The organism is Streptomyces ficellus (assembly GCF_009739905.1).
GTDB classification, from domain to species: Bacteria; Actinomycetota; Actinomycetes; order Streptomycetales; family Streptomycetaceae; genus Streptomyces; species Streptomyces ficellus_A.
This window is the reverse complement of the sequence record NZ_CP034279.1, coordinates 1,712,337-2,173,709: the sequence shown is the minus strand read 5'-3', so window position 1 is coordinate 2,173,709 and position 461,373 is coordinate 1,712,337. Positions and strand designations below refer to the sequence as shown.

Below are 461,373 nucleotides of genomic sequence, written 5' to 3'. Positions count from 1 at the left end.
GCCCTTGTACGTGGTGCCGCAGATGGACTTGTCGCCCGGGACGTCCTCGGTGGTGATGGTGAACTCGTCCCCGCGGACCAGCTCGACCGGTCCCTCCGCGAACGTTTCCAGACGGATCTTCGGGCCCTGGAGGTCGGCGAGCACGCCCACGGCGCGGCCGGTGTCCTCGGCGGCCTGGCGGAGGCGGTGGTACCGCTCCTCGTGCTCAGCGTGGGATCCGTGGCTCATGTTGAAGCGGGCCACGTTCATACCGGCCTCGATGAGAGCTTTCAGCTGCTCGTACGAGTCGACGGCGGGGCCCAGTGTGCAGACGATTTTGGAACGGCGCATAAGGCGGATCCTATCGGTTTGTTTCACTGCGGAATATTCCGTCTGGTGGAATGTACAAATGGGCGGACCGGCGCTCAATCGTGGCGCGAACTCGGGCTCAATGGGCCGGCGAAGTGACCAGTGAGTAGGTCTGCTGCGCGATTTCCAGCTCCTCGTCCGTCGGCACCACGGCGACCGCCACCCGGGCGTACCCGGGCGAGATCAGCCGGGGCTCCGGCGAGCGCACCGCGTTCAGACCCGCGTCCACCGCCAGGCCCAGCTCCTCCAGGCCCGCGACGGCAGCTTCCCGCACCGGGGCCGCGTTCTCGCCCACACCCGCCGTGAACGCCACCGCGTCCACCCGGCCGAGCACCGCGTAATAGGCGCCGATGTACTTCTTCAGCCGGTGGATGTAAATGTCGAACGCGAGCCGCGCCCGCTCGTCGCCCTCGTCGATCCGCCGGCGGATCTCCCGCATGTCATTGTCGCCGCAAAGCCCCACCAATCCGCTCTTCTTGTTCAGCAGGACGTCGATCTCGTCGGACGACATTCCGGCCACCCGCTCCAGGTGGAAAACGACCGCGGGATCGACGTCGCCGGAGCGGGTACCCATCACGAGCCCCTCCAAGGGGGTCAGTCCCATCGAGGTGTCCACGCACCGGCCGCCCGCCACCGCCGACGCCGAGGCCCCGTTGCCCAGGTGCAGCACGATCACGTTCACCTCGGACGGGTCCTTGCCCAGCAGCCCCGCCACCCGGCGCGACACGTACGCGTGGGAGGTGCCGTGGAAGCCGTACCGGCGGATGCGGTGCGCGTCCGCGGTCTCGGTGTCGATCGCGTACCGCGCCGCGTACTCCGGCATCGTGGTGTGGAACGCGGTGTCGAACACCGCCACCTGCGGCAGGTCCGGGCGCAGCGCCCGCGCGGTGCGGATGCCGGTGATGTTCGCCGGGTTGTGCAGGGGCGCGACCGGGACCAGGCGCTCGACCTCGGCGAGGACGTCGTCGTCGATGACCGTCGGCGCCGAGAACCTCAGCCCGCCGTGCACCACCCGGTGCCCGATCGCGGCCAGCTCGGGCGAGTCCAGGCCGAGGCCGTCCGCCGCCAGTTCCTCGGCGACCGCCTTCAGGGCCGCCGCGTGGTCGGCGACCGGGGCGGTGCGCTCACGCTTCTCCCCACCGCCGTCCGTCAGCGGCGTGTGGACCAGGCGGGACGTTTCCTCGCCGATCCGCTCGACCAGCCCGACCGCGAGACGCGCACCGTCGCGCATGTCGAGGAGCTGGTACTTCACCGACGAGGAGCCGGAGTTCAGGACGAGGACACGGGTGGGGTCGGTCACGGGTGCGGTGCTTTCTGTCGTCATCTCAGGCGGTGGGCTGGGACTGGATCGCGGTGATCGCGACCGTGTTCACGATGTCGCTGACGAGGGCCCCGCGCGACAGGTCGTTGACCGGCTTGCGCAGGCCCTGGAGGACGGGGCCCACGGCCACCGCGCCCGCCGAACGCTGCACGGCCTTGTAGGTGTTGTTGCCGGTGTTGAGGTCCGGGAAGATCAGCACCGTGGCCTGGCCGGCCACCTCCGAGCCCGGCAGCTTCGTCGCCGCGACGGACGGCTCGACGGCCGCGTCGTACTGGATCGGGCCCTCGATCCGCAGCTCCGGGTGCGCCCCGCGCACCAGCTTCGTCGCCTCGCGCACCTTGTCCACGTCGGCGCCCGAGCCCGACGTGCCGGTCGAGTACGACAGCATCGCGATCCGCGGCTCCACGCCGAACCGGGCCGCCGTCGCCGCCGACTGCACGGCGATGTCGGCGAGCTGCTCGGCGTTCGGGTCCGGGTTGACCGCGCAGTCGCCGTACACCAGCACCTTGTCGGCCAGGCACATGAAGAAGACGGAGGAGACGATCGAGGCGTCCGGCTTGGTCTTGATGATCTCGAAGGCCGGCCGGATCGTCGCCGCCGTCGAGTGGACCGAGCCCGACACCATGCCGTCCGCCAGGCCCTCCTGGACCATCAGCGTGCCGAAGTAGTTGACGTCCGACACCACGTCGTACGCCAGCTCCACGCTGACGCCCTTGTGGGCGCGCAGCTCCGCGTACCGCTCCGCGAAGCGCTGGCGCAGCTCGCTGGTGGCCGGGTCGATCAGCTGCGTGTCCTTCAGGTCGACGCCCAGGTCGGCGGCCTTCTTGCGGATCACCTCGACGTCGCCCAGCAGCGTCAGGTCGCACACCGAGCGGCGTACGAGGACGTCGGCGGCGCGCAGGACGCGCTCCTCCGCGCCCTCCGGCAGCACCACCCGGCGCCGCTCCGCCCGCGCCTGCTCCAGCAGCGCGTGCTCGAACATCATCGGTGTGACCCGGCCGCTGCGCGCCAGCGAGATCCGCTTCAGCAGGTCCCCGGTGTCCACGTGCCGCTCGAACAGCCCCAGCGCGGTCTCGGCCTTGCGGGGCGTCGCCGCGTTCAGCTTGCCCTCCAGCGAGAACAGCTCGGCGGCCGTCGGGAAGCTGTTGCCGCTCACCGAGACCACCGGGGTGCCGGGGGCGAGCCGCCCGGCGAGGGTGAGGATCTCCCGGCTCGGCCGCTCGTTCAGCGTGAGCAGGACGCCCGCGATCGGCGGCGTCCCGGCCGAGTGCGCGGCCAGCGCCCCCACCACCAGGTCGGCACGGTCGCCGGGGGTGACCACCAGGCAGCCGGGGGTCAGGGCGTTGAGGAAGTTCGGCAGCATGGCGCCGCCGAAGACGAAGTCCAGGGCGTCGCGGGCGAGGCCTGAGTCGTCGCCGAGCACCACCTCGGCGCCCAGCGCCTGGGTGATCTGCGCGACCGTCGGCGCGGACAGCGCGGGCTCGTCGGGCAGGACGTAACAGGGCACGGGCAGCCGGGACGCGAGGCGTTCGGCGAGGGCGTCGCGGTCATCGGGCGCCACCCGGTTGGCGACCATGGCGAGGACGTCGCAGCCGAGGCTCTCGTACGCCCGGAAGGCGTTGCGGGTCTCGGCGCGCACCGAGTCGGCGTCCTGGCCCTTGCCGCCGACCACGGGTATCACGGGGGCGCCGAACTCGTTGGCGAGCCGGGCGTTCAGCGCCAGCTCCTCGGGCAGCTGCGTGGCGTGGAAGTCGGTGCCGAGCACCAGGACCACCTCGTAGTCCCGGGCCACCCGGTGGAAGCGGTCGACGAGCTGGGCGACGAGTTCGTCCGTGCCCTTCTCGGCCTGGAGGGCGGACGCCTCCTGGTAGTCCATGCCGTAGACGGTGGCCGGGTCCTGCGACAGCCGGTAGCGCGCCCGCAACAGGTCGAACAGCCGGTCGGGACCGTCGTGCACCAGCGGCCGGAACACCCCCACCCGGTCCACCTGGCGGGTCAGGAGCTCCATGACTCCCAGCTCCACGACCTGTCGGCCGTCCCCGCGGTCGATCCCGGTCACGTACACGCTGCGCGCCACGCAAGCTCTCCCGTCGAATACATGTGTGAACAAAAAACCCTATGAGGGTGGCGATACCCCCTTGACAATACCCCCGTCGCTGGGTAGAGCGCCCCCCGGGCGCCTGGCCTGCGGAGACGGGGGAACCCGGGCGCCACAAGCCCTCCGCGGGCCTCACGCGCAGGCGCCGTGAGCACGAGCCGGACGCCCGGCGTGGGACAATTCGGAAAGGCTCACCCGTACCACTACTGAGCAGGAGACACAGCGCGATGCGTATCGGAGTTCTCACCGCAGGCGGCGACTGCCCCGGCCTGAACGCCGTGATCCGGTCGGTCGTGCACCGCGCCATGACGGGCCACGGCGACGAGGTGATCGGCTTCGAGGACGGGTTCAAGGGCCTCCTCGACGGTCACTACCGGCCGCTCGACCTGAACGCGGTCAGCGGCATCCTGGCCCGTGGCGGCACCATCCTCGGCTCCGCCCGGCTGGAGCGCGCGCGGCTGCGGGAGGCGGCCGAGAACTGCGAGGAGATCCAGAAGCGATACGGCATCGACGTCCTCATCCCCATCGGCGGCGAGGGCACGCTGACCGCCGCGCGGATGCTGTCGGACGCCGGGATGCCAGTGGTCGGCGTGCCGAAGACCATCGACAACGACATCTCCTCCACCGACCGCACCTTCGGCTTCGACACGGCCGTGACGGTGGCGACGGAGGCCATAGACCGTCTGAAGACCACCGCCGAGTCCCACCAGCGGGTGATGGTCGTGGAGGTCATGGGCCGGCACGCCGGCTGGATCGCCCTGGAGTCCGGCATGGCGGGCGGCGCGCACGGCATCTGCCTGCCCGAGCGGCCCTTCGAGGTCGACGACCTGGTGAAGATGGTCGAGGAGCGGTTCTCGCGCGGCAAGAAGTTCGCGGTCGTCTGCGTCGCCGAGGGCGCCCACCCGGCCGAGGGCTCGATGGAGTACGAGAAGGGCGCCATCGACCAGTTCGGCCACGAGCGGTTCCAGGGCATCGGCAACCGGCTCGCCGCCGAGCTGGAGAAGCGGCTGGGCAAGGAGGCCCGGCCGGTCATCCTGGGCCACGTCCAGCGGGGCGGCGTGCCGACCGCGTACGACCGCGTCCTCGCGACCCGCTTCGGCTGGCACGCGGTGGAGGCCGCCCACCGCAAGGAGTTCGGCAACATGACGGCCCTGCGCGGCACGGACGTGGTGATGGTCCCGCTCGCCCACGCCGTGACGCGGCTGAAGACGGTGCCGGAGAACCGTATGTACGAGGCGGAATCGGTCTTCTGACCCGGCCTCCCCCGGTCCGCGCCGAGCGGCCCCGGTCACCACCCCCGTGGGTGATCGGGGCCGTTCGGCTTTTCCACTCTTGAGCCGGGCCGCGGATTCGACAAGGCTTGCGCTTGTCCGGGACATGTCCCAACTCCGTCCGGACGCCACTGCGGACAGCAGGGAGGACAGGCACATGGCCGACCGGGAACTCGCTCCCGACCCCGGGGAGGTGGGCGACGCCGCCGACTTCGTCGCACGGCTCCAGGCCCTCAAGGACCGGTCGGGGCTGACCTTCCGGGAGCTCTCGGCGGCGGCGGAGGCGGCCGGCGACGTCCTGCCCCGCTCCACCCTGGCGAACATGCTCGCCCGCACCACCGTGCCGCGCGAGGAACTCCTGCTCGCGTTCGTCCGCGCGTGCGGCGCCGGCCCCGCGGCCCAGGAGGCCTGGCTCGCCGCGCGGGACGAGCTGCTGAGACGCGGCGGCCCCGGTTACACGGACGACGGCCACGCGGGCACGGACGACGAGCACGCCGGTACGGACGGCGGGCGCGACGGAGACACCGGCGAGGACACCGACGACAGCCCCGTCCTCTCCTGGCCCGGCGACCTGTCCGCACCGGCCGCCGGGGAAGGGGCGGGCGGCGCGGGCTCCGGCGGCGCGCCCGACGGGCACCGGGCGCCGGGGTGGCGGCGGACGGCCGTGCCGGTGGTGGCCGTGGTCGCGCTGGTGACGGCCGCCTTCACGGTGGTGGCGTTCCTGCTCGGCGACGACCCCGGCCGCCACATGTCCGGTGGCCCGGTGACCGCGCCCGCGGCCGGGCCGGTGAACTTACGCGCCCTCCACTCGGGCCTGTGCCTGAACGAGCGGCCCGGGCAGGAGAGCGGCCAGGTCTACCAGGTGCCCTGCGAGGAGGCGGTGGTGCCGCGCTACTCGCTCGAACCCCTGGACGGCGGGCTGTGGCGGCTCCGCTCGGACCATCCGGACTACGGGCCCGGCTGCTCGGGCATCGCGCCGGAGGTCGCCGAGGAGGACGGGGCGCCGCTGGTGGACCAGGAGTGCGGCAGACGGGGAGCACGGGAGGCGTTCCGCGTCGAACCCTTCGAGGGCGACGGAGGCGCTGCGGGCCACCGGATCCGGCCGGCGCACTCGGAGCTGTGCCTGGAGGTGCGCGACGCCTCCGCCGAACCGTGGGCGGACGTCGTCCAGCGGGCGTGCGACGGCGACGGCGAGGGACAGCTCTTCAGCTTCGACCCGCGCCCCGGGGTGGGGGCGCTCGGCGCCCGGGCTACAGCCGGGCCAGCTCCCAGAAGTGGTCCACGATCCGCGCCAGGTACTGCCGGCCGGCCTCGCCCCCGCTGTCGCCGGTCACGTCGGAGCCCCAGCTGTTGGTCGCCACCATCCGCGCCTGGTAGTCGGCGTACAGCTGCTGGAGCACGGCCTCCAGGTGGTGGCGGTCCATCGGCAGCAGCTTCGCCGCCGGCTTGACGTACGCCTGCCAGCGGGTCGTCGCCGCGCTGCGCAGCATGTCCGCCAGCTCCTCGTCGCGCCCCGTCGCGGTGATCAGCTCGCGCGGGCCGAGGGACAGCGCGTCGGCGAGCGCGGCGGTCTGGCGTTCGTTGCCGCGCCAGCGGCCCGACTCCTCCATGCGCAGGTACGCCTTGGCGTCGAGGCCCACGCGGCGGGCGAGGTCTCCGGGGGCGATGGCCCGCGCCATCCGGTGCTCGCGCAGGGTCGTGGCCGCGGCGAGCAGTTCGCCGGGGGAACACCACAGGACGCCGGCGAGGGCGGTGAGTTCCGTGGCGTCGGGTGCGGCGACGCCGCGCTCCCAGGCGATGACCGTTTCGGGCGGTACGCCGAGGCCGTACTGGGCGCGCAGGCCGTAGGCGACGTGCGCGGGGGCCATACCCAGCGCCTCACGCAGTCGGCGCGCGGCGAGGGCGTTGAACGGTGGGGACGGGGGAGAGGGCTGCACGCCGCACACCGTAGAAGCAGAGGGTCACATATGGCTACGGTCGGTTCACCCAAGGCCAAAAATCGTAGGAACGTCCAGTTGCGCCCACTAGCGTCCTACCTGTCGGTAATTTACCCCGTCCCGGCCCCGGACGGCAGCCAGCGGTACTGGAGCTCCGGGCGCCCGACCTGGCCGTACTGCGGACTGCGCTCCGCCCGCCCCGAGGTGACCAGGTGCTCCAGGTAACGGCGGGCGGTGATCCGCGAGATGCCGACCGCGGCCCCCGCCTCCGCGGCGGTGAGGCCGGATTCCGACGCACGCAGGGTGCGGGTCACCACGGCCAGCGTCGGGGCGCTCAGGCCCTTGGGGAGGGCGGCCGGCTGCGGGGTGCGCAGCGCGGCGAGCGCCCGGTCCACCTCCTCCTGGCCGGACGCCTCACCGGCGGCCGCCCGGAACTCGGCGTACCGGGTGAGCCGGTCGCGCAGGGTCGCGAAGGTGAAGGGCTTCAGCACGTACTGGACGACGCCGAGCGAGACGCCCTCGCGGACGACCGCCAGGTCGCGGGCGGAGGTGACGGCGATGACGTCCGCGTGGTGGCCGGCGGCGCGCAGCGACCGCAGCAGGTGCAGGCCGTGGCCGTCGGGCAGGTACAGGTCGAGCAGGATCAGGTCGACGGCCGTGCGTTCCAGCAGCCTCACGGCGGCGGCCCGCGAGTGGGCCACTCCGACCACCGTGAAGCCCGCCACCCGTCCCGCGTACAGCGCGTGCGCGTCCGCCGCGACCGGGTCGTCCTCGACGACCAGCACCCGGATGCCCGCCCCGGGTCTCCCGGTCACGGCGCCTCCCCCTCGCCGCCGGCCGTCACGCCGGCCGTCGCTCCGGCCGGTCCCGCCGCCCGGTGACCGCCCAGCGGCAGGCGGACGGTGAACGCGGCGCCCCCGTCCGGGCCCCGGCCCAGCTCGATCGTGCCCCGGGCGCGCCGCGCGGCCTGGCGCACGAGGGCGAGCCCGAGCCCCCGGCCGGGACCGCGGGTGGACCAGCCGCGTTCGAAGACGGCGTCGTGGTCGTCCGGGCCGACGCCCGGGCCGGAGTCGGCGACCCGCAGCAGCAGCTCACCGCCGTCGCCGTCCGCCCGCGCGGTCACCGTGACACGGGCGGCGTGCGTCCCGCGGGCGGCCTCCAGGGCGTTGTCGATCAAGTTGCCCAGGATCGTCACCAGGTCGCGGGCCGGGAGCGCCGGCGGCAGGACGCCGTCGTCGATCCGGCTGTCGGGCGTCAGCACCAGCTCCACGCCCCGCTCGTTCGCCCGGGCCGCCTTGCCCAGCAGCAGCGCCGCCAGCACCGGCTCGCCGACCGCGTCGACCACCCGGTCGGTGAGCGCCTGCGCCAGCTCCAGCTCCGCCGTGGCGAAGTCGACCGCCTCGTCCACGCGCCCCAGCTCGATCAGCGACACCACCGTGTGCAGCCGGTTCGCCGCCTCGTGCGCCTGCGAGCGCAGCGCCTGGGTGAACCCGCGCTCCGAGTCCAGCTCGCCCGACAGCGCCTGCAACTCGGTGTGGTCCCGCAGGGTCACCACCGTTCCGCGCCGCTCACCGCCCACCACCGGCCGGGTCGACACCACCAGCACCCGGTCGGCCGTCAGGTGCAGCTCGTCCACGCGCGGCTCGGCGCCGAGCAGCGCGCCGGTCAGGGATGCGGGCAGGCCCAGCTCCGCCACCGGTGTGCCCACCACGTCGTCGCCGAGCCCCAGCAGCTCCCGCGCCCCGTCGTTGATCAGCGCGATCCGCCGCCGCCCGTCCAGCATCACCAGGCCCTCGCGCACCGCGTGCAGCGCGGCCTCGTGGTAGTCGTGCATCCGGCTCAGCTCCCCGGCGTTCATCCCGTGCGTGTGCCGCCGCAGCCGTGCGTTGATCACGTACGTACCGGCGCCGCCGAGCGCCAGTGCCGCGCCCGCCATCCCGAGCAGCGCGGTGACCTGCTTGCCCAGCTGCTCACTGATCCGGTCCACGGTGATGCCCGCGCTCACCAGGCCCACCACCCGGCCCCGGTCGAACACCGGCGCCACCGTCCGCACCGAGGGCCCGAGCGTCCCCCGGTAGGTCTCGGTGTACGTCTCACCCCGCTGGGCGGCGTCGATGTGCCCCAGATACGTCCGGCCGATCTCGTCCGGCTCCGGGTGCGTCCACCGGGTGCCGTCCGGCGCCATGATCGTCACGAAGGTGACGCCCGGGTCGCCGGTGAGGGAGGCCGCGTACGGCTGGAGCGCGGCCGTCGGGTCCTTGGAGCGGGCGGCGTCCACCACCGACGGGGAGCGGGCGACCGCCGTCGCGGTGGCCGTCGCCTGCCGGCGCGCGGTCTCCTCGGCCTGGTCGCGGTCGTCGGCGTACGCGAAGAGCGCGCACCCCGCGACGACGGCGGCCACCAGGACCACCTGCATCGCGAAGAGCTGGCCCGCGAGGCTGCGGGGGCGGGGTCGGGGGCGCGGGAGACGCATGGGCCAAGTCTGCCTGTCCGGAAACGTGTGAACGAAAGGTACGCAACGGTGACCGCCGTCACCAGGTGAGAGATGGTCTCCGGGATCCACAGGGACAGTGGAGCCACTCACCGAGGAGGACCCCGTGGCCGCACGACGGGACCGTACCCACTATCTGTATCTGGCCGTCATCGCGGCGGTCGTACTCGGCATCGCCGTGGGCTTCGCCGCCCCGGGCGTGGCCGTCGAGCTCAAGCCGCTGGGCACCGGCTTCGTGAACCTGATCAAGATGATGATCTCGCCGATCATCTTCTGCACGATCGTCCTGGGCGTCGGTTCGGTCCGCAAGGCCGCCAAGGTCGGCGCGGTCGGCGGGCTGGCGCTGGGCTACTTCATGGTCATGTCGACCGTCGCCCTCGCCATCGGCCTGCTCGTCGGCAACCTGCTGGAGCCGGGCGCGGGCCTGCGCCTGACGGACGAGGTCGCCGCCGCGGGCGAGAAGCAGGCGTCGGGGGCCAGTGAGAGCACCGTCGACTTCCTCCTCGGGATCATCCCCAAGACGCTGGTCTCCGCGTTCACCGCCGGCGAGGTCCTCCAGACGCTGCTGGTCGCCCTGCTCGCGGGCTTCGCGCTCCAGGCGATGGGCAGGTCCGGCGAACCGGTGCTGCGCGGCATCGGGCACATCCAGCGGCTGGTCTTCCGCATCCTCGCGATGATCATGTGGGCGGCCCCGGTGGGCGCGTTCGGCGCCATCGCCGCCGTGGTCGGCGAGACCGGCCTGGACGCGCTGAAGTCGCTCGCCGTCATCATGATCGGCTTCTACATCACCTGCGCCCTGTTCGTCTTCGTCGTCCTCGGCGCCCTGCTGCGGCTGGTCGCGGGGGTGAACATCCTGAGCCTGCTGAAGTACCTGGGCCGGGAGTTCCTGCTGATCCTGTCCACCTCCTCCTCCGAGTCCGCGCTGCCGCGCCTGATCGCGAAGATGGAGCACATGGGCGTGAGCAAGCCCGTCGTCGGCATCACCGTCCCGACCGGCTACTCCTTCAACCTGGACGGCACCGCGATCTACCTGACGATGGCCTCGCTGTTCGTCGCCGAGGCGATGGGCAACCCGCTGTCGCTCGCCGAGCAGATCTCGCTCCTCGTCTTCATGATCATCGCGTCGAAGGGGGCGGCGGGCGTCACCGGCGCCGGTCTGGCCACGCTCGCCGGCGGCCTCCAGTCGCACCGCCCCGAACTGGTCGACGGCGTCGGGCTGATCGTCGGCATCGACCGCTTCATGAGCGAGGCCCGCGCGCTCACCAACTTCGCGGGCAACGCGGTCGCCACCGTCCTGGTCGGCACCTGGACCAAGGAGATCGACAAGGCGCGGGTCGCCGAGGTCCTCGCCGGCCGCGTCCCGTTCGACGAGAAGACCCTCGTCGACGACCACGCCCCGGCGACGGGTGACGCGGACGACGCCGACGGCCTCCCCGACCAGCGCGAACCCGCCAAGGTCTGACGCCAGGACCGGGCGGGACCGGGCCCGGCCCGGGCACCGGACCGCGCGGCGGCGCACGCCCCGCGCGGTTCGGCGCTTCCGGACCGTACCGCCGGTAACGGGGGACGTGTCATCGTAGGGGCCAACCTGGCATGTGCATGAAGGGACCCTCCATGGCACGTCTTCCGGCACTGCTCGCCCTGACCCTCGCCCTCACCCTCGGCTCCGTGACCGCCTCCTCCGCCGCGCAGGGCGACGACCTGCGGGACGTGGTCGTCGTCGGCAACAGCGCGGACGGCACGGTGAGCTTCATCGACGCCCGTACTTACGAGAACCTCGGCTCCCTCGACGTCGTCCCCGACCTCGACGCGATCCTCGCCGGCATGGACCCGATACGCCGCGCCGCCTACGAGATCGTCAAGCAGCAGGCGGGCGGCGACAAGTTCGTCGACGACGCCCACCTCTCGCCCGACGGCCGCACCCTCTACGTCTCGCGCGGCAACCTCGGGGACGCCGCCGCCTACGACATCGCGTCCGGCCGCCAGCTCTGGCGCACGCACCTGGACGGCCTCAAGGCCGACCACGCCGCCCTCTCCCCGGACGGCCGCACCTTCGTCGTCTCCGCCATCACGGCCGCCAAGTCCCAGGCCCTGGACGCCGCGACGGGCCGCGTCACGGGAGAGTTCGCGACCGGCACGTACCCGCACGAGAACATGTACTCGGCGGACGGCAGCCGCATCTACAACATGTCCATCGGCATCACCTCCTTCCCCAAGGCGCTCAACTTCCTCAAGGGCGCCAAGCAGGTGACGGTCGCCGACGCCAGGACGTGGAAGGTGCTGCGCACGTACACCTTCGACAAGGGCGTCCGCCCGGCCGTGATCACCCCGGACGGCAGGACGATGTACGCCCAGCTCTCCTACCTCAACGGGTTCATCGAGTACGACCTGGACGCCGGACGCACCGTACGGACCGTCGAGATGCCGTTCAGCGCGGCGGGCGCGGCCCTGAAGCCCGACGACTACCCGCAGAACTCCGCCCACCACGGCATGGCCATGAACGGGGCGAACGACAAGCTCTGCGTGGCGGGCACCATCGACGACTACACGGCGGTCGTCTCCCGCCCCGGCCTGACCACCGACGGCTTCGTCCACTACGAGCCCGGCGCCCTGCCCTACTGGTCCCTCACCGCCCCCGGCGGCACGCACTGCTTCGTGACCCTCTCCAACCGCGACGAGGTGTCGGTCGTCGACTACCGCACGGCCGAGGAGGTCGCCCGGGTGAAGGTCGGCGACTACCCGCAGCGCGAGCGGGCCGGGAAGGTCGCGGCCGACGCGCTGCCCGGACTGGACCGCTGACCCCTCAGGCGTCCAGCGACTCCACCAGCTCCACCGCCCGCCCGGCCGGCATGCCCGCCGAGATCAGCATCGTCTGCGCGGCGGACCGGCCGGCCAGGTCCGCCGCGAGGGCGCCCGCGTTCACCGCCTCCATCAGCCCGAACAGCACCTGCTCGTGCACGTACGCGAGGGCGGTGGCGGACAGCGGGGAGGCGAACACGCCCTCGTCCAGGCCGCGTCGCAGCACCGCCGCGCACGCCTCGCGCACCGGGGTCAGCCGCTCGCGGATGACCTCCATGGTGACGCTCCGCTGGGCGAGGGCCACCAGCAGGCGGTAGCGGTCGGCGATCTCCCACACGGCGAGCGTGGCGCGGGCCACCGCCTCGGCCGGGTCGTCGACGCCCGCGCGGGCATCCGCGTGCGCCCGGGCCACCGACTCGATCGCGCTGTCGACCAGTGCGGCGATCAGCGCCTCACGGCTGGGGAAGTGCCCGTACACGGTTCTGCGCACCACGCCCGCCGCGCGCGCGATCTGGTCCATGGAGGCGTCCGGGTCCCGCAGCAGCTCGGTCAGGGCCACCTGCTCGATGCGGCGCCGGTTGGCATCGGCTCGTCCAGAAGTCACGCCCTCATTTTGCACATGGCTGTGCAGTCACGTAACTTGCACAGCAGTGTGTAATTGCACACGGCTGTGCAAAAAGTGTCGCTGGAAGGGTGGACCGAACCGTGCGTCTCGTCATGAACGAGCCGGTCGAAAGGATGGACCGGGCGTATCCGAAGCGCTGGTGGGCGCTGCTCGTGCTGTGTCTGAGCCTGCTGATCATCGTGATGGCGAACACCGCCCTCACCGTCGCCGCGCCCGACATGACCAAGGACCTCGGGCTGAGCAGCTCCGACCTCCAGTGGGTCATCGACGGCTACACCGTCCCCTACGCGGCGCTGATGCTGCTGCTCGGCGCGATCGGCGACAAGTACAGCCGGCGCGGCGCCCTCGTCCTCGGCCTCGTCGTCTTCGGCGCGGGCTCGGTCGCCGGCTCGCTCGTCGACTCCTCCACGGGCGTGATAGCCGCCCGGGCGGTGATGGGCGTCGGCGCGGCGATGATCATGCCCGCCACGCTGTCCCTGCTCGCCGCGACCTTCCCGCGCGCCGAGCGCGCCAAGGCGATCGTGCTGTGGACCGCCACCGCCGGTCTGGCCATCGCCGCCGGGCCGCTGGTCGCGGGCGCGCTGCTGGAGAACCACGGCTGGGCGTCCACGTTCCTGATCAACGTGCCGGTCGTCGTGCTCGCGATCGCCGGCGCCTTCGCCCTCGTACCGCCGTCGAAGGCCGCCCGGCACGGGCGCATCGACTACGTCGGCGGGCTGCTGTCCGTCGTCTGGACCGGCGCCCTCGTCTACACGATCATCCAGGGCCCGCACTTCGGCTGGGACGCCAAGGCCGTCACCGCCGCGGTCGTCGCGGGCGCCGGACTGGTCGCGTTCGTCGCCTGGGAACTGCGCCACCCGCGCCCCGTCCTGGACGTCCGCCGCTTCCTGAACCGCGGCTTCGCCGGCTCCAACCTGGCCGTCGCCCTGTTCTTCCTCGCCGTCTTCGGCGCCTTCTACTACCTCACCCAGCACCTCCAGTTCGTGCTCGGGTACGACCCGTTCGACACCGGTGTGCGGATGCTGCCGCTGGCCGGCGCGGTGTTCGCCGGCTCGGCCCTGACCGGCTACCTCACCCCGCGCCTGGGCATGAAGGTCACGGTCACCGCCGGCATGGCGCTCGGCACGCTGGCCCTCGCCCTGCTGACGCGGGTCGACGCGGCCTCGGCGTACGGGGACTTCGTCGCCCCGCTGGTCGTCCTGGGCCTCGCGATCGGCCTCGCGCTGTCCCCGTGCACCGACGCCATCATGGGCGCCTTCCCCGAGTCGGAGCTGGGCGTCGGCGGCGCGGTCAACGACACCTCGCTGGAGCTCGGCGGCTCGCTCGGCATCGCGCTGCTCGGCTCGGTGCTGGCCTCCTCGTACTCCTCGCACCTCGCCGACGCCACCGAGGGCAGCGGCCTGCCCGCCCAGGCCCTCGCCACCGCCCAGGACTCGGTCGGCGCCGGGTACGCCGTCGCCCACGGCATCGGCGAGAAGGCCGCCCACGCCGCCCCCGGGCAGGCCGCCCAGCTCGCCGAGGGCGCCCGCCGGATGACCGACGCGGTGGGCTCCGCCTTCGCGGACGCGGTCGCCCACACCAGCCTCGTCGGCGCGGCGATCCTCGCGGCCGGCACGGTCCTGGTGGCCGTCCTGCTGCCGGGCCGGAAGGCCCGCGCGGAGGCGGAGGCGAAGACCGAGGACCGCGAGCCCGAGCTCGTCTGACCCCGGCGCCGCCGGGCACCGACCGCTGGGTCCGTGACGTGCCGCCGGGGGGCCGCACGTCACGGACCGAGCAGCTCCAGCTCCCGCTCGTCCAGCACCAGGTCCACCGCCGCCGCCGAGTCGCGGACCGATTCCGGGCGGCTCGCCCCCGGGATGGGGACGACCACCGGCGAGCGGGCCAGCGCCCACGCGAGGGCCACCCGCTGCGGGCTGACCCCGCGCTCCCGCGCCACCCGGTGGAACGCGCCGAACCGGGGGTCCGCCTCCTGGGCGGACACGCCGTCCAGCGAACTGCGCGAGATCCCGCCGAGCGGGCTCCACGGCAGGAACGCCAGCCCCAGCTCGGCGCAGAGCCGCACCTCGGGCTCGCTGTCCCGCACGGCGGGGGACCAGCGGTTCTGCACGGCGACCAGCCGGTCGCCCAGGACCTCCCGGGCGAGACGGATCTGCGCCACGTCCACGTTCGAGACGCCCGCCGCCCGGACGGTGCCCGCGTCCAGCAGGTCCCGGAGCGCGCCCAGCGACTCGGCGTACGGCACGGCCGGGTCCGGCTTGTGCAGCTGGTACAGCCCGATCGCCTCCACCCCCAGCCGCCGCGCCGACGCCTGCGCGGCGCGCCGCAGGTGGTCCGGGTGGCCGTTGACGGTCCAGCCGCCGTCGGGGGTGCGGCCCCGGCCGCCCTTGGTGGCGACCAGCACCCGGTCGCGGTCGCCGCCGTACGCCGCGAGGGCGCGGGCGACGAGCAGTTCGCCGTCGCCGGGCGCGCCGTCGTCCGGGGCGTGGTACGAGTCGGCCGTGTCGATCAGCGTGACGCCCGCGTCGAGTGCGGCGTGCACCGTCGCCACCGCACGGGCCTCGTCGGGGTGGCCCTCGATGGACAGGGGCATCGCGCCCAGCCCGACGGCTCCCACCGCGACGTCCCCCACGTACCTCACGCCCGGCCCCCGAGGGTCTCGGCGACGGCCCGCTCCAGCCAGTCGGATGTGTGCAGGAAACGGTGCCCGAGCGCCGTGGCCCGCGCGTTGTCCATGGCGTAGGCACGGCGGAAGGAGAGCGGCGACACCTCGCCCGACTCCACCTCTTGGAACACCGCCCGGCGGCCGAGCCGCGCCTCGACGGCGGCGCAGACCTCCACGGTCGTCAGGGGGCCGTGGGACGCGGCGTTCACCGGCCCGGTGAAGTCCCGCTCCGCCGCCCACGCCAGGAACGCGGCGATCTCCTCCACGTACACGTACGTCGCGGGCCGGTTGACGGCGGGCACGGCGATGGGCCGCCCCGCCCGTATCCGGTCCGCGTAGTGCGCGAGCCGGCCGGTGAAGTCGTCGGCGCCGCCCAGCACATGGGCGACGCGCACGGCGGTGAACGCCAGGGCCGCGTCCCGCGCGAACACGGCCTCGGCCTGCCGCTTGCCCTCCCCGTAGGACAGCTCCGCGTCTAGGTCGACGGCGATCGTACGGGCGTCGAAGGCGTCCTCGCCGACGGGCCGTTCGGCATCCTCCTCCGCGTACACCTCGACCGTCGAGGTCATCAGATAGCGCCCGGTGCGCGGCCCGAGGACGCGCCGGGCGACGTCCGCCTGGCGCGGGGTGTAGCAGACCTGGTCGACGACCACGTCGAAGGTGCGCGCGCCGAGCGCGTCCGCGAGGGCCCGCTCGTCGTCGCGGTCGGCGATCAGGTGGCGGGCGCCGGCCGGCGGTGCGGACGACCCGCGGTTGACGACGGTGACGTGGTGACCCGCGTCCAACAGCCGTTGTACGAGACGCTTTCCGAAGTACCGGCTGCCGCCGATCACACAGGTTTCTGGCATGGGCACCAGTGTTACGGTGTCGGGCCGCGGCCTGAAGGGGGAACCATGGGAGATGCGGCCGTCGCACCCAAAGAACAACGGCATCCGCGACCCGTCGCCGACGGAACGACTGCGGTGGCCTTCGACGCCCTGGACCGGCAGATCCTGGAGCTCGTCCAGACCGACGGCCGCATCAAGCTCAGCGAGCTCGGCCGGCGGGTCCGGCTCAGCCCGGCGGCCGTCGCCGAACGGGTCCGCCGCCTGGAGGCGGGCGGCGCCATCACCGGGTACGGCGCGCACGTCTCGCCCGCCCGGCTCGGCTATGGCATCCAGGCGTTCATCCGGGTCAACCCGCACGGTGGCTACACCTTCAAGCACCCCAGGACCCTGGAACTGCTGGCCCGCCCCGAGATCCTGGAGGCCCACCACGTGGTGGGGGAGGACTGCTGGATCCTGAAGGTGGCGGTGACGGACACGGTGCACCTGGAGGACGTGCTGGAGCAGACGTCGGCCCTGGGCCGTACGACGACGTCGGTCGTGCTGTCGTCACCGGTGCCCCGCAAACCGCTCCTGCCCTGACGTGCGCCCGAACGCAGAACACCCCGGTCGATTGACGACCGGGGTGTTTCTTCGCGTATATTTGATTGTTCGTGTGCGGGCCGGAAATGCGTGCTCAGCAAAACGCACACGGAAGTTCAATAAACGCACGGTATCGCGTCAGGAGTTGGATTGTCAACCGAGGAATATCGGAAAGAGCAGCAATTCATCTACGAGCTCTACGCGCGACTCGACCACCTGAGGGGCCAGGCCGAGGCCGCCGTACGGTCCGCCCTCAAGGACATGGGGACCGGGTTCCAGGCGCGGCTGGAGCGGGATGTGCTGGTCGCCGAGCAGTCCGGGCTCCTGGCCGCGTTCGACGCGGGGGAGAACGGGCTGTGTTTCGGGCGGCTCGAATTCCGGGACGGCCGCGACCACCACATCGGCCGGATCGGCATCCGCGAGGACGACGAGGAGCGCACCCCGCTCGTCGTGGACTGGCGCGCCGACATCGCCCGGCCGTTCTACCTGGCCACCGGGTACGAACCGATGGGGCTGCGCCGCAGGCGCCACATCACCACCAAGGGGCGCGACGTCACCGCCCTGCACGACGAGATCCTCGACCTCACCGACACCACCCGTACCGGCCATGAGCACCGCGACGCCGACGAGGTGCTGCTCGCCGCGCTCGACGCCGCCCGCACCGGCCGCATGAGCGACATCGTCCAGACCATCCAGGCCGAGCAGGACCGCATCATCCGCGCCCCCCACCAGGGCGTCCTCGTCGTCGAGGGCGGGCCCGGCACCGGTAAGACCGCCGTCGCGCTGCACCGGGCCGCGTACCTGCTCTACGCCTACCGCGAGCAGCTCGCCCGCCGCGCCGTCCTCATCGTCGGACCCAACCCCGGCTTCCTCGGCTACATCGGCGAGGTGCTGCCCGCGCTCGGCGAGACCGGCGTGCTGCTGGCCACCATGGGCGAGCTGTTCCCCGGGGTGCGCGCCACCGGCACCGACAGCCCCGAGGCCGCCGAGATCAAGGGCCGCGCCGGCATGGCCGACGTCCTCGCCCGCGCCCTCAGGGACCGGCAGACCGTGCCGCCCACCGAGGCGCCCATCGAGATCGACCACGACGACTACGGCACCCTCCTGCTGGACCGGAACATGGCCGAGGACGCCCGCTGGGACGCCCGCGGCACCGGCCTGCCGCACAACCTCGCCCGGCCCCGCTTCGCCTTCCGGATCATCGACGCCCTCACCGACCAGCTCACCGAACGGCTCGGCGGCGACCCCTTCGGCGGCCCCAACCTCCTCGACCCGGCCGACATCACCCAGATGCGCAAGGAGATCGCCGCCAGCCCCCACGTCCACGCGGCCGTCGAGGAGTTGTGGCCCACCCTCACCCCGCAGGCGTTCCTCGCGGACTTCCTCGCCGAACCGGACGGCTATCTCGCCGACGGCGAGGCCGAGTTCGTACGGCGCGCCGGCGGCCCCTGGACCGAGGCCGACGTACCGCTCCTCGACGAGGCCGCCGAGCTGCTCGGCGAGGACGACACCGCCGCCCGCGCCGCCGCCGAACGCGAGCGCAGCGCCCGCATCGCCTACGCCCAGGGCGTCCTGGACGTCAGCTACGCCTCCCGGACCTACGAGTTCGAGGACGAGGAGTCGGAGGTGCTCGGCGCCCACGACATCATCGACGCCGAACGGTTCGCCGAGCGCCACGAGGAGGCGGACCACCGCAGCGCCGCCGAACGCGCGGCCGCCGACCGGACCTGGGCGTTCGGGCACGTGATCGTCGACGAGGCGCAGGAGCTCTCCGCGATGGCGTGGCGGCTGCTCATGCGGCGCGTCCCCACCCGCTCGATGACGCTCGTCGGAGACCCGGCCCAGACCGGTGACGCGGCCGGCTGCGGCTCGTGGCAGGACATCCTCGGCCCCTACGTCGGCGACCGCTTCGAGCACGTACGCCTCGGCGTCAACTACCGCACGCCCGCCGAGATCATGGAGGTCGCCGCGGCGGTGCGGCGCGCCGAGGACCCGGACTTCGTCCCGCCGCGCTCGGTGCGCGCCACGGGCGTGGCGCCCTGGGAGACGACCACCGACGACCTCGCGGCCGGGGTGGCCGCCGCCGTGCGCCGCGAGCAGCCCGCCGAGGGGCGGCTCGCCGTGATCGCCCCGGCCGGCCGGCTGGAGGAGATCGGGCGGGCACTCCCCGGGGCCGCGCACGGACCCGACCCCGACCTCACCCGTCCGGTCGTCCTGCTGGAGCCGCGGCAGGCGAAGGGCCTGGAGTTCGACACGGTGATCGTCGCCGATCCGGACGCCATCCGCTCCGGCGGCCCGCACGGCGTCAACGACCTGTACGTGGCCCTGACCCGCGCCACCCAGCGTCTCGGAGTCGTCCGCCCCGCCGGGTGAGCCCGGCGGGGCGGACGGCCCGCGGTCAGGCGGGCCTGAGCCACACGGTCGCCAGCGGCGGCAGCGTCAGGCGGACGTGCCCGTCCTCCGTCTTCACCGGGTCCGGGTTGCGCACCCCGCTGCCGCCGAACTCCGCCGCGTCGGTGTTGAGGACCTCCGCCCAGGCCGCGATCCGGTCCGGCACCCACAGCCGGTACTCCTCGCGCACCACCGGCGAGAAGTTGCTCACCGCGAGCAGCGGCGCGCCCTGCGCGTCGTACCGCAGGAAGGCGAAGACGTTGTCGTCGGCCGCGTCGCCGAGCGACCACTGGAAGCCCTCCGGGACGGTGTCCCGCTCCCACAGGGCGGGCGTCGCCGCGTACGCCGTGTTCAGGGCGCGCACCAGGTCCCGCACGCCCCGGTGGTCGCCCGCCGAGTGGTAGTCGTCCCCGGTCAGCCACCACTCCGGGCCGTGCGCCTCCGACCACTCGGCGCCCTGCGCGAACTCCTGCCCCATGAACAGCAGTTGCTTGCCCGGGTGGGCCCACATGAAGCCCAGGTAGGCCCGGTGGGTGGCGCGCCGCTGCCACCAGTCGCCGGGCATCTTGGTCACCAGCGCCTGCTTGCCGTGCACCACCTCGTCGTGCGAGATGGGCAGCACGTAGTTCTCGCTGTACGCGTACACCATCGAGAACGTCATCTCGTTGTGGTGGTACTTGCGGTGCACCGGCTCCTTGGAGACGTACACCAGCGAGTCGTGCATCCAGCCCATGTTCCACTTCAGCCCGAAGCCCAGGCCGCCGCTGTCGGTGGGCCGGGTGACGCCCTCCCAGGCCGTGGACTCCTCGGCGATCGTCACCACGCCCGGGCAGCGGCGGTAGACGGTGGCGTTCATCTCCTGGAGGAAGGCGACCGCGTCGAAGTTCTCCCGCCCGCCGTGCTCGTTGGGCACCCAGTCGTCGCCCTCGCGGGAGTAGTCCAGGTACAGCATCGAGGCGACGGCGTCCACCCGCAGGCCGTCGATGTGGAACTCCTCGCACCAGTACACGGCGTTGGCGACCAGGAAGTTGCGGACCTCGGTGCGGCCGTAGTCGAACTCCAGGGTGCCCCAGTCGGGGTGCTCGGCCCGCCGCGGGTCCGGGTGCTCGTACAGCGGGGTGCCGTCGAACCGGGCGAGCGCCCAGTCGTCCTTCGGGAAGTGCGCCGGCACCCAGTCGACCAGGACACCGATCCCGGCGCGGTGACAGGCGTCGACGAAGAACCGGAAGTCGTCGGGCGTGCCGAGGCGGGCCGTGGGCGCGTAGAAACCGGTGACCTGGTAGCCCCAGGACGGACTGTAGGGGTGCTCGGCGACCGGCATCAGCTCCACGTGCGTGAAGCCGAGGTCCTTGACGTACGCCGGCAGCTCCTCGGCCAGCTCACGGTACGTCAGCCCGGGGCGCCACGACGGCAGGTGCACCTCGTAGACGGAGAACGGGGCCTCGTGGACCGGCCGGTCGCCCCGGTGCGCCATCCAGTCACCGTCCCGCCACGTGTAGTGCGAGGCCGTGACGATCGACGCCGTCTCCGGCGGGCACTGGGTGCGGCGGGCCATCGGGTCGGCGCGCAGCGAGCAGTGGCCGTCGGGGCCCGTGACGGCGAACTTGTACAGCTCGCCCTCGCCCATGCCGGGCACGAACAGCTCCCACACCCCGCTGCGCCCCAGCGACCGCAGCGGCAGACCGGTGCCCGCGTCCCAGTAGTTGAACGCGCCGACCAGCCGCACCCCGCGCGCGTTCGGCGCCCACACCGTGAAACGGGTGCCGGTGACGCCCTGGTGGGTCATGGGCTGGGCGCCCAGCGCCTTCCACAGCTCCTCGTGCCGGCCCTCACCGATCAGGTGCAGGTCCAGCTCACCGAGCGCGGGCAGGAAGCGGTACGGGTCGTCCGCCTCGACGACACCGGACTCGTAGGCGACCCGCAGCGTGTAGTCGGGAACCTCGGACAGCGGCAGCACCACCGAGAACAGCCCGTCACCGTCGTCGTGCATCTCGGTGCGCACCCCGTCCACCAGCACGGCGACGCTCCGGGCACACGGGCGCAGCACCCGGATCGCGATGCCGCCGCCGACCGGGTGGGCGCCCAGCAGGGCGTGCGGGTCGTGGTGCTCGCCGGCGAGCAGCCGCCCCCGGTCGGCCGCGCCGAGCGGCGCGGCGGGGACGCCCTCCTCACCGGTGCGGGGGCGGGGCGTCGCGCCGGGCGGCGGCACCGGCAGGGCGGTGGCGTCCCCCACGGGGGTCGGCTTGACGGCCGGGGCCTGCTTCGCGGCCGGGGCGGCGGGGTTGCGGGTGGGACGACGGGGGGTCACGGGGGTGGGCCTCCTCAACGGGGTTCACTTCACGGAGTGGTGGTCTGGGCGGCCAGGCGGCGGATGGCCGCCATCGGGACGGGGAGCCAGTCGGGGCGGTGCCGGGCCTCGTACAGCACCTCGTACACGGCCTTGTCCGTCTCGTACGCGCGCAGCAGCGCGGGCTCGTCGCGCGGGTCGGTGCCCGAGCCCTCGGCGTACCCGGTGCAGTAGGCGTCCCGGCACCGCTCGGCCCAGTCCGGGTTCCCGGGGGGAAGGGAGCGGGCCGCGTAGTCGAAGGAGCGCAGCATGCCGGCCACGTCGCGCACCGGCGGCTGGGGGCGGCGGCGCTCGGCGAGCGGCTTCGCGGGCTCACCCTCGAAGTCGATCACCGACCAGTCGCCGTCCTGGGTGCGGAGGATCTGGCCCAGGTGCAGATCGCCGTGGACCCGCTGGGCCCGCCACAGCCCGCCGTCCCGCCCCGCCCCGCCGACCGCCTCGAAGGCGGCGCGCAGCCCGGGGACGAACGGCATCAGCGCGGGAACGGCCTGCGCGGCGGCGTCCAGCCGGCGGCTCATCCCGTGGACCAGGTTCTCGGTCTGCGGGCGGCCCAGCGCCACCGTCGGCAGGGCGTCCGCCAGTGCGGTGTGGACCTCCGCGGTGGCCCGGCCCAGCGCCCGCGCCTCGGCGGTGAAGGCACGCCCGGCGCCCAGCGCGTCCAGGGCCAGCTGCCAGCCGTCCTGGGACCCGCGCAGGTACGGCTGGAGCACGCCCAGGGTGCTGGCCTCGCCGCGGCCGTTCCCGGTCTCGTACCAGGCGACGGGAGCCGGCACCCGGGCGCAGCCCGCCCTGGCGAGCGCGAGCGGCAGCTCCAGGTCCGGGTTGGCGCCCGGGTAGACCCGGCGGAACACCTTCAGGATGTACGAATCCCCGTACACCAGCGAGGAGTTGGACTGCTCGGCGTCCAGCACGCGGGGCGTGAGGCCCTCCGGGATGGCGACGGTCCGGGAGAACCGCAGCGGGCCCAGCGGGCCGGGGGTGCGCAATCGTTCCAGCAGCAGCGCCGCGAGCCGCGGGTCGCTGAGGCCCTCGTAGACCGTGCGCCCGGCGAGCGGGCCGTCCTGGACGCGTCCGATCCGCGCGGACGCGAGCCGGTGCGGCAGGTCGTGCCGCACGCCCAGCAGCAACTGGTAGCAGTCGCCCTGGGCGGCGGTGTTCAGGCCGGGCTGCTGTACCCGTACGAGCAGGTGCAGCAACCCGGGCCCGGTGGTGTCGAGCGGGAGCAGTTCGGTCACCGAGACGAGGGCGAACCCGGTGACGGGGCGCCCCTTCCCGGCGAACCAGCGCTGGCGTGGCAGCCAGTCGTGCAGGAGGGGCACCAGCGACGGGAGCAGGGCGACCGGGGCCCGGGCGGTGGATGCGGTCTCCGACATGGCAGCGCGTCCTTTCCCCGGGCACTACGAAATGCACAGAACATGCAGAGTGTCCCGGAATGCGGCGAGTGCTGTCCGGCTGTGCGGGACGTGTCGGGCGGGGATGGTCGAGATAGACCCGAATCGACGTATGAGGGGGAGAGTGCCCAGGGCGGGGCGACGGAAACGCCCCGCCCCGATGTCTCACCCCATCCCGGCCGCCCGGCCCGGCGCGTCCGCTGACACCGCGTCGGCCGCGGTGGTGCGGGCGGAGGCGCCGGGCGTCCGGTCCGGTGCCGTGACCCCGGCGGCCGGCCGCGGGGCGTGCGCCCCGGGAACGGCGGCGCCGGGTGCCGCGGCGGTGACGCCCGCCTTCGCCGCCGGGTGCACCGCCCCGCCCGTCCCCGTGCCGACGGCCTGGTCCGCCGTCCGGGTGAGGGACGCCGGCACGGCTACGGCCGCCGCGCCGGGTGTGCCGGGCACGCCCGGGACCGTTCCGGACTTCGCGGGGGTCACCGGCGCGGTCGTGGCGAGGGTGGCCTCGGTGACCGTGGTGCCGGAGCCCTTGGCCCCGCCCGGCTTCGCCGTGTCCTTGCGCAGGCGGAACCAGTAGAAGCCGTGCCCCGCGAGGGTGAGCAGGTACGGCCATTCGCCGATCGCGGGGAAGCGCACCCCGCCGATCAGCTCCACCGGGTGCATCCCGTTGAACCGCCGCAGGTCCAGCTCGGTCGGCTGCGGGAAGCGCGAGAAGTTGTGCACGCACATCACCAGGTCGTCCCCGTACTCGCGCAGGAAGGCGAGGACCGCCGGGTTCGACGACGGCAGCTCGGTGTACGAGCCGAGGCCGAAGGCCGGGTTCTGCTTGCGGATCTCGATCATCCGCCGCGTCCAGTGCAGCAGCGACGACGGCGACGCCATCGACGCCTCGACGTTGGTGACCTGATAGCCGTAGACCGGGTCCATGATGGTCGGCAGGTACAGCCGGCCGGGGTCGCAGGAGGAGAAGCCCGCGTTGCGGTCGGGCGTCCACTGCATGGGCGTGCGCACACCGTCGCGGTCGCCGAGCCAGATGTTGTCGCCCATGCCGATCTCGTCGCCGTAGTAGAGGATCGGCGAGCCGGGCAGGGACAGCAGCAGCGCGGTGAACAGCTCGATCTGGTTGCGGTCGTTGTCGAGCAGCGGGGCCAGCCGCCGCCGGATGCCGATGTTGGCGCGCATCCGGGGGTCCTTGGCGTACTCCGCGTACATGTAGTCGCGCTCTTCGTCCGTGACCATCTCGAGCGTCAGCTCGTCGTGGTTGCGCAGGAAGATGCCCCACTGGCAGTTCGCCGGGATCGCCGGCGTCTTGGCCAGGACTTCGGAGACGGGGTAGCGCGACTCCCGGCGCACCGCCATGAAGATGCGCGGCATGACCGGGAAGTGGAACGCCATGTGGCACTCGTCGCCACCGGCCGCGTAGTCGCCGAAGTAGTCGACGACGTCCTCCGGCCACTGGTTGGCCTCGGCGAGGAGCACGGTGTCGGGGTAGCCGGCGTCGATCTCCTTGCGCACCCGCTTGAGGAAGTCGTGGGTGGCCGGGAGGTTCTCGCAGTTGGTGCCCTCCCGCTGGTACAGGTAGGGCACGGCGTCCAGGCGGAAGCCGTCGATGCCCAGGTCGAGCCAGAAGCGCAGCGCGGACATGATCTCCTGCTGCACGGCCGGGTTCTCGTAGTTCAGGTCGGGCTGGTGCGAGAAGAACCGGTGCCAGTAGTACTGCTTGCGGACCGGGTCGAACGTCCAGTTGGACGTCTCGGTGTCGACGAAGATGATCCGCGCGTCCTGGTACTGCTTGTCGTCGTCGGCCCAGACGTAGTAGTCGCCGTAGGGGCCGTCGGGGTCGCTGCGGGATTCCTGGAACCACGGGTGCTGGTCGCTGGTGTGGTTCATCACGAAGTCGATGATCACTCGCATGCCGCGCTGGTGGGCGGCATCGACGAACTCGACGAAGTCGGCGAGGTCGCCGAATTCGGGCAGTACGGAGGTGTAGTCCGACACGTCGTAACCGCCGTCCCGCAAAGGGGACTTGAAGAACGGCGGGAGCCAGAGGCAGTCGACCCCGAGCCACTGAAGATAGTCCAGCTTGGCGGTGATGCCCTTGAGGTCGCCGACGCCGTCGCCGTTGCTGTCCTGGAACGAACGCACCAGAACCTCGTAGAAGACGGCTCGTTTGAACCAGTCGGGATCACGGTCCTTGGCCGGGGTGTCCTCGAACGTGTCGGGGACGGGCTCGTTGACGATCATGATGTGGGTGACCCTCCGATCGGCGGGGACGGTCGCAGGACGAGGATGTGCGCGGGCGTGACGCCCGGCTCTAGGCGCACATAGTTGGCCCTGCCCCAGTGATAGGTCTCACCGGTGAGCTCATCGCGCACCGGCACGGTCTCGTGCCAGTCGAGGCCGAGTTCCGGCATGTCCAACGAGACCGTCGCCTCGTGGGTGTGGCGCGGGTCGAGGTTGACGACCGTCAGAACAATGTTCGAGCCCGCGCGCTTGCTGTACGCGAGGACGGCGTCGTTGTCGGCGTGGTGGAAGTGCACCGAGCGCAGCTGCCGCAGGGCGGCGTTGCGGCGCCTGATCCGGTTCAGTCTGGTGATCAGCGGGGCGATGGTACGGCCCTCGCGCTCGGCCGACTCCCAGTCGCGCGGGCGCAGTTGGTACTTCTCGGAGTCGAGGTACTCCTCGCTGCCCTCCCGCGCCGGGGTGTTCTCGCACAGCTCGTACCCGGCGTACACGCCCCAGGTCGGGGACATCGTGGCGGCGAGGACCGCCCGTGCCTCGAAGGCGGGGCGGCCGCCGCGCTGGAGGTAGGCGTGCAGGATGTCGGGGGTGTTCACGAAGAAGTTCGGCCGCATGTAGGCGGCCGCGTCCCCGGACAGCTCGGTGACGTACTCGGTCAGCTCCTGCTTGGTGTTGCGCCAGGTGAAGTACGTGTACGACTGCTGGAAGCCGATGGCGCCGAGGGTGTGCATCATCGCGGGCCGGGTGAAGGCCTCCGCCAGGAAGATCACGTCCGGGTCGGTCTTGTTGATCGTCCCGATGACCTTCTCCCAGAACACCACGGGCTTGGTGTGCGGGTTGTCGACGCGGAAGATCCGTACGCCGTGGGCCATCCAGTGCCGCAGCACACGCAGCGTCTCGCGGACGATGCCCCGCATGTCGCGGTCGAAGGCGATCGGATAGATGTCCTGGTACTTCTTGGGCGGGTTCTCCGCGTACGCGATGGTGCCGTCGGGGCGGTGGTGGAACCAGGCCGGGCGCTTGGTGACCCACGGGTGGTCGGGGGAGCACTGGAGCGCGAAGTCCAGGGCGACCTCCAGCCGCAGTTCGCGCGCCCGTTCGACGAAGGCGTCGAAGTCCTCGAGGGTGCCCAGGTCCGGGTGGACGGCGTCGTGGCCGCCCTCGTGGGAGCCGATCGCCCACGGCACACCGACGTCGCCGGGGCCGGCCGTCAGGGTGTTGTTGGGGCCTTTGCGGTGGGTGGTGCCGATGGGATGGATGGGCGGCAGATACACGACATCGAACCCCATCGCGGCGATGGCCGGAAGTCGCTCGGCGGCCGTGCGGAAGGTCCCCGAGACGAGTCGTCCCCCCTCGAACCGGGCCCCCTCCGAGCGCGGGAACATCTCGTACCACGAGCCGAACAGCGCCCGCTCCCGCTCCACGAGCAACGGCAACGGCCTTGAGGAGCTGACCAGTTCGCGCAGCGGGTGGGCGGCGAGCGCCTGGACGGCCTCCGTGCCGAGCGCGGCGGCGAGCCGGTCCGCGGGGGAGCGCCGTTCGTCGCGCAGGGCGTCCACCACGGCGAGCACGGCCTCGCGGCCCTCGCTCTTCGGTACGCCGTCGGCGGCCCGTTCGTGCAGGGCGGCGCCCTCGGCGAGGACGAGGTCGGTGTCGATGCCGGCCGGGACCTTGATGCCGGCGGTGTGGCGCCAGGTGGCGATCGGGTCGCTCCAGGCCTCGACGGTGTAACTCCACCGCCCTTCGGCCGTTGGGGTGACCTCGGCGCCCCAGCGGTCGGTGCCGGGGGCCAGTTCGCGCATCGGGGTGAACGGGCCGGGGTGCCCGGCCGGGTCCGTCAATACCACGTTGGCCGCCACGGCGTCATGGCCTTCGCGGAACACCGTGGCCGTAATCTGGAAGGTTTCGCCGACCACCGCCTTGGCGGGCCTTCTGCCGCAGTCGACGAGCGGGCGTACATCGAGAACGGGAATGCGACCAATCAGCGAGTTCACGGCATCACCTGAGGGTTGCGTACGGGGTATCGCTCTTTGTACTTGCTCGGTTGGCGAGTGGCGACGCGCAGGCGTCACCGCTCCTGTCCCGGTTCACTCGGGTGGGCGGGTACCGGAGGAGCCCTACCCACACCCTTCGGGTGGGCAATCCGGCGCGTTGTTAACTACTCAGGCGTAAGCGAACACGAAAGGAACCGGCCCCGTTCGGGTGGAAAACGGTGGCCGGTTCTCGCTCGGGTGTGTCCAGTGGCGTTCAGGTGAGCGTCTGGGCGTCCTGCTCCTCCGGGTCGTTCGCCCAGATCTGCCACGGCTGCCGCGACACCCACTCGTCGGCCGGGGTGGGCGTCACCGACAGCACCCGGGCCGACAGGCCGTCGTCACCCGCCATCAGCAACGGCTCGTGGCCCGCCGCCATGTAGTGGTAGATGCCCGCCACCCCGGCCGCCGCGACCGGGCCGACCGCCTGCGCGAGCCCCTGTTCGAAGATGTGCGGCGCCAGCGCGCGGTAGCGCACCGTGCGCCCCAGCCCCCGGCCGAACGCGTCCGCCAGCTCATCACCCGTCAGCGCCCGTACGCCGCCGATGTCGTACGTCCGCCCCTCCACGCCGTCCACCGTGAGCGCCGCGTACACCGCCCGCGCCAGGTCCCGGTGCGAGAGCCACGCCGCCGGCACGTCGGCCGGCAGCGGGTAGGCGAGGACGCCGTCGTTGACCAGCGCCGGGCCGTTCCACGGACTGAACAGGTTGTCCAGGTAGACCGGCGGGCGCAGCACCACCAGCGGCACCCCGCTCTCCCGCAGCACCTCCTCGGCGATCCGGCGCGTCTCGAACGCCGCCACGTCGGTGGCCGACCGCGGCACCCGGGTGTTGGCGTTGTAGACCAGCCGCCGCACCCCGGCCTCCACGGCCGCCTCCGCGACGTTCCGGGCGTACGCGCGCACCCGCTTCGCCTCGTACACCAGCGGCATCACCACCGCGGCGTGGGTGGCCCCGGTGAACAGCTGGCGCACCGCCTCGGCGTCGCCCAGGTCGCCCGTGGCGCACGAGACGCCGGGCAGCGGGGGCCGGTCGCCCTCGGGACGGCGGGAGAGCGTACGCACCCGGTGGTCACGCTCGGTCAGCAGACGGGCGACCGCGCCGCCCTGGAAGCCGGTCGCTCCCACCACCGCGACCCGCATCTGATTCTGCTCGGACATCTGCTCCGACATATGCCTGATTGGCCCTTCGATAGGGTGTGACTGCTGCCATGACGGCTCCTCTCAGGCTGGCGGCGGCGGCTTTGGCCGATCAATTAACAATTCGGGGCGGGGGTTGAAGGATCGTCCATGGACACCGTGCGCACCGAAACAGGGAACGACGACCGGCACGACGACGACCTCCTCAGTGAGCTGTTGCAACCGTTGCGCCTCACCGGCGTTTTCGACAGCCGGTGGCACGCCCGCGCCCCCTGGGCGATCGAGGGGGACGCCGAGCCGGGCTGCGCGATCCTCCACTACATCGTCCAGGGCACCTGCTGGATCACCGCCGAGGACCAGCCGCCGCACGAGCTGCACGCCGGTGACCTGGCCGTGTTCCCCACCGGGACCGCGCACCGGCTGTCCGACCGGCCCGACCGGCAGGGCGTACCGCTCAAGGCCGTCCTGCCCGAGCGGCAGCCCGGCACCTCCAGCGAGATCCGCATCGGCGGCACCGGCCCGGAGAGCCGGCTGCTGTGCGCCGGCCTGCACTACGACGCCAGCGCCGCCACCGGTCTGTACAAGGCGCTGCCCTGGGCGCTGGTCCTCGACGGCTCCCAGGTCCGTCGCGAACCGCTGCTGCGCGACACCCTGCGCCTGCTGGCCACCCCCGACCGGCCCCTCGGCCCCGGCGACCGGCTGATCACCCTGCGGGCCTTCGAGATGGCGCTGGTGCTCGCACTGCGCCCGCTGCTGCGGGAGTTCGCCGAGAACCCGGCCTCCCTGCCCGTGCTGCGCCACCCGGGGGTGAGCAGGGCCCTGGTGATGATCGCGACCCGGTACGCCGAGCCGTGGACCATCGAATCGCTGGCCCGGGAGGTCGGCATGTCCCGCTCCGCGTTCACGGCCGCGTTCCGCGCGCTGGTCGGCGAGGCGCCGGCGCGCCACCTGACCGGGCGGCGCATGCAGGAGGCCGCGCGGCTGCTCGGCGAGACGTCGCTGCCCCAGTCGGCGGTGCCCCAGCGGGTCGGCTACCAGAGCGCGGTGGGTTTCCACCTTGCGTTCCGCAAATGGTTCGGCGTCACTCCGGGTGAGTACCGGGCCGGGGCCGCGAGCGCCGCGTAATGGTTTCCGGCCGAGGACTGGCCGGTTCTTAAAGACCATTGGACGGACGTTCATTGCCGGAGGTGTGGACCAACGGACAAGCTCTGCTGCGGCAATGGCATCCGCAAGAGGAGAAAAGGTGACGAGGTCCGGGCACGACTATCTGGCGTCGCTGCGCGACGGCCGGGAGATATGGCTCGACGGGGAACGGGTCGGGGACGTCACCTCGCACCCGGCGTTCCGCAACACCGCCGCCTCGATCGCCCGGCTGTACGACCTGGCGCACGACTCCGCGCACACGCCCGTCCTCACCCAGGGCGGTGTCCACCGCGCCTACGCGATCCCGCGCTCCTACGAGGACCTCGTCGCCCGCCGCGAGGCGTACAAGGTGTGGGCCGAGGCGAGCTTCGGCTTCCTGGGCCGCACGCCCGACTACATGGCGGGCGGCGCGGCGGGCTTCGCGGCGCTGCCGGCCCTGTTCCGCACGGAGTCCTACGACGGCTCCGCCGCGGCCCTCGCCTACCACCGGCGGCTCGCCGAGGGCGACCTGTACCCGACGTTCACCCTCACCAACCCGCAGACCGACCGCACCAGGTCCGCCTCCGAGCAGGAGGAGGACGACCTGGTGGTGCGGGTGGTCGCCGAGAAGGACGGCGGGATCGTGGTGCGCGGCGCCAAGATGATCGGCACGGCCGCGGTCTTCGGCAACGAGGTGATCGTCGGCACCATCGAGCCGCTCGCCCCGCAGGACGTCGACCACGCGGTGTGCTTCTCCGTCCCGGTCGGCACGCCGGGCCTGAGGTTCCTCTCCCGGACGTCCTACGAGGCGCGGGCGCGCAGCGTCTTCGACAACCCGCTCTCCTCCCGCTTCGACGAGAACGACGCCCTGCTCGTGTGCGACGACGTGTTCGTGCCCTGGGAGCGGGTGCTGACCTACCGGAACGTCGACGTGTCGTTCCGGATGTGGTGGCAGACCCCCGCGTACCTGAACTTCGTGCACCAGGCCGCCACCCGGTTCTGGACGAAGCTGGAGTTCCTCACCGGCGTCGCCATCCTGATCACCAAGGCCAACAACACCTACGAACTGCCGCCCGTCACCCAGGCCATCGGCCGGCTCCTCGGCAAGGTCGCCCAGGCCAAGGCGTTCGTGCTGGCGGCGGAGGCGTCGTACGAGGAGGTCGACGGCGGGCGGGGCGGTGTCGCGCCCGGCAAGGACATCTCGTACGCCCAGCGCATCATGGCGGGCGAGCTGTACCCGCGGGCCGTGCAGGAGGTGAAGCTCCTCGCGGGCGGCGGCCTCATCCAGCTGCCCGCCTCCGGCGAGGACCTGCTCCACCCGGAGATAGGCCCCCTGGTGCGCAAGTACATCCGCTCGCCCGGCACCCCCGCCGAGGACCGCGTGAAGCTGCTCAAGCTGGCCTGGGACGCGCTCGGCTCGGAGTTCGCCGGCCGCCACGAACAGTACGAACGCTTCTACCACGGCGCCCCGCACGTCCACCTCATGCAGCAGGCGTGGGAGGGCGGCGCGCCCGCCTGCGAGGCGCTGGCCCGGACCTGCCTGGACGGCTACGGCCTGGAGCGCACCCGATGACCGCGCCCGCGCGGCTGCGCGCCGCCGATCCGGGGCAGTGCGCCCGAGGGGGCCGGGCGGTCCGCCCTCCCCGCGGTCCGCACCCGGCCGTCCCGCCCGTCGTCGTCCCGTCCGTCGTCACGTCCGCCGCCGACCCGGGCTGGACCCGCGCCGAGGGCGACCGATGAGCGGCCCCGGGGGACCACGGGGCACCCAGGGTGCGCTGGGCCTGCTGGCCGCCACCCAGCTCCTCATGATCATGGACACGGCGATCGTCAACGTCGCCCTGCCGTCCGTCGGCGACGACCTCGACGCCGGCTCCGCCGCCCTGTCGTGGGTGGCCAACGCCTACCTCATCACCTTCGGCGGGCTGCTCCTCCTCGGCGGCCGCGCCGCCGACCTCCTCGGCCACCGCCGGCTGTTCACCGCCGGGCTCGCGCTGCTGGCCGCCGCCTCCGCCGCGGGCGGCCTCGCCCCGTCCACCGGCGCCCTGATCGCCGCCCGCGCCGCCCAGGGCGCCGGTGCCGCACTCGCCGCGGCGGCCGCGTTCGCCCTGCTGCTCAACCACTTCCCGGACGGCCCCGCCCGGCACCGGGCGCTCGGCGCGTTCGCCGCCATGGGCGGCCTCGGCGGCGTCCTCGGCACCGTCCTCGGCGGTGTCCTCACCGACCTGCTCGGCTGGCGCTCCACCTTCTGGCTGAACGTGGCCGTCGCCGCGGTGCTCGGCCTGCTCGCCCTGCGCCTCCTGGACGGCGGCACCCGCGGCGCCGAGCCCGGCTTCGACCTGCTCGGCGCGCTCACCGCCACCGGCGGGCTCGGCCTCGTCGCCTACGCCCTCGTCGGCCGCAGCCTGCCCGCCGGTGCCGCGGGGCTCGCCCTGCTCGCCGCCTTCGCCGTCGTGGAGACCCGCGCCGCCCGGCCGCTCGTACCGCCCGCCGTGCTGAAACGGCCCGCGCTGCGCCTCGCCGGCGGCCTCGGCGCCCTCGCCCAGATGGCGCTGTTCCCCATGTTCTTCCTGGTCAGCCTCTACCTCCAGACCGTCCTGGAGCAGTCCCCGCTGGCCGGCGGCCTCGGCCTGCTCCCGCTGTCCCTGGTCGTCGTCGCCACCGCCCCGCTGACCGGCCGTCTCATCCGGCGCCTCGGCCTCGGCCGGACCATGACCGCCGGCTTCGCGCTGCTGTTCGCCGGCATGCTCTGGCTCGCCCTGTCCCTGAGCGCGCACGGCACCTTCGCCACCACCGTCCTCGCACCCAGCCTCGTGCTGGGAGCCGCCCTGCCGCTGGTCATGGTCACCACCAATGTGGCCGCCGCGGCAGAGGCCGCGTCAGAGGAGACCGGCCTGGCCTCCGGGCTGATCAACACCAGCCAGCAGTTCGGATCCGTCCTGGGCCTGGCCGTGCTCGTGGCCGTGGCCACCACCTGTACCGGCACGGCCACACCCCAGGCCGAAACCGCCGGCTTCCAGGCGGCGCTGCTCGTCGGCGCCGCCTTCGCCGCCGCGGCCGCACTGCTGTCCGTACGGCTGCGCCTGCCCGCGCCGGCACCGGCGACGCCACGCCAGGACCGGGTGGGCGACCCGCGGTGACCGCCTGACCAGCGGCCCGCGCCACTCCCTTATCCACACTGCCCGAGGGGGGCATCCCGTTGACCCTGTACGACCTCGTCGCGCCCGGTCCCGACACCTGTGCCGAACCGCGCTACCGCATCACCGAGATACGCGACGCCGACCCGCTCGGCGCCGACGCGCTGCTCGCCGCGCTCCCCGCGATGAACCGGGACGCCGACGTCCCCGCGCTGACCGTCGCCCTGCGCGCCCTCGTACCCGAACCCGACCGGGTCGCCGAGTGGTGCGTCATCGAGGCGCTCGCCGCGATGCGCGACCTCGGCATGCTGCTCGGCTCCCTCAAGCGGCACGGCGTCCAGCCGCTCGCCGTCGTCCCCGAGGTCCTCCCCGTACTGGAGGAGCTGGCCCGGCGCACCGACATGGTGCCCCGCGACACCGTGCACCACTACACCGCCTGGAACCCGCTCGGCCCGCGACAGCGGATGTACACCGGCCACGAGATGGAGGGCCACCTCCAGGAAGCCGTCCGGATGGTCTTCCCCAGCCTCGTCGCCGCGCTCGACACCTGCGGCCAGCTGGCCCGCCTCGAACCGTACGACCCCGGATTCGCCCTCGCCCTGGACCGCACCGCGGACCACGTCCAGGCGATGGTGGACTCCATCGACTTCACCGTCGCCAACGTGTCACCGGCCTACTTCGCCGGCACGCTGCGCCCCTACTTCGAGGAGATCGACGTCGCCGGCCGCGACTACCTCGGCCCGGCCGCCGCCCAGGTGCCGCTGTGGCTGGTCGACCTGACGGTCTGGCAGTGCGACCGCTCCCACCCCGCCTACGACGCCTTCCTCGCCGAATCGGTCGAGTACAGCCTGCCGTCCTGGCGGGCCTTCCACGCCACCCACCGGGGCGGCGTCTCCGCCGTCAGCAAGCTGTCCGCCGCCCTGAGCTGGGAGACCGTCCACCGGCTGCCGCTCCCGCTCGTCCAGTCCGCCCACTCCCTGGCGCGGGTGCTGCGCATCCTCAAGACGTTCCGCGCCCGCCACATCGGCATCGCCCGCAAGGCCTACAGCGACGAGCTGCGGATGTACGACCAGGGCAGCGGCGGCGCACCGGTCGCGCTGCTGCGCTCCGTGCTCGACCTGACCAGGGACAACGAGACGCTGGTGCGCCACGCCATGGAGCGCCCGCGCCCCACGGCCGCGTGAGGGGGACCGCCATGACCCCGCACGTCCTCATCGCCGGCGGCGGCATCGCCGGGCTCACCGCCGCCCTCGCCCTGCACGCCGCCGGGTTCCACCGCGTCACCGTCGCCGAGGCGGCGAGCGAGATCCGGCCGGTCGGCGCCGGGCTGAACATCATGCCCAACGCCGTGCGCGAACTCGACGCGCTGGGGCTCCTCGACACGCTGGAGGCCGACGCCGTACGCACCCGGGAACTGCGCTACTACCACCGCTCCGGCGCCCTGATCTCCCGCGAGCCGCGCGGACTGCGGGCCGGCTACCACTGGCCCCAGCTCTCCCTCCACCGCGGCCGGCTCCAGCAAGTCCTCGCCGACGCGGTACGCCACCGGCTCGGCCCGTCCGCCCTCGTCACCGGCGTCCGGGTGACCGGCCTGGAGCAGCTGCCCGACGGCCGCCCGCGGGTGCGCCTCGCCCACCGCGAGGGCACCAGGGGCGGGCGGGCCTCGCTGGAACCGGACGTCCTGATCGGCGCCGACGGGATCCGCTCGGCGGTCCGCGCCGCCCTCAACCCCCGCGAGGGCGAGCCGCCCTGGAACGGGCAGCTGGTGTGGCGCGGCGTCTCCTGGCTGGACACGCGCCGCGCCGGAACGTTCATGTTCGTCGCCGGGGACGACCGGCAGAAGGCCGTCGTCTACCCGATGGCCGAACGGCCCTCCGGGGAGGTCCTCGTCAACTGGGCGCTCGCGATGCCCGCCGACAGCATCGCGCCGACCGTCCGCCGGGGCGACTGGAACCGGGCCGTCCCCGTGACCGACGTCCTTCCCCACTACGAGGGCTGGGAGTTCGACGGGGTCAGCGTCCCCGGCGTCCTGTCCGCCGCCGAGGCCGCCTACGAGTACCCGATGGTCGACCGTGAGCCCCTGCGCCGCTGGAGCCACGGCCGCACCACCCTCATCGGTGACGCCGCCCACGCCATGTACCCCATCGGCTCCAACGGCGCCACCCAGTCGATCATCGACGCGCGGGCCCTCGCCCACGCCCTGCACCACCACCCCGACCCGGCGGTCGCCCTCGCCGCCTACGAGGCCGCGCGGCGCCCCGCCATGACGGAACTTCAACGCGCCAACCGGAGGCTCGGCCCCGAGATCGTCATCAATCTGGCCCACCAGCGCGCCCCCGGCGGCTTCACCCGCGTCGACGACGTGATCTCGCCGCGGGAACGGCGCGAAATCGCCGCCCGGTACGCCACGACCGGCGCGTTCGACCCGGAAACGGTCAACGCGGGCTCCCCGTACGAGGTGTCCGTGCGCACGCCCTGAACGCGCCCCCCTGAGTGCGCCGTGGTTACAGAGGGCGGGGTGCCGATAACGTCGGAGAGTGAAGGCGGACGCACAACGCCCGTGCGTTACGCCCCGATACGTACCTGCCCTGCGAAGGTGGAACACGTGAAGGCAATCCGTCGATTCACCGTGCGCCCCGTCCTCCCCGACCCGCTGCGGCCGCTCAGCGACCTCGCGCGCAACCTGCGCTGGTCCTGGCACGCCGAGACCCGTGAACTGTTCCAGGCCGTCGACCCCGAATGGTGGCGGGCGGCCGGCGGCGACCCGGTCCGGCTGCTGGGCTCCGTGTCCGCCGCCCGGCTCGCCGAGCTCGCCCGCGACCGGCGCTTCCTGCGCCGCCTGTCCGCCGCCGCCGACGACCTCGACGACTATCTGCGCGGCCGTCGCTGGTACCAGAACCACTCCCTCCCCGACGGCGACCTGCCCGCCGCCGTCGCCTACTTCTCACCCGAGTTCGGCGTCACCGCCGCCCTGCCCCAGTACTCCGGCGGACTCGGCATCCTCGCCGGCGACCACCTCAAGGCCGCCTCCGACCTGGGCGTACCGCTCATCGGGGTCGGCCTGCTCTACCGCCACGGCTACTTCCGCCAGTCGCTCTCCCGGGACGGCTGGCAACTGGAGCACTACCCGCTCCTGGACCCCAACGAGATGCCCGTCAGCCTGCTGCGGCGGACGGACGGCACACCCGTACGGGTCTCGCTCGCCCTGCCCGGCGGCCGCTGCCTGCACGCCCACATCTGGGTGGCCCAGGTCGGCCGCGTACCGCTGCTGATGCTCGACTCGGACGTCGAGGAGAACGGCCCCTCCGAGCGGGACGTCACCGACCGGCTGTACGGCGGCGGCAGCGAGCACCGGCTGCTCCAGGAGATGCTGCTGGGAATAGGAGGTGTCCGGGCGGTACGCGCGTACTGCGAGCTCACCGGCCATCCCGCGCCCGAGGTGTTCCACACCAACGAGGGGCACGCCGGTTTCCTCGGCCTGGAGCGCATCCGGGAACTGAGCGAGGAGGGCGTCGAGTTCGACGCCGCCCTGGAGGCCGTCCGGGCGGGCACGGTCTTCACCACCCACACCCCCGTCCCGGCCGGCATCGACCGGTTCGACCGGGACCTCGTCGCCCGCCACTTCGGCGACGGGGCGGAGCTGCCCGGCGTCGACGTCGAGCGCATCCTCCAGCTGGGCAGGGAGACCTACCCCGGCGGCGAGCCCAACCTCTTCAACATGGCCGTCATGGGCCTGCGCCTCGCCCAGCGCGCCAACGGCGTGTCCACCCTCCACGGCGCCGTCAGCCGCGAGATGTTCGCCGGCCTGTGGCCCGGCTTCGACCCCGACGAGGTGCCCATCACCTCCATCACCAACGGCGTCCACGCCCCCACCTGGGTGGCGCCCGAGGTGTTCCGGCTCGGCGCCCGCCGGATCGGCACCCAGCGGGCGGAGGACGCGCTGAGCGTCGGCGGCACCCAGCGGTGGGACGCCGTGGGCGAGATCGCCGACGCCGAGATCTGGGACCTGCGGCGCGAGCTGCGCGACCAGCTGGTGACGGAGGTGCGCACCCGGCTGCGCGCCTCCTGGCGGCAGCGCGGCGCCGGGTCGGCCGAGCTGGGCTGGATCGACTCGGTCCTCGACCCCGACGTCCTCACCATCGGGTTCGCCCGCCGGGTCCCCTCGTACAAGCGGCTGACGCTGATGCTGCGGGACCGCGACCGGCTGACGCAGATGCTGCTCCACCCGGAGCGGCCGGTGCAGATCGTCGTCGCGGGCAAGGCCCACCCGGCCGACGACGGCGGCAAGCGGCTGGTGCGGGAGCTGGTGCGGTTCGCCGACGACCCGCGCGTGCGCCACCGGATCGTGTTCCTGCCCGACTACGGGATGGGCATGGCGCAGAAGCTGTACCCGGGCTGCGACGTCTGGCTGAACAACCCGCTGCGCCCGCTGGAGGCCTGCGGCACGTCCGGGATGAAGGCGGCCCTCAACGGCTGCCTGAACCTGTCCGTCCTCGACGGCTGGTGGGACGAGTGGTACGAGCCGGACTTCGGCTGGGCCATCCCCACCGCCGACGGCCCGACCACGGACGAGGACCGGCGCGACGACCTGGAGGCCAACGCGCTCTACGAGCTGATCGAGAAGCGCGTCGCGCCCCGCTTCTACGACCGGGGCGCGAACGGGCTGCCCGAGCGGTGGATCGAGATGGTCCGCCGGACGCTCGCCAACCTGGGCCCCAAGGTGCTCGCGGGGCGCATGGTGCGGGAGTACGTGGAGCGGCTGTACGCCCCGGCGGCCCTCGCGCACCGGGCGCTGGACAGGGACGCCGCCGGTGAGCTGGCCGCGTGGAAGGCCCGGGTGCGGGCCGCGTGGCCGCGCGTGGCGGTCGACCACGTGGAGGTGGACGAGGCCAACGGCGTCGCCGAGCTGGGCTCCACCCTGGCCCTGCGCGTCCGGGTCGCCCTCGGGGACCTCCAGCCGGAGGACGTCGAGGTCCAGGCGGTCGCGGGCCGGGTCGACACCGACGACCGGCTCCGGGACGCCCAGACGGTGCCGCTGAAGCCGGCGGGCGGCCCCGACCAGCAGGGGCGCTGGGTGTACGAGGGCCCGCTCACCCTCGACCGGACCGGCCCCTTCGGGTACACCGTCCGGATACTGCCCACCCACCGCCTGCTCGCCGCGGGCGCCGACCTCGGGCTGGTCGCCATGCCGACGCAGGCCACCGGGGAGGGCGCGGGCGTCCTGATGCGGTAGCCGGAGCGGTCTTCCCGGCTCGTCGCCCCCTCCCCTCGTGGGGGGCGACGGGCCGCGCGCCGTACAGACTGCCGCCCGCGCCGGGCCGGGGACATCGGCCGGGGAACCGATCCCGCCTCGGCCGTTCGGCGGAGGCCGCGGGTGACACGACGAGCCGCCCGGGGGATGCCCCCGGGCGGCTCTGGTGTTCGTGTGCGCCGGCCTCTTACGGGAAGGTCAGCTTGAACCCGTTGATGTAGCCGGTGTCCTGCCGGGCCCGGTCCTGCACCCGCAGCTTCCAGCTGCCGTTGGCGACCTCGCTGGAGGCGTTGACCGTGTAGGTGGCCTTGACGTTGTCGGCCGAGTCGGAGGAGCTGAACGGCTTCAGGTTGTAGACGGAGCCGTCCGGCGCCACCAGGTCGACGACCAGGTCACCGCGCCAGGTGTGGACGATGTCGACGTCGACCTTCAGGGCGGAGGGGGCGTTGCCGGTGACGCCGGTGACGTTCACCGCGGAGGTGACGGCCGCGCCGTTGTCCGGGATGGCGACGTCCGCGGTGTTCTCGAAGACCTTGCCGGTGCCCGGGTCGCCGCCGCCGGGACGGGACCCGACGTTGATGCCCGCCCAGGCGTGCTCGACGGCCTTCACCTCGGGGCTGTTCGCGCCGTACAGCTCGGTGGCGACCGCGACGGTGCCGGTACGGGCGGCCGCGTAGTTGGTCGTCGAGGTGAACTTGGTGGTGAGCGCCTTGTACCAGATCAGCGCGGCCTTGTCCCGGCCGATACCGGTGACGGGCAGGCCGTCGGAGGTCGGCGAGTCGTAGCTGACGTCGTTGATGGTCTTGGCGCCGCTGCCCTCGGAGAGCAGGTAGAACCAGTGGTTCGCCGGGCCCGAGGAGTAGTGGACGTCGATGCCGCCGATGCCGGAGTACCAGGCGTCCTTCGACGAGCCGTCCTTGCTCGGCTTGTCCATGTAGCGCAGCGGCGTGCCGTTGCCCCGGATGTCGATCTTCTCGCCGACGAGGTAGTCGCCCTTGTCCTGGCCGTTGTTGGCGTGGAACTCGACCGCGGCGGCGAAGATGTCGGAGGTCGCCTCGTTGAGGCCGCCCGACTCGCCGCTGTAGACCAGCTTGGCGGTCGAGGAGGTGATGCCGTGGGTCATCTCGTGGGCGGCCACGTCGATGGACGTCAGCGGCTTGGCGTTGCCCGCGCCGTCGCCGTACGTCATGCAGAAGCAGCTGTCGGTCCAGAAGGCGTTGACGTAGTTGTTGCCGTAGTGGACGCGGGAGTACGCGCCGACGCCGTCGCCCTTGATGCCGGACCGGCCGTGCACGTTCTTGAAGTAGTCCCAGGTGACCCCGGCGCCGAAGTGGGCGTCCGCGCCGGCCGTCTCGGCGTTCTGCGGGGTGCCGTCGCCCCACGTGTCGTCGGGCCCGGAGAACAGCGTCCCGGTGCCGGAGGTGCCGCGGTTGAGGTTGTACGTCTTGTGGTTGCCGCGGCCTGTGTCGGTCAGGGTGTACGAGGGCGCGGTGCCCAGCGTGACCTGGCCGCTGTACTGGGTGTTGCCCGTGCCGGTGTGGACGGCCTGCCACTCGAAGAGCTTGGCGCCCGTGCCGGCGTCGGTGACGACGTGCAGCTCGTTGGGGGTGCCGTCGTGCTGGAGGCCGCCGACGACGGTCTCGTAGGCGAGGACCGGCTTGCCCTGGGCGAGCCAGACCACCTTGCGCGGGGCGCGCTCGGCGTCGGTGGCCTTCGAGCCCTCGGCGCGGGCGGCGCTCAGCGCCTGCTTCTCGGCCGCGGCGGGGGCGATGTCCGCGGTGGTGTCCACACCCTTGAGCTCGGCGCGGGTCGCCTTGCTGACCGACCGGGTCTTCCCGGCCTTCGTCTCGGACACGACGAGGTCGCCGCCGAGGACGGGGAGTCCGGCGTAGGTGCGCTCGTAGCGCGTGTGGGTGGTGCCGTCGCGGTCCTGGACGACGTCGCGGACGGCGAGCTTCTCCTGGGCGCCGAGGCCGAGTTCCCTGGCCGTCTGCGCCTTGCCGGCGTCGGCGGCGCGTATCAGCGCGGTGCGCTGCGCGGGGGAGAGGTCGGCGGGCAGGGCGCCGGGGTCGGCCTTGCCGGCCGTCTGCGCCTTCGGGGCGGTGGTGCCGGGGTCGGCGGCGGTGGCGGCACCGGTCTGCACGCCGACGGCGAGCATGGCGGCGGCGGCGATCAGGGCACCGGTCGCGGTGGCGCGACGGCTGGGCGTGGGTCTCACGCGGACTCCTTTTGCGAGGGGGGTACCGGACGGCTGGGTGGGGCCGACCGGGCGGAGCAGCCTGAACAAGCGCGGAACACGTGCTGATCGAACAAGGGAACACGCGTCGAACTCGTGGTGCGGAGAACGGGGTAAGAGTGGCGCCGGAGGCGGCTCCCTGTCAGGAGCGCGTCAACAGATTGGCCGGAAATCGTCCGTTGCCCGAAAAGTCATGTTCGTTAAGCGGACGTTTCACCCTGCGCCCCCCGGCCCCGTCCGCCACCCCGGCCCGCCCGGCAACGGCGGGACTTCCGGGGCCCCGAGCGCCGTTCCCCCGTGTGAACGGCGTGTGACGCGAGCACGGCACGCCCCTACCGCGGCCCGCCCCGGCCCGTGCGGGGATCCGGCCAGCCGCACACCGGTCCGCGCACGGCCGCCCCCCTCGGCGGCCGTACGCGGACCCGGCTAACCGCTACAGCGCCGCCGCCGCCTCGTACGGGAAGCGCGCGAGCGGTGCCTCACGGTCGAAGAAGGTCTTGGCGCGCAGCAGCGCCGCCTCGTCGCCCCGCACCTGACCGGGCCGCGAACCGTTGCCGAACAGCACGCCGCCGAAGCGCATCCCCATGTACGCCGCCGAGTTGTTGAGGGTCGTCAGCATGCCGTCGGCCACGACCTCCTCCTCGTGCGCCATCACCGTCACGCCCCACAGGGTGCGGCCCGCCATCCGCTCCTTGAAGTCCGAACCCGGCGCGGTCAGCCAGCCCGACCAGTAGTCCAGGTAGCGCTTGGTCTGCGCCGAGACCGTGTACCAGTACAGCGGCGAGACGAGGACGACGTCGGTGGCCGCCAGGGTCGCGCGCCGCAGGTCCTCCTCGGTCTCCCCGGCCGTCCAGGTGCCCGTGTCGTGCCGCCCGTCCTCGAAGTCGGGCAGCACCAGCCCCGACAGGTCCACCCAGCGCTGCGGTATGCCGGCCGGCAACTGCTCGGCGGCGGCCCGCGCCAGGATCTCGGAGTTGCCGTCGGCGCGGGAACTGCCGAGGACGAAGAGGAACGAGCGGTCGGTGCCGGGTGCTGCCGTCTCGGTGGTCATGTCTGCTCCGCTCTCGTGACGCCGCCGGCGCCGGTGATCAGGTCTCCCTCACGCCAACTCCATGCACGTGCACGGATATTCCGGGGAGTTCCCGGCGAGCTTCCGGGGAGCCGGTCACCCGGCCAGACTCTCCCGCCACGCCCGGTGCAGCCCCGCGAACCGGCCCTCGCCCCGGAGCAGCTCCGCCGGCGAACCGTCCTCCACGACACGGCCGCCCTCCATCACCAGCACCCGGTCCGCGATCTCCACCGTGGACAGCCGGTGGGCGATCACCACCGCCGTCCGGCCGTTCAGCACCGTGTCCATGGCCCGCTGCACCGCCCGCTCACCGGGCACGTCCAGGGAACTGGTCGCCTCGTCGAGGATCAGCACCGCCGGGTCGGCCAGCAGCGCCCGGGCGAACGCCACCAACTGGCGCTGACCGGCCGAGATCCGGCCACCCCGCTTCCGTACGTCGGTGTCGTAGCCGTCCGGGAGGCCCGCGATGAAGTCATGGGCGCCGATCGCCTTCGCGGCCCGCTCGATCTCCTCGCGCGTGGCGTCCGGCCGCCCGAGCGCGATGTTCTCCGCGACCGTCCCCGAGAACAGGAACGCCTCCTGCGTCACCATCACCACCCCGCGCCGCAGCTCCGGCACGGCCAGGTCCCGCAGGTCCACGCCGTCCAGCAGGACCCGCCCCCCGGTGGGGTCGTAGAACCGGGCCAGCAGCTTGGCGAGCGTCGACTTGCCCGCGCCCGTCGAACCGACCACCGCGACCGTCTGCCCCGCCGGGATGTCCAGCCCGAAGCGCGGCAGGACCTCGCCGCCCGTGCGGTACCCGAAGCGGACGTCCTCGAAGACGACCGCACGGCCCGGGACCCCCGGCCGGGACGGGGGCAGCGAGCGGGGCGAGGCGGGCTCCAGGACCGTGGGGGTCTGCGCCAGCAGCCCGGCGATCTTCTCCAGCGACGCCGCCGCCGACTGGTAGGAGTTGAGGAACATCGCGAGCCGGTCGATCGGGTCGTACAGCCGGCGCATGTACAGCACCGCCGCCGCCAGCACACCGAGCGCGAGCGTCCCCGTCGCGACCCGGTAGGCGCCCCACAGCACCATGCCGGCGACCGCCGTGTTCGCCACCAGCCGGGAACCCACGACATAGCGGGCCATCTCCAGTATCGCGTCGCCGTTGCGGCGCTCGTGGCGGTGGTTGAGCGCCTGGAACGCCGCGTCGTTCGCCCGCTCCCGCCGGAAGGCGCGCACCGGCCGGATGCCGTTCATCGTCTCCGCGAACTTCACGATGACGGCCGCGATGGCCGTCGACCGCGCGCTGAACGCGACCGCCGCGCGCCGCCGGTAGAGCCGGACGAGCAGGTACAGCGGGAGGAAGGAGGCCACCGCCACCGCGCCGATGCCCAGGTCCAGCCAGAGCAGGAGCACCGAGATGAAGGCGAACGACAGGAGGACCCCGATCAGCTCCTGGAGCCCCTCGCCGAGCAGCTCCCGCAGCGACTCGACGTCCGTGGTGGAGCGCGAGATCAGCCGGCCGGAGGTGTACCGCTCGTGGAAGTCGATGCTCAGCGCCTGCGCGTGCCGGAAGATCCGCCCGCGCAGGTCGAGCAGGACGTCCTGGTTGACGCGCGCGGAGGTGCGGATGAACGCGTACTGGAAGACCCCGGCGCCCACGGCGCACACCGCGTACCCGGCCGCCACCGCGACCAGCGGACCGTGGTCCCCCTGCCGCAGGGCCGGTACGGCACGGTCGATGGCGTACGCGACGAGCAGCGGACCGGCCTGCACGGCGGCCTGCTGGAGCAGCAGCAACAACGCGGCCAGCCCCACCCGCGCCCGCCGGGGCGCCAGCAGCGACCGCAACAGCCGCCCCGTGGCGCCCGCGTCGACGGGCAGGTCGTCCCGGTCGAACGCGTCCGCCCCGCCGCGGCGCACCTCGTCCGGGCCGGGCGTACCGCCCCCGGTGACGGGTGCGCCGCTCGTGCCGGGCGTGCCCCCGACGCCGGGCGTGTCGCTCGTGCCGGGTGTGCCCGGCGTGCCGATCGTGTCCGTCATTCCGCACCACCCGTCGTCCCGGCGCCCGACATCAGCCAGGCGTACTCCCGGCTGTCCCGCAGCAGTTCCTGGTGCGTGCCGACCGCCGTGACGCGGCCGCCCGAGAGGAGGGCGACGCGGTCGGCCAGCATGACCGTGGAGGGGCGGTGGGCGACGACCAGGGCGGTGGTGTCGCGCAGCACCTCCCGCAGCGCGGCCTCGACCAGCGCCTCCGTGTGGACGTCCAGCGCCGACAGCGGGTCGTCCAGCACCAGGAACCGCGGTCGGCCCACCACCGCCCGGGCCAGGGCCAGCCGCTGCCGCTGACCGCCCGACAGGCTCAGCCCCTGCTCGCCGACCTGCGTGCCGGTGCCGTGCGGCAGGTCCCGGACGAACCCGGCCTGGGCCACCTCCAGCGCCCGCCCCAGCTCGGGCCCGCCCGCGCCGCCGGGCCCGGCGCCCATCAGCACGTTCTCGCCGACGCTCGCCGAGAACAGGGTGGGCTCCTCGAACGCCACCGACACCAGCTCCCGCAGCCGCTCCCGGGGCATGGCCGCCACGTCGACCCCGTCCAGCAGGACGCGCCCGCCCGTCACCTCGTGCAGCCGTGGCACCAGGGCCGTCAGGGTCGTCTTGCCCGAACCGGTGGCACCGACCAGCGCCATGGTCTCGCCGGGCCGGACGACCAGGTCGACCCCGTCCAGGACCGGCGGCGCGCCCTCCGGCGCGTCCGGATAGCGGAACGAGACGTTCTCGAACCGCAGCCCGCCGGGCCCGGACGCGGGGACGGGCGGCACGGCACGGGAGCCCCCGTCGTCCTCCTCCGCCTCGTCCATCACCTCGAAGTACCGCTCCACCGACGTCGCCGCCTCCTGGCTCATCGCCAGCAGGAACCCGATCGACTCGACCGGCCAGCGCAGCGCCAGCGCCGTCGACAGGAACGCCACCAGCGTCCCGGCGGACAGCGCCCCGTCCGCCACCTGGACGGTGCCCAGCACCAGCGCGGCCCCGATGGCCAGTTCGGGCACGATCGTGATCACCGCCCAGATGCCCGCCAGCAGCCGCGCCTTGCCCAGCTCCGTGCCCCGCAGCCGCTCCGCCAGACCACCGAACGCCTCCGCCTGGCTCCGGTGCCGGCCGAACCCCTTGATGATCCGGATGCCGAGGACGCTCTCCTCGACGACCGTCGTCAGATCACCGACCTGGTCCTGGGCCCGCCGCGCCACCAGCGAGTACCGCGACTCGAACAGCGAGCACACCACGATCAGCGGCGCCACCGGCAGCAGCAGCACCAGGCCCAGCGTCCAGTCCTGCACCAGCAGGACCCCGCAGCCCACCACCACCGTCACCCCGTTGACGAACAGGAACGTCAGCGGGAACGCCAGGAACATGCGGATCAGCGACAGGTCCGTCGTCGCCCGCGACAGCAACTGGCCCGACGCCCACCGGTCGTGGAACGCCACCGGCAGCCGCTGGAGGTGCCGGTACAGGCCGGCGCGCATCGCGGCCTCGACCCCGGCCAGCGGCCGCGCCACCAGCCACCGCCGCAGGCCGAACAGCACCGCCTCCGCGACCCCGAGCGCCAGCACCACCAGCGCCCCGAACCACACCCCGCCCGGCTCCCGGCGGGCCACCGGGCCGTCGACGATCCACTTCAGCACGAGGGGGATGACCAGTCCCAGGCAGGACGCCACGACGGCGACCACCGCCGCCGTCCCGATCCGCGCCCGCACGGGGCGCACGTACGGCCACAGGCGCAGCAGCACGCGAACAGTCGAGCGGTCCTTGGTCGTTGCATCCGGTTTCGGCATCAGGAGCGAGACTACGGTTCGGCACTGACATCGCTCACGCGGTTTTCCCCCGGACCGGCGGACGGTCGTACCCGCGCATCAACCGATCGGCCGATGCCGGGTGGAGCGGGACGGCCGATGTGCCGGCCCCCGCCCCACCGGCACGCTCGTCCCATGACGAAGACCCCCATGATGGAAGTGACCGGGCTGCGCAAGGCCTACGGCGGCAGGACGGCCGTCGCGGACGTGTCCTTCACCGTCGCCGAGGGCGAGGTGTTCGGCATCCTCGGCCCCAACGGCGCGGGCAAGACCACGACCGTCGAGTGCGTCGAAGGGCTCAGGACGCCCGACGCCGGCACCGTACGCGTCGCGGGCCTGGACCCCGTCACCCACCACGACGAGGTCACCCGCGTCCTGGGCGCCCAGCTCCAGCAGAGCGAGCTCCAGCCGAAGATCACCGTCCGTGAGGCGCTGGAACTGTACGCCTCGTTCCACGAACGCCCCGCCGACTGGCGAGTTCTCGCCGAACGGCTGGGCCTCGCCGAAGGGCGCGTCCTCACCACCCGGTTCGCCAAGCTGTCCGGCGGCCAGAAACAGCGGCTGTCCATCGCCCTCGCGCTGATCGGCGACCCGCGCGCGGTCGTCCTCGACGAGCTGACCACCGGCCTGGACCCGCGCGCCCGCCGCGAGACGTGGGAGCTGATCGAGGACGTACGCGACAGCGGTGTCACGGTCCTGCTCGTCACCCACTTCATGGAGGAGGCCCAGCGGCTCTGCGACCGCGTCGCCGTCATCGACCAGGGGCGCGTCGCCGCGCTCGACACCCCCGCCGGGCTGATCCGCCGCGCCACCGTCTCCACCGTCATCTCCTTCACCCCCTCCGCCCCGCTCGACGACCGCGAACTGGCCGCCCTGCCCGGCGCCGTGTCCGTCCGCACCGCCGACGACGGCGGCATCGCCATCGAGGGCACCGACGAGACCGTCAACGCCGTCGTCTCGCTGCTCGCCCGCCACCGCATCACCGCCCGCCGGCTGCGCGTCACCGAAGCCACCCTGGACGACGCCTACCTGGCCCTCACCAACGGAGCCGACCGATGAGCCGACCGATGAGCCGAACGATGAGCCGACCGATGAGCCGACCGATGAACAGCACCGTCCTGAAGACCGAGGCGCGCCTCTTCGCCCGCGAACCCGGCTCCCTGTTCTGGGTGCTCGTCTCCCCGGCCCTCCTCCTGGTGATCCTCGGGCTCATCCCCTCCTTCCGGGAACCGTCCGACGACCTCGGCGGCCTCCGCGTCATCGACCTGTACGTACCGATCTCCGTGCTCTTCGCCCTGATCATGTCCGGACTCCAGGCCATGCCCCCGGTCCTCACCGGCTACCGCGAGCGCGGCATCCTGCGCCGCATGTCCACCACCCCCGTCCGGCCGTCCGCCCTCCTCACCGCCCAGCTGACCGTCCACGGCGCCGTGGCGCTGCTGTCCGCCGGCGCGGTGATCGCCGTCGGCCGGACCGCCTTCGGCGTACGCCTCCCGCAGCAGCCCGCCGGATACCTCGTGGCGCTGCTCCTCGCCGTGGCGGTCGCCCTCGCCCTCGGCGCCACCGTGTGTGCCGTCTCCCGCACCCAGAAGGTCGCCACGGCCGTCGGCTCGGCCGTGTTCTTCCCCACGATGTTCACCGCCGGCGTCTGGGTGCCCGTCCAGGTCATGCCGGACACCCTGCGGAGCATCGTCCACCTCACCCCGTTCGGCGCCGCGTCCGAGGCACTGGACAACGCGGCGGCGGGCGGCTGGCCCGGCTGGACCCACCTGGGCGTGCTGGCCCTGTGGACCGCGCTGCTGACCTGGGCGGCGGCCCGCTGGTTCCGCTGGGAGTGAGCCACCGCGAGAATGCCGCCATGACGACGACCGTCGAGGAACGATGGGACCAGTTCTTCCGCTGGGGCCCCTACGCGCTGCTGGCCCTCGCCACCGCCATCGGCGCGGCCACCGCCCACTTCTTCATGACGCGCACCGAGGTGTACGCGGCGGGCGGCCTCCTGGCCGCCACCGTCGCCCTCCAGCTGTGGCAGGGCGCGCCGGAGCCCGGCCACACCGCCCGCGGCCAGGTGTACTTCACCGCACGGACCGTGCTCGCCGCCGCCCTGACCTGGCTGAACCCGCTGTTCGCCATCTTCGCCGTCATCGGGTACTTCGACGCCGCCCGGCTGCTGCCCGCCCGGGTCACCCGCGCCGGGCTCCTGGCCACCGCCGTCACCATGGCCGGCTCCCAGTCCGGCGGGCTGCCGCCGGCCGGCCTCGTGCAGTGGCTGCTGTTCGCGGCCCTGCTGGTGCTCAACGTCTGCCTTGCCCTGCTCTTCGCCCACCTCGGCGACAAGGAGGCCGAGCGGACCGCCGAACGCTCCGCCACCATCACCGAGCTGGAACGCGCCAACACCCGCCTGGAACAGGCCCTCACCGAGAACGCGGGCCTCCACGCCCAGCTCCTCGTCCAGGCGAGGGAAGCCGGCGTCGCCGACGAGCGGCGCCGGCTGGCCGCCGAGATCCACGACACCATCGCCCAGGGCCTGACCGGCATCATCGCCCAGCTCCAGGCCGTCACCGCCACCCAGGACCCCGACGCCGCACGCCGGCACCTGGACCGCGCCACCGCGCTGGCCCGGCACAGCCTGGGCGAGGCCCGCCGCTCCGTGCACGACCTCGGCCCCGCCGCCCTGGAACACGGCAGCCTCCCCGACGCGCTGCACAAGACCGTCACCACCTGGTCCGAACGCACCGGCGTAGCCGCCCGGTTCACCGTCACCGGCACCGAGGAGGCCCTGCACGACGAGCTGGCCGCCGGCCTCCTGCGCATCGCCGAGGAGGCCCTCGCCAACACCGGCCGCCACGCCCACGCCTCCCGCGCCGGCGTCACCCTGTCCTACATGGGCGACGAGGTCACCCTCGACGTACGCGACGACGGACGCGGCTTCGACCCCGCCGCCCTGCCGCCCCGCTCCCGCACCGGCGGCTTCGGCCTCGACGGCATGCGCGCCCGGGCCGCCCGCCTCGCCGGCTCCGTCTCCGTCGAGTCCGAACCGGGCGCCGGTACGGCGGTGTCGGCTCGCGTACCGTTGGTGCCCCATGGCTGACCCGGCACGCACCATCACGCTCCTGATCGTCGACGACCACCCCGTCGTACGCGACGGCCTGCGCGGCATGTTCGCCACCGAACCCGGCTTCCAGGTCCTCGGCGAGGCCCCGGACGGAGTACGGGGCGTGGAGAGCGCGCTGCGCCTGGACCCCGACGTCGTCCTGATGGACCTGCGCATGCCCGGCGGCGGCGGCGTGGACGCCATCCGCGAACTGACCCGCCGCGGCGCCCGCGCCAAGGTCCTCGTCCTCACCACGTACGACACCGACTCCGACACCATCCCCGCGATCGAGGCGGGCGCCACCGGCTACCTCCTCAAGGACGCCCCGCGCGAGGACCTGTTCACCGCCGTACGGGCCGCCGCCGACGGCCGCACCGTGCTCTCGCCCGCCGTCGCGACCCGGCTCGTCGGCGCCGTCCGCTCCCCGGCCGCACCGGGAGGCCCCGGCGAGGCGCTCTCCGCCCGCGAACGCGAGGTCATCGCCCTCGTCGCCCGCGGCACGTCCAACCGCCGCATCGCGGCCGAGCTGTTCATCAGTGAGGCGACCGTCAAGACCCACCTCACCCACATCTACGCCAAACTGGACGTGGCCGACCGCGCCGCCGCCGTCGCCGTCGCCTACGAACGCGGCATCCTCGGCCGCGGCGACGGCTGACCCCGGCCCTAGGGCGTGTTTCGAAAGTCCCGTCTGGCCGGGAACGCCTGGCACGCACCCTCGCGGCGTTGTCGGCCGTCGGCGCAGCCCGCTGCGCTCTCCGACCTCCGCCTTGCGATCGCACGCACCAGACGCCCCCGGCCCCGCCCTCCGGGCGGACGACGCTACTTTCGAAACACGCCCTAGCCGCGCACCCTCAGCAGCAGCACCGACCTCGCCGGCACCTCCACCACCTCCCCGCCCGGGTGCACCGTGCCCGGCGCCTCCGCCTGGTCCTCCCGCGCCGTGTCCACCACCAGCTCGTACGCCTCCGCCCACGGCGCCCCCGGGAGGCGGAAGTCCACCGGCTCGGCGCCCGCGTGCAGGACCGCCAGGAAGCTGTCGTCCGTGACCGGCTCCCCGCGCGCGTCCCGCCCCGGGATGTCCCGCCCCGACAGGTACATCCCGATCGTCGCGGTACGCGCGTACCAGTCGCCCTCCGTCATCTCCGCGCCCGCCGCCGTGAACCACGCCAGGTCCCGCAGCCCGTCCGCGGCCTGCGGGCGGCCCGAGAAGAACGCGCGGCGCCGCAGCACCGGGTGGGCGTGCCGCAGCGCCAGCAGCCGGGACGTCAGGTCCAGCAGGCCGCGCGGCCCGGCCCGTTCCGGGAGGGACCAGTCGACCCAGCCCAGCTCGTTGTCCTGGCAGTACCCGTTGTTGTTGCCGCCCTGTGTGCGGCCCATCTCGTCGCCCGCCACCAGCATCGGCACGCCGGTCGACAGCAGCAGGGTGGTCAGCAGGTTCCGCACCTGCCGTCGCCGCAGCGCGTTGACCGCCGGGTCGTCGGTCTCGCCCTCGGCGCCGCAGTTCCAGGACCGGTTGTCGTTGGTGCCGTCCCGGTTGCCCTCCCCGTTGGCCTCGTTGTGCTTCGCCTCGTAACTGACCAGGTCGCGCAGCGTGAACCCGTCGTGGGCCGTGATGAAGTTGACCGACGCGTACGGCCGCCGCCCGCCCCACGCGTACAGGTCGCTCGATCCCGACAACCGGTAGCCCAGGTCCCGCACGTCGGGCAGGGCGCCCCGCCAGAAGTCGCGCACCGCGTCCCGGTAGCGGTCGTTCCACTCCGTCCACAGCGGCGGGAACGCCCCCACCTGGTAGCCGCCGTTGCCCACGTCCCACGGCTCGGCGATCAGCTTCACCCGCCGCAGCACCGGGTCCTGGGCGATCGTCGCCAGGAACGGCGAGAGCATGTCCACGTCGTGCATCGACCGCGCCAGCGCCGCCGCCAGGTCGAACCGGAACCCGTCGACGCCCATCTCCGTCACCCAGTAGCGCAGCGAGTCGGTGATCAGGCGCAGCACGTGCGGCTGGACGACGCTCAGGGTGTTGCCGCAGCCCGTGTAGTCGGCGTACCGGCGGGCGTCGGCGGCCAGCCGGTAGTAGCCGCGGTTATCGATCCCCCGCAGCGACAGCATCGGGCCCAGCTCGCTCGCCTCGGCCGTGTGGTTGTACACCACGTCGAGGACGACCTCGATGCCCGCCGCGTGCAGCGCCTTCACCATCCGCTTGAACTCGCCCACCTGCTGCCCCGCCGTGCCCGACGCGCTGTACGCGGCGTGCGGCGCGAAGTAGCCGATCGAGTTGTAACCCCAGTAGTTCCGCAGGCCCCGCCGCAGCAGGTGGTCCTCGTGCGCGAACTGGTGCACCGGCAGCAGCTCCACCGCCGTCACCCCCAGCGACACCAGATGCTCGATCGCCGCCGGGTGCGCGAGCCCCGCGTACGTGCCCCGCAGCTCCTCCGGGATGCCCGGATGCCGCATCGTGAAGCCCCGCACATGGACCTCGTAGATGACCGAGTCCGCCCACGGCGTCTTCGGCCGCCGGTCGTCGGACCAGTCGTCGTCGTCATGGACCACCACGCCCTTGGGGACGAACGGCGCCGAGTCCCGCGTGTCGCGCACGGTGTCCGCGACCTGCTGCTCCGGCCAGTCCCGCACGTGCCCGTACACCTCCGGCGGCAGCCGGAAATCACCGTCCACCGCCCGCGCGTACGGATCCAGCAGCAGCTTCGCCGCGTTCCAGCGGGCCCCCGTCCACGGGTCCCAGCGGCCGTGCACCCGGTAGCCGTACCGCTGCCCCGGTCGCACGCCCGGGACGAAGCCGTGCCAGATCTCGTGCGTCAGCTCGGACAGCGGGAGCCGGGTCTCGGTGCCGTCCTCGTCGAACAGGCACAGTTCCACCGCCTCAGCCCCGCCCGCCCAGAGCGCGAAGTTCGTCCCCGACGCCCCGCCCGGCCCGGCCCGGAAACGGGCCCCCAGCGGGGTGGGCGCGCCCGGCCACACGGGTGGGGCGGGCCTGCCGGAATCCCGGGGCGACCCGTGCGGCCCCGGTCGCCGTGCCCCCGCGGAGGCGGGCCTCCCGTCCAGCAGTGCGTCACCCACCGCACGCTGCACTGCCTGCTGCTCGGCTGCGCTCGACACCTGCCGGCCTCCCGCGGCTCCCACATCATGGCGGCTCACTCGCCGCGAGGCCGCGGCGTCCCTGCCGCGGCCCCGCGCTTGGTCCTGCACATGGTCCTGCACCTGTTCTGCCCGGATGGCCCGCATCCCAACATGACCCGCACTCACGTTTCCCCTGGAGGGTGGCACTCGTTGGTCGCATCGTGAGACACGTACTGAAGCGGGCAGGGCTCGGCATCGCCGCTGCCATGACATGTGCAGGGCTGATGGCGGGGCTGGCCGGGTGCACCAGTGACGGGGGTCTGGACATCGGCATCGGCGGCAAGGGGCGGTCGCCCGAGGACACCATCCGGGTGACGCCGGACGACGGGGCGAAGGGCGTCGCCCCCGACGGCAGGGTGGAGGTGCGCGTACCGAGCGGGCGGCTGGAACGGGTCAAGGTGGTGAAGGTCGAGGACTCCCAGCCGGTGGAGGTGCCCGGCGCGATCTCCGAGGACGGGCTGCGCTGGCGCCCGGCGGCCGGGGCGCGGCTCGCGCTGGCCGCCAAGTACAGCGTGGACGCCGTCGCGCTCGACGCGCACGGCAGGCGGTCCGCCCGGCACACCACGTTCACCACCGCCGTGCCCGAGCACCGGTTCATCGGCTACTTCAAGCCGGAGAACCGCTCGACCGTCGGCACCGGCATGATCGTCTCCTTCGGCTTCAACCGGCCGATCGAGAACCGCGCCGCCGTCGAACGCGCCATCCGGATCACCTCCCGCCCGGCGGTGGAGGTGTCCGGCCACTGGTTCGGCAAGGAACGCCTCGACTTCCGCCCCCGCGCCTACTGGCAGCCGGGCACCGAGGTCACCGTCGACCTGCGGCTGCGGGACGTCGAGGGGGCGCCCGGGGTGTACGGGATCCAGCACAAGACCATCGGGTTCACCGTCGGCCGCTCGCAGGTCTCCCGGGTGGACGCGGAGAAGCACACCATGGAGGTGCGGCGGGACGGCGAGCTGGTCAAGACGCTGCCGATCACGGCCGGGGCGCCGAAGACCACCACGTACAACGGGAAGATGGTGGTGACGGAGCTGTTCGACGTGACGCGGATGAACGGGGCCACCGTCGGCTTCAAGAAGAAGGACGGCAAGGGCGAGTACGACATCAAGGACGTACCGCACGCGATGCGGCTGACCGACTCGGGGACCTTCCTGCACGGCAACTACTGGGCGCCCCGGTCCACGTTCGGCACCGCCAACGTCAGTCACGGGTGCGTGGGGCTGCACGACGAGAAGGGCGGCAGCGAGGACTCCCCGGCGGGCTGGTTCTTCGAGCGGACGCTGATCGGGGACGTCGTGGAGGTGGTCAACTCGACCGACCGGAAGGTGTCTCCCGACAACGGCCTGGGCGGCTGGAACATGGACTGGGCCCACTGGAGGGCCGGGTCCGCCCTCCGCTGAGTCCGGCGGCCCTCCGCCACCCCCGCACGTTCCGGCACGGTCCGCCCCGGACCTGGACACGTTGGGACTGAATGGTGACATTCGCGGGCGCTCCGCAGCGCCCGCGGTGTGATTATCTATCGCGGTGCACGCGCGAGTCGCGGCGTGCGGGGGTGCGGGCCGTGGCGGGGCCAGGCCGTGCGAGGGGAGAACACCGAAGTGGACGTGCAGCCGATATCGGGGGCGTCGGCCGGGGCGGGCAGGAGCGGATCCGGGACGGGCAAGGGGCTGCTGGCCCTGCTGCTGGGGGCGTTGCTGCTGCTGGTGACGGCGTGCGGGGGCTCGGACTCCGCGAGCGGCGGCGAGGGCGGGGAGAAGCCCAAGGGCGGCGACGCGGTGAAGAACGCGGCCTCGCAGGCCGTCGTGACCGTCGCGCCCAAGGACGGTGCCGCGTCGGTCGCCACGAGCGGCGCCCTGAAGGTCACCGCCGAGAAGGGCAAGCTGACCACGGTCACGGTCGCCGACTCCAAGGGCAACCGGGTCGAGGGCAAGCTGGCGGGTGACGGCGCGAGCTGGGAGCCGGTACGGCACCTGGCGGGCGGCACCAAGTACAAGGTGCACGCGGTCGCCGAGGACGCCGAGGGGCGCGAGTCGGCCAAGGACACCACCTTCACGACCCTCGTACCGAAGAACACCTTCATCGGCCACTACACGCCGGAGGACGGTTCGACCGTCGGTGTCGGCATGCCGGTCTCGATCAACTTCACCCGTGGCATCACCGACCCGGGGGCCGTCGAGAAGGCCATCAAGGTCACCGCCGTGCCGTCCGTGCCGATCGAGGGCCACTGGTTCGGCAACGACCGCCTCGACTTCCGCCCCGAGAAGTACTGGGCCGCCGGCACCAAGGTGACCGTGCAGCTGAACCTGGACGGCGTGGAGGGCCGCCCGGGTGTGTACGGCAAGCAGCAGAAGACGGTGACGTTCACCGTCGGCCGCAGTCAGGTGTCCACCGTCGACGCGAGCGCCAAGACCATGAAGGTCGTCCGCGACGGCAAGCTGATCAAGACCATCCCGATCACCGCGGGCGCGCCGTCCACGACGACGTACAACGGCCAGATGGTCATCAGCGAGAAGTACAAGGTGACCCGGATGAACGGCGCCACCGTCGGCTTCGGCGGCGAGTACGACATCAAGGACGTCCCGCACGCGATGCGCCTGTCCACCTCCGGCACCTTCGTGCACGGCAACTACTGGGCCTCGCGCTCCACGTTCGGCTCCGCCAACGTCAGCCACGGCTGCGTCGGACTGCGGGACGTGCGCGGCGCCTACGACGGGAAGACCCCGGCCGCCTGGTTCTACAACCAGTCGATCATCGGTGACGTGGTGGTCGTGAAGAACTCCAAGGACAAGCAGATCCAGCCCGAGAACGGTCTCAACGGCTGGAACATGCCGTGGTCGGAGTGGATCAAGTAACACTCCCGGCGCGTGGGCCCGGTGCTGTGACGGACAGCACCGGGCCCCTTGTCGTTAACGGCGGCTAACCTGCCCGTATGACAGTCACTCTCGAAGTCTCCGAAGGCGTCGGCACCATCCGTCTGGACCGCCCGCCCATGAACGCGCTGGACGTCGCCACCCAGGACCGGCTGCGCGAGCTCGCCGAGGAGGCGGCCCGCCGCGACGACGTCCGTGCCGTGGTGCTGTACGGCGGCGAGAAGGTGTTCGCGGCCGGCGCGGACATCAAGGAGATGCAGGCGATGGACCACGCGGCCATGGTGCTGCGCTCCAAGGGCCTCCAGGACGCGTTCACCGCCGTCGCCCGCATTCCCAAGCCCGTCGTCGCCGCCGTCACCGGGTACGCGCTGGGCGGCGGCTGCGAGCTGGCGCTGTGCGCCGACTTCCGCATCGCCGGCGACAACGCCAAGCTCGGCCAGCCCGAGATCCTCCTCGGCCTCATCCCCGGCGCGGGCGGCACCCAGCGCCTCGCCCGCCTCGTCGGGCCCTCCAAGGCCAAGGACCTCATCTTCACCGGACGCCATGTGAAGGCCGACGAGGCCCTGACGATGGGGCTCGTCGACCGGGTCGTACCGGCGGCCGAGGTGTACGAGCAGGCGCACGCCTGGGCCGCGAAGCTGGCCCAGGGGCCGGCGCTGGCGCTGCGCGCGGCCAAGGAGTCCGTCGACACGGGCCTGGAGACGGACATCGACACCGGTCTGACCGTCGAACGCAACTGGTTCGCCGGGCTGTTCGCCACCGAGGACCGGGAGCGCGGAATGCGCAGCTTCGTGGAGGAGGGCCCGGGGAAGGCCAAGTTCCTGTAGCGGGGCGCGAGTTCAGCCCTGCGGGTGGTTTAGGGCAGCCTTAAAGGGGTCTTAAGGCTCTGGCGTCGTCCGCGCGGGCCACCCTTTCGGGCCAGTCGTATCACCGCAGGTCACACCCGCTTTTCGCACCGCCGTGTGCCGCTGTCATATGCCGGACGGCGCCCCGGGACGGGTACGCCCCGGGGCGCCGAATCCGCGGGAACGGCCACGCGGGCCCGGCCGGGCGGCCATCATGGTGGGCATGGCGGGGCTGGAAGGTGTGGAGCAACCGGGGCAGCGCGGCGGCGCTACCGCCGCGCGGTGGGTACCCGCCGCGGAGGACGAGCAGGCGCTCAAGGCGCTCGAACTGTTCGGCAACCCGACGGAGGACGAGGTGCGGCTGCCGTCGCGCCCCGAGTCCGCCGCGACCGCCCGCCGGCTGACGCAGTGCGTCGTGCTGCGCCAGTGGGGCCTGACCCCGCAGATCGCCGAGCACGCGGTGCTCCTGGTCTCCGAGCTCGTCGGCAACGCCGTGCGGCACACCGGGGCGCGGGTCTTCGGGCTCCGGATGCTGCGCCGTCGTGGATGGATCCGGATCGAGGTGCGCGACCCCTCCCGCGGGCTCCCCTGTCTGATGCCGGTGCACGAGCTGGACACCAGCGGCCGCGGGCTCTTCCTCGTCGACAAGCTCTCCGACCGCTGGGGCGTGGACCTGCTCCCGCGCGGCAAGACCACCTGGTTCGAGATGCGCGTCTCCGACCGCTGACGCACGAAAGCCCCCTCGCGCCGTGGGTGCGGCGCCTCGGGGGCTTCCCTGGTGGGCGGCGTGGGGGGTGTGTCCACGTCCGCCGGGACGACCTGGCCCGGGTCAATGGGGGTCGTGTTCTCCGACTATCGCAGACAGGGGGCCATGCCACCAAAAGAGCAAACCGTCCCAAAATCAGCAAATCGGGCCAGCTGGCGAATGAATCGCAGGTGAGATGGGCCACGGGCCTCGCAAACCATGAAGAAATATGGGATCCGGCGAGTGAATCAGTGACTGGTGCGGGAATTCCGCCCGGCCCGCCCTGTCGCCGGGGGAGCGGACCGCGCGGCCCGGCGCCCTAATGGGGCGCGTGACGACGCTGCACCTGACGAGACGATCGAAGACCCTCCTCGCGGCCGCCGCCCTGCTCGCCGCCGCCGCGGCGCTCCCCGGGTGCGGCACCGGCGGCGACCGGCCCGAGGCGCGCGGCAGCCAGGCCGCCGCCCCCCTCTCCGTACCGCGGAAGGCCGCCCCCGCGGGGCTGCCGGGCATGCCACCCGTCCTCGACCCGAAGGACCTCTACGCGGCCGACCGCCCCGGCCGGCTGTCCCCGGTGGTCAAGGGCTTCCCGTCCCGGGTGTACGTCCCCAACACGCTGTCCAACACCGTCTCGGTCATCGACCCCAAGACGTACAAGGTGATCGAGACCATCCCCGTCGGGGTCCAGCCGCAGCACGTCGTGCCGTCCTGGGACCTGAAGACGCTCTGGGTCAACAACAACCGGGGCCACACGCTCACCCCCATCGACCCCGCCACCGGCAAGCGGGGCAAGGACGTCGACGTCCACGACCCGTACAACCTCTACTTCACGCCCCACGGCAAGTACGCCGTCGTGATGGCCTCCCTCGACCGGGAACTCGTCTTCCGCGACCCGCACACCATGGAGCGGCGCCACACCGAACCGGTCTCCTGCTACGGCGTCAACCACGCCGACTTCTCCGCCGACGGCCGGTACTTCATCGTCAGCTGCGAGTTCTCCGGTGAGCTGCTCAAGGTCGACACCGAGCGGATGAAGGTCGTCGGCCAGCAGAAACTGCCCTTCCAGGGCGCCATGCCGCAGGACGTGAAGATCTCACCGGACGGCAAGACCTTCTACGTCGCCGACATGATGGCGCACGGCGTGTGGGTGCTCGACGGCGACTCCTTCGCCACCCCGCGGCTCCTGCCCACCGGCAAGGGCTGCCACGGCCTGTACGTCTCGCGCGACTCCAGGGAGATGTACATCCCCAACCGCGGCGAGGGCTCCGTCTCCGTCTTCGACTTCGCCAAGAACAGGCTGACCAAGAAGTGGTGGCTGCCGGACGGCGGTTCGCCGGACATGGGCGGCGTCTCCGCCGACGGCAAGGTGCTGTGGCTGTCCGGCCGCTACGACTCCGAGGTGTACGCCATCGACACCACCACCGGCAAGCAGCTCGCCCGCATCCCGGTCGGCGGCGGCCCGCACGGCCTGGCCGTCTACCCCCAGCCCGGCCGGTACTCCCTCGGCCACACCGGCGTCTTCCGCTGACACCCGGCGTCTTCCGCTGACACGCCGCCGATCGGGTGAAGATCCACAGCGGTGGGCCGCCCGGCCGACAGGGTGATCGCCGTGATCACACCTCGCCTGCGGCGCCGCGCCGCCCTGCTCGCCATGTCCGTCGCCGCCGTGCTCGTGCCCGCGGCCTCCACCGAGGCCACCCCGTCCACCGGGACCGCCTCCGCCGTCGCCACGGCCGCCCCCGCCGCCCCCGCCTCCGCCGTCCCCGCCTTCGCCGTCGCGGCGAAAGGCCCGGCGAGCTGCCCCGTCGTCGAGGACCGGCTGTACCCGGCGGCCGACCGCAGGGTCGACCCCGACCGGATCACCCCCGCCCCGTCCTGGCGGGCCAACTGCAAGCAGCTCTACCGTGCCGACAACCGCCCGCCCGCGGTGATCTTCGAGCAGGGCTTCCACCCGAAGGCGCCGCTCGACGGCCAGTACGACATCGAGAAGTACGTCCTGGTCAACCAGGACTCGCCCTACGTCTCGACCTCCTACGACCATGACCTCTACAAGAAGTGGAAGAGCGGCTTCAACTACTACGTGGACGCCCCGAAGGGCGTGGACGTCAACAAGACCATCGGTGACACGCACAAGTACGCCGATCAGGAAGAGGTCGCCTTCCCCGGCGGCATCGCCCGCAAGCACATCGTCGGCGCCTGCCCGGTCGACCTGGTGAAGAAGACCGAGATCATGACGGAGTGCGAGGACAACCCGCACTACGAGCCCTGGCGCCGCTGACCCCGCCGCCCTGCCCGTCCCCACCCCTGCCGATGAGCCACCACCCCTGCCGATAATCTGACCGGCGTCAGTTATGCACCAAGAAGGGGTGGACCAGTGGCGGACATCGAGGCGGCACGCAAGGCGTTCGAGCGGTACGACGTGAACGGGGACGGCCGCATCACGGCCGCCGAGTACAAGAGCGTCATGGCGCAGCTCGGCGACTTCAACGTCACGGAGACCGTCGCCCAGGCCGTGATCAACTCGCAGGACGGCAACGGCGACGGGCAGCTCACCTTCGACGAGTTCTGGGCGCACCTCAACAAGGCGTGACCGTAGACACCGAAGACGGCGCCGTCCGGCGATCCGGGCGGCGCCGCGCGCTGCTCGCAGCCGGCGGGGCCGTCGCCCTGGCGGTCGCCGTGTCCGGCGCGGGCGTCGCCGCGCGCGGCACGGGGGAGCTGCACATCCCCGCCGCCGGGGCGACGACCTGCCTGCGCGTCGCCGTGTTCGCCGCGCTCGCGGTGCACCTCGGCGAGCTGGCGGGCGTCCGGCTGGCCGGCCCGGGCGCCCTGCCGCGCGCCCTGTCGCTGTGGGCCGCCCTCGGCGGGGCCGCCGCGTCGGCCGGGCAGATCGCGCTGCTCGCCGACGTCAGCGGCCTGGATCTCACCGCCACCTACGGCACCCGGGACGGCGGGCTGCTGCTGGCCATGGCCAACGGCTTCGCCCTGGCGGCCGGGTGCGTCGCGCTGGGCCGCCCCGGCTGGGCGGCCGCCCCGCTGGCCCTGGTGGTCGGTGCGGAGGCGATGCGCGCCCACCCCGAGCCGTACACCCCTGAACTGGGCATCGCCCTCACGGTGGTCCACCTGACGGCCGCCTCCCTGTGGGCGGGCGGCCTGGCGTACGTGCTGCGGACGATGCGGCTGCGCCGGGGCGGCCGGGACGCGCTGGCCCGCTACGCCCGCCTCGCCGGCTGGCTGTACGTCGCGCTCGCCGTCACCGGCACCTGCTCCGCGCTGCGCCGCCTCCCCGCCGACGTGGTGGTCACGACGGCGTACGGGAGGCTGCTGCTGGCGAAGCTGGCCCTGGTCGCCGTGGCCAGCGCGCTGGCCGTCACCGCCCGCCGCAGGCTGCGCCGCGCCGGTGACGCCACGACCCCGGCCCGCGCCGAGCTGGCGGTGCTGGCCCTGGTCGTCGTGGTGTCGGCGCTGCTGACGGTGGTGCCCGACCCGCACTGGGTCAGCCTGCGCCTGGGTCTGCGCTAGGGCGTACTCCCTAGGCCCGGCGCCTCCGCCAGGCCCGGCGCCCCGGGGAAACGTTCCGGCGGGGAGCCGGGCGGCGGCGGGTCAGCACTCGATGATGTTCACCGCGAGACCGCCGCGCGCGGTCTCCTTGTACTTCACGCTCATGTCGGCGCCCGTCTCCTTCATGGTCTTGATGACCTTGTCGAGGGAGACCTTGTGGCTGCCGTCGCCGCGCATCGCCATGCGCGCCGCGGTGACCGCCTTGACCGCCGCCATGCCGTTTCGCTCGATGCACGGGATCTGCACCAGGCCGCCCACCGGGTCGCAGGTCAGGCCCAGGTTGTGCTCCATGCCGATCTCGGCGGCGTTCTCCACCTGCTCCGGGCTGCCGCCCAGCACCTCGGCGAGCGCGCCCGCCGCCATCGAGCACGCCGAGCCGACCTCGCCCTGGCAGCCGACCTCGGCGCCGGAGATGGAGGCGTTCTCCTTGAAGAGCATGCCGATCGCGCCCGCCGCGAGGAGGAAGCGGACCACGCCGTCCTCGTCGGCGCCCGGGACGAAGTTCATGTAGTAGTGCAGGACCGCCGGGATGATGCCGGCGGCGCCGTTCGTCGGGGCGGTGACCACCCGCCCGCCCGCGGCGTTCTCCTCGTTCACCGCCATCGCGTACAGCGTGATCCACTCCAGGGCGAGCGCCTGCGGGTCGCCCTCGGAGCGCAGCTTGCGGGCGGTGTTCGCGGCGCGGCGGCGGACCTTCAGGCCGCCGGGCAGGATGCCCTCGCGGGACATGCCGCGCGAGACGCAGGCCTGCATGACCCGCCAGATGTCGAGCAGACCCTCGCGGATCTCCTCCTCGGTGCGCCAGGCCTTCTCGTTCTCCAGCATCATCGCCGAGATCGACAGGCCGGTCTCCCCGGCGAGGCGCAGCAGCTCGTCACCGGTCCGGAACGGGTACTTCAGCACCGTGTCGTCGGGGACGATCGGGTTCTCGCCCTGCACGGCCGCCTCGTCCACCACGAAGCCGCCGCCGACCGAGTAGTACGTCTTCTCCAGCAGGACGGCGCCGTCGGCGTCGTACGCCCACAGGGTCATGCCGTTGGCGTGGTACGGCAGCGCCTTGCGGCGGTGCAGGACCAGGTCCTCGTCGAAGTCGAAGCCGATCTCGTGGGCGCCCAGCACGTTGAGGCGCTTGTCGGCCTTGATCCGCTCGACCCGCTCGTCGGCGGTCTCGACGTCGACCGTGCGGGGCGAGTCGCCCTCCAGGCCCAGCAGGACCGCCTTGGGGGTGCCGTGGCCGTGCCCGGTCGCGCCGAGCGAGCCGTACAGCTCCGCCCGGACGGAGGCGGTCGGGACCAGCAGGCCCTCGTTCTTCAGCCGGCGGGCGAACATCCGGGCGGCGCGCATGGGGCCCACCGTGTGGGAGCTGGACGGGCCGATGCCGATCGAGAACAGGTCGAAGACCGAGATGGCCACGGGGTACTCCTTGGTGGGAAGACGTCGCTGTCTGCCGGGGTGGTGCAGGGACAACGCGATGGGGCGTGGGGCGGGGGATGCGGCGGGTGGGGGGAGGCGGGGGCAAGGGACGGGGCACCGCACCCACTCTTCAGTGTGCGCGGTGCCCCGCAGTCCAGTCTGTTACGTACGTAACGTCTATGAATATTACAGACCGGGGTAAAGGGGGTGCTTCGCGGCGAGGGCGGAGACCCGGGCCTTCAGCGCGTCCGCGTCGTAGGACGGCTTCAGCGCCTCGGCGATGATGTCGGCGACCTCGGCGAAGTCCTCCGCCTGGAAACCGCGCGTGGCCAGGGCCGGGGTGCCGATCCGCAGACCCGAGGTGACCATCGGGGGCCGCGGGTCGTTCGGGACCGCGTTGCGGTTGACGGTGATGCCGACCTCGTGGAGCCGGTCCTCGGCCTGCTGGCCGTCCAGCTCGCTGTCGCGCAGGTCGACCAGGACCAGGTGCACGTCGGTGCCGCCGGTCAGGACCGAGACGCCGTGCTCGGTGACGTCCGGCTGGACCAGGCGCTCGGCCAGGGCGCGGGCGCCGTCCAGGGTGCGCTGCTGGCGCTCCTTGAACTCCTCGCTCGCCGCGACCTTGAACGAGACCGCCTTGGCCGCGATCACGTGCTCCAGCGGGCCGCCCTGCTGGCCGGGGAAGACCGCGGAGTTGATCTTCTTGGCGAGGTCGGCCGTGCACATGATCACGCCACCGCGCGGGCCGCCCAGCGTCTTGTGGGTCGTGGTGGTGACCACGTGGGCGTGCGGCACCGGGTTGGGGTGCAGACCGGCGGCGACCAGGCCCGCGAAGTGGGCCATGTCGACCATCAGGTACGCGCCGACCTCGTCCGCGATCCGGCGGAAGGCGGCGAAGTCCAGCCGGCGCGGGTAGGCGGACCAGCCGGCGACGATCAGCTTCGGCCTGGACTCCTTGGCGAGGCGCTCGACCTCGGCCATGTCGACCTGGCCCGTCGCGTCGTCGACGTGGTAGGCGACGACGTTGTAGAGCTTGCCGGAGAAGTTGATCTTCATGCCGTGGGTCAGGTGACCGCCGTGGGCCAGGTTCAGGCCCATGATCGTTTCGCCCGGCTTGAGCAGCGCGAACATCGCGGCGGCGTTGGCCTGGGCGCCCGAGTGCGGCTGGACGTTGGCGTGCTCGGCCCCGAAGAGCTCCTTGATGCGGTCGATGGCGATCTGCTCGACCACGTCGACGTGCTCGCAGCCGCCGTAGTAGCGGCGGCCGGGGTAGCCCTCGGCGTACTTGTTGGTCAGGACGGAGCCCTGCGCCTCCATGACCGCGACCGGGGCGAAGTTCTCCGAGGCGATCATCTCGAGGGTGGACTGCTGACGGTGGAGCTCGGCGTCGACGGCGGCGGCGACGTCCGGGTCCAGCTCGTGGAGAGGGGTGTTCAGAAGCGACATCGGAGAGGGTCCTTAGCTGCCGGAGAACGCGGTGTACTCGTCGGCGGAGAGCAGGTCCTTCGGCTCCTCCGCGACACGAACCTTGAAGAGCCAGCCGCCCTCGAACGGGGCGGTGTTCACCAGCGACGGGTCGTCGACGACGTCCTGGTTGGCCTCGACGACCTCGCCGGTCACCGGGGAGTACAGGTCGCTGACCGACTTGGTCGACTCCAGCTCACCACAGGTCTCACCCGCGGTCACCGTGTCACCGACCTCGGGGAGCTGCACGTACACGACGTCGCCGAGGGCGTTCGCCGCGTGCTCCGTGATGCCGACCGCCGACACGCCGTCCTCGGCGGCCGACAGCCACTCGTGCTCCTTGCTGTAGCGAAGCTGCTGGGGGTTGCTCATGACGCAAATTCTCCTGTACGCGGGGGAGTGCTGGTGCACGGGGTGGACGGGGTGGACGGACGGGTGGTGCGGGCGGTCACTTCTGGCGCTTGTAGAAGGGAAGCGCAACGACCTCGTACGGCTCATGAGTACCGCGGATGTCGACGCCGACCCCCTCGGTGCCCGGCGCGGCGTGCGCGGCGTCCACGTACGCCATGGCGATCGGCCGGCCCAGGGTCGGCGACGGGGCGCCCGAGGTGACCTCGCCGATCACCTTGCCGTCCGCGACCACGGACATCCCGGCGCGCGGCACCCGGCGGCCCTCGGCGATCAGGCCCACCAGCTTGCGCGGCGGGGCGATCTGCGCCCGCTCGGCGGCGGCCGTGAGGGCCTCCCGGCCGGTGAAGTCGCCCTCCTTCTCGAACTTGACCACCCGGCCCAGCCCCGCGTCGAACGGGGTCAGGGCCGTCGTCAGCTCGTGCCCGTACAGCGGCATGCCCGCCTCCAGGCGCAGCGTGTCGCGGCAGGACAGCCCGCACGGGATCAGGCCCACCGGGGCGCCCGCCTCCAGCAGCGCCCGCCACAGCTGCTCGGCGTGCCGCGGCTCCACGAACAGCTCGAAGCCGTCCTCGCCCGTGTAACCCGTACGGGCGATCAGCGCGGGGACGCCCGCGACCGTGCCGGGCAGACCGGCGTAGTACTTCAGCCCGTCCAGGTCGGCGTCGGTCAGCGACTTCAGGATGCCGGGCGACTCCGGGCCCTGGACGGCGAGCAGCGCGTACGCGTCGCGGTCGTCGCGCACGACGGTGTCGAAACCGCCGGCGCGGGCGGTGAGGGCGTCCAGCACGATCTGCGCGTTGGAGGCGTTGGCGACGACCATGTACTCGGTCTCGCCGAGCCGGTACACGATCAGGTCGTCGAGGATGCCGCCGTCCTCCTGGCAGATCATCGTGTAGCGGGCGCGGCCGACGCCGACGCTGCCGATGTTGCCGACGAGCGCGAAGTTCAGGAAGTCCGCTGCCTGCGGCCCTGTGACGGTGATCTCACCCATGTGGGAGAGGTCGAAGAGTCCGGCCTTCGTACGGACGGCGTTGTGCTCGTCGCGCTCGCTCCCGTACCGCAGCGGCATGTCCCAGCCCGCGAAGTCGGTCATGGTCGCGCCCAGCGCACGATGCACGGCATCGAGGGCGGTCAGGCGGGGGGCAGTGCTCATGGATGTGGCTCCCAGGTCCCAGGGCGGGCATGGCTCGAAGACGATCCTCCCCATCTGTCATCGGAACCTGAGAGGTTCACCGTGACCTCGGCGTACGCCGTACGCGCGGTCCTCGGCTTGCACCTTGGGTGGAGCCGCCGGGGCGGCCCGCTTTTCAGATCTGCCTCATCCACGCGGTACGGGGCCTGAGAGATTCAAGGGAGGAACTTGCTCCTTCGGCGCCCGGGCGGACCCGGAACTCTCCCGCGCGGATTCAAGCGGCCGGTATGCGGTTGTGGCGCACGAATGTGCGTCGGCGCGCACATCATTGCACGCGGTGTCCCCTCGGCAAATCGCTTGTGACTTATTACCCTTTCTTTACACTTCTTGGGCAAGGGTCGGGTCAACCGACCCAGGGATCCGGCAGGGGTTCTAGCAGGGGGAGTAGCGATGACGTTGCAGCACAGCGGGGCGTACGCGACCACCACGGGAGTGCCCGCACAGCCCGGTCTGCCCGCGCGCGGCCGGGCGGCCGCGACGCCCGCCCTGCCGGTCGTGCGCGACCTGCGGGACCGGGACGGGCGCTGCCCCCGGGCGCTGACCTTCGCGCCCGGCGACCTGGTGGTCGTCTCGGGCCTGCCCGGCAGCGGCAAGTCCACCCTGATCGCCCGGACGGCCCAGGGCCTCGGCATCGACTCGCAGGACGCCCGGGAGCGCTGGGAGCGCCGCGTGCCCGGCCTCCTGCCGTACGCGGTCTACCGCCCCCTCGTCCGGCTCGCCCACTACGGGGGCCTGTGGCGCACGCTGCGCTCCGGGCGGAGCGTCGTCGTCCACGACTGCGGCACCCAGGCCTGGGTGCGGCGCTGGCTCGCCCGGGAGGCCGCCCGGCGGGGCCGCGCCCTGCACCTGGTCCTGCTGGACGTCACCCCCGGCACCGCCCGGGAGGGCCAGCGCGAGCGGGGCCGCGGCGTGTCCGGGTACGCCTTCGGACGGCACCGCCGCGCGGTGGGGCGCCTGGTGCGGGACGCGCAGCGGGGCGTCGTGCCGCGCGGGTGCGCGTCAGCGGTCCTGCTGGACCGGCCCGCCGCGTCCGCGCTCACCCGGATCGCGTTCCCCTGATCCGCCGCCCCGCGGCCCCGCGTTAGGGTGCTGCGGGCAGCGACAGGCACACGCGGGGAAGGACCAGGAGCACCAGTGGACACTGCATGGCCGGGCAACGAGCTCGAAGAGGTGCTCGCCGCCTCGCTCGGCAACCCCGCGGCCGGCGGCCGCCTCGTCGAGGTCCTGGGCCGCAGCCACGTCTGGGTGCCCCTGCCGAACGGCGGCGCACCCGACAGCCGCGACCTGGACCTGCCCACCCTGGACCTCGACGGGCAGGTCTACGTGCCGGTCTTCAGCTCCGAGGCCCAGTTCGTCGCCTGCGCCGGCGCCCACATGCCCTACGCGGTCGCCCCGGCCGTCGAGTTCGCCCGCGGCCTGCCGCCCCAGGTCGGCATCGCCGTGAACCCCGGCGGCGCCGTCGGCGCCCCACTGCCCCCGCTCGTGGTCGCCGAGCTCTGCCGCGCCGGACGCACCCCGCTCGACGGCCCGGCCAGCGGCGGCCGGGTGCGGCTGTTCGAGCCGGACTGGCAGGAGGACCCGGTCGGCCTGCTGTCCGCCGCCTCCGCCGAGTTCGACGCCACCGGCACGGTGCTGACCGCGCGCCGCTGCCTCGCGAGCGTCGAGGGCGACAGCCCGTCCCTCTTCATCGGCGTGCAGCTCTCCTCCTGGGAGGGCGCCGAGCGCAACGTACCCATGGACGCCCTCGGCCGGGCGCTGGGGCGGGCCCAGGCGGCGGTGCCGTGGCCGGTCAACCTGGTGCTGCTCGACGTCGCACAGGACCCGGTGGCCGACTGGATGCTGGAGAAGGTGCGGCCCTTCTACCGGCGCGGGCACGCATAAGCTGGTCGGGTGGACGGAAGAGGGGCGGGACCCAGGGTGAGCGCGTCAGGCACCGCGGCGGCCGGAGCGGCGGCCGGACAGGTCGAGCACATGCTGAGCCAGGTGACGCCCGGGCGCCACGACACCTACGAGGCACTCCTGCACGCCCTCGCCGAGGGCCGGCTGTGGATGCTCCTCTGGCACGGCCGGGCCGGCTCGCCCGACGCCCAGTACGGCAACATGGAGGTCGACGGCCTCGGGTACGCCCCCTGCGTCACCTCCGCCCAGGAGCTCGCCGTCTCCGGCTGGAACCGCGCCCACGAGGTCGTCGCCGGCCGTGACATCGCCCGCGCCCTCTACCCCGACCACTGGGGCGTCTGGCTCAACCCGCACGCCCCGGGCGGCGGGGTCGGCATCCCGTGGCCCGACCTGCGCCGGATCGCCACCGGCCTCGACCGGATGCCCGCGGGCCCGCTGAAGCTGTCCGAACCGGGCATCCAGCTCCCGCAGTTCTACGCCCTGCTCACCCAGAACGCCCACCGCACGCCCGCCGTCCGCGCGCTGCGCCGCGCCTGGGTCCAGCCCGCCCTCGGCACCCCGTACCTCGCCATCGGGCTGGACCTGTACGACACCGGCCAGGGCTCCGTCGACGCGGTGCGCGCCATGATGCAGCAGTCCATCGCCGCCGTCCCCGACGGCCTGCCCGTCTCCACGGTCGCGATGTCCGACGAGCACGACCCGGTGGCCATGTGGCTCCGGGCGAACGCCCGCCCCTTCTACGACCGCGAGGCGCACCTCACCGCGCCCGTCGTGCCCGGTACGGGGTACGGCTACCCGCCCCGCGGCTGACCTCCCCGCCTGTCCGTTTTCGCCTGTCCGTTTCGCTTCCATAGCGGCCGAGTTGGTCCGCTGAGCCGCCCGTCGCGTCCGTATAGCGGAAGCACACGACCCGCATCACGGTTGCGCAAACATTCGTGATGGGGTCTGGCGGGTGATCGTGAACCCATTGAAGACTCCCCCCAACCAGGGGTGGTCGCACATGCGTGCAGCGCAATGTCACACATGCGTCCGGCGTATCCGCGTACTCCCCTGAACGGGCCGCGCCGCAGATCCGGGCGGTCCGTCGAGCACTGCCGGCGACCGTCGGCACGGGCGAGCACGAGGGACGATGACCGCACCCATTGAGACCACCGGATCACAGGCCGAGGCGGCGCCGGAGGCCGTACTGGCAGGCGTCAAGTCCAAGCAGATCGAGGGCCGTTCGCTCGGCCAGATCGCCTGGACCCGCTTCAAGCGGGACAAGCTGGCCGTGACCGGCGGAGTGATCGTCGTCCTGCTCATCCTGATCGCCCTGCTGTCCCGGCCGCTCCAGTCCCTGCTGGGCCTGGACCCGAACGCCTTCCAGCAGGACCTGGTCGATCCCAACACCTCGCTGCCCAAGGGCGGGTTCGGCGGGATGAGCCTGGACCACCCGCTGGGCGTGGACCCGAAGTTCGGGCGCGACATCCTCGCCCGGATCCTGGAGGGCTCCTGGGTCTCGCTGGTCGTGGCGTTCGGCGCGACGATCCTGTCCAACATCATCGGCGTGGTCCTCGGCCTGGTCGCCGGGTACTACGGCGGCCGGGTGGACACCGTCGTCAGCCGGCTGATGGACACCTTCCTGGCCTTCCCGCTGCTGCTGTTCGCCATCGCCATCTCGGCGACGCTCCAGGGCGGCGCCTTCGGCCTGGAGGGCCTGCCGCTGCACATCGGCGTGCTGATCTTCGTCATCGGGTTCTTCAACTGGCCCTACATGGCCCGTATCGTGCGCGGCCAGACCCTGGCCCTGCGCGAGCGCGAGTTCATCGACGCCTCGCGCGGGATGGGGGCGAAGGGCCCGTACATCCTCTTCCGCGAGCTGCTGCCGAACCTCGTGGGGCCGATCACCGTCTACGCGACACTGCTCATTCCGACCAACATCATCTTCGAGGCGTCGCTCAGCTTCCTCGGCGTCGGAATCCAGCCACCGCAGGCCTCGTGGGGCGGCATGCTGAGGGAGGCCGTCAACTTCTTCCAGGTCGACCCGCAGTTCATGCTCGTCCCCGGCCTCGCGATCTTCATCACCGTACTGGCCTTCAACCTGCTCGGTGATGGCCTCCGGGACGCTCTCGACCCGCGCAGCCGCTGACGCCTGCCACGTCTTCCGCGGCGGCCGCACCACCGGCCGGGACCGTACCGGCACGTTTTCCGAATACAAAGGGGAGTTCGACGAAAATGCGAAGGTCAGTAGTGGCCGCTCTCGCGGTCGTCAGCAGTGCCAGCCTGCTCGTCTCGGGCTGCAGCAAGGCGGACGACGGCACCTCGAGCGCCAAGGGCAACGCCAAGGCGAACGCGGCGACGACGGGTGTCGTCAACGTCTCGGACCAGAAGGGCGGCACGGTCACCTACGCGATGGCCGACGCCCCCGAGTCGTTCGACCCGGGCAACACGTACTACTCGTTCATCTACAACTTCAGCCGGCTGTACGCGCGTCCGCTGACGACCTTCAAGCCGGGCCCCGGCGAGAAGGGCAACGAGCTGGTCCCGGACCTCGCCGAGAGCGTGGGCGTGCCGAGCGACGGCGGCAAGACGTGGACGTACAAGATCCGCAAGGGCGTCAAGTACAGCGACGGCACCCCCGTGACGTCCAAGGACGTCAAGTACGCGGTCGAGCGGTCCAACTTCGCGCGTGACGTGCTGTCGAACGGCCCGAACTACTTCCAGCAGCTCCTCGACGACCCCGCCAAGTACAAGGGTCCGTACAAGGACAAGAGCGAGAAGGGCCTGGCGTCCATCCAGACGCCGGACGACCACACCATCGTCTTCAAGCTCAACAAGCCCTTCGCGGACTTCGACTACCTGGTCAGCGCCCCGCAGACCGCCCCGGTCCCGAGGGCCAAGGACAAGGGCACGGACTACACCAAGTCCGTCCTGTCGTCCGGCTCCTACAAGTTCGAGACGTACAAGGACGGCCAGCAGGTCGTCCTGGTCCGCAACGAGCACTGGGACGCCAAGACCGACCCGCTGCGCAAGCAGTACCCGGACAAGATCGTCCTGAACCTCAAGGTCAACCAGGCCACCATCGACAAGGACCTGATGTCCGGCGACCTGATCGCCGACCTCAAGGGCGGTGGCGTCGACGCCCAGACGCAGGCCCAGGTCATGGCCAAGGACGACCTGAAGGCCAACACGGACAACACCTACGGCGGCCGGCTCGTCTACACGGCCATCAACACCCAGGTGGCGCCGTTCAACAACGTCGAGTGCCGCAAGGCCGTCCAGTACGCCATCGACAAGGTGTCCGTGCAGACCGCGATGGGCGGTCCGATCCGCGGTGACATCGCCTCCACGGTGATGCCGAACGACCTCCCGGGCCACGAGAAGTTCGACCTGTACCCGACCGAGGGCAACAAGGGCGACGTCGCCAAGGCCAAACAGCACCTGAAGGCCTGCGGCAAGGAGAAGTTCTCCACCTTCATCTCCGCGCGCGCCGACCGCCAGCCCGAGATCGACGCCGCCACCGCGGTCATCGAGGCGCTGAAGAAGGTCGGCATCGACGCCAGGATCAAGCAGTACCCGTCGTCGAAGTACTTCTCCGACTACGCCGGTGTCCCGTCCTTCACCAAGAAGGAGAACATCGGTCTGATGATGATGCAGTGGGGTGCCGACTGGCCCACCGGCTACGGCTTCCTGCAGCAGGTCGTGCACGGGAAGGCCATCGGCCAGTCCGGCAACACCAACCTCTCCGAGCTGAACGACCCGGCGATCAACAAGCTGCTGGACGAGGCCATCGCCAACACCGACGAGGCCGCGCGCAACGCCGCCTACATCCAGGTCGACAAGAAGGTCATGGAGCAGGCGGCCATCGTCCCGCTGTCGTACTTCAAGGTCCTCAACTACCGCTCGCCGCACGGCACCAACATGGCCGCCTCCGCGGCCTGGAGCGGCCAGTACGACTACCTCAACATCGGCACCACGAAGAAGTAGCCCCGGAAGGCAGGTGAAGGCATTGGTGCCCGCGGGCCCCCGCATCCTCGGTGCGGCCCGCGGGCACCGGCGCCGGTCCCCGTGATCTCGTACCTCATCCGCCGACTGATCGCGGCAGTGATCCTGCTGCTGGTCGTCACGGCGGTCACCTTCGGCATCTTCTTCATCCTGCCGAAGCTGGCCGGCCAGACGGTCGATCAGCTGGCCCAGCAGTACATCGGCAAGAACCCCACGCCCGCGGACATCGCGGCGGTCAAGCGCAACCTCGGCCTCGACGAGCCGGTCTACGTCCAGTACTGGGACTTCGTCAGGGGGATCGTCACGGGCGCCACCTACGAGCGGGGCCCCACCACCGTCCAGTGCGACGCGCCCTGCTTCGGCTACTCCTTCAAGACCAACCTCGAGGTCTGGCCGCAGCTCGTCGACCGGCTCCCGGTCACCATCTCCCTCGCGGTCGGTGCCGCGGTGCTGTGGCTGGTCGCGGGCATCGTCGTCGGCGTCATCTCCGCCCTCAAGCCCGGCTCCTTCTTCGACCGGGCCGCCATGGGCGGCGCGCTGGCCGGCGTCTCGCTGCCGATCTTCTTCACCGCCCAGCTCTTCCTGCTGCTCTTCAGCTACGAGCTGGAGATCTTCGGCCGGACGTACGTCCCGTTCACCGAGAACCCCTCGCAGTGGGCCAACACCCTCTTCCTGCCGTGGTGTTCGCTCGCCCTGCTGTACGCGGCGATCTACGCCCGCCTCACCCGCTCCGGGATGCTCGAGGCGATGAACGAGGACTTCATCCGCACCGCCCGCGCCAAGGGCATGCGGGAGCGGCGGGTCGTCGCCAAGCACGGCCTGCGGGCCGCGCTCACCCCGATCGTCACCGTCTTCGGCATGGACATCGGCCTGCTGCTCGGCGGCGCCGTGATCACCGAGTCGGTGTACTCGCTGCACGGCATCGGGGAGTACGCGGTCAAGTCGATCACCGACAACGACCTGCCGCCGATCCTCGGCGTCACCCTGCTCGCGGCGTTCTTCGTCGTCTTCCTCAACCTCGTGGTTGACCTTCTGTACGCCGTCGTCGACCCGCGCGTGAGGGTGTCATGACCGAACTGTCCAAGACCGGCGCCGTGGTGGAGGACCGCCCCGGCACCACCGAGCCGCGCGCCTTCCTCGACGTACGCGACCTCAAGGTCCACTTCCCGACCGACGACGGCCTCGTGAAGTCCGTCGACGGGCTCTCCTTCCAGCTGGAGAAGGGCAAGACCCTCGGCGTCGTCGGCGAGTCCGGCTCCGGCAAGTCCGTCACCTCGCTCGCCATCATGGGCCTGCACCGGCTCGGCGCGCGCGGCAAGAACGTACGGATGAGCGGGGAGATCTGGCTCGACGGCAAGGAGCTGGTGAGCGCCGACCCGGACGAGGTGCGGCGGCTGCGGGGCCGCGAGATGGCGATGATCTTCCAGGACCCGCTGTCCGCGATGCACCCGTTCTACACGGTCGGCAACCAAATCGTGGAGGCGTACCGCATCCACAACAAGGTGTCGAAGAAGGTCGCCCGCACCCGGGCCATCGAGCTGCTCGACCGCGTCGGCATCCCCGAGCCGGGCAAGCGCGTCGACGCCTACCCGCACGAGTTCTCCGGCGGCATGCGCCAGCGCGCGATGATCGCCATGGCGCTGGTCAACAATCCCGAGCTGCTGATCGCCGACGAGCCGACGACCGCGCTGGACGTCACCGTCCAGGCGCAGATCCTCGACCTGATCCGCGACCTCCAGAAGGAGTTCGGCTCGGCGGTCGTGATCATCACCCACGACCTGGGCGTGGTGGCCGAGATCGCCGACGACATCCTGGTGATGTACGGCGGCCGGTGCGTGGAACGCGGTCCCGTCGACACGATCTTCTACGAGCCGCAGCACCCCTACACCTGGGGCCTGCTCGGATCGATGCCCCGGATCGACCGGGACCAGACCGACCGGCTCATCCCGGTCAAGGGCCAGCCGCCGTCCCTGATCAACGTGCCGGACGGCTGCGCCTTCAACCCGCGCTGCCCGTACGCGGACGTCCCCAAGGGCGGGATGACCCGCACCGAGCGCCCGGAACTGCGTGAAGTCGGCTCCGGCCACTTCTCCGCCTGCCACATGGGGCAGGAAGAGCGCACGCGGATCTGGACCGAAGAGATTGCGCCGAAGCTGTGACCAACGAACCGACGCCTCACCAGGCCGGCCCCCTGCTCAAGGTCGAGGGCCTGGTCAAACACTTCCCCATCAAGAAGGGCCTGCTCCAGCGGCAGGTCGGCGCCGTCAAGGCGGTCGACGGCATCGACTTCGAGGTCCGCCGCGGCGAGACCCTCGGCGTCGTCGGCGAGTCCGGCTGCGGCAAGTCGACGATGGGCCGGCTGATCACCCGGCTGCTGGAGCCCAGCGGCGGCAGGGTCGAGTTCGACGGCACCGACATCACGCACCTGAAGACCGGCGGGATGCGGCCGTTCCGGCGCGACATCCAGATGATCTTCCAGGACCCGTACGGCTCGCTGAACCCGCGCCACACCATCGGCTCCATCGTCTCGGCGCCGTTCCGGCTCCAGGGCGTCGAGCCGGAGGGCGGGGTCAAGAAGGAGGTCCAGGGCCTCCTGGAGCGGGTGGGCCTGAGCCCCGAGCACTACAACCGCTACCCGCACGAGTTCTCCGGCGGCCAGCGGCAGCGCATCGGCATCGCGCGCGCCCTCGCCCTGAAGCCGCGTCTCGTCGTCGCCGACGAGCCGGTCTCGGCGCTGGACGTGTCGATCCAGGCGCAGGTGGTCAACCTGCTGGACGACCTTCAGGACGAGCTGGGCCTCACATACGTGATCATCGCCCACGACCTGTCGGTCATCCGGCACGTCTCGGACCGGATCGCCGTGATGTACCTCGGCAAGATCGTGGAGCTGTCGGACCGCACGTCGCTGTACGAGGCGCCCATGCACCCGTACACCAAGGCCCTGATGTCGGCCGTGCCGGTGCCCGACCCGAGGCGTCGCGGGGCCAAGAGCGAGCGGATCCTGCTGAAGGGCGACGTGCCCTCGCCGATCGCCCCGCCCAGCGGCTGCCGGTTCCACACCCGCTGCTGGAAGGCGACGCAGGTCTGTACGGTCCAGGAGCCTCCGCTCCTGGAGCTGGCCCCCGGCCGGCGCGTCGCCTGCCACCACCCGGAGAACGCCCCGGACCAGGCCCCGGGCGACCCGGTGCTGGCCTCGGCGGGCGAGGCGATCGAGATCGTGTCCGCCACGAAGGCGCCCACGGAGGAGCCCGCGGAGACGACCACGGAAGAGCCTGCGGGGGCGCGCACCGAGGCGCCCACGGAGGCGCCTGCCCCGGTCATCCCGGCCCCCGCCAAGGAGCCGTCCCCGGACGACGAGGACCCGAAGAAGCTCTGACGGGCAGGGGGGTGGCTTGCAGGGGGTGGCCCGCAGGGGTCACCCCCACAGGGCCGGCCGCCGTGGGGCGCCGCCCCGGGGGCCGGGTCAGCGGGACGGTTCGCGCAGCACGCGCTCGCGGTCCGCGACGTACTGGTGCGGGGCGAACGCGGTCAGGGCGGCGACGATGGCGCGGCGGCGCTCGTCGTGGCGGGCGCGGCCGAGTCCGAGTCCCTCGTTGTGCAGGGTCACCAGCTGCGCGGACGTCGTGGGGCGGTGCGGCCGGACCTGGAGCCTGCCGTGGTGCAGGACCACGAAGCGGATACCGCCCCAGGGGAACAGCTCGCCGCTCCCGGTGGTGATGCCGTGCTCGTCGATCCGGAGCCGGCCCAGCCGCGCGTTCGCGGCGGCGCCGGCGAAGAGGGACACGGCCAGGGCGAGCGCGGCGCACGTCAGGAGCCACCCGGCCGACGCGTCGCCGGTCAGCAGGGCCCCGCACACGGTGACCAGGGCCGTGGGCACCAGCGCGGTCAGCAGGACCCGCCCCACGCGCGCCCCGCGCTCCGGTGCCAGCTCCAGTGCGTACCCCACGCCGTCCCCCTCGTCCGTCACAGCGCCCGCAGGTTAACAGCGGCGGTGCCCGGCCCCGGCGTGCGGGGGCGGCGGCCGCCGCGCGAGCCTGCACAATTGGGCGGTGCTCCAGGACTTCTTCACCCCCTCCGTGCAACACGCGCTCGACCTCGCGGGCATCTTCGTGTTCGCGATCTCCGGCGCCCTGCTCGCCGTGCGCAAGAACTTCGACGTGTTCGGCATCGCCGTCCTCGCCGAGGTCACCGCCCTGGGCGGAGGGCTGTTCCGGGACCTCGTGATCGGCGCGGTGCCGCCCGCCGCGTTCACCGACCTCGGGTACTTCCTCATGCCGCTGGTCGCCACGGTCCTCGTCTTCTTCCTGCACCCGGTGGTGGAGCGGACCCAGGCCGCCGTGAACGTCTTCGACGCCGCCGGGCTCGGCCTCTTCTGCGTCGCGGGGACGACCAAGGCGTACGAGTACGGGCTGGGGCTCACCTTCTCCGCCGTGCTCGGGCTCGCCACCGGCGTCGGCGGGGGCGTCCTGCGGGACGTCCTGGCCAACGAGGTGCCGTCGCTGCTGCGCTGGGACCGCGACCTGTACGCCGTGCCGGCCATCGTGGGAGCCACCATGGTCGCGCTGTGCATCAAGTTCGAGATGCTGAACCCCTTCACCAGCACGCTCGCTGCCGTGACCACCTTCGTCCTGCGGCTGCTGGCCATGCGCTTCCACTGGCGCGCCCCGCGCGCGTGGAACCGCCGCTCCATCGCGACCGAGGAGCAGCTCCCCGGGAAAGCTACCGCTTAGTAATTTCCTGTTGTACTGTGCCGCCATGGACAGCGAGTTCGACCGCGACACCGCGGTGACCCTCCGGGAGCCCGGCGTCTACGACGCGGAGCTCTCCGCCGGCTGGACGATCATCCAGGCCGTCAACGGCGGCTATCTGCTCGCCCTGCTCGGCCGTGCGCTCGGCGAGGCCCTGCCGCACCCCGACCCGTTCACCATCTCGGCGCACTACCTGACGCCGTCCGTGCCGGGCCCCGCCGTGATCCGGACCGAGACGGTCCGCGCCGGCCGCACGCTCTCCACCGGCCAGGCCTCGCTCTTCCAGTACGCGGAGGACGGCACCGAGGTCGAGCGCATCCGGGTCCTCGCCTCCTACGGCGACCTGGACGCCCTCCCCGACGACGTACGGACGACGGCCAAGCCGCCCGCCATCCCGCCCCGCGAGCACTGCCTCGGCCCCTCCGACGGCCCGGCGCCCATCCCCGGCTCGTCGGCCATCACCGAGCGGCTCGACATCAAGCTCGACCCCACCACCCTCGGCTGGGCCGTCGGCGCCCCGTCCGGCAAGGGCGAGATGCGCGGCTGGTTCGGCCTGGCCGACGGCCGCGAGCCCGACCCGCTGTCCCTCCTGCTCACCGTGGACGCCCTGCCCCCGACGTCCTTCGAGCTCGGCCTCACCGGCTGGACCCCGACCGTGGAGCTCACCACCCACATACGGTGCCGTCCCGCCCCCGGCCCGCTGCGGGTCTCCATCACCACCCGCAACCTCGCGGGCGGCTTCCTGGAGGAGGACGCCGAGGTCTGGGACAGCGCCGACCGGCTCGTCGCCCAGTCCCGCCAACTGGCGCGCGCCCCGCGGGGCTGAACTCCCGGGGCCCGCGGCCCCGAACGCCGAACGCCGAACGCCGAGCGCCGAGCGCCCCGGCGCCTTCCGTCCACCGGAGGCGCCGGGGCGCTTCGTCTCGCGCCGGCACCACCGCCGGCCGGACGGCGGGTCAGTCCAGCCAGTGGCGGCGGCCCAGGCCGACCAGCCGCAGCCGGCGACGGGCGGTGCGCGCCACCCCGTCCCACGCCGCCTCGGGCGTCGCCAGGAACGCCGAGGCGGTCATCACCATGTGGTCGACGTACAGCCCGGCGAGCATGAGCAGGTCGTCCCGCTCCCACCCCTCGCTCTCGGGGTGCCCGGCCAGCTCGTCGGCCACCTCCCGGGCGAACCGGTCGAGTTGGCCGCCGATCGCCTCGCGGACGGGCGCCACGCCGCCGTGCCGTTCCCGCGCGATGAACCGGACGTGTGCGGGGTACCCGCGTACGAGCCCGGCGATCAACTCGACGGTGGCGGCGATCCGTTCGTCGCCGTCACCCGTGGTCGCCAGGGTCGTGCGGATCGTTCCGTGCAGGCTGCCGAGGGCCTCGTCGACAAGGGCGACGCCGAGGTCCGCGGTGTCGCGGAAGTGCCGGTAGAAGGCCGCCGGCGCGACGCCGACCGCGCGGGTCACCTCGCGCAGGCCGAGGCTGCTCAGGCTCTGCTCCTCCAGCAGGCCGAGGGCGGCGTCCAGGAGCGCCTGACGGGTCTTCTCTTTCTGGGCCCGGCGGATCCCGGAGGTGTGACTCATGCCATTCAGTAAACAACCGTTCTCCGGACCGCTCCAGTCATGGGCGCCGCTAGACTGGGTAGTCAGTGAACAAGTGTTCATCCATGTTCGCCAACGTGTTCGTCGATCGGGAGGTCATCGAATGTTCTTCATCGTCGCCGCCCTGCTGATGCTGGGGGTCGTCCTCGGGACCGTGGCCCACGTGCCGGTCCCAGTCACGCTCGTCGCCGCGGGCGTCATCGGCACCTGGCTCCTGATCTTCGCCATCCGGGAACGACAGCACCGCTGAACCCCCGTGCACCGCTGAGACCGCCGAGGACCGCTGAGGAGGCCGTCATGGAACTGACCACGTCCACCCCGCGAACCCGCACCGCCGCCCGCACCCGCCCCCGGACCCGGGACCGGATGCGCGACGCCAACTCCATGGCCGTCGCCGCGTTCGTCCTCGGCCTGGTGGGCCTGCTGGTGATGAACATCCTGCTCGGGCCCATCGCCATCGGGCTCGCCGCCCTGGCCCTCAAGCGCGGCACCGTCCGGCGCGGCCGCGCCCTGCTCGGCCTCGGCCTCGGCGTCGCCGACCTGGTCGTCCTGGCCGCCCTGGTCACGGCGGACGGCACCGTGTCCTGGAGCATCGCCTGATGGGCCCCGCGGCGATACGGCCGGTACGGCGCTGAACCCCGGCCCCCGGGAGGCTCGTAGAATCGTCGCACCATGGCTTACCTCGACCACGCCGCGACCACTCCGATGCTGCCGGAGGCGATCGAGGCGATGACCGCCCAGCTCGCCGTCACGGGCAACGCGTCCTCGCTGCACGCCGCCGGCCGCCGGGCCCGCCGTACCGTCGAGGAGGCCCGCGAGGCCCTCGCCGAGGCACTCGGCGCACGCCCCAGCGAAGTCGTCCTGACCTCCGGCGGGACGGAGGCGGACAACCTCGCCGTCAAGGGCCTGTACTGGGCCCGCCGGGACGCAGACCCGCGCCGCGTCCGGGTCCTGGCCAGCCCCGTCGAGCACCACGCCGTCCTCGACGCCGTGCACTGGCTCGGCGAGCACGAGGGCGCCGCCGTCGAGTACCTGGCCGTCGACCGGCACGGACGCGTGCACCCCGAGGCGCTGCGCGAGGCGATCGAGCGCGACCCGTCGGACGTCGCCCTGGCCACCGTGATGTGGGCCAACAACGAGATCGGCACCCTCATGCCGGTCCGTGAACTGGCCGAGGTGGCGCAGGAGTTCGGCGTCCCCCTGCACTCCGACGCCGTCCAGGCCTTCGGGCAGGTCCCGGTCGGCTTCACCGGCTCGGGCCTCGCCGCGATGACGGTTTCCAGCCACAAGATCGGCGGCCCCTACGGCATCGGGGCGCTGCTCCTCGGCCGCGAGCACAGCCCCGTGCCGGTGCTGCACGGCGGCGGACAGGAGCGCCACGTCCGCTCCGGCACGCTCGACGTCCCGGCCGTCGCCGCCTTCGCCGTCGCCGGGCGGCTGGCCGCCGAGCGCCGCGAGGAGTACGCCCGCGACATCGGCGCCCTCCGCGACGAGCTGGTCGACGCCGTCCGCACGGCCGTCCCGGACGCCGTCCTCGGCGGCGACCCGGCGCCCGAGGGCCGCCTGCCCGCCAACGCCCACTTCACCTTCCCCGGCTGCGAGGGCGACTCGCTGCTGCTGCTCCTGGACGCCCAGGGCATCGAATGCTCCACCGGCTCGGCCTGCACGGCCGGCGTGGCCCAGCCCAGCCACGTCCTGCTGGCCACCGGCACGGACCCCGACCTGGCGCGCGGCACGCTGCGCTTCACGCTCGGCCACACCTCGACCCGCGCCGACGTCGAAGCGGTCGCCAAGGCCATCGGCCCTGCGGTCGAACGGGCCCGGACGGCGGGCCTCAGCTAGCGGACGTACGCGGGCCGCCGGCCGCGGCGTCCCGCACCAGCTTCATGTACCGGTCCCAGTCCCAGTGCGGCCCCGGGTCGGTGTGGTCCGTGCCCTCCACCTCCACATGGCCGATGATGTGCTCACGGTCCACCGGTATCCCGTACCGCGCGCATATCCCGGCCGTGAGCCGCGCGGACGACGCGTACATGGCGTCCGTGAAGTCCTGGGGCCGGTCCACGAACCCCTCGTGCTCGATGCCGACGCTCCGCTCGTTCATGCCCCGGTCGCCCGCGTGGAACGCCACGTCCAGCTCACGGATCATCTGCGCGACGTGCCCGTCCTTACGGACGACATAGTGCGTCGCCGCACCGTGGCCCGGGTCCTTGAAGACCTTCAGGGCCGTCGGATAGTCCCCCTGGACGACATGGATGACGACCCGGTCGATCGTGAAGTCGTCGGGGCGGTCGGCATACCGCCAGTTCGCCCGCGAAGCCGCCGTCCACTGCGCGCCCACGTGGTCCAGCTCACCCTCCACGCGGTCCTTCTCCACCCCCGGCACCCGGTACCAGGCGCGCCGCAGCTCGTCGCGCGCCAGCACCGCCCCGCCCACGACGGCCGCACCGCCACCGATCAGCACCGCACGGCGCCCGACCGGTTTCGTCCCCCGCCTCTTCTCACCCATGTGATCGTCAACGCATACGCACGCGAGCATGGTTCCCGGGGCCCGTACCCTGGTAGGGCTATGACTCAGACTCCCCAGCGCCCCCTCCGCGTGCTCGCCGCCATGTCCGGCGGCGTGGACTCCGCCGTCGCCGCCGCCCGCGCCGCCGAGGCGGGCCACGACGTCACCGGTGTGCACCTCGCCCTGTCCGCGAACCCCCAGTCCTTCCGCACCGGCGCCCGGGGCTGTTGCACCATCGAGGACTCGCGCGACGCCCGCCGCGCGGCCGACGTCATCGGCATCCCGTTCTACGTGTGGGACCTGGCGGAGCGGTTCCGGGAGGACGTCGTCGACGACTTCGTCGCCGAGTACGAGGCCGGGCGCACCCCCAACCCGTGCCTGCGCTGCAACGAGAAGATCAAGTTCGCGGCGCTGTTGGACAAGGCCCTCGCGCTGGGCTTCGACGCGGTGTGCACCGGCCACTACGCGACGGTCGTGACCCGCGAGGACGGCACCCGGGAGCTGCACCGCGCCTCCGACATGGCCAAGGACCAGTCGTACGTCCTCGGCGTCCTGGACGAGAAGCAGCTCGCGCACGCGATGTTCCCGCTGGGCGACACCCTCACCACCAAGGACGAGATCCGCGCGGAGGCCGAGCGGCGGGGTCTGGCCGTGGCGAAGAAGCCCGACAGCCACGACATCTGCTTCATCGCGGACGGTGACACCCAGGGCTTCCTCGCCTCCCGCCTGGGCCGGGCCGAGGGCGACATCGTCGACGAGTCCGGGGCCAAGGTCGGCACCCACGAGGGCGCGTACGGCTTCACCATCGGCCAGCGCAAGGGCCTGCGCATCGGCCACCCCGCCCCGGACGGCAAGCCCCGGTACGTGCTGGACATCTCGCCCGTGAACAACACCGTCACCGTCGGCCCCGCCGAGGCACTCGACGTCACCGCCCTCACCGCCATCAAGCCCCGCTGGTGCGGCACCGCCCCCTCCGGCCCCGGCGGCTACACGGCCCAGCTCCGCGCCCACGGCGACGAGACCCCGGTCACGGCCTCCCTGGAGGACGGCGAGCTGCACGTCACCTTCCAGGAGCCCGTCCGCGGGGTCGCCCCCGGCCAGGCGATCGTCCTCTACGACGGCACCCGGGTCGTCGGCTCGGCCACCATCGCCACGACCACCCGCCGGGCGACGGTCGGCGCCTGACCTCCGGTACGCGCTGGTCCGGTACGCGCGCGTCAACCCGTGTACCGCTCCGCGTCGCCCCCGCCAACCCCCGCCCCATCTGCGTAAACGCCACGATCCGTACGGAACGTGACTGTACGCGGGGCGGGGTGGCGTGCGGAGATGGCGTGCGTGACGTACGCGGAGAGCGGGGCACGGACCCCGGGCCCCGGAGCGGGCACCCTCACACACAGCGGCGGGCCGTGGACCAGTGCCTCCGGCACCGCCGCAGCCCTGCGCACCAGCACCGAGAGCAGCCGCCGCGCCCTGCGCCCCGCCCACGAGGGCACAGCGGCGGGCGGGACGGGCCTCACATCGGTGGCGGCGCTCAAGACCGTCCTGACCTCCTGGGAGGAACGCCTCGCCGCCGTACGGGACGAGTGCGACCACCTCACCGGCACCCTCGCCCGGGTCGCCAAGGAACTCGGCGAGACCGACACGGCGGTGGCCCACGCGCTGGGCGGCGTGCCCCGGCAGGGCGGCCGGCCCCAGTGACCGGAACCACGCTGACCTGGCAGGCCTTACGGGACCTGAAGCCCGGCGCGTTCGAGGTCGCGGGCGACACCTGGCACGCGGTGTCCGGCCGCTCCGGCGCCGACCGCGCCCGGGTCGACCGCCTGATGACCGCGAGCCTGCGCGAGACGCAGCGCGGCGAGTCGGCCGGGGCGGCCCTCGCCCGGCTCCAGCGGCTCAGCCGCAACTACCACTACCTGCACACCGAGTGCGGCCTGTTACGCACCGCCCTGAACGGCCTGGCCGCCGATCTCGCCGAACCGCAGCGGCAGTTGCGCCACGCGCTCGACGAAGCGGCCGAACTGCGGTTCACCATCCACGACGACGGCTCCGTCAGCTACCCGGCCGGCACCGCCGCCACACTGGTGGGCCGGCAGGACACCCCGGGCGGCCGGGCCCACGCCAGTGGCCGCCTCCCCCTGGACCCCGCCCCCGGCCTCGGCGCCCCGCCCCCGCCGGTCGCACCGCTCAACCCCAACGCCGAGAAGGCCCAGGCCATCGCGGACCGCATCGCCCGAGCCGTCCGGTCCGCCGCCGACATCGACCACCGGTACGCGCGGACCCTGCTCCGGCTCCAAGCCGCCAAGGGCCTCGACATCACCGCCGCGACCCTCGCGGACGTCGCCCGCGACACGGCCGGCGTCCGCGCGGCTGCGGGACGGCACCTCGGCGCCGCCATCCCCGCGGACGGCTCGCCGGCCGAGCTCAAGGCCTGGTGGGACGCCCTCCCCGAGGAGCAGCGCCGCGAGTACCTCGACATCGCCCCCGACCTCATCGGCAACCTCGACGGCATCCCCGCCACCGCCCGCGACGAGGCCAACCGCAGGCTCCTACCGCTGCTCATTGGCGAACTGGCGCAGCGGGACGACGACGGCTCCCGCACGAAACTGGAGGCGCTCCGGATGCTCCAGGACCGGCTCAGCCGGCCGAGCGACCCACCGATGTACCTCCTCGGCATCGGCGACGAGGGCAACGGCCGCGCGATCGTCTCCTACGGCAACCCCGACACCTCCCGCCACGTCTCCGCCTACGTACCGGGCCTGGGCACCAGGCTGAACGGCGAGTTCGTCGAGGACACCATGAAGCGCGCCGAGGACACGGCGATCGGCGCGCGTGACGTGGACCCTTCCAGCGCGTCCATCATCTGGCTCGGCTATGACGCGCCGCAGCTACTGGACGTCATGGCCGAAGGAGATGCTCAGCGGGGAGCCCCGGCCTACAACTCCTTCATGTCGGGACTGGACGCCACGAATGAGAACCGGGACCCACACCTCACGGCGATCGGCCACTCGTACGGTTCACTCACTGTGGGCAAGGCAGCGACGGCGTCGGGTGGCATCCCCGGGGTCGACGACATCATTTTGCTGGGAAGCCCGGGCGTAGGGACGCAGAGGGCGGAGGACCTCGGCGTCGGCAGGGAGCACGTGTTCGTCGGAGCGGCCGACAACGATCCGGTGACCCACCTGCCCTCGAAGGATGAGATCGCCCTCGGCGGGCCCGTCGGAGTGCTTGCTACCCGCGATCTTCTGGATGAGGGCAACGACGACGTCTACTTCGGCAAGGATCCCGCCAGCGAGGCGTTCGGCGCACAGCGCTTTCTGGTGGCCGACGGGCCGGGCATGATCCGAGACGGTGGGGGCTTCGACGCCCACTCCCAGTACTTCACACCCAAGAAGGACATGGCGTCTGCGGCGAACATCGCAGCCATCGTTGGAGGGCGCTCTCAGGACCTCATCAGGGAGGAGCACCGGTGATGCGCCTGACGCGGGCAATTCTGTCCGTCGCGATTGGGGTGCTGGTTGTCGGCTGCGAGGCCACGGAGGGAAGCGTGAAGGACGGAAGGCCAGCAGTCATGAACATGCAAGAAGCGGCGGATCGTGCCGATGACATGCTGGACGCGACGATTGCTGCAGTGGTACCGGAGCTTCACTGGGCGCACCACAACACCACGGCCGGCAGTTGTGACGTCTCTCGACGGAGGAAGATCATGACGGTCGTCTCAGCGGAGCGCCGAGGCAACTTGCTGGGTGTCGTCGAGCGCTACTGGACGAAGAGTGGCTTCGCCATCACGGCAGTACGCAAGAGCAAGGACCGGCCTGCCGTTTTCGCGGTGTCACGCGACGGCTTCGGCATCAGCCTGATCTTCGGTTACGCGGGGCAGGCCACCCTCGAAGTCGCCACCCCCTGCGTCCAAAAATCCACCGTCGCCCCGCCCAAGTCCCCGCCCAACGGCCCCGCGTACCCCCTCGGTCAGATCCCCACCCCCAACGTCCGCTCCGCCTTCTGGTCCGCCGAGGCGCCGCTTACTCGGCCGTGAAGAAGGCCGTCAGCGACGGGGCCAGGACTTGGGGGGTGACCGCGTGGGTCTGGCCCGTGAGGGTGCTGTGGCGGGCGTTCGGGAGGGCGTGGGCCACCGCGCGGGCGGTGTCGCGCAGCCACGCGGGGCTGGCGCCGCCGTCGATGACCAGGACGCGCGCGGTGACGGCGGCCAGGCGTGCGGCGGGCACCAGGCTGTCGCCGAGCACGGCGTGGTCGTACGGCAGGGTGTGCGCCAGCGCTTCGAGCGCCGGCCACTGGGGCGACGCGCGCAGGCCGGCGAGCTCCGCGGCGGGCGTGTCGGACAGGAAGAGCGCGAGCGCGTCACCGCGGCGCCCGTCCGCCAGGAGCCGTCCGAGCCGCTGGGCGCGCTCGGTGAAGCCGTCGCGGGCGGCCGGGTCGGTGTCGTACGGAGGTTCGTAGACCGACAGGCGGGTGATCGGCAGCCCGGCCGCCGCCGCCTCCAGGGCGAGCGCGCCGCCGGAGGACGTGCCGTGCACGGCCGCGCCGCCGCCCGCCGTGGCGATCACGGCCGCCAGGTCGTCGACCTCCCGCTCGACGGCGTGACGAACGGGCGGGCCCGCCCCGTCACCGCTGTCGCCACGGCCCCGCCGGTCGTAGGTGTACGTGGTGAAGTGCGGCGCCAGCAGCCCGGCGAGCGCCGCCTCGCTCGCGCGCGTGCCCAGCGCCCCGCTCACCAGGACCAGCGGCGGACCTTCACCGCGCCGCTCGTACGCGAGGAGGGTGCCGTCGCCCGATGTGACCGTTCCGCGGTTCTCCATGCAGGGGCAGACCGGTGCCGGCCGCGGAACTCATCGCTCGGCCTCAGACGACTTCCGCTTCGTAGAAGCAGAGGTGGTCCTCGATCTCGGCGACCTCCGGCTTGGGGTCGGGGTACGCCCAGACGGCGTCCTCCGCGCCGGGCAGCGACCAGTAGGACGCGGTGCCCTTGAACGGGCAGTAGGTGTGGGTGCCGGAGGGCGTCAGCAGCTCCGTACGGACGTCCTGAGCCGGCAGGTAGTAGCGCGGGGGACAGCCCGTCTCGCGCAGGACGAGCGGTCGCCGGCTCTCCGCGACCACGTGACCGTCGTGGACCACGCGTACGTGCTCGGTGCCCTGCTCGATGGTGATGCGGTGTCCAGTCGTCATGACCGTGCAACGGCCCGCCCCCGCCGCGCCATTCCCTAGGTCACTCCCTAGGGTGGCCGTATGAACATCTGCGTCTTCCTGTCGGCCGCCGATCTCGATGAGCGCTACACCGTCCCCGCCCGCCAGTTCGCCGAATTGCTCGGCAAAGGCGGGCACACCCTGGTGTGGGGCGGCAGCGACACCGGATTGATGAAGGTCGTGGCGGACGGCGTCCAGGAGGCGGGCGGGCGGCTCGTCGGCGTGTCGGTGGACTTCCTGGCCACCAAGGCGCGGGCGGGCGCCGACGAGATGGTCTTCGCCAAGGACCTGGCCGAGCGCAAGGCGCGCATGCTGGCCGTGTCGGACGCCGTGGTGATCATGGTCGGCGGCACCGGCACCCTCGACGAGGCCACCGAGATCCTGGAGCTGAAGAAGCACGGCAAGCACACCAAGCCCGTGGTCCTGCTCAACGCGGCGGGCTTCTACGACGGGCTCAAGGAGCAGTTCCGGCGGATGGAGGCGGAGGGGTTCCTGCCGCTGCCGCTGACCGACCTGGTGTTCTTCGCGGAGGACGGGGTCGCCGCGCTCGCGTACCTGGAGGAGAGCGCCGGGATCAGGTGACCGCCGTCCGGATGCGAGCATGGCCGTATGGCTACACACATGATCACCGGGGCGGGTTCCGGCATCGGCGCGGCCGTCGCCCGCCGCCTGCACGAACGCGGCGACGACCTCGTACTGCTGGCCCGTGACGCGGGGCGCGCCAAGGAACTGGCCGCGGCCCACCCGGGCGCCCGTACGCTCGTCGGCGACCTGGCCAACGCCGACCGGCTGTCCTGGGCCTTCTCCCACCAGACGCTGCCCGACCGGCTGGACTCGCTGCTGCACATCGCGGGCGTCGTCGACCTCGGCCGGGTCGGCGATCTCACCACCAAGGCCTGGCGGAGCCAGCTGGAGGTGAACCTCATCGCGCCGGCCGAGCTGACCCGGCTGCTCCTGCCGCAACTGCGGGTCTCCCAGGGTCACGTCGTGTTCGTCAACTCCGGCGCCGGGTTGAACGCCCACGCCGAGTGGTCCGCCTACGCCGCCTCCAAGCACGGCCTCAAGGCGCTGGCCGACTCGCTGCGCCAGGAGGAGCACGGTTCCGGCGTGCGCGTCACGTCCGTCTACCCGGGCCGTACGGCCAGCCCGATGCAGGCCAAGGTGCACCAGCAGGAGGGCAAGGAGTACGACGCCTCCCGCTGGATCGACCCCGAGTCGGTCGCCACCGCGATCCTGACCGCGATCGACCTGCCGCGCGACGCGGAGATCAACGACCTGAGCGTGCGGCCGGGGCGATGAGCGGGAACGACGACTTCAGCTGGGGCCCCGCGACCGGGGTCGGGTCCATGCCGGGCGGCGACGCGCGCGAGGCGGCCAGGACCGTGACGGGCACCTTCGAGGACTTCCCGCACCTGGCGGAGCTGCCCGCCCGCGGGCCGGGCGCCGACATGATCGGGCGGACCATCGGCCTGCTCGTCGAGATGTACGCGCACGTGGAGCCGAGCGGCTGGCGGGTCAGCGACCGGCCGGGCCGGGACACCCGGCGGGCCCGGTCCTGGATGGGCGAGGACCTCGACGCCCTGGAGGAGTTCACCCAGGGGTACGAGGGTGTCGTGAAGGTCCAGGCGGTGGGGCCGTGGACGCTGGCCGCCGCCCTGGAGCTGCGGGGCGGAGAGGCGGCCCTCGGCGACCCCGGCGCCTGCCGGGACCTGACGGCCTCGCTGGCGGAGGGGCTGCGCGGCCACCTCGCGGAGGTGCGGCGCAGGATCCCGGGCGCGCGGGTGGTGCTCCAGCTCGACGAGCCGTCCCTGACCGCCGTGCTGCGCGGGCAGGTGCGCACCGCGAGCGGCTACCGGACCCACCGTGCCGTGGACCGCCAGGTCGTGGAGAGCGCGCTGCGGGACGTGGTGGCGGTGAACGAGGGGCACGGGCCCGTGATCGTGCACTCGTGCGCTCCGGACGTGCCGTTCGCGCTGCTGCGGCGGGCGGGTGCCGCGGGCATCTCGTTCGATTTCGGGCTGCTCACCGAGCGTGACGAGGAGCAGATCGGCGAGGCGGTCGAGGGAGGCACGAGGCTGTTGGTGGGCGTCGTCGAGTCGACCGACGTCCCATTGTCAGACCCTGCCGGTAGCGTCATGGGTGTCAGGACGCTGTGGCGCAGGCTGGGGCTGTATCCGGGGACTCTCGCCGAGTCCGTGGTGGTCACCCCGTCGTGCGGGCTGGCGGGTGCCTCGCCCGCGTACGCCCGTGCCGCGCTCGCCCACTGCGTCACGGCGGCGAGATCGCTCGCGGACAACCCTGAGTGACGTCAGTGACGGAAGGAAAGACGGTGGCTGTCGAACAGCAGGATGTCGTGCCGGCGGAGGCACGGGACAAGCACGCGCAGCTGGCCGAGCAGGTCGAGGAGCACCGCTTCCGGTACTACGTGAAGGACCAGCCGGTCGTCAGCGACGCCGAGTTCGACAGGCTGCTGCGCTCGCTGGAGGCCCTGGAGGAGGAGTATCCGGAGCTCCGGACGCCCGACTCGCCGACCCAGAAGGTCGCCGGGGCGTACGCGACGGAGTTCACGGCCGTCCAGCACCGCGAGCGGATGCTGTCGCTGGACAACGCCTTCGACGACGAGGAGCTGGCCGGCTGGGCGGACCGGGTCGCCAAGGAGGTCGGCACCTCGGGGTACCACTTCCTGTGCGAGCTGAAGGTCGACGGCCTGGCGGTCAACCTGACGTATGAGAAGGGGCGTCTCACGCGCGCGGCGACGCGCGGCGACGGCCGCACCGGTGAGGACATCACGCCGAACATCCGCACGATCTCGGACATCCCCGAGCGGCTGAAGGGTGACCGCATCCCGGATCTCGTCGAGATCCGGGGTGAGGTCTTCTTCCCGATGGAGAAGTTCCAGGAGCTGAACGCCCGCCTGGTGGAGGCGGGGGACAAGCCCTTCGCCAACCCGCGCAACGCGGCGGCCGGTTCGCTGCGCCAGAAGGACCCGAAGGTGACCGCCACCCGGCCGCTGCACATGGTGGTGCACGGCATCGGCGCGCGCGACGGCCTGGAGATCGCCCGGCTGTCGGAGGCGTACGAGCTGCTGCGCGAGTGGGGCCTGCCGACGGCCCGGCACAACAAGGTGGTCACCGACATCGCGGGAGTCCGCGCCTTCATCGAGTACTTCGGTGAGAACCGGCACTCGGTGGAGCACGAGATCGACGGTGTGGTCGTCAAGCTGGACGAGATCCCGCTCCAGGGCCGGCTCGGCTCCACCTCGCGGGCGCCGCGCTGGGCGATCGCCTGGAAGTACGCGCCGGAGGAGGTCAACACCAAGCTGGTCAACATCCGCGTGGGAGTGGGCCGCACCGGCCGGGTCACGCCGTACGCGCAGGTGGAGCCGGTGACGGTGGCCGGCTCGGAGGTCGAGTTCGCCACCCTGCACAACCAGGACGTGGTGAAGGCCAAGGGCGTCCTCATCGGGGACACGGTGGTGCTGCGCAAGGCCGGTGACGTGATCCCGGAGATCCTGGGCCCGGTGGCGGACCTGCGGGACGGCACGGAGCGGGAGTTCGTGATGCCCTCCGAGTGCCCCGAGTGCGGGACGCCGCTGCGGCCGATGAAGGAGGGTGACGTCGACCTGCGCTGCCCGAACGGCCGTACGTGCCCCGCGCAGTTGCGTGAGCGGTTGTTCTACCTCGGTGGCCGCAAGTGCCTGGACATCGAGAACTTCGGGTACGTCGCGGCGGCGGCGCTGACCAAGCCGCTGGAGCCGTCCGAGCCGCCGCTGGTGGACGAGGGCGACCTGTTCGACCTGACCATCGAGCAGCTGCTGCCCATCAAGGCGTACGTCCTGGACCAGGACAGCGGCCTGCCCAAGCGGGACCCCAAGACGGGCGAGGAGAAGATCGTCACCGTCTTCGCCAACCAGCAGGGCGAGCCCCGGAAGAACGCGCTGGCGATGCTGGAGAACATCGCGGCGGCCAAGGAGCGGCCGCTGGCCCGGGTCATCACGGGGCTGTCGATCCGTCACGTCGGCCCGGTGGCGGCGGAGGCACTGGCGCGCGAGTTCCGCTCGATCGACCGGATCGAGGAGGCGAGCGAGGAGGAGCTGGCGGCCGTCGAAGGGGTCGGCCCGACGATCGCGGCCTCGCTCAAGCAGTGGTTCGAGGTGGACTGGCACCGCGAGATCCTCCGCAAGTGGCGTGCGGCGGGGGTGCGGATGGAGGAGGAGAGCTCCGGCAAGGACGAAGGGCCGCGCCCGCTGGAGGGGTTGACCGTCGTCGTGACCGGCACGCTGGAGAACCACACCAGGGATGGCGCAAAAGAGGCGCTCCAGAGCCGGGGAGCGAAAGTGACCGGTTCCGTTTCGAAGAAGACGTCCTTCGTGGTTGTTGGTGACAACCCTGGTTCCAAGTATGACAAGGCGATGCAGCTGAAGGTTCCGGTTCTCGACGAGGACGGCTTCCGTACGCTGCTCGACCAGGGGCCGGACGCGGCGCGTGAGGTGGCGGTTCCGGTCGAACAGTAGGCCGGTAAATGCCGTACGGGGCTCACCCGTTCGGCGCATACCAGATGGATAAGGGTGGCCGGGTCTCATTCGGGCAAGACCAGTAGAGCGCCGCCCGTTGAAGCCTTTCGCGGCCTACTGTTGAGACGGCGCGTGTCGTGCCCGGCCGGGGGTGGGATTCCGGCCGTGCCGGCACGACAACGGGCCATAGCGTGGCAACGGCACCGCCGGCTGTGAGAGGGACGGAATGAAACCGACCGAGAGTGCCGCCCCGGTCTCACGGCCGCGTGCGTACGCGGCCACGGGCATCGCCTCCATGCTCCCGAACGTCGTCGTGGCGGTCGCCGCCTTCGTCCTCACGGCCGGACTGTGGGGCGCCGCGCGCGGCGGGCACGCGCTCTTCCCCGGCTCCACGACCGGCTGGTCGCTCGCCGTGCTCACCGGCATCGTCGTCGGACACCTCGTCGCGCTCGGCCGCGACCGCTGGTGGGGCGGCACCGGCTCGGGCGCCGCGCTCACCCTGGCCGTACTGCTCCTGTACGGCTGGGTGCCGGCCGGACTGGTCAGCCTCGCCGTCGTCGTCCTCGTCGGGGTCGCCCGGCGCCACCGCTGGCGGCAGGGACTGCTGCACGGCGCCGCGGACGTCCTCGGCATAGGGGCGGCGGCCCTGGTCCTCGCCGCGTTCGGGGACGTGCCGACGGTCGAACGGCCGTGGCGGCCGCTCGAATGGGGCATCGAGGCGGTACCTGAAGTGGCGCTGGCCGCCGCCGCGTACCTGACGGTGACCCGGCTGCTGCTGTGGTACACGCTGGCCCCGCAGGCTGGGGGACTGCCCACGGCCGCCCGCACCGCGCTGCTGCGGCAGGGGCTCGTGGCGGTCGCCCTGCTCGGCATCGCGCCGCTGATCTGCGTCGTCGCGGTGGCCCTGCCGGTGATGCTGCCGCTGTTCGCCGTGCCGCTGATCGCCCTGGACTCCACCCTCTGGATCGCCCGCGCCCGGGCGGAGGAACAACTGCGCGACCCGCTGACCGGTCTGCCCAACCGGCAGTGGCTGCTGGAGCGGACCTGGTCGGCGCTGGAGGAGGCGGAGGGCGAAGGTCTCCGGGCCGCCCTGGTGCTGATCGACCTCGATCGCTTCCGGTCGGTCAACGACACACTCGGTCATCTGGCCGGTGACCGGCTGCTGCTGCAGATCGCCGACCGGCTGCGGCTGGCCCTGCCGCGCGACGCGGAGGCCGCACGGCTCGGCGGCGACGAGTTCGCCGTCCTGCTCCCGGTCGCCGACTCCACGACCAGCGCCCAGCGGGTGGCCCGGCAGCTCGTCGCCGAGCTGTCCTCGCCCCTCGACCTCGACGGACTCACCCTCGTCCTGGAGGCCAGCGCGGGCGTCGCCGTCTTCCCCGACCACGCGCTGGACGCGGAAGGCCTCCTCCAGCGGGCCGACGTCGCCATGTACCAGGCCAAGCGGGACCGCACCGGCGTCGAGGTCTACGAGTCCAAGCGCGACTCCAACACCCCCGACCGGCTCGGCCTCCTCGGCGACCTCCGGCGCGCCCTGGACGCCGGGGACGTCGAGCTGCACTACCAGCCGAAGGTCCGCTTCGACGGACACGTCGCCGGGCTGGAGGCGCTGGTGCGCTGGGTGCACCCGGAGCGGGGCAAGGTGCCGCCCGACGAGTTCATCGCCATCGCCGAGTCCTCAGGGCTGATGCCGCACCTCACGGAGTACGTCCTGGAGACGGCGCTCGGCCAGGTCGCCAAGTGGCGCGCCCAGGGCCTCTACGTCCCCGTCGCCGTGAACGTCTCACCGCGTGACGTCCACACCCCCGGCTTCGCCGGCGCGGTCGCCGCGCGGCTGGCCCGCCACGGGGTGCCGCCGGGCGCGCTCCAGCTGGAGATAACGGAGCACGTCCTGCTGGAGGACCCGCAGCGCGCCGCCGACACCCTGGCGGGGCTCACCGGCCACGGCGTGAAGATGTCCCTCGACGACTTCGGCACCGGGTACTCGTCGCTGGTCCACCTCCGCCGCCTCCCGGTGAGCGAGCTGAAGATCGACCGCTCGTTCGTGGCCCGGCTCGCGGTGGACAACGAGGACGCCGAGATCGTCCGCTGCACCGTCGACCTGGCCCACTCGCTGGGCCTCCTCGTCGTCGCCGAGGGCGTCGAGGACGACGAGACCTGGGAGCGCCTGCGGGACCTGGGCTGCGACGCGGTGCAGGGCTGGCTGGTCGCCGCCGCGATGCCGCCGGCGGAGACCACGGCGTGGCTCCGCGCCCGGGGCGAGGCCGGCTGGCACCGCCCGCCCCGTGAGCTGCCGCCCGCGCCGCAGGACGCGGACCAGGTGGTCCAGTAACCGCCCCACCACCCACGGTCCCGCAGTCGGCGACGTACCGGGGTGGGGCCGTGCAGGGTCGCCCCCGCAGGGGACCGGCGGCGTTGCCGGGGCTCCCTGCCTCGTAACCCGAGGCCGCCGGCCCCGAGGAGGCGAGCCCGGAGGGGCCACGCCCCCACCCACCGGGGGTCACCGCACCCAAGGCACCGCCCCGCGGCGAACCGGGAACGGGCACCGCTCCGGTCCCGTTGTGCCCACCCGTCCCGCCCTGCGGGACGATTGCCCACAACGGGCGGGGGCGGAGGCGGGAGGGGAGCCGCCCAGCGGGCGAGCCCACAACGGGGGGTGGGCGCCGTCCTGCGGGACGATCGCCCACAGCGGAGGGGCGGCCGTTTCACGGGCAGGGGGCGCGGCCCCATAGGATTGGGCCAAAACCATCACACTCACCCCTGAGGATCGCTGCATGCCTGGCATCACGCGCGAGGAGGTCGCCCACCTCGCCCGGCTGGCACGTCTTGAGCTGAAGGACGAAGAGCTCGACCACTTCGCCGGACAGCTCGACGACATCATCGGCGCGGTCGCCCGCGTCTCCGAGGTCGCCGACCAAGACGTACCCCCGACCTCCCACCCGCTGCCGCTGACGAACGTCATGCGCGCGGACGAGGTCCGTCCCTCGCTCACCCCCGAGCAGGCGCTCTCCGGCGCGCCCGCCCAGGAGCAGCAGCGTTTCAAGGTGCCGCAGATCCTGGGGGAGGACTGACCATGGCCGACATCATCAAGCTCACCGCCGCCGAGATCGCGGAGAAGATCGCGTCCGGCGAGCTCACCGCCGTCGAGGTCACCGAGGCCCACCTGGCCCGGATCGAGGCCGTCGACGAGAAGGTGCACGCGTTCCTGCACGTCGACCGCGAGGGCGCCCTCGCCCAGGCGCGTGCCGTGGACGAGAAGCGGGCCAGGGGCGAGAAGCTCGGCCCGCTCGCCGGCGTACCGCTGGCGCTCAAGGACATCTTCACCACGAAGGACATGCCGACCACGGTCGGTTCGAAGATCCTCGAGGGCTGGCTCCCGCCGTACGACGCGACCCTGACGACGAGGCTGAGGGCCGCCGACGTCGTGATCCTCGGCAAGACCAACATGGACGAGTTCGCCATGGGGTCGTCGACGGAGAACAGCGCGTACGGGCCGACCGGCAACCCGTGGGACCTGACCCGGATCCCCGGCGGTTCGGGCGGCGGTTCGAGCGCGGCGCTGGCGTCGTACGAGGCGCCGCTGGCGATCGGCACGGACACGGGCGGTTCCATCCGCCAGCCCGCGGCCGTCACCGGCACGGTCGGCGTCAAGCCGACGTACGGCGGGGTGTCCCGCTACGGCATGGTGGCGTTCTCCTCCAGCCTGGACCAGGGCGGGCCCTGTGCGCGTACGGTCCTGGACGCGGCGCTGCTGCACGAGGTCATCGCGGGCCACGACCCGCTCGACTCCACGTCGATCGACGCCCCGGTGCCGCCGGTGGTGGAGGCCGCGCGCAACGGCAGCGTGGCGGGCATGCGGGTCGGCGTCGTCAAGCAGTTCCGCGGCGAGGGCTACCAGGCCGGCGTCGTCCAGCGGTTCGACGAGTCGGTCGAGCTGCTGAAGGAGCTGGGTGCCGAGATCGTCGAGCTGGACTGCCCGTCCTTCGACCTGGCGCTGTCGGCGTACTACCTGATCGCCCCGTCGGAGTGCTCGTCGAACCTCGCGCGGTTCGACGGCCTGCGGTACGGCCTGCGGGTCGGCGACGACGGTTCGAAGGCCGCCGAGGACGTCACGGCGCTGACCCGTGAGGCCGGCTTCGGCGACGAGGTCAAGCGGCGCATCATGCTCGGTACGTACGCGCTCAGCTCCGGCTACTACGACGCGTACTACGGCTCGGCGCAGAAGGTCCGGACGCTGATCACGCGGGACTTCGAGAAGGCTTTCGAGCGGGTCGACGTGATCGTCTCGCCGACGACGCCGACCACCGCCTTCCCGATCGGCGAGCGTGCCGACGACCCGATGGCGATGTACCTCGCCGACCTGTGCACCATCCCGACCAACCTGGCCGGCAACGCCGCCATGTCGCTGCCCTGCGGCCTGGCGCCGGAGGACGACCTGCCGGTCGGTCTGCAGATCATCGCCCCCGCCATGAAGGACGACCGCCTCTACAAGGTCGGTGCGGCCGTCGAGGCCGCCTTCGTGGAGAAGTGGGGACACCCGCTGCTGGAGGAGGCTCCGTCGCTGTGAGCGCACTGACCAAGGCCAAGGGCTTCAAGAAGTCCCGGGCCGGAACGTATCTGTCCATCGGCACCACCGCCTTCGGCGCGCTCAGCGTGGTCAAGCAGGCCCGGAAGGCGCGTGGCGAGAGCGACACGCTGCTGCTGCTCGACGCCGTCGTGTCGGCCGCCGCGATCGCGACCGGCCTCGCCATCCTGGTGCGCGAGCTGAAGCGCATCGGTGACGACGACGTCCTGTTCGGCTGAGAGGGAAGTTCCATCGTGACCGTCATCACCGAGCTGGTGCCGTACGACGAGGCCCTCGCCGCCTATGACCCCGTCATGGGGCTCGAGGTGCACGTCGAACTCGGCACCAGGACCAAGATGTTCTGCGGCTGTTCCACCGAGCTGGGCGCCGAGCCCAACTCGCAGACCTGCCCGACCTGCCTCGGCATGCCGGGCTCGCTCCCCGTGGTCAACGCGGTCGGCGTCGAGTCCGCCATCAAGATCGGCCTCGCGCTGAACTGCGAGATCGCCGAGTGGTGCCGCTTCGCCCGGAAGAACTACTTCTATCCGGACATGCCGAAGAACTTCCAGACCTCGCAGTACGACGAGCCGATCGCCTTCAACGGCTATCTGGACGTCCAGCTGGAGGACGGCGAGGTCTTCCGCGTGCAGATCGAGCGCGCGCACATGGAGGAGGACACCGGCAAGTCGACGCACGTCGGCGGGGCGACCGGCCGTATCCACGGCGCCTCGCACTCGCTGCTGGACTACAACCGGGCCGGTATCCCGCTGATCGAGATCGTCACCAAGCCGATCGAGGGCGCCGGTGAGCGCGCGCCCGAGGTCGCCAAGGCGTACGTCGCCGAGCTGCGCGAGGTCATCAAGGCGCTGGGCGTCTCCGAGGCCCGTATGGAGATGGGCCAGATGCGCTGCGACGTGAACCTGTCGCTGCGTCCGCACGGCACCGAGAAGTTCGGTACGCGTTCGGAGACGAAGAACGTCAACTCGCTGCGGAGCGTGGAGCGTGCCGTGCGCTTCGAGATCAGCCGTCACGCGGGCGTGCTGAACGCGGGCGGCACGATCGTCCAGGAGACCCGTCACTTCCACGAGGAGGACGGCTCCACGACGTCCGGCCGGGTCAAGGAGGAGGCCGAGGACTACCGGTACTTCCCGGAGCCCGACCTGGTGCCCGTGGCCCCGTCCCGTGCGTGGGTGGAGGAGCTCCGTCAGGGGCTGCCCGAGCTGCCGCGCGTGCGCCGCAACCGGCTGCGCGAGGAGTGGGGCGTCTCCGAGCACGACATGCAGTCCATCCTCAACGCGGGCGCGGTCGACCTGATCGTGGCCACGACGGAGGCGGGCGCCCCGTCGGACCAGGCCCGCAAGTGGTGGATGGGCGAACTGGCCCGGAACGCCAACGAGTCGGGTACGTCCCTCGACGCGCTGCCCATCACCCCGGCGCAGGTGGCCCGGGTGGCGGAGCTGGTGGCGTCCGGCGACCTCAACGACAAGCTGGCCCGCCAGGTCATCGAGGGCGTCCTCGCGGGTGAGGGCGACCCGGACACGGTCGTCGAGAAGCGGGGCCTGAAGGTCGTCTCGGACGAGGGCGCGCTGGGTGCGGCCGTGGACGAGGCGATCGCCGCCAACGCCGCTGTCGCGGACAAGATCCGCGGCGGCAAGGTGGCCGCGGCCGGCGCCCTGGTCGGCGCGGTCATGAAGGCGACCCGTGGCCAGGCGGACGCGGCCCGCGTGCGCGAGCTGATCCTGGAGAAGCTCGGCGTCGAGGGCTGACGCCGGGCGCCCGAGTCGGCAGTGCTCGGCCCCCGCACCCGGTGGGTGCGGGGGCCGAGTCGTGGACCGGCGGTCCCCGCCACCGGGGGGAGGGGAGTGGCGGGGACCGGGTACCGTCCCGTGGGGGGAACTGCGGTGCTTCTGCCCCCGACTTCCGGGCTCATGCCCACCTGTCGTGGAGTTGCCAGACAGGCCCGCCCCTTACCGGGGCAAGGGGTGCGAAGGGGACGGGTCGCTTGGACTCTCCGTCACGACCCTTGGACATTCACCGCGCTGTCGTCGCCAGGTCTTTCCGCCGACATCCGCGCTCACTACCGTCCCGGCCGTACCACTCAATGGAACGCGGTCGGACCATTGAGCCGTCGACGGGAGGTCGAGCGTGTCACCGGACGATTCGCGGCAGAGGGACGCTTCGAGGCAGGGGCGCGTGTCGCCGCAGCGCGACGTGTCGCGCCGGAGTGTGCTGGCGCTGGGCGGAGGTGCCCTGGGCGCCGCAGCGGCGGGTTCCCTGCTGCCGCCCTCGCTCCGGGCCGCGATGGCCGCCGCTCCGCCCTCCGGCGGACTGCGGGCGGTCAGGCACGTGGTGGTCCTGATGCAGGAGAACCGTTCCTTCGACCACTACTTCGGCACCCTGCGTGGCGTCCGCGGCTTCGGTGACCGCAACGCCGTCGAACTGCCCTCCGGCAAGCCGGTGTTCGAACAGCCGGGCCCACTGGGCCGCACCGTGCTGCCCTTCCCCGTCCGGGACGCGGCCGTTTCGCAGGAGAAGGACCTCCAGTACATCGGCGACCTCGACCACTCCTGGGGCGGCGGCGCCAAGGCGTGGCGCGACGGGTGGATGGACGGCTGGGTCTCCGCCAAGACGGCCGCGACGATGGCGTACTACGACCGCCGTGACCTCCCGCTGCACTACGAGCTCGCCGACACCTTCACCATCTGCGACGCGTACCACTCCTCGATCCACACCTCCACCAGCCCCAACCGCAACCACCTGTGGAGCGGCTGGACGGGGTACGAGGCCGACGGCTCGCGCGCCGTCACCAACGCCGCGTACGCCGAGGACACCCACCCCGGCTACCCGTGGCCGACCTACGCCGAGCGCCTGGAGCAGGCGGGCCGGACGTGGAAGACGTACACGGAGTGGGAGAACTTCACCGACAACAACATCGAGTTCTTCACCACCTTCAAGGAGATCGCCCGCAAGGCGCTGGCCGGCACCGGCGGCCACACCTTCATGGAGTCCTTCTACGCGGCCGTGCGCGACACCGCGGACCCGGCGGAACGGGAGCGGCTGCTGACCGCCCTGGAGGACGGCGTCGCCACGCTGACCGCCCGGGAGCGGTCGCTGTTCGAGCGCGGGCTGCGCCGGGTCGAGACCGGCACCCTGGCCGACGCCTTCCGCGCCGACGTGGCGGCGGGCACCCTGCCCGAGGTCTCCTACCTGGTGCCCTCCGCGATCGACTCCGAGCACCCGGGATCGTCCTCCCCGATCGCCTCCGCCACCCTCGTCTACAAGGTGCTGGACGCCCTCGGCTCCCATCCGGACGTCTGGCGGCACACCGTCCTCCTGATCAACTACGACGAGAACGACGGCTTCTTCGACCACGTCCCGCCACCCGTGCCGCCCGCCGGTGACACCGACGAGCGGTGGAAGGGGCTGCCCACCGGGCTCGGCATCCGGGTGCCGCTGCTCGTCGTCTCGCCCTGGACGGTCGGCGGCCACGTCTGCTCCGAGGTCTTCGACCACACCTCGGTGATCCGCTTCCTGGAGGTCTGGACCGGAGTCCGGGAGCCCAACATCACGCCGTGGCGCCGCCGGGTCACCGGCGACCTGACGTCCGCGTTCGACTTCCGGCGCGGCCGCCCGCGACCGGAGGTGGAGCCGCCCGGTGCCGTTCCGCCGTTCACCGGCCGCTGGCGCCCGCGGCCGCCGGCCGAGCAGCGCATGCCCGTCCAGGAACCCGGCACCCGGCCCGCGCGGCCCCTGCCCTACCAGCCGGACGCGCACGCGCGCGTGGCCGGGGACGCCCTGGTGGTCACCCTCCGGAACACCGGACGGGCGAGCGCGCACTTCGCGCTGTATCCGTACGCCGGTGAGTTCCCCGTCCCGCAGCACCAGGACGTAAGGGGCACCGAGCAATGGAGGGTGCCCCTTACCCGCGCCGGACGCGACGACGGCGCGTACCGCTTCACGGTCACCGGCCCGAACGGCTTCCGCCGCGAGTTCGCCGGCCCGGCGGCGGGCGGTGCCGAGGTCACCTCGCGGATCGACGCGCAGGAGCGCGACCTGCACCTGACGCTCACCGCCACCGGTGACGCGCCGGTCACCTTCACCGTCCGCCCCCTCGGCTACGTCGACGAGGACGACCTGGCCGACTGGACCCGCCGGGTCATCGTCAGGGCGGGCCGCAGCCGTACCGTCGTGCACTCCGCCGCCGACGCGCACGGCTGGTACGACGTCGAGATCACCGGCCCGGACGGCTTCCGGCGGCGGCTGATGGGCCACATCGAGAACGGACGCCCCAGCGTCTCCGGCTGAGCCGCACCCGGGCACCGGGACGCCCGGCCTGTGAGTATCGCCACGAAAGGGACAAACGATCTCTTTAGGCTGCCAGAGTGGCGGTACGTAGGTCATGCGTTCTTTGCGGGCAGTTCCCGATAAAGAGCACGCACCACTCAGGGAGCACACCCGTTGGCAGCCATCGCCCGATGGTGCATCACGCACCGCCTCGCCGCCGTCCTGCTCTGGCTCCTCGCCCTGGTCGGTGTCGCGGCGGCCTCCGGGGTCGCCGGTTCCGCGTACTCCAACGACTACGACGTCCCCGGCACCGAGTCCGGCCGGGCCGCCGCGCTCCTCGAGAAGAACTTCCCGAGCCAGGGCGGCGACTCCGACACCATCGTCTGGCACACGACCCAGGGCAGCGTCCGCGCGGCCGCCGTCCAGGACCGGATGACGGACGTGCTCGACGAGGTCGCCGGGCTGCCCGGCGTCGCCTCCGTCACCGGCCCGTACGACCCCGGCACCGGCACCGGCACCGCCGCCGCGCCCGCCCAGAGCCCCGCCCAGGGCGCGGCCACCGGCGGCTCCGCCGCCCCGGCCGACGGCGCCGCACAAGGGCCCGAGGTCACCTCCGCACCCGGCAGGATCAGCGAGGACGGGCGTACCGCCTACGCCACCGTCTCCTTCGACCGGCACGCCGACGAGATCCCGCCCGCGCAGATCGAGGCCGTCGTCGACACCGTCCGCGCGGCGGCGGACGACCGCGTCCAGGTGGAGCTCGGCGGCAGTGCCGTCGGCGTCACCGAGGCCCCTTCCTCCCACACCGCCGAGATCGTCGGCGTGGCCGTCGCCGCCGTGGTCCTCTTCCTCGCCTTCGGCTCCCTCGCCGCGAGCCTGCTCCCCATCGCCACCGCCCTCGTGAGCGTCGGCACCGCCTACGCGGGCATCGGGCTGCTCGGTCACGTCATGACCGTCGCCGACTTCGCCCCCATGCTGGGCCTGCTCATCGGCCTCGGCGTCGGCATCGACTACGCGCTGTTCATCGTCACCCGCCACCGCAAGGGCCTCAAACGCGGCCTGCCGGTCGCCGAAGCCGCGCGGAACGCCGTCGCCACCACCGGCCGGGCCGTCGTCTTCGCCGGCGCCACGGTCTGCATCGCACTGCTGGGCATGCTGATACTGCGGCTCGGCTTCCTCAACGGCGTCGCCGTCGCGGCCTCCCTGACCGTCGTCCTCACGGTCGCCGCGTCCGTGACGCTGCTGCCCGCGCTGCTGTCGTTCATCGGCATGCGCGCGCTGTCCCGCCGCGAGCGCGCCCGGCTGATCGAGCACGGTCCGGAACCCGAGCTGCCGACCGGGTTCGCCGCCCGCTGGTCCGCGTTCGTCGAACGGCACCCCAAGCTGCTCGGCGCCGTCGCCGCCGTGGTCATGGTGGTCCTCGCCCTGCCCACGTTCGGCCTCCACCTCGGCACCTCCGACCAGGGCAACAACCCGGCCGGCTCCACCACGCGCCAGGCCTACGACCTGCTCGCCGACGGCTTCGGCCCCGGCGTCAACGGCCCCCTCACCCTGGTCGCCGAGCTCGACGGCGCCGACGACCGGCTCGCCCTCGCCGCGCTGCCCGGCACCCTGCGCGCCACCGACGGCGTCGAATCGGTCGGCCCGGTCACGTACAGCGGCGGCGGCGACACGGCGGTCCTCACCGTCGTACCGGAGTCGTCCCCGCAGTCCGAGCAGACCAGCGACCTCGTCGACCGGCTGCGCGCCGACGTCCTGCCGGCCGCGGCGGACGGCACCTCCCTCGACGTGTACGTCGGCGGCGTCACCGCCGGCTACGACGACTTCGCCCAGGTCATCGTCGGCAAGCTGCCGCTCTTCGTGGGCGTCGTCATCGCCCTGGGCTGCCTGCTGCTCCTGCTCGCCTTCCGCTCGATCGGCATCCCGCTGAAGGCCGCCCTGATGAACGTGGCCGCCGTGGCGTCGGCCTTCGGCGTGGTCGTCGCGATCTTCCAGTGGGGCATCGGTACCGAACTGCTGGGACTCGGCCGGGCGGGGCCCATCGAACCCTTCCTGCCGGTGATCATGGTGTCGGTGCTCTTCGGGCTGTCCATGGACTACCAGGTCTTCCTGGTCAGCCGGATGTACGAGGAGTGGCTGGAGACCGGGGACAACAGGCGGGCCGTCCGCGTGGGCCTCGCCGAGACGAGCCGGGTCATCAACTCCGCCGCCGTCATCATGATCGCCGTCTTCCTCGCGTTCGTCCTCTCCGGCGACCGGGTCATCGCGATGTTCGGCATCGGCCTCGCGGCGGCCGTGGCCCTGGACGCGTTCGTCCTCCGTACGCTCCTGGTCCCGGCCCTCATGCACATGCTCGGCGGCGCCAACTGGTGGCTGCCCGGCTGGCTCGACCGCCTCCTGCCCCGCATCAGCATCGAAAACCCCGAGTGCCGCGATCCCGATCATGCGAAGATCCCGTGGCAGCGCGCGAGCGACGACGGACAGCTCGTGCCGTGAGCCACGGAGGGCACGACGGTGTTCGCGATATCCCTGGGTGACGACGGAGCGGAACTGCGCCCGCTGGAGCCCTGGCGGGCCGAGGAGTACCTGGCCCACATGGACCGGGGCCGGGACTACATCGGCCGGTACGTCGCGCTCCCGACCGTGTGCACCGACCTCGTCTCGGCGCGGGCGTTCCTCCAGGCGTACGCCGACAAGGCCGCCGCCGACACCGGCCGCATCCTCGGCATCTGGCTGGACGGGACCCTCGTCGGCGGCGTCCTGCTGCGGGTCATGGACGTCGCCGCCGGCACCTGCGAGGCGGGCTGCTGGCTGGAGCCGTCGGCGGCCGGCCGGGGGCTGGTGACCCGCGCGGTCCGCGTCCTGATCGACTGGGCGCTGAACGAGCGCGGGCTGCACCGCGTCGAGTGGCAGGTCTCCTCGGCCAACACCGCGAGCATCAACGTCGCCAAGCGGCTCGGCATGACCAAGGAGGGGGTGCTCCGGGAGAGCTACCCCTACCGGGGCGTCCGGCACGACATGGAGGTCTGGTCCGTGCTCGCCCCGGAGTGGCGCGCGGCACAGCCGGACGCGCGTTAAGGGCCCTCTCAGAAACGGCACCTAGCGTGCCGCGCATGAACCCCACGACGACCAAGACCGACAAGGGCGCCGCCACCGGGGCCACCACCGGCGAGGAGACCACCGCGACCGCTCCCGGGACGGAGCCCGTGGCGGGGACGGCCGCCGACGCGCCGGAGCACCAGCCCGCGTACGACGACGAGCACGCGGCCGAGTTCGACCAGGAGCAGCGGGACGACGACGGCGAGCCGGACGACCGGGACGGGCCGGGGGCGCGGGCCGGGCTCCGGACGGGGCCCGGCACCGGCCTCGCCTCCGCCGCGGCGGCGGTCGTCGCCACGGCACTCGGCATCGCCTCGCTGACCGGCACCTGGCTGGGCCGCGTCGCCTCCGAGCGCGAGACGCTCATCGGGCAGATCACCACCTCGCAGACCGGCTCGCCCGCCCAGCAGATCTCCGAGATCTACGGCGACGCCTGGCACACCACCGCCCTCGTGAACGGCCTGTTCGCCCTCGTCGCGGTGATCACCGGCCTCGTCGTGCTCTCCCGCTCCCGGCGCCCCCTGTGGATCCGCGCGGTCGCCCTCGCCGGAGCGGTACTCGGAGGCCTGGGACTGCTGCTGTCCGCCGGCATGTACGCCGACCTCTTCCTGCTCCTGCCCTCGACCGGCTCCTAAGGCTGAGGACACTGCGAAGGTTCCTGAGGCGGGGGTTTCGCGACACGACTTAGGCGCGTTCACGGCCGGCTGAGTCCTCCGTGGGCGCGCCTAAGGACCCTCCCGCCGCGCGAATGCGGCAGTCTCCCGATGCGCCGCGACCCCCTGGGGCGCGAGAGTCGAGGCATCAGCGAAACGCCCCGACACACCAGGGAGAACCAGATGTTCACCTACGAGCTCCAGCAGGCCCTGCACGCCGACCTCGTTCGCGAGGCCGACACCCAGCGGCTGCTCAACCTCGCCCGCTCCGCCCGGAAGTCCCGCTTCGCCCTCGGCCGCCGGTCCGGCGCACACGCCCCCGAAGGGCGGGTGAACACCGAACACGACCGCTTCGTCACGGCCGCGTGAGCGACGGGGGGCGCGGGACATGGACGTCGTGCCGATAACCGGTGCCGCGCTGTCACACCCCTGTGCGATGCTCGGCACCGTGGAGAACAGGTCCGTCAGTCCGGTGTTCGTCGGCCGAGCCGGTGAAATGACCGCACTCACCGAAGCGCTCTCCCGCGCCACCGCGGGAGAGCCCCAGGCGTTGCTCGTCGGCGGCGAGGCGGGCGTCGGCAAGACGCGCCTGCTGGAGGAGTTCCTCGGCGAGGCGTGCTCCCAGGGCGCGGTCGTCGCCCTCGGCGGATGCGTGGAAATCGGCGCGGACGGCCTGCCGTTCGCACCGTTCTCCACCGCGCTGCGCGACCTGCGCCGCAAGCTCCCCGACGAACTGGCCGCCGCCGCCCGGGGCCAGGAGGGCGAACTGGCCCGGCTCCTGCCCGAACTGGGCGACGCGGCGGGGCCCGAGCCGTACAACGAGGACAGCACCGCCCGGCTCTTCGAGCTGACCGTCCGCCTCCTGGAGCGCGTCGCCGCCGACCGCACGGTGGTCCTCGCCCTGGAGGACCTGCACTGGGCCGACGCCTCCACCCGGCACCTGCTCGCCTACCTCTTCCGCACCCTGCACCGCGGCCGGCTCGTCGTCGTCGCCACCTACCGCGCCGACGACATCCACCGCCGCCACCCGCTGCGGCCGCTGCTCGCCGAGCTGGACCGGCTGCGGACCGTTCGCCGGATCGAACTGCCCCGGTTCACCCGCACGGAGGTCCACCGCCAGCTCACCGGCATCCTGGCCGCCGAGCCCGCCGCCGCCCTCGTCGACGACATCTTCCGCCGCTCCGACGGCAACGCCTTCTTCGTCGAGGAACTCGTCGTCTGCCAGGAGAGCGGCTGCGCGTCCGGCGGGCTCAGCGAGTCCCTCCGCGACCTGCTCCTCGTGCGCGTGGAGCGGCTCTCCGAGGACGCCCAGAAGGTCGCCAGGATCGTCGCCGAGGGCGGCTCCACCGTGGAGTACGGCCTGCTCGCCGCCGTCGCCCGGCTGCCCGAGGACGACCTCATCGAGGCGCTGCGCGCCGCCGTCAACGCCAACATCCTGCTCGCCGTGCCCGACGGCGAGGGCTACCGCTTCCGCCACTCCCTGGTGCGCGAGGCGGTCAGCGACGACCTGTTGCCCGGCGAGCGCTCCCGCCTCAACCGGCGGTTCGCCGAAGCCCTGGAGGCCGACCCCGGTCTCGTACGGGCCGACGAGCGCACCACCCGCCTCGCCAGCTACTGGTACCACGCGCACGACGCCGCCAAGGCGCTGCCCGTCGTCCTGAGCGCCGCCGTCGAGGCCCGCAAGCGCCACGCCCACGCCGAGCGGATGCGGCTGCTGGAGCGCGGCCTGGAGCTGTGGGACGACGTGCCCGAGGAGGTACGCGCCTCCCTGCGGCCCATCGACTACGCCGACGCCTACCCCGCGTGCGGCTGCCCCGAGACCACCCCGCTGCGCTACCTCGACCTGCTGGCCGAGGCGGCGGTCGCCGCGCGCCTGTGCGGCGAGCGCGAGCGGGCCCTGAAGATCGTCAAGCGTGCGCTGCGCCTCCTCGACGAGGACGCCGACCCGTCCGGCGGCGCCGGCGGCAAGGACCCGCAGCGGGCGGCCTGGTTCTGGACCGAGCGGTCCAAGCTCATGTCGAACCTCGGCCGCGGTGACGGCTGGGCCGAACTCGCCACCGCGCAGGACCTGGTGCGCGGTCTGCCGCCGTCCGCCGTGCACGCCAGGGTCCTCGCGGTCGCCGCCGGGTGGGGCATGCTCCACGCGCCCGGCCCCGAGAGCCTGGCCGCCGCCGAACGGGCCGTCGAGTACGCCCGCCTGGTCAAGGCCGAGGCGGTCGAGCTCAACGCCCGCCTCACCCTCGGCGGACTGATGGTCGACGCCGGTGACATCGAGGCCGGTCTGCGGGAGATGCACGCCGTCCTGGAGCTGGCCCGCGAGTCCTGCGTGCGCCACGAGGCGGGACGCGCCTACGTCAACATCCCCTCCTGCCTGGAGGCCGTCGGGCGGTCCCGGGAAGCGGTCCGGATCGCCGAGGAGGGCCTGCGGTACTCCCGCGAGTGCGGCCTGCGCGACAACGAGGGCTGGGTCCTGACCAACCTGGTCGAGTCGCGGATGTCACTGGGCCACTGGGACGAGGCGAGCGAGGGCGCGCACCGGCTCCACCGCATCGCCTACAGCACCAAGCCGCGCGGGGGCGCGCATCTGCGGCGCGCCCACCTCGCCTGGCTCCGCGGCGAACTGTCCACCGCCGCCGAGCACTTGGCGCAGGCCCGGGACGCCTACGGCAAGCACGACCCCATGGTGCAGTACCTGCTGCCGCTCGCCCAGGTCCAGCTCGGCCTCGCCGCCGGGCATGGCCGGCTCGCGGACGTGCGGACCGGGCTGGCCGACGCGGCACGGGACGGCTTCCCGGTCGGCAGCCAGCGGTACGCCTGGCCCCTGCTGCTCACGGCCGCCACGGCTGAGGCGGAGGCGCGCGGGCTGCCCAGCGCGGAGGAGGGGCGCGCCGAGGCGCTGGAGCTGATCCGCACGTACGCGAAGCGGCTCGCCACCCCGGTCCCGGTGTGGCAGGCGCACGCCCTGTTCGTCGGCGCCGAGCTGGCCCGCGCCGAGGGACGGGACGACCCCGACCGCTGGGCGGAGACCGTGGTGGCCCTCGGCCCGCTGGAGCGCCCCTACGAGCTGGCCCGCGCCCGGCACCGCTGGGCGGACGCGCTGCTCGCCCGGGGCGGCCACCGCGACCGGGCCGGTGAGCTGGTGCGCGAGGCGCACATGGTCGCCGTCCACCTGGGCGCCCGCCCGCTGCGGGAGGACCTGGAGCTGCTGGCCGCCCGCGCCCGCCTGTCCCTCCGGGCCCCGGTGGCCGCCGAACCGGAGCCGGACGACGAGGGCTTCGGCCTCACGCCCCGCGAGCAGGACGTGCTGCGGCTGGTCGCGGTGGGCCGCACCAACCGCCAGATAGCCGAGGAGCTGTTCATCTCCCCGAAGACGGCGAGCGTCCACGTCTCCAACATCCTCGGCAAGCTCGGCGTCGCGGGCCGCGGCGAGGCGGCCGCCCTCACCCACCGCCTCCGTCTCCTCCCCGAAGTCCCCGCCTGACGGTTCCGCCGGTTCCCGCACCGGGGCGGGCGCGGCGCCCGGTCAGGCGTCCGGGGCCGCCGTGCCGCCCCAGCCGTGTCGCGCCCGGGGCCGACGCGGCGGCCACCGCCCGCGCCCGCCTCCCCCCGTCAGGCCTCCGGAGCCGGCGTCCGGGGCGGGACGCGGACCGTGACCGTGCCGGAGGCGAGGTCTATGGGGCCGCGGGCGGGGTCGGTGTCGCCCAGGTCCTCACGGGTGAGCTCCAGCCGCCGGAGCTCGTCGTCGGTGTGCTTGCGGCCCGGGGCGAAGAGTTGTTCCAGCACGTTGAACACGGTTTGCCGCCTCTCACTTCACCTCCAGCCGGAGGATCTTGTCATCGCCCTTCTCCGGTGTGCCGCGGCCGTCCGTCTCGCTGGTCACGAGCCAGACCTGGTCCCCGCCGGCCGCGAGGACGGTGCGCAGCCGGCCGTACCGCTCCTCCAGGAACGGCTGGGGGTCGGCGGAAGGTTCCGCGCCGGACAGGGGGATGCGCCAGAGCCGCTCGCCCCGCAGGCCCGCCATCCACACCGAGCCCTCCGCGACGGCGATGCCGCTCGGGGAGGCGTCGGCGGTCTTCCACTGGGCGACCGGGTCGACGAATCCGGACTCGCTGCCCCTGCCCTCCACCTCGGGCCAGCCGTAGTTCTTGCCGGGCTGGATCAGGTTCAGCTCGTCCCAGGTGTTCTGCCCGAACTCGGCCGCCCACAGCCGCTTGTCCGCGTCCCAGGCCAGCCCCTGGACGTTACGGTGCCCGTACGAGTAGACGACCGAGTCGGCGGTGGGGTTGCCGTGCACCGGCTGGCCGTCCGGGGTCATCCGCAGGATCTTCCCGCCCAGCGAGTCCTTGTCCTGGGCCAGGCCGGTGTCGCCGGTCTCGCCCGTGCCCGCGTACAGCATCTTGTCGGGGCCGAAGGCGATCCGCCCGCCGTTGTGGATCGTGCCCTTGGGGATGCCCCGCAGCACGGTGTCGGGCGCACCCAGCTGCTGGCCGGCCGGCTTCTTCTCGTCGTACAGCATGCGGGCGATGCGGTTGTCCGACTCGGTGGTGAAGTACGCGTACACCTGGTGGTCCGAGGCGAAGTCCGGTGAGACCGCGAGACCCAGCAGGCCGCCCTCGCCCGCCGGCGCGACCCCGGGCACCGAGCCGATCACGGTCTTCGCGCCGCTCTCTCCGTCGACCCGGGTGATCGTGCCCTCGTCGCGCGAGGAGACCAGCAGGTCGCCGTCCGGGAGGGCGGCCAGGCCCCACGGCGACTTCAGGCCCTCGGTGAGAGTCGACACGACCTTCACCGAGCCCTTGGCGGGCGGCGCGGACGGCGTGGACGGGGAGGCGGCGGGGGAGGGCGGGGCGGCGGCGGAGGCGGGAGGCGAGCCGGCGCTGGCGCCGTCGACCGGCGGCGCCCCGCCCTCCGACGAGCACCCGGCCACCAGGAGCACCAGACCAGCGGCCAACACGGCCGTCACAGCAGGACGTTGCACAGTTCCGATCCCTTCAACGGCGGTGTGAGCCGCGTGTCCACCCTTGATACACCGCTCGGGGCGCGGAATCAGTCCCACGACCCCAGGGCCGGCGGCAGCGACGCGATCTCGGCCAGGTCCTCGGCCGTCAGCGACAGCCCGGCCGCCCCGGCGTTCTCCACGGCCCACCGCTCGTTCTTCGTGCCCGGCACCGGTACGACGTGCCGGCCCCGTCCCAGTACCCACGCCAGCGCGACCTGTGCGGGCGTGACGCCCGCCGCCTCGCCGCCGTGCCGCCGCGCGACCCGCCGCAGCCCCACCACGAGCGGCTGGTTCGCGGCCATCATCTCGGCCGTGAACCGGGGGTGCCGCGCCCGCAGGTCCTCCGGCTCGAAGCCGCCGCCCGGCGTCAGCGTCCCGGTCAGGAACCCGTTGCCCAGCGGCATCGCGGCCAGGAAGCCCACGCCCCGCGACTCGCACCAGGGCAGCAGCCGCCGCAGCGCCTCCGGCGACCACACCGACAGCTCGGCCTGCACCGCGCTCACCGGGAACACCTGCTGCACCCGCTCCAGCTGCCGAATCGTTCCCTCGTACAGGTCCGCGGCGGGTGTCCCCGGCGCGGCCCGGCGCGGGGAGCGCACCGCCATCGCGCACAGGCCCAGCGCCCGCACCTTGCCGGCCGTCACCAGGTCCGCCATCGCGCCCCAGGTCTCCTCGACCGGGACCTCCGGATCGGCACGGTGCAGCTGGTACAGGTCGATGACATCGGTCTGGAGCCGTCGCAGGGAGGCGTCGCACGCCCGCCGCACATACCCCGGCCGCCCGTTGGCCACGATGTGCTGGTCGCCGACGAGCAGCCCGCACTTCGTCGACACGAAGGCGTCCGCCCGCCGCTCCTTGAGCACCCGCCCCAGCAGCAGCTCGTTGGTGAACGGCCCGTACATGTCCGCCGTGTCCAGCAGCGTCACCCCGGCGTCGAGCGCGGCGTGCACGGTGCGCACGGAGCGGTCACCGCGCTGTCGCGAGGCGCTGTAGGCCCAGCTCATCGGCATGCAGCCGAGGCCGACCGCCCCCACTTCGAGCGCCGTCGCCCCGATCGTCCTGCGCTCCAACTCCCCGTACCCCTCCTCGTGCCGCTCCCCAAACTAACCTCCTGACCATGACTGCTGACGTGTGGCTCCCCATTCCGGCCGGCGAGATCGCCGGGCTCCCCGACCCGGCCGGCTCCAGCCTGACCTACCGCTTCTGGGACGGCGGCCCGGACTTCCCCGCGGACCCGGCCGACTGCGTCTTCTACGTCGTGCCCTACATGAAGGGCACGGAGATCGCGGTCCGCCCGATGGCCGCCATGACCTCCGTACGCGTCGTGCAGACCCTGTCGGCGGGGACGGACCACGTGACGCCCGGACTCGGCTCCCTGCCGCCCGGCGTGGCCCTGTGCAACGCGAAGGGCGTCCACGAGGCGAGCACCGCCGAGCTGACCCTCGCGCTGGTCCTCGCCTCGCTGCGTGGCATCCCCGGGTTCGTCCGTGGCCAGGACCGGGAGGAGTGGCGGGCCGGCTTCTACCCGGCGCTGGCCGACAAGTCGGTCCTGATCGTGGGGTACGGATCGATCGGCGCGGCCATCGAGGACCGGCTCGCGCCCTTCGAGTGCGCGCGGGTGGCGCGCGTCGCGCGCTCCGCACGTGCTACCGAGCGCGGTCTTGTGCAGGCGCTCACCGATCTGCCCGCACTCCTCCCGGAGGCGGACGTGGTCATCCTGTCCACGCCCCTCACGCCCGACACCCACCACCTGGTGGACGCCGCCTTCCTGGCCCGCATGAAGGACGGAGCGCTGCTGGTGAACGTCGCCCGGGGTCCCGTCGTCGACACCGGGGCGCTCCTCGCCGAGGTGGGAAGCGGGCGCATAACGGCCGCGCTCGACGTCACCGACCCCGAACCGCTGCCCCAGGGCCACCCGCTGTGGCACGCTCCCGGCGTGCTCATCAGCCCCCACGTGGGCGGCTCCACGTCCGCGTTCATGCCCCGCGCGAAGCGCCTCGTCGCCGGACAGGTCACCCGGTTCGCCGAGCGCGCGCCGTTGCTGAACACCGTCCTGACCACGGGCTGAACACGCTCCGGAGCCATATCGGCGCCGTGTGTGCGCATAACACTGATGATCGTCACGGAGCGTAGAGCACCCCTGTCCCTGAGTGACGATCCTGGTGTATCGTCCCGATCTGGGGGCCGCGTCGAGCACGAACCGGCGCAGGGGAGCAACGTGATTGCCGATCAGAATCCGAGGGGGGCGACGGGTGATGCACGGTCGATGGGCAAGCGAACCGACGCGACGGGGCAGCCGGCTGCGACCCCCGACGGCGTCCCGGCGGACGAAGCGGCAGCGGCCGGCGCCGCACATCCCGGCACCACTGGCACCGGCACCACTGGCACCGCCGCCACTGGCACCGGCGGCGCCCCCCGGACCCGCGGCGCCCGCGGCACCGGCCGCGCCCCGGCGGCCCCACCGCTCCGAGCCGCTCACGGAGGTGGCGTCATGAGCGCCCCGGGCGTGCTCGTCGAGCGGCCCGCCGTCACCAAGGGCACCCCCGGAGGCTCCGGCGGCGCGACCGCCGCCCGCGGCGGCCCGGACAACGGCTCGGCGGGGCTGAGGTGCCAGCTGCTCCTCGCCGTCCTGTGCGGCGGGTACGCCGCCGGGGCGGCCGTCGGCTGGGGCTCCGAGAAACTGGCCCTGATCATGGGCGACTTCGGCCTCAGCGCCGCCGCCCTGATCGCCTCCGTCTCCTGCTTCCTCTACGCACGTACGCGTGGCAGCCGGTTCCGGCCCGCCTGGCTGCTGTTCGCCTTCTCCTCCGCGATGGCGGCGGGCGGCAACGCCGTCTGGGGTTGGTACGAGGTCGTGCTCGGCAGGGACGTGCCGCAGCCGTCCGTCGCCGACGTGTTCTTCCTGCTCTTCGCACCACCCGCGATCGTCGGCCTGCTCGTCCTCGCCAAGCGGCCGGTCACCCGGGCCGGGTGGATCTGCCTCGCGCTGGACTCCTGGCTGATCGGCGGTTCGCTGCTCACCCTGTCCTGGAGCCTCGCCCTCGCGCACACCGCCCGGTTCGACGGCGAGAGCGTCGCCCGGGCCGCGCTGTCGCTGGCGTACCCGCTGCTGGACATCGTGCTGGTGAGCATGGTGCTCGCGCTGCACTTCCGGCGCTCCCACACCAACCGCTCCGCCGTCCACACGGCGATCGCCGCGCTCGCGCTGACCGTCCTGTGCGACGCGCTGTTCACCTCGCCCCTGCTGCGCGAGCACTACAGCTCCGGCCAGCTCCTCGACGCCGGCTGGTTCGCCGGCTCACTGCTGCTGGCCTACGCCCCCTGGGGCGCCCGCCGCGTCCCGGAGAGCCCCGCCCCGCCGCGCGGGCCCCGTCAGCCCAGCCGTCCCATCGCCGGGTCGCTGGCCGCCCTCACGCCCTACCTGGCGGCCGCGGTCTGCACGCTCGGCATCCTCTACAACGTCATCGAGGACCGCACGGTGGACCGCGTCGTCGTCTTCACCGGATGCACAGTCGTGCTCGCCCTGGTCGTACGTCAGGGGATCATGCTCCTCGACAACATCGCCCTCACGCACGAACTGGCCCAGAAGGAGAACCACTTCAGGTCCCTGGTGCAGGGCTCCAGCGACGTCATCATGATCGCCGCGCCGGACGGGGTGCTGCGCTACGTCAGCCCGGCGGCGTCCGGGGTGTACGGACGGGACGCGGACGAGCTCATCGGCTCCGAGCTGGCCTCCCTCATCCACCCCGAGGACCTCGGCGGCGTCGTCCACGAGGTGCGGCGGTTCCTCGCCACGCCGCCGTCCGAGGAGCCGACGACCCGCATCGAGTGCCGCTTCAGGTCCGGCACCGGCGACTGGCTCAACGTCGAGTCCACCGTCAACCGCCACCAGGGCGGCCTGATCTTCAACAGCCGGGACGTCACCGAACGGGTCCGCCTCCAGGCCCAGCTCCAGCACAACGCGGAACACGACCCGCTCACCGACCTCCCCAACCGCGCCCTGTTCACCCGGCGCGTCCGCCAGGCGCTCAGCGGGCGCCGCGCGGGCGACGCGGGCACGGCCGTGCTCTTCATCGACCTGGACGGCTTCAAGGGCGTCAACGACCGGCTCGGCCACCAGGCGGGCGACGAACTGCTCATCCAGGCCGCCCGCCGGCTCCAGGACTCCGTACGGGCCGGGGACACCGCCGCCCGGCTCGGCGGCGACGAGTTCGCCGCCCTGATCCTCGGCGACGGCAGCCGCGACCCGTCCGCCCGCGAACCGCAGGTCCAGGAGATCGCCGACCGGCTGCGGCTCACCCTCTCCCAGCCGTACCGGATCGAGGGCCAGGAGGTGCGGGTCGCCGCGTCCATCGGCGTGGCCTTCGCCGAGGCCGGCATCGGCGCCGGGGACCTCCTGCGCAACGCGGACCTCGCCATGTACCGCGCCAAGGCGGGCGGCAAGAACCGCGTCGAGCTGTACGCGCCCCAGATGCAGTCCGACGTCGTGCGCCGCACCGAACTGACCACCCGCGAGCGCACCACCGCCCAGGACGACGAGTTCGTCCTGCTGCACCAGCCCGTGGTGGACCTCGCCACCGGCCGGATCGCCGCCGTCGCCGCCCAGGCCCGCTGGCGCTCCGCCCAGGGCATCCTCTTCACCCCCGCCGAGTACCTCCGGGTCGCCGAGGACGCCGACCGCGGCGCCGAGGCGGGCGGCCGGCTCCTCGAAGAGGCCGTCGAACAGGCCGCCGAGCGCGCCGCACTCGGCCACCACGTGCCGGTCTCGGTGCGCTTCCCGGCCCGCAGGCTCGTCGACCGGTCCATGCCGCTCGGTACCGTCGAAGCGCTGCTGACCAAGTACGAGCTGCCCTCCGGTTCCCTGATCGTCGAGCTCTCGGAAAGTGACCCGCGCATCTCCTTCGACGAGCTGGAGCAGCGCCTGGCCGCTCTGCGCAGACTCGGCGTGCACATCGCGCTCGACGGATTCGGCAGCGGATACGCGGCGATCAACGCGCTCCGGCGGCTCCCGGTCGACATACTGAAACTGGACAGGGGGCTGGTCGAGGGCGTCGTCGAATCGGCCCGGCTCCACAAGATCACCAGCGGGCTGCTCCGCATCGCCCGCGACCTCGGCATGGAGTCCGTGGCCGACGGCGTCGACGTACCGGAGCAGGTCCTGGCGCTACGCGCGATGGGATGCACCCATGGGCAGGGCATGGCCTTCTCCGGCCCCCTGGACGAGTACCGGCTCCGCCGCGCCCTCGACCGGGACCACTTCCCGGTGCCCGGCCAAGCCGCCCTCCCGGCGTTCACCGCGAGCGTCCGCGCCAGGGCCCTGGGCGCCCTCCCCGGCGCCCTCCGCAGCGCCCTGCCGGGCATCCTCCCGAGCGGCGTCGCGAGCACCGCGTCCGGCGCCGCCCCGGCCGCCCCGCCCGACCCGCTCCCCGGCCCCCTCGCCGGCGGCGCCCCCGGTGACGGGCCGGGCGCCCTCCCGGGCGGGCTCTCCAGCACCGTGCCCAACGGCGTCCCGATCGCCCGCCCGAGCGCCCTTCCAGGGATGCGCGTGCCCCATCCGCTTCGCTCACATAATGAGACTCGCGTCCCACCCACTTGACACTGACGGTGCGCCGGAGGGAGGGTCAATGCCATGCGCACCCGAATTCTCGTACTTGGAAAGCGCGTCGGCTGAGCACGGCCCGATGACGGCCCTGCAGACCCACACCGGCGCGCTCCCCTCGCTTGCCTCACGGCACGAGGGGTTTTTTGTTGCACTGGCACCTGCCAAACCAGCTAAACCCTCGCGAAAACCCTCAGCTTCGAGAAGAGAATGCCGATGACCGAGCAGGCCACCGGGGCCCACCATCCGCAGCCGCGGGCCCGTACCGGCGGACAGCCCTCCGCCACCGTTGAGCACGTCACGGGTGCGCAGTCCCTCATCCGTTCTCTCGAGGAAGTGGGCGCCGAGACGGTCTTCGGCATCCCCGGCGGCGCCATCCTCCCCGCGTACGACCCGATGATGGACTCCACCCGGGTCCGTCACATCCTCGTCCGCCACGAGCAGGGCGCCGGCCACGCCGCGACCGGCTACGCCCAGGCGACCGGCAAGGTCGGCGTCTGCATGGCCACCTCCGGCCCCGGAGCCACCAACCTGGTCACCCCGATCGCCGACGCGCACATGGACTCCGTCCCGCTCGTCGCGATCACCGGCCAGGTCGCCTCCAAGGCGATCGGCACGGACGCCTTCCAGGAGGCGGACATCTGCGGCATCACCATGCCGATCACCAAGCACAACTTCCTGGTCACCAAGGCCGAGGACATCCCGAGGACGATCGCCGAGGCGTTCCACATCGCCTCCACCGGCCGCCCCGGCCCCGTCCTGGTCGACATCGCCAAGGACGCCCTCCAGGCGAAGACGACCTTCAGCTGGCCGCCGCAGCTCGACCTGCCCGGCTACCGCCCGGTGACCAAGCCGCACGCCAAGCAGATCCGCGAGGCCGCCAAGCTGATCACCCAGGCCAAGCGGCCCGTCCTGTACGTCGGCGGCGGCGTCCTGAAGGCCGGCGCCACCGCCGAGCTGAAGGTCCTCGCCGAGCTGACGCAGGCCCCGGTCACCACCACCCTGATGGCCCTGGGCGCCTTCCCGGACAGCCACCCGCTGCACGTCGGCATGCCCGGCATGCACGGCGCCGTCACCGCCGTCACCGCGCTCCAGAAGGCCGACCTGATCGTCGCCCTCGGCGCCCGCTTCGACGACCGCGTCACCGGCAAGCTGGACAGCTTCGCGCCCTTCGCCAAGATCGTCCACGCGGACATCGACCCGGCCGAGATCGGCAAGAACCGCGCCGCCGACGTCCCGATCGTCGGCGACGCCCGCGAGGTCATCGCCGACCTGGTCCAGGCCGTCCAGGCCGAGCACACCGAGGGCAACACCGGTGACTACAGCGCCTGGTGGAAGGACCTCAGCCGCTGGCGCGACACCTACCCCCTCGGCTACGACCAGCCCGAGGACGGCAGCCTGTCCCCGCAGCAGGTCATCCAGCGCGTCGGGCAGCTCGCCCCCGAGGGCACCATCTACGCGGCCGGCGTCGGCCAGCACCAGATGTGGGCCGCCCACTTCATCGACTACGAGCAGCCCGCCACCTGGCTGAACTCCGGCGGCGCCGGAACGATGGGGTACGCCGTCCCGGCCGCCATGGGCGCCAAGGCCGGCATGCCGGACCGCACGGTCTGGGCCATCGACGGCGACGGCTGCTTCCAGATGACCAACCAGGAACTGGTCACCTGCGCGCTGAACAACATCCCGATCAAGGTCGCGATCATCAACAACGGCGCCCTCGGGATGGTCCGCCAGTGGCAGACCCTCTTCTACAACCAGCGCTACTCCAACACCGTGCTGCACTCCGGCCCCGAGGCGGACGGCAAGCAGCCCAGCGCCGGCACCCGCGTCCCGGACTTCGTCAAGCTGTCCGAGGCCATGGGCTGCGTCGCCCTGCGCTGCGAGAGCCCCGACGACCTCGACAAGGTCATCGCCGAGGCCAACGCCATCAACGACCGCCCGGTCGTCGTCGACTTCATCGTCCACGAGGACGCCCAGGTCTGGCCCATGGTCGCCGCCGGCACCTCCAACGACGAGGTCATGGCCGCCCGCGGTGTCCGCCCCGACTTCGGCGACAACGAAGACGACTGAGAGAGAGCTGAGTCAAGAACATGTCCAAGCACACGCTCTCCGTCCTGGTGGAGAACACGCCCGGCATCCTCGCCCGGATCGCCGCCCTGTTCTCCCGCCGCGGCTTCAACATCGACTCGCTCGCCGTCGGTGTCACCGAGCACCCCGAGATCTCCCGCATCACCATCGTGGTCACGGTCGAGGACCTGCCGCTGGAGCAGGTGACCAAGCAGCTCAACAAGCTCGTCAACGTCCTGAAGATCGTCGAACTCGAGCCCAGCGCCGCGATCCAGCGCGAACTCGTCCTGGTGAAGGTCCGCGCCGACAACGAGACCCGCTCGCAGATCGTCGAGATCGTCCAGCTGTTCCGCGCCAAGACCGTGGACGTGTCGCCCGAGGCGGTCACGATCGAGGCCACCGGGTCGAGCGACAAGCTCGAAGCCATGCTGAAGATGCTGGAACAGTTCGGCATCAAGGAGCTCGTCCAGTCCGGCACGATCGCCATAGGGCGTGGCGCCCGGTCCATCACGGACCGCAGCCTGCGGGCCCTGGACCGTTCCGCGTAGCGAGACCCCTCACCTTCCCCATCGCTCCCCGCCGTACGGTGGGACGCAACATCAGCACACCAAGGAGAAACCCAGTGGCCGAGCTGTTCTACGACGACGACGCCGACCTGTCCATCATCCAGGGCCGCAAGGTCGCGGTGATCGGTTACGGCAGCCAGGGCCACGCCCACGCGCTGTCGCTCCGTGACTCGGGTGTCGACGTCCGTGTCGGTCTGCACGAGGGCTCCAAGTCCAAGGCGAAGGCCGAGGAGCAGGGCCTGCGCGTCGTCACGCCCGCCGAGGCCGCGGCCGAGGCCGACGTGATCATGGTCCTGATCCCGGACCCGATCCAGGCCCAGGTCTACGAGGAGTCCATCAAGGACAACCTGAAGGACGGCGACGCGCTGTTCTTCGCCCACGGCTTCAACGTCCGCTTCGGCTTCATCAAGCCGGCCGCGAACGTCGACGTCGCCCTCGTCGCCCCCAAGGGCCCGGGCCACCTGGTCCGCCGCCAGTACGAGGAGGGCCGCGGCGTCCCGGCGATCGCCGCCGTCGAGCAGGACGCCACGGGCAACGCGTTCCAGCTGGCGCTGTCGTACGCCAAGGCCATCGGCGGCACCCGCGCGGGCGTCATCAAGACGACCTTCACCGAGGAGACCGAGACCGACCTGTTCGGCGAGCAGGCCGTGCTGTGCGGCGGCACGTCCGCCCTGGTCAAGGCGGGCTTCGAGACCCTGGTCGAGGCCGGCTACCAGCCGGAGATCGCCTACTTCGAGTGCCTCCACGAGCTGAAGCTGATCGTCGACCTGATGTACGAGGGCGGCCTGGAGAAGATGCGCTGGTCGGTCTCCGAGACCGCCGAGTGGGGCGACTACGTCACCGGCCCGCGGATCATCACGGACGCCACCAAGGCCGAGATGAAGAAGGTCCTCGCCGAGATCCAGGACGGGACGTTCGCCAAGAACTGGATGGACGAGTACCACGGCGGCCTGAAGAAGTACGACGAGTACAAGACGCAGGACTCCGAGCACCTGCTGGAGACCACCGGCAAGGAGCTGCGCAAGCTCATGAGCTGGGTGGACAACGAGGAGGCGTAAGCCCCGCGCGGCGGGTCCGGACATCACGTCCGGGCCCGCCGGTCCGCATTGGACCGCGTGTCCAACCACGGACGGGTGATCCTTCCGCCATGGCGGAAAAGATGCCACCCACCGCCACTACACTTCACGACAACATACGCGTCAGGCCCACAGCGTCGTGCGTCTTCCACGCGGCAAGCCCCCTCCACCGCATGCGGCCGTCGGGACGGCCGTCCGCACTGGACTTGTGAGGACCCACGTGAGCTCGCATCTTCCCAAAAAGCCGGTCGTACTGATCGCCGAGGAGCTGTCGCCCGCCACGGTCGACGCCCTCGGACCCGACTTCGAGATCCGGCACTGCAACGGTGCCGACCGGGCCGAGCTGCTGCCCGCGATCGCGGACGTGGACGCCGTCCTGGTGCGCTCCGCCACCAAGGTCGACGCCGAGGCCATCGCCGCCGCCGGCCGCCTCAAGGTGGTCGCCCGCGCGGGCGTGGGCCTGGACAACGTCGACGTGTCCGCCGCCACCAAGGCCGGCGTGATGGTCGTCAACGCGCCGACGTCCAACATCGTCACCGCCGCCGAGCTGGCCTGCGGCCTGCTGGTCGCCACCGCGCGCAACATCCCGCAGGCCAACACCGCCCTGAAGAACGGCGAGTGGAAGCGCAGCAAGTACACGGGCGTCGAGCTCAGCGAGAAGACCCTGGGTGTCGTCGGCCTCGGCCGCATCGGCGTCCTGGTCGCCCAGCGCATGTCCGCCTTCGGCATGAAGATCGTCGCCTACGACCCCTACGTCCAGCCGGCGCGCGCCGCGCAGATGGGCGTCAAGCTGCTGACGCTGGACGAGCTGCTCGAGGTCTCCGACTTCATCACCGTCCACCTGCCGAAGACCCCCGAGACGCTCGGCCTGATCGGCGACGAGGCGCTGCACAAGGTCAAGCCGACCGTCCGCATCGTCAACGCCGCGCGCGGCGGGATCGTCGACGAGGCCGCGCTGTTCTCCGCCCTCAAGGAGGGCCGGGTCGCCGGCGCGGGCCTCGACGTGTACGCGAAGGAGCCCTGCACGGACTCCCCGCTGTTCGAGCTCGACCAGGTCGTCTGCACCCCGCACCTGGGCGCGTCCACGGACGAGGCGCAGGAGAAGGCCGGTGTCGCCGTCGCCCGTTCGGTGCGCCTCGCCCTCGCCGGCGAGCTGGTCCCCGACGCGGTCAACGTCCAGGGCGGCGTCATCGCCGAGGACGTCAAGCCGGGCCTGCCGCTCGCCGAGCGCCTCGGCCGGATCTTCACCGCGCTGGCGGGCGAGGTCGCGGTCCGGCTCGACGTCGAGGTGTACGGCGAGATCACCCAGCACGACGTCAAGGTGCTGGAGCTGTCCGCGCTGAAGGGCGTGTTCGAGGACGTCGTCGACGAGACGGTGAGCTACGTCAACGCGCCGCTGTTCGCGCAGGAGCGCGGTGTCGAGGTCCGGCTGACGACGTCGAGCGAGTCCCCGGACCACCGCAACGTGGTCACCGTCCGCGGCACGCTCTCGGGCGGCGAGGAGGTGTCGGTCTCCGGCACCCTGGCCGGTCCCAAGCACCTCCAGAAGATCGTCGCCGTCGGTGAGTACGACGTGGACCTGGCGCTCGCCGACCACATGGTCGTCCTGCGGTACGAGGACCGCCCGGGCGTCGTCGGCACCGTCGGCCGCATCCTGGGCGAGGCGGGCCTCAACATCGCGGGCATGCAGGTGGCCCGCGCGGTGGAGGGCGGCGAGGCGCTCGCCGTCCTCACCGTCGACGACACCCTCCCGCAGGCGGTGCTCACGGAGGTCGCCGAGGAGATCGGCGCCACGTCCGCCCGCCTGGTGAACCTCACCTGACGGTTCGTACGACCCTCCGGAACCGGCTCGGTGCCTCGGCGCACCGGGCCGGTTCCGTGCGTCACAGCCGAGCCGCCTTGAGGGCCATGTGGAGCAGGAGGCGGTCCTCGCCGTCGTCGAGGTCCAGCCCGGTGAGCTGCTCCACGCGGGAGAGGCGGTAGTAGAGCGTCTGGCGGTGGATGCCCAGGGCCGCCGCGGTGCGGCCCGCCTGGCCCGCGCTGTCGAGGAACACCTCGGCGGTGCGGGCCAGTTCCGTGTGGGCGGGGGACAGCAGGGTGCGGACCGCCGGGTCGTGCGGCGGGACCGCGGGGAGCGCCGTCAGCAGGCGGTACGGTCCGATCGACGCCCAGCGGGCCAGTGGCCCGAGCCGGGGCTGGGCCCCGGCCGCCCGGGCGGCGGACGTCGCCTCCCGCCACGCCGCGCCCAGGTCGCCGACGCCCCGCCGCGGATCGGCCACCCCGACGACGGGGCCCCCGCCGCGCACGGCCCACGCGGTCGTCGGCGTGGCGCCGGCCGGGGCGCCGCCCGCCGCGTCCCGGAGGCGGTCGGCCGCCGTGAGCGCCGGGGTCAGGGAGTCCGCCGAACGGAGCCGGATCAGGGCGGCGAGCCCGTACCCCCCGCCCTGCCCCTGCTCCGGTCCCGGCCACGGCACCGTGCACAGGGCCGCCGCGCCGGGGGCGGTGCGCGGGGACGGGGTGCCGGGGGCCGGCCAGGGGGCGACGCAGAGCAGGGCGTGCAGGCCGTCCGCGTCCCGGCCCAGTGCCGTGCGCAGGGCGGTGAGCGCCATGTCGTACTGCCAGCCCCGCTCGGCCGTCAGCACGGCCCGCAGCTCCCGCGACAGGTCGGCGTCCGCCCGCTCCTCGTCGGCCAGCAGGGCCCCGATCCGGGTCGCCACCTCCATGGCCGCCGCCAGCCGGCCGGGCGGGGGCCCCGGGTCGGCGTCCAGGAGCCACACGTACCCGAGGACGACGCCCCGGTGGCGTACCGGGAGGCAGATCCGGCCGCGGTGGACGCCCGCGTCCGGGGCGGCGGGGATGCGGACCGGGCCGGTCGCCCGGGTGATGCCGAAGCCCTCGAACCAGGACCGCACCGCGGGGGTGGACTTCCGGGTGAGGATCGAGCGCGTCCGGACGGGGTCCATGGCGGTGTCGTCGTCACTGTCGTGGGCGCCGAAGGCGATCAGCCCGAAGTCGCGGTTCTCCAGCGTCGCCGGGGCGCCCAGCAGCGCCGAGATCTCGTCCACCAGCTCTTGGTAATCGGCCTTCACCCGGACATTCTGCCACCGGTTCAGACATCTGTATGAGATGCGGGGCACGGATGCGTGACAGCTGTCGATGGCCCGGCATCCGAGCGATCCTTAGGTTTCACGGTGGTTCTCCGTGCCGTCGTGGAATGTTCCGCGGCAGCCCCCTTCCATCCGTGTTCCGTGGAGGTGCCCCGTGCTGGGTCCCGTGATCCTTGCCGCGTCGCGCAGTGACAAGATGCGCCGCTTCGTCTCTGCCGCCCCGGGCACCAAGCAGGTCGTCGGCCGCTTCATCGCCGGCGAGACCGTCGAGCAGGTCGTCCCGATCGTCCGGGAGACGACGGACAGGGGCCTGGAGGTCACCCTGGACGTGGTCGGCGAGGACATCACGACCCGCCAGCAGGCCTACGACGCCCGCGACGCCTACATGGAGCTCATCGAGCACCTGGAGGACCTCGGCCTGGGCGCCCGGGCCGAGATGTCGGTCAAGCTGTCGATGTTCGGCCAGGCGCTGGAGGGGGGCCACGAGCTGGCCCTCGCCAACGTCCGCCCGGTCGTCGAGGCGGCCGCCGCCATCGGCACCACGGTCACCCTGGACGCGGAGGACCACACCACCCTCGACTCGATGTTCGCCATCCACGAGGAGCTGCGGAAGGACTTCCCGCAGACCGGCTGCGTCATCCAGGCGTACCTCTTCCGCACCGAGGAGGACGCCCGTCGCCTCGCCGCGAACGGCAGCCGGGTGCGTATCGTGAAGGGGGCCTACAAGGAGCCCGCCTCCGTCGCGTACCAGGACAAGGCGGAGATCGACAAGGCGTACGTCCGGATCCTGCGGATCCTGATGGAGGGCGACGGCTACCCGATGATCGGGTCCCACGACCCGCGACTCATCGCCATCACCCAGGAGCTCGCCCGCCGCGCAGGGCGCAAACTGGACGAGTACGAGTTCCAGATGCTCTACGGGATCCGCAGCGACGAGCACGTGCGGCTCGCCGCCGAGGGCCACCGGATGCGCGTCTACACCGCGTACGGAACCGACTGGTACGGGTACTTCATGCGCCGCCTCGCGGAGAAGCCGGCCAACCTGCTGTTCTTCGTCCGCTCGATGATCACCAAGAACTGAAGGAGTTACGGAACTCATGGACGCTGTGACCCAGGTCCCCGCTCCGGTCAACGAGCCGGTTCACACCTACGCCCCCGGCTCGGCCGAGCGCACCCGCCTCGAGGCCAAGCTCAAGGAGCTGTCCGAGAACCCGATCGACCTCCCGATGACCATCGGCGGCGTCAAGCGGATGGGCGGCGGTGAGCGGGTGAACGTCGTGCAGCCGCACAACCACGCCAAGGTCCTCGGCACCTTCGCCGGCGCCACGCAGGCGGACGCCCAGGACGCCATCGACGCGGCCCTCGCCGCCGCCCCGGCGTGGCGCGCGATGTCCTTCGACGACCGCGCGGCGATCATCCTGCGCGCCGCCGAGCTGCTGGCCGGCCCGTGGCGCGAGACCATGGCCGCCTCGACGATGCTCGGCCAGTCGAAGACCGTCCAGCAGGCCGAGATCGACACCCCGTGCGAGCTCGTCGACTTCTGGCGCTTCAACGTCAAGTACGCCCGCGACCTGCTCGCCGAGCAGCCGCCGGCGAACTCCCCGGGCGTGTGGAACCGCCTCGACCACCGCCCGCTCGAGGGCTTCGTCTACGCGATCACGCCCTTCAACTTCACCGCCATCGCGGGCAACCTGCCCACCGCCCCCGCCCTCATGGGCAACGTGGTGGTCTGGAAGCCGTCCCCGACGCAGACCCACGCCGCCGTGCTGCTGATGGAGCTGCTGGAGGAGGCCGGCCTGCCCAAGGGCGTCATCAACCTGGTGACCGGCGACGGCATCGCCGTCTCCGAGGTGGCCCTGCACCACCCCGAGCTGGCCGGCATCCACTTCACCGGCTCGACCAAGACCTTCCAGCACCTGTGGAAGACGGTCGGCAACAACATCGAGAAGTACCGGGGCTACCCCCGCATCGTCGGCGAGACCGGCGGCAAGGACTTCGTCGTCGCCCACCCCAGCGCCGACCGCGCCATCCTGAAGACCGCGCTGACCCGCGGCTCCTTCGAGTTCCAGGGCCAGAAGTGCTCGGCGTCCTCGCGCGCGTACATCCCGGCCTCGATCTGGAACTCCGGCTTCAAGGAGGAGTTCGCGGCCGAGGTCGACGGCATCCGCATGGGTGACGTCACCGACCTGTCGAACTTCATCGGCGCCGTCATCGACGAGCGGTCCTTCGCCAAGAACAAGGCCGCCATCGACCGCGCCAAGGCCGACCCGTCCTGCACGATCGTCGCCGGCGGCACCTACGACGACTCGGTCGGCTACTTCGTCCGCCCGACGGTCATCGAGTGCACCGACCCGGACAACGAGGTCTTCACCACCGAGTACTTCGGGCCGATCCTCGCGATCCACGTCTACGAGGACGACCAGTACGACGCCATGCTGGAGCAGATGGAGTCGGTGTCGGCGTACGCGCTGACCGGTTCGGTCATCGCGGGTGACCGCGCCGCCGCCGCGCACACCATGGAGAAGCTGCGGTACGCCGCGGGCAACTTCTACATCAACGACAAGTCGACCGGCGCCGTCGTCGGCCAGCAGCCCTTCGGCGGCGGCCGCGCGTCCGGCACCAACGACAAGGCGGGCGCCCCGCAGAACCTGATGCGCTGGACGCTGACCCGCGCCATCAAGGAGACGCTGGTCCCGCCGACGGACTACACGTACCCGCACATGGGCTGAAGCCCCCGGCAGGGGTGACGTCCGTCCCCTTGAGCCCCGCCCCCGTCCCGGCCCCCACGCCGGACGGGGGCGGTTCTCGTGCGCGTACCGCACGAAGATCCGCCGCCCGGACCCGCCCCGGCCCCCTCTGGGGGGCCGTGCCAGGCGTTCACGGCCGGACGGGACTCCCGAGCCCTCGGCGCGGCCGTGAGCTGGCGTCAGTTTGCGGGGCCGCCGAGCGGTTATCCGCAGTGCATGGCTGACACGAACAAGACTTCGACGACCAAGACCGCCTCGCGGGCCGCCACCGCGACCAAGGACCGGGCGCAGGACGGCGCCAAGAACGCGCGGAGCACGGCGCAGGACGCCGCGAAGTCCGCGTCCGGGGCCGCGCGCAGCGGCAAGGAAACCCTCGCCGGGATCGGCGGGGCGACGACCGAGAAGGCGAAGTCCGCCGCCAGGACCGTCCAGTCGGCGGTCAGCACGGCGGCCGGGCAGACCGTCGGCAAGGCGGGCGTGGCCTGGACGCTGGTGAAGGCCCGAAAGGCCATCGCGGCCGGTGCGAGCGCCGGTGTGGTGACCGTGGTGGCGTCCTCGTACGCCCTCGGTCGCCGGGCCGGTCTGCGGCAGCGCGGCCCGCTGTCCCGGCTCACCGGCGGACGGCTCTGAGCGCGGGCGTCCGCGAGGGGCGTGACGGGGGCGCGGCGGTGGGACGCCGGCGATGGCCGGTTCACCACCCCGCGCCCCGTCGGCGCTGCCAGAGTGGCCCGTATGACGACCCGTATCACGGACTCCCCGCGTACCGCCCACACCTATGAGCTGGCCCCCGAGACCCTCGCCGGGATACGGGCGCTGCTCGACGCCGCCTTCGACGGTGACTTCTCCGACGAGGACTGGGACCACGGGCTCGGCGGCGTCCACGCCTACGTCGAGGACGAGCACGGGATCGCCGCCCACGGCAGCGTGATCATGCGCCGGGTGGCCCACGCGGGCCGCTCGTACCGGGTCGGGTACGTGGAGGCGGTCGCGGTACGCGCCGACCGGCGCCGGCAGGGGCTGGGCGGCCGCGTGATGGCGGCGCTGGAGGAGGTCGTCGACGGGGCGTACGCGTTCGGCGCGCTGTCGGCGTCCGACGAGGGCGCCGAGCTGTACCGGGCGCGCGGCTGGCACCTGTGGAACGGCCGTGTCGAGACCTGCGGCCCGGACGGGGTGCGGCACCTCCCGGACGAGGAGGACTCGACCTATCTGCGCCCGGCGGACGGCCGGCCGCTGCCGGTGGCGGCGGCGGGCGCGCTGCTCTTCGACTGGCGCGACGGCGACGTTCTGTGACCGGGGCTGGAGTCCCGGTCGAGTCTCCGTCTCAGATAGTAGGAAGTCCGAGTAATTGTGGAGACAGACGCTCCGGAACCGCTTAGCTTTGTAGGAGCCGAACGTCTCGCTCCATCGGGCGATTGGCGGAAGAGAGCGCCCGGCCCCCGGCAGGCAACCCCTGCGGCCGCGCTCCCCGCCCTTCCGGCGCCCTCGCATCCTCTGATCTCCAGGAGTGGATCGTCATGGCCGCTGAGACCGCCGTCCGCCGTGTCCGTCACACCGCCCCCCGCCCCTCCGAGGCGGAGCGCCGCAATGCCGCCGCCGCGCTCCAGCGGGCCCTCGACCGCCGGGACAACGGCGGCGACACGGGCCACTGAACCCGTCCGGCCCACCAGGACCCGACACCGGCTCGAGTCCACATAGTGGAAAGCTCATGTCAGGCAATGGGACGCGGAGTAGGGTGCGGACATGTCTCGCAGCATCAATCTCGCAGTGGTTCCCGGTGACGGCATCGGCCAGGAGGTCGTGGCCCAGGGCCTGAAGGTCCTTCGCTCCGTCCTCCCGCAGGATGTGAAGCTGGAGACCAAGGAGTACGACCTCGGTGCCCGGCGCTGGCACCGCACCGGGGAGACCCTCCCCGACGCGGAGCTGGAGGCCCTCAAGGCGCACGACGCCATCCTCCTCGGCGCGATCGGCGACCCGTCCGTCCCCTCCGGCGTCCTGGAGCGCGGGCTGCTCCTCAAGCTCCGCTTCGCCTTCGACCACTACGTCAACCTGCGCCCCTCCAAGCTCTTCCCGAGCACGGCCACCCCGCTGGCGGGCCGCCCCGACATCGACTTCGTCGTCGTGCGCGAGGGCACCGAAGGCCCGTACACCGGCAACGGCGGCTCCCTGCGCACCGGGACGCCCGCCGAGGTCGCCACCGAGGTCAGCGTCAACACGGCGTACGGCGTCGAGCGCGTGGTCCGGGACGCCTACGAGCGCGCCCAGGCCCGCCCGCGCAAGAAGCTGACGCTGGTCCACAAGAACAACGTGCTCGTCTACGCCGGCCACATGTGGAAGAAGATCTTCGACAAGGTCGGCCAGGAGTACCCCGAGGTCACCACCGACTACCTGCACGTCGACGCCGCGACGATCTTCTTCGTCACCCAGCCCGAGCGCTTCGACGTCATCGTCACCGACAACCTCTTCGGCGACATCCTGACCGACCTCGCCGCCGCCGTGACCGGCGGCATCGGCCTGGCCGCGTCCGGCAACATCAACCCGACGGGCGAGTTCCCGTCGATGTTCGAGCCCGTCCACGGCTCCGCGCCCGACATCGCGGGCCAGGGCAAGGCCGACCCCACCGCGACGATCCTGTCCGTCGCGCTGCTGCTGCGCCACCTCGGGTTCGAGACCGAGGCCGCCCGCATCGAGGAGACGGTCGCCGCCGACCTGGCGGAGCGGGACGGCGCCGCGCCGCGGACGACGGACGAGATCGGCGACGCGCTCGCGGTACGCGTAGCGAGCTGACCCGCCGACTGAGGAACACCACACAGCCGCCGGGTCGCACACGGACCCGGCGGCTTCTCCTGTGCGGCCCCGGGTGCCACCATCAACCCTGGACCGCACTCCAGCCGTTTCCTTGCACGGGCCGCGCGAGCGATAATCGAACGCGGGGCCGCGGCATGCGGTAAAGCTCGGACGTCCAAGCAGGTGCAGCGGCGTGAGCGCGGTCCGTCACACACAAACGGTGAAGGACACAGCACTCATGACGACGACGCCCACGATCGAGCTCAAGCCCTCCTCGAACCCGCTGTCCGACGCGGAGCGCGAGGCGATCCTGGCCAACCCCGGATTCGGCCGCCACTTCACCGACCACATGGTGACGATCAAGTGGACGGAAGGGCGCGGCTGGCACGACGCCCAGCTCACGCCGTACGCGCCGCTGTCGGTCGACCCGGCGAACATGACCCTGCACTACGCGCAGGAGATCTTCGAGGGGCTGAAGGCCTACCGCCGCCCCGACGGCTCCGTCTCCATGTTCCGGCCCGAGGCCAACGCCGAGCGGTTCCAGGCCTCGGCCCGGCGCCTGGCCATGCCGGAGCTGCCGGTCGAGACGTTCGTCGCCGCGTGCGACGCGCTGGTCCAGCAGGACCAGGCCTGGGTGCCGCCGCACGGCGGTGAGGAGTCGCTCTACCTGCGGCCGTTCATGATCGCCAACGAGGTCGGCCTGGGTGTCCGCCCGGCCAACGAGTACCTGTTCCTCGTGATCGCCTCACCCGCCGGCGCGTACTTCCCCGGCGGCGTGAAGCCCGTCTCGATCTGGCTGTCCCAGGACCGGGTCCGCGCCGTCCCCGGCGGCATCGGCTTCGCCAAGACCGGCGGCAACTACGCCGCGTCGCTGCTGGCACAGGCCGAGGCCGCCGCCAAGGGCTGCGACCAGGTGGCCTACCTCGACGCGGTCGAGCACAAGTGGGTCGAGGAACTCGGCGGCATGAACCTGTACTTCGTGTACGGGGGCCGGGACGGGAAGCCGACGAGGATCGTCACGCCCACCCTGACCGGCTCCCTGCTCGCCGGCATCACCCGTGACTCGCTGCTCCGGCTCGCCCGCGACCTCGGGTACGAGGCCGAGGAGGCCCGCGTCTCGATCGACCAGTGGAGGAGCGACACCGAGAACGGCACGCTCACCGAGGTCTTCGCCTGCGGCACGGCCGCCGTCATCACGCCGGTCGGCACGGTCAAGTCGGCCGGCGGCGAGTGGACCCAGTCGGGCGGCGAGCCCGGCGAGGTCACCCTGAAGCTCCGCGAGACGCTGCTGGCGATCCAGACCGGCGCCCAGGCCGACCCGCACGGCTGGACCCACCAGGTCGGCTGATTTCGCCGGGGCTTCCCGGTGTGCGTCGTACGGCAACGCCCGTGCCTCCCGCTCGACAGGCACGGGCGTTCCGCGTCGCCGCGCGTCAGGGCGCGGCGGTCTCGGGGGCGGGAGCCACGAGGGCGCCCGGGGCGGGAGCGGCGGCCCGGGCGCCGGCCGTCAGCGCGGCGTACACCGCGCCGCCGACCAGGCCGGACAGGACGAAGCTCAGGTCGACCCCGCCGGTCAGCGCCGGCAGAGGCCCCTCGTACAGCGGCGTGGAGACGCCCGCCAGGCCCACCGCCGCGCCGAGCGCCCAGGACGCCGTGGCGCGGGGGTGCCAGCCGGCGCGGAACCAGTAGATCCCGCCCTTCGCCCGGCGGTTGTAGACCTGGAGCGCCTCGGGGTCGTAGCGGCCGCCGCAGCGGACGTGGCCGATGAGCGTGATGACCGCCCAGGGCGTACCGATCGCGGTCAGCAGCAGCACGAACGACGTCATCGCCGCCTGCGCGTCCCACGCGAAGTGGCCCGCGAAGACGAACGCCGTGGCGACGGCCGCCACCACCAGGGTGGCCGTGGCGCGGGACGCCCGCGGCACGATGGCGTCGAGGTCGAGGCCCATCGAGTAGAGCATCAGGCCCGCGTTACCGACCGACCCGGCGCCGGCCGCGACCAGGAGCGGGAGCAGGTACCAGGGCGCCGCCGTGGCGACGAGCGGCCCCGCGTAGTCCAGCCCCGCCCGCGCGGCGAGCGCGGTGAACGTGCCGAACAGCTGGGGCAGCAGGAGGCCGAGGCACAGCCCCAGGCACGTGGCCCGCAGCACCCGGCGGGGGCTGTGCCGCTCGGGTGAGACGTACCGCGTGTAGTCGCCGAGCAGGGTGATGAAGGCGACCGGCCCGCTCAGGCCCGCCGCCACGGCGGACAGCAGCCAGGTCGGCCAGAAGGAGCCCAGCAGGTACGGGGTGTCCGCCACCGGCGCGGCGGTGAAGTCCCCGGCGTAGGCGAGGACGCCGAGCGCGAGGATCAGCGTCATGCCGACCGCCAGGTACCTGCTGATCCGCAGCAGCAGCCGGTAGCCGAACACGGCGGCGGCCACGGTGCAGCCGGCGAGCAGGACGTACACCAGGGTGTGCGCCGCCGGGCCGGTCGGGACGCCGAAGAGCCGGGCGAGGGTACCGAGCACGACGTCGCCGCCGATCCACAGGGTCAGCGCCGTGTAGCCCAGCGACAGCAGCAGTCCGACGACCGAGCCGACGAGCCTGCCGCGCACGCCGAAGAACGCGCCGCTGGACGTCGACAGGTTCGTCGCCGTGCGCAGCGAGACCAGGGCGAGCGGGGCGGTGAAGGCGACACCGACGACCGTGCCGGCCAGCACCGAGGTGACCGCCGGCCACAGGCCCAGCCCGAAGGACACCGGCAGCCACCCGAACACGATCACGCCGAGGCACAGGTTCGAGCCCAGCAGGATCGAGACCAGGTCCCGCGGCCCGCTGGTGCGTTCCGCCTCCGGGATGGTGTCGACTCCGCGCTGTTCAATCGGCATGGGCGTCTCCCCGCTCTGCTCGTCGACTTTAGAGTGACGCTCAATGTGACCCATGCTCGCCAGTCCCGTCAATGGTTCCATCGCTGGATTTCTATGGTTAGAGTGTTGCTCAAACAGGAGGTGTGGTGACGTGCGACTGACCCCCACGGAGCGCGACCGGCTGCTGATCTTCGGCGCCGCCGAACTCGCCCGGGCCCGCCGGGCCCGCGGTCTGCGGCTCAATGTCCCCGAGGCGACCGCCCTGATCGCGGACACCGTCTGCGAGGCGGCCCGCGACGGGCGGCGGCTCGCCGAGGCCATCGAGGCGGCCCGCTCGGTGCTCGGCCCCGACGACGTCCTGCCCGGCGTCGCCGACGTCGTGACCGAGGTCCACGTGGAGGCCGTCTTCGACGACGGCTCCCGGCTCGCCGTGGTCGCCGACCCCATCGGCGGGGGCGGCCAGGAGGGCGACGCGCCCGGCGCGCTGCTGCCCGGGCCGATGCACGCCGACCCCGAGCCCTCGCTGCGGCTGCGCGTCACCAACACCGCGAGCGTGCCGGTCTCCGTCACCTCGCACTACCACTTCTTCGAGGCCAACCCGCGGCTCGACTTCGACCGCGCCCTCGCCTACGGCATGCGGCTCGCCGTCCCCGCCGGGTCGTCCGTGCGCTTCGGGCCGGGCGAGAGCGAGGAGGTCGGGCTGCTGCCCATCGGCGGCGACCGGATCGCGATCGGCTTCGCCGGCCTGGTCGACGGACCGCTCGACGCGCCCGGCGCCCGCGAAGAGGCGCTGCGCCGCGCCGCCGCCTGCGGCTACCTCGGCGTACCGGACACGACCGACCAGGAGGTCCAGCGATGAGCCGCCCCGGAGGCCACCCCGCCGAAGCGCGCCGCCTCACCCCCCACGAGTACGCCGCCACCCACGGCCCCCGCGCCGGCGACCGCGTCCGCCTCGGCGACTCGGGCCTCACCGTCCGCGTCGAGTCCGACGCCCAGAAGCCCGGCGACGAGTTCCTCGCCGGCTTCGGCAAGACCGCCCGCGACGGACTGCACCTCAAGGCCGCCGCCGTCCGCGAGACCTGCGACGTCGTCATCAGCAACGTGCTGGTCATCGACGCCGTCCAGGGCGTCCGCAAGGTGTCCATCGGCATCCGCGAGGGCCGCATCCACGCGATCGGCCGGGCCGGCAACCCCGACACCCTCGACGGCGTCGACGTCGTCGTCGGCACCGGCACCTCCATCGTCTCCGGCGAAGGCCTCATCGCCACCGCCGGAGCCGTCGACACCCACGTCCACCTGCTGTCGCCGCGCATCATGGAGGCCTCGCTCGCCTCCGGCGTCACCACGATCATCGGCCAGGAGTTCGGCCCCGTCTGGGGCGTCGGCGTCAACTCGCCCTGGGCGCTGCGCCACGCCTTCAACGCCTTCGACGCCTGGCCCGTCAACATCGGCTTCCTCGGCCGCGGCTCCTCCTCCCACGACGCGCCCCTGGTGGAGGCGCTCGCCGAGGGCGGGGCGTCCGGCTTCAAGGTCCACGAGGACATGGGCGCCCACACCCGCGCCCTGGACACCGCGCTGCGGGTCGCCGAGGAGTACGACGTCCAGGTCGCCCTGCACAGCGACGGCCTCAACGAGTGCCTGTCCGTGGAGGACACCCTCAAGGTGCTGGAGGGGCGCACCATCCACGCCTTCCACATCGAGGGCTGCGGCGGCGGGCACGTCCCCAACGTCCTGAAGATGGCGGGCGTCCCCAACGTCATCGGCTCGTCCACCAACCCCACCCTCCCCTTCGGGCGGGACGCGGTCGCCGAGCACTACGGAATGATCGTCTCCGTACACGACCTGAAGACCGACCTGCCCGGCGACGCGGCCATGGCCCGCGACCGGATCAGGGCCGGGACGATGGGCGCGGAGGACGTCCTGCACGACCTCGGCGCGATCGGGATCACGTCGTCGGACGCGCAGGGCATGGGCAGGGCCGGCGAGACCGTACGCCGGACCTTCGCCATGGCCGGGAAGATGAAGGCCGAGCTGGGCCCGCTGGAGGGCGACGGGGACGGCGACGACAACGCCCGCGTCCTGCGCTACATGGCCAAGCTCACCATCAACCCGGCGATCGCCCACGGCCTCGCGCACGAGGTCGGCTCGCTGGAGGTCGGCAAGCTCGCCGACGTCGTGCTGTGGCGGCCCGAGTACTTCGGCGCCAAACCGCAGCTCGTCCTCAAGTCGGGCTTCCCCGCGTACGGGGTCGTGGGCGACCCGAACGCCGCCACCGACACCTGCGAACCCCTGGTGCTCGGACCGCAGTTCGGCGCCTTCGGGGCCACCGCCGCCGACATCTCCGTGGCGTTCGTCTCCGGCGCGGCGGCCCAGGCCGGCAACGACCTGATGCCCACCCGCCGCCGCCGGGTCGCCGTACGCGGCACCCGCGGCATCGGCCCCGGGAACCTGCTCCTCAACTCCCGCATCGGCCAGGTCGGCGTCGACGGCCGCACCGGGCTCGTCACCCTCGACGGCGACCCGGTCCGCTCCGACCCCGCCGACTCCGTCTCCCTCAACCGCCTCTACTTCCTCTGAGGACCCACCCATGAGTACCTTCCGCATGCCCGCCGAGTGGGCCCCGCACGAGCGCACCTGGATGGCCTGGCCGGGACCCAACCCGACCTTCACCAACGACGAGGAGCTGCGCGAGGCCCGCGAGGCATGGGCCTCCGTCGCCCGCGCCGTACGCCGCTTCGAGCCGGTCACCGTGGTGCACGCCCCCGGCGACCAGGCGTCCGCCCGCGAGCTGCTCGGCCCGGACGTCGACCTGGTCGAGCGGGACCTGGACGACGCCTGGATGCGCGACATCGGCCCCACCTTCGTCACCGACGGCGAGCGCCTGGCCGCCGTCGACTGGGTGTTCAACGGCTGGGGCGCGGCGGACTGGGCGCGCTGGGAGCACGACGCGAAGATCGCCCGCCATGTCGCGGACGCCGTCGGCGTCCCCGTGCACACCTCGCCCCTCGTCAACGAGGGCGGCGCCATCCACGTCGACGGCGAGGGCACCGTCCTGCTCACCGACACCGTCCAGCTCGGCCCCGAGCGCAACCCCGAGTGGACCCGCGAGCAGGTCGAGGCGGAGATCCACGCCAAGCTCGGCACCACCAAGGCGATCTGGCTGCCGCGCGGCCTGACCGGCGACTACGGCATGTACGGCACCCGTGGCCACGTCGACATCGTCGCCGCCTTCGCCCGCCCCGGAGTCGTGGTCGCCCACACCCAGCCCGACCCGTCCCACCCCGACCACGAGCTGTGCAAGGCCAACGTGGACCTGCTGCGCAAGCAGACCGACGCCAAGGGCCGCCGCCTGGAGGTCGTCGAGGTCCCGGCCCCGACCGTCCTCCAGGAGGACGGCGAGTGGGTCGACTACTCCTACATCAACCACTACCTCTGCAACGGCGGTGTGGTGCTGTGCGCCTTCGACGACCCGCGCGACGAGATCGCCGCGGGCATCTTCCGCCGCCTCTTCCCGGACCGCACGGTCACACTCGTCGACGCGCGGACCATCTTCGCGGGCGGCGGCGGCATCCACTGCATCACCCAGCAGCAGCCCAGGGTCTGAAGCGGAATCGGACCGGGCACGGCGGATCAGGTACAACGTACGAGTGAACGAACCTGCCACGACACCGGCCGCCCGGCGGCGCAACACCGCGCCGCCCCGGGAGGAGGTCCTCGCCGCCGCCATGGCGACCATCGCCGAGCGCGGGCTCGACGGGCTCACCATGGCGGGCCTCGGCCGCGAGGTCGGCATGAGCAGCGGGCACCTGCTCTACTACTTCCGCACCAAGGACGAGCTGCTGCTCCAGACCCTGGAGTGGAGCGAGGGCCGCCTCGGCGCCGAACGCCGCGCGCTGCTCTCCCGCCCCGCCCCGGTGCGCGAGCGGCTCGGCGCGTACGTCGACCTGTACGTGCCCGACGGCCCGCGCGACCCGCACTGGACGCTCTGGCTGGAGGTCTGGAACCGCTCGCAGAACGCCGACGACGACGCCCGCGCCCGCCAGGCGGCCATCGAGGGCGCCTGGCACCGCGACCTGGTCGCCCTGCTCGCCGAGGGCGTCTCGCGCGGCGAGCTGCGCCCCATGGACCCCGACCGCGTCGCGGCCCGGCTGCGCGCCCTGCTGGACGGCTTCAGCGTCCACGTGGCGGTGGGCATACCGGGCACGGGCCGGGACGCGGTCCTCACCCACGTACGAGAGTTCATCGAGGACGGCCTCGTTCCCTGACGGCCGTCCGGCCCCGCCCGCCGGCGGGGCCGACCGCATCGTGAGACCCGGGTCCACCGGCCTTCACATCTGTGGCAGACTTCCGGACGTGCTTGCTACCACCATGATTATGGGCAGCAGCGCGCCGGTCCGCAGTGACCACTGAATCGCGGCAGAACCCCCGCGGCAGTGGACACCGTGTCTCAGACCCGCGCGCAGACCTCTCGCACCCGCGAGGGGTCTTTTCGTTTTCCGGCCCCACCACGGCCGGGAACGGCGGCGCGCGAGAATGGGGGCAGGTGGATCCAGGGAGCCCGGAGCCACATCCGACAGGAGCCAACACAGTCATGACCACGGAGACCGACAGTCTTCACAGCGCCGCCGGCGCCGCCGCCGTCGACGACAGTTTCCACGTCTTCGACACGACGCTGCGCGACGGCGCCCAGCGCGAGGGCATCAACCTCACCGTCGCCGACAAGCTCACCATCGCCCGGCACCTGGACGACTTCGGCGTGGGCTTCATCGAGGGCGGCTGGCCCGGGGCCAACCCCCGCGACACCGAGTTCTTCGCCCGCGCCCGGCAGGAGATCCGCTTCAAGCACGCCCAGCTCGTGGCGTTCGGCGCCACCCGCCGCGCCGGCGGCACCGCCGCCGAGGACCCCCAGGTCAAGGCGCTCCTGGACTCCGGCGCCCCCGTCATCACCCTGGTCGCCAAGTCGCACGACCGCCACGTGGAACTCGCGCTGCGCACCACGCTCGACGAGAACGTCGCCATGGTCCGCGACACCGTCACCCACCTGCGCGAGCAGGGCCGCCGCGTCTTCGTCGACTGCGAGCACTTCTTCGACGGCTACCGGGCCAACCCGGGGTACGCCAAGTCCGTCGTCCGCGCCGCCGCGGAGGCCGGTGCCGACGTCGTCATCCTGTGCGACACCAACGGCGGGATGCTCCCCGCCCAGATCCAGGCCGTCGTCTCCACCGTCCTCGCCGACACCGGCGCCCGCCTCGGCATCCACGCCCAGGACGACACCGGCTGCGCCGTCGCCAACACCCTCGCCGCCGTCGACGCGGGCGCCACGCACGTCCAGTGCACCGCCAACGGCTACGGCGAGCGCGTCGGCAACGCCAACCTCTTCCCGGTCGTCGCCGCCCTGGAACTCAAGTACGGCAAGCGGGTGCTCCCCGAGGGGGCGCTCAAGGAGATGACGCGCATCTCGCACGCCATCGCCGAGGTCGTCAACCTGACCCCCTCCACCCACCAGCCGTACGTCGGCGTCTCGGCCTTCGCCCACAAGGCGGGCCTGCACGCCTCCGCGATCAAGGTGGACCCCGACCTCTACCAGCACATCGACCCCGAGCGCGTCGGCAACACCATGCGGATGCTGGTCTCCGACATGGCGGGCCGCGCCTCCATCGAGCTCAAGGGCAAAGAGCTGGGCGTCGACCTCGGCGGAGACCGCGCCCTGGTCGCCCGCGTCGTCGAGCGCGTCAAGGAGCGGGAGCTCAAGGGCTACACGTACGAGGCCGCCGACGCCTCCTTCGAGCTGCTGCTGCGCGCCGAGGTCGAGGGCCGCGCCCGCCGCTACTTCCGCACCGAGTCGTGGCGCGCCATCGTCGAGGACCGCCCCGACGGCACCCACGCCAACGAGGCCACGGTGAAGCTGTGGGCCAAGGGCGAGCGGATCGTCGCCACCGCCGAGGGCAACGGCCCGGTCAACGCCCTGGACCTCGCCATGCGCGCCGGCCTGGAGCGGATCTACCCCCAGCTCGCCAAGCTGGAGCTGGTGGACTACAAGGTCCGCATCCTGGAGGGCAAGCACGGCACCCAGTCCACCACCCGGGTCCTGATCACCACGTCGGACGGCGAGGGCGAGTGGGCGACGGTCGGCGTGGGGGAGAACGTGATCGCCGCCTCCTGGCAGGCCCTGGAGGACGCGTACACCTACGGTCTGCTGCGGGCGGGCGTGAACCCGGCGGAATAATCCCTCCTACTCGGTTCTGGCTATATGTCCCCTTTACCCCCATTTGGGGTAGCGTCGGTGGTATGAGGACCAGGCCGTTCACTCTCCTGTCGGTCGTGGCGGGGCTGACGCTCCTGCTGCTCCTGGCCCTGGCTCCCGGCGCGGGCGCCAGGGACACGGGGCTCCAGGGTGCGGCCGAGGCTCTGAAGCAGGGCCCGGTGTACGTCCACCCCGACGCCGCCGATCAGCTGCCGAAGGCCGAGGCCGACGCCCTGGCGGACAAGATCCGGGACGCCGACAAACCGGTCTTCGTGGCGGTCCTGCCCGCCACCGCGGAGTTCCCGCAAGCGGGCCTCCTGCAGAACCTCCGCACCCAGACCGGCATCACCGGCCTGTACGGCGTACGCCTCGGCGACGCCTTCGCCGCCGGTGCGGACCGGGCCGTGATGACGAACCAGGCCGTCCAGAACGTCGTCCAGTCCGTCCGCCAGCCCGGCGTGGACGCCGGCACCGAGCTGAACAACTTCGTCGACCAGGCCCTCCCGCAGGCCCGCGGCGAGGCACCCGCCTCCTGGTCCGGCGTCCCCGGTGAGCGCGCCCCGGTCGCCGGACTGATCACCGTCGGCGCCCTCGCCGCCGCGGGCGGCGCCGCCGCCCTCACCGTCACCCGCCGCCGGCGGCTCGGCCGGCAGCGCCAGGAGCAGGAAGCCCTGGAGAAGCTGCGGGTCGTCGTCGACGAGGACATCACCGCGTACGGCGAGGAACTCGACCGGCTCGACTTCCACCCCGCCGAGAAGGGCGCCGACGACGCGATGCGCGCCGACTACGAGCGCGCCCTCGACTCGTACGACAAGGCCAAGTCCCTGATGGGCCAGGCCCGGCACCCCCATGACGTACGGGGCGTGACCGAGGCCATCGAGGACGGCCGGTACGCGCTGGCCGTCCTGACCGCCCGCCGCGAGGGCCGCCCGCTTCCCGAGCGGCGGGCACCCTGCTTCTTCGACCCGCGCCACGGCCCGGCCGACACCGAGGTGGAGTGGGCCCCGGCCGGCGGCGCGGCGCGCGAGGTGCCGGTCTGCGCGGCCGACGCCGCACGGCTCGCCGAGGGGCAGGACCCGATGACGCGCACGGTCGAGACCGAACACGGCCGCCGCCCCTACTGGGAGGCGGGACCGGCGTACGGGCCCTGGGCCGGCGGCTACTTCGGCGGCGGCCTGCTGCCCGGCCTGCTCATGGGCACCATGCTCGGCACGATGCTCTCCACCCCCGCGTACGCGGGGGAGTACGGCGGCGACGGGTACGAGGGCGGCGACTTCTCCGGCGGCGACTTCAACGGCTCGGACTTCGGCGGTGGCGACGGCGGCGGGTTCGGCGGCGGTGACTTCGGTGGCGGCGGCTTCGGCGGAGGCGACTTCGGCGGCGGCGGGTTCTGACGTGCCCGACGCCGACGACCCGAGGGACCAGCTCGCCGACGCCGTGGCGGGCTGGGCCGCCGCGATCGTGTCGAACGACGCCGAACGCATCGGCGCGTACATGGCCGACGACTGGGTCATCGTGTCGGACACGGGCGTCTCCACCCGTGACCACTTCCTCACCCTCGTCGCCTCCGGCGACCTCACCCACTCGGCGATGGAGCCGGTCGGTGAACCGCGCGTCCGCGTCCACGGCGACACCGCCCTGTTCACCGCCCGCGTCGTGAACACCGCCCACTACCGAGGCGAGCGGTTCGACGCCGACGAGTGGACCACCGACGTCTTCATGCGGCACGACGGCCGCTGGCGGTGCGTCCTCAGCCACATCACCTCGGCCGCACCCGACTGAGCGACTGAGCCGGCGTACCCCATAATCGCGGGATGCCCCCCAGCACCACCCCCGTAGACCTCACCGGCCGGGACCGGCTCCCGTCCCTCACCGGGCTGCGGTTCTGGGCGGCCCTGCTGGTCGTCCTCTACCACCTGTCCCGGCAGGCCGGGGAGATCCCCGGCGTCAGCGCACTGGCCTGGTACGGCCGCAGCGGGGTGACGTTCTTCTTCGTCCTGTCCGGCTTCGTCCTCGCCTGGACGTACGACGGCAGGCGCGTCCCCGTGACGGTGTTCCTCTGGCGCCGCTTCGCCCGCATCTGGCCCCTGCTCGCCGCCACCACCGCCCTGTCGGTGGCCGCCTGGCTCGCCCTCGGCAAGGCGGTCACGGCGAAGGCGGTCGCCGCGACCCTGCTCCTGGTCCACGCCTGGGTGCCGGACCCCGTCGTGCTGCGCGGCGGCAATCCGGCCGCCTGGTCCCTCAGCGACGAGGCGTTCTTCTACCTCATCTTCCCGCTCCTCATGGCGCTCCCCGCCGTCCGCTCGGTGCGCGGCAGGCGGTGGATCGCGGGCGTGTGCTGCGTGGCTGTGGTGGCGCTGTGGCTGTCGGGAGCCCTGCTCGACGACAGCGGCACGCGCGCGTGGGCGCTGGACTACCTGCCCCTGACCCGGGTGCTCCAGTTCCTCCTCGGCGTGGTGACCGGCCTGGCCGTGGCACGCGGATGGCGGCCCCCGCTCGGCCTGTGGCCCGCGATCGCCCTGGTGCTCGGCTGGCACCTGGCCCTCGTCCCCTGGTCGGCCGCCGTCCCCGACGCCCTCTGGTACAGCCCGTACACCGCCTCCCACCTGCTCGTCACGCCCCTGTTCGCCCTCCTGGTGGCCGCGGCCGCGCAGGCGGACCGCGACGGCCGGACGACCGGCCTCGGCGGTACGTGGACGGTACGGCTCGGACACTGGTCGTACGCCTGGTACCTGCTCCACGAGATCGTGATCCGCGTCCTCGCCGGCCGCGTCCACGGCACGCTCACGCTCTGGCTCCTGGTCCTCGCCACCAGCCTCGGCCTCTCGGCCGCCGCCTACCACTGGCTGGAGCACCCGCTGGAGCGGTGGCTGCGGGCGGTGGGCCCGCGCGCCGGTCAGGCACCGGCGTGGAGGTGGCCCGCCCAGAGCGACGGCGTGCCGGGGAAGTCGTCCCGCAGCGCGAGGACGGACGTGCGCAGCGCGGCGGCGGACCGGGCGCAGTCCAGCCCGCCCGGCCCCGACAACGCCCGGTAGAACCCGTCCGCGATCCGCCCCGACATCTCGTCGTCGGCCTCCCACAGGGTGCCCACCACGTGCCGGAACCCGGCCAGCTGGAACGCGCTCGTCAGATGGATGGCCTCGTCCAGCAGGTCGGCCGCGGCGGTGTACGTCGTCCGGCAGGCCGACAGGTACGCCAGCTCCGCCCCGTCGAGCGCCACCGCCGCGACCCCGGCGACCGTCAGCGGACGCGTCAGGTGGTCCCCGAGCAGCAGCCGGCCGAGCGACGGGTCGGCGGCATCGGTGACGGCATGACAGGCCAGGTGGACGAAGCGCGCCCCGGCGAGCGCGGCGAGGACCGCCGTCCGGGTCGTCGCCCCGGAGAGGATCACCGGATCGGGCAGCACCGCCGCGACCGCCGCCGCCTCCTCCGCGGCACCCGCCAGCGGCGGGGCGCCCGGCGTGTCGGGCATCGAGACGATCAGCGACCGTCCCGGCCCGCCGCCCGCCGCCCGGGGCCGCCGGGCGTGCCGCAGCGCGCGGATCGTCGGCGTGTACGAGGAGACGACCCGGTCCAGAACCGTACGGTCACCGCGCCCGGCGACGGACTCGGCGTGGTGGCCGGCCGCGTGCAGCGGCAGTGAGCCGAGCAGACCGCCGGGAGACCACCACACCCGGGGCGGATCACCGCCGTCGCCGGAGCCGGGGCCGATCCGCAGCGCCGTCAGGACCGGCTCGGCGGCCACGTCCCACAGCCACCCCAGGATGCCGCTCAGCGTCCGCTGCGCCTCCTTCTGCGTACGCCAGTCGCCGTCGGGGTCGCCGGCGACCGTGAGCGTACGGTGGAACAGGTCGGCCTGTGCGGCCAGTTCGGCGTACACCAGGCCGGGGAGCGGCAGGTGGCGCACGCCCCCGCCCGTGACCAGGAGGGCGTCGCACCGCGCCGGGTTGCAGGTGAACACCACCACCGGCCCCTCCTCGGCCGTGGCCAGGAGGCTCGCGGTGTCCGGCGGCCGGGCGAAGGAGTCGAAGCCCTCCAGGGCACGGATCTCGTCGATGGTGGCGGTGAGTTCGGCGGCCGCGCGGGGCCGGTCCGGAGCCCCGCTGCTCTTCCTGTCCTCACTCTCCTCGCCGCCCTCGCCGTCGAGGGTGTCGCGCAGGCGCACGAACCGGTCGGCGAGCACGGGGTGCCGCCGCCTCAGCTCGGAGATGTCCCCGCGGGTCTCCAGCCGTTGGCTGAGGAGGACGGCACGGCCCAGCTCCACGGACCGCAGCGCCCGCGGCCAGGCGTCCGGCAGGAGCGGCAGGTGCCGCAGGTCCGGGTGGCGCTGCTCACCCGCGTCGAGGGCCACGGCCGCGGTGAACGTGACCAGGTCGGACAGGTTCTTCACGGCGTGCTGCTGGTCGACGCGTGCGATGCGGCGCGGGGCGACGAGCGGGATGAGACCCACCGCGTACTCCAGCAGGTCGTGCGCCCACAGCACGTCCAGCGGAACGAGCGTCAGGCCCGCCGCCCAGGCCGAACGGACGCGCTGCGAGGGCGGCAGGCTCTCGCTCCGCGCCGCCGTGGTCAGGTCGTTGACCGCCTCGACCATGGTGAAGGGGATCACCGGGCGCCCGGTGAGCGTGCTGAACATCGTGTGCAGCTCATCGGGTTCGAGCGCGTCGGCCCGTTCCTTGCGGGCGATCCCCAGGTTGTGGTGGAACGCGCCCAGGGCCGCGTGGCCGGGCGGGGCGAGGTCGATCAGGCGCCGGCACAGGGCGACCAGCTCGTCCGCGTCGACCTGGCCCGGACGGCGATGCCGTTCCTCGATCAGCGCGGCGACCAGGGCGGACAGCGTGGGCAGCGCCCCCGGATCGTGTTCCCCGGCCGCGTCGGCGGCCCGCCGGGCGACCACCAGGGCCTCGTCCAGATCGTCCGGTCCGCCGCCGAGACGGTAGCGGCGCAGGAGGGCGCTGCTGAGTCCGGAGAGCACGATCGCCTCCTCCTCGTCGCAGTCCTCCGCCGCCCCGCGCAGCAGGGTGACGGCCTCGTCGAGCTCCGCCCGGTCACCGGTCCGCTCGGACCGCTGCGCGAGCGCGAACCCGAGGCCGTGCAGATCCCGGGACGTCAACGGCGCCCCGGAGGAGTGCAGGTGACGCAGTGTCCGTACGGCTTCGTCCAGGTCGTCGAGGCCACCGGTGCGCGCGCCCCGCTCCGCCAGGGCCGTGCCCAGGACGTACCGGGCGTTCACCGCGCCCGGGCCGTCGGGCGCGTCGTCCCCGACCGCCCGGACCGCCTCGCGCCCCAGGTCCACCGCCTCGTCCAGTACGGGAAGTTCGGCGGTGTGCTGGAACAGGGCGCCCAGCGACAGAACGAGCTGCACCAGCACCTCGGGCCGTCCGGCGTGGTCCTCCGGAACGGCCGCCAGCGCGGCGCGCCCCGCGGCCACCGACTCGTGCAGCGCGCCGAGCCCCTGACCGGCCCGGTACCGCGCGCGGTGCACCTGCGTGGCGAGGGCGCCGAACAGCAGCACGGCACCCGGGGACGGCGCCTCCCGGACGGCGGCCGACCGCAGCAGCTCCGCCGTCTCGGCCAGGTCCTCCGCGCGCCGGGTGAGCGTGTACCGCGACCACAGCGCCCGAGGCAGCGCCCTGGTGAGTACCGCGCGGAGGTGGGGCGGGGCCCGGTGGCCGTCCCGGTCGGCGAGCCCCTCGCGGATCACCGCCACGGCCCGCTCCACGTCACCCGCCGTCACCTTCCGGTCCACGCGCTCCAGGAGGGCGACACCCAGCTTGCGCAGGACCTCCCAGCGGAGGGACACGTCACCGGGCACGAGGGCCAGGGCCCGCTCGTTGGCGTCGACCACGGCGTCGAGGTCGCCCGGCCGGGCGTCGTGCTCGAAACGCAGCCAGTGCGCATGGCCCAGCCGCAGGAGGCAGTAGGCGCGTTGCGGGGCGCCATGGCTGTCCGGGAAAGCGGCCGCCAGCGCGGTCCACTGGCCGATCGACTCGTCCAGGTCCGCGACGTCCCCGCCCTCCCGGAACCGGTGCTCCAAGGACTCGGCGACCGCCTCGTGGCCGTACGCGCGCAGACCGGGGTGGTCGAGGACCGCGCGGCCCGCCGCCGCCAGCTCGTCCCAGCGGTGCTCGTCCCGGGCGCGCCCGACCCGCTCGGCCAGCAGGGACAGGAGCAGCCCCGCCATGGCCTCCCGGTGCTCGGGCGGCAGCGGGGCGTCCAGTGCGGCGCCGCACGCCTCGAACGCGGCCCGCAGGTCGCCGGCCGAGCCCGTGAGCCCGTGCCGGCGGGCCAGCGCGATGGCGAGGTTCGCCCGGGCCGCGTGCCCCGTCTCGTGGCCGGCCGGGGTGACGCGGACGGCTCGGCTCAGCAGCCCGATGCCCTGGAGCAGGGCGCCGGCGTCCCCGAGCGTGTTGTACCGCTCGTAGAGCACCGACCCCAGCCCGACGAGGTGCACCCCGTACCGGGCGTTCCCGGGGTCGGCGTGGTCCAGCAGGAACCAGCACCACCGGGCGAGCCCGGACAGGTTCCCGTCCACGTCGCCGCCCAGCGCGAGCACGTCGGCCACCTGGGACGCGACGTGCGTGGCGTACGAGTCGGCGATCTCCGTCCTGAGCCCCTCCGGCACCAGGTACAGCCGGTCCGGCAGGAACTGGGGCGCCAGCAGCCGTACCGCCTCGTCCAGGTCCTCCTGGGCGCCGTGCCGCAGGTGGCGCCACCAGTGGAGCCGGCCGAGGGCGACCGCCGCCTGCTCGTCGTCCGGGTCGGCGGCCACCAGCCGGGCGAGGCCGTCCATCAGTGCCGGATCCGGGTCGCCGGCCGGCACCGGGCCCCCGTCCGGCGGCAACTCCTGGAGCGCGCGCACCGCCCGCCTCAGCAACTCCGTGCGCACGTCCCGGTACAGCCGCCGTGAGTCGTCCACCGATGCCCCCAACAGCCGCCCCGCCACGCCCCGTTCATGCATGATGCCCTGGAAGGACCACGGCACGGGAGGAGTCGGGATGACGGGTGACGAGCCGACCGCACGGATCCGGCGCGGACTGGCGTACGTCTGCGAACGCCTGGACGCACTGCGGGAACACCTGACCGAGCTGGGTCGCGCGGACGAACTGGACCGGCTCACCCGGGCCGTCGTCGACGGAACCGAGGACCCCGCCGCGCTCCTCGAGACCGTCGACCGCATCGTCCGCGCGGACGGTGACCCCCGCGGCGCGTACGGCGCGCGGGCCCGCACGCTCCACGAACCGTGGCCCCTCGGCGTGGGAACCCCCGACGAGGCCGACGTCGCCTTCCTCTGCCCGCTGGACGCCTGCGCCCGGGTGGAGTGGGCGGAACGCACGATGACCGCCGCCCCGCGGTGCCGCATGAGCGGGGCCCAGCTGCGCTGGGTGAAGCGCTGACATGGGCGGCCTCCTCACCGAGCTGGGCAAACGCCTCGCCGAGCGGTGGATGACCCTCCTGGTGCTCCCCGGCGCCCTGTTCCTGGCCGCCGCGTTCGCCGCCCGGACCCTCGGCCACGCCCACGCCCTGGACGTCGGCCTGCTGGTCCGCGAGGCCCAGGCGTGGCGCCCGGCCCCGGGCGCCGGAGCCGGCACCCGCCTCGCGGTGCTCCTGCTGGTCGTGGCGCTGCTGGCGGGGGCCGTGGGCCTGGTCGCCCAGATGCTCGGCTCGCTGGTGGAACGGCTCTGGTACGCGGCCGACTGGGAGTCCTGGCCCCGCCCCGTGCGCGCCCTCGCCCGGTGGCGGGTCGCCCGCCGTCGCCGGCGCCGCGCCGACGCCGTGGCCGCGTACGAGGGCGAGCGCCGCCGCGCCGGTGAGCTGCTGGCCGCCGGGGCGCCCGGCAGCAGGGTCGACCTCCGGCCCGCCAGGCTCGCCGTCGCCCGGGTCTCCCCGGAGGAGCCGCACCGCCCCACCTGGTCCGGTGACCGGATGCACGCGGTCGCCCTCCGTCTGGACCGCGACCTCGACCTGGACCTCGCCACCGTCTGGCCCGCCCTCTGGCAACTGTTGCCGGACGCCCCGCGCCAGCAGCTCGAAACGGCGCGCGACGCGCTCGACCGGGCCACCACCCTGGCGGCCTGGGCGGTGCTGTACGCCGCGCTCGCCGTCTGGTGGTGGCCCGCCCTGCCCGTCGCCGCCGCCACCTACGTCACCGCCAGGCTCCGCATCCGCGGCGGCGCCGAGTCCTACGCGGCGCTCGTCGAGGCGACCGTCCACGTGTACGCCGCCGAGCTGGCCGAACGCCTCCACATCCCGGTGACCGGCCTCCTCGGCAGGCGCACCGGCTGGGAGATCACCTGCGTCCTCCAGGGCAACCGCCACCTCATCGACCTCACGGCACACCAGCCGCAGTGAGCCGGGCGCGCCCCTCAGCCCCCGCCCTCAGCCGTCGACGAAGGTGAGGCTGGTGGCGTCGTACCGCGTCCCCGCGACCCGCTCCGGCGGCGCGGCGGCCTCGATGGCCGCGAGGTCCTCGGCCGACAGCTCGACGTCCAGGGCCGCGAGGTTCTCCTCCAGGTACCGCTGCCGCCGCGTGCCGGGGATCGGCACGACGTCCCCGCCGCGGTGCTGCACCCAGGCCAGGGCGAGCTGCCCGGCGGTGACCCCCTTCGCCGACGCCAGCTCCTCCAGCCGGGCGACGATCGCCAGGTTCCGGTCGAGGTTGCCGTCGGCGAACCGCGGCTGGGTCCGCCGGATGTCGTTCGCGGCCAGCCCGTCGACCGAGCTGTACCGGCCGGTCAGGAAACCGCGCCCGAGCGGCGAGAAAGGCACCAGCCCGATGCCCAGCTCACGGCAGACCGGGGCGATCTCCGCCTCCAGGTCGCGGGTCCACAGCGACCACTCGCTCTGCAACGCCGCGATCGGGTGCACCGCGTGCGCCCGCCGGAGGGTCCCCGCGCCCGCCTCGGACAGCCCGAGGTGGCGCACCTTCCCGGCCGCCACCAGCTCGGCCATCGCGCCGACGGTCTCCTCGATCGGAACCTCCGGGTCGACCCGGTGCTGGTAGTACAGGTCGATGTGGTCCACCCCGAGCCGCCGCAGCGACGCGTCGCACGCCTCCCGGACGTACGCGGCGTCGCCCCGGATCACCGTGGGCTCGCCCAGCCGGTTGGCGAACCCGAACTTCGTGGCCAGCACCACCTCGTCACGGCGCCCCGCGATCGCCCGCCCGATCAGCTCCTCGTTGTGCCCGGCACCGTAGAAGTCGGCGGTGTCCAGCAGGGTCACCCCGAGATCGAGCGCCCGGTGGATCGTCGCGACCGACTGCGCCTCGTCCGCCTCGCCGTACGCGTGGCTCATCCCCATGCACCCCAACCCCTGCGCGGAAACCGCCAGTTCGCCGAGGTGCCGGGTGGGTACGCCGTTCATGCTGATGCCTCCTGGGCGTCGATGCCGTATGCCCAGGACGCTATTTGTTGGAGCGCGCTCCAAGTCAAGCGCATGGCCGCACGCGAAGGGGCCGGGCCGGCGCTTGCGCGCACCGACCCGGCCCCAAAGGCGGCTTGTCTCAGCGGCCGTCGGTGACGACCTGATTGGCCGGCAGCCAGTGCCCGGTCAGCTCGCCCGCCGAAATCCGGCACATGGCACGGCCGTTCACCACCGCACGGCGGTCGAACGAGAACGTCTGCGCCGCCTCCGCCTTCAGCGTCCGGGTCGTACCCGCCGCGTTGACCCCGAAGTCGTACGCGATGACCTCCCGGCCCGCCGGGATGGTCAGCGTCCGCGGCGCCCGGTAGGTGAACGGCTGGTGCTCACCGCGCAGGAAGACGTTCGGCCACGCCTCGCCGATCCACATGCCCTTGTAGGCCCCGGCGCTGATCCGGTACCAGATACCGGCGCCGTTGATGCGGCGCCGCTTGTCGACCGGGGCCTGGGTGGCCTTGGCGAAGGTGACCTTCTTCGTGCCGAGGATCTTGTCGAACCCGGTGCGGGCCTTCTCGTTCTCGTAGTACTCGCCGGTGTCTTCCTTGACGCCGCTCTTATTCGTCACGACCTTGGTGTCGACCCGGTAGAGCGTGTAGGTGCCCTTGCCGATGGCGATCACCGACCCCGGCTTGACCCCAGACGGCGGGACGTCGTCGATCAGCGTATCCATCTGGTGAGCGAACACGGAGCTGTTCGTCTGCCAGTGCATCTGCATCCACAGGGTGATGTGGTGGTGGTGGTACGTGGGCGCCGGGATGCGGTGCGTCTGGCAGTAGTACGAGAACTTCCGCTCGTTGCGCAGCAGCGGGAAGTAGCGCGCCATGGTGGTCGCCGACCCGTCGTACAGCTGCGCCGCCAACTCGTTGCCGGTCAGCTGGTAGTAGTCCCAGAGCCCGAACATGGCGAAGATCATGCCGTTGTACGTGTAGTCGCCGGTGCCCGGCGTCTTGAACGGGTACTCCTGGATCCACAGGTAGCCGGAGCGGTCCTTGTTCACGACCCAGGGATAGGCGTTGTCGGCCCGCAGCAGCGAGGCGAACGCGCCGTTGGCGGCCGTGGTGTAGAGGGTGCGCTCCTGCTCGGTGATGCCGTCCAGCATCGCGAGCTGGGCGAAGAGGCTGATCGCCTCGCCCTGCGCCATGCCCGAGTACCAGGGCGCCTTGTAGGCGACACCACTGTGCTCGGCGTGGGTGTAGTCCCACGGGTAGGGGAAGTACCAGGCGCCGCGCGTCTGGACCCGCTTGGTAATCAGACGGTTCGCCTGGTCCTTGGCCCGCTTGAGGAACAGCGCCTTGCGGGTCGGGTTCGTCTCGGTGCGGTAGCTGGCGATGCAGCCGAGACCGAACTGGATCTGCCCGACGGGGTGGTCGTAGCCCACCGGACCTGGCTTGGGGGGACTGGTGACCTTGGTGGGCTTCCAGTACATGTACACACCCTGGGTGTTCAGGTGGTACACCGACGACAGGGGAGGGGTCACGTTCTCCCAGGCCGTCGGCCGGTTGCGCCAGGGCCGCAGGCTCTCGGGGAGGTCCTTGACCATCGTGAAGCCGGCCCGCTTGAACTCGAACGGCAGGGTGGTCGGTATGTCCTTCTCGACCACCCGGGGGTCCGGCTTGCCGTCCGCGTACGGGATGCGGCGGGGCGTGCTCGGTACGGAGGCGTAACCGTCGTCGAGCGGGTCCGGCAGCGGGGGCAGGGGCATCTGGTACGCCCCGCCGGTGCCACCGGGCACGCTCAGCGCCAGCGACCGCGGCATGTTGCCGAACGGGTCGGGCGTCGGCTTGTCGAAGACGCCCGTCGCCACCGCGGTGAACGTCCCGCCACCGACGACCGCCGCACCGGCGGCGGTGCCGCCCGCCAAGCGTATGAACCGTCTACGGCCGACGGCGGCACGCCTCTTACCGGACATGACTGTGTACCCCCCAAGGGCAGTTCAATGGTGAATGTGGATCGTATGTGAAAAGTGAGAAGATCCCATAGTCGGATCCGTGTGATGCCGCCGACTGGCCAAATCCCGGCTTATAGCGGCGTGCTGGCGTCGGTGAGGTGTCGGAATTCCGCCGCTTGGGATCAGGCCCGGCCGGCACCCTGCCCATCGGCGGTGACGCTCGTGGCGGCGACCCAGTAGCCGGTCAGCGCTCCTGCGGTGATCCTGTACATCGGCCGTCCGTTGACAATCGACCGGCGGTCGCTGGGGGCGTTGGACGGGGTGGCGAAGGAAACCGTCTTGATGGACGCCGCGACCCCGTCCTCCGTGAACCGGTAGACCTCCACGGCCTCGTTCCCGCCGGGAAACGTGAGGGTGCGCTGCGGCCGGTACACCGTCGCCAGGTACTCACCCCGCAGGAATGAGGTGGGCCACACCTCACCGACCCACCACCCGGCATAGGCGCCCGCGCTGATCCGGTAGTAGATCCCGCGCCCCTGGATGCGGCGCCGCATGGAAGCCGGAGCCTGAGTGGCCCGGTCGAAGGTGACCTTCTTCACCTCCAGCTGGGCGTCCTCCTTCGCCTTGTCCCAGCCGCCGTCGGCCTTCGTGTCGAGCCGGTACAGGGTGTGGGTGCCCGCGGCGAACGCGACCGTCGACCCCTCGCGCAGGAAGGGGGAGGGGAAGTCGTCGGTGAGGACGTCGGTGTGGTGGGCGAAGTCCGGGCTGCCGGTCTGCCAGTGGAGCTGGCGGAAGAGGTTGATGTGGTGCTGGTGGTAGCTCGGCGTCGGTATCCGGTGGGTCTGGCAGTAGTAGGAGTGCCAGCGGACGTTGCGCAGCAGCGGGAAGTAGCGCGCGATGGTGGTCGCGGAGCCGTCGTACAGCTGCGCCGCCAGTTCGCTGCCGGTGGCGACGTAGTAGTCCCACAACCCGAACATGGCGAAGATCATGCCGTTGTACGTGAAGTCCCCCGTGCCGGGCTGCGCGCCCGGGTACTCCTGGATCCACAGGTACCCGGAGGAGTCCTTGTGCACGGACCACGGGTAGCCGTCGTCACCACGCAGCAGGGAGGCGAAGGCGGCGTCGGCCGCCTGGCGGTACAGGGTCCGCTCCTCCTCGGTGACGGCGTCGAGCTGGGAGAGCTGGACGAACAGGCTGATCGCCTCGCCCTGGGCCATGCCGGAGTACCAGGGTGCCTTGTAGGCGACGCCGCTGTGCTCGGCGTGCACCAGGTCGAACGGGTACGGGAAATACCACGCCCCACGGGCCTCGACCCGCCGGTCGATCAACCGCTTGGCCTGCGCCTTCGCCCGGGTGAGGAACAGCGCCCTGCGGGTGGCGTCGGTCTCGGTGCGGAAGCTGGTGATGCACCCGAGCGCGAACTGGATCTGCGTGACGGGCTGGTCGTAGCCGGGCTTGCCGAACCCGTCGCGTACCTGCACGACACCCTCGGCGTCGAGAAACTGCTTCTCGGTGTTCGGGGAGAGGTCCTCCCACCGCTTGGGCCGGTCCCGCCACGGCCGCATCGCCTCCGGCAGGTCCGTCACCACCCGGTACCCCGACTGGTTGAACGCGAACGGCAGGGTGGTGGGGACGTCCTCACCGCCAACCCGCCCCGAGGGCGCGCCCTGCGCGTACGGGATTCGGCGGCTCGGCCGCGAGATCCGCGCCCCGTCCATCTGGTCCGGCAACGGCGGCAGGGGAGCGTCCCCGTTCACCCTCCGCGGCACGCTCAGTGCCAGCGACCGGGGCATGCCCCGCAGCGGATCGGCCGCCGGAACGGGCGCGGCGACCGCGCTCGCGGCCCCGGCGAACGTCCCGCCGGCGGCGACGGCGACACCAGCTGCGGCGCCCTTCGCGGCCAGGCGTATGAGGCCACGGCGGTCGATGCCTGAGCGGGTTTCGGACATGGCAGTGCTTCCCCTCGGTTTTGTGTGGTGCGGTACGCGACGAGGCAGGGGTGCCCGCCCACGACGGACACCCCTGCCTCGGAATGGTCAGTTGTAGGAGCCGAACAGCTTGGTGTTGCTGAAGGACCAGGCGCCGGCGTTGGAGGTCCAGCCGGCCAGACCGCCGTTGAACATGGCGTCGGACCTGGCGGTCCAGGTGATCATCTGCACCTTGTCGTCCGCCCGGTGGTTCATGACGGCCAGGTCGTCCCGGCCGTCACCGTTGTAGTCACCGGTCACCATCTTCAGGCGCGACACGTCGTAGTTCTTGGCGCCGTCAAGGGTCACCTTGGCCGAGCCGAACTTGTTCTTCCCGTCCACCTTCTCGAACAGCATGGTCGAGGTGCGGTCGGCACCGTCGTCGTAGCTGTACCAGACCAGGACGTCGTCGTGGCCGTCACCGTCGAAGTCACCGGCCTGCGGAATGGCGTTGTCCCAAACCCAGTCCGTGCTCTCCCACCAGGGCAGGCTCGGGTCCGAGAAACCGCCGTTGGGCAGGGTGCCGAACACGTAGGTCTTCAGGCCCTGCGTGCCCTGCTTGTAGAACACGCTCAGCTCTTCGCGACCGTCGCCGTTGAAGTCACCGGTGACGAACTTGGTGCTGGACCTGGCCCACGAGTTGGCGGGCGCCTTCCACGACGCGAACGGCGTGTTGAAGGTGCCGCTCGGCTTGGACGTGAAGGTGAACAGCTTGGTCTCGCCGGTCGCCGCATTGGCCGACCACACCGCCATGTCGTCACGGCCGTCACCGTTGAAGTCGCCGGCCTGCGGCGTCATGTACGAGATGTGGAACTCGCCACCGGGCAGCGCCGCCCACGCCTGCACCGGGTCGGCGAACGTGCCGTCGGCCTGGCCGAGAGCAACGTACGCCGTGACGCTCGCGTTGCTGTTCCCGTGGAGAGTGGCCATGTCGGCCCGGCCGTCGCCGTTGAAGTCACCGGCGACGTTCTTCATCGCCGACTCGTTCCACTTGTCGGTCGATGACGTGTAGGACTTCACCGGAGCACCCAGCACACCGGCCTCGGTCGTACCCTCCTTCGGCTTCGCCAGGAACGTGTACATCGCATCCGACACCGCCGGCTTCGGGAACGCGTACCAGGCACCGACGTCGCTGCGCCCGTCCCCGTTGACGTCGTGCCGGACCACGGTGTTGCTGGACCACAGCGACTGCTGCTGGGCGTTGTACACGACCAGGTTGCCCCGGTCGGTCAGCACCAGCTTGCCCCCGGCCGCGGACGTCTTGGACTCCCACAGCGTGGCGGTGTCGGCGGCGTTGCGGACGACGAGGTTGCCGTCGGTGCCGAATCGGGCAGTCGCGCCCTCGTTGCCTGCGGTTTTCGTCGACCAGAGGACCCTTCCAGCCTTGGAGACGAAAGCCAAGTCACCGTTATCTTGCATGGTCACGCTGCCGGAAGCAGAGACGAGGCTGTCCCCCGGCCGTAGCTGCTGGCCCGGGTCCAAACGCGACCTGACCTTGATGCTGTCGACACGTGCGGCTAGCGCGTCCGTGCGTGTCTCCGTCTCGGTCTCGCCGAAACATCCACGCTGCCAAAAGCGGCTATTAATGCCCACTAGTTCCAGCTCGCCATCCCTTTGGCGCAGAACTGGTCCGCCAGCATCTCCCTTGCAGAGCGAGTCGGCGGCGGTCCTCCCGCTGACGGAGAGCGAGTCAGCCGCGAGAGAGTCCAGCTGGAAGCTCGCGGTGTGAAGGCGGTTCGGAACCCACTCGGTCTTGGTCCGACCGTAACCAGCTACTTGCAGCACCTCGCCAGCGGCCGGTGGTGTGGCGGCTATGGAAACGGGCGTGATGCCGGTGGTCGGAACGGCGAGGCGGGCCATGACGAGGTCACGCCCTTCCCTCGGCACAAGGTAGTCAACATGACTGACTTGACCGCCGGTACCCGAGAGGTCCGCGCGGCCAATGGTCGCGGTCGTAGCCAAAGCTGGCTTACCCGGCGCAAGCGTGGATCCCTCTGCCTCAAAGCAGCTGCTTGCAGTGAGCAGCCACTGGGAGGCAACCAGCACACCGGTGCATGCCCGTGTGTTGTCGCCTGTGCCAATCTCCAGCCTTGCCGTGAACGCGAGACCGTTGTCCGTGATAGCAGGCCCAGTAGCGGCCTGAGCTGAGGGGCCACAAAGGGCACCGGCTGTGATTGCGGTTACAAGTAGCCCCGATCTCCACTTTGGGCGGGGGCGTATCCCAGACACGTGTCTTTCCCTGTCCATTCTCTTTATGAATGCAGTGCTAACGTGGATCAACCGGTCACCCGGATCTCAACCAGAGTCGAGGGGGTTCCGCCCGGGATGCCCTCACCGACGCTCTTGAAGGCGTCCTTGGGCACGTTGACAGTTTGCGTTTCCCCTCCTGCGGTGAGGTCGGCGTCGATCGAGTGGGACGTGGTCTCCAAGCCCCATACCTCTGTCAACTCCATGGTGATGTAACCAGTGGTGGTGCTAGCCTGGAAGCAAATGTCCCCCGCTCGACTCCAGACCTTGATCTCGTTCGGAGAGGTGCCGCAATCAGCGAGGAGGACGCGGCCGTCACCACGCAGTAGTTTGATTCCCTTTTGCTTGAAAATGGTTTCTGCGCCAGGGTAGTTGTAGTCCTCTACTCCGGAGGGCGGATTGCCGTCGGCCGCGGCCAGTGCGGTAAGTCCGAAATCTCTCCCTTGGTCTTGAGAGTCTGCGAAGAACAGGAGCGCGGCTGCAGCGGTGACAGCTCCAAGTGCTCCGGTCAGCATGAGCTTTCGCGCGCGAACTATCACGCGGGGTTTCCTTTCGCGGAATTGGTCGACGTGCTGCCTGTCGGCCGGAAGGCCCTGGTCAAGGGGCAGGTGCAAGCTACCACTTCGCTGAACGGCCCTCGGGCCATTGACAGACGTGCAGCGTTCGGCCACTGGTAGGCGCCGACATGGGTTCGGTGGCCCCGAACGAGCGCGCCCCTGAGTGCTCAACGACAGGTGTAGACCTCGGACACACCTGGTCCATCTCGGGCGCACCGCCCTGAACATGGGATGATGTCGGCGGTGGCCGGCCCTGGAGAGTTCGTGCAATCGGTCGTCGACGGTGCGGACACTGTCGGACGCGTCGAGGACACCGGGGAGGGGCAGCGGGAGCGTTGGCGGTGGCTCCTGTCGTAGCAGTGCTGAGGTCACGGGTTCCGCCGCACGGTTTCGGTCGAATCCATTCAGCACGGGCGCTGCTGCGGACGGCGCAGCGATGCCCCCGGTGAGGCCGGTGACCTGGGTCCTAGGGCTGGCGAATGCGGTTCGACGAGAGGGAGTCCTCAGTCCTCGACGGCGGGGACCCGTTGATAGGGAGCCGGAGACGAGGTGGCCGAATGCAGCACCGATTGCTGGCGGTTCGCAAGGCCACCTGTAGATATGCTCGCTGCGCCGAAGGACGGCGGCCGACTGAAGGATGTCGGCGAGCGAGAAGAGTTCCCTTGATAACAAGTTTCTGGCCGAGAGGCATGGCGAGACGGGTCGCACTCGTAGTGCGCGCCCTGAGCCTGGGCCTGTTGCCTCTGGTGTTCCTGGCAAGCCTTCTCGGACCCACAGCAGCCGAGGCCGATGAAGCCCCGGGCAGCGTTGCCGCCAGCGCCGTCTCCCCCACTCACCGGGGCCTGGTCGTGGACTTGTGGAAGTCCGGAGGGCCTGGGGTCAAAGCTGCTGCCGAAGCAGCCCTGACGGGCACCGATCAGGATGTCATGCGCTTCCTAAGCGCGGTGGGCGAGGAGTCGCTTCAGGACAAAAGGGTGTCTGCGGCGCAGATCGCCAGTCTCGGTGGGACCGCCACCCTGAGAGCCGCCCGTGCGGCACTGGCGGGCACACCTGCGGACCTTCAAAAGTTTGTAAGCTCCGGCTGGCAGACACCCTTTCATGAGGATCAACGGGTTCGCGTAGCCCAGATCATCGCCACCGGCGGTCGCGGGGTGCAAATATCGGGCCGAGCCGCCCTGGATGGCACTTCCGAGGACGTCAGGCGGTTTCTGGAGGAAAGCCAGTACACACAGCGGGACCAGGATGAGCGGGTCCAATTGGCACAGGTTCTGAGCGTCGGTGGGCCCAACGTACGCCAGGCCGGGCGGATTGCCCTGAACGGGACTCCAGACGACATCCGGGAGTTCCTGGTAGTCGGCCAGTACGTCGCCCGGGCGCGCGACCAAGAGCACGCCACTGTTGCCCAACTTGCCGAACAGGCCCGCGAAGCCGGCCGCCAGGCCGCGAAGGAAACCTCAGCGGCCAAGGAGGCCTCCGCCCGTGCGGTCGCCGCTTCGCAGCTCGCCAAGGAAGCCGCCGCGAAGGCCGCCGCCGAAGCCCTGGCCGCGAAGGAAGATGCCTCTGACGCCGCAAGCGCGGCCGGACGCGCGGCCTCCGCCGCCGCGCAGGCCGCATCCGCCGCTCAGCAGGCGATCGACTCAGCCCGCGCGGCCAACAACTCGGCACGCATCGCAGCCAACGCCTCCGTCCAGGCAGCCTCCGCAGCCGCAGGGGCCGCCCAAGCCGCTTCTCGCGCCCGCAGCGCGGCTGCAGCTGCAGCCACCGACGCCACGAACGCGGCCGCTGCGCGCCAGGCCGCAGAAGGCGCGCGCACTGCGGCGAAGGGCGCCAGACTCGCCGCTGACGCCGCCGACCAGGCCACGATCGCTGCGACCGAGGCCGGCAACGCCGCAAAAGCTGCTGCCAGCGCCGGCCTGAACGTCAACGCAGCTGCCTCCGCCGCCCAGGACGCCAGTGGCGCCGCCAATATCAGCGGCGCCAAGGCCGCCGAAGCCAAGGCCGCTGCCGACGCAGCAAGGCGCCACGCCGCCGAGGCCACCCGCGCAGCCAATGCCGCGGAGGCTCTCGCACGAAAGTCCGCAGCCGCGGCAGCAGAGGCACGTGACTCGGCCAACTCAGCGGCCGGACACGCCGAGGCTGCCGCCAAGGCCGCGGACGAGGCAGCTGACCACGCTGGAGACGCCGCCGTCGCCGCAACGCAGTCCACGGCGCACGCCAACGCCGCACAAGTGGCTGCCAATGCCGCAAGCTCGGCCGTCGACAAGGCCAAGAATGTCTTCGCCCTAGCCCGCGAAGTTGAGGTCGAAGAGCTACGCGTCCGCACGAACGAGGGCATCGAGCACGCCAAGGACCTCAGAACTGAGGATCTCCAACTGCACACCGACCAGGACCGGGCGGTGCAGGAGACAAAGGACCGTCAGGCAGAGGCTCAGCGGCTAGCCACCGAGGCCGCCCAGCCCGACATCGACATCCCCACCGTGGTCGCGAAGGGCCGCAAGCTCGCCCTGCTCATTGCGAAAGGCGGTGAACCCTGGAGCCGAGCCGCCGCCGAAGCGGCCCTGGGCGGTGACGACACCGTCGTCATTGGGTACGTCCGCAACGGCTGGAAGAGCGCCCTCCAGCAGGACGAGCGCAACCGGCTGGAGTACCTCGTCGAGGAGAGCGCACTGTCCTCGGTGCGTACCGCCGCTTTGGAAGCCCTCAAGGGTGACGCCAACGCCGTGTCGGCGTTCCTGACCAGCGGCCAGTACCAGGCCGCGGCAGCGGAGCTGCGTGTCCACATCGCTCAGATCATCGCCACCGCGCAGTCCGGCGGTCAGCGCGAAGTCGAGGAGAAGGGCCGGGCCGCTCTGAACTCGGGTGACGTTGGTCGGTACCGCGAGTTCATCGCTACGGGTCAGTACACGGCTCGCCACAGGGACGAGGAGGTGATTGCCGCACAGCTGATTGAAAGCGGTGGCCCGGAAGTCAAGGCTGCGGCACGCATAGCCTTGAACGGCCCGGCCGGGCAGCTTCACAACTTCATCGAGGCGGGGCAATACAGAGCGAAGCGCAAGGATCTCCTCGCCGCCACGCATGCCCACCAGGTCCAACAGTTGATCTCTGAGGCGGCAGCCATCGCCGCCAAGGCACAGAGGGACGCCGCCGAGGCGCAGCGGGTAGCCGCGGTTGCCCGCAAGGCCGCCGCGGAAGCGGACGTGTACGCCAAACAGGCCACGGCTTCTGCCGCAGAGGCCGATCGCTACGCCGCGCAGGCCGACGAGTCCGCTAAGAACGCCGAAGCCTCCGCCGCGAACGCTGCCGAATCCGCCCGCAAGGCACGCAGCGCCGAAGCGTCCGCCCATCGGGCCGCAACGGACGCTGAGACCTCCGCGGCCGACGCGGTGATCTCGTCGCAGATGGCCTATGCATCCGCGTCCAGCGCCTGGCACGCCGCAGACCAAGCCCGCGCTTCCGCTGTCGCGGCCGGCAAGGATGCCGAGGCAGCGCTGAAAGCCGGTGTCGACGCCTTCGCCATCGCAGTCGCCAAGCTGAAGGAGGAGGAGGAAGCCCGCAAGAGTCGGCTGACTGATCCCGAACGCCAGGCGATGGAAAGGAAGCGCACCTGCGGAGTCCTCAATTGCGAAACGGGGCCCGACCCGATTTTCCACTGCGACAAGAGGCCTGTAGCCGACGGACTTTGCGCCTCATACCGCTGGGCCAAGGAAGGCAGCGATCTTTTCTGGCGGGTCACCAAGGACCTTTCCGGACTTTCTCAGCTGGAAGAGTGCATGTCGTTCCGCCCCGGAGAGTGGAACAAACTGTGGGACTGCGGCGACCTAATGAAGGACGTCACCGTCAACTCCAAGCTGCGCCTTCTCAAGGAGGCGTACGACTTGATCCGCGATGCTCAACGAGTGGGATGTACGAAGTGCTTCCCTGCCGGCACAAAGGTGCTCATGAGTGACGGAGCCACCCGGAACATTGAGGACGTCAGAGCAGGTGACACAGTCCTCGCTACCGAGCCGGTGACCGGGGCGACAGGCCCGCGCACAGTGGCCCGCCTCATCGTCACCGAGGACGACAAGTTGTTCAACGAGCTGATCCTCGCCACCTCGAAGGGGCCGGAGAAGCTTACGGCGACCCACGAACACCCCTTCTGGAGCCCATCGAAGCGCGCCTGGGTGCCTGCTGACGACCTCCTTCCCGGGATGACCCTGCTGAGCGCCGACAAGACCCCTGTCACCGTTCAGAGTAATCGTTCCTTCACGCGGCACGCGCGAACGTACAACCTCACCGTCACCGATTTGCACACCTACTATGTTCTGGCGGGTGATGCCCCGGTCCTCGTTCACAACGCCGATTGTGACGATCTTGGTGACGACTGGACTCCTCAGCCGGTAGACAAGATCGCGTACAGCAGCGGCTGCGAGAAGTGCGCCATCGATATCATCGGACGGTTGGGCGGAGGCCAGGTCTACCGAGCCAGAGGGCCGGGCGGCCTGGGTCTTTGGAAGTACCGAGACGTGCAGACCGGCTGGAGTCAGCACTACTTCGTGGTGCACAACGACCGAGCCTACGACGCGTGGACAGGACGGCACGGCGAGCCGTTCGACGAGTACATGGCTCAATGGGAGGATGCGAGTGAGACGGTGCAACTGACACGGGGCAGCCTATTCTGGGACCCGGACCTCAACGGGTATCGGTTCAGGGAGACAGGATGAGCGCTGGACTTCGCATGGACCTCATCTTGCGAAACGTGAAATTGAGGCCCGCGATGGCGGGCCTGGATGGTTCCTTCTCTCAGTACGTTGCCTTTCTCCAGGGGATGGACACAGGCTCGCGTCTCCACGGCCCCGGCCTCCTCGAGGAGTTCCCGGAGTGGCTGGCAGCCAGGACGGGGTATGGCGCCAACCTGCCCTGGTGGAGCTTGATCCTCATCGTCGTCTTTCCCGGCTGGGATGCGAGCCGACCAGCGGGGACCATGAGTGCGGCCGAGGAAGAGGCAGCCGTGGACGGCCTGTTCCAGCTGCTGGCCGAGTTCCTGGGCATAGGCCTGGAGAAACTGGAACAGTAGGAGTCACCGCTTCGTGACGGATCGCAAGACCCCACCGTTCTGCTGCGGTGGGGTCTTGCGCGTTCTACCGCGGATCAGTGCATAGACCGCAGTCTCAGTGTCATTGGTGCGGATACACCGTCTCGTTCACCGAGCAGAGATTTCGAGGAGTCGGGCACGGGCGAAGGCCTTAAGTGGCACGTGGTCCAGCTCCAGCCGACGACCTTGGTGGGAACCGGGTAGTGGCCACCCGGGACCCACCTCGGTTCGGCTTGGGGTGATGTGGCCCACTGGGTCTCCTCTTGACTGGAGGCATAGCGGCAGCCGCCCGCCCAGTCCGGAGTCCGCGCGTGAGCGGCGCGGCGACCTGTCTGGCGGATGGCGCCAACTGACAAGCTAGGTGCGGAGCCCTGGCGAGATCGTGTGGTGCGAGTTCGTACAGTGACGGTATGTCACGTACTTTCGAGGATCTTGTCGCCGAGGCGGACGCCGCCGACGTCTCCGGCTGGGACTTCTCCTGGCTGGACGGCCGGGCGACCGAGGAGCGCCCCTCGTGGGGGTACCAGCGGCTGATGGGCGAGCGGCTGGCCGGCGCGTCCGCCGGGCTGGACATCCAGACGGGCGGCGGCGAGGTCCTGGCGGGCGCGGCGGCGTACCCGCCCACCATGGTGGCCACCGAGTCCTGGCCGCCGAACGTCGCCAAGGCCACCGGCCTGCTCCACCCGCGCGGAGTGGTGGTGGTCGCGGACCCGGACGAGCCGCCGCTGCCGTTCGCGGACGGGGCGTTCGACCTGGTCACGAGCCGGCATCCGGCGACGGTGTGGTGGACGGAGATCGCCCGGGTGCTCCGGCCGGGCGGGACGTACTTCGCGCAGCACGTCGGGCCCGAGACGGTCTTCGAGCTGATCGAGTTCTTCCTCGGCCCCCTCTCCGGCGACCTGCGGCGCAAGCGGCACCCGGACGAGGAGACGGCCCAGGCGCGGGCGGCGGGGCTGGAGATCGCCGACGTGCGCATGGAGCGCCTGCGCATGGAGTTCTTCGACGTCGGCGCGGTCGTCTACTTCCTGCGGAAGGTGATCTGGACGGTGCCGGGCTTCACGGTGGCGGAGTACCGGCAACGACTGAGGGACCTGCACGGCCTCATCGAGGCCGAAGGTCCCTTTGTCGCTCACTCGTCCCGGACGCTCATCGAGGCCCGGAAGCCGGTCACCGCGCGTTCTTGATCGCGGAGATCTCGAACGTCAGCTTGATCTTGTCGCTGACCAGGACGCCACCGGTCTCCAGCGCGGCGTTCCAGGTCAGGCCCCACTCGGAGCGCAGCAGCTCGGCCTTGCCCTCGAAGCCGACGCGCTCGTTGCCGAAGGGGTCCTTGGCGGCGCCGTTGAACTCCAGGTCGATGGTGATCGGCTTGGTGACGTCCTTGATCGTGAGGTCGCCGGTGATGCGGTAGTCCGTGCCGCCCAGCGCCTCGGCGCTCGTGGAACGGAAGGTCATCAGCGGGAACTGCTCGGCGTCGAAGAAGTCGGCGCTGCGCAGGTGGCCGTCACGGTCGGCGCTGCCGGTGTCGATGGACGCGATCTTGACGTCGATGGAGGCGCTGGAGGCCGCCGGGTCGGTGCCGTCGAGGTTCAGGGTGCCCTCGTACTCGGCGAAGGCGCCCCGGACGTTGGTGACCATGGCGTGGCGGGCGGTGAAGCCGATGCCGCTGTGTGCCGGGTCGATGGTGTACGTCCCGGTCAGGGCGGCCAGGGCCGGGTCCACGGCGGTGTTGGTGGCGGCGGTCGCGGTGGCGGTGCGGCTGAAGATACCCATGGTGACGATTCTCCTTCGGTGGCGTTGTTTAAGCTTCAACGAAACCCACCGTAGACCTATTCCGTTCAACTTTCAACCACATCGCTCGCGGAAATCGTGCTGACACGTCCCGACCGGCCTGGCTAAGATCACCGCGATGAACACCTCCTCGTACGGAATGGGGGACTCGTTCGCGCAAGGTGAGTGCTGATGGCGCTCCACCCCGCGACCGGGATTCCGACCCGCCTCCTGATGTGGCAGCGCGTCCGCGAGTACGCCGTGCCACCGTCCATGATCGAGACCGCGACCGCCCGCAGGGCCGCCGGCGACTGGGCGGGCGCTGCCGCCGCCGCCCGCGTCGACATCGACCTCGATCTGCGCGCCGTGCGCCACCGCCACGGCACCGACCTGCTCACCCGCCTCCGCGCGGACCTGCGCCGCCTGGCGCCCGACCTGCTGCGCTGGCACATGCCCCGGACCGCCCCCGACGGGCGGCTCAGACCCGGCCTCACCGTCACCCTGGCCCGCTACGGCGCCGCCGACCTCGTCGTCCGCACGCCACCGGCCCGGGCCGACGCCGGACAGCGGATGTCCCTGGCCCTCTGGTCGGGGCCCGGCCGCCACACCCCCCACCCCCACCCGCACCCCGACCGCCGCTTCCGGCTCGACCTGCACCGGCACCTCTGGGACGCCACACGCAGCGGCGAGCTGGCACGCCACCACCACGACCACAACGGCCCGTGGGCCCACCGGGGTTGGGCCGCGGCGGCCGAAACGCTGCTGCGAACCGAAAGCCGCGGCGCCTTCACCGTACGGCTCGCTCCCCGCAGGGCCGGGGTGTACGAACTCGTCGCCCCCGACGACAGCCACGCACCCACCTACCGGCCGCTCGCCGAAAGGCCACCGCCCCACGAGGTCGCGGCGCTCCCGGTCCTCCCGGAGGCGGCGGCCCGCGTCCTGCCGGACCTGGAGCTGCTGCGGCACGGACTGCTCACGACCGACCGACTCCACCCGCTCGTCGCCACCGCACTGCCCGTGCGCCCGGAGGCGGTCATCGCACCCACCCTCCGCGACCCGCACCGGGTGGAGTGCCGCGGTGAGATCCACCGGATCGCACTTTGCGACGGCGTACTGACGGCGGTCGACCACGACCCCGCCCAACTCCGCCGCGAGGAACTGCTGGTGGCACTCGGAGGGCCGCCCCTGCCCTGCCTGCGGGCGATCGACGCGGTCCACCGCAACCCGGAGGCACTGCCCGCCGTCCGCGAGCGGCTCCGCCACGGCGACGTCACCGGGGCGCTGGCCGTCGTCGAGGGGCTGCTCGGCCCCCGTGCCGTACTGCGCGACGGCCCGCTCCGCGACGAGCTGGAGTCGGCCGCCGCCCGCCGCGTCGACCACGGGCTCTTCCGCTCCGGCCTGACCGACGACCACCCCGCCGCCACCGGCCACCGCCCACGGCTCGACCGCCGTACACCGCTCCCCATCCGTCGCAAGCGGACCAGCCGAACCCGACCCCGTACCGGCGCGACCTCCTGAGACCTCCGGTCCGCAGCCGCCGGACGGCCGGGGCGGGGCCGTGCAGGGTCGCCCCCGCAGGCGTCGGCGGCGTCGACACGGCTCCCTCACTCGTCACCCGAGGCCGCCGGCGCCGAGGAGGCGAGCCCGGAGGGGCCACGCCCCACCCCCACCGGGCTCCGCGCCACCTCAAGCCTCGCTCCCTTCTCACACACACCCAGGTGATCCCATGACGACCACGAACACGACCACCCAACTCGCCCTCGCAGGCGACCTCCTCACCCGCCTCCGCGAGACCACCACCGAGCCGCGCCCCGACGAGCAGCTCGAGGCGCTCACCCTCGCGGTCGCCGCAGACCTCCCCGTACTGCTCTGGGGCGAGCCGGGCATCGGCAAGACCGCCGCCCTGACCCAGCTCGCCACCTCCCTCGGGCTGCCGCTGACCACCGTGATCGCCAGCGTCCACGAGCCGTCCGACTTCTCCGGGCTCCCGATCGTGGGCGACGACCCGGCGGTGCAGGGCGTGCCGATGGCACCGCCGCAGTGGGCCGTCGACCTCGTACGGGCCGGAAAGGGCCTGCTCTTCCTGGACGAGCTGTCCACCGCCACCCCCGCCGTCCAGGCCGCGCTGCTGCGGGTCGTCCTGGAGCGGAAGGTGGGCGCGCTCCAACTGCCGCCGGGCGTACGGATCGTGGCCGCCGCGAATCCGCGCGCGTCGGCGGCGGACGGGTGGGAGCTGAGCCCGCCGCTGGCCAACCGGTTCGTGCACCTGTACTGGGTGCACGACCGGGACGTCGTCGTGCGCGGGCTGGGCGGCGTCTGGCCCCGGGCGGAGCTGCCCCGGCTGGCCCCGGACCGTCTGCCGGAAGCCGTGGCGTACGCCCGCCGCGCGGTGTGCGGCTTCCTGGAGGCCCGCCCGACACTGATCCACCGGCTGCCGAGCACCGAGACGCGGCGCGGCGGTGCCTGGCCGTCGCCCCGGAGCTGGGAGGCCGCCCTGACCCTGCTGGCCTTCGGTACGGCGGCCTCCGTCTCCCGGGACGTACTGGCGCTGCTCGTACGGGGCGCCGTGGGGGACGGGCCGGGGCTCGAACTCCTCGCCCACCTCGACCGGATGGAGCTGCCGGACCCGGAGGCGCTGCTCGCCGACCCGCCCTCCGCCGAGCTCCCGGAGCGGGGCGACCTGCGCCAGGCGGCCCTGGAGGCGGTGATCGCGGCGGTCGGCGCCCGGCCGGAGCGGGAGCGCTGGGAGGCCGGCTGGGCGGTCCTGGTACGGGCGCTGGAGACCGGCGCCCCCGACCTGCTGGTCGCCCCCGCCACGACGCTGGCCGCGCTGCGGCGCGACGACTGGGAGGTGCCGGCGGCCATGGACCGCCTGGCCGCCGTCGTCGGTCTCGCCCGCCGCGCCGACCGGTCGCTGGCCCGGGCCACGGCCGAGGGCACGCCCCGATGACGCCCCCGGCCCCGCGCCCCGGCCCGCCCCCGGCGAACCGCCCCGCACCGACCCCCGCACCACCCCCCGCACCCCGCCCCCTGCCGCGCCCCATGGCACCACCCTCACCACCCCACCCCGTCCGGGCCACCGTGCCGGGCCCGCCGGGCCAGCCGGGCCAGCCGGGTCGACCGGGGCTCACGGACCCGCCCGGTGGCCCGTCCGGCGGCCCGGCCGACACCCCCGTACTCCCCCTGGACCTGGAGAAGCTGATGGCCGCGCGGCTGCACGCGGCCAAGGCCCGCCCTTACCTCGCCGACGCGCTGTTCGCCCTGCACGTGGTGGAGGACCGGTCGGTGCCGACGATGGCGGTGGACGCGCACTGGCGCTGTTACGTGTCGCCCGCCTACGTGGCGCGCATGCCGGTGGAGGAGCTGGCGGGCGTCTGGGTGCACGAGGTGTCACACCTGCTGCGGGACCACCACGGCCGGGGCGAGCGGTACGCACGGGAGCACGAGGCGTACGGGCCGTTCGAGCGGCTGCGGCGGAACATCGCCGCAGACTTCGAGATCAACGACGACATCTACGGTGACGGCCTGCCCCGGCCGACCGGCGCCGTGCTGCCGTCGCTGTTGCGGCTGCCCACCGGGCTGCTGATGGAGGAGTACCTGCGTACGGCGTCGATGTCCGGGCTCTCCCCGGACCTGGCGTGGCTGGACTGCGGCGGTGGCGCGGACGGCCAGGGGCGGCCGTGGGAGCTGGGGGCCGACGGGGCGCGGGGGCTCACCCGGCAGCAGCGGGACGCGGTCCGCTTCCGGGTCGCGGAGGGGATCAGGGGCCGGCCGGGCGAGGCGCCGGAGGGGTGGCGCAGGTGGGCGGACGAGGCGTTCCACCCGCCGCAGCCGTGGCGGAGGTTGCTGGGCGCGGCGGTCCGCTCGGCGGCGGGCGCGCCGGGGGTGGGCGAGGACCACACGTACCGGCGCCCGTCCCGCCGCGCGGCCACGCTCCCCGGGGTGGTCCTGCCGAGCCTGCGCCGCAAACCGCCCCGGGTGTGCGTGGTGATCGACACCTCGGGGTCGGTGAGTGACGCCGAACTGGGCGGCGCGCTGCTGGAGGTGGCGGCGATCTCGCGAGCGGTGGGCGGGCGGCGCGATCTGGTGTCGGTGGTGTCGTGCGACGCGGCGGCCCGGGTGGCGGTCCCGCTGTGCCGTGCGGAGAGCATGGCGCTGATCGGGGGCGGGGGAACGGACCTGCGGTCCGGTTTCACCCGGGCGCTCCGCTCGCGCCCCCGCCCGGACGTGATCGTCGCGCTGACGGACGGGCAGACGCCGTGGCCCTCGGCGCAGCCGCCCTGCCGCACGGTCGTCGGGCTGTTCCCGCGCCCCGCCGGACCGGTCGACGAGGACGACCCGGACTACCGCCCGGAGGGCCCGCCGCCGTGGGCGCGGGTCGTCACGATCGGCTGAACGCCCCTGCGACGGTGTCCCGGTGTGTCGGGGCGGTAAAGATCCCTGCCTTCGTCGGTGGCCGTCCCGGCGCACACTTATGCTGCCGTGAGCACATCAAGATCACCTGCGAAAACCAACGGGGACATGAACAAGTACACAGTGATGGCCGCCGGTCTGGTCCTGTCGCTCGGGCTCGTCGCGGGCTGCGGCTCGTCCGACGGCGAGGAGCCCGCCGGCGCACCGAAGAACAACGGCTCGGCCGGTTCCGGAGGTGCGGCCGGTTCCGGCGGCGGCGCCGCGCCTCAGGGGCCGGCCTACGGCGGGCCCGCGGTGCCGGGCCTCGCCGCCAAGGCCGCGTGGAGTCTGGCCGGCGCCAACGCCAACGCCATCGACCTGGGCGACACGTTCCTCTTCGTCAAGGACGCCGAGGGCGCGTACGCCCTGGGTGAGAAGTACGGGACGGACGACCCGATCGACGGCTCGGTCGGCACCCTCCACTTCAGCAACGACCCCGAACCGGTCACCCTGGAGTTCCGGGACGTGAAGACGGGCGAGGTGCGCAAGACGCTCAAGGTGACGACCGACCGGGTGGCCGCCACCACGTGGCACGACGGGGTCCGCGCGGTGGCGGTGTTCGCCGGGGCGACCACGGAGTCCGACGGCCTGAGCGCGGAGAAGACCACCACCACGGTCACCGTCTACGGCAGCGACGGCACCGAGCTGGGCAAGGCGCAGCGCGAGGGCGACAAGTTCCACGTCGCCGAGGGCCACGTCATCGAGCAGGACGGCGACGAGAGCCTGAAGCTGACGCCCATCGACGGCGGAGCGGCCCGGAAGGTCACCTGCACCGGCCAGCTGGCGTCGTGCTCGTACGACCCGCGCAGCAACCAGATCGACGGCAGCCAGGCCCACGCCCCGCTGATCACCGGGAAGTACGCCTTCCACGTGGAGAACGCGTCCAACTACGAGAACAAGCCGGAGCAGCTCGTCATGACGGAGCTGGCCACCGGCAAGAAGGTGTGGAGCACCGCGGACGTCACCCCGCCGGCGGGCGTGGAGCTGACGGACGGCAAGCGGACCACGGGCAACCTCCGTGTCATGGAGGTCCGCGACGGCAAGATCCTCACCGCGTGGGGCGTCAGTGCCTTGTCGCCCGACACGTGGGTGACGGCGACGTACGACCTCGCGAGCGGCAAGCAGCTCGGCGGCTCCACGACGTACTCCTACGCCGACAGCCCGCACGACACCGTCGACATGGAGGGCCGTTCGGTGCTCTCCCCGGACCGCACCCTGGCCGCCGCGGAGACGAAGGACGGCACGGCCGTGTGGCAGCCCGCCGACGGCAAGGAGGTCTGGAAGCAGAAGGAGGAGGAGAACGCGATGCAGCCGCTGCGGTTCTCCCCGGGCGGGGTGCTGTACGGCGTCACGAAGGAGGACCAGTTCAGCGAGACGGTGTACCTCGCCGTCGACGGCAGGACGAAGAAGGTGCTCGCCAAGAGCCTGCCGGAGGAGTACGTCCCGCTGTTCTCGCGGTCTGGGTACGGCTACATGAGCACGGAGAAGGGCTTCTTCGTGTTCCCGCCCGCCGGCTGACCGGTACGGCCGGGCCCGCCGCCCCGGCCGGGGCGGCGGGCGACAGGGCCGGCCGCCGTCAGCCGGCCGTCACTGGACCGTCAGGGGGACGCCGGGCGCCAGTGCGGCGGCGATGTGCTCGGCGACCACTTCCGCCGTGTTGCCGTCGGGCGTCGTCGCGGTCTGCGTGGCGGTGACGGCGATGGCGAGCCGCTGGGACGGCAGGTACGCCTTGATCGCCGCGTAGCCGGAGAACGACGGGTTCTGGACCACCCAGCCGTTCACCACGAGGACCCCGAGCCCGAAGTGGTGGTCCTTGGTCTGCTTCAGACAGACGGTGGCCGGGCAGGTCTTCGTCGCGCGGCCGAGGCCGACCGTGCCCGGGTCGAGCAGGGTGCGGTAGGCGTGGCGCGACAGGAGTTCGCCGCTGCCGATGCCCTCGGCCGACCGCGCCAGGTCGCAGATGTGGCTGGTGATGACGGCGCCGGGCGCGGTGGTCCAGGAGGGGTTCCAGAAGGTGGACTCCTCGTACAGTCCGCGATCGGACGTGAAGGCGTGCAGGACCGGGCCCGGGATGTCGGGGGTGAAGCTGTTGCGGGTGTCGTGCAGCCCCAGCGGCCCGGTGACGCGTTGCCGCACCAGTTCGTCCACCCGGGTGCCGGTGATCTTCTCCAGCGCGGCGACGAGGAGGACGAAGTTGGCGTGCGAGTAGCTCCAGTTGGTGCCGGGCTTGTACCAGAGCGGGTGGCTGAGGGAGTAGCCGACCAGCTCCTTCGGTGTCCACTGGCGGAAGGGGTGCGCCTCCAGTACGGCCCCGAACTTCGGGTCGGTGACGTAGTCGTGCAGGCCGCTGGTGGCGCTGCCCAGCATCCGCAGGGTGATCTTGTCTGCGTGCGGCAGGCTCGGGAGCCAGCGGTCCACGGTGTCGTCGAGACCGACCCTGCCCTCCTCGACCAGTTGGAGGAGGACCGTGCCGAGGTAGGAGAACACCACCGAGCCGGCCCGGAAGTGCATGTCCGGCGTGGCCGGGACGTTCGTCATGGACTCGCCGAGCGCGTCGGTGACGATCTCGCGCCCGTCGTCGACGACCCGTACGTTCACGGCTTTGAGCCGGAGTTCGCCCTTGGCCTTGCGCACGATGTCCATGACCCGGGCGGCGTCGCCGCGGAGGGGGCCCTCGGTCCTCACGCACTCGGGGCCGCCGCGCCCGTCGGGCTTCGCGGCCGACGCGGGCGGGGCGGCCGTGGCCTGGAGCGCGGCGGCGAGGAGGGCGGCGGACAGGAGGGCACCGCAGGCGCGGACGGTGGTGCGCGTACGGGAGGAGGTGCGTGTCATGCCCGCACTATGGGGGGACGAATGTCGCGATGGCTGACAAAACGCCTGTACGCTCCGGCAACCCGCCCGTGTGGGGCAAGCTCTTCGCCCGGGGAGAACCTCGGCGCTCCCAGGCCCTCCCCGAGGCCCCCCGCGCCGCTACGACCCGACCGTCAGTGTGAAGCGGCGCGGGTTGCCGTCGTGGGCGGCGCCCGAGACGTCGGGCCGGCCGTCCGGGCGGACGTCGTCGTACGGGAAGGCGTACCCGATGGGGGTGTTGGCGTGCACCACGCGCGCGTAGTGGTTGGTGGACGGGTCGCGGTAGTAGTCCGAGGGGGCCGGGCCGTTCGGCTGGTCGGCGTGGGTGAGCAGCGTCGTCCGGTTGAAACCGGCGGCGAGCCGGGCGAGCAGCGCCTTGCGGTCGTCGGAGTCGCCGGGGTTGTTGGCGAAGGGCCCGTGGTTGCAGGTGAAGACGTCCTTCGAGGTGGGGCGGTTGAAGGTGTGTCCGCCGCTGAAGGTGAGCACGTCGCCGTTCACCCGGCCGGCCCGCACGCCGCGCCCGCCCTGAAGGTCGATGCGCAGGTCGGTGGTGCGGTATTTCTGCCAGACGCGGTCGATGTAGCCGGTGAAGGCGTCGCGGAACGGCATCTGGTCGGGGCGGTCGAAGTACGGCGCCATGAGGTTCTGCGGTGAGATGACCCGCAGGACCGAGCCGTTGCCGGACCGGACCACCAGCTTGTCCCAGGGCCGGCCGTCGCGCGACGCCTGGGCGGTGAGCCCGTCCGCGATCCGCTGGAGGGCGCCGGACGGCAGCGGGGCCACCGTGTGGGTGGCGTCGCCGGTGAGGGTGAGGCCGATGGGCAGGGCGGTCACCAGGTCGACGTAGCTGATGTTGGCGTACAGCTGCTGCGGGTTGAACGTGAACTCGGCGAACGACCAAACGCGGCCGTGGTTGGGGTCGGACGGGGTGGCGAAGGCCGGCTCGACGAGGGCGGGGCCGGGGTTGAGGAAGAAGTCGAGCCTGTTGTCGCGTACGAAGTAGACGCGGGCGCCGTACATCTGGGGGAGCGTCAGTACGACGGGGCCGGCACCCGCCGGGCGCAGCGGTATCGCGCAGTCGACGGGCAGTGGGGTCATCGGGGCGGCGGGGGACTCGGGGCGGTAGACGCCGCCGCCCGGGCGCAGCAGCACCCAGCGGCCGGTGCCCTGCTCGTGGCCGGTCACGTAGGCGCGGACGGTGCCGGGCAAGGACCGGTTCTCCAGGGCCAGTTCGCAGGTCGCGGGCGCGGCGGAGGCCGTGGCGCCGGCGCGCAGTCCGAGGGCGGTGGCCGCGGCGGCGGCGGCCGTGCCGGTGAGGAGGGCGCGGCGGGGGATGCGTGAGGACATGGGGGCACTCCCGGGGTGGGTGGGGGGTGGGTGCCGCTCACTCTGGCGCCGCTCACCATGGGCGTCAAGAGATGCGACTGAGAGCGCTCTCAGATTTCTTGTTCCTTCACAACTTGACGGCTCTTGACGCCAGTTGGACTAACGAAGGGCGTGGTTGGACTGGCGTCGCCGCGCCGGGTCCGTTCCGTTGACGGTGCTGTGAGGCGACCGCTACGCCAGTGGCCATGTCGCCACGATCCCGCTCGCGCCGCGCGGCGGCCGCCCTCGCCGCAGCCTCCTCCGCCGTGTTCGCCCTGGCGGTGCCGGCCACCGCCGATCCACCGCCCCCGGCCCCCGGCCAGGACCTGCTCATCGGCTCGCCGCAGCTGTCCGTCACCGTCGCCCGGGACTTCCCGCGGGTCGTCTCGTACACCGACCGCGCGAGCGGGGCGCGGCTCCTCGGCAGTACGAGTCCGGTCACCGCCGTCACGCTCAACGGCACGGCGTACCCGGTCCGGCTCACCGCCGGTCCCGTCGTCACCGCCACGAGCGCCCGCTACACGCTCGGCTTCCCCGGCCTGCCGGGTGTCACGATCGACGCGTCGCTCACCGTCTCCGGCCGGGCCACCACGTTCAGGGTGACGGGCGTCCGGGACACCGCCGGCTTCCGGGTCGGCACCATCGACGTACCCGGGCACGACCTGGTGTCGGTCGGCTCCACCGAGCCCGGCGCCGCCACCGCCTTCACCCGGCTGGACCCCGACTCGACGCGTACCGCCGACGTCTTCGGCACCGTGACACCGGACACGCCCACCGACCCGGCGGCGGTCGGGGCGAGCTACGCGATCGTCAACACCGCCGCCCTGGCCGCGGCCGTCGAGTCGAACTCCAGCTACGACACGCCGGCCGGGCCCACGAACGGCGACGACGCCCGCTTCTGGCACCAGGCCCGCAGGGCGGCGGACGGCAGCGTCCGCGTCGGCGTCCGGTCCGGGCAGTGGACCCACCGGGGCGCGGGCGCGCCCGCGCCGGAGCGGGGCGGCGACCTGCCGTGGGCCAAGGTCGTGGTCACCCCGGACGTCAACGGTGACCGGCGGGTCGACTGGCAGGACGGCGCGGTGGCCTTCCGGACGATCGGCGTCCGGGCGCCCGGCGGCGCGCGCACGCCGGACCGGGTCGTCACGCACATCCCGTTCAACTTCGCCAGCCAGGCCACCCACCCCTTCGCCCGCACACTCGACGACGTCAAGCGGATCTCCCTGTCCACCGACGGGCTCGGCCAGCTCGCGGTGCTGAAGGGCTACGGCTCCGAGGGCCACGACTCCGCCCACCCCGACTACGGCGGCAACTACAACAAGCGCGCCGGAGGCCTCGAAGACCTCAACCACCTCCTCCGCAACGGCAAGAAGTGGGGCGCCACCTTCGGGGTGCACGTCAACGCCACCGAGTCGTACCCGGAGGCGCGTGCCTTCAGCGAGACCCTCGTCGACAAGAACAAACCCGGCTGGAACTGGCTCAACCAGAGCTATTACATCGACCAGCGCCGGGACATCAACAGCGGGGACCTGCCCCGCCGTCTCCAGCGGCTGCGGAACGAGACCGACCCCAATCTCGGCTTCCTTTACATCGACGTCTATTACACGCACGGCTGGATCGCGGACAAGACCCTCCAGGCCGTGCGGGCGCAGGGCTGGAACGTCGCCACCGAGTGGTCCGACACGTTCGAGCGGGCGTCCCTGTGGTCGCACTGGGCCAACGACCTGGACTACGGCGGGGCGACGAACAAGGGCCTCAACTCGCGGATCATCCGGTTCATCCGCAACGGCGAGAAGGACGTCTGGAACGACGACCCGGTCCTCGGCCGGACCGCCCTGGAGGAGTTCGAGGGCTGGACCGGCGAGACCGACTACCCGGCCTTCCTCGCCAACGTCTGGCGGAACAACCTGCCCGCCAAGTACCTCCAGCGGCAGAAGATCATGCGCTGGAACGGGAACCACATCACCTTCACCGGCGGGGTGCGCGGCACCGTCGAGGACGGCAGGCGGACCTTCTACGACCACGGCCGCAAGGTCCTGGACGGGGACCGGTACCTGCTGCCCTGGGACGGCGGGAAGAAGCTGTACCACTACAACAGGGCCGGTGGGACGAGCACGTGGCGGGTGCCGCCGGGCACGTACACGGTCCACCGGCTGACGGACAACGGGCGGGTCGCCGCCGGGACCGTACGGGCCGGGAAGGACGGCCGGATCACGCTGACCGCCACCGCCGGCCAGGCCTACGTCCTGTACCCGCGCCGGGCGCCCGCGCAGCCACCCGTACGGTGGGGCGAGGGCACCCCGGTCGGTGACCCGGGCTTCAACGACGCGCGGCTCGGCGCCTGGACCACCACCGGGGCGGTCGCGCGCCACACCGACGAGCGGGGCCGCAACAGCGCGGCGCTCACCGGCCGGGGCCGCGCCGGGATCGCCCAGCGGATCACGGGGCTCACCGAGGGGAAGCGGTACAGCGCGTCCGCCTGGATCGAGGTCGAGCCGGGCGAGTCACGGCGTACGACCCTGACGGCCGGAGCCGCGTCCGTGACCGTCGAACGCTCCACGGTCCCGAACCGGATCGCGGCGTCCGACTGGCACGGCACCGCGATGCAGCGCGCCAAGGTCCACTTCACGGCGCCGGACAGCGGTACGGCGACCCTGTCGGTCACGGCGGAGGGCGGCAGCGGCGCCCGGGTGCGGGTGGACGACGTCCGGGTGGTGGAGAACGCGCCGGCCGTGCGGAAAGGAAGTCCGTACGAGGACTTCGAGGCCGTCGACCAGGGCTGGGGGCCGTTCCTGAAGGGCGACGCGGGCGGCACCAACGACCCGCGCACCCATGTGAGTCAGGTGCACGCCCCGTACACGCAGGCGGGCTGGAACGGCAAGCTCGTCGACGACGTCCTGGACGGCCGCGAGTCCCTGAAGTCCCACGACGAGAACGCGGGCCTCGTCTACCGCACGGCACCCTGGACGGTGCCGATGGAGGACGGGCACCGCTACCGGGTGGAGTACGACCACCAGTCGAGCCACGCGGGCGCGTACGAGTGGGTCACCGGGTACGACCGGCTCACCGAGGGGGCCGCCCGCCCGACCGAGACCCGCCGCACCCCGATCGGCGAGCAGCGGACCACCGGCCGCTTCGCCGAGACCGTGACGGCGGGCTGCGGCGACACCTGGACCGGGCTGCGCAAGCGCGAGGGCGCCCCGGACGGCGCCGACTTCGTCCTCGACCGGTTCACCGTCACCGACCTCGGCCCGGTCGCCGACTCCGAGCGCCCCGCGTGCGGCACGCTCGCCCTCGCGGCCGGCGCCGCCCTGGAGCCGGGGCGCGCGAACGAGGTCACGGCGACCTTCACCAACGACGAGACGACCGCCGTGAGCCCGTCCGTCACGCTCACCCTCCCGGAGGGCTGGACCGCCGAACCGGCCGGCCCGGTCACGCCCGGCGCGGTCCGCCCGGGCGGCCGAGGGACCGCGACCTGGCGGGTGACCCCGCCGTCGGACGCCCCGTACCGGACGTACCGGCTCGACGTGGCCGCCGCGTACACGGCCGGGGGCGCGGCGCGGACCGTCACCGCCACCGCCCCGGTGCGCACCCTGCCGCCCCCGCCGGTCACCGACGCCTGGGCGAGCGACCTGGACTGGGCGTCCGCCCGCAGCGGCTGGGGCCCGGTCGAGCGGGACCTGTCCAACGGCGGGACGGCGGCGGGCGACGGCACCCCGCTGCGGATCGGCGGGGTGGCGTACGCCAAGGGTCTCGGCACCCACGCCCCGGCGACCGTGCGCTACTACCTGGGCGGCCGGTGCACGGCGTTCACCGCCGAGGTCGGGGTGGACGACGCCCAGACAACGCGCGGGAGCGTGCGGTTCACGGTCACGGCGGACGGGACCGAGAGGGCCGCCTCCCCGGTCCTGCGGGCGAGCGACGCCGCCTGGTCCCTGAGCGCGGACGTCTCGGGCGCCGCGTACGTGGGCCTGGCCGTCGGTGACGGCGGCGACGGCAACGGCAACGACCACGCCGACTGGGGCAACGCCCGCTTCCACTGCGGATGACCACCAACGCACCGGGCCGGCCCGTGCCCACCGCCCACCCGCACACGGCCGACGAACCGGGGTGGGGCCGTGCAGGGTCGCCCCCGCAGGGGTTGGCGGCGCAGGCCGGGCTCCCTTGCCACGTACCCGGGGCCGCCGACCCCGAGGAGGCGAGCCCGGAGGGGCACCGCCCCCCCACCGGCGGGCGCCGTCACCCCACCGGCAACAGACACCGCCCGACACCGCAACCACCGCCCACACCACTGCCATGCTGCCGTTGACGCCACACCCCCCGGGAGGCTCTCCGTGCCACCGACACCACCCCACTGGTCCCGCCGCACCTTCCTCACCGCCACGGCCACCGCCGCCGCCGCAACATCAACCACAGCGATGGGACTCGCCGTGCCCGCCCAAGCCCACCCCCCGACCCACCCCCCAATCCACCCTCCAACCCAGACCCCCGCCGACGACTTCGAGACGCTGCGGCTGCGCTGGCTCGGCCTCCAGCTCGGCACCGGCTACGACCCGGCCGCCGAACCGTACGCCTCCCGCCTCGCCGAGACGGGGGACCTCGCCGCCCGGTACCGCGCCTCCATGGCACCCACCGCCACCTCGCTGTGGCCCGGGTACGCCTTCGACCCGCCCTCCGGGATCACCCAGAGCTACCACCGCCTGTGGACCATGACCCAGGCCTACGCTCAGCCGGGCACCGGTCACACCGGTGACCCGGGGCTCCTCCGCGACGTCCTCACCGGCCTCGACCATCTCTCCGCGCGCGTCTACAACCCCACCACCACCCGCTACGGCAACTGGTGGGAGTGGCAGATCGGCAGCCCCCGCCTCCTGATGGACATCGTCGCCGCCCTGTACGACGCCGCCGGCCCCGCCCGGGCCGAGGCGGCCTGCGCCGCCGTCGACCACTTCGTCCCCGACGCCATGCTGGGCGACTACAGCGGCACGTCCACCGGCGCCAACCGGGTGGACCTGTGCCGGTCGGTGGCCCTGCGCGGCGTCCTCGGCCGCAGCCCCGCGAAACTCGCGCTGGCCCGGGACGCGCTCTCCCCGGTCTTCCCCTACGTCACCAAGGGCGACGGGCTCTACGCCGACGGGTCGTTCGTCCAGCACACCTGGGTCCCCTACTCCGGTACGTACGGCCAGGTGATGCTCGACGGGCTGGGGCGGCTGTTCGCGCTGCTCGCCGACTCGCCGTGGGCCGTCACCGACCCCAACCGGCAGGTCGTCCTCGACAGTGTCGAACGGGCCTACGCGCCCCTCCTGTACAACGGCCTGATGATGGACGGCGTCAGCGGACGTGCCATCAGCCGGGGCATCCTGCGCAACGACCCGCGCGGCACCCTGCGCGGCGACCACTTCCACGGCCAGGGCATCATCGCGGCCATCGCCCTCCTCGCCGGCTGCGCCTCCGCGGCCGAGCGCGACCGGTGGCACGCGCGCGTGAAGGGCTGGATCGAACGGGAGACGGTCAGCCCCGTCCTGACCGCCCCCCAGTTCGGGGTAGCCGACCTCGCCCGGCTCCACGCCGTCGCCGCCTCACCCGTGCCCGCCGCGCCCGAACCGGTCGGCCACACCCTGTTCGCCGCCATGGACCGGGCCGTGCACCGCCGCCCGGGATGGGCGGCCGGCATCTCCATGGCGTCGGAGCGGATCGCGTACTACGAGTGCGGCAACGGCGAGAACCCGCGCGGCTGGCACACCGGCGCCGGAATGCTCTACTGGTGGGGCCCCGGCGCCGCCCCCGGATCCGCCCCCGCCCTCGGCGCCGACGCCCAGTACACCGACTGGTTCTGGCCCACCGTCGATTTTTACCGGCTGCCCGGTACGACGGTCTCCACCAAGCGGCTGCCCGACCGCGCGGGCGGCGAGTGGGGCGTACCGAAGCCGGCGGTCCAGTGGGTCGGCGGGGTCACGGACGGCGAGTTCGCCGCCGTCGGGCAGCACCTGAAGGGCCTCGGCTCCACCCTGGAGGCCCGCAAGTCCTGGTTCTGCGCCGCCGACACGATCATCTGTCTCGGTGCGGGGATCTCCTGCGCCGACGGCGTCCCCGTCGAGACGGTCGTCGACAACCGGAACCTGGGGGAGGCGGGCGACGCACGGTTCACCACCGGGCCCGGCTCGCGCTGGGCCCACCTGGAGGGGCACGGCGGCTGGGTCTTCCCCGGCGGGGCGGCGGGGCTCCGCACCCTGCGCGAGGACCGCACCGGGGCCTGGCGCGACATCAACACCACGTCCACCACCGAGCGCCGCACCCGCCGCTACCAGACCCTCTGGCTCGACCACGGCACCGATCCGGCGGACGCCTCGTACGCCTATCTCCTGATGCCGGGCGCGGCCCGCCGGACGGTGGCGGCACGCGCGTACGACCCGCACTGGCTGGAGGTCCTCGACAACACCGCCGCCGCCCAGGCCGTCACCGTCCCCTCGCTGGGCCTGACCGCCGCGAACCTCTGGCGGCCCGGTACGGTGGGGCCGCTGACCGCGAGCGCCCCGGCGAGCGTCCTCGTCCGCCGGCGCGGGCGCACCGTCACGGTCCGTGCGAGCGAGCCGCCCCGCACCGGACGCCCCCTGGAGATCACCTGGCACCACCGGGTGCGCCGTGTCGTGGCCCACGACCCCTCGGTCGAGGTCCTCGCGACGGGCCGCCTCCTGCGGCTGCGGATCGCTCCCGGGACGGCGGGCGCGGGCCACGGCTGCACGGTGATCACGTGACCCGGCCGCACGGGGCCACCTGCCCACCATCCGGCCCAGCCGCACGGTGACCATCTGAGCCTATTGTGGGATCTCCACAACCGCCGGGGGTCCCACGCTGGCACTAGGGCTGCACCGCGGCGCGGTTCTGTCCAGGGCTCACAGCAGATGGGTCGGGAGACTGTGCAGAGTCGACTGCGGATTTTCTTGGTCGACTTCGTAGGGTCGATGCATGACCGTTGTGGACGAAACCCAGGGCGAGCCGACCGATGCCCGTGGGCGTGTGGCCGAGCTGCACGCCCTGCGCGAGGAGGCCCTGCGCGGCCCGAGTGACCGGGCGACCGAGGCGCAGCACGCCAAGGGCAAGCTGACCGCCCGTGAGCGCATCGAGCTGCTGCTGGACCCGGGCTCGTTCCAGGAGGTCGAGCAGTTGCGCCGGCACCGGGCGACCGGCTTCGGCCTGGAGAACAAGCGGCCCTACACCGACGGTGTGATCACCGGTTGGGGCACGGTCGAGGGCCGGACGGTCTTCGTCTACGCGCACGACTTCCGGATCTTCGGCGGCGCGCTGGGCGAGGCCCACGCCACCAAGATCCACAAGATCATGGACATGGCCATCGCGGCCGGTGCGCCGCTGGTCTCCCTCAACGACGGCGCCGGCGCCCGTATCCAGGAGGGCGTCTCCGCTCTCGCCGGCTACGGCGGCATCTTCCAGCGCAACACCCGCGCATCGGGCGTCATCCCGCAGATCAGCGTGATGCTCGGCCCGTGCGCGGGCGGCGCGGCCTACAGCCCGGCCCTGACGGACTTCGTCTTCATGGTCCGCGACACCTCGCAGATGTTCATCACCGGCCCGGACGTCGTCAAGGCGGTCACCGGCGAGGAGATCACCCAGAACGGCCTCGGCGGCGCGGACGTGCACGCCGAGACGTCCGGCGTGGCGCACTTCGCGTACGACGACGAGGAGACCTGCATCGCGGAGGTCCGCTACCTCCTGTCGATGCTCCCCTCCAACAACCGCGAGAACCCGCCCGCGCACCCCAGCGACGACCCGGCCGACCGTCGCTCGGACGTCCTGCTGGACCTGGTCCCCGCGGACGGCAACCGCCCCTACGACATGGCCAAGGTCATCGAGGAGCTCGTCGACGACGGCGACTTCCTGGAGATCCACGAGCGCTGGGCCCGCAACATCATCTGCGCCCTGGCCCGCCTGGACGGTCAGGTCGTCGGCATCGTCGCCAACCAGCCGCAGTCGCTGGCGGGCGTCCTGGACATCGAGGCGAGCGAGAAGGCCGCCCGCTTCGTCCAGATGTGCGACGCGTTCAACATCCCGATCGTCACACTGCTGGACGTGCCGGGTTTCCTGCCGGGCGTCGACCAGGAGCACGGCGGGATCATCCGGCACGGCGCGAAGCTGCTGTACGCGTACTGCAACGCCACCGTGCCGCGCATCAGCCTCATCCTGCGCAAGGCGTACGGCGGTGCCTACATCGTCATGGACTCGCAGTCCATCGGCGCGGACCTCACCTACGCCTGGCCGACGAACGAGATCGCGGTGATGGGCGCCGAGGGCGCGGCCAACGTCATCTTCCGCCGCCAGATCGCCGACGCCGAGGACCCCGAGGCCATGCGCGCCCGCATGGTCAAGGAGTACAAGGCCGAGCTGATGCACCCGTACTACGCCGCGGAGCGCGGTCTGGTCGACGATGTCATCGACCCGTCCGAGACCCGTTCCGTGCTGATCGCCTCGCTGGCGATGCTCCGCACGAAGCACGCCGACCTGCCGTCCCGCAAGCACGGCAACCCGCCCCAGTAACAGGAGCCTCACGTGACCGACACCAACCTGCTCCGCGTGGAAAAGGGCAACGCCGACCCCGAGGAGCTCGCGGCCCTCACCGCGATCCTGCTCGCCCGCGCCTCCGCCGGCCCGGCGGCCGGCCCGGCCCGCCGCGTCCGCTCCACCGCCGGCTGGCGCCGCCTGGAGCGCCAGTCCGGCTTCCGCGCCCCGCATTCCTGGCAGGGCTGAGCCCACCGCGGCCCCCGCACCCCGAAGGGCCCCGTACCGCTTCCGGTACGGGGCCCTTCGCCGTACCGTCCCCGTCAGACGCGCAGAAGCCCGCACACCATCGGGTGTGCGGGCTTCTGCGTCGGCGGAACCTACCGCAGGCGGGCCATCAGCGCGTGCTCCACGAGCGTGATCAGCGCGCTCTTGGCGTCCGCGCGGTGGCGGGCGTCGGTGGTGATGATCGGGGTGTCGGGGCCGATCTGAAGGGCCTCGCGGACCTCGTCGGGCGTGTACGGCTGGTGGCCGTCGAAGCCGTTCAGCGCGATCACGAAGGGCAGGCCGCTGTTCTCGAAGTAGTCGACCGCCGGGAAGCAGTCGGCGAGACGGCGGGTGTCCACCAGCACGACGGCGCCGATCGCGCCGCGGACCAGGTCGTCCCACATGAACCAGAAGCGGTCCTGACCGGGCGTACCGAAGAGGTACAGGATCAGGTCCTGGTCCAGGGTGATACGGCCGAAGTCCATGGCGACCGTGGTGGTCGTCTTGTCGCCGGTGTGGGTCAGGTCGTCGATGCCCGCCGACGCAGACGTCATGACGGCCTCGGTACGCAGCGGGTTGATCTCCGAGACGGCGCCGACGAACGTGGTCTTGCCCACGCCGAATCCGCCCGCCACCACGATCTTCGCGCTGGTGGTTGAGCGGGCTGCACCGCCGCTAGAGCTTGCGAAGTCCACTGAGCACCCTTTCGAGCAGTGTCACGTCTGGCTGGCCGCCGGCGGACTCGTCGCCGCCGGGCTGGTGGATGGCGACAAGTCCGGCCTCCGCCAGGTCGGCGACGAGGATCCGGGCAACGCCGAGGGGGATGGAGAGGAGTGCCGAGATCTCGGCGACCGACTTGATCTCGAAGCACAGCCGGCAGATCCGCTGGTGCTCGGGCAACTGCCCTTGCAGCCGGGACGGATCGGCCGTGGTGGACACCAGCGCCTCGATGGCGAGCTGGTACCGGGGCCTCGTCCGGCCGCCGGTCATGGCGTACGGACGGACCAGCGGATTGTGGTTGCCCGACGTGGGCGCGGACTCCGGGCGCCGTCGCTGCTGCTGCACCGGCTGGGTGCGCGGCGCCTGCGGCTGGACGTAACCGGGGTTCGGCTGCGGCTGCTGGTACGGCTGCTGCGAGCCGCCCTGACCGCTCGGTGCCGAGGGGAAGTTGAAGCGGTTCTGGGCGTTCTCACCCTGCGACTGGTGCGCACCGTCGTATGGGTGGTGTCCGCCTGGGGGTGTTGCCACTTTTCCTCCTCGACTGCCGTTCACCGGTTCCATGTCCCTGTGGAGCCGCGCCACCGCACCCTATGGTGCGGTGGCGAGAAACGCACGGTCTGTTTGCTAGTTGAGAAGACTTCCCTGGAGCTCGGCGCGCAGGTCCGGGGTGAGGACACTGCCCGCCCGGTCCACCAGGAGGGCCATCTCGTAGCCGACCAGACCGATGTCGGCGTCCGGGTGGGCGAGGACGGCCAGCGAGGATCCGTCCGAGATCGACATGATGAAGAGGAAGCCGCGCTCCATCTCCACCACGGTCTGGTTGACCGCGCCGCCCTCGAAGATCCGCGACGCCCCCGCGGTCAGCGACGTCAGTCCCGACGCCACCGCCGCGAGCTGGTCGGCACGGTCACGGGGGAAACCCTCGGACATCGCCAGCAGGAGTCCGTCGGCGGAGACCACCACCGTGTGGGACACCCCGGGGGTGTTGTCCACGAAGTTGGTGATCAACCAGTTCAGATTCTGCGCCGCCTGGCTCATCGGGCTCACACTAACGCTCCTGGTTGTAGGTACTACCCGGGCCGAGGCCCGATCCGTTCGTGTCCGTTCCCGCGTTGCGTCCCTGCTGGACACCGCGCCGCAGGTTGCTCAACCTGCCACGCACGTCCTCAGGGGCGCGGGAGACCTGTGGGCCGCCCTGCGGGGTCTGCTCCGCCGTGCCCTCGACCAGGTTGGCCTTGGGAACGCGCCGCGGGAGCCCGGACGGAGTGACTCCGCCGGCCTTGGGCTCGCGGAGCTTCTCGGCCCGCTGCCAGCGCTCGTCGTTGGTCGAGCGCCAGCCCTCGGAACCGCTGTCCTCGCCCTTGCTCTGCGAGACCCGCTGGACCGGCTGCGTCCGCTCCGCCTGAGGAGCCTGCTGCTGCGGGGCCGGAGCCTGCTGCTGGCTGCCGCGGCGCGGCAGGCCTGCGTCGGTCAGCTCGTGACCGCTGCTCGCGGTGGGGCCCGAGGAGAAGCCTACGCGCTCGCGGCCGTTCGCGGGAGCGCCCTGGGCAGATTCCGATTCCGTCCCGTACCCGGAGTCGTAACCGCCCTCGTACGAGCCCTGCTCGGACCAGTCGCCCTGGTGGGACCGGTCGTCGAACTGGCTGTCGTACTGCGGCTGCTGGGTCTCCTGAGCCGGAAACGCGGATTCCGCATAGGACTGCTCGGGGTACTCGCCGGAGGCATAGTCACCCGCCGGGTACTCACCCGTCGCGTAGTCCGTCCCCGCGCCGTACTCCTGCTGCTGTTGCTGCTGCGGGTAGCCGTCGTAGCCGTCCTGCGCGTACGCGCCCTGCTGCTCGTACTGCTGCTGCTCGTAGCCGTACTGCTCCCGCTGGTGGTCCTGCTGCTCGTAGCCCGGCGCCTGCTGCTCGTACGCGGGGGCCTGCTGCTCCTCGGCCACCTCGTCGCGGAACAGGGCCCGCTCGCCCTCGCCGCCCTGGAGCTGCGCGCCCAGCGCCGCACGGCGCTCCTCGCGCAGCCGGGAGCGGCCCACCGGGTCCAGCGTGTTGCCCTCGCCCGGCGCCGGCTCGTACCGGGAGTCGTCGAAGCCGAGCTCCGCGGCCGTCCGCATCGGCGCCGCCTCGAACGCCTGCTGCTCCGGGATGATCTGCGAGACCGTGAAGTCGTCCTGCATGCCCGGCTCGCCACCACCACCGTGGGTGATCGCGTCCGGGAGCATGACCAGCGACGTCGTACCGGCCTGCTCGCCCGAGGGGCGCAGCTGGACGCGGATGCCGTGCCGGTCGGCCAGGCGGCCGACCACGAACAGGCCCATGCGCTGCGAGATCGCGGCGTCCACGGTCGGCGGGTTGGCCAGCTTGTGGTTGATGTCGGCGAAGTCCTCGGCGGTCAGGCCGATGCCCTTGTCGTGGATTTCGATCATCACGCGGCCGTCCGGGAGACGGGTCGCGGTGACGCGCACCTTGGTCTGCGGCGAGGAGAACGTGGTGGCGTTCTCCAGCAGCTCGGCCAGCAGGTGCACGAGGTCGGTCACGGCCTGGCCGTGGATCTCCGACTCGGGGACACCGGTGAGCTCGATGCGCTCGTACTGCTCCACCTCGGAGGAGGCGGCGCGCAGCACGTCCACCAGCGGCACCGGCTGGTTCCAGCGGCGGCCGGGCTCCTCGCCCGCGAGGATGAGGAGGTTCTCGCCGTTGCGGCGCATACGGGTGGCCAGGTGGTCCAGGCGGAAGAGGTTCTCCAGCTGGTCCGGGTCCGCCTCGTTGTTCTCCAGCTCGGTGATCAGGGTCAGCTGCCCCTCGATCAGCGACTGGTTGCGCTGCGACAGGTTGGTGAAGATCGCGTTGACGTTGCCCCGCAGCAGGGCCTGCTCGGCGGCGAGCCGGACGGCCTCGCGGTGCACCTGGTCGAACGCGCGGGCGACCTCGCCGATCTCGTCCTGGGAGTCGATCGGGATGGGCTGTACGCGGGTGTCGACGCGGCCCGGGTCGGTACGGGAGAGCTGGTCGACCAGCATCGGCAGGCGCTGCTCGGCGATGCCGAAGGCGGCGCTGCGCAGACGGCTCATCGAGGTGCTCATCTGCCGGGCCATCATCCCGGCCAGGATGAACGCGGCGAGCAGGGCGACGACGACGATGGCGCCGTTGATGATGGCGTCGGTCTTGGCGTCGCTGGAGATCTCGGCGGCCTCGGCGACCGCCTTGTCCACGAGCTCGCTGCTGACCTCGCCGTAGCCGTCGTACTTGGACGAGGAGGCCGGGAGCCAGGTGTCGACGGAGATGCCCTTGGCCTTGAGCTCCTTGAGCGCGTCCGGGTCCTCGGCGGTCCCGATCTCCCGCGCCATCGGCGTGAGGACGGAGCCCTTCTCCTTCGGCAGGGTGATGCCGGCGGCCTGGAGCCTCTTGTCGCCCTCGGCGGCACGGCGCTGCATGACCGCCGTCAGGTTGTCCAGGTCCTCCTGGCTACCGGCGGACAGGAACTCGCTGAGCGCGATCTGCTCGAGGTAGTTGTACGAGTTGAAGGCCTTGGACTGCTCGGCGAAGACCGCCTCGTCCTGGCTCGGCCGGACCAGCATGTGCGTGCCGATCGAGCGCTGGAGGGACTGGGCCGCCTGGGCGAGCTGAACGGCGTAGACCATGCGACCGTAGGAGGTGACGTTGCCGGTGCCGAGCCCGAGCTCGTTGGCGAACTCCATCAGGTAGTGCTGGACCTTGACGTACCCGTCCTGGGTGCCCAGCGGGTCCTGGGCCCTGGTGTAGGCATTGTCGCGGGTCTCCTCGATGCCCGGCTCCGCGGCCCGGAACAGCTGGAGCCGGCGCTCCAGGCCCTGGCCCTCGGGCAGGTCCGCCGCCGCCTCGTCGAACTTCTTCTTCGCGGCGTCGGTCGCGGCGTAGTGCTTGGTGACCTCGTCGGACTCCCGGTCGGCCTGGCTCTTCGCCTTGAGCAGCGGATCGGCGGTGAGGTCGCGCTCGTTGAGCAGCGCCTGGCCGTACTCCGAGGCGGCGCGCACGAGGAGCGCCGTCTTCTCGGCGTCCTGCGCCTCGCGCCAGGTGTCGATGGCCGTCTTCACCTGGAAGCCGCCCATGACGAGCCCGACGAGCACGGGTATGAGGAGGATGGCGTTCAGGCGGGTGGCCACGCGCCAGTTGCGCGGGGACAGCTTGCTGGAGCTGCCCGTACCGCCCTTGCCGCCGGAGGCGGATGGGGTTCCGGGCGTATCGGCAGGCGGCGCCACTGTGCGTGCGGGCGGGGTGAAGTTGCCCCGCGCCTGCTGCTCTGCGGCGCTTTTCGTGCTTCGCCTCACTCGACCAACAACCTCTCGGCGCCGGCACCTACGTCGTGCCGTTTTTTCTGTTTCAGGGCCGTACTACTCGGGAGTTCGTCGCATTGCAGCACGTAATGCGGCCGCGTTCCAAACCCCTCGACCGGATCGTTACCAGTGGTACAGACCTCAGATAAAACGGGCATAAAGAGCGAGCCCCGCCAAAAGGCGGGGCTCATGTGCGCACAGTGGCACCATACGGATGCGTCTCGTGTCCGACGCCCCGCAATTCTCTGTCGAAACGTTATGAACACCCAGGCCGACCGTGTCAAAAGACACACTCGGTCCCTGTTTGCTTCTACAACAACTGCCGTATGCCGACGACTACTTGAGCCGGGCCATCAGAGCGTGTTCCACCAGCGTGATCAGCGCGCTCTTGGCGTCCGCGCGGTGGCGGGCGTCGGTGGTGATGATCGGGGTGTCGGGGCCGATCTGAAGGGCCTCGCGGACCTCGTCCGGCGTGTACGGCTGGTGTCCCTCGAAACCGTTCAGCGCGATCACGAAAGGCAGACCGCTGTTCTCGAAGTAATCCACCGCCGGGAAGCAGTCGGCGAGCCTTCTCGTGTCGACGAGCACGACGGCGCCGATCGCGCCGCGGACCAGGTCGTCCCACATGAACCAGAAGCGGTCCTGACCGGGCGTACCGAACAGGTACAGGATCAGGTCCTGGTCCAGGGTGATACGGCCGAAGTCCATGGCGACCGTGGTGGTCTTCTTGTCACCGGTGTGCGTGAGGTCGTCGATGCCCGCGGAGGCGGACGTCATGACGGCCTCGGTGCGCAGCGGGTTGATCTCGGAGACGGCGCCGACGAACGTGGTCTTGCCCACGCCGAATCCGCCCGCCACCACGATCTTGGCGGAGGTGGTCGAGCGCCCGCTCCCCGAACCGCCGCTAGAGCTTGCGAAGTCCACTGAGAACCCTTTCGAGCAGCGTCACGTCCGGCGTTCCGCCGGCCTCTCCATTGCCCGGCTGGTGGATCGCCACCATGCCCGCCTCCGCCAGGTCGGCGACGAGGATCCGGGCGACGCCCAGCGGCATCGACAGGAGCGCCGACACCTCCGCCACCGACTTCACCTCACGGCACAGGTGGCAGATCCGCTGGTGCTCGGGAAGCAGGCTTCCCAGGTGGGCCGGGTCGGCCGTGGTGCTGACCAGCGCTTCTATGGCGAGCTGGTAGCGCGGCCGGGTCCGGCCGCCGGTCATGGCATAAGGCCGGACCAGCGGCTGGTCGCCTTCAACACCGTACCCGGCGTCCGTGGGGACGCCGTACGGATCGTGAGAGGCGGGGGGCGGGGTCATGAGGAATCCTCCAGTGACAGCAGGTGGTCTGCCTGTCGTCTGACTGGGCCGGTGGGGGGCCGGAGGGGGCGGCCGACGATGAACAAGACGTGAGGGGAGGTGCGAATGGGGCGTACCCGCCTCAGTGGAGCAAACTGCCCTGCAATTCCGCTCGCAGGTCCGGGGTGAGGACACTGCCCGCACGGTCGACGAGCAGTGCCATCTCGTACCCGACGAGGCCGATGTCCGCGTCCGGGTGCGCGAGTACGGCCAGGGAGGAACCGTCCGAGATGGACATCAGGAAGAGGAAGCCGCGCTCCATCTCCACCACGGTCTGGGCGACGGAGCCGCCCTCGAAGATCCGGGACGCCCCCGCGGTCAGCGAGGTGAGTCCGGACGCCACGGCCGCGAGCTGGTCGGCGCGGTCGCGGGGAAAGCCTTCGGACATCGCCAGCAGAAGCCCGTCGGCGGAAACCACCACCGTGTGCGACACCCCGGGGGTGTTGTCCACGAAGTTGGTGATCAGCCAATTCAGGTTCTGGGCCGCCTGGCTCATCGGTCTCAACTAACGCTCCTGCTGGTGAGTGGGGCCGGTGTGGAAACTGCCCGTGGTGGAGCTGCCTGCCTGACGCCCCTGCTGGATGCCGCGGCGGAGGTTGGTCAGGCGGCCGCGTACGTCATCAGGCGCACGCGAGACCTGCGGACCGGACTGGTGGGCCGACTCCTGCGCGGTTCCCGGTACCAGGTTGGCACGCGGGACCCGGCGGGGCAGGCCGGAGGTGGTGACGCCACCGGCGGCGGGCTTGCGGACCCGCTCGGCCTGGCGCACCAGCTCGTCGTTGGGGGAGGTGCGCCACGAACCGGTCGTGGCGGCCGGGTCGGTGCCCGTACCGGCGTTCGGGCCGGCGCCCTGCGCCTGGCCCTGCGCCTGACCCTGCCCCTGGCCGGTGCCCTGGCCGTCGCGGCGCGGAGGCAGCGACGGTGCGGGGCGCGACGGCGCGGGACGGGACGGCTGCGCGGGCTGCGGCGAGACGGCCGGGAGCGGCGCGGTCTGGTCGTGGGCCGGGTACGGGCCGGTGCCGCCCTGCTCGGGCCGGGGCTGCTGCTGGTGCGGCTGCTGCGGCTGCTGGGCCTGACCGTTCTGGTGGAACCAGTTGGTCTCCAGCGTGTCGTACAGCGGCGTACGGCCGTCCCCGGCGCCCGGCGCGGGAGGCAGTGCCTCGGGCTGCGGGCGGCCGGCGTTGTGGTCCGGGCGGGCGAACTGGGCCGTGGACGCGGGGTCCTGGTGGCCGAGGGGGTCCGCCGACGGGCGGGCGTACTGCCCGGTCGTCTCCGGTTCGTCGTGGCCGCGCGGCACGTCGGCGCCCCAGCTGGTGGTCTGGGGGCGCTGGGGGCGCTGCGGCTGGACGGGCTGCTGCGGCTGGGCCGGCGCCTGCTGACGCTGCGGGTCCTGCGGCTGCTGCCGCGGCGGCTGACCGGGCTGCTGCGGGCGCGGCCGGCGCTGCTGCGGGGCGCCCGGAAGCTCGGCGCGGGGACCGCCGGAGGGCGGCAACTGCTGCTGGCCGGGGCGGCCGTCGCGCTCGGCGGGGCCGCTCTGCCAGACGTCGGAGCGGGTCGGGATGCCGTTGTCACCCGTACCGCGGTCGCCACCGCCGAAGGCACCCGCGACACCGGCGCCCTGGCGCTGCGGGTCCTGCGGCTGCTGCGGCTGCTGGGGCCGGCCCGCCGGACCGCCCTGGCCCAGACCGCCCTGGCCGAGACCCTGACCCTGGCCGCCCTGGTTCTGGCCGTGACGGCCCGAACCACCCTGGGGCGCACCCGGCTGGCCGCCCTGCGGGCCGCCCTGCCGTGCGGGGGCGTTGTTCTGGCCGGGGAGCGCCGGGCGGGACCCGGAGCCGGCGCCGACCTGGCCACGGGCACCGCCGGCACCCGCGCCGGCGGCCAGGCCCTGGCGTCCCGCGGGAGCACCGCCGGGAGCGCCGGAGCCGCCGGGCAGGCCCGGGCGTCCGCCACCGGCCGCGCCGGGACCGCCGGTCAGCCGGCCGCCGGGGCCGGACGGACCCTGCGGCGCGGCGCCCTGGCCGCCCGGGCCGGGCTTGCCGGGAAGCTTCTTGCCGCCCTGGGCGACGTCCACCGGGAGCATGACCAGCGCGGTCGTGCCGCCCGAGTCGGAGGGACGCAGCTGGATGCGGATGCCGTGCCGCAGGGACAGGCGGCCGACCACGAACAGACCCATGCGCCGGGAGACCGACACGTCCACGGTGGGCGGCGACGCGAGCCGCTCGTTGATCGCGGCGAGGTCCTCGGGCGACAGACCGATACCGGTGTCGTGGATCTCGACGAGCACCCGCCCGTCGGGCAGCGCGTGACCGGTGACCCGGACCTTCGTCTGCGGCGAGGAGAACGACGTGGCGTTCTCCAGCAGCTCGGCGAGCAGGTGCACGAGGTCGTTGACGACGCGGCCCGCGACCTCGGTCGCCGGGACGGAGGCCAGCTCGATGCGCTCGTACTGCTCCACCTCGGAGGCGGCGGCACGGAGCACGTCGACGAGCGGGACGGGCCGGGTCCACCGGCGTCCCGGCTCCTCGCCCGCGAGGACGAGCAGGTTCTCACCGTTACGGCGCATACGCGTGGCGAGGTGGTCCAGCTTGAACAGCGAGGACAGCTGGTCCGGGTCGGCCTCGCGCGACTCCAGCTCGGAGATCAGCGACAGCTGGCGCTGGATGAGGCCCTGGGACCGGCGCGAGAGGTTGGTGAACATCGCGTTGACGTTGCCCCGGAGCAGGGCCTGCTCGGCGGCGAGGCGGACCGCCTCGCGGTGCACGTCGTCGAAGGCCGCGGCCACCTGGCCGATCTCGTCCCGGGAGTGCACACCCACCGACTCCACGGAGGTGTCCACGTCCTGCGGGTCGGCCTCGGACAGCTGCTTGACCAGCTCGGGCAGCCGCTCCTGGGCGACCTTGGTCGCCGTGTCCTGGAGCCGCCGCAGCGACCGGATCATGGAGCGGGCCACCACGAAGGCGCCGACCAGGGACACACCGAGGACGAGCAGGATCAGCGCACCGTTGATGATGGCGTCGCGCTGCTCCTCCTGGCGCAGTTCACGGGCGGTGCTGTCCATGTCGCCCAGCAGGGACGCCTCGATGGTGTCCATCACCTGCATCTTGGGCGCGGAGGCGTCGGTCCAGTCGAGGTGGTTGCGCGGTTCCTGCTGCTTCAGGCCCTCGTCGGTGCGGAGCACCGCGTCCGCGTAGGCGTCGGCCTGGGCGATGGAGGGGTTGTTCGGACCGAGGGGCGCCAGCAGCTCCGCCGGGTCGCCGCCGAGGGAGGCGTAGATCGCCTCGAACGAGGAGAGGGCCTGCTCCTCGTTCTCCCGGGCGGCCGCGCCGTACTCGCGGTCGTTCGGGTCCATCGTGCGGGTTTCCTTGTTGGTGGCCGGCAGGGCCGCCGCGATGACCGCGCGCTGGATGGAGGCGTACTCCTTGGCGGACGAGAACGCGGCCAGCGCGCGGGTCCGCTTGATCATCTCCGGGTTGCTGGTCGCCTGGGCCATGTCCTGGGACAGGCTCAGCAGCGAGTTGATCAGACGGTTGTAGCGCTCGACCGTCTGGAAGTCCTGGGAGTCGCCCTTGTAGGCGCCGTTGCGGATGCTGCCGAGCCGCACCACCTGGTTGGCGATCTGGCTGACGTTGTTGCGGATGCTCTGCAGGGCCTCGTCGCCCTGGGTGTCACCGATGTCGTTGGTGGCGTCGATGAAGGCGTCGCGTGCGCGGTCCGCCTCCTTCTGCTGCTCGGTGATCTTGATGTGGCTGGGGGGGATGCCATTGGACAGAGGACCGGCCGTCAGGTCGCGCTCCTCCTGGAGCGCCTGGGCGAGGTTGGTCGCCTCCTGGGTCAGCTTGGTCAGCAGCTGCATGTGATCCAGCTGCTCCATGTCGTTCATGGACTCGTTGATACGGATGCCGCCCAGGGTGGTCGCGGCGACCACGGGGAGGGCGAGCAGGGAGACCAGTCGCGTGCTGATGCGCCAGTTGCGCAGGGCTATTCGCGAACCGGCGTCGGTCGGGCCCTTCACGGTCGGCGTGGCCGCCGCCGCCTTCGCGCCCTTGGCGCCCCTGGCGCCCCTCATCGTCCTGGACTTCCCGGCCGGGGGCGTGGCGTCGCCGCCGCCCTGTCCGGCGCCCGGACGTCCCGAACGGTCGCCACTGTCACCGGCGGCTGCCGCCGGTCCCGGGTTCTGGGTGTGCTGGGTGGAGGAGCCGCGGTCGGTCCCGCCGCGCGGCTCCTGCTCCGCCGCAGCTTCCCCTCGGCCCTGGCGGGCCTGGGGAGACCCGTTGCCATCCCTCTTGAAACGTCCCTGCACTAGCGTCGCAACCTCTGGACCAGGCGTCCCGCCGCGCGAACGGACAGGACGGTGTCGGCGTCGTGGAGCGCGAGCGCGCCCCAGTGGTGGTCGTGAGTGACCGGCGCAGATCCCCCTTCCTCACCGCCGCTCGGCGCTGTGTTGCGCCCCAGCGCGCCGGTCTGGAATCCGCGGCGGTGCGTGGAATTCCAGCACAGTGCCGGATCTCCAACAAGGCCGACGGGTTGCCCCCCAGTCGGGGTGACGGGGCGTGAGTGGCGAGTCACCGGCCGTAGAAGCCGATCAGGGAGGAATCGGACGTTCGCAGACGAGTCGCTGGTGAGGTCGTCGGGGGTGGTGGGTGTCCCAGTCGCGATGATCAGCAGCGGAATGGCGCATTCAGGGCCGCAATGTCCGTTTGATCCACCCAGTTCGGCCGCCCGCTATGCCCGAATCGTCACCGTAGGCGTGAGCAAACTCACATATAGATCGTTGTCATCTACCATCAATCGCGGGGAATCCCATGTTTAGCCTGACGCTTTACACAGTGAAAGCTCTGTCAACCTAGGCGCCCCCGGCGGCGCCCGCACCACGAGGTCGTACACCACCGATGAAGACGACGATGACCATCCGCAGCATCGCCAACCCCCGCCGCACCACCCTGATGCACCTGGCCGACGCCGGCGAGCTGGACCAGGGCGTGCGGCTGGAGCACTCGGTGGACCTCCCCGCCAGCACCGCCAACCCCCGGCGCACGACCCTGATGGACGCCCCGGCGCCGGCCACCCGCTGACACGGCGGGCGGCGCGCCCCTCCCGCGTTAGCCTGGAGCGTCAGACTCCAGCCAGCGGAAGTTAGGGGCGCCGCATCCCGTGCGCATCGCCAGGTTCTCCATCGACGGCAACGTCGCCTTCGGCGCGGTCGAGGGCGACAGCGCCCCCGGCGAGAAGGACGGTCTCGTCCTCGACATCATCAAGGGTATTCCGTACGGCGACTTCGAACTCAGCGGCACCAAGGTCCCGCTGAGCAAGGTCAGGCTGCTGCCCCCCGTCCTGCCCAACAAGGTCGTGGCCATCGGCCGCAACTACGCGGAGCACGCCGCGGAGCTCGGCCACGACGTCCCGGACGTCCCCGTCGCCTTCTTCAAGCCCACCACCTCGGTGATCGGCCCGGGCGACGCGATCGAGTACCCCTCCTTCTCGAACGAGCTCCACCACGAGGCGGAGCTCGCCGTCGTGATCGGCCGCATGTGCCGCGAGGTCCCGCGCGAGCGCGTCAAGGACGTCGTTTTCGGCTACACCTGCGCCAACGACGTCACCGCGCGCGACGTCCAGCAGCGCGAGAAGCAGTGGGCCCGCGCCAAGGGCTTCGACACCGCCTGCCCGCTGGGCCCCTGGGTCGAGACCGACCTCGACCCCTCCGACGTCACCATCCAGTGCACCGTCAACGGGGAACAGCGCCAGCTGGGCCGCACGAGCGACATGGTCCGCTCCGTCGAGGACCTGGTCGTCCACATCACCGAGGCCATGACGCTGCTCCCGGGCGACGTCATCCTCACGGGCACCCCGGCCGGAGTCGGACCGCTCAACGTCGGCGACGAGGTCGCCGTCACCATCGAAGGCATCGGCACTCTCACCAACAAGGTGATCAAGCGTGGCTAACGCGATCCGCGTACGTTTCTGTCCCTCGCCGACCGGCAACCCCCACGTGGGCCTGGTCCGCACCGCCCTGTTCAACTGGGCCTTCGCCCGGCACAACCAGGGCACCATGGTCTTCCGCATCGAGGACACCGACGCGGCCCGCGACTCGGAGGAGTCCTACCAGCAGCTCCTCGACTCGCTGCGCTGGCTCGGCCTCGACTGGGACGAGGGCCCCGAGACCGGCGGCCCCCACGCCCCGTACCGCCAGTCGCAGCGCATGGACATCTACCGGGACGTCGCCGACAAGCTGCTCGCCGGCGGTTACGCGTACCGCTGCTACTGCACCGCCACCGAGCTCGACGAGCGCCGCGAGGCCGCCCGCGCCGCCGGCAAGCCGTCCGGCTACGACGGCACGTGCCGCGACCTCACCGACGAGCAGAAGGCGGCGTACGAGGCCGAGGGCCGGGACTCCATCGTCCGCTTCCGGATGCCCGACGAGCCGATCACCTTCACCGACCTCGTCCGGGGCGAGCTCACCTTCACCCCGGACAACGTCCCGGACTACGGCATCGTCCGCGCCAACGGCGCCCCGCTCTACACGCTCGTCAACCCCGTCGACGACGCGCTGATGGAGATCACCCACGTCCTGCGCGGCGAGGACCTGCTCTCCTCCACCCCGCGCCAGATCGCCCTCTACAAGGCGCTGATCGAGCTCGGCGTCGCCAAGGACATCCCGGCCTTCGGCCACCTGCCGTACGTCATGGGCGAGGGCAACAAGAAGCTCTCCAAGCGTGACCCGCAGGCCTCCCTGAACCTCTACCGGGAGCGCGGCTTCCTCCCCGAGGGCCTGCTCAACTACCTCTCCCTCCTCGGCTGGTCCTTCTCCGCCGACCAGGACGTGTTCACCGTCCCCGAGATGGTCGCCGCGTTCGACATCGCGGACGTCAACGCCAACCCGGCCCGCTTCGACCTCAAGAAGGCCGAGGCGATCAACGCCGACCACATCCGCATGCTGGACGTGAAGGCGTTCACCGCCGCCTGCGAGCCCTGGCTGCGCGCCCCGCACGCCCCCTGGGCGCCGGAGGACTTCGACCAGGCCGCCTGGGAGGCCATCGCCCCGCACGCCCAGACCCGCCTGACCGTCCTGTCCGACATCACGGCCAACGTCGACTTCCTGTTCCTCCAGGAGCCGGCCGAGGACGAGGCGTCCTGGCAGAAGGCCATGAAGGAGGGCTCCGACGCCCTGCTGCGCACGGCCCGCGCCAAGCTGGAGGACGCGGACTGGACCAGCCCCGAGTCGCTGAAGAACGCCGTCCTCGCCGCCGGCGAGGAGCACGGCCTCAAGCTCGGCAAGGCCCAGGCCCCCGTCCGCGTCGCCGTCACCGGCCGCACGGTCGGCCTGCCGCTCTTCGAGTCCCTGGAGATCCTCGGCAAGGACCGCACGCTCGCCCGCATCGACGCCGCGCTGGCCAAGCTCACCGCGTAAGCCGAGCCCGGAAGGGGGCGGCCACCGGATCTTCCGGTGGCCGCCCCCTCCGGCGTTCCCCGGTGGACGGCGCGGACAGCATCCCGGCGGTACCGTCGCCCCATGCCGATCCGCGCCGTCCTCTGGGACATCGACGACACGATCTTCGACTACGCGAGCGCCGACCGCGCCGGGATGCGGCGCCACCTGCGGGCCGAGGGGCTGGCCGACGGGTACGCGTCGGTCGACCACGCCCTCACGCGCTGGAAGGAGCTCACCACCCTCCACTGGCGGCGCTTCGAGGCCGGGGGCGTCGGCTTCGAGGAGCAGCGGCGGGACCGGGTGCGCGACTTCCTGGGGGCGGCCCTGACCGACACGGAGGCGGACGCCTGGTTCCAGCGGTACCTGCGGCACTACGAGGCCGCCTGGGAGCTGTTCCCCGACACCCTGCCCGCCCTGGAGCTGCTGGCCGCCGACTACCGGCACGCCGCCCTGTCGAACTCCTCCGTCCACAACCAGGAGCGCAAGCTGCGCGTGCTCGGTGTGCGGGACCGGTTCGAGGTGCTGCTCTGCGCCGCCGAGCTGGGCGTGGCCAAGCCCGACCCGGCGGCCTTCCACGCGGCCTGTGACGCCCTCCGGCTGCGCCCGGCGGACGTGGCGTACGTCGGTGACCACCCGGACATCGACGCCCGGGGCGCCGTCGAGGCGGGGCTCACCGGCATCTGGCTGGACCGGCGCGGGACGGGCGGGAGGCCCGAGCTGACGACGATCACGGGCCTCGACCAGCTCCCCGGCCTGCTGCGCGGCGATACCCGTTTTGGAGCCCCGGACTCCTTCGGGTAATGTTCTTCCTGCGCCGAGGGAAGCGAGCCGAAAGGCCGGGACCCGGAAGCGTAACCCGAACAAAATCCCCACCGGGGGTTGCGTTTTGGTGGCCTATGGTGTAATTGGCAGCACGACTGATTCTGGTTCAGTTAGTCTAGGTTCGAGTCCTGGTAGGCCAGCTCGCAGAGCTTATCTGCATCGCGGATGGCATCCGCAAAGCCCCCGTTGTGTAGCGGCCTAGCACGCCGCCCTCTCAAGGCGGTAGCGCCGGTTCGAATCCGGTCGGGGGTACAGATCCTTCCCGCGAGATCGTCTGGGTCGCACCCATGATCTCGATGCAGGATCGCTAGGGCCCCCGTTGTGTAGCGGCCTAGCACGCCGCCCTCTCAAGGCGGTAGCGCCGGTTCGAATCCGGTCGGGGGTACCAACTGGTCTAAACCACCAGTGGCCTATGGTGTAATTGGCAGCACGACTGATTCTGGTTCAGTTAGTCTAGGTTCGAGTCCTGGTAGGCCAGCGGATCTTCACTGATCTCGCCCCCGTTGTGTAGCGGCCTAGCACGCCGCCCTCTCAAGGCGGTAGCGCCGGTTCGAATCCGGTCGGGGGTACGCACAGAGGAAGCCCTCCCCAGCAGGGGAGGGCTTCTTCGCGTGTACGCCAGGGGAAGAGCGAGAAGGAACAACTCCGGCCCACCACTGCGGCGTTGAAGCGGTGGGCCGGGAGTCGGCAGCAGGTACGGAGGGTCAGCCGGAGCGGCGCAGCGCGTCCGACAGGCGGGCGGCGGCATCGATGACCGCCTGGGCGTGCATCCGGCCCGGGTGGCGGGTCAGGCGCTCGATCGGCCCCGACACCGACACGGCGGCCACCACGCGGTTCGAGGGGCCCCGCACGGGCGCCGAGACCGACGCCACGCCCGGCTCGCGCTCACCGATCGACTGGGCCCAGCCACGGCGCCGTACGCCCGACAGGGCCGTCGCCGTGAAGCGGGCGCCCTGGAGGCCCCGGTGCAGCCGCTCCGGCTCCTCCCAGGCCATCAGGATCTGGGCCGACGAGCCGGCCTTCATGGTGAGCGTGGAGCCGACCGGCACGGTGTCCCGCAGACCGGACAGCCGCTCCGCCGCGGCGACGCAGATGCGCATGTCGCCCTGGCGCCGGTAGAGCTGCGCGCTCTCCCCGGTCACGTCACGCAGATGTGTCAGTACCGGTCCCGCCGTGGCCAGCAGGCGGTCCTCACCGGCCGCGGCGGCGAGCTCCGCCAGCCGCGGGCCCAGGATGAACCGGCCCTGCATGTCCCTCGCCACCATCCGGTGGTGTTCCAGTGCCACGGCAAGGCGATGTGCCGTGGGTCGTGCGAGCCCTGTCGCCGCGACCAGCCCGGCGAGGGTGGCCGGACCGGACTCCAGGGCGCTCAATACCAGAGCTGCCTTGTCGAGAACGCCGACGCCGCTAGAGTTGTCCATGCAACGATACTCACGTCTCACTCTGTGAAACGCAAGTTCAATTTCTCCAGGAACTTGCCACCCTGTACGTACGGACCGACGACCACCGGGTCCGATGTCGACGTCCAGCACGTGAAACGTGGGATTACGGGCGTGGGCCCACAGATCTCTAGAGGAGCCGGCACACCACGTCGGCCGGAGGGAAAGCGATGGGTAGGACTCTCGCGGAGAAGGTCTGGGACGACCACGTCGTCCGGCGCGCCGAAGGCGAGCCCGACCTGCTCTTCATCGATCTGCACCTGCTGCACGAGGTGACCAGCCCCCAGGCCTTCGACGGCCTGCGCAAGAGCGGCCGCCAGGTGCGGCGGCTCGACCTCACCATCGCGACCGAGGACCACAACACCCCCACCCTCGACATCGACAAGCCCATCGCCGACCCGGTGTCCCGGGCGCAGCTGGAGACGCTGCGGAAGAACTGCGCCGAGTTCGGTGTCCGCCTGCACCCGCTGGGCGACGTCGAGCAGGGCGTCGTCCACGTCGTGGGACCGCAGCTGGGCCTGACCCAGCCGGGCACCACCGTGGTCTGCGGCGACTCGCACACCTCCACGCACGGCGCTTTCGGCGCGCTCGCCTTCGGCATCGGCACCTCCCAGGTCGAGCACGTCCTGGCCACCCAGACGCTGCCCATGGCCCGCCCCAGGACCATGGCCATCACCGTCGACGGCGAGCTGCCCGAGGACGTCACCGCCAAGGACCTCATCCTGGCGATCATCGCGAGGATCGGCACCGGCGGCGGCCAGGGATACGTCCTGGAGTACCGCGGCGCGGCCATCGAGAAACTGTCGATGGAAGCCCGCATGACCATCTGCAACATGTCGATCGAGGCCGGCGCCCGCGCGGGCATGATCGCCCCGGACGAGACCACCTTCGCCTACCTCAAGGGCCGCGACCACGCGCCCGAGGGCGAGGACTGGGACGCGGCCGTCGCGTACTGGAAGACCCTGCGGACCGACGACGACGCGGTCTTCGACGCCGAGGTCGTCATCAACGCCTCCGAGCTGGCCCCCTTCGTCACCTGGGGCACCAACCCCGGCCAGGGCGCACCGCTTTCCGCGTCCGTCCCCGACCCGGCTTCGTACGAAGACGCTTCGGAGCGCCTGGCCGCCGAAAACGCCCTGAAGTACATGGGGTTGACCGCCGGGCAGCCGCTGCGCGACATCAGGGTCGACACCGTCTTCGTAGGCTCCTGCACCAACGGGCGCATCGAGGACCTGCGCTCCGCCGCCGGCATCCTGGACGGCCGCAAAGTCGCCGACGGCGTACGGATGCTGGTCGTCCCCGGCTCGGTCCGGGTCGCCCTCCAGGCCGTCGAGGAGGGTTTGGACAAGGTCTTCAAGGAGGCCGGGGCCGAATGGCGGCACGCGGGCTGCTCGATGTGCCTGGGCATGAACCCCGACCAACTCGCGCCGGGCGAGCGTTCCGCGTCCACCTCGAACCGCAACTTCGAGGGCAGGCAGGGCAAGGGCGGCCGCACCCACCTGGTGTCGCCGCAGGTCGCCGCCGCCACCGCGGTGCTGGGCCACCTGGCCTCGCCCGCCGACCTGTCCGAAGCCCCCGCGACCGCCGGAGTCTGAGCAATCATGGAAGCTTTCACCACCCACACCGGCCGGGCCGTCCCGCTGCGCCGCAGCAACGTCGACACCGACCAGATCATCCCGGCGCACTGGCTGAAGAAGGTCACCCGCGACGGCTTCGAGGACGGGCTGTTCGAGGCCTGGCGCAAGGACCCCGAGTTCGTCCTCAATCGTCCCGAGCGGCAGGGCGCCACGGTCCTGGTCGCCGGCCCCGACTTCGGCACCGGCTCCTCGCGCGAGCACGCCGTCTGGGCGCTGCAGAACTACGGTTTCAAGGCCGTCATCTCCTCCCGCTTCGCCGACATCTTCCGTGGCAACTCGCTGAAGAACGGCCTGCTCACCGTCGTTCTCGACCAGGACGTCGTGGACGCCCTGTGGGCGCTGACCGAGGCGGACCCGCAGGCGGAGATCACGGTGGACCTCGAGGCGCGCGAGGTGCGCGCCGAGGGCATCACCGCCGCCTTCGAGCTCGACGAGAACGCCCGCTGGCGGCTGCTGAACGGCCTGGACGACATCAGCATCACGCTCCAGAGCGAGGCGGACATCGCCGCGTACGAGGCGAAGCGCCCGGCGTACAAGCCCCGCACCCTCCAGGTCTGACACCTGGCGGACCCTCCCCGTTCCACCCTCCGGTGCCCCCGGCCGATCCCCGGCCGGGGGCACCGTCGTGTGCGCCCGCCGTCCGGCCGCCGAGGGGTGCCCAACTCCGCCGCGCGAACCGTCGGGACGATGGCCGAAAGTGCCCTTGCCCGCCGTCCCGGGGGAGGCCCGAGGGGCCATCCGGCTGACATCCCCGACGCCTCTCCGCACCCCCTCCCGAGCCTCCCCGGACGGGCTCCGGATCGGCGCAACTGCCGTACATACAGGGGGAATTGCGGGGTAGGGGCCGGTCGGTGGGCGGAGGCGGCCGCCGGCCGTGAAACCCTGCTCCGGCAGGCCAGTTGCCCCCTACGGAGGCGACAACTCGCCCCAGATGGCACAATCGGTGCATGGAACGCGACAGCCAACTCGAGCTCTATCAGGCCGTCGCAGTCCGACTGAAAGAAGCGCACGCCCGAGTGCGCTCACTGCAAGTCCCGGAGGGCGTAAGGATGGCGCTGTCCCGGAAGCTGCTGGCCATCACGGCCGTGGCGAAGCACGATCTCGCACGCGCCGCAAGGCGGCTGGACCGGTTGATGAAGGACCTCGACGAGGGCCGATTCCCTGAAGGGGACTGACACTCGAACTCCGCGGCGGCCGACTTCGTTGCGGCACTAGGGTGATTAGCCCGTTTCGTGTTTGATTTGCGGTATATATCTGCCTAACGTGCGAAAAGCTTGAACACTTTCGTTCCGGCAATGTCTCCGAAGGGGAAGACGTGAACAAGGCGCAGCTCGTAGAAGCGATTGCCGACAAGATGGGCGGCCGCCAGCAGGCCGCCGATGCTGTCGACGCGGTACTCGACGCGATCGTCCGTGCCGTGGTCGGTGGTGACCGGGTCTCGGTCACCGGCTTCGGATCTTTCGAGAAGGTCGACCGTCCGGCCCGCTACGCCCGCAACCCGCAGACGGGTGAGCGGGTACGGGTCAAGAAGACCTCCGTTCCGCGCTTCCGTGCCGGTCAGGGCTTCAAGGACCTGGTCAGCGGCTCGAAGAAGCTCCCCAAGGGTGGAGAGGTCGCCGTCAAGAAGGCCCCCAAGGGCAGCCTTTCGGGCCCGCCGGCCACCATCGCCAAGGCCGCCGGCAAGAAGGCCGCCGCCAAGAAGACCACCGCCGCCGCGGCGAAGAAGGCCACGGCCAAGAAGGCCACCCCGGCGAAGAAGACCACGGCGGCCGCCAAGAAGACCACGGCGAAGAAGACCACCGCCACGGCCAAGAAGACCACCGCCAAGAAGGCCACCCCGGCCAAGAAGGCCACCACCACCGCCGCCAAGAAGACCACGGCGAAGAAGACCGCGCCGGCCAAGAAGACCACGGCCAAGAAGGCGCCCGCCAAGAAGACCACGGCGCGCAAGACCACCGCCAAGAAGACCGCCTCGCGCAGCAAGTAAGCGGCACGAGGCCCCAGGGCCACTCACGCGCCGGGCCGGGCTCCCCCGAGAGGGAGCCCGGCCCGCGGTGCGTCAGAACGTCTGCAGCGTCACCAGCGTGATCCGCAGGGCGTCGCCCCGCCCCTCCGTCTCGATGCGCACCCGCTGCCCCGGCCGCAGCAGCCGCAGCCCGCCCGCGTCGAACGCCTCGGCGGAGAAGTCCACCGGGGTGCCGTCGTCGAGCAGCACACTCCCGCTGCGGGATTCGGGGTCGTACGTGTACGCGGTCGCCTGCATGGACGGCAGCTTATCCGGCCGCCCCGTTCGCCGTACGGACGTCCGCCGCCCACCGCTCGGCCGTACGCGGACCCACCCCCAGCTCCAGCGCGGCCCGCAGATCGTCACCCGTGTCCACGTCCCGGCGCACGGAAGGCACGTCGGCCAGCCGGATTTCCACCGCCCCCGACAACAAATGCCGACGCCGGGACGCCCCGCCGAAAGCCGGACGCAATTCCGTTCCCGGACCGGCCGAGAGCAATGTCGTGCCGATATCGGCGGCGTCCGCGAGAAAAGCCCGCCGGAATTCCGACGCGACGGCCAGCACCCGCGTGAGTTCCGCCGGCCGCAGCGCCGGGAGATCCGCGTTCAGGGTCGCCACCGGTGCACCGGGGCGCCGCGCGCGTACCGCTTCCGCGCCGTGGGCCATCGCCGCGTTGAGACCGGCGCCCGGAACGTCCGGCACGATCCGCGCTCCGAGCGCTCCGAGCGTCAGCGCCGCCACCGGATCGTCCGTGACGACCGACACATCCCGCACCGCCGGGCAGGCCAGCGCCGCCGCCACCGTGTCCTGCGCGAACGCCAGCGCCAGCCGCGGACGCGCCAGGGCGCCGACGGCACCGGCGAGCCTGCTCTTGGCCCGGGCGAGCGGCTTCAGCGGGACCACCAGGGACCAGGAGCCGGTCGGGTCGGCGTTCGTGGCGGGCTCTCCTTCCGTGCGGCGGCCACGCTCCGGCGGCACGCCCCCGGTACGGCGGGCCGCGCCTGCCGGGCCCCATTGTGGCGCGGCACCGGCGTGACCCGGGGCCGCGGTGTCCGGGGCGGGGCGTACGGTGTTCTCGACAGACCAGGGGCCTGGGGCGACACTTGACCCCCGGCCGGCCAGTCCCAGAGGAAGGTGTCCGAGTGTCCCGCCGCAGAATCGGCTTCTGGTACCGCCTGGCGGCGGTCATCGCAAAACCACCGCTGGTGGTTCTGTTCAAGCGGGACTGGCGGGGAATGGAACACATTCCGGCCGACGGCGGATTCATCACCGCGGTCAACCACAACTCGTACCTCGACCCGCTGTCGTACGCGCACTACCAGTACAACACCGGACGGGTTCCGCGCTTCCTGGCGAAAGCCGCCCTGTTCAAGAGCTCGTTCGTCGGCATGATGCTGACCAACACCGGACAGATCCCCGTCTACCGGGAGACGACCAACGCGCTGGACGCCTTCCGCGCCGCCGTCGCCGCCATCGAGCGGGGCGAATGCGTCGCCTTCTACCCCGAGGGCACCCTCACCCGCGACCCCGACATGTGGCCCATGGCGGGCAAGACCGGCGCGGCCCGCGTCGCCCTGCTCACCAAGGCGCCCGTCATCCCGGTCGCCCAGTGGGGCGCCAACTTGGCGATGCCGCCGTACGCCAAGCAGGACAAGCTCCGCCTCTTCCCCCGCAAGACCCTCGTCGTGCAGGCCGGCCCGCCCGTCGACCTCAGCCGGTTCTACGACAGGGAACCCACGCCCGAGGTGCTGCGCGAGGCGACCGAGGCCATCATGGCCGCGATCACCTCCCTCCTGGAGGAGGTCAGGGGCGAGAAGGCCCCCGCCGCGCCGTACGACCACCGCAAGGCCCGCCTCGAACAGCGGCGCAGGGCCGCAGGGGAGGAAGCGAAGTGACACGCCCCGACACGGCAGCCCCGGCGGGCCGCCCCGTCAAGGCAGCCGTATTCGGCACCGGATCCTGGGGCACGGCCTTCGGCATGGTGCTCGCCGACGCGGGCTGCGAGGTGACCCTCTGGAGCCGCCGCCAGGAGCTCGCCGACGCCATCAACACCACCCGGGTCAATCCCGACTACTTCCCGGACACCCGGCTCCCCGAGTCCGTGCGCGCCACCACCGACCCGGCGGAAGCCGCGCACGACGCCGACTTCACCGTCCTCGCCATCCCCTCCCAGACCCTCCGCGGCAACCTCGCCGCATGGGCGCCCGAGCTCGCCCCGGGCACCGTCCTCGTCTCCCTGATGAAGGGCGTCGAACTGGGCACCGCCAAGCGGATGAGCGAGGTGATCCAGGAGGTCGCCGAGGTGCCCGGGGAGCGTGTCGCCGTGGTCACCGGGCCCAACCTCGCCAAGGAGATCGTCGCCCGCATGCCCGCCGCGGCCGTCGTCGCCTGCCGCGACGAGACCGTCGCCCGGCGCCTCCAGGCCGCCTGCCACACCCCGTACTTCCGCCCGTACACCAACACCGACGTCGTCGGCTGCGAACTGGGCGGCGCGGTGAAGAACGTCATCGGGCTGGCCGTCGGCATCGCGGACGGCATGGGCCTCGGCGACAACGCCAAGGGCTCCCTCATCACCCGCGGCCTGGCCGAAACCACCCGCCTCGGGCTGGCGATGGGCGCCGACCCGCTGACGTTCTCCGGCCTCGCCGGCCTCGGAGACCTGGTCGCCACCTGCTCCTCGCCGCTCTCCCGCAACCACACCTTCGGCACCAACCTCGGCAGGGGCATGACCCTCCAGGAGACGATCGCCGTCACCAGGCAGACCGCCGAAGGCGTCAAGTCCTGCGAGTCGGTGCTCGATCTGGCCCGCCGCCACGACGTCGACATGCCCATCACGGAGACCGTCGTCGGCATCGTCCACGAGGGCAAGCCGCCGATGGTGGCGCTCAAGGAGCTGATGTCACGCGCCGCCAAGCCCGAGCGGCGCTGACACCGAACAGACGACCGCTCGGTCGCTGACGCAACCGGAGGGAACAGGTACGCTCATCGCGATATGAGCAGCGAGAACCTCCCCACCAGCACAGGGCGCAAGCCGCGCGTGGCCGTCGTCTTCGGCGGCCGCAGCTCCGAGCACGCCATCTCCGTCGTCACGGCCGGTGCCGTCCTGCGCGCCATCGACCGGGACGCGTACGACGTGCTCCCCATCGGCATCACCACCGACGGCCGCTGGGCGCTGACCGCCGACGACCCGGAGCGGATGGCGATCGCCGACCGCACGCTGCCGACCGTCGCCGACCTGACCGAGTCCGACGAGGGCAGCGTCGTCCTGTCCGTCGACCCCGGCAGCCGTGAGGTCGTCTACAGCGAGCCCGGCGCCGTACCGAAGGTCCTGGGCGACGTCGACGTCGTCTTCCCGGTGCTGCACGGCCCCTACGGTGAGGACGGCACCCTCCAGGGCCTCCTGGAGCTCGCCGGAGTGCCCTACGTGGGCGCCGGAGTGCTCTCCTCCGCCGTCGGCCAGGACAAGGAGTACATGAAGCGCGTCTTCGTCTCCTTCGGGCTGCCCGTCGGACCCTACGAGGTCATCCGCCCCCGCGAGTGGGAGCAGGATCCCTCCGCCGCCCGCGAGAAGATCGTCGGCTTCGCCGCCGAGCACGGCTGGCCGCTGTTCGTGAAGCCCGCCCGCGGCGGCTCCTCGATGGGCATCACCAAGGTCGACGACCTCTCCGGACTGGAGGACGCGATCGAGGAGGCCCGGCGCCACGACCCCAAGGTCATCGTCGAGTCGCTGCTCACCGGCCGCGAGATCGAGTGCGGCGTACTGGAGTTCCCGGACGGCCCCAAGGCGTCCGTACCCGCCTGGATCCCGCCCGTCACCGACCACGACTTCTACGACTTCGAGGCCAAGTACATCGACTCCGCCTCCGGCGTCGTCCCCGCCCCGATCACCCCGGAGCAGACCGCCGAGGTGCAGCGGCTCGCCGTCGCCGCGTTCGAGGCGGCGTCCTGCGAGGGCCTGGTGCGCGCGGACTTCTTCCTCACCGACGAGGGCGAGTTCGTCATCAACGAGATCAACACGCTGCCGGGCTTCACCCCGATCTCCATGTACCCGCGCATGTGGCAGGAGAGCGGCGTCAGCTACCCGGCCCTCGTCGACCTGCTGATCCAGGCCGCCCTGCGCCGCCCGACCGGCCTGCGCTGACCCGCGCCGGGTCCGAGGGGGCAACGGGCCCGGCGGGGCTACAGGCTCGGGGGGACGGCCTTCTTCACGGCGGGCGCCAGGTCCGTCAGCGGGGAGGCGTCGTGCGCGAACCGCTCGTCCAGCGACACCTCCACGTACGCCTTGCGTGACGTGGAGGTGAAACGCGGGCCGTCGCCCTCCCGCGGCTCCGTCAGCCAGCCCACACCGTCCACCTCCGCGCCCAGCGCCTCCTCGTCGCTCATCGCGGGGGGCCGGGGCACGCCGCAGCGCAGTACGATCGCCCCGTCGCCCCACCCGGCGGTCAGATCGGAACCCGGCTCCGGATCGCTCCGGCCGAGTCCCGCGACGGTCTCCGGAAGCTCCTCGTGCAGTGCGCCGCACAGCGCGGCCTCTGCCGACGGCGGGCTGGGAACCGGGACGGACGCCGTCGCGTCCGTCGAGGAACAGCCCGCGGCCGCCAGCAGGACGGCGGCGGCCACGACGGGCAGGGCGGGCAGGCGGCGAAGCCGGTGCGAAGACGTCACCGGCTCAGGGTAGACGGGGGCTACAGGTGAACGACGGGGCAGGTCAGGGTCCGTGTGATCCCGTCCACTTGCTGGACCTTGGCGACCACCATGCGGCCCAGCTCGTCGACCGTGTCGGCCTGGGCGCGCACGATCACGTCGTACGGACCCGTGACGTCCTCGGCCTGGATCACCCCCGGGATCTTGGAGATGGTCTCGGCGACCGTCGACGCCTTGCCCACCTCGGTCTGAATAAGGATGTACGCCTGTACCACGGAACCTCCAGGGCGGCCACGAGGATCTTGTGGAGAAGAAAGGGACGCCACGGTACCGCGTCGCCGCGGGCAGCGGGGAGACCCGCGCGGCCGGTGGCGCGCGAGGCCGCCGCACGAAGCACCGAGTTGACGGTGTTGACGGTCTACTTGACGGTACCTACAGCAGTGACGGGTCGCGACCGCAACCGCACTGGGGCAGAAGGGGCACAGCGATGAAGGGCACTGTCGGCGAGTTGGGGGAGTTCGGGCTGATCAGGGAGCTCACTTCCCGGCTCACCTCCACCCCGGCGGTACGGATCGGGCCCGGCGACGACGCCGCGGTCGTGGCCGCACCCGACCGGCGCGTGGTCGCCAGCACGGACATCCTGCTCGAAGGACGGCACTTCCGCCGCGACTGGTCCACCGCCTACGACGTCGGCCGCAAGGCCGCCGCGCAGAACCTCGCGGACATCGCCGCCATGGGCGCCGTACCGACCGCGCTGCTGCTCGGCCTGGTCGTCCCCGCCGAACTCCCGGTCACCTGGCCCACCGAGCTGATGGACGGGCTGCGCGACGAGTGCCAGGTCGCCGGCGCCGCCGTCGTCGGCGGAGACGTCGTACGCGGCGACACCATCACCGTCTCCATCACCGCCCTCGGTGACCTCCGCAACCACGAACCGGTCACCCGGGGCGGGGCCCAGCCCGGCGACGTCGTCGCCTACACCGGCTGGCTCGGCTGGTCGGCCGCCGGATACGCCGTCCTCTCCCGCGGCTTCCGCTCGCCCCGCGCGTTCGTCGAGGCCCACCGCAGGCCCGAGCCGCCCTACCACGCGGGCCCCGCCGCCGCCGGACTCGGCGCCACCGCCATGTGCGACGTCAGCGACGGCCTCATCGCCGACCTCGGGCACATCGCCGAGGCCAGCAAGGTCCGCATCGACCTGCGTTCCGGCCTCATCGACATCCCCACCCAGATGAACGACATCGGCCAGGCCGTCGGCGTCGACCCCATGCAGTGGGTCCTCACCGGCGGCGAGGACCACGCGATCGTCGCCACCTTCCCGCCCGACGTGAAACTGCCCGCCCGCTGGAAGGTCATCGGCGAGGTCCTCAACCCCTCCGCCCTGCCCCAGGTGACCGTCGACGGCGCGCCCTGGCACTCCACGGGCGGCTGGGACCACTTCGGGGAGGGCGAGTGAGCCACCAGGCGCTGCCGGACGTCCTCCCGGAGGTTCTGCCGAACGTCCTGACCGTCGCCGGGTCCGACTCCGGCGGCGGCGCCGGCGTCCAGGCCGACCTGAAGACCATGCTCGCCCTCGGCGTGCACGGCATGAGCGTGATCACCGCCGTCACCGCGCAGAACTCGCTGGGCGTCCAGGGCGCCTGGGAACTGCCCGTCGAGGCGGTACGGGCCCAGTACCGCAGCGTCGTCGACGACATCGGCGTACAGGCCGTGAAGACCGGCATGCTGGCGTCGGCGGCGCTGGTGGAGACCGTCGCGGAGCTGCTCGCCGGGACGGACGCGCCCGTGGTCGTCGACCCCGTCGGGGTGTCCAAGCACGGCGACCCGCTGCTGGCCGCCTCCGCGCTCGACTCCGTACGCGAGCGGCTGCTGCCGGTCGCCACCGTGGCGACGCCCAACCTCGACGAGGTGGCCCAGCTCACCGGCGTGACCGTCGAGACCGAGGCGGACCTGCGCCGGGCCGCCGCCGCCGTCCTGGAGTACGGGCCGCGCTGGGCGCTCATCAAGGGCGGACACCTCGCCGGGGACGCGGTGGACCTCCTCACCGACGGCACCGAGGAGCACTGGCTGCGCGCCCCCCGGCACGACAACCGGCACACCCACGGGACGGGCTGCACGCTCGCCTCCGCGGTCGCGGCGGGCCTCGGCAAGGGCCTGACGGTGCCGGACGCGGTACGGCAGGCCAAGGAGTACGTCACGGGCGCGATCGCGGCCGGCTTCTCCCTGGGCGGCGGGATCGGCCCCGTGGACCACGGCTGGCGCCTCCGCTAGCGGACGGGGCGGACGGGGCAGGGCGGGGGGCGTGGCCCTCGCCCCGGCCCCGGGGCGAGTACGCGCGGGCACGCGCGGGTACGGCAAAAAGCCGGTCCACCGAGGTGGACCGGCTTATAAGGCAACCGCAGGGGCTGCGCTACGACGAACCTCGTCGGCGTTAGCGCGAGACCTTGCCGGCCTTGATGCACGAGGTGCAAGCGTTGAGGCGCTTCGGCGTCCCACCGACCACGGCACGAACGCGCTGGATGTTCGGGTTCCAGCGACGAGACGTACGGCGGTGCGAGAAGGAGATGTTGTTGCCGAAGCCCGGCCCCTTGCCGCAGACGTCGCAGTTGGCAGCCACGGGTCACTCCAAAGACTTCAGATGCATTTACAGTGAAATCCGGCGAGCCGGAATCAGATCTGGTGACTGAAGTGGCGTTGCCGGGGGAATGGCCCGACTCTCATCGGGCAACCGGAGCAGCATACAACGACTGCTCCCGTTCAACGAAACTACCACGGTTCGCCCGGCCCCCGCCCCGCCGCCGGACGCCGCCCGGGGTCTACGCTGCGGAGCAGTCAGCGCTGCTCAAGGAGGACACCAGGTGCCGCAGACCCTGCCGCAGGCGCTCGATTCCGCAGTGGTCCGCAGCTGGTGCACCCTCGCGCTGGAAGCGCTCGGCCGGGAGCGCGAGGAGATCGACGCGATCAACGTCTACCCGGTCGCGGACGGGGACACCGGCACCAACCTCTACCTGACCGTCGAGTCCGCCGCCCAGGCGGTCGAGGCCGTCTTCGCCGCCATCGAGACCCCCGAGTTCGCCGACACCGTCCGCGCCATGGCGCACGGCGCCCTGATCGGCGCCCGCGGCAACTCCGGCACCATCCTGTCCCAGCTCCTGCGCGGCATGAGCGAGGTCCTCGCCGAAGGACGTGACGGACACCACCTGGCCACGGCCCTGCGCAGGGCCTCCGGCTCCGCCCGGGAAGCGGTCGCGCACCCCGTCGAGGGCACGATCCTCAGCGTCGCGGCAGGAGCGGCGGGCGCGGCGGGCGACGCCTGCGCGGCGGGCGACGAGGACGTGGTCGCGGTCGCCCGGGCCGCGTACGCCGGGGCCCGGGCGGCCCTGGAGGCCACCCCGGCCCAGCTCGCCGTCCTGGAGCGGGCCGGCGTGGTCGACGCGGGCGGACGCGGGCTGGTCACCATGCTGGGCGCGCTGGTCGAGACGGTCACCGGGGAAGCGCCCGCCCGGGGCCCCCGCGCGCCCCGGGCGGCGGCACCCGTGCCCGAGCCCTGCGCGGACGCCGGGCCCGCCTACGAGGTCATCTACCTGCTGGAGGCCGACGACACGGCCGTGGCGCGGCTGCGCGACCGGCTCGACGCCCTCGGCGACTCCCTGGTCGTGGTCGGCGGCGACGGCCTGTGGAACGTCCACGTCCACGTCGACGACGCCGGAGCGGCGGTCGAGGCGGGCGTCGAGGCGGGGCGCCCGCACCGCATCCGGATCACCCACTTCGGTACGTCCGGTACGGGCGCGGCGCCCGAGGAACGCGCGGGGCGCGCCGTGGTGGCCGTCCTGCCCGGCGAGGGGCTCGCCCGCCTGTGCGCCGAGGCGGGTGCCACGACGGTGCTGGCCCGGCCCGGCGAGCCCCCGGCCAGCGGCGAACTCGTCGACGCCATCCGGCGGGCCCACGCGCGCGAGGTCGTCCTCCTGCCGAACGACGCCGCCCTGCGGCACACCGCGGCGGCCGCCGCCGAACAGGCGCGTGCGGAGGGCGTCCGGGTCGCCCTCGTCCCCACGCGCGCCGCCGTCCAGGGCATCGCCGCGCTCGCCGTCCACGAACCGGAACGGCGCTTCGACGAGGACGTCGTCGCCATGACCGCGGCCGCGGGCGCCACCCGCTACGGCGAACTGGCCGTCGCCGAGCACCAGTCGTTCACCTCGGCCGGCGTCTGCCAGGCGGGCGACGTGCTGGGCCTGATCGACGGGGACGTCGCCGTGATCGGTCAGGACGTGGCGACCATCGCCGAGACGGTGCTGGACCGCATGCTGTCGGCCGGCGGCGAACTGGTCACCCTCGTCGTCGCCGACGACGCTCCGGCGGAGTTGGCGGCGCACCTGGAGGCCCACGTCCGCGAAACCCACCTCGCCGTCGACACGGTCACCTACCCCGGCGGCCCCGGCGCCCCCCTCCTCCTCATCGGCGTCGAGTAACCCCCGCCTTGACCGGTCGCCCCGCGGGGCTCGCTCCTGACGCGTTGTGGCACCGCCCCACCCCGGTACGCCGCCGCCTGCGGACCGTTGTCGGTGCCGTGGTGTGCAATGGGAGACGTGTCAGCTCTCGACGAACCACTGAAGAAGCAGCTCGGCGCCGCCACCGCCAAGGTGATGGCCGAGCACCTCGACCTGCACACCGTCGGCGACCTGCTCCACCACTACCCCCGGCGGTACGCCGAGCGCGGCGAGCTCACCACCCTCGCCGACCTGCCGCTGGACGAGCACGTCACGGTCGTGGCCCGGGTCGCGGACGCCCGTGTGCTGACGTTCAACGGCGCCAAGGGGCGCGGCCAGCGGCTGGAGGTGACCATCACCGACGGCAGCGGGCGGCTGCAACTGGTCTTCTTCGGCAAGGGCGTCCACAAGCCGCACAAGGACCTCCTGCCCGGCACGCGCGCGATGTTCGCCGGCAAGGTGTCGGTGTTCAACCGCAAGACGCAGCTCGCCCACCCCGCGTACGAGCTGCTGCGGGGCGAGGACGGCGAGAGCGCCGTGGACAGCTGGGCCGGCGCCCTCATCCCGATCTATCCGGCGACCACCAAGCTGGAGTCCTGGAAGATCGCGAAGGCGGTCGACGCGGTGCTGCCCAGTGCCCAGGAGGCGCTCGACCCGCTGCCGCCGACGCTGCGCGACGGGCGCGGGCTCATCGGGCTGCCCGACGCGCTGCGCAAGGTCCACCGCCCGCGGACCAGGGCCGACGTCGCCGAGGCCCGGGACCGGCTGAAGTGGGACGAGGCGTTCGTCCTCCAGGTCGCGCTGGCCCGGCGGCGGTTCGACGACGCCCAACTGCCCGCGCAGGCGAGGAAACCGGTCCCGGGCGGACTGCTCGACGCGTTCGACGCGAAGCTGCCGTTCACCCTCACCGAGGGGCAGCGGAAGGTGTCGAAGGAGATCTTCGACGACCTGGCGACCGAGCACCCCATGCACCGGTTGCTCCAGGGCGAGGTGGGTTCGGGAAAGACCATGGTGGCGCTGCGGGCGATGCTCGCCGTGGTCGACGCCGGCGGCCAGGCGGCCATGCTGGCGCCCACCGAGGTCCTCGCCCAGCAGCACCACAGGTCCGTCACCGAGATGATGGGCGAGCTGGCCGAGGGCGGCATGCTGGGCGGTGCCGAGCGGGCCACCAAGGTCGTGCTCCTCACCGGCTCCATGGGCGCCGCGGCGCGGCGGCAGGCGCTGCTGGACCTGGTGACCGGCGAGGCGGGCATCGTCATCGGCACCCATGCGCTGATCGAGGACAAGGTGCAGTTCCACGACCTGGGGCTGGTCGTGGTGGACGAGCAGCACCGGTTCGGCGTGGAGCAGCGCGACGCCCTGCGCGGCAAGGGCAAGCAGCCCCCGCACCTGCTGGTCATGACCGCCACACCGATCCCGCGCACGGTCGCCATGACCGTCTTCGGCGACCTGGAGACGTCCGTACTGGACCAGCTGCCCGCCGGGCGCTCGCCGATCGCCAGTCATGTCGTGCCGGCCGCCGACAAGCCGCACTTCCTGGCCCGCGCCTGGGAGCGGGTCCGCGAGGAGGTGGAGAACGGCCACCAGGCGTACGTGGTGTGCCCCAGGATCGGTGACGAGGAGGACGAGAAGAAGAAGGCCAGGGACGAGACGGCGGACAAACGGCCCCCGCTGGCCGTGCTGGAGGTCGCCGACCAGCTCGCCAGGGGCCCGCTCGCCGGTCTGCGCGTCGAGGTGCTGCACGGCAGGATGGCGCCCGACGACAAGGACGCCGTCATGCGCCGCTTCGCCGCGGGCGAGGCCGACGTGCTGGTCGCCACGACCGTCATCGAGGTCGGCGTCAACGTCCCCAACGCCACCGCGATGGTGATCATGGACGCGGACCGGTTCGGGGTCTCCCAGCTGCACCAGCTGCGGGGCCGCGTCGGCCGCGGCTCCGCCCCGGGGCTCTGCCTGCTGGTCACCGAGATGCCGGAGGCGAGCCCCGCGCGCGGCCGGCTGTCCGCCGTCGCCGCCACCCTGGACGGCTTCGAGCTCTCCCGCGTCGACCTCGAACAGCGCCGGGAGGGAGACGTCCTCGGGCAGGCCCAGTCCGGTGTGCGCTCCAGCCTGCGCATGCTCGCCGTCATCGACGACGAGGAGATCATCGCGGCCGCCCGCGAGGAGGCCGTGGCGGTGGTCGCCGCCGACCCCGGCCTCGAACACCTCCCGGAGCTGCGCACCGCTCTGGACGCCCTCCTCGACCAGGAGCGGGAGCGGTATCTGGACAAGGGCTGAGCCCATATCGTGGACTCATCAGCACCGGAAGGACCACAGATGACCCGCGTGATCGCCGGCGCGGCTGGCGGACGCCGCCTGGCCGTGCCGCCGGGCAACGGCACCCGCCCCACCTCCGACCGGGCGCGTGAGGGGCTGTTCTCCACCTGGGAGGCGCTCCTCGGGACGCTCGACGGCATCCGCATCGCCGACCTGTACGCCGGGTCCGGCGCCGTCGGCCTGGAGGCCCTGTCGCGGGGCGCGGCCCACGCGCTGCTGGTCGAGGCCGACCAGCGGGCCGTCCGTACGGTCCGGGAGAACGTGCGGGTGATCGGCCTGCCCGGCGCCGAGGTCCGCGCCGGGAAGGCCGAACAGATCGTGACCGGGACGGCGCCGGCCGACCCGTACGACGTCGTCTTCCTCGACCCGCCGTACGCGGTCTCCGACGACGATCTTGGCGAGATCCTCCTCACACTCCGCACCAAACGCTGGCTCGCCGACGACGCGCTCGTCACCGTGGAGCGCAGCACCAGGGGCGGGGAATTCCGCTGGCCGGACGGTTTCGAACCACTGCGGGCCCGTCGCTACGGCGAGGGAACGTTTTGGTACGGTCGCGCCGCCTCTACGTGCGAAGACGCACGATGACCGGTTCGGAGAGCGAGGGACTTCAGTTGCGCCGCGCAGTCTGTCCGGGGTCGTTCGACCCCATCACCAACGGGCACCTCGACATCATCGCCCGCGCCTCCAAGCTGTACGACGTGGTCCACGTCGCGGTGATGATCAACCAGTCCAAGAAGGGACTGTTCACGGTCGAGGAGCGGATGGACCTCATCCGCCGGGTCACCGCCGAGTACGGCAACGTCACGGTGGAGTCCCACCACGGTCTGCTCGTCGACTTCTGCAAGGAGCGCGACATCCCCGCCATCGTCAAGGGGCTGCGCGCGGTCAGCGACTTCGACTACGAGCTGCAGATGGCCCAGATGAACAACGGGCTGTCGGGCGTGGAGACGCTCTTCGTGCCCACCAACCCGACCTACAGCTTCCTGTCCTCCTCGCTGGTCAAGGAGGTCGCCGCCTGGGGCGGTGACGTCTCCCACCTGCTCCCGCCGGTCGTCCACCAGGCCCTGGTCCAGCGCCTGGGCGAGAAGTGACGGACTGACTGCCCGTCACCCGGTGTCGGGGTGCCGCCGACTGGCCTTACAGTCGTCCCGTCCGTCTCCATCCCGGCTGTAGAGAGTGGCGAGCACACGGTGGACGTGCAGAAGAAGCTCGACGAGATCGTCGAGACGGTCGCGAGCGCCCGTTCCATGCCCATGTCGGCCTCCTGCGTGGTCAACCGCGCCGAGCTGCTCGCCATGCTCGACGAGCTGCGCCAGGCCCTGCCGGGCTCGCTGGCCCAGGCCCAGGAGCTGATCGGCGGCCGTGAGCAGCTGGTCGAGCAGGCCCGCCAGGAGGCCGAGCGGATCATCGAGGCCGCCCACGCCGAACGCGGCTCGCTGATCTCGGACACCCAGGTCGCGCGCCGGTCCCAGGAGGAGGCCGACCGCATCCTGGCCGACGCCCGCCGGGAGGCCGACGAGATCCGCGCCGAGGCCGACGACTACGTCGACTCCAAGCTCGCCAACTTCGAGGTCGTCCTCACCAAGACCATCGGCTCGGTCGACCGGGGCCGCGAGAAGCTCCTCGGCCGGGGCCCCGGCCTGGACGACCAGGGGTACGCGGACGAGGACGCCCCCGAGTACAGCGCCGACCCGCAGACCCTGGTCCGCCGCGCGGACGACTACGTCGACGCCAAGATCAGCGCCTTCGAGGCCGTACTGACCAAGACCCTGGAGGCGGTCGGCCGCGGCCGGCAGAAGCTGCACGGCCGGATCGCCACCGACGACCTCGGCGCCCACATGGCCGCCCAGGACGCGGCGGCCGGCGGCAGGCAGCACACCAGCGACGCCGACTACCTCGCGGGCCTCGCCGAGCTGGCCGACCCGGTGCCGCAGCCCGCGCAGGGCGTCCCGCCCGTCCAGCAGCCCGCCGCCGCCCACATCCCGGCCCAGCAGCCCGACCCGTACGCCTACCAGCAGCCCCACGACGCCTACGGCTACCCGCAGGACCCGTACGCCTACCAGGGCTACGACCAGGGCCAGGGTCATGGCCAGGGCTACGCGCAGCAGGGTTACGGGTACGAGCAGCAGCCCGCACAGCCGCAGCCCCAGTCGCAGCAGCAGGGCGGGGCGCTCGACGAGACCAGCTTCTTCGACACCAGCATGATCGACCTGGAGCAGCTGCGCCGCTACGAGCAGGGCCACGGCCAGGGGCAGGGGCACTGACCGGAGCGGATTGGGCTGTGAGCGAAGCGTCCAGTATCCTGGCTCTTCGGTCGCGAGTACGTCCGCGATCCAGCGTGCCCGCGTAGGCGTCACTGCGACGCCGGGCCGCCCCCCACACGATCCGAAAGCAGGAAGAGCCCTGAGTACGCGCCTCGACCACCGCAACCCCCTCGTGTTCGACACGCACGAGCTGGGTCGGCGTCCCGGTGCCCTCCAGCGGCTCTCCCGCAGCGTCGAGGCCCCCGCGGACCTCGGCATCGACGGAGTCATCGGCGTGCCCGAGGGCTCACCCGTCGAGCTGGACCTCCGCCTCGAGTCGGTCATGGAAGGGGTGCTCGTCACGGGCACCGCCCGTGCGTCGGCCGAGGGGGAGTGCGTAAGGTGTCTGGAGCCGCTGCGCCAGGAGGTTGCGGCGGACTTCCAGGAAATGTTCTCGTACCCCTCCGACAGCAGCGATGCCCGGGGCCACCGCAAGGAGGCCGCGGACGACGATGCCGAGGACGACGAGGACATGACCCCGCTCGAGGACGGCATGTTCGACCTCGAGCCCGTGCTGCGTGATGCGGTGGTGCTCGCACTGCCGATGCAGCCGGTGTGCCGGGAGGACTGCGCCGGGCTGTGCGCCGAATGCGGTGCCAGCCTGAACGACGACCCGGACCACCACCACGACGCCGTCGACATTCGTTGGGCGGCACTGCAGGGACTCGCCGATTCACTCGGGACCGGTGAGAAGGACAACATGGGCGGCGCCGAAGCGGGCGTCGACGAGAAGCAGGAGAAGTAGCCGTGGCTGTTCCGAAGCGGAAGATGTCGCGCAGCAACACGCGCCACCGCCGGTCGCAGTGGAAGGCTGCGGTCCCCACCCTGGTTTCGTGTGAGCGTTGCCAGGAGCCGAAGCAGCAGCACATCGCGTGCCCCGCTTGCGGCACGTACAACAAGCGCCAGGTCCTCTCGGTCTGAGCGGGCTGGTGAGAGGCACCGTGTCTAGCCACAAAATGGCGGATGACGCCAAGAAGCAGGCGGAAAACACGGCCTCGTCCCACACGCTTCTGGAAGGGCGGCTCGGGTATCACCTCGAGTCCGCCCTTCTGGTGCGTGCGCTGACCCACCGTTCGTACGCGTACGAGAACGGCGGTCTGCCCACCAACGAGCGGCTGGAGTTCCTCGGGGACTCCGTGCTCGGCCTGGTGGTCACGGACACGCTGTACCGCACCCACCCCGACCTGCCCGAAGGCCAGCTGGCCAAGCTGCGGGCCGCGGTGGTCAACTCTCGTGCGCTGGCGGAGGTCGGCCGCGGCCTCGACCTGGGCTCCTTCATCCGGCTCGGCCGTGGTGAAGAAGGCACCGGAGGCCGGGACAAGGCATCCATCCTCGCCGACACCCTGGAAGCGGTGATCGGCGCGGTCTACCTCGACCAGGGCCTCGAAGCGGCGTCCGAGCTGGTGCACCGGCTCTTCGACCCGCTGATCGAGAAGTCCTCGAACCTCGGCGCCGGCCTGGACTGGAAGACCAGCCTCCAGGAGCTGACCGCGGCCGAGGGCCTCGGCGTTCCGGAGTACCTGGTCACCGAGACCGGACCGGACCACGAGAAGACCTTCACTGCTGCTGCCCGCGTCGGTGGTGTCTCGTACGGCACCGGCACCGGCCGCAGCAAGAAGGAAGCGGAGCAGCAGGCGGCGGAGTCCGCCTGGCGGGCCATCCGGGCCGCCGCGGACGAGCGGGAGGCGGCGGCCAAGGCCGCGGCCGAATCCGCCGCGGACGCGGGCCGGGAGGCCGGCGACGGCTCCGAAGAGGCCGCCGACGCCTCTTCGGCCGCCGGAGCCCGGCAGACCACGGCCTGAGCCATTCGCTTCTGACCCCGCCGCACACCCAGTGCGGCGGGGCTTTCCCATGACCCCGCGCGCCCATGGCCCCCGCGCCATGTCCTGCGCACCCGCGAGCCCGTGAAGGAGCCCCGTGCCCGAGCTGCCCGAGGTCGAAGTCGTACGACGGGGCCTGGAGCGCTGGGTCAGCGGCCGGACCGTCTCCGACGTCCAGGTCCTGCACCCCCGCGCCGTCCGGCGGCACCTCGCGGGCGGCCCCGACTTCGCCGCCCGGCTGACGGGGCACCGCTTCGGCGTCGCGCGGCGGCGCGGCAAGTACCTGTGGCTGCCGCTGGAGGACACCGACGCGTCCGTGCTCGGGCACCTCGGCATGAGCGGGCAGCTCCTCGTACAGCCGGAGGCCGCGGCGGACGAGAAGCACCTGCGGATCCGCATCCGCTTCGACGACGGGCTCGGGACCGAGCTGCGCTTCGTCGACCAGCGCACCTTCGGCGGGCTCTCGCTGCACGAGAACACCCCCGACGGGCTTCCCCTGGCGATCGCGCACATCGCGCGCGACCCCCTGGACCCCGAGTTCGACGACACCGCCTTCCACACGGCGCTGCGCCTGCGCCGTACGACGGTCAAACGCGCCCTGCTCGACCAGTCGCTGATCAGCGGTGTGGGCAACATCTACGCGGACGAGGCGCTGTGGCGCGCCCGCCTCCACTACGACCGCCCCACTGCGAGCCTGACCCGGCCCCGCTCCGTCGAGCTCCTCGGACACGTCCGGGACGTGATGACGGCCGCGCTCGCGGTCGGCGGCACCAGCTTCGACAGCCTGTACGTCAACGTCAACGGCGAGTCGGGCTACTTCGACCGGTCCCTGGACGCGTACGGCCGCGAGGGCGAGCCCTGCCGACGCTGCGGCACCCCGATGCGCCGCCGCCCCTGGATGAACCGCTCTAGCTACTTCTGCCCCCGCTGCCAGCGCCCACCCCGCCTGACCCCGCCCCGCACGGCGTCCTAGGGCTCCGGCCGCGAGCCTTGGGGCGCCGGCGGCCCGCCGGAGGCAGGCTGGTTCGATCGCCGCATGAGCGACGCAGCGGGGCGCGGCTCTCGCTCTCTCAGCCACGGGCACGGCCGCGGCCGTCGCCTACCTGATCTTGCTCTCCACCCACCCGGACCTGCCGGTTCAGAAGTAGGCCGGGGAGCGGCGACGCGGTGTCAGAAGCCGAAGTTCTGCGTCCACCACGGGCCGCCCTCGGCGAAGTGGACGCCGACGCCGAGGCGGGTGTAGTCGCAGTTGAGGATGTTGGCGCGGTGGCCGTCGCTGTTCATCCAGGACTCCATCACGGCGGCCGCGTCCGCCTGGCCGCGGGCGATGTTCTCCGCCGCGAGGCCCTGCACGCCCGCCTTCGCCGCCCGGTCCCAGGGCGTCGCCCCGTCGGGGTCGGTGTGCGAGAAGAAGCCGCGCTCCGCCATGTCCCTGCTGTACGCGCCGGCCAGGGACGCGAGGCCGCGGGACGCCTGCACCGGGCTGCAGCCGACCTTGGCGCGCTCGGCGTTGACCAGGGTGAGGACCGCGGCCTCGGCGGCCGTCTCGCGGCTGTTGTCGGACGGGGCGGCGGGGGAGGAGGGGGCGACGGGGGCCTTGGGCGGCGCGGTGGTCCGCTCGGGGGTGGGCGTGGGCGTGGCCGTACGGCTGGGGGCCGCGCTCTTGGCGGCCGTCTTCTGGGGAGCCGGGGCGGCCGGCGCCTTCGTCTTCGGCGGCTGCGTCTTCTTCGGCGGCGCGGAGGAGGACGGGGCGGACGGCGTGGACGGCGACGGCGCGGGCGCCTTGGAAGGGGCGAGCGACCGCTCGGCGCTCCGGCTCGCCGGGGTCGAGGGGCGCTCGGGCGTGGTGCTGGCGCCGCCCTGGGCGTTCAGCTCGGGCAGGTCACCGGCGTGGACGCGCTCGGCGGAGCCGCTGTCGCCGACGGTGAAGGTGTCGCCACCGGGCAGCAGTCCGGAGGTCACGGCGACGGCACCCACCGCCATGGCGGCGGAGGCGCCGAGCAGCCCGGTGCGGACGGGTACGGTGACCCGCTTCTTCCGGTGGCGTCCCATGTGCTGTGCCTTCCTGCTTCGACGTCTGGTCATGTACGTCAAGGTCATTCGCCTCGCTCGTCCGAACGGGTGAGGCTCATGTCGACGGGACTGTACGCCATGACGCCTGGGGGAGAAGTGCTCCGAGTGCTTTTGGCCGGTTAGCGTGCAGCCATGAACGAAGACGCACGGCTCACCGCCTGGGTACGCGGCCGAGTACAGGGAGTGGGCTTCCGCTGGTTCACCAGGGCGAATGCTCTGGAGATCGGAAAGCTCACCGGCTTCGCCCTCAATTTGGAGGACGGCAGGGTGCAGGTCGTCGCCGAGGGCCCGAGTGAGAATTGCCACCGTTTGCTGGAGTGGCTTCGCTCCGGCGACACACCCGGCACGGTCGACGGAGTCACCGAGATCTGGGACGCCCCGCGCGGCGGCTATGACGGCTTCGCCATCCGCTGACGATGTTGGTCGTCGCATCGGCGCCGGTCAGGGCGCCGGGCCCGGCCGTCGCCGCCGCGGGCATGTGCGTACGGCAGAAATGACCTGGTGGTTGCCAAGAATCGCTTGCCGTGCCAGGCTGCGCGGGTAAGGATGATCCAAAGGGTCCTGGAGGATCGTCCGCACGCCCCTGGGCACCGCAGTGAGAGGCGCCGCCGCACCGGTTCGCGGCCGCGGCCCCCCGGTTGGCCCACGATGCCGGGCGTGATCGTGTTGACCGTCAAACTTTTTGGTGAGACTCTGGAAGCCCCGCGCACCTTAGCTGTTTGGCAGTGAGAACCGCAGCGGCACCAAGCACTGCCGGACACCGCGGGTGCGAATCCCTCACGACCCACACCGCTTCGGTCGGTCATTCAGTGTGGAGGACCAAAAGTCATGGCAAAGGCGCTTCTCGGTTATGTCGGCGGTTCCGACCCGCGACTTCTCGCCGAGATGCGACGGCTTCAGCAGCGCGTCCAGGACCTCGAGTCCGAGCTCGTTCGGATTCAGTCCGAGAACGACGCGCTGAACGCCGCCGCACACAGCGAGTCGCTGCTCGACGGCATCGACATCGACGTACCCAAGGCGGAGCCTGCGCTCACCTGATCCCAGCCCCCATCGGCACAGCCCGTCACCGGAACCTGTAGGTCACGGGCAGGGTGAGAAACACTCTCGCTGGATATGCAAGGGACGCTTCGGCGTCCCTTCTTTCTTTTCCCTTCCCCCGGCCGTCATCCCACGGCCACTGATCCTTGACCTCTGATCTGCCCTGCGCATTCATGGGTCAAACGGGAAGCGGCAGGTAGAGTCCTGGGGCGTGCACCTCAAGGCCCTGACCCTGCGTGGTTTCAAGTCGTTCGCCTCCGCCACCACCCTCCGGTTCGAACCGGGAATCACGTGCGTCGTGGGGCCCAACGGCTCGGGCAAGTCCAATGTGGTGGACGCGCTCTCCTGGGTCATGGGGGAACAGGGAGCCAAGTCGCTGCGCGGCGGGAAGATGGAGGACGTCATCTTCGCCGGGACGACCGGCCGGCCGCCGCTCGGCCGCGCCGAGGTCTCCCTCACGATCGACAACTCCGACGGCGCGCTGCCGATCGACTACGCCGAAGTCACCATTACGCGGATCATGTTCCGGGGCGGCAGCAGCGAATACCAGATCAACGGCGACACCTGCCGGCTGCTCGACATCCAGGACCTCCTCAGCGACTCCGGTATCGGCCGGGAAATGCACGTCATCGTCGGGCAGGGCCAGCTCGACTCCGTCCTGCACGCCGACCCGATGGGGCGCCGGGCGTTCATCGAGGAGGCCGCCGGCGTCCTCAAGCACCGCAAGCGCAAGGAGAAGGCGCTGCGGAAGCTGGACGCGATGCAGGCCAACCTCGCCCGTGTACAGGACCTCAACGACGAACTGCGCCGGCAGCTCAAGCCACTGGGCCGGCAGGCCGCCGTGGCGCGGCGGGCCGCCGTCATCCAGGCCGACCTGCGCGACGCCCGGCTCCGGCTGCTCGCCGACGACCTCGTACGCCTCCAGGAGGCGCTGAGGACGGAGATCGCCGACGAGGCCGCGCTGAAGGAGCGCAAGGAGCGGGCGGAGGCCGAGCTGAAGGCCGCCCTCACCCGGGAGGCCGGCCTGGAGGACGAGGTGCGGCGTCTCTCGCCCCGGCTCCAGCGGGCCCAGGCGACCTGGCACGAGCTGTCGCAGCTGGCCGAGCGGGTGCGCGGCACGGTCTCCCTGGCCGACGCGCGGGTGAAGAGCGCCACCGCACCACCGGTGGAGGAGCGGCGCGGACGCGACCCCGAGGACCTGGAACGGGAGGCCGCCCGCATCCGCGAGCAGGAGGCGGAGCTGGAGGCCGCGCTGGAGGCGGCCGAGCGGGCCCTGGAGGACACCGTCGCCCACCGCGCCGAGCTGGAGCGGCAACTGGCGGTGGAGGAGCGGCGCCTGAAGGACGTGGCACGGGCCATCGCCGACCGGCGCGAGGGGCTGGCCCGCCTCAGCGGGCAGGTCGCCGCCGCCCGCTCGCGCGCCGCCTCCGCCCAGGCCGAGATCGACCGGCTGGCCGCCGCCCGCGACGAGGCCCAGGAACGGTCGGTCGCCGCGCAGGAGGAGTACGAGGCGCTCCAGGCGGAGGTCGACGGGCTGGACGCCGGTGACGCCGAGCTCGCCGAGCGGCACGAGGCGGCCAAACGGGAGCTGGCCGGGGCGGAGGCCGCACTGAGCGCCGCGCGGGAGGCCGCCACCACGGCGGAACGCAGGCGGGCCGCCCTGGCCGCCCGGCACGAGGCGCTGGCGCTGGGCCTGCGCCGCAAGGACGGGACGGGCGCCCTGCTGGAGGCCGCCGCCCGCCTGGACGGCCTGCTGGGCCCGGCCGCCGAACTGCTCACCGTGACGCCCGGCTACGAGGTGCCGGTGGCCGCGGCCCTCGGAGCCGCCGCCGACGCGGTCGCCGTACGGGACCCGGCGACGGCGGCCGAGGCGATCCGGCACCTGCGCAAGCAGGACGCGGGCCGGGCGGCCCTGCTGCCGGCCGGCCTGCCGGGCGAGCCCGGGGACCAGCCCCGCGAGGCGGGCCGGACGTACGCCGCCGACCTGGTGCGGGGGCCGGAGGAGCTGATGCCGGCCGTGCGGCGCCTGCTGCGGGACGTCGTGGTCGTCGACGGCCTGGAGGACGCCGAGGACCTGGTGTACGCGCGCCCCGGGCTGGTCGCCGTCACCGCCGAGGGCGACGTCCTCGGGGCGCACTTCGCGCAGGGCGGGTCGGCCGGGGCGCCCAGCCTCCTGGAGGTGCAGGCCTCCGTCGACGAGGCCGCCGCGGAGCTGGCCGAGCTGGCCGTACGGTGCGAGGAGCTGGCCGCCGCCCAGGCCGAGGCCACCGGGCGGCGCCGGGACGCCGTCGCGCGCGTCGAGGAGCTGGCCGAGCGACGCAGGGTCGCCGACCGCGAGAAGTCGCAGGTCGCGCAGTCGCTGGGGCGGCTCGCCGGGCAGGCGCGCGGCGCCGCGGGTGAGGCCGAGCGGGCCGCCGCGGCGGCCGCCCGCGCCCAGGAGACCCTGGAGAGGGCCACCGGGGAGGCCGAGGAGCTGGCCGAGCGGCTGCTGGTCGCCGAGGAGTCGGGCCCCTTCGGAGACGGCGGGGACGAGGAGCCCGACACCTCGGTGCGCGACCGGCTCGCCGCGGACGGGGCGAACGCCCGCCAGACGGAGATGGAGGCCCGGCTCCAGGCGCGTACCCACGAGGAGCGGGTGAAGGGCCTGGCGGGCCGCGCCGACGGACTGGACCGGGCCGCCCGCGCCGAACGGGAGGCACGCGCGCGTGCCGAGCAGCGCCGCGCCCGGCTCCGGCACGAGGCGGAGGTCGCCGCGGCCGTCGCCTCCGGGGCCCGCCAGCTCCTCGCGCACGTCGAGGTGTCCCTGGTGCGGGCCGACCGCGAGCGGGCCGCCGCCGAGGAGGCCAGGGCGGCGCGCGAGCAGGACCTGGCGGCGGCCCGGGCCCGGGGACGGGACCTGAAGGGCGAGCTGGACAAGCTGACCGACTCGGTGCACCGCGGGGAGGTGCTGGGCGCCGAGAAGCGGTTGCGCATCGAGCAGCTGGAGACCAGGGCGCTGGAGGAACTGGGCGTCGAACCGGCGGCCCTGGTGGCCGAGTACGGGCCGGACCAGCCCGTTCCGCCGTCGCTGCCGGCCGAGGGGGAGGAGCTGCCCGAGGATCCGGAGCACCCGCGGAACCAGCCGAGACGTTTCGTCCGCGCCGAACAGGAGAAACGCCTGAAGTCGGCCGAACGGGCGTACCAGCAGCTCGGGAAGGTGAATCCGCTGGCGCTGGAGGAGTTCGCGGCGCTGGAGGAGCGCCACCAGTTCCTCTCGGAGCAGCTCGAAGACCTGAAGAAGACGCGGGCCGACCTCCTTCAGGTGGTGAAGGAGGTGGACGAACGCGTCGAGCAGGTCTTCACGGAGGCCTTCCGCGACACGGCGAGGGAGTTCGAGGGTGTGTTCTCGCGGCTCTTCCCGGGCGGCGAGGGGCGGCTCGTCCTGACCGACCCCGACAACATGCTCACCACGGGCGTGGACGTCGAGGCCCGCCCTCCGGGCAAGAAGGTCAAGCGGCTGTCGCTGCTGTCCGGTGGGGAGCGGTCGCTGACGGCCGTCGCCATGCTGGTGTCGATCTTCAAGGCGCGACCGAGCCCGTTCTACGTGATGGACGAGGTCGAGGCGGCGCTGGACGACACCAACCTCCAGCGGCTGATCCGGATCATGGAGGAGCTCCAGGAGAGCTCCCAGCTGATCGTGATCACCCACCAGAAGCGGACCATGGAGGTCGCGGACGCGCTCTACGGCGTGTCCATGCAGGGCGACGGGGTGTCGAAGGTCATCAGCCAGCGCCTGCGCTGAGCTGGGGTACGCCCGCAGCCGACTCCGGCTGGGCAGTGGTGACCAGCCCCTGACCAGTTGTTTCATTTACTGAACGCAAGCCCGACACGCCGTGCCGGAAGATTCGTGGTCCGAAGACTCTTGACTTCGAAACTTGAAGGCATAGTCTCTGCAACGTTGCTTTTACCTTCAAGTGGTGGGCGGCGTGAAGTTGTGCGCCACTTGAAGGGCTCGCCCCCCATGCCCGGCGACGGCGCCGGGTACCAGGAGTTCACGTGACCAGCACCGCGCAGCCGTCGCCGTCGGGGGCCCGAGAGGCCCATCCCGACCACCTCGGCCATGTCATCTTCATCACGGCCGCCGCCGCGATGGGCGGATTCCTCTTCGGCTACGACAGCTCCGTCATCAACGGCGCCGTCGAGGCCATCCGCCACCGGTACGAGATCGGCTCCGGCACCCTCGCCCAGGTCATCGCCATCGCCCTGATCGGCTGCGCCATCGGCGCAGCGACCGCCGGCCGGATCGCCGACCGCATCGGCCGTATCCGCTGCATGCAGATCGCCGCCGTCCTGTTCACCATCAGCGCCGTCGGTTCCGCCCTGCCGTTCGCCCTCTGGGACCTCGCCATGTGGCGCGTGGTCGGCGGCTTCGCCATCGGCATGGCCTCCGTGATCGGCCCCGCGTACATCGCCGAGGTCGCCCCCGCCGCCTACCGCGGCCGCCTCGGCTCCTTCCAGCAGGCCGCGATCGTCATCGGCATCGCCGTCTCCCAGCTCGTCAACTGGGCCATCCTCAACATGGCCGACGGCGACCAGCGCGGCGAGATCGCCGGCCTGGAGGCCTGGCAGTGGATGCTCGGCGTCATGGTGATCCCGGCCGTGCTGTACGGCCTGCTCTCCTTCGCGATCCCCGAGTCGCCCCGCTTCCTGATCTCCGTCGGCCGCAAGGACAAGGCCAAGGAGGTCCTCTCCGAGGTCGAGGGCAAGGGCGTCGACCTGGACGCGCGCGTCGCCGAGATCGAGAACGCCATGCGCCGCGAGCACAAGTCGACCTTCCGTGACCTGCTCGGCAGCCGCTTCGGCTTCCTGCCCATCGTCTGGGTCGGCATCGGACTGTCCGTCTTCCAGCAGCTCGTCGGCATCAACGTCGCGTTCTACTACTCCTCGACGCTGTGGCAGTCCGTGGGCATCGACCCGTCGAGCTCGTTCTTCTACTCGTTCACCACGTCGATCATCAACATCATCGGCACCGTGATCGCGATGGTCCTGGTGGACCGGGTCGGGCGCCGTCCGCTCGCCCTCGTCGGCTCCGCCGGTATGGCGATCGCCCTCGCGTTCGAGGCCTGGGCCTTCTCCGCCGACCTCGTCGACGGCAAGCTGCCCGAGGCGCAGGGCGTGGTGGCCCTGATCGCCGCCCACGTCTTCGTGCTCTTCTTCGCCCTCTCCTGGGGCGTGGTGGTCTGGGTCTTCCTCGGCGAGATGTTCCCCAACCGGATCCGCGCCGCCGCCCTCGGCGTCGCCGCCTCCGCGCAGTGGATCGCCAACTGGGCCATCACCGCGAGCTTCCCGTCCCTGGCGGACTGGAACCTCTCCGGCACCTACATCATCTACACGGTCTTCGCCGTGCTCTCCATCCCCTTCGTGCTCAAGTACGTGAAGGAGACCAAGGGCAAGGCGTTGGAGGAGATGGGCTAAACCCCGCTGCCCCTCTCCTCGATCACGGAACTGCCCCGGTTCAGGCCCCGACGGCCTTGAGCCGGGGCAGTACGTGTTCCCCCAACAGGTGCAGCGAGCGCCACCCCTCGTCCACCGGCATCCCCCCGCACAGCGGATGCAGCACGAGACTCCCGGCGCCCGGCGCCAGGCACTCCCCGGGCGTCACCACCCGGTACACCCCCTCCGCCCGCAGCTCCTCCACCGTCGCCGCGCGCGACCGCACCGCCGACGTCACGCCCGCCGACTGCCACGAGGCGTACGTCCGCGCCTCGTGCAGGAAGTGCTCCCCGTACAGCGCCCAGGTGCGGTCGGGGTCCTCCGACAGGTGCAGCAGCCGCGTCAAGGCGGCCGGCATCACGCAGAAACCCTCCGTCCCGTACGCGGCACGCCGCTCGTGGTAGTACGCCTCCAGCTCCGGCAGGTGCGCGCTCGGGAAGAACGGCAGCCCCAGCCGGGCCGCGCGCCGGGCGGCGGGCCGGGACGAACCGCCCACCAGCAGCGGCGGGTGCGGCCGGGTGTACGGGCGCGGGGTGACCCGTACCGTACGGCCCCGGTAGGGGAACTCCTCGCCCGTCCAGGCCCGCAGCACCGTCTCCAGCAGCAGGTCCTGGAGCTTCCCGCGCCGCCCCCAGTCCACGCCGTGCGCCGCGTACTCCTCCGGCCGGTAGCCGACGCCCGCGACCGTCACCAGCCGCCCCTGCGACAGCAGGTCCAGCACCGCGACGTCCTCCGCCAGCCGCAGCGGGTCGTGCAGCGGGCCGATCACCGCCGAGACCGTCACGGCGATCCGGCGGGTCGCGCCGAACACCGCCCCGGCGAAGACGAACGGGGACGGCAGCCAGTTGTTGGAGGCGCCGTGGTGCTCCTCCGTCTGCACCGTGTCGACGCCGATCCCGTCGGCGTACGCGGCCATCTCCAGCGCCGCGCGGTAGCGGCCCGCCAGGGCGTCGGGAGCCGCACCGGGGGCGACCAGGTTGAACCGGACCACTGTGTACACGACACGTCCCCCTCCGCCGGACGGAAGACCCGGCGAAGGGGGACGTTAGCTGACGATGCGTCAGATGCAAAGGGTGGCCGACGCGGCCTCGGGCTCGGGGTCGTCCGCCCTCGCCGGCCGGGCGGGGCGCGGCAGCACCGCGTACAGCACGGCCGCCACCACGATCGTCACCAGCCAGCCCAGACCGTTCGCACCGATCCACGAACCGGCCAGCGGCCCCGAGAACCAGTCCACCTTGGTGAACAGCAGCCCCACCACCAGCGCCACGCCCCACGCCACCATCGCCGGCCACGCGAAACCACCGCGGTACCAGTACGCACTCGTCCGCGAGGTGTCCATCAGCGCCTCGCCGTCGTACGACCGGCGGCGCAGCATGTCCACGCCGAAGACACCGATCCACGCGGAGAACGCCACCGCCAGCAGCGTCAGGAACGAGATGAACGACCCGATGAAGCTGGTCGCCACCACCATCAGCAGGAAGCCGAAGACCAGCGAGATCACCGCGTTCACGCTCACCGCCCAGGTGCGCGGCACGTTGATGCCCAGCGTCTGCGCGGTGAACCCGGCCGAGTACATCGACATCGAGTTGATCAGCAGCATGCCGATCAGCGCGATCACCAGGTACGGCACCGAGATCCACGCCGGCAGCAGCTCACCGATGAACGACACCGGATCCTGCGCGGACGCCAGGCTCGGCGTCGACACCGCCATCACCGCGCCCATCAGCACCATCGGCAGCACCACGATGCCCGCGCCCCCGACGGTCGACCCGACGACCGCCCTGGACGACGCCGTACGCGGCAGGTAGCGGGTGAAGTCCGGACCGGAGGGCACCCAGCTGATGCCGCCCGCCGCGATCGTGCCGATCCCCGCGACCATCATCGCCGTCGACCCGGCCGGCCGGGCGAACACGGCGCTCCAGTCGGTGTTGGCGACCAGATGGACCAGCACCAGGACCGAGAACGCGCCGAACAGGTAGGTGGACCACGTCGAGCACACCCGCAGCGCGTTGATCCCGAGCCCCGAGACCAGGAACGTCGCCGCGACGAACAGCAGCAGCGTCACGATGATCAGTGGGGTGCTGCTCTCGATCCCGAAGAGCAGATCGAGCACCGTGAGCACGGCGTACGCACCGGTCACCGCGTTGATCGTCTCCCAGCCCCACCGGGCCACCCAGATCAGCGTCCCCGGGAAGAGGTTGCCGCGCTGCCCGAACACCGCACGCGACAGCGCCATGCCGGGGGAGCCGCCGCGCTTGCCCGCGATCGAGATCACGCCCACGATCCCGTACGACAGGACCGGCGCGGCGATCGCGACCGTCAGCACCTGCCAGAAGTTCAGCCCGTTGGAGACGATCAGGCCGGCGCCCATGGTGAGCAGCAGCACACTGATGTTCGCCGCGACCCAGGTGGGGAAGAGCTCCCGGACGTGACCGGTGCGCTCGGCATCGGGGACGGGTTCGAGACCGCGGGTCTCTATGGCGCCTTCGGCGTCGGAGGCGTGGGGCATGGGTCAGCTCCGTGCGGGGAGGAGGGGGAACCCGACGATCGTACGTTCCTCCCCAAAGAGGTCCAAACAGGGGCCACGGGCCCCGGTGCACGCTCCGGGACCGCTCGTCGTGGCGGTCGTGGCCGATACTGGACGGGTTATGGAAATCGTCATCCTTGCTGTAGTCATCGCCCTGGTCGCGATCGGCGCGATCAGCGGACTCGTGGTCGGCAGCCGCAGAAAGAAGAAGCTGCCGCCGCCCGAGGCGCCGCCGGCCCCGCCGACCATCACCGCTCCGCCCGCCGAGCCGCACGTCGGCGAGGAGGCGGAGACACCGCGGGAAGAACCGCGCCGCACCATCGAGGAGGTCGGCCTCCCGACGGCCGAGGAGGCCCTGGAGGCCCCCGCCGCCGTCGAGGACCCGCTCGTCGCGGCCCCGCCCGCCCCCGAGATCGAGGTCCCGGAGCCGACCGCCGGCCGGCTCGTCCGGCTGCGCGCCCGGCTCGCCCGCTCGCAGAACAGCCTCGGCAAGGGACTGCTCACGCTGCTGTCGCGCGAGCACCTCGACGAGGACACCTGGGAGGAGATCGAGGACACGCTGCTGACCGCCGACGTCGGCGTCACCCCCACCCAGGAACTGGTCGAGCGCCTGCGCGAGCGGGTGAGGGTCCTCGGCACGCGTACGCCGCAGGAACTGCGCACCCTGCTGCGCGAGGAACTGCTCACCCTGGTCGGCACCGACCTGGACCGCACCGTCCACACCGAGAGCGACCTGGACACCCCGGGCATCGTGATGGTCGTCGGCGTCAACGGCACCGGCAAGACCACCACCACCGGCAAGCTGGCGCGCGTCCTGGTCGCCGACGGCAAGTCCGTCGTGCTCGGCGCCGCGGACACGTTCCGCGCCGCCGCCGCCGACCAGCTCCAGACCTGGGGCGAGCGGGTCGGCGCGCGCACCGTGCGCGGCCCCGAGGCGGGCGACCCGGCGTCGGTCGCCTACGACGCGGTGAAGGAAGGTATCGCCGAGGGCGCCGACGTGGTGCTCATCGACACGGCGGGCCGGCTGCACACCAAGACGGGCCTGATGGACGAGCTCGGCAAGGTCAAGCGCGTCGTCGAGAAGCACGGCCCGCTGGACGAGATCCTCCTCGTCCTGGACGCCACGACCGGCCAGAACGGACTCGTGCAGGCCCGCGTCTTCGCCGAGGTCGTCGACATCACCGGCATCGTGCTCACCAAGCTGGACGGCACCGCCAAGGGCGGCATCGTCGTCGCGGTCCAGCGGGAGCTGGGCGTCCCGGTGAAGCTGGTCGGACTCGGCGAGGGCCCGGACGACCTGGCCCCCTTCGAGCCGGAGGCGTTCGTCGACGCCCTGATCGGGGACTGACCCCCTGGGGACCCCACCACGACGAAGCCGCCGGGGCGGCACCTCACGAGAGGTGCCGCCCCGGCGGCGTTCGACAACCCGCGTCCCACGGGCCCGCTACATGCCCGACCGGTGGCAGATGTACGCCAGCGTGCCCAGCAGCAGCCTCGCCTGCGGCGGGGCGCCCGCGTCCAGGGTGGGCGGGCGCAGCCAGCGGCAGGGGCCCAGGCCCGCGTGGTCCGACGGAGGCGCCGTGATGTGGGCGCCCGCACCCGGACACCGCAGGTCCAGGTCCGCGTCGTCCCACCCCATCCGGTACAGCAGCCCCGGCAGCTCCGCCGCCGCCCCGGGCGCCACGAAGAACTGCGCCCGGCCCGTCGGCGTCACGCACACCGGGCCCAGCGGCAGGCCCATCCGCTCCAGCCGCACCAGCGCCCGGCGCCCCGCCCGCTCGGCGACCTCCAGCACGTCGAACGAGCGGCCCACGGGCAGCATCAGCGCCGCGCCCGGGAACTCCGACCACACCTCGGTGACCGTGTCGAGCGTCGAACCCGCCGGCACCTCGGGCGCGAAGCCGAGCGGATGCGCCCCCGGGGCCGGGCAGGACACGTCGCCGCAGGAGCAGCGGCCGGAGGCGGCCCGGGCGCCGGGGACCACGTCCCAGCCCCACAGGCCGGTGTACTCCGCCACCACGGTGCACTCCGTGGCGCGGGCGCCGCGCCGACGCGAGCCGGACAGGATGCGGGTGCCGCCGATCGTGAAGCCCATGTCCCCTCCAACGGTGGAACTCGCCGGTGGTTACGACCCGGAGTTCCCCCGTGACCCTGTGTCGCCGCCGCGCTCCCACGGGCGGCGCACGGTGGTGCACGAGGTGGTGCGGCCCGTGGCGCGCGCCTGCACATGCCACCGTCCGCCGACTCCCGATCGTCGTAGTGTCAAGTGAATCGCGCCTGGCGGCAGGGGAGTTCATTCGAAGGGGTGGCGAATGGTGGCGTTTATGGAAACGGCCTCGCCGGACGGGTGATCGTAGGATTACTTTCAGTGCACGAACCCCCGGGGTAGAGGCCTCGCCGATGGGTATGCCGCAGGCAAGCCGGTTTCCTGTTCGAAGGGTGCAACCTCCGGACGGGCAACCACCTTTGACGGCATGCTGATACGGGTTCGCGCAACGGTGATCAGCGGATGGGGGCGTTCCAGTGGGCGGCAGTGGCGCAGACGGTACGAATGCCGGGAAGCGCCCGAACGAGCAACTGAGCTCGTGGTTCGTGCGCAGCGGCTGGTCCAAGGGCGAGCTGGCGCGCCAAGTGAACCGCCGGGCGCGCCAGATGGGCGCACACCACATCAGCACCGACACCTCACGGGTACGGCGCTGGCTCGACGGCGAGCAGCCGCGCGAGCCCATCCCGCGCATCCTCTCCGAGCTGTTCTCCGAGCGCTTCGGCAGCGTCGTCGCCGTCGAGGACCTCGGCCTGCGCACCGCGCACCAGTCACCCTCGGTGTCCGGCGTCGACCTCCCCTGGGCGGGCCCCCAGACCGTCGAGCTGCTCAGCGACTTCTCCCGCAGCGACCTGATGCTCGCCCGGCGCGGCTTCCTCGGCACCTCGCTCGCCCTGGCCGCCGGCCCCGCCCTCATCGAGCCCATGCAGCGCTGGCTCGTCCCCACCCCGGCCGCCGAACCGGCCCGCGCCGAACCGGCCGCCCCGCGCCGCCCCACCCGGCTCTCCCGCGCGGAGCTGGACCTGCTGGAGTCCACCACCGTCATGTTCCGCCAGTGGGACGCCCAGTGCGGCGGCGGCCTGCGCCGCAAGGCGGTCGTCGGCCAGCTCCACGAGGTCACCGACCTGCTCGGCGAGCCACAGCCCGCCGCGACCGCGAAACGCCTGTTCAAATGCGCCGCCGAACTGGCCGAACTGGCCGGCTGGATGAGCTACGACGTGGGCCTCCAGCCCACCGCGCAGAAGTACTTCGTGCTCGCCCTGCACGCCGCCAAGGAGGCCGGCGACAAGCCGCTCGGCTCGTACATCCTCTCCTCCATGAGCCGCCAGATGATCCACCTCGGCCGCCCCGACGACGCGCTCGAACTGATCCACCTCGCCCAGTACGGAAGCCGCGACTGCGCGACCGCCCGGACCCAGGCCATGCTGTATGCGATGGAGGCCCGGGCGTACGCCAACATGGGCCAGCCCGGCAAGTGCAAGCGCGCCGTGCGCATGGCCGAGGACACCTTCGGCGACGTCGGCTTCGACGACGAGCCCGACCCCGACTGGATCAGCTTCTTCTCCGAGGCCGAACTCAACGGCGAGAACGCCCACTCCTACCGCGACCTCGCCTACGTGGCGGGCCGCAGCCCCACCTACGCCTCGCTCGCCGAACCGGTGATGCACCGGGCCGTGGACCTCTTCTCCCAGGACGAGGACCACCAGCGGTCGTACGCGCTGAACCTGGTCGGCATGGCCACCGTGCACCTCCTCAAGCGCGAGCCCGAGGAAGCCACCAGGCTGGCCGAGTCCGCCCTCGGCGTCGCCCGCCGCATCCGCTCCGAGCGGGTGAACACCCGGCTCCGCAAGACCGTCGACACCGCCGCCCGCGACTTCGGCGACGTACCCGAGGTGGTCCGGCTCACCGACGTCCTCACCGCCCAGCTGCCCGAGACCGCCGAAGCGGTCTGACCCGCCACGGCCCGGGCGCACACCCGGGCCCACCGGCCCGTTCCGGCCACGATCCCGGACCCGGCCGCACCACCAGACCCCGGCCGCGACCGTCACCCCGTACAGCCCGACTCGGCTCCCCCATTGCCAGGTCAACAGGGTGACAGTCGCGGCCGGTCCGTGACGTGCGGCGAGGGTACTCCCGTTACATGCGCGTGACCCAGCGGTTCATGGCGGCGTAACACACGGGCGCTCTTCGTCACTGCGGCGAAACATCGTGCGGCATCGACGGAAACCGCGCTGCGCGAATCTCTGGCTCACAACCGGCCACCCCTCAAAGCCGCGCAAGCCCGGCTCCGCCCCGCACAGGCCGTACCGACGACGAGGAGACGCCGATGCCCCCAGGCATCACGACCCTTGCCGCAGACGCACCCACGCTGTCTGCCGCCAACACCGGGTTCATGCTCATCTGTTCCGCCCTGGTGATGCTGATGACACCGGCCCTCGCCTTCTTCTACGGAGGCATGGTCCGCGTCAAGTCCACCCTCAACATGCTGATGATGAGCTTCATCAGCCTCGGGATCGTCACGATCCTGTGGGTGCTCTACGGCTTCAGCATCGCCTTCGGCACCGACTCCGGCTCCGTCGTCGGATGGTCGTCCGACTACGTCGGCCTCAGCGGCATCGGGCTCACCGAACTGTGGCCCGGCTACACCATCCCGGTGTACGTCTTCGCCGTCTTCCAGCTGATGTTCGCGATCATCACCCCCGCCCTGATCAGCGGCGCCCTCGCCGACCGCGTGAAGTTCACCGCCTGGGCGCTGTTCATCGCCCTGTGGGTCACCGTCGTCTACTTCCCCGTCGCCCACTGGGTCTGGGGCACCGGCGGCTGGCTCTTCGAGATGGGCGTCATCGACTTCGCCGGTGGCACCGCCGTCCACATCAACGCCGGCGCCGCCGCCCTCGGCGTCATCCTGGTCATCGGCAAGCGCGTCGGCTTCAAGAAGGACCCGATGCGCCCGCACAGCCTGCCGCTGGTCATGCTCGGCGCCGGACTGCTCTGGTTCGGCTGGTTCGGCTTCAACGCCGGCTCCTGGCTCGGCAACGACGACGGCGTCGGCGCCGTCATGTTCGTCAACACCCAGGTCGCCACCGCCGCCGCCATGCTCGCCTGGCTCGCATACGAGAAGATCCGCCACGGCGCCTTCACCACCCTCGGCGCCGCCTCCGGCGCGGTCGCCGGCCTCGTCGCGATCACCCCCGCCGGCGGCTCCTGCTCCCCGCTCGGCGCGATCGCCATCGGCGCCGTCGCGGGCCTGCTGTGCGCCATGGCCGTCGGCCTGAAGTACAAGTTCGGCTACGACGACTCCCTCGACGTCATCGGCGTCCACCTCGTCGGCGGAATCGCGGGCTCCCTGCTGGTCGGCCTCTTCGCCACCGGCGGCGTCCAGTCCGAGGCCAAGGGCCTCTTCTACGGGGGCGGCCTCGAACAGCTCGGCAAGCAGGCCACCGGCGTTTTCGCCGTCCTCGCCTACTCCCTCGTCGTCTCCGCGCTGCTCGCCTTCGCCATCGACAAGGTCATGGGCATGCGCGTCAGCGAGGACGATGAGGTCCGGGGCATCGACCAGGTCGAGCACGCCGAGACGGCGTACGACTTCAGCGGCGCCGGCGGCGGTGCCGGCTCGCGCAAGACCCTCACCGAGCCCCTGCCCGCAGCGCCGAACAAGAAGGTGGACGCATGAAGCTCATCACCGCGGTCGTCAAGCCGCACCGGCTCGACGAGATCAAGGAGGCCCTCCAGGCCTTCGGCATCCAGGGCCTGACCGTCACCGAGGCCAGCGGCTACGGACGCCAGCGCGGCCACACCGAGGTCTACCGCGGCGCCGAGTACACCGTCGACCTCGTCCCCAAGATCCGCATCGAGGTGCTGGTCGAGGACGAGGACGCCGAACAGCTCATCGAGGTGGTGGTGAAGGCCGCCCGCACCGGCAAGATCGGTGACGGAAAGGTGTGGAGCGTCCCCGTCGAGACGGCCGTACGCGTCCGCACCGGCGAACGCGGCCCCGACGCACTGTAGAGACGGCACGGCAAAGGAGCCCTTGGGTGACGAGCACCGATGTGACAGGCGAGAACTCGGGACCCAGCGGCTACGCGGCGGCCCGGCTGCGCCTCCTGACCGGAGAGGCGCCGCCCGGGCCGCCGCGCCGTACCGCCCTCGCCCGGCTCACCGACGACTGGCTGGCCGCCCTCCACACCGCCGCCGCCCCGCCCCGCGGCACCGCGCTCGTCGCCGTCGGCGGCTACGGACGCGGCGAACTCTCCCCCCGCAGCGACCTCGACGTGCTCCTCCTCCACGACGGCACCGCCGACCCCGCCACCGTCGCCGCCCTCGCCGACCGCGTCTGGTACCCCGTCTGGGACCTCGGCATCGCCCTCGACCACTCCGTCCGCACCCCCGCCGAAGCCCGCAAGACGGCCGCCGACGACCTCAAGGTCCAGCTCGGCCTCCTCGACGCCCGCCACATCGCCGGCGACGCCGGACTCGTCGCCGCCCTGCGCACCACCGTCCTCGCCGACTGGCGCAACCAGGCCCCCAGGCGCCTGCCCGAACTCGGCGAACTCTGCCGGGACCGCGCCGAACGCCAGGGCGAACTCCAGTACCTCCTCGAACCCGACCTCAAAGAAGCACGCGGCGGCCTGCGCGACGCCACCGCACTGCGCGCCGTCGCCGCCTCCTGGCTCGCCGACGCCCCGCGCGAAGGACTCGCCGAAGCACGCCGCACCCTCCTCGACACCCGCGACGCGCTCCACCTCGTCACCGGGCGGACCACCGACCGCCTCGCCCTCCAGGAACAGGACCAGGTCGCCGGTGAGCTGGGCGTCCTCGACGCCGACGCGCTGCTGCGCCAGGTCTACGAGGCCGCCCGCACCATCTCCTACGCCGGCGACGTCACCTGGCGCGAGGTCAACCGCGTCCTGCGCGCCCGCTCCGTACGCCCCCGGCTGCGCGCCATGCTCGCCGGAGGCAAGGCCCAGCCCCCGCGCACCCCGCTCGCCGAGGGCGTCGTCGAGATGGACGGCGAGGCCGTCCTCGCCCGCACCGCCCGCCCCGAACGCGACCCCGTCCTCCCGCTCCGCGCCGCCGCCGCGGCCGCCCAGAACGGCATCCCCCTCTCCCTGCACGCCGTACGCCGCCTCGCCGCCACCGGCCGGCCCCTGCCCGAGCCCTGGCCCGCCGACGCCCGCGAACAACTCGTCACCCTGCTCGGCGCCGGCGAGTCCACCGTGCCCGTCTGGGAGGCGCTGGAGGCCGAAGGGCTGATCACCCACCTCGTCCCCGACTGGGAACGCGTCCGCTGCCGCCCGCAGCGCAACCCCGTCCACACCTGGACCGTCGACCGCCACCTCGTCGAGACCGCCGTCCGCGCCTCCGCGCTCACCCGCCGCGTCGGCCGCCCCGACCTCCTGCTGGTCGCCGCGCTCCTCCACGACATCGGCAAGGGCTGGCCCGGCGACCACTCGGTGGCCGGCGAGACCATCGCCCGCGACGTCGCCGCCCGGATCGGCTTCGGCCCCGCCGACGCGGGCGTCCTCGCCACCCTCGTACGCCACCACCTCCTCCTCGTCGACACCGCCACCCGCCGCGACCTCGACGACCCGGCGACCGTCGAGTCCGTCGCCGCGGTCATCGGCTCGCCCTCGACCCTGGAGCTCCTGCACGCCCTCACCGAGGCCGACGCCCTGGCCACCGGGCCCGCCGCCTGGTCCTCCTGGCGCGCCTCGCTCGTCGCCGACCTCGTCAAACGCGTCGCGGGCGTCCTCGCGGGCGACGCCCCGCCCGCCGCCGAGCCCGTCGCGCCCACCGCCGAGGAGGAACGCCTCGCCGTCGAGGCCCTCCGCACCGGCGAACCCGTCCTGAGCCTCCGCGCCGAGCACCCCTTTGACCAGCCGGAACCGGAACCCGTCGGCGTCGAGCTCCTCATCGCCCTCCCCGACCGGCCGGGCGTCCTGCCCGCCGTCGCCGGGGTCCTCGCCCTGCACCGGCTCACCGTCCGCTCCGCCGACCTGCGCGCCGTCGACCCGCTCGAAGCCCCCGGGGCCGCCGCCGTCCTCGTACTGAACTGGCGCGTCGCCGCCGAGTACGGCTCCCTACCGCAGGCGGCCCGGCTCCGCGCCGACCTCCTCCGGACGCTCGACGGGTCCCTCGACATCCGCGCCCGGCTCGCCGAGCGGGAGGCCGCCTACCCCCGCCGCCGCGGCGGCACGGCGCCCCCGCCACGCGTCACGGTCGCCCCCGCCGGGTCCGCGCTCGCCACGGTCATCGAGGTCCGCGCCCAGGACGCACCCGGCCTCCTCCACCGCATCGGGCACGCCCTGGAGGGCGCCGGCGTCCGCGTCCGCAGCGCCCACGTCTCGACGCTCGGCGCGAACGCCGTGGACACCGTGTACGTCACCGGCGCCGACGGCTCCCCGCTCCCGGACGCGCGCGCGGTGGACGTCGCCCGGCAACTGGAACGCGCGCTGGCCTGAGGCGCCGCTTCCGGCAGGCGGGGGGACGCAGTTTCGGCGGGCGGATACCCTGGGGGGCGAGTGTCCGCCCGACCCCTACACCCGAGGATCCGCGACCGCCGTGTTCGATACCCTCTCCGACCGCCTTGCAGCGACTTTCAAGAACCTCCGAGGCAAGGGCCGCCTCAGCGAGGCGGACATCGACGCCACGGCACGTGAGATCCGAATCGCGCTGCTGGAGGCGGACGTCGCCCTGCCCGTCGTCCGGGCCTTCATCAAGCAGGTCAAGGAGCGGGCGCTCGGCGCCGAGGTCTCGCAGGCGCTGAACCCCGCCCAGCAGGTCATCAAGATCGTCAACGAGGAGCTCATCGGCATCCTCGGCGGCGAGACCCGCCGGCTCCGGTTCGCCAAGAACCCGCCGACCGTGATCATGCTGGCCGGTCTCCAGGGCGCCGGTAAGACCACCCTCGCCGGAAAGCTCGGCAAGTGGCTCCAGGGCCAGGGGCACGCCCCGCTCCTCGTCGCCTGTGACCTCCAGCGCCCCAACGCCGTCAACCAGCTCTCCGTCGTCGCCGAGCGCGCGGGCGTCGGCATCTACGCCCCCGAGCCGGGCAACGGCGTCGGCGACCCGGTCCAGGTCGCCAAGGACTCCGTCGAGTACGCCAGGACCAAGCAGTACGACGTGGTCATCGTCGACACCGCCGGCCGCCTCGGCATCGACCAGGAGCTGATGCGGCAGGCCGCGGACATCCGCGACGCCGTCAGCCCCGACGAGGTCCTCTTCGTCGTCGACGCCATGATCGGTCAGGACGCGGTCAACACCGCCGAGGCCTTCCGCGACGGCGTCGGCTTCGACGGCGTGGTGCTGTCCAAGCTCGACGGCGACGCCCGCGGTGGTGCCGCCCTGTCGATCGCGCACGTCACCGGCCGCCAGATCATGTTCGCCTCCAACGGCGAGAAGCTGGACGACTTCGACGCGTTCCACCCGGACCGCATGGCGTCCCGCATCCTCGGCATGGGCGACGTCCTCTCGCTGATCGAGAAGGCCGAGCAGACCTTCAGCCAGGAAGAGGCCGCCAAGATGGCCTCCAAGCTGGCGAGCAGCAAGGGCAAGGACTTCACGCTCGACGACTTCCTGGCCCAGATGGAGCAGGTCCGGAAGATGGGCTCCATCTCCAAGCTGCTCGGCATGCTCCCCGGCATGGCGCAGATGAAGGACCAGATCAACAACATCGACGAGCGGGACGTCGACCGCACCGCCGCGATCATCAAGTCCATGACGCCGGGTGAGCGCCAGGACCCGACGATCATCAACGGCTCCCGCCGGGCGCGCATCGCCCGCGGTTCCGGCGTCGACGTCAGCGCGGTCAAGTCCCTGGTCGAGCGGTTCTTCGACGCCCGGAAGATGATGTCGCGCATGGCCCAGGGCGGCGGGATGCCGGGCATGCCGGGCATCCCGGGCATGGGCGGCGGGCCCGGCCGGCAGAAGAAGCAGCAGAAGCAGGCCAAGGGCAAGCGCAAGAGCGGCAACCCGATGAAGCGGAAGGCCGAGGAGCAGGCCGCCGCGGCCCGCCGCGAACAGGCCCAGCAGGGCGGCGCGTTCGGCCTCCCGGCCGGCCAGCCGGGCCAGGACTTCGAGCTCCCGGACGAGTTCAAGAAGTTCATGGGCTGACCCCCGGGGCCCCCGCCCCGCACCCGGCGACGTACCGGGGTGGGGCCGTGCAGGGTCGCCCCCGCAGGGGTTGGCGGCGCAGGCGCGGCTCCTCTACTCGTAACCCAGGGCCGCCGACCCCGAGGAGGCGAGCCCGGAGGGGCCACGCCCCCACCCACCGGGGGTGGGACCAGGCACCCGCCCGCAGGCGAACCGGCACGAGGCACCGCCCCGCAGCGAACCGGGACCAGGCGCCGCCCCGGTCCCGTTGTGCCCACCCGTCCCGCCCCAGCGGGACGATTGCCCACAACGGGTGGGGGTGGGAGCCGTCCTGCGGGACGATTGCCCAAGACGAGACGCACCAGGCTCCGGGTGTGTCCGTAATGCCGGTTACGGTCACCTCTCGCATCATGGCACCGTGGCCAATTCCGTACCCCCGCGCGACCGCACCGATCAGCCCTGGCGTTCCGAGGGCGCGCCGCCGCCGTCCCCGCAGCGCAGGAAGACACCCGGCTGGGTCTGGCTGCTCCTCGCGGCGCTGGCCGTGTTCGGGCTCACCAACCTGGCCCTGTCCTACTTCGGCGACGGCGACGAGCGCTCCCTGTCGTACACCGAGTTCAGCAGGCAGGTCTCGGACGGGAACGTCGCCAAGATCTACTCCAAGGGCGACGCCATCGAGGGGGAGCTGAAGGACAAGCAGCGGTTCACCACCCAGCGGCCGGCGTTCGCCGACGACGACCTCTGGGCCCAGCTGACGAAGCAGAAGGTCACCGTGACGGCCGAGCCGGTCGTCGAGAGACCGAGCCTCCTCGCCAACCTGCTGTACTCGCTGGCGCCGATCCTGCTGCTCGTCGTGCTGTGGCTGGTGGTCGCCCGGCGGATGCGGGGCGCGGGACTGGGCGGCGCGGGCGGCATGCTCGGACGCAAGGCCCCGCCGAAGCCGGTCGAGCTGGAGGTGGGCGGGCGGACCACCTTCGCGGACGTCGCGGGCATCGACGAGGTGGCGGGCGAGCTCAACGACGTCGTCGACTTCCTGAAGAACCCGCAGGCCTACCGGAGGATGGGCGCCAAGATGCCGCGCGGCGTGCTGCTCTCCGGCCCGCCCGGCACGGGCAAGACGCTGCTGGCCCGGGCCGTGGCGGGCGAGGCGGGCGTCCCGTTCTTCTCCGCGTCCGCCTCCGAGTTCATCGAGATGATCGTGGGCGTCGGTGCCTCCCGCGTACGGGAGCTGTTCAACGAGGCCCGCAAGGTCGCCCCGGCGATCATCTTCATCGACGAGATCGACACCATCGGCCGTGCCAGGGGCGGCGGCGCGGCCATGGGCGGGCACGACGAGCGGGAACAGACGCTGAACCAGATCCTCACCGAAATGGACGGCTTCTCCGGTTCCGAGGGCGTCATCGTGATCGCGGCCACCAACCGCGCCGACGTCCTGGACCCCGCGCTCACCCGGCCCGGCCGCTTCGACCGCATCGTGCACGTCAGCCCGCCCGACCGGGACGGCCGGGAGGCCATCCTGCGGATCCACACCCGGGACATCCCGCTGGACGGCGAGGTCGACCTGGCGCACGTCGCCCGGACGACGCCGGGCATGACCGGTGCGGAGCTGGCGAACCTCGCCAACGAGGCCGCCCTCCTGGCGGTCAAGCGCCGCCAGCACACCGTGACCCGGTCGGACTTCTCCGACGCGCTGGAGAAGGTCCAGCTCGGCGCCGAGCGCGCCCTGGTCATGCCCCTGGAGGAGCGGCGCCGTACCGCGTACCACGAGAGCGGGCACGCGCTGCTCGGCATGCTCCAGCCGGGCGCCGACCCCGTCCGCAAGGTCACCATCGTCCCGCGCGGACGGGCCCTCGGGGTGACCCTGTCGACGCCGGACGCCGACAAGTACGCGTACACGGAGGACTATCTGCGCGGCAGGATCATCGGGGCGCTCGGTGGCATGGCGGCCGAGCACGTCGTGTTCGGTGTGATCACCACCGGCTCGGAGAGCGACCTGGAACAGGTCACCAACATCGCGCGGGGCATGGTGGGCCGCTGGGGCATGAGCGAGCGGGTCGGCCGGCTCAGCGCCATCCCCGGCGACGCCCAGCAGGCGTACGGCCTGTCTGCCGCGCCCGCGACCCTGGACGCGGTGGACAAGGAGATGCGCCACGTCGTCGACGAGTGCTACGAGAGCGCCTGCCGGCAGCTCCAGGAGCACCGCGCCAGGCTGGACGCCCTCGCGGCGGCGCTCCTGGAGAACGAGACCCTGGAGGAGGAGGCGGCCTACCGGGCCGCGGGCATCACCCGCCTGGGCAAGGAATGACGGCGGGCCCCGCTCCTTCGGGAGCGGGGCCCGGCCGGTGTCCAACGGGTCAGGGGATCCGGGCGACCAGGTAGCGGAACACGTTGGGCATCCACACCGTCCCGTCGGGGCGTACGTGCGGGTGGAGGGCCTCGGTGACCTCCTTCTCGACCGTCGCCTGGTCCGACGCGGCCACCGCCGGGTCGAACAGGCCGGTCGAGAACAGCCCGCGCACGGCGCTGTCCATGTCGGCGTACCCGAACGGGCACGCCACCCGTCCCGAGCCGTCCGGCCGCAGGCCCGCCCGCGCGGCGACCTCCTCCAGGTCGTCCCGGAGGGCCGGGCGCCAGGCCGCCCCCGTGCGCAGCCGCTCGGTCAGCCGGCCCGCCACCCGGAGCACCGCCGAGGTGGCGCACCGCTCCGGCGGACCCCAGCCCGCCAGCACCACCGCGCTGCCCCGCTCCGCCAGCCGGACGGCCTCCGCGAGCGCGGGGCCCAGCCCGTCGGAGTCACCCTCGGTGCATCCGATCGGCTGGAAGGCCGTGACGAGGTTGTACGCCGGACGAGTGGGGTCCGCCGCGTCGGCGGGCCCGCCGTACAGCAGCCGCGTTCCGCCGCAGCGGCTGGACTCCCGCCCGCTCGCGTCGGGGAGCAGCCGCTCCCGTGCCAGGTCCACGCGCGCGTGATCCGTGTCGATGCCCGTGACCTGCGCGCCGCGCGCGGCGGCCATCAGCAGGGCGAGGCCGGAGCCGCATCCGAGACCGAGCAGCCGCGTACCGGTACCGACCTCCAGATGCTCGTACACCGCTTCGTAGAGCGGGACCAGCATCCGTTCCTGGATCTCCGCCCAGTCGCGGGCACGGCCGGGCGCGTCCGAGGCCGGAGGCGCCGAGGCCGGGTGGGGGTGGTGCTGGACGAGCATAGGTGTCATCGAAAGCGCCCCAATCCGCCGAGAGGTCCATCTGTGCGTCTGTGCCCTGATTGACAGCCCCCGTGTACATGCGCTCGCACTCCCCGTAGCCAGGGAACTCCGCATCCGCCCCCAAGTCCAGGGGTCGGGGCGCAATGCTTGCGTGCCCCGGTCGTGCGCCCCCGAGTGCGGCACGAACCACCTCCATAGTGGGGGCGGTTCGTGATTCCCGCCATGCAAGTACCGCGGACCGGACCCCGCCGGCCGCTCTGGCCTGCGGGAAGAACCGGAGCCGCGGGACCGGCTCCGGGGCGGTGGCGCGGCCCCGTGACGGTCCGGGTACTGTCGGCTTCGGCAGCCTTGGGCGGGCGGCGCGCGAAACCCGTTACGCGCCGGGGCGTACGCGCCGCTACGTACCACCTTGTTGGGAGCTGCGCCGCTTCTCCGCAGATCAGCGCACTGGCCCTCGTCAGGACGCATCAACGGCAACTGACGGGTACGTGCAAATTATTTGGGATGCCCCGGAATGGAACCCGGGGGCACCTCGGCTCGTTGTCACGACGTGAGCACGACACCACCTGTTCTCGCCGCAGAGCTGGCACAGGCGTGGGCCGACATTCAGCGGCACCACCCCGAGCTGCCCGATCTCGCCGCGCCCGAATCCCTGATCGGAGAGTCGTCGTCCGCCTGTGGCGCCGAGCTCTCCTTCGAACGACTGCTCCACGAGGCAGTCCACGGCATCGCCGCCGCCCGAGGCGTCCGCGACACCTCCCGCGCCGGCCGCTACCACAACCGCAGATTCCTGGCGATCGCCGAGGAGATGGGCCTGGACCACTCCGAGGAGCCGCACCCCAGCAGCGGCTTCTCCCTGGTCACGCTCAGCCCCGAGGCCAAGCGCCGCTACCGCCCGACCATCGAGCGGCTCCAGCGGGCCCTCAAGGCGCACACCGTCGCCACGGCCTCGGACACCAAGCGCTCCTTCCGCGGACCGGCCGCCCGGCACGGCTCCTCCGGAGGTGGCGTCCGGGTCAAGGCCGTGTGCGACTGCGGCCGCAACGTACGCGTGGTGCCCTCGGTCCTCGCGCAGGCGCCCATCGTGTGCGGCGGCTGCGGGAAGCCCTTCCGCATCCCGGAAGCGGTGGGCGCGGCGAGCTGACCGCACGTGGTGTGGCACAATGGCTAGCTGTACTCGACAGTCGCACAGGACCCCTCTCTCCTCCGGCTGACGCGTCCATCGGGCACTCGAGTACCGCAACCCCACGCGGCATCCCGTTGTGCCCAACCACGTCAAGACCAGGAGACACCACACCAGTGGCAGTCAAGATCAAGCTGAAGCGTCTGGGCAAGATCCGTTCGCCTCACTACCGCATCGTCGTCGCCGACTCCCGTACCCGCCGTGACGGCCGGGCCATCGAGGAGATCGGCCTGTACCACCCGGTGCAGAACCCGTCGCGCATCGAGGTCGACTCGGAGCGTGCGCAGTACTGGCTGTCCGTCGGCGCCCAGCCGACCGAGCCGGTCCTCGCGATCCTGAAGCTCACCGGCGACTGGCAGAAGGTCAAGGGCCTGCCGGCCCCGGAGAAGCCGCTGCTGGCTCCGGCGACCAAGGAAGACAAGCGCGCCTCCTTCGACGCCTTCGCCAAGGCGCTCGAGGGCGACGACGCGAAGGGTGAGGCCATCACCCCGAAGGCGAAGAAGGCCGACAAGAAGGCGGACGAGGCCGAAGCCGCGTCCACCGAGTCGACCGAGGCCTGAGCATGCTCGAGGAGGCTCTCGAGCACCTCGTGAAGGGCATCGTCGACAACCCCGACGACGTGCAGGTCGCCTCGCGCAACCTGCGCCGCGGGCGCGTGCTGGAGGTCCGGGTCCACCCCGACGACCTCGGCAAGGTGATCGGCCGCAACGGCCGTACCGCCCGCGCCCTGCGTACCGTCGTGGGTGCCATCGGCGGCCGCGGTATCCGTGTCGACCTCGTCGACGTGGACCAGGTCCGCTGATCAAGTTGGCAGTTATTGCGTGAAAGCGCCGGCGCGGGCCGGGGAGGGCTTCGGGCCCGCCCCGGCCCGTCGTCGTTCCCCGTAAGTCGTCCTGTTAAGGAGAGGCAGTGCAGCTGGTAGTCGCACGGATCGGCCGCGCCCACGGCATCAAGGGCGAGGTCACCGTCGAGGTGCGTACGGACGAGCCCGAGCTGCGGCTCGCGCCCGGTGCCGTACTGGCCACGGACCCGGCCTCCACGGGACCGCTGACCATCGAGACCGGCCGGGTCCACAGCGGCCGGCTGCTGCTGCGCTTCGAGGGCGTCCGCGACCGCAACGCCGCCGAGGCGCTGCGCAACACCCTGCTCATCGCCGACGTGGACCCCGACGAGCTGCCCGAGGAACCCGACGAGTACTACGACCACCAGCTGATGGACCTGGACGTCGTCCTCGCCGACGGCACCGTCATCGGCCGGATCACCGAGATCTCCCACCTGCCCTCGCAGGACCTGTTCGTCGTGGAGCGGCCCGACGGCACCGAGGTCATGATCCCGTTCGTCGAGGAGATCGTCACGGAGATCGACCTCGGCGAGCAGAAGGCCGTCATCACCCCGCCTCCCGGCCTCATCGACGACCGCGCCGAGATCGCAGGGTCCCGTGAGGAGGACGGAGCCTGATGCGGCTCGACGTCGTCACGATCTTCCCCGAGTACCTGGAACCGCTGAACGTCTCCCTCGTCGGCAAGGCACGCGCGCGCGGCCGGCTCGACGTCCACGTGCACGACCTCCGGCAGTGGACCTACGACCGGCACAACACCGTCGACGACACCCCCTACGGCGGCGGCCCCGGCATGGTCATGAAGACCGAGCCCTGGGGCGACGCCCTGGACGACGTCCTGGCGTCCGGCTACGACGCCGGGGCGCACGGACCGGTGCTGGTCGTCCCCACCCCCAGCGGCCGCCCCTTCACCCAGCAACTCGCCGTCGAACTCTCCCGGCGCCCCTGGCTGATCTTCACCCCCGCCCGGTACGAAGGCATCGACCGCCGCGTCACCGACGAGTACGCCACCCGCATACCGGTGTACGAGGTGTCCATCGGCGACTACGTCCTCGCCGGCGGCGAAGCGGCCGTCCTGGTCGTCACCGAAGCCGTGGCACGCCTGCTGCCCGGCGTCCTCGGCAACGCCGAGTCCCACCGCGACGACTCCTTCGCCTCCGGCGCCATGGCCAACCTGCTCGAGGGCCCCGTCTACACCAAGCCGCCCGAGTGGCGGGGCCGCGGCATCCCCGACGTGCTGCTCAGCGGGCACCACGGCAAGATCGCCCGGTGGCGCAAGGACGAGGCGCTCCGGCGAACCGCGCGCAACCGGCCCGACCTCATCGAACGCTGCGAGGCGTCGGCGTTCGACAAGAAGGACCGCGAAACCCTCTCCCTGCTGGGCTGGGCCCCCGAACCCGGTGGCCGATTTTGGCGCAGGCCCCAGGACGTGGAAGAATAGGCCGCTGCTGTACGTCCGGCGTGCGCCCCTGCCACAGGGGGACACGACGCCCGTCCGACGCGATCAGCACCCCTTTTCTCATTTCGACATTCCGTTGATGACCTGTGGCATCAGCGAGGAAGCAGACACACATGGCTCACGTGCTCGACGCCGTCAACTCCGCCTCCCTGCGGACCGACGTCCCGGCGTTCCGTCCCGGTGACACCGTGAACGTCCACGTTCGCGTCATCGAGGGCAACCGCTCGCGTATCCAGCAGTTCAAGGGCGTCGTCATCCGCCGCCAGGGCGCCGGCGTCAGCGAGACGTTCACCGTCCGCAAGGTCTCCTTCTCCGTCGGCGTCGAGCGCACCTTCCCGGTGCACAGCCCGATCTTCGAGAAGATCGAGCTCGTGACCCGCGGTGACGTCCGTCGCGCCAAGCTCTACTACCTGCGTGAGCTGCGCGGCAAGGCCGCGAAGATCAAGGAGAAGCGCGACAACTGAGCCCCGGCTCACCCCGTCGCGCCTCGCTTCGGACGGAGCGTCACAGGAGAGCCGGATACCATTCGGCTCCGATGGACATCGAAGCACAGCACTCAGAGCGCGGCCGTTCCTCCGACCCGGAGGAGCGGTCGCGCTCCGTGCTTCTCCGGCGGCGGTTCTGGCTGGCCGGCTGCGCCGGCGCGGTCCTGCTGCTGCTGTTCAACCACTTCGTGATGCAGCCCTTCCAGATCCCCAGCAGGTCGATGGAGCCCACCCTCAAGACCGGGGACCGGGTGCTCGTCAACAAGGTGGCGTACCGTTTCGGTTCCGAGCCGGCCCGCGGCGACCTGGTCGTCTTCGACGGCACCGGGTCCTTCGTCCAGGAGGCCCCGGAGCGCGACCCGGTGGCCGGACTGCTGCACGGGGCGGCCGCGGCACTCGGCCTCGCCGAACCCGCCGACACCGACTTCGTCAAGCGCGTCGTGGGCGTGGGCGGCGACCGTGTGACGTGCTGCGACAAGGGGGGAAGGGTCGAGGTGAACGGCGTACCCGTGGACGAGCGCTACCTGTACCCGGGCGACGCGCCCTCACAGGTGCCCTTCGACATCGTGGTGCCCGAGGGCGCCCTGTGGGTCATGGGGGACCACCGCAGCCAGTCGCGCGACTCCCGCGACCACCTGGGCTCGCCGGGCGGCGGCATGGTCCCCGTGGACCACGTCATCGGCCGGGCCGACTGGATCGGCTGGCCGTTCGGGCGCTGGACGGAGCTGGAGCCGGCGGGTGCCCTGCGTGACGTACCGGAGGCGGGCGGGGCGGGCGGGGGCCATGGGTAACCGGGGCAGGCAGGGCAACCACCGGGCCGATACGCGGCTGCCCACCGGATCCCGGCCCACCGACGGCGGCCGGGCCCTGCCCGGACGCGCGGAGCGGCGGAAACTGGCCCGGAAGGTGCAGCGCCGGCGGCGGCGCTCGGCCGTCAAGGAGGTACCTCTCCTCATCACCGTGGCACTGCTCATCGCGCTGGTCCTGAAGACCTTCCTGGTGCAGGCCTTCGTGATCCCCTCCGGTTCCATGGAACAGACGATCCAGATCGACGACCGGGTGCTGGTGGACAAGCTCACCCCGTGGTTCGGCTCGAAGCCGGAGCGCGGGGACGTCGTCGTCTTCAAGGACCCGGGCGGCTGGCTGCGGGCGGAACAGACGCCCAAGAACGACGACCCGGTGATCGTGAAACAGGCCAAGCAGGCGCTGACGTTCATCGGCCTGCTGCCGTCCGAGGACGAACAGGACCTGATCAAACGGGTCGTCGCCGTCGGCGGCGACACCGTCAAGTGCTGCGACGCCAACAAGAAGGTCACCGTCAACGGCGTACCGCTCGACGAGCCGTACCTGAACCCGGGGGACGTCCCCTCCACCATTCCGTTCGAGGTGAAGGTGCCGGCCGGGCGGATCTTCGTCCTGGGCGACCACCGGTCCAATTCGGCCGACTCGCGGTTCCACCTGAACGAGGCGTTCCAGGGAACCGTCTCGGAGGAGGAGGTCGTCGGGCGGGCGGTCGTCATCGCCTGGCCCCTGGCCCACTGGAGCGAACTGGACGAGCCGGACACCTTCGCCTCCGTGCCGGACGCGCGGACGGGGACTGCGGCCGCGCGCGGCGCGTCGCATAGTGTGTCCTCTCGGAATGTGAACGGATTGTCCGGGCTCCCGACCCCTGCGGAACTCCCGCTCGTTATGGGAGTGGTGGGCCTGCCCCTGCTGTGGGGCCGGCGGTTGCACGGAGTGAGGAGTGGATGTGGGGGATTTGGCGGTCGGCGCACGATCCGGACACGACGAGCCCGAGGAGAGGCCCGACCGGTTCGGGAAGCCCTCCTCTTCCGGTCCCGCGGAAGAACCCCCGACCGGTCCGGATGAGGCCGCGGCCGACAGCACCGACGACGGCGGCCCCCGGCAGCCCGCGAAGCCGCGTTCCTTCTGGAAGGAACTGCCGCTGCTGATCGGTATCGCCCTGCTGCTGGCACTGCTGATCAAGACGTTCCTGGTGCAGGCGTTCTCGATCCCCTCGGACTCGATGATGAACACGCTCCAGCGGGGCGACCGGGTCCTGGTCGACAAGCTGACCCCGTGGTTCGGCTCCGAGCCGGAGCGCGGCGAGGTCGTCGTCTTCCACGACCCGGGCGGCTGGCTGGAGGGCGAGCCCACTCCCGACCCCAACGTGATGCAGAAGTTCCTGAGCTTCATCGGACTGATGCCGTCCGCGGAGGAGAAGGACCTCATCAAGCGGGTCATCGCGGTCGGCGGCGACACCGTCAGCTGCAAGAAGGGCGGCAAGGTCGTCGTCAACGGCAAGCCGCTGGACGAGACCTCGTACATCCATCCCGGCTCCACCCCCTGCGACGACGAGCCGTTCGGCCCGATCAAGGTGCCCGAGGGCCGTATCTGGGTGATGGGCGACAACCGCCAGAACTCCCTCGACTCCCGCTACCACCAGGAGCTGCCCGGCAGCGGCACGGTCGCCAACGACCAGGTCGTGGGGCGCGCGATCGTGGTGGCCTGGCCGGTCACCCGCTGGTCCACGCTTCCGGTGCCGGACACCTTCGACCAGCCGGGACTGAACGCGGCCGCGGCCTCCAAGGCGGTCGCCGAGATGGCCGGCCCGGGCGCGCTGGGCCTGGCCGCCGCGGTGCCGGTGGTCCTCTGGCGCCGCAAGCGGCGCGACGGCTGACGCGAGGGCTTGCGGGCCCGTTGCAGGAAGCGGGTCCCGCCCGGCTGCACCCACCGCACCCTGCTCCGAGTCGCGGGGCGCTCGCCCGAGGGCATACCGCCGGGTAGGGCCGCGCGGGTAGGGTGCCGTCCCAGATCGTCGATCTCCGAGGTGGGGAGCGCTGGGATGGGCACGAACGACACGACGGACGGCGGCCGCGGCCGCCTCGGCAGCGTGCTGTCGGGGCTGGCCGTGGCCGTCGGCTGTCTGCTCCTCCTCGGAGGCTTCGCCTGGGGAGCGCTCACCTACCAGCCCTACACCGTGCCGACCGATTCGATGTCGCCGACCGTCGAGGTCGGGGACCGGGTGCTGGCGCAGCGGATAGACGGGGCCGATGTCCGGCGCGGGGACGTCGTGGTCTTCCAGGACGCAGCCTGGGGCGATGTGCCGATGCTCAAGCGGGTCGTCGCCGTGGGCGGTGACAAGGTCGCCTGTTGCGATGCGGGAGGCCGGCTCACGATCAACGGCAAGCCCGTCGAAGAACCGTATCTCCGGTCCGGGGGCCCCGCTTCCACGGCGACCTTCTCCGTCGCGGTGCCCGAGGGACAGCTCTTCCTGCTCGGTGACGAGCGCATGGGTTCGCAGGACTCCCGCGTCCACCTCCAGGACCCCGGGCACGGCGCGGTGCCGCGCGGCGCGGTGAGCGCCCGGGTGGACGCCGTGGCGTGGCCGCGGACCGCGATGGTGGACCGGCCGCAGGCGTTCGCGCCCCTGCCCGGCGGTGTGTCGCGGCCCGGCCCGGTGAAGCTCGTGGTCGCGTCGGTGGTAGCCGGGTCGGTACTGATCCTGGGCGGCGCGGCGTACGGGCCGATCGCGCGGCGGCTGTCCGGGACGGGCCGGACGCGCACCGGGGCGGGTACGCATGGCTGAGGACGCCCCGCTGGAGGGTGACCGGCACCCGGCCGGGGACATGCCCCTGCGGCGGGTGGCCCGGGTCGTCCTGCTCGACCCGCAGGACCGCATCCTGCTGCTCCACGGCTACGAACCGGACGACCCGTCCGACACCTGGTGGTTCACCCCCGGCGGCGGCGTCGAGGGCGACGAGACCCGGGAGGAGGCCGCGCTGCGCGAGCTGGCCGAGGAGACCGGTCTCACGGACGTGGAGCTCGGCCCGGTGCTGTGGCAGCGGGTCTGCTCCTTTCCCTTCGCCGGGCGCCGCTGGCACCAGGACGAGTGGTACTACCTGGCCCGTACGACCCGGACGGAGGTGGCCCTCGGCGCGCTCACGGAGCTGGAGAGCCGCAGTGTCGCGGGGCTGAGGTGGTGGACCTCCGCCGAACTGTCGGCGACGCGTGAGACGGTGTACCCGACACGACTCGCCGAGCTGCTGCGCACGCTGCTCGACGAGGGACCCCCTGGCAGGCCGGTGGTCCTCGCCCCGGAAATCGTCTAGGGGCGCGGGAGACTGGCGCACAATGGGGGGACGCACGGCTGAAGGGGAACATGCCATGAGCGCCGAGGACCTCGAGAAGTACGAGACCGAGATGGAGCTGAAGCTCTACCGGGAGTACCGCGATGTCGTCGGTCTGTTCAAATACGTGATCGAGACCGAGCGTCGTTTCTACCTCACCAATGACTACGAGATGCAGGTGCACTCGGTGCAGGGCGAGGTGTTCTTCGAGGTGTCCATGGCGGACGCGTGGGTCTGGGACATGTACAGGCCGGCACGGTTCGTCAAGCAGGTGCGTGTCCTGACGTTCAAGGACGTGAACATCGAGGAGCTCAACAAGACCGACCTGGAGCTCCCCGGAAGCTGACCCCGAGGGCCGCCGACGGGGCCGGAAGCCGACTCCGGGCCGCCGACGGGGCTGACCCCGGGCCGGTCGCCGGTGGCTGTTCACCGGTGTGGGTGACGGAGTTATCCCCAACCGGCCGGTTGTCCACCAAGATCCACAAGCCCGGCGCCGACGCGTCACAGTCGGTGCCGGAGGTGGTGCCGAATGAACGCGACGGGGGCACTCGGGCGGTACGGCGAGGACCTGGCGGTCCGCCGGCTCGGTGAGGCGGGGATGGCGACGCTCGCCCGGAACTGGCGGTGCGGGCGGGCCGGGGAGATCGACATCGTCGCCCGTGACGGTGACACGGTGGTCATCTGCGAGGTCAAGACCCGCAGAGGGGGCGGATTCGAGCACCCCATGGCGGCGGTGACCCCCGCCAAGGCGGAACGGCTGCGGCGACTGGCCGCGTGCTGGCTCGAACGGCACGGCGGGCCGCCGCCGGGCGGACTGCGCATCGACCTGGTCGGGGTGGTGCTGCCCCGGCGCGGCGCGCCCGTCGTCGAGCACGTGCGAGGGGTGGCCTGATGGGGTTCGCACGGACGTGCTCGGTGGCCCTGGTCGGCGTCGAAGGAGTGGTCGTCGAGGTCCAGGCGGACCTCGAACCCGGCGTTCCGGCGTTCACCCTGGTCGGCCTCCCTGACAAGAGCCTCACGGAGAGCCGCGACCGGGTGCGGGCGGCGATCGTCAACTCGGACGCCGAGTGGCCGCAGAAGAAGCTCACGGTCGGACTCAGCCCGGCCTCCGTACCCAAGGGGGGTTCGGGATTCGACCTCGCCGTCGCAGCAGCGGTACTCGGCGCGGCGGAGCGCGTCGACCCCAGGACGATCGCCGACCTCGTCCTCATCGGTGAGCTGGGGCTCGACGGGAGGGTCCGGCCCGTGCGCGGGGTGCTGCCCGCGGTGCTCGCCGCCGCCGAGGCCGGCTACCAGCAGGTCGTCGTCCCGGAGCAGACGGCCGGAGAGGCCGCGCTGGTGCCGGGCGTCTCCGTCCTCGGCGTCCGGACCCTGCGGCAGCTGATCGCCGTCCTCGCGGACGAACCCGTGCCCGAGGAGGAACCGGACGAGGCCGGGCGGCCCGACGCGATACTGGCCGGGCTGTTCGTCCCCGGCGCCGGTGTCGGCACCGGGCTGAGCCCCGACCCGGCCGACGGGCCCGACCTCGCCGACGTCGCCGGGCAACGGCACGCGCGCCTCGCTCTGGAGGTCGCCGCCGCCGGCGGTCACCACCTGCTGCTGTCCGGCCCGCCCGGCGCCGGCAAGACGATGCTCGCCGAGCGACTGCCCGGCGTCCTGCCGCCTCTCACCCGCCAGGAAGCACTGGAGGTCACCGCGGTCCACTCGGTGGCGGGCCTCCTGCCACCGGGCGAGCCCCTCGTGCGCCGGCCGCCGTACTGCGCGCCGCACCACTCGGCGACCATGCAGTCCCTCGTCGGCGGCGGCAGCGGCCTGCCCCGGCCCGGAGCCGTCTCGCTGGCGCACCGCGGCGTGCTCTTCATGGACGAGGCGCCCGAGTTCTCCGGCAAAGCGCTGGACGCCCTGCGACAGCCCCTGGAGTCGGGACACGTCGTGGTGGCGCGCAGCGCCGGCGTCGTACGGCTGCCCGCCCGGTTCCTCATGGTGCTGGCCGCCAACCCCTGCCCGTGCGGGCGGCACACCCTGCACGGGTCGGGCTGCGAATGCCCCGCGTCGGTCATCCGCCGCTACCAGGCCCGGCTGTCGGGGCCGCTGCTCGACCGCGTCGACCTGCGCGTCGAGGTCGAACCGGTGACCCGCGCCGACCTGCTCGCCCAGGGCGGGCGCGGCGAATCCACCGAAGCGGTCGCCGCCCGCGCCCTGGAAGCCCGGGCACGTGCCGCCGCCCGCCTCGACGGCACGCCCTGGAACGTCAACTGCGAAGTGCCCGGCCACGAGCTCCGCACCCGCTGGCAGGTCGCCCCCGGCGCCCTCGCCACCGCCGAACGGGACATCGAACGGGGCCTGCTCACCGCGCGCGGCCTGGACCGGGTCCTGCGCGTCGCCTGGACCCTCGCCGACCTCGCCGGCCGCGCCCGCCCCGGCCCCGACGACGTCCAGCTGGCACTGGAGTTGCGCACCGGAATCGCCCGGGGCGTACCCCTGGCGGTCGGCCAGACGCGGTGACCCGGTCGACCCGGTCTGGTGCGCGCGGTCCGCCCGTCCGGTGCGGGGGCGGGGCGGCCGGGGGTGGGGGCCGGGTGGGGGTGTGTGGTGAGGGTGGCCCGGTGGGGTGGGACGGAACGGGTGGTAGTGGGGGAGTGGGATGAACCAGAGGGTGACCGAGGGAGAGCGACGGGCGCGGGCGGCGTTGACGCGGGTCGTCGAACCGGGTGATGAACACGGCGGACGGTGGCTGCGCGAGCTGGGAGCGGAGGAACTGTTACGGCGGCTGACCAGTGCGCGATACGAGGCCGATGCGCTCACCGGGGCGAGCGAGCGGCGGATCCACGGCTTCCGGCTGCGGGCGGCGCGGGCCGAGCCCGACCGGGACCTCGCGGCGGCCGAGGCGTGCGGCGCGCGGCTCGTCGTACCGGGCGACCCGGAGTGGCCCAGCCAGCTCGACGACCTCGGCGACGCCCGCCCCGTCGGCCTGTGGGTCCGCGGCCGGCCCGACCTCCGCCGCTGGGCGCTGCGCTCCGTCGCCGTCGTCGGGGCCCGGGCCTGCACGCCCTACGGGGCGCACATGGCGGCCACCCTGGCCTCCGGGCTCGCCGAGCGCGGCTGGGTCGTCGTCTCCGGCGCGGCCTTCGGCGTCGACGGCGCCGCCCACCGGGGCGCGCTGGCCGCCGCCGGGGCGACCGTCGCCGTGCTCGCCTGCGGGGTCGACGTCGCCTACCCGCGCGGCCACGCCGGGCTCATCGGGCGCATCGCCGAACAGGGCCTGCTCGTCGGCGAGTTGCCGCCGGGCGCCCACCCGACGCCGAGCCGGTTCATCCTCCGCAACCGGGTGATCGCCGCGCTCACACGGGGCACCGTCGTCGTCGAGGCCGAGTACCGCAGCGGCTCCCTGGTGACCGCCCGCGCCGCACAGCGACTCGGCCGGTTCACCATGGGCGTCCCCGGACCCGCCACCAGCGGGCTCTCGGCCGGGGTGCACGAGCTGCTGCGCGGCGAGGCCGAGCTCGTCACCGACGCGGCGGAGGTCGCCGAGCTGATCGGCGACATCGGTGACCTGGCCCCTCCCCGGCGCGGACCGGTCCTGCCCAGGGACCTCCTCGACCCGCTCAGCGCCCGGGTGCTCGAAGCCCTGCCCCCGAGGGGCCGGACCGCCGCCGGCACCGACATCGCGCGTGATGCCGGGACCACCGTCGACGAGGCGCTCGGCAGGCTGTACGAACTCCACTCCCTGGGGTTCGTCGAACGCCACGGCCAGGACTGGCAACTGACCGCCGAGGCCGCACGTCGCCCGAACGCCCGGCGAGGCGGTGCTTGACCCGCAGCATTCGGGTGACAGGGTGAAGCCGATGACCTTCGCAGCTCACTCGGCGCCGCCCGGGGGGCCGACGCCCGCGCAGTCGGCCTCACGGGCCCCATTCGAAGATGCGGCCGACGGCCCGCCCCCACGGAGTCACGATCCGGCGGCCTTCGCTCACTGCGACGCCGCAGTCACGCTACGCTCACCAGAATTAAGCCCCCCGCACCCTGGCCGTCCCGGCCCCCTCCCCCCGTCCCCCCTCGCACTCAGCAGAACGGCTCAAGGCGACGCATGCCCCAGCACACCTCCGGGTCCGACCGCGCAGCGGTGCCCCCCGCTGCCCGGGGCACCGTGCGCCCGCCCGCACCCTCGTCACTCGACGAGCTGTGGCGGTCGTACAAGGACACGGGCGACGAGCGGCTGCGGGAACAGCTGATCCTGCACTACTCGCCGCTGGTGAAGTACGTCGCGGGCCGGGTGAGCGTCGGCCTCCCCTCCAACGTCGAGCAGGCCGACTTTGTGTCGTCCGGGGTCTTCGGCCTCATCGACGCGATCGAGAAGTTCGACATCGAGCGGTCGATCAAGTTCGAGACGTACGCCATCACCCGGATCCGCGGCGCGATGATCGACGAACTCCGGGCCCTGGACTGGATCCCCCGCTCCGTACGGCAGAAGGCGCGGGCCGTGGAGCGCGCCTACGCCACCCTGGAGGCCCAGCTCCGGCGCACCCCCTCGGAGGGCGAGGTCGCGGCCGAAATGGGTATCGCGCTCGAAGAACTGCACGCGGTTTTCAGCCAGTTGTCCCTGGCGAACGTCGTCGCCCTGGAGGAGCTGCTGCACGTCGGCGGTGAGGGCGGCGACCGGCTCAGCCTCATGGACACCCTGGAGGACACCGCCGCGGACGACCCCGTCGAGGTGGCCGAGGACCGCGAGCTGCGGCGGATGCTCGCCCGGGCCATCAACACCCTGCCCGAGCGCGAGAAGACCGTGGTCACGCTGTACTACTACGAAGGCCTCACCCTGGCCGAGATCGGCAACGTCCTCGGCGTCACCGAGAGCCGCGTCAGCCAGATCCACACCAAATCGGTCCTCCAGCTGCGCGCGAAGCTGGCCGATGTAGGACGCTGACGTCGAACGGCCGGTCGTAGAGTGGAGCCGTGCCCAGGATTCGAGCGGCCTCCGTGGCCGAGCACCGGACCATGCAGCGCGGCGCCCTGCTGGACGCCGCGCGTTCCCTGCTGTCCGAAGGCGGTACGGAGGCGCTGACCTTCCCCGCCCTCGCCGAGCGCACCGGCCTCGCCCGGTCCTCCGTCTACGAGTACTTCCGCTCGCGCGCCGCCGTCGTCGAAGAGCTGTGCGCCGTCGACTTCCCCCTGTGGGCGGCGGAGGTCGAAGCGGCGATGCAGCGGGTGGACAGCCCGGAGGACAAGGTCGAGGCGTACGTGCGCGCCCAGCTGGACCTCGTCGGCGACCGGCGCCACCGGGCGGTCGTCGCCATCTCCGCGAGCGAACTCGACGACGGCGCCCGCGAGAAGATCCGCGCGGCGCACGGCGGACTCGTCGCGATGATCGTCGAGGCGCTGGCGGAGCTGGGACAGGAACAGCCGCGGCTCGCCGCGATGCTGCTCCAGGGCGTGGTCGACGCGGCGGTGCGCCGCATCGAGCTCGGCGCCGCGGAGGACCCGACGGCCATCGCCGAGACGGCCGTGTCGATGGTGCTGCGGGGCGTGCGGAGCGCGGGCGCGTAGCGCGGCGGGCGGTACGGTTCCCGGCCGCGGGGCGGTGCCTGTTCCCGGTTCGCTGCGGGGCGGTGTCTTGGGTGCGGTGACCCCCGGTGGGTGGGGGGCGTGGCCCCTCCGGGCTCGCCTCCTCGGGGCCGGCGGCCTCGGGTTACGGGATAGGGAGCCCCGGTAGCGCCGCCGGTCCCCTGCGGGGGCGACCCTGCACGGCCCCACCCCGGTCGTACGCCGGGTGCGGGACGGTGGGTGGCACGGCCCACCCCGGGCGCGTCGCCGATTGCGGGGTGGTGGGTGGTACGGGTACGCCCGGGGGTGTCGCCGGGTCAGGGGGGCGTGAGGGGGAGTAGGCGGGAGGGTGGGCGGGGGAGCAGGGTCAGGGGGTTGAGGTAGGTGTCGCCGCGGCGCAGGCCCCAGTGGAGGCAGACCGGGGCGCAGTGGGACGGGGGTCCCGAGACGACCGCCACGAGCTGGCCCGCCGTGACCTCGGTGCCCGGGCGGACCAGGGGGCGGACCGGCTCGTAGGTGGTGCGCAGGGGCGGGGTGCCGGTGGAGGGGTGCGTGATCGACAGGACGCCCCGGCCCGCCACCGGGCCCGCGAACGAGACCCGGCCGGCCGCCGCAGCGCGGACCTCCGTGCCCGGCGGGGCGGCGAGGTCGACACCGCGGTGGCCCGGCCCGTACGCCGAGGCGGGAGGCTCCCAGCCGCGTACGACAGCGGGGCGCGGCGGGCCGACCGGCCAGGTGGCGGTGAGGGCCGTGAGGACGGACAGGGCGAGGGCGAACGCGGTGGAGTACATGCGAGGACTGTGGCCCGGGCGTACGCCCCCGCGATGATCATGGGCGCGATCTGTGGACGACCGGCCGGTTGTGGACAGCGCCGTCACCCGGCGCTGCCGGGGTCCCGTACACTTCTTCTGGCGACCCGGGCCACCGGGTCGACTTCGCACGCCCCGCCATCACCCTCAAAAGTCGTGGCAGCGCTCTTCGGTCCATTCGTGGCACAGCGCGTCGGGGCGTCAGGACATAACCGAGAACCAAGGAGATACGGCCATGGCCGTCGTCACGATGCGGGAGCTGCTGGAGAGCGGCGTCCACTTCGGTCACCAGACCCGTCGCTGGAACCCGAAGATGAAGCGCTTCATCTTCACCGAGCGCAACGGCATCTACATCATCGACCTGCTCCAGTCGCTGTCGTACATCGACCGCGCCTACGAGTTCGTCAAGGAGACCGTCGCGCACGGCGGCTCCATCATGTTCGTCGGTACGAAGAAGCAGGCCCAGGAGGCCATCGCCGAGCAGGCGACGCGCGTCGGCATGCCGTACGTCAACCAGCGCTGGCTGGGTGGCATGCTCACCAACTTCTCCACCGTCTACAAGCGCCTTCAGCGTCTGAAGGAGCTCGAGGCGATTGACTTCGAGGACGTCGCCGCGTCCGGTCTCACCAAGAAGGAGCTTCTCGTGCTGTCGCGCGAGAAGGCCAAGCTGGAGAAGACCCTCGGTGGTATCCGCGAGATGCAGAAGGTGCCGAGCGCCGTCTGGATCGTCGACACCAAGAAGGAGCACATCGCCGTCGGTGAGGCGCGCAAGCTCCACATCCCGGTCGTCGCGATCCTCGACACCAACTGCGACCCCGACGAGGTCGACTACAAGATCCCGGGCAACGACGACGCGATCCGCTCCGTCACCCTGCTCACCCGCGTGATCGCCGACGCCGTCGCCGAGGGCCTCATCGCCCGTTCCGGCGCCGCGACCGGCGACCAGAAGCCGGGCGAGAAGGCCGCCGGCGAGCCGCTCGCCGAGTGGGAGCGCGACCTGCTCGAGGGTGGCGAGAAGAAGGCGGAGTCCGACGAGGCCGCCGAGAAGCCGGCCGAGACCCCGGCCGCCGAGGCCCCGGCTGCCGAGGCCGCCCCGGCCGAGGCTCCGGCCGCGGACGCCGAGCAGGCCTGACCCTTCAGGTTCGGATCGACGGCGGGGGTGCGCCTTGCCCCCGCCGTTCACCCGTAGATCTTCCAGACTTCGAGAGAGACTTACAGATCATGGCGAACTACACCGCCGCTGACGTCAAGAAGCTCCGCGAGCTCACCGGCGCCGGCATGATGGACTGCAAGAAGGCGCTCGACGAGGCCGACGGCAACGTCGACAAGGCCGTCGAGGCCCTGCGCATCAAGGGCCAGAAGGGCGTCGCCAAGCGCGAGGGCCGCTCCGCCGAGAACGGCGCCGTCGTCTCCGTGCTCTCCGACGACAACACCTCCGGTGTCCTCGTCGAGCTGAAGTGCGAGACGGACTTCGTCGCCAAGGGCGAGAAGTTCCAGAGCGTCGCCAAGGCCCTCGCCGAGCACGTCGCCAAGACGTCCCCCGCCGACATCGAGGCGCTGCTCGCGTCCGAGATCGAGGCCGGCAAGACCGTCCAGGCGTACGTCGACGAGGCCAACGCCAACCTCGGCGAGAAGATCGTCCTCGACCGGTTCGCGCAGTTCTCCGGCGGTTTCGTCGCGGCGTACATGCACCGCACCATGCCGGACCTGCCCCCGCAGATCGGTGTCCTCGTCGAGCTCGACAAGGAGAACGCCGAGGTCGCGAAGGGCATCGCCCAGCACATCGCCGCCTTCGCCCCGAAGTACCTCTCCAAGGACGACGTCCCGGCCGAGGTCGTCGAGGCCGAGCGCCGCGTCGCCGAGGAGACCACCCGCGCCGAGGGCAAGCCCGAGGCCGCGCTCCCGAAGATCGTCGAGGGTCGCCTCAACGGCTTCTTCAAGGACGCCACCCTCCTGGGTCAGCCGTACGCGCTCGACAACAAGAAGTCCGTCCAGAAGGTCCTGGACGAGGCCGGTGTCACCCTGAAGCGCTTCAGCCGCATCAAGGTCGGCATCTGAGCGGGTACGCGCTCGACACGGGATCCCGCTAGGGTTTTCCCAGTGGACGGTCGGTCGCGTCAGCGCCGGCGGCCACAGATCTGACGAGGAGGCCATTGCCGTAGGGACAACAGCACCCACCGGCAATGGCCTTCTTCGTATGTGCACGAGGAGATCTCCATGAACCAGGGCGCCGCACAGGGCGACGACAACACCGGTAAAAATGTCGCCGGTCGCTTCATGCTGAAGCTGTCCGGCGAGGCGTTCGCCGGCGGTGGGGGCCTCGGCGTCGATCCCGACGTCGTACACGCCATCGCGCGCGAGATCGCCGCGGTCGTCCGCGACGGCGCGCAGATCGCCGTCGTGATCGGCGGCGGCAACTTCTTCCGCGGCGCGGAGCTGCAGGTACGCGGCATGGACCGGGCCCGCTCCGACTACATGGGCATGCTCGGTACGGTCATGAACTGCCTCGCCCTCCAGGACTTCCTGGAGAAGGAGGGCATCGACTCCCGGGTCCAGACCGCCATCACCATGGGGCAGGTCGCCGAGCCGTACATCCCGCTGCGCGCGGTCCGCCACCTGGAGAAGGGCCGCGTCGTGATCTTCGGCGCGGGCATGGGCATGCCCTACTTCTCCACGGACACCACCGCCGCCCAGCGCGCCCTGGAGATCGACGCGGAAGCCCTCCTGATGGGCAAGAACGGGGTGGACGGGGTCTACGACTCCGACCCCAAGGCCAACCCGGACGCGGTGAAGTTCGACGCGCTGGAGTACGGCGAGGTGCTCTCCCGCGACCTCAGGGTCGCCGACGCCACCGCCATCACCCTCTGCCGCGACAACAACCTCCCGATCCTCGTCTTCGAGCTGCTCGCGGCGGGCAATATCGCCCGGGCCGTGAAGGGTGAGAAGATCGGCACTCTCGTGAGCGACCAGGGCACCAGGACCTGATCCCGGGTCCCCAGGGGTGCCCCGCGAGGGGATGGACAAAGCCCTGCCGGTCGGACACCGTGCAGGGGACACACGCGACGCAGGTTCCGCAGCCCTTTGTACGCCGGGCCTACTCATAGACACGCAGGAGCAAGTGGTGATCGAAGAGACCCTCCTCGAGGCAGAGGAGAAGATGGAGAAGGCCGTCCTGGTCGCCAAGGAGGACTTCGCCGCGATCCGTACCGGGCGTGCGCACCCGGCCATGTTCAACAAGATCGTGGCCGACTACTACGGTGCCACGACGCCGATCAACCAGCTGGCGTCGTTCTCCGTGCCGGAGCCCCGCATGGCCGTGGTGACCCCGTTCGACAAGAGCGCGCTGCGCAACATTGAGCAGGCCATCCGCGACTCCGACCTGGGCGTCAACCCGAGCAACGACGGCAACATCATCCGTGTGGTGTTCCCCGAGCTCACCGAGGAGCGGCGCCGCGAGTACATCAAGGTCGCCAAGGGCAAGGCCGAGGACTCGAAGATCTCCATCCGTTCGGTGCGCCGCAAGGCCAAGGACGCCCTTGACAAGCTGGTCAAGGACAAGGAGGCCGGCGAGGACGAGGTGCGCCGCGCGGAGAAGGAGCTCGACGACACCACCGCGAAGTACGTCACGCAGGTGGACGAGCTGCTCAAGCACAAGGAAGCCGAGCTGCTCGAGGTCTGATGAACGACTCTTCCTGGGGGGCCCCGCCGAGAGGCGGTCAATGGGGTCCGCCCGACCAGGGGCACCACCCGGGGTTCGCTCCGGCAGCCCCGGCGGGTCCCGCCTACGACGGGCATGAGGCGCAGCAGACTCGGCCCATGCCCATCGTGCCCGACGTTCCCGCCGGTGGCGACACCGGTGGAGGCCAGGACGACCGCGACCGGGGGACCGCTCCGCTGAGCGGTCCCCTGTTCCGTGACGAGCTGCCGCAGCGGCCGGACCAGCCGTGGCAGCCGCACGGACAGCCGCGGCAGGACCGGTCGCCGCAGCCGGAGAATCCGCAGGAGCCCATGCCCAGCCCGCAGTCGGGAGCGCCGCAGCCCACGGAGCTGCCCGGTCCGCCGAGGAAGCAGAAGAAGCGGGCCGGCCGGGACCTGCGGGCCGCCATAGGGGTCGGCGTGGGGCTCGGCGCCGTGATCGTCGCGTCGCTCTTCGTCGTCAAGGCCGTGTTCGTCGGTGTGATAGCGGTCGCCGTCGTGGTCGGGCTGTGGGAGCTGACGTCCCGCCTTCAGGAGCGCAAGTCGATCAGGGCTCCGCTCGTGCCGCTGGCCGTGGGCGGCGCGGCCATGGTCGTGGCCGGGTACGTGCGCGGGGCCGAGGGGGCCTGGGTCGCCATGGCGCTCACCGCGCTCGCGGTGCTCGTGTGGCGGATGACCGAGTCGCCCGAGGGTTACCTGAAGGACGTCACGGCCGGTGTCTTCGCCGCGTTCTACGTCCCGTTCCTCGCGACGTTCGTGGCGCTGATGCTCACCGCGGACGACGGTCCGTGGCGGGTGCTGACCTTCCTCGTCCTGACCGTGGTCAGCGACACCGGCGCGTACGCGGTCGGCTGGCGGTTCGGCAAGCACAAGCTGGCGCCGCGCATCAGCCCGGGCAAGACCCGCGAGGGGCTCCTGGGGGCGGTGGCGTTCGCCATGGCGGCGGGCGCGCTGTGCATGGAGTTCGCCATCGACGGCGGCACCTGGTGGCAGGGCCTGCTGCTGGGCCTCGCCGTCGCGGCCAGCGCCACGCTGGGCGACCTCGGCGAGTCCATGATCAAGCGGGACCTGGGGATCAAGGACATGGGCACCCTGCTGCCGGGGCACGGCGGCATCATGGACCGGCTGGACTCGCTGCTGCCGACCGCTCCGGTGGTGTGGCTGCTGTTCGTGATCTTCGTCGGAACAGGCTGAACCGCCGTCCGGTTACCCTGGAAGGGCTCGTCGCATCGAGGCGGCGGGCCCTTTCGGCCCTGCGGCACCGCGCGGGGATCATCCGGTGAGGTCTCCCGGCTCACGTACCGCGGCCTCGTCTTTACTGAGGAGTACCAGGTCATGCCACGCCCCGCACCGGGAGAGCTCACCTTCGTCGCCCCGCGCGGAGCGAAGAAGCCGCCGCGACACCTCGCCGATCTGACGCCCGCCGAGCGCAAGGAAGCCGTCGCCGCGATCGGTGAGAAGCCGTTCCGGGCCAAGCAGCTCTCCCAGCACTACTTCGCGCGGTACGCGCACGACCCGGCCGCCTGGACGGACATCCCCGCCGCGTCCCGCGAGAAGCTCGCCACGGAGCTGCTGCCCGACCTGATGTCGGTCGTACGGCACATCTCCTGCGACGACGACACCACCCGCAAGACCCTGTGGCGGCTGCACGACGGCACCCTCGTCGAGTCCGTCCTCATGCGGTACCCCGACCGCGTCACCATGTGCATCTCCTCGCAGGCCGGCTGCGGCATGAACTGCCCGTTCTGCGCCACCGGCCAGGCGGGTCTCGACCGGAACCTGTCGACCGCCGAGATCGTCCACCAGATCGTCGACGGCATGCGGGCGCTGCGGGACGGCGAGGTGCCGGGAGGACCCGCGCGGCTGTCCAACATCGTGTTCATGGGCATGGGCGAGCCGCTCGCCAACTACAAGCGCGTCGTCGGCGCCATCCGCCGCCTCACCGACCCCGAGCCGGACGGGCTCGGGCTGTCGCAGCGCGGCATCACCGTGTCCACCGTCGGTCTCGTCCCGGCGATGCTGCGCTTCGCCGACGAGGGCTTCAAGTGCCGCCTCGCCGTCTCGCTGCACGCCCCGGACGACGAGCTGCGCGACACCCTCGTCCCGGTCAACACGCGCTGGAAGGTCCGGGAGGTGCTGGACGCCGCCTGGGAGTACGCCGAGAAGTCGGGCCGCCGCATCTCCATCGAGTACGCCCTCATCCGCGACATCAACGACCAGGCCTGGCGCGGCGACCTCCTCGGCCGCCTCCTCAAGGGCAAGCGCGTCCACGTCAACCTGATCCCGCTCAACCCGACGCCCGGCTCCAAGTGGACCGCGTCCCGCCCCGAGGACGAAAAGGCGTTCGTCGAGGCGATCGCCGCCCACGGCGTACCCGTCACCGTCCGTGACACCCGCGGGCAGGAGATCGACGGTGCCTGTGGACAGCTCGCGGCCACCGAGCGGTGAGCTTGTAGTCTGACCTCGAACACATCTCCATATTCCGACAGGGGAGCGCCACAGCGCTGAGAGTGCGGTGACCGTCAGACCGCAGACCCTCTGAACCTCGCCCAGGTCATTCTGGGTAGGAAGTTCGGTCGTTACTCGAGCTGTTGCGCCCCGACCGCCGCACGTCCGCGGCGGTCGGGGCCGCGTCTCTTCCTGGTCATACCCAGGAGGAATCTCAGTGAGCACCACCAAGAAGATCGCGGTCGGCGCCCTCGCCGCCGCGCTGGGCGTCACCACGCTCACCGCCTGCGGCGGCGACTCCGGCAAGGACGCCGGCGACGGCGGGACGAAGCCGAAGACCGTGACGCTCGTCAGCCACGACTCCTTCAACGCCTCCCCGGCCGTCCTGAAGGAGTTCACCAAGCAGACCGGCTACACCGTCAAGGTCCTCAAGAGCGGCGACGCGGGCGAGGCCGTCAACAAGGCCGTCCTCACCAAGGGCGCCCCGCAGGGCGACGTGTTCTTCGGCGTCGACAACACCCTGCTGTCCCGCGCGCTCGACAACGGCATCTTCGACCCGTACGAGGCCAAGGGCCTGGACCGGGTCCCCGACGCCGTACAGCTCGACAAGGACAAGCACCGGGTCACGCCCGTCGACACCGGCGAGATCTGCGTCAACTACGACAAGAAGTACTTCGCGGACAAGAAGCTGGCGCCGCCGCAGACCTTCGACGACCTCGCGAAGCCCGCCTACAAGGACCTCCTCGTCGTCGAGAACCCCGAGCGCTCCTCGCCCGGCCTCGGCTTCCTGCTCGGCACGGCCGCCCGGTACGGGGACGACGGCTGGCAGGACTACTGGAAGAAGCTGAAGGCCAACGGCGTCAAGGTCGCCGACAGCTGGGAGCTCGCCTACAACCAGGAGTTCTCCGGCTCCGCCGGCGGCAAGAAGGCCAAGGGCGACCGGCCGCTCGTCGTGTCCTACGCCTCCAGCCCGCCCGTCGAGGTGCTCTACGCCGAGCCGCGGCCGGCCGAGGCGCCGACCGGCGTCTCCACCGGGACCTGCTTCCAGCAGACCGAGTTCGCGGGCCTGCTGACCGGCGCGAAGAACGCCGAGGGCGGCAAGGCCCTCATCGACTTCATGATCGGCAAGAAGTTCCAGGAGGACATGCCGCTCCAGATGTTCGTCAACCCGGTGGCGAAGGACGCCAAGCTCCCCGCGCTGTTCACCGAGCACGGCGCCAAGGTCGCCCGGCCGCACACCGTCGCCCCCGAGAAGATCGCCCAGAACCGCGAACAGTGGATCCAGACGTGGTCCTCGCTCGTCCTGAAGTAGGCACCGTCAAACGCGGCGCGCTGCGGGCGGGGCTCATGGCCCTGCCCGTGGCGTTCTTCGCCGTCTTCTTCGCCTACCCCGTCGCCGCGATCACCGGCCGCGGGCTGAGGACGGACGACGGCACCTGGCAGCTCGGCCGGATCGGCGACGTCCTGACCCGGCCGGACATCCTCGACGTCCTGTGGTTCACCACCTGGCAGGCGCTCGCCTCCAGCGCGCTCACCCTGCTGATCGCCCTGCCCGGCGCATACGTCTTCGCCCGCTTCTCCTTCCCCGGCAAGGGACTGCTGCGGGCCGTCGTCACCGTGCCGTTCGTCCTGCCGACCGTCGTCGTCGGCACCGCGTTCCTCGCGCTCGTCGGGCGGCGCGGACTCCTCGACGAGCTGTGGGGGATACGGCTCGACGCCACCGTGTGGGCCATCCTCCTGGCGCACGTCTTCTTCAACTACGCGGTCGTCATCCGGACCGTCGGCGGCCTCTGGTCCCAGCTCGACCCGCGCCAGGAGGAGGCCGCCCGGGTGCTCGGCGCCTCCCGCTTCGGCGCGTGGCGGCGCGTCACGCTCCCCGCGCTCGGGCCCGCCGTGGCCGCCGCCGCGCTGATGGTGTTCCTCTTCTCGTACACCTCCTTCGGCATCGTCCAGATCCTCGGCGGGCACGCCTTCGCCACGCTGGAGGCTGAGATCTACCGGCAGACCGCGCAACTGCTCGACCTGCCGACCGCCGCGGTCCTCACGCTGGTGCAGTTCGCCGCCGTCGGCGCCATCCTCGCCGTCCACGCCCGCACCGTCCCGCGCCGGGAGGCCATGCTGCGGCTCGTCGACCCGGCCCTGACCGCCCGCCGTCCCCGCGGCACCGGCCAGTGGGCGCTGCTCGGCGGCGTCCTCGCCTCCGTGGCGCTGCTGCTCGTCCTGCCGCTCGGCGTGCTCGTCCAGCGGTCCTTCGACGGCGGGCTCGGCTACTACCGGGCACTCCAGGAGGTCGACGCGGGCGGCACGTTCCTCGTCCCGCCGGCCGAGGCGATCGCGAACTCCCTCGAGTACGCCCTCGCCGCCACCGCGATCGCGCTCCTGATCGGCGGGCTCGCCGCCGCCGCGCTCACCCGGCGCGCCGGGCGGCTGGTGCGCGGCTTCGACGCGCTGCTGATGCTGCCGCTCGGGGTGTCCGCCGTGACGGTCGGCTTCGGGTTCCTGATCACACTCGACGAGCCGCCGCTCGACCTGCGCTCCTCCTGGATCCTCGTACCGCTCGCCCAGGCCCTCGTCGGCGTGCCGTTCGTCGTCCGCACCATGCTGCCCGTGCTGCGCGCGGTGGACGCCCGGCTGCGCGAGGCGGCGGCGGTGCTCGGCGCCTCGCCGTGGCGGGTGTGGCGGGAGGTGGACCTGCCGCTGGTGCGGCGGGCGGTGCTGGTCGCGGCGGGGTTCGCCTTCGCCGTGTCGCTGGGCGAGTTCGGCGCGACCGTGTTCATCGCCCGGCCCGACAACCCGACCCTCCCCGTCGCCGTCGCCCGGCTCCTCGGCCGCCCCGGCGACCTCAACTACGGCCAGGCCATGGCCCTTTCGACGATCCTGATGGTGGTGTGCGCGGTGGCCCTGCTGCTGCTCGAACGTGTCCGTGCCGACCGCTCCGGGGAGTTGTGACCATGCTCGCTCTGAAGGACGTGACCGTACGCTTCGGGTCGCGCGTCGCGGTCGACACGGTGTCCCTGGACGTCGCCGACCACGAGATCGTGTGCCTGCTCGGCCCCAGCGGCAGCGGCAAGTCGACCCTGCTGCGGGTCGTCGCGGGACTCCAGCCGCCCGACGCCGGCACGGTCCTCCTCGACGGCACCGACCAGGCCGGGGTGCCCGTGCACCGGCGCGGCGTGGGGCTCATGTTCCAGGACCACCAGCTGTTCCCGCAGCGGGACGTGGGCGGCAACGTCGCCTTCGGGCTGCGCATGCGCGGCGCGGCCCGCGACGAACAGGCCCGGCGGGTCGCCGAACTGCTGGACCTCGTCGGGCTGCCCGGCGCCGAACGGCGGGCCGTCGCCGCCCTGTCCGGCGGCGAGCAGCAGCGCGTCGCCCTCGCCCGCGCCCTGGCCCCCCGCCCCCGGCTGCTGATGCTCGACGAGCCGCTCGGCCAGCTCGACCGGGGCCTGCGGGAACGCCTCGTCGTCGAGCTGCGGCAGCTGTTCGGGCGGCTCGGCACCACCGTGCTCGCCGTCACCCACGACCAGGGCGAGGCGTTCGCGCTCGCCGATCGCGTCGTCGTCATGCGCGACGGGCACATCGCCCAGAGCGGCACGCCGCTGGACGTCTGGCAGCGCCCCGCCTCCGAGTTCGTCGCCCGCTTCCTTGGCTTCGACAACGTGGTCGAGGCGACGGTGACCGGCGGGGCGGCCGACACCGCGTGGGGCCAGATCCCCGTGCCGGCCGGGTCCGCCCCGGGCACGGTCCGGGTGCTGGTGCGGCCCGCGGGCGTACGGCTCGGCGACCCCGCCGACGGCCTGCGGTGCACCGTGGAAGGGCGCACCTTCCGCGGCCACCACGTGGCGGTACGGCTCCGGCCGGAGACCGGCCCGCCCCTGGAGGCCGAGTGCGCGCTGCGGGACGCGCCCGCGGAGGGGGCGGTGGTGGGCGTGACGTTCACGTCCGACGAGGTCGTCGTCCTCGGCTGACCGGCCCCGTATCGGGGAGACGGCCGTCACTCCCCGTCCGGTACGTCCCGCACCGCCGCCGACAGGTCCAGGACCGCGCAGGCGCCCCCGTCCTCCGGGTTGGTGAACGCCAGCCGCGCGCCCAGCACCCGGGCCTGGCCCGCCGCGATCGTCAGGCCGAGGCCCAGCCCCTTGCCGACCGCGCTGGTGTGGAACCGCTGCGGCCCGTGCGCCAGCAGCTGCTCGGGAAAGCCCGCGCCCCGGTCCCGTACCCGCACCACCCCGCGGTCGACCTCCACCACCACCGGTCCGGCGCCGTGCCGCAGCCCGTTGCTCACCAGGTTCGTCAGCACCCGCTCCACGCGCCGCGCGTCCGTCTCCACGAACGCCTCGGCAACGATGTCGAGACGGACCGCGTCGCTCTCCGCCGCGCGCACCGCCCGCCGGGCGAGCCCGCCCAGCTCCACCAGCCGTACGTCCGCCTCCTCGCGCCCGTTGTCCAGCCGGGCGACCTCCAGGACGTCCTCCATCAGGTCCCGCATCCGCGCGACCCGCTCCTTCACCATCGACTCGGCCCGGCCGTCCGGGAGCAGCCCCGCCGCCGCGACCAGCCCCGCCACCGGAGTGCGCAGCTCGTGCGCGATGTTCGCCGTCACCTCGCGCTCCGCGCGCAGCCGCTCCGCCAGCGCGTCCGCCATGGTGTTCACGGCCCGCGTGAGCGTGGCGATCTCGTCCCGCCCCGACTGCGGAAGCCGCGCGTCCAGGTCACCGCCGGTGATCTGCTCCGCCCGCCGCGCCGACAGCCGCAGCCGCCGGCCCAGCCGGGTGGCCAGCAGCAGCCCGGTCAGGGTCGCCACCGCCGTACCCACCACACCCGCCCGCAACATGCCCGCCTGGAGCTCGTCGGACAGCGGGTCCTCGAACCGCTTCAGCACCAGGATGTCGTCGCCCACACCGGTGGCCGCCCAGATCCGGCGGTGGTCGCCGTCCTGCTGCACGTGCGTGGCACGGCGGCCGGCCAGCACCGTACGGCGCAGCTCCTCGGGCAGGTCCGCCGGGTTGATCTCCAGCCCGAACCGGGCCTGGCCGCTCTCCGTGTAGAGCCGCTCCGCCAGCAGGAGCCGCTCCATGGCCTGGTCGCGGGCCCGGTCCTCCATCAACCGCGGCACCTGCACCCCCGTCACGATCGCGGCCAGCGCCGCGGTCGCGGTGATGGTGGCCCCTATCGTGAGCCGTAGCCCCATGTCTCATCCCCCCGCCGGGAGTCTACGAGGCAGCCGGTCAGCCGACGTGGGCGAGTTCCCGCGGCTCCTCCTCACGCGGGTCCGGCGACGGCTGCCCCTCCGGCTCCCCGAACCACGCCACCGCGACCGCGCCCGCCACCGCCAGCACGAAGCCCAGCACCGCGAGCCACGCGAACCCCGGCCGTGACGCGTCCCCCAGCCACAGCACACCGATCGTCCCCGGCAGCACCGTCTCGCCGACCACCAGCGCCGCCGTCGCCCCGTTCACCGACCCGATCTGGAGCGCCACCGTGTGCAGGTACATCCCGCCCACCCCGGCGACGAGGATCGCGTACAGCGCCGGGTCCGCCAGCAGCGCACCCGGGTCGAACGGGTCGACGCCGTTCAGTACGCGCACCCCCACCCCGAGCGCGCCGAAGCCCAGCCCGGACAGCAGACCGGCCAGGATCGCCGCCCGCGCGCCCAGCAGCCGCACCACGACCGTCCCGCCCACCATCAGCACCAGCGACACCGCCAGCAGCCACCAGTGCGTGGCGATCGGCGTGTGCCCGCTGCCCTCCGGCCCCGCAGCCGTGGCCAGCAGCACCAGCGCCGAGCACACGACGCCGATCGACGTCCACTCCGCGCGCGTCAGCCGGATCCCCAGCAGCCGCACGCTCAGCACGGCGGTGATCACCAGGTTCGCGCTGATCACCGTCTGGGACAGGAACAGCGGCAGCATGCGCGCGGCCAGCGCGCCCAGCCCGAACCCGACGAAGTCGAGGACCGTACCGACGATGAACTCCCACGTCATCGCCGCCTTGGCGGTCGAGGACAGGGACGGCCCGCCGTGCGCGGTCGTCAGGCCCGCCGCCGCCTCCCGGCGGGCCGACTTGCGGGAGCCGACGGCCTGGAGGACCGAGCCCGTGCCGTAGCAGATCGAGGCCGCGACGGCCGTCAACAGTCCTATGAGCACGTGCGGCTCCGTTCCTCGGTAGGTGACGTACGTCTGCCAGACGGAAGAACGGGCCCGGACGTTGCCTCCGTCAGGCCGGCCGGTCGCGACCGGGGAGCACCAGCCCCAGCTCGTACGCCAGAATCACCGCCTGCGCCCGGTCCCGCAGGCCCATCTTCGCGAAGAGCCGGTTGATGTGGGTCTTCACGGTGTGGTCGGTGATCGTCAGCGACTGCGCGATCTCGGCGTTCGACAGGCCCCGGGCGATCAGCACCAGCACCTCCACCTCCCGCGCGGTCAGCCCGTCGACCGGTCTCGCCGGCAGCACCCCCGACCGCTGGCGGGCGAACTCGGCCACCAGCCGCCGCGTCACGCCCGGCGCCAGCAGCGCGTCACCCCGCGCGACCACCCGTACCGCGTGCAGCAGCTCAGGGAACGTCGCGTCCTTCAGCAGGAACCCGCTCGCCCCCGCCGCGAGCGCGTCGTACACGTACTCGTCCAGGTCGAACGTCGTCAGCATCAGCACCCTGGTCGCCCCGCCGGACGCGGCGAGGATCTCCCGGGCGGCCTGGATGCCGTCCATGTGCGGCATCCGGATGTCCAGCAGCGCCAGGTCGGGCCGCCGCTCGGCCGCCACCCGCACCGCCTCCGCCCCGTCCTCGGCCTCCCCGACCACCCGGATGTCGTCCTGCGTCGCGAGGAGGTTCACGAACCCGGTTCGTACGACGGCCTGGTCGTCGGCCACCATCGCCCTGATCACCACGGAAGTTCCGCCCTTATCCGAAAGCCGCCGTCCGGACCCGGACCGGCGGTGACGCTCCCGCCGAGCAGCGCGGCCCGCTCCCGCATCCCGGCCAGACCATGACCGGCCCCGTCCGGCTCACCGGCCGGCCCCGGCCCGTCGTCCGTGACGCTGATCGTCAGCCGGTCCGCCCCCCACCCGACGTCCACCACCGTATGGGCTCCCGGAGCGTGCCTGCGCGCGTTGGTCAGCGCCTCCTGGACGATGCGGTACGCCGACAGCTCCCAGCCGGCCGGCAACACGACACGATCGCCGCCCACCCGCAGCTCGGCACTGCCGCCCACCGCCCGGTGCTGGGCGACCAGTTCGTCCAGCCCCGCGAGCGTCGGCTGCGGCGCCGTCGCCACCCGGCCGTCCGTCCCGGTCCGCAACACGCCCAGCAGCCGCCGCAGTTCCGTCATCGACGAGCGGGCCGTCCCCGCGATCTGCTGGAGCGCGTCCCGCGCCTGCGGGGACAGCCCCGGAGTGGTGTACGTCGCGCTCTCCGCCTGCACGGCGATCATCGACACCGAGTGCGCCACCACGTCGTGCAGCTCCCGCGCGATCGCCGCCCGCTCGGCCTCCGCCGCCTGCCGCCGCTCCATCCCCAGCAACCGCTCCTGCGCGGCGGCCCGTTCGTCACGCGCCTCCTCACGCGCGCGTACCGCGTCGCCCGCGCTCACCGCGCCCAGGACCACCACCGTCAGCAGCAGCGTCTCGGCGTACAGGCCCCGGTCGAACCGGTCGGCCACCGCGAGGGCCGGGTTCCCGATCGGCGGCAGCCCGGCCCACTTCTGGATGTGCACCAGGTTCACCCCCAGCGACGCCAGCGCCCCCGCGCCGACCAGCACCGCCGGATGCTGCACCCGGTGCCTGCCCAGGGTGTAGAGCCCGGTCACCCCGCTCACCATCGTCACCAGGTACAGGCTCAGGTGGGCGCCGAAGCCGATGAACGCGGCGGCGACCGTCAGCAGCGCCACCTCGGGGTGCGACCGGCGCCACATCAGCGACGCGGAGGACACCAGGATCGCGCCCGCCACCCACACCGACCCGGGGAACAGGACCAGTTCCACCACCGTGCAGCCGGTGAGGACGCACCCGGAGACCCAGGGGTACGCGGGGGACGCCACCGCGCGGCGCAGCGTTCGGACGAGCACGTTCATGCCCCCGATTGTGGCGGGGCGCCGGCGGGGAGCGCGTCGGAGCACGGGTTGATCCACCGCCCGCCCCTCATGCCACAGGTGGAGCCGGAAGACCGGATCCACGTCTGACGCCCCCGGCTTCGGCCGTTCCTAGCCTCGATCACATGATCGGGTGGAGCGGAACCAGAAGCCTCTGGACTGGATGTGCCGCCGTCGCCGGAGTGCTCGCAACGGTGTCGGACCTGGCACCGCACCGGGTGTGGGGACTGTCGGCGGCACTCGGCTACGCGGCGGCCGCACTGCTGGCCCGGCACCCTCGGCCGGCCGTCCGCGCCGCGCTGCTGGGCGCCGTCGCCGTGCCGCTGGCCCTGCTGGCCGCGACCGGCCGCGGCCAGCTGGAGGTCTCCGTCGTCGAGCGGTCCGGCGCCCTCCTGACGGCGACCGGAGTCCCGTACGCCCCGGAACCGGGCGGGCTCGCCGACTACAACCCGTACCTGCCGGGGATGGCCGTCCTCGGGGCGCTCCCGGGCGACCCGCGGTGGTGGACGGGCGGGGTGCTCGTCGCGTCGCTGGCCGCGGCGGGGGTCGCGCCGCGGGTGGTCGCCCTGGTGGCGGCCTGCCCGCTGGTCGCCCTCCCGCTGGCCGTGGGCGGTGTCGACCTGCCGGCCGCCGGCCTCATGTGCCTGGGCCTGGCGCTCGCCGGGCGCGGCCGGGCGGGGAGCGCGGGCCTCGCCCTGGGCGCGGCGGCGGCGCTCAAGTGGACGGCCTGGCCCGCGCTCCCGGTAGCGGTGGCCCTCCTGGCCGCCCGGCCCCACCCACGGTCACGCACCCGGCGACGTACCGGGACGGGGCCGTGCCCACCACCCACTGCCCCGCACCCGGCGACGTACCCGGGGTGGGGCCGTGCAGGGTCGCCCCCGCAGGGGACCGGCGGCGTTACCGGGGTTCCCTGCCTCGTAACCCGAGGCCGCCGGCCCCGAGGAGGCGAGCCCGGAGGGGCCACGCCCCCACCCACCGGGGGCCACCGGCACGAGGCACCGCCCCGCAGCGAACCGACGACAGGCACCCACCCGGTCCCGCTGTGCCCACCCTCCCCCAAGCTCTCGGCTTCGCTCGAGCAGGGGGGACCCCCATCGCCCAGCGGGACGATTGCCCACAACGGGTGGGTGGGGTGGGGGCCCCAGCGGGACGATTGCCCACAACGAGACCGGCGGGACGACTGCCCACAACGGACGGGGTGGGGAGCCGTCCCGGTGGAACGGCCGTCGGCGGCCGGGGGCCGGCGGGGGGCCGCCCGGTGCGCGGCCGTGGCGGTGGCCGTCGCCGGCGTGCTCACCCTGCCCGTCGCGGCGTGCGCGCCGGCGGCCGTGTACGAGCACGTCGTCGCCTTCCCGCTCGGGCTGGCCGGGACCCCGTCGCCCGCCGCGAGCCCCTTCCCTGGCCGGCTTCTCGCGGCGTACGTGCCCGGCGGCACCGTCGTCGCGGCCGGGCTGCTCACGGTGAGCGCCGTCCTGCTGGCCGCGTCACTGGTCCTGCGCCCGCCCCGGACCGTCCCGGAGGCGGCCCGGCGGCTGGCGCTCGGACTGGCGCTCGCGACCGCGTTCATGCCCGCGTCCCGCTTCGGCTACCTCGTCCACCCGCTCGTCCTGCTCGTCTGCCTCAAGGGGATCCCGTGCACCGTCACCGTACGCTCGTCGTCACCAACGACTTCCCGCCCCGGCAGGGCGGCATCGAGACGTTCGTGAAGGCGGTGGCGGACCGCTTCCCGCCCGGCGGCGTGGTGGTGTTCACGTCGTCGGAGGAGGGCGCCGCCGCGCACGACGCCGCCCTGCCGTACCCGGTGGTCCGGGAGCGGACCGGGATGCTGCTGCCCACGCCGCGGGTGACCGCGCGGGCGGTGGCGCTCGCCCGCGAACACGGCTGCGACAGCGTGTGGTTCGGGGCGGCCGCCCCGCTGGGCCTGATGGCCGGCCGGCTGCGCCGCGAGGCGGGGGTGCGGCGGCTGGTCGCCACGACGCACGGCCACGAGGTGTGGTGGGCCCGCACGCCGGGTGCCCGGACGCTGCTGCGCCGCATCGGCGCCGGCGTGGACGTCGTCACGTGTCTCGGCGCGAGCACCCGGGCGCCCATCGCCACGGCGCTCGGACCGGACGTACCCCTGGCGAGGCTGGTGCCGGGCGTGGACGCCGGCGCGTTCCGGCCGGGCGGCGACCCCGGCCCCGTACGCCGCCGGTACGGCCTGGGCGACGCGCCCGTCCTCCTGTGCGCCGCCCGCCTGGTCGCCCGCAAGGGGCAGGACACCCTGATCCGTGCCCTGCCGGGGGTCCACGCGCGCGTGCCGGGCGCCCGGCTGCTGCTGGTGGGCGCAGGACCGTACGAGAACCGGTTGCGGCGCCTGGCAGAGGAGTACGGCGTCACCGGCTCGGTGGTCTTCGCGGGCGGCCGTCCGCACGCCGCGCTGCCGCCCTTCTACGCCGCGGCCGACGTGTTCGCGATGCCGTGCCGGACCCGCAGGCGCGGTCTGGAGGTCGAGGGGCTCGGCATCGTGTTCCTGGAGGCGGCCGCCGCGGGGCTCCCGGTCCTGGTGGGCGACTCGGGCGGCGCTCCGGACGCCGTACGGGACGGCGAGACGGGCCGGGTCGTCGACGGCCGGGACGTCGCCGCCGTCACCGCGGGGCTGGTGGGGCTGCTGACCGACCGTGGGGCGGCCGCCGCGATGGGGGCGAAGGGCCGCGACTGGGTCCGGGAGGCGTGGTCGTGGGACCACACCTGTGCCACCCTGGCGGGCCTGCTGCGGTAGCCCGCCTCAGCGGCGGAGCAGCGCGCAGACGAAGTCCTCCTCAACGCCCCGCAGGCGCTTCAGGAGCTGCGGGCTCAGGGTCTTGTTGGTCTGGGTGTTGAGGGAGACCGTGATCGACCGGGTGCCGTCGGGGGTGGCCGCGGCGAACTGGGTGTAGCCGGGGAAGTTGCCCGTGTGGCCGTGGACGGTGCCGCAGCGGGTGGTGTACCGGAACAGCGCGAGTCCGGCCTGGTTGCGGCCGGGCCCGGCGGGCTCGGAGGCGCCGTCGATCCACGCCGTCTGCTGCTTGCGGACCGTGGGCGACAGCAACCGGTCGCCCGCGTACGCGCGCATGAAGGCGTTGAGGTCGGCAGGGGTGGCGACGATCCCGCCGGAGGCCCAGACGCCGGACGGGCTCAGGACGGTGCTGACGTCCTCCGGCGGCTGTCCCGGCTCGACGGCGTACCCGTGCAGGTAGGGCTCGGGGAGGCGGTAGTCGCGCGGGAGGCAGGTGTGGCGCAGCCCGAGCGGCCGGTACACCAGCCGGCGCAGCAGCTCCTCGTACGGGACGCCCGTCGCGGCCTCCGCCATCAGGGCGACGGCGATGTTGTCGGAGTTGTCGTACCGGTAGCGCGAGCCGGGCCGGAACATGAGGGGCTCGTCGGCGACGAAGTCCAGCAGCGACCGGGGGTCGAGCTCGCGGCGGGGGTCGGACGTCAGCAGTTCCTGGAACTCGGGGCTCTCGGTGTAGTCCGGCAGCCCGCTGGTGTGGTGGAGCAGCTGACGGAGCGTCACCTTGTGCCAGGCGGCGGGCAGTCTCGGCAGCCGCTCGCCGATCGTGTCGTCGAGCCGCAGCTTCCCCCGCTCCACGAGCTGGAGCGCCACGGCGCCGCTGTACGCCTTGGAGACGCTGGCCAGACGCATGTGGTCGCCGGCCCTGGGCGGCCGTCCGGACTCGACGTCCGCCACACCGGCCCGGTAGACCCGTACGTCCCGGCCCCGCTGCAGGACGGCGATCGCTCCGGGCGGCCCGTCCGGGCGGTTCACCAGTTCCTGGAGGGCCGTACGCAACGCGCGGTCCTGGTCGGCGGGTTCCGTCGCGCGGGACGGGCCGGAGAGCAGCCCGACGGCGCACGCTCCGGCGGCGACCAGGGCGGCGCCGAGTCTCAGCCGCGTGCGGACGGGTCGGGCGGGCGCTGCGTGCATACCGGCGTACCTCCTGGACGTGCCCGGGCGCGCGCCGGTCCTTCGCCGGCGCGCTCAGGGCCAGCATCGGGCGGCCCCGCCGGGGGCGCCCGTCCTATGGTCCATCCGGCTCCACGGGCGGGCGGTGCGCGGTGAGGGCACGCACAGTGGGCGGCAGCCGTGCGGACCCCGGGAGAGGACGTGGAACCGAAGCAGGCGGACCGATTCGTCCAGCACGCCGTGCTGCTGACGGTGACGACCGGGATGATCGAGGCGGTCAGTCTGCTCGCCCTCGGTCCGGTCTTCACGGCCATGCAGACGGGTGACGTGCTGTTCCTCGCGTTCGGGGCGGTCGGCGAGGGCGGGCTGTCCCTGTCGGCCCCGGTCGCCTCGCTGAGCGCGTTCGCGGTGGGCACGGCGGTGGGCGCCCGGATGGAGACGCGGCTCCAGTCGCACCGGCACCGCTGGTTCCGGCTCGCCCTGGCCGTGGAGGCGGGCCTGATCTGCGTCGCCGCCCTCACCGCGTGGGACCTGCCGCGCTCGGGCGGGGTGCCGACCGCACGGCACGTGGCGGCGACGGCCGTCCTGGCGCTCGCCATGGGCATCCGGGGCGTCACCGCGATGCGGGTGGCCGTCCCGGACGTGCCGACCACCCTGGTCACGCGGACGATGACCGCGATGATCGGCGGTTCGGTGGTCGGCCACGACGCCGCACTCGGCTACGGCAAGCGGGCCGGGCTGCGCCGGGTCGCGTCGATCCTGGCGATGTTCGCGGGCGGTGTGATCGGTGCGCTCCTGCTGCGGGCCGGCCGGTCGGCGACCGTGGTGCTCTTCGCCGCGGCGGCGATGGTCGTGGCGGTGGCGGTCCTCCACCTCACCCGCACGCGATAACCCGCCCACCGTGCCCCGCGCACCGTGCCCCGCGCACGGTGACCCACCCGCGGCTGCCCGACCGGCCTCGCGCTCAACGCCGCCTCGCACGGAGCACCGCCTCGCACGGAGCACCGCCTCACACGGAGCGCCGCCTCACGCTCAAACGCCGCGCCGCCTCGCGCTCAGCGCTCGCCGAGCCTGCGCAGCGCCTCCGGGGCTTCGTCCACGCTGTCGACGAGGGCGATTCGCGGTTCCATGGACCGTCCCGCGGCGAGCGCCTGGAGCAGCGGCCAGGCGGGCAGGCGCTCGGTCCAGTGGGCGCGGTCGACCAGCACCATGGGTGTCGGCTCGCCGCGCGACTCGTAGTAGTTGGGGGTCGCGTTGTCGAAGACCTCCTGGACGGTGCCGGCGGCGCCGGGGAGGAAGACCACGCCCGCGGTGCAGCGGGCCAGCAGCCCGTCCTCCCGGGTGGCGTTCGCGAAGTACTTGGCGATGTGGGACGCGAAGGCGTTCGGCGGCTCGTGGCCGTAGAACCAGGTGGGGATGCCGACCGAGTCGCCGCCCTCCGGCCAGCGGGACCGCACCTCGAAGGCCACCCGCGCCCAGTCGCCGACGGAGGGGACGAACGACGGTTCCTTGCCGAGCAGCAGCAGCGCCTCCTCCAGCATGCCGTCGCGGTGGGGCGCGGCGTACGCGCCGAGGTTGGCCGCCTCCATGGCGCCCGGCCCGCCGCCCGTCGCGACGGTCAGCCCGGCGCGGGCGAGGCTCCGGCCGAGGCGGGCGGCTCCGGCGTACGCGTCCGAGCCGCGTGCCATGGCGTGACCGCCCATCACGCCGACGACCGGCGCCCCGGCGAGGTGTTCGTCCAGCGCGTCGGAGACGGCGTCGTCGTGGACGGCGCGGAGCATCGACCCGAAGATGTCGCCGTCCGACATCGTGCGCTGGAACCAGGCGTAGGTGAGCGCGTCCGGTGTCCGCTCGTACCCCTGCTCGGCGAGGCCGGCGAACAGTTCGCCGGGGGAGTAGAGCAGTCCCCGGTACGGGTCGAACGGCAGGTCCGGTACGGGCGGGAACACGAGCGCCCCCTCGGCCCGCACCTTCGCGGCGGCCTCCGGCTCCATGCGGCAGCCGAGGAAGACGGCGGCCGTCATCGGCAGGGCGAGCAGCGCCTCCGTACGGCCCGTCAGGTCGACGGACTGGAGCCGGTACCCGACGAGGCTGCCGCGGGCGGCCACCTCGTCGAACTCCTGGAGGGTCTCTATCTCGCGGTCGTGGCCGTGCCGGGGTGTGTGCGCCATGCCGCCACGATAGCCACCCCGCCCCCGGTCCGGACGGGGACGTCAGCCCCGCAGCGGCAGGGCCGCCAGTTCCGCCACCGCCCAGGTGAGGGGGGCGAACACGGCCAGCAGGGCCAGGGCGCGCAGGGCGACGGCCAGGCGCAGCATCCGGGCCGAGGCGCCCAGCCGCAGCAGGGCGTCCTTGGTGCTGACGCGGGTCTGCCGGGATTCGAGCGCCGCGGTCAGCAGGGTGGCGGTGGTGCACGTCATGACGAGCGCCGCGCCGAGCCCGGTCAGCGGCCCGAACGGCTGGGCGCCGCCCGGCTCGTACAGCGTCGTCACCCCGATCGTGGCGGAGGCGACCGCGCACGCCACGCCCAGCGGGCGGCCGATGCGGCGTGCCTCGTCCATGAGGGCGCGCCCCGCGAGCAGCCGGGTGACGCCGGGCCGGAAGGCCTGGAGGAGGCGCCCGGTGAGGTGGGTGAGGCCCGGCCCGGCGACGGCGAGGCCGACCGCGGTGAGCGCCCAGCCGGCCAGTACGCCCGCCGGGCCGCCGCCGAGGCCGCCCGGCAGCGGGAGGGCGGCCGCGCCGCCGGTGGCGCCCTTGGCGGTGTACGTCTCGATGGCCACGCCGAGCGCGATGAGCGAGACGCCCCAGGGCAGTCCGCCGGGGGCGGCCGCGGGTGTGGTCTCGGCGGTGTCGGGGTCGTCGTCGAGGACCGCCTTGCGGCGTGGCCGCAGCGTGAGGGCGGCGCCGAGGGAGGCGACGGCCGGCACGAGGGCGAGCAGGGTCAGCGCGGCGGCCAGCGGCAGGGGGTGGCCGGCGCCGAGCAGGTCGGCGGAGGCGCCGTCGAAGGGGAGGCCGGTGAGGTCACCCCGCAGGTGGAGGAAGACCAGCAGGGCGACCGCCGAGCCGAGGGTGCAGGACACGGCGGTCGACGCGGCGGCGACCGCGGCGAGCCGGGCGGGGCCGAGGCCGATGGCCGACAGGCCGGGGCGCGGCCGGGTGGCCGGGTCGGTCCGGGCGACGGCGACGGCGAAGTGCACGGTGGCGGCGAGCGGCAGGGCGCACCAGGCGAGGCGGGTGAGGGCCGCGCCGGAGTCGCCGGGGTGCCCGACCGCGTACCCGAGGGTGCACAGCAGCAGGAAGCCGACCCCGGCGGAGGCGGCGGCGACGAGCAGCCGGCGCAGCAGCACCAGGGGGTGGGCGCCGCGGGCTAGACGGAGAGCGAGCACGCGTCGCGGCCCTCCGCCCCGTTGAGCTGCACGGAGTTGACGCGCCGCCCGTCGAGCAGGTGCGCGGTGCGGTCGGCGAGTGCCGCGACCTCGGGGTCGTGCGTGGCGAGCAGGACGGTGATGCGGTGCGAGCGGGCGGCGGCGGTGAGGGTGCGCAGCACCTGGGCGCCGTCGGCGCGGTGGAGGGGCGCGGTGGGCTCGTCGGCGAACAGCAGCGACGGCATGGTGACCAGGGCGCGGGCGAGGGCGACGCGCTGGCGCTGGGCCTGGAGGAGGTCGTGGGGCCGCTTGCGCGCGCACTCGCCGGCGTCGAGCCGCTCCAGCCAGTCGAGGGCGGCGGCCTTGGCGGCGCGGCGGGAGGTGCCGCGCAGCATCAGCGGCAGGGCGGTGTTCTCCCAGGCGGTCAGCTCGGGCACGAGGTCGGGCTCGGGGCCGATCCAGCCGAACCGTTCGCGGCGGAGCCGTTCCCGCTGGAGGGCGGTCATGGTGTGGACGGGGGCGCTGTTGAACCAGACTTCGCCCTCGCGGGCGACGAGCCGGCCGGACAGGCAGCGCAGAAGTGTCGTTTTTCCGCTTCCGCGCGGGCCGGTGACGGCGAGGATCTCGCCCTCGCGCACGCCGAGGGAGACACCTTGAAGCGCGGGGGAGCCGTTGTGGGAGTGGTGCAGGGCGCGTGCCCAGAGCACGTCGTTGTCCGGCGGGGCCACCATGGCGTACACCTCGGTATCGGTTCTGATGTGTCGTTTCCCCGTACGGTGTTCCCCCGTACGGCGGAACGATGGTAGGGCGGATCGGTCACAGGAACCGTAGGGATTGGCGAGGCGGCTGTCCGGACAGCACACGGCCCGGGTCCGCCCATCTCACTCGGATGGGGCATGACCCGGGCCGCGTTCAGCCTACGATCGGACGATCACGCCGAGGGTTACAGCTTCGTCCAGGCCTCGGTGAGGGTGGCCCGGAGGATCTGCTCGATCTCGTCGAACGTGGACTGGTCGGACACCAGCGGCGGCGCCAGCTGGACGACCGGGTCGCCGCGGTCGTCGGCGCGGCAGTACAGGCCGTTGTCGAACAGCGCCTTGGAGAGGTACCCGTACAGGACGCGCTCGGTCTCCTCGTCGTTGAACGACTCCTTGGTGACCTTGTCCTTGACGAGCTCGATGCCGTAGAAGTAGCCGTTGCCGCGGACGTCGCCGACGATCGGCAGGTCGTGCAGCTTCTCCAGCGTGGAGCGGAAGGCGCCCTCGTTGTCCAGGACGTGCTGGTTGAGGTTCTCGCGCTCGAAGATGTCGAGGTTGGCGAGGCCCACCGCGGCGGACACCGGGTGGCCGCCGAAGGTGTAGCCGTGCAGGAAGGTGTTGTCACCCTTGTAGAACGGCTCCGCGAGGCGGTCGGAGATGATGCACGCGCCGATCGGGGAGTAGCCCGAGGTCATGCCCTTGGCGCAGGTGATCATGTCCGGCACGTAGCCGAACTTGTCGCACGCGAACATGGTGCCGAGGCGGCCGAAGGCGCAGATGACCTCGTCGGAGACGAGCAGCACGTCGTACTGGTCGCAGATCTCGCGCACGCGCTGGAAGTATCCGGGCGGCGGCGGGAAGCAGCCGCCGGCGTTCTGCACCGGCTCCAGGAACACCGCGGCGACGGTCTCCGGGCCCTCGAAGAGGATCTGCTGCTCGATCTGGTCGGCGGCCCAGCGGCCGAAGGCCTCCGGGTCGTCGCCGAAGAGCGGGGCGCGGTAGATGTTGGTGTTCGGCACCTTGTGCGCGCCGGGGACCAGCGGCTCGAAGGGGGCCTTGAGGCCCGGCAGGCCGGTGATGGACAGCGCGCCCTGCGGGGTGCCGTGGTAGGCGACCGCGCGGGAGATGACCTTGTGCTTGGTGGGCTTGCCCACCAGCTTGAAGTACTGCTTCGCCAGCTTCCAGGCGGTCTCGACGGCCTCGCCGCCACCGGTGGTGAAGAAGACCTTGCTCAGGTCACCGGGGGCGTGGTGCGCGATGCGCTCGGCCAGCTCGACGGCCTTGGGATGGGCGTAGGACCACACCGGGAAGAAGGCGAGCTCCTGGGCCTGCTTGTAGGCGGTCTCGGCGAGCTCGGTCCGGCCGTGGCCGGCCTGGACCACGAACAGGCCGGCGAGGCCGTCGAGGTAGCGCTTGCCCTTGTCGTCGAAGATGTAGGTGCCCTCGCCGCGGACGATGGTCGGGACGGGGCTGTTCTCGTACGACGACATGCGGGTGAAGTGCATCCACAGGTGGTCGTAGGCGGTCTTGGAGAGGTCCTTGCTCACGGCTATCGGGTTCCCCACATATAGGTCTGCTTCTTGAGCTTGAGGTAGACGAAGCTCTCGGTGGAGCGCACGCCGGGGAGTGTGCGGATGCGCTTGTTGATCACATCCAGGAGGTGGTCGTCGTCCTCGCAGACGATCTCCACCATCAGGTCGAAGGAACCCGCGGTCATCACCACGTACTCGCATTCGGCCATGGCCGTCACCGAGTCCGCGACCTGCTCCACGTCACCCTCGACGTTGATGCCGACCATCGCCTGACGGCGGAAGCCGACGGTGAGGGGGTCGGTCACGGCGACGATCTGCATGACGCCCTGGTCGAGGAGTTTCTGGACGCGCTGCCGTACGGCCGCTTCGGAAAGGCCGACGGCCTTGCCTATCGCGGCGTACGGGCGGCGCCCGTCCTCCTGGAGCTGTTCGATGATCGCCAGGGAGACGGCGTCGATCGTCGGAGACGATCCGTTCCCGGCCCTGGGGTCTGCGCTTCGACTGGCCACACCTTCACTGTGCACCGAGTCTCGTCACTCGCGCAACCCCAGATCGAGGAAATCCGTTGTTTGGGACTTCCGATCCCACCGAATCCGAAGTTCTGGGGCGTCGGGCCTGTCGGAATCGTCGACTCAGCGATTAGGGTGGGGGTGTCCAGTACTTGGACACTTGGGTTACCGAGCACCACGAGACCGACAGGAGGGGTGGCAAGTGACCACCGAGCTGCGTCGTCTGCGCAACTACATCAACGGGGAGTTCCGGGACGCCGCCGACGGACGGACCATCGACGTGGTCAACCCGGCCACCGGCGAGGTGTACGCCACTTCTCCGCTCTCCGGCCAGGCCGACGTCGACGCCGCCATGGACGCCGCCGCGGCCGCCTTCCCCGCCTGGCGCGACACCACGCCGTCCGAGCGCCAGAAGGTACTGCTGAAGATCGCCGACGCCTTCGAGGAGCGCGCCGAGGACCTCATCGCCGCCGAGTCGGAGAACACCGGCAAACCGCTGGAGCTCACCCGCACCGAAGAGATCCCCCCGATGGTGGACCAGATCCGCTTCTTCGCGGGCGCCGCGCGCATGCTGGAGGGCAAGTCCGCCGGCGAGTACATGGAGGGCCTGACCTCCATCGTCCGCCGCGAGCCCGTCGGCGTCTGCGCCCAGGTCGCGCCCTGGAACTACCCGATGATGATGGCCGTGTGGAAGTTCGCCCCGGCGCTCGCCGCGGGCAACACCGTCGTCCTCAAGCCGTCGGACACCACCCCGGCCTCCACCGTGCTGATCGCCGAGATCATCGGCCAGATCGTCCCCAAGGGCGTCTTCAACGTCATCTGCGGCGACCGCGACACCGGCCGCGCGATGGTCGAGCACCGGATCCCCGCCATGGCCTCCATCACCGGCTCCGTGCGCGCCGGCATGCAGGTCGCCGAGTCCGCAGCCAAGGACGTCAAGCGCGTCCACCTGGAGCTGGGCGGCAAGGCGCCGGTCGTCGTCTTCGAGGACACCGACATCGACAAGGCCGTCGAGGACATCTCCGTCGCCGGCTTCTTCAACGCCGGCCAGGACTGCACCGCCGCCACCCGCGTCCTCGTCCACGAGTCCATCCACGACGAGTTCGTCTCGGCCCTGGCCAAGGCCGCCGCCGGCACGAAGACCGGTCAGCCGGACGACGCCGACGTGCTGTACGGCCCGCTGAACAACGCCAACCAGCTCAAGCAGGTCAGCGGCTTCATCGACCGCCTCCCCGCCCACGCCAAGGTCGAGGCGGGCGGCCACCGCGTCGGCGACAAGGGCTACTTCTACGCCCCGACCGTCGTCTCCGGCCTCAAGCAGGACGACGAGATCATCCAGAACGAGGTCTTCGGCCCCGTCATCACCGTCCAGTCCTTCCGCGACGAGGACCAGGCCCTGGAGTACGCCAACGGCGTCGAGTACGCCCTGGCCTCCTCCGTCTGGACCAAGGACCACGCCCGCGCCATGCGCATGTCCAAGGCGCTGGACTTCGGCTGCGTCTGGATCAACACCCACATCCCGCTGGTCGCGGAGATGCCGCACGGCGGCTTCAAGAAGTCCGGCTACGGCAAGGACCTCTCGGCGTACGGCTTCGACGACTACACGCGCGTCAAGCACGTGATGACCTCGCTGGGCTGAGGGCCCTCACGAGCGGGCGGGCGGGCCGGGGTTCCTCCCCCGGCCCGCCCGCCGCGTCGTACCGCCCCCGTCAGGGGGTGACGCGGTTGAGCTCCTCCCGGCGGACGTCCTTCGGGCGGTCCGTCCGGTCGGTGTACAGCCGCCCCTCGCCCGCCGGGGTGAGCACCATCGAACCGCGCACCGGACAGCCGGACGTGGCCGGGACGAGCGGGCCGAGGACCAGCCGGTCGGTGTGGGCGCCCGCGAGGACGCCCTTCCACCGGCACCCCTTGGCGGAGCCCGCGCCGGTCGCGGTGACGACCTCCTTGCCGATCGTGTTCTGGGCGATGGTCAGCCGCAGCCCGTCGGCCGCCGGCCGCGTCGCCAGCTCCCAGGTGCCCAGGAACTTCGGGTGCACCGGCGCCCTGCTCGTCTCGGCGGGCCGCAGCGTCGTCGACACACCCCGCGACTCCCACCGCAGCGTCCCGTCCGGCTGGACCGTGAACGTCTGCTCCGGCGACGGCTCGGCGCAGGCCGCCGCGTCCGCCGGCACGCTGTTCGTCCTGCTGCCCGCCCCCAGGACGATCTTCTTGTCCTCGGCGGAGACCAGCGGCGCCCGGCTCTGGCACACCGCGTACGGCAGGGTGTACGTGACGGTGGCGACCATCTCCCGCTTCTCGCCCTGGACGATGTCGAAGCGCCCCTGGAACTCGCCGTCCGGGCCCGCCGCGACCGAACCCTCCCACGCCCCCAGATAGGCGTCCGGCACCGCGCCCTCGATCTCCCTGATCTCGGGCGTCTCCTTGTCGTCCCCCGCGAGCCAGCCGATCAGCATGAGCAGCAGGACCAGCATCACGGGCAGCCCCACCACGATGCTCAGCACGATCGCCGTGATCTTCCCGCCGTTCCCGGACCGGGCGGCCGGCGGTGCCGGGGCGGGAGGGTACGGGCCGGTCGGGTGGGTGGGCTGCGCGTACGGATACCCGTGGTGCGGCTGGGGCACCGGCGGCGGGGTCTGGAACGCCGTCGGCCCGTACGGCAGCCCCACCGGCTGCGGCTGCGGCCGCTGCTGCGGCACCGGGGCGTGCGCCGGGGCGGGCAGCTCGGCGTCCAGCAGCCGCGCCGCCCGCTGGCCCAGCTCCGCGAGCAGGGCGCCCGGCAGCCACGCCCCGGCCGGCTCGGAGTCCCGCGTCGCCTCGATCAGCTCCGCCACGGACGGCCGCCCCGCCGGGTCCTTCATCAGGCACGCCCGCACGAGGCCCGCCAGCCTCGGCGGCACGCCCTCCAGGTCGGGCTCCTCCTGCACGATCCGGTACAGCAGGCTGTGGACCCCGCTCTCGGCGCCCCCGAACGGCGTCCGCCCCGTCGCCGCGTACGCGAGGACCGCCCCCAGGCAGAACACGTCCGACGCCGGCGTGATGCCCTGACCGAGCACCTGCTCCGGCGACATGAAACCGGGCGAGCCGACGACCGCGCCGGTGCGGGTGCGGACGTCACCGGACGCGCTCTGCGCGTCCAGCGCCCTTGCGATACCGAAGTCGATCACCCGTGGACCGTCCACCGTCACCAGGATGTTGGACGGCTTGAGGTCGCGGTGCACCAGCCCCACCGAGTGGATCGCCTCCAGAGCCTGGGACAGCCCGCTCGCCAGCGCGCGCACCGATGTCTCGGGCAGCGGACCGTGGTCCTTGCCGACGACCTCAGAGAGCGAGGGCCCCGGGATGTAACCGGTCGCCACCCACGGCACCGCCGCCCCGGTGTCCGCGTCCAGCACCGGCGCCGTCCACCGGCCGCCGACCCGCCGCGCCGCCGACACCTCCTGCGCGAACCGCTGCCGGAACTCGCCGTCCTGCGCCAGCTGACGGAGGATCAACTTCACGGCGACGGTCCGGCCGCCCTCGCTGCGCGCGAGGTAGACGCGGCCCATGCCTCCCTCGCCCAGCAGGCCCAGGAGGCGGTACGGACCTATCCAGGCGGGGTCTTCAGCGCTGATCGGTTCCACCGTCGGATCTTCGCACAGGGACCGGCCGGCACCCGCGCGGAGGGCCGGAAGCGCAATACCGGGACCCCCGTAAAGGGCCGGTAAACCCCGGCGTACGCTGCGGACATGAGCGAGTCTCGCGCCCTCTTGCGGCGTATACGTGCATGGTTGGTGTTCTTCATCGTCTGTCTGGTCCTGAGCGGAGTGACCGCGTTCCCGCTCGTCACCGAACTGCACCTGATGCAGGACGCCCTGAACGGCTGGGCGTCCCCCCTCGCCGACGCGTTCCCCGGCCTCCAGGAGTGGATCGAGCGGGTCCGGACCGGCCTCGACACCGCCGACGAGCGCTTCCCGTTCCTCCTCTACGGCACCGACTGGCTCGCCTTCGCGCACCTCGTCATCGCGGTCGCCTTCTACGGGCCCTACCGCGACCCGGTGCGCAACATCTGGGTGATCGAGTTCGGCATGATCGCCTGCGCCGGGATCATCCCCCTCGCCCTGATCTGCGGCCCGATCCGGGGCATCCCCTTCTGGTGGTCGGTCATCGACATGTCCTTCGGGGTCTTCGGGATCATCCCCCTGCTGGTGGTGCACCGCATGATCAAGCGCCTGGAGGCGCTGACCGCGCCCGTGCTCAGCGCGCGAACGCTGCCCGTGTGATCCGCTCGGCCACCGGGTTCCCCTCCAGGCCCTTCGCGTCGGTGGAGTTCACCGAGTACACCAGGGTGCGGGAGAGGTCTCCGGTGGCCGCGATCATGGTGTTGTAGCCCCACCGCCCGCCGGTCTTCAACCACAGCACCCGGCCGTCCTCCGCCTCGTACCGTTGCAGCCCCGCGCTCATGGTCGCGCCCGGCACACCGGCCGGCACGGTGAACATCTCCTTCAGCAGCGGGCCGCGCACCACCTCGCCCCGGAACAGCGCCAGCAGGAACCGCTCCAGGTCCGCCGTCGTCGACACGAGGTCCCCGGCCGCCCAGGCCTCCGTGACCCCCCACACCGTCACGTCACGCAGCTCACTCGCGCCGTCCGCCAGCGGGAACACCTGGTAACCGTGGTTGTGCGGCCCCCGGATCCGGGGCGAGGCGCCCGGGAAGTACGTGCCGCGCAGACCCAGCGGCCGCAGGATCCGGCGGGCCACCTGGTTCTCGTACCGGTCGCCGCTCACCCGCTCGATCAGCAGCCCGGCCACCGTGTAACCGATGTTGCCGTACCGCTGCACCTCACCGGGCGGGGCGACCCGCTCCTTCGCGGTGGCCGAGGCGACCGTCGCGCGCGGGTCACGGACGTCGAAACGGTGGGCGTACCAGTCGTGGACGTCCTTGCCCGGCACGTCGGCGCCCGGCATCCCGTGCGTGTGGTCCAGCAGCTGACGCACCTTCACCTTGCCGTACGCGGCCGGGATCAGGTCCGGCAGGTAGTCCCGGACGTACCCGTCGAGGTCCACCTTCCCCTCCCCGGCCAGCTGGAGCACCACCGCCGCCGTGAACACCTTCGTCACCGAACCCGCCCGGAACCGGCCGGCCGGATCCGCCGGACGGCCACTGCGCAGGTCGTGCACGCCCGCACTGCCGCGCCAGGAGCCGCCCGTGCCGCCGACCCGCACCAGCGCGGCGGTCGCGTCGTCATCCGGGAGCCCGGCCAGCGCGGCGGCGTCCGGGCCGATGTGCGCCCGGGACGCGGCGGCGGGCTCCCGGGCGCCCGCCGGGGCGGCGAGGGGGCCCGCCGCGACGCCGAGGACGAGCGCGGCGGCGAGCAGGGCACGGGTACGGGTGTTCATGGGCAACTCCTGGGAGACGAACCGGCGTTGTCGGATGCGTCTCCCATCCTGCTCACCGGCGCGCCCAGCGGCAGCACGGTCAGCGCCGTCAGCCCGTACGCCGCCCACGTCGCCTCCGGCAGCCGGGGGTCGCGCGGCACCACGAACGGCATGGTGACCGCCGCCAGCACCAGCAGCGCGATACCGGCGTCCACGGCCCACGGCGGCAGCGCCCTCGCCCACCGCGCGGCCCCGGACGTCACGGCTTGCGGGCGACCGCGCCGAACTGCGCCACCTCCACCGCCGTCGCGCACCGCCAGCTCGCGCACGACACGATGCCCGGCTCCAGCACCTCCAGACCGTCCAGGAACGACGCGAACTCCGCCCGGCCGCGCGCGGTGATGGGCGGCGTCGCGTTCCTGTTCCAGAACTCCATCGCCTCCGCGTTGCCCCCACCGCCCAGCTCCAGGGTCGGGTGGGTCAGCACCAGGTGACTGCCGGACGGCATCGCCGCCATCAGCGTCCGCACGATCGACCGGGCCTCGTCCGTGTCCAGCACGAAGTTGAGGATGCCCAGCATCATCACGGCGACCGGCCGGCCGAGGTCCAGCACCGGCCGGACGGCGTCCAGGATCCGCTCCGGCTGGTGGGCGTCCGCGTCGACGTACTCCGTCACGCCCTCCGCGGAGCCGGTCAGCAGAGCCCGGGCGTGCGTGAGGACGATCGGGTCGTTGTCGACGTACACAACCCGCGCGTCGGGCGCGATCCGCTGCGCGACCTCGTGCGTGTTGTCGGCGGTCGGCAGGCCCGTACCGATGTCCAGGAACTGCCGGACGCCCGCCTCACCCGCCAGATACGCCACCGCCCGGCCCAGGAACGCCCGGTCCGCGCGGGCGACTTCACCGATGCCCGGGTACAGGGACACCACCTGGTCGCCGACCTCGCGGTCGACCGGATAGTTGTCCTTCCCGCCCAGCCAGTAGTTCCAGACGCGGGCGTTGTGCGCGACGTCGGTGCGGATCCTGCCTGCGGTCACGTACGGCTCCCCTTCAGCACGGCGCTCAGCGCGTCCACCCGGTTGGTGGTGATCGAGTCCACCCCGGCGGCGATCAGCCTACGCATCGTCCTGCGCGTGTCGGCCGTCCACGCGGAAACCAGCATCCCGTCCCGGTGCACCCGCTCGGTCAGCTCCCGGTCCACCAGCCCGAAACGGTAGTTGAGCCAGCGCGGCGCGACCGCCGCCAGCAGCTCCGGGCGGGGCGGGGCCAGGGTCGTCCACGTCAGGGCGATCTCGGCGCCCGGATCGGCGGCCCGGACGAGCAGCATCGCGGCGGCACTGGAGCAGTAGTACACCCGGTCGGCCGCGCCGCACTCGTGGACCGTGTCCACGACCGCCCGCACCGACCGCTCCGTCGCCCCCGGCAGATCGAGCATCACCCGGTGCCCGCCCAGCTCGCCCAGCGCCGCCTCCAGCGAGGGCACACCCCGCTCCCCGGTCAGCGCCCGCACCTCGTCCCAACCGACCGCGTCCAGCGGCCGCTCGACGCGCCACAACCGCTTCAGCGAGTCGTCGTGCAGCAGCACCGGGACGCCGTCACGGGTGAGCCGCACATCGATCTCGACCGCGTCCGCCCCGCGCGCGACCGCCGAACGCAACGACGCCAGCGTGTTCTCGCGGACGCGGTACGGGTCGCCCCGGTGCGCCACGACCGTGACGGCACCCATCAGCGGCGCAGCCACTCGGTGGTGTAGCTGTCGATCTCGGCGGCGATCCGCGCCTTGCCCGCCGGGTCGAGGAACGACGCCTCGACGGCGTTCTTGGCCAGCTCGGCGACGCCCCGCTCGTCCAGCCCCAGCAACCGGGCCGCCACACCGTACTCGTGGTTGAGGTCGGTGCCGAACATCGGCGGGTCGTCGGAGTTGATCGTGACGAGCACGCCGGCGGCCACCATCTCCTTGACGGGGTGCTCGTCGATGTTCGCGACCGCACGGGTGGCGATGTTGGACGTCGGGCACACCTCCAGCGCGATGCGGTGCTCCGCGAGGTACGCCAGCAGCTCCGGGTCCCTTACGGAGCTGGTGCCGTGCCCGATGCGCTCGGCGCCCAGCTCCCTCAGCGCGTCCCAGACGGTCTCCGGACCGGTCGTCTCCCCGGCGTGCGGCACCGAGCGCAGCCCGGCGGCGATGGCCCGGTCGAAGTACGGCTTGAACTGCGGGCGCGGTACGCCGATCTCGGGACCGCCCAGCCCGAACGACACCAGGCCCTCGGGCCGCAGGTCCACCGCGAGCCGCGCGGTCTCCTCGGCCGCCTCCAGCCCGGCCTCGCCCGGGATGTCGAAGCACCAGCGCAGGATGACGCCCAGCTCCCGCTCCGCCGCGACGCGGGCGTCCTCGATGGCCGCCATGAAGGCCTTCTCGTCGATGCCGCGCCGGGTGGAGCTGAACGGCGTGATGGTGAGCTCCGCGTACCGGATCTGCTGCCGGGCCATGTCCCGGGCGACCTCGTACGTCAGCAGCCGCACGTCCTCCGGCGTGCGGACGAGGTCCACGACCGACAGGTACACCTCGATGAAGTGCGCGAAGTCGGTGAAGGTGAAGTAGTCGACGAGCGCCTCGGGGTCCGTGGGGACCTTCGAGTCGGGATGGCGGGCCGCCAGTTCGGCGACGATCCGGGGCGAGGCCGAGCCGACGTGATGCACGTGCAGTTCGGCCTTGGGCAGCCCCGCGATGAAGGGGTGCAGATCGGTCATCGGAGTCCTCCGTGTGCGGGCTGGTCGGGGATCATCGTAGGTCGGCCGTTAGCATGGCCGGACGCAACGGGGGAGGGCCCATGTCAGAGCGAAGCGACTCGAACGATCCGTGGGCTCCGCCGGAGAGCCGGCAGCCCGAACCCTCCCCCTACCAGCCGCCGACCGCGCCCGGCGTGCACGACCAGCCGACGATGACCTCGGTACCGGGCGAGCTGCCGCCGCCCCCCATGGCTCCCGGCACCTACGGCTATCCGGCCCCCGCGCCGCCCGCAGCGTCGTACGGCTACCCGGGCTACCCCGGCTACAGCGCCTACGGCCAGTCCGGCTGGCAGCAGGCCCCGGCCAACGGCATGGGCATCACCGCGCTCGTCCTCGGCATCATCTCCGTAGTGCTCTTCTGCGCCTGGGGTCTGGGCGTCGTGCTCGGCATCCTCGCGCTGATCTTCGGCATCATCGGCCGCAAGAAGGCCAACCGGGGCGAGGCGAACAACCACGGCATGGCGCTCGCCGGGATCATCCTCGGCGCGGTGGGCATCGTGATCGGCGGTACGGTCCTGGCGTTCATCATCTGGACGGTCGCGACCGAGGCGGGCCGCGACGCGTACGACGACAACTCCGACAACGACCCCTTCGGCACGTCTCTCACCGTCCCGCGCTGACGCGTCCACCCGCACCCGGCGACGTACCCGGGGTGGGGCCGTGCAGGGTCGCCCCCGCAGGGGACCGGCGGCGTTACCGGGGCTCCCTACCCCGTAACCCGAGGCCGCCGGCCCCGAGGAGGCGAGCCCGGAGGGGCCACGCCCCCACCCCACCGGGGGTAACCGGCACGAGGCACCGCCCGCAGGCGAACCGGGAACAGGCACCGCCCCAGTCCCGTTGTGCCCACCCTCCCCCAAACTCTCGGCTTCGCTCGAGCAGGGGGGACCCCCATCGCCCAGCGGGACGACTGCCCACAACGGGACGGCGGGGTGGGAGCCCCAGCGGGACGACTGCCCACAACGCGCCGGGAGCGAGCCCAGCGGGACGGTCAGGGCGAGCGCAGCGTGGCGCGGGCTTCCATGAGGGCGAAGCCGAGGAGGTTGAGGCCGCGCCAGTGGGCGGGGGTGTCGGCGCGGGGGTCGTCGGCGGCCAGGCCGATGCCCCACACGCGGTCCACCGGGCTCGCCTCGACCAGGACGCGGTCGCCCGTCGCCAGCAGGAATGCCCGCAGCTCCGGGTCGGAGGCGAACTTGTGACGGCTGCCCTCCACCACGATCCCGAACCGCTCCCGCTTCCATATCGTCTCGTCGAACCCGCGCACGAGCCGCCCCGCCTTCTTGGCGAGCGCGGGGTCCGGCGCCTCGAGGGCCTGGCGCTCGGCGTCGGCGTCGCCGAAGAGGCGGGCCTTGGCGGCCATCATCCAGTGCTCGGCCGTCGCGTACGACACGCCGTCGACGGTGAACGGCGACGGCCACCACTGGCTCAGGCAGCTCGCCCCGATCGTCCCGTCGCGCTTCGGCGTGTGCCCCCAGAAGTGCAGATACTTGACACGCTCACCCGTGCTGACCTGCTCGATCAGCTCGTGGATCTTCTCCATGCACGCCAGTCTGGCAGTCACCACTGACACTCCGTACGGAGATTCCCGCCCTCACCCGACACATGGTCGACCGATTCCGTCGCTTAACCAAAAGGCAACAACGGAATCACTTGTTGCTCAGGTACTCCTCTGCCAGGATCGGCACTCAATTCGAGCCGGGACAACGGAGAGCGTCATGGACAACCGCTTCCAGGGACTCGACCGCTTCGCGGCCGGGGCACAGTACATCGGCGGGCGGCTGCGGCCGGGGACCTCGGGACGCGGGCACACGGTCGTCGACCCCGCGACCGGGGAGAAGGTCCTCGACTACGAGCTGGCCTCCACCGCCGACGTGGACGCGGCCGTCGCCGCCGCCCGTGACGCGCTGCCCGGCTGGGCGGGCGCGACCCCGGGCGAGCGCTCCGACGCGATGCACCGGTTCGCCGCGCTCCTGGGCGAACGGGCCGAGGACCTCGCGCACGCCGAGTCCCTCCAGTGCGGCAAGCCGATCAAGCTGACGCGCGAGTTCGACGTACCGGGCAGCGTGGACAACACCGCGTTCTTCGCGGGCGCCGCCCGGCACCTCCAGGGCCAGTCGGCCGGCGAGTACAGCGGCGACCACACCTCCTACGTCCGCCGCGAGCCCATCGGCGTGGTGGGCTCCATCGCCCCGTGGAACTACCCCCTCCAGATGGCCGCCTGGAAGGTGCTCCCGGCCATCGCCGCCGGCAACACCATCGTCCTGAAGCCCGCCGAGCTCACCCCGCTCACCTCGCTGATGTTCGCGCAGGCGGCCACCGACGCGGGCATCCCCGACGGCGTCGTCAACATCGTCACCGGCGCCGGGCGGGACGCGGGGGAGCACCTCGTCGGGCACCCGGACGTCGCCATGACGTCCTTCACCGGCTCGACCGCCGTGGGCAAGCGGGTGGCCGAGATCGCCACGTCCACCGTCAAGCGGCTCCACCTGGAACTGGGCGGCAAGGCGCCCTTCGTCGTCTTCGACGACGCCGACCTGGAGGCCGCCGTGCACGGCGCGGTCGCCGGGTCGCTGATCAACACGGGCCAGGACTGCACGGCCGCCACGCGCGCGTACGTCCAGCGCCCGCTGTACGACGCGTTCGTCTCCGGCGTCGCCGACCTGATGGCGACGATCCGCATCGGCGACCCGTTCCAGGAGGACACCGACCTGGGCCCGCTCATCAGCCACGCCCAGCGGGACCGGGTCGCGGCCTTCGTGGACCGCGCCCGGGCGTACGCGACCGTCGTCACCGGCGGTGTGGCGCCGCACAACGACGGCGCGTACTACCGGCCCACCCTGATCACCGGCGCCGCCCAGGACAGCGAGATCGTCCAGGCGGAGATCTTCGGCCCGGTCCTCGTCGTGCTGCCCTTCGACAGCGACGACGAGGGGCTGGCCCTCGCCAACGACACGCCCTACGGCCTCGCCGCCTCCGCCTGGACCCGTGACGTGTACCGCGCCGGACGGGCCACGCGCGAGATCAAGGCCGGCTGCGTCTGGATCAACGACCACATCCCGATCATCAGCGAGATGCCGCACGGCGGCTACCAGGCGTCCGGCTTCGGCAAGGACATGTCGGCGTACTCCTTCGAGGAGTACACGCAGGTCAAGCACGTGATGTACGACAACACGGCGGTCGCCCGCAAGGAATGGCACCGCACGATCTTCGGGGACCGATAGACCTCAACGGCCCGCTTCGGACGGCCCGCTTCGAAAGGCACAGCGCATGGAGCAGTACCAGCCCGGCCGCCTCTCCGCGGCACAGCTCACCGCGATGCGGCGGAGCCTGACGAACGGACGGGGAGCCCTCACCCGCCGTTCGATGCTGCGCGCCACGGGCGCCGGGGCGCTCACGCTGGGCGGTCTCGCCGGCTTGAGCGCCTGTGGCATCCCGCCGGCCGCGCGCGAGGGCGACGGTCCCGCCTCCACCGACCACTCCGCGAAGGAGAAGCAGCTCAACTTCTCCAACTGGACGCAGTACATCGACATCGGCGAGGACGAGAAGCAGCGTCCGAGCCTGGAGGCGTTCACCAGGCGCACCGGGATCAAGGTCAAGTACACCGAGGACATCAACGACAACGTCGAGTTCTTCGGCAAGGTCAAGCCGCAGCTGGCCGCCGGCCAGGACACCGGCCGGGACCTGATATGCGTCACCGACTGGCTCGCGGCCCGCATCATCCGGCTCGGCTGGGCGCAGAAGCTCGACCCGTCGAACCTGCCGCACGCGTACGCCAACCTCTCCGCCCAGTTCCGCCGCCCCGACTGGGACCCGGGCCGCGCCTACTCGTACCCCTGGACGGGCATCTCCACGGTCATCGCGTACAACAGGAAGGCCACCGGCGGCCGCAAGGTCGACTCGGTCACCCAGCTCCTGGACGACCCGAAGCTCAAGGGGCGGGTCGCGTTCCTGTCCGAGATGCGGGACTCGGTCGGGATGACCCTGATCGACATGGGCAAGGACCCGGAGAAGTTCGGCGACGCCGACTTCGACGCGGCGATCGGCCGCCTCCAGAAGGGCGTCGACACCCAGCAGATCCGCCGCTTCACCGGCAACGACTACACCGGGGACCTCGCCAAGGGCGACATCGCCGCATGTCTCGCCTGGGCCGGTGACGTCATCCAGCTCCAGGCGGACAACCCCGACATCCAGTTCGCGATCCCCAACGCCGGCTACATCACCTCCAGCGACAACCTGCTGGTGCCGGCCAAGGCCCGCCACAAGGCGAACGCCGAGAAGCTGATCGACTTCTACTACGAGCTCCCCAACGCCGCGAAGCTCGCCGGGTACATCAACTACGTCTGCCCGGTGGACGGAGTGCGCGACGAACTCGCCAAGATCGACCCCGCGCTGGCGGCGAACACCCTGATCCTCCCGGACAAGGCCATGGCCGCCAAGTCCCGGGCCTTCCGCTCCCTCAGCAGCGAGGAAGAGACGGCGTACGAGGAGAAGTTCGCCAAGCTCATCGGCGCCTGAGCACCCCGGCGCGCACGCCCCCGGCGCGCACGCCCCCGGCGCGCACGCCCCCGGCGCGCACGCCCCGGGGCGCCCCTGCACCCCCCTCGCGCCCCTGCCCTCGCGCCCCTGCCCAGCGCACCGACCCCGCTCCCGTTCCCCGTCGCCCTTCGCCCCCCGACACCCCTGGGATCGCAACCCCATGACTGACACGACGCACACCGGTGGCGACGTCCGCCTGTCCGGCATCAGCAAGTCCTACGGCTCCTTCACCGCCGTCCATCCGCTCGACCTGACCGTCCCGCAGGGCTCCTTCTTCGCCCTCCTCGGCGCGTCCGGGTGCGGCAAGACCACCACCCTCCGCATGATCGCCGGCCTGGAGGACCCCACCACCGGCACCGTGTTCCTCGGCGACACGGACGTCACCGACCTGCCGCCGTACAAGCGGCCGGTCAACACGGTCTTCCAGTCGTACGCGCTCTTCCCGCACCTGAACATCCACGAGAACGTCGCCTTCGGCCTGCGGCGGCGCGGCATCAAGTCGGTGAAGAAGCAGGTCGGGGACATGCTCGACCTCGTACAGCTCGGCGACAAGGCGAACCACAAGCCGCACCAGCTGTCCGGCGGCCAGCAGCAGCGTGTCGCCGTCGCCCGCGCGCTCATCAACCACCCCCAGGTGCTCCTCCTCGACGAGCCGCTCGGCGCCCTCGACCTCAAGCTCCGCCGCCAGATGCAGCTGGAGCTCAAGCGCATCCAGACCGAGGTCGGCATCACCTTCGTGCACGTCACCCACGACCAGGAGGAGGCCATGACCATGGCCGACACGGTCGCGGTGATGAACGGCGGCCGGGTCGAACAGCTCGGTGCGCCCGCCGACCTCTACGAGAACCCCCGCACCACCTTCGTGGCCAACTTCCTCGGCACCTCCAACCTCATCGAGGCGGAGGTCGCCGAGGCGGGCACCGAGATCGTCGTCACCGCCGGCGGGGGCAAGCTGCGGCTGCCGGCCGGCCGGTGCGTCGCCGACACCCGTACCGGCGGCAAGCTGCTCGTCGGCGTACGCCCCGAGAAGATCACGCTCGCCCACGCCGACGACGCGGGCGCGATAGCCGACGGCCGCAACAAGGTCACCGGCCGGATCGTCGCCACCTCCTTCATCGGCGTCTCCACCCAGTACGTCGTCGACGGCCCCGCCGGCACCGGCCTCCAGGTGTACGAGCAGAACGTCGAACGCGACGCGCGCCTCGCACCCGGCGCCGAGGTCGTCCTGCACTGGAACCCGGCCCACACCTTCGGCCTGGACGCGGCCCAGGACATCTCCGCCGGCGTGGAGAAGGTGGAGGACGCCACGTGACGATCACCGACACCCCCCGGGCGTCCGAGGCCCCGGCCCCGGAGCCGCCGGCCGTACGGACCAGGGGCGCGCGCAAGCGGCTCGTCCCGTACTGGCTGCTCCTGCCCGGCATCCTGTGGCTGGTCGTCTTCTTCGCCCTGCCGATGGTGTACCAGGCGTCCACCTCCGTGCAGACCGGCTCCCTGGAGCAGGGTTTCCAGGTCACCTGGCACTTCGCGACCTACTGGGAGGCCTTCACCGAGTACTGGCCCCAGTTCGTCCGGTCCCTGTTGTACGCCGGCACCGCCACCGTCCTGTGTCTGCTGCTCGGCTACCCGCTCGCGTACCTCATCGCCTTCAAGGCGGGCCGCTGGCGGAACCTGCTCCTGGTCCTGGTCGTCGCGCCGTTCTTCACCAGCTTCCTCATCCGTACGCTGGCGTGGAAGACGATCCTCGCGGACGGCGGCGCCGTCGTCGGGGCCATGGACGCGCTGCACGTCCTTGACGTCACCAACTGGCTGGGCTGGACCCAGGGGGACCGCGTCCTGGCCACGCCGTTGGCGGTGGTCTGCGGTCTCACGTACAACTTCCTGCCCTTCATGATCCTGCCGCTGTACACCTCCCTGGAGCGGATCGACGGCCGGCTGCACGAGGCGGCGAAGGACCTGTACGCCTCGCCCGCCACCACCTTCCGCAAGGTGACCTTCCCGCTGTCCATGCCGGGCGTCGTGTCGGGCACGCTCCTGACGTTCATCCCGGCGAGCGGCGACTACGTCAACGCCGAGCTGCTCGGCTCCACGGACACGAAAATGGTCGGCAACGTCATCCAGTCGCAGTTCCTGCGGGTACTGGACTATCCGACGGCGGCCGCGCTGTCCTTCATCCTGATGGCCATCGTGCTGATCATGGTCACCGTCTACATCCGCCGGGCCGGAACGGAGGACCTGGTCTGATGCGCTGGCTCCGCAAGAACCTCGTCGTCGTCGCGGGTCTGCTGACCCTCGCCTACATGATCCTGCCGAACATCGTCGTGATGGTGTTCTCGTTCAACAAGCCGGCGGGCCGCTTCAACTACGCGTGGCGGGAGTTCTCCGCCGACGCCTGGCGGGACCCGTGCGGCGTCGCCGACCTGTGCGGGTCGCTCGCGCTGTCGCTCCAGCTCGCCGCCTGGGCGACCCTCGGCGCCACCGTGCTCGGCACGATGATCGCCTTCGCGCTCGTCCGCTACCGCTTCCGGGCGCGCGGCGCGGTCAACTCGCTGATCTTCCTGCCCATGTCCATGCCCGAGGTCGTCATGGCCGCCTCCCTCCTCACCCTGTTCCTGAACATGGGCGCCGAGCTGGGCTTCTGGACGGTCCTGATCGCCCACATCATGTTCTGCCTCAGCTTCGTCGTGGTGGCGGTCAAGGCGCGGGTGATGTCGATGGACCCCCGCCTGGAGGAGGCCGCCAAGGACCTGTACGCGGGGCCCGTGCAGACCTTCCTGCGGGTCACCCTGCCGATCGCCGCCCCCGGCATCGCGGCCGGCGCCCTGCTGGCCTTCGCGCTGTCGTTCGACGACTTCATCATCACCAACTTCAACGCGGGTTCGACCGTCACCTTCCCCATGTTCGTGTGGGGCTCGGCGCAGCGCGGCACACCCGTACAGATCAACGTCATCGGCACGGCGATGTTCGTCATCGCGGTACTGGTGGTCGTCGCCGGCCAGGTCGCGGCCGGCCGGCGCAGGCGCACCGCACAACAATGAGTTCCTGAGGGAGTTGGAAACCATGGCCCCAGCCGCCATGCGTACTGCTGCACGATCACTCTCCGACGCCCAGCCCGTCGCCTTCTGGCTGGAAGACCCCGGCAAGCCCGCTCCGCTGCCCGCCCTCACCGGCACCGAGCACTGCGACCTGCTGGTCGTCGGCGGCGGCTACAGCGGCCTGTGGACCGCGCTCCTCGCCAAGGAGCGGGACCCGTCGCGGGACGTCGTCCTCATCGAGGGCCGGGAGGCGGGCTGGGCCGCCTCCGGCCGCAACGGCGGCTTCTGCGCCGCGTCCCTCACGCACGGCTTCGGCAACGGCCTCGCCCGCTGGCCCGGCGAGCTGGCCGCACTGGAGCAGATGGGCGCCCGGAACCTCGACGCCATCGAGGCGGCCGTCTCCGCGTACGGCATCGACTGCGACTTCGAACGCACCGGCGAGCTCGACGTCGCCACCGAGCCGTACCAGGTGGCGGAGCTGACGGAGGTGTACGAGGAGGCCGGCCGCCTCGGTCTCGCCGGCGACCTGGAGCTCCTCGACCGCGACGCCGTACGCGCCGAGGTCGCCTCGCCCACCTTCCTCGGCGGGCTGTGGGACCGGCGCGGCGTCGCCATGCTGCACCCGGCCAAGCTGGCGTGGGGCCTCAAGCGGGCCTGCGAGGACCTCGGGGTACGCGTCTACGAGAACACCCGCGGCCTGGAGCTCGCCCGCGCGGGTGCCGGCATGGCCGTCCGCACGCCCTACGGGCGGATCTTCGCCCGCAAGGTGGCGCTCGGCACCAACGTCTTCCCGTCGCTCGTCAAGCGGGTGCGCTCCTACACGGTGCCCGTCTACGACTACGCGCTGATGACCGAGCCGCTCAACGACGAGCAGCTCCGGTCGATCGGCTGGAAGAACCGCCAGGGCCTCGGCGACAGCGCCAACCAGTTCCACTACTTCCGGCTCTCCGCCGACAACCGGGTGTTGTGGGGCGGCTACGACGCGATCTACCCGTTCGGCGGTCGGGTGACCGCCGAGCACGACCACCGGCCGGAGACGTACCTGAAGCTCGCCGGGCACTTCTTCCACTGCTTCCCGCAGCTGGAGGGCCTGCGGTTCAGCCACGCCTGGGGCGGCGCCATCGACACCTGCTCCCGCTTCTCGCCGTTCTTCGGCACGGCCCACCAGGGCCGGGTCGCCTACGCGGCGGGGTTCACGGGGCTCGGCGTGGGCGCCACCCGGTTCGGCGCGGACGTGATGCTCGACCTGCTGTCGGGCGAGCGGACGGAGCGTACGGAGCTGGAGATGGTGCGCACCAAGCCGCTGCCGTTCCCGCCGGAGCCGATCGCCTGGGCGGGCATCGGGCTGACCAAGTGGTCGATGGCCCGCGCGGACGCGAACGGCGGACGGCGGAACCTGTGGCTCAAGGCGATGGACCGGCTCGGACTCGGCTTCGACAGCTGACCGCCCGGCACCGGCCCGGATCCACGGGTCGGTCGGTTTCGCGTCGGTTTCGCGCCGGGTGTGCGCCCCCTAACCCCCCTTCACCACCACGATGAGTGGCGTACCCGCGTCATGACCCGCATCCGCCCGTCTCTCTGTGAGTGAACGCACTGTCCGGAGGGGCAGGCACGGAGACGGAGGCAGCGGGCGATGACTGGTTCGGGGGCGAAGGCCGCGGTCGAGTGGCTGGCAGCGGGGGCGCCGGATCCCGGCGCGTGCCGGTGGGAGTGGGAACGCAACGGCGTCGCGCTCCTGCCGGCGGGCCGGCGCTGGGACGTACTGATCACCCCGGCGGAGCTGGGCCACGCCACGCTCGACGTGCTGTGCCGGCTCGTCGACCGGCCGGGCCCGGTGCTCGCCGACTCCGGCGACGCGCGCCTGGGCTTCTTCGTCCCCGCGGGCACGGCCCCGCGCTGGGTGGGCACCGGCATGCGCGCCGCCGGCCGGGGCACCTGGATCGCCGTCCCGCACCCGGGCCGGGCTACGGGCGCGGCCCGCTGGCTGGTGGCGCCGGACGGCTGGGGAACCCTGACCGACCCGGCGCTCCTGGAGCTGGCGATGCACGAGGCGGCCGCGCGCCTGCCCAGGCGGCAGGGGCATCCGGACGGGCGGGGTCAGGAGCCGTGAGGCGCCCGCGTCAGGAGTCCTGGCCCTCGCCGGCCGTCCGGCGGGAGCGCCGGGCCAGGAGCACCGGGACGGGGGCGAACAGGCAGGCACTGGCCAGCACGTCCAGCGGCCAGTGGTAGCCGCGCAGCACCAGCCCGGTGCCGGTCGCGACCGTCAGCAGCACGGCGACGGGCAGGAGACGCCGGTGCACGAGCAGGGCCGCCCCGCAGTACGCCACCAGGGCGGTCGCCGTGTGCCCGGACGGGTAGTAGCCGGTGGCGGGGGTGAGCGGGCCGACCCGGTCCACGAGCAGTTTCAGCGGCACGACCAGGGCCGGGACCAGGGCCATCGCGAGCCCGGCGTACAGCGCCTGGGCGCGGCGGCCGCGCCACACCGCGTACGCCATGGCGGCCAGCAGGACGGGGAGGGCGACCTGGAGGTTCCCGAGGTCGGCGAGCAGCTCGGTCAGGGGGGTGGGGCCGGCGCCGGCGAGGGCGCGGCTCGCGCGTTCGTCCAGGCGGGTGAGGGGGCCGTCGGCGACGACCTGCCAGGTCACGACCGCGAAGAGCGCGACCGGCAGTGACAGGAGGGCCAGGCGGGTCGGAAGGGGAAAAGCCGGCCGCCCCGGAACAGGGGGGGTGGTTCCGGGGCGGCCGCCAGGACCGGTGCGCCGCGCGCCCCGGGGGGTGTGGGGCGGGCGACTGTCCGATCGGTGAGGAGACCCGGAGCCAGAGGCTCCGGTGGTGTGCGCGAGGGCACGGCCGGGACGTCGCTGGGGAGGCTTCGCCACGGCATCGCCCGCAGTCACCTGCGAGCGGGGTGTTTCTCTCATCTGCAGAAACCGTACGGCAGAGAATGGGGGGCCGACAGCCGGATCCCGATCCCGCCATCGGCCCCCCACCGGTTCTTCACAACCGGTCGCTCCGCGTCACAGACCGGCGAACGCGCTTTCGATCACGTCGAGGCCCTCGTTCAGGAGTTCCTCGCCGATGACCAGCGGCGGCAGGAAGCGCAGCACGTTGCCGTAGGTGCCACAGGTGAGGACGAGCACGCCCTCGGCGTGGCAGGCCTTGGCGAGCGCGGCGGCGGCCTCCGGGTTCGGCTCCTTGGCCGCCGGGTCCTTGACGAGCTCGATCGCGATCATGGCGCCGCGGCCGCGGATGTCACCGATGATCTCGTGCTTCTCCTGCATGGCGGTGAGGCGGCCCTTCATGACCTCCTCGATGCGCTTGGCCTTGCCGTTGAGGTCGAGCTCCTTCATCGTCTCGATGGCGCCGAGTGCACCGGCGCAGGCCACCGGGTTGCCGCCGTACGTACCACCGAGGCCACCGCCGTGGACGGCGTCCATCATCTCGGCGCGGCCGGTGACGGCGGCGAGCGGGAGGCCGCCCGCGATGCCCTTGGCGGTGGTGATCAGGTCCGGGACGACACCCTCGTCCTCGCACGCGAACCACTGGCCGGTGCGGCAGAAGCCGGACTGGATCTCGTCCGCGACGAAGACGATGCCGTTGTCGTTGGCGAACTTGACGATCGCGGGCAGGAAGCCCTTGGCCGGCTCGATGAAGCCGCCCTCACCGAGCACCGGCTCGATGATGATCGCGGCGACGTTCTCGGCGCCGATCTGCTTGGTGATCTGGTCGATCGCCTGCGCGGCGGCCTCGGGGCCGCAGTTCTCCGCACCGGTCGGCCAGCGGTAGCCGTAGGCCACCGGCACGCGGTAGACCTCGGGCGCGAACGGGCCGAAGCCGTGCTTGTACGGCATGTTCTTGGCGGTGAGCGCCATCGTCAGGTTCGTACGGCCGTGGTAGCCGTGGTCGAAGACGACGACGGCCTGGCGCTTGGTGTACGAGCGGGCGATCTTGACCGCGTTCTCCACGGCCTCGGCGCCGCTGTTGAACAGCGCGGACTTCTTCGCGTGGTCGCCCGGCGTCAGCTCGGCCAGCGCCTCGCAGACCTCGACGTAACCTTCGTACGGCGTGACCATGAAACAGGTGTGCGTGAACTGCTCCAGCTGGGCGCTCGCGCGGCGCACGACCGCCTCGGCGGAGGCGCCCACGGAGGTCACGGCGATACCGGAACCGAAGTCGATCAGGCGGTTGCCGTCCACGTCCTCGATCACGCCGCCACCGGCGCGGGTCGTGAAGACCGGCAGCACGGAGCCCACGCCACCCGCCACCGCGGACAGACGGCGGGCCTGAAGCTCCTGCGACTTCGGGCCGGGAATGGCGGTGACGACGCGGCGCTCCTGCGGGATATCGGTCATGCGGGGCTCCTGGGGTGGGGTCTTTCGGACGCTACTTCTCTTTCTTCCGCAGGCTAGGCGCGAGGGAGGGGGGCGGGCATGCTCCGTTAGGGAGTGGTCGGTGCCGTGTCCTTGTCCGGGACGGACATAGAGGAGGTGGCGCGTCCCCCGTACGGCACCGCACCCCGCCCGCACCTCCCCGCCCGGGCGGACGGCGGCGGGGCGGGGCAACGGGGGCGTCCACGCACTAGATTGACGGGTGCACAGGCAGGCGCGACCCGGCTGGTCAGGGGGCAGGGGTTCATGGACACCGACGGTACGTACGAGGCACGGCGCAGCCACGTCGGGAAGCCGCCCGTGCCGCCCCCGCCCCGGCACGCCCCCGAGCCCGCCGGCGGCGGCACCGCCCAGTGGCTCCGCGCGCCCCGCCCCGCGGCCGAGCCGGGGGTGTGGCGGTTCGGGCACCGGCCGCGCCCCGAGGAGGAGCCGGAGGCGGTGCCCGCGCGGCGGCTGTTCGCGGGCGCGGTGATCGCCCTGCTCAGCGGCTGGCTCCTGTGGTCCCTGCTGTGGAACGGGTACCTGGGCTACTACTGGCTGTGGCCGCTCCTCGTCCTCACCCCCGACGAGTGGCGCACCCAGCCCGGCACGTGGGCCACCGCCAGCTACGTGTACTACGCCCTCGTCGGCGGCGGCCTCCTCGTCTTCTTCGCCCGGATCGGCCACGTCCCCGAGATCTGGCGCCGGTACGCCCGCAAGAAGGACACCCCGCCCCCGCCGCCCCCACCGGGCGCCGACCCCGTCGACTGGCCCGAACTGCGGGACGCCGGGCTGACCGAGGCCGCCCAGCGGCTCGCCGAGGCCACCCGGTCCGGGGCGCTGCGCGACGTGGACTACGCCCGCATCCGGCGCGCCTGGCAGGGCGTGCGGACGCATCCGGACCGGCTCGCCGCGTTCACCGACGCCGTGCGCGTCCACGGGCCCGCCGCCTGCGCGCACCCCTCGGGCGTGCGCGACCTGCCGGTGCGTACCGCCGCGCACGACCTGGCCACCGCCCAGGTGCGGATCGGCACCGCGGCCGACCACCCCCGCAACCCCTACGCCCGGCGGACCACCGGGGTCGCCCTGGAGCCCGCCGTGCTGGGCACCTCGCTGGTGGCCGTCGGGCCCGCCGGGTCGGGCAAGACGGTCCGGCTGGTCCGCCCGGTCGTGGAGTCGCTGTGCCTCCAGGCCCTCGCCAACCGCGCCGCCGTCGTCGCCGTGACCGCGCACGGCAGCGCCCTCGCCCCCGACCAGGCCTTCGACGTGATCGTGTCCGTCGGCCGCCCCGACTCCAGCCACGACCTCGACCTCTACGGCGGCGCCGACGACCCCGACGAAGCCGCCCGGATGCTGGCCGAGGCACTGGTCGGCGACCTCGTCCCCGACAGCCGCCGCGCCGCGACCGCCCTGGCCCAGCTCATCGGCCCCTACCGCGTCGCGCACGGCCACTTCCCCGCCGTGCCGGAGCTGCGCGAACTGCTCGGCGGGGCGCCGGGCGCGCTGGCCGCGCTGCGGGAGGCCGTCGCGGACGACCCGGCGCAACTGCGCGAGCTGGACGCCCGGCAGCGGCAGGCCGAGCGTGGCGACGACGTCGGAGTGCTGCTCGCGGAACGGATCGCGTTCCTCGACCGCCCCGCCTTCGCCCGCTTCTTCACCACCGGTCCCGAAGGGCACCGCTTCTCGCTGCGCGCCGTCGAGCACCCGCTGCGGGTCCGCGTCGACCTGCCCGAGCGCGGGCACGCGGAGGCGTCGCGGATCGTGGCGCGGCTGCTGCTGGCGCAGTTCACCGAGGCCGCGCTGGGCCGCGCGGACCGGTCCCTGTTCGCCTGCCTGGTCCTGGACGACGCCACGTACACGGTGACCGCCGACTCCGTACGCGCCGTCCAGCGGCTGCGTTCCGCCAACGCGGGTGTCGTCCTGGCGCTGCGGACCCTGGAGGACGTGCCGGAGGCGCTGCGCGGACCGCTGCTGGGCGCGGTGGGGTGCAGGATGGCGTTCGCCGGGATCGCGTCCTGGGACGGCGGGCGGTTCGCCGAGACGTGGGGCACCGAGTGGGTGCAGACCCGCGACGTGACCAACCGGCAGATCATCTCCGACGAGCCGCTCACCAAGGCGCTGCACTTCATGCGCCGCCTGGTCACCGGCAAGGCGGCCACGGCCGAGGCGGTGACCGTGCGGGAGGTCGAGCGGCAGCGCTGGTCCGCCTCCGACCTCGCCCACGCGGTGCCTCCCGGGCATGCCGTACTGTCCCTGACGGGCGTCCGGGGGGAACACGTCCCTCCGCTTCTGGTCGACCTGCGGACCTGACGCTCCACGACAACCTGGCAGAATTGAAGCGAGTCGTTCATACGGGACGGCGTAAAACCCTTCCGTGACCCCCTTCCGAAAGTCCGACGGACCCGCCATGCCGCTCACGCTCGCCTCGCTCGTCCAGCACTCGGCGCTGAAGCTCACCGTCCGCGCCGGGGAGGACCGCCTCGAGACGCCCGTGCGCTGGGCGCACTCCAGCGAGCTCGCCGACCCCGTCCCCTACATGGAGGGCGGTGAGCTGCTGATGGTCACCGCGATGAAGCTCGACGCGGAGAACCCCGAGGCCATGCGCCGCTACGTCAAGCGGCTGTCCGACGCCGGGGTCGTCGGGCTCGCGTTCGCCGTCGGCGTCAACTACGACGAGACCCCGCAGGCCCTGGTGGACGCCGCCGGTGACGAGGGCCTGCCGCTGCTGGAGGTGCCGCGCCGCACCCCGTTCCTCGCCATCGCCAAGGCGGTGTCCGCGGCGGTCGCGGCGGACCAGTACCGGGCCGTGACCGCCGGGTTCGAGGCGCAGCGGGAGATGACCCGGGCGGCCCTCGCCGAGGGCCCGGCCGCGGTCGTGGTGCGGCTCGCCGCACACGTGGACGGCTGGGCCGCGCTGTACGACGCGTCCGGCGCCGTCCTCGCCGCGGCGCCCGACTGGGCCGCCCGCCGCGCGGCCCGCCTCACCCCCGACGTACAGCGGCTGCGCGAGCGCGCGGCGCCCGCGAGCGCGGTGGTCGGCGGCACCGACGACCGCGTGGAGCTCCAGTCGCTCGGCAGCGGCCGCCGGGTGCGCGGCGCCCTCGCCGTCGGCACGGGCGCGCCGCTCGGAACGGCGGAACGATACGCCGTCCACTCCGCCATCGCCCTGCTCACGCTCACCACCGAGCGCTCCCGCTCCCTCCAGGCGGCCGAGCAGCGGCTCGGCGTGGCGGTGCTGCGCATGATGCTGGCCGGCGAACCCGACCACGCCAGGGCGGTCGCCGGAGACCTGTACGGGGGCCTGCTCGACGCCCCGTTCCGGCTGCTGATCGCCGAACCGGCCCCCCAGGCCGACCGCGACCCGGCCGCGGAAGCGCCGCTCGGCGCACTCGCCGAGTCCTTGGAGGCCGCGGCTGCCAGCACGGGCGAGGCGGTGCTGGCAGTGCCCGAGGGGAACGAGCGGCTGGTGGTCCTCGCGGGGGACGGGGGAGCGGTGGCCGGGGCCTGCGAGACGTACGCCGCGCAGGAGGCGGAGGAGGCCGGGGTGATGATCGGCCTGTCGGCCCCGACCGGGCCCATCGCCGCCGCGACCGCCTACAAGCAGGCCGAACAGGCGCTGTCGGTGGCCCGCCGCCGGGGCCGCGCCCTGGTCGAGCACGAGGAGCTGGCGGCCGGGTCGGTCCTGCCCCTGCTCGCCGACGACGCGGTGCGCGCGTTCGCCGACGGCATGCTGCGGGCGCTGTACGAACACGACGCGACCGGTCGCGGCGATCTGGTCGCCTCCCTGCGCGCCTGGCTCTCCCGCCACGGCCAGTGGGACGCCGCCGCCGCGGACCTGGGCGTCCACCGGCACACGCTCCGGTACCGCATGCGCCGCGTCGAGGAGATCCTGGGCCGCTCGCTGGACGACCCCGACGTACGAATGGAGCTCTGGCTGGCCCTCAAGGCGACGGGCGGCGCCCCGACGCCCTGACCCCCACCCGCGACCCGCAGCCGGCATCCGACCGGCGGTGCCGGTGGGCGGCGGACACTGCCGGTGGATGGGGGGCGTGGCCCCTCCGGGCTCGCCCCCTCGGGGCCGGCGGCCCTGGGTGACGGGAAAGGGAGCCCCGCCGAAGCCGCCAACCCCTGCGGGGGCGACCCTGCACGGCCCCGCCCCGGGTACGTCGCCGACTGCGGGCCGGCGGGTGGGGCGCGGCCACCGAAAGCCGGATCCCTGCCCGCATCCGGGCAAAATCATTGCCGTTCCACCCGGCAACTCCCTAACCTCCGGTGCATGACAAGCCCCGCCGCGGATCCCGCCCCCACCCCCGCCGCCCCCGCCACCTCCGACCGCGCCCGCCGCCCGCCGCGAAAGCCGGCCGCCCGCCGCATCACCGGTGCCGTGTGGGCCGCGCTGGCGATCGTGTACGTGGTGTGGGGGTCCACGTACCTCGGCATCCGGGTCGTCGTCGAGACCATGCCGCCCTTCCTCTCCGCGGGCGGCCGTTTCGTCGTCGCCGGCGTGCTGCTCGCCGCGCTGCTGGCCTGGCGGAAGGGGATCGGCGTCCTGAAGGTCGCGCCCCGGCAGCTCGCCTCCGCCGCCGTCGTCGGACTGCTGCTGCTCCTCGGTGGCAACGGGCTCGTCGTCCTCGCCGAGACGTCCGTCCCCTCCGGGCTGGCCGCCCTGCTCGTGGCGATCGTGCCCGCCTGGGTCGTCGTGCTCCGTACCGTCTTCGGGGAGCGGCCCGGCGCCGGCGCGTACGCCGGGGTCCTCCTCGGCCTCGCCGGGCTCGCCGTCCTCACCCTCCCCGGCCTCAGCGGCGAGGTGCGGATCGGCGGGGTGCTCACCGTCGTCGTGGCGTCCGTCCTGTGGTCGGCCGGGTCCTTCTCCGCCTCCCGCATGCCGATGCCCGCCAACCCCTTCACGGCGAGCGCGTACGAGATGGTCGCCGGCGGCCTCGGGTGCCTGCTCGTCGGCCTCGTCCGCGGCGAGCACCACGGCCTGGAGCTGGCCGACGTCTCCGCCCGCTCCTGGACCGCGTTCGCCTACCTCGTCCTCTTCGGCTCGCTGATCGCCTTCACCGCGTACGCCTGGCTGCTCCAGACCGCCCCGCTGTCCCTGGTCGCCACCTACGCCTACGTCAACCCCGTCGTCGCCGTCGCCCTCGGCGCCCTCATCCTCGGCGAAGCCGTGACCTGGCCCATCGCGCTGGGCGGCGCCGTCGTCGTGGCCGGGGTGTGCCTCATCGTCAGTACGGAACGGCGAAACTGAGCCCCGGCACCACTCCATCCCGGACAAGCGACCGCGCGGCCGACCGGCCCTACCGTGTGAGCAGAGGAAGCCCCCACCCCGCACAGCTTCGAAAGGGCCGGATTCACTCATGACTGCCACCGCCTTCTGGCTCGCCGGCCGCCAGGCCACCGGCGAGACCGCCTTCGACGTCACCTCCCCCTGGGACGGCCGCACCGTCGGCCGGGTGAGCGTGCCCACCGAGGCCCAGGTCGAAGAGGCCGTGGCCGCCGCCCACGCGGTGATCGACGAGTTCGCCGCCACCCCGGCCCACGTCCGCGCCGCCGCCCTCGACCACGTGTCGAAGCGGCTCGCCGAGCGCACCGAGGAGATCGCCCAGCTGATCTCCGCCGAGAACGGCAAGCCCATCAAGTGGGCCCGCGGCGAGGTCGGCCGCGCCGTCTCCGTGTTCCGCTTCGCCGCCGAAGAGGCCCGCCGCTTCAACGGCGGCGAGGCCCAGCGCCTCGACACCGACGCCGGCGGCACCGGCCGCCTGGGCCTCACGCGCCGCTTCCCCAAGGGCGTCGTCCTCGGCATCGCGCCGTTCAACTTCCCGCTGAACCTGTGCGCCCACAAGATCGCCCCGGCCATCGCCGTCGGCGCGCCCATCATCCTCAAGCCCGCCCCGGCCACCCCGCTCTCCGGTCTGATCCTGGGTGAGCTGCTCGCCGAGACCGACCTGCCGGCCGGCTCCTGGTCGATCCTGCCGGTCACCAACGACCGCATGCCGGCCCTGGTCCAGGACGAGCGCCTGCCCGTCATCTCCTTCACCGGCTCCGACAAGGTCGGCTACGCCATCCAGGAGTCCGTGCCGCGCAAGCACTGCACCCTGGAGCTGGGCGGCAACGGCGCCGCCGTCGTCCTCGGCGACTGGTCCAGCGAGGAGGACCTGGACTGGGCGGCGACCCGCATCGCCACCTTCTCCAACTACCAGGGCGGCCAGTCCTGCATCTCCGTCCAGCGGGTCATCGCCGACGCCTCCGTCTACGACCGCCTGGTCGCCAAGGTCGTCACCGCGGTCGAGGCCCAGGGCACCGGTGACCCGTCCGACGACTCCACCGACGTCGGCCCGCTGGTCAGCGAGGACGCCGCCAAGCGCGTCGAGGCCTGGGTCGACGAGGCCGTCAACGCCGGTGCCGGGCTGCTCACCGGCGGCAAGCGCGACGGCGCCACCTACGCCCCGACCGTCCTGGAGAACCTGCCCGCCGATGTCACCCTCGCCTGCGAGGAGGTCTTCGGCCCGGTCCTCACCCTCCAGAAGGCCGACGGCGAGGCCGACGCGTTCGCCAAGGTCAACGACTCCAAGTTCGGCCTCCAGGCGGGCGTGTTCACCCACGACCTCCAGACCGCCTTCCGCGCCCACCGCGCCCTCGAGGTCGGCGGCGTGATCATCGGCGACGTCCCGTCGTACCGCGCCGACCAGATGCCGTACGGCGGCGCCAAGCAGTCCGGCGTCGGCCGCGAGGGCGTGCGGTTCGCGATGGACGACTACACCTACGAGCGCGTGCTGGTCCTCACGGGCCTGGCCCTGTAACCACACGTCACTCGTACGGCCCAGACCGGCGGCCGGAGCCCACTGTGCGGGGGCTCCGGCCGTCTTTTCGTACCCGCCGCGATCGGGTAATACGGTCGGGTAGCACCGGTCGGTAGGACCACCGGCCGGCCGCCCCCGAACGCGGCGAGGTGAGCCCACCATGTCCGGCCCCCACCACAAGCCCAAAGTCTCCGAGCGCGAAGCCCGCCAGGTCGCCGAGGCGGCCCGTGAACAGGACTGGCGCAAGCCCAGTTTCGCCAAGGAGCTGTTCCTGGGCCGCTTCCGGCTCGACCTGATCCACCCGCACCCGATGCCCGCCACCGAGCAGGCCCAGCGGGGCGAGGAATTCCTCGCCAAACTCCGCGACTTCTGCGAGACCAAGATCGACGGTGCCCTGATCGAGCGGGAGGCCCGCATCCCGGACGCCGTGATCGACGGTCTCAAGGAGATCGGCGCCCTCGGCATGAAGATCGACACCAAGTACGGCGGCCTCGGCCTCACCCAGGTGTACTACAACAAGGCCCTGGCCCTGGTCGGTTCCGTCAGCCCCGCCGTCGGCGCCCTGCTCTCCGCCCATCAGTCGATCGGCCTACCGCAGCCGCTCAAACAGTTCGGCACGCCCGAGCAGAAGGAGACCTACCTCCCCCGCCTCGCCCGGACCGACATCTCCGCCTTCCTGCTCACCGAGCCCGACGTCGGCTCCGACCCCGCCCGCCTGGCCACCACCGCCGTCCCCGACGGCGACGACTACGTCATCGACGGCGTCAAGCTGTGGACCACCAACGGAGTCGTCGCCGACCTGATGGTCGTCATGGCCCGCGTACCGAAGTTCGAGGGCCACAAGGGCGGCATCACCGCGTTCATCGTCGAGGCCGGCTCCGAGGGCGTCACCGTCGAGAACCGCAACGCCTTCATGGGCCTGCGCGGCCTGGAGAACGGCGTCACCCGCTTCCACCAGGTCCGCGTCCCCGCCGCCAACCGCATCGGCCCCGAGGGCGCCGGCCTGAAGATCGCCCTCACCACGCTCAACACCGGGCGCCTGTCCCTGCCCGCCATGTGCGTCGGCGCCGGCAAGTGGTGCCTGAAGATCGCCCGCGAATGGTCCTCCGTACGCGAACAGTGGGGCAAGCCCGTCGCCGCGCACGAAGCCGTCGGCGCGAAGATCTCCTTCATCGCCGCCACCACCTTCGCCCTCGAAGCCGTCGTCGACCTCTCCAGCCAGATGGCCGACGAGGACCGCAACGACATCCGCATCGAAGCGGCCCTCGCCAAGCTGTACGGCTCCGAGATGGCCTGGCTCATCGCCGACGAACTGGTCCAGATCCGCGGCGGCCGCGGCTACGAGACCGCCGAGTCCCTCGCCGCCCGCGGCGAACGCGCCGTACCCGCCGAACAGCTCCTGCGCGACCTGCGCATCAACCGCATCTTCGAGGGCTCCACCGAGATCATGCACCTGCTGATCGCCCGGGAGGCCGTCGACGCCCACCTCGCCGTCGCCGGCGACATCATCGACCCCGACAAGACCCTCGGCGACAAGGCGAAGGCCGGCGCCCAGGCCGGTGTCTTCTACGCCCGCTGGCTGCCGAAACTCGTGGCCGGACCCGGCCAGCTGCCCCGCGCCTACGCCGACTTCCACCCCGCCGGCCACGCCGACCTCGCCACCCACCTCCGCTACGTCGAGCGCACCTCCCGCAAGCTCGCCCGCTCCACCTTCTACGCCATGTCCCGCTGGCAGGGCCGCATGGAGACCAAGCAGGGCTTCCTCGGGCGGATCGTCGACATCGGCGCCGAACTGTTCGCCATGAGCGCCGCCTGCGTACGCGCCGAACTGCTGCGCACCACCGAGGCGCACGGCCGCGAGGCCTACCAGCTCGCGGACGTCTTCTGCCGCCAGTCCCGCATCCGCGTCGAAGAGCTGTTCGGCCGCCTGTGGAGCAACACCGACGACCTCGACCGCAAGGTCGTCAAGGGCGTCCTGTCCGGCACCTACAGCTGGCTGGAGGACGGGATCATCGACCCCAGCGGCGACGGCCCCTGGATCGCCGACGCCACCCCCGGCCCCACCACCAGGGAGAACGTCCACCGTCCCATCCGCTGACCAGCCCGTGAGACGCGCGGCGCCCACCCGCCCCCGGACGGCAGGATGGGCGCCGTGACCGTCATCGACATCCCCGGCTCCAAGTCCGTCACCGCCCGCGCCCTCTTCCTCGCCGCCGCGGCCGACGGCACCACCACCCTCCTGCGCCCGCTGGTGTCCGACGACACCGAGGGGTTCGCCGAAGGACTCACCACCCTCGGGTACGCCGTCGACCGCACCCCCGACGCCTGGCACATCCAGGGCCGCCCCGCCGGGCCCCCCGCCGGCACCGCCGACGTCTACTGCCGCGACGGCGCCACCACCGCCCGGTTCCTGCCCGCGCTCGCCGCCGCCGGACACGGCGACTTCCGGTTCGACGCCTCCGCGCAGATGCGCCGCCGCCCCCTCGGCCCGCTCACCGAGGCCCTGCGCACCCTCGGCGTCGACCTCCGCCACGAGGACGCCGAGGGCCACCACCCGCTGCGGATCGCCGCCGCCGGCATCAAGGGCGGCGCGCTCACCCTGGACGCCGGCCAATCCTCCCAGTACCTCACCGCCCTGCTGATGCTCGGCCCGCTCACCGCCGAGGGCCTCACCATCACGGTCACCGACCTCGTCTCCGAGCCGTACGTCGAGATCACCCTCGCGATGATGCGCGCCTTCGGCGCCGAACCCACCCGCGACGGCCACGTCTTCACCGTCCCGCCCACCGGCTACCGCGCCACCACCTACGCCATCGAGCCCGACGCCTCCACCTCCAGCTACTTCTTCGCCGCCGCCGCGCTCACCGGCCGCGAGGTCACCGTCCCCGGCCTCGGCACCGGCGCCCTCCAGGGCGACCTCGGCTTCACCGACGTGCTGCGCCGCATGGGCGCCGACGTCACGATCACCGACCGCGCCACCACCGTCCGCGGCACCGGCCGCCTGAACGGCCTCACCGTCACCATGCGGGACATCTCCGACACCATGCCCACCCTCGCCGCCCTCGCGCCCTACGCGGACGGCCCCGTACGCATCGAGGACGTCGCCAACACCCGCGTCAAGGAGTGCGACCGACTGGAGGCCTGCGCCCAGAACCTCCGCCGCCTCGGCATCACCGCCACCACCGGCCCCGACTGGATCGAGATCCACCCCGGCACCCCGGCCCCCGCCGAGATCACCACGCACGGCGACCACCGCATCGTGATGTCCTTCGCCGTCACGGGCCTGCGCACCCCCGGCATCTCCTTCGACGACCCCGGCTGCGTACGCAAGACCTTCCCCGGCTTCCACGCCCACTGGAAGCGGTTCACGTCCCCCGCATAGGGACGCCGGGGTCCGGGCGCGGCGCGGATGCGGCAAGAATGGGGGCATGAGCGACAGCCCAGCCCCCCTCGCAGACCCGCACATCGCCTTCGACCCCTCCGAAGGCCGCCGGGACATCGTCGTCCTCGGCTCCACCGGGTCCATCGGCACCCAGGCCATCGACCTGGTGCTGCGCAACCCCGACCGCTTCCGCGTCACCGCCCTGTCCGCCGCCGGCGGCCGGGCGGCGCTCCTCGCCGAGCAGGCCCGCCGCCTGCGGGTGCGGACGGTGGCCGTGGCGCGCGAGGAGGCGGTGCCCGCGCTGCGGGAGGCGCTGGCGGAGCAGTACGGCTCCGAGCCGCTGCCCGAGATCCTCGCCGGGCCGGACGCCGCCACCCAGGTGGCGGCCTCCGGCTGCCACACCGTGCTCAACGGCATCACCGGCTCCATCGGCCTCGCGCCGACGCTCGCCGCCCTCGAAGCGGGCCGCACCCTCGCCCTCGCCAACAAGGAGTCGCTGATCGTCGGCGGCCCGCTGGTGAAGGCCCTCGCCAAGCCGGGCCAGATCATCCCCGTGGACTCCGAGCACGCCGCGCTGTTCCAGGCGCTGGCCGCCGGCACCCGGGCCGACGTCCGCAAGCTGGTCGTCACCGCGTCCGGCGGCCCCTTCCGCGGCCGTACGAGGGCGGAGCTGGACCACGTCACCCGCGAGGACGCCCTCGCCCACCCCACCTGGGCCATGGGGCCGGTGATCACGGTCAACAGCGCGACGCTCGTCAACAAGGGCCTGGAAGTCATCGAGGCGCACCTGCTCTACGACATTCCCTTCGACCGCATTGAGGTGGTCGTCCACCCGCAGTCGTATGTTCACTCGATGGTTGAGTTCACCGACGGGTCCACCCTCGCCCAGGCGACGCCGCCCGACATGCGCGGCCCGATCGCCATCGGCATCGGCTGGCCCGAGCGCGTCCCGGACGCCGCGCCCGCCTTCGACTGGTCCACCGCCTCCACCTGGGAGTTCTTCCCCCTCGACACCGAGGCCTTCCCCTCCGTCGGGCTCGCCCGGCACGTCGGTGAGCTGGGCGGCACGGCCCCGGCCGTCTTCAACGCGGCCAACGAGGAGTGCGTGGAGGCCTTCCTCGCCGGGCGGCTCCCGTTCAACGGCATCATGGACACCGTCACGGCGGTCGTCACCGAGCACGGCACCCCCACCGAGGGAACCTCCCTCACCACGCAGGACGTCCTGGAGGCGGAGACCTGGGCGCGCGCCCGGGCCCGTGAACTGACGGCGAAGGCGACCGCGGAGGCCCGCGCATGACACTTCTGTTGACGCTCCTCGGCATCGCGCTCTTCGCGGTCGGGCTGCTCCTCTCCATCGCCTGGCACGAGCTCGGCCACCTGTCCACGGCCAAGCTCTTCGGCATCCGCGTCCCGCAGTACATGGTGGGCTTCGGCCCCACCCTCTGGTCGCGGAAGAAGGGCGAGACGGAGTACGGCATCAAGGCCATCCCCGCCGGCGGCTACATCCGCATGATCGGGATGTTCCCGCCCGGCGACGACGGCCGCATAGAGGCCCGCTCCACCTCACCGTTCCGCGGCATGATCGAGGACGCCCGCTCGGCGGCGTACGAGGAGCTCCAGCCCGGCGACGAGACGCGGCTGTTCTACACGCGCAAGCCGTGGAAGCGCGTCATCGTCATGTTCGCCGGCCCGTTCATGAACCTGATCCTCGCCGTCGCGATCTTCCTCGGCGTCTCCATGACCTTCGGGTACGCCACCCAGACCACCGAGGTCGCCGGCGTGCAGAAGTGCGTGATCGAGCAGAGCGAGAAGCGCGACACCTGCGCCAAGGGCGACCCGGTGTCGCCGGCCCACGCCGCCGGACTGAGGACCGGCGACAAGATCGTCGCGTTCGACGGCAAGCCCGTCGACGACTGGGCCACGCTCTCCGAGCGCATCCGCGACACCATCGGCCCCGCCGACCTCACCGTCGTCCGCGACGGCCAGGAGCTGACCCTCCACCCCACCCTCATCAAGAACCTCGTGGTCCAGAAGGACGCCGACGGGGAGGTCGTCGCCGACAAGTACGTGGCGGCCGGCTACCTCGGCTTCGCCGCCAAGACGGAGATCCTGCCGCTCAGCTTCGGCCAGTCCGTGGACCGCATGGGGGACATGATCGAGAACGGCGTCGAGTCGATCGTCGCGCTCCCGACCAAGATCCCCGACCTGTGGAACGCCGCCTTCAGTGACGGTGAGCGCAAGGCGGACTCCCCGGTGGGCGTCGTCGGCGCCGCCCGGATCAGCGGCGAGGTGATGAACCTGGACATCCCCACCCAGAACATCATCGCCACGTTCCTGACCCTGCTGGCCGGCTTCAACCTCTCCCTCTTCCTGTTCAACATGCTGCCCCTGCTGCCCCTGGACGGCGGGCACATCGCGGGCGCCCTCTGGGAATCCGTACGCCGCAACGTGGCCAAGCTCTTCCGGCGCCCCGACCCGGGCCCGTTCGACGTGGCCAAGCTCATGCCGGTCGCCTACGTCGTCGCGGGCGTCTTCATCTGCTTCACCCTGCTCGTACTGGTCGCGGACATCGTCAACCCGGTAAAAATCTCGTAGACCCACGGCGTACGTACGCGTGAACGACAACGGCCGGACACCCCGCGGTGTCCGGCCGTGTCATCGAGGGCCTGTAACCTCGAAGCCGGAGCCCGCCGATCTCGGGACCTCGATCCACACCTTGGGGTTGCACAGCAGATGACCGCGATTTCTCTCGGTATCCCGTCCGTTCCGACCAAGCTGGCCGACCGCCGCGTCAGCCGCAAGATCCAGGTCGGCTCGGTGGCCGTGGGCGGCGACGCGCCCGTGTCGGTGCAGTCGATGACGACGACGCGCACCTCCGACATCGGTGCCACGCTCCAGCAGATCGCCGAGCTGACCGCGTCCGGCTGCCAGATCGTCCGCGTCGCCTGCCCCACGCAGGACGACGCCGACGCCCTCTCCACGATCGCCCGCAAGTCGCAGATCCCGGTCATCGCCGACATCCACTTCCAGCCGAAGTACGTCTTCGCCGCCATCGACGCGGGCTGCGCGGCCGTCCGGGTCAACCCGGGCAACATCAAGCAGTTCGACGACAAGGTCAAGGAGATCGCCAAGGCCGCCGGCGACGCGGGCACCCCGATCCGCATCGGCGTCAACGCGGGCTCCCTCGACCGCCGCCTGCTGGAGAAGTACGGCAAGGCCACCCCCGAGGCGCTCGTCGAGTCGGCCCTCTGGGAGGCGTCCCTGTTCGAGGAGCACGGCTTCCGCGACATCAAGATCTCGGTCAAGCACAACGACCCGGTCGTCATGGTCAACGCCTACCGGCAGCTCGCCGCCCAGTGCGACTACCCGCTGCACCTCGGCGTCACCGAGGCCGGCCCGGCCTTCCAGGGCACCATCAAGTCGGCCGTCGCCTTCGGCGCCCTGCTCTCCGAGGGCATCGGCGACACCATCCGCGTCTCCCTGTCGGCCCCGCCGGCCGAGGAGGTCAAGGTCGGCATCCAGATCCTCGAATCCCTCAACCTCCGTCAGCGTCGTCTGGAGATCGTGTCCTGCCCGTCGTGCGGGCGTGCCCAGGTCGACGTCTACAAGCTGGCCGACCAGGTCAGCGCGGGCCTGGAGGGCATGGAGGTCCCGCTGCGCGTCGCGGTCATGGGCTGCGTCGTCAACGGTCCGGGTGAGGCCCGTGAGGCCGACCTCGGTGTCGCCTCGGGCAACGGCAAGGGGCAGATCTTCGTGAAGGGCGAGGTCATCAAGACCGTCCCCGAGTCCAAGATCGTCGAGACGCTGATCGAAGAGGCGCTGAAGATCGCCGAGCAGATGGAGAAGGACGGCGTGACCTCCGGCGAACCCGCCGTCACCGTCAGCTGACGCCACTACCGCCCCGCACCGGGGCGTACCGCCCCACCCACGGCCCCGCACCCGGCGACGCACCGGGGGCGGGGCCGTGCCGCACCACCCACGGCCCCGCACCCGGCGACGCGCCCGGGGTGGGGCCGTGCAGGGTCGCCCCCGCAGGGGACCGGCGGCGTTACCGGGGCTCCCCTACCCGTAACCCGAGGCCGCCGGCCCCGAGGAGGCGAGCCCGGAGGGGCCACGCCCCCCACCCACCGGGGGTCACCGGGCCGAGGCACCGCCCGCAGGCGAACCGGGAACGGGCACCGCCCCAGGGCGAACCGACGACAGGCACCGCCCCGGTCCCGTTGTGCCCACCCGTCCCGCCCTAGCGGGACGATTGCCCACAACGAGACCGGCAGGGTGCTTGCCCACAACGGGGCCGGGGACCCGGCGGGGCACCCGCCCACAGCGAGCCCAGCTGGGCACCCGCCCACAGCGAGCCCAGCTGGGCACCCGCCCACAGCGAGCCCAGCTGGGCACCCGCCCACAACGGGGCGGGGTGGGCGCCCCTGCGGGCGAGCCCGTAACGGGAGGGCGGGCGAGACGGGGCTCCGCCCCACCGGCCGGGCCGGGAGCGCGCCGTTCCGCCGTGAGGCGCTCGCGCTGGCCTGCCGTTCGCGGCGGGTCGCCAGGTACAGTGCCAGGACCCGTATGGAACGCATGGTGAGGCCCCCTCGTGTTGACGCAGACCACCACCCGGGTCCTCGAGCCCAGCGACCTCGGCGCCGCGCTCGCCGTGCTGGAGAGCGAGCCCGTCGACAACGCGTTCGTGACCTCCCGCGTGCAGGTCGCGGGGCTGGACCCGTGGCGCCTCGGCGGCGAGATGTGGGGCTGGTACACCGACGGCCGTCTCCGCTCGCTCTGCTACTCCGGCGCGAACCTGGTCCCGATCTGCGCCACCCCCGAAGCAGTCCGCGCGTTCGCGGACCGCGCCCGCCGGGCCGGGCGCCGCTGCTCGTCGATCGTCGGCCCGGCCGAACCGACGGCCCAGCTGTGGCGGCTCCTCGAGCCGAGTTGGGGCCCCGCCCGGGACGTCCGCGCGCACCAGCCGCTGATGGTGACCGACCGGCCGTCCCCGGACGTCGAGCCCGATCCGTTCGTCCGCCGGATCCGCAAGGACGAGATGGACGTGATCATGCCGGCGTGCGTGGCCATGTTCACGGAGGAGGTCGGCGTCTCGCCGATGGCGGGTGACGGCGGCCTGCTTTACCAGGCGCGCGTCGCGGAACTCGTCGGCACCGGCCGCTCCTTCGCCCGCATCGAGGACGGCAAGGTCGTCTTCAAGGCGGAGATCGGCGCGGCGACCCCGCAGGCCTGCCAGATCCAGGGCGTCTGGGTGGCGCCCGAGTACCGCGGCCGGGGCCTGTCGGAGACGGGTATGGCGGCGGTGCTGCGGTACGCGCTCGCGGACGTCTCGCCGGTGGTCTCGCTGTACGTCAACGACTACAACCTGCCGGCCAGGGCCGCGTACCGCCGCGTCGGGTTCCAGGAGGTCGGCGCCTTCATGAGCGTGCTCTTCTGATCCGCTTGTAAGGTTCGGTCGCATGGATGACGTCGTGGTCCGACCGCTCGACCTCGCCGCGCACGTGGACGCCGCGCTCGCGGTGCAGGCCCTCGCCTTCGGGCTGTCCGAGGACGAGGTCGCGGTGCGCCGCCACATCGTGCTGCGCCATCTCCAGAGCCCGGGGGCGTGCGCCTACGGGGCGACGACGCCCGCCGGGCGGCTGGTCGGGTTCGTGTACGGGATGCCCAACGATCGTTTGCACTGGTGGTCGACGGTGGTCCAGCCGTATCTGGTCCGGGAGGGCCACGGCGGCTGGCTGGACGATTCCTTCGTCATCACCGAGCTCCACGTGCACCCCGGTTTCCAGGGCCGGGGCGTGGGCCGTGAGCTGATCACCACGATCACTGACGCCGCCGAGCAGCCCCGGTCGATCCTCTCCGCGATCGACGTGGAGAATCCGGCCCGGTTCCTCTACCGCGCCCTGGGCTACCAGGACCTGGCCCGCCGGGTGCATTTCCCGAGCGCCGCGAAGCCGTACGCGGTGATGGGCGCGCCGCTGCCGCTACCGCGCCGGGCGGGGTCCGCCGGGCGGAACTGATTTCCGCCGACAGCCGCCCCGGAGCTAACCTCCTAGCCATCACACTTTTCACCGCAGGAGAGTTTCCCATGGCCCAGGCCCAGGTCCAGCGCATGTCCCGGTTGATGGTCAAGACACTGCGCGACGACCCGGCGGACGCCGAGACGCTCAGCCACAAGCTGCTCGTTCGCGCCGGTTACGTCCGCCGCAACGCCGCGGGCATCTGGTCGTGGCTGCCGCTGGGCATGAAGGTCCTGGAGAACGTGTCGCGCGTGGTGCGCGAGGAGATGGACGCGATCGGCGCGCAGGAGGTCCTGCTGCCCGCGCTGCTGCCGAAGGAGCCGTACGAGGCGACGGGCCGCTGGAACGAGTACGGCGCCGAACTGTTCCGCCTCCAGGACCGCAAGGGCGGCGACTACCTCCTGGGCCCGACCCACGAGGAGATCTTCACGCAGCTGGTCAAGGACCAGTGCACGTCCTACAAGGACCTGCCGGTGATCCTCTACCAGATCCAGACGAAGTACCGCGACGAGGCGCGTCCCCGTTCGGGCATCCTGCGCGGCCGTGAGTTCCAGATGAAGGACTCGTACTCCTTCGACACCACGGACGAGGGCCTGGCGGAGTCGTACGCGCTGCACCGCGAGGCGTACATCAAGATCTTCGACCGGCTCGGCCTGCGCCACAAGATCGTTTCGGCGGTGTCGGGCGCGATGGGCGGTTCCGCGTCGGAGGAGTTCCTGGCCCCGGCCGCCGCCGGTGAGGACACCTTCGTCTACTGCCCGAACTGTGACTACGCCGCCAACACCGAGGCCGTCACGTTCAAGCAGCAGCCCGAGGACCCCGCGGCGCACGGCCCGGTCGAGGAGCTGGACACCCCCGACACGCCGACCATCGAGACCCTCGCCGCGCACCTGGACGTCCCGGCCTCCCACACGCTGAAGAACCTGCTGGTCAAGGTGGACGGCGAGATCGTGGCCGTCGGTGTGCCCGGCGACCGCGAGGTGGACCTCGGCAAGCTGGAGGACCACCTGGCCCCGGCCACCGTCGAGCTGGTCACCGCGGAGGACTTCGAGGGCCGCGACGACCTGGTGCGCGGCTACGTCGGCCCGCAGGGCCTGGACAAGGTCCGGTACCTCGCCGACCCGCGCGTCTCGTCCGGCACGGCCTGGATCACCGGCGCCAACAAGCCCGGCAAGCACGCGAGGAACGTCGTCGCCGGACGTGACTTCGAGGTCGACCAGTACCTGGACGTCGTGGTCGTGGAGGAGGGCGACCCCTGCCCGAACTGCGGCTCCGACCTGAAGATCGACCGCGCCATCGAGATCGGCCACATCTTCCAGCTGGGCCGCAAGTACGCCGACGCCTTCCAGCTCGACGTCCTTGGCCAGAACGGCAAGCCGGTCCGCGTCACCATGGGCTCGTACGGCATCGGCGTCTCCCGCGCGGTGGCGGCCCTGGCCGAGCAGCACGCCGACGAGCAGGGCCTGTGCTGGCCCCGCGAGATCGCCCCGGCGGACGTGCACGTCGTGGCGGCCGGCAAGGCGCTCCAGACGGAGCTGGCGCTGGACGTGTCGGAGAAGCTGAAGGCGGCCGGCCTGCGGGTCCTGGTGGACGACCGGGCTGGGGTGTCGCCGGGCGTGAAGTTCACGGACGCGGAGCTGATCGGCGTACCGAAGATCCTCGTCGCGGGCCGCCGTTCCGGTGAGGGCGTTGTCGAGCTGAAGGACCGCCGCACCGGTGAGCGCGAGGAGCTGACGGTCGACGAGGCGATCGCCCGCCTCTCGGCGTAACGCGCGCACGCGCCACTCCGCACCGGGCGCCGGGCCCACGCGTCCCGGCGCCCGGTGCCCGGCCCGGAGCCGCCCGACGCACGCGTCACCGTCGCCCGGCACCCCGTTCCGAGCCGCCCGCGCCCGTGGCGCTCCGCGCCGTCGCGCTCCGCGCTCAGATGCAGCCCGCCGTACCGGCGTCGTCGTCCCGTACCTGGGGCGCCGGCGCCGCTGCCGTTTCGCGGGGCGCGTCGACCAGGTCGTGCAGGTGGGGGTCGTGGACGTGCAGCGACGGCTGCTCCGGGGCGGCGTGCCGCCGGTCCGGCGAGGCCGGCGAGGCCGAGGCCGAGGCCGACGGGTCCTGCGCGGCCCGCTCCAGGAAGCGCAGCAGCTCCACCGGGAACGGGAGCACCAGCGTGGAGTTCTTCTCGGCGGCGACGGCCACGATGGTCTGGAGCAGCCGCAGCTGGAGGGCGGACGGGGTGTCCGACATGACACCGGCCGCCTCGGCGAGCTTCTTCGACGCCTGGAGCTCCGCGTCCGCGTTGATGACCCGGGCCCGCCGCTCGCGGTCGGCCTCGGCCTGGCGGGCCATGGAGCGCTTCATCGTCTCCGGCAGCGAGACGTCCTTGATCTCGACCCGGTCGATGGTCACGCCCCACTCGACGGCCGGGTTGTCGATCATCAGCTCCAGCCCCTGGTTGAGCTTCTCCCGGTTGGAGAGCAGGTCGTCCAGGTCGCTCTTGCCGATGATGGAGCGCAGTGAGGTCTGCGCGATCTGGGAGACCGCGAACCGGTAGTCCTCGACCCGGATGATCGCCGCCGCGGCGTCCACGACCTTGAAGTAGATCACCGCGTCGACCCTGACTGTGACGTTGTCGCGGGTGATGCCGTCCTGGGCGGGCACCGGCATGGTGACGATCTGCATGTTCACCTTGTGCATCCGGTCGACGAACGGGACGACCATGGTGAACCCCGGTGCCCGCACACCGCTGCGGAGCCGGCCGAAGCGCAGGACCACGCCCTTCTCGTACTGCTTGACGACCTTGGCGGCCGCCGCGACGTAGACGAGGGCGGCCGACCCCAGCACCGCCGCCGTTACCAGCAGTTCCTCGACCATGACAGCCCTCCCGTCCAACCGGGTGGTAGGGATGCTTTACGCCCAATATCGCACCAATCGGGCGATAACACCTATAGGGCTGAACGGGGAGTGCGGGGGAGCCGTCCCTACAGCCAGCCGGCGAACTCCAGCAGCAGCTCGCCGTCCTGCCGCCGCCCCGCCGCGAGGGCCCGCGTACCCGACTCCACGGCCCGGAACAGCGTCCACCCGCGCAGCCGCTCACGGTCCACGTCGAGCGAGTCGGCCAGCTTGTTCACCCGGCGGCGGCCCGACGCCGCGCCCGACGCCGCCGCGACGAGGTCCTCGACCCGGTCCCGGACCAGCCGGGCCAGGTCGTACGCCCGCTCACCGACGAGCGGCTCCGGCCCGACCGCCAGCCACGGCGCCCGGTCACCGGCCAGCACCTTGCCCTGGCGGAAGTTGCCGTGCAGCAGCAGCTCCTCCGGGGCGTCGGCGACGAGCCCGTCCCGCGCGTCGAGCGCCGCCGCCACCAGCCCGGCCGTCTCCGCGTCCTTCGCCGCCCGCATCGCCTCCGCCTGCCGCGCGGTCCGCTCGGCGACCGACTCGAACCCGTGGCCCTCGGCCGGCGCCACCCACAGCTTGCGCACCGTGCCCGCGGCCTCCAGCAGCGCCTTCGCCTCGGGCAGCGAGCGCAGGCTCACCTCGGTGTGGAGCCGCTCCAGCAGCAGGTCGGGACCCGCGCCGTCCAGCGGCCGCACGGCGCCCCAGCCGTCCCAGTGCGTGAGCGCCGCCCGCTCCAGGTCGGGCGCGGCGAACGGCGGCGCGACCTTCAGCGCGGCGGGGGTGCCGTCCGGCAACGTGACGAGCACGACCAGGCTGCTGCGCCCGCCCGGCGCGATGACCCGCTCGACGTCCAGACGCCGCAGGTCCACCGCCTCCCGGGCGAGCTCGGGCAGCCGGGCGAGCCAGTCGCCGGCGGCCGCGTCCCCGTACGTCTCGCCGAGTGCCCGCACCAGTCGCTGTGGCGCTTCAAAACCCATGCGTGCGTTGTTCCCTCTCGGAGCCGCGGCTCACAGTGGCCGGGGCTCGCGTTCCTCGTGGACCGGGCTCAGCTCCGCTCGGCGAGCCCAGGAAAGGCTACGCCGGTGCCGCGCCAGCGGACCGCCCGCACCGCTGCTTCCCGCAGCGCGCTCGCCGCCTCCCGCCGCAGCGGGCCGTCCGTGGCCCGTACGAGGTCGGAGTAGACGCCCGCGACGCGGTCCTCCAGTTCGGCGGCCAGCCGTACGGCCGCGGCCGCGTCCGGCACCGGGAACGGCAGCGTGTACGCGGCGGCGGACGCGGCGGGCTTCCCGCCCAGCTCGCGGACCGATCGCGCCAGCGCGTCCCGCCGGGCCCGGTGCGCGGCGTACGCGGCGCTCGCCTCCGCCGCGCGCGTGTCGCCGATCCGGCCGCCGACGACCCCGTACCCGTACACCGCGGCGTGCTCGGCGGCCAGCGCGGCCTGCGCGGCTTCGAGGGCCTTCCCGTCCGGGGCCTCACCGGTCACGGCCGCCTGCTCGTTCATGCCGGGCTCCCCTCGCCGGTCAGGAGGTACGCGTGCGTGGCCTTCGCGGCGGCGACGGACGCGAGCAGCCGCGCGTACTCGGGCGGTGCGCCGAGCAGGGCCGCGGCGTGCGCGTCGGCGGCCCGCCGTGCCGCCGCGGCCAGCTCCGCCACGGCGGCGACCGGGTCGGCGGGCACGGGGGAGGGGGCGGTGGAGGCGCCCGCGCGGGCCGGGGCGTCCGCCGGGGCGCTCGGGGCCGGGGGCGAGCCGCCCGGCGCGAGCGCCGTGACGTGCGCCGCCACGGCCGCGCGCAGCGGCGCCAGCCGGGCGGCCAGCGAGGGGTGCGCGGCGAGGACGTCGTCGTACCGGGTCAGCAGCGCCGTGCTCGTCGCCGCCGACCGGCGCCGCAGGGCGGCCTCGGCGCGGGCGGCGGCGCGCTCGGACGCCGGGGCCGTCCCCGTACCGCCCGGTCCGCCGGGTGTGCACGCGCCGAGCACACCGGCCGCGGCGACCGCGCCCGTCGCGACGAGGGCGCGTCTGCGTGTCGTTCCCGTGGACCCCACGCGTCACTCCTTCCGCCGTGAACCGCCATGACCAGCACGATCCGAAGATCACCGCAGGCGAGCGTACCCGCGGCCCGTCGGGAGGTGGACGGCAACACCCCCCGCGACCGGATACCCTTTGGTCTGACACGCGACGATCCCACAACAGCACACGCGGCCGAGGAGTCACCCGGATGAGCACCACCCAGAGCGAAAGGCTGCGCGGGCTGCTGGAACCGCTGGTCAGCGCAGAGGACCTGGACCTCGAGGAGATCGAGGTGTCCCGGGCGGGCCGGCGGCGGATGCTGAGGATCGTCGTGGACTCGGACGAGGGCGTGGAGCTCGACGCCTGTGCCGAGCTGAGCCGCGCCATCTCCGAGAAGCTCGACGAGACGGACGCGATGGGCGACGAGGAGTACGTCCTCGAAGTCAGCTCGCCGGGCGCGGACCGCCCGCTGACCGAGCACCGCCACTACGTACGCGCCACCGGCCGCCTGGTGAAGTTCCAGCTGCACGAGAGCGGCGAACTGGTGGCCCGCATCCTCTCCGTGGACGACGAGGGCCTCGATCTCGAGGTGCCGGGCGTGAAGGGGCGCAAGCCCACCGCCCGCCGCGTCGCGTTCCCGGACATCGCGAAGGCGCGCGTGGAGATCGAGTTCAACCGCAAGGACAAGAAGGAAGAGGAGGCGTAGCCGTGGACATCGACGTGAAGCTCCTGAGGGGCTTGGCACAGGAGAAGGAGATCGCCTTCGACCTGCTGGTCGAGGCCATCGAGTCGGCCCTCCTCATCGCCTATCACCGCACCGAGGGAGCCCGCCGCCACGCCCGTGTCGTGCTGGACCGGCAGACCGGTCACGTGACGGTGTGGGCGAAGGAGGACCCGGCGGACCTGGAGGAGGGGCAGGAGCCCAAGGAGTTCGACGACACGCCGTCGGACTTCGGCCGCATCGCGGCGAGCACCGCCCGCCAGGTCATCCAGCAGCGGCTGCGCGACGCCGAGAACGACGTGACGTTCGGCGAGTACGCCCGCCGCGAGGGCGACATCGTGGCCGGCCAGGTGCAGCAGGGCAAGGACCCGAAGAACGTCCTGGTGAAGCTGGACGACAAGCTCGAGGCGATCCTGCCGGTGCAGGAGCAGGTGCCGGGCGAGGACTACACCCACGGCCTGCGGCTGCGGACCTACGTGGTCCGGGTCGCCAAGGGCGTGCGCGGTCCGTCCGTCACCCTTTCGCGTACGCATCCCAATCTGGTGAAGAAGCTGTTCGCGCTGGAGGTCCCGGAGATCGCGGACGGTTCCGTCGAGATCGCGGCGATCGCCCGCGAGGCCGGACACCGCACCAAGATCGCGGTCAGGTCCACCCGTTCGGGCCTGAACCCCAAGGGCGCCTGCATCGGCCCGATGGGCAGCCGGGTACGGAACGTGATGGCCGAGCTGCACGGCGAGAAGATCGACATCGTCGACTGGTCGGACGACCCGGCCGAGATGGTCGCCAACGCGCTGTCCCCGGCCCGGGTGTCCAAGGTGGAGGTCGTCGACCTCGGTGCCCGGTCCGCCCGGGTGACCGTGCCGGACTACCAGCTGTCGCTGGCCATCGGCAAGGAGGGGCAGAACGCCCGCCTGGCCGCGCGCCTGACCGGCTGGCGGATCGACATCCGCCCGGACACCGAGCAGCCGGCCGACGACCAGGGCTGACCCGCTACGGGGAACAAGAACCCGCCATGGTCACGTTGCGCTATGGCGAGATCACGACAACAACCGTTCGATTCTTGCCCCAAAGGGGTGAGGTCGGTGCGGGGAGGTAGACTTAAACGTGTCTGGCCGGACGCATGCCCGCGCCTGCCCTGAGCGAACCTGTGTGGGGTGCCGGGAGCGAGCGGCCAAGCGCGATCTGCTGCGGATCGTGTTGATCAAGGGCGAGTGCGCCCCCGATCCACGCGGTACGCTGCCCGGCCGGGGTGCTTATGTGCATCCCGCCTCGGTCTGTCTCGACCTGGCGGTCCGCCGCCGGGCGTTCCCCAGGGCCCTCAGGGTCCAGGGACCGCTCGACCTGGCGGACGTCCGCCGGTACATCGAGCAGTCGGCACCGTAAGAAGAAGTACGGCACGGAACACCGTGCGGTCAGGTACCTCGCGAGTTGGAAGTAGGTCGAGATTGCGATGAGCACTCGATGAGTACGCGATGAGTACGCCCATGAAGTAGCGACGGTCCGGCGGTAACCCGGACCTAAAAGGAGCGAAGTGGCTAAGGTCCGGGTATACGAACTCGCCAAGGAGTTCGGTGTGGAGAGCAAGGTCGTCATGGCCAAGCTCCAGGAACTCGGTGAATTCGTCCGTTCGGCGTCTTCGACCATCGAAGCGCCGGTTGTACGCAAACTGACCGACGCGCTGCAGGGGCCCGGCGGCAACGCCGGCAAGTCCGCAGCGAAGCCCGGCGCGCCCCGCAAGGCCGCGCCTGCCAAGCCCGCCGCGCCCTCCCCGGCGCAGGCGGCACGTCCCGCCGCCCCGAAGCCCGGCGCACCCGCGCCGAAGCCGGCGGCGGCCGAGAAGCCCGCGGCGCCGGCCCCCGGCCCGCGGCCCACCCCGGGTCCGAAGCCCGCGGCGGCGCCCAAGCCGGCGCCCGCCTCGCCGGCTCCGGCCAACCCGGAGTTCACCGCGCCCCCGTCGGCCCCGGCCGCCGGTCCCCGGCCCGGTGCCACGCCCGGTCCCCGTCCCGCCGGCCGCCCCCAGGGCGAGCGCGGTCAGGGCGGCGAGCGCGGCGGCCGCCCCGGCGGCGCCCCGCGCCCCGGTGGCGAGCGCCAGGCCCCCCGTCCGGGTGCCCCGCGTCCCGCGGGCCCGCGCCCGGGCAACAACCCGTTCACCTCTGGTGGCTCCACCGGCATGGCGCGCCCGCAGGCGCCCCGTCCGGGCGGTGCCCCGCGTCCCGGTGGCCCCGGTGCCCCGGGTGGTCCGCGTCCGCAGGGCGCCGGTCAGGGCGGTCCCCGTCCGCAGGCCGGTCCCGGCGGTCCCCGCCCGACCCCGGGCGGCATGCCCCGTCCGCAGGCCCCGCGTCCGGGCGGTGGCCCCGGCGGCAACCGCCCGAACCCGGGCATGATGCCGCAGCGTCCGGCTGCCGGTCCCCGCCCCGGCGGTGGCCCCGGTGGCGGTCGTGGTCCCGGTGGCGGCGGTGGCCGTCCCGGCGGCGCCGGTCGTCCCGGTGGCGGCTTCGCAGGTCGTCCGGCCGGTCCCGGCGGCGGTGGCGGCGGCTTCGCCGGCCGTCCCGGCGGCGGTGGCGGCGGTCGTCCCGGTGGTCCCGGTGGCGGTGGCGGCGGCTTCGGCGGTCGTCCCGGCTTCGGTGGCCGACCCGGCGGCCCCGGTGGCCGTGGTGGCACGCAGGGCGCGTTCGGCCGTCCCGGCGGTCCGGCGCGTCGTGGCCGCAAGTCGAAGCGGCAGAGGCGCCAGGAGTACGAGGCCATGCAGGCCCCGTCGGTCGGCGGCGTGATGCTGCCCCGCGGCAACGGCGAGACCGTTCGCCTGTCGCGCGGTGCGTCCCTCACCGACTTCGCGGAGAAGATCAACGCCAACCCGGCGTCGCTCGTCGCGGTCATGATGAACCTCGGCGAGATGGTCACCGCCACGCAGTCCGTCTCCGACGAGACGCTGCAGCTGCTCGGCGACGAGATGAACTACCAGGTTCAGATCGTCAGCCCCGAGGAGGAGGACCGCGAGCTGCTCGAGTCCTTCGACCTCGAGTGGGGCGAGGACGAGGGCGGCGAGGAGAACCTCGCGTCCCGTCCGCCGGTCGTGACCGTCATGGGTCACGTCGACCACGGTAAGACCCGACTGCTGGACGCGATCCGCAAGACGAACGTCGTCGCGGGCGAGGCCGGCGGCATCACGCAGCACATCGGTGCGTACCAGGTCGCCACCGAGGTCAACGGCGAGGACCGCAAGATCACCTTCATCGACACCCCGGGTCACGAGGCGTTCACCGCCATGCGTGCCCGTGGTGCGAAGTCCACCGACATCGCGATCCTCGTGGTCGCGGCCAACGACGGTGTGATGCCCCAGACGATCGAGGCGCTGAACCACGCCAAGGCGGCCGACGTGCCGATCGTGGTCGCGGTCAACAAGATCGACGTCGAGGGTGCCGACCCGGTCAAGGTGCGCGGTCAGCTGACCGAGTACGGCCTGGTGGCCGAGGAGTACGGCGGCGACACCATGTTCGTCGACATCTCCGCCAAGCAGGGTCTGCACATCGACTCCCTGCTGGAGGCCGTGATCCTGACGGCCGACGCCTCGCTCGACCTGCGGGCCAACCCGGAGCAGGACGCGCAGGGCATCGCCATCGAGGCCCACCTGGACAAGGGCCGCGGCGCCGTCGCGACCGTCCTGGTCCAGCGAGGCACCCTGCGGGTCGGCGACACGATGGTCGCGGGCGACGCCTACGGCCGCGTCCGCGCCATGCTCGACGACAAGGGCGAGAACGTGGAAGAGGCGGGTCCCTCGACCCCGGTCCTCGTCCTCGGCCTCACCAACGTCCCGGGCGCCGGCGACAACTTCCTGGTGGTCGACGAGGACCGTACGGCCCGTCAGATCGCCGAGAAGCGTGCCGCCCGCGAGCGGAACGCCGCGTTCGCCAAGCGCGTGCGCCGCGTCTCCCTCGAGGACCTGGACAAGGTGCTCAAGGCCGGCGAGATCCAGCAGCTCAACCTCATCATCAAGGGTGACGCTTCCGGTTCCGTCGAGGCGCTCGAGTCGTCGCTGCTCCAGCTCGACGTCGGCGAAGAGGTCGACATCCGCGTCCTGCACCGCGGTGTCGGTGCGGTCACGGAGTCGGACATCGACCTGGCGATGGGCTCCGACGCCATCGTCATCGGCTTCAACGTCCGCGCGGCCGGCCGTGCCGCGCAGATGGCGGAGCGCGAGGGCGTCGACGTCCGGTACTACTCGGTGATCTACCAGGCCATCGAGGAGATCGAGGCGGCCCTCAAGGGCATGCTCAAGCCGGAGTACGAAGAGGTCGAGCTCGGTACGGCGGAGATCCGCGAGGTCTTCCGCTCGTCCAAGCTGGGCAACATCGCGGGTGTCCTCATCCGTTCCGGCGAGGTCAAGCGCAACACCAAGGCGCGCCTCATCCGCGACGGCAAGGTCATCGCGGAGAACCTCAACATCGAGGGTCTGCGCCGGTTCAAGGACGACGTCACCGAGATCCGCGAAGGCTTCGAGGGCGGTATCAACCTCGGAAACTTCAACGACATCAAGATCGACGACGTCATCGCGACGTACGAGATGCGCGAGAAGCCGCGCGGCTGATCCAGCAGCGGCAGCCGGGGCCGGTCGGCGGAAGTATTTCCGTCGATCGGCCCCGGCCGTTGCGTGTACGGTTCTTGGTGTCCCTGCCAAGCGGTTGGCGGGGCACTGAACCCGAACCGGCGGGACATCCGGGCACACATGTACGTGGGGACCCTGTCCTTCGACCTGCTCCTCGGCGACGTACGGTCGCTGAAGGAGAAGCGCTCCGTCGTCCGCCCGATCGTCGCGGAACTCCAGCGGAAGTTCGCGGTGAGCGTGGCGGAGACCGACTCCCAGAACCTCCACCGGCGGGCCCGGATCGGTCTCGCGGTGGTGTCCGGGGACGTCGGGCACCTGACGGACGTGCTGGACCGGTGCGAGCGCATGGTCGCCGGCCGGCCCGAGGTGGAGCTGCTGTCGGTACGACGGCGCATGCACACCGATGAAGACTGAAAGCGCGTGCCGCGCTGCGGCATGAGTGACGAACGTAGGACGAAAGAGGAGAAGGACCGGTGGCCGACAACGCGCGGGCCCGCAAGCTGGCCGATCGCATCCAGGTCGTGGTCGCGGAGACCCTGGACCGGCGTATCAAGGATCCGCGACTGGGCTTCGTGACCATCACGGACGCCCGCGTCACCGGCGACCTGCGGGAGGCCACGGTCTTCTACACGGTCTACGGCGACGAGGAGGAGCGGGCCGCCTCGGCGGCGGCCCTGGAGTCCGCCAAGGGCATCCTGCGCTCCGAGGTGGGCAAGCAGACCGGTGTCCGCTTCACGCCCACCCTGACCTTCGTGCCGGACGCCCTCCCGGACAACGCCCGCACCATCGAGGACCTGCTCCACAAGGCCCGGGCCAAGGACGAGGAAGTGCGCGAGGTGTCGACCGGCAAGACCTACGCCGGCGAGGCGGACCCGTACCGCAAGCCGGAGGACGAGTCCGAGGACGAGGACGGGCACGGGCGCGAGGGCGAAGCCTCGGAATGACACAGCACAACAGGACGCCCGACGGGCTTGTCATCGTCGACAAGCCGTCGGGCTTCACTTCGCACGACGTCGTCGCCAAGATGCGCGGGATCGCCCGGACCCGCCGCGTCGGACACGCGGGGACGCTCGACCCGATGGCGACCGGCGTACTGGTCCTCGGCGTCGAGAAGGCCACCAAGCTCCTCGGTCACCTCGCACTGACCGAGAAGGAGTACCTCGGCACCATCCGCCTCGGCCAGGACACCGTCACCGACGACGCGGAGGGCGAGATCACCTCGTCCACCGACGCCTCCCGGGTCACCCGCGAAGCCGTCGACGCGGAGGTCGCCAAGCTCACCGGCGACATCATGCAGGTGCCGTCCAAGGTCAGCGCCATCAAGATCGACGGCAAGCGGTCGTACGCCCGCGTCCGGGGCGGCGAGGAGTTCGACATCCCGGCCCGCCCGGTGACCGTCTCCTCCTTCCGGGTGTACGACATGCGCGACGCCGTCGCGGAGGACGGCACCCCCGTCGTCGACCTCGTCGTCTCGGTCGTCTGCTCCTCCGGCACCTACATCCGCGCCCTCGCCCGCGACATCGGCGCCGGGCTGGGCGTCGGCGGCCACCTCACCGCGCTCCGGCGCACCCGCGTCGGCCCGTACAAACTGGACACCGCGCGGACGCTGGACCAGCTCCAGGAGGAGCTGACCGTCATGCCGATCGCCGACGCCGCCGCGGCGGCGTTCCCCCGCTGGGACGTCGACGAACGACGCGCCAAGCTCCTCCTGAACGGCGTACGCCTGGACATGCCCGCGTACGACACGGCCCCGGTCGCCGTCTTCGGCCCGGAGGGCCGGTTCCTGGCGCTGGTCGAGGAGAAGAACGGCAAGGCGAAGAGCCTGGCCGTCTTCGGCTGACGGGGACGGGGACGGGCGCGTTCTTGGGCTCACGCCCACGGGCGGGCCGGGTTCGGGCTCGGCCCGGTGGGCCGGGCCCGGCTCGGCCCGCGCGCCTGGGCCCGGCTCGGCCCGGCTGGTCCGGCGCGCCTGGGTCCGGCTCGGCTTGGTGGGACCCGGCTTGGTCCGGCTCGGCTCGGTACGGCGTGGTCCTGTGCGCCCGGTTCAGCTCGGTCGGCCGGCGGACGCCACCGGTCGGGGCCGGTGGTGGGGCTGCGGGCCGGACCTGGGGATTCATCGTGGAGCGGGCAGCGGGTGGTTGCCGGTCTCCGGGCCGGGACACCCCCCGCCCGCTCCACGATCCCCCTCTTCAAGGGTCTATCCGCCCGGGACACCGGATTCACCCGGTTGGCCAGGCGCTCGGAGTGAATGGCGGGAGCACTCGGGGGCGCTTTTCCCCGGCGTCCTTCTCGTGGTGATCAACACCGTCCTACCGTCGAACCATGGAACGCGGGGAACGGGCGACGCTGGTGCGGATCTCTGATCCGGCGGGCCGGACCCGCGGGGCCGGCTTCGTCGCCGATCACGAGGGCACGGTCGTCACCAGCCACGAAGCCGTGGACGGGCTCGTACGGGTCGTGGTGCGCGCACCGGGCGACGAGCGGGGCTTCGTGGCCGAGGGCGACGCGATCGTCCCGCTGCCCGAGGCCGACCTGGCGCTCATCCGCACCGAGGGGCTCGCCGTCGAACCGCTGCCGGTCGCCGGCCGGGGGCGGGTCGAGGAGGGGACGTACGTACGGATCGCCGCCCGGGGCTGGCGCGAGGCGCGGGTGCTCGGCACCGCGCGGGTGACCTACACGGCGGCCGACCGGTTCCACCTCCTCGGTGACGCGCTGGAGCTCGCCATCGGCACCGAGGGGCGCGAGGCGCTCAGGCTCGGCGGAGAAGCCGCGGGCGGGCCCGTGCTGGACGCCGAGACCGGCACGGTGCTCGGCGTGCTCGGCACCGCGCTGCACGCCGGGCACCGGGCCGCCGGGCTCGCCGTACCGCTCGCGCGGATCGCCGCCGCCACGCCCGACGGGCCGCTCGCCGCGCTGCTGCGCCGCAACGCCGCCACCGTCCCCGCGTACGGCGACGACCTGAACCTCGCCGGCGCGCTCCACCTCACCGCCACCACCGGCACGCCCCCGGGCGGACCCGGCGCCTGCCCCGAACCGGTCGAACGGCGCGCCGTCACCCGGGAACTCGACACGTTCGCCGGGTCGGACGCCGTGGCGTTCGCCCTCGTCGGCGACCCCGGCAGCGGCCGCACCACCGAACTGCGCGCCCTCGCCCACCGCCGCGCCCGCGACGAGGCACCCGCCCCCACCCTCCGGCTGCGCGGCGCCGACCTGCGCGCCGACGACACCTCCCTCGCCGACGCGGTCACACGGGCCCTGCGGCAGGCCGGCCGGATCGTCGCCTGCTCCGGCGCGCCCGGCGACATGGGCACCGCCACACCCGCACGGGTGGCACGCCTCGCCCGCGACTGGGGCCGCCCCCTGTTCGTCCTCCTCGACTCCCCGGAGGAGATGCCGCCCCTCCTGGCGCACCGGCTCGCCGAATGGACCACCGGGACCGTCGCCTGGCTCCGCGCCCACCACGTCCGGCTCGTCGTCGCCTGCCGCCCCGAACACTGGGAACAGGCCGGCGCCCTCTACCCCGCCGGGGCTCTGTACCGGCCCGGGCGCCCCGCGTGGCGGCTCCCCGACGCGCTGCGCATCGGCGACCTGTCCGGGCGTGAGGCCCGGAGGGTGCGCGAACACCACGGACTGCCCGTCGACGCCCTCGCCGCCGACGACGCCCGGCACCCCCTGGCGCTGCGGCTCCTCGCCGACGTACGCGACGCCCTGCCCGGCGGCGAACCCGGCGGCGAACCCGGCGGCGAACCCGGCGACGAACCAGGCGGCGTACCCGGGCGGTCCGGGCGGCACGAGGTGTTCGCCGCCCACCTCGACCTGACCTGCCTGCGGATCGCCGTCCGCGTCGCCGCCGCGTCCCGGCCCCCGCTGCGCGGCACCGCGGTACGGCGGCTCGCCGCCCGGGCCGCGGGCCGCGTCCACGAGGCCGCCCGCCGCTGCCTCGGGCCCGGCCAGGGGGAGCTCGACCGGGAGGCCTTCGAGGAACTGTTCCCCTGGGCGACCGGATGGGCCGCCGCCGTCCTCACGGAGGGCCTCCTCGTCCCGGCCGGCGGCGGCTACCGCTTCGCCCACGAAGAGGTCGGCGACTGGATCCAGGGCGCCCACCTGGACCTCGACGCGGCACTCGACGCACTCGTCCACCGCGACGCCCCGCAGGCCCTGCCCGTCCCGCGCCACCGGATGGGCCCCGTCCTCCAGGCACTGCTGCTCCTCGACCGCGTCCACGGACCCGCCGCCCTGGCCACCCGCCTGGAGGGCCTGGTCGACGCCCTCGACCGGCCCGCTGACGCCGACGCCGCCTGGTGGGCGAGCCGGCTCCTCGCCGAAACCCTCCTCAGACTCCCCGACGTACGGCCCTGTCTGGGCGTGCTGCGACTCCTCGCGGAACGCCTCACCACCGCGGCGGGCCACGGCGGGGGCCTCGCGGAGTCCGGGCCTGGATTCGAGGAGTTCGGGCCCTGGTTCTGGGAACGGCTCCGGCTCGGCGAGGACGACCGCGTCGACCTGCTGCGGCGCCTCGTACCCGCCGACGGGCCGCCCGGCACACGCGACCAGCCCCGCTATCTTGACGCCGTCGCCGTACGCCTCGCCGTCGACCCCCGCGGCGTACAACCCCTGCTGTGCCGCTGGTTCACCGACGAGCGGCCGCTGCCCGCACAACCCGGCGCCCAGGTGCGGCCGACCGTCGCCGGCGCCGCGCAGGCCCTGCTCTACACCCACCGCGACCTGGCCGTCGACGACCTGTGCGAGGCGCTCGTCACCACCGCCCACCCCCGCGCCGACGAACTGCTCGCCACCCTCGCCGAGGACGAGCCCGCCGCGCTGTGCCGGGCCGTCGACCGGTGGGCCCACGACGACACCCGGCCCGGCCGCCGCGTCGCCGCCGCCGCGTACGGCAGGGTGGCCGCCGCCCACGCCACCACCGACACCGACCGCGAGCTGCTCCGGTACGCCGCACTCGCCCTCCTCGCCCGCCCCGGCGACCAAGCCCTGCACGGCACGGCCCTCGGCCTCCTGGTGACCGACCGGCACAGCCGCGGCCACCACCTCCGCCAGGCCCTGGCCGCCTTCCGGGCCGGCGACCCCGGGCTGCCCCCGAGCACCCTCGCCGCCGCCCTCACCACCCACCCCGAGCCGGTCCTCGCCGCCTTCCGCGCCCGGCTCCTGGCCGGCGGGCCGGACGCCGGCGCCGTACTGGAGGAACTCGCCGCCGTCCGCACACCCGCCCTCGCCCGCCGCGCCGCCGCGCTCGTCCGCGCCTACGTCCACCACCACCCCGACGGCGCCGCCCACGCCGCCCACTACGTCGACCGGCGCCTCGAGCAGGGCCCCTCCGCCCGCGCCGTGCTCTTCCCGCTCGTCAGCGACCTGCTGCGGGGCTGCCCCGTGGAGGTCCGCGGCGCACTCGCCCCCGTCCTCGCGGCACCCGGCACCCGCGCGTCGCGCCCCCTGCGGGACGAGCTCCTCGACGTACTCCTGGAGTACGAGCAGTACGAGCGCCGCGACCTCGCCGTGCTCGACGCGCTGCTGCGGGCGGCCGCCCTCGGCGCCGGGCGGCGGCCCGAGGCACGCACCCGTGAGCTCGTCCACCGCACCGGGCTGCTCCTCGTCCGCACCCCCGAGGGCGCGACCTGCTTCGACCGGCGGCTCGTCGAGCTCGCCCGCGAGGCGCCCGGATTCGCGGAACTGGTCGCCGGATGGCTGCGGCAGGCCCCCGCGGACTGGGCCTTCGTGGTCGGCCCCAGCGCCCGCCGCACCGTCGAGAACCTGGGCGGGCCCGACCACCCGCCGGTGCGTCCGCCCGCTCACCCCTCGGTCCATCCGCCGGTCCATCCGATGCCGATGCGGGCCGGGAGCCTCGGGCATGGCAGTCTTAGACCTGCGTAAGAGGTCAATGACGTACACGGGTTCGGGCGAGGAGCGGTCACAGTGCAGCGCTGGCGTGGCTTGGAGGACATCCCCCAGGACTGGGGGCGCAGCGTCGTCACCATCGGCTCCTACGACGGAGTCCACCGCGGACACCAGCTGATCATCGGCCGGGCCGTCGAACGCGCGCGCGAGCTGGGCGTACCTGCGGTCGTCGTCACCTTCGACCCGCACCCCTCGGAGGTCGTCCGCCCCGGCAGCCACCCGCCGCTGCTCGCCCCGCACCACCGGCGCGCCGAGCTGATGGCCGGCCTCGGCGTCGACGCCGTGCTCGTCCTGCCGTTCACGGCCGAGTTCTCGCAGCTGTCGCCCGCCGACTTCATCGTCAAGGTCCTCGTCGACAAGCTGCACGCCCGCGCCGTCATCGAAGGCCCGAACTTCCGCTTCGGCCACAAGGCGGCGGGCAACGTGGACTTCCTGCGCGAGATGGGCGGCACATACGACTACGAGGTCGAGGTCGTCGACCTGTACGTCCGCGGTGAAGCGGGCGGCGGCGAGCCCTTCTCGTCCACCCTGACCCGGCGGCTGGTCGCCGAGGGCGACGTCGAGGGCGCCGCCGAGATCCTCGGCCGGCCCCACCGCGTCGAGGGCGTCGTCGTCCGCGGCGCCCAGCGCGGTCGCGAGCTGGGCTACCCGACCGCGAACGTCGAGACCCTGCCGCACACGGCCGTCCCCGCGGACGGTGTGTACGCCGGCTGGCTCACGGCGGCGGGCGAGCGCATGCCGGCCGCGATCTCCGTCGGTACGAACCCGCAGTTCGACGGCACGGAGCGGACCGTCGAGGCCTACGCCATCGACCGCGTCGGCCTCGACCTGTACGGGCTGCACGTCGCGGTCGACTTCCTGGCGTACGTACGGGGCCAGGAGAAGTTCGCGTCGATCGAAGCGCTGCTGGAAGCGATCGGCGCGGACGTCAAGCGCTGCCGCGACCTCACCTCCGGCCGGTAGGCCAAGTCGTTCCGCCGGTCTCGTTGTGGGCAGTCGTTCCGCAGGACGATGGGGGTCCCCCCTGCTCGAGCGAAGCCGAGAGCTTGGGGGAGGGTGGGCACAACGGGACCGGGGCGGTGCCTGTTCTCGGTTCGCCCTGGGGCGGTGCCTCGGGCCGGTGCCGGTCGGTGGGTGGGGGCGTGGCCCCTCCGGGCTCGCCTCCTCGGGGCCGGCGGCCTTCGGTTACGAGTAGGGGAGCCGAACTTGCGCCGCCGGTCCCCTGCGGGGGCGACCCTGCACGGCCCCGCCCCGGGTGCGTCGCCGGGTGCGGGACGGTGGGTGCCGGTCAGGGCGTGCCGTGGACGTGGCACGCCGCCGCGCGGCCGCGGCCGTCGAGGACCGGGAGGTCCCGCGTACGACACGCCGAGGCGAGGCCCGCGCGGTCCGCCTCGCCCGACGCCAGGACCTGGCAGCGCGCGTGGAAGCGGCAGCCCGGCGGGACGCGGGACGGGTCCGGGGGCTCGCCCGCGAGGACGACGGGTGGGACGGGCGACTCGGGGAGGACCGAGAGGAGCGCCTGGGTGTACGGGTGGCGGGGGGCCGACAGGACCTCCTCGACCGTGCCGGTCTCGACGATCCGGCCCAGGTACATCACCGCCACCCGGTCGGCGATGTTCCACGCCAGGCCCAGGTCGTGCGTCACGACCAGCGCGGACAGGCCCAGCTCGTCGCGCAGCCGGAGCAGGAGGGCGAGGATCTCGCCGCGTACCGAGGCGTCGAGGGACGCCACCGGCTCGTCCGCGACGATGAGTTCGGGTTCGAGGACCAGCGCGCCGGCGATGACGACCCGCTGCCGCTGGCCGCCGGACAGTTCGTGCGGGTAGCGCAGGAAGAAGCGTTCCGGGGGCCGCAGGCCGGCGCGGGCGAGGGCGGACGCGACGGCCGTGCGTTCGTCGCCCGGCGAGCCGTGGATCCGCAGGCCCTCGGCGACCGCGTCGTACACGGTGTGCCGCGGGTTGAGCGAGCCGCTCGGGTCCTGGAGGACGAGCTGCACGCGCCGGCGGTACGCCTTGAGGGCGCCGCTCCGGTACGAGAGGGGCGCGCCGCCGAACGTCACCGAGCCGGACGTGGGGCGGACCAGGCCCAGCAGGGAGCGGGCCAGGGTCGTCTTGCCGCAGCCGGACTCGCCGACGAGTGCGACGATCTCCCCGGCGCCGATGTCGAGGTCGACCCCGTCCACGGCACGGGCGGGCGGGGCGCCGCGCCGGGCGGGGAAGGTGATGTGCAGGCCGGAGGCGGTGAGGAGGGGCTTCACGCGGGGCTCCCGGGCGTCAGGACGCAGGCGGCGCGGTGCCCGGGGGCCGCCTGGACGAGGGGCGGGTCCTCGGACCGGCACGTCTCCAGGGCGGACGGGCAGCGCGGGTGGAACGTACAGCCGGGCGGCAGGGCGGCGGGGTCGGGCGGGTCGCCGGGCAGGCCGCGCGGGGCGAGCCGGGAGGCCGGGTCGCCGATGCGGGGGAAGGCGGCGGACAGGGCGCGCCCGTAGGGGTGCCGGGCCGCGTCGTACACGTCACGGGCCGGGCCCTCCTCGACGATCCGTCCGGCGTACATCACCGCGAGGCGGTCGCACGTGTCGGCGAGGACGGCGAGGTCGTGGCTGATCATGACGAGGCTGATGTCCTGCTCGGTGACGAGGCGTTCCAGCAGCCGCAGGATCTGCGCCTGGATCATCACGTCGAGCGCGGTCGTCGGTTCGTCCGCCACGATCAGCCGGGGGTCGCAGGCCAGGGCCATCGCGATCATCACGCGCTGGCGCTGGCCGCCGGACAGCTCGTGGGGGTAGGCGGAGGCGCGGGAAGGGGGCAGCCCGACCTGTTCCAGCAGGGCACCCACCCGTTTGCGGGCGGCGGCCGCTGAGGCCTGCCGGTGGACGAGGAGCGGCTCGGCGATCTGGTCGCCGACGCGGTGCACGGCGTTGAGCGAGTGCATGGCGCCCTGGAACACGATGGACGCGCCCGCCCACCGCACGGCGCGTAGCCGGCCCCACTTCATGGTCAGGACGTCCTCGCCGTCCAGCAGGATCTCGCCGCTCAGTCGGGCGGTCGCGGGCAGCAGGCGGAGCATCGCCAGGGCGAGTGTCGACTTGCCGCATCCCGACTCACCCGCGATGCCGAGCTTGCGGCCGGGGTCGACGGTGAGGTCCACTCCGCGGACGGCGGGGACGGCGGTGGGTCCCGCGCCGTAGGTGATGTGCAGGTCCCTGATCGTGAGGAGGCTCAACGCCCCACCCCCAGCCTCGGGTTGAGCACGGACTCGATCGCCCGCCCGCACAGGGTGAAGGCGAGGGCGACCACCGCGATCGCGATCCCGGGCGGGGCCAGGTACCACCAGTGCCCGGAGGAGACGGCGCCCGCCTCGCGCGCGTCCTGGAGCATGCCGCCCCAGGAGACGACCGTGGGGTCGCCCAGGCCGAGGAACGCGAGGGTGGCCTCGGTGAGGATCGCCGTGGAGATGCACAGGGTGGTCTGCGACAGGACCAGCGGCATGACGTTGGGCAGGACGTGGCGGCGCATGACGTGCCCGTGGCCGCCGCCGAGCGCCGTGGCGCGCTCGATGTACGGGCGGGACTCCACCGCGATCGTCTGGGCGCGGACCAGGCGCGCGGTGGTGGGCCAGCTGGCGATGCCGATGGCCAGGATCACCGTCCACATGCTCCGCGACATGACGGTGGCCAGCACGATCGCCAGCACGAGCGACGGCATCACCAGGAACCAGTCGGTGACGCGCATGACGACCGTCGAGAACCAGCCGCCGTAGTGGCCGGCGAGGACGCCGATCAGGGTGCCGATGGCGACGGAGAGCGCCGCCGCGAGCAGTCCCACGGTGAGGGAGATGCGGGCGCCCCAGACGAGGAGGCCCAGCAGGGGGCGCCCGAACTGGTCGGTGCCGAGCGGGAATCGGGTGCTCGGTGACTCCAGCGCCGTGCCGGGCGCGTCGGTCACGCTCTGCACGTCCCCGCCGACCAGGAGGGGCGCGGCGAGCGCGGCCAGTGCGATGAGGGCGAGGGCGCCGAGTCCGTACAGCCCGGCGCGCTGCCGGCGGTACTGGCGCCAGAAGCGGGCGGCCGACTCCCGTCGCCGGGCCCAGGAGAGGGAGGTGCGCGGTGTGGAGGTCATCGGCCCACCCGGGGGTCGAGCAGCGGGTACAGCAGGTCGGCGAGGAGGTTCATCACGATCATCGCGCCGGCGAACACCACGAACAGCCCCTGGACGAGCGGGAGGTCCGGCACGGACAGCGCCTGGTAGAACAGTCCGCCGAGGCCCGGCCAGGAGAACACCGTCTCGACGAGGATCGACCCGGCCGCCACGTGCCCCAGGTTGATGAAGATCATGGTGACGGTGGGCAGCAGGGCGTTGGGTACGGCGTGCCGGCGGCGTACGAGGTCGTCGCGCAGGCCCTTCGCCCGGGCGGTCGTCAGGTAGTCGCCGCCCATCTCGTCGAGCAGCGAGGCGCGCATCACCAGCAGCGTCTGCGCGTATCCGACGGCGACCAGCGTGAGGACGGGCAGCACCATGTGGTGGGCGACGTCGAGGACGTGACCGAAGCCCGTCTCGGTGCCGGACTCCATCCCGCCCGTCGGGAACATGCCGGGGACCGGGCCGACGCCCACCGAGAAGACGATGATGAGCAGCAGCCCGAGCCAGAACGACGGGACCGACCAGAGGGTCAGCGCCACGCCGGTGTGCAGCCTGTCGCCGGGGCTGCCGTGGCGCCACGCGGAACGGGTGCCGAGCCACAGACCGATCGCCGAGTAGAGGACGACGGCCACACCGGTGAGCAGGAGCGTCGCCGGGAGCTTGTGCGCGATCAGTTCGCCCACGGGTGCGCGGAACTGGTACGACGTGCCGAGGTCGCCGGTCAGGGCCTTGCCGCAGTAGTCGGTGAACTGCTGCCACAGCGGCAGGTCGAGGCCGAACTGCCTGCGCAGGGTGGCCATTTGCTCGGCGGAGGTCGGCATGCCGTGCGTCATGGCCCTGACCGGGTCGCCGGGGACGATACGGAAGAGGAAGAAGCTGGTGACGAGCACGGCGAACAGGGAGACCGCCGCGCCGCCCAGCTTGCCCGCCAGGTAGCGCGGATAGCCGCTCGTCGTGGTGCCCGGGCGCCGCGCCACCTCGGCGGGCGGGCCGACCGTCGTCGTCACCGGCTACTCGCGGTCGTCGGCGGTGGAGCGGCGGCGTACGGCGACCCCGGCGGCCACGGCGACGAGGACGACCGCTGCGGCCCCGATCCCGATCCACATGCCGGTGGGCGCGCCGCCGTCGTCACCCGTGCCGCCGGTGGCCGGCTCGGCGGACCACCAGCTCCAGTAGCCGTCCTGGCCGTAGATGTTGCCGCCGTCCGACGGCATCGTGGTGATCGACTTGATCTGGTCGGTGCGGTAGGCCTCCACCGCGTTGGGGTACGCCATGACGTTCATGTACCCCGTGTCGTACAGCCGCGACTGCAACTGGCGCACGAGGTCGGCGCGTGCGGCGGGGTCGTACTCGACCGCCTGCTTGGCGTACAGCTCGTCGTACTTCTTGTCGCAGATGAAGTTGTCGGTGGCGCCGGTGTCCTTGGGGGTGGCGGGCAGCGCCGCGCAGGTGTGGATGGACAGGACGAAGTCGGGGTCGGGGTTGACGGACCAGCCGTCGAAGGCGAGGTCGTAGTCGCCCTTGGCCCACGGGTCGGAGACGTTGTCCAGGCAGTCGACCTTCAGTCCGATGCCCAGCTCGCCCCACCACTCCTGGAGGTACTTGCCGACCGCCTTGTCGTGGGGGTCGGTGGCGTGGCACAGGATGCGGAAGTCGAGCGGCCTGCCGTCCTTGCCGACGCGCTTGCCGCTGCCGTTCTCGCGGTATCCGGCCCGGTCGAGGAGCCGCGCGGCGGCGGCGGGGTCGTGGCTGACCTTCTGCGCGGGTGCCGGCTTCCAGAAGTACGTGCCGAAGCGCGGCGGGATGTAGCCCTCGCCCTCCACGGCGTGGCCCTGGAAGACCTTCTCGACGATCGTCTCCCGGTCGACGGCCTGGAACAGCGCCCTGCGCACCGCCGGGTCGAGCAGGGCGGGGTGACCGCTGCCGAACTTCTTCCCGTCCCGCGCGCGTGCGCCCGGGTTGGTGGCGAGGGCGAAGAAGCGGCGGCCGGGCGCGTCGTTCACCCTGATGTTCCCGGCCGACTTCAGCGACGCGGCCTGGGCGGGGGTGAGGTTCGGCACGAAGGAGACCTCGCCCTTGCGCAGGGCGGCGACGGCGGCGTCACCGTCCTTGTAGTAGCGCAGCACCAGCTCGTCGAACTTCGGCGCACCGCGCCAGAAGCTCTTGTTGGGTTCGAGCTTCACGTACTGGTCGACCTTGTAGTCGGTGATGACGAACGGTCCGTTCCCGACGATCGGGAACTGCTTGTCGTTGTTGAACTTCGAGAAGTCCCCGACCTTCTCCCAGATGTGCTTGGGGACGATCGGCACGTCGAGGGCGGTCATCGTCGCCTGCGGCTTCTTCAGCTTGATGACGAGCGTGCGCGGATCGGGCGCGGTGACCCGCTCGAAGTTGGCGGTGAAGCTGCCGTTGGCGGTGGCGGCGTTCTCGTCCGTCATCATCGTGTTGAACGTCCAGGCGGCGTCCTCGGCCGTGGCCTGCTTGCCGTCGGACCACGTGGAGTCGTCGCGGATGGTGTACGTCCACGTCAGTTTGTCCGGCGACGGCTTCCAGGCGGTGGCGAGGCCCGGGATGGTGCGGGCGTCCTTCGCGTCGTAGTTGGTGAGGTACTCGTAGGTCAGCCGGTGGATGCTGGTGGAGACCAGCCGCTGGGCGAGGAACGGGCTCAGGGAATCCACACTCTGCGACACGGCGACGGTGAGGACGGACTTGTCCTTGCTCCCGTCCCCCTCGTCCGCCTGCGCCGGATGGCCGAGGGCGAGTGAGGTGGCGGCTATGCCTGAGGCGAGAAACACGCGGAGGGAGCGGTGTGGAGCCATGGTGACCATGAGGTTGACCTCGCGTCGATCTTGGGGCGCCAGCTGGTGAAGGAGGTGTACCAGCGGAGAACGAGCCGCGTCAACGGAGCGTCGACGGTGCGTCAGAAGCGTTCTGTGCAGGGGGAATAGGGCGAGGGCCCGCACCGTGGACAACGGTGCGGGCCCTCATTGGTCCAATCCTCTGACGCGCTACTGCTGAGGGGCTGGCGGCGCCTGCGGAGGCTGCTGCGGGGGCTGCTGCTGCGGCCACCCGGGGTGCGGCTGCTGCTGCGGGTGAGGATTCTGTGTGGGTTGGGGCTGGGGGTGCTGGGGGGAGTGGGGTGCCTGGGGAGCTTGGGGTGCCTGGGGGTGCTGGTGTTGCGGGGGGTGCTGCGCGTTCGGCGCGTTCTGCGCCGGGGGCATGGGCTGGCCCGGCTGCTGGTACGGCTGCCAGCCCTGCGGCGGTACGCCGGGCTGCTGCGGCGCGTACGGCTGCCCCGGGTACGGCTGCTGGCCCGGGTACGGCTGCCCGGGCATCGGCTGCTGCCCCGGCATCGGCTGCTGACCGGGTACGGGCTGCTGTCCCGGTACCGGCGGCGCCATCTGCGGAGGCACGGAGCCCTGTCCGTCGCCGGTCCACAGCCCTTGCGCCTGCTGCGCCCGGGCGAAGTCCTCGGCGACCATCGCGGAGAGGTTGAAGTACGCCTCGCGCGTCTTCGGCCGCATCATGTCGAGGTCCACCTCCGCGCCCGCGGACAGGTGCTCGTCGAAGGGCACCACGATCACACCGCGGCAGCGTGTCTCGAAGTGCTGCACGATGTCGTCGACCTTGATCATCTTTCCGGTCTCCCGGACACCCGAGATCACCGTGATGGAACGCTGCACCAGGTCCGCGTAGCCGTGCGCGGACAGCCAGTCGAGCGTGGTCGACGCGCTCGACGCACCGTCGACCGAGGGGGTCGAGATGATGATCAGCTGGTCCGCGAGGTCCAGCACACCGCGCATCGCGCTGTAGAGCAGACCCGTCCCGGAGTCGGTGAGGATGACCGGGTACTGCTTGCCCAGCACGTCGATCGCGCGCCGGTAGTCCTCGTCGTTGAACGTCGTCGAGACGGCCGGGTCCACGTCGTTGGCGATGATCTCCAGACCGGAGGGCGCCTGCGAGGTGAAGCGGCGGATGTCCATGTACGAGTTCAGGTACGGGATGGCCTGGACGAGGTCGCGGATCGTGGCCCCGGTCTCGCGGCGCACGCGGCGGCCGAGCGTACCGGCGTCCGGGTTGGCGTCGATCGCGAGGATCTTGTCCTGCCGCTCGGTCGCCAGGGTCGCGCCGAGGGCGGTGGTCGTCGTGGTCTTGCCGACGCCGCCCTTGAGCGAGATGACGGCGATCCGGTAGCACGACAGCACCGGCGTACGGATCAGTTCGAGCTTGCGCTGCCGCTCCGCCTCCTCCTTCTTGCCGCCGAGCTTGAAGCGGTTGGCGGCGGAGGGGTTGCGGCTGGACTTGGCCTTCTGCTTGTTGTTGCGCAGCAGGCGGTCGGACGACAGCTCGACGGCCGCCGTGTAGCCGAGCGGCGCTCCCGGTACGGACCGCTCGCGCTGGTCGTGCTGGACGGACGTCGGCCAGGCGGCGCCGGTCCGCGGGTCGACGGGCGGCTGCGGGGCGTTCGGCTGCGGAGCGTCCGGCTGCTGGAGGTGGGGCGGCTGGGGCTGGTGGGGCTGCGCCTGGTGCGGGTGGTGCGGGTGCTGCGGGTGCTGCGGGTGGGGCTGGTGCGGGTTCGGCTGCCCGGGGTGGGGCTGCTGCGGGAACCCGTACCCGCCCTGGGGGGCCGGAGCCTGCGGTGCCGGAGCCTGCGGAGGCAGCGCACCGCTGGGCCCGGGCTGCGACGGCTGCTGCACCGGCTGCGGCTGCCCCGGGTGGGGGAAGCCGTACCCGCCCTGGGGCTGGCCGGGCTGGGGGAACCCGTAGCCGCCCGCGGGCTGCGCCTGGGGCTGTGCCTGGGGCTGGCCGGGGTGCGGGAAGCCGTACCCGGCCTGCGGGGGCAGCGGTGCGGCGGGCGGCTGGGCCTGTGCGGGGGCGGACGGGACCTGCTGCTCCGGTGACGGGACCTGCGGGGCGGGCCACTGCGGCGCACCCGCCGGCGCGGCCGGCTGGAACGCGGGCGGCAGCGGCGGTAGCTCGGCGCCCTGCTGGCCGGGCACCTGCGCGGGTGCGGCCGCCCACGGCTGCACCGCCTCGGGCACGGGCGGCTGAGCCTGCGCGGGCGCGGCTGCCTGCGCCTGCACCTGCTCGGGGGCGGGCGGCGGAGTGTCCTGCGGCGGGGTGTCCTGCGGAACGGCGTCCTGGGGGGCGGTGCCCTGCGGTGGGGCGTCCTGCGGCGGGGTGGGCTGGGGTGCGGGGTCCTGGGGTGCCGGGTCGGTCACCGTGTCGGGGGTGCCGTCCGTCGGCTCCTCCACCGGGGCGTCCGCGCCGGCTTCGGCCGCGCCCGTCTCGGCGGCCGTCCCTTCGGAGGCGTCCGTCCCGGTGCTGCCGGCGGCAGCGTCCGACGGGGCCTCGGAGTCGCCGGGGTCCCCGGAGTTCGCGGACGAACCCTCGGCCGCCGCCGACTTCGCCGCCTCGCGCTCCGCGATCTCGGCCATCTCGCGCTTCAGCGCGGCCGGGGAGAAGCGCATGGTCGCGCCGCTCTCCACGTCCCCGCCCCCGAAGGGCTGCGGTGCCTCGTCCGCGGGCGCGGACGTCTCCGCGGGCTCGGTGGCGGCGACCGGGGCCGCGGCGGGGGGAGTGGGGGGAGCGGCAGGCGGGGCCGGCGCCTCCGGTACGGGTGCGGGCTCGGCGGGCGCCGCCGGGGCCGGCGTACCGGACCCATCGGACGCATTGGGCACAACGGGCGCAACGGGGGCGTCCGGCGTCCAGTTCGACTCGAAGCCGCCGTCGTGCGGCGCGGGCGGCGGCCCCGGCACGGCCACCGGCGTCGCCCCGTGCGGCGGCGGGGGAGGCGTGGCAGGTGTGGCAGGCGTCCCGCCGCCCGACGTGTCACCCGCGTTCTGCGTGTACCAGGCGGGCGGGGTGTAGTCGATGGTGAACTCACCCGTCATCTCGGCGGGATCCGCGTCGGACTCCTCGACGGGAATGTTCCAGCTCCCGTGGATGTCGTCCCGATCGCCGTTCACTTTGCCTCCTGGTGTGGTCGAGCACCCTTGTGCCGTCGTGGGTGGGGGCCACCGTTGTTCCGATCGGCCCGGCTCTCCCCCGGGGGCGCGGCGGCATCACCGCCGGCCGTACCGCGCCCCCACCCACCCTAATCGCCAACACCACCCGCCCGGCAGGCCCGCCCGTCGTCGCCCTCCCGGCCCCGCCCCCGGTGCTGCCCTCATGTGACCCCGATGCGGCGGAGCGTGAGGGCCGGGGGGCGTGGAAACGGGCGCAATGCGGTGGAAGCCGGCGGAAGTCGGGCGCCCGATCCGATCGGCGTACGCTCCCCAACGATCGGGTCTCGGCCGCAGCGGGACGTGAGCGCGCCGGGCCGGGCGCGACGCCGGGCGGGCGGGGTGCGTCAGTTCAGGTCGAACTCGCCGTCCCGCGCACCGAGCACGAAGGCCTCCCACTCGGCCTCGGTGTACCGCAGGACGGTTTCCGGTTCGAGGGACGAGCGCATGGCGACGGCGCCGCCCGGAAGGTACGCGATCTCCACGCGTTCCTCGTCCGCGCTCGTACCCGGGGCGCCGTGCCACTCGACGCCGGAGATGTCGAGTGCGTACAGCGCGTCCTTCTCCTCTGCGCTACCCATCACGGTTCCCTTCACTTGCGGCCAGGCTGAACGGACGGGCGTGGACAAACGCCCTGTGGCGGCGCGTAGTTGTGTGCAGCCCAAGCGTCACCACGGGCATCCTAGGCCAGCTCAGCGCCGTGGGAGGGAGTGCTTCCGCGGATCGGTGCCCCAGCGCGCGGCCGCGCGCGTACCGCGTCACCCGGTGGAGGGAGGCGCGACAGGCGCCGCCGGTCCACCCCGCGGTGGTGAGCCCGGCCCATGGTGCTGACTCCGGCCCGCCGCCGGTCAGGCCAACCCGCCGCCGGTCAGGCCAGCCCCCCGCGGTCAGGCCAACCCGCCGCGGTCAGGCCGACCCGCCGCATTCAGGCCAGCGGCCGGTCCGGCCCGCGCCGGTCCGCCCCGCCCTGGTCGGCCCCGCTCGCGGTCAGTCCATCCGCCGGGGCATGCCCAGCAGGCCCGACTCCGCGTCCGTGGCACTCGTCATCACCCAGTGCCGCTCCCGCCCGGCGCACCAGAGGGTGACGCCGTCCGCCAGGGTCGGCAGTGCCTCCGTCTCCGTCGGGTGCAGGCCGAGTATCCGGCCGATCTGCTGGGCCTCCTGCGGCGACACCCGCTGGACGCCCACGAGCGTCGACGTCCGCATCAGCCGGGGTGCGACGGGGCTCAGGTAGGGCAGCAGCGTGAGGACGGACTGCCATGGCGACGACACCACGCGTCCGCGCGGCGGCCGCATACCGCAGTCCCGTACGACGACGACCGGGCTTCCGACGGTCGCCCCCATGGGCGGGACGCGGCCCACGTCGTGCAGGGTGACGCAGTCGAGCCCGGCGCCCGCGGACTGCGACAGGGTGGTCCACTCCCGCGGGCGTCCCGTCTCCACGGCCACCCGCGCCCCGGTGCCGGCGGCGCGCAGGGCGAGCACCTGCGCCGTCCACAGACCGCCGATGAGGAGTACGTCGTAGGGGGTCGAGCGGTGGAAGCCGACCAGCTGGGGGCGGCCCTCCGCGTCGTCGCCGATGACCACGCCGTCGTCGCCGACGGGCAGGGGCAGCGCGCCGAGGTGGTCGGTGACCACGCTGTGCCCGGCGTGGCCCGGGCCGAACAGGCCCCGAAGGCCGCGGGATGCGCGGGCGGCGCGCGATCCGCGGGAGCCGCGTGCGGAAGCCGTGCGGGCCATCAGCGGCCACCTCCCAGCGGCAGCGTCGCCAGCACGCCCGGCAGCTGTTCGCGGTCCAACCGCTGGAGGCCCACCTTCGCGGCCCGGGCGGCCTGCTCCAACGCGCGCCGCACGCCGACGAGTTCGGTGTCGGAGCCGCCGGTGATGCGGATGTGGCCGCGGACGTTCGTCGCGCCCTGGCGGGTGCCGCGGCGCAGGGTGAAGCTGACCGTGGTCGCGTACGCCGGTACGGAGGTGAGCAGCGACACCAGCTTGGGCAGCGGCGTCGCGCCCCGGCCCAGCTCGGGCCAGCGGCCGACGGCGTACGTGGTGTGCCAGCGGTCGTCGCACCGCCACACCCGTGACGTCTCGGCCGTACGGCGCTGCGGTGCCGCTCCGGGCTGGGACGCCCGCGCCGCGAGCCGCGGATTCGCGCAAGCGGCTGTGGCGATGGTGGAGTTGAGCTCCTCCTGGTCCAGGACGGCGGCCTGGAAACCGGCCCCGGTCATCCGGCTCGCCACGTGGTCGGCGGCGCGCACCAGGCAGCGCTGCGCGCCCTCGACGCCGCCGCCGCGCGCCTTGACGGCCTCCGCGCACAGCTCCGGGTCCAGCTTGAGGGCCACCCAGGTCATGCGCAGCGCGGGCGCCCCGGTCCGCTCGTGCAGCGGTGCGTACGACAGCCGCGCCACGGCCTGCTGGGGCAGGTGCGGAGCGGGGGCCGGCCGCACCTGCTGCACCAACTGCACGGATTCCAGAGCGATGTCGTCGACGGCGAGGGCGTCGCCGAGTACCGAAAGGGGCAGTGCGCGGGCGCCGGAGGCGGGGCGCAGTCCGGCTCCCTGGGCCTCGATCCGCACGACCGCGGTCAGGAAGGTCCCGTCGCCCAGCATGCCGACGGTGCGGCGCTCGCGGTCGACGTAGGGGAACGGGCGGAAGCCAGGGACGCTCTCCGCGACGCTCGCGAGCGTGGGGTCGGCGTCGGGGGTGGGGACCGTGGCGTTGCGCCTGCGGGAGCGGAGGGCGAGTGCGGTGGACAGCCAGTCCTGAAGTGCCTGGCCGCGGCGGCGGATCACGGCGAACAGGACGAGGAGGCAGGCGGCGGCGCAGGTGGGGACGAGCCAGAGCCCGCCGAGGGCGACTCCGGTCGCCGCCAGTGCGAGCGCCGCCTCCACCAGGACCAACTGCCGCAGCTGGAAGGGTCCGACGCGGCTGGTGCGTGCGAGGGGGCGCAGTGTGGTCGTCGCGGGGATCTCCCGAACCGCGGACGCGGACCGGGCGTTGGGTCTGTCGTCGGGCCGGCCGTTGCGTCGTGCGTCGCCGTTGCGGGTGTTGCCGCGGCCGCCGCGAGGCCCGTTGTCACCGCCGCCACGTGCCGTGTCGCTGCCGCCGTTACTCCGTTGCCGTCGGGAAGTGCCGGGGGCCCGTTCGGATGTCCGCCCACTTCGCGCGCGCGTCGCCGTACCCATCGCCGCGTTGCCCCCTCGTGTCCGCAATTGCCAAATTCTCATGGGCGTTGACCGGGCGATCACCCTACCTGAGCGGGGAGACGCAAGCGCCAGCAGGCATAGTAGTGCTCGGTGCGACGGCAGCGGTTTTCGATGCGTGTGGGAACCTGGTCGCCCAGAGGGGATGAGGGGCAGCGGACAAATGGCATCACGACGGGACGAACTCAACGCCTATACCTTCGCAAAGCGGAGGCTTGTTGCGCAGTTCGTGCAGCCGAACACCACCGGCTCAGAGGAGGGCGCTCCTCGTCCGCTGCGAGCGGTGCTGCCGGGAGCCATCGTCGGCGCGGTGGTCCTCGCCGTCTTCGCGGCGTGGGGCATGTTCAAGCCGGTGGCGCCCAAGCAGTGGGACACCCCCGGTGAGAACGTCATCATCGCCAGCAAGTCGACCACGCGGTACGTGGTGCTGAAGACCGGCGACAAGAAGCAACTCCACCCGGTCCTCAACATGTCCTCGGCGAAGCTCCTGCTGCTCCCCGACAAGGGCAAGGTCATCAACGTCGACGAGTCGGTGCTCGACAACGGCAAGATCCCGCACGGCGCCACCCTCGGCATCCCCTACGCCCCAGACCGGCTGCCCGACGCCAAGGAGGCCGGCGCGGCCAAGCGCTGGGCGGTGTGCGAACGCCCCGGAGAGGGCGGCCGGGCCATCCAGAAGGCCGCGTTCGTCTTCGCCGACCGCGAGGAGAACAGGACCGAGGGCGCGAGCCGCCTGCGCGGTGGTGAACTCCTGTACGTGGAAGGCCCCGACAAGGCCCGCTACGTGGTGGACGCCGGGGGCACCGCGTACCCGGTGAAGAAGGACGAGCTGCTCCTGCGTCAGCTGGTCGGACAGGGCCGCGCCGCCCAGCGCGTGTCCGCCGCCTGGCTCGACACCCTCCACCGGGGCGACACCATCACCTTCCCCACCGTCCCCGGCCAGGCCGGCGAGCCCGCCGGAGTACCCGGGCTGCTCGACGACGACGACAACGAGGTGGGCACGGTCCTCATCGCCACGGACGGCACGAAGAAGCAGCACTACGTCGTCCTGAAGGGACGGGTCGCTCCTGTCTCCGACTTCATGGCCAAGCTCCTCCTCAACAGCCGTGAGCTGATCGGCCTGGGGCAGGCGGGGCAGGCCAAGTCGGTCAGCGCCGGTGCCTTCGAGCCGGGCGAGGCGTTCGGCGACGACAAGAAGTGGCCGGAGTACGCCCCCAAGCCCGTCAACGAGGCCGGCATCGCCGACGGCAGCCGCAACACCGTGTGCAACGTGCTCCGCGAGGTCGACGGCGACACCGGAGCGACCACGCTGAGCACCTGGGCGGGCAGCGACTTCCCCGCCACCCTGCCCACCGGTTCCAGCAGCGCCTACGTCACGCCCGGGTCGGGCCAGTTGTTCCGGCAGTTCAAGGGCTCCACCACCGACTCGGGCTTCCTCTTCCTCGTCACCGACACCGGCCTGCGGTACGCGATGCAGTCCAACGGCGACAGCGCCACGGCCGACGCGGGCATCGGCTCGTCCGGCTCCAAGGAGGAGAAGCGGGCGCGCGAGCAGGAGGCGCAGCAGGCCCAGAACCGGCTCGGCTACAAGGGCGTGGACCCGGTACCGGTGCCCGCCGCCTGGTCGACCTTCCTGCCGACCGGCCCCCGGCTGTCCACCGGCGCGGCACGCCAGCCGCAGGGATCCTGAGGGCGGGACGGCGCACATGACCCACACCCACCCCTACGGCCGCCTGGTGACGGCCGCGGCCGCCACCGCGCTGGCCCTCGTCACCGTGCCCGCGCCCCCGGCCGTCGCGGACGACAGCACCCAGTGCACCTTCCCGGGCAAGAAGTACGAGGGCCGCCCCTGGGCGCTGCAACGCGTCCTGCTGGACGAGCTGTGGAAACAGTCCACCGGCAAGGACGTACGGGTCGCCGTCATCGACACCGGCGTCGACGTCAAGAACCCGCAGCTGACGAAGGCCGTCGACAGCAAAAGCGGCATCAACCTGATTCCCAAGGGCATCAAGGACGAGAACGGCAACAAGATCGAACGCGGCAAGGAGGACGGCACCACGGACACCGTGGGCCACGGCACCAAGGTCGCCGGCATCGTCGCCGCCCGCCCGGCCAAGGGCACCGGCTTCGTCGGCCTCGCGCCCGACGCCACGATCATCCCGATCCAGCAGAACGACGCCGACGGACACGGCACCGCCGAGACCCTGGCGACCGCCATCAGGCACGCCATCGACGAAGAAGCCGACGTCATCAACATCTCGCAGGACACCGCCAAGGCGGTGAAGCCCGCCCCGGCCCTTCAGGAAGCGGTGGACGCGGCCCTGGCCGAGAACATCGTGGTCGTCGCCTCGGCGGGCAACGACGGCCTCGGCGGCAACGTCAAGGAGACGTACCCCGCCTCGTTCGACGGAGTGCTGGCCGTGGCCGCCGCCGACCGCAACAACGAACGCGCGGCCTTCTCGCAGTCGGGCGACTTCGTCGGCGTCGCGGCACCGGGCGTCGACATGGTCTCCACCGTCCCCGGCGGCGGCCACTGCGCGGACAACGGCACCAGCTTCTCCGCCCCGTACGTGGCGGGCCTCGCGGCGCTCATCAAGAGCAAGCACCAGGACTGGACGCAGAAGCAGATCGTCGCCCAGATCCAGCAGACCGCCGAGCGTTCGGTCGCCGGTCACGACCGGCTCGTCGGCTGGGGCGTCGTCGACCCGGTCCGCGCCCTCACGGAGGACGACAAGCCCATCGAGGCCCCGGTCGCCCACGAGGGCGTCACCCGCGCCGAAGCCCCCACCCCCGCCGAACTCCACCTCGGCGAAACCCCCGACCAGCGCAACGCCCGCCTCGCCACGTACGTGGTCATCGGCGGCGGCGTCCTGGTCGCCGCACTCGCGGGCGTGGCGGTCGCCCTCCGCGACTCCCGACGCCGCGCGAGACGCGTTGCACGGTTGCAGGCGCACGGCGGGCAAGTGGAGTGACGGGTAAGGCGCTTGGGACTGTCGTACCCAAAGATTAGAGTGACAACGACACTGAGTGTCAGCTGAAGCAAACGGGGAGGATTGAGCATCGTGCTCGACGGAGTGGTGTACGGGGGCAGTCGTGGCAGGTGACCTCCGGCGCGGAGTTGGCGCGCTGACGACGTTCCAGAAGACCGTGAACACGCTGCTGACGGAGTTCGAGGGCGGCGCGGGCGGCAATCGCCAGGTCGCCATGGAGCGTGTGACCCGTAGTTCGCTCGGACACGCCGAGAGCATCAACTTCGCCGAGGCGAACGACTTCTTCGACCAGTACAACCGCGTTCACACCGCGCTGGTCCGCTTGTCCAAGTCTCTGGGCGACCAGATCGAGATGCTCCGCATCGCCGTGCACGCGGCGGACGTCGGCTACGACAACGTCGACGAGGAGAAGCGTCGGCGATTCCACGAGATCAAGGCCCGTCTCAGCAAGGAGTACGACGCGGCGGAGCGGGCGAAGGAGCAGGAACAGGCCAAGACCAAGGCGCCAGGGCCGAAGCTCCAGGACGGCACCAGCGGCACGACGGGTCTGGAGTGACCACTCATGGGTGAAGAAAAGCAGTCGAAGCCGTTGACGCCCGAGCAGCAGGCGAAGGACTTCACGGACAAGCAGCAGGCGCAGCACAACGGCATCGTCAACGAATTCGTCGCCACCGACGTGTTCGAGCGGACCTCCAGCCTCCTGGACGGATTCTTCCGCGGCGGTAAGGCCGGAGACAGCCTCTACGGCAGAACCGACTTCGAGGATGCGCAACTCAACGCCATGCTCGACCTCCTCGACAGTGCGAAACCGGCAGACCTGGAAGCTGCTTCCGTAGTCCTCAAGAACGCCACGAAGGCCCTGAACCAGGCGGCGAAGGACCTGGCATCCGCCGTCGCCGCGCCGGACTGGAAGGGCGAGGGCGCGGAGTCCTTCCGCTCGTACGGTGCCGGGATCGCCGACTACGCCTACAAGCTGGCCACGTTCGCCAATGTGGCGGGGACGCAGATGGAGGTCGCCAGTATCGGCCTGACCTCGGTACGCAACTCCAAGCCGCCCCGCGACGGCCGAGCCGAGAAGAAGCCGCCCGAGGCATTCACGGCGGCGGAGCGCAGACAGGACAACCAGGAGTACCAGCAGGCGCTCGAGGCGGAGAGGAACCGCCAGGAAGCCATCAACCAGATGAACCGCCTGGCCTCCTTCTACGCGGTCTCCAACACCAATCTCGCGGCCCAGGAGTCTCCGCCGGTACCGAAGCCGCTCTCGGCGGCGGTGCCGGCGCCGCTGGGGCGAGTCGACGAGCGGACGGCGGGCACCGGTCCGACCAGCGCTGAAGGGGCGCGTGCAGCTTTCACAGGTCCTGATACGGACCGCGGAGAAGGTGGCACGGATGACGGTGCGCCGCGAGTGGAACTCACCGACAAGCCAAGGGGCGTCGTCGGTCCGAACACGTCCGTGCAGATCGACAGCGTGCTGACGCCTCCCGCCCCCACGCCGGCGCCGGCCCCCGTGACGCAGCCCCCGCAGACCGGCCCGACCGGACCGGTCACCGGCAACCCGCCTCCCATGCCGACGAACTTCGGTCCCGTACGTCCCGCCCCGTCCCGCGCCCAGGGCACGCCCGCTGTGCCCCGAGGCGGTGGCGGCCAGGGCAAACCCACGCTCGGTCGCTCTCCCGTCACGGGGACCGGCGGGCCCGGCCAGACCGGGCGTACCGGCCCGGCAGTGGGTCGGGCGACACCCACGAACGGGCCGACGTCTTCGACCGGGCGTTCCGCCGGTCCTACGGTCGGACGCCCGGGGATGCCCGGCGCGCAGCAGGCGACCGGCCGCCCCGCGACGGGGGGCGGCAATCCCGTGACCGGGCGCCCCGGCATGCCGGGACAGACCGCCCCCGGGCGTCAGGGCGGCACGGGCACCCCTCGTGCCGGTCACTCGAACGGGATCGTCGGTGGCACGCCCCAGCGCGCGACCAACGGCTCCACCACCGGACCGCGCATTCCCCGGGCCACGGTCATCGGCGCGGAGGGCGCGACCACGGGTCGTACCGGGGCGGCTAGGCCCAGCCAGTCCGGCGTCATCGGTGCCCAGGGCAATAGCCCCGTACGTCCCGCAGGACGAGGCACGCCCAGCGCGAACGGCATCGTCGGAACCCCGCGCGGCGCCGCAGCGGGCCCTGGCGGCGGTGGTCGTCCGGGACAGCGCCAGTCCCGTGACGACGAACAGGAACGGACGGGCTCCAGCCGCCCCGAGTACCTGATCGAGGACGAACAGACGTGGGCAAGCCGGCGGCGAGGCGCTGTGCCCCCGGTGATCGACTAGCCACTCGCACGTTTCGGAAGTCAGGAAGACGCCAGCAATGAGCCAGCAACTCAGGTGCAAAGCGCCGTACAGCGGCAGGCGACGCGGAGTGCTCTGCGCCGTAGCCGCGACTGCCGCTTGGACGGTGGCCTTCAGTGGCTCCGCAACGGCGGCGACGATCACCGACCCGCAGTCCAAGCAGTGGTACTTGGACGCCATGAACGCCGAGAAGATCTGGAAGTCTGCCACCGGTGACGGCGTCACAGTCGCGGTAATCGATGGCGGAGTCAATCCTTCGACCCCGTCGCTCAGAGGCCAGGTCCTCAAAGGCGTGGACTTCACGGGTGTCAAAGGTGAGGCTTCGGATGACCTTGACGGTCATGGGACGTCGATGGCCGAGCTCATTGCTGGTACGGGCAAAGGCGGCGGCCTCAAGGGTCTGGCACCAGGTGCCAAGATCCTTCCGTTTCGAGTCTCGGACACTGAACTCCAGAACAAGGAGCGGGTGAACGCTTTCGATATGCAGCAGGCGATTCGTGCTGCGGCGGACAGCGACGCGAAGATCATCAATATATCCCTGGCTGGCGACTACTACAGCAGTGAAGTGCGCGACGCGGTGGAATACGCCCAGATGAAGGGCAAGTTGCTCTTCGCAGGCGCTGGTAACAACGCCAAGAAGGGAAACAAGGAGCAGTACCCGGCCAGTTACCCCGAGGCCATCGCTGTAGCCGGCTCTGGACCCGATGGCAAGGTGGCGGACTACTCGCAGCACGGTGACACGATCGACATTGCGGCCCCGGCCGACGACATCCCGGGCTGGTGCGACCAAAGCTTCACGAACTACTGCGACGGAGATGGCGGCACCAGTTCCGCCACCGCCATCGCCTCCGCCACCGCCGCCCTCATCTGGTCGAAGCATCCTGACTGGACCGGCAACCAGGTCCTTCGTGTGATGTTCGAGTCCGCCGGGCGAGGCAAGGACTGGGAGCCCGGGTCGGTCAGCAGGTACCTCGGCCACGGCATCGTCCGCCCCGGTGCCCACATCAACCGGGGCCTCGGCAAGCCGGGGGACCCGGACATCACGCCGCTCACCAACGAGAGGGTCGGCCCCCCGCAGGCCTCCAAGGCGCCTTCCGCACCGGCTTCGTCACAGCCGAAGGAGGGCGGCAAGCCCGGCTCGGACGCGGTCGCGGCGGGCTCCAGCAAGGACGCGGCCAAGCAGTCCGACGGTGACGGCACGTCGGTCCTCGTCATCGGCGCCGTAGCGGCGGTGGCCGTCCTCGCGGGAGCGGCGTACGCGATCGTGCGCCGGCGGCGCACCGCCTGACCAGGGCGGCCAGGCGGCCCGCCACCATCAGACTTCACCTCTCACCACCCGGTGAAGCACAACCCAGCAAGTCACACCCGTAGTTCAGAAGGGAAACGCAACCGTGTCACAGGGCCAGCGGCTTTCAGACAGCCAGGTAATCCAGCTCGAAAGGCACCTGCTCGAGAAGTTCAACTCGATCAAGGGTCAGCTCCAGCAGATCCAGGGCACGATCGACAGCCTCGAGGGCCAGTGGAAGGGTATTGGCGCCGGGGCCTTCAACGTGAAGCAGCAGGAGATCAACACCTCCATGGTGGGTCTCGGCAACATCCTGGCGAAGTTCCTCGAGGGCCTGAGCGCCTCCCGGAAGATCAAGGACGGCACGGAGGACGAGGTGCTCGCCGCGGTGCAGAGCATCAACGTCGACCTCGGTGTCGGCACCGCTGCTCCGAAGTCGAGCTTCAGCAGCTACTGAGTCGCCAAGGTGCTTCCGCCTCAGGCAGCCGGAAGCCGAATGACAACAACACGTGAGATGAGGGAATCATGGGTATGAACTCCGGCGACGAGCTGGTCGTCAAGTACGACGGCCTCGACATCGCGGCGACGACTCTCGGCAACCAGGCCAAGAAGCTCGAGCAGGACCTGCGGGACGTCAAGACGGCCATGGCCAGCGTGGCCGCGGGCTGGGAGGGCGCGGCTCACGAGGCGTACGTCCAGGAGCAGATCAAGTGGGACAAGGAAGCCGCTGACATCCACCAGGCCCTCATGCAGATCGGCCAGGTCGTCGCGCGCGCCGGCGGTGACTACATGGGCGGCGACAAGAAGGCCGCCAGCTACTTCGCATAAGTGCCGCGCAGGAGCGGCAGTTCAGGGTGGGCACGCGCGGGAGGTGCCCACCCTGTCTCTTGTCCATCAGCGGCGAACGGGGAAGGCGATGAGGGATCCGCCCCGCGTGTCGAAGACGCGGTTGCCGTCGCCGGCGTACGCATGCGGCAGGACGCCCGTCCCCCAGTAGGTGAAGAGCTCGGTACCGGAGCGGGTGTCGACCGCCCTCAGTGGGTCGTCCTTGATGCCGCCGACCCACACCGTGCCGCCTTGGACGACGGGCGGCAAAACGTTGTTGTGGCTGAGCGGGGAATACAGATCCCACTGCTCCTTACCGTTGTCCGCCCGCAGGCGAAAGAGATTGTGGTCGGTGGCGTACAGCTCGTTGCCACGGATGGTGGGAGGCCCCCAGAGACCGCTTCGGGCGGGGCGGCTCCAGAATTCCTTTCCGTCGGTGAGCGCACGCGAGGAGAGGGTGCTACCACCGAGATAGACTTTGTCGCCGACGATGGCGGGTTTGACCGCTGACGTACTCTGGCCGTCAATGCTCCAGACCGCCTGACCGGTGGTGGCGTTCAGCACGGCCAGGTGGCCGTCCGACGGGGAGAGGACCAGCCGGCCCGCCGAGGCTGCTGATGCGGGAGGCTCGACCGCGGACGTACGCACGGGCGTGGGTACCGACCAGAGCACCTCACCTGTGGTGGCGCGGACGGCGGACAGTTGTCCCTCCTTGGTCATGATGTACACCGCGTGACCGTCGGAGGTCAGGACGTTTTGGGCGGAGAGGGGGACCGACCACACCTCCTCGCCGGTCGAGGCGACGAACGCGTACAACGACCCGTCATAGTCCGCGGCGACGAGCAGGCGATCGGCTGCCGTGATGTAGCCCGCGAGCGGCACTATGCCGGGGACTTTCCACTTCTGCTTTCCGTCGGAGACTCTGTAAGCCACAAGCCCCGTGGTGTCCGAGGCGAGGATCACCACGTCCCGGACCGGGAGAGGGGCCGGCGAATCGGTGTCCACCCCGCTGACCGGGCCCCACAGGGGGGCGATCTCTCCATTCGGTTCGAGCAGGGGAGCAACCGGCCTTGTCGCGGCTGCCGGGATGACCCTCTTCTTCGGCGGCGCGGGATCGCGCAGCGCCCACCAGGCCCCCGCTCCCGCCACCCCGAGAGCGGCGCCTCCACCGCCCAGGAGGGCCAGCAGGCGGCGGCGGTTGGGTGCGGCGGTGGCGCCGTCGCTTGGCGGGAGTGCCGCCGCGAGCGACATGGCGGTCGCCTCACGCCGTCTGATCTCTTCGGCGAGAGGTCCCCGGCGCCAGACACGTGCAGCCCCCCGACCCGCGAAGGCTCGCACCACCTGGGCGGGGAGCGGCCGCAGGGCCGGGTCCTTCGCCAGGCACGGCGTCACCAGGGGCCGTACGGCTTCGGGAACGCGCCGCAGCTCCGGGACGCCGTGCACGACCTGGTACTGCACGGCGGCCGCGTGCGGGCCGTCGTAGGCGCGGACCCCGCTCGCCGCGTACGCCAGCAGAGCGCCCAGTGAGAAGATGTCGGCCGCCGGTCCGACGCGCTGCCCGAGAACCTGCTCCGGTGCACCATAGCCGGGGGTGACCGGGACCTGGCCCGTCGTGGTCAGCGTCAGTCCGTGTTCGGGACGGGCGATGCCGAAGTCGATGACGCGTGGCCCGGTCGAGGTCAGAACGATGTTCGAGGGCTTGAGGTCGCGGTGGATGAGGCCCGCCGCGTGGATGTCCTGGAGGGTACGGGCCACTGACGCTGCGAGGACACGGACCGTGGCCTCGTCCAGCGGGCCGTGCGCGACGATCGCGTCCTCGAGCGTCGGGCCCGCCAGGAACTCCGTGGCGATCCAGGGACGGCCGCCCTCCACCTGAGAGCCGAGGACCCTCGCCACGCCGGTGCTGGTCACGGCCTGTGCGGTGACCGCCTCTCGTACGAAGCGCTGAGCCAGATGCTGATCGTGGGAGAGCTCTGGGCGCAGGACCTTGACTGCCGCGGTGCTCCCTGCGCTGTCGCGGCCGTAGTAGACCTTGCCCATTCCGCCCTCACCCAGGGTGCCGAGGAGCCGGTAAGGGCCGAGGCGCAGGGGATCGCCTGTGCTGAGGGGGATCATCTGTACGGCTTTCTCATTCGAGAGGCAGAGCGGTCATGTCTGATGCGTCGGCGTAGATGAGGCGTCCACTGGCCTCGTGCGCCAAGAACTGGATGGGAGAGCTCTCGTACACCCACGCCGACTTGTGACTGCGAAGGTGGATGGCGCTGATGCCCGTACTGACCTTGGCGTAGACGTACTTCGTCCCGACGACCGGTGGGTGTTGGAGGTCGGGGGTCTCGTTCTTCGTCAGGTCTTCCTGTTCCTCCCACAGGAGTCCGCCAGTAACGGCATCGAGCGCGACGAGGCCACGAATTCCTTCGGCCGCGTAGACCACACCGTTCTTCACGGTCGGGGGGCCATAGCGCCAGTTGCTCTCCGCATCGTGGATGACGTTGCGGTTGTCCCCGAACCGCCAGGCCACCTCTCCGTCGGAGAGCCGGAGGGCCCAGACGTGCCTGCCGGCCACATAGACGTGTCGAGCGTCCACAGCGAGGTGATCGTGGACGTCCTGCTTATCGTAGTCGTGTGTCCACGGCAGGTACGTGTTCCAGGCCTGCTGACCGGTACGGAGGTCGACGGCGAACACCCGCATGTCGCTGCTGGTGGCATTGGGGTCCGGGTCCTCCCTCTCGTACCTGAAGAAGACCAGAAGGTTGCCGACTGCGCGGACGGCGTAGCCACGGTCGGAGGGATTTACCTGCCGCACACTCCGCTCCCAGAGCTTCCTGCCGGACCGGATGTCGATCGCCAGGACGAACCAGTCGTCGGCCTGCTTGAGTGTGGTGTCGTGGCCCGGGACGTTCTTCCTGGCTGCCATGCACAGCACGCCGCGGGCCGCGATCAGGGCCACCGAATCTTCGTAGAAAGGGACGAAGCCGGGAATGCGCGCGACACGGCGATGCGGGGTCCCGTCGAAAAGGGTGAAGGCGTGCACGGACAGGGTCTTGCCGCCCTCGTCGGGGAAGTAGGTGCCGTACAACATGGTGCCGTCCGAAGTGAACTGGTGCGACTGGAACACCACCCCGTGCGACGACCACAGTTCCTTGCCGTTCGTGGCACTTCGGGCGACGAGCGTACTGTCCCGCCAGGTGACGATGTTGTCGCCGACGGGCAGCAGAAGGGGGCGCTCCCCATAGGTCACGCCGCGGGCGGCCCGCCAGAGCTCCGGAGGACCGCTACGGGCCGGGGGCTTTGCGTCGCTCGTGTCGTCGGACCGCTGACCGCCGAACCAGGCCCACGCGCCCGCCCCCGCCGCGCCCACCCCCACCAGCGAGCCGCCGGCCAGCGACAACAGCGTCCGCCGGGACATGCCGGGGCGGGCCGGGGTCGGGGCGGTGTAGGGGCCCTCCTCCGGGGCCGGCAGGCGGTACGGCTGGTACTGCCAGACCTCCGACGCACGGCGGCCGATGTCGCCGAGCAGCCGGGCCGGCAGATGGTCGGCGAACTCGCCCCGCCCGTCATGAAGTTCCGCCACGAGCTGCGCCGTGGTGGGCCGCTGGGAGGGGTCCTTGGCCAGGCACCGGCCGAGGACCGGGACCAGATCGTTCGGTACGCCGGACAGGTCTGGGTCGGCGTACCGGACGCGGTACAGGAGGTCGGCTGGCTGGCCGCTGCCGAAGGGGCCGTGGCCGGCGGCGGCGAAGATGAGGACCCCTGCGAGGGCGAACACGTCGCCTGCGGGGGTGTGCTCCTGCCCGGTGGCCTGCTCCGGGGACATGAACGCGGGGGTGCCCGCGGCGGCACCGGTGCGGGTGAGGCGGTCGTCACCGGCGGCGCGGGCGATGCCGAAGTCGATGATCTTGGGGCCGTGAGCCGTGATCATGACGTTGGAGGGCTTGAGGTCCCGGTGCACCACGTCAGAAGCGTGGAGCTGGGCGAGCGCGCCGGCGAGGGCGGCGCCGACGGCCCGGACGGACGTCTCGGGCAGGGGACCGCAGAGGGCGACGGCCTCGTCGAGGGGCGGGCCGAGGACGTACTCGGTGGCGAGCCAGGGCGTTACCGCGCGGGGATCGGCCTCGACGACGGTGGCCCCGTGGTGGCCGCCGATGATGCGTGCGGCGTCGGTCTCCAGGTGAAAGCGGGTGCGTGCGGCGGGATCGGCGGCAATGCCTGCGTGCATGGTTTTGAGGGCGACGGTGCGCCCGCCGGCCGAGCGCGCCAAATAGACCGTGCCCATGCCGCCGTGGCCGAGGCGGGCAACGAGACGGTGCCCACCGATCTCGCCGGGATCGTCATGGGTCAGGGGCGTAGGCATCGGCGTCAGGTCCTGGGGCTGGTATCGGTGTGGGGGGCGGGAATTTCGGCCGAGAGGAGTTGCGCCGACTGGCGCGCGAGTGCTGCGATCACCCTGCCGGGCAGCCAGCCCTGCGGCATCGGTGACGCCGGTGAGTCCAGAACCGTCGGCGTCGGGGCTGCCGAGGCCGGTGCCAGCACAGTGCGCACCTCGTACGCCGTGGGGCGGGCGGCCGCGTCCCGGGCGAGGCAGCGGGGGACCAGAGACCGCAAGGAGTCAGGCAGTTCGGAACGGTCCGGGACGGTGTGGCCGGTGGCCGCGTACGCCAGCACGGCACCCAGTCCGTAGATGTCGCCGGGGGGCTTCGGCCGTCCGCCCGCCGCCATCTCGGGCGCCAGGCTGCCTGGTTCCAGTCCAGGACGGCCACTGCGCCGCTCGCCGTCTGGGGCGGCTGCGCGTACCGCTCCGAAGCAGGTCAGCCGCGGCCCGTCCCAGGCGAGCAGCACCGCGGCGGGGGAGACGCCCGCGTGGGTGACGCCCGCCGCGTGCGCCCCAGCGAGGCTGTCGGCGAGGGCGACACCCAGGGCTCGTACGCTGTGCTCGGGCAATGGCCCGCCATGTACGGCCAGCGCCACGGGCAGGGGCAGCAACGGGAGGTACGGCGTGGCGTACCAGGACGCGTCCGCGGCGGTCGACACCTCGGTCACGGGCAGGACCCAGGGCAGGGCGAACGCGTCGCGTGCTGCCAGCGCCTCGACGAGGAACCGGCCGGGATCGATCCCGTCGAGCGGCGCGCTGACCAGCACCGTGCGTGCGCCGTCCGCGCTGCGCGCCACGAACCGGCGCTCGGGCGCGAGCGGGTGCCCGGGGCCGGCCGGATCGAGCCGGGTAATCAGCTGATACGGGCCGATGTGGCGGGGGCCGTTGCGGGAGGGCCGATCCGTGCGCCCTCGTTCCATCTGCGAATCCCCCTTGAGCATGAACGATCACCGGAGCCTACCCGGAGCACGTGACCAGGCTCGGGGTGGCTCGCATGTTCGACACCGGCGACGTCACTGGTGTGCAGCGCGTCGAGCCGGTGCGTACGGCGGGCGCCAGCAGGGTGCCCGCCTGGGCCCGCTTGCGCACCGAGGGCGGCAGGGCGCCCACGCCTCATCGAGACCCGGTGGGCGGCGCAGACCGCGGCCCTCGGCTGACTACGAGGTGCCTGCATCACGCCGGCACCCGTTCCCACGCTCGACCGCCTTGGTGTACGCCGGCATCAGGCGTTCCATCGCAGGCCTGTCACCCCGGTCGGGAGCGAACACCTGGACCACGGTGAACAGGTTCTGCCCCGGGTGGGTCGCGTCGGCGCAACCCTCGGCCCTGCCCACTGCTCCGGTGGCGGAGAAGAGGTACTTCCCGCCGTCCGTGGCTTCTCCGGGCTCCACCTTGGCGTGTACCGCGGCCACGTCGCTGACGCTGTCGCCCTCCCGCCACCAGATGCGGCTGGCCGTGAAGGCGACTTCCCCGTCCACGAGGACGCTGCAACGCTTCGTCCCGCCGGAGGGCGACTCCCGCCGGGTGGAGAGTTCTCCCGGGGGCAGGAAGGGCGAAAGCAGAGCGGGGTCCACGGCGACCCCGCACAGGGCTTCGGGGGCGGCATACTTCCGCTCTTCACCGTCTGTGTTCGCACAGGATGACAGTGCGGTTCCCGCAGCGATGGCTACTGCCAGAAGCGCGAGTTCCCGGGGAACCAGCCCCCCTCTCGCTCGGAGGCTCTGAAGCCGTTCCGCGCACCGGTGCGCGCCCACTCTCCCACGTCCTCAAGGTCATCCCTCGTGAAGATCAACCGAAGGGCGAGCGCCCTGGCCGGTCGTACACCGGCCAGGGCCTGCCCGTGATCGTCGCGCCGGCCGTCAGCCGCCGTTGCTGGGAGGTGACGGGACCGGAGTCTCCGCGGACCAGAACGGGGACTTGATGTACGGCAGCCCCTTGGCCTCCGGGGAATTCGGATCGAGCGGCTTCCTCGGGGGTTCGGTCACCTCGGACTCCGTCACGCAGGGCGAGGAGACACTGAAGAAGGCCTGCCCTTCGTCGCCGATCTTCACCGTGACCTCGAAGTCTTCCGGCGTCCGCGCGAAGATCGCCGGACTTTCCTTGCTCGGGCGCACGGTGGTGATCTCGTAACCCGCCTTCTTCCAATGACGCTCGACGACCCCCATGAAACTGCCGCGTCGCTCCGCGGAGATCACGGTCATGACGTGCCGACGGCGAATGACCTGGCCCGTCCCTGTGGCGTCGTTCTTGAAGTCGGTGCAGATGGGATCGCCGGAGGGACCGCGCTGCGTTTCCACCGGGGGCTGGATTGCCGCGAAGGTGTCGTCCAGGATCTTTTCCGCCCGGTCGCCTGCCTGCTGCATGTTCACGTTCTTCGCTTTTCCCTTCGCGCCGTTCTCGTCGCCATCACCCATCAGACCGCAGCCGGACAGGGTGAGCAGGGCCAATGCCATGGCCGCCGTTCGGTATTTCATCGATGCTTCTCCGGGACGACATCTTGGGGATTGCCCGCGACGACCGCGGCGATGTTCTCAGCCGACACGCGGTCCTTGTCAGGGTTGAAGTAGTTGGAGTGGGCGGGTGTGGGACCCTCGCCGTCGATGAGCGGCCGTGGGCCGTCATCCACCTTGAAACGGTTGGCCCCGAAGGCCTCGCTGGCCGGGTCCTTGCCGAACCAGATGTCATCGTCCCCCTGGTCGGCGATGTCGCCGGCCAGGTACGACAGCAAGGGGCCACCTCCCATGAACACGCCCGCAGCGGTGACCTCCTTCTTGGAGGGCAGCATCGTGACGGGGTCGTTCTCGGCGGCGCCCACGTACACGTGCTCCTTGCCCACCCCCAGGTCCTCCGCCTTGTCGACGCCGACACCGGGGCTGCCGAGCAGCACGATGTCGTCCGCGCCGGGAATGCCGCCGGCCTCCTGCGTGGCGGCCCCGACCACTCGCGAGCCGTAGGAGTGCCCGATGGCGGTCATGTGCGGATCGTCGTGGTCGTTGGTGGCGGCCAGACCGCTCATGAACGAGTTGTACGCGGGAGCGCCCTTCTCGGCCCGTTCGGGGGACATCACCTCGGTGTTGGAGAGAAGGGTTTCGGCGTCCACGCCGCCGAGCTGCGGTGGGTCGTAGCCCAGCCACACGATGGCGGCACTGGAGGAGTCGTTCTCACGGGACAGAACGGCCGTGTCGTACGCCCGCTTCACGTCGTTCCTGGCGAAGTCGGCGTCCAGCGCCGTGCCCAATCCGGGCACGTACGCGGCGACGTTCTTCGACGTGTCGGGATTGCCGAAGGCCACCGCGGCCCGGCCGGTGCCCTCGTCGCCGATGCTGAGCAGCAGCATCGGCGGCTCCTTCGGGTCGCTCAGGCGCTTGGCGGCGTACTCGTCGAGCTGCGTCCGGATCTCCTTCAGCCCCCCGAGCCGGGCCTCGGCCGTCTCCCCGTCCTTGCCCTCGAACTTGGCGATCAGCAGGTCGAGGTTCTCCCGGTTGGCCTCGTCCCGCACCACGGCCGGGATGCCGTCCAGGTTGCCGAGGACATCGGGGTAGCTCGCCAGGAACTCCTCGCGCTGCTCAGGGCTCAGCTTGTCCCACCACTCCTTGCGCTCGGAGGGCGACTTGTCGAGCGGGATCTCCTCCTTCATGAACTTGTGCGATGCCTCACGCACGGCGTCCATGTCGGCCGCCGCGTCCGCCCAGGTCTTCTCGTCGACGGTGAGACCGTCCGCCGCCTTCAGCTTGCTCAGCGTCCGCTGGTACCGGTCGTCCGTCTCGCGGGCGTCGCGCACCGCCACGGCGATGCGGTCGGCTATGTCCTGCGCCTTGGCATGATGCGGGTTGGGGTTGATCAGCCCGCCGTTGCCCGGCCCGTACAGGCCGTTCTTCCCGGGCCCGTACAGCCCGTTGTTGCCCGGCGTGAGCATCCCGTTGTTGCCGACGACCTTGCCGCCCGGGACCGGCTGGCCGGTCAGCTCGTTCTTGCCGCCGGCCGGGTAGTCGATGCTGCCGTCGTCATGGACCGTGTACGCGTTGGCGGCCGCGTCGGCCAGTGCCTCCTTCAGCCGCCGCTGCGGCGAGGCCAGCTCCATCGCGAGCCCCGCGACCGCCGTACGGACGAGACCGCACTCGGTCTTGACGTACTCGTAGTTGCTGCTCAGCCGCTTGAACCTGCTGACGGCCGACTTGGCGGACTCGCTCTGCTGCGTCTTGGACAGCGTGCCGCTCATGTCACCGTCGACACGGGTCTGCGCCGCGTCGGCGTGCCGGGAGGCCGCCCCCCAGCTGTCGGCGGCGGCGTCGAGCTCCGTCAGCTTCAGGTCCCGCAGCTGCTGCCACGTCAGGGACGAGGTCACTTGTCCTCACCGACCTTCGGCGTCTTCACACTGTCCGCCTTCGCGCCGGTCGCGGTGTCCACCCCGCCCAGGTCCTTCGGCACCTGGCGCAGCTTCGGCTCCAGGGCGTCGCATTCGTCAGCCACGGACTTCAGCCGGTTCTCCCACGACGTGAGGACGGTCTTCAGCTCGGCGAGGCTGGCGAGCCCCTCCAGACCGCCCGCCATCCCGGCGTGCCCCTTCCCCAGCGACGTCTTGGACGTGCCGGTGCTGACACCCAGCTCGTGAGCCGTCGTGGCGGCGCTGTTCCACGGCTTCGCGGAGTGCTGCAGGTCCTGGCCACCGGCCGGCGTACCACTGCCCCCGCTGCCGCCCCGGTCGGCCGGCAGCTGGTTGAGCTGCATCTGTGCCGAGTGGCGCTCGGCGGCCGACGCCTTCAGTTGGTCCCATTCGTCCCAAGCCATCCGTATGTCTCCCCGTTCGGTGTTCGTCCGTGGTCGCCGGTGTGCCCGCCGACCACAGCACAGCGTCGTCCCTGTCATGGACGCGCGGTTCACAGTTCACGCAATCGTTCCAGGACCCGTCCGTGCCCGGGGCGGCGGAACACTCCGCCGCCCCGATCAAACCGCCGTCTCCGGCAGGAGACCCGTCTGCACCAGCGGATTCCCCCGCTGCCGGGAGGCGTAGACGCCCCGGCCCGCGGGCATCGGGCGCATCCGGACGCCGCCGAGCACGTCGCCTTCCTGGGGGTCGCCGGACAGGAGCACGCCCTGGGCGCCGAGTTCCATCATCCGCTGCATGAAGGGCTCGTACGCGGCCCGGCTCGCACCGGCCGAGTTGCGGGCGATGATGAAGCGGACGCCCACGTCACGCGCGAACGGCAGGTGCTCCGTGAGCTTGGCCAGCGGGTTGCCGCTCGACGTGGACACCAGGTCGTAGTCGTCGACCACCACGTACACCGACGGGCCGCGCCACCAGCTGCGGTCGCGCAGCTGCTGGGCCGTGACCTCGGCGGAGGGGGTGCGGCGCTGCATCAGGTCGGCCAGCGCGTCCACGTGGTGTTCCATGTTGTTGGACATCGGGACGTACTCCGCCAGGTGCGACGCGGGGGTGACGTCCAGCAGCGCGCGGCGGTTGTCGATGACGAAGAACTTGGCCGAGTCCCCGTCGTACCGCTCGCACAGCTGCTTGATGAGCAGGCGCAGCAGGTTCGACTTGCCCGACTCGCTCTCGCCGAACACCAGGAAGAACGGGTCGCGCTCGAAGTTGACGTAGACCGGCTCCAGGTTGTTCTCGTCGATGCCGAACGCCACACCGCGCTGCGGGTCGGCGAACCCGGACGGGAGGTTCTGCGCCGGCAGCTCACGCGGCAGCAGACGCACCTTCGGCGCGGCCGGGCCGGTCCAGTGGCGGCGGATCTCCTGCGCCATGACGGCGGTGGCCTCGGCCAGGTCGCTGTCGGAGTTGATGCCGTCGATCCTCGGCACGGCGGCCATGAAGTGCAGCTTCTCCGGGATGAGACCGCGGCCCGGCACACCGGTCGGCACGTTGACGGCGATCTTCCGGTCCACCTCCGAGTCCATCGTGTCACCCAGCCGCAGTTCCAGCCGGTTCATCAGGTGGTCCTTGATGTTGGAGCGGACCTCCATCGAACGCGACGCGGTGAGGATCACGTGGACGCCGTAGCCGAGGCCGCGCGCGGCCATGTCCAGGACGGCCGGTTCGAGGCCCTCGTAGTCCGAGCGGAAGGTGCCCCAGCCGTCGACGACGAGAAAGACGTCACCCCAGGGCTGGTCCGTCACAGAGATCTCGCCGCGGGCCCGCAGCTTGCGGTACGTGGCGATGGAGTCGATCCCGGCGCTGCGGAAGTACTCCTCGCGCCGCGCGAGGATGCCGTACACCTCGGCGACCGTGCGCCGCACCTTCTCCGGGTCGAGCCGCGACGCCACCCCGCCCACGTGCGGCAGCTCCGCCATCGCCGACAGGCCGCCACCACCGAAGTCGAGCCCGTAGAACTGGACCTCCAGCGGGGTGTGCGTCAGGGCGAAGCCCGCGATGAGCGTGCGCAGCAGCGTCGACTTGCCGGACTGCGGGCCACCCACGATCTGCATGTGACCGGCCGCGCCGGAGAAGTCCCGGTACAGGACGTCCCGGCGCTGCTCGAAGGGCTTGTCGACCACCCCGAGGGGGACGACCAGCCGGCCGGCGCCCTCGAACCCGGGCTGCGTCAGCCCGCGGCCCTCCACCCCGGCGAGGCCCGGCAGGAGCTCGTCCAGCGGCGGCGGGTTGTCCAGCGGCGGCAGCCACACCTGGTGGGCCTCCGCGCCACGGCCCTCCAGCCGCCGCACGATCACGTCGAGCACGGAGTCGGCGAGCGCGTCGTCCTCCGCGCCCCGCGCCTCGGGGACCCGCGGCCGGGCGGCCGGCTCGACGTAGCGGACGGGCACGGGCGCCGCGGTGAAGGGCACCGGCCGACGGTCCACGGGCAGGGGGCCGCCCGGGACGGCGGCGTGCTGGTTCGCGCGGTAGACGCCGGAGACGTACGCCGCCTTGAACCGGACCATCTCGTCCGTGCCGAACTTCAGGTACCCGGACCCGGGAACGTTGGGCAGCTGGTACGCGTCGGGCACACCGAGCGCGGCCCGCGACTCGGCCGCGGAGAAGGTCCGCAGACCGATCCGGTACGACAGGTACGTCTCCAGGCCCCGCAGGCGGCCCTCCTCGAGCCGCTGCGACGCCAGCAGCAGGTGCACGCCGAGCGACCGGCCGATGCGGCCGATCTGCACGAACATCTCGATGAAGTCCGGCATGGCGGTGAGGAGTTCGCTGAACTCGTCGATGACCAGCACGAGTGACGGGATCGGCTGGAGCGGGGCTCCGGCGGCGCGCGCCTTCTCGTAGTCGTGGATGTTGGCGTAGTTGCCCGCGTCGCGCAGCATCTCCTGGCGGCGGTTCAGCTCACCGCGGATGGAGTCGCCCATGCGGTCGACCAGCGTCAGGTCGTCGGCGAGGTTGGTGATCACGGCCGCGACGTGCGGCATCTGGGACATGCCGGCGAAGGTCGCACCGCCCTTGAAGTCCGCGAGGACGAAGTTGAGCGTCTCCGACGAGTGGGTGACCGCGAGTCCCAGCACCAGCGTCCGCAGGAGTTCCGACTTTCCCGAACCGGTGGCGCCCACGCACAGGCCGTGCGGGCCCATGCCCTCCTGGGCGGCTTCCTTGAGGTCCAGCATCACCGGGGAGCCGTCCTCGCCGACACCGATCGGCACCCGCAGGCGCTCCGACTGCGACCGCGGCCGCCAGGTGCGGCTGACGTCGACGGAGGCCGCGTCACCCAGGTTGAGCAGGTCGGTGAAGTCCAGGTTGGCGAGCAGCGGCTCGTCGTCGTCCGCCCCCGAACCCACGCGCAGCGGGGCGAGCTGGCGGGCGAGCGCCTCGGCGGCCTCGAGGCTCAGCCGGTCCGGCACCCCGTCGTAGACCAGCCCGTGGCTGGACTCGAGCCGCAGACCGTCCCGGTCGACGGTCACGGACAGGCCGCCGCGCGGCCCGTTCAGGTCCCCGGGCACGACCTCGATGATGGTCACGCCCTGCAGCCCCTCGGGCGTGGCGAGCGCGGACATGGGAGGGATCGACTGGCCCTCCAGGACGACGACGATGTGCGGCTGGTCCAGCAGCGGCTGCCCGCCGAAGCGGGGGCGGCCCTCCAGACGCGCGGCGAGCATGTCCTGGAGGTCCCGCGCGTCCGTGGTGATGAGCCGCCGGCTGCCCGCGCCGTCACCGGCGCCCGGCGCCTGGACGTGCGGCAGCCACTTGGCCCACTCCCACTGCGCGGCGGTGGCGCTGCCGGTGGCGATCACGAGGACCAGGTCCTCGGGGGAGTGCAGCGCGGCCAGCGAACCCACCATCGCGCGGGTCGCCGAACGGGCGCACTCCTCCTCACCGCTCACGGTCACGTGGTAGAAGGCGCGCAGCGACACGGCCATCGGCAGGCCGTCGAGGGTGCCGTGGGCCGAGAGGAACTGCTGCATGGCGCCGGCCGCGAGCGGCTCCAGCTCGTCCACGGGGGCGGTCTCGGGGGCCACGAGCGGGGTGGCGAGCTGCTGGCTGCCCAGCCCGATGCGTACCTGCCCGAAGTCGTCGTCGCCGACGCGCCGTTCCCACACCCGGCTCCCCTCCGCGACCAGCGCCCACAGCTGCTCGGGCGACGGGTGGAGGTAGAACTGCGCGTCACGCTGCAGGTGCGCGGTACGCAGCACCGAACGCCGGGTCTGCGTCAGGTACTTGAGGTAGTCGCGCCGCAGGTCGGCGAGCTGCCCCTGGGTCCCGCGCCGGTAGCGGACCATCATCGCGATGGCCATGGCGACGGTCGACGCGATCATCACCATGCCCATGATGCGCATCACGGGGTTCGGCGTCATGAAGAAGAAGACGACCGATCCGCCCATGCCGAGGGTCGGCAGAAGCTGCATCAGGACGCCCTCCTGCTGTCCCCGCGGCAGCTCCGGCGGCGGTTGCAGCTGCACCGGATCGCCCGGTACCTCTGAGGGCAGGGCCCGTGGTGGGCGCTTGACGACGATCTGACTCACAGCTCACCAATTCCCTTGCCGGACGGAAATGTTCCTATCGGCGCCCCCGTGGCGACGGGCTCCATCCGCGGAGGGGATCCTACTGGCGGTGGGGGTGGCGGGTGGGCGGTAGGGTGGCGCGGCGAGCTGGCGCGTGCGTGAACCAACGCAAATAAACGGGTCGAACCGGCCCGCGACTCCGCCGCCGGCGAGCCGGGGGTCACGGTGATCCACGGACGACGTCCCACCGACGGCCGTCCCTGGACGCGGCGTTGGGGAACACAACGTTCCAGGAATACCCGTTTCACGAACACCACGCTTCACGAACACAAGCGCCACACGCACAACGCACCACACGCACAACGCACCACGCGCACAACGCACCACCCGCGCACAACGCACCACGCGCACACCACGCACGAGTACGGTCCATAAGCCTCATAGGCTTCATGAGAACCAGCAGAACCACGAGGGGGAGCAGCAGGTGAGTATGACGGCCTCAGCCGCGGCCACCGGACCCGGTCACGCGACCACCGGCACTGGTCACGCGGCTCCCGGAAACGGTCACGCGGCTCCCGCGGCCCCGGCCGCCGGCGGTACGGGCTTCTGCCGGGTCACCGTCGTCGCGCCGGACGGCCGTATCGACGTCGCACTGCCCGAGGACATCGCCGTCGCCGACCTGTACCCGGAGATCCTCCGGCTGTCGGGCCAGAGCCCCGCGGCGGGCGCCCCGGTCGGCTATCACCTGGTACGGCGCGACGGCACCGTGCTCGACGGCGCGCGCTCCCTCGCGGCGCAGCGCATCCTCGACGGCGAGCTGCTGTCCCTGCGGCCCTTCGCCGAGTCGCTGCCGCCCGCGGTCTTCGACGACGTCTCCGACGCCGTCGCCTCGGCCGTCGCCCGCGACCGCACCCTGTGGACCGACGACCTGATGCGGGGCGCGGGCCTCGTCGGCGGCTCGGTCCTGCTGGTGCTGCTCGCCTTCGTCCTGTGGTCGGCCGACCCGCGGCACGACATGCACGGGCTGCCGGGCATCCTGGCCGCGGTCAGCGGGGTGCTGCTGCTCGCGCTGTCGGGCGTACGTGCCCGGGTGTACGACGACCGGGGCTCGTCCGTGGCGCTGGGCGTCGGCGCGATGGTGAACGCCGCCGTCGCCGGCGCCGGACTGCTGCCCCCGGCCGCCGGGCAGGGCAACGGCAAGCTGCAGTTCCTGCTCGCGTGCGCCGCCGTGCTCGTCGTCGCCGTCGTCCTGACGCTCGTCGCCCCCAGCGGTGACGGACCCTTCGTCGCGTTCGTCTTCGCGGCCGGTACCGGCGTCCTCGTGACCTTCGTCGCGATCCTCACCGCCATGACCCCGTCCGAGACGGCCGCCGTGTGCGCACCGTTCGGCGTCGGCGCGCTCGCCTTCCTCCCGGGCCTGTCCACCCGCTTCGCCCGGCTGCCCATCGGCTTCGAGCCGCCCCGTACCGCGGCCGGCGGCTACGGCGGCGACCCGGAGCCCCAGGGGCCGGTGGACGCCGAGCGCATCGCGGCCCAGGTACGGCGCGGCCACGAGCTGCTGGTCGGCCTGGTCGGCGGCTGCGCGCTGGTCACCGTGGGCTCCGCCGCGGTGCTCGGCTTCTCCGACAGCGTGTGGGCCCAGCTGCTGGCCCTCGCCACCGGCGTCGCCATGCTGATGCGCGCCCACCTCTTCCGCTACACGGCCCAGGTCGGCTGCGCCCTCGCCGCGGGCCTCGGCGCCCTGGTCCTGCTCGGCCTCGGCCTCTGCCTGAACCCGCCCGCCGAGCTGTGGCGCGACGCCACGGCGGCCGACATCCGTACGGTGTGGCTCGCCGCGGCGGTCGCCGGGGTCGCCGCGCTGATCACCGCGATCGGCCTGATCGTGCCGCGCAAGGGCGTCACCCCCTTCTGGGGCCGTTTCCTGGAGATCGCGGAGACCTTCGTCCTCCTGACGCTGCTCCCGCTGTGCCTCGCCGTCTTCGGCGTGTACCACGCGATCCGCGCGATGACCTCCTGACCCAGGCGGGGGCGGAGGCGCGGAGGGCCGGGCGGACCGAGCGGGCTGGTACGCTGTGTGACGGCCGTTTGTGTACGCGCTCCCGGATCCTTCTGGAAGCAGCGCTCATCGGACCTTCGCCTCCGAGTCACGGAAGCTCCCCTGAGACCAAGACCAGGGGCACTCGCGGGCGCATCGAACACCAAGAGGAGTACCGAGTGTCTCTCGACGCCGCTACGAAGAAGCAGATCATGACCGAGTTCGGCACCAAGGAGGGCGACACCGGCTCCCCCGAGGTCCAGGTCGCGATGCTCTCCCGCCGCATCTCGGACCTGACCGAGCACCTCAAGACCCACAAGCACGACCACCACTCCCGTCGTGGTCTGCTGATCCTGGTCGGCCAGCGCCGCCGCCTGCTGCAGTACCTGGCCAAGAAGGACATCCAGCGCTTCCGTGCGCTGGTGGACCGCCTCGGCATCCGCCGTGGTGCGGCCGGCGGTGCCAAGTAAGACGCCGTGAAGGGAGCGGTTCCCACGCTTGAGGGGGCCGCTCCCTTTGCCGTACATACGGCTGCACAATGCGGTACGAGCCGCGGTACGAGCCGCGGTAGAGCCGCTGTACATGCGGAGTGTCGCCTCCACTTTGTAGGCTGGCTTACACAACGCCATTCCGGTTAAGCGACACCGGAAACGCGACAACTGCATACAGGAGAGGTGCACCGGCGCCGTCGCCGGTCCTCGGTAGTGGCCCCCGGGAGAGATCACCCCGGGCGCTTCGATCGAAGACCGGCCCCGCACACACGGCGCACTTCTCCGCCCCGTCCCCGCGCCACACGGGCGCGGCGGGACGCAAAGACGACACACAGACGAACAACGGAGAATTCGCTTTGGTGGAGAACGAGACCCACTACGCCGAGGCCGTCATCGACAACGGCACCTTCGGCACCCGCACCATCCGCTTCGAGACGGGCCGCCTGGCCAAGCAGGCCGCCGGTTCCGCCGTGGCGTACCTGGACGACGACACCATGGTGCTGTCGGCGACCACCGCCTCCAAGAAGCCCAAGGACCAGCTCGACTTCTTCCCCCTGACGGTGGACGTCGAGGAGCGGATGTACGCGGCCGGCAAGATCCCCGGCTCCTTCTTCCGCCGGGAGGGCCGTCCCTCCGAGGACGCCGTCCTCACCTGCCGCCTGATCGACCGGCCGCTGCGCCCCTCCTTCAAGAAGGGCCTGCGCAACGAGATCCAGATCGTCGAGACGATCATGGCGCTCAACCCCGACCACCTGTACGACGTGGTCGCGATCAACGCCGCCTCCTGCTCCACGCAGCTGGCCGGCCTGCCCTTCTCCGGCCCGATCGGCGGCACCCGTGTCGCCCTGATCAACGGCCAGTGGGTCGCGTTCCCGACGCACACCGAGCTCGAGGACGCCGTCTTCGACATGGTCGTCGCGGGCCGTGTCCTGGAGGACGGCGACGTCGCGATCATGATGGTCGAGGCCGAGGCCACCGAGAAGACCATCCAGCTCGTCAAGGGCGGCGCCGAGGCCCCCACCGAGGAGGTCGTCGCCGCCGGTCTCGAGGCCGCGAAGCCCTTCATCAAGGTCCTCTGCAAGGCCCAGTCGGACCTCGCCGCCAAGGCCGCCAAGCCGGTCGGCGAGTTCCCGGTGTTCCTCGACTACCAGGACGACGTCCTGGAGGCCCTGGCCAACGCGGTCAAGACCGAGCTGTCGCAGGCGCTCACCATCGCCGGCAAGCAGGAGCGCGAGACCGAGCTGGACCGCGTCAAGGAGATCGCCGCCGAGAAGCTGCTCCCGCAGTTCGAGGGCCGCGAGAAGGAGATCTCCGCCGCGTACCGCGCGCTGACCAAGAAGCTGGTCCGCGAGCGCGTCATCAAGGACAAGGTCCGCATCGACGGCCGTGGCCTGACCGACATCCGCACGCTGGCCGCCGAGGTCGAGGCCATCCCGCGCGTGCACGGCTCGGCGCTCTTCGAGCGTGGCGAGACCCAGATCCTGGGCGTCACCACCCTCAACATGCTCCGCATGGAGCAGCAGCTGGACACCCTCTCCCCGGTGACCCGCAAGCGCTACATGCACAACTACAACTTCCCGCCGTACTCCGTCGGTGAGACCGGCCGCGTGGGCTCGCCCAAGCGCCGCGAGATCGGCCACGGCGCGCTCGCCGAGCGCGCCATCGTGCCGGTGCTGCCGACGCGCGAGGAGTTCCCCTACGCGATCCGCCAGGTGTCCGAGGCCCTCGGCTCCAACGGCTCGACGTCCATGGGCTCCGTCTGCGCCTCCACCATGTCGCTGCTGAACGCCGGTGTGCCCCTCAAGGCCCCCGTCGCCGGTATCGCCATGGGTCTGATCTCCGAGGAGGTCGACGGCAAGACGCACTACGTCGCGCTGACCGACATCCTCGGCGCGGAGGACGCCTTCGGCGACATGGACTTCAAGGTCGCCGGTACGAAGGACTTCGTCACCGCCCTCCAGCTGGACACCAAGCTGGACGGCATCCCGGCCTCCGTCCTGGCCGCGGCCCTCAAGCAGGCCCGCGACGCCCGCCTCCACATCCTCGACGTGATGATGGAAGCGATCGACACGCCGGACGAGATGTCCCCGAACGCCCCGCGGATCATCACCGTCAAGATCCCCGTGGACAAGATCGGTGAGGTCATCGGCCCCAAGGGCAAGATGATCAACCAGATCCAGGAGGACACCGGCGCCGAGATCACGATCGAGGACGACGGCACCATCTACATCGGTGCCCAGGTCGGCTCGCAGGCCGAGGCCGCCCGCGCCACGATCAACGGCATCGCCAACCCGACCATGCCGGAGGTCGGCGAGCGCTACCTGGGTACGGTCGTCAAGACCACCACCTTCGGTGCGTTCGTGTCCCTGATGCCCGGCAAGGACGGCCTGCTGCACATCTCGCAGATCCGCAAGCTCGCCGGTGGCAAGCGCGTGGAGAACGTCGAGGACGTGCTCGCGGTGGGCGCCAAGGTCCAGGTCGAGATCGCCGAGATCGACCAGCGCGGCAAGCTCTCCCTCATCCCCGTGATGGCGGACGAGGACGCCGCCGAGGGCGAGAAGAAGGACGACGCCGACCAGTGACGTCCCGTAGTTCGAAGGCGACGGCCCGCACCTCCCCGGAGGCGCGGGCCGTCGCCCGTACCCAAACGCTCCTCAAGGGCAAGGACGGCATCGGCACGGTCCGCCGCACGACCCTGCCCGGCGGCCTGCGCATCGTCACCGAGACCCTGCCGTCCGTACGCTCCGCCACCTTCGGCATCTGGGCGCACGTCGGCTCGCGCGACGAGACGCCCTCCCTCGGCGGCGCCACGCACTACCTGGAGCACCTCCTCTTCAAGGGCACGCACCGGCGCAGCGCCCTCGACATCTCCTCCGCGATCGACGCGGTCGGCGGCGAGATGAACGCCTTCACGGCGAAGGAGTACACCTGCTACTACGCGCGGGTGCTGGACACCGACCTGCCGCTCGCCATCGACGTGGTGTGCGACATGCTCACCGGCTCGCTGATCCTCCAGGAGGACGTCGACGCCGAGCGCGGCGTCATCCTCGAAGAGATCGCGATGACCGAGGACGACCCGGGCGACGTCGTCCACGACCTGTTCGCGAAGACGATGTTCGGCGACACGCCGCTGGGCCGCCCGGTCCTCGGCACCGTCGACACCGTCGAGGCCCTCACCGCCGACCGCGTGCGCCGCTTCTACAAGAAGCACTACGACCCCACGCACCTGGTCGTCGCCGCCGCGGGCAACATCGACCACGCCACGGTCGTACGCCAGGTCCGCCGCGCCTTCGAGAAGGCCGGCGCCCTCACCCGTACCGACGCCGCCCCGGTCGCCCCGCGCGACGGCCGCCGCACCATCCGCACCGCGGGCCGCGTCGAGGTCCTCAGCCGCCGCACCGAGCAGGCGCACGTCGTCCTCGGTGTGCCGGGCCTCGCCCGCACCGACGACCGCCGCTGGGCGCTCGGCGTGCTGAACACGGCCCTCGGCGGCGGGATGTCCTCCCGCCTGTTCCAGGAGGTCCGCGAGAAGCGCGGCCTGGCGTACAGCGTGTACTCGTACACCTCCGGCTTCGCCGACTGCGGCCTGTTCGGCGTCTACGCGGGCTGCCGGCCCAACCAGGTCCACGACGTCCTGCGGATCTGCCGCGACGAGCTGGACCGGGTCGCGGGCGAAGGCCTGACCGACGACGAGATCGAGCGGGCGATCGGCCAGCTGAAGGGCTCCACCGTCCTCGGCCTGGAGGACACCGGCGCGCTGATGAACCGCATCGGCAAGAGCGAGCTGTGCTGGGGCGATCAGATGTCGGTCGACGACATGCTCGCGCAGATGTCGGCCGTGACGCCCGATGATGTACGGGAGGTGGCCGCCGAGCTCCTCGGGCAGCGCCCGTCGCTGTCGGTGATCGGGCCCCTGAAGGACAAGCAGGCGGACCGCCTCCACACCGCGGTCGCGTGACCGCGGCCGCGAGACGGAACCCGGACGGAACCGAAGGAAGTACGAGCATGAGCAGCAAGCTGCGGGTCGCGGTCATCGGCGCCAGGGGACGCATCGGCTCCGAGGCCGTACGCGCCGTCGAGGCCGCCGACGACATGGAACTGGTCGCGGCCCTCGGCCGGGGCGACAAGTTGGAGACGCTCGCCGAGAAGGGCGCCCAGGTGGCGGTGGAGCTCACCACACCCGCCTCCGTCATGGGCAACCTCGACTTCTGCGTACGCCACGGCATCCACGCCGTGGTCGGCACCACCGGCTGGACCGAGGAGCGCCTCTCCCAGCTGAACGGCTGGCTGGAGGCCTCCCCGGAGACCGGTGTGCTCATCGCGCCGAACTTCTCCATCGGCGCCGTCCTCACCATGAAGTTCGCGCAGATCGCCGCGCCGTACTTCGAGTCGGTCGAGGTCGTCGAGCTCCACCACCCGAACAAGGTGGACGCCCCCTCCGGCACCGCCACCCGCACCGCCCAGCTCATCGCCGCCGCCCGCGCCGAGGCGGGTCTCGCCCCGCAGCCGGACGCCACGGCGACGGCCCTGGACGGCGCGCGCGGCGCGGACGTGGACGGGGTGCCGGTGCACGCGGTACGGCTGCGGGGCCTGCTGGCCCACCAGGAGGTGCTGCTCGGCGGCGAGGGCGAGACCCTGACCGTCCGCCACGACTCGCTGCACCACAGCAGCTTCATGCCGGGCATCCTGCTCGGCGCGCGCCGCGTGGTGACCACCCCCGGGCTCACCTTCGGCCTGGAACACTTCCTGGACCTGGGCTGATCACGTCATGCGCGCCAAGATCACGTACTTCGTCACGGCAGCCGTCCTGGTCGTCTACTTCGTCCTGGTCGGCAGCCGCGGCGTGATGCTGATCCAGCAGGGCACCGCGCTCACCGTCACCTTCGGCTGCGCGGTGCTCGTCCTGCCGGTGATCGGTGTCTGGTTCCTGTGGAAGAACACCCAGTTCGTCACCAGGGCCAACCGCCTGGCCGCCGAGCTGGAGGCCGAAGGCGGCCTGCCCGTCGACGAGTTGAGGCGCACCCCCGGCGGGCGCATCGACCGCGACTCGGCCGACGCCGTCTTCGCCGCGCGGCGCGCCGAGACCGAGGACTCGCCGGACGACTGGCGCTGCTGGTTCCGGCTCGCCGTCGCCTACCACGACGCCCGCGACACACCGCGGGCCCGTAAGGCGATGCAGCGCGCGATCGCCCTCCACGAGGGCGGGCGCCGGGGCGCCGAGCCGGTCAGGAACTGACCGCGTACTCCGCGCTCCAGGCCTCGACCGTGTCGGCCGCCCGGTCGAACGCCTCGACCCGGGACAGGAAGTCCGCGTTGTGGTCGGTGAGCAGCGGGAGCTGCTCACCACCCTTGCGTACGACGACCAGGGCCTGGCCCTGCACGGTCCTGGGCAGCCCGAGCCACCGCACGGGCTGCTGCACGGTGCGTACGCCGCCCGACTGTGCCCACGCGAGCGTCGTCGTCCGGAAGAAGCCGACGCGCCGCAGGCCGTGGCGGCTCACCCAGGTGCCCACGCGCAGCATCCGCAGCGCGCCGACGATCACCACCGCCGCCAGCCCGAAGCACACGGCGGCGGCCGGAAGCCCGCCCGCGAAGGCGATGATCATGGTGGCGAGCAGCATGAACGACGCGAGCAGCAGGGCTAGCGCCGCCGCCCCGACCCGCCAGGGCCCCGGGCGGTACGGCCGGCGCCACTGATCGTGGTCGTCGAACGGCAGCGCGACGTCGTCCTCGGTGTCGAAACCACGGTCGGCCGTCAGGAAGGGCAGGGGCACGGCTGGTCCTCACTCATACGCACGCTCGATGGGCTGTGCCGGGTGAGGCTACCCAGCGGTTCGGCGACCGGCCACCTCAGGGTGGCCGTACGGGGCACGGCCCGGGTCAACGCCCGTGGGACGCCTCGGACTGCTGACCGTGACCGGTGCTCGCGGGGCCGGCCTCCATCGCCGGAAGGCCGAAGAGCAGCGACCCGACCAGACCGGCCACGACGGTCAGCCCGATCAGCGTACGACCGGTGACCTCGGAAATGCTCGGACGCTGCCGAGCCGGGGGAGTGACGTTACTGCGGAAGCGGTCGGCCTCGGCGACGAACGCGAACGGGACTGCCTCACGCCGGCGGAACATGTGAGAACCCTCCTTGGGAACGGGTGGTGGACGCTGCTATGGGGTGAGACGTACGAAGCAGCGGTTTGGTGCCCCTCTCGGTGCCCGAATCCAAGGGATTCATGTGCTGTCGGTGCCGGGCCGTAGAGTGGGCGCCGCCCCGAGCGACGCAACTGGAAGGACCGCGCCGGTGACCGACACCCCCGCCGAAGACCTCAAGCCCAGCTTCCGCAGCGATGTGACCGTCGAGCTGGTCAAGCACAGCGCGGCCGACTCCGATGTCCTGTGGGCGGCGCGTGTCTCCACGGCCGGCGAGCAGTCCCTGGAGGAACTCCAGAAGGACCCCGAGCGCTCCAAGGGGCTCATCAACTACCTGATGCGGGACCGGCACGGCAGCCCCTTCGAGCACAACTCCATGACGTTCTTCGTCAGCGCCCCGATCTTCGTCTTCCGCGAGTTCATGCGGCACCGGGTGGGCTGGTCGTACAACGAGGAGTCGGGCCGCTACCGGGAGCTGGAGCCGGTCTTCTACGTCCCGGACGCCTCCCGCAAGCTCGTCCAGGAGGGCCGCCCCGGCAAGTACGTCTTCGTCGAGGGCACGCGGGAGCAGCAGGAGCTCGTGGGGCGCACGATGGAGGCGTCGTACGTCCAGGCGTACGAGGCGTACCAGGAGATGCTCGCCGCAGGGGTCGCCCGCGAGGTCGCCCGCTCGGTCCTCCCCGTCGGCCTGTTCTCCTCGATGTACGCGACGTGCAACGCCCGCTCGCTGATGCACTTCCTCGGCCTGCGCACCCAGCACGAGCTGGCCAAGGTCCCCTCCTTCCCACAACGTGAGATCGAGATGGTCGGCGAGAAGATGGAGCGGGAGTGGGCCCGGCTGATGCCTCTCACGTACGCCGCGTTCAACGCCAACGGCCGCGTCGCTCCGTAGTCGTCCCAGGTCAACGCGCGGTACAGATGTACGGATCATCCGCCCGAAGTGTCCGTATTGCGGCGCTTCGAGAAGTTCATCTAGGCTGATCAAACGGACCCGGCACTGCTTGAACCCCCGAGCAGGCAGTGCCGGGCTCCACCTTCCTCACGTCCCCCGAGGGGGCCCGGCGGGCAGAGCAGCGAGTAGCGTGTTACCCATGGCTCCGATCTCCACTCCGCAGACCCCCTTCGGGCGGGTCCTCACCGCGATGGTCACGCCCTTCACGGCGGACGGCGCACTCGACCTCGACGGCGCTCAGCGGCTCGCCGCCCACCTGGTCGACGCAGGCAACGACGGCCTGATCGTCAACGGCACCACCGGCGAGTCCCCGACCACCAGCGACGCGGAGAAAGACCAGCTCGTACGGGCGGTCCTGGAGGCCGTCGGCGACCGGGCCCACATCGTCGCCGGCATCGGCACCAACGACACCCACCATTCGGTCGAGCTCGCCCGCGCCGCGGAGCGCGCCGGCGCACACGGCCTGCTCGCCGTCACGCCGTACTACAACAAGCCCCCGCAAGAGGGCCTCTTCCGCCACTTCACGGCCATCGCGGACGCCACCGGCCTCCCCGTGATGCTGTACGACATCCCCGGCCGCAGCGGCGTCCCGATCGACACCGAGACGATCGTCCGCCTCGCCGCCCACCCGCGCATCGTCGCCAACAAGGACGCCAAGGGCGACCTCGGCCGCGCCAGCTGGGCCATCGCCCGCAGCGGCCTCGCCTGGTACTCCGGCGACGACATGCTCAACCTGCCGCTGCTCTCCGTCGGCGCCTGCGGCTTCGTCTCCGTCGTCAGCCACGTCGTCACCCCCGAGCTGCGCGCCCTGATCGACGCCCACCTCTCCGGCGACGTACAGAAGGCCACCGAGGTCCACCAGCGACTGCTCCCGGTCTTCACCGGCATGTTCCGGACGCAGGGCGTGATCACCACCAAGGCCGCCCTCACCCTCCAGGGCCTCCCCGCCGGGCCCCTGCGCCTGCCGCTCGTGGAGCTCTCCCCGGAGGAAACCGCGCAGCTCAAGATCGACCTCGCCGCCGGCGGGGTACAGCTGTAGCAACAGACTTCATAACTGAATACGAATCGAACATCAGACAACAGCAAGTGCACGAATGACATACGCGCCACGTGCCTCACTGGTACGTGGCGCGTGTGGTGAGGAGAGTCTTTTGAGTCATCCGCATCCTGAACTGGGCGCGCCCCCGAAGCTGCCCAAGGGCGGCCTGCGCGTCACCCCGCTCGGCGGTCTCGGCGAGATCGGCCGGAACATGACCGTCTTCGAGTTCGACGGCCGCCTGCTGATCGTCGACTGCGGCGTGCTCTTCCCCGAGGAGGAGCAGCCCGGCATCGACCTGATCCTGCCGGACTTCACCAGCCTCAAGGACCGCCTCGACGACATCGAGGGCATCGTGCTCACGCACGGCCACGAGGACCACATCGGTGGCGTCCCCTTCCTGCTCCGCCTCAAGCCGGACATCCCGCTCATCGGTTCGAAGCTGACCCTCGCGCTCATCGAGGCCAAGCTCCAGGAGCACCGGATCCGTCCGTACACCCTGGAGGTCCTGGAGGGCGACCGCGAGCACCTCGGCCCCTTCGACTGCGAGTTCGTGGCGGTCAACCACTCCATCCCGGACGCCCTGGCCGTGGCCATCCGCACCCCCGCGGGCATGGTCGTGCACACCGGCGACTTCAAGATGGACCAGCTCCCGCTGGACAACCGGCTCACCGATCTGCACGCCTTCGCGCGCCTGAGCGAGGAGGGCATCGACCTCCTCCTGTCGGACTCCACGAACGCCGAGGTCCCGGGCTTCGTCCCGCCCGAGCGCGACATCTCGGGCGTCATGCGTTCGGTCTTCGCGAGCGCGCAGAAGCGCATCATCGTGGCCAGCTTCGCCAGCCACGTGCACCGCATCCAGCAGATCCTCGACGCGGCCCACGAGTACGGCAGGCGCGTCGCCTTCGTCGGGCGTTCCATGGTCCGGAACATGGGCATCGCCCGCGACCTGGGCTACCTCCGCGTACCGGCCGGCCTCGTCGTCGACGTCAAGACCCTCGACGACCTGCCGGACCACGAGGTCGTCCTCGTCTGCACGGGCTCCCAGGGCGAGCCGATGGCGGCCCTGTCCCGGATGGCCAACCGCGACCACCAGATCCGGATCGTCCAGGGTGACACCGTGATCCTGGCGTCCTCCCTGATCCCGGGCAACGAGAACGCGGTCTACCGCGTGATCAACGGCCTGACCCGGTGGGGCGCCAACGTCGTCCACAAGGGCAACGCCAAGGTCCACGTCTCGGGCCACGCCTCGGCCGGCGAGCTGCTGTACTTCTACAACATCTGCCGCCCGAAGAACCTGATGCCGGTCCACGGCGAATGGCGCCACCTGCGCGCCAACGCCGAGCTCGGCGCCCTCACCGGCGTCCCCAAGGACCGCATCGTCATCGCGGAGGACGGCGTCGTCGTCGACCTCGTCGACGGCAAGGCCAAGATCGTCGGCAAGGTCCAGGCGGGTTACGTGTACGTCGACGGCCTCTCGGTCGGCGACGTGACCGAGGTCCACCTGAAGGACCGCCGCATCCTCGGCGACGAGGGCATCATCTCCGTCTTCGTGGTGGTCGACTCCACGACCGGCAAGGTCGTCGGCGGCCCGCACATCCAGGCACGCGGCTCGGGCATCGAGGACGGCGCCTTCGACGCGGTCATCCCGAAGGTCCACGAGGCCATCGCCCGGTCGGCCGCGGACGGGGTGGCGGAGCCGCACCAGCTCCAGCAGCTGATCCGCCGCACGATCGGCAAGTGGGTGTCGGACACCTACCGCCGGCGCCCGATGATCCTCCCCGTGGTCGTCGAGGTCTGACGACCCGCCAGGCCGCACCCGGAGCGGGGCCCCTCGATTTGCATCGGGGCGCCCCGCTCCAGTACGTTTACGGCTCCGCCCGATCGGGAACCCGGCACATCTCTGTGCCTCGCAGGGTGCCCAGGAAGCGGCGGGAATTCCGACTCAGAATCTCTGATAAAGTCGGATCAGCCGAAAGGCAAAGGCCCTCCAACGGCCACCGGAAACAGAATCCGAACCGGAAACGGAACGGAAAAAGGATCTGGTAGGGTTGGAAACACGAAATACCGAAGGGAAGCGCCCGGAGGAAAGCCCGCAAGGGTGAGTACAAAGGAAGCGTCCGTTCCTTGAGAACTCAACAGCGTGCCAAAAATCAACGCCAGATTAGTTGATACCCCGTCCATCCAACGGATGGTCGAGGTTCCTTTGAAGAAAACACAGCGAGGACGCTGTGAACCGAGGGGACTATTCCTCCCCTCCGGTTCCGCTCAACGCGAGTGTCAACCCGATCACGGGTAAACATTCACGGAGAGTTTGATCCTGGCTCAGGACGAACGCTGGCGGCGTGCTTAACACATGCAAGTCGAACGATGAACCCACTTCGGTGGGGGATTAGTGGCGAACGGGTGAGTAACACGTGGGCAATCTGCCCTTCACTCTGGGACAAGCCCTGGAAACGGGGTCTAATACCGGATACGACCACTGAAGGCATCCTCAGTGGTGGAAAGCTCCGGCGGTGAAGGATGAGCCCGCGGCCTATCAGCTTGTTGGTGGGGTAATGGCCTACCAAGGCGACGACGGGTAGCCGGCCTGAGAGGGCGACCGGCCACACTGGGACTGAGACACGGCCCAGACTCCTACGGGAGGCAGCAGTGGGGAATATTGCACAATGGGCGAAAGCCTGATGCAGCGACGCCGCGTGAGGGATGACGGCCTTCGGGTTGTAAACCTCTTTCAGCAGGGAAGAAGCGAAAGTGACGGTACCTGCAGAAGAAGCGCCGGCTAACTACGTGCCAGCAGCCGCGGTAATACGTAGGGCGCAAGCGTTGTCCGGAATTATTGGGCGTAAAGAGCTCGTAGGCGGCTTGTCACGTCGGATGTGAAAGCCCGGGGCTTAACCCCGGGTCTGCATTCGATACGGGCAGGCTAGAGTGTGGTAGGGGAGATCGGAATTCCTGGTGTAGCGGTGAAATGCGCAGATATCAGGAGGAACACCGGTGGCGAAGGCGGATCTCTGGGCCATTACTGACGCTGAGGAGCGAAAGCGTGGGGAGCGAACAGGATTAGATACCCTGGTAGTCCACGCCGTAAACGTTGGGAACTAGGTGTTGGCGACATTCCACGTCGTCGGTGCCGCAGCTAACGCATTAAGTTCCCCGCCTGGGGAGTACGGCCGCAAGGCTAAAACTCAAAGGAATTGACGGGGGCCCGCACAAGCAGCGGAGCATGTGGCTTAATTCGACGCAACGCGAAGAACCTTACCAAGGCTTGACATATACCGGAAACGGCCAGAGATGGTCGCCCCCTTGTGGTCGGTATACAGGTGGTGCATGGCTGTCGTCAGCTCGTGTCGTGAGATGTTGGGTTAAGTCCCGCAACGAGCGCAACCCTTGTTCTGTGTTGCCAGCATGCCCTTCGGGGTGATGGGGACTCACAGGAGACTGCCGGGGTCAACTCGGAGGAAGGTGGGGACGACGTCAAGTCATCATGCCCCTTATGTCTTGGGCTGCACACGTGCTACAATGGCCGGTACAAAGAGCTGCGAAGCCGCGAGGCAGAGCGAATCTCAAAAAGCCGGTCTCAGTTCGGATTGGGGTCTGCAACTCGACCCCATGAAGTCGGAGTTGCTAGTAATCGCAGATCAGCATTGCTGCGGTGAATACGTTCCCGGGCCTTGTACACACCGCCCGTCACGTCACGAAAGTCGGTAACACCCGAAGCCGGTGGCCCAACCCCTTGTGGGAGGGAGCTGTCGAAGGTGGGACTGGCGATTGGGACGAAGTCGTAACAAGGTAGCCGTACCGGAAGGTGCGGCTGGATCACCTCCTTTCTAAGGAGCATCTAGATTCCGCAAGGAATCCAGAGCCACTACGTCGGCAAACGTCCGACGGTGGTCAGCTCATGGGTGGAACGTTGATTATTCGGCACGGTTCGTGAGGGTCACTAGTACTGCTTCGGCGTGGAACGTGAACCTGATCTGATCGTGCCGGGCACGCTGTTGGGTGTCTGAGGGTGCGAGCGTTGCTCGCCCTTCTGCGATGCCGGCCCCAGTGAACCTGTTCGTCTTGTACGGCAGGGTGATGGGTGGCTGGTCGTTGCTTGAGAACTGCACAGTGGACGCGAGCATCTGTGGCCAAGTTTTTAAGGGCGCACGGTGGATGCCTTGGCACCAGGAACCGATGAAGGACGTGGGAGGCCACGATAGTCCCCGGGGAGCCGTCAACCAGGCTTTGATCCGGGGGTTTCCGAATGGGGAAACCCGGCAGTCGTCATGGGCTGTCACCCACTGCTGAACACATAGGCAGTGTGGAGGGAACGAGGGGAAGTGAAACATCTCAGTACCCTCAGGAAGAGAAAACAACCGTGATTCCGGGAGTAGTGGCGAGCGAAACCGGATGAGGCCAAACCGTATGCGTGTGATACCCGGCAGGGGTTGCGCATGCGGGGTTGTGGGATCTCTCTTTCACAGTCTGCCGGCTGTGAGACGAGTCAGAAACCGTATGAGTAGGCGAAGGACATGCGAAAGGTCCGGCGTAGAGGGTAAGACCCCCGTAGCTGAAACTCATGCGGCTCGTTTGAGAGACACCCAAGTAGCACGGGGCCCGAGAAATCCCGTGTGAATCTGGCGGGACCACCCGCTAAGCCTAAATATTCCCTGGTGACCGATAGCGGATAGTACCGTGAGGGAATGGTGAAAAGTACCGCGGGAGCGGAGTGAAATAGTACCTGAAACCGTGTGCCTACAAGCCGTGGGAGCGTCGCACAGAGACTTGTCTCTGTGTCGTGACTGCGTGCCTTTTGAAGAATGAGCCTGCGAGTTTGCGGTGTGTTGCGAGGTTAACCCGTGTGGGGAAGCCGTAGCGAAAGCGAGTCCGAACAGGGCGATTTAGTAGCGCGCTCAAGACCCGAAGCGGAGTGATCTAGCCATGGGCAGGTTGAAGCGGAGGTAAGACTTCGTGGAGGACCGAACCCACCAGGGTTGAAAACCTGGGGGATGACCTGTGGTTAGGGGTGAAAGGCCAATCAAACTCCGTGATAGCTGGTTCTCCCCGAAATGCATTTAGGTGCAGCGTCGTGTGTTTCTTGCCGGAGGTAGAGCACTGGATAGGCGATGGGCCCTACCGGGTTACTGACCTTAGCCAAACTCCGAATGCCGGTAAGTGAGAGCGCGGCAGTGAGACTGTGGGGGATAAGCTCCATGGTCGAGAGGGAAACAGCCCAGAGCATCGACTAAGGCCCCTAAGCGTACGCTAAGTGGGAAAGGATGTGGAGTCGCAGAGACAACCAGGAGGTTGGCTTAGAAGCAGCCACCCTTGAAAGAGTGCGTAATAGCTCACTGGTCAAGTGATTCCGCGCCGACAATGTAGCGGGGCTCAAGCGTACCGCCGAAGTCGTGTCATTGCAGCATACGGGCCAACGCCCGCTGTGATGGGTAGGGGAGCGTCGTGTGCCGGGTGAAGCAGCCGCGGAAGCGAGTTGTGGACGGTTCACGAGTGAGAATGCAGGCATGAGTAGCGATACACACGTGAGAAACGTGTGCGCCGATTGACTAAGGGTTCCTGGGTCAAGCTGATCTGCCCAGGGTAAGTCGGGACCTAAGGCGAGGCCGACAGGCGTAGTCGATGGACAACCGGTTGATATTCCGGTACCCGCTTTGAAACGCCCAATATCGAACCAGGCGATGCTAAGTCCGTGAAGCCGTTCCGGACCCTTCGGGGAAAGGAAAGTGGTGGAGCCGACGGACCAGACCTGTAGTAGGTAAGCGATGGGGTGACGCAGGAAGGTAGTCCAGCCCGGGCGGTGGTTGTCCCGGGGTAAGGGTGTAGGCCGTGTGATAGGCAAATCCGTCACACGTTAAGGCTGAGACCTGATGCCGAGCCGATTGTGGTGAAGTGGATGATCCTATGCTGTCGAGAAAAGCCTCTAGCGAGTTTCATGGCGGCCCGTACCCTAAACCGACTCAGGTGGTCAGGTAGAGAATACCGAGGCGTTCGGGTGAACTATGGTTAAGGAACTCGGCAAAATGCCCCCGTAACTTCGGGAGAAGGGGGGCCATCACTGGTGAGAGCACTTGCTGCTCGAGCTGGGGGTGGCCGCAGAGACCAGCGAGAAGCGACTGTTTACTAAAAACACAGGTCCGTGCGAAGCCGTAAGGCGATGTATACGGACTGACGCCTGCCCGGTGCTGGAACGTTAAGGGGACCGGTTAGCTCCATTTCGGTGGGGCGAAGCTGAGAACTTAAGCGCCAGTAAACGGCGGTGGTAACTATAACCATCCTAAGGTAGCGAAATTCCTTGTCGGGTAAGTTCCGACCTGCACGAATGGCGTAACGACTTCTCGACTGTCTCAACCATAGGCCCGGTGAAATTGCACTACGAGTAAAGATGCTCGTTTCGCGCAGCAGGACGGAAAGACCCCGGGACCTTTACTACAGTTTGATATTGGTGTTCGGTTCGGCTTGTGTAGGATAGGTGGGAGACTGTGAAGCTTGGACGCCAGTTCAGGTGGAGTCGTCGTTGAAATACCACTCTGGTCGTGCTGGATGTCTAACCTGGGTCCGTGATCCGGATCAGGGACAGTGTCTGATGGGTAGTTTAACTGGGGCGGTTGCCTCCTAAAGGGTAACGGAGGCGCCCAAAGGTTCCCTCAGCCTGGTTGGCAATCAGGTGTTGAGTGTAAGTGCACAAGGGAGCTTGACTGTGAGACCGACGGGTCGAGCAGGGACGAAAGTCGGGACTAGTGATCCGGCGGTGGCTTGTGGAAGCGCCGTCGCTCAACGGATAAAAGGTACCCCGGGGATAACAGGCTGATCTTCCCCAAGAGTCCATATCGACGGGATGGTTTGGCACCTCGATGTCGGCTCGTCGCATCCTGGGGCTGGAGTCGGTCCCAAGGGTTGGGCTGTTCGCCCATTAAAGCGGTACGCGAGCTGGGTTTAGAACGTCGTGAGACAGTTCGGTCCCTATCCGCTGTGCGCGTAGGAATATTGAGAAGGGCTGTCCCTAGTACGAGAGGACCGGGACGGACGAACCTCTGGTGTGCCAGTTGTTCTGCCAAGGGCATGGCTGGTTGGCTACGTTCGGGAGGGATAACCGCTGAAAGCATCTAAGCGGGAAGCCTGCTTCGAGATGAGTATTCCCACCTCCTTGAGAGGGTAAGGCTCCCAGTAGACGACTGGGTTGATAGGCCGGATATGGAAGCCCAGTAATGGGTGGAGTTGACCGGTACTAATAGGCCGAGGGCTTGTCCTCAGTTGCTCGCGTCCACTGTGTTAGTTCTGAAGTAACGAACTCCCACACCCCCTGTTTGTTTGGGGTGGCTGGTTGTAGTTCGGATATCTTCATAGTGTTTCGGTGGTCATAGCGTTAGGGAAACGCCCGGTTACATTTCGAACCCGGAAGCTAAGCCTTTCAGCGCCGATGGTACTGCAGGGGGGACCCTGTGGGAGAGTAGGACGCCGCCGAACAATCATTGTGGGAAAGCCCCGCACCTTCTGGTGCGGGGCTTTCCTGCGTTTTACAGCCGTGTCGGCGCGGCCGTCAGCCCGGTTAGGCGAAACCGTTCGTTCGGGGTATGCTTTATCTCGTTGCCGAGGGGAAAGCCCGAAAGCGACAAGCTGGCCCCTATAGCTCAGTCGGCAGAGCGTCTCCATGGTAAGGAGAAGGTCAACGGTTCGATTCCGTTTGGGGGCTCCACAACGAGAAGGCCCCCGCCCTAGTGGCGGGGGCCTTCTTCGTTTTCGTACGGGGAAACCGCCCTCAGTCCTGGTGGGGCTCCGGGACGCGCATCGCGAGGATGGCCATGTCGTCGGAGGCCGGCTCCGCGGCGAAGCGCTCGACCGCGCGCAGCACGCGGGCGGTGACCGCGCCGGCCGTCAGGCCCGTACACGTGGTGAGGACCTCGGTGAGGCCGTCGTCGCCGAGCATGCGGGTGCCCTCACGGCGTTCGGTGACGCCGTCCGTGACGCATAGGAGGACGTCGCCCGGGTCGAGGGTGACCGTCTGCTCGTACAGCTCCAGGTCCTCCATGACGCCGAGCAGCGGCTGGGGCTCCGCGGCGGGCTCGACCGAGCCGTCCTGGCGGAGGCGCAGCGGGAGCGGGTGACCGGCGCAGACGACCTTGAGGAGGGCGCTGCCGTCCTCCTGGGGCCACAGCTCGCCGTAGAGGAGCGTGAGGAAGCGGCTGCGGGCGCCCTCGTCGAGGATCGCGGCGTTCAGGCGCTCCAGGACGGCCGGGCCGCCGAAGCCCTCGCGGGCCAGGAGGCGCAGGGCGTGGCGGGCGAGGCCGGTGACGGCCGCCGCCTCCGGACCCGTACCGCAGACGTCGCCGATGGCGAAGCCGTACGCGTTGTCGTGGATGGGGAACAGGTCGTAGAAGTCGCCCCCGACCTCGTTGCCCTCGCCTGCCGCGCGGTAGATGACGTCGACCTCGACACCGGGGACCTGGGGGAGGCCCGGGGGCAGCAGGCTGCGCTGGAGGGACTGGCTGATGGCCATGCGCTCCGAGTACAGGCGGGCGTTGTCCAGGGCGAGGGCGGCCCGGCGGGAGAGGTCCTCGGCGAGCTCCAGGATCTCCTGGCGGAAGTGGTCGTCGGACGGCTTGCCCAGGGTGAGCATGCCGATGACGCGGTTGCGGGCCACCAGGGGCAGGACGACGGTCTCGCCGCCGACCGCCGAGGCCGTGGCCAGCGTCGTACCGATCCCGGAGGACAGCGGCGAGGAGCCGAGGCCCAGCTCGCGCATGGAGGTGCGCAGGGCGGCCTGGTGGGCCGCGTCGGCGGGGGCCGTCCAGACGCGGGCCCCGGGGGAGGGCACCGGCTCCGGCGGGGGGATCTTGGAGAGCAGGGCCTTGAGGCCGTCGATGCGCTCCTCGTCCTCGTGCAGGACGTAGGAGAGGTACGGGTCGGAGGTCGGGTCGGCGATCGTGTAGACGGCGCACCAGGTCGCGAGGGTGGGGACCGTCATCTGGGCCATGAGGGCCAGCGTCTGGTCGCGGTCCAGGGTGCCGGCGAGGAGGTCCGAGGCCTCGACGAGGAAGCTGAGGGAGCCGCGGCGGAGGCGTTCCAGCTCGCCGAGGCGGGCGGACTCGACGGCGAGCGCGATGCGGTCGGCGGCGAACTGGAGGCGGAGGGCCTCCTCGTTCGCGTACCGCCCGGAGGCTTCGGCGGCGACGCCGAGGGAGCCGGTGAGGCGGCCCTCGACCTTGAGGGGGACGGTGACGACCGAGCGCATGCCGGTGCCGTTGAGGAGGGGTACGGCGCCGGGGACGGCCGCGAGGTCCTCGTGGACGGCGGGCATGCGGGCGCTGGAGTAGCGGCCGGTGCCGGCGGCCTCGACGGGGACGCGGGCGAAGCGCTGGCGCGCGGAGGGCAGGCCCGTGGTGGCCCGCACTTCCAGTTCGGTCTCGTCGTCGGTCGCGAGGAGGAGGAAGGCGGCGTCGCCGTCGAGCATGTCGCGGGCGCGTTCGACGGTGCGCTGGAGGAGCCCGTCGAGGTCGTCGGGGGCGGGGGAGCCGATGAAGACCTCGAACGGGTCGGTGGAGCGGCTCTCGCCGCTGGAGTCGACGGGCGTGCGCGGGGGCGACTGGAGGACGGCCCGTTCGTAGTCCCGTACGAGCAGGCAGACCGTGGAGGGCTCGCCGTTGGTGTCGCGGACGCGCAGGTGGGAGGCGTACACGGGGATGACGCGGCCGTCGGTGCCGCGGATGCCGTAGCTGCCCTCCCAGCGGGAGAGGCGCAGGGCCTCGGCGATGCCGGTGCCGATCCCCGGGGTGTGCGGCCAGGCGGCGAGGTCGCCGATGGGTTTGCCGACGACCTGGTCGGCGGTGTACCCGAAGAGGCGCTCGGCGTCCTCGTTCCAGGCGGTGATCGTGCCGCTGCGGTCGATCTGGGCGACGGCGACGCGGATCCGGTCGTCGGCGACGGGCAGGAGCTCGTTGGGCAGGGCCGGGCCGGCGGAGCGGGTGCCGACGGGGCGCTCGGGGAGGTCCAGCTGGAACCAGACCTGCTTGCGGGTGGGCGAGTACTCGACGCCCCAGCGGGCGGCCAGGGCGGCGCAGAGGAGGAGTCCGCGGCCGTTCTCGCGGTCGGGGCTGCCCAGGGAGTGGCCCGTGCCCTGGAGGGGGACCTCGCGCTCCGGGTAGAGGTCGGCGACCTCGATGCGTACGCCGTTCTCGGTGCGCAGGCAGAGGACGTCGGCGGCGGTGCCGGCGTGGATGACGGCGTTCGTGACGAGTTCGCTGGTCAGGACCACCGCGTCGTCGACGACGTCGGTGTACCCCCAGCCCTGGAGGGTGTCCCGGACGAAGGCCCGGGCGGTCGCCACGGACCGTCCCACGGGTTCGAAGGTGGCGGCCGCCCGAGCGGTGATCACAGAACTCCTCGTACGCGTCTCGACGCCCGGCTCTGCCATGATCGGCCCTGCCCCTCCCCGTTGCCCGGTGGTCGTGCAGCGTCGCGCCGCCCCTGCCGGGCGGACCGGGGCGGTTGGACAGCCGGATGCCAGGTTACTTACCTTCGCTGTCCGGGCGGATGGTGGTCACCGCTGTTTCCGTCCCCCGAGCGTGGGGACGTTATGCGAAGCTGCCGAACTGTTATGGCCTGGTTCTGTCGTGGTGAAACACTGGGAAGGCTTCCGAGCGGCAGTGGGAGCGGCAATGCCCGAGCAGTACGGTCAACCCCTTCGGGAGGGACACGGTGGAGTCTGGCGTGACGGCGCGGGGCGGTAGCACGCGCGCGAAGGGCGGACGGTCCCGGAGCGGTGGGACCGTCGAGGTGGACGCCGCCGCCCTGGAGCGGCTGCTGGCCGCCCTGGTCTCGATGCGTGACGGGAACTTCCGCAAGCGGCTGACCGTGACCGGTGACGGGGTGATGGCGGAGATCTCCGCCGTCTTCAACGAGGTCGCCGACCGGAAGCTGCACCTGACCGGGGAGCTGTCCCGGGTCCGGCGGATGGTCGGGCGCGAGGGCAAGCTGTCCGAGCGGCTGGAGGTCGGGGCCAGCGAGGGCGCGTGGGCGCAGGCCATCGAGGCCGCGAACGCGCTGGTGGACGACATGACCCGGCCGGTGTCCGAGGTCGGGCGGGTGCTCTCCGCGGTCGCCGAGGGTGACCTCGAGCAGCGGATGGAGCTGCGTTCGGAGGGTACGGACGGGGCGGCGCGGCCGCTGCGGGGCGAGTTCCTGAAGGTCGCCCGGACGGTGAACAACCTGGTCGACCAGTTGTCGGCGTTCACCGACGAGGTGACGCGGGTGGCGCTGGAGGTCGGTACCGAGGGGAAGCTGGGCGGCCAGGCGCAGGTGCGCGGGATGTCGGGTTCGTGGAAGGACCTGACGGATTCCGTGAACACGATGGCGTACCGGCTGACCGCCCAGGTGCGTGACATCGCTCTCGTCACGACGGCGGTCGCCAAGGGTGATCTGTCGCGCAAGGTCACGGTGCACGTGGCCGGCGAGATGCTCCAGCTGAAGAACACCGTGAACACGATGGTGGACCAGCTGTCGTCGTTCTCCTCCGAGGTCACCCGGGTGGCGCGTGAGGTGGGCACGGAGGGCGAGCTGGGCGGCCAGGCCGAGGTGCCGGGTGTGGCCGGGGTGTGGAAGGACCTGACGGACTCCGTCAACACGATGGCGGGGAACCTCACCTCCCAGGTGCGGGGCATCGCGGAGGTGACGACGGCGGTCGCGAACGGTGACCTGTCGCAGAAGGTGACGGTCAGCGCGCGGGGCGAGGTGGCGCAGCTCGCCGACACGATCAACCAGATGACCGAGACGCTGCGGACGTTCGCCGACGAGGTGACGCGGGTCGCGAGCGAGGTCGGCGCCGAGGGGCTGCTGGGCGGTCAGGCGCAGGTGCCGGGTGCGGCGGGTACGTGGAAGGACCTGACCGACTCGGTCAACACGGTGTTCCGGAACCTGACGACGCAGGTGCGGGACATCGCTCAGGTGACGACGGCGGTGGCGAACGGCGACCTGTCGCAGAAGGTCACCGTCGATGTGGCCGGTGAGATGCTGGAGTTGAAGAACACCGTCAACACGATGGTGGACCAGCTCTCCGCGTTCGGTTCCGAAGTGACCCGTGTGGCACGGGAGGTTGGTGTCGAGGGCCGGCTGGGTGGTCAGGCCGAGGTGCCGGGTGCGGCGGGTACGTGGAAGGACCTGACCGACTCGGTGAACACGGCGTTCCGCAATCTCACCGGTCAGGTGCGGGACATCGCGCAGGTGACGACGGCGGTGGCGAACGGCGACCTGTCGCAGAAGGTCACCGTCGACGTCGCGGGCGAGATGCTGGAGCTGAAGAACACCGTCAACACGATGGTGGCGCAGCTGTCGTCGTTCGCGGACCAGGTGACGCGGATGGCCCGGGACGTGGGTACGGAGGGCCGGCTGGGCGGCCAGGCGCGGGTGCCGGGGGTCTCGGGCACGTGGAAGGAGCTCACCGACTCCGTCAACTTCATGGCGGGCAACCTGACGTCGCAGGTGCGTCAGATCGCGCAGGTGACGACGGCGGTGGCGCGGGGTGACCTGTCGCAGAAGATCGACGTGGACGCGCGCGGGGAGATCCTGGAGCTGAAGAACACCATCAACACGATGGTGGACCAGCTGTCCGCGTTCGCGGAGCAGGTGACCCGGGTGGCCCGCGAGGTGGGCACGGACGGGCGGCTCGGCGGGCAGGCGCAGGTGCCGGGCGTCGCCGGTGTGTGGCGGGACCTGACCGACTCGGTGAACGGCATGGCCGGGAACCTCACCGCGCAGGTGCGCAACATCGCGCAGGTGGCCACGGCGGTGGCGCGGGGTGACCTGTCGCAGAAGATCGACGTGGACGCCCGGGGCGAGATCCTGGAGCTGAAGAACACCCTCAACACGATGGTCGACCAGCTGTCGAACTTCGCCGAGCAGGTCACGAGGGTGGCCCGTGAGGTGGGGACCGAGGGCATCCTGGGCGGTCAGGCCGAGGTGCAGGGCGTGTCCGGCACCTGGAAGGACCTGACGCAGTCCGTCAACTCGATGGCGAACAACCTGACCTCGCAGGTCCGCAACATCGCCGAGGTGACGACGGCGGTCGCCAAGGGCGACCTGTCGAAGAAGATCACCGTCGACGCGCGCGGCGAGATCCTCGACCTGGTGACCACGGTCAACACGATGGTGGACCAGCTGTCGAACTTCGCCGACGAGGTGACCCGGGTGGCCCGTGAGGTGGGCACCGAGGGCATCCTCGGCGGCCAGGCCCGGGTGCGGGGCGTGACCGGCATCTGGAAGGACCTGAGCGACAACGTCAACGTGATGGCCAACAACCTCACGTCGCAGGTGCGGAACATCTCGCGGGTGTCGTCGGCCGTCGCCAACGGCGACCTGACGAAGAAGGTGACGGTCGAGGCGCGCGGCGAGGTCGCCGAGCTGGCCGACACCGTGAACACGATGGTGACGACGCTGTCCTCGTTCGCCGACGAGGTGACGCGGGTGGCGCGCGAGGTGGGTACGGAGGGTGAGCTGGGCGGTCAGGCCCGGGTGCCCGGCGTCTCGGGGACCTGGAAGGACCTGACCGAGTCGGTGAACTCGATGGCGTCCAACCTGACGGGCCAGGTGCGCCAGATCGCCACCGTCACCACCGCCATCGCCAAGGGCGACCTCACCAAGAAGATCGACATCGATGCCCGGGGCGAGATCCAGGAGCTGAAGAACACCATCAACACGATGGTCGACCAGCTCTCGTCGTTCGCCGAGGAGGTCACCCGCGTCGCCCGTGAGGTGGGCACCGAGGGCATCCTCGGCGGCCAGGCGCGCGTGCGGGACGTCGACGGCACCTGGCGCGACCTGACCGAGTCGGTGAACGAGATGGCCGGGAACCTGACCCGGCAGGTGAGGGCGATCGCGGCCGTCGCCACGGCGGTGACGCGCGGCGACCTGAACCTCAAGATCGACGTCGACGCGGCGGGCGAGATCCAGGTCCTCCAGGACAACATCAACACGATGATCGCGAACCTGCGCGACACCACCCTCGCCAACGAGGAGCAGGACTGGCTGAAGGGCAACCTGGCCCGTATCTCCGGTCTCATGCAGGGCCGGCGCGACCTCGACGACGTGGCCTCGCTGATCATGAGCGAGCTCACCCCGGTCGTCTCGGCGCAGCACGGCGCGTTCTTCCTGGCGATGCCGACCGGCGGCGGCAACGAGATCGGGGCGGACGAGGACGGCTCGTACGAGCTGTGCATGCGCGGCAGCTACGGCTACTCGGCCGGGTCGATGCCGACGTCCTTCCGGCCGGGCGAGACGCTGATCGGCACGGCGGCCGAGGAGAAGCGGACCATCCAGGTCAATGTGCCGCCGGGGTACCTGAGGATCTCGTCGGGGCTCGGCGAGGCGGCCCCGGCCCATGTGGTCGTGCTGCCGGTGCTCTTCGAGGGCAAGGTCCTCGGTGTGATCGAGCTGGCGTCGTTCCAGCCCTTCACGCAGATCCAGCGCGACTTCCTCAACCAGATCGCCGAGATGATCGCGACGAGCGTCAACACCATCAGCGTCAACACCAAGACCGAGGTGCTGCTGAAGCAGTCGCAGGAGCTGACGGAGCAGCTGCGGGAGCGGTCGGCCGAGCTGGAGAGCCGGCAGAAGGCGCTCCAGGACTCCAACGCCGAGCTGGAGGAGAAGGCCGAGCTGCTGGCGCAGCAGAACCGCGACATCGAGGTGAAGAACACCGAGATCGAGGAGGCCCGGCAGGTGCTGGAGGAGCGGGCCGAGCAGCTCGCGGTGTCCATGCGCTACAAGTCGGAGTTCCTGGCGAACATGTCGCACGAGCTGCGTACGCCGCTGAACTCGCTGCTCATCCTGGCGAAGCTGCTGGCGGACAACGCGGACGGCAACCTGTCGCCCAAGCAGGTCGAGTTCGCCGAGACGATCCACGGCGCCGGCTCCGACCTGCTCCAGCTGATCAACGACATCCTGGACCTGTCGAAGGTCGAGGCGGGCAAGATGGACGTCAGCCCGACCCGGATCGCGCTGGTGCAGCTCGTCGACTACGTGGAGGCCACCTTCCGGCCGCTGACCGCCGAGAAGGGGCTCGACTTCTCGGTGCGGGTCTCGCCGGAGCTGCCCGCGACGCTGCACACGGACGAGCAGCGGCTGCTCCAGGTGCTGCGGAACCTGCTGTCGAACGCGGTGAAGTTCACCGACAGCGGGGCGGTCGAGCTGGTGATCCGGCCGGCCAAGGCGGACGTGCCGCAGTCGATCCGGGAGCAGCTGCTGGAGGCCGGTTCGCTCAGGGACGCGGAGGGTGACCTGATCGCCTTCTCGGTGACGGACACCGGGATCGGCATCGCGGCGAGCAAGATGCGGGTGATCTTCGAGGCGTTCAAGCAGGCGGACGGCACGACCAGCCGCAAGTACGGCGGTACGGGCCTCGGGCTGTCGATCAGCCGGGAGATCGCCCGCCTGCTCGGCGGTGAGATCCACGCGGCGAGCGAGCCGGGTCGCGGCTCCACGTTCACCCTGTACCTGCCGCTGCACCCCACCGAGCTGCCCCCGCAGGGGTACGGGCACGGGCACGGCCCGGAGCTGCACCAGCACCCCGAGGACGGCGCCCTGGACGTGCACGGGCTGCCCGGCGCGGGCACCGGCGCGGACCGTTCCGACCGGCGCTCGGGCTCGGGAGCCCTTTTCCGGCACCGGCGGCGGGCGGCGCTCGGCGCGGCGGAGCAGCGGACCGCGCTGCCGGGCCGGCCGGGTCAGCAGGGCCAGCCGCAGCCGGGCCGGCCGGGTCAGCCGGGTCCGGCGTCGGGTGCCGGCGGGGCCACGGGCGGCTCCGGGGCCTCTGAGGTTCCGGCGGGCGCCCAGGCCGATGCCGAGGCGTGGCAGGAGGCCGGGGAGCCGAGGCGCAGCTTCGATTTCCACGGCGAGAAGGTGCTGATCGTCGACGACGACATCCGCAACGTCTTCGCGCTCACCAGCGTGCTGGAGCAGCACGGCCTGTCGGTGCTCTACGCGGAGAACGGCCGCGAGGGGATCGAAGTCCTCGAGCAGCACGACGATGTGACGGTCGTGCTGATGGACATCATGATGCCCGAGATGGACGGTTACGCGACGACGACGGCGATCCGCCGGATGCCCCAGTTCGCCGGCCTGCCGATCATCGCGCTCACCGCGAAGGCGATGAAGGGCGACCGGGAGAAGGCGATCGAGTCGGGGGCTTCCGATTACGTTACGAAGCCGGTGGATCCGGATCATCTGCTCTCGGTAATGGAGCAGTGGATGAGCGGAGAGTGAGCGGAGACAGCGGGAATGCTGGCAAGTTGCTGACTGACTGTGCTCGAAAGCGTGTGAGGAAGCGTGATTCGGGGAACCTTCTGGTCTCCCACCGCGTTTCCGCTACGTGCACAGTGACATCGCGGTGACAGGGTGTGGTGACAGGCGGGGTGCGGCTACCATGACCGGCACAAGGACGGACGGCGCAAGGGAGTCGTCCCCTGGGGCGGCGCCCGGCCAACTGCCGGGGCGAGGAGGACGGGCCATGGTGCAGAAGGCCAAGATCCTCCTGGTCGATGACCGACCGGAGAATCTGCTGGCGCTGGAGGCCATCCTCTCTGCGCTCGATCAGACGCTGGTGCGGGCATCGTCAGGGGAGGAGGCGCTCAAAGCGCTGCTGACGGACGACTTCGCGGTCATTCTGCTGGACGTCCAGATGCCAGGAATGGACGGTTTCGAGACCGCCGCGCACATCAAGCGTCGGGAACGGACACGGGACATCCCGATCATCTTCCTGACGGCGATCAACCACGGCCCGCACCACACCTTCCGGGGCTACGCGGCCGGGGCGGTCGACTACATCTCCAAGCCCTTCGACCCCTGGGTGCTGCGCGCCAAGGTCTCGGTCTTCGTCGAGCTGTACATGAAGAACTGTCAGCTGCGCGAGCAGGCCGCGCTGCTGCGCCTCCAGCTGGAGGGTGGCGGACAGGGCGGCACCGTCAAGGAGTCCGCGGGACTCCTCGCGGAACTGTCCGCACGGCTCGCGGCAGTTGAGGAGCAGGCGGAGGCCCTCTCCAAGCAGCTCGACGACGACTCGGCGGACGCCGCGGCCGTCGCCACCGCCGCGCACCTGGAGCGCAAGCTCACCGGGCTGCGCAGGGCGCTGGACGCGCTCGAGCCGGGTACCGGCAGCGGCGGCCCGTCCCCGCTGCCGCCGCAGAACTGACCGCCCGCCCGCGCGGCACGGACGCGGCCGTCCCTCGCCCGCGCGGGCGTTGAGCTTGCGTCAGCTCCGCGCGACGCCTCCGACGACACGAACGGGTGAAGCGGTGGGCACACGTGTCCACCGCGCCCCACACCGGTAACCTCACCACCATGGCCTCACGTACGTCCGGCAAGGGTTCCCAGGGCACGGCGGGCACCGCGAAGCCGCGCGCCGGCCGTACGACCGGCGCCGCCAAGAAGGCGGTCCCGGCGAAACCCCCCGCCCGCGGGACCGCTCCCGTGAAGGCGGCGAAGCCCGCCGCCAAGTCCGCGCGCAAGGCGCCCGCCCGCAAGGCGGCCGTGAAGAAGGTCCCGCCGAGGGCGGCGCCCTCCCCGACGGCCGGCGTGTACCGGCTGGCGCGCGCCCTGTGGCTGGGCCTCGCGCACGCGGTCGGCGCCATGTTCCGGGGCATAGGGCGCGGAGCCAAGGGACTCGATCCGGCCCACCGCAAGGACGGCCTGGCCCTGCTGCTGCTCGGCGTCGCCCTGATCGTCGCCGCCGGCACCTGGGCCAACCTCAACGGGCCGGTCGGCGACCTGGTCGAGATGCTCGTGACCGGCGCCTTCGGCCGGCTCGACCTGCTCGTCCCGCTCCTGGTGGGCGCGATCGCCATCCGGCTGATCCTCCACCCCGAGAAGCCCGAGGCCAACGGGCGGATCGTCATCGGGCTGTCCGCGCTCGTCATCGGCGTGCTCGGCCAGGTCCACATCGCGTGCGGTTCGCCCGGGCGGGACCTGGGAAGCGAGGCCGTGCGCGACGCGGGCGGGCTGATCGGCTGGGCCGCCTCCAAGCCCCTGGTCTTCATGATGGGCGAGGTCCTCGCCGTCCCCATGCTGGTGCTCCTCACCGTCTTCGGGCTCCTCGTCGTCACGGCCACGCCCGTCAACGCCATCCCGCAGCGGCTGAAGGCGCTCGGCGTCCGGCTGGGCGTCGTCGAACCCGCCGTCCACGAGGCGGGCGCGGACGACGAGCGGTACGACGAGCAGTGGCGCGAGGCGCTGCCCGCCCGGTCACGGCGGCGCGGCGCCGGAGCGGGCGCCGGGGCGTACGAGCCGTACGACGCGGACGAGGCGGAGGAGGAGGCGCTCACCCGGCGCAGGCGCCCCCGGAAGGCGGCCGGCGCGGCCTCCGCGCCCCAGGACCCCGACTTCGACCGGCCCATGGACGCGGTGGACGTCGCCGCGGCCGCCGCCGCCGCGCTGGACGGCGCCGTGCTGAACGGCATGCCGCCCTCGCCGCTGGTCGCCGACCTCACCCGGGACGTCACCGGCGACCGGGAGCGGGACGCGCACGAGGCACGGGAGGCGCACGGGACGCGGGGGACGCGGAAGTCCCGGGCGGGCGGTGACGCCGGCTCCGTACCGCCGGCGCGGGAGGAGCGGACACCGGGCGGAGGGCTCGTACCGGACCTCACCAAGCCGGCCCCCGTCCGCGACGAGCCGGAGGGACTCCCGGCGCGCGCCGAGCAGCTCCAGCTCTCCGGGGACATCACCTACGCCCTGCCGTCCCTCAACCTCCTGGAGCGCGGCGGGCCCGGCAAGACGCGCAGCGCCGCCAACGACGCGATCGTCGCGTCGCTGACGACCGTCTTCTCCGAGTTCAAGGTCGACGCGGCGGTCACCGGCTTCACACGCGGCCCGACGGTCACCCGCTACGAGGTGGAGCTCGGCCCGGCGGTGAAGGTCGAGCGGATCACGGCGCTCACGAAGAACATCGCGTACGCGGTCGCCAGTCCCGACGTACGGATCATCTCGCCGATCCCGGGCAAGTCGGCGGTCGGCATCGAGATCCCGAACACCGACCGCGAGATGGTCAACCTCGGCGACGTGCTGCGCCTCGCGGACGCCGCCGAGGACGACCACCCGATGCTGGTGGCGCTCGGCAAGGACGTCGAGGGCGGCTACGTGATGGCCAACCTGGCGAAGATGCCACACATCCTGGTGGCCGGCGCCACCGGCTCCGGCAAGTCGTCGTGCATCAACTGCCTCATCACCTCGGTGATGATAAGGGCGACCCCCGAGGACGTCCGGATGGTGCTCGTCGACCCCAAGCGGGTCGAGCTCACCGCGTACGAGGGCATTCCGCACCTGATCACGCCGATCATCACCAACCCCAAGCGGGCCGCCGAGGCCCTCCAGTGGGTGGTGCGCGAGATGGACCTGCGCTACGACGACCTCGCGGCCTACGGCTACCGGCACATCGACGACTTCAACGCCGCCGTCCGGGCCGGCAAGGTCACACCGCCCGAGGGCAGCGAGCGCGAGCTCCAGCCCTACCCGTACCTCCTGGTCATCGTGGACGAGCTGGCCGACCTGATGATGGTCGCGCCCCGGGACGTCGAGGACGCGATCGTCCGCATCACCCAGCTCGCCCGGGCGGCCGGCATCCACCTGGTCCTCGCCACCCAGCGCCCCTCGGTCGACGTCGTCACCGGGCTGATCAAGGCGAACGTGCCGTCCCGGCTCGCCTTCGCCACCTCCTCGCTCGCCGACAGCCGGGTCATCCTGGACCAGCCGGGCGCCGAGAAACTGATCGGCAAGGGCGACGGCCTGTTCCTGCCCATGGGAGCGAACAAGCCCGTCCGCATGCAGGGCGCGTTCGTGACCGAGGAGGAGGTCCAGGCGGTCGTCCGGCACTGCAAGGAGCAGATGGCCCCGGTCTTCCGGGACGACGTCACGACCGGGACGAAGCAGAAGAAGGAGATCGACGAGGACATCGGCGACGACCTGGACCTGCTGTGCCAGGCCGCCGAGCTGGTCGTGTCCACCCAGTTCGGCTCGACGTCGATGCTCCAGCGCAAACTGCGCGTCGGCTTCGCCAAGGCGGGCCGGCTCATGGACCTGATGGAGTCGCGGAACATCGTCGGCCCCAGCGAGGGGTCCAAGGCGCGGGACGTCCTTGTCAAACCGGATGAGCTGGATGGAGTACTCGCTGTCATCCGGGGGGAGTCGGAGTCGTAGGACTCTCACTCGTTAGGGAACCGTGAGCAACCGTTTCCTCCTTCCGTACGTCAAGTTGGAGGGAGAGGCGGAAAATGGTTGTACCGCTTCTCGGGCGCGCGGCCATTCCGATGGCGTACAAACTGCGTCCGCCCGGTTGCCCCACCCTTTCGTACCACCCATAGACTGAACCTCCAGCAGGTGGTTACACGCTCGAAAGGCGCCCTCGTGTCCATCGGCAACTCCCCCGAAGACGACCGGCCTTCGACCCCCGACGCCCCCGACGTGTCCGATGCCCCGGACGCCGGCGATGTCACGGATGCCCGTGATGTCACGGACGGCTCCGACGCTCCCGAGGACGACCGGCCCTCGATCGGCCGTGTGCTCCAGCAGGCACGGATCGACGCCGGCCTGACGGTCGAGGAGGTCAGCACCTCCACCCGCGTCCGCATCCCGATCGTGCACGCGATCGAGGAGGACGACTTCTCCCGCTGCGGCGGCGACGTCTACGCCCGCGGCCATGTCCGCACGCTCGCGCGTGCCGTCGGTCTCGACCCGGCGGCCCTGGTCGAGCGGTACGACGCCGAGCACGGCGGCCGTCCGGCGCCGACGCCCGCCGCACCGCTGTTCGAGGCCGAGCGCATCCGCCCGGAACGGCGCCGGCCCAACTGGACCGCCGCCATGGTGGCCGCGATCGTCGCGGTGATCGGCTTCGTCGGCTTCACCCTGTTCAACGGCGACGGGGGCGGCGGCTCCAAGGCCAACAACGTCGCCGAGGGCCCCGCGCCCGCGCAGAAGCCCAGCGGCAAGGCGAAGCCGCCCAAGGCGGTCGCCCCGCCGCCGGCGCCGTCGGAGAGCGCCATCGCGGCCGTCCCCAAGGACAAGGTCACGGTCCGGCTCACCGCGACCGAGGACAAGAGCTGGATCTCGGCCAAGGCGCGCGACGGCAAGCTGCTCTTCGACGGGCTGCTGCAGAAGGGCGACTCCAAGACCTTCCAGGACGACGAGCGGCTGGACCTCATCCTGGGCAACGCCGGCGCGATCGAGCTGTTCGTCAACGGCAAGAAGGTCGAGGACGAGTTCGAGGACGGCCAGGTCGAGCGGCTGTCGTACACCAAGGGCGACCCGCAGGTCGGGTGAGCCGGCCGTCCGGTGGTCCGGTCGTCCGCGGGGGTGGGAGCGGGCGGCGGACCACCGTGTCGGGTGGTTTCGGCGGCGGCGCGGCGGGGGGCTGGCCCCGGCGGAGCCGGGCGTGACCCCTGAGCGACGGGGGTGTCGCCGGGACGAAGTAGTCTTGAGTCCATGCCCGAACGCCGTACCGTCGCCCTTGTCACTCTTGGCTGCGCCCGTAACGAGGTGGACTCGGAGGAGCTCGCAGGCCGCTTGGCAGCGGACGGCTGGGAGCTCGTCGAGGAAGCCGCCGACGCGGACGTCGCGGTCGTCAACACCTGCGGCTTCGTCGAGGCCGCCAAGAAGGACTCCGTCGACGCCCTGCTCGAAGCCAATGACCTGAAGGACCACGGCAGGACCCAGGCCGTCGTCGCCGTCGGCTGCATGGCCGAGCGGTACGGCAAGGAGCTCGCCGAGGCGCTGCCCGAGGCCGACGGCGTGCTGGGCTTCGACGACTACGCCGACATCTCCGGCCGCCTCCAGACCATCCTCAGCGGCGGCAGCGTGGAGGCCCACACCCCGCGCGACCGGCGCAAGCTGCTGCCGCTCAGCCCCGTGCAGCGCCAGCAGGCCGCCTCCGACGTGGCCCTGCCCGGGCACTCCCAGGAGCCCGCGCCCGCCCCGGCCCCGCAGGACCTGCCCGAGGGCGTCGCCCCCGCGTCCGGGCCGCGCGCCCCGCTGCGCCGCCGGCTCGACACCAGCCCCGTCGCCTCGGTGAAGCTCGCCTCCGGCTGCGACCGCCGCTGCTCGTTCTGCGCCATCCCGTCCTTCCGCGGCTCCTTCGTCTCCCGGCGCCCCAGTGACGTCCTCGGCGAGACGCGCTGGCTGGCCGAGCAGGGCGTGAAGGAGGTCATGCTGGTCTCCGAGAACAACACCTCGTACGGCAAGGACCTCGGCGACATCCGCCTCCTGGAGACCCTGCTGCCCGAGCTGGCGGCGGTCGACGGGATCGAGCGTGTGCGTGTCAGCTACCTCCAGCCCGCCGAGATGCGCCCCGGCCTCATCGACGTCCTGACGTCGACCGAGAAGGTCGCCCCGTACTTCGACCTGTCCTTCCAGCACTCCGCGCCCGCCGTGCTGCGCTCGATGCGGCGCTTCGGGGACACCGACCGGTTCCTGGAGCTGCTGGACACCATCCGCGGCAAGGCACCCCAGGCCGGTGTGCGGTCCAACTTCATCGTCGGGTTCCCCGGCGAGCGCGAGGAGGACTTCGCCGAGCTGGAACGCTTCATCACGCACGCGCGGCTCGACGCGATCGGCGTGTTCGGCTACTCGGACGAGGACGGCACCGAGGCCGCCACGTACGAGGGCAAGCTCGACCAGGAGGTCGTCGACGAGCGGCTCGCCCACCTGTCGCGCCTCGCGGAGGAGCTGACCGCCCAGCGCGCGGAGGAGCGGCTCGGCGAGACCATGGAGGTACTGGTCGAGTCGGTGGACGGGACGCCGGGCGGGGAGGGCGCCGTCGGCCGCGCCGCGCACCAGGCGCCCGAGACCGACGGCCAGGTGCTCTTCACGACCACCGAGGGCCTGGTGCCGGGCCGGATGGTCACGGCCAAGGCCGTCGGCACGGAGGGCGTCGACCTCGTCGCGGAGTGTCTTGAGGAGGCGGGCAGATGACCGGAGCTCCGGCATCCGCGGCGGGCGGTACGGGTAGGCCGGCGCCCGGCGGCAAGCTGGGCGCTGCGGCCGTCAATCAGGCCAGCCTGTGGAACATCGCCAACATCCTCACCATGGTGCGGCTGGTGCTCGTGCCGGGCTTCGTGGTGCTCATGCTCCAGGACGGCGGGTACGACCCGGCCTGGCGCGCCTGGGCGTGGGCGGCGTTCGCCGTCGCGATGATCACCGACATCTTCGACGGCCACCTGGCCCGCGCGTACAACCTGGTCACGGACTTCGGCAAGATCGCCGACCCGATCGCCGACAAGGCGATCATGGCGGCCGGTCTGATCTGCCTGTCGGCGCTCGGGGACCTGCCGTGGTGGGTGACCGGAGTGATCCTCTTCCGTGAGCTGGGCATCACGCTGATGCGGTTCTGGGTGATCCGGCACGGGGTGATTCCGGCCAGCCGCGGCGGCAAGATGAAGACCCTGGCGCAGGGGACGGCGGTCGGAATGTATGTTCTGGCGCTGACCGGTCCACTGGCGACGCTGCGCTTCTGGGTGATGGCGGTGGCCGTTGTGCTGACGGTCGTGACGGGCCTCGACTACGTGCGGCAGGCGGTGCTCCTGCGACGTCAGGGACTCGCGGTGGAACGTGCGGAACGGGCGCGGGAGCGCTCCGAGACGGAGTCGGGACGATGAAGGCGGCAGCGCGCGCTCTGGCCCTCCTAGCGGAGCGTGACCAGACGGTCGCTGTCGCGGAGTCGCTCACCGGTGGCCTGGTGGCGGCGGAGCTGACGTCCGTGCCCGGAGCGTCCGCCTCCTTCCGGGGGTCCGTCACGGCCTACGCGACCGCCCTCAAGCGGGACCTGCTCGGCGTGGACGCGGACCTCCTGGCCCGGCGCGGGGCCGTGGACGCGGCCGTCGCGCTGCAGATGGCGGCGGGTGTCCGGACGCGGCTGGGGGCCGGCTGGGGGCTCGCGACGACCGGCGTCGCGGGGCCCGAGGCGCAGGACGGACAGCCGGTGGGCACGGTGTTCGTGGCCGTCTGCGGGCCGGTCGGCGGGCCCCTGGAGGCGGGGAAAGTCGCGGCACTGCGATTGAACGGCGACCGTGCGGAAATCCGTAGAGAGAGTGTACGGAGCGTGCTGGAACTGCTCGTGGGCGAACTCTCGGGGAATGCGCGGGCACAGGATACGGAACAGAACGGGGGGAACTGATGTTTGCAGCCCTGAGTGAACACGTCATCGCTCCCCGCACGGCCGCAGCGCGAGGCGGTACGGTGGGGCGTGAAGGATGCGGCTACACGGTCCGAGGAGGGAGCCACCGATGATTCTGCTCCGTCGCCTGCTGGGTGACGTGCTGCGTCGGCAGCGCCAGCGCCAGGGCCGTACTCTGCGCGAAGTCTCCTCGTCCGCCCGAGTTTCGCTCGGCTATCTCTCCGAGGTGGAGCGGGGGCAGAAGGAGGCTTCCTCCGAGCTGCTCTCCGCGATCTGCGACGCGCTTGACGTACGGATGTCCGAGCTCATGCGAGAGGTGAGCGACGAGCTCTCGCTGGCTGAGCTGGCCGAATCGGCAGCGGCGAGTGAGCCGGTGCCGGCCGCGGTACGCCCGATGCTCAATTCTGTGTCCGTGACGTCGGTGGCTGGTGTGCCGACGGAGCGGGTGACCATCAAGGCGCCCGCGGAGGCGGTGGACGTCGTCGCCGCCTGAGCACTCCGTGTGCGGAATGTGCACGTTTTGAGCTGAGCCCCGGTCGGGTACACGAATGGCCGACCGGGGCTTTCGTTTACCTCGAATGCCCGTTTTAGGTCATATGTGTAATGGTGGTCGGGCGTGCGCTCCCGCCGCACGCCGGAAAACGGAGGATTCGGAATGTCTGTCGTCAAGAGCCCGCTGTCCGACGCCGACCTGAAGGTCGTCGGTGAGGCCCTGCAGGGTGCCCTGGTCGACGCGGTCGACCTGTCCCTGGTGGCCAAGCAGGTGCACTGGAACGTGGTCGGCCCGCGCTTCCGCTCGATCCATCTTCAGCTCGACGAGGTCGTGGCCACCGCCCGGCAGCACTCCGACATCATGGCGGAGCGTGCCTCGGCGTTGGGCATCACCCCGGACGGCCGAGCCGGCACCGTCGCGTCGAGCACGGCGATCAAGAACGTGCCGTCCGGGTGGATCAAGGACGACGAAGCGGTCAGGATCATGGTCGACGCCCTGGTGACCGTCGTCGGCCGCCTGCGGGAGCGGATCGAGGCGACCGACAAGCCCGACCCGGTGACCCAGGACCTGCTGATCGCCCTCACCGCCGACCTCGAGAAGCACAGCTGGATGTTCCAGGCGGAGAGCCGTCAGGCGGACAACCCGTAACCCCGCCGGGGCGCGGTGCCGGCACCGCCGGGCGAGAGCCCCGCTTGCTGAAACGGAACGGACGGGAGGGTGTACCGAGACCCGGCGCGCGCCGGACGCGCGCAACGGTACGCCCTCCCGTCATGTGATCGCGCCGGTCTAGCGTCGACCGGAGGAGGCGGCCATGGTACGGCGACGGGTTCCCCTGCTGGCACTCGCGCTGGTGCTGGGCGGGCTGTGGTGGTGGGCGGTGCTGAGGCTGGTCCTGGCGCCCGGCCAGACGGGGCTCGTCGAGGGAACCGTGGCCGCGGGCGGCTGGGGGCTGAGCCTGCTCCCCGTCCATGTGGCGTCGGCCCGCACGGCGTCCGGGGCGCGTGCGGGATCCGGGGTGGCGGGCGTGCTGCGGGAGCGGCTGCCGGGTGTGCTGCCGGGGGCCGCGGGTGCGTGGTCGGAGGTGGCGGGCGCGTGGTCCCGGGGCCGTGCCCCGGCCGGGACACGGACGGCTCCGGCGTGGCGGCGGCCGCTTCGCGTCGTACGGCTCACCAGGGCATGGCTACGCCGCCGTTCGGGCGGAGGATCTGACCCGTCGTGAACGACGAGGCGTCCGAGGCCAGGTGGAGCACCGCGTGGGCGACGTCCTCCGGCTCACCCACCCGGCCGAGCGGGGACATTCGCGCCATGGCTGCCTCGACCCGCGGCTGCCGGTCGGCCTCGTGGCGTTCGGTCATGGGCGTGCGGATCCAGCCAGGAGCGACCGCGTTCACCCGGATGCCGTGCGGGCCCGCTTCCGTGGCCAGCGTCCGGGTGAGCTGCACCACGGCGGCCTTCGAGACGCTGTAGCAGAGCAGGCCCGGGCTCGCCGCGTCCACCGCGCCGGACGCCATCGTGATGACGGAGCCGCGGACGCCGTGCGCGACCATCGAGCGGACCGCCTCCTGGCAGGCGTACAGGACTCCCCTGAAGTTGACCGCCAGGACGCGGTCGAGGTCCTCGTCCGTCGTCTCCAGCACCGTGCTGGTGTGCATGACCCCCGCCACGGCGGCCATGACGTGGAGCGGTCCGGCCTCGTCCACGGCGGCGCGGAGAGCGGCGCGGTCGGTGACGTCGAGGGTGTGGGCGTAGGCGGGAGCGTGGCCCTGTCCGTGACCGCGTTCGGTGATGGTGGTCAGCGTCCGGCGCAGTCCCGTCTCGTCGCGGTCCGCGCAGTGGACGGTGGCGCCCGCCCGGGCGAGCAGTACGGCGGTGGCGCGGCCGATGCCGCCGGCGGCCCCGGTGACGAACGCGGTGCGGCCGGTGAGGTCGTACGGCTGTGACGGCGGGAGGGCCATTCCGTGACGGTAGACGGGATCTGACGGGTCGTCAATCAGTGTGCGGTCACGGACCATCAGGCTGCGGTCACGGACCCGGGCCGGACTGGCAGCCCGGGCACCAGTAGGAGAGCCGGTCGCGTCCCAGCTCCTCCTTGCGGCGGATGAGGGCGCCGCAGCGGTAACAGGGCTTGTTCAGACGGCTGTAGACGTACAGCCTCCGGTCGGCCCGGTCGTTGGTGAGGATCGTCCGCCGGTCGAAGCGTTCCTTGTTCGCCTCCAGGAGGCGGTGCGCGGTGGCCACCAGCCGCTCCGGGACCCCCGGCGCCAGGTCGCCGACCGGGAGCCAGGGCGTGACCCGGGCCATGAAGGCCAGTTCGCACTTGTAGACGTTGCCGATGCCCGCGAGATTCCGCTGGTCCAGGAGCGCCTCGCCCAGCGGCCGGGCCGGGTCGGCGCACAGCCTGCGCACCGCTTCCTCCGCGTCCCAGTCGGGACCCAGCAGGTCGGGGCCGAGGTGGCCCACGACGTTCGGCTCGTCGCTGGTGCGGATCAGGTCCAGGACGGGCAGGCGGTAGCCGACGGCGGTGTGCGTGGCGGTTCCGAGGATGGCCCTGATCTGGTGGCCGGGACCGCCGTTCCAGCGCTGGTCGGGGGTGAAGACCCGCCAGGCGCCGTCCATCTGGAGGTGCGAGTGGAGGGTGAGGCCGCCCTCGATGCGGGTGAGGAGGTGCTTGCCGCGCGGGGTGACGTCCAGGAGCGTCCGCCCGGTGAGGTCGGCGGTGGCCAGACGGGGGACCCTGAGGTCGGAGCGCGTCAGGAGCCTGCCCGCGAGCGCTGCGTGCAGGCGGTGGGCGGTCAGCCAGATGGTGTCTCCTTCGGGCATGGGTCCATGATGCGGGACGGGGCGGGTGGGGTGTGCGGGGCGGCTCGCACGGGGTGGTGTGGGGGCGGGTGCGTACGGGGTGGGGCGCGGCGGGGCGGGGCGGTCACGCGCGTAGGCGCAGGCCTCGTGGCGTCGCGTGGAAACCGGCCGCCTCCAGCGAGCGGGAGAGGGGTGACGTGAGGGCCGCGGCTCCATTGATCCGCTCGACCGTGACGGTGCCGAGGGAACCCGCCCGGGCGGCCGTCGCGAGGGCGTCGGCGGCGGCCTGGAGGGCCGGATCGTCCGGCTCGGTGGGCCAGGAGAGCACGGTCTTCCCGCCGCGCTCCATGTAGAGCGTCAGCTCGCCGTCCACGAGGACGACCAGGGATCCCGCCTTGCGGCCCGGCTTGTGGCCGGCGTCGGTGGGCGGCTCGGGCCAGGGCAGGGCCGCACCGTACGCGTTGGCCGGGTCGGCGGCGGCCAGGACCACGGCGCGCGGGGCGGCGGACGTGTCGGCGCGGTCGCGCGCGTTGGCCGCCGCCCGCAACCGGTCCACGGCACCGTCCATGGCGAACTGGGCGGCTCCCAGACCCTCGACGACATAGCCGCGACGCGCCTGTCCGCTGTCCTCGAAGGCCGACAGGACGCGGTACGTCGCCGAGAAACCGCCCTCCACGCCCTCGGCGGCCACCGCTCCGCGCGTGACCACGCCGTGCCGGTCCAGCAGGGTCCGCGCCAGCGCGTGGGCGCGGTGGGTCGGCTCCGGCTCCTGGGGCGGGAGGAGGGCCCAGCGGCCGCTGACGGTCGGCGGGCCGGAGCGGGACGCCGTACGGGCGGCCGCGCTCAGCGTGCCGTACCGGCCGCGGGGGACCGTGCGCTTGGCGCGGTGGGCGGTGGAGCCCGCCGTACGGCCGGAGCCGAGCAGGGCGCGCAGCGGCGCCAGGGTGTCGTTGGTGAGCCGGCCGGACCAGGCCAGGTCCCACAGGGCGTCGGCCAGCTGGGGGTCGGTGGCGTCGGGATGCGTGGTGGCGCGGACCTGGTCGGCGATCTGGCGGAAGAACAGGCCGTATCCGCCGGAGAGGGCCGACAGGACCGACTCGTGCAGGGCGGTCGGCTCCAGCGGGTGCGGCGGCGGCAGCAGCAGGGGAGCGGCGTCCGTCAGGTAGAGCGAGACCCAGCCGTCCTTCCCGGGCAGGGCGCCCGCGCCCGCCCACACGACCTCGCCGGTGGTCGTCAGCTCGTCGAGCATGCCGGGGCTGTACCCCGCGACGCGGGACGGGAGGACCAGCTTCTCGAGGGCGGAGGCGGGGACGGGCGCTCCCTGGAGCTGCTCGACGGCACGGGCGAGACCGTCGATGCCGCGCAGGTTGTTGCCGCTCAGGTGCTGCCACTGAGGGAGGAACGTGGCGAGCGCGGCCGGCGGGACCGGCTCCACCTCGTGCCGCAGGGCGGCGAGCGAGCGGCGCCGCAACCGGCGCAGCACCGCCGCGTCGCACCACTCCTGGCCGATGCCCGAGGGGTGGAACTCACCCTGGACGACGCGGCCGGCGGCGGCCAGGCGGTGCAGGGCGCCGTCCGTGACGGCGGTGCCCAGGCCGAACCTGGCCGCGGCGCCGGTGGAGGTGAAGGGCCCGTGGGTGCGCGCGAACCGCGCGAGGAGGTCGCCGAGCGGGTCCTTGACCGGCTCGGTGAACGCCTCGGGGACGCCGACCGGCAGGGCCGTGCCCAGGGCGTCGCGCAGACGGCCCGCGTCCTCCACGGCCGCCCAATGCTCGCCGCCCGCGACCCGGACGCGAATCGCGCGGCGGGTCCTCTCCAGCTGCCTGGGCCAGTCCGGGTCGGCGCCGCGCTCGACCAGCTCGGCCTCCGTGAGCGGGCCGAGGACGCGCAGCACGTCGGCGACGCCCTCCACGTCCTTGACGCGGCGGTCCTCGGTCAGCCACTGGAGCTCGCCCTCCAGCTCGGCCAGCACGTCGGCGTCCAGCAGCTCCCGCAGCTCCGCCTGGCCCAGCAGCTCGGACAGGAGCCGCGAGTCCAGCGACAGCGCGGCGGCCCGCCGCTCGGCGAGCGGCGAATCGCCCTCGTACAGGAACTGCGCCACGTAACCGAACAGCAGCGAGCGGGCGAACGGGGACGGCTCGGGGGTCGTCACCTCGACCAGCCGGACGCGGCGGGACTCGATGTCCCCCATCAGCTCCCTGAGCCCCGGCACGTCGAACACGTCCTGGAGGCACTCGCGGACCGCTTCCAGGACGATCGGGAAGGAGCCGAACTCGCTCGCCACCTGGAGCAGCTGCGCGGCGCGCTGGCGCTGCTGCCACAGCGGCGTGCGCTTCCCCGGATTGCGGCGCGGCAGCAGCAGGGCACGAGCCGCGCACTCGCGGAAGCGGGACGCGAACAGCGCCGAGCCACCGACCTGGTCGGTGACGATCTGGTCGACCTCACCCTTGTCGAACAGCACGTCGGCGGCACCGACCGGGGCCTTGTCGTCGTCGTACTCCAGACCGGGGGCCGCCGCCGGGTCCTGGTCGAGCAGGTCCAGGCCCATCAGGTCCGCGTCGGGCAGCCGCAGCACGATGCCGTCGTCGGCGTGCATGACCTGGGCGTCCATGCCGTACCGCTCGGTGAGGCGGGCGCCCAGCGCCAGCGCCCACGGGGCGTGCACCTGCGCGCCGAACGGCGAGTGCACCACCACCCGCCAGTCACCCAGCTCGTCCCGGAACCGCTCCACCAGGATGGTCCGGTCGTCCGGCACATGACCGCACGCCTGGCGCTGCTCGTCGAGGTACGCCAGGACGTTGTCCGCCGCCCAGGCGTCCAGGCCCGCCGCCAGCAACCGCAGCCGCGCGTCGTCCGCGGCCAGCGAACCCACCTCACGGAGGAACGCCCCCACGGCCCGCCCCAGCTCCAGCGGCCTGCCCAGCTGGTCGCCCTTCCAGAACGGGAGCCTGCCCGGCACACCGGGCGCGGGCGAGACCAGCACCCGGTCGCGCGTGATGTCCTCGATGCGCCACGACGAGGTGCCCAGGGTGAACACGTCGCCGACCCGCGACTCGTACACCATCTCCTCGTCGAGCTCGCCGACCCGCCCGCCGCCCTTCTTGGGGTCGGCGCCCGCCAGGAACACCCCGAACAGGCCCCGGTCGGGGATCGTGCCGCCGGAGGTCACGGCCAGACGCTGCGCCCCCGGCCGGCCCGTCACCGTGCCGGTGACCCGGTCCCACACCACGCGCGGACGCAGCTCCGCGAACGCGTCCGACGGATACCGCCCGGCGAGCATGTCCAGGACGGCGGTGAAAGCCGACTCCGGCAGCGACGCGAAGGGAGCGGCCCGCCGGACCAGGGCCAGCAGGTCGTCGAACTGCCAGGAGTCCAGGGCGACCATGGCGACCACCTGCTGGGCCAGGACGTCCAGCGGATTGGCCGGGACCCGCATCGACTCGATGGAGCCGGAACGCATCCGCTCGGTGACCACGGCCGCCTGCACCAGGTCACCCCGGTACTTCGGGAACACCACACCCGTGGACACCGCGCCCACCTGGTGCCCGGCGCGGCCGACCCGCTGGAGGCCGGAGGCCACGGACGGCGGCGACTCGACCTGGACGACCAGGTCCACCGCGCCCATGTCGATACCCAGCTCCAGGCTGGAGGTGGCGACCACCGCGGGCAGACGGCCCGCCTTGAGGTCCTCCTCCACCAGGGCACGCTGCTCCTTGGACACCGAGCCGTGGTGCGCCCGGGCCAGCACCGCGGGGGCGCCCTTCGCCGCACCCGACTGCGCCATCACCTCGGCGGGCGTCTGGTCCTCGGGCATGGGCTCGCCGGTCGCCCGCTCGTAGGCGATCTCGTTGAGCCGGTTGCACAGCCGCTCCGCCAGCCGCCGCGAGTTGGCGAAGACGATCGTCGAACGGTGCGCCTGCACGAGGTCGGCGATCCGCTCCTCGACGTGCGGCCAGATGGACGGCTTCTCCGCGGGGCCCCCGGCGTCCGAGGCGGGTGAGCCGCCCAGCTCGCCCAGGTCCTCGACCGGCACCACCACCGACAGGTCGAACTCCTTGCCGGAGGCGGGCTGGACGATCTCCACCTTCCGCTGCGGGGACAGATAGCGGGCGACCTCGTCCACCGGGCGCACGGTGGCCGACAACCCGATGCGGCGGGCCGGGCGCGGCAGCAGCTCGTCGAGCCGCTCCAGGGAGAGCGCCAGATGGGCGCCCCGCTTGGTGCCGGCCACCGCGTGCACCTCGTCCAGGATCACCGTCTCGACGCCGGCGAGCGCGTCCCGCGTGGCGGAGGTGAGCATCAGGAACAGCGACTCGGGTGTGGTGATCAGGATGTCCGGCGGCCTGGTGGCGAGCGAGCGCCGCTCCGCGGCCGGGGTGTCGCCCGAGCGGATGCCGACCCGCACGTCCGGCTCGGGCAGGCCGAGGCGGACGGACTCCTGGCGGATGCCGGTCAGCGGACTGCGCAGGTTGCGCTCCACGTCGACGGCCAGGGCCTTCAGCGGGGACACGTACAGCACGCGGCAGCGCTTCTTCGGCTCGGCGGGCGGCGGCGTCGACGCGAGCCGGTCCAGGGAGGCGAGGAAAGCGGCCAGCGTCTTGCCGGACCCCGTCGGCGCGACGACCAGGACGTCCGAACCCTCACCGATCGCCCGCCAGGCGCCCTCCTGGGCCGCGGTGGGCGCGTGGAAGGCCCCGGTGAACCAGCCGCGGGTCGCGGGGGAGAACGAGTCGAGCGCAGTTCCGGCCATGTGCTCCATCGTGCACCCCGCCACTGACAATCCGGGGCGGCGCCGCCCACCCGGCCCGTCCAGGACGTGGACGGCCAGGCCGGCGGCGCGTCCGCCGGACGCAGAATGGAGGTATGGCGAGCAGGCGGGAGGGCGCGCGGGACAGCGAATGGGCCAGGCACTGGCAGTACCCCGGCGTGCCGGGGCTCGATCTGCTGCGCGCCCGCTACGTCCGCCACTCCTTCACGCGCCACAGCCACGAGGGGTTCGTCCTCGGTGCCGTGCGGCGCGGGGTCGAGGACGTGGTCATGCCCGGGGAGACCATCCGTGCCCGGCCCGGCACCGTCGTCATGATCAACCCGGAGGTTCCCCACTCGGCGCACGCCGGCGTCCCCGAAGGCTGGTCCTACGCGACGCTCTACCCGTCGTCGACCCTGGTCGCGGCCATCGCGGAGGAGGAGACGACCCTGCGCGGCACCGCCGGCTTCGGCGAGACCATCGTCGAGGACGAGGACACCGCCCAGCTCATCCGCGCCGTGCACCGGGCGGCCGAGGAGGGCAACGCGCTGGCCGCCGACAGCGTCCTGCGGGTGGCCGTGGCCCGGCTGCTGCACCGCCACGGGCAGTCGCTGCCCCGGCGCGAGCCGCTCGCCACCGGAGCCCGTACGGCCGCGCTGGCCCGGGAACTCCTCCAGCAGCGGATGGCCGAGCCGCCGTCCCTGGAACAGCTGGCGCGGGAGCTCGGCACCAGTCCCTTCGCCCTGCTCCGCGGCTTCAAGGCGGCCTACGGCATGCCGCCGCACACCTGGCTGACCAACGCGCGCGTGCGCACCGCCCGGCGCCTGCTGGAGAGCGGTACGCCACCGGCCGCGGCCGCCGCCGCGGTGGGCTTCACCGACCAGCCCCATCTCAACCGTCACTTCTCCCGGATCGTCGGGGTGCCGCCGGGCGCCTATCAGCGCGAGCGCGCAAGAACGTACAAGACCGTGGAACCGCCCGGTCCGTAACGTCGGAGCGTGCCAGAACAGACAGCGGCCGTACCCGCTCCGGCGCAGGCCAGCACCTTGCGTACGGAGCCGATACGTCCCGAGCCGACGCATGACGAGACCTTGAGCACCGAGCCCCTGCGCAGTGAAGCCGAACCCGGTCGGGCCGGACCCGGACACGGAGAGCCCCGCCGGGCCGAACCCGCCCGTGGTGGATCCGGCCACCGGGGGCCGCACCGCGCGGGACCCCGGCCGGCGGGAACCGACCGTCCCGAGGCGGAGGACGCCGAGCCGGACCGCGACGCCGAGCCGGACCGCGACGCCGAGCCGGACCGGGACGCCAAGCCGGACCGGGCCGTCGTCCGTGACGCGCTCGGCGTGGGGGTGGCCGTCGGCCTCTCCGGCTTCGCCTTCGGCGTGACCTCGGCCGGCGCCGGTCTCGACCTGCTCCAGACCTGCGCCCTGAGCCTGCTGGTCTTCACCGGGGCCTCGCAGTTCGCCCTGGTCGGGGCGCTCGCCGCCGGCGGCAACCCGTTCACCGCCGCAGCGGGCGCCTTCTTCCTCGGCACCCGCAACGCGTTCTACGGACTGCGGCTGTCCCAGCTCCTCGCCCTGCCCCGGTCCGTGCGGCCGTTCGCCGCGCACTGGGTCATCGACGAGACGGCGGCCGTGGCGCTGGCCCAGCCCGGCCGCAGGGCCGCCCGTATCGGCTTCACCGTCACCGGTCTCACGCTCTACGTGCTGTGGAACCTGACCACGCTCCTCGGGGTGCTGGGCGCCGAGGCCATCGGCGACACGGAGGCGTGGGGCCTGGACGCCGCGGGACCGGCCGTCTTCCTCGCCCTCCTGGCGCCCATGCTGCGCGGCACCACCGAGCGGGCCGTCGCCGCGATCGCCGTCGTCCTGGGGCTCGGATTCCTGCCGGTGCTGCCCGCCGGAGTGCCGGTGCTGGCCGCGGCGCTCGCCGCCCCCCTCGTGCTGTGGTTCCGGGGCCGCGGGGCCGGCCACGCACAGGAGGACGGGACCGGACGCCGGGAAGAGAAGGGAACGGACCGATGACCGTGTGGATCGCCATAGGGCTGACCGTCGCCGGCTGCTACCTCCTCAAGCTGGCCGGGCTCCTGGTGCCCGCCGGCACCCTGGAGCGGCCGCTCGTCCAGCGGCTGTCGGCGCTGCTGCCCGTCGCCCTGCTGGCGGCACTGACCGCGCAGCAGACGTTCAGCACCGACAGCGCGCTCGTCCTGGACGCAAGGGGAGCGGGCATCGCCGCCGCCGCGCTCGCCCTGGTGCTGCGCGCACCGCTGCTCGTCGTGGTCGCCGCCGCGGTCGCGGTCACGGCCGGGGTGCGGGCCCTCGGCGGCTGACGGCCCGAACCGTCGCCACGCGTGCCGCGGGTCAGTCGCCGATCGGGCGGCCGTGCGCCCGCAGCGTCCGCAGTGCCTCGACGGTCACGATCGGCCGCCATTCCAGGGCCGGGCCCGGTGCCCACCGGCGCCACCTGAGGGGCCAGCCGCCGTCGTCCTCCTGACCGGCCGCGAGGTGGTCCAGGGAGCGGGCCATCTCCTCGTCCGTGAACCAGCGCCGGGCCAGAGAGCCGGGCACGCGCGCGTAGTCGTGCGGGAAGTGGTGCTCGCCCGGCGCGTATCCCGGGGCGACCGGCTGGTCGCCGGCGCGATCCGGATCCAGGACCACGAGCCGCTGGACCCGCACCAGGCGGCCGAGCCGGTCCGCGGCGGCCTCCGCACGGGCCCGGTCCGGAACGCCGTCCAGGAACGCGACGGCGGCCTGGATCTCGTACGGGTGCGACGTCTCCAGCGCGTCCACGGCGGCCCAGCAGAAGTCCGTGGCACGGAACAGCCAGGCGTGCCAGACCTGGTTGCGGTGGAGCAGCCCGACCACCGGGCCGGTGGCCAGCAGGTCGCTCGGCGGAGCGTCCACGACCGGGAGGAACGGGGCGACCGGATAGCCCCGGATCGAGGGGTGGAGCGCGGGCAGGGCCCCGTCGCGGGTGGACACCTCCGTGAGGAAGCGGCAGACGCGCTCCGCGCGCAGCCCGCCGCAGCGGCCGACGGAGTCCAGCACCCGCAGCGCGTGCGCGGTGTGCAGCGGCTGGCTGACGGGTCCGCGCAGATCCGGTTCCAGAGCGTGACCATAGCCCCCGTCCTCGTTCACGTACGCGCTCAGCGCCGCCTCCACCGGGTCGGCGTCACCGCCGAGGAAGTGGTGGGCGAACCGCCGCTGTTCGAGAACGCGGGCGGTCAGCCAGATGAACTGCTCGGCGCGCGAGAGGGGAGTGCCAGCCATGCTCCGACGGTAGGGCGGAACGGGCCGCCGGGAAGGGGCATGGGCGGGGCTGCACTCTCAGGGCGGGATACTCGAGGCATGCGGTTGACGATTTTCTGGGAGCGGATGGCGGACCACTTCGGTGAGGGGTACGCGGAGTCCTTCGCTCGGGACCATGTGATGTCTGAGCTGGGCGGCCGGACGGTGTACCAGGCGCTGGACGCGGGGTGGGAGGCCAAGGACGTGTGGCGCGCGGTCTGCGCGGCCGTGGACGTACCCGCCGACAAGCGGTGACGCGGTGGCGCGGTGGCGCGTGAAGCGGTCACGCGGCGGGGCGGGGCGGACCGGTGAGACCGCGACGGCCGGGCTGGTCGGCCGATTGTCGCAGCCGTGCGCGAGACTTGCCCCGTGGCCCCGACTGACGAGACCGATACGACGACCAGCGAGCCGGTGACGGGCGAACCCGCGCCCCCGGCCACGGACGCGCCCGCAGTGCCCCCGAGCAGGAGTCCGGAGCCACCGGCGACCGCGCCGGCCGGCGGTGCGGTCCCTCCCGCCCCTCCCGCTCCCCCCGCCCTTCCGGCCCGGATGCCCCGCTGGCTGCCGAGAGCCATGGTCCTGGCGCTCGCCCTGTACGCCTGCTTCCAGCTGGGCAGTTGGGCGTTCCACCAGCTCATCTCCCTGCTGATGAACATCCTGATCGCGTTCTTCCTGGCCCTGGCCATCGAGCCGGCAGTGGGGCGGATGGCCGCCCGGGGGATGCGCCGCGGGATCGCCACCTTCCTGGTGTTCTTCGCGATCATGGGGGCGGGCATCGGGTTCGTCGTCCTGCTCGGATCGATGCTGGCCGGCCAGATCGTCGAGATCGTCGAGGACTTCCCCCGGTACCTCGACTCGCTGATCAACTGGATCAACCACACCTTCCACACCGAGCTGTCCCGGGTCGAGGTCCAGGACAGCCTGCTGCGCTCCGACTGGCTGCGGAAGTACGTGCAGAACAGCGCGAGCGGAGTGCTGGACGTCTCCGCGACCGTCCTCGGCGGGCTGTTCAAGCTGCTGACCATCTTCCTGTTCTCGTTCTACTTCGCCGCCGACGGCCCACGGCTGCGCCGGGCCCTGTGCTCCGTCCTGCCGCCCGCCAAGCAGGCGGAGGTGCTGCGGGCCTGGGAGATCGCCGTCGACAAGACCGGCGGCTACCTGTACTCGCGCGGTCTGATGGCGCTGATCTCCGGCGTCGCCCACTACGTCCTGCTGGAGTTCCTGGCGGTGCCGTACGCGCCCGCGCTGGCCGTGTGGGTGGGCCTGGTCTCGCAGTTCATCCCCACGATCGGCACGTACCTGGCGGGCGCGCTGCCGATGCTGATCGCGTTCACCGAGAACCCCTGGTACGCGCTGTGGGTGCTCGGGTTCGTGGTGGTCTACCAGCAGTTCGAGAACTACGTGCTCCAGCCCAAGCTCACGGCGAAGACGGTCGACATCCACCCGGCGGTGGCCTTCGGGTCGGTCGTCGCGGGCACCGCGCTGCTCGGCGCGGTGGGGGCGCTGATCGCGATCCCCGCCGTCGCCACGCTGCAGGCGTTTCTCGGCGCCTACGTGAAGCGGTACGACGTGACGGAGGACCCCCGGGTGCACGGTCACCGGCGGCACGGCGAGGCCGTGCTGGCCCGGGTGCAGCGGGCCCTGCGGGCGAAGAAGGAGAAGGAACTGGGCGCCGCCGCGACCCCGCCGCCCGACGGCGCCTGAGCCGGCCGGCGGGGCCGGGAGGGGAGCGGCGACGCACCGGTGTGGCTCGCTTGACAGTAAAATCGAACATCCATTCTTATGGGGTTCCGGCCCGGAAACACGGGAGCGGCGAGGTGTCGGCCGCCGGGTTATCCACAGGTCGGAGGGACGTCGGGGCCCATTGTCAGTGGCAGGGGTTAGCGTCTTTGACGTGAAGCGATCGACTCAAGCAAATCGGGTGGAACCCATGGCAGGAACCGACCGCGAGAAGGCGCTCGACGCCGCGCTCGCACAGATTGAACGGCAATTCGGCAAGGGCGCAGTGATGCGCATGGGCGAGCGGTCGAGGGAGCCCATCGAGGTCATCCCGACCGGCTCGACCGCGCTCGACGTCGCGCTCGGCGTCGGTGGCCTGCCGCGTGGCCGTGTGGTGGAGATCTACGGCCCGGAGTCCTCGGGCAAGACGACCCTGACCCTGCATGCCGTGGCCAACGCGCAGAAGGCCGGCGGCCAGGTCGCGTTCGTCGACGCGGAGCACGCCCTCGACCCCGAGTACGCGCAGAAGCTCGGCGTCGACATCGACAACCTGATCCTGTCCCAGCCGGACAACGGCGAGCAGGCGCTGGAGATCGTGGACATGCTGGTCCGCTCCGGCGCGCTCGACCTGATCGTCATCGACTCCGTGGCCGCGCTCGTGCCGCGTGCGGAGATCGAGGGCGAGATGGGCGACTCGCACGTGGGTCTCCAGGCGCGTCTGATGAGCCAGGCGCTCCGGAAGATCACCAGCGCGCTCAACCAGTCCAAGACCACGGCGATCTTCATCAACCAGCTCCGCGAGAAGATCGGCGTGATGTTCGGCTCGCCGGAGACCACGACCGGTGGCCGGGCCCTGAAGTTCTACGCCTCGGTGCGCATCGACATCCGTCGTATCGAGACCCTCAAGGACGGCACCGAAGCGGTCGGCAACCGCACCCGCTGCAAGGTGGTCAAGAACAAGGTCGCGCCGCCGTTCAAGCAGGCCGAGTTCGACATCCTCTACGGCCAGGGCATCAGCCGCGAGGGCGGCCTGATCGACATGGGCGTCGAGCACGGCTTCGTGCGCAAGGCGGGCGCCTGGTACACGTACGAGGGCGACCAGCTGGGCCAGGGCAAGGAGAACGCCCGCAACTTCCTCAAGGACAACCCGGACCTCGCCAACGAGATCGAGAGGAAGATCAAGGAGAAGCTGGGCGTCGGCGTCCGCCCCGAGACCCCGGCGGCCGAGCCCGCCGCGGACGCGACGGCCACGCCGGCCGCGGACGAGTCGGCGAAGTCGGTCCCGGCCCCGGCGGCGAAGGCCACCAAGGCGACCAAGACCGCGGCCGCCAAGGCCTGACCCCGTGGTCAGGCGCACCGAATGGCCGGGTGACAGCGCCGACTCGTCGAGGGCCGAGAAGGAGCTGTCGCCCCAGGATCCGGCTGAGCGGGCGCGGGCGATCTGCCTGCGCCTGCTCACCGGGACCCCGCGCACCCGCAAGCAACTCGCGGACGCGTTGCGCAAGCGCGAGATCCCCGACGACGTCGCCGACGAGGTCCTCTCCCGCTTCGAGGACGTCGGCCTGATCGACGACGCCGCCTTCGCGGGAGCGTGGGTGGAGTCCCGGCACCACGGCCGGGGCCTGGCCCGCCGTGCCCTCGCGAGGGAACTGCGCACCAAGGGGGTGGACGCCGAGCTGATCGACGAAGCGGTGGGTCAGCTCGACTCCGAGCAGGAGGAGGAGACGGCCCGGGAGCTGGTCGCCCGCAAGCTCCGCGCGACCCGCGGCCTGGACCGCGACCGCCGCCTCCGCCGCCTCGCGGGCATGCTCGCCCGCAAGGGCTACCCGGAAGGCATGGCCCTCCGGGTCGTGCGGCAGGCGCTCGAAGCCGAGGGCGAGGACACGGAGGACCTCCCCGAGGGCCCCTGACCGACCAGCCGGCCGACCGGCCGCTCCGCCCCGGCCGGGGCTCCCTCGGCTCGGGTTCCCGGGACCCTGGCTCGCTCGGCCCGGGCTCCGTCGGCTCGGCGCCGCTCGGGGTGCGTGCCGGCGGCTGGATGCGCGGCGTCTGCTGCGTCGCCCGGTCACGTCGCCCGGCCAGGCGCCCGGGGCTCGGTCACCGCTTCCGGGACCGGCCTGTCGCCCGGTCGCGGTGCCCGGCTTTGAGACTCGCGCGTCGCCCGGCTCGGCGCCGCTGGGGTTGTCGTGCCGGCGGCTGGGCGCCCGGCGCCGGTAGCGTCGCCGACCCGACGCCCGGCCCTGCGCCCGGCCCGACGCCCGGCTCGGCGCCCAGTTCCGGTACCGGCCCCGGGCTGGGCGTGCGCTGTGGCGCGGCGCCTGTCGGCTCGGTACGTGTGGGGTGACCGGCCCGGGCCGCCCGCTGGTTCGGACCGGGCTGCCTAACCGGTCCGGGGGCCCTGGGGCTTGCCGCTCGGGCGCCGGTGGCCGCGGTGCCAACGGCCACCGGCGCCGCGGTTCACCCGACGGGAGTCGTGACCGGCAGGCCCGCGGCTCGCCAGGCCTGGAAGCCGCCGATCAGGTCGGTCGCCCGGTGGAGGCCCAACTGGTGCAGGGAGGCGGCCGCCAGGGAGGAGGCGTAACCCTCGTTGCACACCACCACCACGCGCAGGTCGTGGCTCACCGCCTCCGGGACGCGGTGGCTGCCCAGGGGGTCGAGGCGCCACTCCAGCTCGTTGCGCTCGACGACGAGTGCGCCGGGGATCAGCCCGTCGCGGTTCCGCAGCGCCGCGTACCGGATGTCCACCAGCAGGGCGTCACCCGCCGCGGCCGCCGCGTGCGCCTCCGGCGGAGCCAGCCGGTCCAGCCCGGACCGGACCCGTTCCAGCAACTCGTCGATGGTCACTGCCAGTCCTCCGGACGCTCGACCTGCTCCAGCCGCAGTACCGGACCGGTCCGGCTGAAGCGCCGGATGAGCGGCAGCGGCGGGTAGTAGGCGTGCACCGACACCGCGTGCTCGGCCGTCGACTCGTTCAGCACCTCGTGCACATGGTGCCTGCCGAAGGCCCGCCCCTCGCCCGCGCGCAGCAGGCGCCGGCGGTCCACGCCCTCGTCGAGTTCGAGCGACCGCCAGCCACCCGAAGGCAGCCGTACGGACAGGGAGTTCTCCTTCAGGGCGCCGTGCGCGGTGGCGAACGCGCCGACCGACTCGGCGTGGTCGTGCCACCCGGTGCCGGTGCCGGGAGGCCAGCCGATGAGCCAGGCCTCGCTGCCGCCGGGGCCGTCGAGGCGCACCCAGGTGCGGCCCTCCGGGTCGAGGGGAAGGGCAGAGGTCAGTTCGGTGTCGGCCGCGATGCGGCGGACGAAGTCGAGGAGTTGGGCAGCGGTCGGCGCCGCCGCCCCCGCCTCGCGTACGGAGGCGGGAACAGACTGGGACTGAGACACGGGAAACCGTCCTGAGGTCCTGGGACGTGAAGTCGCGAAAGACACGCGCAGGCCGGGTCGGGACCGGGGGCCGACGGCTGGGCGCGCGGAGGAAAGGGCGAGTTCAGCAGGACCTGCGACACACGCAGCCCGCGTAGCGGACCAGGTCCATGTGGACCCTCCGCCACAGGCGTACGTCGGTGCCAGTCATGATCGGGAGTACAGCACGGACTCCCGGTCCCGTCAATCGACGGCAGCGCCCCTCATGTGACGTCCGCCGTCCGCCCGCTGTGCTCGTCCGACGGCGCGCCGCCCCGTACCGCCTCGGCCGCCGCCAGCAGTTCCGCGGGGTGGACGCCGCCGAAGGCCGCCGCCAGATGACCGTCGGGGCGCACCAGCAGCACGGTGTGCGCAGCCGCTCCCGGGTACGCCTCCGTGACCAGCACCTCACCCTCGACCGGGAGCGCCGCCACCGCCTCCACCAGCCGGGGCATCACCCCCGCGGACATCCAGTGACGCCGGTCCCACACCCCCGTGCCCGGCGCCACCAGCACCGCCAGGAGCCGGCCGCGTCCGAGCCGGTCCCGCAGCCGCGCGGTGGTGCCGTCCTCCGGAGCCGTGACCCGTACGTCCGCGACCGGCGCACCCAGCGGCGTACCGACGCTCGTGTGCGCCTCGGCGTGCAGGGGCGCGAGGGGGGAGTGCGGGTACGCGGGCGGCGCGCCCAGTGGTCCGCGCCCCACGTGCCCGTCGGTCAGCAGCGTGTCGTGCCCGCCGCTCCGCAGGTACGTCCGCAGTCCGCCCGCGCCGCGCAGCACCGGCAACGACTGGTCGGCCGCCCGCAACCGGGCCGCGACCGCCGTGCGACGCTCCGCCTGGTAGCTGTCCAGCAGTACGTCGGAGGCGCCGTGGTGCCAGGCCAGCGCCAGCTTCCACGCCAGGTTCTCGACGTCCCGCAGCCCCTCGTCCAGCCCCTGCGTGCCGAGCGCGCCCAGCAGATGGGCCGCGTCCCCGGCCAGGAAGGCGCGGTCCACCCGCCAGCGCTTGGCGAGCCGGTGGTGCAGCGTGTAGACGCCCGTGTCGACCAGGTCGTACGTCGGTGTCGTTCCCTCGCACCAGCCGGCCAGCGTCTCGCGGATCCGGGCGACGAGCGCGTCGGGCGTCACCAGGTCACCGCGCGGCGGCAGCAGCCAGTCCAGCCGCCACCCGCCGTCGGGCAACGGCCGGGCCGTCACCTCCTCGCCCGCGCCGCGCCAGGGCGGCTGGCGGTGCAGCAGGGCCTCGTCCGGCCAGGGGAGTTCGACGTGGAGGGTGGCGACGGCGTGCCGTTCGACGGCCGTGCGCCCCGGGAATCGGACGCCCAGCAGCTTGCGCACGGTCGAGCGGGCCCCGTCGCAGCCGGCCAGGTGGCTGCCGCGCCACCAGGCCGCCTCGGGGCCGCGGGTGTGCGCGGTGACGCCGTGCGCGTCCTGCTCGATGCCGTCCAGGCGGCTGTGCGTGACCACCCGCACCAGCTCGGGGTCCGCCAGTTCGCTGATCGCCTCCCGCAGCCCGCGCGTCAGGGCGTGCTGCGGAACGTGCAGCGGGGAGGGGGCCTCCGGGCCGAACTCGACGTGCCGCAACTGCTGCCGGCGGCGCATCGCCCGCCAGCCGGTCCAGCGCGCCCCCTCGTCCCGTACGGTGGCGCAGCCGAGGCGCTCCACGAACGCGGCGGTGTCCGGGCGCAGTACGGCCGTGCGGGCGGCGCGCGGTTCGTCCTTGCCGGGGCCCTCGTCCAGGACGACGCTGGGTACGCCCTGCGCGGCCAGGGCGAGCGAGAGCGCCAGCCCGACGGGGCCGGCGCCGACCACGATCACCGGGTCCACAGTGTGACTCCTGAGACGCGGACAGACACGCGGTGAGCAGGGGAAACCCGGGGGAGTGCGGCTGGGGCCCGACGCGACGTGATCACAGAACGTATGCAACCCACTGCGAGTGCTTGCGTCAAGTGACGAGGGCAGCGGCGCGACCGCCACTGCCCTCGTTCAACGCTTATGACACCCGGATGATGTCACAGACCGTCAAATCTTGGGATCTCCGCCCCCACCGGCACCACCGTCGGCTCCGCCCGGGGCGCCGGGCAGGCCGTGGGCGGCCGCGTTGCCCGCGTCACCGGCGAGCACGGCGACCGTTCCGGCCGCGTCGGGCGTCTTGATGCCGGTCTTGGCGCGGCGGCCGCGCTTCTCGATCCAGGTCGCGAGACCGGACAGGGCCAGGCACATCGCGACGTAGATGACACCGATCACCACGATCGTCGACACGTACGGGTACATGCCGTTGACCTGCGTGTTGGAGGCGATCAGCCGGGCGGTCTGGAGCAGCTCGGGGTACAGGATGATGAAGCCGAGCGAGGTGTCCTTGAGGGTGACCACCAGCTGGCTGATGATCGTCGGCAGCATCGCCCGTACGGCCTGCGGGATCAGGACCGTCGTCATGACCTGCGTCTTGCTCATGCCGAGCGCGTACGCGGCCTCGCGCTGGCCCTTCGGCACGGCGTTGACGCCGGCGCGCAGCACCTCGGCCTGGACGCAGCCGTTGTAGATCGACAGGCCGACCGCCAGCGCCCACATCGAGTAGTCGGTGAGGAAACCGACCCACACGGCGTAGATGGTGATGAGCAGCGGGATGGACCGGAACAGCTCGATGAAGCCGGTCGCCAGCCACCGCACCGGCTTGTGGTCGGAGAGGCGGGCGACCGCGAGCAGCACGCCGAGCACCAGCGAGCCGACGGCCGCGATGCCGAACGCCTTGAGGGTGGCGAGGACGGCGTCGGCGATGTTCTGCCGGATGCCCGCGTAGTTGAAGATGTCCCACATCTCGGGGGCGAGGTGCCCCTTGTCGCTCAGCCGCATGATCGTGACGCCGAGCAGCGCGGCGATGGCGAGGGTGCCGACGACGGCGTAGATGCGGTTGCGGACGACGGCCTTGGGGCCGGGGGCGTCGAAGAGAACGCTGGCGCTCATCGGGCGACCTCCATACGGCGCTCAAGGATGCGGAAGACGCCGCTGATGGTGAAGGTGACCACCAGGTAGGCGAGGGAGACCCAGATGAAGATCGGGATGATGTCGTATCCCTCTTCGCTCATCAGCTTCTGCCAGCCGAAGAGTTCGGTGACGCTGAAGGCGCCCGCGATGGCCGAGTTCTTGGTGAGGGCGATGAGGATCGAGCTCATCGGCGGCAGCACGGTGCGGGTGGCCTGCGGCAGCACGATCAGCCGCAGCGTCTGCGAGAACGTCATGCCGAGCGAGCGGGCCGCCTCGGCCTGTCCCAGCGGCACCGTGTTGATGCCGGAGCGGACCGCCTCGCAGATGAAGGAGGAGGTGTAGAAGCCGAGCGCGATCGATCCGAGGACGAAGGCGCTCATGCCCGGGAACAGGATCTCGGGGACCACGAACGTCGTCACCAGGAACAGCAGCGTCAGCGGCGTGTTGCGCAGCAGGGTGACCCACGCGGTGCCGAACCAGCGCAGCGGCGGGACGGGGGAGACCCGGAAACCGGCGATGGCGACACCGAGGATCAGCGCGATGGCCGTGCTGACGGCGGTGATCGACACGGTTCCTATGAAGCCGTCGCGGAACTCTGAGAAGTGGTCGAGCAGTACGTTCATGGGGTCTCCGCGTCGGAGGTCAGCGGCTGGCGGTCAAGGTGCGTGTGGGGCGGGGGCAGTGCGTGCGCCGGACGCGCCGGATGGGCCCGGTGCGTACAAGCGCGGCGTAAGCGCGGCGTACGAGCGAGGTACGTGCGACACGGCACGACACGACACCCGCCCCCGCACCGGGCAAGGGGCGGAGCGCCCCGTACGCGTCAGGTACGGGGCGCTTCGTCGTGAAGCGGGACGGTCAGTAGCGCTCGAGCGCCGGCGGCGCGGTGTAGTCCGAGCCGGACAGACCCAGGGTGGCCTCGTAGATCTTCTTGTACGTGCCGTCCTTGACGCCCTTGTCCAGGGCGTTGCTGACCGCGTCGCGCAGGACCTTGTCCTCCTTGTCCATGCCGACGCCGTACGGCTCCTTGGTGAACGGCTTGCCGACGACCTTGAGCTTGCCGGGGTTCTGGGCGGCGTAACCCTTGAGGATCGCGTCGTCCGTCGTCACGGCGTCGACCTGCTTGGTGAGCAGCTGCTGCACGCAGTCCGAGTACTTGCCGAGCTCGGTGGTGTCGGCGCCGTACTGCGGCTTCTTGATCTCCTGCAGCGGCGTGGAGCCCTTGATGGAGCAGACCTTCTTGCCCTTGACGGCGTCCGGGCCGGTGATCGAGGTGTCGTCCTTGCGGACCAGAAGGTCGGCGCCGGCCAGGTAGTACGGACCCGCGAAGCCGACCTGCGCCTTGCGCTTGTCGTTGATCGTGTACGTACCGACGTAGTAGTCGACCTGGCCCTTGGAGATGGCCGTCTCGCGGGTGCTGGAGTCGACCGTCTTCCACTCGATCTGGGACTCGTTGAAGCCCAGCTCGGCGGCGATCATCTTGGCGATCTCGATGTCGAAGCCCGAGCGCTTCTTGGTGGCCTGGTCCTCGAAGCCGAGGTACGGCTGGTCCGCCTTGGAGCCGACGATCAGCTTGCCGCGCTTCTTGGCGGCCTGGAAGGCGGGCGAGCCCTTCAGGTCGACGTTGGTGGCGACGACGTACTTGGGGAGGGCCGGGGCGTTGGTGGCGCCGGGCTGGACGCCGGCCGGCTTGTCACCGGCGGAGCCCTCCTTGCCACCACAGGCGGTCGCGGACAGCGCGAGCACAGCAACGGCCACGGCGGCCGTCTTGCGGAGCTTCATGGTGAACATCCCTTATGTCGTGGTTCGTTGGTCGTCATCGCCGTTGGTCACCGGCGGGACCCGTCAGTGGTGAAGGATCTTCGACAGGAAGTCCTTGGCCCGGTCGCTGCGCGGGTTGCTGAAGAAGTGCTCCGGCGTCGCCTCTTCGACGATCCGGCCGTCGGCCATGAAGACGACCCGGTTGGCGGCGGACCGCGCGAAGCCCATCTCGTGGGTGACGACGATCATCGTCATCCCGTCCCGCGCCAGCTGCTGCATGACCTCGAGGACCTCATTGATCATCTCGGGGTCGAGCGCCGACGTGGGCTCGTCGAAGAGCATCACCTTCGGGTCCATGGCCAGCGCACGGGCGATCGCGACGCGCTGCTGCTGTCCGCCGGACAGCTGTGCCGGGTACTTGTCGGCCTGCGAGCCGACGCCCACCCGGTCCAGGAGCGTCCTGGCCTTCTGTTCCGCGGCCTTCTTGTCCGCCTTGCGGACCTTGACCTGGCCCAGCATGACGTTCTCCAGCACGGTCTTGTGCGCGAAGAGGTTGAACGACTGGAAGACCATGCCGACGTCGGCCCGCAGCCGGGCGAGCTCCTTGCCCTCCTGGGGCAGCGGCTTGCCGTCGATGGTGATGCTGCCGGAGTCGATGGTCTCCAGGCGGTTGATGGTGCGGCACAGCGTGGACTTGCCGGACCCGGACGGCCCGATGACGACCACGACCTCGCCACGGGCGATGGTCAGGTCGATGTCCTGGAGCACATGCAGCGCGCCGAAGTGCTTGTTGACGTTGCTCAGCACGACCAGGTCGCTCGCCGTCGGTACGGCGTCCTCCGCGCCCTTGGTCACTGACACTCCGCTCATCGGCTTCTTGCTCCGTCCTGCTCGGTTGGAGAGGACACTAAGCACGTGGTGCGACCAGCGTCATTACATCTGAGCGGAAATTGAGGATAACGATCCGGCTGCAACCGGACACTATGCGTGAACGGGACGGCACGGGAGGGCGGCGAGGAGAACGGGTGCATAACGGAACCCCGCCCGCGGCCGGAACCCTCTTGACTGGCGGGCCGCTCATCGGCGTTCATGCCCAGGTGGCCGTTTGGTCACCCGAGTGATCGCACCTTCGGAAGGGGGCCCATTGAGACTGCTGCTCGTCGAGGACGACGACCACGTCGCCGCCGCCCTGTCCGCGATCCTCAAGAAGCACGGGTTCGACGTCACCCACGCCCGCAACGGCGAAGAGGCGCTCCAGGCCGTGCTGCCCGCCGCCAACGCCGGACGCGCCCCCTTCGGCGTCGTCCTCCTGGACCTCGGCCTGCCCGACCAGGACGGCTACCAGGTGTGCGGCAAGATCCGGAAGCTCACCACCACGCCCGTGATCATGGTGACCGCGCGGGCCGACGTCCGCTCGCGCATCCACGGCCTCAACCTGGGCGCCGACGACTACGTCGTCAAGCCGTACGACACGGGCGAACTGCTCGCCCGCATCCACGCCGTCAGCCGGCGCTCCGCCCCGGACGCCGACGACGCCGGCAACGGCGGTACGGGCGGCGGCAACGGCGGTACGGACGAGGCGGCGCCGCTGCGCCTGGGCGCCGTCACCATCGAGCTGCCCACCCGCCGGGTCACCGTGGCGGGCGCGGAGGTCCAGCTCACCCGCAAGGAGTTCGACCTGCTCGCCCTGCTCGCGCAGCGCCCCGGCGTCGTCTTCCGCCGCGAGCAGATCATCAGCGAGGTCTGGCGCACCAGCTGGGAGGGGACCGGCCGCACCCTGGAGGTCCACGTGGCGTCCCTCCGCGCCAAGCTGCGGATGCCCGCCCTCATCGAGACCGTGCGCGGCGTCGGTTACCGCCTGGTCGCGCCGGCCGCGTAACGTCCCGGCGATCCCGTGCGCACCCGGCTGCTCCCGTTGCTCCTCGTCCTCATGGCGGGCGTGCTCCTCGCGCTCGGGTTCCCGCTCGCCGCCGCACTCGCCGCCGCCCAGCAGCAGACCGTCGTCGTCGACCGCATCGACGACACCGCCCGCTTCGCGGCGCTCGCCCAGTTCGTCACCGAGCGCGGGCCCGGCATCGACGAGCGGCAGTCCACCCTCTACGGCGAACTCGTCCGCTACCACGAGGTGTACGGGATCGAGGTCGGCGTCTTCTTCCGCGACACCACCGCCATGGCCCGCGCCCCGAAGGACTGGGACGTCCCCGCGAGCGGCGAGCCCCGCCGCGCCTTCCGCGAGGCGCTGCTGGGCCGCCGCAGCCACGACCCGCCGCAGGTGTGGCCCTGGCAGCCGAACGCCCGGCTCGCCGTCGCCTCACCGGTAGTACGGGACGGGGACGTCGTCGCGGTCGTGCTCACCGACTCGCCCACCGGGCAGCTGCGCTCCCGCATCCTGCACGGCTGGCTGCTGATCGCGGCCGGTGAGGTCGCCGCGATGCTGCTGGCCGTCGGGGCGGCGTTCCGGCTGACCGGATGGGTGCTCAAGCCCGTCAAGGTCCTGGACGCGGCCACCCACGACATCGCGACCGGCCGGATGAAGTCCAGGGTCGCGGCGGCCGGTGGCCCGCCGGAACTGCGGCGCCTCGCCCGCTCGTTCAACGAGATGGCCGACAACGTCGAGGAAGTGCTGGAGCAGCAGCGGGCCTTCGTCGCCGACGCCTCCCACCAGCTGCGCAACCCGCTCGCCGCGCTGCTGCTGCGCATCGAGCTGCTGGCGCTGGAACTGCCGCCCGGCAACGACGAGATCGCCTCCGTACGCACCGAGGGCAAGCGCCTGGCGCAGGTCCTGGACGACCTGCTGGACCTCGCCCTCGCCGAGCACGCCGCCGCCGATCTGCGGCTCACCGACATCGGCGAACTGACCGGCGAACGCGTGGCCGCCTGGCGGCCGCTCGCCGACGAGAAGGGCGTCCGCCTCACCGGCCGGGGGACCGCGGTCACCGCCTGGGCCGACCCGGTGGCCCTCTCCAGCGCCCTCGACGCCGTCATCGACAACGCGCTGAAGTTCACGCCCGCCGGCGAGGAGGTCACCGTGACGGTCGCCGCCGACGGCGACACCTCCACCATCGTGATCACGGACGGCGGCCCCGGCCTGACCGACGAGGAGCTGGCCCGCATCGGGGACCGCTTCTGGCGCAGCAATCGCCACCAGAACATCAAGGGCTCGGGCCTCGGCCTGTCCATCTCGCGCGCCCTGCTCACCGCCGGCGGCGGCTCCCTCACCTACGCCCACCACGAGCCGCACGGCCTGCGCGTCACGGTCACCGTCCCGCGCACCGCGCCGGACGCGTGAGGGTCGGACGGCGGTCGAGGCGGTACGCGGTGCACGACGACGGCCCGCCGGTCTCCCGGCGGGCCGTCGAGTTGTGACGCACCCGTGCACCGCGTGATGTCACACGAGCCGGAGCGCGGTGTTCACGGGCCGGTCCGTAAAGGTCACCGGGGCACCGGCGTGAACATGGTGCTCGGCTGGTACCAGTTGCTGCACTCCCTCACCTTGGCACCGGCCTTGCTGGTGATGTCGGCACACGCGCGCCACCAGTAGTCGCCGTACTTGGTGGTCTCGGTGTGCGCGACCCACCCGACAGCCGCCTTCTTGCTGTGCGGGCCGGTCCAGGTGGCCGGGTTGGGGCCCTCCGTGGCGCGCTCGAACCACACCTCGGAGGCCCTACCCTGCTTGGTCACCTCCGCGTACCCGAACATGTCCTTTTCCGGCCGGCAGTAATTCCACACCATGCCCATGCGGGCTTCGGTCCGGTAGTCGTACTCCTGCCGGAAGCCGTTGAACGGCTTACCGGCGTTCTTCTCGCACTCCTCCTCGATGGACGTGTTCTGCGGCGGCGCGGTCGTGGCGGCCGCCTGGACCGTGCCGATTCCCATGACGCAGACAGTGGCGGCCGATGCGGCCAGAACGCGACGAAGCACGTCGTTCCCCCTAGGACTGATGGGCCGGATTTCGGATTCCCGCCCCCGATTCTTCGATGGCGTCTACATCCGGTCCAGGAGGAAAGGCCAGCAGAAAAGCCCGGAGCGCCATCGATCATTTCAAGCCGACGGAATTCAGAATTCCGTGCGACGGAGTCCGTGAGCCCCTCCGCGTCCCGTCCCGCCGCTCAGGGCTTGACCGACCGGTAGTAGCGCCGCGCGCCCTCGTGCAGGGGCAGCGGGTCGGTGTAGACGGCCGTGCGGAGGTCGACCAGCTGGGCGGGGTGCACCTCGCGGCCGATCCGGTCGCGGCTCTGGATCACCGTGCGGGTGAAGGCCTCCGCCAGCGCCGGGTCCGTACGGTCGGTGGTGACGAGCAGGTTGGCCACGGCCACCGTGTCGACCGGCCGGCCCTCCTGGGAGAGGGCGTACGCGTCGGCGGGGATGACCGCCGAGCGGTAGTAGCGGCCGCTGCCACCGCCCTCGTGCACCCGGTTGACCAGGTCGTCCTGGAGCGGGACGAGCCGGATCGGGAAGCGCTCCGAGAGCTTCTGCACGGCGCTGGTGGGCAGCCCGCCCGACCAGAAGAACGCGTCCAGCTTCCCCTGCTCCAGCAGGGTCGGCATCGTGTCGATCCCCGCCGACACGGGCTCGATCCCCGTCTCGGGGTCGACCTTGGCGGCCTGGAGCAGCCGGTTGGCGATCAGCCGTACGCCCGACCCCTCCTGTCCCACGCCGACCCGCAGGCCCCGCAGGTCACCGGTCGACCGCACCTTGGAGCCCCTGGGCACGATCAGCTGCACGTAGTCGTCGTACAGCCGGGCGCAGCCGCGCAGGTCGTACGCACCGGGCCGGCTGTCCCGGATGTACGTGGCCACCGCGTCGGCCGTGGCGATCGTGAAGTCCGCCTCCCCGGACGCGAGCCGCTCCAGGTTCTGCCGGGAACCCTCGCTGTCGAGCAGCTGTATGGCGACGTCCGGCACCTGCCGCCCCAGCGCCTCCTCCAGCAGCTCGCCGTAGCGCTGGTACACCCCGGTCGGTACGCCGGTGCTGAAAGTGACCTTCCCGCGCGGCGACGGGTCACCGGCGGGAACCAGCCACCACAGGAGCAGGCCGAGCACCGCGAGACCCACCGCCCACGCCTGAAGGGCGCGGCGGCGGCCGATACGGGACAGGGCCTGGAGCATGGCGCGATCCTGCCAGCTCACTCCCGGTGCTGACCAGGCCCGGCGGACAACGGTTCGGGCACCGGACCCACCGCGGCCGGTGCCCGGACGGGGGCCGGCGCCCGGACGGCCGCGACGGCCCGGCCCCGGCCGGCGTCCGGGAACCCGATCGGCGGCGGCCCGTCGCGACCTCCCGTTCCCCCGCCGCGTTAGGGGTGCCGAGAGTGCTCTTGAGAGTGCCGAGAGTGCCGCCGCGAGACGACCGCTGGAGCCCCCGTGACCACGTGCAGCGTTCCCCTGACCCCCGTGCCCGGGCCGCGTGGCCTGCCCGTGCTGGGCAACCTCCCCGAATTCGGCAGGGACCCGCTGGCGTTCCTGACCCGGCTGCGGGACGAGTTCGGGGACGCCGTCCGCTGGTCGCTCGGCCCCCGCCCGAGCCTGTTCCTGTCCCACCCGGAGCACATCGCCGAGCTGCTGGGCGCGCGGGAGCGGGCGTACGACATCCTCGACATCGGCTGGGCGTTCAAGCGGGTCGTCGGCCAGAGCGTGATCATGAGCAAGGGCGAGGACTGGCGCCGCAAGCGCTCGCTCGTGCAGCCGACCGTCCGGCCGCGCCAGGTCAGGGCGTACGCCGCCACCATGGTCGACTGCGCCCGCTCCGCCGCCGACGGGTGGCGGGACGGGGACCGCGTCGACGTGCGCCACCAGATGGCACTGATCACCCAGCGCGTGGTGCTCCGCTGCCTCTTCGGCAACGACCTCGGTGACCGGACACGGGCGCTCGCCGACGCGATGAACGTCGCCGAGCAGGTCATCGGCGCCGAGCTGCGCGGCATGAGCCTCTTCCTGCCCGGCTGGGTCACCACCCCGGCGCGGCAACGGCTGCGGGCGGCCGTGTCCACGATCGACGCCGAGGTGCACCGGCTGATCCGCGCACGCCTGCGGGAGGGCCGCCCCCAGGGCGGCGGGGCCGAGGCGGGCCGTGACGACCTGCTGAGCCGGCTCCTCGCCGCCCGCGACGAGCAGGGCCGCCCGCTGTCGCCCCGGGAGGTGCGCGACGAGGCGGTCACCCTGTGGGCGGCCGGTCACGAGACGACGTCGACCGCCCTCACCTGGACGTGGCACCTGCTGTCGGCGTCGCCCTCCGCACGGGACCGCCTCGAAACCGAACTCGACCGCGTCCTGGGCGGGCGGCCGCCCACCATCGACGACCACGACCGCCTCACCTGGACCCAGCAGATCGTCAAGGAGGCCCTGCGGCTCTACCCGCCCGCCTGGCTGCTCGCCGGTGTCGCCCGCGAGGGCGCCACCCTCGGCGGTACGCGCCTCCCGGCCGGGACCGTCGTCTGGTGCAGCCCGTGGACCACCCACCGCGACCCGCGCTGGTTCCCGCGGTCCACCGAATTCCGCCCGGAACGCTGGGACGGCGACAGCCCCGACCCCGTACCCGACCACGCCTGGTACCCCTTCGGCGGCGGTCAGCGCACCTGCCTCGGGGCCCGCTTCGCCCAGGTGGAGGCCGTCCTGGTCCTCGCCACGCTCGCGCAGCGCTTCCGCCTCGACCTGCCGCCCACGCCGGTGACGCCCCGGGCGGCCCTGCTGCTCCAGCCGTCGGCCCCGCTGCTGGCCACCGTCCGCGCCACCGGGCGGTGACCGGAGGCGGCCACCCGCGTCGTACGGCGTGGCCACCCGCGTCGTACGGCGTCAGGGCGCGTCGGCCCCGGCGGCCGGGCCGGCGGCCGTGACGGCGGGACGGCCCTCCTCGGTCCCGTGGGCGTGGAGGTCGCCTCCATGGGCGCCGATCCTGTCCTGCGGGCGCCGGACCACCAGGTAGGCCAGCCCGGCCAGGACGATCACGGCGGTGCCGATGAGCCCGGCCCACACCTGGTACCAGGGCGCGCTCGGCGGGGCGAGGATGGCCCGTGGCCAGCAGACGTTGACGACCTCGAAGCCGGTCCACAGCACGGCCAGCGCGTTGAGGAACGTACCCTTGCGCCCCTGCCGGACGTGGCCGGACGGGACCCAGGTGCCGCGCAGGCGGGCGACCAGGGCGGCCAGCGCGGTCAGGAAGAACGGCAGGAAGGTCGCCGCCGTACCGAAGGCGATCAGGCTGCCTATCGCGGTGGCGTCCAGGCCGAGCAGCAGGGCCGTCCCGCTGACCAGCGTGGAGGCGACCAGGCCCCCGATCGGCGCCCGGCGCCCGTTCACCTTGCGGACGTGACGTGAGAAGGGGAAGACGCCGTCCCGGGCGAGCGAGTACAGCCCGCGCGCCGCGCCGCCCTGGGACGCCATGGCGCAGGCCAGGAACCCGACGAGGACGACCGCCACGAAGGGCTTGTCCGACCACGAGCCGAAGGAGTGCACCACGGCGGTCGTCACCGGGTCGGCGTCCTCGCCCAGGACGACCCGCTCGGGGGCGGGGTGCGCGAGGGCGACCGCCATCGCGTTCAGGATCACGACGACACCGACGCTCAGCAGCGCCCACCACATGGCGCGCGGCACCTGCCGCCCCGCGTCCCTGGTCTCCTCGGCCGTCGAGACGCAGGCGTCGAACCCGATGAACGCCCACCCGGCGACGGCCACGGCGGCGAGGAAGGCCAGTGCGGTCGACCCGCCCGACAGGGCTTCGGCGCCCATGGTGTCCGTGAACAGGACGAAGTCGTGGTCGCGGAAGAAGAGCAGCAGGGAGAAGCCGACCAGGACGGAGGCGACGGCCTCGGCGCCGATGCCCAGGGACACGATCAGGCTCAGGACACGGATGCCGTACGCGTTGACCAGCATGCAGCTCAGCAGGATGCCGACGGCGACCGCCACCATGGCGCCGGGCGAGGGCGTGATCCCGAAGAGCGCGAAGACCCAGGGGGAGGCCAGGTAGGCGACGGTCGTGTTGCCGAACATCACGGCGAACTGCCACACCCAGCCGCCCATCCAGCCGAAGGCCGGCCCCAGCAGACGGCGGCCCCACTGGTACGGGCCGCCCGCCAGCGGCCACTGGGACGCCAGCTCGGCGTACACGTTCACGACCAGGCACTGGCCGGCCAGCACCACCGGCAGCGCCCAGATCCAGGCGGGTCCCGCGACCGTCGTGCCGACCATGGCCACCGCGTAGAGGGCCACCACCGGCGAGACCACGGCGAAGCCCATGGAGACGTTCCCCAGAACGCCGAGGCTGCGGCGCAGCTCCTGCCGGTAGCCGAGCTCGCCCAGGCGGGCGGCGTCGGCGTCGCTGTCGTACGGCTGGGTCATGGTCACCTCGTGGCGCTAAATCTAACGTTGTTAGGTATCGGGTGCGGGGAACGTAACGCGCCACTGGCCGAATGGGAACCCCTCCCGCCCGGTAACCTGGCGCCGGAACGAGGGGGAGCACCGCGATGGGCCGACCGAGCCAGCCACTGCTGAGCCGCGAGAGCATCGCGCGCACCGCCCTGGAACTCCTTGAGGAGCTGGGCCCTCAGGCCCTGACCATGCGGGCGCTCGCCCAGCGCCTGGGCGTGCGCGGCGCGTCGCTCTACCACCACGTGGCGTCCAAGGACGACCTGCTGGACGCGGCGCTGGAGCGCATCAACGAGGACATCGACCTCGGCCCGCTCGACGACCCGCGGTGGCGCGAGGGCATCGCCACGTACGCCCGCGGCTACCGGCGCGTCTACCTGCGCCACCCGCACATGATCGCCCTGGTGGCCCGGCGCCGCGTCGAGGCCGACAAGGCCCTGCGCGGCTACGACGCGCTCATCGCCGCCCTCGTCCGGGCCGGCTGCACCCCCGCCGGGGCGGCCGAGGTCGCCGCCGCCCTCGACTACCTGGTCCTCGGCTCGGCCCTGGAGACCTTCACCGCCGGTTTCACGCGGACCCCGGACGGCTACCGCCCCGCCCACCCCTCCCTCGCCGCCGCCCTGGAGGAGGCCGCCGCCGAACCGTCCGGCCTGCCGGGCCTCGACGACCGCGGCTTCGAGACGGGCCTCGCCCTCCTCCTCGACGGCCTCGCCGCCCGTATCCAGCAGGGCGGGCCGGCCTGACCCCTTACCCTTGACGGGTGAGCGGTAACGACGTGGCTGGCGGAGTAGTGGACGGTTTGAAGACGTACGAGGTACGCACCTACGGGTGCCAGATGAACGTTCACGACTCCGAGCGCCTGTCCGGCCTACTGGAGGACGCCGGATACGTCCGCGCCCCCGAGGGCGCCGACGGCGACGCCGACGTCGTGGTCTTCAACACCTGCGCGGTCCGCGAGAACGCCGACAACAAGCTGTACGGCAACCTCGGCCGCCTCGCCCCCATGAAGACCAAGCGCCCCGGCATGCAGATCGCCGTGGGCGGCTGCCTGGCCCAGAAGGACCGCGACACCATCGTCACGAAGGCGCCGTGGGTCGACGTCGTCTTCGGTACGCACAACATCGGCAAGCTGCCGGTGCTCCTGGAGCGCGCCCGCGTCCAGGAAGAGGCGCAGGTCGAGATCGCCGAGTCGCTGGAGGCCTTCCCCTCCACGCTGCCGACCCGGCGCGAGTCCGCCTACGCCGCCTGGGTCTCGATCTCCGTCGGCTGCAACAACACCTGCACCTTCTGCATCGTCCCGGCGCTGCGCGGCAAGGAGAAGGACCGCCGCCCCGGCGACATCCTCGCCGAGATCGAGGCCCTGGTCGCCGAGGGCGTCTCCGAGATCACCCTCCTCGGCCAGAACGTCAACGCCTACGGCTCCGACATCGGCGACCGCGAGGCCTTCAGCAAGCTGCTGCGCGCCTGCGGGAAGATCGAGGGCCTGGAGCGCGTCCGCTTCACCTCCCCCCACCCGCGCGACTTCACGGACGACGTCATCGCCGCGATGGCCGAGACGCCCAACGTGATGCCGCAGCTCCACATGCCGCTCCAGTCCGGCTCGGACACCGTCCTGAAGGCGATGCGCCGCTCCTACCGCCAGGACCGCTTCCTCGGCATCATCGGCAAGGTCCGCGACGCCATCCCGCACGCCGCCATCTCCACCGACATCATCGTGGGCTTCCCCGGTGAGACGGAGGAGGACTTCGAGCAGACCATGCACGTGGTGCGCGAGGCGCGCTTCGCGCAGGCCTTCACCTTCCAGTACTCCAAGCGGCCCGGCACGCCCGCGGCGACCATGGACGGGCAGATCCCCAAGGAGGTCGTCCAGGACCGCTACATGCGCCTGGTCGCCCTCCAGGAGGAGATCTCCTGGGAGGAGAACAAGAAGCAGGTCGGCCGCACCCTCGACGTCATGGTCGCGGAGGGCGAGGGCCGCAAGGACGGCGCCACCCACCGCCTCTCCGGCCGCGCCCCCGACAACCGCCTGGTCCACTTCACCAAGCCGGAGCAGGAGGTGCGCCCCGGCGACGTGGTGACCGTCGAGATCACCTACGCGGCCCCGCACCACCTCCTCGCCGAGGGCCCGACGGCCGCGGTACGCCGCACCCGCGCGGGCGACGCCTGGGAGAAGCGCAACGCCGCGCAGGCGGCCAAGCCCGCCGGCGTCATGCTCGGCCTGCCCCAGATCGGCGCCCCGGCCCCCCTCCCCCCGGTCACGGGCGGCTGCACGGTCGGCTGACCCGGCGGGCGGTGCTCCGGCCGCGGTACGGGGCCGGCCCGGACAGCTGTCGCGGGGGTGGCCTTTCTGCGGACGCTGCGCCCGGACGCCTGCACCCCCTGCCGTCGTGCGTCCGTACGGGGGTCGGCCTTGCCCGGCGGCCGGCCCCGCTCCGGGGGCGGCGCCTCCCGCCGACCCCCGCACCGCACCGCACCGCATGCGAGCGGTCTGCGGGCGCTGGGCCTTGCCGCTCGTCCCACCGGATACGCTGCGGATCATGCTTGTCGCCGCCGCCGTCTGCCCCTGTCCGCCGCTCCTCGTCCCCGACGTCGCCGCCGGGGCCGCGCCCGAGCTGGACGGGGCGCGCACGGCGTGCTCCGACGCGCTCGCGGTGCTCGCCGCCTCCCGGCCCGACCGACTGGTCGTGATCGGCCCCGGCGCGGGGGAGGAGCCGGAACGGTACCCGGCGGGGAGCGCGGGGGACTTCCGGGGCTTCGGCGTGGACCTGGACGTGCGGCTGGGCGAGGGGCCCGGCGGCGGCCGGCCGCTGCCCGCGTCGCTCGCCGTGGGCGCCTGGCTCCTGGGGCGTGCCGGATGGGCGGACGCCCCGGTCGAGGGCCTCGCGGTGGGCGAGCGGCTCCCGGCCGGGCGCTGCGCCGGTGCGGGCCGCGAGCTGGCGGCCGAGGGCGACCGGCTCGCCCTCCTCGTGCTGGGCGACGGCAGCGCCTGCCGCACCCTCAAGGCGCCGGGCTACCTCGACGACCGCGCCGCCGCCTTCGACGAGGGGGCCGCCCGGGCCCTGGGCGCGGCCGACACGGACGCCCTGGCGGCGCTGGACGAGCATCTCGCGCACGAGCTGAAGGCGGCCGGGCGGGCGCCCTGGCAGGTCCTCGCGGGCGCGGCCGGGGACGCGGGCCGCGCGGGCCTGGAGGGGCGTCTGCTGTACGAGGGCGTCCCCTACGGCGTCGGCTACTTCGTCGCCGTCTGGTCGTAGCGGGTGGCCGGCCGGACCGACCCCTGATGCGGGACCCCGACGCAAGACGGACGGCCGCGAAGCACGGGCATCGTGCTTCGCGGCCGTCCGTCGTGCCGTGGCCGGCTGGAACGAGGTCAGGAGGCCGGCGGGGCCGGTGGCGGCGGCGTACCGCCGTCGTCCTTGTGGGCGATCCGGCCCAGGTCGTGTCCGTAAAGTCTCGCCTGGCCCGCCCATGGGGCACCTTCCCCCGGAACAGCCGTCGTACGGGACCTCAACTACGGGCGCTCTCGCCGGCCTCGTTGTCCGCCGCCTCCTCGGCCGACTGCTGCTTCGGAATGTCCACGGCCTCGGCGGCCGCCGCCTCCTCCGGTCGTCCCGTAGTCTCGGCCGACTCCGACGGCGTCACCGCTTCCGGCTCCGACGCCTCCGGCTCCGCGTCCTGGGGCTCCTCCGCCAGAGTGGCGGCCGCAGCCGGCTCCTCTACCGGGGCCTCGGACTTCTTCCTGCGAAACCGTGAAAACACGCCCATATCTACTCCAAAGCGTCCTCGTGTGGGCGAAATTCCGCGCCGTCCGGAGCGTCCCATTGCGTCGCCCGGTGGAGCCGGTCCGTAAACCGGCGGTCGGAACCTCGCAACAGGCAACGACCCCGATGTCGTGCCGTCACGTCACTCGTTCGGGGGCGGGTGCTCAGGTTTGCGAGACTGGGACGGTGAGAAGCGCAACTCCCGCCCCGCGGGTCATCGCCGTCGTCGGCCCCACGGCGGCCGGAAAGTCCGATCTGGGCGTCCACCTCGCCCAGCAGCTGGGCGGCGAGGTCGTCAACGCCGACTCCATGCAGTTGTACCGGGGGATGGACATCGGCACCGCCAAACTGACGCCCGGGGAGCGCGGGGGAGTCCCGCACCACCTCCTCGACATCTGGGACGTCACCGAGGCCGCCAGCGTCGCCGAGTACCAGCGCCTGGCCCGCGCGGAGATCGACCGGCTGCTCGCCGCCGGCCGCACCCCCGTCCTCGTCGGCGGCTCCGGGCTGTACGTACGCGGCGCGATCGACGCCCTGGAGTTCCCCGGTACCGACCCGGCCGTCCGCGCCCGCCTGGAGGCCGAGCTCGACGAGCGCGGCTCCGGCGTCCTGCACGCCCGGCTCGCCGCCGCCGACCCCGAGGCCGCCCGCGCCATCCTGCCCAGCAACGGCCGCCGGATCGTCCGGGCCCTGGAGGTCATCGAGATCACCGGCAGGCCCTTCACCGCCAACCTCCCCGGTCACGACTCGGTGTACGACACCGTCCAGATCGGCGTCGACGTCGAACGCCCCGAACTCGACGAACGGATCACCACGCGCGTGGACCGGATGTGGGAGGCCGGGCTCGTCGACGAGGTGCGGTCCCTGGAGTCCCGGGGGCTGCGCGAGGGCCGTACCGCCGCCCGCGCGCTGGGCTACCAGCAGGTGCTCGCCGCGCTCGCGGGGGAGTGCACCGAGGAGGAGGCGCGCGCCGAGACCGTGCGCGCCACCAAGCGCTTCGCGCGCCGCCAGGACTCCTGGTTCCGCCGCGACCCGCGCGTCCACTGGCTGAGCGGCGCCGCCGCCCACCGCGCGGAACTTCCCGATCTGGCGCTGACGTTGGTCGAACGAGCGGTTACAGCCTGATCACGTGATGGCATCGGGACGCCCTGCCCGTCATCGCGGCGGTCGGGGGCGTGCCATCATCGAGCATCGATCGACCAGTGGAATCCGAGTGGGGAGGGCGCGTGGCGATGGAGGCCGGCCCTCGCGACAGAGAAGACCAGGAAGCACCGGACAACACGCAGGTGGCCAGTGACGCACCGGGCCTGAGCCCGGACGGTCCCGACCTCAACGAGGACGGGACCCCGGAGATCGCCCCCGACGAGGTCGAGGTCGAGCTGCGCCCGCAGCGCAAGCTGCGCATCTGGCAGCTCGCCCCCATCGTCGGCCTCGCCGTGATCGGCTCACTGATGTTCGGCTTCCCGCTCGCCTTCGGCTCGGGCGACGGCGGCGCGGTCCTCGCGATGCTCGGCCTGCTGCTCTGCGGCTGCGCCGCCGGCTGGGGCATGATGGCCGCCCGCCGCGTCGGCTACACCTGGCCCGGTCTGCCCGCCCGCGGCTCCGGCGAGCGCCCCGACTGGCGCGTCATCGCCCTGTACGTGGTCGGCGTCGCCGTCCCGGTCGTCCTCGCCGTCTGGCGCGTCGCCCGCCTGCGCTGAACCCCGGTGCGGCCCGGACCGACCGGCCGGTTGTCACCGCCCGCCCGTACGATTGACCGCGTGACCACCGAATCCAGGAACAGCGCGCCCATCGCCTTCCTCAAGGGGCACGGCACCGAGAACGACTTCGTGATCGTGCCCGACCCGGAGAACGCCGTCGGCCTGCCCGCCGCCGTCGTGGCCCGCCTGTGCGACCGCAGGGCCGGCATCGGCGGCGACGGCGTGCTGCACGTGGTCCGGTCCGCCGCCCACCCCGAGGCGCGGCACATGGCCGACGACGCCGAGTGGTTCATGGACTACCGCAACGCCGACGGCTCGGTCGCCGAGATGTGCGGCAACGGGGTCCGCGTCTTCGCCCGGTACCTCCAGCACGCCGGACACGTCACCGCCGGCGACCTGGCCGTCGCCACCCGGGGCGGCGTCAAGCGCGTCCACCTCGCCAAGAACGGCGACGTCACCGTGTCCATGGGCCGCGCCCGGCTCCCCGAGGACGGCGTCACCGTCACCGTCGGCGCCCGCAGCTGGCCCGCGCGGAACGTGAACATGGGCAACCCGCACGCGGTGGCCTTCGTCGAGGACCTCGGCCACGCCGGGGACCTGTACGCCGAGCCGCCGTACACCCCCGCCGCGGTCTACCCGGACGGGGTCAACATCGAGTTCGCCGCCGACCGAGGCCCCCGGCACCTGGCCATGCGCGTCCACGAGCGCGGCGCCGCCGAGACCCGCTCGTGCGGCACCGGCGCGTGCGCGGTGGCCGTCGCGGCGGCCCGGCGGGACGGCACCGACCCCGCCGAGACGGGGACCCCGGTCACGTACACCGTGGACGTCCTCGGCGGCAGGCTGGTGATCACCGAGCGCCCCGACGGCGAGATCGAGATGACCGGGCCCGCGGTCATCGTCGCCGAGGGCCACGTCGACCCGGCCTGGTTCGCCACCACGCTCGTCTGAACGTCCGACACGGCCGCCGCGCAACCTTCGCTCGAATGGGTGATCCGTTTCACGCTGAGCGAGAGCGGGTCGGCGCTACGTGGTGGGCTCGGTAGCATCAAGCACCGGCCCGGCGGGCACGCCTTGCCCGCCCCACCGCCGGTCGACGCCGTCGGAGGTGCCCATGAGCGCAGAGGCCACCAACCTGAGTGCAGAGGCCACGAACCCCGCGCCCAGCCGTCGGCGCGGCCGCCCGAGGATCGACCTCCGGAGGCTCGGCCGCGCCGCACTGCTCGGCCCCGGCACCCGGGACCGGCTGCCCGACGCCATCAGCCACGTCGCCGAGGCCCACCGCGCCCACCACCCCGACGCCGACCTGGCCGTCCTGCACCGCGCGTACGTCCTCGCCGAGCTCTCGCACCGGGGCCAGTTCCGCAAGAGCGGCGAGCCGTACATCACCCACCCGCTCGCCGTCACCCTGATCCTCGCCGAACTCGGCGCCGAGACGACCACGTTGACCGCCTCCCTCCTCCACGACACCGTCGAGGACACGGACGTGACCCTCGATCAGGTCCGCGAGGAGTTCGGCGAGGAGGTCTGCTACCTCGTCGACGGCGTCACCAAACTGGAGAAGGTCGACTACGGCGCCGCCGCCGAGCCCGAGACCTTCCGCAAGATGCTCGTCGCCACCGGCAACGACGTCCGCGTCATGTCCATCAAGCTCGCCGACCGGCTGCACAACATGCGCACGCTCGGCGTGATGCGCCCCGAGAAACAGGCCCGCATCGCCAAGGTCACCCGCGACGTCCTCATCCCGCTCGCCGAACGGCTCGGCGTACAGGCCCTCAAGACGGAGCTGGAGGACCTGGTCTTCGCCATCCTCCACCCCGCCGAGTACGAGAACACCCGCGCCCTCATCGCCGGCAACGTCACCGCCGGGGACGCGCTCGCCGTCATCGCCGACGACGTCAGGGCGGTGCTCAGGGACGCCCGCATCCCGGCCGAAGTGCTGGTCCGGCCACGCCACTTCGTCTCCGTCCACCGCGTCCGGCTCAAGCGCGGCGACCTGCGCGGCACCGACTTCGGACGGCTGCTCGTCCTCGTCCAGGACGACGCCGACTGCTACGGCGTGCTCGGCGAACTGCACACCTGCTTCACCCCGGTGATCTCCGAGTTCAAGGACTTCATCGCCGCGCCCAAGTTCAACCTCTACCAGTCCCTCCACACCGCCGTCGCCGCGCCCGACGGAGCCGTCGCCGAAGTCCTCATCCGCACGCACCAGATGCACAAGGTCGCCGAAGCCGGCGTCGTCGCCCTCGGCAACCCCTACGCCGCGCCGGCCGACACCGTCGACTGCCCGGGCGACGACGGCGAGCGCATCGACCCCACCCGGCCCGGCTGGCTCTCCCGGCTGCTCGCATGGCAGCAGGCCACCCCCGACCCGGACACCTTCTGGACCTCGCTCCGCGCCGACCTCGCCCAGGACGGCGAGATCACCGTCTTCCGCCCGGACGGCGGCACCCTCGCCCTGCCGGCCGGCGCGACGTGCGTGGACGCCGCGTACGCCCAGTACGGCGAGGCGGCCCACACCTGCGTCGGGGCCCGCGTCAACGGCCGCCTCGCGGCGCTCGGGACCGTCCTGAACGACGGGGACACGGTGCAGCCGCTGCTCGCCCGGGGCGAGCCGGGCACGGACGAGCACCGGACGACGACCTCCGGACCGGAGACCTCCGCCGGACCGGACACCCCCGCACGCCCCGGGCCCGCGCACCCGGACCCGGTCCCTCAGGGCGCCGTCCAGCCCGACCCCGCGTCGGGCCCCTCGCCCGACTGGCTGGAGCACGCCCGCACCCCCGCCGCGCGGATCGCCATCACCGGCTGGCTCGCCGCGCACCCCGAGGGCGTGCGCGTCCCGGCGGCCGCGCCCCGCCGACGGACCACCACCATGAGCGCCGACCTCCCGGCCATCCGGCACCCCGCCGCCGACGCCGTGGTGGCCGACCTCCCCGACGCGCCCGTGCGACTCGCCCGCTGCTGCACCCCCGTGCCGCCCGACGCGGTCACCGGCTTCCCGGTACGCGGGGGGAACGTCACCGTCCACCGGGTCGGGTGCCCCGCCGTACGGAGCATGGAGGCGGCCGGGCGGGTTCCGGTCGGCGTGCGGTGGGGGGAGGCGGCCGAGTGCCGGGTCACCCTGGTCGCGGAATCGTTCGGGCGGCCGCGTCTGCTCGCCGACCTGACGGAGGCGATCGCCACGGCAGGCGCCGCGATCGTCTCGGCCACCGTCGAACCGCCCAGCGAGCAGCGCGTACGGCACACCTACACGCTCCAGCTCACCGACGCCGCGGAGCTCCCCGCGCTGATGCGCGCCATGCGCGACGTACCGGGCGTCTACGACGTCACCCGCGCCCAGCACCCCGCCGTCGCCCCCGGCTGCTGACCGCCCCCGCAGCCGTGCGGCCGCCCGAGTCCGTTCGGGTGCGCGGGGCGCGCGCCGTCGCGTTCCGGGCGCGGGGCGCTGGTAGCGGTTGCTCCATGTCCCTCACATCGCGTGCACCCCGCACCGCTCGCACCGCGCGCACCGCGCGACGCCTCCGGGTGGCCCTGGTGGCGGCTGCCTCGGCCGGCCTGATCGGGGCGGCCCTGCCGTCACCCGAGCCGCTCGGCATCGGAGACCCGCTCTTCCCGCAGCTCGGCAACCCCGGGTACGACGTCCTCGCCTACGACATCGCCCTCACCTATAGGGGTGACAACACCAAGCCGCTGGACGCCGTCACCACGATCGACGCGCGGGCCTCCGACCGGCTCGACCGCGTCAACCTGGACTTTACGCACGGCACCGTCCGCGCGGTCGAGGTCGACGGCCGGCCCGCCGCGTTCGCGCTGAGCGGCGAGGACCTGGTCGTCGAGCCGTCCCGGCAGGTCGGGCCCGGCGAACGGCTCCGGATCACCGTCACCCACACCAGCGACCCCTCCGGCCCCAGGAACACCGGCGGCTGGGTCCGTACCGCCGACGGCCTGGCGATGGCCAACCAGGCCGACGCCGCGCACCGGGTCTTCCCCGGCAACGACCACCCCGCCGACAAGGCGTACTTCACCTTCCGCGTCACCGCGCCCAAGGACCTGACGGTGGTCGCCAACGGGAGGAACGTCGCCCGGTCGCTCAGCGGGGACATCCGCACCTGGACGTACCGCGGCGCCCGCCCCATGGCCACCGAGCTGGCCCAGGTGTCCATCGGGCGCTCCACCGTGCTGCACCGGACCGGTCCGCACGGGCTGCCCGTGCGCGACGTCGTACCGGCCGCCGACGCCGCCCGCATGGAACCCTGGCTCAAGCGGACCCCCGCCCACCTGGAGTGGATGGAGCGCAAGGTCGGCCGCTACCCCTTCGAGACGTACGGCGTCCTCGTCGCCGACGCCGACACCGGGTTCGAGCTGGAGACCCAGACGCTCTCCCTCTTCGAGCGCTCCCTGTTCACCCGCGGCGGGCTCCCCAAGTGGTTCGTCGAATCGATCATGGTGCACGAGCTGGCCCACCACTGGTTCGGCAACAGCGTCTCGCCGCGCCGGTGGGCCGACCTGTGGCTCAACGAGGGACACGCCACCTGGTACGAGGCGCTGTACGCGGAGGAGACGGCCAAGCAGCCCCTGGAGCGGCGCATGCGCCAGGCGTACGCCGACTCCGACCGCTGGCGCGCGGCGGGCGGGCCGCCGGCCGCGCCGAGGCCCCCCGCCGCCGGCCAGAAGATCAGCCTGTTCCGGCCCGTCGTCTACGACGGCAGCGCCCTGGTCCTCTACGCCCTGCGGCAGGAGATCGGCAAGGACGCCTTCGAGCGGCTCGAACGGCGCTGGGTCTCGCAGTACGCGCACGGGACGGCGAGCACCGCGGACTTCGTGCGGCTCGCCTCGGAGGAGGCCGGCCGCGACCTGACCCCCTTCCTGGAGGGCTGGCTGTACGGCGAGCGCACCCCGAAGATGCCCGGCCACGCGGACTGGCGCAGCACCGCGCCGGTCAAGGGGTCCACGAAGGCCCCGGCGCCCGCCGCCAAGCGCTGACGGGGCGCGGGGGACCCCGGCCGCCGGGCCGAAAACCCGGTGACGGGCCCGGCCGCACCGTGCGACCATCGACGGGTCGGCGGCGCTGCCGGGCCCCTCGCATGCCGGGGGACCGCCCCGGGAATGATCCTGGGGAGTGACGCGTTGTAGCCGACGAGCCGCCCGGCCCGCCGTGGGCCGCCCCGATCCGGGAGTGGACACGACGTACCGGGCAACCACGACTCCGAGACGTAAGGATCCAATGACCTCCTCTTCATCCCCTTCCCAGGACGCGCAGAGCTTCGCGGACAAGAACCGCACCGAGAGCCTTCGGGCCGATGCCCTGATGGAAGAGGACGTCGCCTGGAGCTTCGAGGTCGACGGAGAGCGGGACGGCGACCAGTTCGACCGCTCCGAGCGCGCCGCCCTGCGGCGCGTCGCGGGCCTCTCCACCGAGCTCGAGGACGTCACCGAGGTCGAGTACCGGCAGCTGCGCCTGGAGCGCGTGGTGCTGGTCGGCGTGTGGACCTCGGGCACGGTGCAGGACGCCGAGAACAGCCTCGCGGAGCTGGCCGCGCTCGCCGAGACGGCGGGTGCGCTGGTGCTCGACGGCGTGATCCAGCGCCGCGACAAGCCGGACCCGGCCACGTACATCGGCTCGGGCAAGGCGAACGAGCTGCGGGACATCGTGCTCGAGACCGGGGCCGACACCGTCGTCTGCGACGGTGAGCTGAGCCCCGGCCAGCTGATCCACCTCGAGGACGTCGTCAAGGTCAAGGTGGTCGACCGGACCGCCCTGATCCTCGACATCTTCGCCCAGCACGCCAAGTCCCGTGAGGGCAAGGCGCAGGTCGCGCTCGCGCAGATGCAGTACATGCTGCCGCGGCTGCGAGGCTGGGGCCAGTCGCTCTCCCGGCAGATGGGTGGCGGCGGCGGTGGCGGCATGGCCACCCGTGGTCCCGGTGAGACCAAGATCGAGACGGACCGGCGGCGGATCCGCGAGAAGATGGCGAAGATGCGCCGTGAGATCGCGGAGATGAAGACCAGCCGTGACCTCAAGCGGCAGGAGCGCCGTCGCAACAAGGTCCCGTCGGTCGCGATCGCCGGGTACACCAACGCCGGCAAGTCGTCCCTCCTCAACCGGCTGACGGGCGCGGGCGTGCTCGTGGAGAACGCCCTGTTCGCCACCCTCGACCCGACCGTGCGCCGGGCCGAGACGCCCAGCGGCCGCCTCTACACCCTGGCGGACACCGTCGGCTTCGTCCGGCACCTGCCGCACCACCTCGTCGAGGCGTTCCGCTCCACCATGGAGGAGGTCGGTGACTCCGACCTCATCGTGCACGTGGTGGACGGCTCGCACCCGGCGCCGGAGGAGCAGCTGGCCGCCGTGCGCGAGGTCATCCGCGACGTGGGCGCGGTGGACGTGCCCGAGATCGTGGTGATCAACAAGGCGGACGCCGCCGACCCGCTCGTACTGCAGCGGCTGCTGCGCATCGAGCGGCACTCGATCGCGGTGTCCGCGCGGACCGGCGCCGGGATCGATGAGCTGCTGGCCCTGATCGACGCCGAGCTGCCGCGGCCGAAGGTGGAGATCGAGGCGCTCCTGCCGTACACCCAGGGCGCGCTGGTCTCGCGGGCGCACGCGGAGGGCGAGGTGCTCTCCGAGGAGCACACCCCCGAGGGCACCCTCATCAAGGCGCGGGTCCACGAGGAGTTCGCCGCGCTGCTGGCGCCGTACGTGCCCGCCGCCCACTGACGGGCACGGCCCGCTCGGCCGGCTGAACGCTCGGCGCGCACCCGTGAACGGCGCTTGGCCCGCCCCCTCCTCGCGAGGGGGCGGGCCAAGCGCCGTTGGTCGCCGACGCTCATGCGCCCGGCGGCGGGGCTACCTGCCCGCGAACTTGTCGCTCATCATGGTGTAGATCTGCTCCGCGCCCCGGTCCAGGCGGGGGCCGGCCAGCCAGCCCGCCGTCACCGGGCCGATGGACGTGTTGGACACCAGCGCCAGCTTCTTGCCCGGCTTCTCGATGAACCAGCCGCCGCCGGAGGAGCCACCGGTCATGGTGCAGCCGATCCGCCACATCGTCGGCGTACCGGGCGACAGGGTGAGGCGCCCCGGACGGTCCACGCACTTGTGCATCAGCGCACCGTCGTAGGGCGGGGCGGCCGGGTAGCCCCAGGCACCCATCGCCGGGATGCTGGCCGCCTCCGGGGCGTCGAAGTCGACGTCGAGCGCGACGCCCACCGTCTCCTCCAGGGACTTGGTGCCGTTCTCCGGCTTCACGTGCATCACGGCGTAGTCGTACGGCGCGCCCTCACCGCCGGTCGGGCCGCCCTGGTCGATCCACTCGCCGGAGGTCGCGACCCAGTCCGCCCAGTAGACGCCGTACGGGGCGACCTCCCGCGGCGCGGCCTTCTCCAGGGTGGCGGGGGACTTGCCCAGGTCGTTGTACGCGGGCACGAAGGCGATGTTGCGGAACCAGCCGCCCGACCGCCCCGCGTGCACACAGTGGCCCGCCGTCCACACGAGGTTGGACTTGCCGGGGTTCTTCGGGTCCTTGACGACGGTCGCGGAGCAGACCATCGAGCCTTCCGGGGAGTCGAAGAAGACCTTGCCGACCGGGGCGGCGTTCTCGTGGTACGGCTTGCGCTCCGCCTCCGCCCGCACCGGCCGCGGTTCGGGGTCGGTGGCGCCCTGGTCGCCCGTGGCGGCACCGGTGGCCATCGTCTTCTGCGGGGACGTGGCGGACTGCATCCGCTCGGGCTTCCAGAGCCCTTCGATCACCGGGTTGACGAAGTCCTTGGCCTCACGCAGCCAGGTGTCCTTGTCCCAGTTCTTCCACTCGCCGTTCTTCCACTTCTCCGGGTCGACGCCGTGCTCCTTGAGCTTGTCGGCGATGTCCTTCGGAAGCGTGGCGCCGTCACCCTGTCCGCCGCCCTGGCCGTCGGCGGGGCTCGCCGGCGCGGGCGTGCCGGTCGCCTTGTCCTCGGTGGGACCACAGGCGGTGGCCGTCAGCGTGAGAGCCGCCACCAGGCCGGTGACGGCCAGGAGCGGACGTATGGATCGCATGGTTACGATTCCCCCTGAAACGCTTGTGCTGTGCGAAATGCCATGAACCTGTCACGCAAAGGGGCGGCCCTCCGGGACCGCCCGCGTGATGCGCCCCCACTCTATGCCGCCGCCGTCCGGGGCAACCGCCCCCGACGGCGACCTGCACGGAGTCTCCAGACCTGCACGGAGTCTCCACCGGAGGGGCGGCAGGGGCGGTTGCGGCGGGCGGTGTGCCCGCCCCAACCGCCCACCCCCGCCCTCCGCGTACCGCCGCCGCGTACCGCCTCCGCCGTCTACCGGCCCGCGAACTTCTCGCTGACCTCTTCGTAGATGCCCTTCGCCTCGTCGCCCAGGCGCGGACCGGCCAGCCAGCCCGCCGTCACCGGGCCGATGGAGGTGTTGGACACCAGCGCGGGCTTGCCGTCCTTGCCCTGCGCGACCCAGCCGCCACCGGAGGAACCGCCCGTCATGGTGCAGCCGATGCGGTACATCGTCGGCTGGTCCGCCCGGAGGGACAGCCGGCCCGGCTTGTCCGCGCACTGGAACATCTGCTGGCCGTCGAACGGCGGCGCCGCCGGGTACCCGGTCGCCTCCATCTCGGCGATCCCCGAAGCCGCCGGGGCGGCGAACTCGACCGGCAGGGCCGAACCCACCGTCTCCTCCAGCGACTTGCCGTTGCCGCCCTTCTCCGGGGTCACGTGGATGACCGCGAAGTCGTACGGAGCGCCCTGGCCACCGGTGGCGGCACCCTGGGAGATCCACTGCTCGGAGGTCTGCGCCCAGTCGCCCCACCACACGCCGTAGGGGGCCATCTCCTCGCGGGTCGCCCGCTCCAGCTCCGCGCCCTTCTTGCCGCTGTCGTTGTACGCGGGGACGAACGCGATGTTGCGGTACCAGCCGCCGTTCTTACCGGCGTGCACGCAGTGGCCCGCCGTCCACACCAGGTTGGACTTGCCCGGGTTCGCGGGGTCCTTCACCACGGTCGCCGAGCAGACCATCGAGCCCTCGGGTCCGTCGAAGAGGACCTTGCCCGCCTCCGGCACCGCGGAGTGGAACGGCGCCTTCACGGCCTGGGCCTCGACCGGCTCGGGCGTCGGGTCCGTCACACCCTCGTCACCGTCGATGTCCCCTTCCTCGACCGGCCGTTCGGGCTGCTCGGCGTCCCGCATCCGGTCCGGGTCCCACAGGTCCTCGATGATCGGGTTGACGTAGTCCTTGGCCTCACGCAGCCACGTGTCCTTGTCCCAGTTCTTCCACTCGCCGTTCCTCCACTTGTCCAGATCGATCCCGCGCTCCTTGAGCCGGTCCTTCAGATCGTCCGGAATCGTGATCTTGCCGTCCTGCGTCGGGCTGGCGGCAGCGGTCGGCGCCCCGCCCGCGTTGTCGTCGCCGGGGCCGCAGGCCGTGGCGGTCAGCGCCAGCGCCGCGGCGACGGAGGCTGCGGCGAGCAGCGGACGAATGGGTCGCATGTCGTGATCCCCCTGGGAACTTCGTGACCGGGCACGTCTGTACCCGGCCGTACTGGGCCGTTCGGGCCGGACTTCAGCGCTCCGCACTCCGGAACGTCCCGGGTGCGGCCGGCCACCACTATGCCGGTGCCGTTGGGGACGGCGTCCGGCAGGGCCGCGGTTCCGGGGCGTTAAGGATCTTCGCGGCGCCCGTGATCCGGAAGAGATGTCGTCGTTGGTACGTACGGGGGACACAGGGCCGGGGCTCATCGCGGCCGTGTGGCGGTACGAGCAGCGCACCGATGAGTCACACAACCGTTACCGGGAGGACCCGAAGCCGTGGCCGTGACCGAACCAGCCCCGGTGGCGCCGACGTCCGCGCACGAAGGAATCCTGCGGCGCCAGTCGCTGCGCGAATCGGCCGCCCGCACCTACGCGCGCTCCCTGCCCATCGTCCCGGTACGGGCACGCGGGCTGACCATCGAAGGGGCCGACGGGCGGCGGTACCTGGACTGCCTGTCCGGCGCGGGCACGCTGGCCCTCGGGCACAACCACCCGGTGGTGCTGGAGTCCATCAAGAAGGTCATCGACTCCGGTGCCCCGCTGCACGTCCTGGACCTGGCCACCCCGGTCAAGGACGCCTTCACCACCGAGCTGTTCGGCACGCTGCCCCGGCAGCTCGCCGAGGACGGCCGGATCCAGTTCTGCGGCCCGGCCGGCACGGACGCGGTCGAGGCGGCGCTCAAACTGGTGCGCAACGCGACCGGGCGCGCCGGTCTGCTCGCCTTCACCGGCGCGTACCACGGCATGACGGCCGGCGCGCTGGACGTCTCCGGCGGCGCCACCGACGTACGGGTCACGCGCCTGCCCTACCCGTACGGCTACCGCTGCCCCTTCGGCGTCGGCGGGGAGCGCGGCGCCGACATCGCCGCCCACTGGACCGAGAGCCTCCTGGACGACCCCAAGTCCGGCGTCCCCACCCCGGCCGGGATGATCGTCGAACCCGTCCAGGGCGAGGGCGGCGTCATCCCCGCGCCCGACAGCTGGATGCGCCGGATGCGCCGGATCACCGCCGGCCGCTCCATCCCGCTCATCGCCGACGAGGTGCAGACCGGAGTCGGCCGCACCGGCGCCTTCTGGGCGGTGGAGCACAGCGGTGTCGTCCCCGACGTGATGGTCATGTCCAAGGCCATCGGCGGCTCCCTCCCGCTGGCCGTCATCGTCTACCGGTCGGGCCTCGACGTCTGGCAGCCCGGCGCCCACGCCGGCACCTTCCGCGGCAACCAGCTCGCGATGGCGGCCGGCGCGGCCACCCTCGCGTTCGTACGCGAGAACCGGCTGGCCGAGCGGGCGGCGACGCTCGGCGCGCGCATGCTGGGCCAGCTCCACGGCCTGGCCGCCGCCCACGCCTGCATCGGGGACGTCCGCGGCCGGGGCCTGATGATCGGCGTCGAGCTGGTCGTCCCGGACGCCGCCGCCGACGTACCCCCGCCGGCTCCGGCCCTCGCCGCGGCCGTCCAGCGCGAGTGCCTCGAACGCGGCCTCATCGTCGAGCTCGGCGGCCGACACAACGCGGTCGTACGCCTCCTCCCTCCGCTGACGATCACCGACGAACAGGCCGTGGCCGTCCTCGACCGCTTCGCCGACGCCCTGGACGCCGCCGAACGCGCCTCCTCCCGCACCGCCTCCCCGCACGCGGCCTCGTCCCCCACGACCTCCTCCGCCGCGACCGCCTTCGGACCGTCCCGCTGAACCCGGACCTCCTCACCAGAAAGACCCCGCCGTGAACCCCACTCCCGTGCCCGAAGCCCCCGGAGCCGACGGCCCGCCCATCGTCCCCGGCAGCGTCCCCGGCAGTCCCCGTCCGGTCGAGTCCACGACCGTGCCGCGCCAGCACGCGGGAGGGTACGAAGACCTGCCCGCCGCCCAGCCCGGCCCCGCGCACGCCGAGCACCCCGACCCGCTCGACGACCCGGACGCGCACCGCGCCGCCGACGCGGCGACCGTCGAGAACCTCCTCCGCTGCTGGGCACGGGAGACCGGCCTCCCCCAGCCGCCCGGCAGGACCCTGCGCGTCCCCCTCCACGCCAGCGGCGCCGCCCTTCTCGTCCCGGTCCACTACTGGTCGCCCACCGGCTGGCACCGCTTCGGCAGGCCCACCCTCGAAGGCGCGCCGCCCACCGCCCCGCCCGTGGACGCGGTGACCGTCGCCGCCCTCATCGGCCGCGAGTCGGCGACGCCGGGCGGCGACCACGGGGCAGCCCCCGCCGCGGACCGGGGAGAGGGCGCCGACCTGGTCGGGAGGGTCGCCGACTCCACCCGCCGCACGGCCGGGTTCATCGCCCACCGGCGCGCGCACCCGGGCCCCGCCCACGACGCCGACCTCTTCCTCACCGCCGAACAGTCCCTGCTGCTCGGCCACCCCCTCCACCCGACGCCGAAGAGCCGCGAGGGCCTCTCCGACGCCGAAGCCGCCCGCTACGCGCCCGAGTCGTGCGGCTCCTTCCCGCTGCACTGGATGGCCGTCGACCGCTCCGTCCTGGCGACCGACTCCGCCTGGACCGAACAGGGCCGCCCCCGCAGCGCCGGGCACCTCACCGCCCGCCTCGCCGGCGGCGACCTCGCCCTCCCCGGCGACACCGTGGCCCTGCCCCTGCACCCCTGGCAGGCCCGCGACCTGCAGCACCGCCCCGCCGTCGCCGCGCTGCTCTCCGCCGGCCTGCTCCACGACCTGGGCCCCCACGGCGAACCCTGGCACCCCACCTCCTCCGTCCGGACCGTCCACCGGCCCGGCGCCCCCGCCATGCTGAAGCTGTCCCTCGGCGTACGGATCACCAACTCCCGCCGTGAGAACCTGCGCAAGGAGCTCCACCGCGGCGTCGAGGTCCACCGGCTGCTGCGCACCGGCCTCGCCGAGGAGTGGCAGGCCGCCAACCCCGGCTTCGACATCGTCCGCGACCCGGCGTGGCTCGCCGTGGACACCCAGGACGGCGAACCGGTCCCCGGACTCGACGTGATGCTCCGCCACAACCCCTTCGGCCCCGGGGACGACGCCGTCTGCGTCGCGGGCCTCACCGCCCCGCGCCCCTGGCCCGGGAACCTCCGCATGCGGTCGCGCCTGGCCGTCATCGTGTCCCGGCTCGCCGCCCGCACGGGCCGCCCCACCGGAGCCGTCGCCGCCGAGTGGTTCCTGCGCTACCTCGACCAGGTTGTCCGCCCGGTCCTCCGGCTCGACGGCACCGCGGGCGTGGCCCTGGAGGCCCACCAGCAGAACACCCTGGTCCTCCTCGACCCCGACGGCTGGCCCTGCGGAGGCCGCTACCGCGACAACCAGGGCTACTACTTCCGCGAGTCCCAGCGCGCCGCCCTGGAACGCCGGCTGCCCGGCATCGGCACGCGCAGCGACACCTTCGTCCCCGACGACGTGACCGACGAACGGTTCGCGTACTACCTCGGCATCAACAACGTGTTCGGCCTCATCGGGGCCTTCGGCGCCCAGCGCCTGGCCGACGAACGGCTCCTCCTCGCCGCGTTCCGGCAGTTCCTCACCACCGCCACCCGTCTCGGCTCGCCCCTCCCGGCCCGCCTCCTGGAGAGCCCGACCCTGCGCTGCAAGGCCAACCTCCTGACCCGGCTGCACGGCCTCGACGAGCTCGTCGGCCCCGTCGACACCCAGTCCGTGTACGTCACGATCGCCAACCCCCTGCGCAGCTGACGTCCCCCGCCCCGCCCGAACCGCCGAGAGGACAGCGCCCGTGCCTCCCACCGACGCGAGCTCCGACACCGGACCCCGTGCCCCCACCCCGGCCGGGCCGGGCACGGAGGACACCCTGGAACTCCGGCTGCCCGACGAGCTGATCGCGCTGTTCCGCCCGGACGAACCGGTCACCGGGCCCGAGCCAACGGCCGACGGTGCCGACGGGACCGGCGGGGCCGGTGCTGCCGACGGGGTCGACGACCTGCTCGACACCGTCGCCGGCTGGGCCCCCGCCGCCACCTCCCTCGGCTCCTTCCGACTCGTCCCCGTACGCCTCGAACGCGACCTCGCGCTGATCAGCCGGTGGATGAACGACCCGGCGGTCGCCGCGTTCTGGGAACTCGCCGGGCCCCCGTCCGTCACCGACGCCCATGTGCGGGCCCAACTCGACGGCGACGGCCGCAGCGTGCCCTGCCTGGGCGTGCTCGACGGCACACCGATGAGCTACTTCGAGATCTACCGCGCCGACCTCGACCCGCTCGCCCGCCACTACCCGGCCCGTCCGCATGACACGGGCGTCCACCTGCTCATCGGCGGAATCGGCGACCGCGGCCGGGGCGTCGGCACCACCCTGCTCACAGCGGTCGCCGACCTCATCCTCGACCACCGCCCGCGCTGCGCACGTGTCGTCGCCGAACCCGACATCCGCAACGCGCCCTCCGTCTCGGCGTTCCTGAGCGCCGGCTTCCGCTTCTCCGCCGAACTCGACCTCCCCGACAAGCGAGCTGCCCTGATGATCCGCGACCGCGCCCTGCGACACCTGCTGTGAACCATCCGCTGCTCCACATAACCGCTCGACCCGCATCGGTTCCACCCGGAGGAGTGCCCGTGCCGAAACCCCCTGCCACCCCCGACTCCGCCGAGCCGCCCGCCGCCCCGTCCACCGCCCCGCCCGAGCTCAACCCACGGGCCTGGGCACGCGCCTCCCGCGACCTGCTCGCGAAGATGCTCGGCGAGTTCGCGTACGAAGAGGTCATCGCACCGGCCCCGCTGCCCTCCGCCCCGGACGCGCCCTCCGCCCCGGACGCCCCCTCCGGTCCGGACGCCCCCTCCGGTCCGGCCGGGGGAGACGGCTCCCGGCAGGCGCGGTACGCGCTGGAGGTCGACGACGGGTCCGTGCTCACCTTCGCCGCACGCCGGACCGCGTACGGCAGCTGGCGGGTCGACCCCGGATCGATCACCCGCGACGGGCAGCCCTTCACCGACCCGCTCGACTTCCTCGTACGAGCCCGCCGGACCCTCCAGCTGGACGGCGCCACGCTCGGCCACCTCCTCCGCGAGCTGACCATCACGCTCGCCGCCGACGCCCGGCTCGACCACACCGCGCTCCCGGCCGGCCGGCTTGCCGACCTCGGGTACGCGGAACTCGAGGGCCACCAGACCGGGCACCCGTGGATCGTCTTCAACAAGGGCCGCATCGGGTTCTCCGCCTCCGACGCCGCCCGGTGGGCACCCGAAGCGCGCCGCCCCGCCCCGCTGCCCTGGATCGCGGTCAGCACGGCGCTCGCCGCCTACCGCGGCGTCCCCGCGCTCCACGCCCCCGCCGACCTGTACGGCCGCGAACTCGGCCCCGCCGCGCACGACGCGTTCGACGCCGTGCTCCGGGCCCGCGGCCTCGACCCCTCCGCGTACCTCTACCTGCCCGTGCACCCCTGGCAGTGGGACGAGGTGCTGCTGCAGCTCTACGCCCCCGCCATCGCCGAGGGCGCGATCGTCCCGCTCCCGTCCGACGGCGATCTCCGGCTGCCACAGCAGTCCATCCGTACGTTCCTCAACATCAGCAGGCCCGACCGGTTCAGCGTCAAGCTGCCGCTGTCCGTCCTCAACACCCTGGTCTGGCGCGGGCTCCCCACCGAACGCACCCTCGCCGCGCCCGCCGTCACCTCCTGGGTCCACGCGGTGCGCGACGCGGATCCGTTCCTGCGCGACGCGTGCGGGGTGATCCTGCTCGGCGAGGTCGCGTCCGTCACGGTCGAGCACCCGCTGTACGACCACCTCCCCGAGGCGCCGTACCAGTACAAGGAACTTCTTGGCGCGATCTGGCGCGAACCGCTGCGCCTCCCGCCCGGCGAACGGGCCCGCACGCTCGCCGCCCTCCTCCACACGGACGCCGAGGGCCGCTCCTTCACCGCCGAACTGGTGGCCCGGTCGGGGCTGACCGCCGACGCGTGGCTGCGGCACCTGTTCGGCGCCCTGCTGCCGCCCCTGCTGCACTTCCTCTACCGCTACGGCACCGTCTTCTCCCCGCACGGCGAGAACACCATCGTCGTCTTCGACGACCATGACGTCCCCGTCCGGCTGGCGATCAAGGACTTCGTGGACGACATCAACGTCAGCGCCCACCCGGTGCCGGAACACGACACGATGCCGGACGACGTCCGGGAGGTGCTGCTCACCGAGGAACCCGGGTTCCTCACCCAGTTCATCCACTCCGGGCTGTTCGTCGGCGTCTTCCGCTACCTGGCGCCGCTCTGCGAGGAACAACTGGGAGTACCGGAGCAGGACTTCTGGTCACTCGTACGGGCAGAGATCCTCCGCCACCAGGCCCGCTTTCCGGACCTCAAGGACCGCTACGAGCTGTTCGACCTCCTCACGCCGCGCATCGAGCGCCTCTGCCTCAACCGCAACCGGCTGCACCTGGACGGCTACCGCGACCGGGCCCAGCGCCCCCACGCCGCCGTCCACGGCACCGTCCCCAACCCGCTCGCGTGATGCGCCATGATCCGGTCGTCGTGATCCGGTGGTCGGTTGTCCGGTCGTCAGTGATCCGGTCGTCCGTGATCCGGCTGTCAGTGGCGGGCCGTAGGGTGGACGGGCTATGACGAAGCCATCCCTCCCCGAGCTCCTCCACGCCGCCGTGTCCGCCGTCGGCGGCGTGGAACGGCCAGGCCAGGTCACCATGGCCGAGGCCGTCGCGCAGGCCATCGACGACGGTTCGCACCTGCTGGTCCAGGCCGGCACCGGCACCGGAAAGTCGCTGGGCTACCTGGTGCCCGCGCTGGCGCACGGGGACCGGGTCGTGGTCGCCACCGCGACGCTGGCCCTCCAGCGCCAGCTCGTCGAGCGCGACCTGCCGCGGACGGTGGACGCGCTGCATCCGCAGCTGCGCCGCCGCCCGGAGTTCGCCATGCTCAAGGGCCGGTCGAACTACCTCTGCCTGCACCGCCTCCACGAGGGTGTTCCGCAGGAGGAGGAGGACGGCCTCTTCGACCCGTTCGAGACCGCGGCGCCCACCAGCAAGCTGGGCCAGGATTTGCTGCGCCTGCGCGACTGGTCGGACGACACCGAGACCGGGGACCGGGACGACCTGACGCCCGGTGTGTCCGACCGGGCCTGGTCGCAGGTGTCCGTCACGTCGCGGGAGTGCCTGGGCGCGTCGAAGTGCGCCTACGGGGCGGAGTGCTTCGCCGAGGCCGCGCGGGAGCGCGCCAAGCTCGCCGACGTGGTCGTCACCAACCACGCCCTGCTCGCGATCGACGCGATCGAGGGCGCCCCGGTGCTCCCGCAGCACGAGGTCCTGATCGTCGACGAGGCGCACGAGCTGGTGTCCCGGGTCACCGGGGTCGCCACCGGTGAGCTCACGCCCGGCCAGGTCAACCGCGCGGTGCGCCGGGCGGCCAAGCTGGTCGACGAGAAGGTCGCCGACCAGCTCCAGACGGCCGCCGAGGGGTTCGAGCGGCTGATGGAGCTGGCTCTGCCCGGGCGCCTGGAGGAGGTCCCCGAGGACCTCGGATACGCGCTGATGGCGCTGCGGGACGCGGCCCGTACGGTGGTCTCGGCCCTCGGTACGACCCGCGACAAGTCCGTCCAGGACGAGGACGCGGTCCGCAAGCAGGCCAGGGCCTCGGTGGAGACCGTGCACGACGTCGCCGAGCGCATCACCCAGGGCTCCGAGTACGACGTCGTCTGGTACGAACGGCACGACCGGTTCGGGGCCTCCCTAAGGGTGGCGCCGCTGTCCGTCTCCGGCCTGCTGCGCGAGAAGCTCTTCTCCGAGCGGTCGGTCGTCCTCACCTCCGCCACGCTGAAGCTCGGCGGCGACTTCAACGGTGTCGGCGCCTCCCTGGGCCTGCCGCCCGAGGGTACCGTCGGCACGGAGGACGAGGACGTGCCGGTGTGGAAGGGCATCGACGTCGGCTCGCCGTTCGACTACCCGAAGCAGGGGATCCTCTACGTCGCCAGGCACCTCGCCACTCCGGGCAGGGAGGGCAGCCGCGGCGACATGATGGACGAGCTCGCCGAGCTGGTCGAAGCGGCCGGTGGCCGCACGCTCGGCCTCTTCTCGTCGATGCGGGCGGCCCAGGCCGCCGCCGAGGAGCTCCGTGGCCGGCTCGACAGGCCCGTGCTGCTCCAAGGCGAGGACACTCTCGGTGAGCTGATCAAGAACTTCGCGGCGGACCCGGAGACCTGTCTCTTCGGCACGCTGTCGCTGTGGCAGGGCGTGGACGTCCCGGGGCCGAACTGTCAGCTGGTGGTGATGGACCGCATCCCGTTCCCCCGGCCCGACGACCCGCTGATGAGCGCCCGCCAGAAGGCGGTGGAGGAGGCGGGCGGCAACGGCTTCATGGCGGTCGCGGCGACGCATGCGGCGCTGCTGATGGCGCAGGGCGCCGGCCGTCTGGTCCGTGCCACGGGCGACCGCGGAGTGGTCGCCGTCCTGGACCCCCGCCTGGCCACCGCGCGGTACGGCAGCTACCTGCGGGCCTCACTGCCCGACTTCTGGTACACCACGGACCGCAACCAGGTGCGCCGCTCACTGGCCGCGATCGACGCCGCCGCGAAGGCCGCGGAGGCGTAACCGTAAGGGTCGGGGACACAGGTAGGGCCCCGGGACCGGCGCAGTGGGTCCCGGGGCCCGGTCGGGGCCGGCGCGCTGTCACACGCGCCGCAGTACCGCCACCACCTTGCCGAGGATCGTGGCCTCGTCGCCGGGGATCGGCTGGTACGCCGCGTTGTGCGGGAGCAGCCACACGTGGCCGTCCTCCCGCTTGAAGCGCTTGACGGTGGCCTCGCCGTCCAGCATCGCGGCCACGATGTCGCCGTTCTCCGCGACCGGCTGGCGGCGCACGGTCACCCAGTCGCCGTCACAGATCGCGGCCTCGATCATCGAGTCACCGACGACCTTGAGGACGAACAGCTCGCCGTCACCGACCAGCTGGCGGGGGAGGGGGAACACGTCCTCGACCGACTCCTCGGCGAGGATCGGGCCACCGGCCGCGATGCGGCCGACCAGCGGAACGTACGACGCGGCGGGCTTGCCCGTGGTGTCGGTCGGCTGGGTGCTGGGCTGGTCGGACCCGCGGACCTCGTAGGCCCTGGGGCGGTGCGGGTCCCGGCGCAGGAAGCCCTTGCGCTCCAGGGCCATCAGCTGGTGCGCGACCGACGAGGTGCTGGACAGGCCCACGGCCTGGCCGATCTCCCGCATCGACGGCGGGTAACCGCGCCGCTGCACCGAGTCCCGGATGACCTCGATGACCCGCCGCTGCCGGTCCGTGAGCCCCGAGCTGTCCGCCCGGATGCCTGGAGGTCGTCCGGGCAGCGAGCGCGTGGGCTTGGCGCCCTCCGCGGTCGTGGTCGCTTCATTCATGGCATGCACCGGCTCGAGTCGGCTCTGGGAGCGGTCCTGGGCAGTGATGGTGGCACTGTCTGCGGTGGTGGTCACGTCGGCGGCCCCTCTCGAATGGTCTCCCTAGCTGGACAACGGTAGTTGCTTTCGAAAGGTTGCGCCAAACACACGTTCGAGTGAAAAATCAGAGATTGGCTTACATGTGCGTGTGACTACGTGTATGTGCGATCACTCACCGATACCCGTCGACACCCGCGGACACTTCCGGGCCGCCTCGGCCGAGCCGGGCCGCCCCGGTCCCGCCCGCACACCGTAACGTTCCGGCGTCGCGCCCCGGCAGGGGCCCCGGGGCGGGCGGGGTGCGGTCGTCGTGCGGCCGTTCCCGTGGGCCGCCAGTGTGTCACCGCCGCCCCCGGAAGCCGTGGCGCCGCGCGTCTCCCGTAGGCTCTGGGGCGATCCCCGATCCCGCCGCGCGCGACACGCGCTGGGTGCAGCGTGCTCGACTGAACCCCAGATCTAGTGGTGGGATTGGCCCGGCCGCCCACAAGTTGTGGTCCCCGGTCTGGTGGGGGCGTGGCCATCGCCTATGCTTGTGGCTGCTTCGAGGGGCCCGGAGATCCGGGCCTTGACGAGGCTATTCAGTCGTGCTGTGAAGGAGGGTTGGGAGATGCACTGCCCCTTCTGCAGGCACCCCGACAGCCGTGTCGTCGACAGTCGCACCACCGACGACGGGACGGCGATCCGCCGCCGCCGCCAGTGCCCCGACTGCTCCCGCCGTTTCACCACGGTGGAGACCGCGTCACTCATGGTGATCAAGCGCAGCGGGGTCACCGAGCCCTTCAGTCGCACCAAGGTCATCTCCGGGGTGCGCAAGGCGTGCCAGGGGCGGCCGGTCACCGAGGACGCCCTCGCCAAGCTCGGCCAGCGGGTCGAGGAGGCGGTGCGCGCCACCGGCAGCGCGGAGCTGACCACTCATGACGTCGGACTGGCCATACTCGGTCCGCTGCAGGAGCTCGACCTCGTCGCGTACCTGCGCTTCGCGTCCGTGTACCGGGCGTTCGACTCACTCGAAGACTTCGAGGCGGCCATCGCGGAGCTCCGCGAGCGGCGGCCCCCGGCGGAAGGCGGCGAGAACGGCGTGACCCCAGGGGTCCCCGTTCCCGCGAGCGCCGCCGACTGACCGTCCGGCCCGGCGAGGGGCCGGCGATCAGCCGCCGAGCGGCACGTGACGTGCCGGCGGACACGGCGTGCCGGCCGGCGGCAGGTGTGGGCCGGCAGGACGTATCGGCGGACAAGACGTGTCACGGGTGCTGTGCGTGGTGCCCGGGACGACAGAACAGAAACCGTGCCTTGGGAAGATCTGGGCACTTGAGGGTGTTTTTGCCCGTATATGGGAGGCGGCATGACAGAGACGGCGAGCGGCCCGGCACGAGGGTCCCGTACCAAGGGGTCCAAGGTGAGCAAGGGTCTGCGTATCGAGCGCATCCACACCACCCCCGGCGTGCATCCGTACGACGAGGTCGTGTGGGAGCGTCGTGACGTCGTCATGACCAACTGGCGCGACGGCTCGGTCAATTTCGAGCAGCGTGGCGTCGAGTTCCCCGACTTCTGGTCGGTGAACGCGGTCAACATCGTCACCAGCAAGTACTTCCGCGGGGCCGTCGGCACCCCGCAGCGCGAGACCGGTCTCAAGCAGCTGATCGACCGGATCGTGAAGACGTACCGCAAGGCCGGTGAGGACTACAACTACTTCGCCTCGCCCGCCGACGCGGAGATCTTCGAGCACGAACTGGCCTACGCCCTCCTGCACCAGATCTTCAGCTTCAACTCCCCGGTGTGGTTCAACGTCGGCACGCCGCAGCCCCAGCAGGTCTCCGCCTGCTTCATCCTGTCCGTCGACGACTCCATGGAGTCGATCCTCGACTGGTACAAGGAAGAGGGCATGATCTTCAAGGGCGGCTCCGGCGCCGGCCTGAACCTCTCCCGCATCCGTTCCTCCAAGGAACTGCTGTCCTCCGGCGGCAACGCCTCCGGCCCGGTCTCCTTCATGCGCGGCGCCGACGCCTCCGCCGGCACGATCAAGTCCGGTGGCGCCACCCGCCGTGCCGCCAAGATGGTCATCCTCGACGTCGACCACCCCGACATCGAGGACTTCATCGAGACCAAGGTCAAGGAGGAGGAGAAGATCCGCGCCCTGCGCGACGCGGGCTTCGACATGGACCTGGGCGGCGACGACATCACGTCCGTCCAGTACCAGAACGCCAACAACTCCGTCCGCGTGAACGACGAGTTCATGAAGGCCGTGGAGTCCGGCGGGAAGTTCGGCCTGCGCGCCCGTATGACCGGCGAGGTCATCGAGCAGGTCGAGGCCAAGGCGCTGTTCCGCAAGATGGCCGAGGCCGCCTGGGCCTGCGCCGACCCCGGCATCCAGTACGACGACACGATCAACCACTGGCACACCTGCCCGGAGTCCGGCCGCATCAACGGCTCGAACCCGTGCAGCGAGTACATGCACCTGGACAACACCTCGTGCAACCTCGCCTCCCTGAACCTGATGAAGTTCCTGAAGGACGACGGCTTGGGCAACCAGTCGTTCGACTCGGTGCGCTTCGCCAAGGTCGTCGAGCTGGTCATCACCGCGATGGACATCTCCATCTGCTTCGCCGACTTCCCGACCCAGAAGATCGGCGAGAACACCCGCGCCTTCCGCCAGCTCGGCATCGGCTACGCCAACCTCGGCGCCCTGCTGATGGCCACCGGCCACGCGTACGACTCCGACGGCGGCCGCGCGCTCGCCGGCGCGATCACGTCGCTGATGACCGGCACGTCCTACAAGCGCTCCGCCGAGCTGGCCGCGGTCGTCGGCCCCTACGACGGCTACGCCCGCAACGCCGAGCCGCACAAGCGCGTCATGAAGCAGCACGCCGACGCCAACGCCAAGGCCGTCCGCATGGACGACCTGGACACCCCGATCTGGGCCGCCGCCACGGAGGCCTGGCAGGACGTGGTCCGCCTCGGTGAGAAGAACGGGTTCCGCAACGCCCAGGCGTCCGTCATCGCCCCGACCGGCACCATCGGCCTGGCGATGTCCTGCGACACCACCGGCCTGGAGCCCGACCTCGCGCTGGTCAAGTTCAAGAAGCTGGTCGGCGGCGGCTCGATGCAGATCGTCAACGGCACCGTGCCGCAGGCGCTGCGCCGCCTCGGTTACCAGGAGGAGCAGATCGAGGCGATCGTCGCCCACATCGCCGAGCATGGCAATGTGATCGACGCGCCCGGCCTGAAGACCGAGCACTACGAGGTCTTCGACTGCGCCATGGGCGAGCGTTCCATCTCCGCGATGGGTCACGTCCGCATGATGGCCGCCATCCAGCCCTGGATCTCCGGCGCCCTCTCCAAGACGGTCAACCTCCCCGAGACGGCCACCGTCGAGGACGTCGAGGAGGTCTACTTCGAGGCGTGGAAGATGGGCGTCAAGGCGCTCGCGATCTACCGCGACAACTGCAAGGTCGGCCAGCCCCTCTCCGCGAAGAAGAAGGAGCAGGAGAAGGCCGAGGTCACCGAGAAGGCCGAGGAGACCATCCGCGCGGCGGTCGAAAAGGTCGTCGAGTACCGTCCCGTGCGCAAGCGCCTCCCCAAGGGCCGGCCCGGCATCACCACCTCCTTCACGGTGGGCGGCGCCGAGGGCTACATGACCGCCAACTCCTACCCGGACGACGGTCTCGGCGAGGTCTTCCTCAAGATGTCGAAGCAGGGCTCCACGCTCGCGGGCATGATGGACGCCTTCTCCATCGCCGTCTCGGTCGGCCTGCAGTACGGCGTGCCGCTGGAGACGTACGTCTCGAAGTTCACCAACATGCGCTTCGAGCCGGCCGGTATGACGGACGACCCGGACGTGCGGATGGCGCAGTCGATCGTCGACTACATCTTCCGCCGCCTGGCGCTCGACTTCCTGCCCTTCGAGACCCGCTCCGCGCTCGGCATCCACTCCGCCGAGGAGCGCCAGCGCCACCTGGAGACCGGCTCGTACGAGCAGTCCGTCGACGACGTCGAGGTGGACGTCGAGAGCCTCGCCCAGTCCGCCCCGCGCCAGCAGGAGGCCCCGAAGGCCGTCGCCTCCGCCGCCCCGGCGAAGGCGGAGGCGCCCGCCCCGCAGCAGGCGCACACCTCGGCGGAGCTCGTCGAGATGCAGCTGGGCATCAGCGCCGACGCCCCGCTGTGCTTCTCCTGCGGTACGAAGATGCAGCGCGCCGGTTCTTGCTACATCTGCGAGGGCTGCGGCTCGACCAGCGGCTGCAGCTGAGTTGACCGCTTGAGGTAAGGGGCGTTGGCCATGGGCCGGCGCCCCTTACCCGTCCCGGCGGACGCCGAGGTCGCCTTCCGGCGGACGTCGCGGCCAAAGCTCAGGCCGGTTCGGCGCCCATGAGCGCGGTGAACGCCTGCGGGTCGGCGTCGAAGCCCCGGACCGCGCGGCGCCAGCCCCAGCCCCCCGTACCGTCGCGGAGGAACTCCACGACCGTCACGGCGGTGGCGTCGCCGAGGTCGGCGAAGTCGTAGCGGTCCAGCTCCTGGTAGCCCTCCTTCACGAGGACCAGGGCGTTGTCGATGTCGCCGAACGTCGTACGGCCGCCGCCCTGCTGTATGGCCACGCCCACCAGCACGCGCCCGTAGGCCGGTGACAGGCGGTTCAGCTCCAGCGTCATGGCCTCGTCGAAACCGAAGCCCTGCCCGGTGCTGCTCTCCCGCTGGAGGGTGATGGTCCCGTCCGGGGAGCGGCTGCCGAAGTGCACCAGGTAGGCGGGCGCGCCATGCGGCTCCTCGACCCGGTAGACGGCGGCGATGATGTCGAGGTCACGGTCCGGGGCCCCGGCGGCGCTCGGGTCCCACTTGAGCGTCACCTCGACCTTGCCGACCCCCTTGTTGGCACTGCTCAACGGCTTCCCCTCTCTCGTACCGGATGGGCCAACTGCCCGTCGCACACGGCTGTTTGCCCATGGTGTCACGCGCGCTCAGTGCGGGATCCGGCGTGCGGGACGCTGCCGGGGCAGCTCGTCCCGGAAGGCCTCGATCCGGCTGCTCACCTGGCGGATCAGATGCGTGTCCTCGATGCGGTCCAGGTACAGGCAGCGCCGGGCCACGCCGTCCAGCTCGAAGGCGAAGTACATCGCCATCAGGGGGTTGATGAACAGTTCACTGCCACGGGTACGGGACGTGAACCGTACGTCCCCGAAAGAGCCCTGTACGGCGGCCGCTATGGAGCCGTTCACGATGCTCGGGAAGTCGGGCGTACGGCTCTGCGCGTGGGCCACCGCGTCCAGGTAGAGAGCACCCTCCCGGGTCGTGCGCGGGACGGAGAAGGCACCCAGATAGGCGCCGTCCCGCTCCAGGGCGGCGATGTTCTCCAGGACCAGGCCGTGGCTGACGCCGTGGTACGCGTCCACGCCGAAGCCGATCGAGGCGATGAGGCGTTCGGGCACCTCCAGGCCGGCCACCGCGGCGACGCTGGCCAGGTCCTCCTCCGGGGTGCCGAGCCCGGACTCGTCGCCCCGCATGAGGATGTCCGTCCCGCCGTCGACGAGGACGACCGCGTCGATGGCGTAGTGCTCGACGAGGGCCCGGTACGCCGCGCGCAGCGGCCGCACCCCGACGCGGGTGAAGGCGTGGACGGTGCTGGGGTACCCGTGCAGGGCGAGCCACTCGGCGAGGGTCCGCTCCGGGAAGTACGCCTGGTGCGGCGCCGACCGGGGCGTGACGACCGCGACGTCGGGCGCGAGCCAGTCGTCGAGCGGCAGTCCCTCGACGGCGCTGAAGGCCAGGTTGGCGAGGTGGACCTCCTTGCCCTGGTGGCGGAGGGACAGCGCCAGCGGAAGCCCGGCGTAGATGTCGAAGCCGCCGCCGGCACCGGCCACCAGGATGCGCTCGGCGGACTCCAGGCGGGCGAAGAGCGGGTTCATGTGCAGCGCGGTCATCCGCACATTGTGCGGGGGCGCGTGCGGGCCGTGGCCGGACGTGTGTGCCGGTGCCCGTTGCCGGTGGGGGTGCGGTGTGTGCGAGACCGGGACCGGCGCGGGGTCCGGCGCCGTACGATGGCGCGGTGCTGGTCAAGTGGATTCGCTGCACCGTGGTGGACCGTCGTGGGTTCGAGCGGGGACAGCGGAAGTGGGCGGGGCTGCTGGGTGAGCCGGGATTCCGTGGGCAGGGGGGCGGTTGGAGCCGGACTCGGCCCGGGGTGGCCCATGTGTTCACCTTCTGGGAGAGCCGGCCCTTCTACGACTCGTTCATGGCGCGCTCGCACGACCGGCTGGCGGCGGCGCAGTCGGGCACGTACAAGGACATGCGGGTCAAGCTGTTCGATCACCGCTTCGACGTGAAGCTGGGGTTCGAGCCCCGCTTCACCGACGCCGACGTCGTCCGCGTCGCGAACAGCAGGATCCACGAGGAGCGGGTCGAGCACTACGCGCTGATGCAGGAGAAGGTGTGGAACCCGGCCATGGCCGGCTCCCCGGGGATGCTGCGCGGACTGTTCGCGGAAGCCCCGGGTCATGAGTTCCTCGTGCTGTCGATGTGGCGCTCGGCGGCCGAGCACGGCAAGTACCGCGCGGAGCGGGTGGAGCGGCTGGCGCTGCGCGCCCAGATCGAGGCGGACGTGGCGGCGTTGACGGGCGACGTCGTGGACCTGGAGTCGGCCTGGACGGTGTGACGCGCCCCGGAGTGGATCGTGGGACGAGGGCGGTGTGGGCCGGGTGTGCCGGATACGCCGGGTGGCAGGTCCGAGCCGGGTGTGCCGGGTGTGCCGGGTGGCGGGTCCGAGCGGGGTATGCCGGATGGCGGGTCCGAGAGGGGGTACGCCGGATGGAGTCGGCTCACCCGCCCGGCTGAGCCCCGCCGGGACGCCCGACCTAGGGTCGTGACATGGCACGACCGCGGCGCATCGTTCTCGTACGGCACGGCGAATCGGAGGGCAACGCCGATGACACCGTGTACGAACGCGAACCCGACCACGCCCTGCGGCTCACCGACCTGGGCCGGCGCCAGGCGGAGGAGACGGGCGAGCGGCTGCGGGCGTTGTTCGGGGACGAGCGGGTGAGCGTGTACGTCTCCCCGTACCGCCGCACCCACGAGACCCTCCGGATGTTCCGGCTGGACCCGGACCTGGTGCGGGTCCGCGAGGAGCCGCGGCTGCGCGAGCAGGACTGGGGGAACTGGCAGGACCGGGAGGACGTCCGGCTCCAGAAGATCTACCGGGACGCGTACGGCCACTTCTTCTACCGGTTCGCGCAGGGTGAGTCCGGTGCCGACGTGTACGACCGCGTCGGGGCCTTCCTGGAGAGCCTGCACCGCAGTTTCGAGTCGCCCGACCACCCGCCGAACGTCCTGCTGGTCACGCACGGCCTCACCATGCGCCTGTTCTGCATGCGCTGGTTCCACTGGACGGTCGCCGACTTCGAGTCGCTGGCCAACCCCGGCAACGGTGAGACGCGGACACTGCTGCTCGGGGAGGACGGGCGGTACGCACTGGACCGGCCCTTCGTGCGCTGGCGCACCCCCGAGCCGTACGGCACCCCGATAGAGTGGCAGGGCGATGACCGCTGATTCCTCTTCCGCCCGGCGCTTCGAACGCGCGCTCGCCAGCCTGCGCGGCCTGGCCGTGGGAGACGCCCTGGGCTCCCAGTTCTTCGTACCCGCCAACTATCCACTGCTGAAGCGGCGCGAGCTGCCGCCCGGGAGCTGGCAGTGGACCGACGACACCGAGATGGCCTGCTCCGTGCTGGCCGTTCTCGCCGAGCACGGCCGTATCGACCAGGACGCGCTCGCCCGCTCGTTCGCCGAGCACCACGACTTCGACCGCGGCTACGGACCCGCCGTCAACCGGATGCTGCGGCTGATCCGCGAGGGCGGTGACTGGCGGGAGCTGGCGGCCGGCCTGTTCAAGGGGCAGGGCTCCTGGGGCAACGGCGCCGCCATGCGGATCGCCCCGCTCGGCGCCTGGTACGCCGACGACCCGGAGCAGGCCACGCACCAGGCCGAGATCTCCTCGTACACCACCCACCAGCACCGCGAAGCCGTCGTGGGCTGCATGGCCGTCGCGGCCGCCGCCGCCCTCGCGGCGGATCCGGCGGGGCCGCCCAAGCCGGAGGAACTGCTCGACGGCGTCGTGGCGCTCGTGCCGCGCAGCGCGGTCGGCGCCGGGCTCCGCCGTGCCCGGGACATGCTCGACTACGGGGACGCGGCCACGGTCGCGGCGGTGCTCGGCAGCGGCCGGCGCACGAGTGCGCACGACACGGTGCCGTTCGCGCTCTGGTCGGCCGCCCGCGCCCTGGGCGACTACGAGCGGGCCTTCTGGACCACCGCGCAGGTCGGCGGGGACGTCGACACCACGTGCGCCATCGCCGGGGGCGTCGTGGCCGCCACCGCCGCCGGGGCGCCGCCCGCCGCCTGGCTGGACCGGACGGAGGCGCTGCCGGCCTGGGTGCCCGGGGAGCTGCCCGGGGGACCGTCCGGGGGGCTGCCCGGCGGAGGGTCTGGTCCGGGGGCCGGTCGCTGACAGGGCCCGTTCGACTGTCACGGTCCTGCCACAGGGTGGGGGCCGGGCGGGCGCGGGGCTGGTTCCGGACTACTCTGTCGGCCACATCGCCGCACTGATCATGACAAGCGTGCGCTGACCAGACGCCGGGCCCCGACGCCGCCGCCGCTCCAAGGCGCGCGGGTCCCGGTCGGGAGGGGGTCCCGTGCCAGACACGCCGTCCGATACGCCACCGCCGTCGGCCGATCCGCAGCCGTCTGCTTCGGCCGATGCGCAGCCGTCGGCGGGGGAGCCGTCACAGCAGCCTGTGCCGTCGCAGCCGTCGCAGCCGTCGCAGCCGTCGCAGCAGCCTGTGCCGTCGCAGCCGGCCGATCCGCAGCCGTCGGCGCCCGGACCACAGACCCCGGCCGCCCCGGCCCCGAAGTCGCCCCCGGCATCCGTCCCAGGGGCGGCCCCGGCCCCGGCGGACGGCCCGCCCGCTCCGCAGCAGGTGCTCGCCGACGGCCGTGCCCGTGCCGGAGCCTCCCCGTGGGCGCCCGGAACGGCCGCCCGGGCGGGGTACCGGGTTCCGCCGCCGCCGGTCGAGACCTGGCTGACGCGCATACGTTCGCGCCCGCCCGGCCCGATACCCGCCGCCGCCCTCTGGTCGGCCCTGGCCACCGCCGTACTCAGTGCTCTGCTGCTCGGTGACGGTCTCGGACTGAACCTGCTGCTCGTCGCCGTACCGGCCACGCTCACCGCCTACTTCGCCGCCGTGGCGGCTGGCCGCCGCATCCGGCCGTGGACCGCGGTCTGGGGGCTGGGCGGCCTCGCCCTGCTGGTGGTACCCGCCCTGCTGGACGCCGGCTGGCCCACCTTCCTCGCCGTCGTCTCGGCCCTGGGCCTCGCGTCGCTGGCCCTGCACGGGAGCCGCGGCTGGCGCGGCATCCTCCTCAGCCCCCTCGGCCTGGTCGACTCGATCGGGCCGGGCGTGGCGTGGGCGTGGCGCGGCATGCGGGAGCGGGCCGGTGACGCCCACGGCCGCGTGGGTCCGGTGCTGCGTACGACCGCCGTGGCCGTGGGCCTGCTGGTCGTGTTCGGCGCGCTGTTCGCCGGGGCGGACGCCGCCTTCGCCGACCTGCTCGGTGCGCTTATGCCGGACGTCTCGGTCACCGAGGGGCCCTGGCGCTTCCTGCTGTTCGCTCTCGGGCTGGTGGGCGCGCTCGCCGTCGCCCGTACGGCGGCCGCGCCGCTGCGCTGGGACCGCCTGAAGGCCCGCCCCGGCCGGCCGCGCGCCCGTCTGGAGTGGGCGCTCCCGCTCATCGTGCTCAACCTGCTCTTCGCGGCCTTCAACGCCGTCCAGCTCGCCGTGTTGTTCGGCGGGTACGAGAAGGTGCTGAGCCAGACCGGTCTCACCTACGCCGCCTACGCCCGCCAGGGCTTCTGGCAGCTCCTCTGGGCGACCCTGCTCACGCTCGCGGTCATCGCCCTGGCCCTCCGCTGGGCGCCCCGCGACGGCGCCCGCGACCGCACCCTGGTCCGTTCCGTGCTGGGCACCCTGTGCCTGCTCACTCTGGTGGTCGTGGCCTCCGCCCTGCGCCGGATGGACCTGTACGTCGACGCGTACGGGCTGACCAGGCTGCGGGTCTCCGTGGCCGCCGTGGAACTGTGGCTGGGGCTCGTCCTCGTGCTGATCATGGCGGCCGGTCTGCTCGGCGCGCGCCGGCTGCCCCTTCCGCGTGCCGTCGCGGCGAGCGCGGCGGCCGGTGTCCTGACGTTCGGGCTGATGTCGCCCGACGCGCTCGTCGCGGAGCGGAACGTACAGCGCTACGAGCGGACGAAGAAGATCGACGTCGGCTATCTGGACGGCCTGTCCGCCGATGCCGTGCCCGCCCTCGACCGGCTGCCCGAGCCCCTGCGCTCCTGTGCGCTGCGGAACATCGCACGGGACCTGGACGCCGGGGAGACGCCCTGGTACGCGGTCAGCCTGTCCGAAACTCGCGCCCAGGACATCCTCGAGCGGCGCGGTGTCTCGGTCACGGGCTACTCGTGCACGCCGCAGCGCGACCGGTTCCGTGACAGTGACGAATTCGACGACGTTGACGAGTTCGATCGGTACGACTACTAGGACGACGCGGTCGCGACTGCGAGAACGCGGCAACCGGCTCCCCGGGCCTACGCAGTTGCGGACCGCCCGGGGCCCGCCGTCCCCGCCTCCGGATAGCGGCCGCCGGGCCGCCCGGACGTCCTCATTCCCCGGTCTCGGCAATTCGCACCTGTGATGCTGTGGCGGCGGCGGATCGTCCGAGTGCGCTCTCGGATGGTCACCAGTACGCCAAATGGTGAAACATTTCGATCACGGGCGCTGTGTTTTGCGTATGCGTAAGCGAATCCCTTGCGCCGGTGGTCGCGAGCGTCTGCGGCCGGCCGTGATTCCGCTCGGGTGGTCGCGGCCGTGGCTCTGGGTGGGGCGATCGCAATCCGGGTATCGCGGGCGGGCTCGGGCGGCGTAACCTGTCTGGCGCCATGCCGTACGAACCACCCACCCACACCGTCGAGCGCTCGATCAGAGCGACCACCGGCGCAAAGATCATCGCCGGAGTCGACGAGGTCGGACGCGGAGCGTGGGCCGGTCCCGTCACGGTCTGTGCCGCTGTCACCGGACTGCGCCGGCCGCCCGCCGGACTGACCGATTCCAAGCTCATCAGCCCCAAGCGCCGCGCCGAACTGGCCGTGGAGCTGGAGAAGTGGGTCGCCTCGCACGCCCTCGGGCATGCCTCTCCGGAGGAGATCGACGAGCTGGGAATGACCGCGGCACTGCGGCTGGCCGCCATCCGCGCCCTGGACGCACTGCCGGTGCGTCCCGACGCGGTGATACTCGACGGCAAGCACGACTACCTGGGCCGGCCCTGGCAGGTCCGTACGGTGATCAAGGGTGACCAGTCCTGCGTCGCCGTCGCCGCCGCCTCGGTCCTGGCCAAGGTGCGGCGGGACGCGATGATGGCCGAGCTGGAGGGGGAGTCCGCCGAGTGTGCCGTCTTCGGTTTCGGTGACAACGCCGGCTACCCGTCGCCGGTGCACAAGGCCGCGCTCCGGGAATGGGGTCCCACCCCGTACCACAGGCTGAGCTGGTCGTACCTCGACGCGCTGCCCCAGTGGCGGCACCTCAAGAAGGTCCGTATCTCCCCGGAGGCGGCCGAACTGGAAAGCGGGGGCCAACTCGGCTTCGATTTCTGAACGTCCGGCAACGACCCGCCTCACAGCAGGCCGCATGCAGGCGTCGTGTGCACGCATGACCGGTGCACATTGCATGTATGCGCCACCCGCCGGTGCCAATCGCACCGGTGTTTGATAGACATCCCGTTATGCCTCTCATCCCCGAGGAGCCTCAGATTCACGAGAGTGCCCAGGGTCCCCGCGCAACTCCGGCCCCCGGCCGCCCCGCGCCGACCCCCCGACCCGTACCCGGTCCGCGTTCCGCGGCCTCCCCGCGCCCCGGCCGCCCCGGCCCCGGCCCGGCCAGGCCCACGCCTCCGGCCTCGCCGCGCCAGCACGCCGGTGCGGCGCAGCCCCCCAAGCCCCGGGCGGAGAATCGTTCCGCGTCGCGGCCGTCCGCGCCGGCCGCCCAGCCCCAGATCCAGCTGATCCCCGCTCCCGCGGACGGCGCGCTCGACGCCGCCGAGGAAGCGGTGGACCTGCTGCTGGAGGCCGGACGGGCGCCGGGCGACATCCTGGTCCTGACCACCGGTGACCAGCACCCGTGGGCGGCCCACGAGCTGTCGTTCGGCGACGCCCCCTACTGGGCGCAGCACGACGCCCGCGACGACGTGTTCTTCGCGGACGCCGCCGCCGTGGAGCGGGCCTCGACCCGTCCCGTGGTGGTCGTCGCGGTCAACGGCGGCGGCGACGACGCCGCTGCCCGCGCCCTGCCGGCCGCGCTGACCCGGGCGAGCGCCCTGCTGATCGTCTGCGGCGACCCGCAGCGCATCAACTCGGTGCTCGGCGCCGGAGTCTGACCCGTAGGCGGGTCGGTACGTAGGCGGCCCGGCACGCGGGCACCCAGCCGCGTCTGGCGGTGTGCCTGTCGTGCGGTGCACGTCGTCTGGGGCACGCGCCGCTGGGCGGTACCCGCGCCGGACCGCACGCGCGGCGGGCGGCGGTACGCGCGATCGCCATGCGTTGCGTGCTCAGGGCGACACCCGAGCGGGCGCTACCCGGCGGGCTCGCACAATCCGCCGACCTGCCGTGTCAGTGTGCCGCGAGCGGGCCGCGCGCCGTGCCGCGCGTGGGCTGGGGGTGCCCGGTCGGCAACCGTCCGACCGACCGGGCCACGCGCCGCCCCGCACGCGGGCCGGACGACCGCCGGCAACCGTCCGCCCATCGTTCCGCGATGGGCGACCGGGCGGCAGCGGTCCGACCAGGGCGCAGCTCTACAGCGTGGGGCGGGCGCCGCGTCGCCGTTGTCGCGGGCGGGCCGGTGCGCGACAACGGCGACGCTAGGTGTCAGCGCGCCGCGGTGCGCCGCAGGGGCTCCGCCGCGCCGCTCGCCGTGCGCGGCGCCGGGAGTATCTCGTCGGCCGAGGCGTCCGCGAGGTTCCCCGGCGGTGAAGCCGAGTGCGGCTGCCGGCCGCCCCGGCCCTCACCCAGTACCTGCCACCCGCCGCGCGTGAGGGTGATGTAGGCGCCGCAGCGCAGGCCGTGCAGTGTGCACGCGTCCCGCAGCCCCCACATCCACGCGCCGTCCTCCTCCGTCCACCGCTCGTCCCCGTCACGGCAGTACAGCAGGACCGCCGTGCGGGCCGGGGTGCGCCGCCGCAGGTCGTGCGGAATGACCCTGCGGAGGTGTGCGAGCAGGGCGTTGCGGAACTCCCAGCCGTCCGCGAGCGCGGCTCGGCGGGTGAAGGAGGCGCTGGCGGCCAGCCGTTCCTCGTGATCGAGGACGGCGACCACAGCGGTGGCGGGCGTCGGGCGGTGGCGGGCGTGCAGGCCGCTGACGACCTCGCGCGGATTGCGCAGCAGCGGGATTCCGGCCGCCGCCCACTCGGCGGGTTCGAGCATTCGGGCGAGACGGCTGGCGGAGTCGGCAGGCGGGCTGATAGAGGTGGCTGCGGACGAAGCGAATCCGAAGGTCACGGTCCTCCCTTCGCATACGCGCCCACAGAGCGGGCAGGGTCGAGTGAGGGACGCACCGGCACAGCCTTTCGGGACCGCGAACGGACCGTGCGGGGAGCGGATTCCAATTCTTGCTGGCGGAACGGGCAAGCGGCAACGAGCAATTGAGGCAGCTGCCGGTAATGGGCTGGTATGGCACTCATATCCTTCCCCCTGGGCTGCGGGATGACGCGTCCCGTCATCCCTGAACGGCGAGGACCAGCGGAAACACCCCCTCCGCTCCCGCCCGGCGCAGCAGCCTCGCCGCCACGGCGAGCGTCCAGCCGCTGTCCGACAGGTCGTCGACCAGCAGCACCGGGCCGCCTGCCGCCTCCAACTGCTCCGTCAGCTCGGGCGGCACGGTCAGCGCCCGGTGGAGCCCCAGCACCCGTTGCGCGCTGTTGGTGCGTGAGATGCGGAGGTCCGCGGCCTCGGGCACGTACGCGACGGACCCCAGCAGCGGCATCCGGCCCACCTCGGCGATCCGCCGGCCCAGCGAGCCGACCAACTGCGGCCTGCCGTGCGAGGCGACCGTGACGATTCCCACGGGCCGCGGCGGGGCGTCCGGCGCACCGGAGGCCCAACCGCCCGGTGCCTTGGCCCAGTCGGCCAGCACCCGCACCACCGCGTCCACCACGTCGTCCGGTACCGGCCCGTCGGCCGCGCCCGGCGCCAGCATCGGCCGCAGCCGGTTGCCCCAGCCGATGTCCGACAGGCGCCCGAGCGCCCGCCCCGCGAACGACAGCTCCCCGGCGGGAATGCGCCCCTTGAGGTCGACCCCGGCCGCCGGCAACCCGGTCGGCCACATCTTGCGCGGTTCCACCTCCACGCCCGGCCGGCCCAGCTCACCGCGCGC

General features: G+C 72.1%; 368 protein-coding genes, 6 tRNA genes, 3 rRNA genes, 4 pseudogenes and 1 riboswitch (2 of these 382 running past the window's edge). Of the genes and pseudogenes, 252 read left to right on the top strand and 129 right to left on the bottom strand.

All coding sequences use genetic code 11. From position 1 onward, the window contains the following. The 3 genes from pyk to pta all read right to left on the bottom strand — a co-directional run. Nucleotides 1-330 carry the start of a pyruvate kinase gene (gene pyk, locus EIZ62_RS09285; protein WP_156692229.1) on the bottom strand. It extends 1,101 nt beyond the left edge of the window, so the window shows 330 of its 1,431 coding nt (coding positions 1-330); the start codon lies at nucleotides 328-330; its stop codon lies beyond the left edge, outside the window. Between the two features lie 97 nt (nucleotides 331-427). After that, nucleotides 428-1,672 (bottom strand): acetate kinase, encoded by a 1,245-nt coding sequence (locus tag EIZ62_RS09280; protein ID WP_156692228.1) that lies wholly within the window; start codon nucleotides 1,670-1,672, stop codon nucleotides 428-430. 1 nt (nucleotide 1,673) lies between these two features. Beyond that, nucleotides 1,674-3,746, bottom strand: a complete 2,073-nt coding sequence (gene pta / locus EIZ62_RS09275; protein WP_156692227.1) for a phosphate acetyltransferase — start codon at nucleotides 3,744-3,746, stop codon at nucleotides 1,674-1,676. 248 nt (nucleotides 3,747-3,994) lie between these two features. Between pta and EIZ62_RS09270 the strand changes: the two genes are divergently transcribed. Continuing rightward, a complete protein-coding gene (locus EIZ62_RS09270; protein ID WP_156692226.1) occupies nucleotides 3,995-5,020 on the top strand; it encodes an ATP-dependent 6-phosphofructokinase in 1,026 nt (341 codons plus the stop codon). Between the two features lie 124 nt (nucleotides 5,021-5,144). Continuing rightward, nucleotides 5,145-5,435, top strand: a pseudogene (locus EIZ62_RS32825) (helix-turn-helix domain-containing protein); the annotation flags it as partial. A gap of 853 nt (nucleotides 5,436-6,288) precedes the next feature. On the opposite strand, the gene EIZ62_RS09265 reads toward EIZ62_RS32825, so the two are convergent. The 3 genes from EIZ62_RS09265 to EIZ62_RS09255 form a co-directional block, all read right to left on the bottom strand. Next, nucleotides 6,289-6,975 carry a helix-turn-helix domain-containing protein gene (locus EIZ62_RS09265; protein WP_156692225.1) on the bottom strand — a complete coding sequence of 229 codons (687 nt, stop codon included), beginning with the start codon at nucleotides 6,973-6,975 and terminating at the stop codon, nucleotides 6,289-6,291. A gap of 110 nt (nucleotides 6,976-7,085) precedes the next feature. Continuing rightward, nucleotides 7,086-7,790, bottom strand: a complete 705-nt coding sequence (locus EIZ62_RS09260; RefSeq protein ID WP_156692224.1) for a response regulator — start codon at nucleotides 7,788-7,790, stop codon at nucleotides 7,086-7,088. Beyond that, a complete protein-coding gene (locus tag EIZ62_RS09255; RefSeq protein WP_156692223.1) occupies nucleotides 7,787-9,448 on the bottom strand; it encodes a sensor histidine kinase in 1,662 nt (553 codons plus the stop codon). The genes EIZ62_RS09260 and EIZ62_RS09255 overlap by 4 nt, the downstream gene beginning before the upstream one ends. A gap of 124 nt (nucleotides 9,449-9,572) precedes the next feature. Here EIZ62_RS09255 and EIZ62_RS09250 point away from each other — a divergent pair, with 124 nt between their 5' ends. Both EIZ62_RS09250 and EIZ62_RS09245 read left to right on the top strand, forming a co-directional pair. Beyond that, nucleotides 9,573-10,928, top strand: a complete 1,356-nt coding sequence (locus tag EIZ62_RS09250) for a cation:dicarboxylate symporter family transporter (RefSeq protein ID WP_156692222.1) — start codon at nucleotides 9,573-9,575, stop codon at nucleotides 10,926-10,928. A 152-nt stretch (nucleotides 10,929-11,080) separates the two neighbouring features. Continuing rightward, nucleotides 11,081-12,265, top strand: a complete 1,185-nt coding sequence (locus EIZ62_RS09245; RefSeq protein ID WP_208827839.1) for a YncE family protein — start codon at nucleotides 11,081-11,083, stop codon at nucleotides 12,263-12,265. 4 nt (nucleotides 12,266-12,269) lie between these two features. Here the strand turns inward: EIZ62_RS09245 and EIZ62_RS09240 are convergent, their stop codons facing one another. After that, the gene (locus tag EIZ62_RS09240; protein WP_244375580.1) at nucleotides 12,270-12,869 is read right to left on the bottom strand and encodes a TetR/AcrR family transcriptional regulator; all 600 of its coding nucleotides are present in this window, start codon (nucleotides 12,867-12,869) and stop codon (nucleotides 12,270-12,272) included. 101 nt (nucleotides 12,870-12,970) lie between these two features. On the opposite strand from EIZ62_RS09240, the gene EIZ62_RS09235 reads away from it, so the two are divergent. Continuing rightward, complete coding sequence (locus EIZ62_RS09235) at nucleotides 12,971-14,593, top strand: MFS transporter (RefSeq protein WP_156692220.1); 1,623 nt, start codon at nucleotides 12,971-12,973, stop codon at nucleotides 14,591-14,593. Nucleotides 14,594-14,652: 59 nt separating this feature from the next. Here EIZ62_RS09235 and EIZ62_RS09230 read toward each other — a convergent pair whose 3' ends face one another. Together EIZ62_RS09230 and EIZ62_RS09225 are read right to left on the bottom strand one after the other, a co-directional pair. Beyond that, entirely contained in the window at nucleotides 14,653-15,528 is an 876-nt protein-coding gene (locus tag EIZ62_RS09230) for an aldo/keto reductase (RefSeq protein ID WP_244375578.1), read from the bottom strand. Continuing rightward, complete coding sequence (locus tag EIZ62_RS09225) at nucleotides 15,525-16,400, bottom strand: NAD-dependent epimerase/dehydratase family protein (RefSeq protein ID WP_156692219.1); 876 nt, start codon at nucleotides 16,398-16,400, stop codon at nucleotides 15,525-15,527. The genes EIZ62_RS09230 and EIZ62_RS09225 overlap by 4 nt, the downstream gene beginning before the upstream one ends. A gap of 114 nt (nucleotides 16,401-16,514) precedes the next feature. Here EIZ62_RS09225 and EIZ62_RS09220 point away from each other — a divergent pair, with 114 nt between their 5' ends. Next, the gene (locus tag EIZ62_RS09220; RefSeq protein WP_156692218.1) at nucleotides 16,515-16,958 is read left to right on the top strand and encodes an Lrp/AsnC family transcriptional regulator; all 444 of its coding nucleotides are present in this window, start codon (nucleotides 16,515-16,517) and stop codon (nucleotides 16,956-16,958) included. A gap of 150 nt (nucleotides 16,959-17,108) precedes the next feature. Then, complete coding sequence (locus tag EIZ62_RS09215; protein ID WP_156692217.1) at nucleotides 17,109-19,331, top strand: HelD family protein; 2,223 nt, start codon at nucleotides 17,109-17,111, stop codon at nucleotides 19,329-19,331. Nucleotides 19,332-19,356: 25 nt separating this feature from the next. On the opposite strand, the gene glgB is transcribed toward EIZ62_RS09215, so the two are convergent. From glgB to EIZ62_RS09190, 5 genes and pseudogenes are all read right to left on the bottom strand, one after another. Then, entirely contained in the window at nucleotides 19,357-21,657 is a 2,301-nt protein-coding gene (gene glgB / locus EIZ62_RS09210; protein WP_425281806.1) for a 1,4-alpha-glucan branching enzyme, read from the bottom strand. A gap of 29 nt (nucleotides 21,658-21,686) precedes the next feature. Beyond that, nucleotides 21,687-23,069 (bottom strand): maltokinase N-terminal cap-like domain-containing protein, encoded by a 1,383-nt coding sequence (locus EIZ62_RS09205; RefSeq protein WP_156692215.1) that lies wholly within the window; start codon nucleotides 23,067-23,069, stop codon nucleotides 21,687-21,689. A gap of 567 nt (nucleotides 23,070-23,636) precedes the next feature. Next, nucleotides 23,637-25,328: pseudogene (gene treS, locus EIZ62_RS09200) on the bottom strand (maltose alpha-D-glucosyltransferase); the annotation flags it as partial. Next, the gene (locus EIZ62_RS09195) at nucleotides 25,325-27,310 is read right to left on the bottom strand and encodes an alpha-1,4-glucan--maltose-1-phosphate maltosyltransferase (RefSeq protein WP_208828188.1); all 1,986 of its coding nucleotides are present in this window, start codon (nucleotides 27,308-27,310) and stop codon (nucleotides 25,325-25,327) included. The gene EIZ62_RS09195 and the pseudogene treS, both read right to left, overlap by 4 nt. Nucleotides 27,311-27,572: 262 nt before the next feature. Beyond that, nucleotides 27,573-28,514 carry an SDR family oxidoreductase gene (locus tag EIZ62_RS09190; protein WP_208827834.1) on the bottom strand — a complete coding sequence of 314 codons (942 nt, stop codon included), beginning with the start codon at nucleotides 28,512-28,514 and terminating at the stop codon, nucleotides 27,573-27,575. A gap of 129 nt (nucleotides 28,515-28,643) precedes the next feature. Between EIZ62_RS09190 and EIZ62_RS09185 the strand changes: the two genes are divergently transcribed. The 7 genes from EIZ62_RS09185 to EIZ62_RS09155 all read left to right on the top strand — a co-directional run bounded on the left by EIZ62_RS09185 (nucleotide 28,644) and on the right by EIZ62_RS09155 (nucleotide 37,982). Continuing rightward, on the top strand, nucleotides 28,644-29,618 hold the full coding sequence (locus tag EIZ62_RS09185) for an AraC family transcriptional regulator (protein ID WP_156692213.1): 975 nt from the start codon (nucleotides 28,644-28,646) through the stop codon (nucleotides 29,616-29,618). Nucleotides 29,619-29,736: 118 nt separating this feature from the next. After that, the gene (locus EIZ62_RS09180) at nucleotides 29,737-31,188 is read left to right on the top strand and encodes a 4-hydroxyphenylacetate 3-hydroxylase family protein (RefSeq protein ID WP_156692212.1); all 1,452 of its coding nucleotides are present in this window, start codon (nucleotides 29,737-29,739) and stop codon (nucleotides 31,186-31,188) included. After that, complete coding sequence (locus EIZ62_RS09175; RefSeq protein ID WP_156692211.1) at nucleotides 31,185-31,355, top strand: hypothetical protein; 171 nt, start codon at nucleotides 31,185-31,187, stop codon at nucleotides 31,353-31,355. The genes EIZ62_RS09180 and EIZ62_RS09175 overlap by 4 nt, the downstream gene beginning before the upstream one ends. After that, nucleotides 31,352-32,752 carry an MFS transporter gene (locus EIZ62_RS09170; protein WP_156692210.1) on the top strand — a complete coding sequence of 467 codons (1,401 nt, stop codon included), beginning with the start codon at nucleotides 31,352-31,354 and terminating at the stop codon, nucleotides 32,750-32,752. Before EIZ62_RS09175 ends, EIZ62_RS09170 begins: the two co-directional genes overlap by 4 nt. A 59-nt stretch (nucleotides 32,753-32,811) precedes the next feature. Then, the gene (locus EIZ62_RS09165) at nucleotides 32,812-33,933 is read left to right on the top strand and encodes a monodechloroaminopyrrolnitrin synthase PrnB family protein (protein ID WP_156692209.1); all 1,122 of its coding nucleotides are present in this window, start codon (nucleotides 32,812-32,814) and stop codon (nucleotides 33,931-33,933) included. Nucleotides 33,934-33,944: 11 nt separating this feature from the next. Further along, nucleotides 33,945-35,228: an FAD-dependent monooxygenase gene (locus EIZ62_RS09160; protein WP_156692208.1), complete on the top strand. Its 1,284-nt coding sequence runs from the start codon at nucleotides 33,945-33,947 to the stop codon at nucleotides 35,226-35,228. A gap of 126 nt (nucleotides 35,229-35,354) precedes the next feature. Beyond that, nucleotides 35,355-37,982 (top strand): glycosyltransferase family 1 protein, encoded by a 2,628-nt coding sequence (locus tag EIZ62_RS09155; protein WP_156692207.1) that lies wholly within the window; start codon nucleotides 35,355-35,357, stop codon nucleotides 37,980-37,982. A 205-nt stretch (nucleotides 37,983-38,187) separates the two neighbouring features. Here the strand turns inward: EIZ62_RS09155 and EIZ62_RS09150 are convergent, their stop codons facing one another. From EIZ62_RS09150 to EIZ62_RS09135, 4 genes are all read right to left on the bottom strand, one after another. Continuing rightward, a complete protein-coding gene (locus tag EIZ62_RS09150; RefSeq protein ID WP_156692206.1) occupies nucleotides 38,188-40,218 on the bottom strand; it encodes a M4 family metallopeptidase in 2,031 nt (676 codons plus the stop codon). Between the two features lie 451 nt (nucleotides 40,219-40,669). Beyond that, nucleotides 40,670-41,287 (bottom strand): flavodoxin family protein, encoded by a 618-nt coding sequence (locus tag EIZ62_RS09145; RefSeq protein WP_156692205.1) that lies wholly within the window; start codon nucleotides 41,285-41,287, stop codon nucleotides 40,670-40,672. A 114-nt stretch (nucleotides 41,288-41,401) separates the two neighbouring features. Next, the gene (locus EIZ62_RS09140; protein WP_156692204.1) at nucleotides 41,402-43,330 is read right to left on the bottom strand and encodes an ABC transporter ATP-binding protein; all 1,929 of its coding nucleotides are present in this window, start codon (nucleotides 43,328-43,330) and stop codon (nucleotides 41,402-41,404) included. Further along, entirely contained in the window at nucleotides 43,327-45,120 is a 1,794-nt protein-coding gene (locus tag EIZ62_RS09135) for an ABC transporter ATP-binding protein (protein ID WP_156692203.1), read from the bottom strand. The genes EIZ62_RS09140 and EIZ62_RS09135 overlap by 4 nt, the downstream gene beginning before the upstream one ends. Nucleotides 45,121-45,273: 153 nt before the next feature. Between EIZ62_RS09135 and EIZ62_RS09130 the strand changes: the two genes are divergently transcribed. Genes EIZ62_RS09130 through EIZ62_RS09115 form a run of 4 tightly spaced genes read left to right on the top strand, consistent with a single transcriptional unit; the run spans nucleotide 45,274 to nucleotide 48,887 of the window. Further along, nucleotides 45,274-46,197, top strand: a complete 924-nt coding sequence (locus EIZ62_RS09130; protein ID WP_156692202.1) for an ABC transporter ATP-binding protein — start codon at nucleotides 45,274-45,276, stop codon at nucleotides 46,195-46,197. Nucleotides 46,198-46,241: 44 nt separating this feature from the next. Further along, nucleotides 46,242-46,976, top strand: coding sequence for an ABC transporter permease (locus EIZ62_RS09125; protein ID WP_156692201.1), 735 nt, complete (start codon nucleotides 46,242-46,244; stop codon nucleotides 46,974-46,976). Between the two features lie 20 nt (nucleotides 46,977-46,996). Continuing rightward, on the top strand, nucleotides 46,997-48,229 hold the full coding sequence (locus tag EIZ62_RS09120; protein ID WP_156692200.1) for a sensor histidine kinase: 1,233 nt from the start codon (nucleotides 46,997-46,999) through the stop codon (nucleotides 48,227-48,229). Then, nucleotides 48,222-48,887, top strand: coding sequence for a response regulator (locus tag EIZ62_RS09115; protein WP_156692199.1), 666 nt, complete (start codon nucleotides 48,222-48,224; stop codon nucleotides 48,885-48,887). The genes EIZ62_RS09120 and EIZ62_RS09115 overlap by 8 nt, the downstream gene beginning before the upstream one ends. A 182-nt stretch (nucleotides 48,888-49,069) precedes the next feature. Here EIZ62_RS09115 and glgX read toward each other — a convergent pair whose 3' ends face one another. Further along, the gene (gene glgX, locus EIZ62_RS09110; RefSeq protein ID WP_425281872.1) at nucleotides 49,070-51,208 is read right to left on the bottom strand and encodes a glycogen debranching protein GlgX; all 2,139 of its coding nucleotides are present in this window, start codon (nucleotides 51,206-51,208) and stop codon (nucleotides 49,070-49,072) included. 320 nt (nucleotides 51,209-51,528) lie between these two features. Between glgX and EIZ62_RS09105 the strand changes: the two genes are divergently transcribed. The 8 genes from EIZ62_RS09105 (at nucleotide 51,529) to EIZ62_RS09070 (ending at nucleotide 59,346) form a co-directional block, all read left to right on the top strand. Next, nucleotides 51,529-52,764, top strand: coding sequence for a L,D-transpeptidase (locus EIZ62_RS09105; RefSeq protein WP_156692197.1), 1,236 nt, complete (start codon nucleotides 51,529-51,531; stop codon nucleotides 52,762-52,764). A 198-nt stretch (nucleotides 52,765-52,962) separates the two neighbouring features. Next, nucleotides 52,963-54,216, top strand: coding sequence for a L,D-transpeptidase (locus tag EIZ62_RS09100; protein ID WP_156692196.1), 1,254 nt, complete (start codon nucleotides 52,963-52,965; stop codon nucleotides 54,214-54,216). Between the two features lie 77 nt (nucleotides 54,217-54,293). Further along, nucleotides 54,294-55,061, top strand: a complete 768-nt coding sequence (locus EIZ62_RS09095) for an enoyl-CoA hydratase/isomerase family protein (RefSeq protein ID WP_156692195.1) — start codon at nucleotides 54,294-54,296, stop codon at nucleotides 55,059-55,061. A 241-nt stretch (nucleotides 55,062-55,302) separates the two neighbouring features. After that, on the top strand, nucleotides 55,303-55,806 hold the full coding sequence (locus EIZ62_RS09090) for an ATP-binding protein (RefSeq protein ID WP_156692194.1): 504 nt from the start codon (nucleotides 55,303-55,305) through the stop codon (nucleotides 55,804-55,806). 340 nt (nucleotides 55,807-56,146) lie between these two features. Beyond that, nucleotides 56,147-57,352 carry a YncE family protein gene (locus EIZ62_RS09085; protein WP_156692193.1) on the top strand — a complete coding sequence of 402 codons (1,206 nt, stop codon included), beginning with the start codon at nucleotides 56,147-56,149 and terminating at the stop codon, nucleotides 57,350-57,352. Between the two features lie 81 nt (nucleotides 57,353-57,433). Beyond that, complete coding sequence (locus EIZ62_RS09080; protein WP_167536357.1) at nucleotides 57,434-58,102, top strand: ADP-ribosyltransferase; 669 nt, start codon at nucleotides 57,434-57,436, stop codon at nucleotides 58,100-58,102. 96 nt (nucleotides 58,103-58,198) lie between these two features. Then, nucleotides 58,199-58,414, top strand: coding sequence for an EF-hand domain-containing protein (locus EIZ62_RS09075; protein ID WP_156692192.1), 216 nt, complete (start codon nucleotides 58,199-58,201; stop codon nucleotides 58,412-58,414). Further along, complete coding sequence (locus EIZ62_RS09070; RefSeq protein ID WP_244375576.1) at nucleotides 58,411-59,346, top strand: CopD family protein; 936 nt, start codon at nucleotides 58,411-58,413, stop codon at nucleotides 59,344-59,346. The genes EIZ62_RS09075 and EIZ62_RS09070 overlap by 4 nt, the downstream gene beginning before the upstream one ends. Nucleotides 59,347-59,427: 81 nt before the next feature. Here the strand turns inward: EIZ62_RS09070 and EIZ62_RS09065 are convergent, their stop codons facing one another. From EIZ62_RS09065 to gcvT, 4 genes are all read right to left on the bottom strand, one after another. Continuing rightward, entirely contained in the window at nucleotides 59,428-60,798 is a 1,371-nt protein-coding gene (locus tag EIZ62_RS09065; RefSeq protein WP_156692190.1) for an L-serine ammonia-lyase, read from the bottom strand. Nucleotides 60,799-60,984: 186 nt separating this feature from the next. Continuing rightward, complete coding sequence (gene glyA / locus EIZ62_RS09060) at nucleotides 60,985-62,244, bottom strand: serine hydroxymethyltransferase (RefSeq protein ID WP_156692189.1); 1,260 nt, start codon at nucleotides 62,242-62,244, stop codon at nucleotides 60,985-60,987. Nucleotides 62,245-62,256: 12 nt separating this feature from the next. After that, nucleotides 62,257-62,634 carry a glycine cleavage system protein GcvH gene (gene gcvH, locus EIZ62_RS09055; RefSeq protein ID WP_156692188.1) on the bottom strand — a complete coding sequence of 126 codons (378 nt, stop codon included), beginning with the start codon at nucleotides 62,632-62,634 and terminating at the stop codon, nucleotides 62,257-62,259. A 76-nt stretch (nucleotides 62,635-62,710) separates the two neighbouring features. Next, on the bottom strand, nucleotides 62,711-63,826 hold the full coding sequence (gene gcvT, locus EIZ62_RS09050) for a glycine cleavage system aminomethyltransferase GcvT (RefSeq protein ID WP_156692187.1): 1,116 nt from the start codon (nucleotides 63,824-63,826) through the stop codon (nucleotides 62,711-62,713). 164 nt (nucleotides 63,827-63,990) lie between these two features. Continuing rightward, a riboswitch (glycine riboswitch) is annotated at nucleotides 63,991-64,082 on the bottom strand. A gap of 173 nt (nucleotides 64,083-64,255) precedes the next feature. Between gcvT and EIZ62_RS09045 the strand changes: the two genes are divergently transcribed. The 8 genes from EIZ62_RS09045 to EIZ62_RS09010 all read left to right on the top strand — a co-directional run bounded on the left by EIZ62_RS09045 (nucleotide 64,256) and on the right by EIZ62_RS09010 (nucleotide 73,124). After that, nucleotides 64,256-64,924, top strand: coding sequence for an AAA family ATPase (locus tag EIZ62_RS09045; RefSeq protein WP_156692186.1), 669 nt, complete (start codon nucleotides 64,256-64,258; stop codon nucleotides 64,922-64,924). Nucleotides 64,925-64,999: 75 nt separating this feature from the next. Next, nucleotides 65,000-65,746: an enhanced serine sensitivity protein SseB gene (locus tag EIZ62_RS09040; protein ID WP_156692185.1), complete on the top strand. Its 747-nt coding sequence runs from the start codon at nucleotides 65,000-65,002 to the stop codon at nucleotides 65,744-65,746. A 36-nt stretch (nucleotides 65,747-65,782) separates the two neighbouring features. After that, nucleotides 65,783-66,574: an enhanced serine sensitivity protein SseB C-terminal domain-containing protein gene (locus EIZ62_RS09035; RefSeq protein ID WP_156692184.1), complete on the top strand. Its 792-nt coding sequence runs from the start codon at nucleotides 65,783-65,785 to the stop codon at nucleotides 66,572-66,574. A 319-nt stretch (nucleotides 66,575-66,893) separates the two neighbouring features. Beyond that, entirely contained in the window at nucleotides 66,894-67,892 is a 999-nt protein-coding gene (locus EIZ62_RS09030; RefSeq protein WP_156692183.1) for an ABC transporter permease, read from the top strand. Between the two features lie 86 nt (nucleotides 67,893-67,978). After that, nucleotides 67,979-69,730, top strand: a complete 1,752-nt coding sequence (locus EIZ62_RS09025) for an ABC transporter substrate-binding protein (RefSeq protein WP_208827832.1) — start codon at nucleotides 67,979-67,981, stop codon at nucleotides 69,728-69,730. Nucleotides 69,731-69,811: 81 nt separating this feature from the next. Further along, nucleotides 69,812-70,819 carry an ABC transporter permease gene (locus tag EIZ62_RS09020; protein WP_156692182.1) on the top strand — a complete coding sequence of 336 codons (1,008 nt, stop codon included), beginning with the start codon at nucleotides 69,812-69,814 and terminating at the stop codon, nucleotides 70,817-70,819. After that, on the top strand, nucleotides 70,816-71,907 hold the full coding sequence (locus EIZ62_RS09015; RefSeq protein WP_156692181.1) for an ABC transporter ATP-binding protein: 1,092 nt from the start codon (nucleotides 70,816-70,818) through the stop codon (nucleotides 71,905-71,907). The genes EIZ62_RS09020 and EIZ62_RS09015 overlap by 4 nt, the downstream gene beginning before the upstream one ends. Then, nucleotides 71,904-73,124: an ABC transporter ATP-binding protein gene (locus EIZ62_RS09010; RefSeq protein ID WP_244375574.1), complete on the top strand. Its 1,221-nt coding sequence runs from the start codon at nucleotides 71,904-71,906 to the stop codon at nucleotides 73,122-73,124. Before EIZ62_RS09015 ends, EIZ62_RS09010 begins: the two co-directional genes overlap by 4 nt. Before the next feature lie 87 nt (nucleotides 73,125-73,211). Here EIZ62_RS09010 and EIZ62_RS09005 read toward each other — a convergent pair whose 3' ends face one another. After that, entirely contained in the window at nucleotides 73,212-73,715 is a 504-nt protein-coding gene (locus tag EIZ62_RS09005; protein ID WP_156692179.1) for a hypothetical protein, read from the bottom strand. 82 nt (nucleotides 73,716-73,797) lie between these two features. On the opposite strand from EIZ62_RS09005, the gene EIZ62_RS09000 reads away from it, so the two are divergent. Next, complete coding sequence (locus EIZ62_RS09000) at nucleotides 73,798-74,478, top strand: trimeric intracellular cation channel family protein (protein WP_156692178.1); 681 nt, start codon at nucleotides 73,798-73,800, stop codon at nucleotides 74,476-74,478. Nucleotides 74,479-74,503: 25 nt separating this feature from the next. After that, a complete protein-coding gene (locus EIZ62_RS08995; RefSeq protein ID WP_156692177.1) occupies nucleotides 74,504-75,322 on the top strand; it encodes a thioesterase family protein in 819 nt (272 codons plus the stop codon). 130 nt (nucleotides 75,323-75,452) lie between these two features. Here EIZ62_RS08995 and EIZ62_RS08990 read toward each other — a convergent pair whose 3' ends face one another. Then, on the bottom strand, nucleotides 75,453-76,070 hold the full coding sequence (locus EIZ62_RS08990; protein ID WP_156692176.1) for a TetR family transcriptional regulator: 618 nt from the start codon (nucleotides 76,068-76,070) through the stop codon (nucleotides 75,453-75,455). 121 nt (nucleotides 76,071-76,191) lie between these two features. Between EIZ62_RS08990 and EIZ62_RS31925 the strand changes: the two genes are divergently transcribed. The 3 genes from EIZ62_RS31925 (at nucleotide 76,192) to EIZ62_RS08980 (ending at nucleotide 77,930) form a co-directional block, all read left to right on the top strand. Continuing rightward, nucleotides 76,192-76,338, top strand: a complete 147-nt coding sequence (locus tag EIZ62_RS31925) for a hypothetical protein (RefSeq protein WP_167536356.1) — start codon at nucleotides 76,192-76,194, stop codon at nucleotides 76,336-76,338. 47 nt (nucleotides 76,339-76,385) lie between these two features. Beyond that, a complete protein-coding gene (locus tag EIZ62_RS08985; RefSeq protein WP_156692175.1) occupies nucleotides 76,386-76,688 on the top strand; it encodes a DUF4190 domain-containing protein in 303 nt (100 codons plus the stop codon). 72 nt (nucleotides 76,689-76,760) lie between these two features. Beyond that, nucleotides 76,761-77,930 (top strand): cysteine desulfurase family protein, encoded by a 1,170-nt coding sequence (locus EIZ62_RS08980; RefSeq protein ID WP_156692174.1) that lies wholly within the window; start codon nucleotides 76,761-76,763, stop codon nucleotides 77,928-77,930. Here EIZ62_RS08980 and EIZ62_RS08975 read toward each other — a convergent pair. Then, complete coding sequence (locus tag EIZ62_RS08975) at nucleotides 77,923-78,594, bottom strand: N-acetylmuramoyl-L-alanine amidase (protein WP_156692173.1); 672 nt, start codon at nucleotides 78,592-78,594, stop codon at nucleotides 77,923-77,925. The genes EIZ62_RS08980 and EIZ62_RS08975 overlap by 8 nt on opposite strands. A 60-nt stretch (nucleotides 78,595-78,654) precedes the next feature. Here EIZ62_RS08975 and mnmA point away from each other — a divergent pair, with 60 nt between their 5' ends. The 4 genes from mnmA to EIZ62_RS08955 all read left to right on the top strand — a co-directional run bounded on the left by mnmA (nucleotide 78,655) and on the right by EIZ62_RS08955 (nucleotide 82,627). Further along, nucleotides 78,655-79,779, top strand: a complete 1,125-nt coding sequence (gene mnmA / locus EIZ62_RS08970) for a tRNA 2-thiouridine(34) synthase MnmA (protein WP_156692172.1) — start codon at nucleotides 78,655-78,657, stop codon at nucleotides 79,777-79,779. 150 nt (nucleotides 79,780-79,929) lie between these two features. Further along, nucleotides 79,930-80,292, top strand: a complete 363-nt coding sequence (locus tag EIZ62_RS08965) for a hypothetical protein (protein WP_244375572.1) — start codon at nucleotides 79,930-79,932, stop codon at nucleotides 80,290-80,292. Further along, nucleotides 80,289-82,064: an alpha/beta hydrolase gene (locus EIZ62_RS08960; protein WP_156692171.1), complete on the top strand. Its 1,776-nt coding sequence runs from the start codon at nucleotides 80,289-80,291 to the stop codon at nucleotides 82,062-82,064. The genes EIZ62_RS08965 and EIZ62_RS08960 overlap by 4 nt, the downstream gene beginning before the upstream one ends. After that, nucleotides 82,064-82,627, top strand: a complete 564-nt coding sequence (locus EIZ62_RS08955) for a hypothetical protein (protein ID WP_244376161.1) — start codon at nucleotides 82,064-82,066, stop codon at nucleotides 82,625-82,627. The genes EIZ62_RS08960 and EIZ62_RS08955 overlap by 1 nt, the downstream gene beginning before the upstream one ends. Here the strand turns inward: EIZ62_RS08955 and EIZ62_RS08950 are convergent. Then, nucleotides 82,614-83,408 (bottom strand): alpha/beta fold hydrolase, encoded by a 795-nt coding sequence (locus EIZ62_RS08950; protein WP_156692170.1) that lies wholly within the window; start codon nucleotides 83,406-83,408, stop codon nucleotides 82,614-82,616. The genes EIZ62_RS08955 and EIZ62_RS08950 overlap by 14 nt on opposite strands. A gap of 43 nt (nucleotides 83,409-83,451) precedes the next feature. Then, nucleotides 83,452-83,775 (bottom strand): DUF427 domain-containing protein, encoded by a 324-nt coding sequence (locus tag EIZ62_RS08945; RefSeq protein ID WP_156692169.1) that lies wholly within the window; start codon nucleotides 83,773-83,775, stop codon nucleotides 83,452-83,454. A gap of 60 nt (nucleotides 83,776-83,835) precedes the next feature. Between EIZ62_RS08945 and EIZ62_RS08940 the strand changes: the two genes are divergently transcribed. From EIZ62_RS08940 to EIZ62_RS08870, 15 genes are all read left to right on the top strand, one after another. After that, on the top strand, nucleotides 83,836-84,375 hold the full coding sequence (locus EIZ62_RS08940) for an LOG family protein (RefSeq protein WP_156692168.1): 540 nt from the start codon (nucleotides 83,836-83,838) through the stop codon (nucleotides 84,373-84,375). A gap of 27 nt (nucleotides 84,376-84,402) precedes the next feature. Further along, nucleotides 84,403-85,092 carry an SDR family oxidoreductase gene (locus EIZ62_RS08935; RefSeq protein ID WP_156692167.1) on the top strand — a complete coding sequence of 230 codons (690 nt, stop codon included), beginning with the start codon at nucleotides 84,403-84,405 and terminating at the stop codon, nucleotides 85,090-85,092. Next, complete coding sequence (locus tag EIZ62_RS08930) at nucleotides 85,089-86,099, top strand: methionine synthase (RefSeq protein WP_156692166.1); 1,011 nt, start codon at nucleotides 85,089-85,091, stop codon at nucleotides 86,097-86,099. The genes EIZ62_RS08935 and EIZ62_RS08930 overlap by 4 nt, the downstream gene beginning before the upstream one ends. A gap of 23 nt (nucleotides 86,100-86,122) precedes the next feature. Then, nucleotides 86,123-88,306, top strand: a complete 2,184-nt coding sequence (ligA, locus tag EIZ62_RS08925; RefSeq protein ID WP_156692165.1) for an NAD-dependent DNA ligase LigA — start codon at nucleotides 86,123-86,125, stop codon at nucleotides 88,304-88,306. A 295-nt stretch (nucleotides 88,307-88,601) separates the two neighbouring features. Then, entirely contained in the window at nucleotides 88,602-90,638 is a 2,037-nt protein-coding gene (locus EIZ62_RS08920; protein WP_244376159.1) for a putative bifunctional diguanylate cyclase/phosphodiesterase, read from the top strand. A gap of 442 nt (nucleotides 90,639-91,080) precedes the next feature. Continuing rightward, nucleotides 91,081-91,377, top strand: coding sequence for an Asp-tRNA(Asn)/Glu-tRNA(Gln) amidotransferase subunit GatC (gatC, locus tag EIZ62_RS08915; RefSeq protein ID WP_016642027.1), 297 nt, complete (start codon nucleotides 91,081-91,083; stop codon nucleotides 91,375-91,377). Nucleotides 91,378-91,379: 2 nt separating this feature from the next. After that, on the top strand, nucleotides 91,380-92,873 hold the full coding sequence (gene gatA / locus EIZ62_RS08910; protein ID WP_156692163.1) for an Asp-tRNA(Asn)/Glu-tRNA(Gln) amidotransferase subunit GatA: 1,494 nt from the start codon (nucleotides 91,380-91,382) through the stop codon (nucleotides 92,871-92,873). Beyond that, nucleotides 92,870-93,109, top strand: coding sequence for a hypothetical protein (locus EIZ62_RS08905; RefSeq protein ID WP_156692162.1), 240 nt, complete (start codon nucleotides 92,870-92,872; stop codon nucleotides 93,107-93,109). The genes gatA and EIZ62_RS08905 overlap by 4 nt, the downstream gene beginning before the upstream one ends. Nucleotides 93,110-93,124: 15 nt before the next feature. Then, the gene (gene gatB / locus EIZ62_RS08900; protein ID WP_156692161.1) at nucleotides 93,125-94,636 is read left to right on the top strand and encodes an Asp-tRNA(Asn)/Glu-tRNA(Gln) amidotransferase subunit GatB; all 1,512 of its coding nucleotides are present in this window, start codon (nucleotides 93,125-93,127) and stop codon (nucleotides 94,634-94,636) included. Nucleotides 94,637-95,063: 427 nt separating this feature from the next. After that, nucleotides 95,064-97,175: a phosphocholine-specific phospholipase C gene (locus EIZ62_RS08895; protein WP_156692160.1), complete on the top strand. Its 2,112-nt coding sequence runs from the start codon at nucleotides 95,064-95,066 to the stop codon at nucleotides 97,173-97,175. A gap of 153 nt (nucleotides 97,176-97,328) precedes the next feature. Further along, nucleotides 97,329-99,650: an MMPL family transporter gene (locus tag EIZ62_RS08890; protein WP_156692159.1), complete on the top strand. Its 2,322-nt coding sequence runs from the start codon at nucleotides 97,329-97,331 to the stop codon at nucleotides 99,648-99,650. An 18-nt stretch (nucleotides 99,651-99,668) separates the two neighbouring features. After that, nucleotides 99,669-100,232, top strand: a complete 564-nt coding sequence (locus tag EIZ62_RS08885) for a GNAT family N-acetyltransferase (protein WP_156692158.1) — start codon at nucleotides 99,669-99,671, stop codon at nucleotides 100,230-100,232. Between the two features lie 35 nt (nucleotides 100,233-100,267). Next, on the top strand, nucleotides 100,268-100,888 hold the full coding sequence (locus EIZ62_RS08880; protein ID WP_167536355.1) for a hypothetical protein: 621 nt from the start codon (nucleotides 100,268-100,270) through the stop codon (nucleotides 100,886-100,888). A gap of 201 nt (nucleotides 100,889-101,089) precedes the next feature. Further along, nucleotides 101,090-101,275 carry a hypothetical protein gene (locus EIZ62_RS08875; RefSeq protein ID WP_156692156.1) on the top strand — a complete coding sequence of 62 codons (186 nt, stop codon included), beginning with the start codon at nucleotides 101,090-101,092 and terminating at the stop codon, nucleotides 101,273-101,275. Nucleotides 101,276-101,342: 67 nt separating this feature from the next. Beyond that, nucleotides 101,343-104,387, top strand: a complete 3,045-nt coding sequence (locus EIZ62_RS08870) for a helix-turn-helix transcriptional regulator (protein ID WP_156692155.1) — start codon at nucleotides 101,343-101,345, stop codon at nucleotides 104,385-104,387. A gap of 128 nt (nucleotides 104,388-104,515) precedes the next feature. Here the strand turns inward: EIZ62_RS08870 and EIZ62_RS08865 are convergent, their stop codons facing one another. The 3 genes from EIZ62_RS08865 to EIZ62_RS08855 all read right to left on the bottom strand — a co-directional run bounded on the left by EIZ62_RS08865 (nucleotide 104,516) and on the right by EIZ62_RS08855 (nucleotide 106,975). Further along, a complete protein-coding gene (locus EIZ62_RS08865; RefSeq protein WP_425281805.1) occupies nucleotides 104,516-104,689 on the bottom strand; it encodes a DUF6191 domain-containing protein in 174 nt (57 codons plus the stop codon). Between the two features lie 22 nt (nucleotides 104,690-104,711). Continuing rightward, nucleotides 104,712-105,869 (bottom strand): PQQ-dependent sugar dehydrogenase, encoded by a 1,158-nt coding sequence (locus tag EIZ62_RS08860; RefSeq protein ID WP_156692153.1) that lies wholly within the window; start codon nucleotides 105,867-105,869, stop codon nucleotides 104,712-104,714. 83 nt (nucleotides 105,870-105,952) lie between these two features. Beyond that, the gene (locus tag EIZ62_RS08855; protein ID WP_156692152.1) at nucleotides 105,953-106,975 is read right to left on the bottom strand and encodes an aldo/keto reductase; all 1,023 of its coding nucleotides are present in this window, start codon (nucleotides 106,973-106,975) and stop codon (nucleotides 105,953-105,955) included. A 47-nt stretch (nucleotides 106,976-107,022) separates the two neighbouring features. Between EIZ62_RS08855 and EIZ62_RS08850 the strand changes: the two genes are divergently transcribed. The 6 genes from EIZ62_RS08850 (at nucleotide 107,023) to serA (ending at nucleotide 117,035) form a co-directional block, all read left to right on the top strand. Beyond that, nucleotides 107,023-107,973 (top strand): 2-hydroxyacid dehydrogenase, encoded by a 951-nt coding sequence (locus EIZ62_RS08850; RefSeq protein WP_156692151.1) that lies wholly within the window; start codon nucleotides 107,023-107,025, stop codon nucleotides 107,971-107,973. A gap of 423 nt (nucleotides 107,974-108,396) precedes the next feature. After that, entirely contained in the window at nucleotides 108,397-111,501 is a 3,105-nt protein-coding gene (locus tag EIZ62_RS08845) for a putative bifunctional diguanylate cyclase/phosphodiesterase (RefSeq protein WP_425281804.1), read from the top strand. Nucleotides 111,502-111,714: 213 nt separating this feature from the next. Next, nucleotides 111,715-113,574 carry an acetolactate synthase large subunit gene (locus EIZ62_RS08840; protein WP_156692150.1) on the top strand — a complete coding sequence of 620 codons (1,860 nt, stop codon included), beginning with the start codon at nucleotides 111,715-111,717 and terminating at the stop codon, nucleotides 113,572-113,574. Between the two features lie 20 nt (nucleotides 113,575-113,594). Beyond that, a complete protein-coding gene (gene ilvN / locus EIZ62_RS08835; RefSeq protein ID WP_156692149.1) occupies nucleotides 113,595-114,119 on the top strand; it encodes an acetolactate synthase small subunit in 525 nt (174 codons plus the stop codon). A 74-nt stretch (nucleotides 114,120-114,193) separates the two neighbouring features. After that, nucleotides 114,194-115,195, top strand: coding sequence for a ketol-acid reductoisomerase (ilvC, locus tag EIZ62_RS08830; RefSeq protein WP_156692148.1), 1,002 nt, complete (start codon nucleotides 114,194-114,196; stop codon nucleotides 115,193-115,195). A 238-nt stretch (nucleotides 115,196-115,433) separates the two neighbouring features. Beyond that, on the top strand, nucleotides 115,434-117,035 hold the full coding sequence (gene serA, locus EIZ62_RS08825; RefSeq protein WP_156692147.1) for a phosphoglycerate dehydrogenase: 1,602 nt from the start codon (nucleotides 115,434-115,436) through the stop codon (nucleotides 117,033-117,035). Nucleotides 117,036-117,096: 61 nt separating this feature from the next. Here the strand turns inward: serA and EIZ62_RS08820 are convergent, their stop codons facing one another. Further along, nucleotides 117,097-118,302, bottom strand: a complete 1,206-nt coding sequence (locus EIZ62_RS08820; protein WP_156692146.1) for a PucR family transcriptional regulator — start codon at nucleotides 118,300-118,302, stop codon at nucleotides 117,097-117,099. Between the two features lie 172 nt (nucleotides 118,303-118,474). Between EIZ62_RS08820 and EIZ62_RS08815 the strand changes: the two genes are divergently transcribed. The 7 genes from EIZ62_RS08815 (at nucleotide 118,475) to EIZ62_RS08790 (ending at nucleotide 125,199) form a co-directional block, all read left to right on the top strand. After that, nucleotides 118,475-119,401, top strand: a complete 927-nt coding sequence (locus tag EIZ62_RS08815; RefSeq protein ID WP_156692145.1) for a proline dehydrogenase family protein — start codon at nucleotides 118,475-118,477, stop codon at nucleotides 119,399-119,401. Between the two features lie 16 nt (nucleotides 119,402-119,417). Then, on the top strand, nucleotides 119,418-121,049 hold the full coding sequence (pruA, locus tag EIZ62_RS08810) for an L-glutamate gamma-semialdehyde dehydrogenase (protein WP_156692144.1): 1,632 nt from the start codon (nucleotides 119,418-119,420) through the stop codon (nucleotides 121,047-121,049). 234 nt (nucleotides 121,050-121,283) lie between these two features. After that, on the top strand, nucleotides 121,284-121,697 hold the full coding sequence (locus tag EIZ62_RS08805; RefSeq protein WP_156692143.1) for a hypothetical protein: 414 nt from the start codon (nucleotides 121,284-121,286) through the stop codon (nucleotides 121,695-121,697). Between the two features lie 102 nt (nucleotides 121,698-121,799). Then, nucleotides 121,800-122,357, top strand: a complete 558-nt coding sequence (locus EIZ62_RS08800) for a GNAT family N-acetyltransferase (protein WP_156692142.1) — start codon at nucleotides 121,800-121,802, stop codon at nucleotides 122,355-122,357. A gap of 224 nt (nucleotides 122,358-122,581) precedes the next feature. Beyond that, the gene (locus EIZ62_RS32730) at nucleotides 122,582-122,716 is read left to right on the top strand and encodes a hypothetical protein (RefSeq protein WP_280117735.1); all 135 of its coding nucleotides are present in this window, start codon (nucleotides 122,582-122,584) and stop codon (nucleotides 122,714-122,716) included. A gap of 91 nt (nucleotides 122,717-122,807) precedes the next feature. Continuing rightward, a complete protein-coding gene (locus EIZ62_RS08795; protein WP_156692141.1) occupies nucleotides 122,808-123,851 on the top strand; it encodes a 3-isopropylmalate dehydrogenase in 1,044 nt (347 codons plus the stop codon). Between the two features lie 238 nt (nucleotides 123,852-124,089). Further along, nucleotides 124,090-125,199, top strand: a complete 1,110-nt coding sequence (locus tag EIZ62_RS08790) for a branched-chain amino acid aminotransferase (protein WP_156692140.1) — start codon at nucleotides 124,090-124,092, stop codon at nucleotides 125,197-125,199. 85 nt (nucleotides 125,200-125,284) lie between these two features. On the opposite strand, the gene EIZ62_RS08785 is transcribed toward EIZ62_RS08790, so the two are convergent. Beyond that, nucleotides 125,285-126,721 carry a cytosine permease gene (locus EIZ62_RS08785; protein WP_156692139.1) on the bottom strand — a complete coding sequence of 479 codons (1,437 nt, stop codon included), beginning with the start codon at nucleotides 126,719-126,721 and terminating at the stop codon, nucleotides 125,285-125,287. Between the two features lie 130 nt (nucleotides 126,722-126,851). Here EIZ62_RS08785 and ureA point away from each other — a divergent pair, with 130 nt between their 5' ends. The 8 genes from ureA to EIZ62_RS08745 all read left to right on the top strand — a co-directional run bounded on the left by ureA (nucleotide 126,852) and on the right by EIZ62_RS08745 (nucleotide 135,979). Next, the gene (gene ureA, locus EIZ62_RS08780) at nucleotides 126,852-127,559 is read left to right on the top strand and encodes an urease subunit gamma (RefSeq protein ID WP_156692138.1); all 708 of its coding nucleotides are present in this window, start codon (nucleotides 126,852-126,854) and stop codon (nucleotides 127,557-127,559) included. Next, nucleotides 127,556-129,277 (top strand): urease subunit alpha, encoded by a 1,722-nt coding sequence (locus EIZ62_RS08775; RefSeq protein WP_156692137.1) that lies wholly within the window; start codon nucleotides 127,556-127,558, stop codon nucleotides 129,275-129,277. The genes ureA and EIZ62_RS08775 overlap by 4 nt, the downstream gene beginning before the upstream one ends. A 10-nt stretch (nucleotides 129,278-129,287) precedes the next feature. Continuing rightward, nucleotides 129,288-130,304 carry an agmatine deiminase family protein gene (locus tag EIZ62_RS08770; RefSeq protein WP_156692136.1) on the top strand — a complete coding sequence of 339 codons (1,017 nt, stop codon included), beginning with the start codon at nucleotides 129,288-129,290 and terminating at the stop codon, nucleotides 130,302-130,304. Between the two features lie 121 nt (nucleotides 130,305-130,425). Continuing rightward, a complete protein-coding gene (locus EIZ62_RS08765; RefSeq protein WP_156696293.1) occupies nucleotides 130,426-130,965 on the top strand; it encodes a TetR/AcrR family transcriptional regulator in 540 nt (179 codons plus the stop codon). Between the two features lie 326 nt (nucleotides 130,966-131,291). Next, nucleotides 131,292-132,926, top strand: a complete 1,635-nt coding sequence (cimA, locus tag EIZ62_RS08760) for a citramalate synthase (protein WP_156692135.1) — start codon at nucleotides 131,292-131,294, stop codon at nucleotides 132,924-132,926. 62 nt (nucleotides 132,927-132,988) lie between these two features. Continuing rightward, nucleotides 132,989-134,338: a hypothetical protein gene (locus EIZ62_RS31920; RefSeq protein ID WP_167536354.1), complete on the top strand. Its 1,350-nt coding sequence runs from the start codon at nucleotides 132,989-132,991 to the stop codon at nucleotides 134,336-134,338. Between the two features lies 1 nt (nucleotide 134,339). Further along, nucleotides 134,340-134,726, top strand: a complete 387-nt coding sequence (locus EIZ62_RS08750) for a nuclear transport factor 2 family protein (protein WP_156692134.1) — start codon at nucleotides 134,340-134,342, stop codon at nucleotides 134,724-134,726. A gap of 32 nt (nucleotides 134,727-134,758) precedes the next feature. After that, nucleotides 134,759-135,979 (top strand): acyltransferase family protein, encoded by a 1,221-nt coding sequence (locus tag EIZ62_RS08745; protein ID WP_156692133.1) that lies wholly within the window; start codon nucleotides 134,759-134,761, stop codon nucleotides 135,977-135,979. Here the strand turns inward: EIZ62_RS08745 and EIZ62_RS32395 are convergent. Further along, nucleotides 135,907-137,538, bottom strand: a pseudogene (locus tag EIZ62_RS32395) (CHAT domain-containing protein); the annotation flags it as partial. The gene EIZ62_RS08745 and the pseudogene EIZ62_RS32395 overlap by 73 nt on opposite strands. A gap of 2,404 nt (nucleotides 137,539-139,942) precedes the next feature. On the opposite strand from EIZ62_RS32395, the gene EIZ62_RS08735 reads away from it, so the two are divergent. Beyond that, a complete protein-coding gene (locus EIZ62_RS08735) occupies nucleotides 139,943-140,341 on the top strand; it encodes a hypothetical protein (RefSeq protein ID WP_156692131.1) in 399 nt (132 codons plus the stop codon). Between the two features lies 1 nt (nucleotide 140,342). After that, entirely contained in the window at nucleotides 140,343-141,296 is a 954-nt protein-coding gene (locus EIZ62_RS08730) for a hypothetical protein (protein ID WP_156692130.1), read from the top strand. A gap of 27 nt (nucleotides 141,297-141,323) precedes the next feature. Here the strand turns inward: EIZ62_RS08730 and EIZ62_RS08725 are convergent, their stop codons facing one another. The 6 genes and pseudogenes from EIZ62_RS08725 to EIZ62_RS08705 form a co-directional block, all read right to left on the bottom strand. Then, complete coding sequence (locus tag EIZ62_RS08725; protein ID WP_156692129.1) at nucleotides 141,324-142,310, bottom strand: aldo/keto reductase; 987 nt, start codon at nucleotides 142,308-142,310, stop codon at nucleotides 141,324-141,326. A gap of 139 nt (nucleotides 142,311-142,449) precedes the next feature. Beyond that, nucleotides 142,450-144,228, bottom strand: a complete 1,779-nt coding sequence (locus EIZ62_RS08720) for a D-glucuronyl C5-epimerase family protein (protein WP_244375568.1) — start codon at nucleotides 144,226-144,228, stop codon at nucleotides 142,450-142,452. Nucleotides 144,229-144,437: 209 nt separating this feature from the next. Beyond that, a complete protein-coding gene (locus EIZ62_RS08715; RefSeq protein WP_156692127.1) occupies nucleotides 144,438-146,204 on the bottom strand; it encodes a D-glucuronyl C5-epimerase family protein in 1,767 nt (588 codons plus the stop codon). Between the two features lie 87 nt (nucleotides 146,205-146,291). Further along, entirely contained in the window at nucleotides 146,292-147,623 is a 1,332-nt protein-coding gene (locus tag EIZ62_RS32385; RefSeq protein ID WP_244376153.1) for an FG-GAP-like repeat-containing protein, read from the bottom strand. Between the two features lie 168 nt (nucleotides 147,624-147,791). Next, a pseudogene (locus EIZ62_RS32380) lies at nucleotides 147,792-148,469 on the bottom strand (S1 family peptidase); the annotation flags it as partial. 29 nt (nucleotides 148,470-148,498) lie between these two features. After that, complete coding sequence (locus tag EIZ62_RS08705; protein ID WP_244375566.1) at nucleotides 148,499-149,008, bottom strand: hypothetical protein; 510 nt, start codon at nucleotides 149,006-149,008, stop codon at nucleotides 148,499-148,501. A gap of 764 nt (nucleotides 149,009-149,772) precedes the next feature. Here EIZ62_RS08705 and EIZ62_RS32725 point away from each other — a divergent pair. The 3 genes from EIZ62_RS32725 (at nucleotide 149,773) to EIZ62_RS08685 (ending at nucleotide 155,284) form a co-directional block, all read left to right on the top strand. Further along, the gene (locus EIZ62_RS32725) at nucleotides 149,773-153,729 is read left to right on the top strand and encodes a polymorphic toxin-type HINT domain-containing protein (RefSeq protein ID WP_280117768.1); all 3,957 of its coding nucleotides are present in this window, start codon (nucleotides 149,773-149,775) and stop codon (nucleotides 153,727-153,729) included. Further along, nucleotides 153,726-154,082 (top strand): hypothetical protein, encoded by a 357-nt coding sequence (locus tag EIZ62_RS08690; RefSeq protein WP_156692125.1) that lies wholly within the window; start codon nucleotides 153,726-153,728, stop codon nucleotides 154,080-154,082. Before EIZ62_RS32725 ends, EIZ62_RS08690 begins: the two co-directional genes overlap by 4 nt. 428 nt (nucleotides 154,083-154,510) lie before the next feature. Next, on the top strand, nucleotides 154,511-155,284 hold the full coding sequence (locus EIZ62_RS08685; RefSeq protein WP_156692124.1) for a class I SAM-dependent methyltransferase: 774 nt from the start codon (nucleotides 154,511-154,513) through the stop codon (nucleotides 155,282-155,284). On the opposite strand, the gene EIZ62_RS08680 is transcribed toward EIZ62_RS08685, so the two are convergent. Continuing rightward, nucleotides 155,268-155,873 (bottom strand): YceI family protein, encoded by a 606-nt coding sequence (locus tag EIZ62_RS08680; RefSeq protein WP_156692123.1) that lies wholly within the window; start codon nucleotides 155,871-155,873, stop codon nucleotides 155,268-155,270. The genes EIZ62_RS08685 and EIZ62_RS08680 overlap by 17 nt on opposite strands. Before the next feature lie 189 nt (nucleotides 155,874-156,062). Here EIZ62_RS08680 and EIZ62_RS08675 point away from each other — a divergent pair, with 189 nt between their 5' ends. The 4 genes from EIZ62_RS08675 (at nucleotide 156,063) to EIZ62_RS08660 (ending at nucleotide 161,840) form a co-directional block, all read left to right on the top strand. After that, nucleotides 156,063-157,388 carry a hypothetical protein gene (locus EIZ62_RS08675; RefSeq protein WP_156692122.1) on the top strand — a complete coding sequence of 442 codons (1,326 nt, stop codon included), beginning with the start codon at nucleotides 156,063-156,065 and terminating at the stop codon, nucleotides 157,386-157,388. 208 nt (nucleotides 157,389-157,596) lie between these two features. Next, complete coding sequence (locus EIZ62_RS08670) at nucleotides 157,597-158,820, top strand: AAA family ATPase (protein WP_156692121.1); 1,224 nt, start codon at nucleotides 157,597-157,599, stop codon at nucleotides 158,818-158,820. Nucleotides 158,821-159,059: 239 nt separating this feature from the next. After that, on the top strand, nucleotides 159,060-160,265 hold the full coding sequence (locus tag EIZ62_RS08665; protein ID WP_156696290.1) for a vWA domain-containing protein: 1,206 nt from the start codon (nucleotides 159,060-159,062) through the stop codon (nucleotides 160,263-160,265). A 126-nt stretch (nucleotides 160,266-160,391) separates the two neighbouring features. Further along, complete coding sequence (locus EIZ62_RS08660) at nucleotides 160,392-161,840, top strand: PQQ-binding-like beta-propeller repeat protein (RefSeq protein ID WP_156692120.1); 1,449 nt, start codon at nucleotides 160,392-160,394, stop codon at nucleotides 161,838-161,840. Between the two features lie 69 nt (nucleotides 161,841-161,909). On the opposite strand, the gene EIZ62_RS08655 is transcribed toward EIZ62_RS08660, so the two are convergent. Next, complete coding sequence (locus EIZ62_RS08655) at nucleotides 161,910-163,154, bottom strand: serine hydrolase domain-containing protein (protein WP_156692119.1); 1,245 nt, start codon at nucleotides 163,152-163,154, stop codon at nucleotides 161,910-161,912. A 138-nt stretch (nucleotides 163,155-163,292) separates the two neighbouring features. Next, nucleotides 163,293-164,519: a glycoside hydrolase family 64 protein gene (locus EIZ62_RS08650; RefSeq protein ID WP_156692118.1), complete on the bottom strand. Its 1,227-nt coding sequence runs from the start codon at nucleotides 164,517-164,519 to the stop codon at nucleotides 163,293-163,295. A gap of 224 nt (nucleotides 164,520-164,743) precedes the next feature. On the opposite strand from EIZ62_RS08650, the gene EIZ62_RS08645 reads away from it, so the two are divergent. The 4 genes from EIZ62_RS08645 to EIZ62_RS08630 all read left to right on the top strand — a co-directional run bounded on the left by EIZ62_RS08645 (nucleotide 164,744) and on the right by EIZ62_RS08630 (nucleotide 173,294). Beyond that, nucleotides 164,744-168,583, top strand: a complete 3,840-nt coding sequence (locus EIZ62_RS08645) for an endo-alpha-N-acetylgalactosaminidase family protein (RefSeq protein ID WP_156692117.1) — start codon at nucleotides 164,744-164,746, stop codon at nucleotides 168,581-168,583. A gap of 369 nt (nucleotides 168,584-168,952) precedes the next feature. Continuing rightward, nucleotides 168,953-171,289, top strand: a complete 2,337-nt coding sequence (locus EIZ62_RS08640; protein WP_156696289.1) for a polysaccharide lyase 8 family protein — start codon at nucleotides 168,953-168,955, stop codon at nucleotides 171,287-171,289. Nucleotides 171,290-171,500: 211 nt separating this feature from the next. After that, entirely contained in the window at nucleotides 171,501-173,084 is a 1,584-nt protein-coding gene (locus EIZ62_RS08635) for an acyl-CoA carboxylase subunit beta (protein WP_156692116.1), read from the top strand. A gap of 12 nt (nucleotides 173,085-173,096) precedes the next feature. Continuing rightward, nucleotides 173,097-173,294 (top strand): acyl-CoA carboxylase epsilon subunit, encoded by a 198-nt coding sequence (locus EIZ62_RS08630; protein ID WP_156692115.1) that lies wholly within the window; start codon nucleotides 173,097-173,099, stop codon nucleotides 173,292-173,294. A gap of 131 nt (nucleotides 173,295-173,425) precedes the next feature. Here the strand turns inward: EIZ62_RS08630 and EIZ62_RS08625 are convergent, their stop codons facing one another. The 8 genes from EIZ62_RS08625 to EIZ62_RS08590 form a co-directional block, all read right to left on the bottom strand. Continuing rightward, nucleotides 173,426-174,007: a GTP-binding protein gene (locus EIZ62_RS08625; protein WP_069978110.1), complete on the bottom strand. Its 582-nt coding sequence runs from the start codon at nucleotides 174,005-174,007 to the stop codon at nucleotides 173,426-173,428. Beyond that, nucleotides 173,988-174,560, bottom strand: a complete 573-nt coding sequence (locus EIZ62_RS08620) for a DUF742 domain-containing protein (protein WP_208827828.1) — start codon at nucleotides 174,558-174,560, stop codon at nucleotides 173,988-173,990. Before EIZ62_RS08620 ends, EIZ62_RS08625 begins: the two co-directional genes overlap by 20 nt. Nucleotides 174,561-174,656: 96 nt before the next feature. Continuing rightward, nucleotides 174,657-175,070, bottom strand: coding sequence for a roadblock/LC7 domain-containing protein (locus tag EIZ62_RS08615; protein ID WP_006127847.1), 414 nt, complete (start codon nucleotides 175,068-175,070; stop codon nucleotides 174,657-174,659). A 10-nt stretch (nucleotides 175,071-175,080) separates the two neighbouring features. After that, nucleotides 175,081-178,338 (bottom strand): sensor histidine kinase, encoded by a 3,258-nt coding sequence (locus EIZ62_RS08610; RefSeq protein ID WP_156692114.1) that lies wholly within the window; start codon nucleotides 178,336-178,338, stop codon nucleotides 175,081-175,083. A 342-nt stretch (nucleotides 178,339-178,680) separates the two neighbouring features. Beyond that, nucleotides 178,681-179,268: a GTP-binding protein gene (locus EIZ62_RS08605; RefSeq protein ID WP_156692113.1), complete on the bottom strand. Its 588-nt coding sequence runs from the start codon at nucleotides 179,266-179,268 to the stop codon at nucleotides 178,681-178,683. Beyond that, on the bottom strand, nucleotides 179,249-179,656 hold the full coding sequence (locus tag EIZ62_RS08600) for a DUF742 domain-containing protein (RefSeq protein WP_064070345.1): 408 nt from the start codon (nucleotides 179,654-179,656) through the stop codon (nucleotides 179,249-179,251). Before EIZ62_RS08600 ends, EIZ62_RS08605 begins: the two co-directional genes overlap by 20 nt. A 121-nt stretch (nucleotides 179,657-179,777) precedes the next feature. After that, on the bottom strand, nucleotides 179,778-180,191 hold the full coding sequence (locus EIZ62_RS08595; protein ID WP_126888449.1) for a roadblock/LC7 domain-containing protein: 414 nt from the start codon (nucleotides 180,189-180,191) through the stop codon (nucleotides 179,778-179,780). 9 nt (nucleotides 180,192-180,200) lie between these two features. After that, nucleotides 180,201-183,998: a sensor histidine kinase gene (locus EIZ62_RS08590; RefSeq protein WP_156692112.1), complete on the bottom strand. Its 3,798-nt coding sequence runs from the start codon at nucleotides 183,996-183,998 to the stop codon at nucleotides 180,201-180,203. 589 nt (nucleotides 183,999-184,587) lie between these two features. Between EIZ62_RS08590 and EIZ62_RS08585 the strand changes: the two genes are divergently transcribed. The 9 genes from EIZ62_RS08585 to EIZ62_RS08545 all read left to right on the top strand — a co-directional run bounded on the left by EIZ62_RS08585 (nucleotide 184,588) and on the right by EIZ62_RS08545 (nucleotide 188,515). Then, nucleotides 184,588-184,770: a hypothetical protein gene (locus tag EIZ62_RS08585; protein WP_156692111.1), complete on the top strand. Its 183-nt coding sequence runs from the start codon at nucleotides 184,588-184,590 to the stop codon at nucleotides 184,768-184,770. A gap of 79 nt (nucleotides 184,771-184,849) precedes the next feature. Further along, the gene (locus EIZ62_RS08580; RefSeq protein ID WP_156692110.1) at nucleotides 184,850-185,638 is read left to right on the top strand and encodes a fumarylacetoacetate hydrolase family protein; all 789 of its coding nucleotides are present in this window, start codon (nucleotides 184,850-184,852) and stop codon (nucleotides 185,636-185,638) included. Further along, nucleotides 185,631-187,103, top strand: a complete 1,473-nt coding sequence (gltX, locus tag EIZ62_RS08575; RefSeq protein WP_156692109.1) for a glutamate--tRNA ligase — start codon at nucleotides 185,631-185,633, stop codon at nucleotides 187,101-187,103. Before EIZ62_RS08580 ends, gltX begins: the two co-directional genes overlap by 8 nt. Before the next feature lie 102 nt (nucleotides 187,104-187,205). Next, nucleotides 187,206-187,925, top strand: coding sequence for an HAD family hydrolase (locus EIZ62_RS08570; RefSeq protein WP_156692108.1), 720 nt, complete (start codon nucleotides 187,206-187,208; stop codon nucleotides 187,923-187,925). Between the two features lie 89 nt (nucleotides 187,926-188,014). Beyond that, nucleotides 188,015-188,086, top strand: a tRNA-Gln gene (locus EIZ62_RS08565). A gap of 39 nt (nucleotides 188,087-188,125) precedes the next feature. Next, a tRNA-Glu gene (locus EIZ62_RS08560) sits at nucleotides 188,126-188,198 on the top strand. 60 nt (nucleotides 188,199-188,258) lie between these two features. Next, nucleotides 188,259-188,334, top strand: a tRNA-Glu gene (locus EIZ62_RS08555). An 18-nt stretch (nucleotides 188,335-188,352) separates the two neighbouring features. After that, nucleotides 188,353-188,424: transfer RNA gene (locus EIZ62_RS08550), tRNA-Gln, on the top strand. Between the two features lie 18 nt (nucleotides 188,425-188,442). Further along, a tRNA-Glu gene (locus EIZ62_RS08545) sits at nucleotides 188,443-188,515 on the top strand. 135 nt (nucleotides 188,516-188,650) lie between these two features. Here the strand turns inward: EIZ62_RS08545 and ndgR are convergent. Beyond that, nucleotides 188,651-189,367, bottom strand: coding sequence for an IclR family transcriptional regulator NdgR (ndgR, locus tag EIZ62_RS08540; RefSeq protein WP_017947593.1), 717 nt, complete (start codon nucleotides 189,365-189,367; stop codon nucleotides 188,651-188,653). 188 nt (nucleotides 189,368-189,555) lie between these two features. Here ndgR and leuC point away from each other — a divergent pair, with 188 nt between their 5' ends. The 4 genes from leuC to EIZ62_RS08520 all read left to right on the top strand — a co-directional run bounded on the left by leuC (nucleotide 189,556) and on the right by EIZ62_RS08520 (nucleotide 193,009). Then, nucleotides 189,556-190,980 carry a 3-isopropylmalate dehydratase large subunit gene (gene leuC, locus EIZ62_RS08535; RefSeq protein WP_156692107.1) on the top strand — a complete coding sequence of 475 codons (1,425 nt, stop codon included), beginning with the start codon at nucleotides 189,556-189,558 and terminating at the stop codon, nucleotides 190,978-190,980. A 6-nt stretch (nucleotides 190,981-190,986) separates the two neighbouring features. Further along, on the top strand, nucleotides 190,987-191,580 hold the full coding sequence (gene leuD / locus EIZ62_RS08530; protein ID WP_156692106.1) for a 3-isopropylmalate dehydratase small subunit: 594 nt from the start codon (nucleotides 190,987-190,989) through the stop codon (nucleotides 191,578-191,580). Between the two features lie 389 nt (nucleotides 191,581-191,969). Next, on the top strand, nucleotides 191,970-192,197 hold the full coding sequence (locus EIZ62_RS08525) for an SCO5555 family protein (RefSeq protein WP_156692105.1): 228 nt from the start codon (nucleotides 191,970-191,972) through the stop codon (nucleotides 192,195-192,197). A gap of 140 nt (nucleotides 192,198-192,337) precedes the next feature. Further along, complete coding sequence (locus EIZ62_RS08520; RefSeq protein WP_156692104.1) at nucleotides 192,338-193,009, top strand: HU family DNA-binding protein; 672 nt, start codon at nucleotides 192,338-192,340, stop codon at nucleotides 193,007-193,009. Between the two features lie 72 nt (nucleotides 193,010-193,081). On the opposite strand, the gene EIZ62_RS08515 is transcribed toward EIZ62_RS08520, so the two are convergent. Then, nucleotides 193,082-193,285, bottom strand: a complete 204-nt coding sequence (locus tag EIZ62_RS08515) for a hypothetical protein (RefSeq protein WP_156692103.1) — start codon at nucleotides 193,283-193,285, stop codon at nucleotides 193,082-193,084. Between the two features lie 10 nt (nucleotides 193,286-193,295). Beyond that, nucleotides 193,296-194,006: a 2-phospho-L-lactate guanylyltransferase gene (cofC, locus tag EIZ62_RS08510; protein WP_156692102.1), complete on the bottom strand. Its 711-nt coding sequence runs from the start codon at nucleotides 194,004-194,006 to the stop codon at nucleotides 193,296-193,298. Nucleotides 194,007-194,170: 164 nt separating this feature from the next. Here cofC and EIZ62_RS08505 point away from each other — a divergent pair, with 164 nt between their 5' ends. From EIZ62_RS08505 to EIZ62_RS08495, 3 genes are all read left to right on the top strand, one after another. Further along, nucleotides 194,171-194,923, top strand: a complete 753-nt coding sequence (locus EIZ62_RS08505) for a lysophospholipid acyltransferase family protein (RefSeq protein ID WP_156692101.1) — start codon at nucleotides 194,171-194,173, stop codon at nucleotides 194,921-194,923. After that, nucleotides 194,920-195,957: an NAD(P)H-dependent glycerol-3-phosphate dehydrogenase gene (locus tag EIZ62_RS08500; RefSeq protein ID WP_156692100.1), complete on the top strand. Its 1,038-nt coding sequence runs from the start codon at nucleotides 194,920-194,922 to the stop codon at nucleotides 195,955-195,957. The genes EIZ62_RS08505 and EIZ62_RS08500 overlap by 4 nt, the downstream gene beginning before the upstream one ends. A gap of 63 nt (nucleotides 195,958-196,020) precedes the next feature. Continuing rightward, entirely contained in the window at nucleotides 196,021-197,169 is a 1,149-nt protein-coding gene (locus EIZ62_RS08495) for a D-alanine--D-alanine ligase family protein (RefSeq protein ID WP_156692099.1), read from the top strand. 38 nt (nucleotides 197,170-197,207) lie between these two features. Here EIZ62_RS08495 and EIZ62_RS08490 read toward each other — a convergent pair whose 3' ends face one another. After that, entirely contained in the window at nucleotides 197,208-197,693 is a 486-nt protein-coding gene (locus EIZ62_RS08490; RefSeq protein WP_156692098.1) for a DUF3515 domain-containing protein, read from the bottom strand. 20 nt (nucleotides 197,694-197,713) lie between these two features. Next, the gene (locus EIZ62_RS08485) at nucleotides 197,714-197,947 is read right to left on the bottom strand and encodes an Lrp/AsnC family transcriptional regulator (protein ID WP_028802415.1); all 234 of its coding nucleotides are present in this window, start codon (nucleotides 197,945-197,947) and stop codon (nucleotides 197,714-197,716) included. A 212-nt stretch (nucleotides 197,948-198,159) separates the two neighbouring features. Between EIZ62_RS08485 and EIZ62_RS08480 the strand changes: the two genes are divergently transcribed. Continuing rightward, on the top strand, nucleotides 198,160-199,122 hold the full coding sequence (locus EIZ62_RS08480) for a thiamine-phosphate kinase (RefSeq protein WP_156692097.1): 963 nt from the start codon (nucleotides 198,160-198,162) through the stop codon (nucleotides 199,120-199,122). A gap of 11 nt (nucleotides 199,123-199,133) precedes the next feature. After that, nucleotides 199,134-199,937, top strand: coding sequence for a bifunctional hydroxymethylpyrimidine kinase/phosphomethylpyrimidine kinase (gene thiD / locus EIZ62_RS08475; RefSeq protein WP_156696287.1), 804 nt, complete (start codon nucleotides 199,134-199,136; stop codon nucleotides 199,935-199,937). Nucleotides 199,938-200,097: 160 nt separating this feature from the next. On the opposite strand, the gene rpmB is transcribed toward thiD, so the two are convergent. Next, complete coding sequence (gene rpmB / locus EIZ62_RS08470; RefSeq protein ID WP_156692096.1) at nucleotides 200,098-200,283, bottom strand: 50S ribosomal protein L28; 186 nt, start codon at nucleotides 200,281-200,283, stop codon at nucleotides 200,098-200,100. A 241-nt stretch (nucleotides 200,284-200,524) separates the two neighbouring features. Here rpmB and EIZ62_RS08465 point away from each other — a divergent pair, with 241 nt between their 5' ends. The 9 genes from EIZ62_RS08465 to mutM all read left to right on the top strand — a co-directional run bounded on the left by EIZ62_RS08465 (nucleotide 200,525) and on the right by mutM (nucleotide 209,565). Beyond that, the gene (locus EIZ62_RS08465; RefSeq protein WP_244375562.1) at nucleotides 200,525-202,135 is read left to right on the top strand and encodes a DAK2 domain-containing protein; all 1,611 of its coding nucleotides are present in this window, start codon (nucleotides 200,525-200,527) and stop codon (nucleotides 202,133-202,135) included. Nucleotides 202,136-202,243: 108 nt separating this feature from the next. After that, nucleotides 202,244-204,430, top strand: coding sequence for an ATP-dependent DNA helicase RecG (recG, locus tag EIZ62_RS08460; RefSeq protein ID WP_156692095.1), 2,187 nt, complete (start codon nucleotides 202,244-202,246; stop codon nucleotides 204,428-204,430). A gap of 39 nt (nucleotides 204,431-204,469) precedes the next feature. Then, on the top strand, nucleotides 204,470-205,054 hold the full coding sequence (gene rsmD, locus EIZ62_RS08455; protein WP_156692094.1) for a 16S rRNA (guanine(966)-N(2))-methyltransferase RsmD: 585 nt from the start codon (nucleotides 204,470-204,472) through the stop codon (nucleotides 205,052-205,054). A gap of 26 nt (nucleotides 205,055-205,080) precedes the next feature. Next, a complete protein-coding gene (gene coaD, locus EIZ62_RS08450; protein WP_208827824.1) occupies nucleotides 205,081-205,560 on the top strand; it encodes a pantetheine-phosphate adenylyltransferase in 480 nt (159 codons plus the stop codon). 99 nt (nucleotides 205,561-205,659) lie between these two features. Continuing rightward, nucleotides 205,660-206,733, top strand: coding sequence for an ATP synthase F0 subunit B (locus EIZ62_RS08445; RefSeq protein ID WP_156692092.1), 1,074 nt, complete (start codon nucleotides 205,660-205,662; stop codon nucleotides 206,731-206,733). Nucleotides 206,734-206,905: 172 nt separating this feature from the next. Beyond that, complete coding sequence (locus EIZ62_RS08440) at nucleotides 206,906-207,517, top strand: YceD family protein (RefSeq protein WP_244375560.1); 612 nt, start codon at nucleotides 206,906-206,908, stop codon at nucleotides 207,515-207,517. Nucleotides 207,518-207,519: 2 nt separating this feature from the next. Next, entirely contained in the window at nucleotides 207,520-207,693 is a 174-nt protein-coding gene (gene rpmF / locus EIZ62_RS08435; protein WP_156692091.1) for a 50S ribosomal protein L32, read from the top strand. Nucleotides 207,694-207,728: 35 nt separating this feature from the next. Further along, the gene (gene rnc / locus EIZ62_RS08430; RefSeq protein WP_156692090.1) at nucleotides 207,729-208,574 is read left to right on the top strand and encodes a ribonuclease III; all 846 of its coding nucleotides are present in this window, start codon (nucleotides 207,729-207,731) and stop codon (nucleotides 208,572-208,574) included. Between the two features lie 115 nt (nucleotides 208,575-208,689). Then, complete coding sequence (gene mutM, locus EIZ62_RS08425; protein WP_156692089.1) at nucleotides 208,690-209,565, top strand: bifunctional DNA-formamidopyrimidine glycosylase/DNA-(apurinic or apyrimidinic site) lyase; 876 nt, start codon at nucleotides 208,690-208,692, stop codon at nucleotides 209,563-209,565. A 197-nt stretch (nucleotides 209,566-209,762) separates the two neighbouring features. Here the strand turns inward: mutM and EIZ62_RS08420 are convergent, their stop codons facing one another. Next, complete coding sequence (locus EIZ62_RS08420) at nucleotides 209,763-210,644, bottom strand: CAP domain-containing protein (RefSeq protein WP_156692088.1); 882 nt, start codon at nucleotides 210,642-210,644, stop codon at nucleotides 209,763-209,765. Between the two features lie 153 nt (nucleotides 210,645-210,797). Here EIZ62_RS08420 and EIZ62_RS08415 point away from each other — a divergent pair, with 153 nt between their 5' ends. The 4 genes from EIZ62_RS08415 (at nucleotide 210,798) to EIZ62_RS08395 (ending at nucleotide 217,157) form a co-directional block, all read left to right on the top strand. Next, on the top strand, nucleotides 210,798-211,079 hold the full coding sequence (locus EIZ62_RS08415) for an acylphosphatase (RefSeq protein ID WP_156692087.1): 282 nt from the start codon (nucleotides 210,798-210,800) through the stop codon (nucleotides 211,077-211,079). Nucleotides 211,080-211,493: 414 nt separating this feature from the next. Beyond that, nucleotides 211,494-211,703, top strand: a complete 210-nt coding sequence (locus EIZ62_RS08405; protein ID WP_073754570.1) for a hypothetical protein — start codon at nucleotides 211,494-211,496, stop codon at nucleotides 211,701-211,703. Nucleotides 211,704-211,914: 211 nt separating this feature from the next. Continuing rightward, on the top strand, nucleotides 211,915-215,484 hold the full coding sequence (gene smc, locus EIZ62_RS08400; protein WP_156692085.1) for a chromosome segregation protein SMC: 3,570 nt from the start codon (nucleotides 211,915-211,917) through the stop codon (nucleotides 215,482-215,484). Between the two features lie 254 nt (nucleotides 215,485-215,738). Then, a complete protein-coding gene (locus EIZ62_RS08395) occupies nucleotides 215,739-217,157 on the top strand; it encodes a sugar porter family MFS transporter (protein WP_156692084.1) in 1,419 nt (472 codons plus the stop codon). Nucleotides 217,158-217,197: 40 nt separating this feature from the next. Here the strand turns inward: EIZ62_RS08395 and EIZ62_RS08390 are convergent, their stop codons facing one another. Together EIZ62_RS08390 and EIZ62_RS08385 are read right to left on the bottom strand one after the other, a co-directional pair. After that, nucleotides 217,198-218,175, bottom strand: a complete 978-nt coding sequence (locus tag EIZ62_RS08390) for an LLM class flavin-dependent oxidoreductase (protein ID WP_156692083.1) — start codon at nucleotides 218,173-218,175, stop codon at nucleotides 217,198-217,200. 60 nt (nucleotides 218,176-218,235) lie between these two features. Continuing rightward, nucleotides 218,236-219,684: a cytosine permease gene (locus EIZ62_RS08385; protein WP_156692082.1), complete on the bottom strand. Its 1,449-nt coding sequence runs from the start codon at nucleotides 219,682-219,684 to the stop codon at nucleotides 218,236-218,238. Between the two features lie 139 nt (nucleotides 219,685-219,823). Here EIZ62_RS08385 and ftsY point away from each other — a divergent pair, with 139 nt between their 5' ends. Continuing rightward, a complete protein-coding gene (ftsY, locus tag EIZ62_RS08380; protein ID WP_156692081.1) occupies nucleotides 219,824-221,050 on the top strand; it encodes a signal recognition particle-docking protein FtsY in 1,227 nt (408 codons plus the stop codon). Between the two features lie 96 nt (nucleotides 221,051-221,146). Here the strand turns inward: ftsY and EIZ62_RS08375 are convergent, their stop codons facing one another. Further along, on the bottom strand, nucleotides 221,147-221,797 hold the full coding sequence (locus EIZ62_RS08375; protein ID WP_156692080.1) for a bifunctional DNA primase/polymerase: 651 nt from the start codon (nucleotides 221,795-221,797) through the stop codon (nucleotides 221,147-221,149). A gap of 428 nt (nucleotides 221,798-222,225) precedes the next feature. Between EIZ62_RS08375 and nsdA the strand changes: the two genes are divergently transcribed. From nsdA to ftsH, 6 genes are all read left to right on the top strand, one after another. Continuing rightward, nucleotides 222,226-223,698 (top strand): transcriptional repressor NsdA, encoded by a 1,473-nt coding sequence (gene nsdA, locus EIZ62_RS08370; protein WP_156692079.1) that lies wholly within the window; start codon nucleotides 222,226-222,228, stop codon nucleotides 223,696-223,698. Between the two features lie 374 nt (nucleotides 223,699-224,072). Further along, nucleotides 224,073-225,419 (top strand): ammonium transporter, encoded by a 1,347-nt coding sequence (locus EIZ62_RS08365; protein ID WP_156692078.1) that lies wholly within the window; start codon nucleotides 224,073-224,075, stop codon nucleotides 225,417-225,419. Then, on the top strand, nucleotides 225,416-225,754 hold the full coding sequence (locus EIZ62_RS08360) for a P-II family nitrogen regulator (protein ID WP_156692077.1): 339 nt from the start codon (nucleotides 225,416-225,418) through the stop codon (nucleotides 225,752-225,754). The genes EIZ62_RS08365 and EIZ62_RS08360 overlap by 4 nt, the downstream gene beginning before the upstream one ends. A gap of 26 nt (nucleotides 225,755-225,780) precedes the next feature. Further along, nucleotides 225,781-228,207 carry a [protein-PII] uridylyltransferase gene (locus EIZ62_RS08355; RefSeq protein WP_156692076.1) on the top strand — a complete coding sequence of 809 codons (2,427 nt, stop codon included), beginning with the start codon at nucleotides 225,781-225,783 and terminating at the stop codon, nucleotides 228,205-228,207. A 100-nt stretch (nucleotides 228,208-228,307) separates the two neighbouring features. Further along, a complete protein-coding gene (ffh, locus tag EIZ62_RS08350; protein WP_156692075.1) occupies nucleotides 228,308-229,858 on the top strand; it encodes a signal recognition particle protein in 1,551 nt (516 codons plus the stop codon). A gap of 397 nt (nucleotides 229,859-230,255) precedes the next feature. After that, nucleotides 230,256-232,142: an ATP-dependent zinc metalloprotease FtsH gene (gene ftsH, locus EIZ62_RS08345; protein ID WP_156692074.1), complete on the top strand. Its 1,887-nt coding sequence runs from the start codon at nucleotides 230,256-230,258 to the stop codon at nucleotides 232,140-232,142. 49 nt (nucleotides 232,143-232,191) lie between these two features. On the opposite strand, the gene EIZ62_RS08340 is transcribed toward ftsH, so the two are convergent. After that, complete coding sequence (locus EIZ62_RS08340) at nucleotides 232,192-233,052, bottom strand: methyltransferase domain-containing protein (protein WP_208827822.1); 861 nt, start codon at nucleotides 233,050-233,052, stop codon at nucleotides 232,192-232,194. A gap of 541 nt (nucleotides 233,053-233,593) precedes the next feature. Here EIZ62_RS08340 and EIZ62_RS08335 point away from each other — a divergent pair. The 17 genes from EIZ62_RS08335 (at nucleotide 233,594) to EIZ62_RS08255 (ending at nucleotide 246,682) form a co-directional block, all read left to right on the top strand. Next, the gene (locus EIZ62_RS08335) at nucleotides 233,594-234,187 is read left to right on the top strand and encodes a hypothetical protein (protein WP_208827820.1); all 594 of its coding nucleotides are present in this window, start codon (nucleotides 233,594-233,596) and stop codon (nucleotides 234,185-234,187) included. Nucleotides 234,188-234,342: 155 nt separating this feature from the next. Continuing rightward, a complete protein-coding gene (gene rpsP, locus EIZ62_RS08330) occupies nucleotides 234,343-234,786 on the top strand; it encodes a 30S ribosomal protein S16 (RefSeq protein WP_064070305.1) in 444 nt (147 codons plus the stop codon). 2 nt (nucleotides 234,787-234,788) lie between these two features. Then, nucleotides 234,789-235,028, top strand: a complete 240-nt coding sequence (locus tag EIZ62_RS08325) for an RNA-binding protein (protein ID WP_005311361.1) — start codon at nucleotides 234,789-234,791, stop codon at nucleotides 235,026-235,028. Nucleotides 235,029-235,135: 107 nt separating this feature from the next. After that, a complete protein-coding gene (gene rimM / locus EIZ62_RS08320) occupies nucleotides 235,136-235,684 on the top strand; it encodes a ribosome maturation factor RimM (RefSeq protein WP_156692072.1) in 549 nt (182 codons plus the stop codon). After that, nucleotides 235,684-236,505: a tRNA (guanosine(37)-N1)-methyltransferase TrmD gene (trmD, locus tag EIZ62_RS08315; RefSeq protein WP_156692071.1), complete on the top strand. Its 822-nt coding sequence runs from the start codon at nucleotides 235,684-235,686 to the stop codon at nucleotides 236,503-236,505. Before rimM ends, trmD begins: the two co-directional genes overlap by 1 nt. 131 nt (nucleotides 236,506-236,636) lie before the next feature. Continuing rightward, the gene (rplS, locus tag EIZ62_RS08310; protein ID WP_064070301.1) at nucleotides 236,637-236,987 is read left to right on the top strand and encodes a 50S ribosomal protein L19; all 351 of its coding nucleotides are present in this window, start codon (nucleotides 236,637-236,639) and stop codon (nucleotides 236,985-236,987) included. Between the two features lie 71 nt (nucleotides 236,988-237,058). Next, entirely contained in the window at nucleotides 237,059-237,799 is a 741-nt protein-coding gene (lepB, locus tag EIZ62_RS08305; protein ID WP_156692070.1) for a signal peptidase I, read from the top strand. Then, complete coding sequence (lepB, locus tag EIZ62_RS08300) at nucleotides 237,792-238,877, top strand: signal peptidase I (protein ID WP_156692069.1); 1,086 nt, start codon at nucleotides 237,792-237,794, stop codon at nucleotides 238,875-238,877. The genes lepB (EIZ62_RS08305) and lepB (EIZ62_RS08300) overlap by 8 nt, the downstream gene beginning before the upstream one ends. Next, nucleotides 238,768-239,688, top strand: a complete 921-nt coding sequence (gene lepB / locus EIZ62_RS08295; protein ID WP_156696283.1) for a signal peptidase I — start codon at nucleotides 238,768-238,770, stop codon at nucleotides 239,686-239,688. Before lepB (EIZ62_RS08300) ends, lepB (EIZ62_RS08295) begins: the two co-directional genes overlap by 110 nt. Nucleotides 239,689-239,853: 165 nt before the next feature. Further along, a complete protein-coding gene (gene lepB / locus EIZ62_RS08290; RefSeq protein WP_156692068.1) occupies nucleotides 239,854-240,597 on the top strand; it encodes a signal peptidase I in 744 nt (247 codons plus the stop codon). Next, on the top strand, nucleotides 240,590-241,120 hold the full coding sequence (locus EIZ62_RS08285) for an NUDIX hydrolase (protein ID WP_156692067.1): 531 nt from the start codon (nucleotides 240,590-240,592) through the stop codon (nucleotides 241,118-241,120). The genes lepB (EIZ62_RS08290) and EIZ62_RS08285 overlap by 8 nt, the downstream gene beginning before the upstream one ends. Nucleotides 241,121-241,175: 55 nt before the next feature. Next, nucleotides 241,176-241,484 (top strand): DUF2469 domain-containing protein, encoded by a 309-nt coding sequence (locus EIZ62_RS08280; RefSeq protein ID WP_008737534.1) that lies wholly within the window; start codon nucleotides 241,176-241,178, stop codon nucleotides 241,482-241,484. Nucleotides 241,485-241,667: 183 nt separating this feature from the next. Beyond that, nucleotides 241,668-242,030, top strand: a complete 363-nt coding sequence (locus tag EIZ62_RS08275) for a YraN family protein (protein WP_156692066.1) — start codon at nucleotides 241,668-241,670, stop codon at nucleotides 242,028-242,030. Continuing rightward, nucleotides 242,030-243,643: a YifB family Mg chelatase-like AAA ATPase gene (locus EIZ62_RS08270; protein ID WP_156692065.1), complete on the top strand. Its 1,614-nt coding sequence runs from the start codon at nucleotides 242,030-242,032 to the stop codon at nucleotides 243,641-243,643. Before EIZ62_RS08275 ends, EIZ62_RS08270 begins: the two co-directional genes overlap by 1 nt. 139 nt (nucleotides 243,644-243,782) lie before the next feature. Next, a complete protein-coding gene (gene dprA / locus EIZ62_RS08265; protein ID WP_156692064.1) occupies nucleotides 243,783-244,952 on the top strand; it encodes a DNA-processing protein DprA in 1,170 nt (389 codons plus the stop codon). Nucleotides 244,953-245,225: 273 nt separating this feature from the next. Continuing rightward, nucleotides 245,226-246,062: an RNA polymerase sigma factor WhiG gene (whiG, locus tag EIZ62_RS08260; protein WP_156692063.1), complete on the top strand. Its 837-nt coding sequence runs from the start codon at nucleotides 245,226-245,228 to the stop codon at nucleotides 246,060-246,062. Between the two features lie 53 nt (nucleotides 246,063-246,115). Beyond that, nucleotides 246,116-246,682: a TetR/AcrR family transcriptional regulator gene (locus tag EIZ62_RS08255; RefSeq protein WP_156696282.1), complete on the top strand. Its 567-nt coding sequence runs from the start codon at nucleotides 246,116-246,118 to the stop codon at nucleotides 246,680-246,682. Nucleotides 246,683-246,996: 314 nt separating this feature from the next. Here EIZ62_RS08255 and EIZ62_RS08250 read toward each other — a convergent pair whose 3' ends face one another. Next, entirely contained in the window at nucleotides 246,997-247,470 is a 474-nt protein-coding gene (locus EIZ62_RS08250) for a M23 family metallopeptidase (protein WP_156692062.1), read from the bottom strand. Nucleotides 247,471-247,723: 253 nt separating this feature from the next. Between EIZ62_RS08250 and rpsB the strand changes: the two genes are divergently transcribed. The 9 genes from rpsB to EIZ62_RS08205 all read left to right on the top strand — a co-directional run bounded on the left by rpsB (nucleotide 247,724) and on the right by EIZ62_RS08205 (nucleotide 257,600). Further along, nucleotides 247,724-248,620: a 30S ribosomal protein S2 gene (gene rpsB / locus EIZ62_RS08245; protein WP_156692061.1), complete on the top strand. Its 897-nt coding sequence runs from the start codon at nucleotides 247,724-247,726 to the stop codon at nucleotides 248,618-248,620. 89 nt (nucleotides 248,621-248,709) lie between these two features. After that, nucleotides 248,710-249,546: a translation elongation factor Ts gene (gene tsf / locus EIZ62_RS08240; RefSeq protein WP_156692060.1), complete on the top strand. Its 837-nt coding sequence runs from the start codon at nucleotides 248,710-248,712 to the stop codon at nucleotides 249,544-249,546. Nucleotides 249,547-249,705: 159 nt separating this feature from the next. Further along, the gene (gene pyrH / locus EIZ62_RS08235) at nucleotides 249,706-250,473 is read left to right on the top strand and encodes a UMP kinase (RefSeq protein WP_156692059.1); all 768 of its coding nucleotides are present in this window, start codon (nucleotides 249,706-249,708) and stop codon (nucleotides 250,471-250,473) included. A 136-nt stretch (nucleotides 250,474-250,609) separates the two neighbouring features. Beyond that, nucleotides 250,610-251,167 carry a ribosome recycling factor gene (gene frr, locus EIZ62_RS08230; RefSeq protein ID WP_156692058.1) on the top strand — a complete coding sequence of 186 codons (558 nt, stop codon included), beginning with the start codon at nucleotides 250,610-250,612 and terminating at the stop codon, nucleotides 251,165-251,167. After that, a complete protein-coding gene (locus EIZ62_RS08225; protein WP_156692057.1) occupies nucleotides 251,167-252,378 on the top strand; it encodes a phosphatidate cytidylyltransferase in 1,212 nt (403 codons plus the stop codon). The genes frr and EIZ62_RS08225 overlap by 1 nt, the downstream gene beginning before the upstream one ends. A 141-nt stretch (nucleotides 252,379-252,519) precedes the next feature. Continuing rightward, nucleotides 252,520-253,632, top strand: coding sequence for a dual-specificity RNA methyltransferase RlmN (rlmN, locus tag EIZ62_RS08220; RefSeq protein ID WP_156692056.1), 1,113 nt, complete (start codon nucleotides 252,520-252,522; stop codon nucleotides 253,630-253,632). A 217-nt stretch (nucleotides 253,633-253,849) separates the two neighbouring features. Further along, a complete protein-coding gene (locus tag EIZ62_RS08215; protein ID WP_156692055.1) occupies nucleotides 253,850-254,944 on the top strand; it encodes a thiamine ABC transporter substrate-binding protein in 1,095 nt (364 codons plus the stop codon). Between the two features lie 35 nt (nucleotides 254,945-254,979). Next, nucleotides 254,980-256,581, top strand: a complete 1,602-nt coding sequence (locus EIZ62_RS08210) for an ABC transporter permease (protein WP_156696281.1) — start codon at nucleotides 254,980-254,982, stop codon at nucleotides 256,579-256,581. Between the two features lie 2 nt (nucleotides 256,582-256,583). Beyond that, on the top strand, nucleotides 256,584-257,600 hold the full coding sequence (locus EIZ62_RS08205; RefSeq protein WP_156692054.1) for an ABC transporter ATP-binding protein: 1,017 nt from the start codon (nucleotides 256,584-256,586) through the stop codon (nucleotides 257,598-257,600). 26 nt (nucleotides 257,601-257,626) lie between these two features. Here EIZ62_RS08205 and EIZ62_RS08200 read toward each other — a convergent pair whose 3' ends face one another. The 4 genes from EIZ62_RS08200 to EIZ62_RS08185 form a co-directional block, all read right to left on the bottom strand. Beyond that, nucleotides 257,627-258,823 (bottom strand): sensor histidine kinase, encoded by a 1,197-nt coding sequence (locus EIZ62_RS08200; RefSeq protein WP_156692053.1) that lies wholly within the window; start codon nucleotides 258,821-258,823, stop codon nucleotides 257,627-257,629. A 37-nt stretch (nucleotides 258,824-258,860) separates the two neighbouring features. Further along, nucleotides 258,861-259,778, bottom strand: coding sequence for a DMT family protein (locus EIZ62_RS08195; RefSeq protein ID WP_156692052.1), 918 nt, complete (start codon nucleotides 259,776-259,778; stop codon nucleotides 258,861-258,863). Nucleotides 259,779-259,848: 70 nt separating this feature from the next. Then, nucleotides 259,849-260,520 carry a response regulator gene (locus tag EIZ62_RS08190; RefSeq protein WP_167536353.1) on the bottom strand — a complete coding sequence of 224 codons (672 nt, stop codon included), beginning with the start codon at nucleotides 260,518-260,520 and terminating at the stop codon, nucleotides 259,849-259,851. Next, a complete protein-coding gene (locus EIZ62_RS08185; RefSeq protein ID WP_156692051.1) occupies nucleotides 260,514-261,701 on the bottom strand; it encodes a sensor histidine kinase in 1,188 nt (395 codons plus the stop codon). The genes EIZ62_RS08190 and EIZ62_RS08185 overlap by 7 nt, the downstream gene beginning before the upstream one ends. 212 nt (nucleotides 261,702-261,913) lie before the next feature. Here EIZ62_RS08185 and EIZ62_RS32370 point away from each other — a divergent pair, with 212 nt between their 5' ends. Continuing rightward, the gene (locus EIZ62_RS32370) at nucleotides 261,914-263,425 is read left to right on the top strand and encodes a hypothetical protein (protein ID WP_244375556.1); all 1,512 of its coding nucleotides are present in this window, start codon (nucleotides 261,914-261,916) and stop codon (nucleotides 263,423-263,425) included. Further along, nucleotides 263,353-264,480 carry a glycosyltransferase family 4 protein gene (locus EIZ62_RS08170; RefSeq protein WP_156692050.1) on the top strand — a complete coding sequence of 376 codons (1,128 nt, stop codon included), beginning with the start codon at nucleotides 263,353-263,355 and terminating at the stop codon, nucleotides 264,478-264,480. Before EIZ62_RS32370 ends, EIZ62_RS08170 begins: the two co-directional genes overlap by 73 nt. Nucleotides 264,481-264,486: 6 nt before the next feature. Here EIZ62_RS08170 and EIZ62_RS08165 read toward each other — a convergent pair whose 3' ends face one another. Next, a complete protein-coding gene (locus EIZ62_RS08165) occupies nucleotides 264,487-265,665 on the bottom strand; it encodes a serine hydrolase domain-containing protein (protein ID WP_156692049.1) in 1,179 nt (392 codons plus the stop codon). Between the two features lie 180 nt (nucleotides 265,666-265,845). On the opposite strand from EIZ62_RS08165, the gene EIZ62_RS08160 reads away from it, so the two are divergent. After that, complete coding sequence (locus EIZ62_RS08160) at nucleotides 265,846-266,535, top strand: YoaK family protein (protein WP_244375554.1); 690 nt, start codon at nucleotides 265,846-265,848, stop codon at nucleotides 266,533-266,535. Nucleotides 266,536-266,699: 164 nt separating this feature from the next. On the opposite strand, the gene EIZ62_RS08155 is transcribed toward EIZ62_RS08160, so the two are convergent. The 5 genes from EIZ62_RS08155 to EIZ62_RS08135 form a co-directional block, all read right to left on the bottom strand. Continuing rightward, a complete protein-coding gene (locus EIZ62_RS08155) occupies nucleotides 266,700-267,815 on the bottom strand; it encodes an LOG family protein (protein ID WP_156692048.1) in 1,116 nt (371 codons plus the stop codon). A 42-nt stretch (nucleotides 267,816-267,857) separates the two neighbouring features. Then, nucleotides 267,858-269,030 (bottom strand): hypothetical protein, encoded by a 1,173-nt coding sequence (locus tag EIZ62_RS08150; protein WP_156692047.1) that lies wholly within the window; start codon nucleotides 269,028-269,030, stop codon nucleotides 267,858-267,860. Continuing rightward, complete coding sequence (locus EIZ62_RS08145) at nucleotides 269,012-269,740, bottom strand: ABC transporter ATP-binding protein (protein WP_156692046.1); 729 nt, start codon at nucleotides 269,738-269,740, stop codon at nucleotides 269,012-269,014. Before EIZ62_RS08145 ends, EIZ62_RS08150 begins: the two co-directional genes overlap by 19 nt. A 212-nt stretch (nucleotides 269,741-269,952) precedes the next feature. Next, entirely contained in the window at nucleotides 269,953-271,332 is a 1,380-nt protein-coding gene (locus EIZ62_RS08140) for an aspartate aminotransferase family protein (protein ID WP_156692045.1), read from the bottom strand. After that, nucleotides 271,317-271,823, bottom strand: coding sequence for an Lrp/AsnC family transcriptional regulator (locus EIZ62_RS08135; RefSeq protein ID WP_156692044.1), 507 nt, complete (start codon nucleotides 271,821-271,823; stop codon nucleotides 271,317-271,319). The genes EIZ62_RS08140 and EIZ62_RS08135 overlap by 16 nt, the downstream gene beginning before the upstream one ends. Before the next feature lie 187 nt (nucleotides 271,824-272,010). On the opposite strand from EIZ62_RS08135, the gene EIZ62_RS08130 reads away from it, so the two are divergent. Continuing rightward, entirely contained in the window at nucleotides 272,011-273,447 is a 1,437-nt protein-coding gene (locus tag EIZ62_RS08130) for a gamma-aminobutyraldehyde dehydrogenase (protein WP_156692043.1), read from the top strand. A gap of 70 nt (nucleotides 273,448-273,517) precedes the next feature. Here EIZ62_RS08130 and EIZ62_RS08125 read toward each other — a convergent pair whose 3' ends face one another. Next, nucleotides 273,518-275,428 (bottom strand): serine/threonine-protein kinase, encoded by a 1,911-nt coding sequence (locus EIZ62_RS08125; RefSeq protein WP_156692042.1) that lies wholly within the window; start codon nucleotides 275,426-275,428, stop codon nucleotides 273,518-273,520. A gap of 105 nt (nucleotides 275,429-275,533) precedes the next feature. Between EIZ62_RS08125 and EIZ62_RS08120 the strand changes: the two genes are divergently transcribed. Next, on the top strand, nucleotides 275,534-276,067 hold the full coding sequence (locus EIZ62_RS08120; RefSeq protein WP_156692041.1) for a hypothetical protein: 534 nt from the start codon (nucleotides 275,534-275,536) through the stop codon (nucleotides 276,065-276,067). Here EIZ62_RS08120 and EIZ62_RS08115 read toward each other — a convergent pair. Genes EIZ62_RS08115 through EIZ62_RS08095 form a run of 5 tightly spaced genes read right to left on the bottom strand, consistent with a single transcriptional unit; the run spans nucleotide 276,042 to nucleotide 279,913 of the window. After that, on the bottom strand, nucleotides 276,042-277,184 hold the full coding sequence (locus tag EIZ62_RS08115) for a serine hydrolase domain-containing protein (protein WP_156692040.1): 1,143 nt from the start codon (nucleotides 277,182-277,184) through the stop codon (nucleotides 276,042-276,044). The two genes, EIZ62_RS08120 and EIZ62_RS08115, sit on opposite strands and share 26 nt — an antisense overlap. Beyond that, on the bottom strand, nucleotides 277,181-277,426 hold the full coding sequence (locus EIZ62_RS32920; RefSeq protein ID WP_425281803.1) for a hypothetical protein: 246 nt from the start codon (nucleotides 277,424-277,426) through the stop codon (nucleotides 277,181-277,183). The genes EIZ62_RS08115 and EIZ62_RS32920 overlap by 4 nt, the downstream gene beginning before the upstream one ends. After that, entirely contained in the window at nucleotides 277,423-278,199 is a 777-nt protein-coding gene (locus EIZ62_RS08105; RefSeq protein WP_156692039.1) for an SAM-dependent methyltransferase, read from the bottom strand. The genes EIZ62_RS32920 and EIZ62_RS08105 overlap by 4 nt, the downstream gene beginning before the upstream one ends. Further along, a complete protein-coding gene (locus EIZ62_RS08100) occupies nucleotides 278,196-278,888 on the bottom strand; it encodes a glycerophosphodiester phosphodiesterase (protein WP_156696278.1) in 693 nt (230 codons plus the stop codon). Before EIZ62_RS08100 ends, EIZ62_RS08105 begins: the two co-directional genes overlap by 4 nt. Then, nucleotides 278,888-279,913 (bottom strand): adenosine deaminase, encoded by a 1,026-nt coding sequence (locus EIZ62_RS08095; RefSeq protein ID WP_156692038.1) that lies wholly within the window; start codon nucleotides 279,911-279,913, stop codon nucleotides 278,888-278,890. The genes EIZ62_RS08100 and EIZ62_RS08095 overlap by 1 nt, the downstream gene beginning before the upstream one ends. A gap of 80 nt (nucleotides 279,914-279,993) precedes the next feature. Between EIZ62_RS08095 and EIZ62_RS08090 the strand changes: the two genes are divergently transcribed. Continuing rightward, nucleotides 279,994-280,572: a DUF4190 domain-containing protein gene (locus EIZ62_RS08090; protein WP_156692037.1), complete on the top strand. Its 579-nt coding sequence runs from the start codon at nucleotides 279,994-279,996 to the stop codon at nucleotides 280,570-280,572. Between the two features lie 368 nt (nucleotides 280,573-280,940). Here EIZ62_RS08090 and EIZ62_RS08085 read toward each other — a convergent pair whose 3' ends face one another. Next, nucleotides 280,941-281,489, bottom strand: a complete 549-nt coding sequence (locus tag EIZ62_RS08085) for an NADAR family protein (RefSeq protein WP_156692036.1) — start codon at nucleotides 281,487-281,489, stop codon at nucleotides 280,941-280,943. 175 nt (nucleotides 281,490-281,664) lie between these two features. Here EIZ62_RS08085 and EIZ62_RS08080 point away from each other — a divergent pair, with 175 nt between their 5' ends. The 7 genes from EIZ62_RS08080 (at nucleotide 281,665) to EIZ62_RS08050 (ending at nucleotide 289,630) form a co-directional block, all read left to right on the top strand. After that, nucleotides 281,665-283,170 carry a gamma-aminobutyraldehyde dehydrogenase gene (locus tag EIZ62_RS08080; protein ID WP_156692035.1) on the top strand — a complete coding sequence of 502 codons (1,506 nt, stop codon included), beginning with the start codon at nucleotides 281,665-281,667 and terminating at the stop codon, nucleotides 283,168-283,170. Nucleotides 283,171-283,216: 46 nt separating this feature from the next. Then, nucleotides 283,217-284,464: a polyamine ABC transporter substrate-binding protein gene (locus tag EIZ62_RS08075; protein WP_156692034.1), complete on the top strand. Its 1,248-nt coding sequence runs from the start codon at nucleotides 283,217-283,219 to the stop codon at nucleotides 284,462-284,464. 181 nt (nucleotides 284,465-284,645) lie between these two features. Then, nucleotides 284,646-285,797 (top strand): ABC transporter ATP-binding protein, encoded by a 1,152-nt coding sequence (locus tag EIZ62_RS08070; RefSeq protein WP_156692033.1) that lies wholly within the window; start codon nucleotides 284,646-284,648, stop codon nucleotides 285,795-285,797. Continuing rightward, the gene (locus EIZ62_RS08065) at nucleotides 285,794-286,729 is read left to right on the top strand and encodes an ABC transporter permease (RefSeq protein ID WP_156692032.1); all 936 of its coding nucleotides are present in this window, start codon (nucleotides 285,794-285,796) and stop codon (nucleotides 286,727-286,729) included. The genes EIZ62_RS08070 and EIZ62_RS08065 overlap by 4 nt, the downstream gene beginning before the upstream one ends. Next, nucleotides 286,729-287,523 carry an ABC transporter permease gene (locus EIZ62_RS08060; protein ID WP_156692031.1) on the top strand — a complete coding sequence of 265 codons (795 nt, stop codon included), beginning with the start codon at nucleotides 286,729-286,731 and terminating at the stop codon, nucleotides 287,521-287,523. The genes EIZ62_RS08065 and EIZ62_RS08060 overlap by 1 nt, the downstream gene beginning before the upstream one ends. 22 nt (nucleotides 287,524-287,545) lie before the next feature. Further along, complete coding sequence (locus EIZ62_RS08055; protein ID WP_156692030.1) at nucleotides 287,546-288,964, top strand: NAD(P)/FAD-dependent oxidoreductase; 1,419 nt, start codon at nucleotides 287,546-287,548, stop codon at nucleotides 288,962-288,964. Between the two features lie 189 nt (nucleotides 288,965-289,153). Then, entirely contained in the window at nucleotides 289,154-289,630 is a 477-nt protein-coding gene (locus EIZ62_RS08050) for a hypothetical protein (protein ID WP_156692029.1), read from the top strand. 10 nt (nucleotides 289,631-289,640) lie between these two features. Here the strand turns inward: EIZ62_RS08050 and EIZ62_RS08045 are convergent, their stop codons facing one another. Further along, nucleotides 289,641-290,441, bottom strand: a complete 801-nt coding sequence (locus EIZ62_RS08045) for a phosphatase PAP2 family protein (protein WP_156692028.1) — start codon at nucleotides 290,439-290,441, stop codon at nucleotides 289,641-289,643. 96 nt (nucleotides 290,442-290,537) lie between these two features. After that, a complete protein-coding gene (gabT, locus tag EIZ62_RS08040; RefSeq protein ID WP_156692027.1) occupies nucleotides 290,538-291,872 on the bottom strand; it encodes a 4-aminobutyrate--2-oxoglutarate transaminase in 1,335 nt (444 codons plus the stop codon). Between the two features lie 282 nt (nucleotides 291,873-292,154). On the opposite strand from gabT, the gene EIZ62_RS08035 reads away from it, so the two are divergent. From EIZ62_RS08035 to EIZ62_RS07980, 12 genes are all read left to right on the top strand, one after another. Further along, on the top strand, nucleotides 292,155-294,197 hold the full coding sequence (locus tag EIZ62_RS08035; RefSeq protein WP_156692026.1) for a type IV secretory system conjugative DNA transfer family protein: 2,043 nt from the start codon (nucleotides 292,155-292,157) through the stop codon (nucleotides 294,195-294,197). 97 nt (nucleotides 294,198-294,294) lie between these two features. Further along, nucleotides 294,295-295,860, top strand: a complete 1,566-nt coding sequence (locus EIZ62_RS08030) for a PucR family transcriptional regulator (protein ID WP_156696277.1) — start codon at nucleotides 294,295-294,297, stop codon at nucleotides 295,858-295,860. A gap of 303 nt (nucleotides 295,861-296,163) precedes the next feature. Continuing rightward, entirely contained in the window at nucleotides 296,164-297,141 is a 978-nt protein-coding gene (locus EIZ62_RS08025; protein ID WP_156692025.1) for an EamA family transporter, read from the top strand. Between the two features lie 109 nt (nucleotides 297,142-297,250). After that, a complete protein-coding gene (locus EIZ62_RS08020) occupies nucleotides 297,251-298,693 on the top strand; it encodes an aldehyde dehydrogenase family protein (RefSeq protein WP_156692024.1) in 1,443 nt (480 codons plus the stop codon). Nucleotides 298,694-298,853: 160 nt separating this feature from the next. After that, on the top strand, nucleotides 298,854-300,791 hold the full coding sequence (locus EIZ62_RS08015; RefSeq protein WP_156692023.1) for an acyl-CoA dehydrogenase family protein: 1,938 nt from the start codon (nucleotides 298,854-298,856) through the stop codon (nucleotides 300,789-300,791). Between the two features lie 54 nt (nucleotides 300,792-300,845). After that, nucleotides 300,846-302,075 carry a 3-phosphoshikimate 1-carboxyvinyltransferase gene (gene aroA, locus EIZ62_RS08010; protein ID WP_156692022.1) on the top strand — a complete coding sequence of 410 codons (1,230 nt, stop codon included), beginning with the start codon at nucleotides 300,846-300,848 and terminating at the stop codon, nucleotides 302,073-302,075. A gap of 46 nt (nucleotides 302,076-302,121) precedes the next feature. Then, a complete protein-coding gene (gene dxr / locus EIZ62_RS08005; RefSeq protein WP_156692021.1) occupies nucleotides 302,122-303,372 on the top strand; it encodes a 1-deoxy-D-xylulose-5-phosphate reductoisomerase in 1,251 nt (416 codons plus the stop codon). After that, nucleotides 303,369-304,670, top strand: coding sequence for a M50 family metallopeptidase (locus tag EIZ62_RS08000; protein WP_156692020.1), 1,302 nt, complete (start codon nucleotides 303,369-303,371; stop codon nucleotides 304,668-304,670). Before dxr ends, EIZ62_RS08000 begins: the two co-directional genes overlap by 4 nt. A gap of 138 nt (nucleotides 304,671-304,808) precedes the next feature. Further along, nucleotides 304,809-305,963 (top strand): flavodoxin-dependent (E)-4-hydroxy-3-methylbut-2-enyl-diphosphate synthase, encoded by a 1,155-nt coding sequence (gene ispG / locus EIZ62_RS07995; protein WP_156692019.1) that lies wholly within the window; start codon nucleotides 304,809-304,811, stop codon nucleotides 305,961-305,963. Between the two features lie 703 nt (nucleotides 305,964-306,666). Beyond that, nucleotides 306,667-307,512 carry a GNAT family N-acetyltransferase gene (locus EIZ62_RS07990; RefSeq protein WP_156692018.1) on the top strand — a complete coding sequence of 282 codons (846 nt, stop codon included), beginning with the start codon at nucleotides 306,667-306,669 and terminating at the stop codon, nucleotides 307,510-307,512. Between the two features lie 22 nt (nucleotides 307,513-307,534). Then, a complete protein-coding gene (locus tag EIZ62_RS32820; protein WP_156692017.1) occupies nucleotides 307,535-308,092 on the top strand; it encodes a GNAT family N-acetyltransferase in 558 nt (185 codons plus the stop codon). 68 nt (nucleotides 308,093-308,160) lie between these two features. Beyond that, on the top strand, nucleotides 308,161-309,861 hold the full coding sequence (locus tag EIZ62_RS07980; protein WP_156692016.1) for a proline--tRNA ligase: 1,701 nt from the start codon (nucleotides 308,161-308,163) through the stop codon (nucleotides 309,859-309,861). A 154-nt stretch (nucleotides 309,862-310,015) separates the two neighbouring features. On the opposite strand, the gene EIZ62_RS07975 is transcribed toward EIZ62_RS07980, so the two are convergent. The 4 genes from EIZ62_RS07975 to EIZ62_RS07960 form a co-directional block, all read right to left on the bottom strand. Beyond that, nucleotides 310,016-310,960: a slipin family protein gene (locus EIZ62_RS07975; RefSeq protein WP_156692015.1), complete on the bottom strand. Its 945-nt coding sequence runs from the start codon at nucleotides 310,958-310,960 to the stop codon at nucleotides 310,016-310,018. 107 nt (nucleotides 310,961-311,067) lie between these two features. Further along, the gene (locus tag EIZ62_RS07970; RefSeq protein ID WP_156692014.1) at nucleotides 311,068-311,961 is read right to left on the bottom strand and encodes an aminoglycoside phosphotransferase family protein; all 894 of its coding nucleotides are present in this window, start codon (nucleotides 311,959-311,961) and stop codon (nucleotides 311,068-311,070) included. Between the two features lie 68 nt (nucleotides 311,962-312,029). Continuing rightward, nucleotides 312,030-312,485, bottom strand: coding sequence for a ferritin-like domain-containing protein (locus EIZ62_RS07965; RefSeq protein WP_156692013.1), 456 nt, complete (start codon nucleotides 312,483-312,485; stop codon nucleotides 312,030-312,032). Continuing rightward, nucleotides 312,482-313,027, bottom strand: a complete 546-nt coding sequence (locus EIZ62_RS07960) for a hypothetical protein (RefSeq protein WP_156692012.1) — start codon at nucleotides 313,025-313,027, stop codon at nucleotides 312,482-312,484. Before EIZ62_RS07960 ends, EIZ62_RS07965 begins: the two co-directional genes overlap by 4 nt. A gap of 173 nt (nucleotides 313,028-313,200) precedes the next feature. Between EIZ62_RS07960 and rimP the strand changes: the two genes are divergently transcribed. The 9 genes from rimP to EIZ62_RS07915 all read left to right on the top strand — a co-directional run bounded on the left by rimP (nucleotide 313,201) and on the right by EIZ62_RS07915 (nucleotide 325,189). Next, a complete protein-coding gene (rimP, locus tag EIZ62_RS07955) occupies nucleotides 313,201-313,698 on the top strand; it encodes a ribosome maturation factor RimP (RefSeq protein WP_156692011.1) in 498 nt (165 codons plus the stop codon). Nucleotides 313,699-313,700: 2 nt separating this feature from the next. Next, nucleotides 313,701-314,699 (top strand): transcription termination factor NusA, encoded by a 999-nt coding sequence (nusA, locus tag EIZ62_RS07950; protein ID WP_156692010.1) that lies wholly within the window; start codon nucleotides 313,701-313,703, stop codon nucleotides 314,697-314,699. 118 nt (nucleotides 314,700-314,817) lie between these two features. Then, entirely contained in the window at nucleotides 314,818-315,096 is a 279-nt protein-coding gene (locus tag EIZ62_RS07945; RefSeq protein WP_156692009.1) for a YlxR family protein, read from the top strand. Nucleotides 315,097-315,244: 148 nt separating this feature from the next. Continuing rightward, complete coding sequence (gene infB / locus EIZ62_RS07940; RefSeq protein WP_156692008.1) at nucleotides 315,245-318,298, top strand: translation initiation factor IF-2; 3,054 nt, start codon at nucleotides 315,245-315,247, stop codon at nucleotides 318,296-318,298. A gap of 138 nt (nucleotides 318,299-318,436) precedes the next feature. After that, on the top strand, nucleotides 318,437-318,730 hold the full coding sequence (locus EIZ62_RS07935) for a DUF503 domain-containing protein (protein WP_156692007.1): 294 nt from the start codon (nucleotides 318,437-318,439) through the stop codon (nucleotides 318,728-318,730). 59 nt (nucleotides 318,731-318,789) lie between these two features. Continuing rightward, the gene (rbfA, locus tag EIZ62_RS07930) at nucleotides 318,790-319,260 is read left to right on the top strand and encodes a 30S ribosome-binding factor RbfA (protein ID WP_156692006.1); all 471 of its coding nucleotides are present in this window, start codon (nucleotides 318,790-318,792) and stop codon (nucleotides 319,258-319,260) included. Beyond that, nucleotides 319,257-320,156 (top strand): tRNA pseudouridine(55) synthase TruB, encoded by a 900-nt coding sequence (gene truB, locus EIZ62_RS07925; RefSeq protein ID WP_156692005.1) that lies wholly within the window; start codon nucleotides 319,257-319,259, stop codon nucleotides 320,154-320,156. The genes rbfA and truB overlap by 4 nt, the downstream gene beginning before the upstream one ends. A 482-nt stretch (nucleotides 320,157-320,638) precedes the next feature. Further along, nucleotides 320,639-324,202, top strand: a complete 3,564-nt coding sequence (locus EIZ62_RS07920) for a S1 family peptidase (protein ID WP_156692004.1) — start codon at nucleotides 320,639-320,641, stop codon at nucleotides 324,200-324,202. A gap of 42 nt (nucleotides 324,203-324,244) precedes the next feature. After that, on the top strand, nucleotides 324,245-325,189 hold the full coding sequence (locus EIZ62_RS07915; protein WP_156692003.1) for a bifunctional riboflavin kinase/FAD synthetase: 945 nt from the start codon (nucleotides 324,245-324,247) through the stop codon (nucleotides 325,187-325,189). A gap of 325 nt (nucleotides 325,190-325,514) precedes the next feature. Here EIZ62_RS07915 and EIZ62_RS07910 read toward each other — a convergent pair whose 3' ends face one another. From EIZ62_RS07910 to eccE, 9 genes are all read right to left on the bottom strand, one after another. Next, nucleotides 325,515-326,483: an ABC transporter ATP-binding protein gene (locus EIZ62_RS07910; protein WP_156692002.1), complete on the bottom strand. Its 969-nt coding sequence runs from the start codon at nucleotides 326,481-326,483 to the stop codon at nucleotides 325,515-325,517. Further along, nucleotides 326,480-327,448 carry an ABC transporter ATP-binding protein gene (locus tag EIZ62_RS07905; RefSeq protein WP_156692001.1) on the bottom strand — a complete coding sequence of 323 codons (969 nt, stop codon included), beginning with the start codon at nucleotides 327,446-327,448 and terminating at the stop codon, nucleotides 326,480-326,482. Before EIZ62_RS07905 ends, EIZ62_RS07910 begins: the two co-directional genes overlap by 4 nt. Further along, a complete protein-coding gene (locus EIZ62_RS07900; RefSeq protein WP_156692000.1) occupies nucleotides 327,445-328,344 on the bottom strand; it encodes an ABC transporter permease in 900 nt (299 codons plus the stop codon). The genes EIZ62_RS07905 and EIZ62_RS07900 overlap by 4 nt, the downstream gene beginning before the upstream one ends. Next, nucleotides 328,341-329,342, bottom strand: coding sequence for an ABC transporter permease (locus EIZ62_RS07895; protein ID WP_208828178.1), 1,002 nt, complete (start codon nucleotides 329,340-329,342; stop codon nucleotides 328,341-328,343). The genes EIZ62_RS07900 and EIZ62_RS07895 overlap by 4 nt, the downstream gene beginning before the upstream one ends. Nucleotides 329,343-329,375: 33 nt before the next feature. Beyond that, the gene (locus EIZ62_RS07890) at nucleotides 329,376-331,193 is read right to left on the bottom strand and encodes an ABC transporter substrate-binding protein (protein ID WP_156691999.1); all 1,818 of its coding nucleotides are present in this window, start codon (nucleotides 331,191-331,193) and stop codon (nucleotides 329,376-329,378) included. Nucleotides 331,194-331,373: 180 nt separating this feature from the next. After that, entirely contained in the window at nucleotides 331,374-334,334 is a 2,961-nt protein-coding gene (locus EIZ62_RS07885) for an SCO5717 family growth-regulating ATPase (RefSeq protein WP_156691998.1), read from the bottom strand. Nucleotides 334,335-334,717: 383 nt separating this feature from the next. Then, complete coding sequence (locus tag EIZ62_RS07880) at nucleotides 334,718-334,951, bottom strand: DUF397 domain-containing protein (RefSeq protein ID WP_156691997.1); 234 nt, start codon at nucleotides 334,949-334,951, stop codon at nucleotides 334,718-334,720. Nucleotides 334,952-335,357: 406 nt separating this feature from the next. Beyond that, nucleotides 335,358-336,110 carry a hypothetical protein gene (locus EIZ62_RS07875; protein ID WP_244375552.1) on the bottom strand — a complete coding sequence of 251 codons (753 nt, stop codon included), beginning with the start codon at nucleotides 336,108-336,110 and terminating at the stop codon, nucleotides 335,358-335,360. Beyond that, nucleotides 336,110-337,555, bottom strand: a complete 1,446-nt coding sequence (eccE, locus tag EIZ62_RS07870; protein ID WP_208828174.1) for a type VII secretion protein EccE — start codon at nucleotides 337,553-337,555, stop codon at nucleotides 336,110-336,112. Before eccE ends, EIZ62_RS07875 begins: the two co-directional genes overlap by 1 nt. Before the next feature lie 181 nt (nucleotides 337,556-337,736). On the opposite strand from eccE, the gene eccB reads away from it, so the two are divergent. The 7 genes from eccB (at nucleotide 337,737) to EIZ62_RS07835 (ending at nucleotide 345,014) form a co-directional block, all read left to right on the top strand. Further along, a complete protein-coding gene (gene eccB, locus EIZ62_RS07865; RefSeq protein WP_156691996.1) occupies nucleotides 337,737-339,263 on the top strand; it encodes a type VII secretion protein EccB in 1,527 nt (508 codons plus the stop codon). A gap of 16 nt (nucleotides 339,264-339,279) precedes the next feature. Further along, nucleotides 339,280-340,545 carry a type VII secretion-associated serine protease mycosin gene (gene mycP, locus EIZ62_RS07860; protein ID WP_156691995.1) on the top strand — a complete coding sequence of 422 codons (1,266 nt, stop codon included), beginning with the start codon at nucleotides 339,280-339,282 and terminating at the stop codon, nucleotides 340,543-340,545. A gap of 121 nt (nucleotides 340,546-340,666) precedes the next feature. After that, nucleotides 340,667-341,119: a hypothetical protein gene (locus tag EIZ62_RS07855; protein WP_156691994.1), complete on the top strand. Its 453-nt coding sequence runs from the start codon at nucleotides 340,667-340,669 to the stop codon at nucleotides 341,117-341,119. A 33-nt stretch (nucleotides 341,120-341,152) separates the two neighbouring features. Further along, nucleotides 341,153-342,883 (top strand): hypothetical protein, encoded by a 1,731-nt coding sequence (locus EIZ62_RS07850; protein ID WP_244375550.1) that lies wholly within the window; start codon nucleotides 341,153-341,155, stop codon nucleotides 342,881-342,883. Between the two features lie 37 nt (nucleotides 342,884-342,920). Further along, nucleotides 342,921-344,189, top strand: coding sequence for a S8 family serine peptidase (locus tag EIZ62_RS07845; protein ID WP_156691992.1), 1,269 nt, complete (start codon nucleotides 342,921-342,923; stop codon nucleotides 344,187-344,189). A gap of 103 nt (nucleotides 344,190-344,292) precedes the next feature. Next, a complete protein-coding gene (locus tag EIZ62_RS07840) occupies nucleotides 344,293-344,643 on the top strand; it encodes a WXG100 family type VII secretion target (protein ID WP_156691991.1) in 351 nt (116 codons plus the stop codon). Nucleotides 344,644-344,711: 68 nt separating this feature from the next. Beyond that, nucleotides 344,712-345,014 (top strand): WXG100 family type VII secretion target, encoded by a 303-nt coding sequence (locus tag EIZ62_RS07835; protein WP_156691990.1) that lies wholly within the window; start codon nucleotides 344,712-344,714, stop codon nucleotides 345,012-345,014. Between the two features lie 66 nt (nucleotides 345,015-345,080). On the opposite strand, the gene EIZ62_RS07830 is transcribed toward EIZ62_RS07835, so the two are convergent. The 8 genes from EIZ62_RS07830 to eccCa form a co-directional block, all read right to left on the bottom strand. Next, a complete protein-coding gene (locus EIZ62_RS07830) occupies nucleotides 345,081-347,126 on the bottom strand; it encodes a protein kinase domain-containing protein (RefSeq protein ID WP_156691989.1) in 2,046 nt (681 codons plus the stop codon). Nucleotides 347,127-347,139: 13 nt separating this feature from the next. Next, a complete protein-coding gene (locus EIZ62_RS07825) occupies nucleotides 347,140-349,284 on the bottom strand; it encodes a protein kinase domain-containing protein (protein ID WP_425281871.1) in 2,145 nt (714 codons plus the stop codon). A gap of 83 nt (nucleotides 349,285-349,367) precedes the next feature. After that, nucleotides 349,368-350,300 carry a protein kinase family protein gene (locus EIZ62_RS07820; protein ID WP_156691987.1) on the bottom strand — a complete coding sequence of 311 codons (933 nt, stop codon included), beginning with the start codon at nucleotides 350,298-350,300 and terminating at the stop codon, nucleotides 349,368-349,370. Between the two features lie 237 nt (nucleotides 350,301-350,537). After that, on the bottom strand, nucleotides 350,538-350,954 hold the full coding sequence (locus tag EIZ62_RS07815; protein ID WP_156691986.1) for a hypothetical protein: 417 nt from the start codon (nucleotides 350,952-350,954) through the stop codon (nucleotides 350,538-350,540). Between the two features lie 285 nt (nucleotides 350,955-351,239). Continuing rightward, on the bottom strand, nucleotides 351,240-351,854 hold the full coding sequence (locus tag EIZ62_RS07810; protein WP_244375548.1) for a hypothetical protein: 615 nt from the start codon (nucleotides 351,852-351,854) through the stop codon (nucleotides 351,240-351,242). Continuing rightward, on the bottom strand, nucleotides 351,851-353,725 hold the full coding sequence (locus tag EIZ62_RS07805; RefSeq protein WP_156691985.1) for an alpha/beta hydrolase: 1,875 nt from the start codon (nucleotides 353,723-353,725) through the stop codon (nucleotides 351,851-351,853). The genes EIZ62_RS07810 and EIZ62_RS07805 overlap by 4 nt, the downstream gene beginning before the upstream one ends. Next, the gene (locus tag EIZ62_RS07800) at nucleotides 353,722-354,168 is read right to left on the bottom strand and encodes an amino acid ABC transporter permease (protein WP_156691984.1); all 447 of its coding nucleotides are present in this window, start codon (nucleotides 354,166-354,168) and stop codon (nucleotides 353,722-353,724) included. Before EIZ62_RS07800 ends, EIZ62_RS07805 begins: the two co-directional genes overlap by 4 nt. Before the next feature lie 156 nt (nucleotides 354,169-354,324). Continuing rightward, complete coding sequence (gene eccCa / locus EIZ62_RS07795) at nucleotides 354,325-358,290, bottom strand: type VII secretion protein EccCa (RefSeq protein ID WP_156691983.1); 3,966 nt, start codon at nucleotides 358,288-358,290, stop codon at nucleotides 354,325-354,327. A 469-nt stretch (nucleotides 358,291-358,759) separates the two neighbouring features. Between eccCa and eccD the strand changes: the two genes are divergently transcribed. From eccD to EIZ62_RS07765, 6 genes are all read left to right on the top strand, one after another. Beyond that, nucleotides 358,760-360,286 (top strand): type VII secretion integral membrane protein EccD, encoded by a 1,527-nt coding sequence (gene eccD / locus EIZ62_RS07790; RefSeq protein ID WP_156691982.1) that lies wholly within the window; start codon nucleotides 358,760-358,762, stop codon nucleotides 360,284-360,286. Nucleotides 360,287-360,483: 197 nt separating this feature from the next. Next, nucleotides 360,484-360,774, top strand: coding sequence for a 30S ribosomal protein S15 (gene rpsO, locus EIZ62_RS07785; protein WP_093600212.1), 291 nt, complete (start codon nucleotides 360,484-360,486; stop codon nucleotides 360,772-360,774). A gap of 380 nt (nucleotides 360,775-361,154) precedes the next feature. Next, on the top strand, nucleotides 361,155-363,377 hold the full coding sequence (locus tag EIZ62_RS07780) for a polyribonucleotide nucleotidyltransferase (RefSeq protein WP_156691981.1): 2,223 nt from the start codon (nucleotides 361,155-361,157) through the stop codon (nucleotides 363,375-363,377). After that, entirely contained in the window at nucleotides 363,374-364,753 is a 1,380-nt protein-coding gene (locus EIZ62_RS07775; RefSeq protein WP_156691980.1) for a M16 family metallopeptidase, read from the top strand. Before EIZ62_RS07780 ends, EIZ62_RS07775 begins: the two co-directional genes overlap by 4 nt. 47 nt (nucleotides 364,754-364,800) lie before the next feature. After that, nucleotides 364,801-365,556, top strand: coding sequence for a 4-hydroxy-tetrahydrodipicolinate reductase (dapB, locus tag EIZ62_RS07770; RefSeq protein WP_156691979.1), 756 nt, complete (start codon nucleotides 364,801-364,803; stop codon nucleotides 365,554-365,556). A gap of 7 nt (nucleotides 365,557-365,563) precedes the next feature. Further along, complete coding sequence (locus EIZ62_RS07765) at nucleotides 365,564-366,031, top strand: tetratricopeptide repeat protein (protein ID WP_156691978.1); 468 nt, start codon at nucleotides 365,564-365,566, stop codon at nucleotides 366,029-366,031. Here the strand turns inward: EIZ62_RS07765 and EIZ62_RS07760 are convergent. Both EIZ62_RS07760 and EIZ62_RS07755 read right to left on the bottom strand, forming a co-directional pair. After that, nucleotides 366,021-366,569 (bottom strand): hypothetical protein, encoded by a 549-nt coding sequence (locus EIZ62_RS07760; protein WP_156691977.1) that lies wholly within the window; start codon nucleotides 366,567-366,569, stop codon nucleotides 366,021-366,023. The two genes, EIZ62_RS07765 and EIZ62_RS07760, sit on opposite strands and share 11 nt — an antisense overlap. 106 nt (nucleotides 366,570-366,675) lie before the next feature. Then, nucleotides 366,676-366,918 carry a hypothetical protein gene (locus tag EIZ62_RS07755; protein WP_156691976.1) on the bottom strand — a complete coding sequence of 81 codons (243 nt, stop codon included), beginning with the start codon at nucleotides 366,916-366,918 and terminating at the stop codon, nucleotides 366,676-366,678. A 169-nt stretch (nucleotides 366,919-367,087) separates the two neighbouring features. Between EIZ62_RS07755 and thyX the strand changes: the two genes are divergently transcribed. The 7 genes from thyX (at nucleotide 367,088) to EIZ62_RS07720 (ending at nucleotide 376,620) form a co-directional block, all read left to right on the top strand. After that, nucleotides 367,088-367,828, top strand: coding sequence for an FAD-dependent thymidylate synthase (thyX, locus tag EIZ62_RS07750; RefSeq protein WP_156691975.1), 741 nt, complete (start codon nucleotides 367,088-367,090; stop codon nucleotides 367,826-367,828). A 199-nt stretch (nucleotides 367,829-368,027) separates the two neighbouring features. Continuing rightward, a complete protein-coding gene (dapA, locus tag EIZ62_RS07745; protein ID WP_156691974.1) occupies nucleotides 368,028-368,927 on the top strand; it encodes a 4-hydroxy-tetrahydrodipicolinate synthase in 900 nt (299 codons plus the stop codon). Nucleotides 368,928-369,039: 112 nt separating this feature from the next. Then, nucleotides 369,040-370,725 (top strand): ribonuclease J, encoded by a 1,686-nt coding sequence (locus EIZ62_RS07740; RefSeq protein WP_156691973.1) that lies wholly within the window; start codon nucleotides 369,040-369,042, stop codon nucleotides 370,723-370,725. A gap of 501 nt (nucleotides 370,726-371,226) precedes the next feature. Continuing rightward, nucleotides 371,227-372,754, top strand: a 16S ribosomal RNA gene (locus EIZ62_RS07735). Between the two features lie 301 nt (nucleotides 372,755-373,055). After that, nucleotides 373,056-376,176, top strand: a 23S ribosomal RNA gene (locus EIZ62_RS07730). Between the two features lie 98 nt (nucleotides 376,177-376,274). Continuing rightward, nucleotides 376,275-376,391, top strand: a 5S ribosomal RNA gene (rrf, locus tag EIZ62_RS07725). The 16S, 23S and 5S rRNA genes sit together here with 1 tRNA gene alongside, the layout of an rRNA operon. A 153-nt stretch (nucleotides 376,392-376,544) precedes the next feature. Next, a tRNA-Thr gene (locus EIZ62_RS07720) sits at nucleotides 376,545-376,620 on the top strand. Between the two features lie 63 nt (nucleotides 376,621-376,683). Here EIZ62_RS07720 and EIZ62_RS07715 read toward each other — a convergent pair. Then, nucleotides 376,684-379,335 carry a SpoIIE family protein phosphatase gene (locus tag EIZ62_RS07715; RefSeq protein ID WP_156691972.1) on the bottom strand — a complete coding sequence of 884 codons (2,652 nt, stop codon included), beginning with the start codon at nucleotides 379,333-379,335 and terminating at the stop codon, nucleotides 376,684-376,686. A 284-nt stretch (nucleotides 379,336-379,619) separates the two neighbouring features. Here EIZ62_RS07715 and EIZ62_RS07710 point away from each other — a divergent pair, with 284 nt between their 5' ends. The 10 genes from EIZ62_RS07710 to EIZ62_RS07665 all read left to right on the top strand — a co-directional run bounded on the left by EIZ62_RS07710 (nucleotide 379,620) and on the right by EIZ62_RS07665 (nucleotide 394,778). Continuing rightward, nucleotides 379,620-385,175, top strand: coding sequence for a hybrid sensor histidine kinase/response regulator (locus EIZ62_RS07710; protein ID WP_244375544.1), 5,556 nt, complete (start codon nucleotides 379,620-379,622; stop codon nucleotides 385,173-385,175). 244 nt (nucleotides 385,176-385,419) lie between these two features. Beyond that, entirely contained in the window at nucleotides 385,420-386,100 is a 681-nt protein-coding gene (locus tag EIZ62_RS07705; protein ID WP_156691971.1) for a response regulator, read from the top strand. A 149-nt stretch (nucleotides 386,101-386,249) separates the two neighbouring features. After that, entirely contained in the window at nucleotides 386,250-389,099 is a 2,850-nt protein-coding gene (locus EIZ62_RS07700) for a DNA translocase FtsK (RefSeq protein ID WP_208827814.1), read from the top strand. Nucleotides 389,100-389,306: 207 nt separating this feature from the next. Beyond that, entirely contained in the window at nucleotides 389,307-390,218 is a 912-nt protein-coding gene (locus EIZ62_RS07695; RefSeq protein WP_425281802.1) for a helix-turn-helix domain-containing protein, read from the top strand. A 162-nt stretch (nucleotides 390,219-390,380) separates the two neighbouring features. Then, nucleotides 390,381-391,865, top strand: a complete 1,485-nt coding sequence (gene rimO / locus EIZ62_RS07690) for a 30S ribosomal protein S12 methylthiotransferase RimO (RefSeq protein WP_156691969.1) — start codon at nucleotides 390,381-390,383, stop codon at nucleotides 391,863-391,865. After that, nucleotides 391,862-392,548, top strand: a complete 687-nt coding sequence (pgsA, locus tag EIZ62_RS07685; protein ID WP_156691968.1) for a CDP-diacylglycerol--glycerol-3-phosphate 3-phosphatidyltransferase — start codon at nucleotides 391,862-391,864, stop codon at nucleotides 392,546-392,548. Before rimO ends, pgsA begins: the two co-directional genes overlap by 4 nt. Then, the gene (locus EIZ62_RS07680) at nucleotides 392,545-393,066 is read left to right on the top strand and encodes a CinA family protein (RefSeq protein ID WP_156691967.1); all 522 of its coding nucleotides are present in this window, start codon (nucleotides 392,545-392,547) and stop codon (nucleotides 393,064-393,066) included. Before pgsA ends, EIZ62_RS07680 begins: the two co-directional genes overlap by 4 nt. 109 nt (nucleotides 393,067-393,175) lie before the next feature. After that, complete coding sequence (locus EIZ62_RS07675; protein WP_156691966.1) at nucleotides 393,176-393,559, top strand: helix-turn-helix domain-containing protein; 384 nt, start codon at nucleotides 393,176-393,178, stop codon at nucleotides 393,557-393,559. A gap of 162 nt (nucleotides 393,560-393,721) precedes the next feature. Then, nucleotides 393,722-394,207 carry a Dps family protein gene (locus EIZ62_RS07670; RefSeq protein ID WP_156691965.1) on the top strand — a complete coding sequence of 162 codons (486 nt, stop codon included), beginning with the start codon at nucleotides 393,722-393,724 and terminating at the stop codon, nucleotides 394,205-394,207. Between the two features lie 163 nt (nucleotides 394,208-394,370). After that, on the top strand, nucleotides 394,371-394,778 hold the full coding sequence (locus EIZ62_RS07665; protein ID WP_156691964.1) for a hypothetical protein: 408 nt from the start codon (nucleotides 394,371-394,373) through the stop codon (nucleotides 394,776-394,778). On the opposite strand, the gene EIZ62_RS07660 is transcribed toward EIZ62_RS07665, so the two are convergent. The 3 genes from EIZ62_RS07660 to EIZ62_RS07650 form a co-directional block, all read right to left on the bottom strand. After that, nucleotides 394,726-395,514, bottom strand: coding sequence for an SDR family NAD(P)-dependent oxidoreductase (locus EIZ62_RS07660; protein ID WP_156691963.1), 789 nt, complete (start codon nucleotides 395,512-395,514; stop codon nucleotides 394,726-394,728). The genes EIZ62_RS07665 and EIZ62_RS07660 overlap by 53 nt on opposite strands. Before the next feature lie 67 nt (nucleotides 395,515-395,581). Beyond that, nucleotides 395,582-396,379 carry an Fpg/Nei family DNA glycosylase gene (locus tag EIZ62_RS07655; RefSeq protein WP_156691962.1) on the bottom strand — a complete coding sequence of 266 codons (798 nt, stop codon included), beginning with the start codon at nucleotides 396,377-396,379 and terminating at the stop codon, nucleotides 395,582-395,584. A 103-nt stretch (nucleotides 396,380-396,482) separates the two neighbouring features. Next, the gene (locus tag EIZ62_RS07650) at nucleotides 396,483-401,108 is read right to left on the bottom strand and encodes an ATP-dependent helicase (RefSeq protein WP_156691961.1); all 4,626 of its coding nucleotides are present in this window, start codon (nucleotides 401,106-401,108) and stop codon (nucleotides 396,483-396,485) included. 113 nt (nucleotides 401,109-401,221) lie between these two features. Here EIZ62_RS07650 and EIZ62_RS07645 point away from each other — a divergent pair, with 113 nt between their 5' ends. The 3 genes from EIZ62_RS07645 to EIZ62_RS07635 all read left to right on the top strand — a co-directional run bounded on the left by EIZ62_RS07645 (nucleotide 401,222) and on the right by EIZ62_RS07635 (nucleotide 403,437). Then, a complete protein-coding gene (locus EIZ62_RS07645) occupies nucleotides 401,222-402,094 on the top strand; it encodes an AraC family transcriptional regulator (RefSeq protein WP_156691960.1) in 873 nt (290 codons plus the stop codon). A 357-nt stretch (nucleotides 402,095-402,451) separates the two neighbouring features. Further along, nucleotides 402,452-403,132 (top strand): AzlC family ABC transporter permease, encoded by a 681-nt coding sequence (locus EIZ62_RS07640; protein ID WP_167536474.1) that lies wholly within the window; start codon nucleotides 402,452-402,454, stop codon nucleotides 403,130-403,132. Beyond that, nucleotides 403,129-403,437: an AzlD domain-containing protein gene (locus EIZ62_RS07635; RefSeq protein WP_156691959.1), complete on the top strand. Its 309-nt coding sequence runs from the start codon at nucleotides 403,129-403,131 to the stop codon at nucleotides 403,435-403,437. Before EIZ62_RS07640 ends, EIZ62_RS07635 begins: the two co-directional genes overlap by 4 nt. Nucleotides 403,438-403,468: 31 nt before the next feature. Here EIZ62_RS07635 and EIZ62_RS07630 read toward each other — a convergent pair whose 3' ends face one another. Beyond that, nucleotides 403,469-404,377 carry a hypothetical protein gene (locus EIZ62_RS07630; RefSeq protein WP_156691958.1) on the bottom strand — a complete coding sequence of 303 codons (909 nt, stop codon included), beginning with the start codon at nucleotides 404,375-404,377 and terminating at the stop codon, nucleotides 403,469-403,471. A gap of 78 nt (nucleotides 404,378-404,455) precedes the next feature. Between EIZ62_RS07630 and EIZ62_RS07625 the strand changes: the two genes are divergently transcribed. The 4 genes from EIZ62_RS07625 (at nucleotide 404,456) to recX (ending at nucleotide 408,024) form a co-directional block, all read left to right on the top strand. Beyond that, on the top strand, nucleotides 404,456-404,650 hold the full coding sequence (locus EIZ62_RS07625) for a DUF3046 domain-containing protein (protein ID WP_156691957.1): 195 nt from the start codon (nucleotides 404,456-404,458) through the stop codon (nucleotides 404,648-404,650). A 294-nt stretch (nucleotides 404,651-404,944) separates the two neighbouring features. Continuing rightward, a complete protein-coding gene (locus tag EIZ62_RS07620) occupies nucleotides 404,945-406,099 on the top strand; it encodes an AI-2E family transporter (RefSeq protein ID WP_156696270.1) in 1,155 nt (384 codons plus the stop codon). Nucleotides 406,100-406,325: 226 nt separating this feature from the next. Continuing rightward, complete coding sequence (gene recA / locus EIZ62_RS07615; RefSeq protein ID WP_156691956.1) at nucleotides 406,326-407,453, top strand: recombinase RecA; 1,128 nt, start codon at nucleotides 406,326-406,328, stop codon at nucleotides 407,451-407,453. Between the two features lie 4 nt (nucleotides 407,454-407,457). Then, entirely contained in the window at nucleotides 407,458-408,024 is a 567-nt protein-coding gene (gene recX, locus EIZ62_RS07610) for a recombination regulator RecX (protein ID WP_156691955.1), read from the top strand. A gap of 547 nt (nucleotides 408,025-408,571) precedes the next feature. Here the strand turns inward: recX and EIZ62_RS07605 are convergent. The 8 genes from EIZ62_RS07605 to EIZ62_RS07575 all read right to left on the bottom strand — a co-directional run bounded on the left by EIZ62_RS07605 (nucleotide 408,572) and on the right by EIZ62_RS07575 (nucleotide 415,127). Beyond that, nucleotides 408,572-408,964, bottom strand: coding sequence for a rhodanese-like domain-containing protein (locus EIZ62_RS07605; protein ID WP_156696269.1), 393 nt, complete (start codon nucleotides 408,962-408,964; stop codon nucleotides 408,572-408,574). Continuing rightward, complete coding sequence (locus EIZ62_RS07600) at nucleotides 408,955-409,497, bottom strand: cupin domain-containing protein (RefSeq protein ID WP_156691954.1); 543 nt, start codon at nucleotides 409,495-409,497, stop codon at nucleotides 408,955-408,957. Before EIZ62_RS07600 ends, EIZ62_RS07605 begins: the two co-directional genes overlap by 10 nt. A gap of 103 nt (nucleotides 409,498-409,600) precedes the next feature. Further along, the gene (locus EIZ62_RS32815; RefSeq protein ID WP_341873998.1) at nucleotides 409,601-409,687 is read right to left on the bottom strand and encodes a putative leader peptide; all 87 of its coding nucleotides are present in this window, start codon (nucleotides 409,685-409,687) and stop codon (nucleotides 409,601-409,603) included. 52 nt (nucleotides 409,688-409,739) lie between these two features. Next, the gene (locus EIZ62_RS07595) at nucleotides 409,740-411,341 is read right to left on the bottom strand and encodes an FAD-dependent monooxygenase (RefSeq protein WP_156691953.1); all 1,602 of its coding nucleotides are present in this window, start codon (nucleotides 411,339-411,341) and stop codon (nucleotides 409,740-409,742) included. 195 nt (nucleotides 411,342-411,536) lie between these two features. Continuing rightward, nucleotides 411,537-412,478 carry an amino acid ABC transporter permease gene (locus EIZ62_RS07590; protein ID WP_156691952.1) on the bottom strand — a complete coding sequence of 314 codons (942 nt, stop codon included), beginning with the start codon at nucleotides 412,476-412,478 and terminating at the stop codon, nucleotides 411,537-411,539. Further along, nucleotides 412,475-413,122 (bottom strand): amino acid ABC transporter permease, encoded by a 648-nt coding sequence (locus EIZ62_RS07585; RefSeq protein WP_156691951.1) that lies wholly within the window; start codon nucleotides 413,120-413,122, stop codon nucleotides 412,475-412,477. The genes EIZ62_RS07590 and EIZ62_RS07585 overlap by 4 nt, the downstream gene beginning before the upstream one ends. Before the next feature lie 232 nt (nucleotides 413,123-413,354). Further along, on the bottom strand, nucleotides 413,355-414,278 hold the full coding sequence (locus tag EIZ62_RS07580) for a glutamate ABC transporter substrate-binding protein (RefSeq protein ID WP_156691950.1): 924 nt from the start codon (nucleotides 414,276-414,278) through the stop codon (nucleotides 413,355-413,357). Nucleotides 414,279-414,341: 63 nt separating this feature from the next. Next, complete coding sequence (locus EIZ62_RS07575) at nucleotides 414,342-415,127, bottom strand: amino acid ABC transporter ATP-binding protein (RefSeq protein WP_156691949.1); 786 nt, start codon at nucleotides 415,125-415,127, stop codon at nucleotides 414,342-414,344. Between the two features lie 274 nt (nucleotides 415,128-415,401). On the opposite strand from EIZ62_RS07575, the gene EIZ62_RS07570 reads away from it, so the two are divergent. After that, nucleotides 415,402-416,136 (top strand): response regulator transcription factor, encoded by a 735-nt coding sequence (locus tag EIZ62_RS07570; protein ID WP_156691948.1) that lies wholly within the window; start codon nucleotides 415,402-415,404, stop codon nucleotides 416,134-416,136. Between the two features lie 15 nt (nucleotides 416,137-416,151). Beyond that, nucleotides 416,152-417,546 carry a sensor histidine kinase gene (locus EIZ62_RS07565; protein WP_156691947.1) on the top strand — a complete coding sequence of 465 codons (1,395 nt, stop codon included), beginning with the start codon at nucleotides 416,152-416,154 and terminating at the stop codon, nucleotides 417,544-417,546. Between the two features lie 143 nt (nucleotides 417,547-417,689). On the opposite strand, the gene EIZ62_RS07560 is transcribed toward EIZ62_RS07565, so the two are convergent. Together EIZ62_RS07560 and EIZ62_RS07555 are read right to left on the bottom strand one after the other, a co-directional pair. Next, nucleotides 417,690-418,133, bottom strand: a complete 444-nt coding sequence (locus EIZ62_RS07560; protein WP_156691946.1) for a hypothetical protein — start codon at nucleotides 418,131-418,133, stop codon at nucleotides 417,690-417,692. 233 nt (nucleotides 418,134-418,366) lie between these two features. After that, nucleotides 418,367-419,365: a TAXI family TRAP transporter solute-binding subunit gene (locus EIZ62_RS07555; RefSeq protein ID WP_156691945.1), complete on the bottom strand. Its 999-nt coding sequence runs from the start codon at nucleotides 419,363-419,365 to the stop codon at nucleotides 418,367-418,369. A 255-nt stretch (nucleotides 419,366-419,620) separates the two neighbouring features. On the opposite strand from EIZ62_RS07555, the gene EIZ62_RS07550 reads away from it, so the two are divergent. Further along, on the top strand, nucleotides 419,621-420,997 hold the full coding sequence (locus tag EIZ62_RS07550; protein WP_156691944.1) for a cytochrome P450: 1,377 nt from the start codon (nucleotides 419,621-419,623) through the stop codon (nucleotides 420,995-420,997). Between the two features lie 51 nt (nucleotides 420,998-421,048). Here EIZ62_RS07550 and EIZ62_RS07545 read toward each other — a convergent pair whose 3' ends face one another. Next, nucleotides 421,049-422,590, bottom strand: coding sequence for an APC family permease (locus EIZ62_RS07545; protein WP_156691943.1), 1,542 nt, complete (start codon nucleotides 422,588-422,590; stop codon nucleotides 421,049-421,051). 125 nt (nucleotides 422,591-422,715) lie between these two features. Here EIZ62_RS07545 and EIZ62_RS07540 point away from each other — a divergent pair, with 125 nt between their 5' ends. The 3 genes from EIZ62_RS07540 (at nucleotide 422,716) to EIZ62_RS07530 (ending at nucleotide 425,871) form a co-directional block, all read left to right on the top strand. Next, nucleotides 422,716-423,360, top strand: coding sequence for a TetR/AcrR family transcriptional regulator (locus tag EIZ62_RS07540; RefSeq protein WP_156691942.1), 645 nt, complete (start codon nucleotides 422,716-422,718; stop codon nucleotides 423,358-423,360). 47 nt (nucleotides 423,361-423,407) lie between these two features. After that, on the top strand, nucleotides 423,408-424,898 hold the full coding sequence (miaB, locus tag EIZ62_RS07535) for a tRNA (N6-isopentenyl adenosine(37)-C2)-methylthiotransferase MiaB (protein ID WP_208828170.1): 1,491 nt from the start codon (nucleotides 423,408-423,410) through the stop codon (nucleotides 424,896-424,898). Between the two features lie 256 nt (nucleotides 424,899-425,154). Beyond that, on the top strand, nucleotides 425,155-425,871 hold the full coding sequence (locus EIZ62_RS07530; protein WP_156691941.1) for a class III extradiol dioxygenase subunit B-like domain-containing protein: 717 nt from the start codon (nucleotides 425,155-425,157) through the stop codon (nucleotides 425,869-425,871). A 253-nt stretch (nucleotides 425,872-426,124) separates the two neighbouring features. On the opposite strand, the gene EIZ62_RS07525 is transcribed toward EIZ62_RS07530, so the two are convergent. Then, nucleotides 426,125-426,382, bottom strand: a complete 258-nt coding sequence (locus EIZ62_RS07525; RefSeq protein ID WP_156691940.1) for a hypothetical protein — start codon at nucleotides 426,380-426,382, stop codon at nucleotides 426,125-426,127. A 182-nt stretch (nucleotides 426,383-426,564) separates the two neighbouring features. Between EIZ62_RS07525 and miaA the strand changes: the two genes are divergently transcribed. From miaA to hflX, 6 genes are all read left to right on the top strand, one after another. Next, nucleotides 426,565-427,503, top strand: coding sequence for a tRNA (adenosine(37)-N6)-dimethylallyltransferase MiaA (gene miaA, locus EIZ62_RS07520; RefSeq protein ID WP_156691939.1), 939 nt, complete (start codon nucleotides 426,565-426,567; stop codon nucleotides 427,501-427,503). 107 nt (nucleotides 427,504-427,610) lie between these two features. Then, nucleotides 427,611-428,078, top strand: a complete 468-nt coding sequence (locus EIZ62_RS07515; protein WP_156696267.1) for a hypothetical protein — start codon at nucleotides 427,611-427,613, stop codon at nucleotides 428,076-428,078. A 60-nt stretch (nucleotides 428,079-428,138) separates the two neighbouring features. Then, a complete protein-coding gene (gene dapF / locus EIZ62_RS07510) occupies nucleotides 428,139-429,026 on the top strand; it encodes a diaminopimelate epimerase (protein WP_167536352.1) in 888 nt (295 codons plus the stop codon). 184 nt (nucleotides 429,027-429,210) lie between these two features. Then, the gene (locus EIZ62_RS07505; RefSeq protein ID WP_156696265.1) at nucleotides 429,211-431,445 is read left to right on the top strand and encodes a RelA/SpoT family protein; all 2,235 of its coding nucleotides are present in this window, start codon (nucleotides 429,211-429,213) and stop codon (nucleotides 431,443-431,445) included. A 95-nt stretch (nucleotides 431,446-431,540) separates the two neighbouring features. Continuing rightward, nucleotides 431,541-433,061, top strand: coding sequence for a M1 family metallopeptidase (locus EIZ62_RS07500; protein WP_156691938.1), 1,521 nt, complete (start codon nucleotides 431,541-431,543; stop codon nucleotides 433,059-433,061). Nucleotides 433,062-433,302: 241 nt separating this feature from the next. Continuing rightward, a complete protein-coding gene (gene hflX / locus EIZ62_RS07495; RefSeq protein WP_156691937.1) occupies nucleotides 433,303-434,796 on the top strand; it encodes a GTPase HflX in 1,494 nt (497 codons plus the stop codon). Nucleotides 434,797-434,925: 129 nt separating this feature from the next. Here hflX and EIZ62_RS07490 read toward each other — a convergent pair whose 3' ends face one another. After that, nucleotides 434,926-436,110 (bottom strand): trypsin-like serine peptidase, encoded by a 1,185-nt coding sequence (locus tag EIZ62_RS07490; protein WP_156691936.1) that lies wholly within the window; start codon nucleotides 436,108-436,110, stop codon nucleotides 434,926-434,928. Between the two features lie 275 nt (nucleotides 436,111-436,385). Next, a complete protein-coding gene (locus EIZ62_RS07485; protein WP_208827810.1) occupies nucleotides 436,386-437,561 on the bottom strand; it encodes a trypsin-like serine peptidase in 1,176 nt (391 codons plus the stop codon). A gap of 318 nt (nucleotides 437,562-437,879) precedes the next feature. On the opposite strand from EIZ62_RS07485, the gene EIZ62_RS07480 reads away from it, so the two are divergent. The 5 genes from EIZ62_RS07480 to EIZ62_RS07460 all read left to right on the top strand — a co-directional run bounded on the left by EIZ62_RS07480 (nucleotide 437,880) and on the right by EIZ62_RS07460 (nucleotide 446,095). Further along, nucleotides 437,880-439,292: a diaminobutyrate--2-oxoglutarate transaminase family protein gene (locus EIZ62_RS07480; protein WP_156691935.1), complete on the top strand. Its 1,413-nt coding sequence runs from the start codon at nucleotides 437,880-437,882 to the stop codon at nucleotides 439,290-439,292. A gap of 31 nt (nucleotides 439,293-439,323) precedes the next feature. After that, nucleotides 439,324-441,255: an IucA/IucC family protein gene (locus EIZ62_RS07475; protein ID WP_156691934.1), complete on the top strand. Its 1,932-nt coding sequence runs from the start codon at nucleotides 439,324-439,326 to the stop codon at nucleotides 441,253-441,255. A gap of 40 nt (nucleotides 441,256-441,295) precedes the next feature. After that, on the top strand, nucleotides 441,296-442,066 hold the full coding sequence (locus tag EIZ62_RS07470; RefSeq protein WP_156691933.1) for a GNAT family N-acetyltransferase: 771 nt from the start codon (nucleotides 441,296-441,298) through the stop codon (nucleotides 442,064-442,066). A gap of 59 nt (nucleotides 442,067-442,125) precedes the next feature. Further along, a complete protein-coding gene (locus EIZ62_RS07465; protein ID WP_156691932.1) occupies nucleotides 442,126-444,009 on the top strand; it encodes an IucA/IucC family protein in 1,884 nt (627 codons plus the stop codon). Between the two features lie 106 nt (nucleotides 444,010-444,115). Continuing rightward, nucleotides 444,116-446,095, top strand: coding sequence for an ATP-dependent DNA helicase (locus tag EIZ62_RS07460; protein WP_156691931.1), 1,980 nt, complete (start codon nucleotides 444,116-444,118; stop codon nucleotides 446,093-446,095). A 78-nt stretch (nucleotides 446,096-446,173) separates the two neighbouring features. Here the strand turns inward: EIZ62_RS07460 and lexA are convergent, their stop codons facing one another. Next, nucleotides 446,174-446,959, bottom strand: coding sequence for a transcriptional repressor LexA (lexA, locus tag EIZ62_RS07455; protein WP_156691930.1), 786 nt, complete (start codon nucleotides 446,957-446,959; stop codon nucleotides 446,174-446,176). A gap of 571 nt (nucleotides 446,960-447,530) precedes the next feature. On the opposite strand from lexA, the gene nrdR reads away from it, so the two are divergent. Continuing rightward, the gene (gene nrdR, locus EIZ62_RS07450; RefSeq protein WP_156691929.1) at nucleotides 447,531-448,043 is read left to right on the top strand and encodes a transcriptional regulator NrdR; all 513 of its coding nucleotides are present in this window, start codon (nucleotides 447,531-447,533) and stop codon (nucleotides 448,041-448,043) included. Nucleotides 448,044-448,265: 222 nt separating this feature from the next. Next, a complete protein-coding gene (locus EIZ62_RS07445; protein WP_156691928.1) occupies nucleotides 448,266-451,166 on the top strand; it encodes a vitamin B12-dependent ribonucleotide reductase in 2,901 nt (966 codons plus the stop codon). Nucleotides 451,167-451,266: 100 nt separating this feature from the next. Here the strand turns inward: EIZ62_RS07445 and EIZ62_RS07440 are convergent, their stop codons facing one another. Further along, entirely contained in the window at nucleotides 451,267-451,797 is a 531-nt protein-coding gene (locus EIZ62_RS07440) for a TerD family protein (protein ID WP_156691927.1), read from the bottom strand. Between the two features lie 75 nt (nucleotides 451,798-451,872). Beyond that, nucleotides 451,873-452,832: a DUF1152 domain-containing protein gene (locus tag EIZ62_RS07435; RefSeq protein ID WP_156691926.1), complete on the bottom strand. Its 960-nt coding sequence runs from the start codon at nucleotides 452,830-452,832 to the stop codon at nucleotides 451,873-451,875. A 125-nt stretch (nucleotides 452,833-452,957) separates the two neighbouring features. Here EIZ62_RS07435 and EIZ62_RS07430 point away from each other — a divergent pair, with 125 nt between their 5' ends. The 6 genes from EIZ62_RS07430 to EIZ62_RS07405 all read left to right on the top strand — a co-directional run bounded on the left by EIZ62_RS07430 (nucleotide 452,958) and on the right by EIZ62_RS07405 (nucleotide 459,382). Continuing rightward, a complete protein-coding gene (locus EIZ62_RS07430) occupies nucleotides 452,958-453,563 on the top strand; it encodes a YdbC family protein (RefSeq protein ID WP_156691925.1) in 606 nt (201 codons plus the stop codon). Between the two features lie 212 nt (nucleotides 453,564-453,775). After that, nucleotides 453,776-454,456: a histidine phosphatase family protein gene (locus EIZ62_RS07425; RefSeq protein ID WP_156691924.1), complete on the top strand. Its 681-nt coding sequence runs from the start codon at nucleotides 453,776-453,778 to the stop codon at nucleotides 454,454-454,456. Further along, nucleotides 454,446-455,408 carry an ADP-ribosylglycohydrolase family protein gene (locus EIZ62_RS07420; RefSeq protein WP_156691923.1) on the top strand — a complete coding sequence of 321 codons (963 nt, stop codon included), beginning with the start codon at nucleotides 454,446-454,448 and terminating at the stop codon, nucleotides 455,406-455,408. Before EIZ62_RS07425 ends, EIZ62_RS07420 begins: the two co-directional genes overlap by 11 nt. A gap of 184 nt (nucleotides 455,409-455,592) precedes the next feature. After that, on the top strand, nucleotides 455,593-457,494 hold the full coding sequence (locus tag EIZ62_RS07415; RefSeq protein WP_425281801.1) for a DUF4153 domain-containing protein: 1,902 nt from the start codon (nucleotides 455,593-455,595) through the stop codon (nucleotides 457,492-457,494). A gap of 398 nt (nucleotides 457,495-457,892) precedes the next feature. Further along, on the top strand, nucleotides 457,893-458,603 hold the full coding sequence (locus EIZ62_RS07410; RefSeq protein ID WP_156691921.1) for a ribonuclease HII: 711 nt from the start codon (nucleotides 457,893-457,895) through the stop codon (nucleotides 458,601-458,603). A 128-nt stretch (nucleotides 458,604-458,731) separates the two neighbouring features. Further along, a complete protein-coding gene (locus EIZ62_RS07405) occupies nucleotides 458,732-459,382 on the top strand; it encodes a hypothetical protein (protein ID WP_156691920.1) in 651 nt (216 codons plus the stop codon). A gap of 487 nt (nucleotides 459,383-459,869) precedes the next feature. On the opposite strand, the gene EIZ62_RS07400 is transcribed toward EIZ62_RS07405, so the two are convergent. Next, on the bottom strand, nucleotides 459,870-460,499 hold the full coding sequence (locus EIZ62_RS07400; RefSeq protein WP_156691919.1) for a hypothetical protein: 630 nt from the start codon (nucleotides 460,497-460,499) through the stop codon (nucleotides 459,870-459,872). Nucleotides 460,500-460,716: 217 nt separating this feature from the next. Further along, nucleotides 460,717-461,373 carry the final stretch of a RecQ family ATP-dependent DNA helicase gene (locus EIZ62_RS07395; RefSeq protein WP_156691918.1) on the bottom strand. 1,524 nt of this gene lie beyond the right edge of the window, so the window shows 657 of its 2,181 coding nt (coding positions 1,525-2,181); the start codon falls outside the window, past its right edge; it ends in the stop codon at nucleotides 460,717-460,719.

Excerpts from the sequence above, each read along its gene's own strand:
- EIZ62_RS07980 (WP_156692016.1), top strand. The coding sequence starts at position 308,161 with ATGGCCCAGGCCCAGGTCCAGCGCATGTCCCGGTTGATGGTCAAGACA.
- leuD (WP_156692106.1), top strand. The coding sequence starts at position 190,987 with ATGGAAGCTTTCACCACCCACACCGGCCGGGCCGTCCCGCTGCGCCGC.
- EIZ62_RS07965 (WP_156692013.1), bottom strand. The coding sequence starts at position 312,485 with ATGAACGAGCAGGCGGCCGTGACCGGTGAGGCCCCGGACGGGAAGGCC.
- EIZ62_RS08945 (WP_156692169.1), bottom strand. The coding sequence starts at position 83,775 with ATGACGACTGGACACCGCATCACCATCGAGCAGGGCACCGAGCACGTA.
- EIZ62_RS08985 (WP_156692175.1), top strand. The coding sequence starts at position 76,386 with ATGGAACTGACCACGTCCACCCCGCGAACCCGCACCGCCGCCCGCACC.
- EIZ62_RS08765 (WP_156696293.1), top strand. The coding sequence starts at position 130,426 with ATGGCGACCATCGCCGAGCGCGGGCTCGACGGGCTCACCATGGCGGGC.
- EIZ62_RS07835 (WP_156691990.1), top strand. The coding sequence starts at position 344,712 with ATGGGTATGAACTCCGGCGACGAGCTGGTCGTCAAGTACGACGGCCTC.
- EIZ62_RS07810 (WP_244375548.1), bottom strand. The coding sequence starts at position 351,854 with ATGAAATACCGAACGGCGGCCATGGCATTGGCCCTGCTCACCCTGTCC.
- EIZ62_RS09085 (WP_156692193.1), top strand. The coding sequence starts at position 56,147 with ATGGGGCGCGTGACGACGCTGCACCTGACGAGACGATCGAAGACCCTC.
- EIZ62_RS07460 (WP_156691931.1), top strand. The coding sequence starts at position 444,116 with ATGACGAAGCCATCCCTCCCCGAGCTCCTCCACGCCGCCGTGTCCGCC.
- EIZ62_RS08735 (WP_156692131.1), top strand. The coding sequence starts at position 139,943 with ATGACGGGTGACGAGCCGACCGCACGGATCCGGCGCGGACTGGCGTAC.
- hflX (WP_156691937.1), top strand. The coding sequence starts at position 433,303 with ATGACCTCCTCTTCATCCCCTTCCCAGGACGCGCAGAGCTTCGCGGAC.
- EIZ62_RS09245 (WP_208827839.1), top strand. The coding sequence starts at position 11,081 with ATGGCACGTCTTCCGGCACTGCTCGCCCTGACCCTCGCCCTCACCCTC.
- EIZ62_RS08360 (WP_156692077.1), top strand. The coding sequence starts at position 225,416 with ATGAAGCTCATCACCGCGGTCGTCAAGCCGCACCGGCTCGACGAGATC.
- pyrH (WP_156692059.1), top strand. The coding sequence starts at position 249,706 with ATGAACCAGGGCGCCGCACAGGGCGACGACAACACCGGTAAAAATGTC.
- rnc (WP_156692090.1), top strand. The coding sequence starts at position 207,729 with ATGGCGGATGACGCCAAGAAGCAGGCGGAAAACACGGCCTCGTCCCAC.
- EIZ62_RS08095 (WP_156692038.1), bottom strand. The coding sequence starts at position 279,913 with ATGACCGATCTGCACCCCTTCATCGCGGGGCTGCCCAAGGCCGAACTG.
- EIZ62_RS08025 (WP_156692025.1), top strand. The coding sequence starts at position 296,164 with ATGACAAGCCCCGCCGCGGATCCCGCCCCCACCCCCGCCGCCCCCGCC.
- EIZ62_RS08730 (WP_156692130.1), top strand. The coding sequence starts at position 140,343 with ATGGGCGGCCTCCTCACCGAGCTGGGCAAACGCCTCGCCGAGCGGTGG.
- lepB (WP_156692068.1), top strand. The coding sequence starts at position 239,854 with ATGGGCACGAACGACACGACGGACGGCGGCCGCGGCCGCCTCGGCAGC.
- EIZ62_RS08100 (WP_156696278.1), bottom strand. The coding sequence starts at position 278,888 with ATGGGTGCCGTCACGGTCGTGGCGCACCGGGGCGACCCGTACCGCGTC.
- EIZ62_RS32820 (WP_156692017.1), top strand. The coding sequence starts at position 307,535 with ATGGATGACGTCGTGGTCCGACCGCTCGACCTCGCCGCGCACGTGGAC.
- EIZ62_RS08420 (WP_156692088.1), bottom strand. The coding sequence starts at position 210,644 with ATGGGACGCCACCGGAAGAAGCGGGTCACCGTACCCGTCCGCACCGGG.
- EIZ62_RS08070 (WP_156692033.1), top strand. The coding sequence starts at position 284,646 with ATGACTGACACGACGCACACCGGTGGCGACGTCCGCCTGTCCGGCATC.
- EIZ62_RS07420 (WP_156691923.1), top strand. The coding sequence starts at position 454,446 with ATGACCGCTGATTCCTCTTCCGCCCGGCGCTTCGAACGCGCGCTCGCC.
- glyA (WP_156692189.1), bottom strand. The coding sequence starts at position 62,244 with ATGTCGCTTCTGAACACCCCTCTCCACGAGCTGGACCCGGACGTCGCC.
- gatA (WP_156692163.1), top strand. The coding sequence starts at position 91,380 with ATGGCCGACATCATCAAGCTCACCGCCGCCGAGATCGCGGAGAAGATC.
- EIZ62_RS08225 (WP_156692057.1), top strand. The coding sequence starts at position 251,167 with ATGAACGACTCTTCCTGGGGGGCCCCGCCGAGAGGCGGTCAATGGGGT.
- EIZ62_RS07890 (WP_156691999.1), bottom strand. The coding sequence starts at position 331,193 with ATGGTCACCATGGCTCCACACCGCTCCCTCCGCGTGTTTCTCGCCTCA.
- eccD (WP_156691982.1), top strand. The coding sequence starts at position 358,760 with ATGACGGCCTCAGCCGCGGCCACCGGACCCGGTCACGCGACCACCGGC.
- EIZ62_RS08020 (WP_156692024.1), top strand. The coding sequence starts at position 297,251 with ATGACTGCCACCGCCTTCTGGCTCGCCGGCCGCCAGGCCACCGGCGAG.
- EIZ62_RS07705 (WP_156691971.1), top strand. The coding sequence starts at position 385,420 with ATGGTGCAGAAGGCCAAGATCCTCCTGGTCGATGACCGACCGGAGAAT.
- EIZ62_RS09030 (WP_156692183.1), top strand. The coding sequence starts at position 66,894 with ATGACCGCACCCATTGAGACCACCGGATCACAGGCCGAGGCGGCGCCG.
- EIZ62_RS09120 (WP_156692200.1), top strand. The coding sequence starts at position 46,997 with ATGACGACGACCGTCGAGGAACGATGGGACCAGTTCTTCCGCTGGGGC.
- whiG (WP_156692063.1), top strand. The coding sequence starts at position 245,226 with ATGCCCCAGCACACCTCCGGGTCCGACCGCGCAGCGGTGCCCCCCGCT.
- EIZ62_RS07845 (WP_156691992.1), top strand. The coding sequence starts at position 342,921 with ATGAGCCAGCAACTCAGGTGCAAAGCGCCGTACAGCGGCAGGCGACGC.
- EIZ62_RS08715 (WP_156692127.1), bottom strand. The coding sequence starts at position 146,204 with ATGTCCGAAACCCGCTCAGGCATCGACCGCCGTGGCCTCATACGCCTG.
- EIZ62_RS08950 (WP_156692170.1), bottom strand. The coding sequence starts at position 83,408 with ATGGAGAACCGCGGAACGGTCACATCGGGCGACGGCACCCTCCTCGCG.
- EIZ62_RS08615 (WP_006127847.1), bottom strand. The coding sequence starts at position 175,070 with ATGAGCCAGGCGGCGCAGAATCTGAACTGGTTGATCACCAACTTCGTG.
- EIZ62_RS07875 (WP_244375552.1), bottom strand. The coding sequence starts at position 336,110 with ATGGCCCGCACGGCTTCCGCACGCGGCTCCCGCGGATCGCGCGCCGCC.
- EIZ62_RS08085 (WP_156692036.1), bottom strand. The coding sequence starts at position 281,489 with ATGGAGAAGATCCACGAGCTGATCGAGCAGGTCAGCACGGGTGAGCGT.
- EIZ62_RS08595 (WP_126888449.1), bottom strand. The coding sequence starts at position 180,191 with ATGAGCCAGGCGGCCCAGAACCTGAATTGGCTGATCACCAACTTCGTG.
- EIZ62_RS08015 (WP_156692023.1), top strand. The coding sequence starts at position 298,854 with ATGTCCGGCCCCCACCACAAGCCCAAAGTCTCCGAGCGCGAAGCCCGC.
- dxr (WP_156692021.1), top strand. The coding sequence starts at position 302,122 with ATGAGCGACAGCCCAGCCCCCCTCGCAGACCCGCACATCGCCTTCGAC.
- EIZ62_RS08415 (WP_156692087.1), top strand. The coding sequence starts at position 210,798 with ATGAACGAAGACGCACGGCTCACCGCCTGGGTACGCGGCCGAGTACAG.
- EIZ62_RS08870 (WP_156692155.1), top strand. The coding sequence starts at position 101,343 with ATGCTCGGCACCGTGGAGAACAGGTCCGTCAGTCCGGTGTTCGTCGGC.
- EIZ62_RS08165 (WP_156692049.1), bottom strand. The coding sequence starts at position 265,665 with ATGCACGCAGCGCCCGCCCGACCCGTCCGCACGCGGCTGAGACTCGGC.
- pruA (WP_156692144.1), top strand. The coding sequence starts at position 119,418 with ATGGACGCTGTGACCCAGGTCCCCGCTCCGGTCAACGAGCCGGTTCAC.
- EIZ62_RS07435 (WP_156691926.1), bottom strand. The coding sequence starts at position 452,832 with ATGACCGCGCTGCACATGAACCCGCTCTTCGCCCGCCTGGAGTCCGCC.
- EIZ62_RS09270 (WP_156692226.1), top strand. The coding sequence starts at position 3,995 with ATGCGTATCGGAGTTCTCACCGCAGGCGGCGACTGCCCCGGCCTGAAC.
- EIZ62_RS09095 (WP_156692195.1), top strand. The coding sequence starts at position 54,294 with ATGACAGTCACTCTCGAAGTCTCCGAAGGCGTCGGCACCATCCGTCTG.
- EIZ62_RS08670 (WP_156692121.1), top strand. The coding sequence starts at position 157,597 with ATGACGACCACGAACACGACCACCCAACTCGCCCTCGCAGGCGACCTC.
- EIZ62_RS07935 (WP_156692007.1), top strand. The coding sequence starts at position 318,437 with ATGTACGTGGGGACCCTGTCCTTCGACCTGCTCCTCGGCGACGTACGG.
- EIZ62_RS09175 (WP_156692211.1), top strand. The coding sequence starts at position 31,185 with ATGACCGCGCCCGCGCGGCTGCGCGCCGCCGATCCGGGGCAGTGCGCC.
- EIZ62_RS08685 (WP_156692124.1), top strand. The coding sequence starts at position 154,511 with ATGTCACGTACTTTCGAGGATCTTGTCGCCGAGGCGGACGCCGCCGAC.
- EIZ62_RS08775 (WP_156692137.1), top strand. The coding sequence starts at position 127,556 with ATGAGCCGCCCCGGAGGCCACCCCGCCGAAGCGCGCCGCCTCACCCCC.
- EIZ62_RS08650 (WP_156692118.1), bottom strand. The coding sequence starts at position 164,519 with ATGTCCTCACGCATCCCCCGCCGCGCCCTCCTCACCGGCACGGCCGCC.
- EIZ62_RS07560 (WP_156691946.1), bottom strand. The coding sequence starts at position 418,133 with ATGGGAATCGGCACGGTCCAGGCGGCCGCCACGACCGCGCCGCCGCAG.
- EIZ62_RS08920 (WP_244376159.1), top strand. The coding sequence starts at position 88,602 with ATGCTCCCGAACGTCGTCGTGGCGGTCGCCGCCTTCGTCCTCACGGCC.
- EIZ62_RS08030 (WP_156696277.1), top strand. The coding sequence starts at position 294,295 with ATGCCGCTCACGCTCGCCTCGCTCGTCCAGCACTCGGCGCTGAAGCTC.
- EIZ62_RS09255 (WP_156692223.1), bottom strand. The coding sequence starts at position 9,448 with ATGCGTCTCCCGCGCCCCCGACCCCGCCCCCGCAGCCTCGCGGGCCAG.
- EIZ62_RS09185 (WP_156692213.1), top strand. The coding sequence starts at position 28,644 with ATGGACACCGTGCGCACCGAAACAGGGAACGACGACCGGCACGACGAC.
- EIZ62_RS08050 (WP_156692029.1), top strand. The coding sequence starts at position 289,154 with ATGACTGGTTCGGGGGCGAAGGCCGCGGTCGAGTGGCTGGCAGCGGGG.
- pgsA (WP_156691968.1), top strand. The coding sequence starts at position 391,862 with ATGACCGGAGCTCCGGCATCCGCGGCGGGCGGTACGGGTAGGCCGGCG.
- gatC (WP_016642027.1), top strand. The coding sequence starts at position 91,081 with ATGCCTGGCATCACGCGCGAGGAGGTCGCCCACCTCGCCCGGCTGGCA.
- EIZ62_RS08495 (WP_156692099.1), top strand. The coding sequence starts at position 196,021 with ATGAGCAGCGAGAACCTCCCCACCAGCACAGGGCGCAAGCCGCGCGTG.
- EIZ62_RS09025 (WP_208827832.1), top strand. The coding sequence starts at position 67,979 with ATGCGAAGGTCAGTAGTGGCCGCTCTCGCGGTCGTCAGCAGTGCCAGC.
- truB (WP_156692005.1), top strand. The coding sequence starts at position 319,257 with ATGACACAGCACAACAGGACGCCCGACGGGCTTGTCATCGTCGACAAG.
- EIZ62_RS08795 (WP_156692141.1), top strand. The coding sequence starts at position 122,808 with ATGTCTCGCAGCATCAATCTCGCAGTGGTTCCCGGTGACGGCATCGGC.
- lepB (WP_156692070.1), top strand. The coding sequence starts at position 237,059 with ATGGACATCGAAGCACAGCACTCAGAGCGCGGCCGTTCCTCCGACCCG.
- EIZ62_RS07920 (WP_156692004.1), top strand. The coding sequence starts at position 320,639 with ATGGAACGCGGGGAACGGGCGACGCTGGTGCGGATCTCTGATCCGGCG.
- EIZ62_RS07655 (WP_156691962.1), bottom strand. The coding sequence starts at position 396,379 with ATGCCCGAAGGAGACACCATCTGGCTGACCGCCCACCGCCTGCACGCA.
- EIZ62_RS31925 (WP_167536356.1), top strand. The coding sequence starts at position 76,192 with ATGTTCTTCATCGTCGCCGCCCTGCTGATGCTGGGGGTCGTCCTCGGG.
- rpsB (WP_156692061.1), top strand. The coding sequence starts at position 247,724 with ATGGCCGTCGTCACGATGCGGGAGCTGCTGGAGAGCGGCGTCCACTTC.
- EIZ62_RS08210 (WP_156696281.1), top strand. The coding sequence starts at position 254,980 with ATGGCCCTGCCCGTGGCGTTCTTCGCCGTCTTCTTCGCCTACCCCGTC.
- ilvN (WP_156692149.1), top strand. The coding sequence starts at position 113,595 with ATGTCCAAGCACACGCTCTCCGTCCTGGTGGAGAACACGCCCGGCATC.
- dprA (WP_156692064.1), top strand. The coding sequence starts at position 243,783 with ATGAACCAGAGGGTGACCGAGGGAGAGCGACGGGCGCGGGCGGCGTTG.
- EIZ62_RS08090 (WP_156692037.1), top strand. The coding sequence starts at position 279,994 with ATGTCAGAGCGAAGCGACTCGAACGATCCGTGGGCTCCGCCGGAGAGC.
- EIZ62_RS08935 (WP_156692167.1), top strand. The coding sequence starts at position 84,403 with ATGGCTACACACATGATCACCGGGGCGGGTTCCGGCATCGGCGCGGCC.
- gcvH (WP_156692188.1), bottom strand. The coding sequence starts at position 62,634 with ATGAGCAACCCCCAGCAGCTTCGCTACAGCAAGGAGCACGAGTGGCTG.
- EIZ62_RS07585 (WP_156691951.1), bottom strand. The coding sequence starts at position 413,122 with ATGAACGTACTGCTCGACCACTTCTCAGAGTTCCGCGACGGCTTCATA.
- EIZ62_RS07820 (WP_156691987.1), bottom strand. The coding sequence starts at position 350,300 with ATGGAACGAGGGCGCACGGATCGGCCCTCCCGCAACGGCCCCCGCCAC.
- EIZ62_RS07625 (WP_156691957.1), top strand. The coding sequence starts at position 404,456 with ATGCGGTTGACGATTTTCTGGGAGCGGATGGCGGACCACTTCGGTGAG.
- EIZ62_RS09225 (WP_156692219.1), bottom strand. The coding sequence starts at position 16,400 with ATGCCAGAAACCTGTGTGATCGGCGGCAGCCGGTACTTCGGAAAGCGT.
- EIZ62_RS08585 (WP_156692111.1), top strand. The coding sequence starts at position 184,588 with ATGAAGACGACGATGACCATCCGCAGCATCGCCAACCCCCGCCGCACC.
- rplS (WP_064070301.1), top strand. The coding sequence starts at position 236,637 with ATGGCTCACGTGCTCGACGCCGTCAACTCCGCCTCCCTGCGGACCGAC.
- EIZ62_RS07700 (WP_208827814.1), top strand. The coding sequence starts at position 386,250 with ATGGCCTCACGTACGTCCGGCAAGGGTTCCCAGGGCACGGCGGGCACC.
- ftsY (WP_156692081.1), top strand. The coding sequence starts at position 219,824 with ATGGAAATCGTCATCCTTGCTGTAGTCATCGCCCTGGTCGCGATCGGC.
- EIZ62_RS09045 (WP_156692186.1), top strand. The coding sequence starts at position 64,256 with ATGACGTTGCAGCACAGCGGGGCGTACGCGACCACCACGGGAGTGCCC.
- EIZ62_RS08635 (WP_156692116.1), top strand. The coding sequence starts at position 171,501 with ATGACCGTTGTGGACGAAACCCAGGGCGAGCCGACCGATGCCCGTGGG.
- leuC (WP_156692107.1), top strand. The coding sequence starts at position 189,556 with ATGGGTAGGACTCTCGCGGAGAAGGTCTGGGACGACCACGTCGTCCGG.
- EIZ62_RS07675 (WP_156691966.1), top strand. The coding sequence starts at position 393,176 with ATGATTCTGCTCCGTCGCCTGCTGGGTGACGTGCTGCGTCGGCAGCGC.
- EIZ62_RS07555 (WP_156691945.1), bottom strand. The coding sequence starts at position 419,365 with ATGCTCCAGGCCCTGTCCCGTATCGGCCGCCGCCGCGCCCTTCAGGCG.
- EIZ62_RS08385 (WP_156692082.1), bottom strand. The coding sequence starts at position 219,684 with ATGCCCCACGCCTCCGACGCCGAAGGCGCCATAGAGACCCGCGGTCTC.
- EIZ62_RS08805 (WP_156692143.1), top strand. The coding sequence starts at position 121,284 with ATGGCTGACACGAACAAGACTTCGACGACCAAGACCGCCTCGCGGGCC.
- EIZ62_RS07485 (WP_208827810.1), bottom strand. The coding sequence starts at position 437,561 with ATGCGACCCATTCGTCCGCTGCTCGCCGCAGCCTCCGTCGCCGCGGCG.
- EIZ62_RS08725 (WP_156692129.1), bottom strand. The coding sequence starts at position 142,310 with ATGAACGGCGTACCCACCCGGCACCTCGGCGAACTGGCGGTTTCCGCG.
- EIZ62_RS08955 (WP_244376161.1), top strand. The coding sequence starts at position 82,064 with ATGCGCCTGACGCGGGCAATTCTGTCCGTCGCGATTGGGGTGCTGGTT.
- EIZ62_RS07490 (WP_156691936.1), bottom strand. The coding sequence starts at position 436,110 with ATGCGATCCATACGTCCGCTCCTGGCCGTCACCGGCCTGGTGGCGGCT.
- EIZ62_RS08660 (WP_156692120.1), top strand. The coding sequence starts at position 160,392 with ATGAACAAGTACACAGTGATGGCCGCCGGTCTGGTCCTGTCGCTCGGG.
- EIZ62_RS09205 (WP_156692215.1), bottom strand. The coding sequence starts at position 23,069 with ATGTCGGAGACCGCATCCACCGCCCGGGCCCCGGTCGCCCTGCTCCCG.
- EIZ62_RS07425 (WP_156691924.1), top strand. The coding sequence starts at position 453,776 with ATGGCACGACCGCGGCGCATCGTTCTCGTACGGCACGGCGAATCGGAG.
- EIZ62_RS08990 (WP_156692176.1), bottom strand. The coding sequence starts at position 76,070 with ATGAGTCACACCTCCGGGATCCGCCGGGCCCAGAAAGAGAAGACCCGT.
- EIZ62_RS08600 (WP_064070345.1), bottom strand. The coding sequence starts at position 179,656 with ATGACCCCGCCCCCCGCCTCTCACGATCCGTACGGCGTCCCCACGGAC.
- EIZ62_RS07545 (WP_156691943.1), bottom strand. The coding sequence starts at position 422,590 with ATGACCCAGCCGTACGACAGCGACGCCGACGCCGCCCGCCTGGGCGAG.
- EIZ62_RS07410 (WP_156691921.1), top strand. The coding sequence starts at position 457,893 with ATGCCGTACGAACCACCCACCCACACCGTCGAGCGCTCGATCAGAGCG.
- EIZ62_RS08185 (WP_156692051.1), bottom strand. The coding sequence starts at position 261,701 with ATGAACGTGCTCGTCCGAACGCTGCGCCGCGCGGTGGCGTCCCCCGCG.
- rimO (WP_156691969.1), top strand. The coding sequence starts at position 390,381 with ATGCCCGAACGCCGTACCGTCGCCCTTGTCACTCTTGGCTGCGCCCGT.
- EIZ62_RS08250 (WP_156692062.1), bottom strand. The coding sequence starts at position 247,470 with ATGTACTCCACCGCGTTCGCCCTCGCCCTGTCCGTCCTCACGGCCCTC.
- EIZ62_RS08340 (WP_208827822.1), bottom strand. The coding sequence starts at position 233,052 with ATGACACCTATGCTCGTCCAGCACCACCCCCACCCGGCCTCGGCGCCT.
- EIZ62_RS09135 (WP_156692203.1), bottom strand. The coding sequence starts at position 45,120 with ATGCCGAAACCGGATGCAACGACCAAGGACCGCTCGACTGTTCGCGTG.
- EIZ62_RS08000 (WP_156692020.1), top strand. The coding sequence starts at position 303,369 with ATGACACTTCTGTTGACGCTCCTCGGCATCGCGCTCTTCGCGGTCGGG.
- EIZ62_RS08375 (WP_156692080.1), bottom strand. The coding sequence starts at position 221,797 with ATGGGCTTCACGATCGGCGGCACCCGCATCCTGTCCGGCTCGCGTCGG.
- EIZ62_RS08205 (WP_156692054.1), top strand. The coding sequence starts at position 256,584 with ATGCTCGCTCTGAAGGACGTGACCGTACGCTTCGGGTCGCGCGTCGCG.
- ispG (WP_156692019.1), top strand. The coding sequence starts at position 304,809 with ATGACCGCGATTTCTCTCGGTATCCCGTCCGTTCCGACCAAGCTGGCC.
- rimP (WP_156692011.1), top strand. The coding sequence starts at position 313,201 with ATGAGCACCACCCAGAGCGAAAGGCTGCGCGGGCTGCTGGAACCGCTG.
- EIZ62_RS07665 (WP_156691964.1), top strand. The coding sequence starts at position 394,371 with ATGGTACGGCGACGGGTTCCCCTGCTGGCACTCGCGCTGGTGCTGGGC.
- EIZ62_RS08155 (WP_156692048.1), bottom strand. The coding sequence starts at position 267,815 with ATGGCGCACACACCCCGGCACGGCCACGACCGCGAGATAGAGACCCTC.
- EIZ62_RS08655 (WP_156692119.1), bottom strand. The coding sequence starts at position 163,154 with ATGACACGCACCTCCTCCCGTACGCGCACCACCGTCCGCGCCTGCGGT.
- EIZ62_RS07660 (WP_156691963.1), bottom strand. The coding sequence starts at position 395,514 with ATGGCCCTCCCGCCGTCACAGCCGTACGACCTCACCGGCCGCACCGCG.
- EIZ62_RS09160 (WP_156692208.1), top strand. The coding sequence starts at position 33,945 with ATGACCCCGCACGTCCTCATCGCCGGCGGCGGCATCGCCGGGCTCACC.
- EIZ62_RS07645 (WP_156691960.1), top strand. The coding sequence starts at position 401,222 with ATGGCGAGCAGGCGGGAGGGCGCGCGGGACAGCGAATGGGCCAGGCAC.
- EIZ62_RS07825 (WP_425281871.1), bottom strand. The coding sequence starts at position 349,284 with ATGGGCACGGTCTATTTGGCGCGCTCGGCCGGCGGGCGCACCGTCGCC.
- EIZ62_RS09125 (WP_156692201.1), top strand. The coding sequence starts at position 46,242 with ATGAACAGCACCGTCCTGAAGACCGAGGCGCGCCTCTTCGCCCGCGAA.
- EIZ62_RS08120 (WP_156692041.1), top strand. The coding sequence starts at position 275,534 with ATGAGCGAGTCTCGCGCCCTCTTGCGGCGTATACGTGCATGGTTGGTG.
- EIZ62_RS08515 (WP_156692103.1), bottom strand. The coding sequence starts at position 193,285 with ATGCAGGCGACCGCGTACACGTACGACCCCGAATCCCGCAGCGGGAGT.
- EIZ62_RS08995 (WP_156692177.1), top strand. The coding sequence starts at position 74,504 with ATGGACAGCGAGTTCGACCGCGACACCGCGGTGACCCTCCGGGAGCCC.
- EIZ62_RS08845 (WP_425281804.1), top strand. The coding sequence starts at position 108,397 with ATGAGCGCCCCGGGCGTGCTCGTCGAGCGGCCCGCCGTCACCAAGGGC.
- EIZ62_RS09140 (WP_156692204.1), bottom strand. The coding sequence starts at position 43,330 with ATGACGGACACGATCGGCACGCCGGGCACACCCGGCACGAGCGACACG.
- recA (WP_156691956.1), top strand. The coding sequence starts at position 406,326 with ATGGCAGGAACCGACCGCGAGAAGGCGCTCGACGCCGCGCTCGCACAG.
- EIZ62_RS08080 (WP_156692035.1), top strand. The coding sequence starts at position 281,665 with ATGGACAACCGCTTCCAGGGACTCGACCGCTTCGCGGCCGGGGCACAG.
- EIZ62_RS08285 (WP_156692067.1), top strand. The coding sequence starts at position 240,590 with ATGGCTGAGGACGCCCCGCTGGAGGGTGACCGGCACCCGGCCGGGGAC.
- tsf (WP_156692060.1), top strand. The coding sequence starts at position 248,710 with ATGGCGAACTACACCGCCGCTGACGTCAAGAAGCTCCGCGAGCTCACC.
- EIZ62_RS07880 (WP_156691997.1), bottom strand. The coding sequence starts at position 334,951 with ATGGGTAGCGCAGAGGAGAAGGACGCGCTGTACGCACTCGACATCTCC.
- EIZ62_RS07635 (WP_156691959.1), top strand. The coding sequence starts at position 403,129 with ATGACCGTGTGGATCGCCATAGGGCTGACCGTCGCCGGCTGCTACCTC.
- nrdR (WP_156691929.1), top strand. The coding sequence starts at position 447,531 with ATGCACTGCCCCTTCTGCAGGCACCCCGACAGCCGTGTCGTCGACAGT.
- cimA (WP_156692135.1), top strand. The coding sequence starts at position 131,292 with ATGACCACGGAGACCGACAGTCTTCACAGCGCCGCCGGCGCCGCCGCC.
- EIZ62_RS07900 (WP_156692000.1), bottom strand. The coding sequence starts at position 328,344 with ATGACCTCCACACCGCGCACCTCCCTCTCCTGGGCCCGGCGACGGGAG.
- EIZ62_RS07765 (WP_156691978.1), top strand. The coding sequence starts at position 365,564 with ATGCGCGCCAAGATCACGTACTTCGTCACGGCAGCCGTCCTGGTCGTC.
- EIZ62_RS07650 (WP_156691961.1), bottom strand. The coding sequence starts at position 401,108 with ATGGCCGGAACTGCGCTCGACTCGTTCTCCCCCGCGACCCGCGGCTGG.
- EIZ62_RS07575 (WP_156691949.1), bottom strand. The coding sequence starts at position 415,127 with ATGAGCGGAGTGTCAGTGACCAAGGGCGCGGAGGACGCCGTACCGACG.
- EIZ62_RS08280 (WP_008737534.1), top strand. The coding sequence starts at position 241,176 with ATGAGCGCCGAGGACCTCGAGAAGTACGAGACCGAGATGGAGCTGAAG.
- EIZ62_RS07975 (WP_156692015.1), bottom strand. The coding sequence starts at position 310,960 with ATGGTCGAGGAACTGCTGGTAACGGCGGCGGTGCTGGGGTCGGCCGCC.
- EIZ62_RS08055 (WP_156692030.1), top strand. The coding sequence starts at position 287,546 with ATGGCCCCAGCCGCCATGCGTACTGCTGCACGATCACTCTCCGACGCC.
- EIZ62_RS08365 (WP_156692078.1), top strand. The coding sequence starts at position 224,073 with ATGCCCCCAGGCATCACGACCCTTGCCGCAGACGCACCCACGCTGTCT.
- EIZ62_RS09145 (WP_156692205.1), bottom strand. The coding sequence starts at position 41,287 with ATGACCACCGAGACGGCAGCACCCGGCACCGACCGCTCGTTCCTCTTC.
- EIZ62_RS07540 (WP_156691942.1), top strand. The coding sequence starts at position 422,716 with ATGGGCCGACCGAGCCAGCCACTGCTGAGCCGCGAGAGCATCGCGCGC.
- EIZ62_RS08680 (WP_156692123.1), bottom strand. The coding sequence starts at position 155,873 with ATGGGTATCTTCAGCCGCACCGCCACCGCGACCGCCGCCACCAACACC.
- EIZ62_RS08770 (WP_156692136.1), top strand. The coding sequence starts at position 129,288 with ATGAGTACCTTCCGCATGCCCGCCGAGTGGGCCCCGCACGAGCGCACC.
- EIZ62_RS08785 (WP_156692139.1), bottom strand. The coding sequence starts at position 126,721 with ATGCCGATTGAACAGCGCGGAGTCGACACCATCCCGGAGGCGGAACGC.
- dapB (WP_156691979.1), top strand. The coding sequence starts at position 364,801 with ATGAGCAGCAAGCTGCGGGTCGCGGTCATCGGCGCCAGGGGACGCATC.
- EIZ62_RS08690 (WP_156692125.1), top strand. The coding sequence starts at position 153,726 with ATGAGCGCTGGACTTCGCATGGACCTCATCTTGCGAAACGTGAAATTG.
- EIZ62_RS08325 (WP_005311361.1), top strand. The coding sequence starts at position 234,789 with ATGCTCGAGGAGGCTCTCGAGCACCTCGTGAAGGGCATCGTCGACAAC.
- EIZ62_RS07500 (WP_156691938.1), top strand. The coding sequence starts at position 431,541 with ATGTCCCTCACATCGCGTGCACCCCGCACCGCTCGCACCGCGCGCACC.
- rlmN (WP_156692056.1), top strand. The coding sequence starts at position 252,520 with ATGCCACGCCCCGCACCGGGAGAGCTCACCTTCGTCGCCCCGCGCGGA.
- EIZ62_RS08875 (WP_156692156.1), top strand. The coding sequence starts at position 101,090 with ATGTTCACCTACGAGCTCCAGCAGGCCCTGCACGCCGACCTCGTTCGC.
- EIZ62_RS08525 (WP_156692105.1), top strand. The coding sequence starts at position 191,970 with ATGGAACGCGACAGCCAACTCGAGCTCTATCAGGCCGTCGCAGTCCGA.
- EIZ62_RS08035 (WP_156692026.1), top strand. The coding sequence starts at position 292,155 with ATGGACACCGACGGTACGTACGAGGCACGGCGCAGCCACGTCGGGAAG.
- EIZ62_RS07590 (WP_156691952.1), bottom strand. The coding sequence starts at position 412,478 with ATGAGCGCCAGCGTTCTCTTCGACGCCCCCGGCCCCAAGGCCGTCGTC.
- EIZ62_RS08570 (WP_156692108.1), top strand. The coding sequence starts at position 187,206 with ATGCCGATCCGCGCCGTCCTCTGGGACATCGACGACACGATCTTCGAC.
- EIZ62_RS08800 (WP_156692142.1), top strand. The coding sequence starts at position 121,800 with ATGACGACCCGTATCACGGACTCCCCGCGTACCGCCCACACCTATGAG.
- EIZ62_RS09280 (WP_156692228.1), bottom strand. The coding sequence starts at position 1,672 with ATGACGACAGAAAGCACCGCACCCGTGACCGACCCCACCCGTGTCCTC.
- EIZ62_RS08405 (WP_073754570.1), top strand. The coding sequence starts at position 211,494 with ATGGCAAAGGCGCTTCTCGGTTATGTCGGCGGTTCCGACCCGCGACTT.
- EIZ62_RS07670 (WP_156691965.1), top strand. The coding sequence starts at position 393,722 with ATGTCTGTCGTCAAGAGCCCGCTGTCCGACGCCGACCTGAAGGTCGTC.
- dapA (WP_156691974.1), top strand. The coding sequence starts at position 368,028 with ATGGCTCCGATCTCCACTCCGCAGACCCCCTTCGGGCGGGTCCTCACC.
- EIZ62_RS08200 (WP_156692053.1), bottom strand. The coding sequence starts at position 258,823 with ATGGGGCTACGGCTCACGATAGGGGCCACCATCACCGCGACCGCGGCG.
- EIZ62_RS08790 (WP_156692140.1), top strand. The coding sequence starts at position 124,090 with ATGACGACGACGCCCACGATCGAGCTCAAGCCCTCCTCGAACCCGCTG.
- EIZ62_RS08880 (WP_167536355.1), top strand. The coding sequence starts at position 100,268 with ATGAACCCCACGACGACCAAGACCGACAAGGGCGCCGCCACCGGGGCC.
- EIZ62_RS08145 (WP_156692046.1), bottom strand. The coding sequence starts at position 269,740 with ATGGTGGCCCCGCCGGACAACGACGTGCTCTGGGCACGCGCCCTGCAC.
- EIZ62_RS09115 (WP_156692199.1), top strand. The coding sequence starts at position 48,222 with ATGGCTGACCCGGCACGCACCATCACGCTCCTGATCGTCGACGACCAC.
- EIZ62_RS07630 (WP_156691958.1), bottom strand. The coding sequence starts at position 404,377 with ATGGCTGGCACTCCCCTCTCGCGCGCCGAGCAGTTCATCTGGCTGACC.
- EIZ62_RS31920 (WP_167536354.1), top strand. The coding sequence starts at position 132,989 with ATGAGGACCAGGCCGTTCACTCTCCTGTCGGTCGTGGCGGGGCTGACG.
- EIZ62_RS07405 (WP_156691920.1), top strand. The coding sequence starts at position 458,732 with ATGCCTCTCATCCCCGAGGAGCCTCAGATTCACGAGAGTGCCCAGGGT.
- EIZ62_RS08075 (WP_156692034.1), top strand. The coding sequence starts at position 283,217 with ATGGAGCAGTACCAGCCCGGCCGCCTCTCCGCGGCACAGCTCACCGCG.
- mnmA (WP_156692172.1), top strand. The coding sequence starts at position 78,655 with ATGACTCAGACTCCCCAGCGCCCCCTCCGCGTGCTCGCCGCCATGTCC.
- recG (WP_156692095.1), top strand. The coding sequence starts at position 202,244 with ATGGGAGACGTGTCAGCTCTCGACGAACCACTGAAGAAGCAGCTCGGC.
- mycP (WP_156691995.1), top strand. The coding sequence starts at position 339,280 with ATGACCCACACCCACCCCTACGGCCGCCTGGTGACGGCCGCGGCCGCC.
- EIZ62_RS07525 (WP_156691940.1), bottom strand. The coding sequence starts at position 426,382 with ATGGGCGTGTTTTCACGGTTTCGCAGGAAGAAGTCCGAGGCCCCGGTA.
- trmD (WP_156692071.1), top strand. The coding sequence starts at position 235,684 with ATGCGGCTCGACGTCGTCACGATCTTCCCCGAGTACCTGGAACCGCTG.
- EIZ62_RS07620 (WP_156696270.1), top strand. The coding sequence starts at position 404,945 with ATGCCCCGCTGGCTGCCGAGAGCCATGGTCCTGGCGCTCGCCCTGTAC.
- EIZ62_RS08275 (WP_156692066.1), top strand. The coding sequence starts at position 241,668 with ATGAACGCGACGGGGGCACTCGGGCGGTACGGCGAGGACCTGGCGGTC.
- EIZ62_RS09190 (WP_208827834.1), bottom strand. The coding sequence starts at position 28,514 with ATGTCCGAGCAGAATCAGATGCGGGTCGCGGTGGTGGGAGCGACCGGC.
- EIZ62_RS08850 (WP_156692151.1), top strand. The coding sequence starts at position 107,023 with ATGACTGCTGACGTGTGGCTCCCCATTCCGGCCGGCGAGATCGCCGGG.
- EIZ62_RS07680 (WP_156691967.1), top strand. The coding sequence starts at position 392,545 with ATGAAGGCGGCAGCGCGCGCTCTGGCCCTCCTAGCGGAGCGTGACCAG.
- EIZ62_RS07445 (WP_156691928.1), top strand. The coding sequence starts at position 448,266 with ATGACAGAGACGGCGAGCGGCCCGGCACGAGGGTCCCGTACCAAGGGG.
- EIZ62_RS08675 (WP_156692122.1), top strand. The coding sequence starts at position 156,063 with ATGGCGCTCCACCCCGCGACCGGGATTCCGACCCGCCTCCTGATGTGG.
- eccE (WP_208828174.1), bottom strand. The coding sequence starts at position 337,555 with ATGGGTACGGCGACGCGCGCGCGAAGTGGGCGGACATCCGAACGGGCC.
- EIZ62_RS09130 (WP_156692202.1), top strand. The coding sequence starts at position 45,274 with ATGACGAAGACCCCCATGATGGAAGTGACCGGGCTGCGCAAGGCCTAC.
- EIZ62_RS09015 (WP_156692181.1), top strand. The coding sequence starts at position 70,816 with ATGACCGAACTGTCCAAGACCGGCGCCGTGGTGGAGGACCGCCCCGGC.
- EIZ62_RS08045 (WP_156692028.1), bottom strand. The coding sequence starts at position 290,441 with ATGAGAGAAACACCCCGCTCGCAGGTGACTGCGGGCGATGCCGTGGCG.
- EIZ62_RS08930 (WP_156692166.1), top strand. The coding sequence starts at position 85,089 with ATGAGCGGGAACGACGACTTCAGCTGGGGCCCCGCGACCGGGGTCGGG.
- EIZ62_RS08270 (WP_156692065.1), top strand. The coding sequence starts at position 242,030 with ATGGGGTTCGCACGGACGTGCTCGGTGGCCCTGGTCGGCGTCGAAGGA.
- eccB (WP_156691996.1), top strand. The coding sequence starts at position 337,737 with ATGGCATCACGACGGGACGAACTCAACGCCTATACCTTCGCAAAGCGG.
- EIZ62_RS07530 (WP_156691941.1), top strand. The coding sequence starts at position 425,155 with ATGCTTGTCGCCGCCGCCGTCTGCCCCTGTCCGCCGCTCCTCGTCCCC.
- EIZ62_RS08060 (WP_156692031.1), top strand. The coding sequence starts at position 286,729 with ATGCGCTGGCTCCGCAAGAACCTCGTCGTCGTCGCGGGTCTGCTGACC.
- EIZ62_RS08980 (WP_156692174.1), top strand. The coding sequence starts at position 76,761 with ATGGCTTACCTCGACCACGCCGCGACCACTCCGATGCTGCCGGAGGCG.
- lepB (WP_156692069.1), top strand. The coding sequence starts at position 237,792 with ATGGGTAACCGGGGCAGGCAGGGCAACCACCGGGCCGATACGCGGCTG.
- rsmD (WP_156692094.1), top strand. The coding sequence starts at position 204,470 with ATGACCCGCGTGATCGCCGGCGCGGCTGGCGGACGCCGCCTGGCCGTG.
- ndgR (WP_017947593.1), bottom strand. The coding sequence starts at position 189,367 with ATGGACAACTCTAGCGGCGTCGGCGTTCTCGACAAGGCAGCTCTGGTA.
- EIZ62_RS08745 (WP_156692133.1), top strand. The coding sequence starts at position 134,759 with ATGCCCCCCAGCACCACCCCCGTAGACCTCACCGGCCGGGACCGGCTC.
- EIZ62_RS32815 (WP_341873998.1), bottom strand. The coding sequence starts at position 409,687 with ATGACTGGCACCGACGTACGCCTGTGGCGGAGGGTCCACATGGACCTG.
- gabT (WP_156692027.1), bottom strand. The coding sequence starts at position 291,872 with ATGACCGATATCCCGCAGGAGCGCCGCGTCGTCACCGCCATTCCCGGC.
- EIZ62_RS08640 (WP_156696289.1), top strand. The coding sequence starts at position 168,953 with ATGGGACTCGCCGTGCCCGCCCAAGCCCACCCCCCGACCCACCCCCCA.
- EIZ62_RS08975 (WP_156692173.1), bottom strand. The coding sequence starts at position 78,594 with ATGGGTGAGAAGAGGCGGGGGACGAAACCGGTCGGGCGCCGTGCGGTG.
- EIZ62_RS07755 (WP_156691976.1), bottom strand. The coding sequence starts at position 366,918 with ATGTTCCGCCGGCGTGAGGCAGTCCCGTTCGCGTTCGTCGCCGAGGCC.
- EIZ62_RS07830 (WP_156691989.1), bottom strand. The coding sequence starts at position 347,126 with ATGATCCCCCTCAGCACAGGCGATCCCCTGCGCCTCGGCCCTTACCGG.
- EIZ62_RS08645 (WP_156692117.1), top strand. The coding sequence starts at position 164,744 with ATGTCGCCACGATCCCGCTCGCGCCGCGCGGCGGCCGCCCTCGCCGCA.
- EIZ62_RS08940 (WP_156692168.1), top strand. The coding sequence starts at position 83,836 with ATGAACATCTGCGTCTTCCTGTCGGCCGCCGATCTCGATGAGCGCTAC.
- gcvT (WP_156692187.1), bottom strand. The coding sequence starts at position 63,826 with ATGAGCACTGCCCCCCGCCTGACCGCCCTCGATGCCGTGCATCGTGCG.
- EIZ62_RS08840 (WP_156692150.1), top strand. The coding sequence starts at position 111,715 with ATGCCGATGACCGAGCAGGCCACCGGGGCCCACCATCCGCAGCCGCGG.
- EIZ62_RS07515 (WP_156696267.1), top strand. The coding sequence starts at position 427,611 with ATGGAGGCCGGCCCTCGCGACAGAGAAGACCAGGAAGCACCGGACAAC.
- EIZ62_RS08115 (WP_156692040.1), bottom strand. The coding sequence starts at position 277,184 with ATGAACACCCGTACCCGTGCCCTGCTCGCCGCCGCGCTCGTCCTCGGC.
- EIZ62_RS07580 (WP_156691950.1), bottom strand. The coding sequence starts at position 414,278 with ATGAAGCTCCGCAAGACGGCCGCCGTGGCCGTTGCTGTGCTCGCGCTG.
- EIZ62_RS07715 (WP_156691972.1), bottom strand. The coding sequence starts at position 379,335 with ATGGCAGAGCCGGGCGTCGAGACGCGTACGAGGAGTTCTGTGATCACC.
- EIZ62_RS09090 (WP_156692194.1), top strand. The coding sequence starts at position 55,303 with ATGGCGGGGCTGGAAGGTGTGGAGCAACCGGGGCAGCGCGGCGGCGCT.
- EIZ62_RS32730 (WP_280117735.1), top strand. The coding sequence starts at position 122,582 with ATGGCCGCTGAGACCGCCGTCCGCCGTGTCCGTCACACCGCCCCCCGC.
- EIZ62_RS07800 (WP_156691984.1), bottom strand. The coding sequence starts at position 354,168 with ATGGCTTGGGACGAATGGGACCAACTGAAGGCGTCGGCCGCCGAGCGC.
- EIZ62_RS07970 (WP_156692014.1), bottom strand. The coding sequence starts at position 311,961 with ATGGGTTTTGAAGCGCCACAGCGACTGGTGCGGGCACTCGGCGAGACG.
- EIZ62_RS08480 (WP_156692097.1), top strand. The coding sequence starts at position 198,160 with ATGAAGGGCACTGTCGGCGAGTTGGGGGAGTTCGGGCTGATCAGGGAG.
- EIZ62_RS09170 (WP_156692210.1), top strand. The coding sequence starts at position 31,352 with ATGAGCGGCCCCGGGGGACCACGGGGCACCCAGGGTGCGCTGGGCCTG.